The sequence below is a fragment of the Sorangium sp. So ce1014 genome, assembly GCF_051521505.1.
Classification (GTDB): domain Bacteria; phylum Myxococcota_A; class Polyangia; order Polyangiales; family Polyangiaceae; genus Sorangium.
This window is the reverse complement of record NZ_CP150356.1, coordinates 6,959,485-7,420,857: the sequence shown is the minus strand read 5'-3', so window position 1 is coordinate 7,420,857 and position 461,373 is coordinate 6,959,485. Positions and strand designations below refer to the sequence as shown.

337 protein-coding genes, 1 tRNA gene and 6 pseudogenes (2 of these 344 cut by a window edge) are annotated in these 461,373 nt (G+C 71.3%); 207 read left to right on the top strand and 137 right to left on the bottom strand.

Annotated features, from left to right (window positions below; translation table 11 throughout):
- Nucleotides 1-3,110, top strand: the 3' portion of a protein-coding gene (locus tag WME75_RS27885) for a protein kinase domain-containing protein (RefSeq protein WP_437477174.1). Its footprint begins 313 nt before the window's first position; the window shows 3,110 of its 3,423 coding nt (coding positions 314-3,423); its start codon lies off the left edge, out of view; the stop codon is at nt 3,108-3,110.
- 12 nt (nt 3,111-3,122) lie between these two features.
- Here the strand turns inward: WME75_RS27885 and WME75_RS27880 are convergent, their stop codons facing one another.
- Complete coding sequence (locus WME75_RS27880; RefSeq protein WP_437477171.1) at nt 3,123-4,112, bottom strand: helix-turn-helix transcriptional regulator; 990 nt, start codon at nt 4,110-4,112, stop codon at nt 3,123-3,125.
- 123 nt (nt 4,113-4,235) lie between these two features.
- On the opposite strand from WME75_RS27880, the gene WME75_RS27875 reads away from it, so the two are divergent.
- On the top strand, nt 4,236-4,691 hold the full coding sequence (locus WME75_RS27875; RefSeq protein ID WP_437477169.1) for a GFA family protein: 456 nt from the start codon (nt 4,236-4,238) through the stop codon (nt 4,689-4,691).
- A gap of 119 nt (nt 4,692-4,810) precedes the next feature.
- Here the strand turns inward: WME75_RS27875 and WME75_RS27870 are convergent, their stop codons facing one another.
- The 4 genes and pseudogenes from WME75_RS27870 to WME75_RS27855 form a co-directional block, all read right to left on the bottom strand.
- On the bottom strand, nt 4,811-6,112 hold the full coding sequence (locus WME75_RS27870) for an SGNH/GDSL hydrolase family protein (protein WP_437494939.1): 1,302 nt from the start codon (nt 6,110-6,112) through the stop codon (nt 4,811-4,813).
- 144 nt (nt 6,113-6,256) lie between these two features.
- A pseudogene (locus WME75_RS27865) lies at nt 6,257-6,451 on the bottom strand (pentapeptide repeat-containing protein); the annotation flags it as partial.
- 453 nt (nt 6,452-6,904) lie between these two features.
- Nucleotides 6,905-8,776: a protein kinase gene (locus tag WME75_RS27860; protein WP_437477166.1), complete on the bottom strand. Its 1,872-nt coding sequence runs from the start codon at nt 8,774-8,776 to the stop codon at nt 6,905-6,907.
- A gap of 45 nt (nt 8,777-8,821) precedes the next feature.
- A complete protein-coding gene (locus tag WME75_RS27855) occupies nt 8,822-10,408 on the bottom strand; it encodes a serine/threonine-protein kinase (protein ID WP_437477163.1) in 1,587 nt (528 codons plus the stop codon).
- A gap of 664 nt (nt 10,409-11,072) precedes the next feature.
- On the opposite strand from WME75_RS27855, the gene WME75_RS27850 reads away from it, so the two are divergent.
- From WME75_RS27850 to WME75_RS27835, 4 genes are all read left to right on the top strand, one after another.
- On the top strand, nt 11,073-13,460 hold the full coding sequence (locus tag WME75_RS27850) for a hypothetical protein (protein ID WP_437477160.1): 2,388 nt from the start codon (nt 11,073-11,075) through the stop codon (nt 13,458-13,460).
- A gap of 499 nt (nt 13,461-13,959) precedes the next feature.
- Nucleotides 13,960-16,059, top strand: coding sequence for a PKD domain-containing protein (locus WME75_RS27845; RefSeq protein WP_437477157.1), 2,100 nt, complete (start codon nt 13,960-13,962; stop codon nt 16,057-16,059).
- A gap of 345 nt (nt 16,060-16,404) precedes the next feature.
- Entirely contained in the window at nt 16,405-17,349 is a 945-nt protein-coding gene (locus tag WME75_RS27840) for a hypothetical protein (RefSeq protein ID WP_437477155.1), read from the top strand.
- Between the two features lie 596 nt (nt 17,350-17,945).
- On the top strand, nt 17,946-18,758 hold the full coding sequence (locus tag WME75_RS27835) for a Uma2 family endonuclease (RefSeq protein WP_437477153.1): 813 nt from the start codon (nt 17,946-17,948) through the stop codon (nt 18,756-18,758).
- 454 nt (nt 18,759-19,212) lie between these two features.
- On the opposite strand, the gene WME75_RS27830 is transcribed toward WME75_RS27835, so the two are convergent.
- Complete coding sequence (locus WME75_RS27830) at nt 19,213-19,746, bottom strand: Uma2 family endonuclease (RefSeq protein ID WP_437477150.1); 534 nt, start codon at nt 19,744-19,746, stop codon at nt 19,213-19,215.
- A 223-nt stretch (nt 19,747-19,969) separates the two neighbouring features.
- Between WME75_RS27830 and WME75_RS27825 the strand changes: the two genes are divergently transcribed.
- The 10 genes from WME75_RS27825 (at nt 19,970) to WME75_RS27780 (ending at nt 36,662) form a co-directional block, all read left to right on the top strand.
- Nucleotides 19,970-24,676 carry an nSTAND1 domain-containing NTPase gene (locus WME75_RS27825; RefSeq protein WP_437477147.1) on the top strand — a complete coding sequence of 1,569 codons (4,707 nt, stop codon included), beginning with the start codon at nt 19,970-19,972 and terminating at the stop codon, nt 24,674-24,676.
- 194 nt (nt 24,677-24,870) lie between these two features.
- Entirely contained in the window at nt 24,871-25,395 is a 525-nt protein-coding gene (locus WME75_RS27820; RefSeq protein ID WP_437477145.1) for a hypothetical protein, read from the top strand.
- Nucleotides 25,376-25,753, top strand: a complete 378-nt coding sequence (locus WME75_RS27815) for a hypothetical protein (RefSeq protein ID WP_437477142.1) — start codon at nt 25,376-25,378, stop codon at nt 25,751-25,753. Before WME75_RS27820 ends, WME75_RS27815 begins: the two co-directional genes overlap by 20 nt.
- 17 nt (nt 25,754-25,770) lie before the next feature.
- On the top strand, nt 25,771-28,275 hold the full coding sequence (locus WME75_RS27810; protein WP_437477140.1) for a SpoIIE family protein phosphatase: 2,505 nt from the start codon (nt 25,771-25,773) through the stop codon (nt 28,273-28,275).
- A 76-nt stretch (nt 28,276-28,351) separates the two neighbouring features.
- Nucleotides 28,352-28,870 (top strand): hypothetical protein, encoded by a 519-nt coding sequence (locus tag WME75_RS27805; RefSeq protein ID WP_437494937.1) that lies wholly within the window; start codon nt 28,352-28,354, stop codon nt 28,868-28,870.
- The gene (locus WME75_RS27800) at nt 28,851-29,228 is read left to right on the top strand and encodes a hypothetical protein (protein WP_437477137.1); all 378 of its coding nucleotides are present in this window, start codon (nt 28,851-28,853) and stop codon (nt 29,226-29,228) included. The genes WME75_RS27805 and WME75_RS27800 overlap by 20 nt, the downstream gene beginning before the upstream one ends.
- Before the next feature lie 16 nt (nt 29,229-29,244).
- Nucleotides 29,245-31,743, top strand: coding sequence for a SpoIIE family protein phosphatase (locus tag WME75_RS27795; protein WP_437477134.1), 2,499 nt, complete (start codon nt 29,245-29,247; stop codon nt 31,741-31,743).
- 328 nt (nt 31,744-32,071) lie between these two features.
- Nucleotides 32,072-32,449 carry a hypothetical protein gene (locus tag WME75_RS27790; protein WP_437477131.1) on the top strand — a complete coding sequence of 126 codons (378 nt, stop codon included), beginning with the start codon at nt 32,072-32,074 and terminating at the stop codon, nt 32,447-32,449.
- 17 nt (nt 32,450-32,466) lie between these two features.
- Nucleotides 32,467-34,944 (top strand): SpoIIE family protein phosphatase, encoded by a 2,478-nt coding sequence (locus WME75_RS27785; RefSeq protein ID WP_437477128.1) that lies wholly within the window; start codon nt 32,467-32,469, stop codon nt 34,942-34,944.
- 218 nt (nt 34,945-35,162) lie between these two features.
- On the top strand, nt 35,163-36,662 hold the full coding sequence (locus WME75_RS27780) for a pyruvate kinase (protein ID WP_437477125.1): 1,500 nt from the start codon (nt 35,163-35,165) through the stop codon (nt 36,660-36,662).
- Nucleotides 36,663-36,679: 17 nt separating this feature from the next.
- On the opposite strand, the gene WME75_RS27775 is transcribed toward WME75_RS27780, so the two are convergent.
- Nucleotides 36,680-37,354 carry a hypothetical protein gene (locus WME75_RS27775; RefSeq protein ID WP_437477122.1) on the bottom strand — a complete coding sequence of 225 codons (675 nt, stop codon included), beginning with the start codon at nt 37,352-37,354 and terminating at the stop codon, nt 36,680-36,682.
- Nucleotides 37,355-37,423: 69 nt separating this feature from the next.
- On the opposite strand from WME75_RS27775, the gene WME75_RS27770 reads away from it, so the two are divergent.
- The gene (locus WME75_RS27770; protein WP_437477120.1) at nt 37,424-39,430 is read left to right on the top strand and encodes an ATP-binding cassette domain-containing protein; all 2,007 of its coding nucleotides are present in this window, start codon (nt 37,424-37,426) and stop codon (nt 39,428-39,430) included.
- Between the two features lie 413 nt (nt 39,431-39,843).
- Nucleotides 39,844-41,115, top strand: coding sequence for a serine hydrolase (locus WME75_RS27765; protein ID WP_437477117.1), 1,272 nt, complete (start codon nt 39,844-39,846; stop codon nt 41,113-41,115).
- A gap of 33 nt (nt 41,116-41,148) precedes the next feature.
- Here WME75_RS27765 and WME75_RS27760 read toward each other — a convergent pair whose 3' ends face one another.
- Entirely contained in the window at nt 41,149-42,417 is a 1,269-nt protein-coding gene (locus WME75_RS27760; protein ID WP_437477115.1) for a hypothetical protein, read from the bottom strand.
- A gap of 495 nt (nt 42,418-42,912) precedes the next feature.
- Here WME75_RS27760 and WME75_RS27755 point away from each other — a divergent pair, with 495 nt between their 5' ends.
- Complete coding sequence (locus tag WME75_RS27755; RefSeq protein WP_437477112.1) at nt 42,913-43,974, top strand: protein-glutamine glutaminase family protein; 1,062 nt, start codon at nt 42,913-42,915, stop codon at nt 43,972-43,974.
- 408 nt (nt 43,975-44,382) lie between these two features.
- Here the strand turns inward: WME75_RS27755 and WME75_RS27750 are convergent, their stop codons facing one another.
- Nucleotides 44,383-45,081, bottom strand: coding sequence for a DUF6629 family protein (locus tag WME75_RS27750; protein WP_437477109.1), 699 nt, complete (start codon nt 45,079-45,081; stop codon nt 44,383-44,385).
- Entirely contained in the window at nt 45,082-46,113 is a 1,032-nt protein-coding gene (locus WME75_RS27745) for a hypothetical protein (protein ID WP_437477106.1), read from the bottom strand.
- 147 nt (nt 46,114-46,260) lie between these two features.
- Between WME75_RS27745 and WME75_RS27740 the strand changes: the two genes are divergently transcribed.
- Complete coding sequence (locus WME75_RS27740; RefSeq protein WP_437477103.1) at nt 46,261-46,632, top strand: hypothetical protein; 372 nt, start codon at nt 46,261-46,263, stop codon at nt 46,630-46,632.
- A 727-nt stretch (nt 46,633-47,359) separates the two neighbouring features.
- Here WME75_RS27740 and WME75_RS27735 read toward each other — a convergent pair.
- The gene (locus tag WME75_RS27735; protein WP_437477101.1) at nt 47,360-48,217 is read right to left on the bottom strand and encodes a LysR family transcriptional regulator; all 858 of its coding nucleotides are present in this window, start codon (nt 48,215-48,217) and stop codon (nt 47,360-47,362) included.
- 73 nt (nt 48,218-48,290) lie between these two features.
- On the opposite strand from WME75_RS27735, the gene WME75_RS27730 reads away from it, so the two are divergent.
- Nucleotides 48,291-48,797 carry a DUF6326 family protein gene (locus tag WME75_RS27730; RefSeq protein ID WP_437477099.1) on the top strand — a complete coding sequence of 169 codons (507 nt, stop codon included), beginning with the start codon at nt 48,291-48,293 and terminating at the stop codon, nt 48,795-48,797.
- 143 nt (nt 48,798-48,940) lie between these two features.
- Here the strand turns inward: WME75_RS27730 and WME75_RS27725 are convergent, their stop codons facing one another.
- The 3 genes from WME75_RS27725 to WME75_RS27715 all read right to left on the bottom strand — a co-directional run bounded on the left by WME75_RS27725 (nt 48,941) and on the right by WME75_RS27715 (nt 51,267).
- Nucleotides 48,941-49,684, bottom strand: coding sequence for a YsnF/AvaK domain-containing protein (locus WME75_RS27725; RefSeq protein WP_437477096.1), 744 nt, complete (start codon nt 49,682-49,684; stop codon nt 48,941-48,943).
- Between the two features lie 112 nt (nt 49,685-49,796).
- A complete protein-coding gene (locus tag WME75_RS27720) occupies nt 49,797-50,234 on the bottom strand; it encodes a DUF2382 domain-containing protein (protein ID WP_437477093.1) in 438 nt (145 codons plus the stop codon).
- A gap of 427 nt (nt 50,235-50,661) precedes the next feature.
- Complete coding sequence (locus WME75_RS27715) at nt 50,662-51,267, bottom strand: hypothetical protein (protein ID WP_437477090.1); 606 nt, start codon at nt 51,265-51,267, stop codon at nt 50,662-50,664.
- A gap of 271 nt (nt 51,268-51,538) precedes the next feature.
- Here WME75_RS27715 and WME75_RS27710 point away from each other — a divergent pair, with 271 nt between their 5' ends.
- The 3 genes from WME75_RS27710 to WME75_RS27700 are packed head-to-tail and all read left to right on the top strand — an operon-like array spanning nt 51,539 to nt 55,117.
- Nucleotides 51,539-52,444, top strand: a complete 906-nt coding sequence (locus tag WME75_RS27710; protein WP_437477088.1) for a hypothetical protein — start codon at nt 51,539-51,541, stop codon at nt 52,442-52,444.
- Complete coding sequence (locus tag WME75_RS27705; RefSeq protein WP_437477085.1) at nt 52,441-53,340, top strand: S8 family peptidase; 900 nt, start codon at nt 52,441-52,443, stop codon at nt 53,338-53,340. Before WME75_RS27710 ends, WME75_RS27705 begins: the two co-directional genes overlap by 4 nt.
- The gene (locus tag WME75_RS27700; RefSeq protein WP_437477083.1) at nt 53,327-55,117 is read left to right on the top strand and encodes a hypothetical protein; all 1,791 of its coding nucleotides are present in this window, start codon (nt 53,327-53,329) and stop codon (nt 55,115-55,117) included. The genes WME75_RS27705 and WME75_RS27700 overlap by 14 nt, the downstream gene beginning before the upstream one ends.
- Nucleotides 55,118-55,501: 384 nt before the next feature.
- Here WME75_RS27700 and WME75_RS27695 read toward each other — a convergent pair whose 3' ends face one another.
- Nucleotides 55,502-56,422 carry a transposase gene (locus tag WME75_RS27695; protein WP_437477080.1) on the bottom strand — a complete coding sequence of 307 codons (921 nt, stop codon included), beginning with the start codon at nt 56,420-56,422 and terminating at the stop codon, nt 55,502-55,504.
- A gap of 517 nt (nt 56,423-56,939) precedes the next feature.
- Between WME75_RS27695 and WME75_RS27690 the strand changes: the two genes are divergently transcribed.
- Nucleotides 56,940-57,812 carry a sensor histidine kinase gene (locus WME75_RS27690; protein ID WP_437477077.1) on the top strand — a complete coding sequence of 291 codons (873 nt, stop codon included), beginning with the start codon at nt 56,940-56,942 and terminating at the stop codon, nt 57,810-57,812.
- Nucleotides 57,813-57,858: 46 nt separating this feature from the next.
- Here the strand turns inward: WME75_RS27690 and WME75_RS27685 are convergent, their stop codons facing one another.
- Nucleotides 57,859-59,712, bottom strand: coding sequence for a sigma 54-interacting transcriptional regulator (locus WME75_RS27685; protein ID WP_437477074.1), 1,854 nt, complete (start codon nt 59,710-59,712; stop codon nt 57,859-57,861).
- 231 nt (nt 59,713-59,943) lie between these two features.
- Here WME75_RS27685 and WME75_RS27680 point away from each other — a divergent pair, with 231 nt between their 5' ends.
- Nucleotides 59,944-62,139, top strand: a complete 2,196-nt coding sequence (locus tag WME75_RS27680; RefSeq protein WP_437477071.1) for a TOMM precursor leader peptide-binding protein — start codon at nt 59,944-59,946, stop codon at nt 62,137-62,139.
- Nucleotides 62,140-62,165: 26 nt separating this feature from the next.
- Nucleotides 62,166-63,338: an amidohydrolase family protein gene (locus tag WME75_RS27675; RefSeq protein WP_437477068.1), complete on the top strand. Its 1,173-nt coding sequence runs from the start codon at nt 62,166-62,168 to the stop codon at nt 63,336-63,338.
- Between the two features lies 1 nt (nt 63,339).
- Here WME75_RS27675 and WME75_RS27670 read toward each other — a convergent pair whose 3' ends face one another.
- A complete protein-coding gene (locus WME75_RS27670) occupies nt 63,340-63,804 on the bottom strand; it encodes a BMA_0021/BMA_0022 family TOMM bacteriocin (protein ID WP_437477065.1) in 465 nt (154 codons plus the stop codon).
- Between the two features lie 105 nt (nt 63,805-63,909).
- Nucleotides 63,910-68,139, bottom strand: a complete 4,230-nt coding sequence (locus WME75_RS27665; protein ID WP_437477062.1) for a TOMM system kinase/cyclase fusion protein — start codon at nt 68,137-68,139, stop codon at nt 63,910-63,912.
- A gap of 544 nt (nt 68,140-68,683) precedes the next feature.
- On the opposite strand from WME75_RS27665, the gene WME75_RS27660 reads away from it, so the two are divergent.
- Nucleotides 68,684-69,505: a hypothetical protein gene (locus WME75_RS27660; RefSeq protein ID WP_437477059.1), complete on the top strand. Its 822-nt coding sequence runs from the start codon at nt 68,684-68,686 to the stop codon at nt 69,503-69,505.
- 34 nt (nt 69,506-69,539) lie between these two features.
- Here WME75_RS27660 and WME75_RS27655 read toward each other — a convergent pair whose 3' ends face one another.
- The gene (locus WME75_RS27655; protein WP_437477056.1) at nt 69,540-70,535 is read right to left on the bottom strand and encodes a GDSL-type esterase/lipase family protein; all 996 of its coding nucleotides are present in this window, start codon (nt 70,533-70,535) and stop codon (nt 69,540-69,542) included.
- A gap of 595 nt (nt 70,536-71,130) precedes the next feature.
- Between WME75_RS27655 and WME75_RS27650 the strand changes: the two genes are divergently transcribed.
- Genes WME75_RS27650 through WME75_RS27630 form a run of 5 tightly spaced genes read left to right on the top strand, consistent with a single transcriptional unit; the run spans nt 71,131 to nt 75,703 of the window.
- Nucleotides 71,131-71,727 (top strand): response regulator, encoded by a 597-nt coding sequence (locus tag WME75_RS27650; RefSeq protein ID WP_437477054.1) that lies wholly within the window; start codon nt 71,131-71,133, stop codon nt 71,725-71,727.
- 46 nt (nt 71,728-71,773) lie between these two features.
- Nucleotides 71,774-72,505, top strand: a complete 732-nt coding sequence (locus WME75_RS27645; RefSeq protein WP_437477051.1) for a sensor histidine kinase — start codon at nt 71,774-71,776, stop codon at nt 72,503-72,505.
- On the top strand, nt 72,502-73,410 hold the full coding sequence (locus tag WME75_RS27640; RefSeq protein WP_437477048.1) for a hypothetical protein: 909 nt from the start codon (nt 72,502-72,504) through the stop codon (nt 73,408-73,410). The genes WME75_RS27645 and WME75_RS27640 overlap by 4 nt, the downstream gene beginning before the upstream one ends.
- Nucleotides 73,407-74,942 carry a sensor histidine kinase gene (locus tag WME75_RS27635; RefSeq protein ID WP_437477045.1) on the top strand — a complete coding sequence of 512 codons (1,536 nt, stop codon included), beginning with the start codon at nt 73,407-73,409 and terminating at the stop codon, nt 74,940-74,942. Before WME75_RS27640 ends, WME75_RS27635 begins: the two co-directional genes overlap by 4 nt.
- A gap of 14 nt (nt 74,943-74,956) precedes the next feature.
- Entirely contained in the window at nt 74,957-75,703 is a 747-nt protein-coding gene (locus WME75_RS27630) for a response regulator (RefSeq protein WP_437477042.1), read from the top strand.
- Nucleotides 75,704-75,733: 30 nt separating this feature from the next.
- On the opposite strand, the gene WME75_RS27625 is transcribed toward WME75_RS27630, so the two are convergent.
- Both WME75_RS27625 and WME75_RS27620 read right to left on the bottom strand, forming a co-directional pair.
- A complete protein-coding gene (locus WME75_RS27625) occupies nt 75,734-78,415 on the bottom strand; it encodes a protein kinase domain-containing protein (RefSeq protein ID WP_437477040.1) in 2,682 nt (893 codons plus the stop codon).
- Between the two features lie 148 nt (nt 78,416-78,563).
- Nucleotides 78,564-79,187, bottom strand: coding sequence for a hypothetical protein (locus WME75_RS27620; protein ID WP_437477037.1), 624 nt, complete (start codon nt 79,185-79,187; stop codon nt 78,564-78,566).
- Between the two features lie 361 nt (nt 79,188-79,548).
- Here WME75_RS27620 and WME75_RS27615 point away from each other — a divergent pair, with 361 nt between their 5' ends.
- Complete coding sequence (locus WME75_RS27615) at nt 79,549-79,989, top strand: hypothetical protein (protein WP_437477034.1); 441 nt, start codon at nt 79,549-79,551, stop codon at nt 79,987-79,989.
- A gap of 37 nt (nt 79,990-80,026) precedes the next feature.
- Nucleotides 80,027-80,626, top strand: coding sequence for an antibiotic biosynthesis monooxygenase family protein (locus tag WME75_RS27610; RefSeq protein ID WP_437477031.1), 600 nt, complete (start codon nt 80,027-80,029; stop codon nt 80,624-80,626).
- A gap of 44 nt (nt 80,627-80,670) precedes the next feature.
- Here the strand turns inward: WME75_RS27610 and WME75_RS27605 are convergent, their stop codons facing one another.
- Nucleotides 80,671-81,531 (bottom strand): PAS domain-containing protein, encoded by an 861-nt coding sequence (locus WME75_RS27605; protein ID WP_437477028.1) that lies wholly within the window; start codon nt 81,529-81,531, stop codon nt 80,671-80,673.
- A gap of 697 nt (nt 81,532-82,228) precedes the next feature.
- On the opposite strand from WME75_RS27605, the gene WME75_RS27600 reads away from it, so the two are divergent.
- The 13 genes from WME75_RS27600 (at nt 82,229) to WME75_RS27540 (ending at nt 95,782) form a co-directional block, all read left to right on the top strand.
- Nucleotides 82,229-83,470, top strand: a complete 1,242-nt coding sequence (locus WME75_RS27600) for an enolase C-terminal domain-like protein (protein WP_437477026.1) — start codon at nt 82,229-82,231, stop codon at nt 83,468-83,470.
- Nucleotides 83,467-84,585, top strand: a complete 1,119-nt coding sequence (locus tag WME75_RS27595; RefSeq protein ID WP_437477024.1) for a hypothetical protein — start codon at nt 83,467-83,469, stop codon at nt 84,583-84,585. The genes WME75_RS27600 and WME75_RS27595 overlap by 4 nt, the downstream gene beginning before the upstream one ends.
- Entirely contained in the window at nt 84,582-85,355 is a 774-nt protein-coding gene (locus tag WME75_RS27590; RefSeq protein WP_437477021.1) for an SDR family NAD(P)-dependent oxidoreductase, read from the top strand. The genes WME75_RS27595 and WME75_RS27590 overlap by 4 nt, the downstream gene beginning before the upstream one ends.
- A complete protein-coding gene (locus WME75_RS27585) occupies nt 85,352-87,016 on the top strand; it encodes an MFS transporter (RefSeq protein ID WP_437477018.1) in 1,665 nt (554 codons plus the stop codon). Before WME75_RS27590 ends, WME75_RS27585 begins: the two co-directional genes overlap by 4 nt.
- 110 nt (nt 87,017-87,126) lie before the next feature.
- A complete protein-coding gene (locus tag WME75_RS27580) occupies nt 87,127-88,224 on the top strand; it encodes a PfkB family carbohydrate kinase (RefSeq protein ID WP_437477015.1) in 1,098 nt (365 codons plus the stop codon).
- Between the two features lie 8 nt (nt 88,225-88,232).
- A complete protein-coding gene (locus tag WME75_RS27575; protein WP_437477012.1) occupies nt 88,233-88,874 on the top strand; it encodes a bifunctional 4-hydroxy-2-oxoglutarate aldolase/2-dehydro-3-deoxy-phosphogluconate aldolase in 642 nt (213 codons plus the stop codon).
- 462 nt (nt 88,875-89,336) lie between these two features.
- A complete protein-coding gene (locus tag WME75_RS27570; protein WP_437477009.1) occupies nt 89,337-90,701 on the top strand; it encodes a hypothetical protein in 1,365 nt (454 codons plus the stop codon).
- A 349-nt stretch (nt 90,702-91,050) separates the two neighbouring features.
- A complete protein-coding gene (locus WME75_RS27565; RefSeq protein ID WP_437477007.1) occupies nt 91,051-92,481 on the top strand; it encodes an RICIN domain-containing protein in 1,431 nt (476 codons plus the stop codon).
- Between the two features lie 186 nt (nt 92,482-92,667).
- Nucleotides 92,668-93,378: a hypothetical protein gene (locus WME75_RS27560; protein ID WP_437477005.1), complete on the top strand. Its 711-nt coding sequence runs from the start codon at nt 92,668-92,670 to the stop codon at nt 93,376-93,378.
- A 319-nt stretch (nt 93,379-93,697) separates the two neighbouring features.
- On the top strand, nt 93,698-94,948 hold the full coding sequence (locus WME75_RS27555) for a cytochrome P450 (RefSeq protein ID WP_437477003.1): 1,251 nt from the start codon (nt 93,698-93,700) through the stop codon (nt 94,946-94,948).
- Nucleotides 94,945-95,139 (top strand): ferredoxin, encoded by a 195-nt coding sequence (locus WME75_RS27550; RefSeq protein ID WP_437477000.1) that lies wholly within the window; start codon nt 94,945-94,947, stop codon nt 95,137-95,139. The genes WME75_RS27555 and WME75_RS27550 overlap by 4 nt, the downstream gene beginning before the upstream one ends.
- Nucleotides 95,140-95,255: 116 nt before the next feature.
- Nucleotides 95,256-95,486, top strand: a complete 231-nt coding sequence (locus WME75_RS27545; protein ID WP_437476997.1) for an addiction module protein — start codon at nt 95,256-95,258, stop codon at nt 95,484-95,486.
- Nucleotides 95,483-95,782 (top strand): type II toxin-antitoxin system RelE/ParE family toxin, encoded by a 300-nt coding sequence (locus WME75_RS27540; RefSeq protein ID WP_437476994.1) that lies wholly within the window; start codon nt 95,483-95,485, stop codon nt 95,780-95,782. Before WME75_RS27545 ends, WME75_RS27540 begins: the two co-directional genes overlap by 4 nt.
- Here WME75_RS27540 and WME75_RS27535 read toward each other — a convergent pair.
- Nucleotides 95,777-96,436: a hypothetical protein gene (locus WME75_RS27535; protein ID WP_437476991.1), complete on the bottom strand. Its 660-nt coding sequence runs from the start codon at nt 96,434-96,436 to the stop codon at nt 95,777-95,779. The two genes, WME75_RS27540 and WME75_RS27535, sit on opposite strands and share 6 nt — an antisense overlap.
- Before the next feature lie 265 nt (nt 96,437-96,701).
- Here WME75_RS27535 and WME75_RS27530 point away from each other — a divergent pair, with 265 nt between their 5' ends.
- The gene (locus tag WME75_RS27530) at nt 96,702-97,538 is read left to right on the top strand and encodes a hypothetical protein (protein ID WP_437476989.1); all 837 of its coding nucleotides are present in this window, start codon (nt 96,702-96,704) and stop codon (nt 97,536-97,538) included.
- Nucleotides 97,539-97,754: 216 nt separating this feature from the next.
- Complete coding sequence (locus tag WME75_RS27525) at nt 97,755-102,650, top strand: AAA family ATPase (protein WP_437476986.1); 4,896 nt, start codon at nt 97,755-97,757, stop codon at nt 102,648-102,650.
- A 65-nt stretch (nt 102,651-102,715) separates the two neighbouring features.
- On the opposite strand, the gene WME75_RS27520 is transcribed toward WME75_RS27525, so the two are convergent.
- Entirely contained in the window at nt 102,716-103,690 is a 975-nt protein-coding gene (locus WME75_RS27520) for a sigma-54 interaction domain-containing protein (protein WP_437476984.1), read from the bottom strand.
- 142 nt (nt 103,691-103,832) lie between these two features.
- On the opposite strand from WME75_RS27520, the gene WME75_RS27515 reads away from it, so the two are divergent.
- From WME75_RS27515 to dauA, 4 genes are read left to right on the top strand one after another with little or no spacing between them, the layout of a single operon-like run.
- A complete protein-coding gene (locus WME75_RS27515) occupies nt 103,833-104,003 on the top strand; it encodes a hypothetical protein (protein WP_437476981.1) in 171 nt (56 codons plus the stop codon).
- A gap of 14 nt (nt 104,004-104,017) precedes the next feature.
- Nucleotides 104,018-105,745: a phosphoenolpyruvate carboxykinase (GTP) gene (locus WME75_RS27510; RefSeq protein ID WP_437476978.1), complete on the top strand. Its 1,728-nt coding sequence runs from the start codon at nt 104,018-104,020 to the stop codon at nt 105,743-105,745.
- Nucleotides 105,745-106,167 (top strand): hypothetical protein, encoded by a 423-nt coding sequence (locus tag WME75_RS27505; protein ID WP_437476976.1) that lies wholly within the window; start codon nt 105,745-105,747, stop codon nt 106,165-106,167. Before WME75_RS27510 ends, WME75_RS27505 begins: the two co-directional genes overlap by 1 nt.
- A gap of 2 nt (nt 106,168-106,169) precedes the next feature.
- Nucleotides 106,170-107,909 (top strand): C4-dicarboxylic acid transporter DauA, encoded by a 1,740-nt coding sequence (gene dauA / locus WME75_RS27500; protein WP_437476973.1) that lies wholly within the window; start codon nt 106,170-106,172, stop codon nt 107,907-107,909.
- Between the two features lie 13 nt (nt 107,910-107,922).
- Here dauA and WME75_RS27495 read toward each other — a convergent pair whose 3' ends face one another.
- The 4 genes from WME75_RS27495 to WME75_RS27480 all read right to left on the bottom strand — a co-directional run bounded on the left by WME75_RS27495 (nt 107,923) and on the right by WME75_RS27480 (nt 112,956).
- Nucleotides 107,923-109,116: a cellulase family glycosylhydrolase gene (locus WME75_RS27495; protein ID WP_437476971.1), complete on the bottom strand. Its 1,194-nt coding sequence runs from the start codon at nt 109,114-109,116 to the stop codon at nt 107,923-107,925.
- Nucleotides 109,117-109,351: 235 nt separating this feature from the next.
- Nucleotides 109,352-110,863, bottom strand: coding sequence for a trypsin-like peptidase domain-containing protein (locus WME75_RS27490; RefSeq protein WP_437476968.1), 1,512 nt, complete (start codon nt 110,861-110,863; stop codon nt 109,352-109,354).
- Between the two features lie 426 nt (nt 110,864-111,289).
- Entirely contained in the window at nt 111,290-112,561 is a 1,272-nt protein-coding gene (locus WME75_RS27485) for an RNA polymerase sigma factor (protein ID WP_437476965.1), read from the bottom strand.
- Complete coding sequence (locus WME75_RS27480; RefSeq protein WP_437476962.1) at nt 112,558-112,956, bottom strand: YciI family protein; 399 nt, start codon at nt 112,954-112,956, stop codon at nt 112,558-112,560. Before WME75_RS27480 ends, WME75_RS27485 begins: the two co-directional genes overlap by 4 nt.
- Nucleotides 112,957-113,585: 629 nt before the next feature.
- Between WME75_RS27480 and WME75_RS27475 the strand changes: the two genes are divergently transcribed.
- From WME75_RS27475 to WME75_RS27460, 4 genes are all read left to right on the top strand, one after another.
- On the top strand, nt 113,586-114,521 hold the full coding sequence (locus WME75_RS27475; protein ID WP_437476959.1) for a DUF2935 domain-containing protein: 936 nt from the start codon (nt 113,586-113,588) through the stop codon (nt 114,519-114,521).
- A 284-nt stretch (nt 114,522-114,805) separates the two neighbouring features.
- Nucleotides 114,806-115,660, top strand: a complete 855-nt coding sequence (locus WME75_RS27470) for a M55 family metallopeptidase (protein WP_437476957.1) — start codon at nt 114,806-114,808, stop codon at nt 115,658-115,660.
- 173 nt (nt 115,661-115,833) lie between these two features.
- The gene (locus WME75_RS27465; protein WP_437476955.1) at nt 115,834-116,187 is read left to right on the top strand and encodes a DUF4180 domain-containing protein; all 354 of its coding nucleotides are present in this window, start codon (nt 115,834-115,836) and stop codon (nt 116,185-116,187) included.
- Nucleotides 116,188-116,330: 143 nt separating this feature from the next.
- On the top strand, nt 116,331-120,683 hold the full coding sequence (locus WME75_RS27460) for a PAAR-like domain-containing protein (RefSeq protein ID WP_437476952.1): 4,353 nt from the start codon (nt 116,331-116,333) through the stop codon (nt 120,681-120,683).
- Between the two features lie 22 nt (nt 120,684-120,705).
- On the opposite strand, the gene WME75_RS27455 is transcribed toward WME75_RS27460, so the two are convergent.
- On the bottom strand, nt 120,706-120,930 hold the full coding sequence (locus WME75_RS27455; RefSeq protein ID WP_437476949.1) for a hypothetical protein: 225 nt from the start codon (nt 120,928-120,930) through the stop codon (nt 120,706-120,708).
- Nucleotides 120,931-121,002: 72 nt separating this feature from the next.
- On the opposite strand from WME75_RS27455, the gene WME75_RS27450 reads away from it, so the two are divergent.
- Nucleotides 121,003-121,872: a hypothetical protein gene (locus WME75_RS27450; RefSeq protein WP_437476947.1), complete on the top strand. Its 870-nt coding sequence runs from the start codon at nt 121,003-121,005 to the stop codon at nt 121,870-121,872.
- A 46-nt stretch (nt 121,873-121,918) separates the two neighbouring features.
- On the opposite strand, the gene WME75_RS27445 is transcribed toward WME75_RS27450, so the two are convergent.
- A complete protein-coding gene (locus tag WME75_RS27445) occupies nt 121,919-122,416 on the bottom strand; it encodes an SRPBCC family protein (RefSeq protein ID WP_437476944.1) in 498 nt (165 codons plus the stop codon).
- Between the two features lie 464 nt (nt 122,417-122,880).
- Here WME75_RS27445 and WME75_RS27440 point away from each other — a divergent pair, with 464 nt between their 5' ends.
- The 4 genes from WME75_RS27440 to WME75_RS27425 all read left to right on the top strand — a co-directional run bounded on the left by WME75_RS27440 (nt 122,881) and on the right by WME75_RS27425 (nt 129,391).
- Nucleotides 122,881-126,774, top strand: coding sequence for an ATP-binding protein (locus WME75_RS27440; RefSeq protein ID WP_437476941.1), 3,894 nt, complete (start codon nt 122,881-122,883; stop codon nt 126,772-126,774).
- A 139-nt stretch (nt 126,775-126,913) separates the two neighbouring features.
- On the top strand, nt 126,914-127,270 hold the full coding sequence (locus WME75_RS27435; protein ID WP_437476938.1) for an ArsR/SmtB family transcription factor: 357 nt from the start codon (nt 126,914-126,916) through the stop codon (nt 127,268-127,270).
- A gap of 201 nt (nt 127,271-127,471) precedes the next feature.
- Entirely contained in the window at nt 127,472-128,431 is a 960-nt protein-coding gene (locus WME75_RS27430; RefSeq protein ID WP_437494936.1) for a GlxA family transcriptional regulator, read from the top strand.
- Nucleotides 128,432-128,674: 243 nt separating this feature from the next.
- A complete protein-coding gene (locus WME75_RS27425; RefSeq protein ID WP_437476935.1) occupies nt 128,675-129,391 on the top strand; it encodes a DJ-1/PfpI family protein in 717 nt (238 codons plus the stop codon).
- A 50-nt stretch (nt 129,392-129,441) separates the two neighbouring features.
- Here the strand turns inward: WME75_RS27425 and WME75_RS27420 are convergent, their stop codons facing one another.
- From WME75_RS27420 to WME75_RS27405, 4 genes are all read right to left on the bottom strand, one after another.
- Entirely contained in the window at nt 129,442-129,858 is a 417-nt protein-coding gene (locus WME75_RS27420; RefSeq protein WP_437476932.1) for a VOC family protein, read from the bottom strand.
- 46 nt (nt 129,859-129,904) lie between these two features.
- Entirely contained in the window at nt 129,905-130,396 is a 492-nt protein-coding gene (locus tag WME75_RS27415) for a DoxX family protein (protein ID WP_437476930.1), read from the bottom strand.
- A 132-nt stretch (nt 130,397-130,528) separates the two neighbouring features.
- Nucleotides 130,529-131,479, bottom strand: a complete 951-nt coding sequence (locus WME75_RS27410; protein WP_437476927.1) for a sigma-70 family RNA polymerase sigma factor — start codon at nt 131,477-131,479, stop codon at nt 130,529-130,531.
- A gap of 125 nt (nt 131,480-131,604) precedes the next feature.
- Entirely contained in the window at nt 131,605-132,486 is an 882-nt protein-coding gene (locus WME75_RS27405; RefSeq protein WP_437476924.1) for a hypothetical protein, read from the bottom strand.
- Nucleotides 132,487-132,648: 162 nt separating this feature from the next.
- Between WME75_RS27405 and WME75_RS27400 the strand changes: the two genes are divergently transcribed.
- Nucleotides 132,649-133,983, top strand: coding sequence for a flavohemoglobin expression-modulating QEGLA motif protein (locus WME75_RS27400; RefSeq protein ID WP_437476921.1), 1,335 nt, complete (start codon nt 132,649-132,651; stop codon nt 133,981-133,983).
- A gap of 127 nt (nt 133,984-134,110) precedes the next feature.
- Here the strand turns inward: WME75_RS27400 and groL are convergent, their stop codons facing one another.
- Nucleotides 134,111-135,745, bottom strand: a complete 1,635-nt coding sequence (gene groL, locus WME75_RS27395; protein ID WP_437476918.1) for a chaperonin GroEL — start codon at nt 135,743-135,745, stop codon at nt 134,111-134,113.
- A 33-nt stretch (nt 135,746-135,778) separates the two neighbouring features.
- Complete coding sequence (gene groES / locus WME75_RS27390; RefSeq protein ID WP_437476915.1) at nt 135,779-136,069, bottom strand: co-chaperone GroES; 291 nt, start codon at nt 136,067-136,069, stop codon at nt 135,779-135,781.
- Nucleotides 136,070-136,530: 461 nt separating this feature from the next.
- Here groES and WME75_RS27385 point away from each other — a divergent pair, with 461 nt between their 5' ends.
- The 8 genes from WME75_RS27385 to WME75_RS27350 all read left to right on the top strand — a co-directional run bounded on the left by WME75_RS27385 (nt 136,531) and on the right by WME75_RS27350 (nt 152,882).
- Nucleotides 136,531-137,247, top strand: a complete 717-nt coding sequence (locus WME75_RS27385; RefSeq protein ID WP_437476912.1) for a hypothetical protein — start codon at nt 136,531-136,533, stop codon at nt 137,245-137,247.
- 796 nt (nt 137,248-138,043) lie between these two features.
- Complete coding sequence (locus WME75_RS27380; RefSeq protein ID WP_437476910.1) at nt 138,044-138,250, top strand: hypothetical protein; 207 nt, start codon at nt 138,044-138,046, stop codon at nt 138,248-138,250.
- 231 nt (nt 138,251-138,481) lie between these two features.
- Nucleotides 138,482-139,219: a ferredoxin--NADP reductase gene (locus WME75_RS27375; RefSeq protein WP_437476907.1), complete on the top strand. Its 738-nt coding sequence runs from the start codon at nt 138,482-138,484 to the stop codon at nt 139,217-139,219.
- Nucleotides 139,220-139,406: 187 nt separating this feature from the next.
- On the top strand, nt 139,407-142,106 hold the full coding sequence (gene valS / locus WME75_RS27370) for a valine--tRNA ligase (RefSeq protein WP_437476905.1): 2,700 nt from the start codon (nt 139,407-139,409) through the stop codon (nt 142,104-142,106).
- 166 nt (nt 142,107-142,272) lie between these two features.
- The gene (locus WME75_RS27365) at nt 142,273-143,226 is read left to right on the top strand and encodes a universal stress protein (RefSeq protein ID WP_437476902.1); all 954 of its coding nucleotides are present in this window, start codon (nt 142,273-142,275) and stop codon (nt 143,224-143,226) included.
- Complete coding sequence (locus WME75_RS27360; RefSeq protein ID WP_437476899.1) at nt 143,226-144,890, top strand: cation:proton antiporter; 1,665 nt, start codon at nt 143,226-143,228, stop codon at nt 144,888-144,890. Before WME75_RS27365 ends, WME75_RS27360 begins: the two co-directional genes overlap by 1 nt.
- A 68-nt stretch (nt 144,891-144,958) precedes the next feature.
- Entirely contained in the window at nt 144,959-148,834 is a 3,876-nt protein-coding gene (locus WME75_RS27355; protein WP_437476897.1) for a protein kinase domain-containing protein, read from the top strand.
- Between the two features lie 172 nt (nt 148,835-149,006).
- The gene (locus tag WME75_RS27350) at nt 149,007-152,882 is read left to right on the top strand and encodes a protein kinase domain-containing protein (RefSeq protein WP_437476894.1); all 3,876 of its coding nucleotides are present in this window, start codon (nt 149,007-149,009) and stop codon (nt 152,880-152,882) included.
- A gap of 51 nt (nt 152,883-152,933) precedes the next feature.
- Here WME75_RS27350 and WME75_RS27345 read toward each other — a convergent pair whose 3' ends face one another.
- From WME75_RS27345 to WME75_RS27315, 7 genes are all read right to left on the bottom strand, one after another.
- Complete coding sequence (locus tag WME75_RS27345) at nt 152,934-153,557, bottom strand: methyltransferase family protein (RefSeq protein ID WP_437476891.1); 624 nt, start codon at nt 153,555-153,557, stop codon at nt 152,934-152,936.
- 48 nt (nt 153,558-153,605) lie between these two features.
- On the bottom strand, nt 153,606-154,184 hold the full coding sequence (locus WME75_RS27340; RefSeq protein ID WP_437476888.1) for a thioredoxin-like domain-containing protein: 579 nt from the start codon (nt 154,182-154,184) through the stop codon (nt 153,606-153,608).
- A gap of 3 nt (nt 154,185-154,187) precedes the next feature.
- The gene (locus WME75_RS27335; RefSeq protein WP_437476885.1) at nt 154,188-157,340 is read right to left on the bottom strand and encodes an efflux RND transporter permease subunit; all 3,153 of its coding nucleotides are present in this window, start codon (nt 157,338-157,340) and stop codon (nt 154,188-154,190) included.
- Between the two features lie 9 nt (nt 157,341-157,349).
- Entirely contained in the window at nt 157,350-158,714 is a 1,365-nt protein-coding gene (locus WME75_RS27330; RefSeq protein ID WP_437476882.1) for an efflux RND transporter periplasmic adaptor subunit, read from the bottom strand.
- A gap of 1 nt (nt 158,715) precedes the next feature.
- Nucleotides 158,716-159,039, bottom strand: a complete 324-nt coding sequence (locus WME75_RS27325) for a hypothetical protein (protein ID WP_437476879.1) — start codon at nt 159,037-159,039, stop codon at nt 158,716-158,718.
- Between the two features lie 277 nt (nt 159,040-159,316).
- Nucleotides 159,317-160,108 carry an OmpA family protein gene (locus tag WME75_RS27320; RefSeq protein ID WP_437476877.1) on the bottom strand — a complete coding sequence of 264 codons (792 nt, stop codon included), beginning with the start codon at nt 160,106-160,108 and terminating at the stop codon, nt 159,317-159,319.
- Between the two features lie 146 nt (nt 160,109-160,254).
- The gene (locus tag WME75_RS27315; RefSeq protein ID WP_437476874.1) at nt 160,255-162,312 is read right to left on the bottom strand and encodes an OmpA family protein; all 2,058 of its coding nucleotides are present in this window, start codon (nt 162,310-162,312) and stop codon (nt 160,255-160,257) included.
- 346 nt (nt 162,313-162,658) lie between these two features.
- On the opposite strand from WME75_RS27315, the gene WME75_RS27310 reads away from it, so the two are divergent.
- From WME75_RS27310 to alaS, 3 genes are all read left to right on the top strand, one after another.
- A complete protein-coding gene (locus WME75_RS27310) occupies nt 162,659-164,914 on the top strand; it encodes a TIGR04551 family protein (protein WP_437476871.1) in 2,256 nt (751 codons plus the stop codon).
- A 279-nt stretch (nt 164,915-165,193) separates the two neighbouring features.
- On the top strand, nt 165,194-166,009 hold the full coding sequence (locus WME75_RS27305; RefSeq protein ID WP_437476869.1) for a HEAT repeat domain-containing protein: 816 nt from the start codon (nt 165,194-165,196) through the stop codon (nt 166,007-166,009).
- 162 nt (nt 166,010-166,171) lie between these two features.
- Nucleotides 166,172-168,928 (top strand): alanine--tRNA ligase, encoded by a 2,757-nt coding sequence (gene alaS / locus WME75_RS27300; protein ID WP_437476866.1) that lies wholly within the window; start codon nt 166,172-166,174, stop codon nt 168,926-168,928.
- A 47-nt stretch (nt 168,929-168,975) separates the two neighbouring features.
- Here alaS and WME75_RS27295 read toward each other — a convergent pair whose 3' ends face one another.
- Nucleotides 168,976-169,368: a hypothetical protein gene (locus WME75_RS27295; protein ID WP_437476863.1), complete on the bottom strand. Its 393-nt coding sequence runs from the start codon at nt 169,366-169,368 to the stop codon at nt 168,976-168,978.
- 550 nt (nt 169,369-169,918) lie between these two features.
- Here WME75_RS27295 and WME75_RS27290 point away from each other — a divergent pair.
- The 3 genes from WME75_RS27290 to WME75_RS27280 all read left to right on the top strand — a co-directional run bounded on the left by WME75_RS27290 (nt 169,919) and on the right by WME75_RS27280 (nt 174,513).
- Entirely contained in the window at nt 169,919-171,811 is a 1,893-nt protein-coding gene (locus WME75_RS27290; RefSeq protein ID WP_437476860.1) for an HTH domain-containing protein, read from the top strand.
- 179 nt (nt 171,812-171,990) lie between these two features.
- A complete protein-coding gene (locus WME75_RS27285; protein WP_437476858.1) occupies nt 171,991-172,878 on the top strand; it encodes a LolA family protein in 888 nt (295 codons plus the stop codon).
- Nucleotides 172,879-173,028: 150 nt separating this feature from the next.
- The gene (locus WME75_RS27280) at nt 173,029-174,513 is read left to right on the top strand and encodes a serine/threonine-protein kinase (protein WP_437476855.1); all 1,485 of its coding nucleotides are present in this window, start codon (nt 173,029-173,031) and stop codon (nt 174,511-174,513) included.
- A 102-nt stretch (nt 174,514-174,615) separates the two neighbouring features.
- On the opposite strand, the gene WME75_RS27275 is transcribed toward WME75_RS27280, so the two are convergent.
- Together WME75_RS27275 and WME75_RS27270 are read right to left on the bottom strand one after the other, a co-directional pair.
- The gene (locus WME75_RS27275; RefSeq protein ID WP_437476852.1) at nt 174,616-175,419 is read right to left on the bottom strand and encodes a glycerophosphodiester phosphodiesterase; all 804 of its coding nucleotides are present in this window, start codon (nt 175,417-175,419) and stop codon (nt 174,616-174,618) included.
- Nucleotides 175,416-176,420 carry a hypothetical protein gene (locus WME75_RS27270; protein WP_437476850.1) on the bottom strand — a complete coding sequence of 335 codons (1,005 nt, stop codon included), beginning with the start codon at nt 176,418-176,420 and terminating at the stop codon, nt 175,416-175,418. The genes WME75_RS27275 and WME75_RS27270 overlap by 4 nt, the downstream gene beginning before the upstream one ends.
- A 79-nt stretch (nt 176,421-176,499) precedes the next feature.
- Here WME75_RS27270 and WME75_RS27265 point away from each other — a divergent pair, with 79 nt between their 5' ends.
- From WME75_RS27265 to WME75_RS27245, 5 genes are all read left to right on the top strand, one after another.
- Nucleotides 176,500-177,324, top strand: coding sequence for a hypothetical protein (locus WME75_RS27265; protein ID WP_437476847.1), 825 nt, complete (start codon nt 176,500-176,502; stop codon nt 177,322-177,324).
- An 84-nt stretch (nt 177,325-177,408) separates the two neighbouring features.
- A complete protein-coding gene (locus tag WME75_RS27260; RefSeq protein WP_437476844.1) occupies nt 177,409-178,380 on the top strand; it encodes a DNA-processing protein DprA in 972 nt (323 codons plus the stop codon).
- 132 nt (nt 178,381-178,512) lie between these two features.
- Nucleotides 178,513-181,113: a type I DNA topoisomerase gene (gene topA, locus WME75_RS27255; protein ID WP_437476841.1), complete on the top strand. Its 2,601-nt coding sequence runs from the start codon at nt 178,513-178,515 to the stop codon at nt 181,111-181,113.
- A 33-nt stretch (nt 181,114-181,146) separates the two neighbouring features.
- On the top strand, nt 181,147-182,601 hold the full coding sequence (trmFO, locus tag WME75_RS27250; RefSeq protein ID WP_437476838.1) for a methylenetetrahydrofolate--tRNA-(uracil(54)-C(5))-methyltransferase (FADH(2)-oxidizing) TrmFO: 1,455 nt from the start codon (nt 181,147-181,149) through the stop codon (nt 182,599-182,601).
- Nucleotides 182,602-182,763: 162 nt separating this feature from the next.
- Complete coding sequence (locus WME75_RS27245) at nt 182,764-184,269, top strand: DUF2330 domain-containing protein (RefSeq protein ID WP_437476835.1); 1,506 nt, start codon at nt 182,764-182,766, stop codon at nt 184,267-184,269.
- A gap of 7 nt (nt 184,270-184,276) precedes the next feature.
- On the opposite strand, the gene WME75_RS27240 is transcribed toward WME75_RS27245, so the two are convergent.
- The 6 genes from WME75_RS27240 to WME75_RS27215 form a co-directional block, all read right to left on the bottom strand.
- Nucleotides 184,277-184,762, bottom strand: a complete 486-nt coding sequence (locus WME75_RS27240) for a DUF421 domain-containing protein (protein WP_437476833.1) — start codon at nt 184,760-184,762, stop codon at nt 184,277-184,279.
- A gap of 5 nt (nt 184,763-184,767) precedes the next feature.
- A complete protein-coding gene (locus WME75_RS27235) occupies nt 184,768-185,316 on the bottom strand; it encodes a hypothetical protein (protein WP_437476830.1) in 549 nt (182 codons plus the stop codon).
- A gap of 54 nt (nt 185,317-185,370) precedes the next feature.
- A complete protein-coding gene (locus WME75_RS27230) occupies nt 185,371-187,299 on the bottom strand; it encodes a protein kinase domain-containing protein (RefSeq protein ID WP_437476827.1) in 1,929 nt (642 codons plus the stop codon).
- A 156-nt stretch (nt 187,300-187,455) separates the two neighbouring features.
- A complete protein-coding gene (locus WME75_RS27225; protein ID WP_437476824.1) occupies nt 187,456-187,893 on the bottom strand; it encodes a hypothetical protein in 438 nt (145 codons plus the stop codon).
- 325 nt (nt 187,894-188,218) lie between these two features.
- Nucleotides 188,219-194,059: a HAMP domain-containing protein gene (locus WME75_RS27220; protein ID WP_437476822.1), complete on the bottom strand. Its 5,841-nt coding sequence runs from the start codon at nt 194,057-194,059 to the stop codon at nt 188,219-188,221.
- A 515-nt stretch (nt 194,060-194,574) separates the two neighbouring features.
- Nucleotides 194,575-195,141 (bottom strand): hypothetical protein, encoded by a 567-nt coding sequence (locus tag WME75_RS27215; protein WP_437476819.1) that lies wholly within the window; start codon nt 195,139-195,141, stop codon nt 194,575-194,577.
- A 403-nt stretch (nt 195,142-195,544) separates the two neighbouring features.
- Between WME75_RS27215 and WME75_RS27210 the strand changes: the two genes are divergently transcribed.
- Entirely contained in the window at nt 195,545-196,726 is a 1,182-nt protein-coding gene (locus tag WME75_RS27210; protein WP_437476816.1) for a mechanosensitive ion channel family protein, read from the top strand.
- A 403-nt stretch (nt 196,727-197,129) separates the two neighbouring features.
- Nucleotides 197,130-198,242, top strand: coding sequence for a CBS domain-containing protein (locus WME75_RS27205; protein ID WP_437476813.1), 1,113 nt, complete (start codon nt 197,130-197,132; stop codon nt 198,240-198,242).
- Between the two features lie 105 nt (nt 198,243-198,347).
- Here the strand turns inward: WME75_RS27205 and WME75_RS27200 are convergent, their stop codons facing one another.
- The 4 genes from WME75_RS27200 to WME75_RS27185 form a co-directional block, all read right to left on the bottom strand.
- Nucleotides 198,348-198,896, bottom strand: coding sequence for a hypothetical protein (locus WME75_RS27200; protein WP_437476810.1), 549 nt, complete (start codon nt 198,894-198,896; stop codon nt 198,348-198,350).
- Between the two features lie 10 nt (nt 198,897-198,906).
- A complete protein-coding gene (locus tag WME75_RS27195; protein ID WP_437476807.1) occupies nt 198,907-199,401 on the bottom strand; it encodes a YtxH domain-containing protein in 495 nt (164 codons plus the stop codon).
- 425 nt (nt 199,402-199,826) lie between these two features.
- Nucleotides 199,827-200,399, bottom strand: coding sequence for an OmpA family protein (locus WME75_RS27190; RefSeq protein WP_437476805.1), 573 nt, complete (start codon nt 200,397-200,399; stop codon nt 199,827-199,829).
- Between the two features lie 303 nt (nt 200,400-200,702).
- Entirely contained in the window at nt 200,703-203,249 is a 2,547-nt protein-coding gene (locus WME75_RS27185; protein WP_437476802.1) for a PAS domain S-box protein, read from the bottom strand.
- Between the two features lie 253 nt (nt 203,250-203,502).
- Here WME75_RS27185 and WME75_RS27180 point away from each other — a divergent pair, with 253 nt between their 5' ends.
- The gene (locus WME75_RS27180; protein ID WP_437476799.1) at nt 203,503-204,021 is read left to right on the top strand and encodes a hypothetical protein; all 519 of its coding nucleotides are present in this window, start codon (nt 203,503-203,505) and stop codon (nt 204,019-204,021) included.
- A gap of 148 nt (nt 204,022-204,169) precedes the next feature.
- On the opposite strand, the gene mug is transcribed toward WME75_RS27180, so the two are convergent.
- Entirely contained in the window at nt 204,170-204,682 is a 513-nt protein-coding gene (gene mug, locus WME75_RS27175) for a G/U mismatch-specific DNA glycosylase (protein ID WP_437494934.1), read from the bottom strand.
- A gap of 191 nt (nt 204,683-204,873) precedes the next feature.
- Between mug and WME75_RS27170 the strand changes: the two genes are divergently transcribed.
- The 8 genes from WME75_RS27170 to WME75_RS27135 all read left to right on the top strand — a co-directional run bounded on the left by WME75_RS27170 (nt 204,874) and on the right by WME75_RS27135 (nt 219,309).
- Nucleotides 204,874-208,101: a hypothetical protein gene (locus WME75_RS27170; protein WP_437476796.1), complete on the top strand. Its 3,228-nt coding sequence runs from the start codon at nt 204,874-204,876 to the stop codon at nt 208,099-208,101.
- Nucleotides 208,098-211,277, top strand: coding sequence for a hypothetical protein (locus WME75_RS27165; RefSeq protein ID WP_437476793.1), 3,180 nt, complete (start codon nt 208,098-208,100; stop codon nt 211,275-211,277). Before WME75_RS27170 ends, WME75_RS27165 begins: the two co-directional genes overlap by 4 nt.
- A 175-nt stretch (nt 211,278-211,452) precedes the next feature.
- A complete protein-coding gene (locus WME75_RS27160; protein WP_437476790.1) occupies nt 211,453-211,581 on the top strand; it encodes a hypothetical protein in 129 nt (42 codons plus the stop codon).
- 47 nt (nt 211,582-211,628) lie between these two features.
- A complete protein-coding gene (locus WME75_RS27155; RefSeq protein WP_437476788.1) occupies nt 211,629-214,934 on the top strand; it encodes a hypothetical protein in 3,306 nt (1,101 codons plus the stop codon).
- Nucleotides 214,935-214,991: 57 nt separating this feature from the next.
- Nucleotides 214,992-215,597, top strand: a complete 606-nt coding sequence (locus WME75_RS27150) for a hypothetical protein (protein WP_437476785.1) — start codon at nt 214,992-214,994, stop codon at nt 215,595-215,597.
- Nucleotides 215,598-215,761: 164 nt separating this feature from the next.
- Nucleotides 215,762-216,700 carry an MYXO-CTERM sorting domain-containing protein gene (locus WME75_RS27145; protein WP_437476784.1) on the top strand — a complete coding sequence of 313 codons (939 nt, stop codon included), beginning with the start codon at nt 215,762-215,764 and terminating at the stop codon, nt 216,698-216,700.
- Nucleotides 216,701-216,964: 264 nt separating this feature from the next.
- A complete protein-coding gene (locus tag WME75_RS27140) occupies nt 216,965-218,434 on the top strand; it encodes an alpha-amylase family glycosyl hydrolase (protein WP_437476781.1) in 1,470 nt (489 codons plus the stop codon).
- 41 nt (nt 218,435-218,475) lie between these two features.
- A complete protein-coding gene (locus WME75_RS27135; RefSeq protein ID WP_437476778.1) occupies nt 218,476-219,309 on the top strand; it encodes a glutathione S-transferase family protein in 834 nt (277 codons plus the stop codon).
- 67 nt (nt 219,310-219,376) lie between these two features.
- Here WME75_RS27135 and WME75_RS27130 read toward each other — a convergent pair whose 3' ends face one another.
- Nucleotides 219,377-220,417 (bottom strand): phosphatase domain-containing protein, encoded by a 1,041-nt coding sequence (locus WME75_RS27130; RefSeq protein ID WP_437476776.1) that lies wholly within the window; start codon nt 220,415-220,417, stop codon nt 219,377-219,379.
- A complete protein-coding gene (locus WME75_RS27125) occupies nt 220,410-220,670 on the bottom strand; it encodes a hypothetical protein (RefSeq protein WP_437476773.1) in 261 nt (86 codons plus the stop codon). Before WME75_RS27125 ends, WME75_RS27130 begins: the two co-directional genes overlap by 8 nt.
- Before the next feature lie 338 nt (nt 220,671-221,008).
- Here WME75_RS27125 and WME75_RS27120 point away from each other — a divergent pair, with 338 nt between their 5' ends.
- Nucleotides 221,009-222,913, top strand: coding sequence for a M2 family metallopeptidase (locus WME75_RS27120; RefSeq protein ID WP_437494932.1), 1,905 nt, complete (start codon nt 221,009-221,011; stop codon nt 222,911-222,913).
- A 17-nt stretch (nt 222,914-222,930) separates the two neighbouring features.
- A complete protein-coding gene (gene thpR / locus WME75_RS27115) occupies nt 222,931-223,518 on the top strand; it encodes an RNA 2',3'-cyclic phosphodiesterase (protein ID WP_437476770.1) in 588 nt (195 codons plus the stop codon).
- A gap of 100 nt (nt 223,519-223,618) precedes the next feature.
- Here thpR and norR read toward each other — a convergent pair whose 3' ends face one another.
- A complete protein-coding gene (gene norR, locus WME75_RS27110) occupies nt 223,619-225,190 on the bottom strand; it encodes a nitric oxide reductase transcriptional regulator NorR (protein ID WP_437476768.1) in 1,572 nt (523 codons plus the stop codon).
- Nucleotides 225,191-225,512: 322 nt separating this feature from the next.
- Here norR and WME75_RS27105 point away from each other — a divergent pair, with 322 nt between their 5' ends.
- The gene (locus WME75_RS27105) at nt 225,513-225,971 is read left to right on the top strand and encodes a globin domain-containing protein (RefSeq protein ID WP_437476765.1); all 459 of its coding nucleotides are present in this window, start codon (nt 225,513-225,515) and stop codon (nt 225,969-225,971) included.
- A gap of 160 nt (nt 225,972-226,131) precedes the next feature.
- Here the strand turns inward: WME75_RS27105 and WME75_RS27100 are convergent, their stop codons facing one another.
- Together WME75_RS27100 and pdxH are read right to left on the bottom strand one after the other, a co-directional pair.
- Nucleotides 226,132-226,545, bottom strand: coding sequence for a secondary thiamine-phosphate synthase enzyme YjbQ (locus WME75_RS27100; RefSeq protein ID WP_437476763.1), 414 nt, complete (start codon nt 226,543-226,545; stop codon nt 226,132-226,134).
- 62 nt (nt 226,546-226,607) lie between these two features.
- Entirely contained in the window at nt 226,608-227,195 is a 588-nt protein-coding gene (gene pdxH, locus WME75_RS27095; RefSeq protein WP_437476760.1) for a pyridoxamine 5'-phosphate oxidase, read from the bottom strand.
- A gap of 240 nt (nt 227,196-227,435) precedes the next feature.
- Here pdxH and WME75_RS27090 point away from each other — a divergent pair, with 240 nt between their 5' ends.
- From WME75_RS27090 to WME75_RS27045, 10 genes are all read left to right on the top strand, one after another.
- Nucleotides 227,436-228,998 (top strand): serine/threonine-protein kinase, encoded by a 1,563-nt coding sequence (locus WME75_RS27090; RefSeq protein ID WP_437476757.1) that lies wholly within the window; start codon nt 227,436-227,438, stop codon nt 228,996-228,998.
- Between the two features lie 29 nt (nt 228,999-229,027).
- The gene (locus WME75_RS27085) at nt 229,028-230,188 is read left to right on the top strand and encodes a hypothetical protein (protein ID WP_437476754.1); all 1,161 of its coding nucleotides are present in this window, start codon (nt 229,028-229,030) and stop codon (nt 230,186-230,188) included.
- Between the two features lie 218 nt (nt 230,189-230,406).
- Nucleotides 230,407-231,936 carry a serine/threonine-protein kinase gene (locus WME75_RS27080; protein WP_437476752.1) on the top strand — a complete coding sequence of 510 codons (1,530 nt, stop codon included), beginning with the start codon at nt 230,407-230,409 and terminating at the stop codon, nt 231,934-231,936.
- Nucleotides 231,937-232,328: 392 nt separating this feature from the next.
- Nucleotides 232,329-233,837 carry a PQQ-dependent sugar dehydrogenase gene (locus WME75_RS27075; protein WP_437476749.1) on the top strand — a complete coding sequence of 503 codons (1,509 nt, stop codon included), beginning with the start codon at nt 232,329-232,331 and terminating at the stop codon, nt 233,835-233,837.
- Between the two features lie 242 nt (nt 233,838-234,079).
- On the top strand, nt 234,080-234,280 hold the full coding sequence (locus WME75_RS27070; protein ID WP_437476747.1) for a hypothetical protein: 201 nt from the start codon (nt 234,080-234,082) through the stop codon (nt 234,278-234,280).
- 41 nt (nt 234,281-234,321) lie between these two features.
- On the top strand, nt 234,322-236,520 hold the full coding sequence (locus WME75_RS27065) for a hypothetical protein (RefSeq protein WP_437476744.1): 2,199 nt from the start codon (nt 234,322-234,324) through the stop codon (nt 236,518-236,520).
- Between the two features lie 49 nt (nt 236,521-236,569).
- Nucleotides 236,570-238,078 (top strand): FAD-binding oxidoreductase, encoded by a 1,509-nt coding sequence (locus WME75_RS27060; RefSeq protein WP_437476741.1) that lies wholly within the window; start codon nt 236,570-236,572, stop codon nt 238,076-238,078.
- Between the two features lie 4 nt (nt 238,079-238,082).
- Nucleotides 238,083-238,622 carry a crossover junction endodeoxyribonuclease RuvC gene (ruvC, locus tag WME75_RS27055; RefSeq protein WP_437476738.1) on the top strand — a complete coding sequence of 180 codons (540 nt, stop codon included), beginning with the start codon at nt 238,083-238,085 and terminating at the stop codon, nt 238,620-238,622.
- 258 nt (nt 238,623-238,880) lie between these two features.
- Nucleotides 238,881-239,570, top strand: coding sequence for a LolA family protein (locus WME75_RS27050; RefSeq protein ID WP_437476736.1), 690 nt, complete (start codon nt 238,881-238,883; stop codon nt 239,568-239,570).
- A 696-nt stretch (nt 239,571-240,266) separates the two neighbouring features.
- Nucleotides 240,267-241,538 carry a PrsW family intramembrane metalloprotease gene (locus WME75_RS27045; RefSeq protein WP_437476733.1) on the top strand — a complete coding sequence of 424 codons (1,272 nt, stop codon included), beginning with the start codon at nt 240,267-240,269 and terminating at the stop codon, nt 241,536-241,538.
- Here WME75_RS27045 and WME75_RS27040 read toward each other — a convergent pair.
- The gene (locus WME75_RS27040; RefSeq protein ID WP_437476730.1) at nt 241,527-242,099 is read right to left on the bottom strand and encodes a serine O-acetyltransferase; all 573 of its coding nucleotides are present in this window, start codon (nt 242,097-242,099) and stop codon (nt 241,527-241,529) included. The two genes, WME75_RS27045 and WME75_RS27040, sit on opposite strands and share 12 nt — an antisense overlap.
- 191 nt (nt 242,100-242,290) lie before the next feature.
- Between WME75_RS27040 and WME75_RS27035 the strand changes: the two genes are divergently transcribed.
- From WME75_RS27035 to WME75_RS27005, 7 genes are all read left to right on the top strand, one after another.
- Nucleotides 242,291-242,998, top strand: coding sequence for a response regulator (locus WME75_RS27035; RefSeq protein ID WP_437476727.1), 708 nt, complete (start codon nt 242,291-242,293; stop codon nt 242,996-242,998).
- A 175-nt stretch (nt 242,999-243,173) separates the two neighbouring features.
- Nucleotides 243,174-243,944 carry an energy transducer TonB gene (locus tag WME75_RS27030; RefSeq protein ID WP_437476724.1) on the top strand — a complete coding sequence of 257 codons (771 nt, stop codon included), beginning with the start codon at nt 243,174-243,176 and terminating at the stop codon, nt 243,942-243,944.
- Nucleotides 243,945-244,001: 57 nt separating this feature from the next.
- Nucleotides 244,002-244,712: a MotA/TolQ/ExbB proton channel family protein gene (locus tag WME75_RS27025; protein ID WP_437476721.1), complete on the top strand. Its 711-nt coding sequence runs from the start codon at nt 244,002-244,004 to the stop codon at nt 244,710-244,712.
- Complete coding sequence (locus WME75_RS27020) at nt 244,663-245,124, top strand: ExbD/TolR family protein (RefSeq protein WP_437476718.1); 462 nt, start codon at nt 244,663-244,665, stop codon at nt 245,122-245,124. Before WME75_RS27025 ends, WME75_RS27020 begins: the two co-directional genes overlap by 50 nt.
- 4 nt (nt 245,125-245,128) lie before the next feature.
- Nucleotides 245,129-245,566 (top strand): ExbD/TolR family protein, encoded by a 438-nt coding sequence (locus WME75_RS27015; RefSeq protein WP_437476715.1) that lies wholly within the window; start codon nt 245,129-245,131, stop codon nt 245,564-245,566.
- 196 nt (nt 245,567-245,762) lie between these two features.
- On the top strand, nt 245,763-248,696 hold the full coding sequence (locus tag WME75_RS27010) for a TonB-dependent receptor domain-containing protein (RefSeq protein WP_437476712.1): 2,934 nt from the start codon (nt 245,763-245,765) through the stop codon (nt 248,694-248,696).
- 82 nt (nt 248,697-248,778) lie between these two features.
- A complete protein-coding gene (locus tag WME75_RS27005; protein WP_437476709.1) occupies nt 248,779-250,176 on the top strand; it encodes a T9SS C-terminal target domain-containing protein in 1,398 nt (465 codons plus the stop codon).
- Nucleotides 250,177-250,304: 128 nt separating this feature from the next.
- Here the strand turns inward: WME75_RS27005 and WME75_RS27000 are convergent, their stop codons facing one another.
- Nucleotides 250,305-250,952 (bottom strand): hypothetical protein, encoded by a 648-nt coding sequence (locus tag WME75_RS27000; protein WP_437476706.1) that lies wholly within the window; start codon nt 250,950-250,952, stop codon nt 250,305-250,307.
- Between the two features lie 206 nt (nt 250,953-251,158).
- On the opposite strand from WME75_RS27000, the gene WME75_RS26995 reads away from it, so the two are divergent.
- Both WME75_RS26995 and WME75_RS26990 read left to right on the top strand, forming a co-directional pair.
- The gene (locus tag WME75_RS26995; RefSeq protein WP_437476704.1) at nt 251,159-252,553 is read left to right on the top strand and encodes a sigma 54-interacting transcriptional regulator; all 1,395 of its coding nucleotides are present in this window, start codon (nt 251,159-251,161) and stop codon (nt 252,551-252,553) included.
- Between the two features lie 1,017 nt (nt 252,554-253,570).
- Entirely contained in the window at nt 253,571-254,887 is a 1,317-nt protein-coding gene (locus WME75_RS26990; protein ID WP_437476701.1) for a GRAS family protein, read from the top strand.
- A 213-nt stretch (nt 254,888-255,100) separates the two neighbouring features.
- Here WME75_RS26990 and WME75_RS26985 read toward each other — a convergent pair whose 3' ends face one another.
- The 3 genes from WME75_RS26985 to gltB are packed head-to-tail and all read right to left on the bottom strand — an operon-like array spanning nt 255,101 to nt 262,136.
- On the bottom strand, nt 255,101-256,087 hold the full coding sequence (locus tag WME75_RS26985) for an MDR/zinc-dependent alcohol dehydrogenase-like family protein (RefSeq protein ID WP_437476698.1): 987 nt from the start codon (nt 256,085-256,087) through the stop codon (nt 255,101-255,103).
- 9 nt (nt 256,088-256,096) lie between these two features.
- A complete protein-coding gene (locus WME75_RS26980) occupies nt 256,097-257,536 on the bottom strand; it encodes a glutamate synthase subunit beta (protein WP_437476696.1) in 1,440 nt (479 codons plus the stop codon).
- Nucleotides 257,529-262,136 (bottom strand): glutamate synthase large subunit, encoded by a 4,608-nt coding sequence (gltB, locus tag WME75_RS26975; RefSeq protein WP_437476694.1) that lies wholly within the window; start codon nt 262,134-262,136, stop codon nt 257,529-257,531. The genes WME75_RS26980 and gltB overlap by 8 nt, the downstream gene beginning before the upstream one ends.
- 231 nt (nt 262,137-262,367) lie before the next feature.
- On the opposite strand from gltB, the gene WME75_RS26970 reads away from it, so the two are divergent.
- Nucleotides 262,368-263,207 (top strand): metallophosphoesterase family protein, encoded by an 840-nt coding sequence (locus WME75_RS26970; protein ID WP_437476691.1) that lies wholly within the window; start codon nt 262,368-262,370, stop codon nt 263,205-263,207.
- Nucleotides 263,208-263,948, top strand: a complete 741-nt coding sequence (locus WME75_RS26965) for a 4'-phosphopantetheinyl transferase family protein (RefSeq protein ID WP_437476688.1) — start codon at nt 263,208-263,210, stop codon at nt 263,946-263,948. It begins immediately after the preceding gene.
- Nucleotides 263,949-263,978: 30 nt separating this feature from the next.
- Here the strand turns inward: WME75_RS26965 and WME75_RS26960 are convergent, their stop codons facing one another.
- Complete coding sequence (locus WME75_RS26960) at nt 263,979-265,589, bottom strand: metallophosphoesterase (RefSeq protein ID WP_437476685.1); 1,611 nt, start codon at nt 265,587-265,589, stop codon at nt 263,979-263,981.
- A 266-nt stretch (nt 265,590-265,855) separates the two neighbouring features.
- Here WME75_RS26960 and WME75_RS26955 point away from each other — a divergent pair, with 266 nt between their 5' ends.
- From WME75_RS26955 to WME75_RS26930, 6 genes are all read left to right on the top strand, one after another.
- The gene (locus WME75_RS26955) at nt 265,856-267,088 is read left to right on the top strand and encodes a YncE family protein (protein WP_437476682.1); all 1,233 of its coding nucleotides are present in this window, start codon (nt 265,856-265,858) and stop codon (nt 267,086-267,088) included.
- Complete coding sequence (locus tag WME75_RS26950; RefSeq protein WP_437476679.1) at nt 267,085-267,831, top strand: c-type cytochrome; 747 nt, start codon at nt 267,085-267,087, stop codon at nt 267,829-267,831. Before WME75_RS26955 ends, WME75_RS26950 begins: the two co-directional genes overlap by 4 nt.
- 8 nt (nt 267,832-267,839) lie before the next feature.
- The gene (locus WME75_RS26945) at nt 267,840-268,466 is read left to right on the top strand and encodes an endonuclease III domain-containing protein (RefSeq protein ID WP_437476676.1); all 627 of its coding nucleotides are present in this window, start codon (nt 267,840-267,842) and stop codon (nt 268,464-268,466) included.
- A 246-nt stretch (nt 268,467-268,712) separates the two neighbouring features.
- Nucleotides 268,713-269,765, top strand: a complete 1,053-nt coding sequence (locus WME75_RS26940) for a 3-oxoacyl-ACP synthase III family protein (protein ID WP_437476673.1) — start codon at nt 268,713-268,715, stop codon at nt 269,763-269,765.
- A gap of 219 nt (nt 269,766-269,984) precedes the next feature.
- A complete protein-coding gene (locus WME75_RS26935) occupies nt 269,985-270,794 on the top strand; it encodes a class I SAM-dependent methyltransferase (protein ID WP_437476670.1) in 810 nt (269 codons plus the stop codon).
- A gap of 513 nt (nt 270,795-271,307) precedes the next feature.
- Nucleotides 271,308-273,047, top strand: coding sequence for a protein kinase domain-containing protein (locus WME75_RS26930; RefSeq protein ID WP_437476667.1), 1,740 nt, complete (start codon nt 271,308-271,310; stop codon nt 273,045-273,047).
- A 52-nt stretch (nt 273,048-273,099) separates the two neighbouring features.
- Here the strand turns inward: WME75_RS26930 and WME75_RS26925 are convergent, their stop codons facing one another.
- Entirely contained in the window at nt 273,100-274,032 is a 933-nt protein-coding gene (locus WME75_RS26925) for a BON domain-containing protein (protein WP_437476664.1), read from the bottom strand.
- Between the two features lie 187 nt (nt 274,033-274,219).
- On the opposite strand from WME75_RS26925, the gene WME75_RS26920 reads away from it, so the two are divergent.
- The 3 genes from WME75_RS26920 to WME75_RS26910 all read left to right on the top strand — a co-directional run bounded on the left by WME75_RS26920 (nt 274,220) and on the right by WME75_RS26910 (nt 280,434).
- Entirely contained in the window at nt 274,220-275,941 is a 1,722-nt protein-coding gene (locus tag WME75_RS26920; protein ID WP_437476661.1) for a MutS-related protein, read from the top strand.
- 52 nt (nt 275,942-275,993) lie between these two features.
- Complete coding sequence (locus WME75_RS26915) at nt 275,994-276,977, top strand: aldo/keto reductase (protein ID WP_437476658.1); 984 nt, start codon at nt 275,994-275,996, stop codon at nt 276,975-276,977.
- A 628-nt stretch (nt 276,978-277,605) separates the two neighbouring features.
- A complete protein-coding gene (locus WME75_RS26910) occupies nt 277,606-280,434 on the top strand; it encodes a beta-propeller fold lactonase family protein (protein ID WP_437476656.1) in 2,829 nt (942 codons plus the stop codon).
- Nucleotides 280,435-280,448: 14 nt separating this feature from the next.
- Here the strand turns inward: WME75_RS26910 and WME75_RS26905 are convergent, their stop codons facing one another.
- From WME75_RS26905 to argG, 3 genes are all read right to left on the bottom strand, one after another.
- The gene (locus WME75_RS26905) at nt 280,449-285,539 is read right to left on the bottom strand and encodes an AAA family ATPase (protein ID WP_437476653.1); all 5,091 of its coding nucleotides are present in this window, start codon (nt 285,537-285,539) and stop codon (nt 280,449-280,451) included.
- A gap of 276 nt (nt 285,540-285,815) precedes the next feature.
- Nucleotides 285,816-286,178 (bottom strand): phage holin family protein, encoded by a 363-nt coding sequence (locus WME75_RS26900; protein WP_437476650.1) that lies wholly within the window; start codon nt 286,176-286,178, stop codon nt 285,816-285,818.
- 199 nt (nt 286,179-286,377) lie between these two features.
- Nucleotides 286,378-287,730, bottom strand: a complete 1,353-nt coding sequence (gene argG, locus WME75_RS26895) for an argininosuccinate synthase (RefSeq protein WP_437476648.1) — start codon at nt 287,728-287,730, stop codon at nt 286,378-286,380.
- A gap of 296 nt (nt 287,731-288,026) precedes the next feature.
- Here argG and WME75_RS26890 point away from each other — a divergent pair, with 296 nt between their 5' ends.
- The gene (locus tag WME75_RS26890; RefSeq protein WP_437476645.1) at nt 288,027-288,869 is read left to right on the top strand and encodes a GNAT family N-acetyltransferase; all 843 of its coding nucleotides are present in this window, start codon (nt 288,027-288,029) and stop codon (nt 288,867-288,869) included.
- Between the two features lie 217 nt (nt 288,870-289,086).
- Here the strand turns inward: WME75_RS26890 and WME75_RS26885 are convergent, their stop codons facing one another.
- The 3 genes from WME75_RS26885 to WME75_RS26875 form a co-directional block, all read right to left on the bottom strand.
- Nucleotides 289,087-291,243 carry an anthranilate synthase component I gene (locus tag WME75_RS26885; RefSeq protein ID WP_437476643.1) on the bottom strand — a complete coding sequence of 719 codons (2,157 nt, stop codon included), beginning with the start codon at nt 291,241-291,243 and terminating at the stop codon, nt 289,087-289,089.
- A gap of 85 nt (nt 291,244-291,328) precedes the next feature.
- Complete coding sequence (gene pabB / locus WME75_RS26880) at nt 291,329-293,497, bottom strand: aminodeoxychorismate synthase component I (protein WP_437476640.1); 2,169 nt, start codon at nt 293,495-293,497, stop codon at nt 291,329-291,331.
- Nucleotides 293,498-293,591: 94 nt separating this feature from the next.
- The gene (locus WME75_RS26875) at nt 293,592-294,872 is read right to left on the bottom strand and encodes an isochorismate synthase (RefSeq protein ID WP_437476637.1); all 1,281 of its coding nucleotides are present in this window, start codon (nt 294,870-294,872) and stop codon (nt 293,592-293,594) included.
- Nucleotides 294,873-295,366: 494 nt separating this feature from the next.
- Here WME75_RS26875 and WME75_RS26870 point away from each other — a divergent pair, with 494 nt between their 5' ends.
- The 3 genes from WME75_RS26870 (at nt 295,367) to WME75_RS26860 (ending at nt 298,668) form a co-directional block, all read left to right on the top strand.
- Complete coding sequence (locus WME75_RS26870) at nt 295,367-296,770, top strand: ABC transporter substrate-binding protein (RefSeq protein WP_437476634.1); 1,404 nt, start codon at nt 295,367-295,369, stop codon at nt 296,768-296,770.
- Nucleotides 296,771-296,855: 85 nt separating this feature from the next.
- Nucleotides 296,856-297,788: a carbohydrate ABC transporter permease gene (locus WME75_RS26865; RefSeq protein WP_437476631.1), complete on the top strand. Its 933-nt coding sequence runs from the start codon at nt 296,856-296,858 to the stop codon at nt 297,786-297,788.
- 1 nt (nt 297,789) lies between these two features.
- Nucleotides 297,790-298,668 (top strand): carbohydrate ABC transporter permease, encoded by an 879-nt coding sequence (locus WME75_RS26860; RefSeq protein ID WP_437476628.1) that lies wholly within the window; start codon nt 297,790-297,792, stop codon nt 298,666-298,668.
- Nucleotides 298,669-298,696: 28 nt separating this feature from the next.
- On the opposite strand, the gene WME75_RS26855 is transcribed toward WME75_RS26860, so the two are convergent.
- From WME75_RS26855 to WME75_RS26845, 3 genes are all read right to left on the bottom strand, one after another.
- The gene (locus WME75_RS26855) at nt 298,697-299,233 is read right to left on the bottom strand and encodes a hypothetical protein (protein ID WP_437476625.1); all 537 of its coding nucleotides are present in this window, start codon (nt 299,231-299,233) and stop codon (nt 298,697-298,699) included.
- A complete protein-coding gene (locus tag WME75_RS26850) occupies nt 299,230-299,838 on the bottom strand; it encodes a DUF4166 domain-containing protein (RefSeq protein WP_437476622.1) in 609 nt (202 codons plus the stop codon). Before WME75_RS26850 ends, WME75_RS26855 begins: the two co-directional genes overlap by 4 nt.
- 77 nt (nt 299,839-299,915) lie before the next feature.
- Nucleotides 299,916-300,293: a hypothetical protein gene (locus WME75_RS26845; RefSeq protein ID WP_437476619.1), complete on the bottom strand. Its 378-nt coding sequence runs from the start codon at nt 300,291-300,293 to the stop codon at nt 299,916-299,918.
- A gap of 175 nt (nt 300,294-300,468) precedes the next feature.
- Between WME75_RS26845 and WME75_RS26840 the strand changes: the two genes are divergently transcribed.
- From WME75_RS26840 to WME75_RS26820, 5 genes are all read left to right on the top strand, one after another.
- On the top strand, nt 300,469-301,617 hold the full coding sequence (locus tag WME75_RS26840) for a hypothetical protein (protein WP_437476616.1): 1,149 nt from the start codon (nt 300,469-300,471) through the stop codon (nt 301,615-301,617).
- 59 nt (nt 301,618-301,676) lie between these two features.
- Nucleotides 301,677-302,357, top strand: a complete 681-nt coding sequence (locus tag WME75_RS26835) for an RNA polymerase sigma factor (protein WP_437476613.1) — start codon at nt 301,677-301,679, stop codon at nt 302,355-302,357.
- Nucleotides 302,354-303,499, top strand: coding sequence for a hypothetical protein (locus WME75_RS26830; protein ID WP_437476611.1), 1,146 nt, complete (start codon nt 302,354-302,356; stop codon nt 303,497-303,499). Before WME75_RS26835 ends, WME75_RS26830 begins: the two co-directional genes overlap by 4 nt.
- A 398-nt stretch (nt 303,500-303,897) precedes the next feature.
- Nucleotides 303,898-305,862, top strand: a complete 1,965-nt coding sequence (locus WME75_RS26825; protein ID WP_437476608.1) for a hypothetical protein — start codon at nt 303,898-303,900, stop codon at nt 305,860-305,862.
- Nucleotides 305,863-306,289: 427 nt separating this feature from the next.
- The gene (locus WME75_RS26820) at nt 306,290-307,204 is read left to right on the top strand and encodes a hypothetical protein (RefSeq protein WP_437476605.1); all 915 of its coding nucleotides are present in this window, start codon (nt 306,290-306,292) and stop codon (nt 307,202-307,204) included.
- 58 nt (nt 307,205-307,262) lie between these two features.
- On the opposite strand, the gene WME75_RS26815 is transcribed toward WME75_RS26820, so the two are convergent.
- The 3 genes from WME75_RS26815 to WME75_RS26805 all read right to left on the bottom strand — a co-directional run bounded on the left by WME75_RS26815 (nt 307,263) and on the right by WME75_RS26805 (nt 312,939).
- Nucleotides 307,263-312,194, bottom strand: a complete 4,932-nt coding sequence (locus WME75_RS26815) for a translocation/assembly module TamB domain-containing protein (protein ID WP_437476602.1) — start codon at nt 312,192-312,194, stop codon at nt 307,263-307,265.
- 254 nt (nt 312,195-312,448) lie between these two features.
- Nucleotides 312,449-312,754 carry a hypothetical protein gene (locus WME75_RS26810; protein ID WP_437476599.1) on the bottom strand — a complete coding sequence of 102 codons (306 nt, stop codon included), beginning with the start codon at nt 312,752-312,754 and terminating at the stop codon, nt 312,449-312,451.
- Nucleotides 312,755-312,774: 20 nt separating this feature from the next.
- A complete protein-coding gene (locus tag WME75_RS26805; RefSeq protein ID WP_437476596.1) occupies nt 312,775-312,939 on the bottom strand; it encodes a DUF1328 domain-containing protein in 165 nt (54 codons plus the stop codon).
- Nucleotides 312,940-313,372: 433 nt separating this feature from the next.
- On the opposite strand from WME75_RS26805, the gene WME75_RS26800 reads away from it, so the two are divergent.
- The 3 genes from WME75_RS26800 (at nt 313,373) to WME75_RS26790 (ending at nt 315,518) form a co-directional block, all read left to right on the top strand.
- The gene (locus WME75_RS26800; RefSeq protein WP_437476593.1) at nt 313,373-314,680 is read left to right on the top strand and encodes a DUF362 domain-containing protein; all 1,308 of its coding nucleotides are present in this window, start codon (nt 313,373-313,375) and stop codon (nt 314,678-314,680) included.
- A 165-nt stretch (nt 314,681-314,845) separates the two neighbouring features.
- Nucleotides 314,846-315,112 carry a hypothetical protein gene (locus tag WME75_RS26795; RefSeq protein WP_437476590.1) on the top strand — a complete coding sequence of 89 codons (267 nt, stop codon included), beginning with the start codon at nt 314,846-314,848 and terminating at the stop codon, nt 315,110-315,112.
- On the top strand, nt 315,093-315,518 hold the full coding sequence (locus tag WME75_RS26790; RefSeq protein WP_437476587.1) for a type II toxin-antitoxin system VapC family toxin: 426 nt from the start codon (nt 315,093-315,095) through the stop codon (nt 315,516-315,518). The genes WME75_RS26795 and WME75_RS26790 overlap by 20 nt, the downstream gene beginning before the upstream one ends.
- A 206-nt stretch (nt 315,519-315,724) precedes the next feature.
- Here WME75_RS26790 and WME75_RS26785 read toward each other — a convergent pair whose 3' ends face one another.
- Both WME75_RS26785 and WME75_RS26780 read right to left on the bottom strand, forming a co-directional pair.
- A complete protein-coding gene (locus WME75_RS26785) occupies nt 315,725-316,480 on the bottom strand; it encodes an SDR family NAD(P)-dependent oxidoreductase (RefSeq protein WP_437476584.1) in 756 nt (251 codons plus the stop codon).
- 243 nt (nt 316,481-316,723) lie between these two features.
- Complete coding sequence (locus tag WME75_RS26780) at nt 316,724-318,775, bottom strand: B12-binding domain-containing radical SAM protein (RefSeq protein ID WP_437476581.1); 2,052 nt, start codon at nt 318,773-318,775, stop codon at nt 316,724-316,726.
- A gap of 702 nt (nt 318,776-319,477) precedes the next feature.
- On the opposite strand from WME75_RS26780, the gene WME75_RS26775 reads away from it, so the two are divergent.
- The 3 genes from WME75_RS26775 to WME75_RS26765 all read left to right on the top strand — a co-directional run bounded on the left by WME75_RS26775 (nt 319,478) and on the right by WME75_RS26765 (nt 322,711).
- Entirely contained in the window at nt 319,478-319,960 is a 483-nt protein-coding gene (locus WME75_RS26775) for a DUF6484 domain-containing protein (RefSeq protein WP_437494930.1), read from the top strand.
- Between the two features lie 263 nt (nt 319,961-320,223).
- Entirely contained in the window at nt 320,224-321,273 is a 1,050-nt protein-coding gene (locus tag WME75_RS26770) for a synaptic vesicle VAT-1 family membrane protein (RefSeq protein ID WP_437476579.1), read from the top strand.
- Nucleotides 321,274-321,766: 493 nt separating this feature from the next.
- The gene (locus WME75_RS26765; protein WP_437476577.1) at nt 321,767-322,711 is read left to right on the top strand and encodes a hypothetical protein; all 945 of its coding nucleotides are present in this window, start codon (nt 321,767-321,769) and stop codon (nt 322,709-322,711) included.
- Nucleotides 322,712-322,852: 141 nt separating this feature from the next.
- On the opposite strand, the gene WME75_RS26760 is transcribed toward WME75_RS26765, so the two are convergent.
- From WME75_RS26760 to WME75_RS26745, 4 genes are all read right to left on the bottom strand, one after another.
- Nucleotides 322,853-323,347 carry a DUF6036 family nucleotidyltransferase gene (locus WME75_RS26760; protein ID WP_437476574.1) on the bottom strand — a complete coding sequence of 165 codons (495 nt, stop codon included), beginning with the start codon at nt 323,345-323,347 and terminating at the stop codon, nt 322,853-322,855.
- Complete coding sequence (locus WME75_RS26755) at nt 323,271-323,507, bottom strand: hypothetical protein (RefSeq protein WP_437495088.1); 237 nt, start codon at nt 323,505-323,507, stop codon at nt 323,271-323,273. The genes WME75_RS26760 and WME75_RS26755 overlap by 77 nt, the downstream gene beginning before the upstream one ends.
- A gap of 213 nt (nt 323,508-323,720) precedes the next feature.
- Nucleotides 323,721-324,455, bottom strand: coding sequence for a sigma-70 family RNA polymerase sigma factor (locus tag WME75_RS26750; protein ID WP_437476571.1), 735 nt, complete (start codon nt 324,453-324,455; stop codon nt 323,721-323,723).
- Nucleotides 324,452-324,760, bottom strand: coding sequence for a hypothetical protein (locus WME75_RS26745; protein WP_437476568.1), 309 nt, complete (start codon nt 324,758-324,760; stop codon nt 324,452-324,454). Before WME75_RS26745 ends, WME75_RS26750 begins: the two co-directional genes overlap by 4 nt.
- Before the next feature lie 162 nt (nt 324,761-324,922).
- Here WME75_RS26745 and WME75_RS26740 point away from each other — a divergent pair, with 162 nt between their 5' ends.
- Nucleotides 324,923-326,458, top strand: a complete 1,536-nt coding sequence (locus WME75_RS26740) for a serine/threonine-protein kinase (protein WP_437476566.1) — start codon at nt 324,923-324,925, stop codon at nt 326,456-326,458.
- A gap of 164 nt (nt 326,459-326,622) precedes the next feature.
- On the opposite strand, the gene WME75_RS26735 is transcribed toward WME75_RS26740, so the two are convergent.
- The 4 genes from WME75_RS26735 to WME75_RS26720 form a co-directional block, all read right to left on the bottom strand.
- A complete protein-coding gene (locus WME75_RS26735) occupies nt 326,623-327,213 on the bottom strand; it encodes a Uma2 family endonuclease (protein ID WP_437476563.1) in 591 nt (196 codons plus the stop codon).
- 209 nt (nt 327,214-327,422) lie between these two features.
- Nucleotides 327,423-327,494: transfer RNA gene (locus tag WME75_RS26730), tRNA-Thr, on the bottom strand.
- Between the two features lie 58 nt (nt 327,495-327,552).
- Nucleotides 327,553-328,509 carry an alpha/beta fold hydrolase gene (locus WME75_RS26725; protein WP_437476561.1) on the bottom strand — a complete coding sequence of 319 codons (957 nt, stop codon included), beginning with the start codon at nt 328,507-328,509 and terminating at the stop codon, nt 327,553-327,555.
- Between the two features lie 72 nt (nt 328,510-328,581).
- Nucleotides 328,582-329,373: a peroxiredoxin gene (locus tag WME75_RS26720; protein WP_437476559.1), complete on the bottom strand. Its 792-nt coding sequence runs from the start codon at nt 329,371-329,373 to the stop codon at nt 328,582-328,584.
- A 78-nt stretch (nt 329,374-329,451) separates the two neighbouring features.
- On the opposite strand from WME75_RS26720, the gene deoC reads away from it, so the two are divergent.
- From deoC to WME75_RS26705, 3 genes are all read left to right on the top strand, one after another.
- Complete coding sequence (gene deoC / locus WME75_RS26715) at nt 329,452-330,405, top strand: deoxyribose-phosphate aldolase (protein ID WP_437476556.1); 954 nt, start codon at nt 329,452-329,454, stop codon at nt 330,403-330,405.
- Nucleotides 330,406-330,489: 84 nt separating this feature from the next.
- On the top strand, nt 330,490-332,028 hold the full coding sequence (locus tag WME75_RS26710; RefSeq protein WP_437476553.1) for an aldehyde dehydrogenase family protein: 1,539 nt from the start codon (nt 330,490-330,492) through the stop codon (nt 332,026-332,028).
- Nucleotides 332,028-332,939 (top strand): aldehyde dehydrogenase family protein, encoded by a 912-nt coding sequence (locus WME75_RS26705; RefSeq protein WP_437476551.1) that lies wholly within the window; start codon nt 332,028-332,030, stop codon nt 332,937-332,939. Before WME75_RS26710 ends, WME75_RS26705 begins: the two co-directional genes overlap by 1 nt.
- A gap of 24 nt (nt 332,940-332,963) precedes the next feature.
- Here WME75_RS26705 and fmt read toward each other — a convergent pair whose 3' ends face one another.
- Both fmt and WME75_RS26695 read right to left on the bottom strand, forming a co-directional pair.
- Entirely contained in the window at nt 332,964-333,899 is a 936-nt protein-coding gene (gene fmt, locus WME75_RS26700) for a methionyl-tRNA formyltransferase (RefSeq protein WP_437476549.1), read from the bottom strand.
- Between the two features lie 100 nt (nt 333,900-333,999).
- Complete coding sequence (locus tag WME75_RS26695) at nt 334,000-334,815, bottom strand: formylglycine-generating enzyme family protein (protein ID WP_437476546.1); 816 nt, start codon at nt 334,813-334,815, stop codon at nt 334,000-334,002.
- Nucleotides 334,816-335,257: 442 nt separating this feature from the next.
- Here WME75_RS26695 and lon point away from each other — a divergent pair, with 442 nt between their 5' ends.
- Complete coding sequence (lon, locus tag WME75_RS26690; protein WP_437476544.1) at nt 335,258-337,711, top strand: endopeptidase La; 2,454 nt, start codon at nt 335,258-335,260, stop codon at nt 337,709-337,711.
- Between the two features lie 283 nt (nt 337,712-337,994).
- Nucleotides 337,995-339,008: an FHA domain-containing protein gene (locus tag WME75_RS26685; protein WP_437476541.1), complete on the top strand. Its 1,014-nt coding sequence runs from the start codon at nt 337,995-337,997 to the stop codon at nt 339,006-339,008.
- A 47-nt stretch (nt 339,009-339,055) separates the two neighbouring features.
- On the opposite strand, the gene WME75_RS26680 is transcribed toward WME75_RS26685, so the two are convergent.
- Both WME75_RS26680 and WME75_RS26675 read right to left on the bottom strand, forming a co-directional pair.
- Nucleotides 339,056-340,171, bottom strand: a complete 1,116-nt coding sequence (locus tag WME75_RS26680; RefSeq protein ID WP_437476538.1) for a hypothetical protein — start codon at nt 340,169-340,171, stop codon at nt 339,056-339,058.
- A 104-nt stretch (nt 340,172-340,275) separates the two neighbouring features.
- Nucleotides 340,276-340,902, bottom strand: a complete 627-nt coding sequence (locus WME75_RS26675) for a hypothetical protein (RefSeq protein ID WP_437476535.1) — start codon at nt 340,900-340,902, stop codon at nt 340,276-340,278.
- A 228-nt stretch (nt 340,903-341,130) separates the two neighbouring features.
- On the opposite strand from WME75_RS26675, the gene WME75_RS26670 reads away from it, so the two are divergent.
- The gene (locus tag WME75_RS26670; protein WP_437476534.1) at nt 341,131-341,838 is read left to right on the top strand and encodes a hypothetical protein; all 708 of its coding nucleotides are present in this window, start codon (nt 341,131-341,133) and stop codon (nt 341,836-341,838) included.
- A 91-nt stretch (nt 341,839-341,929) separates the two neighbouring features.
- Here the strand turns inward: WME75_RS26670 and tssG are convergent, their stop codons facing one another.
- The 5 genes from tssG to WME75_RS26645 all read right to left on the bottom strand — a co-directional run bounded on the left by tssG (nt 341,930) and on the right by WME75_RS26645 (nt 346,477).
- The gene (gene tssG, locus WME75_RS26665) at nt 341,930-343,063 is read right to left on the bottom strand and encodes a type VI secretion system baseplate subunit TssG (protein WP_437476533.1); all 1,134 of its coding nucleotides are present in this window, start codon (nt 343,061-343,063) and stop codon (nt 341,930-341,932) included.
- The gene (gene tssF, locus WME75_RS26660) at nt 343,027-344,796 is read right to left on the bottom strand and encodes a type VI secretion system baseplate subunit TssF (RefSeq protein WP_437476530.1); all 1,770 of its coding nucleotides are present in this window, start codon (nt 344,794-344,796) and stop codon (nt 343,027-343,029) included. The genes tssG and tssF overlap by 37 nt, the downstream gene beginning before the upstream one ends.
- Before the next feature lie 72 nt (nt 344,797-344,868).
- Nucleotides 344,869-345,291 carry a type VI secretion system baseplate subunit TssE gene (gene tssE, locus WME75_RS26655; RefSeq protein WP_437476527.1) on the bottom strand — a complete coding sequence of 141 codons (423 nt, stop codon included), beginning with the start codon at nt 345,289-345,291 and terminating at the stop codon, nt 344,869-344,871.
- A gap of 47 nt (nt 345,292-345,338) precedes the next feature.
- Nucleotides 345,339-345,824 carry a type VI secretion system tube protein TssD gene (gene tssD, locus WME75_RS26650; protein ID WP_437476525.1) on the bottom strand — a complete coding sequence of 162 codons (486 nt, stop codon included), beginning with the start codon at nt 345,822-345,824 and terminating at the stop codon, nt 345,339-345,341.
- Between the two features lie 143 nt (nt 345,825-345,967).
- Nucleotides 345,968-346,477: an Hcp family type VI secretion system effector gene (locus tag WME75_RS26645; protein ID WP_437476523.1), complete on the bottom strand. Its 510-nt coding sequence runs from the start codon at nt 346,475-346,477 to the stop codon at nt 345,968-345,970.
- Between the two features lie 539 nt (nt 346,478-347,016).
- On the opposite strand from WME75_RS26645, the gene WME75_RS26640 reads away from it, so the two are divergent.
- Entirely contained in the window at nt 347,017-347,934 is a 918-nt protein-coding gene (locus WME75_RS26640) for a hypothetical protein (RefSeq protein WP_437476520.1), read from the top strand.
- 104 nt (nt 347,935-348,038) lie between these two features.
- Here the strand turns inward: WME75_RS26640 and WME75_RS26635 are convergent, their stop codons facing one another.
- Nucleotides 348,039-348,731 (bottom strand): hypothetical protein, encoded by a 693-nt coding sequence (locus tag WME75_RS26635; protein WP_437476518.1) that lies wholly within the window; start codon nt 348,729-348,731, stop codon nt 348,039-348,041.
- A 90-nt stretch (nt 348,732-348,821) separates the two neighbouring features.
- Nucleotides 348,822-350,114, bottom strand: a complete 1,293-nt coding sequence (locus tag WME75_RS26630; protein ID WP_437476515.1) for a type VI secretion system-associated FHA domain protein — start codon at nt 350,112-350,114, stop codon at nt 348,822-348,824.
- A gap of 195 nt (nt 350,115-350,309) precedes the next feature.
- Here WME75_RS26630 and WME75_RS26625 point away from each other — a divergent pair, with 195 nt between their 5' ends.
- From WME75_RS26625 to WME75_RS26575, 11 genes are all read left to right on the top strand, one after another.
- Nucleotides 350,310-352,175, top strand: a complete 1,866-nt coding sequence (locus tag WME75_RS26625; RefSeq protein ID WP_437476513.1) for a transglycosylase SLT domain-containing protein — start codon at nt 350,310-350,312, stop codon at nt 352,173-352,175.
- Between the two features lie 37 nt (nt 352,176-352,212).
- Nucleotides 352,213-354,912 carry a type VI secretion system ATPase TssH gene (gene tssH / locus WME75_RS26620; protein ID WP_437476510.1) on the top strand — a complete coding sequence of 900 codons (2,700 nt, stop codon included), beginning with the start codon at nt 352,213-352,215 and terminating at the stop codon, nt 354,910-354,912.
- Nucleotides 354,913-355,316: 404 nt separating this feature from the next.
- Nucleotides 355,317-356,105: a type VI secretion system lipoprotein TssJ gene (gene tssJ, locus WME75_RS26615; protein WP_437476507.1), complete on the top strand. Its 789-nt coding sequence runs from the start codon at nt 355,317-355,319 to the stop codon at nt 356,103-356,105.
- 160 nt (nt 356,106-356,265) lie between these two features.
- The gene (gene tssK, locus WME75_RS26610) at nt 356,266-357,627 is read left to right on the top strand and encodes a type VI secretion system baseplate subunit TssK (RefSeq protein WP_437476504.1); all 1,362 of its coding nucleotides are present in this window, start codon (nt 356,266-356,268) and stop codon (nt 357,625-357,627) included.
- A 34-nt stretch (nt 357,628-357,661) separates the two neighbouring features.
- Entirely contained in the window at nt 357,662-358,339 is a 678-nt protein-coding gene (locus tag WME75_RS26605) for a DotU family type IV/VI secretion system protein (RefSeq protein ID WP_437476501.1), read from the top strand.
- Between the two features lie 42 nt (nt 358,340-358,381).
- Nucleotides 358,382-362,092 (top strand): type VI secretion system membrane subunit TssM, encoded by a 3,711-nt coding sequence (tssM, locus tag WME75_RS26600; protein WP_437476498.1) that lies wholly within the window; start codon nt 358,382-358,384, stop codon nt 362,090-362,092.
- A gap of 207 nt (nt 362,093-362,299) precedes the next feature.
- The gene (gene tagF, locus WME75_RS26595; protein ID WP_437476495.1) at nt 362,300-363,274 is read left to right on the top strand and encodes a type VI secretion system-associated protein TagF; all 975 of its coding nucleotides are present in this window, start codon (nt 362,300-362,302) and stop codon (nt 363,272-363,274) included.
- A gap of 146 nt (nt 363,275-363,420) precedes the next feature.
- Nucleotides 363,421-365,094, top strand: a complete 1,674-nt coding sequence (gene tssA / locus WME75_RS26590) for a type VI secretion system protein TssA (RefSeq protein WP_437476492.1) — start codon at nt 363,421-363,423, stop codon at nt 365,092-365,094.
- Between the two features lie 162 nt (nt 365,095-365,256).
- A complete protein-coding gene (tssB, locus tag WME75_RS26585; protein ID WP_437476489.1) occupies nt 365,257-365,748 on the top strand; it encodes a type VI secretion system contractile sheath small subunit in 492 nt (163 codons plus the stop codon).
- 3 nt (nt 365,749-365,751) lie between these two features.
- Nucleotides 365,752-367,236 carry a type VI secretion system contractile sheath large subunit gene (gene tssC, locus WME75_RS26580; protein ID WP_437476486.1) on the top strand — a complete coding sequence of 495 codons (1,485 nt, stop codon included), beginning with the start codon at nt 365,752-365,754 and terminating at the stop codon, nt 367,234-367,236.
- A 154-nt stretch (nt 367,237-367,390) separates the two neighbouring features.
- Nucleotides 367,391-367,981 (top strand): TIGR00730 family Rossman fold protein, encoded by a 591-nt coding sequence (locus WME75_RS26575; protein ID WP_437476483.1) that lies wholly within the window; start codon nt 367,391-367,393, stop codon nt 367,979-367,981.
- Between the two features lie 205 nt (nt 367,982-368,186).
- On the opposite strand, the gene WME75_RS26570 is transcribed toward WME75_RS26575, so the two are convergent.
- On the bottom strand, nt 368,187-368,414 hold the full coding sequence (locus WME75_RS26570) for a DUF2795 domain-containing protein (protein WP_437476480.1): 228 nt from the start codon (nt 368,412-368,414) through the stop codon (nt 368,187-368,189).
- Nucleotides 368,415-369,077: 663 nt separating this feature from the next.
- Here WME75_RS26570 and WME75_RS26565 point away from each other — a divergent pair.
- Genes WME75_RS26565 through WME75_RS26545 form a run of 5 tightly spaced genes read left to right on the top strand, consistent with a single transcriptional unit; the run spans nt 369,078 to nt 375,724 of the window.
- Complete coding sequence (locus WME75_RS26565; protein ID WP_437476478.1) at nt 369,078-370,232, top strand: glycosyltransferase family 1 protein; 1,155 nt, start codon at nt 369,078-369,080, stop codon at nt 370,230-370,232.
- Nucleotides 370,217-371,341 carry a UDP-galactopyranose mutase gene (gene glf / locus WME75_RS26560; RefSeq protein WP_437476475.1) on the top strand — a complete coding sequence of 375 codons (1,125 nt, stop codon included), beginning with the start codon at nt 370,217-370,219 and terminating at the stop codon, nt 371,339-371,341. The genes WME75_RS26565 and glf overlap by 16 nt, the downstream gene beginning before the upstream one ends.
- Nucleotides 371,342-371,349: 8 nt before the next feature.
- Nucleotides 371,350-373,293 carry a glycoside hydrolase family 2 protein gene (locus WME75_RS26555; protein WP_437476472.1) on the top strand — a complete coding sequence of 648 codons (1,944 nt, stop codon included), beginning with the start codon at nt 371,350-371,352 and terminating at the stop codon, nt 373,291-373,293.
- The gene (galK, locus tag WME75_RS26550; RefSeq protein WP_437476469.1) at nt 373,290-374,411 is read left to right on the top strand and encodes a galactokinase; all 1,122 of its coding nucleotides are present in this window, start codon (nt 373,290-373,292) and stop codon (nt 374,409-374,411) included. Before WME75_RS26555 ends, galK begins: the two co-directional genes overlap by 4 nt.
- A complete protein-coding gene (locus WME75_RS26545; RefSeq protein ID WP_437476467.1) occupies nt 374,408-375,724 on the top strand; it encodes a family 1 glycosylhydrolase in 1,317 nt (438 codons plus the stop codon). Before galK ends, WME75_RS26545 begins: the two co-directional genes overlap by 4 nt.
- A gap of 46 nt (nt 375,725-375,770) precedes the next feature.
- Here the strand turns inward: WME75_RS26545 and WME75_RS26540 are convergent, their stop codons facing one another.
- On the bottom strand, nt 375,771-376,331 hold the full coding sequence (locus tag WME75_RS26540; protein WP_437476465.1) for a helix-turn-helix domain-containing protein: 561 nt from the start codon (nt 376,329-376,331) through the stop codon (nt 375,771-375,773).
- Between the two features lie 91 nt (nt 376,332-376,422).
- On the opposite strand from WME75_RS26540, the gene WME75_RS26535 reads away from it, so the two are divergent.
- The 5 genes from WME75_RS26535 (at nt 376,423) to WME75_RS26515 (ending at nt 381,395) form a co-directional block, all read left to right on the top strand.
- Complete coding sequence (locus tag WME75_RS26535; protein WP_437476462.1) at nt 376,423-377,235, top strand: SDR family NAD(P)-dependent oxidoreductase; 813 nt, start codon at nt 376,423-376,425, stop codon at nt 377,233-377,235.
- Nucleotides 377,232-378,257: an S-adenosylmethionine:tRNA ribosyltransferase-isomerase gene (locus WME75_RS26530; RefSeq protein ID WP_437476460.1), complete on the top strand. Its 1,026-nt coding sequence runs from the start codon at nt 377,232-377,234 to the stop codon at nt 378,255-378,257. The genes WME75_RS26535 and WME75_RS26530 overlap by 4 nt, the downstream gene beginning before the upstream one ends.
- A gap of 178 nt (nt 378,258-378,435) precedes the next feature.
- Nucleotides 378,436-379,368, top strand: coding sequence for an RCC1 domain-containing protein (locus tag WME75_RS26525; RefSeq protein ID WP_437476457.1), 933 nt, complete (start codon nt 378,436-378,438; stop codon nt 379,366-379,368).
- 1,293 nt (nt 379,369-380,661) lie between these two features.
- Nucleotides 380,662-381,156: an RNA polymerase sigma factor gene (locus WME75_RS26520; protein WP_437476454.1), complete on the top strand. Its 495-nt coding sequence runs from the start codon at nt 380,662-380,664 to the stop codon at nt 381,154-381,156.
- Nucleotides 381,153-381,395 carry a hypothetical protein gene (locus WME75_RS26515; RefSeq protein ID WP_437476451.1) on the top strand — a complete coding sequence of 81 codons (243 nt, stop codon included), beginning with the start codon at nt 381,153-381,155 and terminating at the stop codon, nt 381,393-381,395. The genes WME75_RS26520 and WME75_RS26515 overlap by 4 nt, the downstream gene beginning before the upstream one ends.
- Nucleotides 381,396-381,741: 346 nt before the next feature.
- Here WME75_RS26515 and WME75_RS26510 read toward each other — a convergent pair.
- Nucleotides 381,742-382,910, bottom strand: a protein-coding gene (locus tag WME75_RS26510; RefSeq protein ID WP_437476448.1) for an IS3 family transposase whose coding sequence is annotated in 2 segments (ribosomal slippage) — nt 381,742-382,658 and nt 382,658-382,910 — 1,170 coding nt in all. Because the reading frame shifts where the segments join, the coding sequence is not laid out codon by codon here.
- A 222-nt stretch (nt 382,911-383,132) separates the two neighbouring features.
- Here WME75_RS26510 and WME75_RS26505 point away from each other — a divergent pair.
- Both WME75_RS26505 and WME75_RS26500 read left to right on the top strand, forming a co-directional pair.
- Nucleotides 383,133-383,504, top strand: coding sequence for a hypothetical protein (locus WME75_RS26505; protein ID WP_437476445.1), 372 nt, complete (start codon nt 383,133-383,135; stop codon nt 383,502-383,504).
- A 688-nt stretch (nt 383,505-384,192) separates the two neighbouring features.
- Nucleotides 384,193-385,606: pseudogene (locus WME75_RS26500) on the top strand (IS3 family transposase); the annotation flags it as partial.
- A gap of 394 nt (nt 385,607-386,000) precedes the next feature.
- Here WME75_RS26500 and WME75_RS26495 read toward each other — a convergent pair.
- The 3 genes from WME75_RS26495 to WME75_RS26485 all read right to left on the bottom strand — a co-directional run bounded on the left by WME75_RS26495 (nt 386,001) and on the right by WME75_RS26485 (nt 388,273).
- Nucleotides 386,001-386,141 carry a hypothetical protein gene (locus WME75_RS26495; protein ID WP_437476443.1) on the bottom strand — a complete coding sequence of 47 codons (141 nt, stop codon included), beginning with the start codon at nt 386,139-386,141 and terminating at the stop codon, nt 386,001-386,003.
- On the bottom strand, nt 386,134-387,840 hold the full coding sequence (locus WME75_RS26490) for a recombinase family protein (protein ID WP_437476441.1): 1,707 nt from the start codon (nt 387,838-387,840) through the stop codon (nt 386,134-386,136). The genes WME75_RS26495 and WME75_RS26490 overlap by 8 nt, the downstream gene beginning before the upstream one ends.
- Before the next feature lie 301 nt (nt 387,841-388,141).
- Complete coding sequence (locus WME75_RS26485) at nt 388,142-388,273, bottom strand: hypothetical protein (protein WP_437476438.1); 132 nt, start codon at nt 388,271-388,273, stop codon at nt 388,142-388,144.
- 402 nt (nt 388,274-388,675) lie between these two features.
- Between WME75_RS26485 and WME75_RS26480 the strand changes: the two genes are divergently transcribed.
- From WME75_RS26480 to WME75_RS26430, 11 genes are all read left to right on the top strand, one after another.
- Nucleotides 388,676-389,773 (top strand): hypothetical protein, encoded by a 1,098-nt coding sequence (locus WME75_RS26480; RefSeq protein ID WP_437476437.1) that lies wholly within the window; start codon nt 388,676-388,678, stop codon nt 389,771-389,773.
- Between the two features lie 304 nt (nt 389,774-390,077).
- The gene (locus WME75_RS26475; RefSeq protein ID WP_437476434.1) at nt 390,078-391,490 is read left to right on the top strand and encodes a hypothetical protein; all 1,413 of its coding nucleotides are present in this window, start codon (nt 390,078-390,080) and stop codon (nt 391,488-391,490) included.
- On the top strand, nt 391,487-392,617 hold the full coding sequence (locus WME75_RS26470; RefSeq protein WP_437476431.1) for a class I SAM-dependent methyltransferase: 1,131 nt from the start codon (nt 391,487-391,489) through the stop codon (nt 392,615-392,617). The genes WME75_RS26475 and WME75_RS26470 overlap by 4 nt, the downstream gene beginning before the upstream one ends.
- Complete coding sequence (locus tag WME75_RS26465; RefSeq protein WP_437476428.1) at nt 392,614-393,246, top strand: hypothetical protein; 633 nt, start codon at nt 392,614-392,616, stop codon at nt 393,244-393,246. Before WME75_RS26470 ends, WME75_RS26465 begins: the two co-directional genes overlap by 4 nt.
- On the top strand, nt 393,243-395,162 hold the full coding sequence (locus tag WME75_RS26460; protein WP_437476425.1) for a B12-binding domain-containing radical SAM protein: 1,920 nt from the start codon (nt 393,243-393,245) through the stop codon (nt 395,160-395,162). Before WME75_RS26465 ends, WME75_RS26460 begins: the two co-directional genes overlap by 4 nt.
- A gap of 37 nt (nt 395,163-395,199) precedes the next feature.
- Nucleotides 395,200-396,150: a hypothetical protein gene (locus WME75_RS26455; RefSeq protein WP_437476422.1), complete on the top strand. Its 951-nt coding sequence runs from the start codon at nt 395,200-395,202 to the stop codon at nt 396,148-396,150.
- Nucleotides 396,147-398,777 carry a pyridoxal-phosphate dependent enzyme gene (locus WME75_RS26450; RefSeq protein ID WP_437476419.1) on the top strand — a complete coding sequence of 877 codons (2,631 nt, stop codon included), beginning with the start codon at nt 396,147-396,149 and terminating at the stop codon, nt 398,775-398,777. The genes WME75_RS26455 and WME75_RS26450 overlap by 4 nt, the downstream gene beginning before the upstream one ends.
- Before the next feature lie 9 nt (nt 398,778-398,786).
- Entirely contained in the window at nt 398,787-400,502 is a 1,716-nt protein-coding gene (locus tag WME75_RS26445; protein ID WP_437476416.1) for a pyridoxal-phosphate dependent enzyme, read from the top strand.
- The gene (locus tag WME75_RS26440; RefSeq protein WP_437476413.1) at nt 400,499-402,274 is read left to right on the top strand and encodes a carbamoyltransferase family protein; all 1,776 of its coding nucleotides are present in this window, start codon (nt 400,499-400,501) and stop codon (nt 402,272-402,274) included. The genes WME75_RS26445 and WME75_RS26440 overlap by 4 nt, the downstream gene beginning before the upstream one ends.
- A 4-nt stretch (nt 402,275-402,278) precedes the next feature.
- On the top strand, nt 402,279-404,360 hold the full coding sequence (locus WME75_RS26435; RefSeq protein ID WP_437476410.1) for a hypothetical protein: 2,082 nt from the start codon (nt 402,279-402,281) through the stop codon (nt 404,358-404,360).
- A complete protein-coding gene (locus WME75_RS26430; RefSeq protein WP_437476408.1) occupies nt 404,357-404,677 on the top strand; it encodes a putative quinol monooxygenase in 321 nt (106 codons plus the stop codon). The genes WME75_RS26435 and WME75_RS26430 overlap by 4 nt, the downstream gene beginning before the upstream one ends.
- Nucleotides 404,678-404,990: 313 nt before the next feature.
- Here WME75_RS26430 and WME75_RS26425 read toward each other — a convergent pair whose 3' ends face one another.
- Complete coding sequence (locus WME75_RS26425) at nt 404,991-405,323, bottom strand: hypothetical protein (protein ID WP_437476405.1); 333 nt, start codon at nt 405,321-405,323, stop codon at nt 404,991-404,993.
- Nucleotides 405,324-405,430: 107 nt separating this feature from the next.
- Between WME75_RS26425 and WME75_RS26420 the strand changes: the two are divergent.
- From WME75_RS26420 to WME75_RS26395, 6 genes and pseudogenes are all read left to right on the top strand, one after another.
- Nucleotides 405,431-406,844, top strand: a pseudogene (locus tag WME75_RS26420) (IS3 family transposase); the annotation flags it as partial.
- A 723-nt stretch (nt 406,845-407,567) separates the two neighbouring features.
- Complete coding sequence (locus tag WME75_RS26415; RefSeq protein ID WP_437476402.1) at nt 407,568-407,714, top strand: hypothetical protein; 147 nt, start codon at nt 407,568-407,570, stop codon at nt 407,712-407,714.
- Nucleotides 407,715-408,290: 576 nt separating this feature from the next.
- Entirely contained in the window at nt 408,291-408,743 is a 453-nt protein-coding gene (locus WME75_RS26410) for a hypothetical protein (protein WP_437476399.1), read from the top strand.
- 417 nt (nt 408,744-409,160) lie between these two features.
- Nucleotides 409,161-409,307 carry a hypothetical protein gene (locus WME75_RS26405; RefSeq protein ID WP_437476397.1) on the top strand — a complete coding sequence of 49 codons (147 nt, stop codon included), beginning with the start codon at nt 409,161-409,163 and terminating at the stop codon, nt 409,305-409,307.
- Between the two features lie 166 nt (nt 409,308-409,473).
- The gene (locus tag WME75_RS26400; RefSeq protein ID WP_437476394.1) at nt 409,474-409,641 is read left to right on the top strand and encodes a hypothetical protein; all 168 of its coding nucleotides are present in this window, start codon (nt 409,474-409,476) and stop codon (nt 409,639-409,641) included.
- A 292-nt stretch (nt 409,642-409,933) separates the two neighbouring features.
- Nucleotides 409,934-410,581, top strand: a complete 648-nt coding sequence (locus WME75_RS26395; protein WP_437476392.1) for a hypothetical protein — start codon at nt 409,934-409,936, stop codon at nt 410,579-410,581.
- Nucleotides 410,582-411,259: 678 nt separating this feature from the next.
- Here WME75_RS26395 and WME75_RS26390 read toward each other — a convergent pair.
- Entirely contained in the window at nt 411,260-411,697 is a 438-nt protein-coding gene (locus WME75_RS26390) for a hypothetical protein (protein WP_437476389.1), read from the bottom strand.
- 230 nt (nt 411,698-411,927) lie between these two features.
- Between WME75_RS26390 and WME75_RS26385 the strand changes: the two genes are divergently transcribed.
- From WME75_RS26385 to WME75_RS26375, 3 genes are all read left to right on the top strand, one after another.
- Nucleotides 411,928-412,938: a hypothetical protein gene (locus WME75_RS26385; protein ID WP_437476388.1), complete on the top strand. Its 1,011-nt coding sequence runs from the start codon at nt 411,928-411,930 to the stop codon at nt 412,936-412,938.
- A gap of 365 nt (nt 412,939-413,303) precedes the next feature.
- Nucleotides 413,304-414,890 (top strand): chondroitinase-B domain-containing protein, encoded by a 1,587-nt coding sequence (locus tag WME75_RS26380; protein WP_437476385.1) that lies wholly within the window; start codon nt 413,304-413,306, stop codon nt 414,888-414,890.
- 612 nt (nt 414,891-415,502) lie between these two features.
- On the top strand, nt 415,503-415,838 hold the full coding sequence (locus WME75_RS26375; protein ID WP_437476382.1) for a hypothetical protein: 336 nt from the start codon (nt 415,503-415,505) through the stop codon (nt 415,836-415,838).
- Between the two features lie 222 nt (nt 415,839-416,060).
- On the opposite strand, the gene WME75_RS26370 is transcribed toward WME75_RS26375, so the two are convergent.
- The 6 genes from WME75_RS26370 to WME75_RS26345 all read right to left on the bottom strand — a co-directional run bounded on the left by WME75_RS26370 (nt 416,061) and on the right by WME75_RS26345 (nt 429,447).
- Entirely contained in the window at nt 416,061-417,146 is a 1,086-nt protein-coding gene (locus WME75_RS26370; RefSeq protein ID WP_437476380.1) for a hypothetical protein, read from the bottom strand.
- A gap of 483 nt (nt 417,147-417,629) precedes the next feature.
- Nucleotides 417,630-417,860 carry a hypothetical protein gene (locus WME75_RS26365; RefSeq protein ID WP_437476377.1) on the bottom strand — a complete coding sequence of 77 codons (231 nt, stop codon included), beginning with the start codon at nt 417,858-417,860 and terminating at the stop codon, nt 417,630-417,632.
- 1,608 nt (nt 417,861-419,468) lie between these two features.
- The gene (locus WME75_RS26360; RefSeq protein ID WP_437476374.1) at nt 419,469-419,714 is read right to left on the bottom strand and encodes a hypothetical protein; all 246 of its coding nucleotides are present in this window, start codon (nt 419,712-419,714) and stop codon (nt 419,469-419,471) included.
- A gap of 668 nt (nt 419,715-420,382) precedes the next feature.
- Nucleotides 420,383-421,954 carry a protein kinase gene (locus WME75_RS26355; RefSeq protein ID WP_437476371.1) on the bottom strand — a complete coding sequence of 524 codons (1,572 nt, stop codon included), beginning with the start codon at nt 421,952-421,954 and terminating at the stop codon, nt 420,383-420,385.
- Nucleotides 421,948-422,928: a hypothetical protein gene (locus tag WME75_RS26350; RefSeq protein WP_437476368.1), complete on the bottom strand. Its 981-nt coding sequence runs from the start codon at nt 422,926-422,928 to the stop codon at nt 421,948-421,950. Before WME75_RS26350 ends, WME75_RS26355 begins: the two co-directional genes overlap by 7 nt.
- Before the next feature lie 912 nt (nt 422,929-423,840).
- Nucleotides 423,841-429,447 carry an nSTAND1 domain-containing NTPase gene (locus WME75_RS26345; protein WP_437476365.1) on the bottom strand — a complete coding sequence of 1,869 codons (5,607 nt, stop codon included), beginning with the start codon at nt 429,445-429,447 and terminating at the stop codon, nt 423,841-423,843.
- 337 nt (nt 429,448-429,784) lie between these two features.
- Between WME75_RS26345 and WME75_RS26340 the strand changes: the two genes are divergently transcribed.
- The 3 genes from WME75_RS26340 (at nt 429,785) to WME75_RS26330 (ending at nt 432,554) form a co-directional block, all read left to right on the top strand.
- A complete protein-coding gene (locus WME75_RS26340; RefSeq protein ID WP_437476362.1) occupies nt 429,785-430,186 on the top strand; it encodes a group II truncated hemoglobin in 402 nt (133 codons plus the stop codon).
- 65 nt (nt 430,187-430,251) lie between these two features.
- Nucleotides 430,252-430,488 (top strand): hypothetical protein, encoded by a 237-nt coding sequence (locus WME75_RS26335; protein ID WP_437476359.1) that lies wholly within the window; start codon nt 430,252-430,254, stop codon nt 430,486-430,488.
- Nucleotides 430,489-431,372: 884 nt separating this feature from the next.
- The gene (locus WME75_RS26330; protein ID WP_437476356.1) at nt 431,373-432,554 is read left to right on the top strand and encodes a glycoside hydrolase family 11 protein; all 1,182 of its coding nucleotides are present in this window, start codon (nt 431,373-431,375) and stop codon (nt 432,552-432,554) included.
- Between the two features lie 753 nt (nt 432,555-433,307).
- Here WME75_RS26330 and tnpC read toward each other — a convergent pair.
- From tnpC to WME75_RS26310, 4 genes are all read right to left on the bottom strand, one after another.
- Nucleotides 433,308-434,984 carry an IS66 family transposase gene (gene tnpC, locus WME75_RS26325; protein ID WP_437476354.1) on the bottom strand — a complete coding sequence of 559 codons (1,677 nt, stop codon included), beginning with the start codon at nt 434,982-434,984 and terminating at the stop codon, nt 433,308-433,310.
- Nucleotides 434,981-435,403, bottom strand: a complete 423-nt coding sequence (gene tnpB, locus WME75_RS26320) for an IS66 family insertion sequence element accessory protein TnpB (RefSeq protein ID WP_437476351.1) — start codon at nt 435,401-435,403, stop codon at nt 434,981-434,983. The genes tnpC and tnpB overlap by 4 nt, the downstream gene beginning before the upstream one ends.
- The gene (gene tnpA, locus WME75_RS26315) at nt 435,397-435,735 is read right to left on the bottom strand and encodes an IS66 family insertion sequence element accessory protein TnpA (RefSeq protein WP_437476348.1); all 339 of its coding nucleotides are present in this window, start codon (nt 435,733-435,735) and stop codon (nt 435,397-435,399) included. The genes tnpB and tnpA overlap by 7 nt, the downstream gene beginning before the upstream one ends.
- Nucleotides 435,736-435,986: 251 nt before the next feature.
- Complete coding sequence (locus tag WME75_RS26310) at nt 435,987-436,196, bottom strand: hypothetical protein (RefSeq protein WP_437476345.1); 210 nt, start codon at nt 436,194-436,196, stop codon at nt 435,987-435,989.
- A gap of 340 nt (nt 436,197-436,536) precedes the next feature.
- Between WME75_RS26310 and WME75_RS26305 the strand changes: the two genes are divergently transcribed.
- A complete protein-coding gene (locus WME75_RS26305) occupies nt 436,537-436,842 on the top strand; it encodes an extensin family protein (RefSeq protein WP_437476342.1) in 306 nt (101 codons plus the stop codon).
- 76 nt (nt 436,843-436,918) lie between these two features.
- Here WME75_RS26305 and WME75_RS26300 read toward each other — a convergent pair whose 3' ends face one another.
- The 3 genes from WME75_RS26300 to WME75_RS26290 form a co-directional block, all read right to left on the bottom strand.
- Nucleotides 436,919-437,833, bottom strand: a complete 915-nt coding sequence (locus WME75_RS26300) for a terpene synthase family protein (RefSeq protein WP_437476340.1) — start codon at nt 437,831-437,833, stop codon at nt 436,919-436,921.
- Nucleotides 437,834-438,574: 741 nt separating this feature from the next.
- Nucleotides 438,575-439,207, bottom strand: a complete 633-nt coding sequence (locus WME75_RS26295) for a HupE/UreJ family protein (protein WP_437476337.1) — start codon at nt 439,205-439,207, stop codon at nt 438,575-438,577.
- 16 nt (nt 439,208-439,223) lie between these two features.
- Nucleotides 439,224-439,679: a DUF6640 family protein gene (locus tag WME75_RS26290; RefSeq protein WP_437476334.1), complete on the bottom strand. Its 456-nt coding sequence runs from the start codon at nt 439,677-439,679 to the stop codon at nt 439,224-439,226.
- A 131-nt stretch (nt 439,680-439,810) separates the two neighbouring features.
- On the opposite strand from WME75_RS26290, the gene WME75_RS26285 reads away from it, so the two are divergent.
- Entirely contained in the window at nt 439,811-440,716 is a 906-nt protein-coding gene (locus WME75_RS26285; protein ID WP_437476331.1) for a LysR substrate-binding domain-containing protein, read from the top strand.
- 148 nt (nt 440,717-440,864) lie between these two features.
- Here WME75_RS26285 and WME75_RS26280 read toward each other — a convergent pair whose 3' ends face one another.
- On the bottom strand, nt 440,865-441,506 hold the full coding sequence (locus WME75_RS26280) for a hypothetical protein (RefSeq protein ID WP_437476328.1): 642 nt from the start codon (nt 441,504-441,506) through the stop codon (nt 440,865-440,867).
- Nucleotides 441,494-442,489: a metallophosphoesterase family protein gene (locus WME75_RS26275; protein ID WP_437476325.1), complete on the bottom strand. Its 996-nt coding sequence runs from the start codon at nt 442,487-442,489 to the stop codon at nt 441,494-441,496. Before WME75_RS26275 ends, WME75_RS26280 begins: the two co-directional genes overlap by 13 nt.
- 555 nt (nt 442,490-443,044) lie before the next feature.
- On the opposite strand from WME75_RS26275, the gene WME75_RS26270 reads away from it, so the two are divergent.
- Together WME75_RS26270 and WME75_RS26265 are read left to right on the top strand one after the other, a co-directional pair.
- Nucleotides 443,045-443,926 (top strand): alpha/beta hydrolase, encoded by an 882-nt coding sequence (locus WME75_RS26270; RefSeq protein ID WP_437476323.1) that lies wholly within the window; start codon nt 443,045-443,047, stop codon nt 443,924-443,926.
- 16 nt (nt 443,927-443,942) lie between these two features.
- Nucleotides 443,943-444,551: an IS66 family transposase gene (locus WME75_RS26265; RefSeq protein WP_437476320.1), complete on the top strand. Its 609-nt coding sequence runs from the start codon at nt 443,943-443,945 to the stop codon at nt 444,549-444,551.
- Between the two features lie 174 nt (nt 444,552-444,725).
- On the opposite strand, the gene WME75_RS26260 is transcribed toward WME75_RS26265, so the two are convergent.
- On the bottom strand, nt 444,726-445,460 hold the full coding sequence (locus WME75_RS26260; protein ID WP_437476318.1) for an SDR family NAD(P)-dependent oxidoreductase: 735 nt from the start codon (nt 445,458-445,460) through the stop codon (nt 444,726-444,728).
- Nucleotides 445,461-445,792: 332 nt separating this feature from the next.
- Here WME75_RS26260 and WME75_RS26255 point away from each other — a divergent pair, with 332 nt between their 5' ends.
- Nucleotides 445,793-446,734, top strand: coding sequence for an AraC family transcriptional regulator (locus WME75_RS26255; protein ID WP_437476315.1), 942 nt, complete (start codon nt 445,793-445,795; stop codon nt 446,732-446,734).
- A 115-nt stretch (nt 446,735-446,849) separates the two neighbouring features.
- On the opposite strand, the gene WME75_RS26250 is transcribed toward WME75_RS26255, so the two are convergent.
- Nucleotides 446,850-446,999, bottom strand: coding sequence for a hypothetical protein (locus WME75_RS26250; protein ID WP_437476312.1), 150 nt, complete (start codon nt 446,997-446,999; stop codon nt 446,850-446,852).
- On the bottom strand, nt 446,996-447,343 hold the full coding sequence (locus WME75_RS26245; RefSeq protein ID WP_437476309.1) for a hypothetical protein: 348 nt from the start codon (nt 447,341-447,343) through the stop codon (nt 446,996-446,998). The genes WME75_RS26250 and WME75_RS26245 overlap by 4 nt, the downstream gene beginning before the upstream one ends.
- Before the next feature lie 521 nt (nt 447,344-447,864).
- Between WME75_RS26245 and WME75_RS26240 the strand changes: the two genes are divergently transcribed.
- A complete protein-coding gene (locus WME75_RS26240; RefSeq protein ID WP_437476307.1) occupies nt 447,865-448,338 on the top strand; it encodes a cupin domain-containing protein in 474 nt (157 codons plus the stop codon).
- A gap of 257 nt (nt 448,339-448,595) precedes the next feature.
- Nucleotides 448,596-448,928, top strand: a pseudogene (locus tag WME75_RS26235) (NAD(P)H-binding protein); the annotation flags it as partial.
- Between the two features lie 355 nt (nt 448,929-449,283).
- On the opposite strand, the gene WME75_RS26230 reads toward WME75_RS26235, so the two are convergent.
- Together WME75_RS26230 and WME75_RS26225 are read right to left on the bottom strand one after the other, a co-directional pair.
- Nucleotides 449,284-449,688, bottom strand: a complete 405-nt coding sequence (locus WME75_RS26230; RefSeq protein ID WP_437494928.1) for a RidA family protein — start codon at nt 449,686-449,688, stop codon at nt 449,284-449,286.
- A 460-nt stretch (nt 449,689-450,148) separates the two neighbouring features.
- Nucleotides 450,149-450,277: pseudogene (locus WME75_RS26225) on the bottom strand (alpha/beta fold hydrolase); the annotation flags it as partial.
- Between the two features lie 276 nt (nt 450,278-450,553).
- On the opposite strand from WME75_RS26225, the gene WME75_RS26220 reads away from it, so the two are divergent.
- The 3 genes and pseudogenes from WME75_RS26220 (at nt 450,554) to WME75_RS26210 (ending at nt 453,764) form a co-directional block, all read left to right on the top strand.
- The gene (locus WME75_RS26220) at nt 450,554-451,507 is read left to right on the top strand and encodes a quinone oxidoreductase family protein (protein WP_437476304.1); all 954 of its coding nucleotides are present in this window, start codon (nt 450,554-450,556) and stop codon (nt 451,505-451,507) included.
- A 139-nt stretch (nt 451,508-451,646) separates the two neighbouring features.
- On the top strand, nt 451,647-452,306 hold the full coding sequence (locus WME75_RS26215) for a TetR/AcrR family transcriptional regulator (protein WP_437476301.1): 660 nt from the start codon (nt 451,647-451,649) through the stop codon (nt 452,304-452,306).
- Nucleotides 452,307-452,724: 418 nt separating this feature from the next.
- Nucleotides 452,725-453,764 (top strand): annotated as a pseudogene (locus tag WME75_RS26210) (aldo/keto reductase).
- Between the two features lie 335 nt (nt 453,765-454,099).
- Here the strand turns inward: WME75_RS26210 and WME75_RS26205 are convergent.
- The 6 genes from WME75_RS26205 to WME75_RS26180 form a co-directional block, all read right to left on the bottom strand.
- Nucleotides 454,100-454,732 carry a glutathione S-transferase family protein gene (locus WME75_RS26205; protein WP_437476298.1) on the bottom strand — a complete coding sequence of 211 codons (633 nt, stop codon included), beginning with the start codon at nt 454,730-454,732 and terminating at the stop codon, nt 454,100-454,102.
- Nucleotides 454,733-455,379: 647 nt separating this feature from the next.
- Nucleotides 455,380-455,940, bottom strand: coding sequence for a hypothetical protein (locus WME75_RS26200; RefSeq protein WP_437476295.1), 561 nt, complete (start codon nt 455,938-455,940; stop codon nt 455,380-455,382).
- Nucleotides 455,941-456,177: 237 nt separating this feature from the next.
- Complete coding sequence (locus WME75_RS26195; protein ID WP_437476292.1) at nt 456,178-457,536, bottom strand: hypothetical protein; 1,359 nt, start codon at nt 457,534-457,536, stop codon at nt 456,178-456,180.
- A gap of 566 nt (nt 457,537-458,102) precedes the next feature.
- Nucleotides 458,103-458,351 (bottom strand): hypothetical protein, encoded by a 249-nt coding sequence (locus WME75_RS26190; protein WP_437476289.1) that lies wholly within the window; start codon nt 458,349-458,351, stop codon nt 458,103-458,105.
- 292 nt (nt 458,352-458,643) lie between these two features.
- Nucleotides 458,644-459,906 (bottom strand): dicarboxylate/amino acid:cation symporter, encoded by a 1,263-nt coding sequence (locus WME75_RS26185; RefSeq protein WP_437476286.1) that lies wholly within the window; start codon nt 459,904-459,906, stop codon nt 458,644-458,646.
- Nucleotides 459,907-459,954: 48 nt separating this feature from the next.
- Nucleotides 459,955-460,368: a M20/M25/M40 family metallo-hydrolase gene (locus WME75_RS26180; protein ID WP_437476283.1), complete on the bottom strand. Its 414-nt coding sequence runs from the start codon at nt 460,366-460,368 to the stop codon at nt 459,955-459,957.
- Between WME75_RS26180 and argC the strand changes: the two genes are divergently transcribed.
- A complete protein-coding gene (gene argC, locus WME75_RS26175) occupies nt 460,352-461,302 on the top strand; it encodes an N-acetyl-gamma-glutamyl-phosphate reductase (RefSeq protein WP_437476280.1) in 951 nt (316 codons plus the stop codon). The genes WME75_RS26180 and argC overlap by 17 nt on opposite strands.
- Nucleotides 461,303-461,329: 27 nt before the next feature.
- On the opposite strand, the gene WME75_RS26170 is transcribed toward argC, so the two are convergent.
- A protein-coding gene (locus WME75_RS26170; protein ID WP_437476277.1) for a YciI family protein crosses the window boundary here: on the bottom strand, nt 461,330-461,373 show its 3' portion. The gene runs 385 nt beyond the window's last position; 44 of the gene's 429 nt are visible here — the last part of the coding sequence; its start codon lies off the right edge, out of view; it ends in the stop codon at nt 461,330-461,332.

Here is a 461,373-nt window from a genome sequence, read left to right as displayed (position 1 = left end):
TCGTCACCACCCAGGGCAAGCGCTCGCCCGCCGAGGTGCAGCGCTGGCTCGGCGAGGTCGCCGACGCCCTCGAGGTCGCCCACGCGCAGGGCCTCTTCCACCGTGACCTCAAGCCCGCGAACCTCTTCCTTGCGATCGGCGACGACGGCCGGGAGCGCGTGAAGATCCTCGATCTCGGGCTGGTCAAGGAGATCGAACCCGGCGCGCTCGGCGCGTCGGGCAGCGTCACGGCGACGGGGATGGCCATCGGCACGCCCATCTACATGGCCCCCGAGCAGGCGCGCGGGCGCTCGGACCAGCTCGGCCCCGCGGCGGACGTGTGGGCGATCGGGCTCATCGCCGTGCGGCTCCTGACCGGCGACATCTACTGGACGGCGAACAGCATGGCCGAGCTGATGGTGGCGCTGCTCGTCATGCGGCTCTACCCGCCGTCGACGCGCTGGCGGTGGCTCCCGCCCGCGTTCGACGCGTGGTTCTTGCGGTCGTGCGACCGCGACCCCGCCGGGCGCTTCCCGTCGGTCCGCGAGCAGAGCCTCGAGCTGCGCGCCGCGCTCGAGGCGGTCAGCGCGCCCGCCGAGCCGCCCGGCGCGGGGGGGCCGTGGTCGGCTGGAGACCCCGCGGCGACCGAGATGCTCCGCACCTACACGATGGAGCTCGCGGGGACGGTCGAGGCCCCCTCCCAGCCTTTCCCCGGCGGCACACCCCACGATCCCGGACCTCCACCGGCGTGGCTGGGCCCGCCGCTGGGCGCCTCGCCGCCGCTGGGCGCTTCGCCGCCGCTGGGCGCCTCGCCGCCGCTGGGCGCCTCGCCGCCGCTGGGCGCCTCGCCGCCGCTGGGCGCCTCGCCGCCGCTGGGCGCCTCGCCGCCGCTGGGCGCCTCGCCGGAGGCCGAGCGGCCTCGCCACAACCTGCCGGTCCAGCGCACGCCGTTCGTGGGCCGCGCCCGCGAGCGCGCCGAGATCGCCTCGCTCCTGCTCGATCCGAGGGCCGGCCTGCTCACGCTCACCGGCGTCGGCGGCACCGGCAAGACCCGGCTCGCGCTCCAGGTCGCGGAGGACCTCGTCCCCGTGTTCTCCGGCGGCGTCTGCTTCGTCCCCCTCGCGTCGCTGCGCGAGCCGGCGCTCGTGCCCTCGGCGATCGCGCAGGCGCTCAACCTCGGCGACGGCGGCGCGCGGCCGGAGCTGGAGCGCGTGGTGCATTTCCTCCGCGACCGCCGGCTCCTGCTCCTGCTCGACAACCTCGAGCACCTGACGGCCGCGGCGCCGGCGATCGCGCACCTCGCCGCGAGCTGCTCGCGCCTGTCGCTCCTCGTGACGAGCCGCGCCGCGCTGAACCTCTCGGGCGAGCGGCGCTACGTCGTGCCGCCGCTGGAGCTGCCGGAGCCGCGCGGGGTCACGGTCTCTGGCGCGCTGGCCAGCTCGGCGGTGAGCCTGTTCTGCCGCCGGGCCGCCGCGATCAAGCCCGGCTTCCAGCTCGGCCCCGAGAACGTCGCCGACGTCGTGGAGATCTGCGCGCGCCTCGACGGCCTGCCGCTCGCGATCGAGCTCGCCGCCTCGCGCCTCCGGGTCCTCACCCCCGCGGCGCTGCTCGCGCGCTTCCGCGACCGCGGCGCCGCCGGGCGCCCCTCCGCGGCCGCGGGCTCGTTCCGCCTGCTCACGGGCGGCGCGCGCGACCTGCCCGAGCGCCAGCAGACCATGCGCGCCGCCATCGACTGGAGCTACGGCCTGCTGGAGCCGGAGGAGCAGCTCGCCTTCCGCACGCTCGCCGTCTTCGCGGGCGGCTTCTCGCTGGCGATGGCGGACCTGATGTGCGCCTTCCGCGACCCGGCGCTCGACACGCTCGGGATCCTCGAGTCGCTGATCGACAAGAGCCTGCTGCTCCAGGCCGCGGGCGAGGAGCCCCGGTTCCAGATGCTCGCGATCCTCCGCGAGTACGGCCTCGATCGGCTCGCGGAGGAGGGCGCCGCCGCGGCGTGCAACCGGCGCTTCGTGGAGCTCTCGCTGGAGCTCGCCGAGCGCGCGGCCGAGGCGCTCCGCGGGCCCGAGCAGGCCGCGTGGCTCGCGGCGCTCGACCTCGAGCACGACAACCTCCGCCTCGCCCTGGAGCTCGCGATCGAGGGCGGCGACGCGGGCGCTGCGGTCCGGCTCGCCGCCGCGATGGCGCGGTTCTGGTACATCCACGGGCACTACCAGGAGGGCCGCGCGTGGCTCCGCCGGGCGCTCGGGGCCGCCGCGGGCGTCGCGCCGGAGCACGTGGCCTCGGCGCTCCGGGGCGCGGGGACGCTCGCGCTCCTCCAGTGCGACTACCGCGAGGCGCGCGCGCTGCTCGAGCGGGGCGCGGCGCTCTACCGCGAGCTCGGGGACGAGCGCGGGCTCGCCTCGGTGATCCAGATCCTCGGGAGCGTGGCCCGCGAGCAGGGCGACTACGAGCGCGCGCTCTCGCTGCACGGCGAGAGCCTCGCGCTGGCCACGCGCCGCGGTGACACGCTCGAGGCGGCGCGCGCGCTCGGCTACTCGGGCTTCGCGGCGTGGCTCTCGGGCGACACCGCGCGCGCGGAGGGCGCCTGCCGCCTCGCGCTGCCGCAGCTCCGCAGCGCGGGCGATCGCGAGGCGACCGCGACGGCGCTGCTCTACCTCGGCTGCGCGGCGTTCTACCGCGAGGATCTCGACGAGGCGGTCCGCCTCTGCGAGGAGAGCGAGGGCCTGTCGCAGCAGGTGAAGTTCAAGGAGGGGATCGCCTGGACGAGCAACCTCCTGGGGCTCGTCGCGATCGAGCGCGGCGATCTCGCCCTCGCGGGCCGGCGCCTGCGGGCGAGCCTGCGGCTGCACCGGGAGCTCGGCGATCTCTGGCGGTCGGCGAGCGTCCTGGAGGCGCTCGCGCGCGCGGCGGTGTGGGCGGGGAAGCCGGAGCGCGGCGCCCGCCTCCTCGGCGGCGCGGCGGCGCTCCGCGAGGCCATCGGCACGCCGGTGCCGCCCATCGAGCGGCCGGCGCTCGTCGCGTGCGCCGGGGCCGCGCGCGCGGCGCTCGGGGATGCCGCGTACGAGGCGCGCTTCGCCGAGGGGCGGGGGGCAGGGCTCGACGCGGCGATGGCGGCGGCGCTCTCGGATTGAATGGGATCGCCTTCACCGGGCGCCCGGGTCCGGCGCCGCCGCTCCGGCCCGCCCCGCCGCCCGACCGAGGCGGTCGGCCAGGCGGCGCAGGACCTCGATGAGCTCCCGCGGCTCGTGCACCTCGAAGTCGAACCCCATGAACCCGAGGTGGAACGCGAGCGCCTCGAGGCTCCCGCCGCCGGTGTGGACCACGCAGCGGTCCGGCCCCAGCGCCTCGATGCGCCCTGCCACGCCGGACAGCTGCGCCGAGACGGCGTCCGCGGCGGCGTGCACCGTCACGCGCGCGCGGAACGGGTACGCGTCCGTCGAGACCGACTGCGACACGTAGGCGGCCACGTCGTCGGCGGGCAGCGGGCGCGGCTTGAAGCGACCGCCGGTCCTCGGCCTGCCCTGGATGCGATCGACGCGGAACGTCCGCCACGCTCCCCGATCGAGGTCGTACGCCAGCAGGTACCAGCGGCGGCTCGTGTGGACGAGCCGGTAGGGCTCGACGACGCGCGCGCTCGCCGTGCCGTCGTGGCTGCTGTACTCGAAGCGCAGGACCTCGGAATCGCGGCAGGCGTTCGCCATCACGGCCAGCGCGTCCGCGTCGAAGCCGGGCCCGCGCTCGCCCAGCCGTACGCTCACGGCGTCCAGCGCGCTCACCTTGCGCCGGAGCCGCTTGGGGAGCACCTGCTCGAGCTTCGCGAGCGCGCGGACCGACGCCTCCTCGAGCCCCTTCACGGGGCCGGTCGTGGCGGCGCGCAGCCCCACGGCGACGGCGACCGCCTCGTCGTCCTCGAGCGGCAGCGGCGGCAGCTCCTTGCCGGCGCCGAGCTGGTAGCCGCCGCCGATCCCGGGGGCCGCGTGCACCGGGTACCCGAGGCTCCGGAGCCGGTCCACGTCGCGCCGGACGCTGCGCTCGGTGATCTCGAGCTCGCGGGCGAGCTCCCCGCCCGTCCAGAAGCGCCGGGACTGGAGCAGCGACAGCAGCTTCAGCAGCCGCGCGGAGGTCTGGATCACGTGCCGCTCCTCCTCGGTGAACCTTGCGGACCGAATCTGTCCGCAATTGAGTGTAGCCTCCTCTCAACCCGCGGGCGAGGCGCCTGAAGGCGTCCCGCCCCCTCATCCCTGGAGTTACCGCCCATGAGCAACGCCGCTTCCGCGCAAACCACGACGACCCCCGGCCCCCGGACCCACCGGGGAAGCTGCGCCTGCCGCGCCGTTCGCTTCGAGGCCGACTTCGACCCGAGCGCCGGGACGACGCAGTGCAACTGCACCATCTGCGCGAAGACCAGGTGGTGGGGCGTCATCGTGAAGCCGAGCGCCTTCCGTCTCGTCGCCGGCGAGGACGTCCTCGGCGACCACTCGCGGTCCGAGGCCGGCCACGCCCGCTTCTGCAAGACCTGCGGGATCCGCGTCTTCGGCCACGGCAACCTCCCTGAGCTCGGCGGGGAGTACTGCTCCATCAACCTGAACTGCCTCGACGACGCGGATCTCTCCGGGGTGCCGGTGATGTACCTCGACGGTCTCCACAACACGTGGGAGCAGCTCGCCGTCGCGCCGTACGTGGACCCGGTCACGGCCGCGAAGAGGGCTTGAGCCGAAGGCCGGTGGGCCGCGTCCTTTGAGTCGAAGGCCGGTGGGCCGCCTCCTCCCGTGGGCGGCGACTCACCGGCCTTCTACGCCGCGGCGCGCCTGCGGCGCCGGGGCTGAAGAGGTTACGGCGAGTTCGCCTTCACGACGTCGGCGATGATCGCGTCCAGGTTCACCGCGTTCGCCATCGCCTGGTACCCGGCGTCGTTCGGGTGCAGCTTGTCCGCGTCGTAGGCCGGGAGGAGGCGGCTCGGATCCGACGGGTCTCGCAGCGCCTTGTCGAAGTCGACCACGCCGTCGAAGGCGCCGCTGGTGCGGATCCAGGCGTTCAGCTTCTGGCGCTCCTGTTCGCCCTTGGCAGTCCCATAGTCGCCCTTGTAGGTCCCGGTCGAGCCAGCGAATGGCACCAGGGTGCCGCCGTAGATCTTGAGCCCCGCGGCGCGGGCAGCCTGGATGATCTGCTGGTAGACCGGGATCAGATCCGCGGCCTTGGCGGAGCGGTCGCCGATATCGTTGATGCCCGCCAGCAGGATGACCGCACGCGCGCCGGGCTGGGTCAGCACGTCGCGCGCGAGGCGGGCTGGAACAGGATACCCGAACTGGAGCTGGGGACGGACGGTGAGCAGCTCGTTCCCGATGATCCCGGCGTTGACCACGGAGAGGGTCTGCCCCTTCCGGCTGGCCAGGCGCTGCGCGAGGAAATCGGGGTAGCGCTGGTTGTTGTTCTTGGTCGAGAGATATCCATCCGTGATCGAGTCGCCGAGCGCGATCAGGGTGCCGACGACGTTCGGCGCGGCCTTGACATCGACGCCCGACAGGAACATCCAGCACGAGACCTTCCGCGTGAACTGCTTGTCGGCGCCGGCCGCGGTTTGATTGCCGGCGGCGAGGAAGCTGTCCTGCGACGCGAAATAGTGCTGCGTGGCCGGCCCGGTCTTGGCCGGAAGGTAGATGTTCACCGCCAGAGTCTGCAGGGGCTGCACATTCAGGGCCACAGGGTCGCTCACCGCTTCGCCTCCCGCGGCGATGACGATCGAGGCTTGACCGGCGAAGCGCAGCGGCTTCGACGTCCCGGCGACCGTGGCTGCGCCACCCGTCGAGGCGGCGACCGACGCTGCGCCTACCTTGAGCGGCTCGCTGCCGCCGGCGTTGGAGATCCGCACGCGCACCGAGCTCCCGCCGGCGCTCAGCCGGACGATGTTCCGGACCGTCTGGCCGGCGAGGCCGACATCCGAGGGACAATCCTGCGAGTTGAACGTGCCGCCCGGGGTCGGGCTGCTGTGCCATGAGGAGACCCATCGTCCGTCAGGCGCCGGGTCTGCGGCCAGCGCGGGGCGCCCCGATGCGCACGTGATCAGCGCGATCACCGCGGCGATGAAGGATGCCCGCGGCGGGCGGCCGAGCCTCGGCCTGGGCAGCTCGAGCAAGGAGCACGAGGTGTTACGCCGCGCTGGGGTGACTCCGTGAGATCTCTGTCTATCTGCCATCGATTTTCTCCAGTTGTTCGCGTGAAATGTGGAAAACCCCCCTGGTTCCTGGGCGCTGCACGCCGCTTCTGCGAGCGACGCGCCCTCCAGCCTCGTCTCGACCAGCCGCGCGTCCGACAGCATCGCCCCGGAGGGGTTCGCCTCGCGCAGATCCTGCCCCGACAGGTCCTTTCCCCGGAGGTCGTGCCCGGCGAGAGCGACCCCCCCCGGCTCCGAACGACGCTCAGCTCGACGCCGACGATCTCGCCCCGGAGCCGCGCCTGCATCTTGAGGCCGCACATCGCGAGGCACGCCGGGTCGAGGTGGCCCACGATGTGCGTCGCCCGGACCGCCGCGGCGGCCTCCCCCAGCTGCCCGGACCACGCCGCCGCGACGCGGAGGGGCGCGCTGCCGCGCGAGGGATCGCGCGGGATCTCACGGCGATGGTAGCGGAACCCGCTCGGGTCCCAGGCCTCCTGCCACCCGCGCTCTCCGCCCTCGCCCAGCGCGAGGACCGCATCGAGCTCGAGCTGCAGCGCGGTGATGACGAGCACGTCGATGCCGCCCGCTGGCCGCCTCCCTGTCATCCGGGGGTCCACTCTACGCGAGCGCCCTCACGCCCTCTACCCCGAACGCGGCCCCCGCGGAGCCGCCCGTCAGCGCGTCGCCCTCCCTCGTCGGCGGGCGGGCCTCGGTCGTCGTCCACCCCAGGCCCGGGCCGCGCGGCCGGCGGGGCAGCGTGAGGCGCGGAGCTTACCCCTGGTATCGCGCCAGCGCGACGAGGGTGATGACCAGGAAGAGCGTCACGCCAAAGGCAACCGCCGCCCCGACGAGCAGCATTCGTTGAAGCCTCGCCACGCGCGGCGCCGAGAGGATCTCCTGCTGGATCCCGTAATAGATCTTCCGGGTCTCGCGCAGGAGCTGCCGCGCGGCCGACGCGTCCCGGGCGATACGGCTCGGCTTCAGGCTCTCCGGCCGGCCTCGCACCATGGCCCGGAGAATCAGCACCATCAGCTCGTCCTGCCAGAACTTCTCGGGGATGGCATTGCGGCGCTTCAGGTAATGATCGTTCTTCGCCAGCGCGCTCGGCGTGAGGGGCAAAGGCACGTCCTCCAGGGAGCCCACGAACTTGCCGAGCGCCTCCACGTCCTGCTGCTGCTCCGTGAGGATGAAGTAGAAGAGCGCGCCGACCGCGTAGAGATCGTGCGCCTCGCCGAGGCGGCGCACCAGCTCGAACTGCTGGTTGTGGGTGTTCTGCGACGGTTCACCCTGGAAGGCGGCGACGAGCTCGCCGCTCGTCGCGTCCCTCTCGATCCGGACGATCTCCAGGTCATGGTTGTGCTCCTGGTCTCGCTGGTCGGCCAGGATGTCGGTCTCCATCAGGTCCGCCGCGATGGCCCTGGGGACCCGGAAGCGATCTCCCTCGATCGTGATCGGCGGCCCGACGCGGATCCGGCTCCGGCAGGCCTCTGGCGAGAGAAACGGGTGCTTGACGCTTCCGCCGCTCACCTCGTCCTCGTACCAGCTCCTCGTCAGCTCGTTCTTGTCGGACAGGCCGAAGTCGATGACCCGGATGTGGAAGCGAGGGGAGCTGATCATGTCGTCGAGCGCATCCCGGAAGTCGCTCTCCGCCTCGCGCTGCCGGTCGGCGGCCTCGGCGCTCGCGAGGCTCACCATCAGGTTGTCGGGGGCGAGGTCCTTGTGCACGATGCTCTTTTCGCTGTGCAGCCACGCGACCGACTCGGCGAGCTCCACCATGAGCCGGACCTTCTCGAGCAAGATCGCCTTGTGGAGGAGCACGTGAGTCCGGTCCTGCCGCCACACGTCCTCGATCCAGGTGCGCGCCCGCCGGTACCATGGGTCGCCGCGCTGGGCCCTCGGGTCGAGCTCGATCCACGGCTGAGCGTGGCGCGCGCACAGGGCCTGGAGCTCGCCGCGGCGGCGCCCGACGAAGTCGACAAGGTTGACCTCGAGGAGCTCCATCACGATGGCCTCGCGATGGACGAAGTTCAGGATCCTCCCGGAGCTGGCCGTGGGGCCGTGCTGGCAGCAGCGCTTCGCGGGGGGGAGGAGGAGCTCGAAGAACTGCTGATTGATGTAGCGGCCCGAGAGCTCGTAGCCGCAGGCGTGGCAGTGCAGCGAAGGGTGCTTCTCCGCGGGCTTGTCCTTGCGCCCCAGCAGCACGTCGCACCCCTTCGGACAGGCGGGGTGGTAGACGTTGCCGCAGCCGCACATCACCATCGGATCGAGCTGGATGATGTCGAGCGTGCTGACCACGTTCACGCCGGATTCGGTGGTCATCTCCTTGAGCAGCTCGATCTCCTGCTTGAAGAGCCGCTCGTCGGCGCTGTTCGCGAAGTCGTGGAGCACCTTGATCGCCACGAACCGCACGTTCTGACCGGCGCTCAGCTGCATGCCCCGGAAAACCTTGGCGAATTTCCCCTGTCCGAGCTCGATCGGCGAGCAGATGCCGGCGGCGTCGCGGCTCGCGAGGAACTGGTAGCTGACGTTCGCCTGGACGGCGTTCAGCGACGCGCCCGGCGCGCCTCGCGAGGGCGGACCTCCCTTTCCGGTGGGTAACGGTAGCGTCGACTCCGGCGTTTGCACCAGTGTCTGCATGCTCATGACCTCATGACTTCCGGGGTTTCACTGCGCTCGAGAGGGGAGGGCCTAGAAGATGCTCACGCACGCCAGGTGAATCGCCCTGTCCGTCGGGTCCAGGGTCGACAGGACCATGAGCCGCTTCACGGCCGCGTCGGCCACGATCTCGACGGGGAAGGCGGACAGGTACACGCGGATCTCCCGCGAGGCGTCGCTCGCCACCCCGCCATCGCAGTGGATCCGCTGCACCCGCGCGCGGCGGTGCCCCACATCGAAGCTCGTGCCCTGCGCGGTGTCGGGGATGGGGAGGCCTTCGCGGCGCGACGCGGGGTCGTCCGCGTCGTGGTAGATGCCCGGGCGCCGCCCTCCGGCGAGGAGCGCGCGCCGGTCCACCTCCACGAGCAGCGCGCTCGAGCGAGGCGACACGAGCAGCGGCGCCGGCAAGAGCGCCGGCGCGGCCATGAAGACGAGCGGCGTCGAGGAGCGGCAGCGCCCGTCGAGCGCGATCGACTGCAGCACGACCCTGCGCCCGTCCGGCAGCGTGCGCCCGTCACCGGTGCCCGCTCTCGGCGCGGCGATCTCGATCCAGCCGGCGGAGCGCGGTGCTTCGGCCCGGGCGACCGGCGCGCTGGGCGGGGCGGCCGGCGCGCTGGGCGGGGCGGCCGGCGGCTGGGCCTGTACGAACCACGGCACGCCACGGAGGGGCGCCGCGGGGCGACCGGCAAGGCTCGCCCCGATGGACTCGAGGTAGCGGGCCGACACCTCCGGATGGGCGAAGCGCCCGCCGGCTTCCTGGACCAGCACCTCGAGCTCGTCGGCCACCGCAGCGGCGCTCTCCGGCCGGTGCGCGGGGTCGCGCGCCAGCGTGCGCCGCACGAGCTCGTCGAGCCGCGGCGGCACATCGTCCCGCAGCGCGCGCAGCGAGGGCGCGGACGCCTCCATGACAGCCAGGATCGTGGCGATGTCGGTCTCGCGCCGGAAGAGAGGCGCGCCGCTCACGAGCTCGTGGAGCATCACGCCGATGGAGAACAGATCGGATTTCCGGGTCACCGGCGCCGCGGCCGCCTGTTCCGGCGACATGTACGCGAGCTTGCCCTTGATCTGGGAACAGGAGGTGGCGTCGACCAGCCGATCCTTGGCCCACACGATCCCGAAGTCGATGATCTTCACCGCCCCGTCCGGGCAGCACATGATGTTCTGCGGGGTGACGTCGCGGTGGACCAGGCCGCGCGGGCTGCCATGCTCGTCGCGCAGCTCGTGCGCCGCGTGCAGCCCCCGGCAGGCCTGGGCGAGCAGGGACGCCACGAGATCCGGCGGAAGCGCCCGGCCCCCGGCGCGGAGCTGAGCGCGAAGCGAGGCCAGCGTCACGCCCGGCAGGTACTCCATCACCATGTAGAGGGGCTGCTGCTCGTCGCCGAAATCGAGGATTCGAACCACGTTGTTGTGGTTGATGCTCGCGAGGACGCGCATCTCCTCGAGGAACATCATGGCGGCGCCCGGGATCGTCCTGGCCAGCTCCGGGAGCATCACCTTCAGCGCGACGTCGCGGCCAAACCCGCCTGGTCCCTTCTGCCGCCCCAGGTACACGGCGCCCATGCCCCCGGAGCTGAGCTCTCCAACCACATCATAGCGGCCGAACCTGGGGCGGATGTTCATACGGCGTCCGTGCGTTCAGCTGACTGCCCTCTGTCGTGGCCGGAAGCGCAACCGTGGTGGCGGCCGTGGCCGGCCAGCTCTCATGATACGCATTCGTTGTCGGCGTTTGCCGGTATTCGCGGCCGCGGCGCCGCGCGCGCCAGCGAGCCATGTAGCATGATTGACTATGTTGAACCAGCGGTGTGGGGCGCTCCCGTGAGCGCCTGACGCTGTGTGCGTGAAAGAGCACCCTCGCTGGTCGGGGAAACGCTGATGCGATGAACGCAGAGGGCGCAGGCGCGGTTGACGGGGACGGCCCCGGTGGAGGGGTCGCGCGTCGCGATCCGGTGCGTCCGTGCTTCCGTGATTCCGTCAGCGCTGGGTGCACGTGCAGGGACGGATGACCCGGCGCCGAGCCCTTCTCCGGGCCGGCGCGCGCCGGCGGCGGCCTCACGCCCAGGCCGGCGCCGTGCGGCGGGCGCGCTGCCCGCGGCCGGCGACGGGGGGTGAAGCGGGGGAGGGCTCGAGGCGGGCGGACGGCGATCGAGGAATGCGCAGCGGCTCATTTGCGTTGAATTTGCCGAGGCTCGGTGCGGTAATCGCCCGAGGAGCCCGCCGTGCGCTCGGGCGGCGCGCGGCGTGGGCGGCGTGGATCGGACGCCGGGATCACCATGGACAGGCACGCGTGACGGGCGCACGAGACAGCGGAGGAGACTTCCCGGCGGGCGAGAGCATCCCGCCTGCGCCCGCCGAGGCGAGCGGCTCCGAGGGCGCGCCCGGGGCGGAGCTGCGCTCGGTCGCTGCGGGCGGCGCCACGCTCTGGCTCACGCAATCGCCCGGGTTCTCGCTGTGGCGCGGCGAGGTGGCCGCCCCGGATCGGCTGCGGATCGAGGGGCGCGACGGGTACCTCCACGAGCTCCGGCTCGAGCCGGTCGGCGTGCTGCGGCTCGGCCGCGCCGAGCGCGTCGGCGACGAGCGCAACGATCTCGTCTACGCCGACGTCGCGTCGCGGCTCGCGGCCACGCTGCGCCACGACGGCGTGCGCTGGTGGCTGCGCCGCCGCGAGGAGTGCAGCGTTCCCGTGCAGGTCGGCGCGCGGCACCTCGCGCGCGGGCAGGAGTCGCCGCTCGTTCACGGCACGTTCGTCTGTGTCGGCGGCATGCGCGCGACGTTCTTCGACCGCCGCTACGCCGCGCTGTCGGTCCCCGCCGGGGCGGTCGACCCGGCGACGGGCCTGCTCGCGCGCGGCGGCCTGGAGCAGGAGTGCGCGTCGCTCCTCGCGCGGAAGGGCCAGGGCGCGCTCGTCCTGCTGCGGCCGATCGAGGCGGGCGCGCCCTCGCGCGCGGCGGCCGCGGCGGCCGCCCTGGTCGCGGTGCACCGGCTCTGGCCGGACCTGCCGGTCGGCGACGCGGACGGCACCGCGGTGGTGCTCGTGCGGGGCGGCGCGGCGGAGGCGGCCGCGGCGGCGGGTCGCGCCCTGGAGGCCGTCGAGGCGGAGGGGCTCGGGGCGTTCGCGTGCGGCTACTTCACGGTGGCCGGGGAGGCGGACGTCGCCGGCCGCGAGGTCGAGCTCGGCTTGCACGCCATCGCCTCGCTCGCGGCGGAGCGCGAGCGGTGCGCCCCGGGGGCGTCCACCCCCGTGACGGAGCTCCGCGACGCCGCGGCGAGCGCGCGCTTCGCCGCGCCGGGCGAGGTGATCGAGGCGTCGCGGAGCGGGCGCCGGGCGACGGTCCTGTTCGGCATCGAGGAGCAGAGCGCGCTCTTCGGCGTCGGGCCGCATGTCATCGGCGCGCTCGCGCAGGAGCTCGCGGCGGTCGTCGCGAGCCACGCGGGCGCCGGCGCGCTGATCGCGCCGCTCGCGCCCGGCGTGGTCGCCGCGTGCGTACCCCGCAAGGCGGATCCGGCGGTGATGGCGAGCGCGGTGCAGTGCGACTGGCACGGTCGGCCGCCCATCCTGGACGGCAGGGTCGAGCACGCGCGGACCCTGTCGTGGGAGCTCCTGCACGGCGCCGACGCGGGGGCGCGGGCGGCGGAGATCTCGCGCGAGTGCGACGATCCGCACGGGGTGCTCTCGGCCCTGAGCGGCGGCCTGCCTTATCCGATCGCCGGGAGGGTGCGGGCGGCGATCGGGGCGTCGAGCGCGATCGAGCGGGTGAAGATGCTGTTCGACGTGCTCGAGGGCACGTGGCGGTTCATCGCGACGGTGCTCGTCTCGGCGTTCTTCAGCGGAGGAAGCGCGCCGCCCGGGTCGGGGCGCGGCGGCGGGGGGAGCGCGAGCGCGAGCGGAGCGGGCGATGGGGCCGGATCGGGCGGCGGGCGCGGGTCGGTGGCCCCGGCGAGCGGCGGCAGGCCGAGCAGCCCGAGCGGCGCGGGCGGCGTTCCCCCGGGGTGGGGCGCGCTGCTCGACTTCTACGGCCGCACGCGCACGCGCGACGGCCTGGCGCTCGGCGCGTGGCGCGAGCTGGCGCGCACGGCCGCGCGGGCGTTCGGGGATCGCGACGATCCGATCGGCTCGATGGCGAGGGAGGTGCTCGACGTCAAGCTGTCGCACAACCAGACGTTCGAGACGCTCTCGAACCTGATGCAGGCCGAGCGCAACCAGTTCGCGCACGGTCACTACACCGAGGCGCGAGCGGCCGCGGATCTGCCCGATTTCGAGCAGATGACCCGCGCGCTGCTCCGGGCGCAGCGGCCGCTCTGCGCGTGGACCCTTGTGACGGTCGAGAAGACGGAGCCGGATCTCTACGGCGATCTCCAGACGGTGGAGTTCATCGATCACACAGGCCCGTTCGCGTCGGGGACGCGGCGGAGGATCGGGCTGAACTCGCCGGTTCGGCTGTCGAACGTTGTCTATCTGGCCCGCTTCCGCGAAGGGCTGATGCTGCCGCTCGATCCGATGGTGAAGCGGCTCGCGCCGGACGACAGGTTCGATCTCTACTGGATGGATCACCTGCCGCGGCCGGGGGCGTGCAATATGAGCGCGGTCGTGGCGGGAAAGGCGGTGAAGGCGCCGTGCGATGCGCGGAGGATGGCGCCGCTGCTGAGGGCGATGCTGGACGCGGCGGGCGGGTGAGGGGCTGACCTGGCTCCCGGCGTGACCTGAGCGCGTTGGGGGGCCGGGCGATCCGGATCGTGCCCGACCTGGACGCGTCGGGGGGCAGGGCGATCCGGATCGTGCCCGACCTGGACACGTGCCGCAGGACGAGCCTGCGGGAGGCCGCGGCCGCGCGCGGGGCACACGCCACCCGCGATGAATCAACGCCGGAAACCGCCCGGCGGCGCGCCACCCCCCGCGCCACCCCGTCGCGCAGCCTTTTGCGGGATCCGGCAAAACCCTGACGCAAGAATGCGCCGCGCCCCTCCGCCGAGCCGCGGACCGGCCCGAACATCTCCAGGACATCTCGTGGCACACACGGTGCTTGCAGGTGTTCTGGGCGTTCGGCAACGACAGCGCCGCCCCGAGCCGCCCGCAGCCCGGTGGGGACCGCGGTGCTCGTCTTAAGTCGATCATTCTTGGACAAGGAGAGGTCATGGCACAACGGTTTGATGCACGCGCAAGCGCGTGTGGATGGATGGTCATTGCGCTGGCACTGGGAGCTTCCGCGTGCGACGCGGACAAGGGGGGGTCCACAGCAAGAGAGTCGGAGGCCAACGGGTCCATCCAGGCGGCGCTCACCGTCGGCGGCGCGCGACACGACGTCACCGGCGTCCACTACAAGGTCGTCAACGCGAGCAGCCCGTGCAGCGACACGGCCATCGCGGAGACCACGAGCCCCCTCGAAGAAGGAGCGCTCCCCGGCGGGGCGCTCCCCCCGGGCGCGGGGACCCACGCCGGCGCCGACGGCCTGTTCGTGGTGCCGCCCGGCGATTACCGCGTCTGCGCGACGCCGATGGGAGACGCCGGACCCTCCGTGGAATGCGGGCCCACCGAGGGGATCGCGACGGTCATCTCCGAGGCCACGACCGAGCTCTTCCTCGTGTCCCAGTGCCTCGGCGCGGGCAATGGCGGGCTCGACACGGTCGTCGCGCTGAACGACCCGCCCGCGTTCGAGGACCTCGATGTCGCGCCGAGCAAGTTCATCACCCAGTGCGAGACCGCCACGATCACCGCCTCCGCGGAGGACCCCGACGGCGACGCGATCTCCTACGCATGGGAGCTGGCCGCCGGCGCCGGCTCGATCACGGGCGACGGCAACGCCGTGACGTTCACGCCGGACGGCCCGGGTGATGTCACCGTGAGGGTGAGGGCGACGGACACCCTGGGCGGGAGCTCCTCGCTGACCTTCCCCATCCACGTCTCGGCCGCGGACTGCGTCACCCCCGGCATCACGGTCGAGTTCTCGGAGGAGTTCACGCAGGGCCAGCCGTCCTCCGAGCAGTGCGGCGCCTGGGATGCGTTCCGGGCGTCGCTCACGGGCGAGTACTCGTTCGTCACGATCCGGGGCAGCCAGGACCCCGGCGGGGTGACCTGCACGGGCGCGGCGGCGAATCTGCTCTGTCAGGCGCTCCACGATGGGACGCCGACGGGGCCGATCGAGTGCGACGGCCGGAGCTGGGTCGTCGGGGCGGGCTGCGGCCCCTCCTCCGACGTGGTCGAGATCAGCGCGAACGGCGACTCGTGCGCGTGTAGCAGCGGGTACATCGCGCGGCCGTGCATCGGCAACGAGAACTGGGGCGGCGTGGCCGGCGAGACCTGTTTCGCGCCGAGCCAGACGATCTCCGTCGTGTGCGGGGGCGAGGGCGGCACCGCCCCCACGTGCGACGACGGCCTCCAGAACCAGGGCGAGACGGGCGTCGACTGCGGCGGCCCCTGCGCGCCCTGCACCGGCACCACGGTCGAGTTCTCGGAGGAGTTCATGCAGGGCCAGCCATCGAGCGAGCAGTGCGGCGCCTGGGACGCGTTCCGCGCGTCGCTCACGGGCGAGTACTCGGCCGTCACGATCCGGGGCAGCCAGGACCCCGTCGGGGTGACCTGCACGGGCGCGGCCGCGAACACGCTCTGCCAGGCGCTCCACAGCGGGACGCCGACCGAGCCGATCGAGTGCGACGGCCGGAGCTGGGTCGTCGGGGCGGGCTGCGGCCCCACCTCCGAGGTGGTCGAGATCTCCGCGGATGGCGCGCAGTGCGCGTGCACCAGCGGGTACACCGCGCGGCCGTGCATCGGCAACGAGAACTGGGGCGGCGTGGCCGGCGAGACCTGCTTCGCGCCGAGCCAGACGATCTCCGTCGTGTGCTCTGGCGAGGGCGGCGCCGCCCCCACGTGCGACGACGGCCTCCAGAACCAGGGCGAGACGGGCGTCGATTGCGGCGGCCCCTGCGCGCCCTGCACCGGCGGCCTGTGCGATCCGGCGACCGAGGTCGAGCTCGACGGGCGCTGCTATTACCTGGATGGCTCGGGCGGCGCGTGCGACGCCGGCTATACGCTGGCTCCGCAGGGCGCGCTGAGCAGCATCGCGCCCGCGTTCGTGGGCAAGACTTACAAGCACCAGCCGTCGGGCAACTGCTGCATCGTGCACAGCGAGCAGTCGACCGAGCTCCAGGACTGGGGCATGGACTCCCCTGATTGCAACGGGCCGGGCCCGTTCCAGATGGGCCCGATGCTCGGGGGCGCCGGCTGCTCCGACGCGCTGAATGAGGGTCCGGGTCAGCTCACGCTCTGCATGAGCCTGTGAGCGGCTCGTGACCGGCTGACGCGCGGCTCCAGGCGCGCGCGGCGCCTCCGGGCGCCGCGCGCGACATGAGGCGGGCCGCCGTCGACCGCGACGGCGGCCCGGATCGCGCTCGATCGCAGCGCGTCCGGCCGGAGGGGCAGCGGAGCGCGGTATCAGGTAAACCGCGGCTGCAAACGCCGGAGGACCCATGGCGCAGCTCGCCTTCGTCCGCCCGGCAGCCCGCTATCACGAAGAAGAGCGCGAGCAGCAAGAACGCAAGAACGCGCGCCAGGAACGATGGCAATCTCGCGTCGACAAAGGGAATGCGAGCCTGATTGCCTTTCTGTGGTATCCGCTGCGGAGGGTATGCACTTCCGCTTTGATCAGCTCGGCAAGAACATCCTCCGTGATTTCTTCGGGCTCGTCGGCGCCGCCGAGACCGAGGTGGAGGTCCCGGCCGGCGATGCGCAGCGGATCGACGTCTGGCACGTCCCCGATCCCGCCCTGCTGGTCGCCCACCCCGAGATCGAGCCGGGGCTGTTGCGCTCGATGGCGGTCGAGCCCGGGATGGTGGAGGTCTTCAGCCAGGCCCTCGATGTGACCGAGCTGCACGAGTGCCTGCGCAAGCGCTACCAGTGGCATCACACGCTCGAGCTGCGGGCGGAGCGGCGGCTGCCGCTTCCGGCCGCGTGGCTGCTGAGCGCCGGGCGGCCGGAGAGCGTGCTGCGCGGCTTCGGGTTCGCGCAGGACGCCGCCGGCCCCGAGGGCCTGTACGCCCCCGCGGCCGAGTGGCGGGTGCAGGTCGTGGTGATCGCCGAGCTACCTCGTGTGCGCGGCACGGTGCTCTTGCGGCTGCTCGGCTCGGCGCGGGTGCGCCGGATGGCGCTCCGGGACCTCGCCGAGCTGCCGGGGGACGCGTGGGAGCGGCGGGTGGCGCTGCCGTGGCTGGTCCGGTTAAGCTTCGAGGTGCCGGTGGAGCTCCTTCCGGGGCTGCCGGCCGAGGAGAGGGATTTCATCATGGAAACCCGGGAGTTATACGAGCAAACGCTGAAGCAGGCGGAGGAGCGCGGGATCGAGCGCGGGATCGAGCGCGGGATCGAGCGCGGGATCGAGCGCGGGATCGAGCGCGGGCAGCTCCGCATGACGGCTCGGCTGTGCGCGATGCGCCTCGGGCGGCCGCTCGCCGAGGCGGAGCACGCAGCGCTCGCGTCGCTGCTGGATCGGCTCGGGGAGGAGCGGGTGGGCGAGGCGGTGCTCAGCTTCCCCGCCGAAGCCCTGGCTGCGTGGCTCACGGATCCGAACGCGCGGTAGCCAGCGGGCACGCGCTCGCGTGGACCGAGCCGCCGACTGCGGCGGGCGCGGGCGGACCGCGCTGAGCGCGGCGTCCGGAAAGGCGGTTCGCTCAGGCAGGCGGTGCGCGCGTTCTCCCGCCGCCGCAGGGGCCCGTCACCCGCTCGCTCTCTCGATCAGCGAGGCGCTCGCGTCGAGGCTCGTCGGGTGACGGGAGTACTCCACGTGAACCCCTCGCTCGTCTCAATCATGGATCCAGACGTGATCGACGATCTCATCGCTGGCTCCGAGCGTCCCGACGCCTGCGTTGAGCCTTGTGATCGCAAGAGAACGAACTTTGGAGCAGCTCGTGTAGGTGCTGCGTACATCGAAGGTCGCGTACTGCGCCCCGGTGCCGACCACCTCGACTTGAGGTCGGCGCCGGGCCTCCTCGGCGCAAGTACCCCTCCTCGACGACGCGGGGGGGAGCCTCCTCCTCTATGTCCTGTCGCTGTCGAACTGCGTTGTCGGGTCGACCCGTCTCACGTGCAGGCGCGGCTCATTTCCTCGTCTTCCAGACCGCTGCCTCGGCCGCTCGATGCCGCGCGGCGGCGGTTGTGGTATCCTTAACGTCAGCCATGTCGGCATTCGAGTCCACTGTCCGCCCGCCCGCTGCGCCTCGCCCGCGGACGCGAGCCCACGTCTACAGCCGCTCGCCCGAGCCGGTGTACTTCCCCGAGGCCGAAGAAGTGCCCGAGACGAATCGCCACCTGGAGCTCCGTACCGCGCTGTACCTGATCCTCAAGCGAGAGCTCGCGCACACGGCGACGCTCGGCTCCGACCAGTTCGTCTACTGGGACCCGAGGACCTCGAAGAAGCGCCTTGCACCCGACGCCTTCGTCCGTCTGGGCGTTCCTCACCGGACCTTCCGCACGTGGAAGACCTGGATGCACGGGGCGCCCGACCTCGGGGTCGAGATCGTGAGCGACTCGGACGAGGGCGAGCCCGACTGGGAGGTGAAGCTGGAGCGCTACCGTGCCGCGGGCATCCGCGAGGTCGTGCGCTTCCACCCCGACGATCGAGAGCGACCGATCCGCATCTGGGACGCGCTCGACGGCGATCTCGTGGAGCGGGCGCCGGACGACCCGGAGCTCCATGCGTGCGAGACGCTGGGCCTCTGGTGGACCGTCGTGGAGGACCCGTCGGTCGGCCCGATGCTCCGGCTTTCGCGCGACCGCGAGGGCCGCGACCTGCTGCCGACACCGGATGAGGCCGAGGCCAAGGCGCGCGAAGCAGCGGCCAAGGATCGCGAAGCAGCGGCCAAGGATCGCGAAGCAGCGGCCAAGGCGCGCGAAGCGAACACGAAGCTGGAGGCCGAGTTGAAGGCGCTTCGGGCGGAGCTCGCGCAGGCCAAGGGGAAGCGGCGGACGCGACGACGCTCCCCGGGGTGAGGCGCTCGCCTGGCCGGGGTGGTCGAGGACCCTCCCGGAAGCTCGGCCGACATCACCGGACGTGGTGAACCACGTTCCAGCTTACACTCCGGACTTCGCGGGAGGTGGTCGAGGACCCTCCCGGAAGCTCGGCCGACATCACCGGACGTGGTGAACCACGTTCCAGCTTACACTCCGGACTTCGCGGGAGGTGGTCGAGGACCCTCCCGGAAGCTCGGCCGACATCACCGGACGTGGTGAACCACGTTCCAGCTACATCCGGGGCGGCGCCCGGGGGGGTCAACCACCTTCCTCCGCGCCTTCGGCCTCGTGGTTCTCATCCTCATCGCCTTCGACGAGCGCGTGCACGGCGCGCCGCAGGAGGGCGCGGGCGCCCGGCCGCCGCGCGATCGCCCGCCGGCCGCGCTCCGGCCGGTGAACGACGGTCTGAACGATCCGAGGTCACGGGGTCGTTCTACCCCCTGGGGAGGCGCTCTGCCGTGCTGGCGGCCCCGAGCACGCCTCGATACACCTCGTCCACGACGATGTCGCACCCCACCGACGACAGCACAGCGCGATCGCCTGGGCCATGGACCCGGAGCACCCAGCTCCCGTCGTCCTGGCGCGCGAAGACCTCGATGCGAGGCGCCTTCTGTGACGCCAGGACGACCTCTCGGATCGACGCCACGGTCGGGTAGTGCGCGAACTTGTCGCCGCGATCGTACGCCTCGCTCGAATCGGAGAGCACCTCGATCACGAGGACCGGGTTCAGGAGCGTGTCGCGCCGCTCATCCTCGAACTCGGGGCGGCCGCAGACGACCGAGCCGTCCGGGTAGACGTAGCGATCCGCGGAGGGGATCTTGATGCGCATGTCGGAGTTCAGCGCCATGCACCCGCGCTCGCCCAGCGCGTTGCCGAGCAGCCGGCCGAGATTCGCGGCGATGGCGCTGTGCTCGAACGTGCCACCGGATATCGCGAAGAGCTCGCCGCCAGCGTACTCGTGCCTCACCTCCGATGCGCGATCGAGCTCGAGATACTCCCCTGGCGAGAGCTTCCGTCGCGGTGCCGCGCCACGCCCATGCGCGACAGTGTCGCGTGCCAGGCTCGAGATGTCCACGCGCAGACAGGCGAGCCGCCGCGGGCGCGCGTGGGCGCGTGTGGAGCCGTCGGGCGATGTGCTGCGCGGCGAGACCGTCCACCTCTCCCCGCGCCGGTGATACCGTCGTCCTGCGATGGACCGCACGCTCGTCGACGAGGGCAGCTCCTCCCGCGACCCGGGCGCCGTGCCGCTTCCCCCGGGCGGGCTCGGGCACGCGCCCGGCGACGTGCTCGACCGCCGCTACCGCCTGCGCGTCCGGCTCGGCCGCGGCGGCTTCGGCGACGTGTGGCGCGCCGAGGAGCTCCTGCCCGACGGCGCCCCGTTCCGCGAGGTCGCCCTCAAGCTCCTCGTGTCGGACTTCGCCGAGGCCGCGGACTGGGCCGACGAAGCCAAGCTCCTCGCGTCGTTCCGGCACCCCTCGCTCGTCACGATCTACGCCGCCGGCATCCTCCACGGCGCCGCGAGGACCCCGTTCGTCTCGATGGAGCTGCTCGAGGGCAGGAACCTCGCCGACGTGATCCGCTACCGCGGGCGCATCCCCTGGCGCCGCGTGGTCGCCTGGGCCCGCGACATCGCCGGCGCGCTCGACGTCATCCACGCGCGCGGCGTCGTCCACCTCGACCTCAAGCCCGCCAACCTGTTCCTCACCCAGGACGGCACCCTCAAGGTCCTCGACTTCGGCATCTCGCGGCGCGCAGGCACCCCGCCCGGCGGCCCCCTCTCGCGCGCCCCCGGCGCGCCCCCGGCCGTCAGCATCGGCGGCGGCAGCGGCCGCGACGGCAGCGGCCGCGACGGCAGCGGCAGCGGCGGCAGCGGCCGCGACGGCCGAGACGGCGACAGCGGCGCCGGCAGCGGCGAGCTCGGCACCGCCGCCTTCCTCGCCGAGCGCGACGTCTACGCCTCCACCCGCCGCGCCTTCGCCGGCGCCGACAGCCCCGCCGTCGCGCGCAACGTCATCGGCACGCCGGGCTTCATGGCCCCCGAGGTGCTCGAGATGGCCGAGCCCACCGCCGCCACCGACGCCTACGCGCTCGCCGTGTGCATCGCGCAGCTCGCGACAGGACGCCTCCCGCACGACGTCCCCGACGAGCCGGCCGACTGCTCCGACCCGTCGAGCGTCTCCGCCTGGTGGACCGAGCTCCGCAGCGCCACCCTGCGCGGCGCCATGCGCGACCTCGCGGGCGACCCCGCGCGGCTGCCGCGCGGCCTCCTCGCGCTGCTGAAGCGCCTGCTCTCCGTCGATCCCGCGCACAGGCGCGTCGCGCCGGGGCGGCTGAAGCAGCTGATCGACGAGGTCTGGGAGCGACCCCACGGCGTCCCGGACCGGCCGTACAGGGGGCTCGCCCCCCTGTCGGCCACCGACGAAGGCCTCCTGTTCGGGCGCGACGACGACATCGCGCGCCTCGGGCGCGAGCTCGAGTTCGAGCCGTGCCTCGTCCTCCAGGGGCCGCGCGGCTCCGGCAAGACCTCGCTCGCCTCGGCCGGCCTCGTGCCCCACCTCGCGCGCCGCCACGCCGACCACAAGGACGACTGGATCGAGGCGCGCCTCACCCCCGACGGCGACCCGGACGGCGCCCTCGCCCGCGCGCTCGCCGCCGTCTCGCCCGAGCTCGAGGCCGCAGACCTCGCCGAGCTCACAAGGTTCTGCATGGCGTCGGCCGTCGGGGTCGCGCTCGTCATCGACCCGATCGCGCCCCTCGGCGACGGGCGGCTCGCCGCCCTCGTGAGCGCGCTCGCGACCGGCGACGCGCGGCGCGGGCTCCGGCTCGTCGGCGTGCTCGACGAGGCCGACGATCGCGCCGCGGCGCTCCTCGCCACGCCGGCCGGCGAGGGCCTGCGCGCGGCGCTGCGCTACGTGGGGCTGCCCGCCGCCGCCGCCGTGAAGGACCTCGTCGCCGGCCCCGCGAAGCTCGCCGGCGCCGAGGTGCGCGGCCTCGCCCAGGTCGAGGCCGAGGTGCAGCGCGAGCTCCGGGGCGGCGGCGCCGCGCTGTCGTTCGTGGCGCTCGCCCTCGCCGACTGGTGGGCGACCGCGCGCGACGAGCGCGGCGCGGGCGGCGCGCGCGACGTCCTGAGCGGCGAGGCGTGGCAGGCGCTCGGCGGCGTGCGCGGCGCCCTCGCGCGGCACGCCGACGCCGCCATCGCGGCCCTCACCCCGGAGGACCGCGCGATCGCCGACGAGGCGCTGCTCCGCCTCGGCGCCGTGGACGGCTCGCGCGTCCGCTGGGTCGAGGCGGAGCTCGTCGAGGTCGTCGCCGCCCCGCCCGCCGAGGTCGACCGGATCCTCGGCGCCCTGGAGCGCGCGCGCCTCCTCGTCCGCCGCGACAGGGCCGTGGAGCTCGCCCACGAGGCGCTCGTCGCGGGCTGGCCGCACCTCGCGTCCACCCGCGCGCGGCACATGGAGCGGATCATCCTGCTCGAGCGGCTCCGCGAGGCCGCCGACGTGTGGGATCGCTCCGGCGAGAACCCCGACTTCCTGCTGCGCCGCGACCTGCTCGACCCGGTGAGCGCGGGCGCCGACCTCGCCTCGCGGCTGCCGCGGCGCGAGCAGGCCCTCGTGCGCGAGAGCCTCCGGCGCGCCCGCGTCCAGCGCGCCAAGAAGATCGGCGCGGTCGCGGCGCTCGGGCTCGCGGTCGCCTCGGCGTTCGTGGGCGAGCGGTGGGTGTCGGCGCGCCAGGCGAGCGCCGAGGCGGCGCGCCGCGCGGCCGAGGAGCGCGCCGACCTCGCCGAGCTCATCGGCAAGGCGCGCCGCACCGAGGACCCGTACCACCGCGCCGCGTGGATCGCCGCGGCCCTCGGGCGGCGCGCGGACGACGCGGCGCTGCCGCTCGACCTCGCGACCGCGGCCATGGGCCTGCCGCGCGCGCACTTCCTGACGGTCGACAGCGTGGTGGGGCCGGCGCTGCCGTGGGACGACCGCTGGGTCGTCGCCGGCGGCCCCGGCGGCACCCTGCTCGTCGCCGACCTGCGCCCGCCCGATCCGGACGTCATCGACGACGTCGCGCTCGACGTCGACCCGGAGAGCATCGAGCTCGCCAGGTCGCCGCGCGTGCTCGCGCTGCGGCCGCACGACGCCCCGCACGTCGAGCGCGTGCCGTTCGCGTTCGACACGGCGGTGGCGACGCGCTCGGTCACGGGCGAGGTCCGCGTCTTCCGGCTGCGGGAGGGCGGCACCGTGGCGCTGGCCGCCGTCGCGCCGGTGCAGTGCAGCAGCGCCGTGCACGCGGCCGAGGCGGCGCCCGTCCTCGCCTGCTCGACCGACGGCGGGATCGCGCGCTGGGACATGCGGCGCGGCGGCGGCGCCGGCGCGGTCGACAGGCACCCGTTCCGCGGCAACGTGCTCGGCATCTCGCCGGACGGCGCGCGCGTGGCGGCGGTGCTCGGGCGCAGGGCGCTGCTCTGGGGGCCGGACGGCGGCGCGGGCGCCGAGATCACCCTGGCTGCGCCCGCCGTGCTCGGGCGCTTCAGCCCGCGGGCCCCCGCGATCGCGCTCGTGCAGCAGAGCAGGACGTCGATCTACGCCTTCGATCGGCCCGGCGCGCCGCTCCTCGAGCTCGACACGGACCCGGCGCCCGCGTCGGCGCGCTGGGACGCGGGCGGGCTCGATCTGGGCGTCTGCGGCAGCGGCGGCAGCGCCTGGCACTACCTCCGGAAGGGCGGGCGCGCCCCGGGCGACCCGCCGCCCGAGGGCTCACCGTGCGAGGCGCCGCCCGGCCAGCGCGCGCCGCTGCCGCTGCGCGCGCGTAGCGACGCGGCCGACGTCGCCGAGCGCGACGTCGGCCCGCACGGCCTCCTCGGCGGGTGGCGGCTGCCGGATCGCCGCGTGCTCACGCGCGACCTCATCCTGTTCAGCCCGGGCCCGCCCGCCGCGGAGCGCTTCCTCCGGTTCGAGGGGCTCGACCCCGCGGGCAGGCCGGAGCTCCGCGAGGCGAGCGCCTCGGCCGCCGCGGTGCTGCGGAGCGGGGGCGCGGTGGCCCTCCAGGTCGGCGGCGAGGTGCGCCTCTACGACGAGCGGTCGCGGCGCCGCACGGCCGAGCAGCGGGGGCACCTGCTGCGCGCCTGCGACGACGGCCGCGTCCTTTCGTACCGCAAGGACGAGGGGGTGTGGACGCTGTTCGACGCCACGACCGGGGGGACCGTGGAGGCGGTGCCGACGGCGCCCGCGCTCGTGCTCGGCGTCGACGCCGCCTGCCGGACGCTGTTCACGCAGGAGCTCGACGGCAACCTGGTCGCGACGTCGCTCCGCGACCTGTCATCGCGCACGCTCGCGGTGACCGACGGCTACGTCTACGAGGCGCGCCCGAGCCCCGCGCGCGGCGACGTCGGCCCGGGGCTGTGGCTCGCGTTCAGCTCGGGCGCGGTGGCGCGCATCGACGAGCAGCGCGGCGAGGTGCGGGTGCTCGGGTACGCCACGCCGCGGGCGACCGCGATCGCGGACGGCCCCCTGCCGGGCGACGTGGCCTTCGCGGACGCGACGGGCGTCGTCCTGGTCCGCCGCGCCGGCCTCGCGGAGCGGGTGCTCGACGGCGTGAGCGGGGCGGAGTGGGAGGACATCTCCGCCGCGCCCGACGGCAAGACGATGCTGCTCTCCTCGGCGGACCGGATCGCCGTGCTCGACCTGGTGCGGCGCGAGATCGTCGGCGCCATGCCGTCGGACGGCCGCGAGCGGCTCGCGCCGTGGGACGCCGAGGGCTCGGTGCTCTCGTGGTCGTTCGGCCGCGTGGGCGGGCCGGCAGGCGTCGTGGTGCCCCGGGGGCTGCCCCTGGCCCGGCGGGTGGGGGAGGCGGTGTCGAACCTGCGGGCCGAGGGCAAGCGGCTCGTGGCGCGCCACGGATCCCCGTGACCCGCAACCCACGATCCCCCGGCGTCACGCGCCCGGGACCTCTCGTGAGCGCGCTGTCTCGCGCGGTCGCCGCGCGCGCTCTCCCTCGCTCGGTCCATCGGACATGACATTGTAGGGCGCGCGCTCACCTGCGCGGCCGCGAGAGCGCAGAAGGGATTGGATCCGGTCCGCGAACGCCGTACGCTGCTCCAACCGTGCCCGCGCCCGAACCGAGCCAGAACGCTTCACTGTTCCTTTGCATCACATTCTTCCCGAGCGAGAGGCTGGCCAACGCGGTGTTACGGCTGGTGTCCAGCTTCTGCGGGATGGTGCTGGACGACGCGAACGTGAGCTCGCGGTTTTACATGGCCGCTCACGAGCTCGCCGAGAATATCACCAAGTATTCGACGGGCCCCAAGGTCAGCCTGGAGCTCGCGATGGAGGAGGACGAGAGCTCTTATATCCTGAAGATCCGCGCGCGCAACGAGGCCTCTCCGGAGCGGCTGCGCGAGGTGGAGAGGCGGCTGCTCGAGCTGAAGACCGCGAGCGATCCGGTGAAGCACTATGATGAGCTCATCAACGAGACGGCGATGATAGAGGGGGTGTCGGGCCTCGGCCTCGCGCGGGTGTGCGCCGAGGGCGGGCTCGACGTGGACTACAAGATCGAGGGCAACGAGCTGACGATCATCGCGCACGCGCCGGTTGGGAGATGGAGGGCAGATGAGCAGCTTAAAGGTTGAGTCCGTCGTCACGGACAGCTTCGGGATCGAGCCGACCCTGCGGGACGACACCCTCAGCGTCAAGCTCACCGGCACGGGCGACATGGCGGCCGCCGCGCCGCTCGGCTCCTATTTCAGGACCCTCCAGGCGGAGGTGATACGCCTCTCCGTGAGCGCCGTCGAGTTCGACGTGAGGGCCCTCTACTTCCTGAACTCGAGCTGTCTCAAGGCGTTCATCAGCTTCATCTGCGGCCTCGCGGGTCAGGGGCTCAAGTGCAAGATCCAGTTCCTCACGGACGCGCGGCTGGGGTGGCAACGGCGGAGCCTGACGGCGCTCGAGCGCATGTCTCCGGAGCTGGTCTCCATCGCCGATACCTGACCCGAGAGCCGTAGGCCATGAGCAAGAAGCGCCGGACGATCGCCCTCTTGATGGACTACGTACGAGGCGAGTACCAGTCCGGGGTGCGCTTCGGCGTCGAGCGCGCCGCCGAGGCGCACGACGTCAATCTCGTGATCGCCTTCGGCGAGATGCTCGCCCTCCCCGGGTCGTCCGGTACGGCCCAGAACAGCATCTATCACCTCATCGGCGCCGAGACGGTCGACGGCATCATCGTCGCCTCGACGACCCTGTGCCATCACGTCGGCATCGAGGGAATGCAGCGGTTTTGCCGGTCCTACGCGCCGCTGCCCGTCTGCAGCATCGGGGTGGCGATCGACGGCGTCCCGAGCCTCATCGTCGACAACGCCCTCGGGATCGAGGCCGCGGTCGGGCACATGATCGACGCCCACGGGCGCCGGCGCGTCGCGTTCCTCGGCGGGCCGGCCAACAACGAGGAGGCGGACGTGCGCACCGCCGCCTACTTCAGGGCGCTCGCCGATCGATCGCTGCCCTTCGACCAGCGCCTCTTCGCGTGCGGCGCGTTCACGATCGACTCCGGGCGCGCCTCCATGCGCGAGATCCTGGATCGCGGGGTCGAGCTCGACGCCGTGGTCGCCGCCAACGACGCCATGGCCCTCGGCGCGATCGACGCCCTCCGGGCGCGCGGCCTCGGCGTCCCGGAGGACATCCTCGTGTGCGGCTTCGACGACGCGGTCATCGCGCGCTTCACGAAGCCGTCGATGTCCACCATCGGCCAGCCCATCAAGCGGCTCGGCGCGCGCGCCGTCGACGCGCTGATGCGCATGATCGACGGCGAGCCCGTCCCGGAGCGCAGCCTCTTCCCGGTCGAGCTCACGCTGCGCGAGTCCTGCGGCTGCGGCAACCCGGCGGACGCGGCGGGCGGGCCCTCGAGCAGGGCGCGGCGCGCGCCGCCCGCGCACGCCGGCGGGCGGGAGGAGCTGGAGCGCGTCCTCGAGAAGAGCGTCGCGATCCCGGCCGGCTCGCTCCACGGCTGGGCCGGTGAGCTCCTGTCGGCGCTCGACGAGGAGCTCGCCGGGGAGGAGGGCCGCTTCCTGCGCGCCCTCGAGGCGCTCCTCGACGCGGCGGGGCGCGAGGGCGCGAACCTCGAGCATTTCCAGGGCGTGATAACGCTCCTCCGCGAGCGGGTGCGCCGCGGGCCCGGCGACCTCCGGGGCGCGGCGCTCGCCGAGACGCTCGAGCCGATCTGGCACGCCTCGCGCGTGCTCGTCGGGAGCGCGTCGGTGCGCTCCGAGGGGCAACAGCGCCTGAACGTGGAGCTCGCGTCGCTCTACCTGAGCTGGAGCGCGCGGAGCTTCTCGACCTGCCTGAGCCTGCCGATCCTGCGGCGAATGATGGCGTCGGAGCTGCCGCGGATGCAGTTCTCGCGGGTCGCTGTGTCGCTCTACGACGACCCGCAGCGCAGCACCATGGTGCCGCTCTTTCTGATGGAGGACGGCCGCGAGGTGGAGCCGCCCCCCGCGAGCTTCCCGGCCCGGCTCCTCGCGCCCGACGGCTTTCTGGGAGACGGGGAGCGCTGGAGCGTGATCGCGCTGCCTGTCGCGTTCGGCGACGCGGAGAAATTCGGCGTCGCGGTGCTCAACAGCGGCGCGAACGAGCTTGTCTATGACGCGCTCCGCCTCCAGATCGGCTCCGCGGTCAAGGCCGCGGCGCTGCACTGGGAGGTCGTGCGGCAGGTGGAGCTGCGCGAGCGGCTGGAGCAGGAGAAGGTCCGCCAGGAGAGCGCCGTGGCGGCGCGCATCCAGACGGCGCTGGTGCCGACGCAGCTCTCGGTCGAGGGGCTCGAGCTGTCCGCCATCATGAAGCCGGCCGCCACGGTCGGCGGCGACTACTACGATGTGCTCGCGACCGCGGAGGGCGGGTGGCTCGGGATCGGCGATGTCGCGGGGCACGGGCTCGCGGCCGGGCTCGTGATGCTGATGATCCAGAGCATGATCTCGGCGCTGACGCGCAGCGACCCGAACGCCAGCCCGAGCGACATCGTCTCCGCGGTCAACGCGGCGGTGTACGAGAACGTCCGCAGCCGGCTGAAGCGGGATGAGCACGCGACGCTGCTGCTCCTCCGGTACGAGCGGAGCGGGCGGGTGACGTTCGCCGGGGCGCACGACGACCTCATCGTGTGCCGCGCGCGCACCCGTCGCTGCGTGTGCATCCAGAGCTCGGGCGTCTGGGTCGGCGCGCTGCCCGCGATTGACGCGATGACGCGAGACTCCGAGTTCGTCCTGGAGGACGGCGATCTCCTCGTGCTGTACAGCGACGGCGCGACGGAGGCGCGCGACGCCCACCGGGAGCAGTTCGGCCTCGAGCGGCTGTGCTCCACCATCGAGTCTTCCCAGGACGCGCCCGCCGACGCGATCCGCGACCGGATCATGAAGGAGGTCGAGGGCTGGTGCCCGAGCCCCGATGACGACATGACGGTCGTCGTGGCGAGGTACAGCGCGCCCCGGGGGCTGTCGCTCCAGTCCGCCGGCTTTCCTACATGAGCGCTACCCCGCGCGCGGGAAGGAAGACAGGGATTGGATTCCGTCCGAGAACCACGTAGGCTGCTCAACCGTGCCAGTGTCCGAACCGAGCCGCAGCGGGTCACTGTTCCTGTGCATCACGTTCTATCCGACCGAGCGGATGGCCAACAGCGTGCTTCGCCTGGTGTCCAGCTTCTGCAGCATGGTGCTCGACGACGCGAACGTGTGCTCGCGGTTCTACATGGCCGCGCACGAGCTCGCCGAGAACATCATCAAGTACTCCTCCGGCCCCAAGGTCAGCCTCGAGCTCGCGCTGGAGGAGAGCGAGAGCTCGTGCGTCATGAAGATATGCGCCCGCAACGAGGCCTCTCCGGAGCGGCTGCGCGAGGTGGAGAGGCGGCTGTTCGAGCTGAAGACGGCGATCGATCCGGTGAAGCACTATGACGAGCTCATCTGCGAGACGGCGATGATAGAAGGGGTGTCGGGGCTCGGCCTCGCGCGGGTGCGCGCCGAGGGCGGGCTCGACGTGGACTACAAGATCGAGGGCAACGAGCTGACGATCATCGCGCATGCGCCGGTTGGGAGGTGGAGGGTCGATGAGCATCTTGAGGGTTGAGCCCGTCGTCATGGACAGCTTCGGGATCGAGCCGACCCTGAGGGACGACACCCTCAGCGTCAAGCTCACCGGCACGGGCGACATGGCGGCGGTCGGGCCGCTCGGCTTCTTCCTCAAGGACATCCAGTCGGAGGCGCTGCGCCTGCGCGTGAGCGCCGTCGCGTTCGACGTGAGGGCGCTTTATTTCCTGAACTCCAGCTGTCTCAAGGCGCTGATCAGCTTCATCTCCAGCGTCGCGGGCCAGGGGCTCAAGTGCAAGGTGGAGTTCATCACGGACGCGCGGCTGGGGTGGCAGCGGCGGAGCCTGACGGCGCTCGAGCGCATGTCCCCGGAGCTGGTCTCCATCGCCGATACCTGACCCGAGAGCCGTGGGCATGAGCACGAAGCGACGGACGATCGCCCTCTTGATGGACTATGTGGGCGGAGACTACCAGTCCGAGGTGCGGTTCGGGGTCGAGCGCGCCGCGGAGGCGCATGACGTCAATCTCCTTGTCGCCTTCGGAGAGACGCTCGCGCTGCCCGGGGCGACGGACGCGGCCCAGAACAGCATCTATCACCTCATCGGCGCGGAGACGGTCGACGGCATCATCGTCGCCTCGGCGACCCTCTGCCATCACATCGGCATCGAGGGGATGCGGGAGTTCCTCCGCGGCTACGCGCCGCTGCCGGTCTTCAGCATCGGGATGGAGATCGAGGGCATCCCGAGCCTCACCGTGGACAACGCCTTCGGGATCGAGCTCGCGGTCGGGCACATGGTCGACGCCCACGGGCGCCGGCGCGTCGCGTACATCGGCGGGCCGGCCAACAACGAGGAGGCGAGGACGCGCGCCGAGGCGTACTGGGGAGCGCTGGCGGCGCGCGCCGTCCCGCCCGACGAGCGCCTCTTCGCGGAGGGCGCGTTCACGATCGACAGCGGCAGGAGCGCGATGCGCGACCTCCTGGCCCGCGGGGGCGAGCCCGACGCCGTGGTCGCCGCGAACGACAAGATGGCCCTCGGGGCGATGGAGCTGCTCAAGGAGCGGGGGATCCGCGTCCCGCAGGACATCCTCGTGGCCGGCTTCGACGACGCGGTCATCGCGCGTTTCTCCAAGCCGTCGCTGACCACCGTGCGCCAGCCCATGAAGCGGCTCGGCGCCCTCGCGATGGACAGCATGGTGCGCATGCTCGACGGCAAGGGCGCGGAGGACGTGGCGCTCCTGGAGGTCGAGCTCACGTGCCGCGAGTCGTGCGGCTGCGGGGTCCAGGCGAGCGCCTCGCTCCCGCCTCCGGGCACCACGGGGCGGGGCGGCGCGGCCTTGATCGCCGCGCAGCGGGGATCGCTGGAGCGGGCGCTCCGGCGGAGCGTGTCGATCCCGACCGGCTCGCTCGACGGCTGGCCCGGCGATCTCCTGTCGGCGCTGGAGGCGGAGCTCACGGGGAAGGAGGGCCGCTTCCTGCATGCGCTGGAGGCGCTCCTCGACGCGGCGGGGCGCGCGGGCGCGATCCTCGATCACTTCCAGGGCGCGATCGCGGTGCTCCGCGAGCGGCTCCACCGGCCGGTCGAGGACGGCGGCGACGGCGTCTTCCAGGACGCCATCGAGCGGCTCTGGCACGCCTCGCGCATCGTCATCGGGAGCGCGTCCGTGCGCGTCGAGGGGGAGCGGCGGCTCAACGTGGAGCTCGCGTCGATGTACCTCAGCTGGAGCGCGCGGAGCTTCTCGACCTGCCTGAGCCTGCCGATCCTGAAGCGCGTGATGGCGTCGGAGCTGCCCGCCCTGGGGTTCTCGCGCGTCGCGGTGTCGCTTTATGACAGCACGCACGGCGGTCACGACCCGCAGCAAACCACGATGAAGACGCTCTTCCTCATGGAGGGCGGCCGCGAGGTGGAGCCGCCGCCCGCGAGCTTCCCGGCCCGGCTCCTCGCGCCCGATGGGTTTTTGGGGGGCGGCGAGCGCACGACCCTGATCGCGATCCCTGTCGCGTTCGGCGACCTGGAGAAGTTCGGTGTCGCGGTGCTCAACAGCGGTGCGCACGAGCTTGTCTATGACGCGCTCCGCCTCCAGCTCGGCTCCGCGGTCAAGGCCGCGGCGCTGCACCGGGAGATGATCCGGCAGGTGGAGCTGCGCGAGCGGCTGGAGCAGGAGAGGATCCACCAGGAGAGCGTCGTGGCGGCGCGCATCCAGACCACGCTGGTCCCGGAGCGGCTCTCGGTCGAGGGGCTCGAGCTGTCCGCCCTCATGAAGCCGGCCGCCGCGGTCGGCGGCGACTACTACGACGTGCTCGCGACCGCCGAGGGCGGGTGGCTCGGGATCGGCGACGTCGCGGGGCACGGGCTCGCGGCGGGGCTCGTGATGCTGATGATCCAGAGCATGGTCTCGGCGCTGACGCGCAGGGACCCTGGGGCGAGCCCTGCCCGGCTGATCTCGGCCATCAACGCGGCGGTGTACGAGAACGTCCGCGGCCGCCTGATGCGGGACGAGCACGCGACGCTGCTGCTCCTCCGGTACGAGCGGGGCGGGCGGGTGACGTTCGCCGGGGCGCACGACGACATCATCGTGTGCCGCGCGCGCACCCGTCGCTGCGTGTGCATCCCGAGCTCGGGTGTCTGGATCGGCGCGCTGCCCGCGATCGACGCGATGACGCGAGACGCCGAGTTCGTCCTGGAGGACGGCGACGTCCTCGTGCTGTACAGCGATGGAGTGACCGAAGCGCGCGACGCCCACCATGAGCAGTTCGGCCTCGAGCGGCTCTGCGCCGCCATCGAGTCCGCCCAGTCTGCGTCCGTCGTGGCCATCCGCGACCGGGTCTTGAAGGAAGTCGAGGGCTGGTGCCCGAGCCCGGACGACGACATCACGATGGTCGTGGCGAGGTACCGAGCGCCCCGGCAGCCCTGACGGCCCGGCGCGGTGGTGGCGCGCGGCCGCGCGCGCGCCTACATGACCGCACGGCGGACCGAGGGGATTGGATCCCGCGCAAGAACCACGTACGCTGGTCGGGTCGTGTTAGCTTCCGGAGTGAGCCAGACCGCTTCACCGTTCCTGTACATCACGTGGGGGCGTCACGTTTCTTCCGAGCCAACGGGCGGTTATCGCGGTGTCACGGCGGGTGTCCAGCGTCTGCGCGATGGTGCTGGACGAGGAGCTCGCGATCGCGATCGAAGGCGAGGCGGGGGCGACGAGCTGATGCGCCTCGCGCGCGCGCCGGTCGCGAGATGGAGGGTCGATGAGCAGCTTGCGGGTTGAGCCGGTCGTCACGGACAGCTTCGGGATCGCGCCGACCCTGAGGGACGACACCCTCGGCGTCAAGCTCAGCGGGACAGGCGACATGGCGGCGGCGCCGGCGCTCGGCCTCTGCCTCAAGGCGCTCCAGGCGGAGGTGCAGCGCCTCTCCATCCACGTCGTCGAGTTCGACGTCAGGGCCCTTTACTTCCTGAATTCGAGCTGCCTGAAGGCGTTCATCAGCTTCATCTGCGGCCTCGGGGGCCATGGGATGAACTGCAAGGTGCTGTTCATCGCGGACGCGCGGCTCGGATGGCAAAGGCGGAGCCTGGCGGCGCTCGAGCGCATGTCCCCGGAGCTTGTCTCGATCGAGGACGCCTGACCCGAGAGCCCGAGGACATGAAGCAGAAGCGCCGGACGATCGCCCTCGTGATGGATTATGTGCGGGGCGAGTACCAATCCGCCGTCCGGATCGGGGTCGAGCGCGCCGCCGAGGCGCACGACGTCAATCTCGTGATCGCCGTCGGCGAGACGCTCGCCGGCCACAGCGCCTCCGAGGTCGCCCAGAACAGCATCTATCACCTCGTCGGCCCGGAGGCGGTCGACGGCATCGTGGTCGCCGCGGCGCCGCTCTGTAACCACGTCGGCGTCGAGGGCGTGCAGAGCTTCTGCCGTGCTTACGCGCCGCTGCCCGTGTGCAGCATCGGGATCCCGCTCGCGGGCGTCCCCAGCGTCGTCGTCGACAACGGCCTCGGGATCGAGATGGCGGCCGGCCACCTGCTCGACGAGCACGCCTGCAGGCGCGTCGCGTACATCGGCGGGCCGGCCAACAACGGGGAGGCGAGGCTCCGCGCCGAGGCGTACCGGAAGGCGCTCGCCGCGCGCGCGCTGCCCTGCGACGAGCGCCTCGTCGCGGCCGGCGAGTTCACGGTCGACAGCGGCCGGGTCGCGATGTCCGAGATCCTGGCCCGCGGGGTCGAGCTCGACGCGGTGCTCGCCGCCAACGACAACATGGCCCTCGGCGCGATCGAGCTCCTGAAGGCGCAGGGCCGCGACGTCCCCCGGGACCTCCTCGTGTGCGGCTTCGACGACGTCGGCGTGGCGCGCTACGCGAAGCCGTCGCTCACCACGGTCCGCCAGCCGATCCAGCGGCTCGGGGAGATCGCGCTCGAGACGGTCCTGCGCATGCTCGACGGCGAGCGCGTCCCCGAGCTCCGCACGCAGCCGATCGAGCTCACGCGGCGCGAGTCGTGCGGCTGCGCCTATCTGGCTGTCGCCGCCCTGCCGCCGCTCACGAGCCCGCCGCCGCGCCACGGGCCGCTCGCGCTCGGCGGCCGCCGCGACGAGCTCGGGCGCGCGCTCGAGCGCGCGGTGGGCATCCCGGCCGCCTCGCTCGACGGCTGGTCCGGCGAGCTCCTGTCGGCGCTGGAGGAGGAGCTCGAGGGGAGCGAGGGGCGCTTCCTGCTCGTGCTGGAGCGCGTCCTCGACGCGGCGGCGCGCGAGGGGGTGTTCCTCGATCTGTTCCAGGGCGTGATCACGCTGCTGCGCGCGCGGCTCCGCCGGCCGAGCGAGGACCCGGCCGGGGCCGCCGCGAACGAGGCCCTCGAGCAGCTCTGGCACGCGTGCCGCGTCCTCGTCGGGACCGCGGCGGTGCGCGCCGAGGGGCGCCAGCGCCTCGACGTCGAGGTCGCCGCGATCGATCTGAGCTGGAGCGGGCGGTGGTTCTCGACGTGCCTGAGCCTGCCGCTCTTCAAGCGCATGCTGGCCTCGGAGATGCCCCGGCTGCACGTCACCTGCGCCGCCGTCTCGCTCTACGAGGACGCCCAGCGCACCGCCCTGAAGACGCTCTTCTTGATGGAGGACGGCCGCGAGGTGGCGCCCCCCGTGGAGAGCTTCCCCGCGCGCTCCCTCGCTCCGCCCGGGTTCCTGAGCTCGCACGAGCGCAGGAGCGCCGTGGTGATGCCGCTCACGTTCGGGGACACAGAGTTTTTCGGGATCATGGCGCTCAACAGCGGCATGTCCGAGACGGCGTACGACGCGCTGAGGCTCCAGATCGGCTCTGCGGTGAAGACGGTGGCGCTGCACCGGGAGATGGTCCGCCAGGTGGAGCTGCGCGAGCGGCTGGAGCAGGAGAGCGAGCGGCAGGAGACCGCCCTCGCGGCGCGCCTTCAGACGACGCTCGTGCCGGAGGAGCTCGAGGTCGAGGGGCTCGAGCTGTCCGCCCTCATGACGCCGGCCGCCGAGGTGGGGGGCGATTACTACGACGTCATCGCGACGCCCGGGGGCGGGTGGCTCGGGATCGGCGACGTCGCGGGGCACGGGCTCGCGGCGGGGCTCGTGATGCTGATGATCCAGAGCATGGTCTCGGCGCTGACGAGCCGGGATCCGGGCGCGAGCCCGAGCGAGCTCCTCGCGGCGCTCAACAAGGCGGTGTTCAAGAACGTCCGCGGCCGGCTGAAGCGGGACGAGCACGCGACGCTGCTGCTCCTCCGGTACGAGCGGAGCGGGCGGGTGACGTTCGCGGGGGCGCACGACGACATCATCGTGTGCTCCGCGCGGACGCGGCGGTGCGTGTGCATCCCGAGCACGGGCGTCTGGATCGGCGTGCTGCCCGTCATCGACGCGGTGACGCGCGACGCCGAGTTCGTCCTGGAGGACGGGGACGTCCTCGTGCTCTACAGCGACGGCGTGACGGAGTCTCGCAACGCGCACCGCGAGCAGTTCGGACTGGAGCGGCTCTGCGCCGCCATCGAGGCCGTCCAGACCGCGCCCGTCGAGGCGATCCGCGACCGGATCCTGAGGGACGTCGAGGGCTGGTGCTCGAGCCCCGACGACGACATCACGGTGGTCGTGGCGCGGTACAGCGCGCCCGCGTAGCGCCTCGGGGCAGCGCCCGGCGTGGCGCTGGCCGCCGGGGGGCGGCCCTCTGTGACGGCGCCGTGGAGGAACGGCGGCGTCCTGTTGTCGCCGGCGCTTTGCGGGGGTTGCAGCGCTGGACTTGCCCGGAGCGCGGTGCTGGACTCGCCCGAGCGCCGCGCGTCGCGGTGCGCCGCAACGGTGCGAGGATCCGCGCACCGGAGCCCGGAGATCGCGCCATGGCTTGTCCCGACCCGCAGGTTGTTGAGCATGCTCTCGCCGCCGTGGAGGCGCTGCGCGCGAGCGCCGGCGAGCACGAGCAGCGCTACCGGCACCTGATCGAGGCGGTGCACCCGCGGCACCGGGCGGGGGCGACGAACCTGCTCCACTACCTCGCCGTCCGGCAGCAGGACCTCCGCGAGCTGCAGCGGCGGCTCGCCTCGCTCGGGCTGAGCTCTCTGGGGCGCCTGGAGAGCTGCGCGCTGGCCTCGCTGGACGCGGTGCTCGGCGCGCTCGACGCGCTCGCGCGGCGCCCCGAGGCGCGCGAGCGCGTCGAGCCCCCCACCACGTTCGCGTCGGGGGGCGCGCTGCTCGAGGAGCACGCGCTGGCGCTGCTCGGCGAGGGGGGGCAGGGGCGCCAGACGCGGGTGATGGTCACGCTGCCCGCGGACGCGCGGAAGGGCGAGCTGAAGCGGCTGCTCGCGGGCGGCATGGACATCGCGCGGATCAACTGCTCGAAGGGGGACGCGGACGCGTGGGCCGAGCTCCTCGAGCGGCTGCGGAAGGCGGGGCAGGAGACCGGGGTCGCGTACAAGGTGCTCTGCGACATCGCCGGGCCCAACCCGCGCGTGAGCAAGATCGGCGGGGCGGCGCGCGTCACGCTCCCTGCGTCGGGCGAGCGGCCGAGGTTCTGGCTCTGCAAGGACGTGAAGCGGGCGCGCGCCCTGGCGGGCGGGGCCGAGGCCGAGGAGGCGCTCGCGGTCGGCTGCTCCATCCCGGAGGTCGTCGACGACCTCCGGCCCGGGCACAGGGTGTTCTACGACGACGGGCGGCTGGGCGGCACGGTCCAGGCCGTGACCGAGGGGGCCGCGCTCGTGGAGGTGGATTTCGCGCGGCAGGGCTCGGTGAAGCTGAAGCCTGGAAAGGGCCTGAACTTTCCGGACACCGAGCTCGGGATCCCGCCGCTCTCGCCGAAGGATCTCGAGGATCTCGACTTCATCGCGCGCCACGCGGACATGGTGGGGCTCTCGTTTGTTCGGTCTCCTTCCGATGTGGAGCGCCTCCAGGCGGAGCTCTCCGCGCGCGGGGCGGCTCACCTCGGGATCGTGCTCAAGATCGAGACGACGCCTGCGTTCCAGCAGCTCCCGCGGCTCTTGCTCACGGCGATGCGCAGCGAGAACGTGGGGGTGATGCTCGCGCGCGGCGACATGGCCGTCGAGATGGGGTTCGTGCGGCTGGCGGAGGTCCAGGAGGAGCTCCTGTGGCTGTGCGAGGCCGCGCTGGTCCCGGCGATCTGGGCGACGCAGGTGCTCGAGAGCCTGAACAAGACCGGCGTGCCGACCCGCGGGGAGGTGACGGACGCGGCGATGAGCTCGCGCGCCGAGTGCGTGATGCTCAACCAGGGTGAGAACCTCGTCGTGACGGTCGCCTTCGTTGTCGACGTGCTGAAGCGGATGCACGAGCACCAGGACAAGAAGCGGGCGCTGATGCGGCCGCTCAGCGTCTCGCGCCTCGACTGAGGCGGCGCGGGGGCCGGTCAGTCCACCGACGGCACGGTGGCGTCGACCCGGGTCGGCAGCCCGCGCGCGCCCGCCGGCGCCCGGAACGCGGCGCCGGACAGCTCCCGCCGCATGCACGTGGCCGCCTCGTCGTGGCGGGGGTCGGAGGCGCTGCCGATGATCGTCGGCACCACGATGTAGCCCTCGGCGTCGACGTTGAACTCCACCCGGACGGCGTCGGGCGGCAGCGTCTTGCCGTCCGGGCCGCGGCAGCGCTGCACGAGGTCCCAGTAGAGCTGCGCCCGCGCCGCCTTCTCGATCGCGGGGCTCGACATGTTGGCCGGCATCATGGGCGCGCCGATCTCGACGCGCGAGCGCGGGGCCGGGGTGGGGTCGGGCGCCGGGGCCGGCGGGGGCGCGGAGGGCGCCGGCAGGCCGGTGCTCGTGCCGATCTTCGCGAGGCTCGCGCCGTCGCCCGGCCTGGGCGCGGCCTCCCGCGCGGCGGCGAGGATCTCCTCGAGCGCGTCCGGCTCGGCGGAGCCCACCGCCGGCGCACCGCCTGTCCGGGGGTGGGCGCTGCGCTCGCTCAGGGACGGCGCGGCGCCGCGCGTCCAGGGGGTGTGAGCCCCGGCGTCGTCCTCCGCCGGCGGCGCGGGCTGGGGGCGCTCGCAGGCCGCGAGCAGCGGGAGCAGGACCACGAGCGCGGTGCGCACGGGGAGAGGGTCGATCGAATGCGCGTCGCGCGCAACGGCGTCCGCGGTGTAGCGTGGCCTCGCACGTCGATGCGCGCGCTCCTCGCGATCTTGCGGATCGGTCTTCGCTCGCTGCGCGAGGGGGGCGAGGCGCACATGTCGCAGGGGCCGGCGGGGGCGCAGGCGCCGTCAGAGCGCCGCGCGGCCCTCTCCGGAGGGCTGCGTCTCGCCCTCGTCGTGGCGCTCTCCTCGCTCGCGGGCGCCCTGTCCGGCCTCCTGCCGGCCATGGCCGGCGCGGCCCTCGGCGCCGTGGCCGGGCGCGCTGCGACGCCCTCCAGCGGCCTCGGCGGCGCGCTCGCCCGGCTGCTCGACGGCGCGCCGCCGTCCGCGGTGGTCCTCGCCGCGCTGGGGGCCACGCTCGCCTCGGCCTCGGCGGCGGTGCTGTCGAGCCGGAAGAGCTCCGAGCTCGCCGGCGACCTCACCGCCGCGCTCCGCGTCGCGCTCTTCCGCGCGGCGCTCTCCGCCTCGCCCCGGGACGTCGACGCCGCGGGGCGCGCCCTCCTGGACGCTCAGGCGGCGGGGCCCGCCGCGGCGCCCCGGCCGCCGGCCGGCTCCGGTGCGCGGCCCGCGCCGCACGCGCCGCCCGCGCGGGGCGCCGAGATCGTGCGGCTCGCGATCGCGCGCGACGCCGGCCTCGTCGCCGACTTCGGGGTCGCCTTCGCCACCGGCTTGCCCCAGGCGCTCGCGACGCTCGCGGTGCTCGCCGCGTCGCTCGTCTCGAGCGGCATGGCGCTCGTCCTCGCGGGCGGCGCGGCGCTCTTCGCGGCCTCGCGCCTCGCCGCGGATCGCGCCTCGGGCCGCGTTGCGCGCGCGATGCGGGAGATGCAGCACGCCGACACGGCCGTCTTCGGCGCCCTCGGCGAGGCGCTCGCGGGCGCGGAGGACCTGCGCCTGCTCGGCGCCCGCGCCCAGGCGGAGGGCGAGCTCGCCGGGGCGGCGCACCGGGTCGCGGACGCGCGCCGCCGCTTCGGCCAGGCGCTCGCGGTCTCGGGCCAGATCAAGGGCGTGCTCGCGGCGCTCTCGCCGCTCGTCATCGTGGCGGCGATCGCGGTCTCCCGCGGGGACGCCGGCGCGGGCGAGATCGGCGAGCTCCTGCTCGTTGTGCCGCTCCTGATGGCGCGCCTCGAGGCGCTCGACGCGCTCCGCGCCGGCTTCCTCGAGCGCGCCCCGCTGCTGCGCGCGACGCTCGCCCTGCTGCGCCTGCCGGAGCACCCGCCGCGTCCGGGCGGCGCCCCCGCGGCCGGCCTGGACGGCGGGGCCATGGGGCCTCTGGCGATCGTCTTCGAGCGGGTCACCTTCACCCCGCCGGGCGCGAGCCGTCCGGTGCTCGAGGACGTGTCGCTCTCCATTCCCGCCGGCGTGGTGGTCGGCGTCTGCGGCCGCTCCGGCAGCGGCAAATCGATGCTCCTGCGCCTGCTCCTGCGCCTGGACGAGCCGTCGTCGGGCGCGATCTCCGTGGGAGGCGTCGATCTCCGGCAGATCCCGCCCGAGCAGCTGCCGCGGCTCTTCGGCGTGGTGGGCCAGTCGGCGCGGCTGTTCGAGCGGAGCATCGCGGACAACCTCGCGCTCGGCCTCGCGCCTGCGCCCTCGGAGGACCGCATGCGCGAGGCGCTTCGCCGGGTGGAGCTCGACGAGCTGGCGGGGGGGTCGGACAGGCCGGCGGGGACGCGGCCGGCGCGCGGGATCGCGACCGAGGTGCGCACGTCGCCGCCGAGCCTGTCCGGCGGCGAGGCGCGGCGGTTGCTGCTCGCGCGGGTGCTGCTGCGCGAGCCGCGTGTCTTCGTGCTGGACGAGCCGGAGGCGGGCCTGCCGGGCGCGACCGCCGAGGCGCTCCTGCGCACGGTGTGCGAGGTCGCCGCCGGGCGCACCGCGATCGTTGTGACCCACGGGCCGCATCTCCTCAGGTCGACGTTCAACGTGCTGCTCGACGAGGGCAGGGTCGCGGCGGTGGGCACGCACGAGTCGCTGCGTGAGGGCTCGCCGCTCTACCGGTCGCTGCTGGCCGAGGCGCTGCAGCGCTCGACCCCTGTCCCCTGAGAGATCCCCTCAGGAGGAGGTGCTCGTCAGAGCTTGCTTGTGTCGAACACCATCAGGCGCATGACCCGCTTTCGCGCCTTCCCGCCGTCATGTGGAATGACTCCGGCCACAACGCGGGATGAGGGCTGAGAGCGCCAGCGCTGGCGGCTCGAGCCTCCAGCTGCGCCGATCGAGCCGTCTCCCCGCGCGTCCCTGCGCGGGGCCGCGGGCGAAATCGCCGCGATCTCACGCCGGCACACGCCGTGCACTGTGCTCTGCCCAGGGTGCGTGTCGAGCTCCTGTCCGTGACCCCGACGCGCTTTGCCACCGCCTGACCTCTCGGCGCTCCTTTCCGCGCCTCGCGAGGATGAATCATTCGACCTTCAGGGCCAGGCTCGGCTGGTCCAGCCCCCATGTCCCGCAAGGAGAAGCCCATGTTCGCATCGTCACACCGCTCGACCAGCTGCGTCTTCGTTCACGCCCTCGGGGCCCTGTCGCTCGTCGCCGCGACGGCGGGGTTCAGCACACCGGCTCAAGGTGCACAGCTGAATGTCGATGAATACGAGGATCAGATCCGGAGCCGCTTCGGAAGCACGAAGGGCTATTCCACGACGCTCGTCCGCACGACGGGGTTCCGCTATGGCGTGTCCGGTGGAGCGGCGACCCACTCCGACGCGATGACCTGGAATGTCCTCGCGAACGTGGGCAGCGCGACGAAGATGGTCGGCGGGCTCTTGCTCGTGAAGGTGCTGGAGGAGCAAGGGAAGAGCACCCCGCAGGTGCTCAGCTTCCTCGACAGCGAGATCCGCCACTACCTGCCCGCGGTGGTGAAGAACGCGCTCCCGGTCGAGAACCGGAAGATCACGTTCCGCGATCTCCTCCAGCACAGGTCCGGCATCCGAGGAGGGGATCCGGCGAACCCCTTCGTTCAGCTCCTGGTCCCGGTGGAGGACAGCGACTACGGCGTCCGGAGCTACCACAACATCAACAGCAAGCTGCTCACGTACCTGGGCCCCATCGTCGGGAACCCGGCCAACCTGCCGGCGATCAACAACGCCGTCGCGAGCAACGGGTGGAGCGCGACGGGGGACGACATCATCCAGGCCATGGGCTGGTGGTACGAGACGTTCGTCCGCCACTACATCTTCGACCCGGTCGACCCCGGCCTCGCGGCCACCTGCGACCCGGATCCGAACTCCGCCGGCACCCTGGTCAACGGGTGGACGATCGCGGGGGCGTACACGACGAAGACCGATCCGTACGCCGGCGTCATCTACAACTCGAAGCTCCTCGCAGGGCACTGCAAGGCGCAGGGCGGCTGGTACTACTCGTCGAAGGCGTTCGCCTCGATCTTCCAGTACCTCGGGCACAGCAGCGGATTCATCAGCCCCTCGACCTACGACGCGCTCTATTCGCCCACGGGCTCCTCGACCACGCGGAGCAATCGGCTCGTCTGGTCCAGCGAGATCGCGAGCGCGAAGCTCGAGGACCTCTACGGCTGGAAGGCGAGCCCCTACCATGGCGGCTCGCACCCGGTGAACCGCAGCGGGAGCGTCCCGAACGCCTTCAGGACGACCCACGCCCGCTCCGCGGTCATCCGCCTGCCGTCGGGCTACCACGCCGTGGGCATCGTCAACTCCGGCGAGATGTCGTCGGGGGACATCGCCACCGAGCTGAAGAACGCGTTCGCCAACGCCCTGGAGTAATCCTCGGATGAGGAAGCGCCGCCTGCACGGCGATCAGGCTCGCCAGTGGTCGGACCGCTGGACGGCGAGCGTCAGGCTATCGGGTGATCCGCTGATGAAGAGCCGGGGCCGGAAGGCGCGCAGCCGCGCCGAGCTCTCCTCATCGAAGTCCGCGACGTCCGCGAGCAGCCGCGCGCTCCGCAGCCGAGGCGACGTGAGGAGCGCGATGAGGATGTGCGTCTTCAGCGGCACGAACATCAGGTCGAGGATCTCGAGATGGGGGAGCGCGGCCCGCTCGGCGAGCTCCTGCCCACAGGCGTCGTCGAACGCCGTCTCGCCGAGATCGAGCGCGCGCAAGCTCCAGGGGCTCGACCCCTCGCCGATATGCCGGAGCGCCGCCGTGGAGACGTCGCAGCTCCACAGCGAGAGCTCCCGCAGTCGACGCGCGACAGGGCTCTCGACGAGGACGCGCGCCGCTGCGTCGGCCACGTCGCACGCGCCGAGGGCGAGCCGCTGCAGACCGTCGAGCGCCCCCGACGCGAGGAGCGCCTCCAGGCCGCGACCGAGGGCCTCCTCGAAGCCCAGGTTGAGCTGCTCGAGGCGGGTGCGCGGAGGGCGCGAGGCGTGCTCGGCCAGCGTCACCATCCCCGCCTCGGCGAGGCCGCACGACCACAGCGTCAACCCGCGGACGACAGGGAGCGCCTCGAGCAGCGCGGCGAGGAGGAGCGGCTCGGTCTCGAACACGGGTTGCTCGTCGCAGGACAGCGCGAAGCCCTCGAGACACGCGAGCAAGGGGCGTCCCTGCGCGAGCAGCGACTCGAGCGCCTCTCGGGGTCGCGCCACATCCTTGAGGCGGAGGGTGCGGGGCGCGAGGTGAACGAGGCTCCCCAGGGCGTCGCCGAGGGGCTGCGTGCTCCCGTCGAAGTCGAGCTCGAGGTCCGGCGCGCAGACGAAGGAGCACGCCGCCAGCCGCCCCACGGCCCCCACGAGGTCTCCGCCGACCGACGACGGGACGAAGAAGGCCCAGCACCACTCGCCGGAGACGTGCTCATCGAGCCCGTGCGCGCGCTTGAGGTCGGCCTGGAGGACGTTGCGCCGGCGGAGCAGCTCCAGCTCTTCCCGCGGCGAGCGCTCGAGGAACCGCAGCTCGATGGCCACGAGCTCGGCGCGCGGATCACCCGCCGCAGCCAGGAGCTCGCCGTAGCGCCGCCATGCCTCCACGTCACGCGGCGGACGAGCGGCTGCCTCGGTCGGCCCCCGGCTCCTGGGATCGTCGGCGCGCAGCCGCGACTCGAGCGCGCGCAATGGATCGGACTTCGGCACGTCGTGCTCCTTTCTTCCGCGGTTGCCGACATTGTACCGGGTAGGGCGCACCGCGGTCCGCTTCCCCAGGCCGTGCGGCCGCAGAAGCACAGCTCCACGAAGATGCCGGGGTGTCACCTCTCACTGTCGAGCATCGCCACATGGGCTTCCGAGTAGCGCAGGCGAGAGCAGGCTTCCGCAAGCGGCGATAGCCGCGGGCCTCAGCCACGCTGAGACGGGCTCGGAGCGCGCGGCCTGAGACGGGCTCGGCAATGCTCGAACACGGAGCTTCACGCGATCGGCTCGGATCTCGTGACGCGCGGTTACGCGCAGCAGGAAAACGACGCGGCCGGTGCGATTCGAGCGAAGGACGACCGAGGTTGCCGGCATCCACCAGCTGACCGTCAGGTCTTCATGCGGGCCAGTCTCTCGAGGCGGTTCGTATCTCGCACGCTGGGAGCGGAAATCATGAGACAGTCGTACCTTGCCTTGGCGAAATTTTTCTGTGTCGCGGCCATGGTCATGGCCCCGTCGGCCTGCGGCGGCGGCGAGGGCCCGGGTTCCGAGCCGGATCTCGACATCGAGCGCTCGGATGTGGGGGCGCCGCTCCAGGGAGGCGCCGGCAGCGGTAGCTGCCAGCTGCCCGACGGTCCACTCTCGTTCAACGAGCTCAAGGGCCCGCTCGAGAACCTGCCGGTCGACTGCGTCCCCAGCTGGACCGAGGCGCAGCTGAGCGATGGGTTCGAAGCGATCCGCGACACGCGGCTCGCGGAGCTCGCCTTGCCGGAGCAACCCGGCTTTCCGCGGCGGATTTCCTGGCTCGAGGCCGAGAACGGCTGCCAGGACCGGGCCCCGGCGGCGACCTACTTCCTCACCCAGTGGGGGTATCCGACGCCCTGGTTTGCCAGAGTCCACTCCAGGGTGAACATCGGATTGACCCTGGCGACCGAGAACGAGCCGGACGGCTCGGTGTCGTGGAGCGCCCACGTTGCACCGGTGGTCCGGGCCGGCGGGCAGCTCATGGTCCTCGACCCCGCCATCGAGCCGGATGGACCTCTCCCGATCGCGGAGTGGCTCTCTCGGTTCGTCGCCAGCGAGGTCGACGTGGCGGTGTGCCGCGATCACGCTGACCAGAGCGGGTGTTTCGACGCGGTGCCGAAGGTGCCGTCGCTTCCCAGCATGACCGGCCCTCAGGGACTGCGCAGGCGGCTGACCACCGAATGGCGCGTCCAGGAGCTCCTCGGACGCGATCCGTACCGCTCCCTCGGCGACTGCCCGCCGTGGGCCGACTGCCCCCCCGAGCCCGCGCCCGATCCGAACCTGCCGCCGACCATCCGTGGGTTCGCGTCGGACCGCGACCTGCTCGTCTGGTATCCCATCCATGTGATCGGCGACAACTTCGTCGAGGGCCTGACGACCGTGCGCATCACCGGGAACGGTATCGACGCGCTGGCTCCCATCTCCAAGATCAACAAGCGCAGGATCCTGATCGAGGAGTCGTATCCGTCCGGCGTCTATCAGGTGACGGCGTCGAACGGAGCGCACGCCAGTCAGACCGTGTCGCTGACGATCGATTGAGCCGGAGAACCGGGCACGTGCGCCGGTAGGAGCGCGACGCTCGGCCGGGCGCGGGCGCGGCTGGGGCCGGCGACGTCGAAGGGGCCCGTGTGGCGCACGAGGCGCTCGGGCGGCTGCTCGGAGCGCCAGCACTCCACAGGGCGAAGCCGGGGCCGATGTCGCCGACCTCGCCCGGGAGCGTGGGCGGAGGGGGCGATGATGTCCGCTGTCTTGCCCCCTCCGCACCGGCCTCCTCGAGGCAGAGCACGTTAGGCTCGCCAGCGCCCCCAGGGCCCTTGTGTTCGCGGTTCGGCCGAGCACCTCGACGCCGGCGAGCGCTCCGCCCCGAACTTGCTGGCATCCCGAAGTTCCGAGCTACACGGGCCGGCGTCGGGCGAGCCCCCCAGCCGCCGTGCGAGGTGTACGTGCTCAGGCGAGCGGCTTCGGGCGCCGGTCGGCCCGACGCAGGGGTGCAGAGAGGACGTGGGGCGAACCGGTATCGCGATAGACGACGAGTCCAGTGACGCCGCTTATCGCCGCCGCGAGGAAGCACCACACCGAGACGAACCCCGCCCGGTAGAGCGCGCCGATCAGCGCGAACGAAGCGGCCACGACGACAGCGAGGAGCGACGTGCCGCGCACCGATGACAGCACGAGCGGCGCGATGATGAAGGCTGCATACACGTAGGCCACGAACGGCTTCAATGGCGCGTCGATCTGGACCCAGTAGTAAAGGTTATCGAAGGCGATGCATGCGTCCGACTCGCGGAGAGACGCGCACCCCAGCAGATAGAGGCCGAGGACCGCTCCGCCAGCCGACAGCGCCATGAGCGCGCGCCGCCGAGCTCGCGCGAACTCGATGGGCACGAGCGCGCCCGGGACGTAGGCCGGCCATACGAACAGGGCGAAGAAGAGGAAGACGCGCGCGAACGACGTGTCGCCCCTCCCGAAGGGAGCGTCACGGAGCGCCAGCCACACGGCGCCCTCGCACGCTTGCTGGATGGCGAAGAGGAGCGGGATGGCAGCGACAGGCAGGTGGGCGCGTGATGGCGCCGAGCGGAGTGTGAGGACGCCGATGCCCGTCAGCGCGGCCGCCGCCGCGAAGCTCGCTTGCGCCGAGAAGCACACTCAGCCGGCCTCCGACCCAGCGGACGGCGCCTTGTTCACCGGCGCGACCGCCGCGACAGCGGCGCCGTTCGACGCCGCCACGGCGGTCACTGCTTTGCTGCTCGGGGGCGCCTCGGCACGCGGCGGATCGTGCGGCATGAGCTTCCCGACCCACGAGTCCACCATGGACGAGAGGAGCAGGAAGACTTTCGTCGAGAACATCCCCGACAGAAAGCCGAGCAGGGAACCCGTCGCAGGGGTCGTGTACGCGGTCAGGTTCGTTCCGCTGAAGGGGATGCACCCGCCGCTGAGCGCGAGGTAACAGACGATGCCGCCGCCGACGGCCCGGAAGAGCGTGCGGAACGCGTCGTCGTGCTCGTCGTGCTCGTACTCTCCGGGCAAGTAGAGCCGGACGAGGGCGCCGCTGACGGCGGCGCCGCCGATGGCGGCAACGACGATGAGGACCGCGAACACGTCTCCGCTGGAGCGTTGCTCGGCTGTCCTCTTGAGGAACAGCGCCGCGGCAAGGTCTCGAAGCCCGTCTTGCTCCTGGCCGTCGCACGTGACCTCGACGCTTCGGGTCGCGGCGAGTTCGCACAGGATCTCCTTGAGCGGTCGCGTATTCGGCCTGATCGAGCCACCGAGGATGAGCGTGGTAATACGCGCCTTCAGCCCCTGCAGCTTCGTCCTTTCCCTGTCGAGAACCTCCTTTTGCGTGTTGGACGCTTCACCGCGATCGTCGCCCATCACGGCGAGCGCAGCCGCGAGCTCCTTGTCGCGGGCGGTCAGGACGGCCAGGACCTTTTCACGACGTTGCAGCTCCTCGATGGCGAGGATGCCGATGATTGCGATGTAGATGATTGCAAGCCCACGAAGGACGCGCCCCGTCCATCGCCAACCCCAGCGCTTGTCGCGGAGGGTGCTCGCAGCGCCGCGGGTATGTGAGCCGCGCTTGCTCTTTTCGTTGTCCGCCGCGGCCATGTCGGACGGAACGTCCGCGTGCGCTTCGACGTGCGCGTCCTTCGTCGAAGGTCGCTCGGCGCCTTGGTTCATTTCGCCCCCCATGCTGAGGGTACATTATGCGTCACTTCGGCGTAATTGGAATGAATATTCGCCATTCGCACGGTTGGGTCGCCTGCTCACGCCCGGCCGCGCGCCGTGTCCGGGCGGGACGTACTGCACGTCGCCGAGTTCGGCGACATGCGCGCTCTCGCGGTCGACGAACGTGATGTCCGCCCTATCCGGTCCCGGGCGGACGGCTGGCCGTTCGACTGCATCGACGAGACCGCGATCGAGATCGCCGCCGGACAGAGCGCGACCTTCCATTGGACCGGTCTGCTGTACGAGCCCCAGCAGATGCCGATCGCCTGCGCGGCGCAGCCGGACAATCCATTCGCCGAGGACTGCCCGCGCGCCGTCGCCGTGCAGCCCGGAGCGTTCGAGATCGCCCTCGAGCTCTTCGGCGCGGCCACGTGTGAAGGCGTCCTGTGCTCGTCCCCCATCGATCCGTTCACCGTCGAGCAGGGGTTCACGTACCCGGACGACACGGCGGTCGCGATCGCAGTCGACTGACGTCGCGACGTCAAGCGAGCCCGCAGCGCACGGAACGAGCACCCTCCTCCCGTTCCACGAGACGCCAGGAAGGTCGACATGCCGGTGGAAGCCGGGCTCGGCGTGAGGCACGAGCCTGCGGAGCCGGTGCCCGGCCCACGGGCGAGCGGGGGGCCGCCCACCTGAGCCGGTGCACCTCGGGACGTGCGCTACTCCCCGGCGGCGGGCTCTCCATCGGCAGAGATGCAGCCGACCGGCAGACCGAGCGCCGCAGCGAGCGACCCTGTGATGAACTGACGAAGGTTTCGAGACATGCTCACCTCTCCGAGATCCGAGCTCCACGCGTGTCGATGGGCGCCGGATCGTGAAAGCGGTTTCTCGACTGGACCGTAGCGGCGCGGAGCGCGCTCGAGAGCGCGGGAGAAAGCTCGTCTCGAAGGAAGCCCCTCATCTCCTACCTGCGACCTGACCGGTCAACTCAATTCCACCGCGAATAAGTATTTCACCGTCAAGCAAGGCCCGCGACATGTCACCAGTTTCCCACGGTGGGATCCTGTCCGACAACAATGGCGCGAGCGTCAGAGAATCTCGTCGCTGAGCGGAGCACCATGGCACGATCATCTCTCCCTCGCCTTTGGGCGCCTTGGCGCCTTGGCGTTCAATTCCGGCTTCCCGTTGCGAGCGCCTGCGCGCGGAGCTCGGCGCCCACCGGCGTGAGCCCCCGCGCGGCTCCCGTGCGAGCGCGGCGTCAAGCCGACAGCGCGTCGGCCATGTGATCCATGAACGCGCGGATGCGGTTCACGTTCCTCAGCTCGGGGAGCGTGAGCAGCCAGAGATCGCGGTCGAACGCGGGGTCGATCGGGCCGATGCGCGCGAGTCGCGGGTCGCCGTCCGCCGCCATGCAGGCGAGGAAGTGCGCGCCGATCCCCGCGGCGACCGCCTCCTGGAGCGCCATCGAGCCGAAGTCCACCCGCATCGCGATGCGCGCGCCCGGAACGTTCGCCGCCAGCCACGCGTCGAGCCAGCGCGGGTCGAGCCGCTCGTCCCAGTGGATCCAGGGGAAGTCGGCGTAGCGCGCCGGCTGCCCCGCGCGCTCCGCGAGGCCCTTGCTCGCGTACACGGCGAACTGGACGCGGCCGACCTTGCGCCCCACGAGGTGCTCGGGGGGTGAGCTCGTCATGCGCAGCACGACGTCGGCCTCGCGGCGCGGCAGGCTGACCTCGCTGTCGCCGGAGGCGACCGTCAGCTCGACGCCCGGGTAGCGCTCGGTGAACGACGAGAACGCCGGCTGGTACACGCGAAAGAGCATATCCATCGTGGAGACGCGGAGCCTTCCCTGGAGCTGCGCGTCCCGGCCGAGCACGCGCGCCTCGAGCGCCAGCAGCTCGGCCTCGGTCCGCTCGGCGACCTCCACCACGTCCTGGCCCGCCGCCGTGGCCACGTAGCCGTCCGGCGTCTGCGCGAAGAGCAGCACCCCCAGGCGCTCCTCGAGCGCCCGGATGCGGCGCGCCACCGTCGTGTGGGTCGTCCGCAGCGCGACGCCGGCGCGGCTCAGCGTGCCGTGCCGCGCGAGGGCGAGCACGTGCCGCAGGTCGTCCCAGTCCACCTGTGCATCCTTGCACACCGAATCTGCGGATTCAACCATCGGCTGAACGAACGCGAGCCGCTACGTTCATCGCATGAGGCACCCGGAACACACCCTCTCGACGCCGCCCGCCGCGATCCACCCGCCGCCCCGGGACATGGAGCGCCTCCTCTCGGCGCTGTGGGTCTTCGCGATGTTCAACTACCTCTATGCCGACGTCGTGGGGCTGATGGACTCCACGATGCTCGCGCAGTTCCTGCGCGGCCAGGTCGACTCGCTCCGGATCACCCGCGAGTTCCTCCTCGGCGCAGCCGTGCTCATGGAGATCCCGATCGCGATGACGCTCCTGTCGCGCGTCTTGCCGCATCGGGCCAACCGGTGGGCCAACATCGTGGCCGGCGCCGTCAAGACCGCGGTCGTCGCGGCGACGCTCATGATGGGTCCCGCCGCCGGCTATTATCTCTTCTTCGCGACGATCGAGATCGCGTGCACGACGCTCATCGTGGTGCTGGCCTTCCGGTGGAAGCCGCGCCCCGCGAGCGAGGCACGAGCCCGAGGCCCCGGCGTCCCTGCGGCGCGGCTGGAAGAGGGCTGGTCCTGAATCGGAGCAAGCCAAGAGACGCCGAGAGAACCCGTCTCCCGGCGCCTCCAGCGCCCTCCCGTCTCGGGGGCTCAGCGGCGCGCCGGCGCCGCGCTCCTACGCCTTGCCCGTGACCTTGTCCCAGGCGTGCCGCACCGCGGCCTTCATGTGCTCCAGGTCCCGGGGTTGCGCTCCTCCCACGCCTTGCCCGCTTCCATCTCGATGGTCGTCCAGTCGTGTCCCTTGAAGTTCTGGGACGTGCCGAGCTGGTAGCCGAACAGATACGCCGGCGCGACCTGCTCGTAGGCATAGCCGTGCTTGGAGTAGGCGCCCGTCTGGTAGTGCTGCCGGAAGTCGGTGTCGTACTGCTCGTACCCTCGCGCGCCGTTGCTGCGCTCGGCCGCGCTGACCGGCTCGACCTGGACCTCGGTGTGACGCAAGGTCTCCCGGATCTGCTCGGTCCTCTGGGTGACCGCCTTGCTGACGACGACCTCCTCGATGACGCGCGCCTTCTTCGCGACGACCGCCTCCTCGTCGGTCTCGACGAGCTCCACGGTGCCGGACTGGAAGGTGTCGAGCGCCGCCGGCTGAACCGGCCGATCCACCGGGTGCCGCTCGACGTGGACATGCTCCTCGCGCAGCCTCACCGACTCCTGGATCGGCTGCTCGACGAGGCGGCTCGACACGCGCACGCCCCCGCGGTTCACCTCGCGCTTGCCGACCTGAAGCTCCTCCTCGATCACGGGGACGGCGACCTGCTCCTGCAGGACGTCGGCCCGGAGGTCCTCGGTCTTCGCGGTCGAGGTGGCGGTCTTCGCGGTCGAGGTGGCGGTCTTGGTGGTCTGCTGGGACTTGCTCAGCTGCTGAGAACGCTGGGACGGGGACATGGAACGTTCGCTGTGATTCATGACGTGACCTCCAGGGTCGGTGGGGTCCCTCTGGACCGTTGTCCCCCGCGCTGCGCGCGAGGGTGGGGTTCGTGGCTCGGGGCCCGGGACGCCGGAGCCCCTCGAAAGCTCTTCACTCGCCGTCGCGCTCGCGGGGGGAGATGCGCTCCACCCGCACGTCGTCGCTCCGGAGAGTGACGCGCTCCAGCGGGCTCATCTCGACCGCGCGGACCCGGGTGATGCGGAGCTCCTCCTTTAGCACCAGGCGCTTCTCGACGAAGAGCACCTCCTCGACGACCGGCACGATCAGGGTGTCGCCCTCCTGCCGGGTCGCGGGCGGCTCCGCCACCACCTGATTGACGGCGACGCGCTCCACGACGACGCGCTCGCTCACGAGCGGCTCCTCGACGGTCTCCAGCCGCTCGTGAACCTGCTTTGTGATGCGGACGCGTCCAGACTCGACCGTGCGCTTCTGCACCTCGAGCTCCTGCGCGACGACAGGCACGATGAGCTCGTCGGAGATCTCTGCTCTCTTATCGGTCGGTTTCTGGCTGTTGATCGAGTCCTGCACGGTGCCCCGGTGCGCTCCACGGAGCGCGGTTGATCGTCGGTGACGCGCTCTCGACGAGCGCTCCCGGTTGCCCCCGGGTCTGGAGCACGGTCCGGGCCAACTGCGGCCGCAGGCGCCGAGGCGCCGCGCGACAACGCGCTCTCCCCTGTGCGGGCCGCGCCGCGCGAGGCATCGCGCCACACGTGAGACATGAAGATGTGTTTACAAAGTGCCTGTCGCCGCGAATTGTTGCCACGAAGCGCGACGTCGGAGGCGATGACCAGAAGGCCACAGGTGAGGCCGCAACGCGGTTCAGATCAGGGCGTACCGCGAGCCGCGCCGATCGGGCGTCACAGCGCGGCTCGCTCGCCTGGCTGTGCTGTTGTGGAGATCGGCCGCTTGCGTGGAGTCCCTGCATCGCAGGGGCCGCCCGCTCGTCTGCACGGCTTCACGGATCGCAGGGGCCACCCGCCTGCACGGCAGGGCGGGCGAGCTGCTCCGCACCGCTGCCGGCGCGGAGCACGTCCTGCGGCACGTCCGCCGGGATGCCGGGCGGGCGGCCCGCGAGCCCCCGCGCGAGGTAGACGAGGATGGACACGGTCCCCCAGGCGAGCGCGAACGCGACGCCCGCGTCGACGATCGCGCGGTAGGGCGGGGACATCTGCCGGACGAGCAGGATGAGCGCCACGATGCCCGCGATGAGCACCCACGTCGCGATCAGCCGGCGGCGCGTCGTGTGGAAGAGCGCCATGCAGTAGAGCGGCGCCAGCGCCACATGCAGGGGCCGACGGTGCTCCGCGAGGTGGAGCGCGCGCGCGATCACCCGCGGCGAGAAGCGCCGCTGAAAGCCGCGATACCCCTCGAAATAGGCGATCACGACCGTCCAGGCCGCAAGGAGGATGAGCTGGGCTGTCGTGAGATCGTGGGTTGTCAGGATGCGAACCGCCGTGGCCGCGAGCCGGTAGATCGCCTCGACCAGGACGGCCACGACGCCGAGGACACCCCAGAGGACGACGGCGAGACGGAGCCGCTGCTCGCGGACGGACGGGCTCATCGCGCCCGCGCCGGATCGAGGGGCCTCGCGGCCGTGAACCGCGATCCGTCGGCCGCGTGCGCGGTCGATCGCTCCGGACGGTGCGCGGGGCAGCCGAATCGCCGCATGTCCTTGCATGCTAGGAGAGGAGCAGGGCACGTCAACCGGAACCTCGCCGGGGCGGGAGGGCGGCCCGCCGCGCCCGCCGGCGGCGCTGTCCGGGGGGCAGCGGCTCGGCGCGGGCGTCATGGCGGTTCGCTCGAGGGCCCTCCGGCGGTAGCATCGCCGCCCCATGCCGTTCGCCGACCGCTCCGCGCCGGGCGCCCCGCCCGCCCCGGCGCGGGCCCTCCCGCCCCACCCGCACGCGCTGCGCTCGCCGCTCGCCCCGTTCACCGCGCGCCTCCGCGATCTGCTCGCGACCGTCGAGTCGGCGGCGCTCCTCGGCGCGGTCGAGGCGCGCGTGCGCGGGCTCGGGGAGCACCTGCGCTTCGCCTGCCTCGCGGTGCCGTGCTCCGAGGCGCTCGTCGCGGTCGAGATGGAGGCGCTCGGGCGGCTCACGGTGCCCGTCGTCGCCGACGCCGCCGGCTTCCGCGCCCCGGGCGCGGAGCTGCCGCCGAGCGGCACGCCGTTCGCGTTCCTGCTCGGCGGCGGCGGCGGGCACGCGGTGGGGCTGTCCGACGGCGACCCGATGATCGCGCCGCTCCGGCCGCTGCTGGCCGCGGCGCCGACGGCCGCGATCTTCGTGCCGATCCGCGTCGGCGCGGCGACCGTGGGCGGCGCCGCGCTCTTCTCGCATGACGCTCCCCTCGGAGGGAGGGAGCTCGACATGGCCGAGCGGCTCGCCGAGGTCCTCGCGCTCACCGTGGAGTCGTTCCGCACCGAACGGGTCGTCTTCGAGCTCTTCGCCCGCGCGATGCCAGACCTGCTCGCGCAGGCGCCGGGCCAGTCGGCGCAGGAAGGAGCGGCCCCGCCGCCGACCTCGCTCCGCGCCGCGCTGGAGCGGCACATCCACGCGCTCCGCCTCACGCCCGAGTACCGCCGCCGCCTGGAGCTCGCGGCGGTGGTGGGGAGGCTCGCCGAGCACGGAGAGGCCGAGGCCCGCCTCGCCCTCGACCTCCTCGCGCGGATCGACGCCTACGCGCGCGGCGCCGGCGGCGCACAGGGGCCGCTCGCCGAGGGGGAGGGGAGCGCGGCGTGACGGCGCCCCCTCCGGCAGGACCGGGCGGAGACCTCGACGACGCGGCGCGCGGGGAGGCGCGCCGCGGCGCCGGCGTGCGCGTCGCGCTTGTCGACTCCGGCGTCGACGCGTCGCACCCCGCGCTGAGCACGGCGGCGCTGCGCCACGTGGCGCTGGTCCGCCGCGGCGGCGCGCACGAGGCCGCGCCGTGCGCGCCGGGAGACGTCAGCGGGCACGGGACGGCGTGCGCGGGCATCGTCCACCGCATGGCGCCCGGGGCCGAGATCACGAGCGTCCGCGCGCTCGGCGAGGACGGGCGATGCTCGCGCGAGGGGCTCATCGCCGCGCTGCGCTTCTGCGTCCGCGAGCGCTTCTCGGTGGTCAACCTGAGTCTCGGTATCGACATCCCGAGGAGCGCGCCGCTCCGCCCCGGCGACTACCGGTCCCTCGTCGAGCTCTACGAGGTCGCGGACGCGGCCTACACGGCAGAGGTCGTGCTCGTGGCCGCCGGCCCGAACGCGGCGGCGTTCCGCACCTATCCAGGGCGCTTCAAGTCGCTGATCGGCGTCGGTCGAGGGCCCTTCCAGGACCCGGAGGCGCTCCGGAGCGAGCTCACGCTGGACCATGAGATCCTCGCGCCCGGCGAGGAGGTGCTCGCGCCCGCGCCCGGCGGCGGAGAGCGGCGCTGGACCGGAACCTCGTTCGCGGCGCCCCACGTGACCGCGCACGTGGCGCGGATCCGCGCGGCCCGGCCGGAGCTCTCGATCGAGGCGGTGAAGGCGGCGCTGCACGAGCTCGCGCGCGGGGCGGGGAGGAGCGCGGGGGCGACGGCGGCCGGGGAGGGCACCGCGGCGGCGCGAGCGGCGCCGGGGCGCGCGGCCGCGGAGGAGTGGGAGGACGGCCGTGCTCCCGCTTGACCCGCTCGACGAGAGGATGTCGCCGCTGTCGCGGCTGCTCCGGAGCGCGCCGGGCGCCGAGGTCCGCGCCGAGCTCGACGGCGTTGAGGCGCGCCTCGGGGAGGCCGGCGATCCAGCGGCGGCGCGGGCTGCGCTGCCTTCCGGAGGGCCGCTCCTCGCAGCGGCGCTCGGCTTCGGGCGGGGCGCGCTCGCGCTGCGCGAAGGGGCGCTGGACGCCGCGGTCGTGCTGCTCGAGGGCGCCGCCGCGGCGTTCGACCGGGAAGGCGAGGCCGAGGCCCGGGACCTCGCCCGGTGCGAGGCGGTGCTCGCGCGGCTGCGCCGTGACGCGCGGTCGGCCTGCGCCTCCGCCGTCGCGGAGCTCGACGCCATCGCGGGCGCAGGCGACGCGGGGCGCCGAGCCGCGGTCGTGGCCGGCCACTACCGCGGCGCGGCCGAGCGGATCGTCGGCGACGCGGCGGGCGCGCAGCGCACGCTGCTGTCGGCGCTGCGCCGGTCGGAGCCGTTCCTCGGCGAGCGGGCGCAGATCCTGAACTCGCTGGGCACGCTCTACGTGACCCTCGGCGCCCACGGCGCGGCCGAGGCGCTGCTGGAGCACGCGGCCGAGCTCCACCGCCGCCGGGGCGACGCGGTGGGCGAGGCGATCGCCTGCGGCCAGCTCGGCGCGGCGGCGCTCGGGCTCGGGGCCCTCGAGCGCGCCCGCGCGGCGCTCCAGCGGCAGGAGTGGCTGTGCGCGCGCCTCGGTGACGCGTTCGGTCGCGCCCGGGCGCTCACCTTCCTCTCGGAGCTGGCGCTCGATCTGGGCCGCGCCGACGACGCCCTCGCGCTCGCGGCCTGCGCGCGCGACGTCGCCGCGGGCGCCGCGCCGCCGCTGCGGACCTGGATCGCCTACGCGGCGCGGGCCGCGGGGCGCGCGCGGCGGGACCTCGGCGATCCCGGCGCGGCGGCGGCGCTCGAGGAGGCGGGCGCGCTGTTCCGGGAGCTCGGCCATCCGCTCGGGGAGGCGCTCGCCGCGTGGGACCGTGCGTCGGTAGAGGCGCTCGCGCCCGCGGAGTCCGCGGCGCCGGTCGACTGGTTCTCCGCGGCCTGGTCGCTCGGCTCGCTGGGGCTGCCGGCGCGGGTGGCGCAGCTGCTCCGCGAGCGGCTGGAAATCGAGGAGGCCGCGCCGGCGCGCGAGAATGGCGGGTCGGCGCCGGACGGCGGGCTCCGCGAGCGGGCGCTCGCGGCGGCGGCGCAGGCGTCGCCGCATGTGGCCGTGCAGCGCGAGGTCGAGCTCGTCTACGACCGACCCGACGACCTCACCGTGGTTGCCGCCCGCCGGACCGCGGCGCATCGCAACCTGGGTCGCCTCGGGGCGCTGACGCTCGCCCCACCGGGGCTCGTCGTCGCCGCGATCGCAGCCTCGCACGTCGGCGCCCGCGGCCTCGCACTCCCGCCGGAGCGCGCGGCGGCGGCCTGCGTCGCCGATCTGCCCGGCCTCGCGGTCTGGCTCTGGCCGGCGGCTATCGCGCCGGTCGCCATCGGCCGCGATCTCGACGATTTGCGTGCCGCGCTCGGCGAGCCGCTGCGCACCGCCCTAGCGCTCGCGCCGTTCGGCCGCGTGCTCTGCCCGCCCTTCGCAGGCGACGCCGGCGCCGAGCTCGAAGCGGTCGAGGTCGGCGCCCTGCTGGCACTGACGGCATCGCTCGCACCGGGCGAGCTGCGCCTGGATCCGCGGCTGGGCTGGGACGGTGAGGTTGGCGCGACCTTGGAGGCCCTGGGGTTCGTTGTCACGCGTTGAGGGCGTCCGCAATGAGCCGGGTGACCCACCTGGGTTGAGTCATCTATTTTCATTGATCTGAGCTGAGCTGAGCTGCCCGACCCGGGTTGACCCATCGACCCCTTTCTCGACGCGACCCGGATTGACCATCGGCCGGGGTCGCCGCCAACCGCTAAGGAGCGGTACCGCTCGGTCAAGCAGCCCCTACAACCCTTCGCCCCTTCGCTCCTGGCGTCGCCTCGTACGCGCTCGGCGCGCCATGACTCATGCACAACCATTCACGCAACGCTGCGCGAAGGAGTTGTCGCTCGCTCCGCCTTTTCAAAACAAACGGTCCCCACGACAGCGCGTCGCAGGTGTCGCGCGCCCGTGCGCACCTCGCTGTGTAGCGCACCCGCGCAGCGCCTACACCACCAGCACGACATCGGTCACGCTGGCGCCGTGGAACGTGCGCATCCACCACGTCCCCGCCGGGAAGACGACGCTGCGTATTCCGGCACGCCAGCGTTCGAGCGCCGCGCGGTACGACGCGCGAAACGCCCGCACAGCGGCACCAGCGATTCGCCATGCGTCACCCTGATCACGGCCCACCGCGAACGTCGGATTGCGATCGCGCAGCGCCTCGAAGCTCGTGGCCCGCTTGCAAGGGGAGACCTTGCTGGCTCGCTCGGCGCCAAGGAAACGGAGTCCCTGCCGCCGCGCCTCGGCATGTGCCTGCGCTTCCAGTCGCTCGAGCTCGGTGGTGACCTCGCGGCGGAACGCTTCCGCGCTGTCCTGCTCTATGACCGGGGGCAGCGCGAGCGGGAGCGTCACTTCCTTGGGCCACTGTGGGTTTTCCGGGTCGAGATAGGCCGAGGGCCGTATCGCGTGCAGCACGCCGCGACCGAGCTCGCCCACGTCCACCTTGGCACCGGGCCACTCGTTCGCATGCTGGACGAGGCCAGCGGCCACAGGATTTGCAAGGACGTACGCGATTTTCTCCACCAACGCTGCGCGGGTCAGCAGCCGCACCGCGCTCGTGGGCTCGTGGTCCCACACCGGACCTTCCCACGTGCGGAGCACCTTCGTGCCGAGCGCGGCGATACGATGGAAGAACTGCAGGAAGCGCGGTAAAACGCCGTTGACGTCGGTCACGACGAGGTGCAGATGCGTTGACATCGCGCAGAGCGCGTGGACCTCGATGCCGTAGCGGCGGCTGGAGACCGCGAGGGCGTAGACCAAGAGCTGGGTGATGGTCGCGTCCGGGCGGAGGAGGTGGTGCCGGCGCAGGATACGGCGGGTGATCAGGTACGTGGCGCCGGGGATGATCTCGCGGGGCTGGCTCATGGCTGGCGCACATCAACAAACGCCGTGCCGAGGCTCGTGGTGGGCGATTGCAAGGACTTGCCGTGCGCCCGGAGGGTGGCGGCCGCCAGGTTGTCCGCCACCCCAGGCTGCCGTCGAGGGCCGCCCCAACCTTGGTCACCCCTGGTCACCCCAACCTCGGTCAGCCACTGGGTCACCCCTGGTCACCCCAACCTCGGTCACCCCCCAACCTCGGTCAGTCACCGCAGCCACAGCTACCGTAGCTACCGCAACCAATCACCCAACCTGGGTCGGGTCACTGGGTCGGGTCGCCCCATCGCCTCAACCTGGGTCGGGTCGCCCGGGTCGGGTCGCAACCTGGGTCGGGTCGCCCCCCGGCTTCGCTGCCCGCGGACACCGCCTCCTCGTACGCCTCTTGCGTACTTGAGCAAACGCGGGTCGCGCGCGAGGACACCCCCGCCCTCGGCGGCCCGGACTCGTGTGCAAGATCCAGGGTGAATGACGCTCCGGCCCGCGGCACGGACGCATGGCATCGCGGATGCTTGAACGACGACAAAACGACGACGACGCGACGACCCCGAACGGCCATCCACTGTTGACCGGGATGCTCATCATGTCCGCCCTGAACCCGCAGCCCACTGGAACCCTCGATGCACGCCGGCCCGCTCGCGCCTCGGAGCATGACGGAGGGGACGGCCTCCGGGACGAGTTCCTCACGCTCGCATCGCATGAGCTCAAGACGCCCCTGACCTCGCTCGCGCTGCAGGTGCAGAGGATGAAGCGAATGAGCGAGCGGCAGGCGGAGGACGCGTCGACGTGGGTCGCCTCGCTCGAGGTCGTCGGCCGTCAGGTCAACCGGCTCGCCCGGCTCTGCGACGACATGCTCCAGGCGATCACGCTCCGAGCGGGCCAGCTCGCGCCCGAGCGCCAGAGCGTCGATCTCGGGGCGCTCGTCCGGGAGGTGGTCGCCGGGCTCGCGGTCGAGCTCCGCGCCCCGTCCGCCACGATCTCCGTCGACGCGCCGGAGGGCGTGGTCGGCCGCTGGGATCGTGAGCAGATCGGGCGCCTCGTGTTCCACCTGGTCAAGAATGCCATCCTGTTCGGCGAAGGCCGGCCGATCTCCGTCGAGGTGAAGGCCTCTCCCGGCGGGGCGCGGCTCCTCGTCCGCGATCACGGCACGGGCATCGCGGACCAGGACCAGGAGCGCATCTTCGCGTGCTTCGAGCGCGTGGGCGACGTGGAGCACTTCGGTGGACTCGGCCTCGGGCTCTATCTCGCGCGCGAGATCGTGCGCGCCCACGGCGGCCGCATCGGCGTGGAGAGCTCGCTGGGCTGCGGCTCGACGTTCCTCGTCGACCTCCCGCTCGGTCCCGAGCCTGCCATTCAGGCCAGCGTCGCGCGCGCCCCGTGAACGCCGTCGAGCCCATGACCCCGCGCTACGGACCCATGACCCCGCGCTACGGATCCCCGGGCGGCGCGTACCCGAGCCGCTTGATCCCGAGCGCCTTGAGCTTGTAGACGAGCGTGCGCAGCGGCATGCCGAGCGCGCGCGCCGCCTCCGTCTGGCTCCCGCCCGCCTTGCGGAGCGCCTGGACGATCAGCTCGGCCTCGCAGCGCTGGAGCCGCGCCTTCAGGAAGTCCCCCTCCGGAGCCGCGGCCGTGAGCTCGACGCCATCGCACGGCGGCTCGCGCTCCTCCGCCGTCGCGGCCGGCGGCGGCGCCGCCCGCGCGCGCTCGGGCAGGTCCTCCTCCGCGATCCACTCGCCCTCGGCGATGACCACGGCCCGCTCGATCGCATTGCGCAGCTCCCGCGCGTTCCCCGGCCACGCGTAGGCCCGGAGCCGCGCGAGCGCCCCGGCGTCGAACCCGCGAACGAAGCGAGCGTTCGCCTGGTTCGCCTGCTCGAGGAAGCGGAGCGCGAGCGGCTCGATGTCCTCCGGGCGCGCCCGGAGCGGAGGGATCGTCACCGTCATCGCGTTCAGGCGGTAGAGCAGATCGCTGCGGAACCCGCCGGACGCGCACATGGTCTCGATGTCGCGGTGGGTCGCCGCGAGGATGCGCGCGTCGACCTCGATCGGCTTGTTCGAGCCGACCCGGGTCACCTGCCGCGTCTCGAGGACCCGCAGGAGCGCGGCCTGCGCCGCGGCCGGCAGCTCGCCGATCTCGTCGAGGAACACCGTCCCCCCGTCCGCCGCCTCGAACACCCCCCGCTGCTGCTGCCACGCGCCGGTGAACGCGCCGCGCTCGTGGCCGAAGAGCGTGCTCTCGACGAGCTGCTGCGGGATCCCCCCGCAGTTGACGCACACCATCGGCTTCCCGCTCCGCGGGCCGAGGTCGTGGATCGCGCGCGCCACGACCTCCTTGCCCGTCCCCGTCTCGCCCAGCAAGAGCACCGGGATCGACGACCGCGCGACCCGCTTGACGATCTCGAAGACGCGGAGCATCGCGGGGCTCGCGGCGACAGGATCAGTGCGTCCGGAGCCCGGATAGCTCTTCACGGTCCCGCCCGGCGCCGACCGCACCGGCTGATCCACCGTCGCGCTGCGCACCGCGCTCCAGCACCGATGGAGCAGCTCCTCCGCCACGGTCCCCGCGTCCGGGAACGTCGCGAAGCCCGAGAGCACGACGGGCCCCCCGCCCCCGGGCGGCGCGGCGAGCGCGCGCGCCACGTCGAGCGCCGTCTCGGCCCCGGCCTCGAGGAGCAGCGCCGCCACCACGTCCGAGCTGTAGAGCGCGATCCGGTCCACGGGGCGCAGCAGCGCCCGCACGCGCGGCAACAGGTGGCTCACGTGGGCGTCCTGCTGGCGCGCGGGTCGGGCCATGACGATGGCGAAGCTCCGCCCGAAGTACCGCGCGCGCTTCACCTCCTCCTCGAGGGCGACGCGGAGCTGCTCGTGGCTCAGCAGGCCTGGCAGCTCGCCCTCGGCCGCCGTGATCGAGCGGACGGCGACCACCACCTTGCCCAGGATCACCTCGTCCCCCGGCTTCACCTCGCAGCGCGCGACGCGCGCCCCGCCGAGCCAGGTGCCGTTGGTCGAGCGCAGGTCCTCGATGAGGACGCTGTCGCCGGACAGGGTGAAGCGGGCGTGCTCGCGCGAGAGGCTGACGTCGCGGATCTGGACCTGCGACGGCGGCGCGCGGCCGATGACGACCGGCGCGCTCGGCCTCATCACGACGCGCTCGGCCCCATCGCGATGGTAGACGAGCAGGGCCACGCGCCGGTCGTCCTGCCTGACACGCTGGATCGCGTCGATGAAGCTGTTCGACAGCGGCGTTGTCTCCATGCCGCTGTCCTCGCGAATGACTGACACGCTGTTTACCCCCCTCTCACGAGATGTCGTCCCGGGGCCTGGGCGCCACGCTGCGCGCCGGGCGGCGCGTGGCGGCGAGCCCGCCCGCCCGCCCGCCTCGCAGGCAGGCGCTCGCTGATGCTGAATTGCGCACCGACACGGGCGTCTCCAGCGGCCCGCGACGCACCAGATGGCTCACCGGGTCCGGTGTTCATGCCTCTCATGCCGCGCATGCCTCGCATGCCTCGCATCTTGCAATTCAAGCACCACCTGCGCGTCGAGCCCGCTGGTGACAAGGAGACCGTGTTCCTGATCGGCGAGCGCGAGCGCTTCATGCTCCGCGGCCGCGTCTATGGGCTCCTCGGGCCGCTCCTCGACGGCCGCCGGACCGAGGACGAGCTCGTCTCCGCGCTCGACGGCGAGGTCTCCGCCGTCGAGGTCCGCTATGCGCTGATGCGGCTGGAGCGGCGGGGCTATCTCGCCGAGGCCGCGCCGGCGCCGGAGGTCGCGGGCTTCTGGCAGGCGCTCGGGGTGGACGCCGGCCGCGCCGCGGAGCGGCTCGCGTCGACGCCCGTCGCCGTGCGGGCGGCCGGGGGCGAGGATCCGCAGGCGCTCGCCGGCGCCCTCGCCGAGGCGGGCATCCTTGTGCAGCCGGAGGCCCCGATCGTCGCCCTGGCGACCGGCGATTACCTGGACGCCGGGCTCGACGCGTGGAACCGGCGCGCGCTCCGGGAGGTGCTCTGCTGGGTGCCGGTCAAGCCTGGCGGGGTCGAGCCGTGGATGGGGCCGATGTTCCGCCCCGGCGCCGGGCCGTGCTGGGCCTGTCTTGCGCACCGGGTGCGGCATAACCGCCCGGTCGAGGCGTCCCTGGAGCGGCGGCGCGGCGGCGGCGACCCGCTCCTGCCTCCGCGCGTCGCCCTGCCTGCGGGCCGGCGCGCGGCGCTCGGCCTCGCCGCCGTGCTCCTCGCGCGCTGGATCGCCGCGGGAGGCGCCGGCCCGCTCGACGATCGCCTCTACAGCCTCGATCTCGCGTGCATGCGGCTCGCGGAGCACCCGGTGGAGCGGCGTCCCCAGTGCCCGGCCTGCGGCGACCCCGACGGCGCGCGGGCGCGCGCGCTCGCGCCGGTGGCGCTGGCGTCCCGCCCGAAGCGCTTCACCGACGACGGCGGCCACCGCGCCGTCCCGCCCGACGCGACCTTCGCGCGCGTCCGCCGCCAGGTGAGCCCGTCGACCGGCCTCGTCGCGAGCGTCGGCCCCCTGGAGGGCCGCGATCACCCGCTCCGGCCGGTCTACGCGGCCGTCTACCGCGCCTGCCCGTCCGGCGACGCGCCCGCCTTCGGCGACTTCCACCGCGCGAGCAGCGGCAAGGGCCGCACCCCCGTTCAGGCGCGGGTGAGCGCCCTGTGCGAGGCGATCGAGCGCTACAGCGCGACCTACCACGGCGACGCGCCCCTCCGCCGCGCGCGCCTGGCCGATCTGGGCGGCGACGGCATCTCCCCGGACGCCCTGCAGCACGTCAGCGAGGCGCAGCTCCGCGCGGCGGAGGCCGGCGGCGCGCAGCTCGGCCGGGCGCGCGACCCCTGGCAGGCGGTCTCCCTGCCGTACGACCCGGGCGCGGCCATCGACTGGGCCCCTGCGTGGTCGTTGACCCACGGCAGGCGGCGCTACCTCCCGGCCGCGGCCTGCTATCTCCACCTTCCGGCGGCGTCCGGCGAGCTGTTCTGCTCGTTCAACCCGAACGGGCACGCGGCCGGCAACTGCATCGAGGAGGCGATCCTGCAAGGCTTCCTGGAGCTCGTGGAGCGCGATGCGGTCGCGCTCTGGTGGTACAACCGCGCGCGCCGGCCCGCGGTCGATCTGGCGAGCTTCGGAGAGCCGTACTTCGACGCGCTCGAGGCCCACTACCGCGATCTCGGCCAGCGCCTCTGGGTGCTCGACGTCACGACCGATCTCGGCATCCCGGCGTTCGTCGCCGTGGCGCGCGCGCCGGACACCGCCCGGCTCACCCTCGGCTTCGGTTGTCATCCCGAGGCCCGCCTCGGGGTGCAGCGGGCGCTGACCGAGCTCAACCAGCTCTTCGACCCGAGCGGCCTCGGGCCGGCCCGCGGCTGGGATCGCGCCTCCCTGGCCGGCGAGCCGTACCTGTTTCCTGCCGAGGACGTCCCGGCGCGGACGCGCGGCGATTACCCCCGCGACCTGCGCGACGACCTGCGCGACGACGTGAGCGACTGCGTGGCGCGCGCCGCGCGCGTCGGCCTGGAGACCGTGGTGCTCGACCAGACGCGTCCCGATACGGGCCTGTGCGTCGTCACGGTGGCGGTGCCCGGGCTGCGGCACTTCTGGCCCCGCTTCGGGCCGGGCCGGCTCTACGACGTTCCGGTCCGCCTCGGGTGGCTCGACCGGGCGAATCGGGAAGGGGACCTGAACCCGGTGCCTCTCCACGTCTAGGCCGCGCTCGGCCTAGGAGACCTCCCATGCGCGACGGCTATCGCCTCCTCGACGCGGATCGTCACGTGATCGAGCCGCTCGATCTATGGAAGTCCCACCTCGATCCGGAGCTCCGCGCTCACGCGCCGTACCTTGCGTACACCGGCGAGGGCGAGCCCCTGGCCGACCGCGTGGCGTACCCCGGACCCGAGGGCCTGCTCTCGCTCCCTCCGCAGCCGATGGTGGATGGACAGCCGCTCCATCACCGGATGAGCGCGCGGACGTGGCGCGCTGTCGCCTCGGCCGCCCGCCGGCGGTCCGGGCGGCTCGCGCGGCTCGGTCCGCTCGATCTGCCCCGGACCCAGATCGAGGACATGGACCGCGAGGGCATCGACGTGGCCTTCCTGTACCCCACCCTCGCGCTGATGCTCCTCGGCATGGCCCATCTGGAGCCCGCGCTTGCGGGCGCCTTTGCCAGGGCCTACAATAGCTGGTTGCGCGGCTTTTGCGATCACGACCCCCGGCGCCTCCGGGGCGTGGCGCTGATGAGCCCGCACGATCCGGCGCAGATGGTGCCCGAGCTCGCGCGGGCGGTGGCGCTCGGCTTCCGCGCTGTCGTGCTCCGGCCGAACCCCGTCGCGGGCCGGACGCTGGGCGACCCTGCCTACGAGGCGTTCTGGGCCGAGTGCGAGCGGCGCTCCATCGCGGTCGCCCTCCACGAGGGCGCGCACGCCTCGCTGCCGGCGGCCGGCGCGGACCGCTTTCGCAGCCGCTTCGCCCTGCACGCTTGCTCGCACCCGATGGAGCAGATGATGGCGCTGCTCGCCCTGATCGAGGGCGGCGTGCTCGAGCGCCACCCCCGCCTGCGGGTGGCCTTTCTCGAGGCCGGCTGCGGGTGGTTGCCTTACTGGCTCTGGCGCCTCGACGAGATCGAGTACCGCGGCCTGGCCGACGAGGTCGCGCCGCACGTCCGCCGCGAGCCGTCCGCGTATTTCCGCCGCCAGTGCTTCATCGAGATCGAGCCGGACGAGCCTTTGCTGGCGCAGGCGATCCCGTGGCTCGGGGAGGACAACGCGATCTTCGGGACGGACTTCCCCCACATCGACCACGACGCGGGCCTGGTGGAGCGGGCGCTCGCGCTCCGCGGCAGGCTCCCCGGCGACGCCCTCCGCAAGATCCTCTGGGACAACGCCGCCAGGTTCTACGGGATCGAGGAATGACTCAGCAGATGAGGACGGAGAGCGAAGCGTCGCTCGCGAGCTCGGCCAGCGCGACGGGACGCTCGGACAGCTCCGGCGGCGGTGGGATATAGAGCGTGACGGCGCTCGCCGACGGATCCCAGCCCTTGCGCTGCTCGCAGAAGCGCCACCCATTGCCGCTGGGCGAGCCCGGCTCCCGCGCCTCGCGGAGGGTGAGCTCGATCCCCGGCGGCAGCGTATAGCTGCAGCAGGCCATCAAGAACTCCCGCGGATCCCCCTTCAGCCGAGCGAGCTGCGCCGGGTCTTCCCACGTGAGCGCGACGGCGCGCAGCCACGCGGACTCCAGCTCCAGGAGCTCGTCCTCCGTCGCGCCTCGCTCGCGCGGGGGGCGCGTCTCGGCCGAACCGCCTCCACCGTCGACCTGCGCCCTGGTGCTCTCGGTCTCCGACGTCCCGGACTTGTAGTTGGATGACTGAGGGGAAAACATGGCTGTCTCCATCGTGCAGATGCCGGGAGACACATGGAGCCGACGCCGCGCCCCGTCGAGCCCTCCGCGGGAGCTCGAGAGCGCTGGAGAAGGTGCCGCGACAGCTCAACCGGCCAGCTGCTGGTGCAGCGTGCGCGCCTCGGCAAACTCGGGCAGATCGGCGCACTCGACAGGCCAGCCGCCGAGCTCTCGGAGCAGTGGGCGCGCCTCGTCGCGCCGGTCTTGCCGCACGAGGATACGGCAGAGTGAGAGCGTCGAGCGCAGCTCGATCATCCGCGAGCCCTGCTCGCGGGCGATCGCGATCGATTGACGCAGGCAGCGCTCGCTCTCCTGCTCCGCGTGGGCGCCGCAGGCGCGGAGAGACAGCGCCTTCAGGCGGTAGAGCTCCGGGACGTAGTAGACGTCGCCCAGCTCCGCGGCGAGCAGCAAGCAGCCCGCGAGCCGCTCGACCGCGGCCTCGTGCTGCCCGCGCTCGGCCTCGAGCTCCGCCACGAGGGAGAGCCAGTACGGCAATCCCATCTTCTGACCGGTGTGCCGGATCGCCTCGACATCCCGCCTCAGCTTCTCGAGGTCGCGCTCTGCCCAGGAGCGCATGGCCCAGCAGAGCTCCTTGAACCAGAGGCCATGGCGCTCGGTCAGCTGCACGAGAGATTCGGTCACCGCGGCGACCTTCTCCCGCTCGTGGCCGTAGTGATAGACGCCGGCCAGGTGGAGCAGCGCCATTCCGAGGGTGTTCGGGTGGTCGAGCTCGCGCGCCCACGCCACCGCCGCCTCCCCGTGGGCGAACGCCTGCGCCGGGCTGCCCATCAGGTAGAGCAACAGCGCGAGCGTGTACTGGCCATTGGTCTTGGGATCGAAGCCATACAGGGCGACTTGCTCCCGATGCGCAGGGTCGTAGAGCTCGATGCCGCGAGCGAGGTGCGGGCGAGCCTCGGCGAGCTTCCCCTCGAAGAACAGGCAATTCCCCAGCAGCACCATGGACGCGGCCCGCTGGCCGGTGTCCTGCGACCGCGTCGCCATTCCGAGGAGCCGCTCCGTCAGCGCCCGCGCTTCGCGCCGATGGCTCCGGAAGTTGTGGTACCAGAACATCGCCCACAGCGTCGGCGCGGTCATCGGGCTGTCCCCGAACGCGTCGCTCAGCTCCTCGCAGCGCTTCACCGCCGCCGCGAGCTCCTGGAGCATGTACCCGCGGCGCTCCAGGAGCGCCATGATCAGCAGGCTGTTCAGGCGCAGCTCGGCGAGCGCGCGTTCCCGGTCGTCCGTGATGGCCTCGAGCCAGCCGAGCGCCTGCGTCACGTGGAGGACGGCCTCGTTGTCGTCCGCGTTCGCCGGCCGCTTCAGCGCGCGCTCCGCCGCGCTCTCCGCATAGGCGATCGCCTGTCGCTTCTGCTCGGCGGCGGCGTGGTGGTGCGCGAGCAGGTCGGGCCGCGCCGCGGCGATCTCGGGGAAGCGCTCCTCGATCGTCCGGGCCACGCGGGCGTGCAGCTGCCGCCGGCTCCGCTTCGAGAGCGACTCGTAGGCGGCGTCCCGGATGAGCACGTGCTTGAACAGGTACGTCGGGTTGTTCAGCCGGCGCTTCCTGTGGACGAGGTCCGCGGCCATCAGCCGATCGAGGTCCTCCTGGACGAGCTCCCCGTCGAGCGTGGACACGGCGCTGAGCACCTTCAGGCTGAACTCCCGGCCGAGCACCGCGGCGACGCGGGCCGTCTCCTTGGCCCTGCCGAGCCGGTCGAGGCGCGCCATCAAGAGCCCCCGCAGCGTCGTCGGGATCGCGAGCGCCGAGATCGGCTCGGAGAGCGTGTAATGGTCGCCCTCGTCCACGAGGGACCCGGACTCGAGCACCATCCGCGTCAGCTCCTCGACGAAGAGGGGGACGCCGTCGGTCCTCTCGACCACCTGCTCCAGCAACGGCTCGGGCAGCGAGCGGCCGCCGGCGAGCCGCGCGACCATGTGCTCGACGTGCGAGCGATCCAGGCGGCCGAGCTGGATCTGGAGCATGCCTGACGTCGACCAGGGCGGCGAGAACTCCGGCCGCGCGGTGAGGAGCGCCATGAGCCGCGCCGAGGGCACGTCGACGATCAGCATCCCGAGCCACTCCAGGCTCGTCGGATCGGCCCATTGCAGGTCCTCGACCATGAACAGGACGGGCCGCTCCTCGGCCATGTCGAGGAGCATTGTCGCGAGCGCGTTGAGCGTCCTCTCCTTCTGCCGCGGCGGCGGGTCCTGCGGGGCGGAGTAGCGCGCCTCCAGGGGGATCGACAGCAGCGCCGCGAACAGCGGCACCGTCTCCTCCAGGTCGAAGCCGCGGCGGGACAGGAGCCCTTCGAGCCGGGCGAGCCGGCGCCCCGGCGCGTCGTCCCGGCCGGGGTCGATCAGCCGATCGAGCAGCTCGATCATCGGGTGGAGCGCGCTGTTGCGCCGATCGGGGGTGCAGCGGCACTCGAGGCAGCTGTGCCCGTCGCCGTGGAGCCGCCGGGCGAGCTCCCAGCTGAGGCGGGATTTGCCGATCCCGGGGCCGCCGGTGACGAGGATGCTCTGCCCGATGCCCTGCCGCACCTGGCCCCAGCGCTGGAGCAGGAGATCGACCTCCTGGCTCCGGCCGATCAGCGGCTCCGTATCCCGGCCTGCGGTGTCCGGGTCCTGGGGCGGGACAGCGATCTCCTGCCCCATGCGGTAGATCGCCACGGGGCGGTCCGCAGACGAGAGGTCGTGCGACGTCACCTGCTCGAGCGTGAACCGGCTCCGGAGCAGCCTGAACGCGTCGCCGCTCACCACGATCGTGCCCGGGGCCGCGAGCGCGCTCAGCCGGGCCGCGATCTGCGGTGTCGTCCCGAGGTGCTGCGTGTAGCGTGGACACTGGCCGGCGATCACGAGGCCGGTGTGGAGCCCGATCTGGACCTCGAGCGAGAGGCCCCGCGTCGCTTCCAGGCGCGCGCTGCGCGCGCGGACGTCCTCCACGATCGCCTGCGCCGCGCGCGCGGCGCGCCGCGCGTCGTCCTCCTGCGCGGACGGGTAGCCGAAATGCAGCAGGATCTGGTCGCCCAGCGCGCCGGCGAAGCGCCCGCGGTGGCGGCGGGCGATCTCGGAGCAGACGTCCTGTTGCTCGCCGAGCAGATCGTCGATCTCCTCGACGTCGGTGCTCTTCAGGCCCGGGCCCGAGGTGGTGAAGGCGCAGCAGACGATGGTGAGCGGCCGCCGTTCGCCGTCGAGGCACCCGGCGCTGGCGCCGCCGGCGCGCTCCCCCTCCAGGGGAGAGGGCGTGTCGTCCAGGCGCGGTGTCGCCGGGGAAGGCAGCGTGTCTGCCGCCGCGCGGCCGCTGGACGTCGCCCGGCCCTCCGGCGGGAGTCGATCGAGCGGCGCCGTCTCGCTCTCGCTGTAGACCCAGCCGTCCCCCTCCGGCGCGTCCGGGGCCATCGGCGGGTCCAGCGCTCGCGCGGGCGCGACGAGGTCCTCGCGGCTCAGCTCCTCGACATCGCAGGTCTCGAGCGCGCGCAGCAGGCTGGAGGCGGTGACGACGCGATCGGACACGTTCTTCAGGGTGGCGCGCCTGAGGAGGGTGCCGAGCGGGTGCCCGAGGAGCGCCGCGGGGATCGGGATCGGCTCGGAGCTGGCCTGTCGCAAGAGCACCTCTTGCAGCGACCTGCCGGCGATCGACGGCCGCCCGGTGAGGCACTCCAGGAAGACGAGCCCCCAGGCGTACAGGTCCGATCGCACGCTCACCGGCTGCCCGAGGAGCTGCTCCGGCGCTGCATAGGCGGGCGTACAGAGGATCTCGTTGCTCGGGGTGAGCTTGGCGTCGATGCCCTCCATGGCCCCGGCGATGAGCGCGCCGATGCCGAAGTCGAGCACCAGCGCGTTGCGCCGCGCGCCGGTGGAGACGATCATGATGTTGCTGGGCTTGAGGTCGCGGTGGACGACGTTCTGCCCGTGGGCGCAGCCGAGCGCGTCGAGGATCTGGAGCATCAGGTGCCGCGCCTCGCGCGGCTCCAGGGCGGTCTCTTCGGCCAGCACCTCTGCCAGGTTCTTGCCGGGCACGAGCTCGAAGATGGTGTAGAGCGTGCCCTCGTCCGTCTGCCCGGCGTCGATGAGCCGGACGATGTTGGGGTGGTGGAGCTGCGCGCAGAACCGCGTCTCCTGGTGGAAGCGGGCGCAGCGCCGGGCGACGTCGGCGGGCTTGCCGCCCCGGGTCGGTCGCATGACCTTGATGGCCACCCTCTGCCCGGTGGCGAGCTGACGCCCCTTGTAGACGTCGGCGAACCCGCTCTCCCGCAGCGCGGAGACGATCTCGTAGCGCTCCTGGAACACGGCTCCCGGGCCGATGGCGGCCCGGCTCATCGTCGCTCCCCCTGCTGGGCGGCGCGGCGCGACAGGGCGAGCGGGCGCGCTCCGGGAGGAGCGGAGCGCAGCGCCGAGCGGCTCGCCTGGTCGGCGATGCGCTGGCGCAGGGCGGCTGTCGACCTCGTCAATAAGGCTTTTCCACGGCCGACCTCGCTGCTCACGGTAGCCATATAAGGTGTGGAGCCTCGGACGTCCGTCGAGGGTCGTCCGGTTCCGGCGCACGGGGTGAAGAAATCCGGGATCGCGCTCGCGCCCGGCCGGCGCCGCGGGGCGCCGCGGCCGGCAGCCGGACCGGAGCGCGCGGGGCGGCGCGCCGCTCACCGGGCGGCGGCGGGGCTCGTCCGGAGCTGTCCGAGGCCGCTAGAATCTTCTACCGCAGCTGCCGATTCAATCGCTGCGATCTGCAGCGAATTGACCCCTGACGCCGCCGGTGAGAGGGCGAGGGCGCGGCCTTCGTCGGCGACCTGTCGCGCGATGCGCCGCGAGCGCCCCACGGCCTGTGTGAGCGACGGCGCAAGGTTCTTTGGAAGGAGTGCGAAACATGCTGAGGCAACTGGCGACGAACATCGTTTTGCTCGCATTCGCGGCGGCTGGTCCGGTCGCGTGCTCGGGATCGGGTGACAGCCCTGCGGGCACCGGCGACAGCAGCGTCGCCAGCGGGAGCGGCGGCGCGGCGCCTTCCGGCGGACAGACCTCGGCCAGCAGCAGCAGCGCCGGCGGGGACGACGGCGCGGGAGGCCTCGCGGACGGGGGCGGCGGGGGTGCGGGCGGCACGGGCACGGGCACGGGCGGCACGGGCACGGGAGGCGCGGGCACGGGCGGCGCGGGCGGCGCGGGCGGGGGCGAGGGTGGCGCGGGGACCGGCTGCGTGGGAATGGGCGGGATCTCCTACACGCTCGCGATGGCGCCTGCGCCGACGGCAGAGCAGCAGTCCGCGTACGACATGATCACGAGCGCCATGGATGAAGCGCTGTCGCACTACAACTGTCACACGAGCATCGAGAAGCGCCTGTCGGTGACCTACGTGCCATCGGTCGCGACGGCCGACGGCAACGTCAATGGATCCATCCGGTTCGGCTCGCTCGCCTCCATGAATCACATCACGGCCATGCACGAGATCGGCCACACCCTGGGGGTCGGCAGCTTCGAGTTCGTGGCGCTGGTGAGGGACGGCATCTTCACGGGCGAGGCGGCGACGAGCCAGCTCAGGGCCATCACGGGGAACGAGAGCGATGTCGTGCACGCGGACAGCCAGCACTTCTGGCCGTACGGTCTCAATTACACGAGCGAGGTCAAGACGGCGGACGATCTCGTGAACCATTGCAAGATCGTGGCCGCCATCCGTGAGGACCTCGGCTTCTGAGGGGCGCGATGCGCCGGCGCGCGCCGGCGCGGCGTCACTCGAGGTACGCGGCCAGGCCGAGCTCCTGATCGCGGAGCGCGTCGGCGACGACCCTGGCGATCTGCTCCGCGCCGGAGCGCGCGAAGTGCGTGTGATCATCGCAGAAGAACTCGCCGACCGGCCCTCCGGTCGTCCCGCTCACGTCTCCCCCGGGGACCGGGCAGAAGCCGAGGGTGTTGTACAGCGCGACGCTGTGCTCGTGGAGATCGATCACCGGCACGCCGTGCTCTTCGCCCGCCTCGTGGGTCGCGGTCACATACTCGCCGCGCGTCCCCCGGGCCGTGCTGCCATTGCAGGCGATCGCGCTCACGGGGGTCACGAACACGGGGTGGGCGCCCCGCTCCTGCGCGGCGAGGGCCATCATCCCGTAGCTGCTCTTGAAGGCGTCGAGCCCCACGTGCCGATCGCACGTGCGCGAGCCGTCGTTGATGCCGAACTGGATGAACAGATAGTCTCCCCGCTTCATGCCGTCGAGCATCCGAGTCCACCTGTCCTGCAGCAAGGGCTCGCCGCTCGAGTCGCGATCGAGCTCGCACTCCCCCGCGCTATCCATGGCGGTCTGCACGTTGTAGAGCCACGTCCGTACGCTGCGGCCGCCGACGGCGCTGTTCACCACGGTGACCCGCTCGTCGAAGAGCGCCGCGAGCTGGCCGCCCCAGCCCGCCGGACAGGGGGTCTGCCCGTTGGCGACCGTGGAGTCGCCCGCGATCCAGATCGTGATGTTCGGCAGCGGCCCCATCCCGCCTGACCCGCCGCCGCCGGTGCCGCCGGGATCGCCGCCCGAGCCGCCCGCTCCGGCGGGCGCGTCGCCGCCGGCCCCGGTGCTTCCACCGGCTCCCGTCGACGCCACCGTGCTCCCCGTGCCCGCGCTCGAGCTGCTCGCTCCGGGCGATGCGCCTCCGCCGGCCCCGCCCGTTCCAGCGCCGGTGCCGCCCCCGGAGGGCTCCGAAGCCGTGCAACAGGCCAGGGCGAGCAACGTGAACCACGACACCCGGGCCACCCTCCGACGAGCGGCAAATCGAACGTCCCAGTGCATGAACATGCCTTTCCTCCAGCGTCCCTGTGTCCGGGACGCCTTCCAATCAATCACGGATAGGCGCTTTTTTCTCGAAGCTGCCGACCGAGGAGCGCTTTATGTGATGCTCGACGCATTTTTGAAGCGTCATTGAAATCGAATCCACGCGCTCCGGCGCTCCGCGGTGGTCCCCTCGAAGAGGAGGCTCCTCGATGTCAGCGGCGGTGGTGCAGCGGTGTCCGGAGGCGAGCCGGCCAAGTCGCCTGGGCAATCCGAACGGAAATCCAGTCTTCCGCCGTGAGCTGTAGATGGCAGTAGGTTGCCGTTGACTGACGCGGAATTTGTCACGTAGCTTTACCAAGGGGGTGACGCTGGCCGAGGGGGGCGTCGCAAGGGACAGCAGGAATCACCAAGCGCGCTCTCGTATGCCCGCGACACCGCGGCATGAGACTCGAGCACGCGATAGCCAGAGGAGACGGTAGTTGTGTCAGTGCCTCTAAGAGCTCATCGCACACTCTCGCAGGGGAAGGACGACAGCGCCGTCCATCCCGTCTCGCGGCCAAGGTATCGAGTGCTCGTCGTCGACGACGACGAGCGGGCGCTGCGCAGCATCGCCGCCGTCCTGTCCGCGGACGTGGACGTCGTGACCTGCTCGTCGGCGGAGCACGCGCTGAAGCTGCTCGAGGGGAGGCGGTTCCACCTCGTCTGCTCCGACTTCTTGATGCCTGGAATGAAGGGCGACGAGCTGCTCCGGCAGGTGTCGAGCATGCCCGTGTACACGAGCTGCCTCCTCGTCACCGGGGCCGATGAGTACATCCGCTCCATGAGCGGCAGCCACAACTATGTCATCCTGAAGCCGTTCGACCCTGACCGGCTCATCGGGATCGTGCTGCAGCTCTCGCGCCTCGCCGAGATGAAGCGATCGGTCCACTCGATGACCGACTCCCTCGGTTCGCCGGGCCTGACGGGCGCGGCCGCCGGCGGCGAGATGGTCTCCTGCGAGCCTCCCGACTCCGGCTCGCTGCCGGACTCCGCGCCGGCGCCCCCCACCTCGCGGCTCGGCTCCCGCGCGGCGGCCGGATTCGCGGCGCGCGGGTCGCAGCAGGGGCCGGAGCTCACGAGGGCCGACCCCGCGACGCCCGGCGCCCCGGGGCGGTACGCCAAATGAGGGCGCGCGCGGCGCCGCGGGCGAGGGCAGAGGGACGAGGTGCCGCATGATCAGCTGGGATCCCCTGGGCGCAGCAGAGCAGGTCGCGGTCGCGGACGAGATCCTGTCCGTGCTGCGTCACGACCTGCGCAACCGCTTCGCCATTGTCCGCAATGCATCGTTCTACATCCGACGGAAGGTCGCGGGAGAGGCGGCCTACACGGCGGATCCGAGGATCGCGGAGTTCTTCGGGATCATCGACGAAGAGGTGATCGCGGCGAGCGCGCGGCTCGACGAGTCCGTGGACGCCGCGCAGCTCTTCACCCGCAGGAGCGTGCGCGTGAGCGCGGCCGAGTGCGTGCGGCGCGCGGCGGCGTGCGCGCGCACCGGCGCGTCCGGGGCCCGCGTCGAGCTCTCGGCCCAGGACGGCGACGTCGAGGCCGACCCGATCGAGCTCGCCGTCGCCGTGCGGTGCCTGATCGAGAACGCCGTCGAGTCGATGCCAGGGAACGGCGTGGTCACGGTTCAGGGCACCTCGATCGGCGCGCGGTACCTCATCCACGTCACGGACATGGGAGCTCTCCCCGACGACGTGGACGGCGAGGCGATCTTGCGCCCTTTTTACACGACAAAACCGGGGCACTTCGGCCTGGGGCTGAACATCGCGAGGCGGGTCGCCCGGCGCTACAGCGGCACGCTCGCGCTCGAGCCGCGCTCGCGGGGCACGTCGGCGGTCATCGAGCTGCCGCTCGCCGCACCGCCCGAGGCCGGCGGCGCCGGGCCGGAGCCGGCGCCTTGAGCGCGGATCGACGGCCCGGAGACCGCGCGCGGCGCGCGCCGGCGGCCCGGAAGCCGGCGGCCGTGACCGCGTCGCAGCGCGCGCGTGCCGCGATCTCGCTGGGCCTGCTCCTGGCCGCGTCGACGGCGGCCGCGCCCGCGGAGCAGGAGCGGACCGAGGCCGCGGGGGAGCCGGCGCGGCCCCCGGTCGAGGAGCTGTTCCTCGGCGAAACGGCGTTTCCGCAGGAGGCGCTCGAGCTGCAGGTCACGAGCGCGCCGGCGTGGGAACGCGCCGGGCGCCGGGTCCGCTTCGGCATACCGCTGCTGCTGGAGCTCGGTATCACCGATCGCCTCCAGGTCGGGGGCGAGCTCCCCCTGGAGCTCGTACGCCACGACAGCGGGGTCGCGGCCGGGCTCGGCGCTGTCCAGGCGGAGGTCCTGGTCAATCTCGTCAACGACCAGGCGCTCGGGCTCGCGCTGTCCGCAGGTCTCGAGGCCGGGCTCCCTGCCGGCGCGCGCGCGCTCGGCGCGCCGGGCTACGCGCTTTCGCCGTTCGTGAGCCTCGACAAGGCGATGGGCGGCGTCCACGTGGCCTTCTCCGCCTCGGCCGAGGTCCGGCTGCCGGCCGCGCCGCGCGACGCCGCGGAGCTCGGCCTCGGCGTCGCGCTGGGCGTGGTCTGGCCGCTCGGCGCCGTGGTGCCGACCGTGGAGCTCGCCGCCGAGCTCGACGACGCCGCGTCGCTCCTCCTCGCGTCCGGCGTGCTCTGGCACCCGGCGCGCGGCCTGGAGCTCGGCGCCGCGCTCGAGCTCGGGCTCCTGGGTGAGACGCCCGACGCCGGGCTCCTTCTCCTCGTCACGCGGGAGATCGAGCTCGCGGGTGACGGCGGCGATCCCCTGAAACACGGCAGCAGGAGCCGCTCCCCATGAGCATTCGAGCCCGACTGGCCTCCATCTTCGGCGTCGCGCTGGCAGCGGTCCTCGTCGCCGCGGGGGCCTTCTACTTCACCATCGCGGAGATGCTGATCTTCCAGCGGCGGGCCGAGGCGTCCTACGAGGACCTGAGGTTGCACGTCACCCTCGCGAGCGACGCCAGCCGCTACATGAACGAGGCGGCCAAGGCCGCGCTCAGCGGCCGCCTCAGCGCGGAGCTCTCGGGGGCGGCCGAGGACGCGGCGCGCGCCCTGGCCGCCATCGAGGCGCTCAAGAGGAGGATGATCGCCGACGAGGAGATCAGGGAGAGCGATGAGGAATCGACGGAGGAGCTCGACCACATCCGCTTCATGCGAGAGAGCTTCGACCACATCGTCGCGAGCACGGTGGCGACCGCCCGTATCGCGGACGAGCGCGCGGGCGAGCGACACGTGATGTTCGTGCGGCTCTCCGATGACGAGTACAAGGAGCGGTTCCTCCCGCACATCAGCGCGGCGGTCCACGACGCGGAGCGGGACGTCGCCAGGATCCTCGCCGACGAACAACACCTCCGCACGCGCGTGGCGGTGCTCGGGGCGGCGGCGATCGGCGGAGCGCTGGCCGTCCTCGTCCTGCTGCTCGGACGGCTCCTCCGCGCCATGGATCGCGGCTTCAGCACGCTGGTCGAAGGCTCGCGGCGGATCGCTCAGGGCGATCTCGATCTGCGCGTCCCCGAGCTGGATGAGCACGAGTTCGGGCGCATGAGCGCGGCGTTCAACCACATGGCGACCGGCCTCCAGACCGCCCAGGAGTCCAGGCTGCGCATGGAGAAGCTCGCGGCGGTGGGGCAGCTCGCGGCGAGCGTCGGACACGACCTCAGGAACCCGCTCGGCGCCGTCCGCAACGCGAGTCATTACCTCAAGAAGCGCCTCTCCGCGACGGAGCTCGGCGCGGAGCCCCGCATCGCTCAGTTCCTCGCGATCATCGAGAAGGAGCTCGCGGCGTGCAACAGGATCATCGGGAACCTGCTCGACTTCGCGCGCGAGCGGCGGCCTCTGCTCTCGGCGTGCGCGCTGAGGCCCCTCGTGGACGACGCCATCTCGGTGATCGAGGTCCCGCCGCACGTGCGCGTCGAGAACGAGGTGCCCGCCGCGCTCCCTCTCGTGGAGCTCGACAGGGACCAGCTCCGGCAGGTGCTCGTGAACCTCATCCAGAACGCGGCCGAGGCGATCCCGGCCGAGCGCGAGGGGCGCGTGCGGGTCGCCGCGGCGTGGGGGAGCGACGGGCTGACGCTCTCGGTGGCGGACAACGGGACGGGCATCTCCGCGGAGATGCTCGCGCACATCTTCGAGCCGCTGTTCAGCACCAAGCTGAAGGGGACCGGCCTCGGCCTGGCGATCAGCGCCGGGGTCGTCCAGCGGCACGGCGGCAAGATCGAGGCGACGAGCGAGCCCGGCAGCGGCACGACGTTCGTCGTCCGGCTCCCAGGGCGCGAGGCGCCGAGGGCGGCGGAGCCGAGAGAGGCGTCCTCGGGAGCTCAGGGCACATGACAGGGGGTCGAGCCATGCAGGAGTCCGTGCAGCAGATCAAACGTGTGCTCGTGGTCGACGACGAGGAGGGCATGCGCACGACGCTCGCCGCCAACCTCGAGCTCGAGGGGTACGAGGTGGTGGAGGCGAGGGACGGCGTTCACGCGCTCGAGCTCGCAGGGCAGCAGGCGTTCACGCTCGTCCTCAGCGACGTCCGCATGCCCGGGCTCAACGGCGTCGAGACGTTCCGGGAGCTCAAGAGGATCCAGCCGGAGCTCACCGTGGTGCTGATGACCGCGTTCGCGCTCGAGAAGCTCATCGAGGAGGCGATCGTGGAGGGCGTCTATACCGTGATCTACAAGCCGTTCTCGATGGATCACCTGGCGCGCGTCATCGCTCGCGCGGTCGACGCGCCGGCCGTCCTCGTGGTGGACGACATCCCGAAGGTCGCCGACTCGATCGTCTCGGTGCTCCGGGCGGCGGGGCTGTCGGCCCACGCCGTCCACGACGGGCGGACCGCTGTCCAGCACGTCATCGAGCGAAGCGTCGATGTCTGCGTGCTCGATATCGTCATGCCCGATCAGGACGGCGTCGCGACGTGCGCGCAGATGCGGGGGCTGAAGAAGCGCGTCACGGTGATCGCCATGACTGGTCACTCGGTCCCGGAGATGGTCAGCGCGATCATGAGCAAGGGCGGGTATACGTGCCTGCGCAAGCCGTTCGACGCGCGCGAGCTCATCCACACGATCGCCCGTGCCCGGGGAGACGCGGCGCCGGAGTGAGCCGCCACGGCGTCCAGTCCCAGGCGGCGCTCATGCGACGCCCCTACCACGGCGGTCGCTCCACCCCAACGCGCGATCCGGGCTCCTCGGCCCGGTCTCGTCGCTCCGCGCGAGGTGCTCGGCCAGCACCTCCGGGTCCTGCTCGCCGGCCTCCTTCAGCCACGCCCCGGCGAGCCGGTGGCCGAGCGTCCGGTCGTGATCGGTGAGCATCGCGTAGGCGCCCTCCCGCAGGAGCGCATCGCGGAAGGCGAGCTCCTCCTCGCCCGCGAACCGCGAGCTCGGCCGGCGCTCGAGGATCTCCCGATCGACAAGCTCGGCCCACGCATCGCGCTCGCTCGCCCTCGGCGCCGGCGCGCCGAGCAGCGCGCGCACGCCCCCCGCCCAGCAGACCTCCCCGAAGACGCTGGCCGCCCGCAGCAGCCGCCGCGCCTCGGGCCCGAGCGCCGCCAGGCGCGCCTCCACCATGCCCAGCACCGTCTCCGGCGGCGCGCCGCCGCGCCCCTCCGCCGCGGCCCGGATGAGCTCCTCGAGGCAGAAGGCGTTGCCCCCGGCCCGCCGCACGAGCGCGGAGACCTGCTCGGCCGCGAGCGACGCGCCGAGCGCGCTCCGCACCAGCTGCTCGGCCGCCCGGGCGGGCAGCTCGCGCAGCCGGAGCTCCGAGAGCCCCCGCTCGGCCCAGAGCTGGGGGAACAGCGCGTGGACCTCGGGCCGGGCGAAGGCGAGCACCGCGTAGGGGCGATCGCCGAGCTCCCGCAGCGCCCGATCGAAGATCCTCACCGAGGGCGCGTCGCCCCAGTGCAGATCCTCGAGGACGACGAGCACCGGGCGCGCGCCCGTCACCGCCCGCGCGTGGTCGACGTACGCGCGCTGGCTCTCCTCGGCCATCAGCGCCGGATCGCGCCGCGCCGCCCGCAGCGCCGGCGAGGCCGCGTCCGGAGGGGCGGCGCCGAGCAGCTCGCCCAGGATCGCGGCCGCCTGCCGCCCTTCCTCGCCCGCGAGCAGCGGCCCGAGCGCCTGCGCGACCTTCTCCCGCCGCACGTCGAGGGCCTCGTCGGGGGCGATCCCGAGCGCGCTCCGCAGCGCCCCGGCGAGCATCGCGAGCGCGGAGCCCGCGCCGAGGGGGTCGCCGCGGGCGACGCTCAGCACCAGGCCGGGGTGACGCCGGCGCAGCGCCTCGACCGCCTCGTGGCGCAGGCGCGATTTGCCCATGCCCGCCGCCCCGGTCACGAGCGCCGCCGCGGCGCGCCGCTCGGTGAAGCTGTCGTCGACGAGCTCGAGCAGCTGCTGCAGCTCCCGCTCGCGCCCGACATAGGGGCTCGGCCGGTCGAGGAGCTTGCGCGCCCCCTCGCCGATCTCGCGCTCCGCCTCGATCCGCGCGATCCCGTCCTGCGCCACGACCTCGAAGCGCCCGTCGAGCAGGGCCCGCGTCACCGCGTCGACGTGGACGCCGCCGCGCCGGCCGTCCGCGGGCGCGGCGGCGGCGGCCTCTTCCAGCAGCGCGGCCGCCCGGTCCAGCACCTCGCCGAACGGCGATCGCCCCGTGGCCTCGCCCCGTCCCGTCACGAGCACGACCGCCGCGCCGGGGAGCTGCGCGCGGATCTGCAGCGCGCAGCGCGCCGCGAGCGCCGCCTGGTCGGTCGCGCCGCCCGCGCTCGCCGCGATGGCCGCCACGCCCCCGTCGCCGAGCTCCTGCACCTCCGCGCCGAGCGGCAGGGCTGCGCGGCGCACCGCGGCGAGCGCGCCCGGCGGCGGCGCGCGCACATCGAGGGACTCCGTCGTCGCGCAGAACGAGGGTTGCGCGGGCCGGACCGCCACGATCGAGGCCAGCCGCCTCTCCCTCGCGGTGATGGCCTCGGCGGGAGGCAGGCGCGAGGAGGCGCCGCTCCCTCCCAGCGCGCCGAGCGCGTCGAGGCAGCGCGCCACGGCCGCGCCGTCCTCGGGTCGCCCCGACGGGTCCTTGGCCAGCATCCGCGCGAGGAGCGCGTCGAGCGCCTCGGGCACCTCGGGCCGCAGGTCCGTCGCCCGCGGCGGCTCCTCGAGGAGCAGCTTCCACACGAGCGAGAGGTGCTGCCCGCGGAACGCCCGCTGCCCCGTGAGGCACTCGAACAGCACGCAGCCGAGCGAGAAGACGTCGGCGCGCGCATCGACCACCGCCCGGTCGCCCCGCGCCTGCTCCGGCGCCATGTAGCCCAGCGTGCCCAGCACCGCCGACGTCCCTGTCAGGCGGGACGTGGCGTCCGAGAGCAGCGCGATGCCGAAGTCGAGCAGCTTGACCCGATCGAGCGCGCCGTCGACCAGGAAGAGGTTGCTCGGCTTGATGTCGCGGTGCACGATCCCGCGCGCGTGCGCCGTGCCGAGCGCGTCCGCCACCCTCCGCGCGAGGGCGACGCTCTCGTCGACGCGCAGCTCCTGCCGCGACAGCCGATCCGCGAGGCTCTCGCCGGACAGCCACTCCATCGCGAGGTACGGCTCCCCCGCCGGCGCCACGCCGTGCGTCGCGTACCGCACGATGTGCGGGTGCGTGAGCCGGGACAGCGCCTCGGCTTCACGGAGGAAGCGCGCCTCTGCGCGCGCGTCCACCCGGCGCAGCAGCTTGACCGCGACGACCTCCCCGCTCGCGCGATCGATCGCCCGGTAGACCGTGCCCATCCCTCCGGAACCCGCGATCTCCGCCAGCTCGAAGCGGTCGTCGAGCAGCCTTCCAGGCAGCATGCGCGGGCAGGATGCACCCTCACCCGAGCGCCTGGCAAGGCGGAGCGGCGGCGCAATCCTGTCACGGATCTGGACGGCGACGCTCCTGTCGCCTTCGTGATCCGGCCGCTGGACGAGGGCCCCTAGAGGGGGCGCGCCCCGGCGAGGCTCATCGGCTCCCGTCGAACTGGACGTCCACGCTTTCGCCCTGGGACCACTCCCCTGGCCCCGGCGAGGTGATCGCAGGGTGGGCCACCGGGTGGCTCGGGACGGCCCCGTCCCGCGCGAAGAACTGCAGCACCGGCTGCACCTTGTTGATCTGGTCGAGCGTGGATCTGGCGCGCACCGCCTGCGCCGCGACCTCCCGGTCCATCGACGCCTTCACACCGGCGATCTTGGACTCCAGCAGCTGGATCTGCTGGTTTCCTTCCGCGAGCACCGCCTGCGTGTGCTCTTCGCCGGTGCGGGTGAACGCCTTCAGCGCCTCGATCTGCTTCGACGCTGCGGCCACGATCTCCTGAGTCGGGACATCGAAGGCCTTGAATGCCGCCTCCACGATGTCCCGCTTCACCGGTGCGGGCGTATCGCCGGGCAGCGTCCTCAGGAGCTCCTGCGCCTTGAGGGTCTTGCTCCGCTGCTCGGGGCTCACGCCGGCGGCCAGCAGGATGGCCGCGAAATCGACCTCAGAAGGCGGCGCGGGCACGTCCTCCTCCGGTGCCAGCGGCGGCGAGGGCAGCGACGACACGTCGGACCGTCGGCTGAACGGCGACTTGAAGAAATCGGACAGGCTCAAATTTACCCGCTTTCTGAGTACATGGTCATTCTACATGGTTCCGGGCGGCTGCACAGCCACCTCTTGGGACCGACCCTGGCGTCGTGGCGGTTCATTTCTCGCTCGATCCACGTGATCGGTATTCTTGTTCAGCAGGTCGGAGGATCGCCGCCCCCTGGCGTCCCCTGCGTCGCTGGATCCTGTGCGATCGTGGCGAGTATGACGCGTTGCGTTGTTGGCGGCGCGGGTCCCTGGAACGGCCGCGAGCGAAAGTGCGGCGTTGATTGAACGTTCCGCGGGTGTCCGGGAACGGAGGTGTATCCGGCCACGCAGCGGCGACCTCTCGAAGGGGTGCCCGAGGCGCGCCCACAAGGAGTCACCGATGACGCCCGTCTCCTCTGCTCCCGCGGCGCGGAGCTTTGCGCCGCGATCTGCCCGGCGCCGGCTCGTGAAGCCGCTCCTCGGCCTCATGGTCTTCGCGGCGCTCTTCCTTGCGCTCGCGTGGCACCTGGACCGGCCTTCCGCGGCCTCGGGGCCTCTCGCGGTGGTGGCCGCGAGCCCCCTCGGCCAGCTCTCCCGGTCCGGCGCCGATCGCGCGCTCCTCGTCGGCCGCGTCGAGGAGCGCCTCCCGGCCGGCTCGTACACCTATGTCGCCGTGCGCACCGGCGAGGCCCTCACGTGGGCTGTCACGGTCGGTGACGCCCCGCCGCCCGGCACCCCGGTGCAGGTGCGGAGCATGGGTCGCAAGACGAATTTCCACTCAAGCCGCCTCTCGCGGACGTTCCCTGAGCTCGTGTTCGGGGTCGTCTCGCGCGCCGACTGAGCCCCTGGCAGCGCCCGAACCTGAAAGGACCGTGACCATGACGACACGCACGTTGAATGAGACCCTCGAGCGCTCCTCGCGCGCATTCGCCGCCGCGGCCCTCGCGGCGCTCGGGGGGATGCTGCCGGGATGTGGCAACGACTCCACCGCGACTCCGCCCGACTCGCCCGCCGCCGAGTGCACCGGCGGTGTGCTCGAGGCCGATCTGCAGGCGGAGCCGCTGAGCGGGCCCGGCGTCGATCCCGCCACCGGGGAGCTCCAGCCGCCTCCGGAGGGCTCGTCGTACACGGTCAGCGCGACCTACGGGATCCCGAGGTCGGGCGACGCCGCGATGGAGAAATACGTGCAGTATTTCGGGGCGGTTCAGGCGCAGCTCGCGTCGCAGCCCGGCCTCCTGGCGCTCCAGCTGGGGCAGTCGCCGTCCTGCGGCTCCGGGCGTACGCTGGCCGTGTGGTCGTCGCCCGAGGCGATGGTCGAGTTCGTCATGAGCCCTGCCCACCTGGCGGCGATGGACGCCGTGAACGAGCTTGTCGAGCCCAACTATGCGGTCACCCACTGGGAGACGACAAAGATCGATGAGGTGACCGTGGAGGAAGGGGTCCGTCGCATCCGGGCGAGCCAGGCCGCGGCGCGGTGAGCTCGCGCCGCGACGGCTGCGCCGCGACCCGCCGCGGTCGACGATCAGCGGGGGGCCGCGCGCTGCGCGCCGAGGTGGCTCATCGCGTAGGCGAGCCCGCTCTGGAGCGTGCCCTGCGTGGAGATCCGGCCGAAGTCGATGTCCAGGCTCACCAGCGTCCTCGCGATCTCCGGGCCGATGCCCACCATCACGCTCCGACAGCCGAGCAGCTCCGCCGCCTGCACGGCGCGGATCAGGTGGCGCGCCACGGCGGTGTCGATCATCGGCACGCCGGTGATGTCGAGGATCACGAACTCCGCGCCCCGCTGCCCGATCGCGCCCAGCAGGCTCTCCAGCGCCTGGGTCGCGCGCCGGTCGTTGATCTCCCCGACCAGCGGCATGAGCAGGATCCCCTCCCAGACCTGGATGACCGGCATCGCCATGCGATCGAGCATCGCCGACTGCGCGTCGATGATCGCGCGCTGCTCCCGGTTCTCCGCCGCCATCCGCTCGGCCTCCAGGTGCCTGCGCTTCAGATCGGTGATGTCCGTGATGAGCCCACAGAGGCCGACCACCTCGCCCCGCGCGTTCTTCATGGGGAATTTGCGGGTCCAGATCGTGCGCGTCACCCCGTCCGAGCCGGTGGCGCTCTCCTCGTTCTCGCTCGGCTCACCGGAGTCGAAGACCCGATCGTCGTAGCTCCAGAAGAGCTCCGCCTGCTCCTTCGGCCAGTAATCCGGGTCGCTGCGGCCGATCAGGGCCTCGTGGCGCTGCCCTATCAGCCTGCAGAAGCCCGGGTTGCAGGCGATCCAGCGGTGTTGCCGATCCTTGACGAAGATGGGATCCGGGATGGTGTCGATGACGAGCTGGAGCAGCTCGAACGTCTTCCAGTCCGCGACGTCGATGCAGGGGAGCGTGAACGCCATGCAGCCCAACCCATCTCCCCCCGGTCAGCCTCTCGTTATCAGCCATCGTGAATCGCGCCGCAAGGACAGAAACGGGCGGGATACCACGCCACGTGACGAAGACGTATTGGCGCACGCCATAACGTCTTGAACGTACTTTGTCTTTCTAGCGGTCACTACATATTCACGTGGAGCTTGACGAGCGGCGCGTGGTAAGGCCGACGAAGCTCTGCGCGAGCCGTCGCGTGCCGGCCGGCAGCTCGCCCGCCACCGTCACCGCGAGGTCCACCGAGAGTCGCGGGGGCCCATCTCGGGGCGGCGCTCCCCGCGGAGCCGGGGACCTGGCGACGGTGGTTGTGAAAATTTCTTCTCTTGGCGCTCTTGGCGCCCTTGGCGGTTCCTCTCCTTAATCTATCTCCCGCGCAGCCGTGCAGAGCCCCCTCGGCGGTCTCATCGGGCGACTTGCCGGCGAGGTGGCGGAGATCGCACATTTCAGATCGATGCGTGATCAATTCGTCTCGGTGGGGGAATTCACCGGCGCCGCACAGCAGCGCCCGCGTTCACGCGGATTCGCTGTAATTTTATGCGTCACAGCCGTTGATCGGGTCTTGCACTCTGGAGCCGATCGGGCGATGGCGCGCCATGCAGGTGTCACTGCGCATCGGGATACTTTTGTCCAACCCATCGGAAAGCTGGGGCCCCGGGAGCCCCGTCCTGCATGAGAATCGTTGACATCCGCGCCACCACCGTCACCGTGCCGCTCGAGGCGCCTTTGCGGCACGCGAACGGCTGCCACTGGGGGCGCTTCGTGCGCACGATCGTCGAGGTCGAGGCGGACAACGGGCTGGTCGGGCTCGGGGAGATGGGCGGCGGCGGCGAGTCGGCCGAGGCGGTGTTCCGCGCCATGAAGGCCTACCTCGTGGGCCACGACCCCGCCCGCCTCGAGGAGATGCGGTTCAGGATCGCGAACCCGACGGCCTCGCTCTACAACAACCGCACCCAGATCCTCGCCGCGCTGGAGTTCGCCTGCCTCGACCTGCTCGGGCAGGCCTTCGGCGTGCCGGTGCACGACCTCCTCGGCGGCAAGCTGCAGGACGAGGTCCCCTTCGCCTCCTACCTCTTCTTCCGCTACCCGAACGCCGATGGATCGGGCGAGGTGCGCACGCCGAAGCAGCTCGCCGACGAGGCGAGGGCGCTGAAGAAGAAGCACGGGTTCACCTCGCACAAGCTCAAGGGCGGCGTGTTCCACCCGGATTACGAGCTCGAGTGCTACCGCGCGGTGGCCGACGCCGTCGGGGAAGATCGCGTCCGCTTCGACCCGAACGCCGTCTGGTCGACCGAGCAGGGCATCCGCTTCGGGCAGGCGATCGAGGGCCTGAACAACGACTACCTGGAAGACCCCGTGTTCGGCCTGCACGCGATGCGCCGCACCCGGGAGAAGGTGCGGATGCCGCTCGCGACGAACACCGTCGTCGTGGGCTTCGAGCAGCTCGCCGCGAACGTGCTCGACACGGCGGTGGACGTCATCCTCCTCGACACGACGTTCTGGGGCGGCATCCGGCCCTGCGTGAAGGCGGCGGGCATCTGCGAGACCTTCGGCCTCGGCGTCGCCGTCCACTCCTCGGGCGAGCTCGGCGTGCAGCTCGCGACGATGCTGCACCTCGGCGCCGTCATCCCGAACCTCTCGTTCGCCGCCGACGCGCACTACCACCACCTGAAAGACGACGTGATCCGGGGAGGCCCGCTCCCCTACCGGAACGGCCGTATTCGCGTGCCCGAGGGCCCCGGCCTGGGCGTCCGCCTCGATCGCGACAAGCTCGCCCACTACGCCGAGGAATACCGCCGGCTGGGCTCCTATCCCTACGACAGAGATCCGCTGCGCCCGGCCTGGTGCGCGACCGTGCCGAACGACCGCTGGGCCGATCCCAAGGACGACCGGATCCCCGAGGTGCCGAGATGACCCTCTCCGAACGCGTGGCCAAGGCCGTCGCCGCCGCGCCCGTCATCGATCTTCACACTCACCTCTTCGCCCCCCAGTTCAACACGCTGAACCTCTGGGGCGTCGACGAGCTCTTGACGTATCACTACCTCGTCGCCGAGACCCTCCGCGCCGAGCCGAAGGTCGCGCCCGAGGCGTTCTACGCCCGCGACAAGACGGCGCAGGCCGACCTCGTGTGGGAGGCGCTCTTCGTCCGCCGATCGCCGCTGTCCGAGGCGACCGCGGGGGTCGCCACCGTGCTCGACGCGTTCGGGCTCGACCCCGCCGCGCCCGACCTGCGCGACGCGCGCGCCTTCTTCGCCGCGCGCAAGGTCGAGGATCACCTGGAGGACGTGCTGCGCCTCGCGGGCGTGACCGCGCTCGCGATGACGAACGACCCGACCGACCCCGCGGAGCGCGCGATCTGGGAGGCGGGCGTCGCGCCCGATCCGCGGTTTTACGCGGCGCTGCGCATCGATCGCCTCGTCACCTCGAACGACCTCGCGGCCGAGCTCGACCGGTGGATCGCCCGCATGCGGCCGCGCTACCTGGCGATCTCGGTCAACGAGGTCTCGGCCCCGCCCCGGGCCGTGCTGGACGCGTGCCGCGCGCACGACCTGCCGTTCGCGATGATGGTCGGCGTCCGGCGCGCGGTGAACCCCCGCCTCGGTGTGGCCGGCGACGGCATGAGCACCGTCGACCTCGCCCCGCTCGAGCGGCTCGCCGGCGACAACCCCGACGTCCGCTTCCTCGTCACGACGCTCGCGCGCGAGAACACGCACGGCCTCTGCGTCGTGGCGCGCAAGTTCGCGAACGTCCTCCCGTTCGGCTGCTGGTGGTTCATGAACAACCCGAGCCTCATCGAGGAGACGACCTCGATGCGCCTGGAGATGCTGGGGCCGACCTTCGTGCCGCAGCACTCCGACGCGCGCGTCCTGGATCAGCTGATCTACAAGTGGCGCCACGCGCGCCGCTCGATCGGCAACGCGCTCTCGCGGCGCTACGGGGCGATGACCGTCCCGCCGACCGACGCGCAAATCGAGCGCGACGCGCGCGCGCTTCTGGGCGGCATCGCCGGGGAATGGCTGGGAGCATGAGCAAACTCTTCGACATCGCGGGCCGCACGGCCGTCGTGATCGGCGGCACCTCCGGCATCGGCCGCGCGATCGCCCTCGGCCTCGCCGAGGCGGGGGTCCACACCGTCGCCTCGGGCACGCGCGCCGATCGGGCCCGGGCGGTCCATGGCGAGATCCTCCAGCGGGGCGTCCGCTCGCTCGAGGCGACGTGCGACGTCAGCGACCGGGCGTCCCTCGACGCCCTGCGCGACGGCGTCGTCCAGGCGCTCGGCGGCGTCGACATCCTCGTCAACTGCGCCGGCCGGACCTTCCGCACGCCCACGGTCGACGTCGGGGACGCCGAGTGGAACAGCCTGCTCGACACGAACGTCACGGGCATGCTGCGCGCCTGCCAGTCGTTCCACGGCCCGCTGCGCGAGAGCGGCCGGGGCCGCATCGTCAACATCGCCTCGCTGTCGAGCTTCGTCGCGTTCCACGAGGTGGCGGCCTACGGCGCCTCCAAGGCGGCCGTGATGGCGCTCACCCGGAGCCTCGGGGCCGAGTGGGCGAAGCACGGTATCCGCACGAACGCCCTCGTGCCGGGCGTCTTCGTGACCGACCTCAACCGCGCTCTCCTCGACGGCACCGCGCGCGGGCAGGAGCTGCTCGCCCGCACGCCGCTCGGCCGCTTCGGCGAGACGCAGGAGCTTGTCGGCGCGGCCCTCTTTCTCTGCTCTGACGCGGTGAGCTTCATCACCGGCACGAGCATCGCAGTCGACGGTGGCTTTCTCGCTTCTGGAGTGAACCAATGACCGCTGCATCTCCCGTGGTCCCGGCGAGCGGCGGCCTCATGACGCGCACCCGCTGGACCATCTGCGCGCTCCTCTTCTTCGCGACGACGATCAACTACCTCGACCGGCAGCTCTTCTCGCTGCTCGTCCCGTTCTTCGAGAACGAGCTGCGCCTCGGGCCGACGGACCTCGCGCTCATCAACGTGAGCTTCCTGCTGTCTTACGGCTTCGGCATGGTGTTCGTCGGGCGCTGGATCGACCGCGTCGGCACCCGCAAGGGGCTCACCGTGACGTTCCTGCTCTGGAACGTCGCCTCTGCGGCCCACGCCTTCGTCGCCAGCTTCAGCGGCTTCGCCGCGATCCGCTTCGTGCTCGGGGTCGGCGAGGCGGGCAACTTCCCGTCCGCCGTCCGCACCGTCGCCGAGTGGTTCCCCAAGAAGGAGAGGGCGCTCGCGACCGGCCTGTTCAACTGCGGCTCGAACGTCGGCGCCATCCTCGCCCCGCTCCTCGCGGTGCGCATCGCGGAGGCGTACGGCTGGCGTGCCTGCTTCCTCTTCCTCGGCGGGATCGGCGTCGTGTGGATCTTCTTCTGGACGCGCCTCTACCGGCGTCCCGAGGAGCACCCGAAGGTGTCGCCCGCGGAGCTCGCGCACATCCGCTCCGACGCGAAGGAGTCGACCGAGGCCCTCGGCATCAGCGAGGTGTTCGGGATGCGGCCCGTCTACGCGGTCGCGATGGCGAAGTTCTTCACCGACGCGCCGTGGTGGTTCTATCTCACCTGGCTGCCGAAGTTCCTCGTCGGCGAGTTCAAGCTGACGCCGACGTTCATGGCCTACGCGATCCCGGTCGTGTTCATCGTGGCCGACGGCGGCGCGATCGGCGGCGGCTGGCTCTCCTCGAAGCTCATCGCGAGCGGCCGCTCGGTCGGCACCGCGCGGAAGCTCGCGATGCTCGCCTGCGCGCTCGCCGCGGTGCCCGTCATGGCCGTCGGCCAGCTCGTCGATGTCCCGAGCGTCGCCGGCATCCCGTCGGTGTACATCGCCGTCGGGCTCATCTCGCTCGCCGCGGCGGCGCACCAGGGCTGGAGCAGCAATCTCTACACGCTCGTCTCGGACACCCTGCCTCGCCCGGCGATGGCGACGGTGGTCGGCATCAAGACCGCGTTCGGCGTCGTCGGCGGGGCGATCTTCCAGATCTTCGTGGCCCGGTCGCTCACGCTCACCGGCTCGTACGCCGTGCCGTTCCTGCTCGCGGGCGGCCTGTACCTCGTCGGGCTGCTCGTGCTGCACCTCCTCTTGCCGCGGGTCGAGCCGGTCGTGCCCAGGCGGCGCGTGCCGAAGGCGGCGATCGTCGCCGGCGGCCTGGCGATGCTCGCCAGCATCGCGGGCCTGCAGTTCGCCCTCAACCGTCCCCCGTACGACTCGGTCGCCGAGTACCGCGCGACGCGGTCCGCCCAGCTCGGCGCGACGGGCGCGCCGGTCGAGGGCCCCGCCGCTCACGTGGGCTGGATGGACGCGCGCTGGTATCTCTGGCCGACGGCCCAGGGGACCAAGGCCGAGCTCGTCAAGCTCGACCGCGACGGGCGGCCCATCCTCGAGTCCAGGGGCGCCGGCGCCAAGGGCTATACGGGCCCGTCCGCCGCAGAGGTGCAGTCGTCCGGCGCGCCGGGAGGCAACCCGTGAGCTCCGCCCCCGGCGAGCCTCATCGCCTCTCCGCGGCTCTCACGCCCCCTCGCGCCCTCCTCCGCGACTCGGCCTCTTCGTCGCGCGTCCAGCGCACCTGCCGGTAAACCATGCCCTTCACGCTCCGCGATCCTGCTGCCTGCCGCTGGGACCTCGTGTCCCTCGGCGAGGTCATGCTGCGCCTCGATCCCGGCGACGGTCGGATCTCGACCGCGCGCGGCTTCCACGCCTGGGAGGGCGGCGGCGAGTACAACGTCGCCCGCGGTCTCCGCCGCTGCTTCCGGCTCCGGTCGGCCATCGTGACCGCCCTCGCGGACAACCCCGTCGGGCGCCTCATCGAGGATCTCATGCTGCAGGGCGGCGTGGACCTCTCGCACCTCCGCTGGGTGCCCCACGACGGCGTGGGGCGGACCGTGCGCAACGGCCTGAACTTCACCGAGCGGGGCTTCGGCATCCGCGGGGCGGTGGGCGTCTCGGACCGCGGCCACACCGCCGCGTCGCAGCTGAAGCCCGGCGACATCGACTGGGACGCGATCTTCGGCCGGGAGGGCGCGAGGTGGTTCCACACCGGCGGCATCTTCGCCGCGCTCTCCGAGACAACGCCGGACGTGGCGAAGGAGGCCATGGAGTCGGCCAGGCGGCACGGGGTCGTCGTCTCCTACGATCTGAACTACCGCCCTTCGCTCTGGAAGTCGATCGGCGGCCAGGCCCGCGCGCGGGAGGTCAACCGCGCGCTCGCGCCGTACGTCGACGTGATGCTGGGCAACGAGGAGGACTTCACCGCTGCCCTCGGCTTCGAGGTCGAGGACCTCGACGACGCGCACAGGACCCTCCACGTGGGCGCGTTCGAGGCCATGATCGAGCGCGTCATCGCGGCGTTCCCGAACATCCAGGCGGTCGCGACGACCCTGCGCGTGGCGACCTCGGCGACGCGCAACGACTGGAGCGCGGTGCTGTACGAGGGCGGCCAGCTGTACCAGGCGCCCGAGCGCAAGGACCTCGAGATCTACGACCGCGTGGGCGGCGGCGACTCGTTCGCTTCGGGCCTGATCTACGGCCTCCTCGCGGGCCAGGGCCCGCAGTGGGCCGTCGACTGCGGCGCGGCGCACGGGGCGCTCGCGATGACGACGCCCGGCGACACGACGATGGCGACCCTTGACGAGGTACTCAAGGCGATGAAGCTGGGCACGGCGCGGGTGGATCGATGAGCGAACCGATGAACAAGCAAGCCGTGCTCGGCTGGATCGGGCGCACGCGCATCGTGCCTGTCGTGCGCGCGGCCTCGGCCGACGAGGCGCTGCAGGCGGTCGAGGCCCTGCTCGAGGGCGGGATCGACGTCCTCGAGATCACGATGACCGTGCCCGGCGCGGTGGAGGTCGTGCGCGAGATCGCCGCGCGCCACGGCGATCGCGCCCTGGTCGGCGCGGGCACCGTGCTCGACGCCCGCACCGCCGAGGCGTGCGTCGAGGCCGGGGCGCGCTTCGTCGTCAGCCCCGCGCTCGACGAGGCGACGGTGAAGGCGTGCCTCGCGATGAACGTCGTCCACGCCCCCGGCGCGCTCACGCCGACCGAGGTCGTGGCGGCGCACCGGGCGGGCGGGGACGTCGTGAAGGTGTTCCCCTGCGACGCGCTCGGCGGCGCGTCGTACCTCAAGTCGCTCAAGGCGCCTCTGCCGCACATCCCGCTCATGCCCACCGGCGGCGCGACGCTGCAGAACGTGGGCTCTTTTCTCGCCGCGGGCGCGGTGGCCGTCGGCGTCGGCAGCAATCTCGTGGACCTCAAGCTCCTGCGCGAGGGGCGGCGCGACGAGCTCGTCGCCCGGGCCCGCGCATTCCGCGAGGCGGTCCGCCCGGCTTGAGGCGGACACAGCAGGCGCGAACGCCGTTCGTCGTGTCGACCCCGGTCTGCGCCGCCGGGCAGCAGTGATGGTCAAGACGCCCGGGCCGTGATCCGCCCGGTGCCACGTAAAAACGTAACAAAATCAATGTCTTGCGGCGCTCGCGAGGATCCCTGGCGCCGTCGAACATCAGGGGCTTCGAACATGAACCAATCGAAGGTTGCGAACCTATTCGGTGCGTCGATTCTCTTCGCGGCGGCGGCGGCGCATGGGCAGGCTCCCCCGCCGGCGCCGCCTCCGCGCCCGGCGCCTCCGCGGGCGGCGGCTCCGGCCCCGCCTGCGGCGCCTCCGCCGGCCCTGCCTGCGGCGCCTCCGCCGGCCCCGCCCGCGGCGGCGGCTCCGGCCCCGGCGGCGGCTCCGGCCCCGGCGGCGGCTCCGGCCCCGCCTGCGGCGGCGCAAGCTCCCCAGCCGGCGGACGCCGGCATGACGCAGGTCCCGACGGGCACGCAGGCGCCGGCCACGCCGCCGCCGATGCTGGGCACCGGGCCTGCGGCCGCGGCGCCGCCGCCGGTCCCCCCGGCGGAGTCGGCCAAGCCGCCCGTTCCGCCCACCGTTCCCGTGACCTCCAAGTGGAAGGCCACGATCTACGGGATGGCGGAGTTCGACATCATGCACGACTCCACCCAGAGCTTCGGCGAGTCGGTGGGGGCCACGGTGATCCAGCGCGAGGACACCTATGCGGGCAGGCACGCCCGCACGCATTTCACGACGCGGAACTCCCGCCTTGGCGTCAAGGTGAGCGCGCCCGAGTACGAGGGGATCAAGACCACCTCCGTCCTGGAGCTCGACTTCTTCGGCAGCCAGCCGCCCAACGTCTCGGAAGCCGCGCTGGTGAGCAGCGGCACCTTCCGCCTGCGCCAGGCGTTCATCAAGCTGGAGTCGGATTACGTCGACGTGGTGATTGGCCAGACCTATCACCTGTTCGCGTGGCAGCCGTTCTTCTTCCCGGCCACGTCGTCGTTCTTCCCGGTGATGAACCAGGTCTTCGGCAGGATGCCGCAGGTGCGCGTCGGCCACACCTTCAAGTCGGAGCCGGTCAACGTCGAGATCGCGGGGGCCGTCCTCAAGCCGCCGCAGCGCGACTCCGAGATCCCCGACTTCCAGGCGGGGATGCGCTTCGGCTTCAACGGCTGGAAGGGCATTCACACGCTGGGCGCCGGCGGGATGTTGTTCGACTCGCTGACCCTCGGCGTCTCGGGCCTGTTCCGCCACTTGAAGGTGGCCGAGCACACCGCCGCCCCGCTCCACTCGAGGTCGGCCAACGGCTACGGGATCTCGGTCGACGCGCTGATCCCGATCATCCCGGCGAGCGCGCTCGACGACCCGGGCAATGCGCTGACGTTGACCGGCTCGTTCTTCTCCGGCACGGGCATCGCGGACATCGTGGGTGTCGCGAGCAACGTGCCGAACCCGCCGCTCCCGGACGGCGCGACCTACACGCCGGACATCGACAACGGCCTCGCGGTGTACGACGCGAACAACAACCTCAAGACCATCGGCTGGCGCGGGATGATGGTCGGGCTCCAGTACTATCTGCCCCCCTCGGGCCGCGTCTCCCTCTCCGCCAACTATACCCAGGGCTGGTCGGATCGGATCACGGCGGCGCATGGCTACGCGGACCTTCGCACCGCCTTCCGCGAGTCGCGCTACATCGATGGCAACCTGTTCGTCGACATCATGCCGGCCCTCCGCGCGGGCCTCTCGTTCCAGCGCTCTGAGCAGACGTTCGCCGACGACGTGACCGCGACAAACGAGCGCTTCAAGCTGTCCCTCTACAGCTTCTTCTGAGCGGCGCTCGGCCGCGTCTCCTCGCCGGATCGCGTCCTCGACGATCCTCCCCGGCGGGCCCTCCGCGGCCCGCCCGGCTCTTCACTCTGCTCCAGGTGGTGCGCCACGCGCGCCCCCGCGTTCACGCCCAGGGCGCTGGGGTCTCGGCCTCGCCTCAGCATCGCTTTCCCATGGCGGCGGATCGCACAAGGCTCGATCTTTCAACCAGCGTATCGACTCCGCGGCTCCTTGAGGCCATGGCGGTCACGAGGCGCTTGACTTTCGGAGCCCATTTGAACTTCCTGGACCCTGAGGCTCAATCCGCGACAATGGTGGATTTTTGAAGGACAAGCAGGGAAGGAGGCTCGCAGTGTCAAGGAAGCTTATCCGCGTCGTATCGTTCCGCTCAGGGCTCGCGCTCGGCCTGGCTGCGCTGGCGCAGCCAGGGCTCGCCGGCACGGCCCACGCCGCGCCCCAGACGATCACCAACGGCACGCAGTTCCGGGACACCTCCGGCAACGTGGTCCACGCGCACGGCGGCGGCGTGATCAAGGTCGGCGACGCCTACTACTGGTTCGGCGAGAACCGCGCCACAAAGTACGTCGATGTCTACCGCTCGACCGATCTGAAGAGCTGGCAGCTCCGCAACCACGTGCTGGCGCCGGGCTCGCACGCCGAGCTGCGCTCGGCCAACATCGAGCGCCCCAAGGTGATCTACAACAGCGCGACCGGCCAGTATGTCATGTGGATGCACAAGGAGAACGCCACCGACTACGGCGAGGCCCGCGCGGCCGTGGCGACCTCCAGCACGGTGGACGGCAGCTACACCTACCGCGGCAGCTTCCGCCCGCTGGGGCACATGTCGCGCGACATCACGCTGTTCAAGGATGACGACGGCACGGCGTACATGATCTCGGCCGCGCGCGAGAACGCCGATCTGCACATCTACCGGCTGACGTCCGACTACCTGAACGTGAGCAGCCTCGTCCAGATCCTCTGGGCCGGCTCGTGGCGCGAGGCCCCGGCCCTGTTCAAGCGCAACGGCGTGTACTTCCTGCTGACCTCGGGCGCCACCGGCTGGGCGCCCAACCAGCAGAAGTATGCCACCGCCTCCAGCATCGGCGGCACCTGGAGCGCGCTGCAGAACCTCGGCGACTCAACCGCCTACAGCTCGCAGACGGCCTTCGTGCTGCCGATCCAGGGCTCGTCCGCCACCTCCTACCTCTACATGGGCGACCGCTGGGCAGGGGCCTGGAGCGGGCCAGTCAACGACTCCCAGTATGTCTGGCTTCCGCTCCAGTTCCCCAGCAACACGAGCATGACCATGAGCTACTCGGACCAGGTGACGCTCGACGCCGCCACCGGCGTCGTCCAGGGCTCGGGCGCCACGTACGACACGTTCGCCGCGCGTCACAGCGGCAAGTGCCTGGACGTGAACAGCGCCTCGACCTCCGACGGCGCCGTCGTGCAGCAGTGGACCTGCAACGGCGGCAGCAACCAGCAGTGGCTGCTCCAGAGCGCCGGCGGCGGCTACTACCGCGTCGTGGCGCGGCACAGCGGCAAGTGCCTGGACGTGGTGAGCGCCTCGACCGCCGACGGCGCGGCCGTGAAGCAGTACCCCTGCAACGGGGGCAACAACCAGCAGTGGCAGTTCCAGGACGTCGGGAGCGGGTACTACCGCGTCGTGGCGCGTCACAGCGGCAAGTGCCTGGACGTGGCCAGCGGCTCGACCGCCGACGGCGCGGCCGCGAAGCAGTACACCTGCAACGGGGGCAACAACCAGCAGTGGGAGAGCTGGTGACGCGACGCCCTGGTCCACGCAGGCGAGGCAGAGCGCCCCGCATCGATGAGGGGGCCCGCGCTTCGCCAGCGGGCGCGTCCTGCATTACAATGACCCATGTCGCCATCTTATGTCCCTGTAGATCGACAGTGGCGCTGTGATCGTCGCAGCATCGCTGTTTCTTTCCAGCTCCTCCTGATTGCCGCGATGGCCGGGTTCGGCGCGTCGGTGACCGGATGCGAGGTCGAGGAACGCAACTTCGGCGACGGGGGGAGCGGCGGCGCTGGTGCTTCGAGCCCTGATTCCGGGGGGAGCTGCACTGTGCCGTCGGATTGCCCTGCTCCGGCGGATCCATGCCAGATCTCGGCGTGCGTCGACGGCAGGTGTGGCGCGGCGCTGCTGCCGGAGGGGACCGAGATCGAGCCGGTGGCCGGCGACTGCCAGCGGACGGTCTGCGATGGCCGCGGCGCTCGGAAGGGGGTCCCCGCGGACGAGCTCCCGGACGATGGCAATCCATGCACCGTCGACGCCTGCGCCGGGGTGACGCCCGAGCACTCGCCCCAGCCAGGGTCGTCGTGCCCAGGAGGGATCTGCGATGAGGCTGGCCAATGCGTGCCGGCGGGGTGCTCGTGCCCAGGCGGGGACTGCGACGAGGCCGGCGAATGCGCGCCGGCAGAGTGCGTGGACGACGCCGATTGCGACACCTCGACGGAATGTGCGGAGCACATCTGCATCGACGGTGCCTGCCTGACGGAGCCCATTCAGCGAGGGATGCCGTGCGGCTGGGGGGGGCAGGAGCAGTGCGACGGGGAGGGCCAGTGCATGGGCGATGAGTGCGTCGAGGACAGCGATTGTCCGTGCGGATTCTCCGAGACCTGCATTTGCTTGACCGGGTCCTGCTATCCCGTGGAGGACTGAGGGGCTCCCGGGGCAGCGATGGGCTCGACGTGCGCCCCGCGAGGGGCATCCCCTCATCCGATCGAGCAAGCCCAGGAATCGCCGGCCCGGGAGCGCCGCATAGAGCACAATTTCTGACGAGAGCGGAAACCCGGCAGAGACCCCGTGGTGCGCCGTGCCGGATCGATGCTCCCGGCGCCATTCGAGCTGCACTTTCTTCTCGGTTCGTGGGTATGCTTGTCGCCGCGATGGCGGGCTCGCTCGCCGATCACGCTGGCTGCGAGGGGCGCCGGCGGAGATCGGAGGGGTGCCCGTCTCCGCGCGTGAAGGAGGGACGATGATGAGGCCGAATCAAGCCGCAAAGGGATGTCCGGTGCTCCATTTCAAGCCGGACGCGCCGGGGTTCGACGCGGACCCTTACCCCGCGTACACGGAGCTGCGCGAGTCCGCACCTGTGTATTTCTGGCCAGATGCTCAGTCCTATGTGGTGAGCCGCTTCGACGATGTGGCGACCGTGCTGCGCGATCCGCGGCTCGCGACCGATCCCGCGGCGGCCGGGCTGCCCGCGCCCGAGGCGGGGCTGCCGGAGCCGATCCGCGCGCCGTTCGAGCACTCGCTGTTCCGCCTCGCACCCAAGGACCACGCGCGCGTCCGCCGGGCCGTGAGCCCTGCCTTCACCCCGCGCGCGATCGACCGCCTGCGCCCGATGATCCAGCGCACCGTCGACGAGGCGCTCGCGCCGTTCGAGGGCAAGGACGAGATCGAGATCGCGGAGTTCGCCGATTTCATCCCCCTGCGCGTCGTCGCCTCGATGCTCGACATCCCGGGAACGCACGAGAAGATCTTCCGGGACTTCGGCGAGGCGCTCATCAGGACCGTGGACCCGCGCCTCACCCCCGAGACGTTCGCGGCGGTCGTCGCCCCGGTGCCTGCGGGCGTGGCGCTCCTCCGCGAGCTCATCGCCGAGCGGCGCAGCCGCCTGGGCGACGATCTCTTGAGCACGCTCATCCGCGCCGAGGCCGAGGGGGACCGGCTGAGCGAGGACGAGATGCTCGGGCTCGTCGCCGCGATCATCGCTGCCGGCTCGGAGACCACGGTGCATTTCATCTGCTTCGGCGTCATGTCGCTGCTCTGCGTGCCCGAGCGCGCGGCGACGGTGCGGGCCGAGCCCGAGCTCCTGCGCAGCGCGATGGACGAGCTCCTGCGCTTCGACAATTTTGGCAAGGGAGGGATCGTGCGGTACTGCACGGAGGACGTCGAGATCGGCGGCGTGCGCATGGGCAGGGGGTCGACCCTCATCGCGATCCTGCCGGCGGCGCTGCGCGATCCTCGCGCTATCCCCGACGCGGACCGCTACGACCCGCGGCGGCAGCCCGAGGAGATCCTGAGCTTTGGCCTCGGGCCGCATTACTGCCTGGGCGCGTCGCTCGCGCGGCTCGAGGGCGAGGTCGCCATCGGGACGTTGATGCGCCGCTACGCGGACATGCGGGTCATCGGAGCGCCCACGTACGCGCAGCACCCGACCCTCCGCAAGCTCTCGTCGCTGCGCGTGGCGGTGACGCCCGCGGCTCGGTCCGAGGTAGGCGGATGAGCCGGGTCGTCGTGGACCGGGATCTCTGCGAGGCCAACCAGGCCTGCATGCGGGTCGCGCCGGAGGCCTTCCGCGTGGACGAGGAGGATCGGCTCCACGTCCTGCTGGACGAGGTGGATCCGGCGCTGCGCCCGAAGGTCGAGCGGGCGGTGCGGGCGTGCCCGCGGCGAGCGCTCGAGATCGTGGATTAAGGGGTATCCGGGGGAGGGCGCGCGCGCCGGAAAGGGTCGCCCACGTCGCCGTTCGTGGTAGGATAGCGCTCCGCAAGAGGAGATCGGATCGCATGCCTGCCGACGTGGATGCCGAAGTGGACAGGTTGACAGATCTGGCGCTCGCCCTCCCGCCGGCGCTGCGTGAGCTCGTGGCCTACCGGATCTGGGAGAGCCTCCACCCCGAGGAGAGCTGGCCTCTCGCATCAGGGCAGATCGAGGAGATCCGAAGGCGAGCAGCGGAGGTCGAGGCAGGGACGGTGCAGCTCGTGGACGGCGAGGACGTCCTCCGCAATGCGCGCGCCCGGATCGATGCGCGCCGGCAGTGAGGCGGTTCCGGTTCCACCCGCGTGCGCTTCAGGAGTTCGAAGAGGCGGTCGATCATTATCTCGAGCTGTCGCCCGAGGCGGCATCGCGGTTCGTCAATGCGTTCGAGGCGGCCGTCGGTTTCGCTCGACGGAACCCCGACGCCGCGGCGCGGATCGAGGATGACGTGCGGCGGTGGAACCTGCGCAAGTTCCCTTACGCATTGATCTACCGGCTCTCGAGCGAGCACATCGTTATCATCGCTGTGATGCACGCTCGCCGCGAACCTGGATACTGGAAGAGCCGAATCTCTTCATAGCAGGGTCGGGGCGGGCGTCCTCGACCGAGCCCGCGGCAGCTCATCAGTAGCTGGATCCGCGGCAAGACCCGGGGTCTTGCCGACGATGCGGATCAGCAACGCGGCCACGACGAGGCCCGCGAACGGCCAGTAAAACGGGTCCGACGCCGCGCGCTTGCCGAAGGAGTTCATGAACGACAGCCACAGGGCATAGGATGCCACGAGATGAAGCGCCTTCCACGCCCGGGGGCCGAGCCAGGCCGCGGTGCGCTTGAAGGACGTGACGGCCATCGCGAGGATGAAGACGTAGCCGAGGCCCGAGATCACATGGGTCGATGGCGGGACCCGCGAGTGATAGAGCACCGGATCCATGAAGGCATACGCCATGATGGCCAGCGCGTGCATGGCGTGCGAGCCCGCGAACGACAGGCCAAGGTAGCGGCGATTGGCGCGCTGCCAGCGCGTGAAGCTGCTGGGCCACAGGCGGAATGCTGCCGACGCGGTGAAGGCCAGCAGGAACAGCGCCAGCGAGGTGCGCGCCGTCGTCCGCAGGACCATGCGCACGCCATCCACCGAGAAGTCGCTGCGCCACAGGATCGCGACCGCGACGGCCGCGATGATCAGCAGGCTAGTGCGCAGCAGGGACCATCCTTGAAAATGTCTCAGGAGGCTCATTGGGGGTCAGTCCTTGGACGGGGGAGGGATTCTCCGGTTGGAAGCTGCGCGCACGCGTGCGGGTTGTGCGACCGCATCGCCCTGGATGACCTCGTCGAGACCCTCCGGGCGCAGCGCACCCACCGCTCCTACGCGGGGCGGCGTCCCCGGTTTCGTCGCGGCGGCGCCGGACGGGCGCTGTCTCGTCCATCCCGGATCGGACGGTCGAGCCGCAGGGCTCGACGCCGTCCACGACGGCTCGCGTCGTGTGCTGTATGCTGCCGTCATGAGCTGGAAAGAGAGCTGTCGCACCCGCCTCCGCGAGCATCTCGACCCGCACGGCGATCTCGCTCCGCCATGGGAGCGCTTCCCCGACTACGAGCGCCACACCCTCGGTTGGCGAATGGGCGCAGGTGAGGACTGGGTGGGGCTGTGGAGCGTCTTCCTCGAGCAGCTTGCCCAGGATCCCGAGAGCCGCATCGCCTACCTGCGACGCCACCCTCCCGCTCCCATCAGCTGGGCAGACGCCGTTCACGATGTCCTGTACCCCGCGGAAGGTGGCGACGAGGACGACAGCGACGAGGACGATCCGACTGCGGTGGTCCAGCGCCGCTCCGCGCTCCTGGAACAGGGGCTCATCGCGTCCGACGTCGCTTTCAGCACCTGGCTCGCCCAGCAGAAGGAGATGTGCTGGCCGTGGGAGATGTACCCGACGCCCGAGGACGCGGCCCGCTACAACACCCGCGAGCTCTGGTTCTGGTCGCGCCAGGTCGCCGAGCTCCGGAAAGGCAGCGGATGGACGCCCCCCGGCGTGCCGGAGAGCTGGCGAGCGTGTGCACAGGCGCTCGAGACAGGGGACGCTGGCCTGATCGAGCCTCAGCGCGGGCTCCTGTCGCTCGCCCGGCTGCTCTGCGCCGGGCACGTCAAGGCGCCCTGGCAGCTCGGCCTGTCGGTCGCCGACTTCGCCGACTCGTTCGAGGACGACATGGGTTACGTCGACGCGTTCCGCCTGTGGGGAATGTCGGCCTTCGATGACGTCCACCAGCTCCGCCACTACCTCGACGCCACGCGCATGCCGCCCGGCTGGGAGGCGTGGGTCGCGGAGCAGCTTCCCGTGGAGTGAGCCGAGATGGCTCCCTCGTCGGGGGCAGGTGGGTTGGCTGCGTTACAGGCCGAGGTGCGCGCTCCTCCGCCTTGCTTCTTTCGTCTGCGCGCGCCGGCAGCTCCCCTCGTCGCAAGGCCGTTGCTCTGCTCCGCCATCGGCCTGTACGGTCCGGGGGAGGTGCGCGACTCGCTCGTGCGCCACCGCGGCCTTCGCGGTGCTCCCTCGAACCCAGCAATGCTCACCCTACCCAGCTACCACTCTGTCATCCACTTCGACCCGATCGGCGACACCGCCCGCTACCGCGCCGTCCGCGCGAGCGACGGCGCCCCCGTGGTGCTCAAGGTGCTCGGCGCGGCCGAGTCGCGCGTCGTCGACCGTGCCCGGCTCAAGCACGAGTACAAGCACATCGCGCGCATCGAGTCCGAGCGTGTCGTCAAGGTCCACGGGGTGGAGGAGGTGGATGGGAACCTCGTCCTCGTGCTCGAGGACGCCGCCGGGGAGGAGCTCGGGCGCTTCCTTGCCGCGCGCGGCAGGCTCGACATCGATCTGTGTCTCGATCTCGCCATCTCGATGACCGAGGCGGTGCGCGTGCTGCACGGGCATGGGGTCGTGCACGGCGCCGTCCGGCCGAAGAGCTTTGTCGTCTCCGGCGACGGTCAAGCGCGGATCCTCAACTACGGGGTCGACGCCGCGGTCACCCAGGAGGGCGCGTCGCTCTACAGCGATGCTGTCCTGTCCGACGTGCTCCCCTATACCTCGCCCGAGCAGACCGGCCGGATGAACCGCAGCGTCGACCACCGCTCGGATCTGTACTCGCTCGGCGTGCTCTTCTACCGGATGCTCACCGGCAGCCTGCCCTTCGAGGCGATCGACCCGCTCGAGCTCATCCACGCCCACATCGCCCTCATCCCCGAGCACCCCGCGGAGCGGAGCGCCGGCGTGCCCGCCCCGCTCGGCGATGTGGTCATGAAGCTGCTCGCCAAGAACGCGGAGGATCGTTATCAATCCGCGCTCGGCCTCCTCGCCGACCTCCACGAGTGCCGGCGGCGCCTCGCGCAGGGCCGCCTCGATCGCTTCGACCTCGGCCAGCGCGACGCCGCGCTCCTGCTGCAGATCCACCAGCGGCTCTATGGCCGCGAGGAGAGCATCGAGCGCCTCACGCAGGCCTTCTTCGGGGTCCTCGGCGGCGCGCGCAAGGTCGTCCTCGTGTCGGGCTACTCGGGCATCGGCAAGTCGTCCCTCGTGCAGGAGATCCTGAAGCCCCTCGCGCGCGAGAAGGGGTATTACATCAGCGGCAAATACGACCAGTACAACCGGGATCGGCCCCTCGGCCCGGTGCTCCAGGCGTTCGACGCGCTGCTCCGGCAGCTCCTGTCCGAGAGCGAGGAGCGCATCGCGCGCTGGAGAGCGGCGATGATCCAGGGGCTCGGGAACAACGCGCAGGTCATCTGCGAGGTCCTCCCCGCGCTCGAGTACCTCATCGGCGAGCAGCCGCCCGTGCCCACCCTGGGCCCCGTCGAGGCGCAGAATCGACTCAACCTCACCTTCCAGCGCTTCGTCGCGGTCTTCACGGGGCAGGGGCGCCCTGTCGTCCTCTTCCTCGATGATCTCCAGTGGATCGACGCCGCGAGCCTGAGCCTCGTCAACGCGCTGCTCGAGGGCGACGGGCTCGGGGCCTTCTTCTTCTGCGGCGCTTACCGCGACAACGAGGTGAGCTCCGCGCACCCGTTCATCCGCGCCGTGGAGGACCTCCGGAAGGGTGGTGTCGAGATCGAGCCCATCGTGCTCACCCCGCTCGCGCTCCCGCACGTCACGGCGCTCGTCAACGACAGCCTCGGGCGCTCGGACGGCGGGCAGCTCGCGGCGCTCGTGCTGAAGAAGACCGGCGGAAACCCGTTCTTCATCAAGCGCTTTCTCAAGTCGATCCACGACGGCGGCGCCCTGTCGTTCGACCAGGCCGGCCGCTGGTCGTGGGATCTCGCGGCGATAGGCGCCCTCGAGTACACAGATAACGTCCTCGACCTCATGGCGAGCAACATCCGCCGCCTGCCCGCGCCCACGCAGGAGGCGCTCCGGCTCGCGGCGGCGATCGGCAACCGCTTCGATCTGGGCACGCTGTCCACGATCAGCGGGTGCTCCATCGACGCGTTCTACGCGCGCGTCGAGCCGGCGCTCAAGGAGGAGCTCATCACGAGCGACGGCGCGAGCCACCGCTTCGTCCACGACAAGATCCAGGAGGCCTCCTACTCGATGATCCCTGTCGAGGAGCGGCCGGGGCTCCACCACCGCATCGGGATGCTCTTGCGGAAGGAGCTCGGGGCCGACGGGCGAGGGCTCTACGACGTCGTGAACCACCTGAACCGCGCGGGCGATCTGATCCGCGATCCCGCGGCGCGCCTCGACCTCGCGCGGATGAACCTCGCCGCGGCCGAGCGGGCCGAGGAGAGCGCGGCCTTCGACGCCGCGCTCAAGTACCTGGCCGAGGGGATCGCGCGGCTCCCCGCCGAGCCGTGGGTGGCGGAGTACGAGCTCGCCTTCGCGCTCACCACGAAGATCGGCCTCATGCAGGTGCTCGCCGGCCGCCCCGACGACGCCCTCGTCACGCTGGAGCAGGCGGTTGTCCACGGGACGAGCCGGCTCGACAAGACGCGGGCATACGGGCTCAAGGTGAAGGTGCATGTCCTCAAGGCCGACCTGCACGCCGCCCTGACCGAGGGGCTCGTGGCCTTGCGGCTCTTCGGGATCGATCTCCCGCCCTTCCCGTCGGACGAGGCGGTCGCCGGTGACGTGGAGGCGACGCTGAAGCTCATCGACGGCCGCTCGATGGAGTCGCTCCTCGATCTGCCGCGGCTCGCCGACCCCGAGATCGCCGCCCTGCACAGCGTGCTGGAGGAGATGATCTCGGCCTGCTACTTCCTCGCCAGCAACAACTTCGGGTTCTGCGTGATGCGGATCCTGCGGGACACCGTGCAATACGGCGTCTCGCAGAGCTCGGTCTTCTCCTACGTCGTCTTCGGCCAGATCCTGTGCGTCAGCGGCCGTATCCCGCTCGGTTACGCCTTCGGCGAGGCCGCGGTCGAGCTCCTCCAGCGCTATCCGGACAAGCGGAGCGAGCCGATCCTCGCGTGCATGTGGGGCGCGTTCGTCATGCACTTCCGGACGAGCTACGGAAGGGGGCGAGAGATCCTGCACACCGGCATTCATGCCGGCCTGGAGACGGGGCAGTACGTCTGGTCGTTCTACTGCATGGTCAACGCGAACACGAGCACGCTCCTGCTCGGCCGGCCCCTCGCCGAGATCAAGGCCGAGTCGCGATCGCTGCTCCCCCTGCGGAAGTTCGACAGGTGGAATTTCATCACCTGGATGGTGAGCGCCATCGGCCAGCTCTGCGAGAACCTCATGAGGCCGGATCCGGGCCCGTCGGATCTCTCCGGCGAGTGGATCGAGATCGACGAGATCATCGCGGCCGCGGCGGCGATCAACAACCAGGCTTCCCTCTTCTTCGCCCTCTTCTACCGCCTCGTCCTGCGCCTGTTCCAGGGCGACCACGCGGGGGCGGCCGCGCTCGCGTTCGACGCGAACTCCGGCATCATCGGGATCGCCGGCTGGCAAGGCAACCCGCCGTTCCATTTCTACGGCGGCGTCGCCCTGATCCTGGCGGCCGAGGGCGCGGATCCGGAGACGCGGGAGAAGTACCTCGCGAAGGCCCGCGCCTTTGGCGAGAAGGTCGCGTTCTGGGCGAACCACGCTCCCGACAACATGAAGCACCGCCACCTCCTGCTCGCGGCCGAGCTCGCGCGCGTGGACGGCGACACGCGGAGGGCGCTGGACCTCTACGACGAGGGCATCCGCGCGGCCGGCGAGGGCGGCGCTCTGCACGACGGCGCCCTCGGCAACGAGCTCTGCGCGCGCTGCTACCTGAAGCTCGGGAGGACCACGCTCGCGCGCGCCTACCTGATCGAGGCGCACGCGCAATATGCACGCTGGGGCGCCGCGAGCGCCATGGCCCGCCTCGAGCGCGACTATCCCGATCTCCTGAAGCGCGAGCTGCCGATCCTCGCCAGCGCGCCGGTGGTGGTCCGGGAGGACCTCGACCTGCGCAGCGTGCTCAAGGCCTCTCAGGCCCTCTCCGGGGAGATCGTCCTGCCCCGGCTGCTCGAGGCGCTGATGCGCATCATGCTCGAGAGCGCCGGCGCGCGCCGCGGCTTCTTGATCTTGAAGGACGAGGGGAGCCTCACCATCGAGGCCCTCGGCGACGTCGTGGGTGACCGCTTCGAGCGGGTCGCCTCGGCTCCGCTGGATTCCCGCGCCGATCTGGCCGCCAGCGTGATCAAGTATGTCGCGCGGACCGAGGAGACCGTCGTCATCGACGACGGCCCGGGCCATCCCTCCTTCGCGTCCGACCCCTATATCAGGACCGCTCGGGTGAGGTCGCTGCTCGCCTCGACGATCGTTCATCAGGGGCGCGTCATCGGCGTCGTCTACCTGGAGAACGCGCTCGCCAGCGCTGCCTTCACGCGGGATCGTGTCGAGCTCATCGGCCTGCTCTCGTCCCAGATCGCCGTCTCGCTGGAGAACGCGCGCCTCTTTGCCCGGCTGGAGGACAAGGTGGAGGCCCGCACGGCCGAGCTCAGCGCGGCGCACGCCGAGCTCGGCGTGCTCTACGCGGCGCGGGAGCGGGAGCAGGAGGAGCGGATGCTGGAGCAGCGCGCCCTCATCGAGCAGCAGCGCGAGGTCATCCACGCCCTCTCCGCGCCCATCCTCCAGGTGTGGGATGGTGTCCTGGCCGTGCCGCTCATCGGCGCGCTGGACCGCGAGCGCGCGGACGAGCTCATGCACAGCTTGCTGAGCGCTGTCTCGCGCGGCAGCGTCCGCTTCGCCATCCTCGACACGACCGGCGTCGAGGCCATTGACGAGGCCGTCGCCGATCATCTCGTGCGGATCGTGCGCTCCGTCGAGCTCCTGGGCGTCCGCGCGATCGTGACCGGGATCCGCCCCGCGGTCGCGCGGACCATGACCTCTCTCGACATCGACCTGCGGGCCCTGGGCACGCACGCCACCCTGCGCGAGGCCCTCAAGTTCTGCATGCGGAGCCTCACCTCCGGGCGGCGCGCGTCGCGCCACCCCTGACGTTCCGGGCGACGAACCGACCGCGCCGACGCGAGCGAGAACGTGCTCGACGTCGACTGGCTGGCTCACGGCGCGGGCGGCGCGGCCGGCCCGAGCGGGCCCGACGCAGCGAGGTACCGCTGCACCGTGCGAAGGCTGATCCCGAGCCGCTTTGCGGCCCTCGATCGATTGCCGCTCTCCAGCGCCAGCGCGGCGTCGAGGATCTTCCGGATCGACTCGTCCAGCGTGGCGTCGAGCGAGATCTCCAGCACGCGAGCGCCTCCGGAGCCCGATGCGGAGGGGGCCTCGAAGGCCGGGGCCAGCTCCCGGAGCGGCCTTGGAAGATCGCGCACCCGGACCTGCTTGCCCGATCGCAGGAGCGTGAGCAGCTCGATGACGCTCCGGAGCTCGCGCACGTTGCCCGGCCAGTCGTGCCGGCGCAAAGCGGCCATCGCCGCCCGCGTCATCCGGGCCGGCGGCTCCCCGTGCTTGGCGGCGAGCTGCTGCAGGAACAGGTGCACGAGCGGCGGGAAATCGGCCTGTCGCTCCCGGAGGGGCGGCACCAGCAGCGTCACCCCCTGGATACGATAATAGAGGTCGGCCCGGAAACGGCCGGCCTTCACCTCCTCCTCCAGCGGCCGCAGCGTCGCGCACACGATGCGGGCATCCACGGAGAGCTTCTCGGTGCCGCCCACGCGCATGAACTTCCTGTTCTCCAGGAAGCGCAGGAGCTTTGCCTGAACCGAGATCGGCATCTCGCCGATCTCGTCGAGGAAGAGCGTCCCGCCGTCCGCCGCCTGGATCTTGCCGCGCGTCCGCTCGACCGCTCCGGTGAAGGCGCCTCTCTCGTGGCCGAACAGCTCGCTCTCGAAGAGCGCCTCCGGCACGGCAGCGCAGTTGATGGGGATGAAAGGACCCGAGCGACGGAGCGACAGATCATGGATCTGGCGGGCGAGCACCTCCTTGCCGGTCCCGCTCTCGCCGACGAGCGAGATCCCCACCTCCTTCGGGGCGACCGTGCGAAGAACGCGGCCGAGATCCCGCATCGCAACCGACCGCATCACGGGCTCAATGACTACGTCAAGTTGTCGTGATCGGCGGTTCACGATCAAATTATAGCGACAATCTGTCGCCATGCCACGTTCATCCCGATGTTCGCGTTGAGCGGGCAGGGATCGCGCGACAAACAGAGGACATCGTTGCGTGGCACCGATGTTGCTGTATGCCGTGGATGTGACCGATGCGGCTGTGACCGATGTCGCTGTGGCCGACGTGGCTGTGACCGATGTCGCTGTGGCCGACGTGGCTGCGCTGGAGAAGGCGCATCGCGGCGCCGCGCGCCGGTCGCCATCGAAGCAGCGGAGAGGCACCTGAAGGAAAGAACAAGCATGCAGAACGAAGAGCTCGACTCCTGGGTACTCTCGGTCGCGACGCACGTCCGCCCCTCGAGCATCCACTGGTGTGACGGTACAGACGCGGAGATCAGGTGGCTCCAGAAGCAGATGGTCGCGAAGGGCGTGCTGGCGCCGCTCGATCCGGACAGATACCCGCGGAGCTTCCTGCATCGCTCCCCGCCGGACGACGTGGCGCGCGCGGAGCCTCCGCCGCTCCTCTGCACGCAGCAGCGCGTCGACGCCGGGCCGACGAACCCCTGGATATCCGAGGACGACGCGAACCGGATCGTGTGGCCGCTGTTCGCCGGGGCGATGGCAGGCCGGACGCTGTTCGTTGTCCCGTACCTCCTCGGACCGTGCGACTCGCGCTTCAGCCGCGTGGGGGTGCAGCTCACGGACAGCCCGTACGTCGTCGCGAGCCTTCGGCTCATGACGCGCATGGGGAAGGCGGCCCTGGAGCACCTCGGCAGCTCCTCCGACTTCGTTCGAGGCCTCCACAGCACGGGCGATCTCTCCCCGGACCGCCGGTACGTCGTCCACTTCCCCTCGACGAAGACGATCTGGAGCATCGGCTCCGGGCACGGGGACAGCGCGGTCCTCGGCACGTCGTGCCACGCCCTCCGCATGGCGAGCGCGCAGGCGCGGAAGGAAGGCTGGCTCGCGGAGCGCATGCTCCTGCTGGAGCTGACCGATCCGGAGGGAGACCTGCATTATCTCGCCGTGGCCAGCCCCGGCGCCGGCGGGAACACGCGCCTGTCGACGCTGGTCCCGGATGTGCCCGGATGGTCGGCGAAGGTCGTCGGCGACGACGTCTGCTGGATGCACGCGGGCGAGGACGGGCAGCTCTGGGCCATCAACCCGCTGGCCGGGATGTCCGGCGTCGTGCCCGGGACGAGCCTCAAGCAGAACCCCAGGATCAAGCAGCTCCTGAGTCACGATGTCCTGTTCACGAACACCGCGCTTCAGCAGGACGGCGCGCCGTGGTGGGAGGGCATGGGCGAGGAGCCGAGAGACGGGCTCGTCGACTGGCGGGGGCGACCGTGGTCGGCCTCGTCGCCGGAGCCCGCGGCGCACCCGGACGCGCGGTTCACCGTGGCGGCGAGCCAGTGCCCCACCGTGTCGCGCGCGATCCTCAACCCGAAGGGCGTGCCCATCTCCGCCATCGTCTTCGCCGGCGGCGGGGCGGAGGTGGCGCCGCTCGTGTACGAGGCCACGAGCTGGGCGCAAGGCGTGTACATCGGCGCCACCCTGCTCTCGCAGACGACGCCCGCCGCGGCGCCGCGGAGCGACCCGATGGGGATGAGCTCCTATTGCGGTTACAACATGGGCGACTACTTCGCTCACTGGCTGTCTATCGGCGCGCGGCTGCCGAGGGCGCCGCGGGTCTTCCATGTCAACTGGCACCGCGCCGACAGGGGCAAGCCCCTGTGGCCCGGCCGCGGGCACGATGCGCGCGTCCTGAAGTGGATCGTCGAGCGCGTGCAGCGCAGCGCCGCCGCGCGGCTCACGCCGATCGGGTTCGTCCCCACCGAGCTCGACGTGGGCGGACTCGGCTTCTCTGCGGACCACGCCCAGAAGCTGCACGAGGTCGATCTCCGCGCCTGGACAGAGCAGATGGCCCGCAACCAGGAGCTCCTCGCGCGCTTCGGGAACCGCTTGCCCGAGGCGCTGCGCGGCGAGCACGAGGGCATCGTCCACCGCCTGAAGATGGCGTCGAACTGATGGTGAGGAAGACAAGGGCCGCTGTGCACTCCAGCGCGCGGCGACGGCGGGGCGATCCGCTTCACGTGGTGATCGTCTCGGACAACGCGGAGACGCTGGATGGGCTGCAAGAGTACCTCCAGCGCGCCGGCGTGACGGCGCACGTGACGCGCCACCTGCGCGCGCCGGTGCTGGACGGCGCCGCCATCTCGGCGATCGTGCTCTTCCCGGACGATTACCCGCTGGCGGAGGTCGAGGCGGCGGTCGAGCGCATCACGCGTGACCGTCCCGGCGTGCTCCCCCTCCTCGTGACCCGGAATCCTCGAGGCTTCGCGGCGCTCTCGACCGGCGGAGGCGCGCGCCATCTCCTCACGATCATCCCGAAGCCCGCCTGGGGATGGACGATCCTGGACACCATCCGCGCGCGGGTGGTGGAGGTGTGACGATGTCTTCCTCTCCTCAGCCTTCTCTTCAGCCCGAGCCGGTGAGGCGTCGAATCCCGGTGGCGGCTGCCCTCCGGCGCAGCTTCAGCAAGGGATACGGCCTCGGGGATTTCCAGGCCGACCTGCTGGCCGGCACCGTCGTCGGCGTCGTGGCGCTCCCGCTCTCGATGGCCCTCGCCATCGCGGTGGGCGCTCCGCCTCAGCACGGGCTTTACACGGCGATCGTGGCCGGCGCGCTCGTGGCGCTCCTGGGCGGTTGCAAGTTCCAGGTCACCGGCCCGACGGCGGCCTTCGTGGTGATCCTCGCGCCGATCGTGACGAAGCACGGGGTGGCAGGGCTGATGACGGCGGGGCTGATGGCCGGCGTGCTGCTCGTGATCATGGGGCTCGCGCGGCTCGGCCGGCTCATCGAGTACATCCCGTATCCGGTGACGACCGGCTTCACCGCAGGGATCGCCACCGTGATCGCGACGCTTCAGGTGAAGGACGTCCTGGGCCTCGAGGCAGGGCCGCTCCCGGAGCACTACGCGGCCAAGGTGGCCGCCTTGTGGGCGGCTCGCGGGACGGCCGACGTCTTCGAGCTGGCCGTCGCCGTCTCGACGCTCGCCCTGCTCCTGGTCATCCCCCGCGTCGTCAAGAAGGTGCCGGCGCCGCTCCTCGCCATCACCCTCGTGTCGCTCGCTGCGGTGGTCGTCGCCGAGGTCTACCCAGTGTTCTCCGTGGCGACGATCGGCAACCGCTTTCACACCACCCTCGACGGCGTGGAGTTCGCCGGGATCCCGCCGATCCTCCCGACTCCCTCGCTCCCCTGGGGCGACGGGCTCTCGCACGAGCTCGTGCGGGAGCTGCTCCCCTCCGCGTTCGCCATCGCCATGCTCGGCGCGATCGAGTCGCTGCTGTCGGCGGTCATCGCCGATGGCATGACGGGGACCAAGCACGATCCGGACTCGGAGCTCATCGGCCTCGGGATCGGGAACATCGTCGCGCCGATCTTCGGCGGCATCGCGGCGACCGGCGCGCTCGCGCGCACCGCCACGAACATCCGCGCTGGCGCGCGCTCTCCGATCGCGGCCGTCACGCACGCCGTGGTCGTCCTGCTGTCGATCCTCTTCCTCGCCCCGCTCGTGGCCTACGTCCCGATGGCGTCGCTGGCAGCGCTGCTGCTGCTCGTCGCGTGGAACATGTCGGAGCTCCACCATTTCATCCGTATCGTGAAGCTCGCGCCGAGGAGTGATGTGTTCGTGCTGCTCACCTGCTACGGGCTCACCGTGGTGATGGACATGGTTGTCGCGGTGTCGGCCGGCGTGGTCCTGGCCGCCATGCTCTTCATGCGCCGCATGGCCGAGCTGACGGGGGGTCGAACGGTGCTGAACACCGCCGACGAGCTGGGCGAGTTCGTGCTTCCGGAGCGGGTCGCCCTGTACGAGATCAATGGCCCGCTGTTCTTCGGCGCCGTCCAGAAGGCGATGGCGGCGCTGCACGCGATCCGGGGGGATAGCTACGAGGTGATGATCCTCCACCTCGGCAAGGTCCCGTTCATCGACAGCACGGGGTTCGTCGCCCTCGAGAACGCGATCGACGGGCTCGTGCGGCGCCAGAAGACGGTGGTCCTGGCCGGCCCGCTGCCCAGGCCTCGCGAGATCTTCGACAAGGCGCGCCTGGAGGAGCGGTCCAGGCGCGTTTACATCGCGGAGGACCTGGACGCGGCGATCCGCCTCGCCGGCGCGCTTGTGCGCGCCTGAGGCGGCCGCCGCGCTACCTGCACGAGCCCGTCTCGATGGAGTGCGGGCGCACCGAGGTGTTCTGGATGCTGTTCGGGTCGGTCACCGCGACCTCGCGGCCCCAGCCGGTGAGCCCCGCGAAGGTCCCGTCGGTCGTCATGTCGAACGGCCCGTCGTCCTTGCAGTCGCCGTTCTCGGCGGCGCCCCACGACCAGGCGAGCCAGCCGACCTCGAGCTCGACGCTCTTGGCCAGGAGGGTCTTGTAATCGAACGGGTGCTGGCTGCACTCGTACACGGCGTGCTGCGCGAACTCGCCGACCATGAGAGGCAGGTTCAGCGCCACGGACTCGTTGAGCTCTTTCGTGATCGTGGCCCCGCTCCCGTCCGTCCACCACATGTGCACGCTGAGCAGGATGTTAGGATCGTGCGCGACGAGCGCGGGACCGACGGCCTGGAGCTGGTCGATGTTCTGCCCCCACTTGGAGGCGTCGATGATGAGCGGCGTCGTGATGCCGGCGTCGCGCATCCGGGTGATGGCCTGCTTGTAGCCCGCCTCCCACGCCGCGTTGTCCACCACGTCCCCGACCTCGTTGCCGATGTTGACGAGCAGGTTCTGCTCGTGCTTCTTGATCACGGCGACGGCCTCCGGCTTCGTCCAGTAATCGACGAGGCTCGGCAAGAGCTCCCATTTGCCCGTGGCGTCGTGCAGCTCGACGATCGGAATGAGCTTCTGCGAGAGCGCGTTCGTGATGGCCTGATCGAGGCCCGCCACGGACGCCTTGGTCTCCCACACGATCCGCACCGTGTTGGCGCCTGTCTTCGCGATCTCCTGGAACTCCGGCATGCCGTCGGACCCCGACGAAAGCCAGACGATCATCTCGTTGACGCCCCGGAGCAGCACCTTCTCGCCGCAGCGGTCGTGGAGGAAGCGGCCTCGCACCGAGAACCCCGGCCCCGTGACATCGCCGCCCCCGGCGCCCGTGCCGCCCCCGGCGCCCGTGCCGCCCCCGGCGCCCGTGCCGGAGGTGGCGCCCGTGCCGGAGGTGGCGCCCGTGCCCGACGTGTCGCCGCCGGCGCCGGACGTGTCGCCGCCGGCGCCGGCGCCGGACGTGGCGCCGGTGGCATCGCCGCCCGTACCCGACGCGCCCCCGCCCGATCCGGTCGCCTCCTGCCCCGAGCCCGGCTGTTCGTCCGCTTCGCCGCACCCGGCGGAGAGGCCCAAGGCCATGAGGGCTGCACCGGCCCAGCCGGCTACCGATCCATGGATAACGCGCATCGTGATCTCCCGTTCTCCTGCCCCCGCACCTGACTGCACCAGACGCCGGTATGCACGAGCAGAGCGGGGCGGGCAATCCTCCTCGCCCGCCTTCGCGCAGGATCCAGGGGCATCCTTACCATCTCCGCGCGATCACCCCTCAGTCGCCATCAGGCTCACGGTATCGCTCCTCTCTCACTGTACCGGTTCAGTTGGCCGGCGGGATGAAGACGCCCGGGCAGGGCTCGTCGCCGAAAACCCTGACGCCGAACCGGTACATCGTGATCTTGGGGTTGGGCGCCCAGTTCCAGCTGCCTCCGGCATAGGAGTGGTCGTTCGACTGGTCGAACGCCTGCCAGCTGGACGCGTGGAACGCGAGGCGGAGCTGCTCGGTGGTGCTCGAGGGATCCAGCAAGACACTCGGGATCTCCACGTCGACGTAGTGGGTCGCGTCCGCGCACCCGCCGCCGGGCACCTCATGGAAGCTCATCGCCGGCGTGGTCGAGCAGCCCCAGCACTCCGCCGCGAGCGTGCCAGTCGGCTCCTTGGTGAAATAGTAACGCACGATCGCGCTCCCGAGGTAGATGCTGCCGGTCCCTGCATTGCGCACCTGGATGCCCGGCGTCACCCAGTTCGGCTGCGGCGTGTGCTCGTCGTACAGCACCTCCAGCTGGCAGTCCGCCGGGCAGGACGAGGTGCTCTCGCCGGTGCTGCAGACGCCGTCGCCGCAGGAGCAGTCGCTCGCGCACGAGGCCGGGCTCTCGAGCGGGCCGCAGGCGCCGTCGCCGCAGGAGCACACGTCGGACACCGTCTTCTCGCACATGGCCTGGACCGCGCGGAAGGCATAGGTCACGTCCTCGCCGCGGCATTCGTCGTTCAAGCACTGCTTCGGGCGCACGCAGTCCTCGTCCTCGTCCGCCTCGAAATCTTGCGCGCCGCGCACCAGGATGCCGACGAGCTCGTGCGTGTCGAGGTCGAACACGCCCGAGCCCGAGTTGCCCACGAACGTGTCGAGGTTCGCGACGAAGAAGTCGTGGCTTGACGCGTTGCTGCGGACCGTGGCGCCGTCGGCCAGCTTGAGCGGCAGCCCGCGGGGGAAGCCGTGCACGATGAGATCGGTCTCGTCTTCTTCCAGCGGCTCGCTCGACACGCGCACCGCGGCGGGCTGCCGCCCCACGACCGGCCGGTCCAGGCGCACGACCGTGTAGTCCGCTCCGCTGGGATCCCTGTACCAGGTGATGAAATCCACGCAGCTGTAGAGGTCGTCGCTCGTGATCTGGTTGAGCTGGCCGGTGGAGGGGTTCATCGCGTAATCGAAGACGAAGCGGCTGTCGCCGCAGTTGTTGATGCAATGCCCGGCCGTCAGCACCAGGTCGTCGTCGATCAGCGTGCCGCTGCAGTCGGCGAGCGCCGGCTGCGTGGCGAAGCGCTCGTCGGGGCACACGTCGTCCCGCCCGATCCAGTCGGGCCCGGCGATCTGGATGTCGTTCGGGTCCGAGTCGTCGACCGCCGAGGTGGGGACCAGGGCCACGGTGAAGTCGAGCACGCGCTGCGCCCACACGGGATCCGAGTACGTGAACGGCTCCTCCCGGTCATCGTCGCCATAGATGACCTCGGAGCGGACCTGGCCGGTGACCTCGTCCTCGACGGGCGTCGAGCACGCCACGCCGGTCCCCGCGAAGACAAGACAAGTACAAGTGATCAGTCGAATTATCTTCATGGCAAACTCCCGAGTTGTAATGCAAGGACATCGAACGCGCTGCGAGGCCTTCCTTCGCGGCCGTGCCTCGGGTCGACGCGCGCCGAGCTGCGACGCGCGTCGACCCGAGGCGCAAGGAAGCGAGTCGAGCCGCCCTGTGAGCCCGCGCCACGGGCGACGCGGCGCGGGGATCAGCCGGCGATCTCGGACGGGGGCATCAACGCGTGATCCGGCCCCGAGCACGAATCTGACGTCTCACGGATCATCTTACGGATACTGACGCGCTCAGGCTCCTCGAGCCACGAGAGCAGGTCAGTCGCGGACTCTAGTTTCCCGGGTGGCGCGGTCCCAATGGATATGCGGCATGGGCGTCATGCACACGGTGCATCGGGCTCTCCCTCACGCCGGCGTGACCGCGTGCCTGTCGCCGCGGGGGCCCGCGACTCGCTATTTCCGGGCGTCGCTCAGCCGAGCCGCCTGCGACGTGAGGTAGTTCTGCTCGGGGAGGTTCGTCGTGCGGCTGGCCGCTCTCCGGTAGTGCGCTATCGCCGCGTCGTGATCCCCGGCCCGCTCCAGGAGGTGCGCGCGGGCGGCGTCGAGGCGGTGATGGCCGGCGAGGCGCGGATCGGCGTCGAGCGCCCTCAGCAGCTCGAGCCCCGCCTCGGGGCCGCGCACCATGGCCGTGGCGATCGCGTGGCTGAGCGTCACCATGGGGTTGTCGGACATCCGCATCAGCACGTCGTACAGCGCCAGGATCTGCGGCCAGTCCGTGTCCTCGGCGCGCGCCGCCTCGTCATGCACCGCCGCGATCGCGGCTTGCAGCGGGTACACGCCGATCGCGCCCCGGGACAGCGCCGCGGTGACGAGCGCGACGCCCTCGGCGATCGCGCCCTGATCCCACAGGCTTCGATCCTGCTCGGCGAGCGGGATCAGCTCGCCCGCGGGCCCGGTCCGCGCCGCGCGCCGCGCGTCGGTCAGGAGCATCAGGGCGAGCAGACCGGCGATCTCGCCGTCGTCCGGGAGGAGCGCGTGCACGGCGCGTGTCAGGCGGATCGCCTCGCTCGAGAGGTCGTCGCGGTGCAGCTCGGGGCCGGAGCTCGTCGTGTAACCCTCGTTGAAGATCAGATAGAGCACGTGCAAGACGGCGCCGAGCCGCGCCGCGCGCTCTTCGGGCGTGGGCGCGGTGGGCATCTCGAACGGCACGCCGGAGGCCTTGATGGTCTGCTTGGCGCGGCTGATCCGCTGCGCCATGGTCGCTTCGGGGACCAGGAACGCCCTGGCGATCTCGGCCGTCGTCAGGCCGCCGACGGCGCGCAGCGTGAGCGCGATCGCGGAGGACGTCGACAGCGCGGGGTGGCAGCACATGAAGAGCAGGGTGAGCGTGTCGTCCTGCTGGGGCGCCTCGTCGCTGTCGGCGGCGAGGGCGATCTGCTGCTCCGGCGGCACGAGGCTGACCACGAACGCCTCGCGGCGGCGGCGGGCGGCCTCGCTCCGGACGTGATCGGTGATGCGCCGCGACGCCACCTGGATGAGCCAGGCGCGCGGCTCGTCGGGCAGGCCGTCGCGCGGCCACTGCGTGGCCGCCGCGATCAGCGCCTCCTGGACGGCGTCCTCGGCGGCGCCGAAGTCGTGGAACCGCCGGAGGACGGCGCCGAGCACCTGCGGCGCGAGGTCGCGCAGCAGGCGCTCGGCCGGGGCATCCCGTGACCGCGAGATCAAGGCAGGTCTTGGGGCGGCGGCGCGCTCATCACCTCTCGCACCTCGATCGCCAGGTGGAGCGGCCCGCCGCCGGGGCCCGGCGCGGCGGACGCCTGCGCGGCGAGCTCGTAGGCGCGCTCGGGGCGGTCGACGTCCACGATCCAGTACCCGGCGAGGAACTCCTTTGTCTCCGGGAACACCCCGTCGGTGACCGGCTTGCCGTCCTTGCCCGCGCGCACGAGCTTGGCCTGGTCGGGCCCCGCCAGGCCCTCGGCCGCCACGAGCTCGCCCGACTCGCTGAGCTGCGCGTGAAAGCGCTTCATGAACGCGATGTGCGCCTGGAAGTCCTTCTGAGGCCAGCTGGCAACCTGGTACGGACCGTCGCTCGGGGTGTGCATCATCATGATGTATTTCATTGTCGACTCCTTACTCATCGCTCTCGCCCCGGCCTCGGGGCGCGTTCATGGGCAGGTCGGAGCCGAGGGCGGGGTCTCGACATGCCGGGCGACGATAGCCAAAAAATTTCAGGACCAATACAGGGGCAAAGGTAGGGGAATGTAGGCGTCGCAGGTGTCGCAGGCATGGCGGCGGGCGTGTGTCGGCGGTGTCTGTCGCGCCGGCGACCTGGCCGTTGCGCTTGCGTGGGCGACGTTGTCCGCTCCGCCCGCGTCGTGCGACGGCAGGGGGCGAGCGGCGGTACGTCCTAGAAGCCCGTCCGGGGCTCTCCCGCGGACGGTCGGTGGGCTCCATGTGCTCGGCAGTCGCAGGTGGCCAGCGAATGAGGGGGCATGTGCTCGGTCTTCGCAGGTTGTCGCCTGCTGACCTCCCATCACGGGCGGATTCCGCGGCCATGTGTCCGGCGCCTCCTCCGGCGGCTTCCCTCGTGACGAGGCGCCAGGGCGTGGTGAATGCCGGTGTCGCGGGTCGATGGGATCTGCGGGACGCGCGCCCGCGGACGGCTCTCCGGCCCGCGCCTCGGCCCGGGCGCGGGACATGCACCCTCGCGCTCGGATTCTCAACGCCGTACGAACCTGGAGGAGCGTCGATGGAGAAGCGTGCTTTGCAAGGGAAACTTGGACGCCGGCAATTCGCCGGCACGGCGGCGGTCGCCGCCGGTGTATCGCTGATCGCCACACCGGGTCTCGCGATCGAGCCGAGCAAGGGTCAGGGCAGCTGCGAGCAGATCGGGCCGCTCTCCCTGCCGGAAGGGGCGGCGTTCACGCCCGGTGTCTTCGTCGATCAGCGCGCGAGGAAGCCGATCTACCTGCCCGGCATGAACGCCGGGCTCGCCGGGTACGCCATCTCGGAGGTCCTCTTCTGGACGGACATCATGATGGAGCACGCGATGTTCATGTCGCTGCTCATGCCGGGCGACCACCTCCGCGGGCCCCGGAGCGAGGCGCGGCAGTTCCAGCTCGTCTTTGCGAGACACTTCCTCTCGGCCCGTGACGGCGGCTATCGCGACGGCGGGCTCTCCTCGCTCCTCTCCTCGACGCGGGCGAGCGTCCTCCAGCTGATCGAGTACAAGCGCCGCATGCAGCGCGCGCAGGAGGCCGGCACGCTCCGGAGCCTCGTCTGGCCGCTCTTCTTCGACCACATCGCGCGCGAGGCCGAGCGCTTCGCCGCCCGGCTCGAGCTGCTCGCGAACGGCAGCGCCGCGCTCCAGCGCGACGAGGTCTCGGCGTTCTGGACGACGATCATGGCGGAGCACCTCGAGTTCGTCGCGCACCTGCTCGACCCGCAGGAGCGCACGCTCGTCGCGGACGCGAAGGCGCGCGCGGAGCAGCTGTATCAGGCGCACACGCAGCGCGTCGGCAGCGGGCAACTCGCGATGATGGCCGACGAGGTCATCGACTTCAAGACGGCCGCGGAGCAGGGCATCGAGACGGGGCAGATCAAGAGCATCATCGATCCGTCGCTCGCCGATCACGTCCTCCGCGAGGCGGTGAGGTTCTCCGACGAGATCCAGCGCGCCCAGTGAGGTCGCCGGTCGACCGCGCTCGATGAGCGAGCGTGGGCGTGTCATTTGTGCTGCCCCACGTGTGCTACCAGCGCCACTGGCGGTGCCTGGCGACCTGTCCTCCCACGCCGTTCCCGTTCTCCGGGAGATAGCGCCGCTGCGGTGCTGCACATGAGGTCGCGCTGGCCTGCCGCAGGGCGGGCGAGCGCGACCTGGGTCTCGACGTCAGCCCGACGTGGCCTCTGCCGGCGCGCGGCGCTAGGCCCCCTCGCGTGACCGCCGCGGCGGCGCAAGGAGGGACACCGATGTTCGTGCTGATCTCGATCGACCTGGAGGGATGCGCGGGGGTTGTGCATGTCGACCAGACGCGCCGGGGCGGCGGCGACTACGAGCGCGCGCGGGCGTGGATGAGCCGCGAGGCGAACGCCGCCGCGCTCGGCGCGTTCGGCGCGGGAGCGACGCGGGTCGTCGTCAACGACAGCCACGCGGACATGCGCAACCTCCTCTTCGAGGAGCTGGATCCCCGGGTCGAGGTGATCTCGGGCGCGCTGAAGCCGCTGTCGATGGTGCAGGGGCTGGACGCGGGGCAGCCCGACGCCGCGTTCTTCGTCGGCTACCACGGGGGCTCGGGCCTGCGCACGAGCGTGCTCGACCACACCTACTACGGCGCGGTGGTGGGCGAGATCCGGCTGCACCCCGCGAAGAGCGCGGCGGACGATCCCGGGCTGTGGGTCGACGAGGCCGCCATCAACGCGCTCGTCCTGGGAGAGGCGGGGGTGCCCGTGGCGCTGGTCACCGGGGACGAAGCCGTGACCGCGCACGCGAGCGAGCGGTTCCCGGGGGTGACGACCGTGGCGGTGAAGGCGTCGATCACGCGCTACAGCGCGCGGTCGATCCACCCCGACGAGGCGTGCCGGCGCATCCGGGCCGCGGCGGGCGAGGCCTTGCGGGGGCTCGCGCGCGTCAGGCCGTACACGCTCCCGCTGCCGATCGGCGTGACGTTCTCGCTGCTCACGACCGCCTACGCGGACGCGGCGGAGCTCGTGCCCGGGGTGGTCCGCCTGGACGCGCGCCGCGTGCGCTACGTCGCCCCGAGCGCGCGCGAGCTGCTCCGCGCCGTCCTCGCGATCACGAAGATCGCCGGCACGGTGGTTGTCTGAGGGGGAGCGGCGTCCTAGGGAGAGCGGTGCTCGACCCGGCGCGCGACGTCTGTACAGCGGCCATCTCCCGGGGTTACCCTGCGTGGGCTCAGCGGTCTCGAGGCGCTGGGCCCGCGGCGCCGGAGCCGCAGGCGAGGGCAGCGATGGAGTTGACGGCGGTCGATGAGGGCGGTGTGAGGTTCGTGGAAGGCCTGCCGGACCAGGCCCTCATGTCGAGCGCTCGCGACGTCGATCGCGTGCTCGAGGCCTGTTTCTCGGATGGCGTGCGGTGCGCCCTGCTCTACGCGGCGAACCTGCCGGCCGCCTTCTTCGATCTCAGCTCGAGAGAGGCCGGGGAGATCCTGCAGAAGCTCAGGAACTACTGGATCCGGCTCGCCGTGGTGTGTCCGCCGGGAGGATCCGATTTCAGCAGCCGGTTCGGTGAGATGGTGGACGAGGAGCGCCGCGGCGCGCACTTCGGGGTGTTCGAGACACGCCAGGCTGCCGTCGCGTGGATCCGCCGGACGTCGGATGCAGATGCGGTCTGACATGCGGCGATGACGGGGGCAGGCGTCGCGCGCGCGTCCGCCCGCGGCGCGCGGGTCCTGCCGCTTGGCCCGCCGGTCGTGCCCAGGGCCTGTTGGCTCGCCCTGCGGCGCCCTGTACGCTCCCCTCCAGGAGGTCGGACGCGATGGCCAAGGTGACCGCGCTGGGGATGGACACGATCACGGAGAAGTCCGGCCATCAGATGACCGGCATGGCCGTGAGCGTATGCCTGACGCCGGCGGCGCCGAGCCCACTTCCCATCCCCTATCCCACGATGGGCACCGTCGCCGAGGGGATCATCGATCCGTGCATGCGCACCAAGATCGAAGGGGCGAAGATCCTGACGGTGGGCGGCTGCATGAAGGCGTGCCACGGGCACGAGCCGGGCACACTGAAGGAAGTCGTAAGTCTGAACACTGGTGGGCCGTGTTTTCCGTGGCTCGGGGCGCCCAACGTTTTCATCGAGCTCGGCATGGCCGGCATCACCGGCAGCATGGGTCAGATGAACAAGAGCATCACCGTCGGCGCCGGCGCCAAGGCGAGCAGCGCGGGCGGCAAGGGGGGCGGCGGAGGAGGGGGCGGCGGCGGCGCCGGAGGGCCCGGCGGCGGCGGGCCGCAGGGGGGGAGCAACGCCGGGGGCGGGGGCGGCGGGTCGGGCGCCGGAGCAGGCCCGCCGAGCCCTCCTGCCTCGCCCAAGGCCGAGGGGCAGGCGAGCGGCGGGCACCCCGTCGACGTTGCCACGGGCACGATGTTCACGGCGCCGGCCGTCGACTTCCTGTTGTCCGGGTTCTTCTATGTGCAGTGGGATCGCGCGTACCGCAGCTCGAACGTCGCGCGCCGCGCCGGCATCGGCTGGGGCTGGTCCCATAGCCTCCATTACATCGCCGAGCGCCGGGGCGACTGGCTCCTGGTCACCGACGACGAGCTGCGCACGACGCCCATCCGGATGCCGGCCCAGGACGAGTTCACGCGGCTCCCCTTCGGGCGCAACGTGATGCGCTTCGGGGAGGGGATCGGCGTCGATTGCGACGATGGGCTGCTCCGCGTGCTGATGCCCGACGCGGAGCACCGCCGTTATCGCCTCGCGGAGCTGCGCGACGGCCACGGCAACGTCGCCACCGTCGCCTGGGACGGCGACGAGGTGGTGGCCATCACCGACACGTGCGGCCGCCGCGCGGAGCTCATGCGCGACGGGCATATCCTGTCGTGGCGGCTCACGGCGCCCGACGCGGAGGGCCGCGAGCACCAGCGCACGCTCGTCGTTTACGAGCTCGACGAGCGCGGCGACCTCGTGAGCGTCGTCGACATGGGCGGCGTGCAGTGGCGCTACGAATACGACGAGGAGCATTACCTCGTGCGCGAGATCCAGCCCGACGGCGTGCATTATTGCTTCCGGTACGAGCGCGTGGGCGTCCAGAAGCGGTGCGTCGAGACCTGGGGCGAGCTCGTCGGGCAGGACCTCCTCGCCGCGCTCGGCGCGCCGGACGCCGGCGCCGCGAGCGCTCCGCGCGGCGTCTATCATACCCGCTTCCGCTATGGCCCGGACCCGCTGGAGACCACGATGGTGGACGGCGACGGCCAGGTGCACCGCTACCAGGTGAACGCGCTTGGCCAGGTGCTCCAGTACATCGACCCGCGCGGCTACGCGAGGATGTACCGGTACGACGACCTCGGCCGGCTCCTGTCGAGCACCGACGGCGCGGGGCGGACGCGGCGGAGGCAGTACGACGCGTTCGGCCGGCTCACCGGCGTCGTCAAGCCCGGCGGCGCGGCGCTGCGACGGCGCTACGACGACGAGGCGCAGCGGTCGATGACCGTCCACGAGGACGGCGCGCGCACGATCCAGCGCGAAGGGGAGCGCGGAAAGCTGGAGCAGGTCGACGAGGCCGGCCGCGTGACGACATGGCAGCTGAACGCCGCTGGCCTGGTGACGCAGATCGACCATCCGGGCGGCGCCACCGAAACTTTCTCGTACGACGCGCACGCGAACCTCGCGCGCCACGTGGACACGACCGGCATCACGTTCGAGTACACGTGGGACCTGTGGGGGCGGGCCGTCCGCATCAAGGGCGAGAGCGGCCAGACGTACGAGCTCAGGTACGACAGCCGGAACGAGCTCGCGGAGATCGTCGAGGAGAACGGCAGGCGCACCGCCTTCGTGACCGACCCGATGCGGCAGGTCGTCGAGGAGCGCACCACCGAGGGCGCGACCACGACGAGCCGCCATGTGGCGGGCGTGCTCGTCGAGCGCGTGCGTCCGGACGGTGGTCGCTTTCGCTTCGGGTACGACGGGCTCCTGCGGCTGCGATGGATCGAGAACCCCGCCGGCGAGCGGTATGTGCGCGAGTACGATGCGTCCGGGAACATCGCCCGGGAGACGACGTTCGCCGGGGTGACGACCGAGTACGAGCACGACGGCGCCGGCCAGATTGCCGTGCTCAGCCGGGATGGGCTGCAGATCCGGTTCACCCGCGACGGGGAGGATCGGATCGTCGAGAAGGAGTTCTCGACCGGCCGCCGCGAGCGATTCCGCTACGACACGCGCGGCGGCGTCCTGTACGCGGAGGCGGCCGGGGTGTCCGTCTCGTACGAGCGGGACCCGGAAGGGCGCGTGTTGCGCGAGGTGCAGGAGGCCTCCGGCTGGCGCTTTGCGGTGGAGTACCGGTACGACGAGCTCGGGATGCTCGTGGAGCGCAGGTACTCCACCGGGTGGGGCGTGGGGCTCGCGCGGCGACCGGGGGATGGGCAGCCGACACGCCTCTCGCTCCTCGGAAGCGACGCGGAGCCGGCGGACCGCGGCGCAGGCGCGGGCGGCGACGCAGGCCGCGCGGTGGGCGACGCTGCCCTCCCGTGCCTGGATTTCGCCTACGACGAGCGCGGGTGGGAGATCGAGCGCCGGCGGCTCGACGCGCCCTGCTCCGTTGCGACGGTTCGAGACCCCTTCGGGCTGCCCACGCTCGTGCGCCTGCTCGACGCGGAAGGCGCCGAGCGCGAGGCGCGGGCGTTCGAATGGAGCCGGCTGGGCCCGCTCGCCAGGGTCATCGATCCGCAGCGCGGCGCGCGTCAGTACGCCCTCGATGTGATGGGGAGGCCGACCGAGGCCGAGGGGCTCGACGTGCGTGAGCGGTTCACCTATGCGCCGCAGGGCACCGCCGTGCCGGCCGATGCGCCCTTCGTCCTCGGGCGCGACGGCCGGCCGGTCGCGAGCGGGCAGGCGCGGCTGAGCTGGGACAGCGCCGGCCGGCTCTCGGCGCGGCACGCGGACGACCCACTGCAGAGCTGGCAGTACCGCTACGACGAGAACAACCAGCTGCTCGGAGCAGCGCGCGGCGACGGGCTCGAGATTCAGTATCTGTACGACCCGTTCGGCCGCCGCCTGGCCGTGCGCTTCAACGACGGCACCAGCGTCTGGTTCGGCTGGGACGGCAACAGCATCGTCGAGGAGCTCCCCTCCTCGGGCGCGCCTGTGCGCCGCGTGTTCGCCGACGACGGCTTCACGCCGCTGCTCGAGCGCGGCCTGGACGACGCCTGGCAGCTCGTGCTCACCGACGCCGCGGCGGCGCCGTGGCTCTACGCGGCGCCGGATCTGCGGTGCTCCACGATCGAGATGAGCACGTGGGGCGAGGTGGCCTCGAGGACGGGGCAGCCGGGGCGGCTGCGCTTCGCGGGCCAGCGCGCCGATGAGCTGACGGGCCTCCACTACAACAGGCACCGCTACTACGCGCCCGATCTTCACGTCTTCCTGACGCCCGATCCGCTCGCCCTCCTCTCCACGCTGCAGGACGTGGGATACGTCCCGAACCCGACGATCTTCATCGATCCGCTGGGATTGCTGACCATCGTCAACGGATCGCCTGGCGATCCCGTCATGGAAGATACCATCCGGCAAATGAAGGCGCAGTACCCGGACGCGAAGGTGATCCGGAGCGACAAGCTCGGCAAGCCGCCCTCCGTCTGGCAGAGGCTCTCGGGCAGCGGGAAGAACGCGAACATGATTGACGCCAATGAAAATCATGTATTTGTCACGACGCATGGAGCGCCTGGGCGCGCCCAGTGGAAGGGCAAGAAGGGGGGCTTCGCCACGGGCGATGAGATTGGCATGCAGCTCAACAAGGCGGGGTTCAAGGGCAAGGGCGCGCGCGTGGACACGACCATCTGCAACGGCGCGACCCCGGGAGAGAACGACGCTTCCAGCATCACGCAAGGGATCGCGAACCAGACGGGAGCGACGGTATGGGGCGCCCTGGCCGACAATCCCGCGGCGGCGCGGAGCGGCGCGCCGATGACAAAGCAGCCGATCACCTTCGTCAAGCCGCGGCCCTGGTACAACTTCTGGGCCCCGACAGCGAAGCAGGGGGACGGCTCCGACTTCGTCATCGAGGGCAAGCAGTACGTCACCGACAAGCAGGGTCACCTCTACTACGGCACGATGAGCGGCACGCCGAGCAACCCGACGGTGCACGGCGGAGATTACGTGCCCACGGCGCCGAAGCGGTGACCCCATGCCTGTCTGGCCCATCCTACCTTTCCCGCCCCCGCAGCAAGCGGATGTAGATCGCGCGCTCGGCGGCGCGACGGCGGCGTGGCTCGTCGCGGACGATGGCCGTCGCGCTCGTGTCCCTCGGTCGGGGCTCGACGCGCTTCGCCCGCTGCTTCGCCTCCGAGGCGGGGTGTCCCCGCGCGGCGAGGGCGCGGGTCCAGAGGACCGCGGGCAGGCTCCGGTGACGCTGGAGCTCGAGCGACACGGGCGGCCGTTGGCCACGCTCCGCGTGGGTGCTGACCTGTCGATCCAGCTTGCGTGGGATACGCCTGCGCACGTGGACGCGCCTGACGCGCTCCGCGCGTGGCTCGCCGCGCGCGTCGCCGCCCCATGGTCCTCCGCGCTCGAACGCGGTCTCGCGCCCGCGGCCCCGGCCTCCGGAGGTGAGCTCGCTCCTCCGGGAACAACCCTCGTTGCCGCGACGTCATCGACCTATCGCCGCCTCTGCACGGATGGCGCCCGTGTCTTCGCCATCCACGGCTGGGCGCTCGTGCGCCTGCAGAAGGATCGCGGTGTCCTCGATGTCTGCCCGGTCTTCAGGCCAGACACACCCCTCGCGATCCGCGCTCGGAGCGTAATGCTGCTCGATCCGAGCGGCAGGCGCCGTGTCGTGACGGAAGACGGCGAGGTTCGCCCTGACCTGCGCCCGCTCTTCGGCCTGCCGGCGCTACGCCTGCGCCGCGCGCTCTCGCGCTTCGTGGAGGCGCGCGACGCGGCGCTCGCCCGTCTCGTCCCGGACGACGCTGACCTGCTGCCGCTCGACCCCGGCCACGACGCCTGCGATGCTTACGAGGCCTTCGGCGGCGCGCTGCCGGCCGCGCTGCGGCTGCGCTCGTTCTGGGGTTGCGACGTACCCCGCGGGCTCCTGTACGAGGCGCCGAGGCGCGGCGCCCCCCGGAAGGTCGCGCTCGGCGGCCGCCCTGCATGGCTCGGCGCGACCGACACGGGCGTGCTCGTGGTCGTCGCGCGGGATGGGGGCGAGGTGGCCGTGCTCGCGGTCGACGAGGGCGGCCCGGCTCGCTCGCTGGGCGCGTTCCACGGCCGCGCGGACGACGTGCTCGCCGCGCTGCGCGTGGGCGGCGAGGCGTGGGTCCGCCTCGCGGCGCCGCTCGGCGAGGTCGTTGTGGCGCTGGAGGGCGCCTGCTAGGCAGAGAGCGCGTCCGGCCCCGCGCCGACCGGCAGCAGCCTCTTCGCTACTGCAGCTGCGCGACAAGCTCCTCGAGGCGGTCGTAGCTCGTGCCCGCGCCCTGCTCCATTCCGGACGCGACGACCGCGTCGCGCACTTCCTTCGACGGATAGCGCACCGTGGTCGTGACGCGCGTCTTGCCGCCCTCGTCGGTGAAGACCGACGTCACCACCGAGACGGTGTCCGGAAACTGCTCGAAGATCTCGGTGAACACGATCCGGCTCGGCGGCGTGATCTCCTTGTACTCGCCGTGGAATGCCGCCTCGCCCTCGGGGAAGCGGTTCACGAAGCGCCACGCGCCGCCCGGGCGAAGGTCGATCTCGCAGACGGGCACCGAGTATCCCTCGCTCAGGCAGCCCCACCATCGCTTCACGTGCTCGGGCCTCGTCATCGCCTCGAACACGAGGTGTCTCGGCGCATTGAACAGGCGCGTCATGCAGATCTCCTGCTCCGACGGCGTCGTGACCTGGAAGCTGTTCTTGTTTGCGACGCTGGTTGCGACCATGACTCTCCTCCTCCCGCGCTGTCGTTCCTGATCCTGAACGGGGTGCCCATCGGGTGGGACGGCACCCGTATCTAACCAATTGGTTAATTAACCTTTAGGTTAAGTACATCGCCGCCCCGCGCTTGTCAAGGCGGAGCTCCGCCCGATTTCGGCGTCGAGGGCCTCACCGTCGATCGCCATGTCGATCTCGCCGGCGAGCGCGTCGACCTCGGGTCCTGCCATCGAGGGAGCGCTCCGCGCCGGGAGCGCGCGGCCCTGGCGAGACGGGCCCTGTCCTGTGCGCTCGTGTCCAGCGGGTGTACAGGGCCTCTGACGAACTCATCGAGGCAAAGCGGGCGGGGACCGCGACCCGCGCGGCGGCGCCGGAGGACCGCCGAGCCCGGGGGGTGTGATACAAAGCGAACGATCGCCATGACGGGACAGCGCACGAGCCACCTCGATCCGAGCGAGGAGCGGAGGCCGACATGAGCTGGGTCGAGGCGGCGAGCGCCGGGAGCTGGCTGGATCCGGCCGGCGCCGCTCTCTCGGGCGGCGGGGAGATGGGGGCGCTCATCCGCGCGATCGACTGGTCGCAGACGGCGCTCGGCCCCGTCGAGGGGTGGCCCCCGTCGCTGCGCACGGCGCTGTCCATCCTGCTCTCGTCCGAGCACCCGATGTTTCTCTGGTGGGGCCGTGAGCTGATCCAGTTCTACAACGACGGCTACCGCCCCATCCTCGGCTCCAGGAAGCACCCGGCCGCCATGGGCCAGGCGGGCCGCGCGTGCTGGAAGGAGATCTGGGACGTCATCGAGCCGATGATCGAGAAGGTCTTCGCTGGAGGCGCCACGTACCTCCGGGACGGCCTGCTCATCCTCGATCGGAACGGCTTCCTGGAGGAGTGCTACTTCAACTACGGCTACAGCCCGATCCGGGACGAGACGGGCGCCATCGCGGGCGTCTTCGTGGCGTGCTCCGAGAGCACCGGGCACATCCTCGGGCAGCGTCGGCTAAAGCTCCTCGGGACGCTCGGAGCCAGGGCGGCCGACGCCAAGAACGTCGAGGAGGCCTGTCGCGTCATGATGGGGACCGTCGCGGAGGCCGGGCGCGACCTGCCTTTTGCCCTCCTCTATCTCGCCGACGACGACGGCGCGCAGGCCCGCCTCGCGGCGATCGCCGGGCTCGACCCCGGCCACGCCGCAGCGCCGGCGACGTCGCGCCTCGACGCCGCGGCCGGCGGCGCAGTGTGGCCGCTGCATCGCGCGCTGCGCGAGGACGTCGAGGTGGATCTGGCGGAGCTGCCCGCGGGCGTCGGCCCGCTCCCGGGAGGGCCGTGGCCGGACGCCGCGCGCCGGGCGGTGGTGCTGCCGCTGCACCGCGCCGGCGCCGGCGGGCGGCCGGCCGGGTTCCTCGTCGCGGGCGTCAGCCCCCGGCTCCTGCTGGACGACGACTACCGCGCCTTCCTGCGGCTCGTGGCCGGTCACTGCGCGACGGCCATCCAGAGCGCCCGGGCCAGCGAGGAGGAGCGGCGCAGGCTGCTGGCGCTCGCCGAGCTCGACCGCGTGAAGACGGCCTTCTTCAGCAACGTCAGCCACGAGTTTCGCACCCCGCTGACGCTGATCCTGGGGCCCGTGGAGGACGGCCTCTCGGACGCCGAGCAGCCTTTGCCCCCCCGGCAGCGCGAGCGCCTCGCGATCGTCCACCGCAACAGCCTCCGGCTCCTCCGGCTCGTCAACACGCTGCTCGACTTCTCGCGCATCGAGGCGGGCCGCATCCAGGCCAGCTACCAGCCGACCGATCTCGGCTCCTTCACCGCGGACCTGGCGAGCTCGTTCCGCTCGCTCCTGGAGCGGGCCGGCCTCTCCCTCGCGGTGGACTGCCCGCCCCTCTCCGAGCCGGCCTACGTCGACCGGGAGCTCTGGGAGAAGATCGTGCTCAACCTCGTCTCGAACGCCTTCAAGTTCACCTTCACGGGGGGCGTGCGGGTCTCGCTGGAGGCGGCCGGCGGGTCGGTCGTCCTGTCGGTCGCGGACACCGGCACCGGCATCCCGGAGGCGGAGCTGCCGCACGTGTTCGAGCGGTTCCACCGCGTCGAGGGGGCCAGGGGCCGCAGCTACGAGGGCAGCGGCATCGGACTCGCCCTGGTGCAGGAGCTGGCGAAGCTCCACGGCGGCAGCGTGACCGTGGAGAGCCGCTCCGGCGAGGGCAGCCGCTTCACGGTGTCCATCCCGCTCGGCAGGGCGCACCTGCCCGAGGACCACGTCGCGCCGGGCTCGTCGCCGTCTGTGGGCGGGCGCGGCGCCGCGCCGTTCTTCGACGAGGCCGCGCAGTGGATCCGCGGCGAGCAGGCGCCGGCTGCCCTGCCGGCGGGCGAGGGGCCGGCCGTGAAGCTGCCGGGGCATGTCCTCGTCGCCGACGACAACGCGGACATGCGCGAGTACGCGCGGCGGCTGCTCGTCGCGCAGGGGTGGACGGTGGAGGCCGTGGCCGACGGTCAGGCCGCCCTGGAGCGCGCCTGCGCGCACCCCCCGGATCTCGTGCTCACCGACGTGATGATGCCGCGGCTCGACGGCTTCGGCCTGCTGAGGGCGCTGCGCGCCGACGAGCGCACCCGCGGCGTGGCCGTGGTGATGCTCTCGGCGCGCGCGGGCGAGGAGGAGCGCGTCGACAGCCTCGAGGCCGGCGCCGACGACTTCCTCGTGAAGCCGTTCTCCGCGAAGGAGCTCCTCGCGCGGGTCCGCATCCACGTGGAGCTCGCGCGCCGGCGGCGCGAGGCCGAGGGGCAGCGCCAGTACCTGAACGACCTCTTCATGCAGGCCCCGGGGCCCATCGCCATCCTCCGCGGGCCGGAGCACGTCTTCGAGGTGGTCAACGCGCAGTACCAGCAGCTCGTCGGCGCGCGATCGCTCGTGGGAAAGCCCATCCGCGCGGCCCTGCCCGAGCTCGAGGGACAGCCCATCTGGAGCCTCCTGGACACCGTGTTCCGCACCGGCGAGCCCATCGCCGGCAAGGAGCTGCCCGTGCGGCTCGACCGCCGGGGCGACGGCACGACGGAGGAGGTCTTCTTCAACTTCGTCTACCAGCCGATGCGCGATCGCGACGGGGCGATCGAGGGCGTCTTCGTGTTCGCGTTCGACGTGACCGACCAGGTGAGCGCCCGCCGGCGCGTGGAGGCGCTCGTCGAGGCGCTCAAGCTCGCCGATCAGCGCAAGGACGAGTTCCTCGCGATGCTCGCGCACGAGCTCCGCAACCCGATGGCCTCGATCAGCCTGTCGCTGTCGCTGCTCGACGACGTGGACGGCGACGAGCCCAAGTCGGCGCGCTACCGGGAGATCGCGCGGCGACAGATGGGCCACCTCGTGCGGCTGGTGGACGATCTCCTCGACGTGTCGCGCATCACGCGCGGCACGGTGGAGCTGCGCCTCGAGGACGTCGATCTCGCGGCGGTGGTGCAGAGCGCCGCCGCCGCGGTGAGGCCGGCCGTCCAGGCCCGGCGCCACGGGCTCGCGCTGTCGGTGGGGTCCGGGGACTTCGGCATGAAAGCCGACGCCACGCGGCTGGAGCAGGTGGTGACGAACCTCCTGACCAACGCCGCGAAGTACACCCCGCCGGGCGGCTCGATCTCGGCGCGCCTCACCCGCGAGGTGGCGGGCGGCGCGCCCGAGGCCGTGCTGCGGGTGCGCGACACGGGCCGCGGCATCCCGGCGGCGATGCTCGAGAGGGTGTTCGATCTCTTCACGCAGGTCGATCAGACCCTCGACAGGAGCACGGGCGGGCTGGGGCTCGGGCTCACGCTGGTGCGCCGGCTGGTGGAGCTGCACGGCGGCAGCGTGGTCGCGGCGAGCGCCGGACCGGGCCTGGGCAGCGAGTTCACCGTGCGCCTGCCGCTCGGCCCGGGCGCGGCGCCGCGGCCCGCCCCGCCGCCGCCGCTCGCGCCGCGCGACGGGCCGCCGCCGGCGCCGGCCGCGCGCGCCGAGGCGCAGGAGGTGCCGGCGGCCGGGCGGCGCCGGGTGCTCGTCGTGGAGGACGCGGAGGACGTGCGCCGCGTGATGCGGGCGTACCTCGAGGCGCTGGGGCACGAGGTGACGGTCGCGGCGGACGGGCTGGAGGGCGTGGCGAAGCTCCTGGAGCTGCGCCCCGAGGTGGCCTTCGTGGACATCGGGCTGCCCGGCATCGACGGCTACGAGGTCGCCCGCCGGACGCGGGCCGCGCCGGGCGGCGAGGCGCTCTACCTTGTGGCGCTCTCGGGCTACGGCGGGCCCGAGGATCAGGCCAGGTCCAGGCGGGCCGGCTTCGACCTGCACCTGACCAAGCCCGTGGTCGGCGCCACGCTGCAGGAAGTGCTCGCCGCGCCGCACGCAGGGGCTCCTGGACGCACGTAGGCGCGGAGCTCTCGGCGCCCAGCGCGCGAGCGCGCGGCCAGGACAGACAACGGCCGGGCCGAGCCGCCGTTGCGCGAGGCTTGACGGCGGGGCCCGTACATTGTATAACCATATGGTTTTTTAACCAAGGAGTTATAGTATGACGCCCTCCGAGCGCCTCGACGCAACGTTCGCTGCGCTCGCCGATCCGACCCGGCGAGCGATCCTCGCGCGCCTCGCGTCCGGCGAGGCGTCGGTGAACGAGCTGGCGAAGCCGTTCGCGATGAGCCAGCCCGCGATCTCGAAGCACCTCAAGGTGCTGGAGCGCGCGGGCCTGATCTCGCGCGGTCGCGACGCGCAGCGACGGCCGTGCCGGATCGAGGCCAAGCCGCTCGAGGACGCGAGCGGCTGGCTGGACAACTACCGTCGTTTCTGGGAGGGCAGCTACGAGCGCCTCGACGCCCTGCTGGAGGAGCTGAAGGAGCAGGAGAGCCAGGGTGAGCGCTCGAAGCGCTGAGCGCTCTGCGCAGGTCACTTCGGAGAGCGGTCCCGTATCCCCTTCTCCGCGCTCAGGGTGCTTGGCAGGAAATGCAGGTACCTTGTCTTGACGGCCAACTGCGCAGCGGGCTAGCGTCATCGCGTGAACCGGCCCCGGCCATCGAGGATCGCGCCCCGCGTGACGCCGGGCGCGGGCCGCCTCGCGCCGACGCGCAGGATCGTGGTCGTGGCCTATGACGGCGCATGCGCCATCGACGTGGTGGGGCCCGCCGACGTCTTCGCCCTGGCCTCGGATCGGGTCAAGGCGAAGCTCCGTGGGGCTCCCCCGGCCTATGATGTCGAGATCGCCGCCGTGTCGGGCGGCGTGGTCCGGACGTTGACCGGGACGCAGATCGTCGCTCAGAAGGCGCTCGCGGACCTGGCTCCCGGCGTCGATACGGTGCTTGTCGCCGGGGGCGATTACCGTGGAGCGATGCGTGACGCCCGGCTGCTCGGCTGGCTCCGCGCGACCACGCCCGGGGTGCGGCGCATGGGCGCTGTCTGCACCGGCGCGTTCATCCTCGCCGCCGCCGGGCTGCTCACGGGCCACCGGGCGGCCACGCACTGGCGCTCGGCGGCCGCGCTGGCGCGCGAGTTTCCCTGTGTCGATGTCGATCCCGACGCGATCTTCATTCGATCCGGGAAGATCTACACGTCCGCGGGCACCACCGCGAGCATCGATCTCGCGCTCTCGCTGGTGGAGGAGGATCTCGGGTACGACGTGGCGCTCGAGGTGGCGAGGGATCTCGTGGTGTTCCTCAAGCGCCCTGGCGGACAGTCCCAGTTCAGCCGCCCGCTGCGCGCGCAGACGGTCGCCACGGGGCCGCTGCGGGGTGTCGTCGACTGGGTCCTCCGCCACCTCGACGCCGATCTGCGCGTCGAGGCGCTGGCCGAGAAGGCGGGGATGAGCCCTCGCAACTTCGCGCGGACGTTCACCCGCGACATGCAGATGACCCCCGCAAAATTCGTCGAGGCGGCGCGGCTGGAGCAGGCGCGCTCCTGCCTCGAGGGGGGCCGCGCGTCCATCAAGCAGCTCGCGGGCGACTGCGGCTTCGGCACGGACGAGCGGATGCGGCGCGCGTTCCAGCGCGCCCTGCAGGTCACGCCGGAGGACTACCGGCGGCGCTTCGGCCGAGCGTGAGCGGACCCCGAGCGCGCGGCCGCGCGTGACCGCGTGACCGCGTGACGAGGAGCGCCGGGGGCCTGAGCCTCGTGTCCTGAAAGCCGGGTGGAATGTCCTGTCGGTTCACCTCGGCGTCGCTCACAGTCAGGTCCACCGAGCGCCGTCGACAGGGCGCTCGTCATCGCGCGGCGCCGCGTCGAGGCGAAGATCCGCGATGGGGATGATCGGCGGATGAAGGAATGAAAGGATCAGGGACGAAAGATGAAGGAAGCGTATGAACTCAAGCTGCCAGGCCCGCAGCCGCTGCTCCAGATCGGGATGGTGCTTTATCCGGGTCTCACAGCGCTGGATCTGATCGGTCCTCAAAGCGTGTTGGGCCCTCACGCGACGACCCACCTCCTCTGGAAGACGCGCGCCCTTGTCACGTCCGACTCCGGGGTCTCTATCCAGCCGACCGCGACCTTCGGTGACTGTCCGGACAACCTGGACATCCTGTTCGTGCCCGGCGGCCTGGGCACGTCCGACGCCATGGCAGACGAGGAGATCCTCGCGTTTCTGAGGGATCGAGGCCCTCGTTCCAGGTACGTGACCTCCGTGTGCACGGGATCGCTCATCCTGGCCGCGGCGGGCTTGATGCAGGGATACAAGGCCACGACGCACTGGGCCACGCGCCACATCCTCGAGGCGCTCGGCGTCGAGTGTGTCCGGGCGCGCGTGGTGGTCGATCGCAACCGGATCTCGGGCGGCGGGGTGACGGCGGGCATCGATTTCGGGCTGGCGCTCCTGGCGCTGCTCCGCGGAGACGATGCCGCGAAGCTGACGCAGCTGATGCTGGAATACGACCCTGCCCCGCCGTTCAACGCGGGGACGCCGGAAGCTGCAGGTCCCGAGCTCACTCGGCTCGTCCTGAGCGCTCTCGAGCCGGACGATCGGAAGATGCGGAAGGTCGCAGCGGAGATAGGCATCAGCGCGAGCTGAGGTGCCTTCCTGTGAGCTCTCTCCGGGCGGCGCGACCGCCGCCGCGGGGGCTACGGCTGGATCGCCGCAGGGTCCATCCAGACGACCTCCCAGTGGTGGCCATCCAGGTCGTAGAAGCTGGAGCCGTACATGAAGCCGTGATCCTGCGGATCCATCGCGTGCGACCCGCCCGACGCGAGCGCCTTCTTCACCATCTCGTCGACCTCGCCCCGGCTGCTGCACGAGAGCGCGAAGAGCCCTTCCGTGTGCGTGCCCGTGCTGCAGATCGCCCTCTTCGTGAACGTCTTGAAGTACGGCTCCGCGAGGAGCATGACATAGGCCTCCTCGCTGATGACCATGCAGGCGGCGTTCTCGTCGGTGAACTGCGGGTTGAACTCGAACCCGAGCTTGCTGAAGAACTCCATCGATCGCTTCAGGTCGCGGACGGACAGGTTGACGAAGATCTTGCGCGGGTTGTTCGTCGTCATGGCTCTCTTCTCCTTTGCTGTGATGGACTCCGGGGAAGCGTGAAGCTCATCGGTCGAGCGACGCCGGGCTCGCGAGCAGCGCGCGCGCGCGGCGGTCGCGCAGCCAGAGCCCCGCCCAGAGGAGCGCGGCGATGTAGATCGGAAAGAGCGTGTGGCTGAAGAGCGGGCTCCCGACCCGCACGTGGATCGCGATCGCGCCGCCCAGGTAACCGGTCCACAGGATCGCGCCGAGCACCGCGGTGCGCGGGATCAGGTACGTCACCAGACAGACGATCTGGAGGTAGCCGAGGGTGGGGACGAGGCTGGCCGGGAACCCGAGATCGGCGGTCCCCGCCTCCGCGGGGATCAGCCGCAGCACCTTCACCGCGGCATCGAACGTCAGGAACAGCACGCCCAGCCCGCTCAGGACGCGACCCGCCCACAGCGCTCGCCTGGACGGCGCCGCGCCGGACGCTGCGACGCGGGCCGGCGCCTCGGTCCGGGGCCCGGTGGTGAGGTCTTGGTCACGATGATGGATGCTGGCGACGTTCGCGGTCATGGGTGCCTCCGTGCTGGATTCACCCCCGTAGACCCCCGCGCCCGTCGGGGATCATCGGTCGCCGAGAAAAAAGATCGCCGCGCCGCTCCTGGCCGGGCGTCCGCGGTCAGGCCGGAAGGTCAGGCCGGAAGGTCAGGCCGGAAGATCGAGCGGCAGCCCGAACCGCGGGAAGAGCGTCTCGGTGTCGAGGAAGGACGTCATACCGGCGATGCGGTCCCCGGCGATGTCGAGCACGATGAGCGCCCAGGCCCGGTGGCCGCCCTCGGGGGTAGGGCGATACTGTGCGAACGCCGGCGCGCCGGAGGCCGCCGTCGGCACGAGCCGCGACCCGCGGCAGCCCGCCCCCCGGCCCGATAACCAGGTGCGGATCGCCTCGGGGCCGCGCAGCCAGAGGGTGTAGGGCGGCATCGACAGGACCGCGTCCTGGTGCAGCAGCGCCGTGAGCGCGTCCACGTCGTACTGCTCGAAGGCGGCGACGTAGCGGTCGACCAGGGCGGACTGCGTTTCGGGCAGCGAGACGCGCGCGTCGCCGAGATCGCGGCCCGCGAGCGTCGCCCGCGCGCGCTGGAGCGCGCTGTTGATCGCGGCGACCGAGGTGTTGAGGCTGTCGGCGACCTCCGCCGCGGACCAGCCGAGCACCTCGGTGAGCAGCAGCGCGGCGCGCTGCTTCGGCGGCAGGTGCTGGAGCGCCGCGACGAACGCGAGGCGGATGCTCTGGCGGAGCATCGCCTTCTCGGCAGCGTCGATGTCCGCCGGCAGGGCGTGCGCGTCGGGAACGGGCTCCAGCCAGTGCGTGCGCGGGCGCGTCTCGAGCGTGTCGTCCACGGTGCCCACCGGGCCTTCCTCGATGGGGCGCGCCCGGCGCGCGCGGTCGGCCCGCAGGTCGATGCAGACGTTTGTCGCGATGCGGTAGAGCCAGGTGCGCAGCGACGAGCGCCCGTCGAACCGATCGAGGCTGCGCCAGGCGCGCACCATCGTCTCCTGGACGGCGTCGTCGGCGTCGACCACCGAACCCAGCATCCGGTAGCAGTGCCCGGTGAGCGCCGCGCGGTGTTCTTCGAGCTCAGCTACACTCTCCGACATCGGCCGGACAGTACCATTGGCTCTCCGGAGGGTCCACCGGTCACGCGCGCTCGGCGCGGAGCATCGGTGTCCCGGGTGGGGGTCAAAGGGCGCTCACGACCCAGCCCCGGAACACCCTCCCTGCATCAGCTCGGGCGCCGCAGGCGGAGGATCTTCGCTCCTCGATGGGGATCGATCGGGGGTAACGCGAGCACGAGCCGCTCGATCAGCGGCAATGCGTGCTGCACCGAGCCTTCTGCCTGGAGCTCGGAGAACGGGCCGGGATAGGCGAGGATCAGGCGGTAGATGTTCGCGAAGGCGCGCGCGTACACGCCGACCTGCTCGTGCTGGCTGATGAACCTGCCGTGCGCGGCGCTCTCCGAGGCCGCGGGGCCCCGCACGCGGTCGATGGCGCGCGCGATGGCGACCTGCCGCCGCCATGCCATCGGGCTGCGCGAGCCGCGCTCCCGGATCTTCTGGAGGTGGCCGGCGATGGTCTCGCGCGCCCCGGGGCCGAGCGACGTTGTCGCGAGCGCCTGCTCCAGCGCGGCGTCGTCGAGCTCGAGCAGATCGATCAGGTTCACGCCGACGCGCTCCACGTCGTCGGCCCACTGCGCCAGGAGCAACGAATCGTCGACGTCCACCTCGTCCCGGCGCGGCTCCGAGGTCCCCCAGATCACCGGGGAGGTGTCATCCACGACGATCGCGCCGAGCGCGCCCGCGCGCGACGCGAGCCCTTCCAGCTCGTCGTCCAGGCGGTGGGTCGACCCGCTGCGCGAGGGCCGCGGGTCCCCACCCCCCGACGAGAGCCCCGAGAACGACGCGGCGAGCTCCTCCAGCTGCCTCGAGACCCTGGCGGGCTCGCCGGGCGGCTCGGCGAAGCGCGCGACCAGCCGCGAGCCGTTCGGCAGCGCGCACCACACCGCGCGCGGATCGCCGGGCGGCCTGCCGCCGAGCTCGATCAGGACGTCATCGGCGGACAGCTCGCGCTGCACGAGATCGAGATAACGGAGCAGGGCAGGGTCCATGGCGAGCAGCTTACTCGAGTTGGTCGGGCCGACGGCCCTCGACGAGCGGCGTCATGGATCCCCTCGCGAAGCCCGGGCAGCCCGATCGCTCGCTCTGCCCGAGCTCGCCGGCCGGCGCGCAGCCGCTTCCCGCGCCCCGCGGTTCGGGCGATCCTGCGATTCATGAGCATCGACCGCGCCGTGCTGGAGCAGCTCGAACGGGTCGGCGGCCGCCTCTCGGAGGGCAAGGCCTTCAAGCTGCTCGACGACATCGCCTGGCCGCGCGAGGTGGAGGAGCGCTTCTTCGCCTCGGGCGAGGACCGCCTCCCCGAGGTCGAGCTCCGCGTCGATCGCGACGGGCTCGCCCGGCGCGTCGCCGAGCTGCGCGAGCTGCTGCGGTCGATCGACGGCGACGCCCCTGCGCTCGCCTGGCTGCGGGACAGCGTCCGCGCGCAGATCGAGGCCGCGGAGCTGCTCGAGGCCGCGGGCACCCGCGAGTTCTCCGTGCGGTCGCGGGCGCTCTACGGCGGCGCGCGCTCGCGGTTCTTCGGGGGCGCCCTCAGGAACATCGACCTCGCCGAGCACCTCACCGAGCGTCTGCGCGTCCACGGCTGGGACGAGGCCAGCGATCCCGAGGAGGAGCCGCTCGACGCCGGCGCGCTCCGGGACATGCTCGCCGCCCGCGTGGCCGCGCGCCGTCCGCCGCTCGACATCGAGGTCACCCTCGACCCGCGCATCACCGCCAAGGTGGTGGCCGGCATGAGCCGGATCCGCATCCGCCCGGAGGCCACCTTCGCGTCCTGGGAGGCCGAGGGGCTGTGGCACCACGAGGTCGAGACGCACGCGCTCACCGCGCACAACGGCGCGGCGCAGCCGCGGTGCTCGTTCCTGCGCTCGGGCGGCCCCCGCACCACGCGCACCCAGGAGGGGCTCGCCATCTTCGCCGAGCTGTACAGCCGCTCGCTCTCCATCGGCCGCCTCACCCGGCTCGCCGAGCGGGTGCGGCTCGTGGACATGGCCGAGCAGGGCGCGAGCTTCCTCGACCTCTACCGCCACCTGCGCGAGCGCGGCGCCGAGCGCCGCGACGCCTACTTCGACGCCCAGCGCGTCTGCCGCGGCGGGCTCGTCGAGGGCGGCGCGCCCTTCACCAAGGACGCCTGTTACCTGGCCGGCCTGCTCGAGGTCTACGCCTTCCTGGCCGCGGTCCTGCGCGGCGGGCTGCGCGACGAGGTGGAGCTGCTCGTGTGCGGCCGGATCGCGCTCGACGACATCGCGGTGCTGGCCGAGCTGCGCGCCGCCGGCGTGCTGGAGCGGCCGCGCTACCTCCCGGCCTGGCTGCGCGCCTGGCAGACGCTGCTGCCCTACTTCGCGTTCACCTCGTTCATGGACGGCATCGACCTGGGCCCGGTGGAGCGGCACTTCCAGGAGCTGCTCCGCGTGGCCGCGGACGCGCGGCCGGCGGGGGAGGGGAGGCGGCGCCGCGGCCGGCCGCCGGCGGCGGAGAGCGGCCAGGAGTGAGCGCGCCCGGCGGGGCGCTTCACGGCCACAAAAAGGCGAAGAGCCGGCCTCCCGCCCGGGAGACCGGCCCTCACGCTCCTCCCGGCGGCGCGCGCGGGCTCATCGCTCGGCGCGCGCCCTCAGGAGACTAGAAGTCGCCGTGGCCGTGGCCCGCGTGGCCACCACCGGCGCCGGACGACTTCTCGTCCTTCGGACGCTCGGCGATGAGCGCCTCGGTCGTCAGCATCAGGCTCGCGACGCTCGCCGCGTTCTGGAGCGCGGAGCGGACGACCTTCGCCGGGTCGATGACGCCCATCGCGATCAGGTCGCCGTACTCGCCGGTCGCGGCGTTGTATCCGAACGAGCCCTTCCCGTCGCGGACCTTCTGCACCACGATCGAGCCCTCTTCGCCGGCGTTGGCGGCGATCTGGCGGAGGGGCTCCTCGATGGAGCGACGGATGATGTTCACGCCGGTCCGCTGCTCGTCGCTCACCTGGAGCTTCTCGAGGGCGGCCTGGGCCCGGATGAGCGCGACGCCGCCGCCGGCGACGATGCCCTCCTCGACGGCCGCGCGGGTCGCGTGGAGCGCGTCCTCGACGCGGGCCTTCTTCTCCTTCATCTCGGTCTCGGTCGCGGCGCCGACCTTGACCACCGCCACGCCGCCGACGAGCTTCGCCAGGCGCTCCTGGAGCTTCTCGCGGTCGTAGTCGCTCGTCGAGTTCTCGATCTGCCCGCGCATCTCGGTCAGGCGGGCCTTGATCTTGTCCTTCTTGCCCTCGCCGCCGACGAGCGTCGTGTTGTCCTTGTCGATGATCACGGTCTTGACGCGGCCGAGGTCGCTGAGCGTGACGTTCTCGAGCTTGAGCCCGAGCTCCTCCGCGATGACCTGGCCGTCCGTGAGCACCGCGATGTCCTTGAGCATCTCCTTGCGGCGGTCGCCGAAGCCGGGGGCCTTGACGGCGGCGCAGTGGAGCGTGCCGCGGAGCTTGTTGACGACGAGCGTCGCGAGCGCCTCGCCCTCGATGTCCTCCGCGATGATGAGGAGCTGCTTCTGGCTCTTGGCGATCGCCTCGAGCACCGGCAGGATGTCCTTCATGTTGGAGATCTTCTTCTCCGAGATGAGGACATACGCGTCCTCCATCGTGCACTTCATGGCCTCGGGGTCGGTCACGAAGTAGGGCGAGAGGTAGCCGCGGTCGAACTGCATGCCCTCGACGACATCGAGCGTCGTCTCGAGGCTCTTCGCCTCCTCGACCGTGATCACGCCCTCCTTGCCGACCTTCTCCATCGCGTCCGCGAGGAGCTTGCCGATGGTGACGTCGCCGTTGGCGCTGATGGTGCCGACCTGCGCGATCTCCTTCGCGTCCTGGGTCGACTTGGCGGCGCCCTTGAGGTGCGCCACGATGGCCTCGACGGCCTTGTCGATGCCGCGCTTGATCTCCATCGGGTTGTGGCCCGCGGCGACGAGCTTCGAGCCCTCGCGGTAGATCGCCTGGGCGAGCACGGTCGCGGTCGTCGTGCCGTCGCCGGCGATGTCGCTGGTCTTCGAGGCGACCTCGCGGACCATCTGGGCGCCCATGTTCTCGAAGCGGTTCTCCAGCTCGATCTCCTTGGCGACGGTCACGCCGTCCTTGGTGATCGTGGGAGCGCCGAAGCTCCGCTCGATGACGACGTTCCGGCCCTTGGGGCCGAGGGTGACCTTCACCGCGTCCGCGAGGGCGTTGACGCCCGCGAGGATCATGCTTCGGGCCGACTCGTTGTAGATGATTTCTTTGGCTGCCATGGTGCGAATCTCCTTGAAACGGTCTTGCCCGAATCAGCTCTCGATAACGCCGAGGATGTCTTCTTCACGGAGGATGAGGGCCTGCTCGCCGTCGATCTTGATCTCGTTCCCCGTGTACTTGCCGAAGAGGACGCGGTCGCCCTCCTTCACATCGAGCTTGCGGACGGTGCCGTCCTCGAGCGTCTTCCCGTTGCCCACGGCGAGCACGATGGCCTCCATCGGCTTCTCCTTGGCGCTGTCCGGGATGAAGAGGCCCCCCTTGGTCTTCTCCTCTTCCTGCACGCGACGAACGATCACACGGTCCTGGAGCGGTCGGATTTTCATTCTGTTTTCTCCTGGCGTGACCCACCGGTCACGACCTGACGTCACTTCATCCCGTGCGTCGTGCATGGCGGCACGCTCGTGCCTCGGCTCCCGGGTCTCCCCGGGAACAGCTTCGGGCGCGCCTCTGCCGTCTGGCTGGATGCTGGCGTTGGCTTGGGGTTCTGGCACTCGCGAGATGTGAGTGCTAGCAAGGACGTGCACTATACTCAGCCGCCCCGGGTTGTCCATCGTTAAGACGTCGTCAGAGGCGTTCGTTTCTGGGGGCCTTGGGGCCTGGTGCCCCGCTCGCCCGCTCGGGCCGCGGCGAGGAATGAGCAACTCGAAGATCCAGGCGGCTCTGGGCCGCGGGGGAGTCGAGCGCGGAAGTCTCGATCGGGTCGGGAAGGGCCTGAGGGACGCGCCTTGACCCCGCTCGTTCGACCGATGACGCTGCGTCGATGGAACCGGTCCAGTCCCGATCCGTGCGTTCGCGCGGGTCGTCGGCGCACCGCCAGGGTCGCGCAGCGCGCTGTCGTCTCGTCGCGTGGGCGCTGGCCTTCGCCGCCGCGGCGCCCGCGCCTTTCGCCGCCGCGGAGCCGCCGGCGGAAGGCGCGGCGGGCGCCTCGACCCCGCCGCCCGCGGCGCCAGCGCCCCCTGTCGCGCCGGCCGTGGCGGGTCTCCGGCCGGGGGCCACGTGGGAGGAGACCGCCGCTGCGCACGAGGCGCGCATCGCGGCGCTGGAGACCCAGGCGCGCCGCGTCCACGAGATCGGCTCCGAGGACGAGCGGCGCGCCGCGCAGCGCCGGATCGAGCGGGAGCTCGCGGCGGCGCGGAGGGACTTCGACGACTTCGAGGAGCGAACGACGGAGTGGAACAGCCCTGTCATGGCGGTCTCGGGGCTCGTCCTCGCGAGCCTCGGCGGCGCCGCCATCCTCGGCGGCGCGGCGCTGGTCTTCGCGAGTTACGACGACAGCAGCGCGGGGCGCAGCGAAGCGTCCAAGCTGGCGATCGCCACCACGGCCGGCGGGGTGGCCGGGGTCGCCGTCGGCCTGCCGCTCTACGTGATCGGCAAGAAGCGGGTGCGGAGCGACGCCGCGTCGAGCGCGCCTGTCGTCGCGCGGCTCCTCGTCGGTCCGGGCGCCGTCGCTGCGTCGCCCGGAGCTGGCCCCCTGAGCGCGGGGCTGCGCGTCGCGTTCTGAGCTCGAGCGCCTCGTGTCTCCAGCTCAGCAATATCCATGTCTCGATGTCCGCGGCAAAAGGCCGCAAGCCAGCGCAAGGCCAGTGCAAGCCAGCGCAAGACCAGCGCAAGGCCAGCGCAAGACCAGCGCGCGAACTGCCCTCCTCCACAAAAATGGCTGGGCATGCTCCCGGCCGAGTGCTAGCGTTCCTCTCGACGCGTAGCCCGCGTCGACCATGCGCACTCCCGGCTGAAACCACCGCTCCGTCGCGCGACCGTCAAGGTTGAACGCCTGTTGCCCAGGGTGGCACGGCGTCCTTGTGTTGTCGCGCATGAGCCGCCACGACGGCGACCCGCGGAACCCCGCGCGAGCTCGCGTCATGCGCTCATGAGGACGGAGCGCGGCCGACGAGCGAACGAGCCCGAGGCGCTGGAGGTCGATCTCCAGGAGATCCGCGATCTCCTGGGGGTTGTCTCTCGCTCGCTGGCCGCGCGCTCGAAGCACCGAGCCGGAAGGTTCGTGGCGCGACGGGCCGACTCGCCATCTCTCCTGACGTCGAGACGCTGAGGCCTCTCGACAGGGAGCGTGCGGCGAGGTGGACCGTCCCGCCGCGACGAGAGGCGGAGGTGCGTCGAGAGAGCGCCGGTCGAGCGGTCAGGGAGAGGCCCAGAGTGCCGGCGTCCGTCGCGGTGTCGGTCTGTCTGCAGTCCGGGGTCGTACGATGAATGGAGGGTTTATGAGATCCGGTTCTTCGAAGGTTTCGTTCAGCCTTGGTGCTCTTCCTGATGTGGTGATGACCGATCGACTGGAGGATTCTATGCAACGACGCGCGCATCTCCCCGACTCCGACCTCGCGCTGGGCTCGGCCAGGACACCCGACCCGCGCCCGCCGCAGCGAGGGCAGCCCCCTGCGCCGAAGCCCGCGCACCGGGACATCCGCCCGCCGCGCGCGCTCCCCAGCCAGGATCGCGCCCGGCCGGCGGTGAACATCCCGCAGCGCCGCCGCATGGGCGTGCAGCGGTAGATCCCGCGCCGGCTCCCCCGCCGAGCGCGGACCCGGGCTTCCGGCCCGGCCGCGCTCGGCGGCGTGGTCGCCCTCCGGCGGTGTCCCGGACTGAGGCCCGGGATCCCCTCGATGGCGCGCCCTCCGTCGGCGCCCTCCCGGCTTCGATGGTGATTGGGCCGAGGCGCAGGCTGCGGTAAGACCTCGCCACCCGGCGCGGCTCCCGCAGCCTGAGCCTCGCCGGGCCCGACCATGATCCACGCCGAACCGTTCGAAGCCCGCCTCGTCGCCGCCCGGCCTCTCAGCCCCTTCGTGCGCGAGCTCTCGTTCGAGCGCGCCGACGGGAGCTCGTTCCTGTTCGAGGCAGGACAGTGGGTCAACCTCGTGCTCCCGCTCCCGGGCGGCGAGGTGAAGCGCGCCTACTCGATCGCCTCCGCCCCCGACGGCTCGCCTCGCTTCGATCTCGCGGTCACGCTCGTGGAGGGCGGGGCCGGCTCGGAGCACCTGCACCGGCTCGAGCCTGGCGCCACGCTCCGCGCCATCGGCCCGCACGGGCTCTTCACCCGCGATCCCGGGGATCCCGCGCCCTCCTTGTTCGTCGCCACCGGCACCGGCCTCACGCCGCTCCGGAGCATGCTGCACGCCTCCCTGCGCGCAGGGCTCGCCGCGCCCCACCTGTGGATCCTGTTCGGCGCGCGCTTCGAGGAGGACGCCATCTACCGCGACGAGCTCGAGGCGCTCGCGCGCGGATCCGACCGGATCCGCTACGAGATCACGCTCTCGCGGGGCGGCCCTTCGTGGTCCGGCCGCCGCGGCTACGTGCAGGCGCACGTGCCCGAGCTCTACCGGGCGCTCGCGGAGAAGAGCGGCGATCCGGCCCCGCACGTCTTCATCTGCGGCCTCGATCGGATGGTCTCGTCCGTTCGCGAGCTCGCCCGCGGTGAGCTCGGCGTCCCCCGCAAGCACGTCCACGTCGAGCGCTACGACTGAGCCTCCGGCCGCTCCGCGGCGGCGCCGCCGGCCTCGCCACGGCGCCACGGCGGAGCCGCCGGCCTCGGGCGGACGCGAGCGCGGATCGCCGATCAGCGGCGCGGCGCGCCTTGAGCGGCACCCTGGGTACGACGTAGGATGCCGCCCCCGCGGGCGGTTCCTGCGGGGTCTGTCTGCAGGTGACCACGTGACGACCAAGAAGACGTTCCGCACCATCGATCCCGCGACGCTCCCGAAGCACTTCGACTCGCCCGTCGCCGAGCAGCGCCTGGCCGACGTGTGGGAGGCCGACGGGACGTACCGATACGACCCGTCGCGTCCCCGCGAGGAGACCTTCGTCGTCGACACGCCGCCGCCGACCGCCTCGGGCTCGCTGCACATCGGCCACGTCTTCAGTTATACGCACACGGACGTCGTCGTCCGCCAGCGCCGGATGCGCGGCTTCAACATCTTCTACCCGATGGGCTGGGACGACAACGGCCTGCCCACCGAGCGGCGCGTGCAGAACTACTTCCACGTCCGCACCGACGTGCGCACGCCGTACGAGCCCGGCCTGACCTTGCCGCAGGCGGCGCCGGAGGCGATGAAGAAGGAGCCGCCGCGCATCGTGTCGCGGCCCAACTTCATCGAGCTCTGTCACAAGGTCACGCGCGAGGACGAGCAGGTCTTCAAGGCGCTCTTCCGTCGGGTGGGCCTCTCGGTCGACTGGCAGCACGAGTATGCCACCATCGATGATCACTGCCGCAGGACGGCGCAGCTGTCGTTCCTGGATCTGCACGAGAAGGGCCATCTCTACTCGGTCTTCGCGCCCACGATGTGGGACGTCGATTTCCAGACCGCCGTCGCCCAGGCGGAGGTCGAGGATCGCCAGCAGTCCGGCGCGTTCCACGACATCGCGTTCGCGGTGGAGGGGACGGGCGAGCCGCTCATCATCGCCACGACGCGCCCGGAGCTGCTCGCGGCCTGCGTCGGCGTCACGGCGCACCCGGAGGACCCGCGGTATCGGCACCTCTTCGGCAAGACGGCGCTCACCCCGATCTTCCGCGCCCCGGTGCCCATCTTCCCGAGCCCGCTCGTCGATCGCGAGAAGGGCACGGGCATCCTGATGGTCTGCACCTTCGGCGACGCGACGGACGTGATCTGGTGGCGGGAGCAGAAGCTCCCTCTCCGGCAGATGCTCGGCAAGAACGGCCGTGTCCTCCCGGTGACGTTCGGCGAGGGCGAGTGGCAGAGCCGCGACCCGGCCGCGGCCAACGCCGCCTATGCGCCGCTCCAGGGCAAGGGGGTGAAGCAGGCGCGCGCCGCGGTCGTCGAGCTCCTCCGCCGCGACGAGCACGCGGCGGCGCCCGGCGCCGGCCCGGCGCTCCGGGGCGAGCCGAAGCCGATCGAGCGCGCGGTGAAGTTCTTCGAGAAGGGCGACCAGCCGCTCGAGTTCGTGCCCACGCGGCAGTGGTTCGTCCGGCTCTCCGACAAGAAGGCCGAGCTCCTCGAGTTCGGCGACAAGATCGCGTGGCACCCGGATTTCATGCGCCTCCGGTACCGCAACTGGACCGAGGGGCTCCAGGGCGACTGGTGCATCAGCCGCCAGCGTTATTTCGGCGTGCAGTTCCCTGTCTGGTATCCGCTCGACGCCGAGGGCAACCCGGATCACGGGAGGCCGCTGCTCGCGACGCGCGAGAGGCTCCCGATCGACCCGACGGTCGACGCTCCGCCCGGGTACGAGCCGTCGCAGCGCGACAAGCCGGGCGGCTTCACCGCCGAGTCCGACGTCTTCGACACGTGGTTCACGAGCTCGCTCACACCGCAGATCAGCTCGCACTGGGGGGACGACAAGGAGCGCCACGCGCGGCTGTTCCCGGCCGATCTGCGGCCGCAGGCCCACGACATCATCAGGACGTGGGCGTTCTACACGATCGCCAAGGCGATGCTGCACGAGTCGTCGATCCCGTGGCGTCATATCGCGATCTCGGGGTGGATCCTCGACCCCGATCGCAAGAAGATGTCGAAGAGCAAGGGCAACGTCGTCACGCCGATGCACCTGCTCGACGCGTATTCTTCCGACGCGGTCCGCTACTGGTCAGCGAGCGCGCGGCTCGGCACGGACACGGCGTTCGACGAGAAGGTGCTGAAGGTCGGGAAGCGCCTTGTCACGAAGATCTGGAATGCGAGCAAGTACGTGCTCAGCCAGTCTGCGGAGCTCCATCCGGTCTCGGAGGAGCTCGACCGGGCGTTCTTGCACAAGCTGTCGGCGGTGGTGGCGGACGCGACGCGCTCGTTCGATGAGCACGAGTTCGCGGCGGCGCTCGAGCGCACCGAGGATTTCTTCTGGCGCTGGTTCACCGACGCCTACCTGGAGCTCGCGAAGGCGCGCGCGCGCGGCGAGGGCGGCGCCGGGGAGGCGGCGCGCGGCTCGGCGGTGGCGGCGCTGCGGCTCGGGCTGTCGGTGCTGCTGCGGCTGTTCGCGCCGGTCTTGCCGTACATCACGGACGAGGTCTGGCGCTGGGTGTACGCGGAGGAGACGGGGCAGGCCTCGATCCACCGGGCGACGTGGCCGGCGGCGGCGGATTTCGCGGACGTCGCGGCGCCGGCGGACGCCGGGCTCCTGGAGCTCGCGGCGGCGGCGATGGCGGCCGTCAACAAGCGCAAGAGCGAGCTCGGCGCGAGCGTGGGGCGCGTGGTGACGGATCTCGCGCTGGGCGCGAACGCCGCGACGCTCGCCCGTTTGCGGCCCTCGCTGGGCGACCTGCTCGCGGCGGTGCGCGCGGGCGCGCACGCGCTCGTGGAGCGGCCGGAGCTCGCGGACGGCGAGGTCGTGGTGGTGCGCTGCGAGGTGGAAGCGGCGGCGGGCGCGGCGGCCGGGGCGGGGGACGCGGCGGCCACGGAGTAGCCCGGCCCGAAGGGAGGGAGCCCGGCCCGCGCGGCGAGCTCCCTCCCCTGCTGCGGCAAGTCGGGGCCGCGAGGGGAACCGCCATGACGCGGCGGGCAGCCACGACGCCGTCGACGCTGCCCGGGCGCTTCCTCGCACGGTCCCGCTCGGGGGGTAGGATTGACCGATGACCCAGAGCACCCCCGCATCGCACCACGAAGCGCTCCATGCGCCCGGCAGGTTCCGCTCGCTGCTCGTCCCCATGGACCTCTCGCCGGCGTCGGATCGGGTGATCGGGCGGACCGCGCTCCTGCCCCTGGCGGATGACGCCCGGATCACCCTCCTGCACGTGGTCCCCGAGGGGCTCAAGCCCCTTTCCCAGGAGCGCGCCGAGAACGACGCGAGGAAGGCGCTCCAGGCCGAGGTGGAGGCCCTGGCCCGGACGCTGCCCCGGACTGTCACGATCCGGCATGCCGTGCGGGGGGGCGCTCCTGCCGTCGAGATCGTCCAGCACGCGGCCGCCGTCGACGCCGATCTGATCGTCGTGGGTCGCGGCGGAGGCCGCGGGCTTCGCGACCTCTTCCTGGGCTCGACCGCCGAGCGCGTCGTCCGGCAAGCGCGGCTCCCGGTGCTGGTGGTCCGCCTGCGCCCGCGCGCCCCCTACCGGCATCCAGCGCTCGCGCTGGCGCTCGACGGCGCGGCTCGTGACGTCGTCACCTCGCTGCTCCGGGTGATCCCGCCGCCGCGCCCGACGGTATCGGTCATCCACGCCTACGACGCTCCGTTCCTGGAGTCGGCCTATCCCAGCTTGTCGATGGAGGAGGCCGAGCAGTACTGCGAGGAGTACCGGCGGAAGGCGCTCCTCGAGCTGGCGCAGATCCTGGCTGCTGCGCTCGCGGAGGCGAACGTCCCGCCGGACGACGCGCCGGCCTGGAAGACCCGCGTCAAGTACGGGTCGCCGAGGGTCCTCATCGAGAAGGCCGTCAAGAAGGCGGAGAACGATCTCCTGGTGCTCGGAACCCAGGGCCGCAGCGGCGTCGCGCACGCCTTCCTGGGGACCGTGGCCGGGGACGTGCTGCGCGCGGTGGCGTGCGACGTCCTGGTGGTGCCGTCTTCTCAGACCACGTCACCGCCGACCTGATGCAGAGCAGCGGCCTCCTCGCGCACCTCGTCACCGCCCTGGGCGCTGCGCTGCTCGGCGCCGCCGTCGCGCTGCGCCTCCGCCAGCCGCTCATCATCGGCTACGTGCTCGCCGGGGTCGCCATCGGCCCGTTCACGCCCGGCATCATCGGCGACACCCAGGCCATCACCGAGCTGGCCGAGCTCGGCATCATCTTCCTGATGTTCGTCATCGGCGTGCAGCTCTCGATGCGAGAGCTCCTCCGCGCCGGCCGGATCGCCATCCTCGGCGGGCTCCTCCAGGTCGCCGTGATGATCGGCGCCGGTTACCTGGTCGGGCGCGCGCTCGGCTGGGGGCACGTCGAGTCCTACGCGTTCGGTGCGGTCGTCTCGAACTCCTCCAGCACCGTGCTCGGCAAGGTCCTCTCCGATCGCGGTGAGCTCGACAGCCGCCATGCGCAGCTCGGGATCGCGTGGTCCTCGGTTCAAGACATCTCGACGGTGGCGCTCGTCGCCGTCCTCGGGTTCCTCTCCCCGAGCTCGAAGGCCGTGGGCCCGCTGATCGGCAAGGCGGCGCTGTTCTTCTTCGTCGTCGTACCGCTGTCGTTCTGGGCGCTGCCGTGGGCGCTTCGCCGCGCGTCCGCGCTGCGCAACCGGGAGTTCTTCGCGCTCGTGGTCGTCACGCTCGCCCTCGCCATGGCGGGCGGCGCCTCGCTGCTCGGGGTCTCGCTCGCGCTCGGGGCGTTCTTGACCGGCGTCGTCGTCGGCGAGTCGGACATGGCGCACCGGATCCTGGGTGACGCGATTCCGCTCCGCGACATCTTCTCGGGGATCTTCTTCGTCTCGATCGGGATGCTGCTCGACCCGGCGTTCCTGCTCCGCTCGTGGGCGCTCGTCCTCGTGACGGTGGCGTTGATCCTCCTCGTCAAGGGGGCGGTGACGGCCGTGATCGCGCGCTGGATGGGGTGCTCGACGCGGCTCGCGGTCCTTGTCGGCGCGGCGCTCGGCCAGTCGGCCGAGTTCTCGTTCTTGCTCGCGCGCATCGGCTTCGAGGAGGGCGCCCTCACGGCGCCCGTCTTCAACCTGCTGCTCAGCGCGACGGTGGTGACCATCCTGCTCTCGCCCATGGTGAACGCCCTGGCGCCCGCGCTGCTGCGCCGGGTGCAGTCGAGGCGCGGCAGCGACGCGCAGGGCGGCGACACGACCGTGCCCGCGGGCATCGAGCAGCACGCCATCGTCTGCGGCTACGGGCGCGTGGGGAGCATCGTCTGCGGGCTCCTGCAGCAACACAGCAAGCCGTATGTCGTCATCGAGGAGGACCTGCGCGCCGTCGAGTCGCTGCGCGCGCAAGGGGTGACGGTCGTGTTCGGGGATGCCGGGTTGCCGGAGGTGCTCGACCGGGCGCAGCTGCGCACGGCGCACCTGCTCATCCTCTGCATCCCCGAGAGGATGGCGGTTCGCCGGGCGCTCGAGCACGCCCGGGAGGTCAGCCCGGGGGCGACCGTGCTGGCCCGGACCCACAGCCATGAGGATCGCGTCTTCCTTCAGGAGCGGGGCGCGGACGAGGCGGTCATCGGTGAGATGGCGCTCGCGCTGGAGCTGGGTCGTCGCGCGCTGCACCGCTTCCGTGTGGAGCCGAGCGTGATAGAGCACTCGCTCGCGGTTGTCCGTCGTTCGCTCGCGTGAGCGAGGGGGACGTGCCGCGCGCGAGAGGCGTAGGGGGCCGAGCTCGCGCGAAGTACACTGGCGTCGCGATGCGCGCCGGGGAAGTGGTCGAGGAACGGTTCGAGATCGAGCGGCTCGCCGGCTCCGGCGGGATGGGGGACGTGTACCGCGCGCGCGACCGGCTGTCGGGCGAGGCGGTCGCGCTCAAGGTGCTGCAAGGCGCGAGCGCGCACGATCTGCGCCGGTTCGCGCGGGAGGCGGAGGCGCTCGTCACGCTGCGGCTGCCAGGGGTCGTGCAGTACGTGGCGCACGGCATGACCGGCGAAGGACAGCCCTACCTGGCGATGGAGTGGCTCGACGGCGTGACGCTGGAGGAGAGGCTCGCCGAAGGACCGCTCTCGGTGGTCGAGAGCGTGACCCTGGCGGCGCGGGTGGCGGCGACGCTCGGCGCGGTGCACCAGCTAGGCATCGTTCACCGCGACCTCAAGCCGAGCAACCTGATGCTCGTCGAGGGCGCCGTCGAGCGCGCCACGCTGCTCGACTTCGGCATCGCCCGCGACCTCCGGCTCACGCAGAGCCTCACGTCGCCCGGCGCGATCCTCGGCACGCCCGGGTACATGGCCCCCGAGCAGGCGTGCGGCGAGTCGCGCATCGACGCCCGGGCCGACGTGTTCGCGTTCGGCTGCATGCTGTTCGAGTGCCTCGCGGGTCGCCCGCCGTTCCTCGGCGACAGCGCGCTCTCGCTGCTCATGAAGGTGGTCCTGGAAGAGCCGCCGCGGCTCGGGGAGCTCCGCGACGGTGTCCCGGAGCCGCTCGAGCGCCTGGTGGCCCGGATGCTCTCGAAGCCGATGGACCGTCGGCCGCGCGACGGCGCCGCCGTCGCAGAAGAGCTCGCAGCCCTGGGGCGCGCAGGGCTCCCCGTCGGCGGGGGCGAGACCGCGGAGCCGCCCGCGCGGAGCGAGGAGATCACGACGGCGGAGCGCCGGGTCATGTGCGTCCTCCTGGCCGAAAGCGGCAGCGCGGAGGCGGGCGCCACGCTCTCGGAGGCCGAGTGCGCCTCGCGAACCGAGGCCCTGCGCCAGATCGCGGCGCGCCACGGCGGACGCCTCGAGCTCCTGCAGTCGCAGTGGCTGCTCATCGCGCTGTCCGGCGCCGAGGCCCCGACGGATCTCGCCGCGCGTGCGGCCCATTGCGCGATCGCCCTGCGGGCCGAGCTCGGGGGCGCGCCCATGTCCATCGCCACGGGGCTGACGGAGGTCGCAGGGAGGCTGCCGGTGGGCGCGCTGATCGACCGCGTCGTGCAGCTCTTCCCGAAGCGCTCCCGAGCTCCGGGGTCGGGCATCCAAATCGACAGCACGACGGCGGGGTTGCTCGCCAGCCGCTTCGACACGACGCAGGGGCCCGAAGGATCGTGGCTGCGCGGCCCGAAGGAGGAGCCGGACACCGTCCCCCGGCTGCTGGGCAAGCCGACGCCGTGCGTGGGGCGCGAGCGCGAGCTGTTGCAGCTCGCGACCGAGTGGCGCCATTGCGTGGACGAGCCTGCCGCGAGCGCCGTGGTGGTCGTGGGCGCCCCGGGCCTCGGCAAATCGCGCCTCGCCTGGGAGTTCCTCCGCACCCTCGAGGCGTCGAGCGAGGCCGCCGAGGTCTGGATCGGTAGGGCGGATCCGATGGCCGCCGGGTCCGCGTTCGGCCTGCTCGCCCGGGCGCTCCGCCGCGCCCTGGGCCTCCTCGACGGCGAGCCGATCGAGGCGCGGCGGCGCAAGGTGCTCGCCCGGGTCGAGCGGCTCGACGCGTTCCGGAGCAAGGGCCCGCAGGTCGCGGCGTTCCTCGGCGAGCTCGTGGGGGCGACGTTTCCCGACGAGGGCGACGTGCCGCTCCGTGCGGCGCGCCAGAGCCCGATGCTGATGAGCGACCGCCTCCGCCAGGTGTTCGAGGACTTCGTCCGGGCCGAGTGCCAGCGACAGCCGGTGCTGCTGGTGCTGGAGGACCTGCACTGGGGCGACCTGCCCACGGTGACGCTGGTCGACGCCGCGCTAAGGCACGCCAGGGACCTGCCGTTCTTCGTGCTGGCGCTCGCCCGTCCGGAGGTCGACGAGCTCTTTCCGGCGCTGTGGACCGAGCGCAACGGCCTCCGGCTCCGGCTTGCGCCACTTCCGCAGCGCGCGAGCGAGCGGCTCGTGCGGGAGGTGCTCGGCGACGCGGTGGGGGCCGAGCAGGTGGAAGCGCTGCTCGCGCGTGCCGACGGCAACGCCTTCGTGCTGGAGGAGCAGATCCGCGCGGTCGCCGAGGGCAGGAGCGAGCGCATGCCCGAGACGGCGCTGGCGATGGTGCAGGCGCGGCTGGAGGCGCTGGACGTCGAGGAGCGCCGCGTCCTGCGCGCGGCGAGCGTCTTCGGCGAGACGTTCTGGGAGGGCGGGGTGGCGGCCCTCGTGGGCGGCGCACCGGCGGCGCCGCGGCTCGGCGAGCTCGTGCAGCGGGAGCTCGTCCTGCGGCGCCACGAGGCGCGCATCGCGGGCGAGGTCGAGTACGGGTTCCGCCACGCGCTGGTGCGGGAAGCCGCCTACGGCATGCTCACCGAGCGCGACCGGCGCGTCGGGCATGGCCTTGCGGGAGACTGGCTGGATCGGGCCGGCGGCGCGGATGCCATGGCGCAGGCCGAGCACTTCGAGATCGGCGGCGCGCCGGCGCGGGCGGCGGACGCATACCTGCGCGCAGCTGAAGAGGCGCTTCGCGGCAGCGATTTCGTCGCGGCGATCGATCGGGCGGAGCGCGGTATCGGCTGTGGCGCCGCCGGAGACCCCGCGGGCAGGCTGCGCGGCGTCCAGACGGAAGCCCACGTGTGGCGCGGCGATCTCGCCCTCGCCGTGGAGCGGGGCGTTGAGGCGATGAGCCGGATCGAGCGTGGCTCGGCCGCGTGGTTTGCGAACGTTACCTCGATGCTATGGGCCTTGTCCAAGCTGGGTCGGCTCGACGAGGTCGGGCGCTGCGCAACCGAGGCGGTGAGCGTAGCCGCGATGGACGGCGCGCAGGGCGCGAAGCTCGTCTGCCTGTCTGCGGGGGCGAGCGCGCTGTCGCTCGGCGGGCGGTATGAGGAGAGCGCAGCACTGCTCGACTTCGTCCAGCGCGCTCTCGCGAGCGTGGAAGCGATAGACATCGAGGTGATTGCGCACCTCCACGACGCGCGCTCGACCTACGCGATCTGCACGGGCGATCTGGGCGCCGGCGCAGCCAGCCAGGAGGCCGCGTTGCTTGCCTACGAGCAAGTCGGCGACCATCGCAACGCATGCAGCGCTCGCGCAGGCCTGGGTTTCACCTATGCGGAGCTCGGCGATCTCGACGGGGCGGAGTCCATGATACGCGCAGGATTGGCGGAGTCTGACCGAATGCATCTGCAGGAGCTGAAGCTCGGCACCGAGGCCAACCTCGCGCAGGTCCTCGCATTTCGTGGTCAGCTGGCCGACGCACGGGCGCTCGCCGAGGCTGTGGTCACGTCGAGCCGACAAGCGGGCCTGGTGCGCACGGAGGTGGCGGCTCGCTGTTACCTGGCGAAGATCGCCCTGGCCATGGGCGACTTCGATGTCGCCGAGCGCGAGGCGCGCGCCGCCGTGGCGCTCTCCCAGAGCGCCCCGATGATCGGCGTACAGGCCTCTGCTGTCCTCGCCCGCGCGCTGGTCGGGCTCGGGCGGTTCGACGAGGCGACGCGGGCTGCCACCGACGCCACCTCGCAGCTTTCGGAGTTCGGCACACTGGAAGAAGGCGAGTCGCTCGTCCGGCTGACGTATGCCGAGGCGCTCTCCGCGAGCGGCAGACAGCACGAGGCGATTGCCGCCATCGCGTCCGCCCGGGCTTCGCTCCTCGCCCGCGCCGAGAAGCTCAGCGATCCGACCTGGCGCGAGCGCTTCCTCCGCGACGGACCCGACAACGCCCGCACGCTCGATCTCGCGCGGCAGTGGCTCGGCGGCTGAGCCGTTCGCCATGGCGAGCAGGTCGGCCTCTCGGTACGCTCGCCGGTGCTTGTGACTTCGAGCTCCTTGTGTTGCGTTAACTCGGTTACGTGGCGCCTGCGCGGGAATAGTGCAGTGTCACCCGTGGGAGAACACACAGCCGGGGGCTCATTCGAAGTACACAAGAACGGCGATGCGCGCCGGGGAAGTGGTCGAGGAACGGTTCGAGATCGAGCGGCTCGCCGGCGCCGGCGGGATGGGGGACGTGTACCGCGCGCGCGACCGGCTGTCGGGCGAGGCGGTCGCGCTCAAGGTGCTGCAGGGCGCGAGCGCGCACGACCTGCGCCGGTTCGCGCGGGAAGCGGAGGCGCTCGTCACGCTGCGGCTGCCGGGGGTCGTGCAGTACGTGGCGCATGGCATGACCGGCGAAGGGCAGCCCTACCTGGCCATGGAGTGGCTCGACGGCATCACCCTGGAGGAGCGGCTCGCCGAAGGACCGCTCACGTTCGCCGAGAGCGCGACGCTGGCGAGGCGGGTGGCGACGACGCTCGGCGCGGTGCACCAGCTCGGCATCGTTCACCGCGACCTCAAGCCGAGCAACCTGATGCTCGTCGAGGGCGCGGTCGAGCGCGCCACGCTGCTCGACTTCGGCATCGCCCGCGACCTCCGGCTCACGCAGAGCCTCACGTCGCCCGGCGCGGTGCTCGGCACGCCCGGGTACATGGCCCCCGAGCAGGCGCGCGGCGACTCGCGCATCGACGCCCGGGCCGACGTGTTCGCGCTCGGGTGCGTGCTGTTCCAGTGCCTCGCGGGGCGCCCGCCGTTCCTCGGCAACAGCGCGCTCGCGCTCCTCATGAAGGTGGTCCTGGAAGAGCCGCCACGGCTAGGGGAGCTCCGCGGCGACGTCCCGGAGCTGCTCGAGCGCCTGGTGGCGCGGATGCTGTCGAAGGAAGCGGGGAGGCGGCCGCGCGACGGCGCTGCGGTCGCGGCGGAGCTCGCGGTCGCGGCCGGTGATGGGCTCTCCGCCGGAGCGAGCGCGGTCGCGGCGCCGTCCGCGCCGAGCGAGGAGATCACGACGGCCGAGCGCCGGGTCATGTGCGTGATCCTGGCCGCCGATGGCAGCGCGGAGGCGGACGCCACGCTCTCCGAGGCCGAGTGCGCCTCGCGAATCGAGGCCCTGCGCCAGGTCGCGGCGCGCCACGGCGGGCGCCTCGAGCTCCTGCAGTCGCGCTGGTTGCTCATCGCGCTGTCCGGCGCCGAGACGCCGACGGATCTCGCCGTGCGCGCGGCCCATTGCGCGATCGCCCTGCGGGCCGAGCTCGGGGGCGTGCCCATGTCCATCGCCACGGGGCTGACGGAGGTCGCAGGGAGGCTGCCGGTGGGCGCGCTGATCGACCGCGTCGTGCAGCTCTTCCCGCAGCGCCCTCGGCTGCCGGGGTCGGGCATCCAGCTCGACACCGCGACGGCGGGGCTGCTCGCCAGCCGCTTCGACACGACGCAGGGGCCCGAAGGATCGTGGCTGCGCGGCCCCAAGGAGGAGCCGGACACCGTGCCTCGGCTCCTCGGCAAGCCGACGCCGTGCGTGGGGCGAGAGCGCGAGCTCGCGCAGCTCGCGACCGAGTGGCGCCATTGTGTGGACGAGCCTGCCGCGAGCGCCGTGATCGTCATGGGCGCCCCGGGCATGGGCAAGTCGCGCCTCGCCTGGGAGTTCCTCCATGCCCTCAAGGAGCGGAGCGAGGCCGTCGAGGTCTGGATCGGCAGGGCGGATCCGATGGCCGCCGGGTCCGCGTTCGGCCTGCTCGCCCGGGCGCTGCGCCGCGCCATGGGCATCCTCGACGGCGAGCCGCTGGAGGTGCGGCGGCGCAAGGTGCTCGCCCGGGTCGAGCGGCTCGGCGCGCTCGGGACCAAGGCCCCGCACGTGGCGGCGTTCCTCGGCGAGCTCGTCGGAGCGCCATTTCCTGACGAGGGCGACGTGCAGCTCCGTGCGGCGCGCCAGAACCCGGTGCTGATGGGCGATCGCATCCGTCAGGCCTTCGAGGACTTCGCCCGGGCCGAGTGCCAGAGGCAGCCGGTGCTCCTCCTGATCGAGGATCTGCACTGGGGCGACCTGCCCACGGTGAACCTGGTCGACGCTGCGCTCCAGCACGCAAGGGACCTGCCCTTCTTCGTGCTGGCGCTCGCCCGTCCGGAGGCCGACGCGCTCTTCCCTGGGCTCTGGAGCGAGCGCAACGGCCTCCGGATCCGCCTTGCGCCGCTGCCCCGGCGCGCTGGCGAGCGGCTCGTGCGGGAGGTGCTCGGCGACGGCGTCGGGGACGAGCAGGTGGAAACGCTCGTCGCGCGCGCCGAGGGCAATGCGTTCGTGCTGGAGGAGCAGCTCCGCGCGGTCGTCGAGGGCCGGAGCGAGGGCATGCCCGAGACGGCGCTCGCGCTGGTGCAGGCGCGGCTCGAGGCGCTGGGCGTCGAGGAGCGCCGCGTTCTGCGCGCGGCGAGCGTCTTCGGCGAGACGTTCTGGGAAGGCGGGGCCCGAGCCCTCGTGGGCGGCGCGCCGGTGGCGTGGCGGCTCGCCGAGCTTGTGCGGCGGGAGCTGATCCTGCGGCGCCGCGAGGCGCGCATTGCGGGCGAGGTGGAGTACGAGTTCCGGCACGCGCTGGTGCGGGAGGCCGCCTACGGCATGCTCACGGAGCGCGACCGCCGCGTCGGGCACGCGCTCGCAGGCGACTGGCTGGACCGGAGCGGCGGCGCTGACGCCATGGCGCTGGCCGAGCATTTCGAGATCGGCGGCGCGCCGACGCGGGCGGCCGATGCCTACCTGCGCGCGGCCGAGGAGGCGCTCCGGGGCGGCGATCTCGCCGCGGCGGTCCGGCGGGCCGATCGCGGCATCGGCTGCGGGGCGGCTGGGGACACCGCCGGCAGGCTCCGCCGGGTCCAGGCAGAGGCCGATGTGTGGCGCGGCGAGCTCCCCCTCGCCGTGGAGCGAGCCACGGAGGCCATCGAGCGGATCGAGCGTGGCTCGGCCGCCTGGTTTTCGGCCATCATGCAGGTGGTCAACGCGTCGTCCAAGCTGGGCCGACTCGACGAGATCGAGCGCTGGATGACCCTGGCGGCCGACGCGGAGGCCACGGTCGACGCGCAGAGCGTCAAGCTCGTCTGTCTTGCGAACGGCGCAACGGTGCTGTCGGTGGTCGGTCGCTACGCAGAAGCGCGCGCTCTGATCGAGATCGTCGAGCGCGCTGCCTCGAACATCGATGTACGGGACGTGGGGCCGCTCGCGCAGCTCCATGAGGCGCGCTCTTGCTATGCGATGTGCACGGGCGACATGGTCGCCGGCGCGCGCGGGATGGAAGCCACAAGCCTTGCCTTCGAGCAGGCCGGTGATCGCCGCAACGCCTGCAGCTCACGCGGCGGCTTGGGCTTCATCTACGTCGAGCTCGGCGACTTCGAGAGGGCGGAGGCGGTGCTGCGGGCGGTCGTGGAGGAGGCTGACCGGATGCATCTGCATGACCTGAAGATGGCCTCGGAGGCCAACCTCGCGCTGGCCCTCGCGTATCGCGGCCAGCTGGCCGAGGGGCGGGCGTTCGCCGAGTCGGCTGCCTCGGCGAGCCGGCGATCGGGGATCGCGCGTACCGAGCTGTTTGCTCGCAGCTACCTTGCCAAGATCTGCGTCGCGCTCGGCGACTTCGAGGCCGCCGAGGCCGAAGCGCGCGCCGCGGTAGCGCTCGTGCAGAGCGCCCCGACGCTCGGCGTCCCGGCGTACGCGGTCCTCGCGCGCGCGCTGCTGGGGCTCGGGCGCATCGACGAGGCTGTCAGGACAGCCACCGAGGCGAACTCCATGCTGGAGTCGTTCGGTACCCTGGAAGAAGGCGAGTCGCTGGTCCGCCTGACGTATGCCGAGGCGCTCTCCGCGAGCGGCAGACAGCACGAGGCGCTCGCCGCCATCGCGTCGGCCAGGACTGCGCTGCTCGAGCGCGCCGAGAAGCTCATCGACCCGGCCTGGCGCGAGCGGTTCCTCCGCGACGTCCCGGATAACGCCCGCACGCTCGATCTCGCGCGGCAGTGGCTCGTCGGTTGAGCTGTACGTCATGGCTGGAGCGACACCCGGTTTGAGATCGCTCCTCTGCATTCACTGCGAAGGCGACCGGACCCCGACGCCGAGGCCAGGCACAAAGCGCCCTACCTTCGCGCAGTACGCTGCGTAAGCCTCGCCGTGGGCGCCGAGCAGGTACGGCTCTTCGACCCACCGGACCTGCAGCTCTATCGCGAGGACCAGCGCCCCGAACGAGGCGAGCGCAGCGGCGTTCGGGACGATCAGCGCCATCCCGAGCGCGGCCAGCATCATGAAGCTGAAGATGGGGTTCCGCACCACGGCGAACGGCCCTCGGGTCACGAGGCTCGTGCGCTCCGCCTCGCTGACGCCGATGCGCCACGACTCACCCATCGCGCCCTGTGACCACAGCGTGCCGAGCGTACCTGCGATCGTCATGGCCGCGCCGAGCCCGACGACCAGAGCGCCGGGCTCGACAAGCGGCCCTATCCAGCCCGCGAGCTCCACGAGCGGGGCCGCCACACCGAGCAGGATCGCGATCACAAAGAGCACCCCGCCGACCCACGGCAGCGATCCCGGCGGCCCCGAGATGCCGCGGAAGCCCGTGGATCCGGTCGCACGGCGCTGCCGGAGCGACCGCCACCCGAACGCGAGCGCCATGTAGACGACGTACAGAGCAAGGGCGAACCAGGGACGAGTCATCGTGAGCTCCAATCTTGCTGTTCAACCGGGTTGCAGGCAGCTGAGCGGTCAGGGTCCTGCTCGCTCCTGCCCCATCAGCAGCGCTTTCGCCTCGGGCGCTCGCCAGTCTCGCGCGCCCGTGAACCGGAGGGCCATCGTGCCGTCCACCTTCACCAGGAAGCTGTCAGGCAACGTCGAGACCCCGAACCGCCGCTGCATGGCGGGCGATCCGGCCCGCACGACCCCCGGAGGAACCTCGCCCCCGAAGAAGGCGCGCACGACCTCCCAGTTCTCGTCGACGCTCACGGCCACGAGCTGGACCCTCCCGGCTTGCTCCACCTCTCGGCCAAGCTCCAGCAGCAGCGGGAGCTCGGCGCGGCACGGGGCGCACCAGGTGGCCCAGAAGTGGAGCAGCACGGGCCGGCCGCGCAGGGCGTCCGACCGGAGCAAGGTCCCGTCCGGCTGCTCGAAGGCCGCGTCCGGCACCGGCTGGGCGCCGCTGAGCTGCTCGTACTCAAAAGGACGACCCGGCCGCTCCGCCTCGCGGCGATGCTCCACGACCCAGTAGATCCCCGCTGCGAGCGCCTGAGCCAGGACCAGGACGCCCGCGGAGGCGGCGATCACGCGGAGGCGGGAGCGCGCGCTCATTGCCTACTCCGCGGCGGGCGACAGGGCCGCGCCGGAGCTCGGCGGTCGATCGGCGGCGCCCGGCTCTCCGGCGGCGCCCGGCTCGCCGGCGGCGCCCGTGCGGAGACGTCCGCCGGCCACGCTGTAAAGAACCGGCAGGACGAGCAGCGTGAGCAGCGTGGAGGAGATCACGCCGCCGATCACGACCGTCGCGAGCGGGCGTTGCACCTCGGCGCCGACCCCCGTGTTCAGCGCCATCGGCACGAAGCCCAGCGAAGCGACGAGCGCCGTCATCAGGACCGGGCGCAGGCGCCGCTCCGCTGCGAGCTCGATCGCGCCCCGCACCGGCATCCCCGCCGCGGTGAGCTGCCGGATCGTGGAGACGAGCACCATGTCCCCGAGCACCGCGACGCCCGACAGCGCGACGAACCCGACGCCCGCGGAGATGCTGAACGGCAGGCCGCGGAGCCAGAGCGCGACGACGCCGCCGATCGCGGCGAACGGGACGCCCGTGAAGACGCGGACCGCATCGAGGAGCCGCCCGTACGTGAAGTAGAGCAGGAGCAGGATCAGCCCCAGGGCCACGGGCACCACGACGAGCAGGCGTGCCTGTGCCCGATCGAGGTGCTCGAACTGCCCGCCGAAGCGGACGTAGTAGCCGGGCGGGAGCTCGACCTCCCGATCCAGCCTGGCTCTCGCCTCCTCGACATAGGTGCCCACGTCGCGGCCGCGGACGTTCGCCTGCACGACGATCCGCCGCTTCGCCCACTCGCGGTTGATGGCGGTGGGCCCCTCGACCGTGCGGATCTTCGCGAGCCGCGCGAGCGGGATGCGCTCCCCGCCGGCCGACGTGACAAGGATGCGGCCGATGGAGGCCGGGTCTTCCCGGTAGCGATCGTCGATGCGCAGCACCACGGGGAAGCGGCGCTCGCCCTCCTGGAGCTGCCCCACCTCCCGCGCGCCGAGCGCCTCGACGACCTCCAGGACATCGGCGGCGGCGATGCCGTGCCGGCCGATGGCGGCGCGGTCGACCTCGATCTCGAGCACGGGCTGGCCTGTGACCTGCTCGGTCACAACGTCCGCGGCGCCGGGGATCTTCTTGAGGACGGCCTCGATCTCGCGCGCCTTCTGCTTCAGCGTGTCGAAGTCGTCGCCGAACAGCTTCACCCCCAGATCGGCCCGGATCCCCGCCACCATCTCGTTGACCCGCATCTCGATCGGCTGCGTGTAGATGACGCGCATGCCCGGCATCCCCGCGAGCTCCGACTCCATCGCCTGCACGAGCTCGTCCTGCGTCGCGGCGCGCTTCCAGGCCTCCCGCGGCCTGAGCGTGATGAACATGTCGGACAGCTCGAGCCCCATGGGATCCGTCGCCACCTCCGCGGTGCCCGTGCGGGTCCAGACGCGCTCGATCTCGTCCGGGAACCTGTCGAGCAGGACCCGCTCCAGCTGCGTCCCGTAGCGGATCGACTCGCCCACCGAGACCCCCGAGAGCCGCACGGTGTTGGCGACGAGCGTGCCCTCGCGGAGTCGCGGCACGAACTCGGCGCCGAGCCGCGTCGCGAGGAAGACCGCGTTGCCGAGGAGCAACACGGCGCCGGCGAGCACCGCCCAGCGCCACCGCAGCGCGAGCTGCAGCACGGGCCGGTAGGCCCGCTTGAGCAGGCGAACGAGCACGTTCTCGCGCTCCTTCATGCGGCGCGGCAGGAGCAGGCTCGCGAGCACCGGCATGAGCGTGAGCGACAGGATCATCGAGCCGATGAGCGCGAAGATCACGGTGAGCGCCATCGGCCGGAACAGCTTCCCCTCCGCCCCCTCGAGGGCGAGGATCGGCAGGTAGACGATCATGATGATCAGCTCGCCGAACATCGTCGGCTTGCGGACCTCGAGCGAGGCGTCGCGCACGACGTCCGTCGTGCTCCGGTCGCCCGGCTCCTCGGAGAGCCGCCGCACCGAGTTCTCGACCATGATCACCGAGCTGTCGACGACGAGGCCGAAGTCGATCGCGCCGAGGCTCATCAGGCTCCCCGCCACGCCGGCGCGCAGCATCAGATCGAAGGCGAAGAGCATCGACAGCGGGATGGCCGAGGCCACGATGAGCCCGGCGCGGAGGTTGCCGAGGAAGGCGAAGAGCACCGCGACGACGAGGAGCGCGCCCTCGAGCAGGTTCCTCCTTACGGTGCCGAGCACCCGGTCGATGAGCTCGGTGCGGTCGTACACGACGGCGACGTCGACCCCTTCCGGGAGGCTCTTCTCGACCTCCGAGAGGCGCGCCTTGAGCCGCGTCGTGACGTCGTGGCTGTTCTCGCCCATCAGCATGAAGCCGAGGCCGAGCACGACCTCCCCCTGGCCATCCGCGGTGACCGCGCCCCGCCGGATCTCGCGCCCCTCGACCACTTGGGCCACGTCGCGCACCCGGATGGGCGCCCCGCCCCTGGCGGCGACCACGATGTCCTCGATGTCGCTCACGCGGGTGGCGATGCCGATGCCCTGGATCAGGCTCGACTCGCCGGCCTGGTCCAGGCTGCCCCCGCCCACGTTGGCGTTGTTGCGCTCCAGCGCTCCGGCCAGGTCGTGGAGCGAGAGCCCCCGCGCCGTGAGCTCCGTCGGGTCGACGAGGACCTGGATCTGCCGCTCGTCGCCGCCCCAGGCGTTGACCTCGGCCACGCCGCGCACCGAGCGGAGCTGCGGCGCGATGACCCAGTCGTGGACCGTGCGCAGCTCGCTCAGTGACTTGCCCTTGCCCGTGACCACGTAGTGGAACACCTCGCCGAGCCCCGTGGCGACCGGGCCGAGCTCCGGGCGATCGATGCCTGACGGCAGCGCCACGGTCTGAAGCCGCTCCATGACGACCTGACGGGCCAGGTAGATGTCCGTGTCGTCCTCGAACCGGGCCGTCACCTGCGAGAGGCCGAAGCGCGAGAGCGAGCGGACCTCCTCGAGCCTCGGCAGCCCCGAGATCGCCTGCTCGACCGGCGCCGTGATCTGGCGCTCGATCTCGAGGGGGGCGAGGGCAGGGGCCACGGTGTTGATCTGCACCTGCACCGGCGTCGTGTCCGGGAAGGCGTCGATCGGCAGGCGGCGGAGCGCGAGGACGCCCGCCAGCGCGAGGCCGATCGAGGCGAGGATCACGAGGAGCCGATGGCGGAGCGACCACGTGATGACGGCGTTCAGCATGACCGCGTCTCAGTCCTCGCCGCAGCAGCCGGCGCCGATGCTCTCCTTGAGGGTCTCGGTCTTCAGCAGGAAGCTCCCTTCGGTCGCGACCTCCTCGCCCGGGCGCACGCCCTTCTTCACCTCGACGAGGTCGCCCTCGGTCGCCCCGATCTCGACCCGCCGCGCCTCGAACTGGTCCTCCGCGAGCCGCACGAACACGAGCTTCACCGTCCTCGCGCGCTGCACCGCGGCGCGGGGCACCATGACCGCGGCGCGCGCGGGGGCGAGGATGCGCGCCCGGCCGAACATGTTGGCCCGCAGCGCGCCGCCCGGGTTCTCGAGCGGGACGCGCGCCTTGGCCGTGCGCGTCGCCGGGTCGATGGCCGGCGCCACGTACGTGATCTCCCCTCGGAGCTCGCGCCCCTCGATGCCGTCGACCTCGATGACCACCGGCTGCTTCAGCGAGACGGCCGGGAGGTCGGTCTCGGGGACATCGAGCTCGGCCCACATGCTCGAGACGTCGACCACCTCGAACAGGGTCTCCTCGACGCCGACGAGCCTGCCCACGGTCGCCTTGCGCTGGGTCACGACCCCTGCGAGCGGTGTCGTGAGCGTGTAGCCCCCGCTCCCGCCCGCGCTGGCGCCCACGACGGCCAGGGAGGCCGCGAGCGAGGCGCGCTCGGCGCGGGCGGCGTCGAGCTCCTGCTGCGCGGCGAGGACGCTCTTGCGCGCCGCGAGCCCTTCTTTCTCGAGCTGCTCCTCGCGCTTCAGGTGCTCCTCGGCCACCTTGAGGCGCGAGAGCGCGCCGGCCAGCCGCGAGCGATCGGCCCCCACGTCGGCGCTGTCGATGACGGCGAGCGCCGCGCCCTTCTTGACCGCCGAGCCCACGTCCACGTGCAGCTGCCGGACGACCCCCGGAGAGCGGGCGTTGAGCTCCGCCACCTTGAGCGCGTCGTAGACGATCCTGGCGGTGGCGGGGATGCCTCCGCTGCCCTGTCGCTCGACGGCCTTCGCCGTGAGGATGCCGGCGAGCCGGGCCGTGTCCCGGGTCTTGAGCTTGACCTTCGTCCCGTCGGCCGGCGCTCCGTCGCTCGCCACGTCGGCCGCCGGCTTGCCGCCGCGCTCGGGGTGGCAGATGGGACAGATGGACTCCGGCAATTCGTGCTCTTTGCACCAGTCCCCCTTCGCCTGGAAGACCGGGGCGAGCTTCGGATTGCACTTCGTGCAGAGCGCTTCCAGCACGCCGTGCTCCTTGCACATGGCGCCCTCGACGGCCGGCGCCGGCCTGGGCGTCGCCTCGGCCTTCTCCGGCGCCGCGTTGCCGGTCCCCTTGGCCCCGCACCCCGAAAGGGCGGCGAGGAGCAGTGGCCACACAACGTGAAGGCGGCCGTGCATCTCAGCTCTCCTTGGGCGGCCTGACGATCTTCAGGTCGGGGTTGCACTTGAGGCACTGCGACTCGGGCAGCCCGTGCTCCGCGCACCAGTCGCCCGTGGCCTTGAAGGCCGGAGTCAGCTCCGGGTTGCAGCGCGTGCACTGGGACTCGGGCACGCCGTGCTCTCCACACCAGTCCTCGTGGGACCCGGGCTTCACGTCGGCTGGCGCGTGCGCCGCCTGCGTCGGCTCGGCCGCGGCCTTGCCGGCGCTCGGCGCTTCCTTCGAGCACGACGCAGCACCGAGGGCGAAGACGCAGATCACGAGCGGGATGGAACGAATCTTCATGACCCTTTTCTCCTTGTTGTTCGCAACGTCATGGAGCGGACGCGTCTCAGGCATGCCGTCGCTCCCGCGCACCTGAGCGCGTTGTGGTCGCCGGCGTCCCCGGACGCCCGCCCCCTCAACGCGTTGTGGTGGATTCAGGAGCCAGGATCTCGAAATCGCCCAGCTTTTTCATGTTGACGTGAGCCAGCTCACGAATTGCCGGCCCGGAACACCGCCGTGCCGCCCCCGCGGCGACGCGGGGCCCGCGCGTTGCGAGCCCCTGCTCACCCGCCCGCCCTCACTTCGTGGCGAGCTTCGTCAGGTCGAGCATTTCGTCCACATCCGGCATCACGATCAGGTCGCACCGGCGGTTCTTCTGCTTGCCGGCCGGCGTGGCGTTGTTCGCGATGGGGTCGGTGTCCCCGAACCCGGCCGCGCTCCAGTGCCGCGTCGGCAGCTGGCCATCCCGCCCGATCAGGAACAGCAGCACGGCCCGCGCGCGCATCAGCGACAGCCCCCAGTTGTCGTAGTACGGACCGTTCTTGTACGGCTGGCTGTCCGTGTGCCCGGCGACCTGGTAGTCGCGGTCCACGAGCGACTTGTCGCCGCGGATGACGTCCGCGATCTTCTTCAGGATCGCCTGGCCCTCCTTGCTCAGGGTGTCCTTGCCCGAGTCGAACAGGACGTCCCCGGGCAGCGAGATGACCATCCGGTTCCGGCGGACCTGGACCTCCAGGCCGAGCTTTGTCAGCTCCTCGAGCTTCTTCCGGAGCAGGTCGAACCGCGCCTGGATCGCCTCCAGCTGCTTCGCGCGCGCCTTGTACTCCGCCAGGGCCTTGTCGCGGTCCTCCAGCGTCGAGGTCATCTTCGTGATGTCGGCGCCCTGGTCCGCGAGCTGCTTCTCCAGCTCCTCGACGCGCTGCTTCGCCTCGGCGAGCTCCTTCTCGAGGTCCGCCTCCTTCTTCTGGCTCCGGTTCTGGAGGTCGTTGTACTTGGCGAGCTGCGCCTTCCACTCCTGCTCGGAGTGGCCGCAGCCCGCGGCGAACAGCGACGACAGCACGAGGGGTAGCGCAATGAGTGTCCGGTTCATGCTTTCTCCATGGCTCCGTACCGCGGAGCGCGGTGCCGCGGGCCAGAGCCTCGCTCAGCTCGGGCGAGAGATCCAGAGGGGAGGACGCCGGGCTCCGCCCGTCCGCGCGGCCGTGCGCCGCGGGACGCGCCGCGGGACAGGAGAGATCAGGGCTTCGGCGGCGGTGGGGCCAGCGGCAGCGGATCCGCAGGCGGCGCTGCCGGCGTCGAGGCGGGCGGCGCCGGCGCCGCCGGATCCCCGGGCGCCTGCAGCGGCTTCTTCACCGAGTGCAGGATGGTGAACTCGACGCGCCGGTTCTTCTGGCGCCCCTTGGCGGTCTTGTTGTCGTCGATCGGCTTGTCCGGCCCGTAGCCCCGCGCCACGAGCTGCTTCGGATCGATGCCCTTGCTCGTGACGTAGGCGACCACGGCCTCGGCGCGCCGCTGCGACAGCGCGCGGTTCAGGTCCGCCGGCCCTGCGTTGTCCGTGTGGCCCGCGACCTCCACCTTGAAAATTTCCGGGTGGAGCATCAGCGCCGACACAACGGCGTCGAGCACAGCGAAGCTCTGCGCGCCCTGGATCTTGTCGTTGTTGAGCGCGAACTCGATCCGCTGGAGGATCTTGATGTCCTCCTCGCCGACCTGCACGAGGCTCGCGCCGCGGTCCGGGCAGCCGTCCAGGTCCTCGACGCCGTTCAGGTTCTCGGGCTGCTTCGGGCACTTGTCCTTCTCGTCCGGGATGCCGTCCCCGTCGGTGTCGGGGAGCTCGTCGGGGCAGCCGTCCTCGTCCTTGAAGCCGTTCTTGACCTCGGGCTGGTCGACGCACTCGTCCTGCGCGTCGAGCACGCCGTCGCGGTCGTTGTCCGGGTCGGGGCAGCCGTCCTCGTCCTCGAACCCATCGGTGTCCTCGATCGCGTCGACGCACCGGTCGACCCGATCCGGCACGCCGTCCTCGTCCGTGTCGGGGCAGCCGTAGTGCTCGGGCAGCAGCACGCGGCCCGCCTGATCCGGGCACCTGTCCTGGGCGTCGGCGACCCGATCCTTGTCGCGATCCGCCAGCTCGTCGGGGCAGCCGTCCTTGTCGTCGAGCCCGTTGATGACCTCCGCCTTCGCCGGGCAGCGGTCGCTCTCGTCCGGGATGCCGTCCGCGTCGCCGTCGTCCTCGGCGCAGCCGTCCTCGTCGGCGATCCCGTCCCGGTCCTCGGGCAGCGCCGGGCACTCGTCCGCCGCGTCGCCGATCCCGTCCGCGTCGGCGTCGCCGGGCTCGTGCACGAAGAGGATCCCCGCGATGCCGCGCGCGACGGGCACGCCGATGCCCTCGACGATGCCCGCGCCGCCGCCGACCGTGAACACGAGGCCGAGGTCGCGCGGGGCGATCTGGAGCGCGCCGTCGACCTCGAGCGAGTTCGTGCCGCCCCGCGCCTTGAACTGGGTCGCGCCGTACCCCTCGGCGAGCACGCGGAGCGCCGGGCTGATCTGGTAGCCGAGCCCCCCGCCGTAGCGGAATTCGACAGGGCCGACCTCCGTCGTCGCGATCCGCGCCGTCTCGGGGAGCAGCTTGCCGCGCAGGTTGAGCCCGAACGACAGCGGCCCGGCGCTGCCGTCCACGATGAGGCGCAGCCCCGCGGTCACCGGCGACGAGCTGCCGAGGTAGCTCCCCTCGCTCGTCGCGTGCCCGAGCGGGAAGCTCACGTCCGCCGCCGCGCCGAGCACCAGCGGATCCCGCGGCCCGCCGAAGAACCGCACCTTGGCCTCGAGCGTCGGGTCGCCCGCGCCGAACGCCTTCAGCCCCTCCGCGGGCGCCGCGCCCGTCGCGGCGTCGATGCCCTGGCCGCTCGCGTAGGCGACGGGGAAGCGCAGGCCGGCCTGGAGCCACGGCGCCGGCGTGATCGAGGCCAGCAGGTTCCAGGTCAGCAGGTCCGAGACGACCGGCACCTCCCGCTTGTCCCGCGCGTCCGGCGCGGAGCAGTCGGTCGCCGAGACGCAGCGCTCCACGACGAACGGCTCCCGGGCGTAGTCGAACATCAGGCCGGCCGTGACCCCGAGCGACGCCTCCATCCGGGCGCCCTCGACGCTCAGGTAGTTCTTCGAGCCCGGCGCCGGCTCGAACCGCTGCACCGAGAACTCCCCCTCGCGGGCCGCCTCCTGCGCGCGCGCCACGCTCGAGGCGAGCCCCACCCCAGCGCCCACGATCGACAGCAGACTCAGCGCTCGCAGCGTTCTCATCTATCTCCTTTCAGACATCTTCCCGGTTCGGTGAGCATCCAGCAGCGCACGGCGCCTTGCAGGGCGGGCGTGCGCCGGGACAGCGGCGCTCCGCGCGGACGGTGAGGCGAGTACGGCAGCCGAGGCGCGCGGCGGCATCCACCGCTGCGGGTGGATCTTCCCGGATCATGCGCGGATTTCCAAGAGGGCTCAAATAAGCGGCCCCGCGGGTTCCAGAGGTCGGCCCCGAGCGGCGCCTTGACCACACAAGCCGGGCATGAGACATCGGCCCCCGGGCCACCGAGAGCTCGGAACTTTCAACCTCTTCCTGCGCGCGGGGCGAAAACGCGCGAACGAAACCAAGCAGATGCCCATCTCGTTGCGGTCTCCGGGAACGTCGTGCAGCCCTGGCACCCCTCGCCGTCGCCTCCGGTCGGGCCTCGCGCTCGCGCTCGTGCTGGGCGCGTCCTCCGCGTCCGCCCAGCCGGCGGGCCGGCCGGCCCAGCCGCCGGTGGCCCCAGCGCAGCCGCCTGCCGGCCAGGCGGGCGCTCCTGCTCCGCAGCCCGGCGCCGCCGCAGCCCAGCCCGGCGCCGCGGCCCAGCCCGGTGCAGCGCAGCGTCCCGCGGTCCAGCCCGGCGTGGCTCCGGCGCAGCCCGGCGCCGCGCAGCCCGGCGCGGCTCCGGCGCAGCCCGGCGCGGCGCCGGTCGGCGGCAACGACGTGGAGGCGCTCGAGCCCCCGGCGCCGTCGCGCGAGCCGCTGATGCCGCCGGCCGACACGGCCGCCCCCGCCGCGCCTCAGCCGGCCGGGCCGGAGGCCTCGGAAGGGCCGGCGGCGGACACGGCCGTCGAGCAGCCGGAGCGGAAGGCGACCCAGGGGGAGATCGGCGCCCGGCCCAGCGAGGTCTACGCCGAGGACTGGTGGTCCCACGCGCGGCCGACGTTCGAGTTCCACGGTTACTACCGGCTCCGGTGGGAGCTCTTCAACAGCTTCGCTCTCGGCCGCGTCGACCCGCGCGACAAGGCGCTCTGGCCGCAGCCGGCCGACAACTCCTACAGCGCGACCCACCCGGTCGACCTCTGCAACCCGAGCGAGACAACGAGCGGCGGCTCGCGCACGTTCGAGCGGTGCACGAACGACACCCAGGCCGGCGCCAACATGCGCTTCCGGCTCAACCCCGAGCTGCACGTCAGCGACAACCTGCGGATCCTCTCGCAGGTCGATCTGCTCGACAACGTGGTGCTCGGCTCGACCCCGGAGGGCTACGCGAACCGGCCGGGGGCGAACGGCGGCTACGAGGTCGTCCGCCGGGGCGGGTACTCGCCGCTCGGGGCCTTCGCCGGCACCCAGTGGGCGCCGAGCGCCAGCGTCAACTCCCCCAAGGACTCGATCTCCGTCAAGCGGATCTGGGGCGAGTACATGACCCCCGTGGGGCTCCTGCGCTTCGGCCGCATGCCGAACCACTGGGGCCTCGGCATGGTGGCGAACAGCGGCGATGGGCACGACTCCGATTACCAGTCGACCGTCGATCGGCTGATGTTCGTCACGGGGATCAAGAAATACGACCTCTACTTCGCCGGTGCGTGGGACTGGACCAACGAGGGCGCGACGAGCGCCTCCCTCCAGGACCTGGAGGGCCAGCCCTACGACCTCGCCCAGGCCGATGACGTCAATCAGTACGTGTTCGTCGCCGTCCGCCGCAAGAACCCGGAGCTCCAGAAGCTCGAGCTCGCCCGCGGCAACGCGGTCGTGAACGGCGGCGTCTACTTCGCTTACCGGCAGCAGACCCTGGCGAACGACTACGCCGGCGGCGCCGACGCCGGCACGTCTGCCTCGCTCGGCCAGAGCGCCGACAACGTCGCGAGTGGGTACGTGCACCGGGGTGCGGAGACGATCCTCCCCGACGTGTGGTTCCAGTTCCTCTACAAGAAGTTCCGCTTCGAGCTCGAGGCGGCGATGATCTACGGATCCATCGACCTGCGCGGGCAGGATGAGGCCGATTACGCGAACGTCCTCTCCGACAAGGACACGGGCTGGGGCGTCCGGCAGCTCGGGATCGCGACCCAGGCCGAGCTCACCGAGATGGAGGGCCGCCTGCGGCTGCATTTCGGCTTCGGCTACGCGACCGGCGACGACGACGTGCCCTCGCTCAAGCCCGTGGCCGGGGGCATGGACCCCCAGAACTCGACCGATCGCACCTACTCGACCTTCCGCTTCCACCCGGATTACCGCGTCGACCAGATCCTGTTCAGGAACATCCTGTCTCGGGTCCAGGGGGCCTATTATTTCCGCCCCGGCGTGGACTGGGACTTCGCTCGTGACAAGAACGGCCAGCGCGCCGGCATCGGCGCCGCGGCCATCTGGAGCCGCGCCTCGGAGTTCGTGCAGGCGCCCGGGAACTCCAGGGATCTCGGCCTCGAGCTGAACGGCCAGCTGTACTTCCAGTCGAAGGACGGGACGCTCAACGACGATCCGGACAAGATGGGCGGCTTCTACACGGCGGTGCAGTACGGCGTGCTGTTCCCGCTCGGCGGCCTCGGCCAGCTCCCGGGGGAGCAGGCTGTCCAGAAGGTCGATCTCGAGACCGCACAGACCGTGCGCTGGTATCTCGGTATCCTCTTCTGAGTCGACAAGCCGCCCCGGGCTCGCTCGTGGCAGTGTGTCTGGAAATGAGCGCTCTGGGCGGTAAAGCGGCGTGAAGCGACGACGTCGTCGCCCTCGTCACGAGTCCTGCATGAGCCATCGCGGGCCAAAGGGGCCTTGATCTCGCGACCGTCCTGGCCAAGGATAAGACCGTCTGGACGCCAGGCGCGTCGCGAGACTTCCGTGGTTCACCTAGGAGAGCAGGAGGCGAGGGTCGCCGTTCTCCGGAGGGACGTGATGGTTCGTCGTCTCTTCATTGCGATGTTCTTGGCGACTTCGATGGTCCTCGGGTCGACCTCCCTGTCGAGCGCGCAGGACGGCGACACGTCCGCTTTCCGCGACATCGCGGTAGGCAAGGATTACCGGCTGCGGGTCGCGGCGGCGCTGGCGCTCGGCAGGTCGAAGAGCCAGGGCGCGCGGCCCGCCCTGGAGAAGGCGCTCAAGGATCCGCACCCGGCGGTGCGCGCCTCGGCCGCGGCCGCGCTCGGCGCGCTGGGCAACCCCGCGGCGGTGCCGGCGCTCAAGGCGGCGCTCCACCTCGAGCCCGCCGCCGGCCGGAAGCGCCCGATCGCGGCCGCCATCGAGCGGCTCTCGAAGTCGTCGGCGAAGGCGCGCTTCCTGGTCAGCCTGGGCAAGTTCGAGAACCGCTCCGGCGTGAAGGACGCGATGATCGGCTCGCTGCTCAAGCAGCAGACGCGCAACCGCGTGGCGCAGTTCGCCGACATCGAGGTCGTCGCCGACGGTACGGACGTGGCGGCGCAGGGCAAGAGCCGCAAGCTGCCGGCCTTCACGCTGGACGGCTCGGTCACGCAGCTGAACAGGCGCCAGGGGTCCGACGGGATCGGCTTCTCGGCCAGGGTCGAGTACGTGATCCGCGAGATGCCCAGCCAGACGCTGAAGGGCTCGATGACCGGCTCCGCCCAGGCGGTCGCCGAGGCGCGGCGCGCCAGCGGCCGGCGGGAGCTCGCCCAGCTGCAGACCGACGCCGTCGCGGGCGCGATCGAGAGCGCGCTGCAGCGGGCGCCCCTCGCCCTCGAGGCCGCCTCCGGCAGCAGCGTCGTCCCCTCCGGCCGCTGACCCGCGCGCCGCGCGGCGCTGGCCAGGCCCGCCGGCGCCGCCGGCCGCGATCGTCCGGCGGCGCCGGCGGGCCTGGCCGGCGCGCGCGTCCGCGGCGGCCGGGGCCGGCCCATCGAGCGGGCGGAAGCCGCTCTCCGGTCGTGCTAGACCGCGCCTCCTCCTATGTCCATCGCAACGCCTGCCAGCTCCGATCTGATCCGACGCACGTTCCTCGAGTTCTTCGCCCAGCGCGGGCACGAGGTCGTTCCGAGCGCGCCGCTGCTGCCGCAGAACGATCCGACGCTGATGTTCGTGAACGCGGGCATGGTGCCGTTCAAGGACGTGTTCACAGGCAAGGACAAGCGCCCCTACCAGCGCGCCGCCTCGAGCCAGAAGTGCATCCGGATCAGCGGCAAGCACAACGACCTGGAGAACGTCGGCGTGACCGCGCGCCATCAGACGTTCTTCGAGATGCTCGGCAACTTCAGCTTTGGCGACTACTTCAAGGAAGACGCGATCGCCTTTGCCTGGGAGCTCCTGACGAAGGTTTACGAGGTCTCTCCCTCGCGGCTCGTGGTCACGATCTACAACGGCGAGGGGGGCTTTCCTGCCGACGACGAGGCCGCGGCGATCTGGCGCAAGGTCACCGGCTTCGGCGACGACCGGATCCTCCGGCTGGGGCTGGCCGACAACTTCTGGACGATGGGCGACGTCGGCCCGTGCGGGCCCTGCTCCGAGATCCACTTCTTCCACGGGAACGAGCCCGACGTCTCGCGCTTCGGCGAGGAGCCGCGCATGGACGGCACCGGCTGGACCGAGATCTGGAACAACGTGTTCATGCAGTACGAGCGCGTCGAGAAGGACGGCCCGCTCGTCCCGCTGCCGGCGCCGAGCATCGATACGGGCATGGGCCTGGAGCGGATCGCGAGCGTGCTCCAGGGCGCGACGTCGAACTACGATACGGATCTGCTCCGGGGGCTCGTCGACAAGGCCGCGGAGCTCAGCGGCAAGCCGTACACGGGCGGGAGCGCCGATGACGACGTGTCGATGCGGGTCATCGCCGATCACGCGCGGACGACAGCGTTCCTGATCGCCGAGGGCGTGATGCCCGAGCGGCAGCGGCGCGAGTACGTGCTCCGCCGGGTGATGCGCCGCGCGATCCGGCACGGGCACCGGCTCGGGATCGACAGGCCGTTCTTGCACGAGGTCGCGCTCGAGGTGGTCCGCCGGATGGGCGAGACGTATCCGGAGCTCAGGGACCGGCGGGAGCTCATCGCCCGCGTCACCGAGGACGAGGAGGTCCGCTTCCGCTCCACGCTGAAGCGCGGGATGAAGATCCTGGACGAGCGCTTCGCCGAGATGCGCTCGTCGGGCGAGAGGACGCTCGCGGCCGCGGCGGCCGCCGATCTCTACACCACCTACGGCTTCCCGCTGGATCTGACGCAGGTCATCTGCGCCGAGTCGAACTTCGACGTCGACGTCCCGGGGGCCGAGGCGGTCATCCACGGCGCGGCCGAGGCCGACGGCCCGATCGATCCGAACGCCGCCGTGGATCCCGCGCACCGCGCGGCGCGCGCGCAGCTCGCGCAGCCGGTCGTCTTCACGGGCTACGAGCACGAGGAGGGTGACAGCGAGATCGTCGCGATCCTCCGGGTCGAGACGCAGGGCGAGGGCGAGAAGGCGCGCAAGGTGAGGACGCCTGTCCCGCGCGCGGAGGCGGGGGAGGCGGTCGAGATCGTCGTCCGCGAGACGCCGTTTTACGCCGAGTCGGGCGGCCAGGTCGGCGACAGCGGAGAGGTGACGGCGGACGGGGCGCGCGTCGAGGTGAAGGACGCACAGAAGCCGGTCGCCGGGCTTGTCGTGCACGAGGGCGTGGTCCGCGAGGGGGCGATCGAGGTGGGGCAGCGCGTCCACCTGGAGGTCGACCACGCGGCGCGGTCGGCGACGCGCCGCAACCACTCGGCGACGCACGTCCTGCACTGGGCGCTGCGCAAGGTGCTCGGGGAGCACGCGCAGCAGAAGGGCTCGCGGGTCGGCCCGGACATCCTCCGCTTCGACTTCACGCACAACAGGCCCCTCACCCGCGAGGAGATCGCGCGGATCGAGGATCTGGTGAACGAGAAGGTCCTCACGAACGCGCGGGTGACGACCGAGATCCTGCCGATGGACGAGGCGCGGCGGCGGGGCGCGATGGCGATCTTCGAGGAGAAGTACGGCGACACGGTGCGGATGCTCACGATGACGCCCGAGGTGGTGGAGCTCTGCGGCGGCACGCACGCGCGCGCGCTCGGCGACATCGGGCTGTTCAAGATCACGAGCGAGGGCGGCGTGGCCGCGGGCGTGCGCCGGATCCTCGCGTCGACGGGGCTGAACGCGCTCGGCTACGCGCGGGGCGTCGAGGCCGAGCTCGCGCGGGCGCGGCAGGTCGCGAAGGCGCAGGGCGGCGATCTCGCCGAGAAGATCGGGAAGATCGTGGCGCACGAGCGGGAGCTCGAGAAGAAGGTGGCGGACCTCGAGCGGCGGATCCTGGAGGGCGCCGGTCCGGCGCAGGGCGGCGGCGGCGGCGGCGGCATCGAGGCGATGCTGGAGGGCGCGCGGGAGATCGGCGGGATCAAGGTGCTGGCGCGCCGGATGCCGGACGGCACCAACCCGGGCGCGCTGCGCGACCTGGCGGAGAAGCTGCGCGACAAGCTCGGCGATCGCGCGGCGGTGCTGCTCGGCGCGGCCGTGGGCGACAAGGCGCAGCTCGCGGTGATGGTCTCCAAGCCGGCGACCGAGCGGCTCAAGGCCGGGGAGCTGATCAAGCCGATCGCCCGCATCGTGGGCGGCTCCGGCGGCGGCCGCCCCGACATGGCGCAGGCCGGCGGGACCGACGTCGGGCAGCTGGATGCGGCGATCGCGGCGGTCTACGCCGAGGTCGAGCGGGCGCTCGCATCGTAGCGCGCTGCGCGCGCGGCGCGCCCGAGGGGTCGGGCGCGCCGCCGCGCTCAGGCGTCACGCCACTTGGTGCGGGCGAGCGGGAGGAGCCTCGGGGGTTTTCCGCTCTTCCCGTGGCGCGTCGGCAGCCGCACCGGCTCGCCCGGCGCGGGCGCCCGCGGCCGCGCGCCGCGGGCGTGGGCGCCGATGGTCGCGCGCACGATCGGCGGCAGGAAAATGGACTCCAGGTCCACGCGCGCGAGCGCGGTCGCGAGGGTGGCGATGCGATCGGGCAGCGACGCGTTGGCGTCGACGAGGATGAGCCGCCGGCCGAGCACGGTGCAGAGCCCGCCACGCGGATTGCGCGCGTCCGACAGGTGCGGATCGAACGCCTCCATCCTGACGGCGATGCCGACCCTGTTGGCCGCCAGGGTGAGCTCATCGAGCAGCCGCGAAAGCTCCACCCACGCAGCGTAACCGCCTTATCCAGGAGATGGCAAAGCGCAAAAGCGATGTTGTGGCCGCCGCGGCCGCGCGGGAGCCCCCGCGCGATGCGACAACCGCTCCGACAACCGCTCAACCGATTTCCCGTCTCCGGCTTATCCCGTGTTCCGGACTGGCCTACAGCCGTTCACGCGCCACATCGATGCTTGTGCAGCAGGGGCCGCGCGCGCAGTTGCGCCGCGCTCACGCCCGCGCCACGGTCACGCCCGCGCCGCGCGCTCGCTGCCGCGCGCGGCCGCCCCGGGCTTCGCGCCGGCCGCGCGCCGGTCCCACACCCCTGAGCTCGGCCAGCGGCTTATCTTGAGCCAGATCGCGCCGCCCGTTGACCGCCGTTCCCGTGCATGCTACGAGCACGCCGTTCCGCGCGTCGTGGCCGAGTGGGAGCGAATATGCGTTTCCCGGCTGCGGTGGGGTATCCCGCGCGCTTCGTCAGCCACAGTAGGACGGGGCGGCCGCGATGGGGACGACGAGGGCGCCCGCCGGGCGGTGCGCCCCGAAGGGCGAACAAAGATGACGTTCACGGATGCAGCCGCCGAGGTCCTTCGCCTCATCGGTAGACCGCTTCACTATAAAGAGATCACCGATATCGCGATCGAGAAGAACCTCCTTAGCCACGTTGGCAAGAGCCCAGAGGTCACGATGGGCGCCCGCCTGGCGGCGACGCTGAAAAAGGACACGGCGGACAACCCCCTGGTGCGGGTCAAGCCGGGCGTCTTCGCGCTGCGCGAGTGGGACGAGAAGACGATCAAGGCCGGGGTCGACGGCAAGAAGGCGAAGCGCGGCGGCAAGCCCGAGGCGGCCAAGGCGCGCAAGGGGGAGCAGCCGACCCTGTTCGAGGCGGCCGCCGACGGCGAGGCGGTGGAAGAGAGCGATTCGGGCGCTCAGGCGGTCGACGGCGAGGCGGTCGAGGCCGCAGGGGGGGCGGCGCAGGCTGCGCCGGCGTTCGACGACGAGGACGACGACGAGGAGGTCGTGGCCGGCGCGACGAGCGCGGTCGGGATGGCCGGGTTGAACGGGGTGGAGATCCCGGCAGCGCGCGAGGCCGTTCCGTCGCCGGCGCCCTCGTCCCCGCGGGCCGTAGGCGCCTACCTCGACGAGGAGGAGGGCGAGCTCGAGGACGCCGAGCCGCAGGGGCCGGACGAGGCGATGCGCGCCGAGGCCGTCGCCGGCGCCGCGGAGCTGTTCGACGAGGAGGACGACGACGATCAGCCGATCCTCGGCGGCGACGACCGCGCGACCCCCGGCTCGTCGGGCGAGCAGGGCGAGGGACGCCGCCGCCGCCGCCGCCGCCGCCGCGGCCGCGGGACCGCGGAGGCCACCCCGAGCGCCGGTGGGCTGCCTTCCTACGTCGCGACGCCGGTGTTCGAGGCGCGGCGCGAGAACGGCCGCGAGCCGCCGCGCTCCGACCGGACCGAGCGCACCGACCGGGTCGAGCGCGTCGTCGAGCGCGTCGAGCGTCCTGAGCGCGCCGACCGCCCTGAGCGCGCCGACCGCCCCGAGCGCTTCGACCGCCCCGAGCGCGCCGAGCGCGCCGAGGGCTTCGGCGCCGAGCCGGTCTACCGCGGCCCTCAGGTGATCGAGCTCACAGGCGGCGAGGGGCACGCGCTCGACGACCTGGCCGGCCGCGATCTCGCCGATGCGATCGCGGGCATCCTCTCGACCTTCGATCGGAACGCGGGTGCGGTCTCGCTCCGGCAGATCGCGGAGACGGCGCAGCGCCGCGGCCGGCTCGCCGGCGACGTGCAGCTCGTGCAGTCCCAGGTCGCGGCCGCCGTGCGCGCCGACAACGCGCGCCGCATCGCCGCGGGGCAGCGGCCCCGCTTCCGCTTCGCCGGCGGCCGGATCGCGCTGACCGACTGGCTGCTGCCGGGCGACCTCGCGCGGCTGGAGCAGGAGGCGCTCGCCGCCGTGGACCGCTACCGCGACGCCGCGCGGCGCGCCTTCGCGCGCAAGCTCTCCGAGCTCCCGGGCCACGCCTTCGTCGAGATCTGTGTCCTCGCCCTCGAGCGCATCGGCCTCGGCCAGCTGCGCGCGGTGCGCCGCGCCGGCGCGCCGGGGGGCGAGAGCCACTTCTCCGGGGCGCTCCGCACGGCGGGCGACGAGATCAAGCTGGCGCTGGTCGTCCGTCGGGACGGCCGCGAGGTCGGCCGCGAGCGGGTCACCGAGCTGCGCGGCTCGCTCCACCACTACGGCCCCGCGACCGCCGGCTGGATCCTGACCGCCGGTCAGATGCTCTCCGGCGCGCGCGAGGAGGCCGCGATCCCGGGGACCGCGCCGATCTCCCTCTTCGACGGGCTCGCGGTGGCTCGCGTCTGCGAGGAGAACGACGTCGCTGTCCTCCGCGCCCGCCTGCCGATCGCGATCCCCGACGTCGATCTGCTCGAGGCGCTCCGGGCGTCCTGACCCCGGCCGCGCGCGTCAGGCCGGGGGCTCGCTCCGGCCGGATGCGCGCGGCGCCGCTCTTCTGCTCCTCCCCCTCGGCGCCGTCTTCGGCGCCCTTCCTCCACCTTCCTCCACGGTGACGCCGCCCGCACCGCTTCCGCGGTTGACGGGCTCGGCGATCCTTGTCAGCGTCCGCGCCCATGCGCCATCGCGCGATCGCCTGGTCTGCGTCCCTCGCCGTGCTCGTGACCGGCTGTGCTTCCGTGGCGCCGCCGCCATCCCGGTTCCCGACCGCCGACGCGGCGCTCGGCCGGATGAAGGCCACGTATGCCTGCGTGAACGGCGTCCAGGGCACCGCCAAGATCGACCACTTCTCGCGTCAGGGGAGGATCCGCGGTGACGTGTACATCCTGGCGGTCAATCCCGATCGGGTCCGCTTCGATATCGTGAGCCCCTTCGGCGCGACGCTCTACACGCTCACGTCGAATGGCACCCTGTTCCAGATGCTCGATGTCGGCGAGAAGCAGCTTTTGCATGGGCCCGCGAGCGCGTGCAACCTGTCGCGGCTCACCCAGGTGCCCATCCCCGGGCACGCGCTCGTCTCGCTGCTTCGCGGCGAGGCGCCGGTGCTCTTGCACGAGCCGAACGGCGCCTCGATCGCCTGGGACGGCGACGGCTTCTACCGCGTGCTGATCCAGAGCACCCGCGACGCGGTGGAGGAGATCCACCTCGAGCCGCGCCCGGACGACTGGCGCTTGCCGTGGAGCCAGCAGCGCCTGCGCGTCAGGGAGGTCCGGGTCGCGCAGCGCGGGCTGGACCTCTATCACGCCGAGCTCAGCCATCACGGGATCATCCGCACCGCGGCGCCGCGCGTCGACCCGGAGGGGATCGACGATCCGATCCCGCCGAGCGGCGGCGCCTGCGAGGCCGAGATCCCCCGCTCGATCCGCATGCGGGTGCCCAATACAGAGGACGACGTCATCTTTCAATACAAGGAGGCGAAGTGGAATCCGCCCCTCATCTCAGGGGCGTTCACCCAGCCGATCCCCGGCGGCGTCGTCCGTCGCTATGTCGACTGCCAGGACTGAGTCCGGCGCACAGGTGGTTTCTGAGGGGACTATGTACCTCACCGGCGGCGCCGGTCGCCGCAAGCGGCGCTCGCCTTACGGCGTGGACGCCGCTCGGTTGAACGTCTAGATCTGCGCAATCCCACCTCGCCATGGCGGGAGGAGTCGGCGATGGACGTCGAGCCGGGAACGATCGTCGGCGAAAAATACCGCCTGGAAGGGCCGCTCTCGCGGGGCGGGATGGGCTCCGTGTGGGTGGCCCGGCACGTCCAGCTGGGCGCGCCGGTGGCGATCAAGTTCATGGACGCGGAGCACGCGGCCTCGCCCGAGTTCCGCGCGCGCTTCTACCGTGAGGCGCGCACGGCGGCGAACCTCGAGAGCCCGCACGTGGTGAGCGTGCAGGACTACGGGATCCAGGGGACCGTCCCGTACCTCGTCATGGAGCTGCTCCGGGGCGAGGACCTCAGCCGCCGTCTGAGGCGGGTCCGGCGCCTCTCCGTCGCCGAGGCGGCGCGCATCGTCCTCCAGACCGGCAAGGCGCTGCGCCGGGCGCACGAGTCCGGGCTCGTCCACCGCGACCTCAAGCCGGGCAACCTGTTCCTCTCGCGCGTCGATGACGAGGAGGAGATCGTCAAGGTCCTCGATTTCGGCATCGCCAAGCAGCTCACAGGCAAGCTGCTCAGCGACGAGACCACGAAGACCGGCGAGCTCCTGGGCTCCCCGTTCTACATGAGTCCGGAGCAGGCGCGCGGCGACAAGGACCTCGACGCGCGCAGCGACCTGTGGTCGCTCGGGGTCATCCTCTTCCGCGCGGTCACGGGCAAGCTCCCGTTCGAGGGCGACGTGCTCGGCGCGGTCCTGTCGCGGATCCTCGTCGAGCCGATCCCGCTGGCGACGCAGCTCGTGAGCGATCTGCCGGCCGAGCTCGACGCGTTCTTCCTGCGCGCGCTCTCGCGCGACCGGGCCCAGCGGTTCCAGTCGGCGCAGGAGATGGTGCACGCCTTCGTGGCCGCTGCGGGCGACCTCTGCATCCCGCTGCCTGCGCCCTCCGTGCCGCGGCCGGAGCCGGTGACGTCGCGCACGGGGACGCTGCTCGGGCTGTCGCCGGGCGGCGCCGCCGAGCTCACGGGTGCAGGCGACCTCGGCGCGCCCTCCGGGTCCGAGGACCACGGCGCAGGCCCGCGGAACGACGCGCTCACGCCGCTGCCCGATCCGCTCGATCAGGGGACGCTCACGGCCGCCGCGGCCGGGGAGGTCCACGACGCCCGCAGGCCGCGCGCGAGCGCGACGCGCCGCTGGCTGCTGGCGTGCGGTGCGCTCTTCGTGCTCAGCGGGACGGTCGCGATCACGGCGCTGCGCGCTATCGGCAAGGAGGGCAAGGAGAGCGCCGCTCCCGTGGTCGCGCCGCTCCAGCCCGCGCCCGTGAGCTCGGCATCGCCGCCGGTGGAGGTCGCCCGCGCGTCGACGCCCGAGATGGATCTCCTGCTCGTCGCCGCGGACGCGCCGGCCGCGGACACGGCGCCGCCCTCGCCGGCGCCCTCGGGCACGGCGGAGCCGGCGGCGTCCGCCGCGAGAAAGGACCGGCCGGCGCGGTCGGCCCCGCGCCGGGTGCCGCACCGGGCGCGCGAGATCATCGACCCCTGGCAGCGACGATAGCGGCCGATCGCGCCCGATGGCGCCGGCCGGCAGCGGCCGGCGGCGCCGGTCCGTAGCGGCGGGTCGCGCCCGAGGGCGCCCCGGCCGGCAGCGGCTGGTCGGTCACGCGAGCGCGTCGCGGATGCGGCGCGGGGCGTCGGTGATCAGCCCGTCGACGCCGAGCGCCGCGAGGTCCCGCGCTTCCCCCGGATCGTTCACCGTCCACACGTTGATCACGCGCCCCTGCCGCTTCAGCAGCGCGATGCGCTCGGGCGACGCGATCGTCCGCTCGATGTGCGCGGCGAGCGCGCCGAGCGCCGGGGCGAGGCGCACGGCGGCGTCGTGGTAGCGGCTCCGGTGCACGAGGAGCGCGCGCGGCACGGCCGGCGCCATGACCCTGAAGGACGCCAGCATGACCGGGTCGAACGACGACACGAGCACCGGGTGGCGAGGATCCCAGGCGCGCAGCAGGCGCGCGGCCGCGAGCACGACGGCGGCGCGGTCGGGCACGTCGCGCTTCATCTCGACGTTGACCGCGAGCCGCCGCCCGCGCGCGAACGCGAGCACCTCGGAGAGGAGCGGCACCCGGTCGCCGCCCAGGTCGACCTGCCGGAGCTCGTCCCAGCGGAGCGCCGCGACCGCGCGCGGGTCCGCGCCCTGGGTCACCCGCTCGAGGTCCGGGTCGTGCAGCGCCACGAGCTCGCCCGAGCCGCACACCCGCACGTCGAGCTCGATCCCGTCGGCCCCCTGCGCGGCCGCCTCCGCGAAGGCGGCGAGGGTGTTCTCCGTGGGGGCGCCCTCGCCGCGCACGCCCCGGTGTCCGAAGAGGAGCGGCGCGCGCGACGCCGCCGTCCCGGGCTCGCCCCGCGACATCGCCTGCCCCGGCCCGCGCGCGCTCCGGCGGAGGCGCTGCTCGGCCCAGGTCACCGCTCGGGCTCCTCGTTGAGCTCCTCCGCGACGGTGCGGGCCGCCTCGCGCGCGCGCTCGAGCGCGGAGAGCGGGAAGGACGCCGCGCCGACGGCCGGGTGCCCGCCCCCGTCGTAGCGGCGGCAGATGGGGGCGATGTCGCGATCGCGCGCGACGCCGCACCAGGGATTGTAGCCGACCGAGAGCTTGTAGTGCTGCTTCTGCCGGGAGAGCGTGACCGAGTACACGCAGTCCGGGAACATCGCGTACGTCATGAACTTGCCGACCGCCTCGAGCGGCGCGTCGGAGAGATCGACCAGCACGACGCGGCCGAGCTTCCGCGCGCCGCGCTCGATGCGCGCGACGAAGGTCTGCCGCGAGAGGGAGAGCGGGCGCCAGAGATCCTGGATGTCGGGCGCGCGCGCCACCTCGCTCACGGGCCGCTCGACGAGGCGGGGCACCACGGAGGCGAGGAAGGGCCCGTCGCCGTGGTGCTCGACGACCGAGGCGAGCTGCATGATCGGCTCCTCGCGGCTCACGGCGGCCTCGGCCGAGGGGAAGCGCGCCGTGTCGATGAGGTCGGCCCAGCGGATGAGCTCATCGACGCCGGACATCTCGACGCCGAAGTGATCGCGGCTGACGTCCGCGATGAGCTTGGTGCACGAGCCGTAGGCGGCGTCGTAGAAGACGTGGGGCGCGTCGCCCACGGCGTGCGAGCGCGACGCGCCGGCGAGCGCCGCGTCGCGCTCGTCGTCCGAGCCGAACCCGGTGATGTGGTGGTCGAAGTACCACGTCAGCTTCTTCGTCGGCGTGTAGCGGAAGTCGAGGATCGCGTTGTCGTCGCCGTCGAGCCACGAGGGCGGGATCATCGACATGCCCGGGCCGTACCCGCAGGAGCGGTACCGGAGCGCGAGCGGCTCGCCGGGGCGGAGCGCCTGCATCAAGCGGGTGAACAGCGCCGCGCTCGCCATGCCGTCGAAGCAGTGGCCGTGCGTCGCGACGACGATGTCCCTGGGCTTCATCGGGCGAGGGGGTAGCACGACCCACGGCCCGCCGCTCGCGGACCGGGCATCGCGCGGTGGTTCTGGTAGTCTCCGCGCCGTGCGGCGCGCCCTCGTTCTCCTCGCACTGCATCCGTTCAGGCCGGCGCGCCGCTCGTCCGCTGCATCGCTCGCCGCGCGGCTCGCTGCGCGGCTCGCTGCGCCGCTCGCGCTCGCGCTCGTCGCTCCGGGCTGCGGCGCCTCGGCCTCCCGCGCGGAGGTCCTGCAGCCTAGCCCGCCGCCCGCGCCGGCCGCCGCGCCCGCGCGCGCGGCGCGGAACCCGCCGCCGCCGAGCGATGCGCCCGAGCCGGACCCGGAGGCGGCGCGTCTGTTCCTGAGCCGCGCGGGGCAGCTGCGGCCCGCGGCGAGCGCGCCGGCGCCGCGCGTGACCGCGCTCGCGCTCGCCAACACGGCGCGCGGCGAGGCGAGGGGGATGACGCCGCAGGGCGACGTCGTATCGCTCGCGATCGGGGAGGGGGAGAGCGCCGCGATCCCGGTGCGCGTCGCGCCGGAGGCGTGCGCGGTGTTCATCGCGCAGGGCGGGCTCGGCGTGATCGAGGTCGACCTCTTCGTCACGAAGGGCGCGCCGCCTTCGCTCGAGATCGTCGCCCAGGACGCGGACAGCGGGCCGATCGCGGTGATCGGCGGCCGGGGCGCGTGCTTCACCCTGCCCGGCGACGCGCCGCTCGCCGTGAGCCTGCACGCGCAGGTGCGGCGCGGCGCGGGCGTCGTGCTCGTGCAGGCCTACCGCGGCCCGCGCCCGGCCGCTCCCCCCGGCGCGGCGCCGCCCGGCGCGACCCCGCCCGACACGGCGCCGCCGAGCGCCGCGCCGCCCGGCGCGGCGCCGCCCGGCGCCGCGCCGCCCGGCGCCGCGCCGCTCCAGTAGCGCCGCGGCGGCCCGCGACGCGCGGGACCGCGCGCGCTCCTCATTTTGCGCAACTCGTCCCGGGCGCCGGTCGACACGCCGCGTATGGCGTCGATCGAGATCCTGCCCGCAGATCCAACCTACCCCGCGCCGCTCTGGGCCCTCGTGACCGAGTCCGAGGCCGCGCCGCCGACGCTCTACCTGCGCGGCGCGCTCCCGTCGCGCCCGGGCGTCGCGATCGTCGGGACGCGCGCGGCGAGCGACGAGGCGCTCCGGTTCACCCGCGAGCTCGCCGCGTCGCTCGGCGAGGCGGGCTTCTCGATCTGGTCGGGCGGCGCGCGCGGCGTTGACGCGGCCGCGCACGAGGGCGCGCTCGCTGCGCGCGCGCCGACCGTGGTCGTCAGCGGCGGCGGCCACGCGCACCCCTACCCGCGGGAGCACGCGGCGCTCTTCGATCGCATCCTCGCCGCGGGCGGCGCGCTGCTCGCGCGCGTCCCCGACGACACGCCGCCGCTGCCGGGGCTGTTCCTCCAGCGCAACGCGGTCCTCGCCGCGCTCACCCTCGCGACCGTCGTGGTCGAGGCGGGCATCGAGAGCGGCGCCCGCTCCGCCGCCGCGGCGGCTCGCCGCCTCGGGCGCCACCTCTGCGTCGTCCCCCACGCCCCGTGGAGCCCGCGCGGCGTCGGCTGCGCGCTCGAGCTCGCCTCCGGCGCGCGCCCCATCACGCGCGCCGCCGACGTGATCGACGTCCTCGGCGGGCCGGCGCCGCCGCCCCGCAGGCGGGCGCGGCGTTCGTTGCGCAACAGCTCGCCCGCCGCCGGCACCCTGCCGCTGCCCGACGCGGCCTTCGCCCCGCGGGCGAGCGTTTCGCCCGAGAAAACCGCGCAAATCCCGGCGATGAGCGCGGCCGAGCGCGTCGTCCTCGACGCCCTGGACGCCCACCCGGCGCACGTGGATGAGGTCTGCGAGAGGACGGGGCTTCCGCCCAGGCACGCCGTGGAGGCACTCTTGACGTTGACGCTCCAGGCCGTAGTAGTAGAGGGGCCCGCCGGGTTGTTTCGGCGGGCTCTTCGTTGAAGGGCACGTCGGCCCACCCTGCCCAGTGCGGTTTCGGGGGGGCTGCCTCCTCCGCGGGGGGGCCTCCCCCGCACCGAAGGGCGCCCTTCAATCCTCTCAACAAGCCCATATCTCGTTGCTCAGAAGGTGGTGATGGCCAAGACGCTCGTCATCGTGGAGTCGCCGGCGAAGGCGAAGACCATCAAGAAGTATCTCGGCAACGGGTACGAGGTGTTCGCCTCGAAGGGGCACGTCAAGGACCTGCCCAAGAAGCAGAACGCCGTCGACGTGCTGAACGATTTTGCCGAGACCTACGAGGTCATCGAGGGCAAGGAGAAGGTGCTGGAGGAGCTGAAGTCCGCCGCGAAGAGGGCGGACGAGGTGCTCCTGGCGACCGACCCTGATCGCGAGGGGGAGGCGATCGCGTTCCACATCTCGGAGGAGATCAAGAACCCGAGGCTCAAGGTGGCGCGGGTGGAGTTCCACGAGATCACGAAGAAGGGGGTCGACCACGGCGTCCACAACCCCCGCCAGCTCGACGAGAACCTCTACGACGCCCAGCGGGCGCGGCGCGTGCTCGATCGCATCGTCGGCTACGACGTCTCGGCGCTCGTGTGGTCGAAGCTCGCGTTCGGCCTGTCCGCGGGGCGGGTGCAGTCGGTCGCGCTGCGGCTCATCGTGGATCGCGAGCGCGAGGTCGAGGCGTTCGTCCCGGAGGAGTACTGGAACATCGCGGTCGGCCTCACCGCGGCGAGCCCGCCGCAGCGCGCGCCGTTCGTCGCGAAGCTCGCCTCCGCCGACGGCAAGAAGCTCGAGGTGACGAACGGCGAGGTCGCCGCGAAGGTGCGCGCCGACCTCGAGACGGCCGGCTACCGGGTGGCGAAGGTCGCGCGGCGCGAGCAGAAGCGCAACCCGCCCGCCCCGTACACGACGTCCAAGCTCCAGCAGGACGCGACGAACTACCTGCACTTCGGCGCCAAGCGGACGATGCAGATCGCGCAGGCGCTCTACGAGGGCATCGACCTCAAGCGCGACGGCGGCCCGGTCGGCCTCATCACGTACATGCGTACCGACTCGACGCGCGTGAGCGACGACGCGATCGCCGAGGTGCGCGGCGTGGTCGCGAAGCGGTGGGGCAAGGAGTTCGTCCCCGAGCGCCCGAACATCTATAAGTCGAAGAAGAACGCGCAGGACGCGCACGAGGCGATCCGGCCGACGAGCGTCGAGATCCACCCGGACTCGATCAAGAAGTACCTCAAGGACGAGCAGTACAAGCTGTACAAGCTCATCTGGAACCGCTTCGTCGCCTCGCAGATGAACCCGGCGGTCTACGACCGCACGACGGTCGAGATCGACGTCTCGCCGACGATCGCGGCGCCCACGTACCGGAGCTACCTCGCGAGGGCGAGCGGGCGGATCCTGAAGTTCGCCGGCTGGCTGCAGGTGACCGAGGGCCAGCAGGAGTTCGCCGGCGAGGAGGAGAGCGCCGGCGCCGCGCCGGACGGCGGCGGAGGCGCCGCGCCTGCGCCCGCCGAGGCGAGCGCCGTCGAGGCGGAGCGGGCGGCGCCTGGGCCCGCGGCCGAGGAGGACTCGGAGGCGCTCCTGCCCGACATGAAGGAGGGCGAGGCGCTCGCCGTGACGCCGCCGGGGGTCGTCACCGACCAGAAGTTCACGCAGCCGCCGCCCCGCTACAACGAGGGCTCGCTGGTGCGCGAGCTGGAGAAGCGCGGCATCGGCCGCCCGTCGACGTACGCCGAGATCATCAGCAAGGTGCAGCAGCGCGCGTACGTGGAGAAGCGGGAGGGCGGCGCGTTCCAGCCGTCGCTCCTCGGGAAGTTCGTGGTCGACGGCCTCGTCCGGTCGAACCTCGACATCATGGATCCGAACTTCACGGCGCAGATGGAGGAGGAGCTCGACGAGGTCGGCGCCGGCACCTTGAAGCGCGAGCAGCTGCTCAAGCGCTTCTACACGAAGTTCAGGGAGCAGCTCGACAAGTCGAAGAAGCTCGCGCCGTGGAAGCCCGAGGCAGAGAAGACCGACATCGTCTGCGACGAGTGTGGGTCGATGATGCTCAAGAAGTGGGGCAAGAACGGCTGGTTCTTGAGCTGCGAGCGCTACCCGAAGTGCAAGGCCACGCGCGACCTGTCCGACGCGCGGGGGACGGCCGCCGTCCGCGAGACCGACATCTCGTGCGACAAGTGCGGGAAGCCGATGATCATCAAGACGGGCCGCTTCGGCGACTTCCTGTCGTGCACCGGCTACCCGACCTGCAAGAACACGCGCCCGGTGCCGCTCGGCGTCGCGTGCCCGAGCTGCGGCGGCGACCTCATCGAGATCCGGCCCCGCAAGAAGGGCGGGCGCACCTTCTACGGCTGTTCGAACTGGAACGCCGAGCAGAAGTGCGAGTTCAAGCTCTGGCAGAAGCCGGTGCCGATCCCGTGCCCGCAGTGCGGCGCGAAGTTCGTCTCCCGCACCGCCGGCAAGAAGGCGATGCTCGTCTGCGCGACAAAGGAGTGCGGCTTCAAGCAGGAGATCGTCGAGGCGGAGGGGGAGGACGGCGCCGCGAACGGCTCCGCCCCCCTCGACGCGACGGCGATCGTCGCGAGCGCCGCGGCGGCGCCGGCCGTCCGGCCCGAGCCGGCGGAGCCCGCGCCGGCCGCCCTGCCCGAGGCCGTGCCTCCGAAGGCCGGCGCGCCCCAGGGGGCAGCCGAAAAGCCCGCGCGGGCCGTGCGCGCCCGGCGCACGGCGAACTAAGAAGGCCGCGAACCCCCCATCCTGGTGACCTGTATGAACGGAGCGGAGAGCCCGCACGATGACGTCGTCGTCGTCGGAGGCGGCCTGGCCGGTTGCGAGGCGGCGTACCAGCTCGCGCAGCGCGGGCTGCGCGTGCGCCTCGTCGAGATGAAGCCGCACAAGCGCACCCCCGCGCAGACGAGCGATCGGATGGCCGAGCTCGTGTGCTCGAACTCGCTGCGCGGCGCCGCGCTGAGCAACGCGGTGGGGCTGCTCAAGGAAGAGCTCCGGCGCGTGGGCTCGCTCGCCCTGCGGTGCGCCGACGAGACCTCGGTGCCTGCCGGGGGCGCGCTGGCGGTCGATCGCGAGCGGTTCGCCGAGGCGATGACGCGGGCGATCGAGGCCCACCCGCGCATCACCGTGGAGCGGCGGGAGGTGACGGAGATCCCCGAAGGGCGCCCCGTGATCCTCGCGACCGGGCCGCTCACGTCCGACGCCCTCGCGGCGAGCCTCGCCGCGGCCGTGGGCGCCGAGCACCTCGCCTACTACGACGCGATCGCGCCGATCGTCAGCGCCGACTCGATCGACTGGTCGCGCGTGTGGAAGCAGTCGCGCTACGGCAAGGGGGGCGCGGTCCGCGGCGAGCGAGCTGCGCCGCCGGAGCGGGGTGCGCAGCCGGAGGGGGCCGCGCCGCCGGAGGGGGCCGCGCCGCCGGAGGACTCGGCCGAGCGCCGCGATGACGCCGAGGCCGGCGACGAGGCGTACGTGAACTGCCCCTTCGACGAGGCGCAGTACAAGGCGTTCGTCCGGGCCCTCGTCGAGTCGGAGAAGGTGGAGGCCCGCGCCTTCGAGGAGGTGCGCTACTTCGAGGGGTGCCTGCCGTGCGAGGTGATGGCCGCGCGCGGCGAGCAGACGCTCTCGTTCGGGCCGATGAAGCCGGTCGGGCTCACCGATCCGCGCACCGGCAGGCGCCCGTACGCGGTGCTCCAGCTGCGCCCGGAGGACGAGGCGGCGACGGCGTACAACCTGGTCGGCTTCCAGACGCGCATGAAGTACGCCGAGCAGCTCCGGGTGTTCCGGATGGTGCCCGGCCTGGAGGAGGCCGAGTTCCTGCGCATGGGCTCCGTGCACCGGAACACCTTCGTCAACGCGCCGGTGCTCCTCGGCCCGGCGATGGAGCTCCGCGCGCTCCCGGGCGTGCACCTGGCCGGACAGATCGCGGGCGTCGAGGGCTACGTGGAGAGCGCCGCGGCCGGGTTCGTGTGCGCGCTCCTCCTCGCGCAGCAGCTGCGGAACGAGCCGCTCCGGCCGCCGCCGCCCACGACGGCGCTCGGCGGCATTCTCACGCACCTCGGCCGGGTGCAGCCGTCGTACCAGCCGTCGAACATCACCTGGGCGCACATCGCGCCGCTCGATCCCGCGAGCGGCAGGCTGCGCAAGCGCGCGCGCTACGAAGCGATGGCCGAGCGCGCCCTCCGCGACCTCGACGCATGGTGGGCGGCGGGCTGACGGCGCGGCCCCGGCGGGCGTGACGCCGCGCGCCGACGACGCGCAAATCGTGCGCGGGCTGCCTGCCACGCGCGGGCTTGGATACCCTGGCGGTGGTGCGCTGCGCGCCGCCCGCGCGCTCCGGGATCCGCGCGCGCGGACCCGCGCCCATGGAGGTAGCCGATGAAACTTCGCTTGTTCTCGCTCCTTGCGCTCGCCGTTCCTTCCGTGACGCTCCTGCCGCCGCGCGAGGCGCTCGCCTGCGGCGGGTGCTTCGCCCCGACGACCGAGACCACGGTCGTCAACGCGCACCGGATGGTCCTCTCCTTGTCGCCCGTCCAGTCGGTGCTCTGGGATCAGATCCAGTACGCCGGCGATCCGAGCGAGTTCGCCTGGGTGCTCCCGGTGAAGCCCGGGGCGACCATCGAGGTCGGCTCGGACGCCTGGTTCGAGACGCTCGACGCGGCCACGTCGGTCCGCATCACCCCGCCCAACTCCATGTGCGCCTCGAGCGGGGGGGGCTGCGGCGCGCTGGGCAGCAGCGATTCGGCAGGTTTCTCGGATGGGGCGTTCGGCGGCGAGCAGGTCACGGTGCTCCACCGCGGCACCGTCGGCCCGTACGACACCGTGACGCTCGCGACCGACACGCCCGGCGCGCTGAACAAGTGGCTGGAGGCGAACGGCTTCGGCGTCGACGCGTCGACGCAGCCGGTCATCGACGCCTACGTCGAGGAGCGCTTCGATTTCATCGCCCTCAAGCTCCAGCCGGGCAAGGACGTGAAGGAGATGAAGCCGGTGCGGGTCGTCATGCCGGGGGCGAGCCCCACGCTCCCGCTCCGGATGGTCGCCGCCGGGACGGGCGCGAACGTCGCGATCACCCTCTTCACCATCAGCGAGGCGCGGCTCGCTCCGGAGGGGTTCGCGGCCGCGGCCGTCCCCCACGACCTCCTCGCGTGGGACTTCGCCTCGCAGGACTCGAACTACGGCGAGCTCCGCGAGAAGGCGCTCGCGGCGGCCGACGGCGGCCGCGCGTTCCTCACGCCCTACGCGCAGCAGGGCTCGCTGTTCTCGCCCGTGTCGAGCTCCGCGGCGCCGTTCGGCGTGCAGTACACGACGAGCGGCTCGACCACCCCGGTCGACACGATCGCCGCGGCGTTCGTCCAGCAGGGGCTCGCGAACGGCGAGGCCCAGGACACCGCGTGCGCCGTGCGCTTCGCCGAGATCGCGATGGAGGGCCGCGTCGTGGCGAACCCGTGCCCCGCCGGCGTCCGGCTCGACGATCCGAGCTGCGGCGAGGTCGCCTCCGGACAGATCGACGCGCGCGAGCTCGCGTGCAGGCCGCTCGATCCGGTCGACCCCCCGCTCGACGACCTCGCGGTCGCGATGGTGGGCCTGCACCCGAAGGACGTCTGGCTCACGCGCCTCGAGGCGAACCTGCCGCGCGCGGCGCTCGACACGGACCTCGAGCTGATCCCCGCGAAGCAGGAGCGGGTCGACAACTGGCTGCGCGCCCGCGTGAGCGTCCACGCCGAGGTGCTCTGCGGCGCGGCGCTCCCCCTCGTCGACGGCGACCGCGCCTCGCGGACGCGCGGGCAGGGCACGCTCGTGGGCATGACCCTCGGCGCCCTCGCCCTCGCGGCGGCGATCGCCCGCCGCGGCGCGCGCCGCTTCGCCTCCCGCCCGGCCTGATCGGCGCTCAGACGCCCGCGTCCCGCGCCCCCCGCCGCGCGACGGGCAGGCCGTGGCCCTGCTCCGGAATGATGCTCAGATCGCCGTCCGCCTCCAGGATGGCCCAGCGCACCTGGGAGAGGTGCTCCAGCCCGCTCTTGTGCATCTCGGACACGATCTCCTCCGGCTGGATGCGCTCGCGGTTGCACGCCTCCTCCAGGAGCCGACCCTTCGCGACAAGGACCGTGGGCGAGCCGTCGATGACCCTGGACGCCCGCGGGACGAGGTGCGTCAGGACCGACGTCAGGAACACGAGCACGAGCAGGGTGGACACGCCCGCGAGCGCGTTCGCGAGCGACGCCTCGCGGACGAGGGCCTGAGAGACGATCTCCGGAATCAGCATGAGCGTGACGAGCTCGAAGGCAGACAGCGAGCTGAGCTCGCGCTTGCCGAGCACGCGGAACGCCACGGCGAGGAACACATAGACAACGGCGACGCGGGCTACGGTTTCCATGGCTGTCAGGGGAAGATGAACGTGCGGAGCGGCACCTGGGCGCCGCGCTCCCCGTCGCACGAGAGGGTTACGTTGCCCGAGGTGAACCAGGAGCGCTCGCCCCGGAGCTCGAGGACGATCCGGCGCTGCTCGCCGGGCGCGAGGCCGCCCAGCTCGAAGCGCCCGAGGGTCGCCTCCGCGGGCGTGGCGCGGCGCTCCTCGAAGCTGTCCAGGTAGGCCTCGTCGATCGTGAGCGCGGCGGCCCGGCAAGGCGCGTCCGCCGTGCGCGTCACGTCGATGGTGAGCCGCTCGCTGTCGCGGAAGCGCATCCGCTCGGGGTACGCGACGCGCAGCGCGAGCCCCGGCGCCGTCGCCTCGCGTGTCTCCAGGGCGTGCATGAACAGGGCGCTGGCCGCCACGCAGGCGAGCGCGAACGCGCCGATCGCGTGCTTCGGGCTCAGCTCCAGCCGGCGCCGCATGGCCGGCGCGAGAGGCGGCTCGGGCGGCGCCGCGCGAGCGCGCCCGTTCGCCTGGGCGGTCTGAGGAGCAGAGATCTCATGACGGGACCGGACCATCGCGCACCCGCTGTACAAGAGTGATGCCGCGGTCAGCTCGGTGAATCCGAGCTGCTACGGCGCTGCTGGAGCGCTCGGGGGCTCCTCCGCTACCCCGGCATCCACGGGCGGCGGCGCGTCCTCGGGCGGCGGTGCTTGCTCGGCCGCCGGCGGGGGCGGGGCGGACTCCCGCTTGGCCACCGCTGCGTCCTCGTCCACCTCGACGGCGGGGGTCGAGGCATCGGCCACCGGCGGGCAGGCCGACTCCCCGGCCTCCTGCGCCCCGCCAGCAGGGCAGGCCGCGGCCACAGGCTCGTGCGGTGCGTCGGTCGGGGACGCCTGCGCCTCGAGCCGCGGCGCCTCCACGCCCGCGTCGGCCACGGGTAGATCCGGGAGCGGCGCCCTCGCGGTCGGCGCCGGCGACCTGACGGGCGCGGCGGCGGGCGCCGGGGACGGGGTCGGAGGGGGAAACGTCTTCGGGGCGCGCGCGGGCGACGAGGCCACGGGCTCGACCGGCGGCACCACGACGCCGAGCGCCAGGGTGGCCGTGAGAGAGGTCGGCTCGGCCGCCGGACGCACCGGAGGCGGCTCCTCGACGACCGTCGCCGCAGGCGCGGCCGGAGACGCCGGCGTCAGCTCGACCGCGGGGCGCGTCGCGACAGGCGCCACGCTCCACGCCGCCGCCCCCGCCATGAGGACGAACCCCGCCGCCGCGACGCGACGGAACGGAAAGCGCTCCCGCAACGACGGCCGCACCGACGCGGACGCCACCCCCGGCGGATTCACCATCGCGGTCGCCTCGGACCACGCGCGCTCGCCGCTCTCGTCCAGCGCCCCGCGCCCCACCAGAACCGGCGCCCTGCGGCTCGACTCCCCGGGCATCCGGCGCGCGGACGCCATGGGCAGCTGCAGCTCCAGCGAGTCGTCGGCGCGGCGCGAGTGCAGCGTCGGCGCAGCGCTCACCACCATCGACCGCGGCGACTGCGCGGGGAGCTGGCTCGCCCGCTCGTCCAGCCACTGCGCGCGGAGCGACGCGCCGGACACGTCCTCCGAGACACCCCGCGAGAGGAGCCACGTCGCGAGCGCGACGCCGAGCTCACGCATGCTCCCCCAGCGATCCGCCGGAGCCTTGCGCAGCCCGCGCTCGATGATCGACCACAGCGCCGGGTCCGTGCCGCACCGCTCGACGAGCGACGGCACCGGATCCTGGATGACCGCCCGAAGCGTCCCGAACCCCTGCTCCCCGGCATAGGGCGTCTCGCCCGCGATCGACTCGTACAGCATCGTGCAGAGCGCCCAGATGTCCGCGCGATGATCGATGCGGCCCTGTCCCAGCGCCTGCTCGGGCGGCATGTACTGCGGTGTCCCGATCACGGCCGCGCCCGTCGAGCCGGACTCGGGCTCGGTCCACGTCACCTTCGCGATCCCGAAATCGACGACCTTCGGATGGATCCTCCCGTCGCCCTGAGCCGCGAGCATCACGTTGTCCGGCTTGAGATCCCGGTGAACGACGCCGCGCTCGTGCGCCGCGTGCATCGCGCTCGCGACCGGCAGCAGGATCGCGATCGCCGCCTCGGGCGAGAGCCGCTGCTCGCGGCAGAGCACGTCCCGAAGGGCCTCGCCCTCCAGGAGCTCCATCACGATATACGGCGTGCCGTCCGCGGTCTTGCCGAGATCGAAGACGCGCACGATCCCCGGATGACTGAGCTTCGCCGCAGCCCGCGCCTCGCGCAGCAGGCGCTCCGCGATCGCGGGAGAGCGCATCTCCGGCCGCAGCACCTTGATGGCGACGTTGGCCTCGAGCGCCGTGTTCGCGGCGACCCAGACAGAGCCCATCGCCCCCTCTCCCGCCTTGCGCAGGAGCTGGTACTTGTCGCCCACCACGGTGCCGGCCTCGAAGCGCTCCCCTAAGGTGTGCTCGAACCCCTGGGTCATGTTGCTCGACATGCGCTCTCCTGCCGCCTGCTTCGGCCATCCGCCGCCCACCACGTCACGCTTCGCCACGGGCCAAACCTGGAGCATCGCTCGTGCCAGGCGTTCCTCTCGGGGAGCGCCTGAAATGCCGCGCGGGGCCGTCAGCGGCGGCGCGACAGTGCGAGGCAAGTTGCCACGCGCCGAGCAGCGCCCCGGCGGCACACGAGCCCCCGCCCCGCGAGCCGGCTAGATGAAGCTGTCATAAGGGCGTCGCTGCGCGCTCTCGCTCCGGACGTTCTCGGCGCCGGAATACTCGAGGATCATCTCCAGGATCTCGGCGTCTCGCCCCGAGGTCGCATGAACGCCCACAAGGATCACACCTTGCTGCAGGCCGCTCTCGTAGACGCGCGCGCGGTGCTCGGGGATTCCAGCGCCGACGAGCGCACCGACGAAACCGCCGGCCGCGTTGCCCGCCCCCGCGAGCGCTGCCTCGATGGGGCCCGCCACGACGAGCCCCAGGCCAGGCAGCGCCACGCTCGCGTCGACCCCCGCGAACGCGGCGAAGGCCGCCCCCACCGCGCCGCCGACGTCCGCCCTCGAGCCGTCTCCGCCGTCGACAGGGTGGCTGCACGCAGCGTCGCTCATGACAAGGCTGATGGAGTCGCGCTTGTATCCACAGCTCATGACGCGCTCAACCGCTCTCTCGGCGTCGAGCTGTGTCCTCACAAGACCGGTCACCAGCTTTGCCCTCACCTACGGCTCCTTTCCCGAAGAACGTCCTCGCCGGGCGCGTCCCCTCTCTTCTCTGTACTCTGAAATCCCACACCGGCACAGCAGGCTCCGTGCCAGCAAAGAATGCCTCCAATGCACGCTGTCCTGCGCCGTCGGCTGTGGACGGTCGGCGCGCGAGCCTGCGCAGAGACGCCACACTGGGGCGTCATTGCAGCCAAGACGAACCCGCGCGCGCTCGGACACGGCCGCGCGGGGGTGAACCGGGGATGAAGCGAGCTCAGCGATGCAGCCAGATCCGGAGCAGCGCGAGCAGCTGCTCCGTGTCGACCGGCTTGGAGATGTAGTCTGTCGCGCCGGCCTCCAGGCATTTTTCGCGATCGCCCTTCATCGCCCTGGCCGTGACGGCGATGATCGGCAGCGTCTGGAAGGCGGGCCGATTCCGGATCGCCCGCATCGTGTCGTATCCGTCCATCTCCGGCATCATGATGTCCATGAGGACGACATCGATGCCGCTCGTCCTCTCCAGACGTTCGATGGCCGCCTTGCCGGTGTCGGCCGCGAGCGTGGTCATCCCGTGGCTCTCGAGGACGGTCTTCAGCGCGTAGATGTTGCGGAAATCGTCGTCGACGATCAGCGCGAACTTGCCGGAGAGCGCGGCGGCCGACTCGTGGAGCTGCTCCACGATGAGCCGCTTCGGCTCGGGCAGATCCGAGATCCGGCGGTGCAGCGCGAGCGTGACCTCGTCGAGCAGCCGCTCCCTCGACTGGACGTGCTTCACGGGCAGCCGCTGCGCGAGGCGGCCGATCTGCACCTCGTCGTCCCCGGCGATATCGGCCGGTGTGTACACGATGGCCGTCAGATCGGCGAAGCGCCCGGCGCGGTCGAGGTGCTCGATGAGCTCGAAGCCGGGCATGTCGGGCAGGCGCAGCCCGAGGACGAGCGCGTCGCACGGCTCGCGCTCGAGCGCGGCGAGCGCCTCCTGGCCCGTCGTCACGCTGGTGATCGCGAGCCCCTCGTCCCCGAGCAGCTCGACCACGGGATCGCCCGATGCCCTGTCCGGCTCGACCACGAGCAGCCGGCGCCGCGGCGAGCTGACCAGCCCGTCGAGCCGCGCGAACGCCTCGTCGAGCGCCGTCCGGCTGCTGAGCGGCTTGATGAGGAGCCCCACCGCGCCCATCCGCCGCGCGCGGCTCCGCTCCTCCTCCGTCTCCGTCGTGATCACCTGGACCGGGACGTGCCGCGCCGACAGATCGCGCTTCAGGCAGTCGAGCACGCGCCAGCCGTCGATGTCGGGCAGGTTGATGTCCAGCGTGATCGCCGACGGCTTGAGCTCGCGCACCAGCGAGAGCCCCGTCGCGCCGCGGACGGCGACGACCGCCTTGAAGCCGTGCTCTCGCACGACGTCCACGAGGAAACGGGCGAACGCCGTGTCGTTCTCCACGATCACGATCGCGCGGTCGCCGGGGCGGACGGTCTCGCTGTCGTCGATGATCTGCGTGTCCGCGACCGTGGCCATGCGCTCCGACGGCCGGCCGCTGTGGACGGTCTCATCGAGGGCGGGCGGCGCGTCGAGGATGTGCGCCGGTTGCCGCCGCGCGGCGCGCACGGGCCGGTGGTTGCGCGGCAGATAGAGCGTGAACGTGCTGCCGCGGCCCGGCGCGCTGACGAGCGTGAGATCGCCGCCCAGCAACCGCGCGATCTCCCGGCTGATCGCGAGCCCGAGCCCGGTGCCCCCGTACTTGCGGCTCGTGCTCCCGTCCGCCTGCTGGAACGCCTCGAAGATGATCTGCTGTTTGTCCGGCGCGATGCCGATGCCCGTGTCGTGGACGGAGAGGGCGATCACCGCGTCGGCCCGGCTGAGCACATCGTTCTCACGGCTCCAGCCGTCGCGGGCCACTGTCACCTCCAGGATCACCTTGCCGCGCTCGGTGAACTTGAAGGCGTTGGACAGCAGGTTCTTGAGCACCTGCTGCAGCCGCTTCGCGTCGGTGAGCATCGAGGACGGCAGCATCGACGAGAAGGCGAGCTCGAAATCGACCTTCTTGGACTCGGCGACGTGCCGGAACGTACGTTGTACGTAATCGGACAGGTCCTTGAAGTTGATCTCGCCCACGTCGACGACGACGGTGCCCGACTCGATCTTCGAGAGGTCGAGGATGTCGTTGATGAGCGCCAGGAGATCGGTCCCCGACGCGTGGATCGTCTTCGCGAACTCGACCTGCCGCGCGGTGAGGTTCTGGTCGTTGTTCCTGGAGAGCTGGTCCGAGAGGATGAGGAGGCTGTTCAGCGGGGTCCTGAGCTCATGGGACATGTTGGCCATGAACTCCGACTTGTATTTCGACGTGAGGGCGAGCTGCCGCGCCTTCTCCTCGAGGGCCTGACGGGCCTGCTCGACCTCGTGGTTCTTCCGCTCGACCTCGACGTTCTGCTCGGCCAGCAGGCGCGCCTTCTCGCCGAGCGCGGCGTTCGTCTCCTGGAGCTCCTCCTGCTGGCTCTGGAGCTCGCGCGCCAGCGACTGGGACTGCTTGAGCAGGTCCTCGGTGCGCATGTTGGCCTCGATCGTGTTGAGCACGATGCCGATCGACTCGGTGAGCTGACCGAGGAACGCCTGGTGGGTCGGGCTGAAGCGCTCGAGCGACGCGAGCTCGATGACGGCCTTGACCTGCCCCTCGAAGAGCACGGGCATCACGATGATGTTGACCGGGGGCGCCTCGCCGAGGCCGCTCGTGATCGTGATGTAGTCGGGCGGCGCGTTGACGAGGAGGATCTTCTCCTTCTCGAGCGCGCACTGCCCGACGAGCCCCTCGCCGAGCTTGAACTGGTTGTCGACGTGCTTGCGCTCCTTGTACGCGTAGCTCGCGAGCAGCTTCAGCACGGGCTCCTCCCGGGAGGAGTCCATGATGTAGAAGACCCCCTGCTGCGCCGTGACCACGGGGGCGAGCTCGGACAGGATGAGGCGGCCGACGGTGAGGAGCGCCTTCTGCCCCTGGAGCATGCGCGAGAACTTGGCGAGGTTGGTCTTGAGCCAGTCCTGCTCGCTGTTCTTCAGCGTCGTGTCCTTGAGGTTGCGGATCATCTCATTGATGTTGTCCTTCAGCGCCGCGACCTCGCCCTGCGCCTCGACCTTGATCGACCGGGTGAGGTCGCCCTTGGTCACGGCGGTGGCGACCTCGGCGATCGCGCGCACCTGCGTCGTGAGGTTCGCCGCGAGCTGGTTCACGTTGTCGGTGAGGTCCTTCCAGGTGCCGGCGGCGCCGGGCACGCTCGCCTGCCCGCCGAGCTTGCCCTCGACCCCGACCTCGCGCGCCACCGTCGTCACCTGATCCGCGAACGTCGCGAGCGTCTCGATCATGCCGTTGATCGTGTCCGCGAGCGCGGCGATCTCGCCCTTCGCGTCGACGACCAGCTTGCGCTTGAGATCGCCGTTGGCGACCGCGGTCACGACCTTGGCGATGCCGCGCACCTGGTTCGTCAGGTTGCCGGCCATCGAGTTCACGTTGTCGGTGAGGTCCTTCCAGGTGCCGGCGACGCCGCGGACGTCGGCCTGTCCGCCGAGCTTGCCCTCGGTGCCGACCTCGCGGGCGACGCGGGTGACCTCGGAGGCGAAGGAGTTGAGCTGATCGACCATCGTGTTGATGGTGTTCTTGAGCTCGAGGATCTCGCCCTTGACGTCGACGGTGATCTTCTTGGAGAGGTCGCCGTTGGCGACGGCGGTGGTGACGGCGGCGATGTTGCGCACCTGGGAGGTGAGGTTGCCGGCCATCGAGTTGACCGAGTCGGTGAGGTCCTTCCAGGTGCCGGCGACGCCCTTGACGTCGGCCTGCCCGCCGAGCTTGCCCTCGGTGCCGACCTCGCGCGCGACGCGGGTGACCTCGGAGGCGAACGAGCGGAGCTGATCGACCATCGTGTTGATGGTGTCCTTGAGCTCGAGGATCTCGCCGCGGACGTCGACGGTGATCTTCTTGGAGAGGTCTCCGTTGGCGACGGCGGTGGTGACGGCGGCGATGTTGCGCACCTGCGCGGTGAGGTTGCCGGCCATCGAGTTGACCGAGTCGGTGAGGTCCTTCCAGGTGCCGGCGACGCCGGTCACCTCGGCCTGCCCGCCGAGCTTGCCCTCGGTGCCGACCTCGCGCGCGACGCGCGTCACCTGCGCCGCGAAGGCGCTCAGCTGGTCGACCATCGTGTTGATGGTGTTCTTGAGCTCGAGGATCTCGCCCTTGACGTCGACGGTGATCTTCTTCGAGAGATCGCCCGTGGCGACGGCGGTGGTGACGGCGGCGATGTTGCGCACCTGGGCGGTGAGGTTGCCGGCCATCGAGTTGACCGAGTCGGTGAGGTCCTTCCAGGTGCCGGCGACGCCGCGGACGTCGGCCTGTCCGCCGAGCTTGCCCTCGGTGCCGACCTCGCGCGCGACGCGGGTGACCTCGGAGGCGAAGGAGTTGAGCTGGTCGACCATCGTGTTGATGGTGTTCTTGAGCTCGAGGATCTCGCCCTTGACGTCGACGGTGATCTTCTTGGAGAGGTCGCCGTTGGCGACGGCGGTGGTGACGGTCGCGATGTTGCGCACCTGCGCGGTGAGGTTGCCGGCCATCGAGTTGACCGAGTCGGTGAGGTCCTTCCAGGTGCCGGCGACGCCGCGGACGTCGGCCTGCCCGCCGAGCTTGCCCTCGGTGCCGACCTCGCGCGCGACGCGGGTGACCTCGGCCGCGAGAGAGCTCAGCTGATCGACCATCGTGTTGATGGTGTCCTTGAGCTCGAGGATCTCGCCCTTGACGTCGACGGTGATCTTCTTGGAGAGGTCGCCCTTCGCGACGGCGGTGGTGACGGTCGCGATGTTGCGCACCTGCGCCGTGAGGTTCGATGCCATCGAGTTGACCGAGTCGGTGAGGTCCTTCCAGGTGCCGGCGACGCCGGTCACCTCGGCCTGCCCGCCGAGCTTGCCCTCGGTGCCGACCTCGCGGGCGACGCGGGTGACCTCGGAGGCGAAGGAGTTGAGCTGATCGACCATCGTGTTGATGGTGTTCTTGAGCTCGAGGATCTCGCCCTTGACGTCGACGGTGATCTTCTTGGAGAGGTCGCCGTTGGCGACGGCGGTGGTGACGGCGGCGATGTTGCGCACCTGGGAGGTGAGGTTGCCGGCCATCGAGTTGACCGAGTCGGTGAGGTCCTTCCAGGTGCCGGCGACGCCCTTGACGTCGGCCTGTCCGCCGAGCTTGCCCTCGGTGCCGACCTCGCGCGCGACGCGGGTGACCTCGGAGGCGAACGAGCGGAGCTGATCGACCATCGTGTTGATGGTGTCCTTGAGCTCGAGGATCTCGCCCTTGACGTCGACGGTGATCTTCTTGGAAAGATCGCCGTTGGCGACGGCGGTGGTGACGGTCGCGATGTTGCGCACCTGGGCGGTGAGGTTGCCGGCCATCGAGTTGACCGAGTCGGTGAGGTCCTTCCAGGTGCCGGCGACGCCGCGGACGTCGGCCTGTCCGCCGAGCTTGCCCTCGGTGCCGACCTCGCGCGCGACGCGGGTGACCTCGGAGGCGAAGGAGCCCAGCTGCTCGACCATCGTGTTGACGGTCTTGGCCGTCCGGAGGAACTCGCCGTCGAGCGGCCTGCCGTCGACCTCCAGGGCCATGACCTGCGAGAGATCGCCCTTGGCGACGGCCCCGATGACGCGCGCCGTCTCGGCGGTGGGGTGGACGAGATCGCCGATCAGCGCGTTGATGCACGCGACATCATCGGCCCACGCGCCGTTCACCTCGCCGATGAAGGCGCGCTGCGAGAGCTTGCCCTCCTTGCCCACCACGCGGCTCAGGCGGTCGAGCTCCTTCGCCATCCTGTCGTTGAGCTCGACGACATCGTTGAACGTGTCCGCGATCTTTCCGTCGAGCCCGATCCAGTCGACGGGCAGGCGCACCGAGAAATCGCCCTTCTTGAGGCTCATCAACGAGGTCAGCAGCGTCCGCCGGTCGAGCCCGTCGTGCTCGACGGGCGGGCTCACCGCCGCAGGGGCCTTTGACGCGCGTGCGGCGCCGTGCAGCCCCTCGCCGGACGCGCCCTTCTTGCTCTTGCCATTGCCAGCTTTCGCTTTCCGGGCCTTGTCGAGGTCGCTTCGCTGCTCCATGCCGCTGTTCTCCTGGCCCTGCCTTGCGGGCAGGGCCAATCTGTGAAGGGAAACGAGAGCGCGCCACGGCCGCGGAGGGACCCCGGAGCGCCTGAAGCGGTGGGACCCGGTGCCCCGGCGCGCCCCCCGGGCGACGGGGCATCATCGCAAGGCGGCGAGAGGAGGAGAGGTGGAGTTGCCCTCTCGCCTGCGTGGCGGAATCATCGACCGCCTCGGGCTTCGGCGGGACGCCTCGCGCCGCCAGGAGGCGGGGCTCTCGCTGCCCGACCGTGAAGATTCCGTCGGGGCCCATCGGGTTCAGGCTTCGAGGCACGGTGGCCATGCGCGTCTGCACCCACCGCGCCGCAGCATGGGTTTCGTATACTACGCAGGCGCGCAGCCGGGCAAGCTTCGCGCCACGTGCGCGTGCTGGCTACATGCTGCCGTGGGCGCGGGTGTTGCGCGTCGGCGCGGGTGTTGCGCATCGGCGCGGGTGTTGCGCCGGCGCAGGTGCTGGTGCTGGCCGAGCCGCTGCCTCAGGCCACGTCGGCCTTGGGCGTGCGGCGCCTCGGCGGGGGGGCGCTGGGCTTCTCTCGTGGCGTGATGATGCAGTAACGCCCTGCCTCGCCCACCCTCTCGTGGACGCCCGACTCCATGGCCTCTCGCGCCGGCTTCAGCGGCGGCAGCCATCGCGACACGTTGGCGAGGCACGAGGGGCGCTCGGGGAACGGAGAGTGACGGGGGCGCGGTCGCTCCGAGACGGCGCCGTGAGGCCGCTCCGAGGCGGCGTCGTGCGGCCGCTCGAGGGCCTCGTGGGCCCGCTCCGAGGCGGCGTCGTGCGGCCGCTCGAGGGCCTCGTGGGCCCGCTCCGAGGCGGCGTCGTGGACCCGCTCCGAGGCGGCGTCGTGGACTCGCTCCGAGGGCGAGCCGAGGAGCCCCTCGATGGCGGCAGCATTCTGCGCAGGGAGCGTGCCGGAGGATGCGCGCCGCTTCGCGGTCGTGGCGGCGATCCGGAGCCGGAGATCCTCGACGTGCTTCGCGAGCCGCTCCGTCTCCTCGGTGAGCCGCGTGAAATCATCGACCTGGCTTCTGCGCTCTGACATAAACGAGTCCTTTGCTGCGTCTCTTCAGCTGATCTCGACTCTCTGGTTGACTTAGCTGCACACCGCATGCCGGGCCAGCGCAGATTGTTGGAACGGAACGGACAAGGAGGAGTCGTGCGGCGTTGTAGCGATTTGTCGCAGCGTGGCAGGGCTGCCTCCACGTGTAATCGCGATGTCGGCTGTTCGCCAGCAGAGCGCGCCGGACATCCAGAGGGAAATGCCGGAGCGGACTCGGCGGCACGCTCTGTGCCGTGGCAAGGCCGCATACAGGATGGATGAGCCCGTCGCGCCTCGCTGCGTCATGGCCTCTTCCGTCGCGCTCGCGGGGCGCCACGGGAGGGCCGTGCCTCGGGAGTGGACCTGGCATGACGGCGCGCGAGGCGCTGGTTGAAGGAGCAGGCCCATGCAGAACTCGAACTTTGAATCGCTCGGCGCCCGGCTGGGGCTCCCGGCCGACGGTTTGTGGCAGTGGGTGTTCGTCGCGGCGAGCGTTCCGGTCGGCTTTGCGCTCGCTCGGCTGGTGGTGGGGCTCTTCCGGCGCGCCGGTTCGGTCGTCGTGCGACGGACGGCGACGCCATGGGACGAAAAGACGCTCGACGCGGCGATCGGCCCCGTGACGCTCTGTCTCGGGATCATCCTGACAGCGAGCCTCGCCAAGATGACGCCGCTCGGTCAGGACCTCGTGGCGGATCTGCGGTCGCTTCTCTCGGCGCTGTTCATCGGCGGGGTCGCGTGGCTGCTCATGCGCATGGTGGGGATCCTCACGGAGGTGCTGGACGCGCGCGCCTTGCGGCACCTCGAGGAGGGGAGCGAGTCGTCCCGCGGGCTCCGCACCCAGGCGCGTGTGCTCGAGCGGGTCGCGCGGGTGGTCATCGCGATCGTGGCGGGCGCGCTCGTGCTCCTGAACTTCGAGACGGTGAGGAACGTCGGCGTCTCGCTCCTGGCGTCCGCCGGCATCGCGGGCGTCGTGCTCGGCCTGGCGGCACAGAAGCCGGTCGGCGCGATCCTGTCGGGCCTCCACATCCTGTTCACCCGGCCCATCGACTTCGGGGACAAGGTCGTGGTGGATGGAGAGTTCGGGACCGTCGAGGAGATCCGGCTGACCCACGTGGTCGTGAAGATCTGGGATGAGCGGCGGCTCATCGTCCCGACCGCGCGGCTCCTCGATCAATCGTTCCAGAACTGGACGAAGCACGGCTCGGAGAAGCTGGGCACCGTCGAGCTCTACGTGGACTACCGCACGCCGGTGGACGCCGTGCGGCGGCACTTCGAGTCCACCCTCCCGGAGAGCGAGCTCTGGGACAAGCGCGTGAAGGCCGTCCAGGTCACGAAGGTGACAGAGCGCACGATCGAGGTGCGCTTTCTTGTCTCGGCCCGTGATGCTGGGCGGCTGTTCGATCTGCGGTGCTGGCTTCGCGAGGAGATGCTGCGCTGGGTCCAGGAGCTCGAGGAGGGGATGTACCTGCCGCAGGAGCGCTTCTCGCGGGCGTCTCCGGTCGCGGAGGGGATCGAGCGGCGGGATCCGGCCTCGGGCCGCGCGCGGCGGGCTGGAGCGGGCGAGGGCGTGGCCGACGTGGCGCCGTGACGGAGCGCGCCCGCTACGTAGCGGAACGCCACACCGCGGCATCGAGGCAGCGGCGATGACGCCGGCGCGCTCATCCGGCGCATCCCGGCCGCGTGAGCGTCCCGTCGCGCCCGCGTCCCCTCGATGAAACAGGCGGAGCGCGGAACGGGCCTTCGAGCCCCTCCGCGCGCTCCGTGGCCCGCCGCGACCCGCCTTTGCGCGGTGGTGGGTGCCGCTCGCCGGCAGGCGCAGGAAAGCGGCATGTACTTTGCTGTGAACATAGAAAGATCCGGCACGTTGGCCCGTCAGCCGTCGACCGCGCGACGAGGTTTCGCCACGCCCTGGGGACTGGGGGCGTAGCAGGTCGTCACTGCCCCTCCCGCTCTGCGCAGCTGCCTGCGCGGGAATCCAGGAGCAACACGCCATGAATTGGGTCATCAGGATCACGCGGATCAGCGGAATCGATGTCGTTGCGCACGCGGCGTTTGGCCTGCTCATCCCGATCGGGGCGCTCCAGTGGGGGGCGCGGCACGGCGGGAGCGGCGCGCTCTTCGGCTGCGCGCTGGGGGCGGCGTTGCTCGCGTGCGTGGCGCTGCAGGCGCTCGTGCACGGGATCGTGGCGCGGCAGCTCGGACTCCGGCTGAGCGAGGTGCAGCTCTCACCGATCGGCGCGATCGCGAGGCGCTCGCGGCCCGATGCGGGGTGGGCGCAGAGCGGCGCCCTCGGCCTCGCGGCGAACTTCGCGCTGGCGGTGCTCTTCTTTGTGGCCGCCGGGGCGCAGCACGGGGCGGAGGAGCTCCGGTGGGCGTCGGTCCTGCAGGCGGCGGAGGCGCCCTCGCGCGAGACGGCGGTCGTGTGGATCGCGAGCGCGAACCTCGGGGTTGCGCTGCTCGGCCTGTTCCCCGCGCTGCCGCTCGAGGGGGGGCGGGTGCTGCGCGAGGCGCTGTCGCCGCTCACCGGCGCCTGGCTCGCGACGTCGATGGCGGCGACGATCGGGCAGGCGATGGCGGCCGTGCTGTTCTTCATCGCGCTGATCGGCGGTCAGCTCTTCATCGCGGTGCTGTCGGCGCTCCTCTTCCTGGGGGCGCGGCGGGAGTGGAGCGCGGCGCAGGCGGTGATGGCGCCTGTCGCGTCGTCCGAGGCGCGCGAGGGCAGGGCGGTCCAGCTGTGGCCCGGCGAGCTCGTGCGCGACGCTGCGCGGCGCATGCTCGCGAGCCAGGAGCCCGACTTCCCGGTGGTCTACGAGGATCGCGTGATCGGGATCGTGACGCGCACGGACGTGATGCGCGCGCTCGCTGCCGGCGAGGAGGGGTCGTTCATCGCCTGGATCATGCGCTGCGACGTGCCGCGGGTGGCGGCGGACGTGTCGCTCGACGAGGTGGGGCGGAAGATGGTCGAGAAGAACACGCCGGTGGTCGCGGTCTTCGACGGGGAGAGCTACCTCGGGCTCGTGAAGCACTCGGACATCGCGGGGGCGCTCACGCGGGGGCGCGGGGGGAGGCTCGGGAGGATCCGGCTGGCGGCTCAGGCGGGGTAGCGGGGGCTCACGGTCGAGCTGAGGCTTGCCGTGCTCGAGTGAAGACGCCCCGCCCCCCGGAGATGGGGGCGGGGCGTCTGGGACTCATCCCTGAGAGGCGGAGACTCAATCGTTTCGCACGAAATTGAGCTTGAAGGAGACCACGAGAACGAGCGCGTCCTGACTGATGCGCCGCTTGCCCCAGGCGACCCCGATGTGCAGCCCCTCGATCGGCTCGAGGTTGGAGGGGAGACCCACGGTGTTCGTGAGCGTCTTCGTGAAGTTCCACTCAGGCTTCTTGTTCGCAAGCGCCGAGTTGACTGCCTTCATGATGGTGTGGTCGATGATCGAGGGGAGGCCCCGGATGTCAGCCTCCTCGAGCTCGACGTTGAACGCGAGGACGTTCCCCTTGTTCCTCTCGATGATCTCGGGGGAGATCAGCACCCTGAGCTCATCGAGCTGGATGGTGGGGTTCACGCCCGCGATGGACCACTTCAGCTCCGCAGGACAGGTGACGCGCAGGCCCATGTCCTCGACCAGGGTGATGTCGGTCGCCTTGCCCAGGTAGAGCCAGCGGTCGGTCTTCTCGTCGTCGTCCAGGTGGATCTTCACAGGGAGGAACTCGCCCAGCACCTGGACGAGATCCTCCCGCGTGATGATGGCTTCGAGCCACACGGCTTTAGCCTCAGCTCAGGTGGTGACCGCTCTCGCCGCCCTGGGCTCGCCCGCCCTCGGCGCCGTAATGCGAGTTCCCGGTTTCGGACGACGAGACCGCGCCCTTCACCGCGTCGACGGCGCCGTCGACCTTGTCGTGGACCGTGCGCTCGGCCTGCTCGACCCCGCGGGTCGCCTGGCGCTTCAGGCCGTCGAGGCGGGTCAGGATGTCGCGGCGCAGCGCCTCGCCGGACTTCGGCGAGAGCAGCATGGCCACGCCCGCGCCCACCGCGATGCCGGCGCCGAAGAACGCGAGCGTCGTGAGCGGGCTCCGCTTGCGCGCCAGGCCGACCCAGCCGAGCACGTCGTCGAAGCCGAGCGCGCCGAGGGTCGCGGCGATCCCGGCGGCCGCCTTGGCGACGTCGAACGCGGTCATCTTCGCCGTCGTCGCGGCGACACCCGCGCCGCCAGCCGCCGCCTCGTACACACCCTTCGCAGTCCCCACCGCGTCATTCAGTCTCGTCATGGCTCTTGTCTCCTTGTGACGGACATGACGTCCGCCGGTTCGTGAGCGGATGCATTGCAGGCCCCGGACCAACCCCCAGATCGCGCTGCGCGGCCCGCTTACCCCCGCACCCGCGCCCCCCCACCGTGACGCCTCCGTGACGAAATGCCACATCTGTCGTGACGCGCCTCCCCAGTCCGCCCCAGCGCCGCGCCGCCGTGCCGCCGTGCCGTCGCAAACGTAAGATCTGAACTCACGATCTGAAGCAGCGCTGCGCCCAGCGCGAGGCGTACGCTCTTCGCCCCCTCCGATCCGCGTCCGCCGAGCGGGTCGCGCCCGCACAGGAGACGGGCCCAGATCGGCGTTTTCGGCGCGGAGGCGTACTCCAGTACGCCGAGCACCGAAAACGTCGAGATGGGCCCGTATCCGCAGCGGGCGCGCCCCGCTCACCGGGGGGAGTGGGCGATGCCGATGAGAACTACGTCGACCCGGCGATCATAGCCGTAGGAGTACATCGGCTGAGTGCCGACCGCCTCGGACGCGCCCGTCGCGCGCACCGCGATGCGATCCGCAGAGATGCCCTCCTTCACGAGGATCTCCTTCACCCGCGTGGCGCGGCGGAGCGAGAGATCCTGGTTGTAGGCCTGCGCACCTCGCGGATCGGCCCGGCCAATGAGCTCTATCCTCGCGTCCTTGAGGTTGGAGGTCAGCAGGCAGTCGACGACAGCCCGGAGCTCCAGGTGCTCCTGCGCCAGCGGCTCGGCGGAGTCGAAGGCGAAGTTCGTCTTGGGCAGCCGGCAGACATCGGCGATGTCGGCGCCGAGCGTGAGCCCGATGAACCGATCCTCGCCCTCCCTCAGATCGGGCCAATCGACCTTGTAGACCCCATCGCTGCCCGGGTTGGGCAACCTCGGCTCAGATCGCGCCTGCTCCGGAGGCGGGGCCGCTGCGCACGCGGAGAGGAGCGAGATCGCAAGCGCGCCCAGGTAGACCCTGGGCATGTTGATTATCGACGGCATGAATACCCTCCTTGCGAGGTCTGCGGCGCGAGAGACGCGACACGGCGCCGGAAGAGTAAGGAGCAGTGCCTTCCTGGTCCCGCCATCCCGGCGCGCGTCGTCTCAGGTCGCCTGTTGTTCCGTGGAGGGGGAGTTCAAACTCCGTGCCGAGCCGGAAGTCACGGCGCGCGATCGCCGGGCGCGCCTCGAGCCGCGTGAGACGCCACGTCTCGACCCGACGTGCAGCTCAGGCCGTGGCTGCCGCGATGCTGATGAGTCCGCGCGCGGCGCTGCGTCACGCGCGGCGCGCGGCGACCGGCAGGGTCATCCGGGCGAGGAGGGCTCCCTGGCCTCGAGCTTCGGCCAGGTGAAACGGAAGGTGGCGCCGGCGCCGACGGCGGACTCGACCCACGCGCGCGCACCCTTGCTCTGGACGATCTTCTGCACGACCGACAGGCCGATGCCCGTGCCCTCGACCTTGTCGCGCGCCTTCAGCGTCTGGAAGATGCCCCAGATCCGGTCGTGGTACTCGGGCGCGATGCCCGAGCCGTTGTCCGAGACCGAGAACTCCCAGAACGGGCCGGCGTCCCGCGCGCTGAGCCGGACCTCCGGATCGGCGCGCCCCGCGTGCTTCAGCGCGTTGCTGATGAGGTTCAGGAACGTCTGCTGGAGCGGCGCGCGCTCGGTGACGAGGACCGGCATGTCGGGGGCGATCTCCACCCGCGTCTCCGGCGGGGGCGCGAGCAGCTCGACGATCTCCCGGAGGAGCTTGCCGACGTCGATCGCCTCGGGCTTCTCGCGGACGCGGCCCGCCCGCGAGTAGCTCAGGATCCCGTCGATGAGGTTCTCCAGCCGGTGGACGCGCCCGCGGAGCAGATCGAGCTGCTTCCGGCTCTCCGCCGTCATCTTGTCGTTCAGATCCTCCTCGATCCACTGCGAGAGGTTGGCGATGCCCCGCAGCGGCGCCTTGAGGTCGTGGCTCGTGACGTACGCGAACTGATCGAGCTCCTTGTTGCTGCGCTCCAGCGCCTGGACGAGCCGCTGCCGCTCCTCCTCGGCCCGCTTCTGATCGTCGATGTCCGTGTACGTGCCGAACCAGCGCACGATGCGGCCCGACCCGTCGCGCGCCGCGACCGCCCGGCCGATGAACCAGCGGTAGACCCCGTCGGCCCGCCGGAGCCGGCACTGGCTCTCGTACGGCTCGCCCGTGCGGAGCGCCTGCCGCCACGTCTCGATCGCCGGCTCGTGCTCCTCGGGGTGGATGATCCGGCTCCAGCCCTCGCCCCCCGTGTCCTCGGCCGTCAGCCCCGTGTAGTCGTACCAGCGCTGGTTGAAGTACTCGTGATGGCCGTCCGGGCGGTTGGTCCACACGAGCTGCGGCATCGTCTCGGCGAGCAGCCGGAACTGCGCCTCGCTGTGCTTCAGCTCCTCCGCGAGCGTCTCGACCTCCTTGCGCACCGTGACCTCGCGCTCGAAGAGCAGCGCGTTGTCGACGCTGAGGGCGGCGCGCCGGGCGAGCTCCTCGGCGAACTGCACGTCCGCCTTCGTGTAGCGCCGGCCCGACTCCGCGTGCGCGAGCGTGATCGCGCCGAGGACGCGCCCGCGCGCCGCCAGCGGCACGACCAGGTACGACCGGAGGCCGAGCTGGCGCGCCATCCGGAGGTGCTCCTCGTCCCGCGCGTTATCGACGATCAACGCGTCCGGGATGTCGTGGGCCCACTCGGTCTCGCCGGTCCGGAGCACCTTCGGCACCCCGCGGTTCGCCCCGGGATCGACGGGGTACCTCTCCTCGATCTGCCGGACGAGCGTCACCTTCTCGGGGTCGGTGTGCTGGACGGCGACGCGCTGGATGACGCCGTCCTGCGCCTGGATGTCCACCGCGCACCAGTCGGCGAGGAGCGGGACGATGAGCCGGGCGAGCTGCCCGAGCGTCACGCGGAAATCGAGCGAGGAGGAGAGGATCTCGCCCGCGCCCGCGAGCAGGCTGACGTTGGCCTCGGCGCGCTTGCGCTCGCTGATGTTGAGCACGTAAGTGAGGTTGCGCCGCTGCGTCTCGATGCGGGCGGAGCCGACGAGGACCGCCACGCGCTTGCCGTCCTTGCGGATGTACTCCTTCTCGAACTGCTTCGTGGCCCCGTGGACGCTCAGCTCGTGGACCGCGTCGCGATGCACGTGCTCGTACTCCGGGGGGGAGAGCTGCTGCCAGGTGAGCAAGCCCGCCTTGAGGTCCTCGCGGGTGTAGCCGACCATCGAGAGGAAGCAGTCGTTCGCCTCGATCACGCGCCCTTCGTAGTCGCTGAAGAGCAGGCCCATCATGCTGGTGTCCATGATGCGCCGGAACACCTCGTCGCTCGCCTGGCGCTCCAGCTGGCGGAGCGCCGCCTCCTGCCGCTTGATCTGCTCGGCCCTGCGGTGCAGCTCGACGAAGACGGCCACCTTGGCGCGGAGGATGTCGGGATTGAACGGCTTGACGACATAATCGACCGCGCCCTCGCGGTAGCCGCGATACAATCGATCTTCGTCCTCCGGCAGCCCCGAGATGAAGATAATCGGCGTGTGCCTCGCCTGATCGAGCCCCCTCACGCGAGCGGCCGTCTCGAAGCCGTCGATACCGCGCATCTTCACGTCCATGAGGATGAGCGCGAACTCCTCGCGGGTGAGGTGTTCGAGCGCCTCCTCGCCGGATTGCGCGGTGACGAGCCGCTGGCGCAGCGAATCGAGCACGGCCTCGAGGGCGAGGAGGTTCGGGCGGTGATCGTCGACGAGCAGAATGCTCGCGACGGGCTCGGAAGGCGTGGAGGGGAGGGGGGCGCCAGGCGGGAGAGGGGCCTTCTTCTCGTAAGGGCTCAGCCCTGGCCTTCTGTCGGGCATAACAATGACGGTTAACGGCGCCCGGACCGTCTGGCAAGCGAAAGCGGCGCTCGCACGGCAGCGGCGGATTCTCCAGCATCCCGGCCACCGCGTCGCACCGCGCCGCGCGGCGCCGGGCCCCGGAACGCCACGCTGAGGCGATCCGGCACGCGCGGCGAGCGGCGCGACAGGCCCCGGCGTCGCGATGCGCCGCGGCAGCCGGCCGCGCGTGGCTGGCATGGAGCCTGCTGGATGTGCCGCCGAGGGAGCACCTATGCGATTCGGACTCAAGCTGGCTTCGTTCGTCGGCGCGCTTGGCGGAGCGCTCGTGGGCGCGCTGCCGCCGTCGCCGGCGAGCGCGGCCGACGGGGCGGGGCTCTACGCGCTCCCGCCGGGCCGGTCCGAGGCGTCGGTGCGCGCCGCGATCCAGGCGGCGGAGCCGCCCGCGACGTCTCGAGGGACGTTCGTGGCGCTTGTCGAGCGCACGATGGTGGCCGCCTTCGCGCCGCCTCCGGCCGAGATGCGCGTGGCGCCCCTCGTGAGCCGAGGCGGCGGCGGCGGGCTCCGCCTCGTGCTGCCCATGTGCGAAGAAGGCTGTTCGCGTTACGCGTCGCGCGGAGTGCTCCTCGTCACGCAAAGGATGCCCGACTCGCCGATGGCCTGGCTCGCTGCGGTGAGCAACCGCGGCGCGCGCTCGCCCGAGGGGCCGCCCGGCCTCGCGGCCCTGCGGGAGGAGGCCCGCAGCGCGCGCGCAAAGGTGCCTCAGGAGGAGGAGAGCGCGCTGCCCGAGTAGGCGCGCGGGCGAGGCGGCGAGCGCGCGTCCGCGGGGAACCCGCCTGTCCACCGCGACCGCCGAGCTGGCTTGAGGGGGAACAGCCGAGTCGCGACGGCGGTAGGCGGGCGCCACCTTTCGGGAGAGTGGAGTCGGCGGACTCAGCAGCTCACGGTGAGACGGTGGTAGACGCGACCGCGTCGTGGAGGGCGCGAAACATCGCCGCGAGCTTCTCCGGCTGGTAGCTGGCGTTGAGCCCGCTCGGATTCGGCAGCACCCAGAGCCTCGTCGCTTCGAGCGTCTCCGGCTGCGGGCCGGGCGCGGCGTGGGGCCTGCCGAAAGCGCTCCGGTAGGCGCCGATCCCGAGCACGGCCAGGAAGCGGGGGCGGTAGCGACGCACCTTGGCGGCGAGCCGTTGCCCCCCGGCGGCGAGCTCGTCGGTGGATAGCTCATCGGCCGATGCGGTCGCTCGCTCGACCATATTGGTGATCCCGTAACCGAGCGCCAGCAACTCGCGCTCCTCGGAGGGAGCGAGCACGCGGTCGGTGAACCCGCCAGCGTGCAGCGCCGGCCAGAACCGGTTGCCGGGGCGGGCGAAGTTGTGCCCGACGGCGGCCGTGTAGAGGCCCGGGTTGATGCCGCAAAAGAGGACGCGGAGGTCGGGGGCGATGACGTCCGGCACCGTCTTGCCGGCGGCGGCGAGGAGCTCTTCGCGGGTGGGCCTTCGAGGTCGCTGAGGGGTGGGCACGGCTCTCCGGGCGGGCGCAGGGCGCCGCGGGCCGCAGCTTACGACGGGGCGCGAGGGGGAGAGCGCGGCTGTCGGCTGGGGGAGGCAGATCGGCTCTGGACGGGGGCGGCACAGCGGATACCGTCGTGTCTTCCCCGATGCTGGCGCGCTCGCTCGGTCTGCTCACGGCGCTCCTCGCGGCCGCCTGCGCGCTCGCGCCCGAGCCGGCCCCTGCGCGCGGCGCTGCGGGGGCCGCTCGGTCTGCGCAGGATGCGCGTGTGTCGGGCGTGTCGGGGGCGCCGGGCGCGTGGGGCGGATCGGGCGCGGCAGGCGCGGCGCCGGCGGGGGCTCGCTATGTCCAGGGGCTCGCGTTCCAGGGGCTCGCGGACGGCGTGTTCCGCGTGACCCACGGCGGACCGGACGCGGCCGTCGTGGACCGCGTCGTCGCGGCCGGCGCGCGGCTCGAGCTCGGCGGGGGCGGGCGTGTCGTCGCGGCGGCGTGGGAGCCCGATCTGTGGGCGTCCGGCGATCCCGTCGTCGGGTCGCTCGCGGTCGCGCCCCACCTCGGCGGGGGCTTCCTGCACTGGACCCGGCGCAGGGCGTTCCGGTCGCGCGGCTTCACGGGGCCGCTCGCAGAGGTGGCGATCGGCGGCGGCGCCCGCGCCGTGCGGGGCGCCCGGAACGGCCTGCACGGCGTCGTGATCTTCACGGAGCAGGGGCCGCGGGCGCTCCTGCCGGGCGAGGATCGCGGCCGAGCGCTCGATTCGCCGGCGATCCACGATCTCGCCGCGCTGGACGCGGCGCGCGCGGCGCGCCTCGACGTCTTCGGCCGCGCGGCGACGACCGTGGACGGCGGCAGGACATGGAGCGATGTCGGCCGGCGGATCGGCCTCGCCTCGCGCGGCCTCGTCGTCGCGCCGGACGCGCTCTGGCTCGGCACGACGCTCGGGCGCGTGGCCGTGCTGCCGGACGGGTCGCTCGGGCGCCCCGACGGCGATCTCCGCGCGATGTCGCCGGGCGGCTCGTTCCAGCTGCTCTTCGCGGACCCCCGGGCCGGCGAGCGCGGGGGGCTGGCCCTCGAGGAGCGCGCGCCGCTCGCGCTCCTCGAGGCGGCCGTCTCCGCCGGCGCGCTCCTGCCGGACGGGACGGCGCTCGGGGTGTTCGAGGGCGGGGTCGCGCGGATCGACGCGCGCACGGGGGCGACGCGCGAGCGGCTCGCCGGCTGGTTTCCGGACGGGCTGGACTGCGCGCCGATGCGCGCGGAGGACGGGCTGCTCTTCCTGTGCGCGTGGGACGACTTCGAGGGCTACGGCAGCTACGTCCTGCGCTCGGAGCGCGGCGAGGCGCCGCGGGTGGAGCGCGCCTTCAGCGACGAGGGGTTCTTCGTGGCCGACGACGGCGGCGCGCTCGGCTACGTCGGCGGCTGCTCGGCGTCTCCGCGGCTCGTGAGCGACGAGGAGCGCGATCGCCGTTACGGAGCGGTCGTGGTTTCGCCGAGGATCTGCGTGCGCCGCGGCGCGGGCGCGTGGGTGGAGCACGCCGTCGAGATCGGCGAGGCGGAGGCGCTGGTCGGCTGGGCGCCGCGCCGGGACGGGAGCGCTGTCGCGCTGCTGCAGGGCGAGCGCGACGCGCTGCCGGCGCCGGTCGGCGCGCCGCTGGGCCGCGACGAGGGGGGCGTGCGGGTCGTGCAGCTGCGCGGGCATCTCCCCGGCTGGTACTGGACGCCGCCTCCGCGGGACGGGGCGCGGGTGCTCGTCGACCGGCGCTTCCGTGCGCGCGAGGACGGCGGGGTCGACGGGTGGCTGTCGTCGGTCGAGTGGCCCGATCCCGTCAGGCAAGCGAGCCTGGGCGTCTCGATCGCGGCGGACGGGGCGATCGAGACGCACGCCTTGCCGCAGGATCCGGCGGGGATGGTGGTGACCGGCGATCACGGCGTGCTCGTCACGCGCGGCGCGGAGCTCCACGAGACGCTCGATCACGGCCGGACGTGGCGCGCCGCGGGGCGTTCGCCGGTGCCACCGTCGTCGTTCCAGGGCGCGTGCTCCGCGCTCGGCTGCGCGCTGGCCGGCGTGGTGGTGCGGCTCGGCTGGGGCGCGGGCGAGCTGTCGCCGGACGTCGCCCCCGCGCCGGGCCCGGGCTGCGGGCTCGCGGAGGCGAGCGGGGCGGGCGCAGGCGCAGGCGCTGCGGCTTGCCCGAGCGGAGGCGGCCGGCCGCAGGAGACGACGGCAGGGCTGCCGGTGCTGTCGTGCGCGCCGGTCGGCCTGCCGGCGCCGCTCCCGCGCGCCGCGCCCGCGGCCGGCGCGGAGCGATGGACCGTGTCGACGCCGTACGGCGAGACGCTGGAGATCGTCGCTGACGCGCCGGCGTCCGAGCGCGCCACGCCGCCGCCCGAGGAGGCGCCGCCGCCCGAGGGGGCGCCGCCGCCCGAGGACGCGGCGCCGGGGAAGGGCGGCCCGAAGGCCGCGGCGCTGCGGACGCACAGCGCGCTGTTTCGCCTTCCGTTCGACCTGCGCGGCGAGGTGCTGCGGCTGAACGCGACCGAGCTCGCGCTGAGCGGCAGGCGCGGCGCGCAGCGGGCCACCTCGGTGCCGGTGCTCGCCGCGGGCGGCGAGACGGCGCTGCTCGTCCTCGCCGAGGTGGGCGAGCTGCTGCTCGGCCCCGGGGGCGCGCGGGCGCTCCCGGCGTTCGAGCCGCGCCGGAGCCCGGCGGACGCCTCCGCGGGGCAGGCCCCCGGTCTGCTGCTCGGCCCGGGCCGCGCCCTCGTGCTCGGCGAGCACCGGCGCCGCGCGGCCATCGAGGAGCACACGCCGGAGCCCCGGCAGCCCGCGCGCATCGTGGGGCTCGACCGCGAGGAGCTGCGGGGCCGGCCGATGGCGCTGGCCCGGCGCGACGACGGCGAGACCGGCGTGCTGGTGCTCGACGGCCCGGCCCCCGAGACCGCAGGGGCCGCGGTGCTCGACCGCACGGCCGCGACGGCGGGCGAGGTGGTCCCGCTCGCGCCGTGGTCGACGCTGACCGCCGCGAGCGACGCGCGCTGTCGCGCCATGCGGGGCGCGTGGCGCGCGCTCGTGGCGCTCGATCCGGAGAGCGCGCTGCGCCTCGATCGGAGGGCGTTGCCCGCGATCGCCCCCGGGAACCAGGGCATCGCGCAGGTGCGCTGGGGGCGCGAGCGCGTCTGTCTCGAAGCGCTGCACCTCGCGGTCGCCGACTCGCGGCGGCGCGGCGAGGCGGCGGCGGGCGCGGCGCTGATCGCGCGGTGGACGGCGCCGCGCGGGCAGGGGAGCGGGGAGGGAGGCGGAGAAGGTGTGTTGCGGACCGCGTCGACGATGCAGCGCCTGACGTGCGCTGCGGGCGCCCGGTCGGGCGACGAGTGAGGCGCGGGGCCGCCGACCCGCGCTCCTCGGGCGCGCTCTCCCGCGCGCTCGGCCGGCTATCGCTCGTCGCCGCGCCGGCGCTCGCGGCCTGCGGGGCGGCCGAGCCGGCGCCCGCGCCGCCCGGCGCACCCGAGCCGCCTCGCGGCGCGTCCTCCGTCGTCATGCTCGGCCCTGCCCGGTACGTCGCGCCGCCGGCGCAGGGCCTCGTCGAGCGCGTGGTCATCGGCGGCGAGGAGGTCGGCAGGGCGGTCGTCAACGGCCAGCGCGTCGAGCTGCACGGCCTCGAGCGGATCGAGCCGCTCGGCGCCGACGGCCTGGGGCTCGCCGGCGGCGCAGCGTTCCCCGTCTGGGCTCAGGCCAGCGCGCCGGCCGGGCCGCGCTACGTGTTCTGGAGCGGCGGCGAGATCACCACGGCGACCACGTTTGCCGGGGAGCTCCGCGAGCGCGCGACCTTGCCGGGCAGCGTCGCCGGCGTGTTCCCGTGGCTGGACGGCATCGGCCTGATCACGTCGGTCGGGAGCTTCGTCGTCCAGGGCGCGAGCGGCGCGCTGCGGCCGCTCGGCCTGCCGTCCATCGTCGCGGCCGCGGCCGCCGGCGAGCGCCGCGCGCTCGGCCTGACCGTCTTCGGGCGCGCGCTCCTCACGCTGGACGCGGGCGCTTCCTACCGCGACGTCACCGCGGAGCTCGGCGGTGCGATCGCGCTCGATGTCCGCGGCGAGGAGATCGTCGTCTCGCTCCTCGGCGGCCTCGAGCGCGCCGTCGATCCGAGCGGCCGCATCGGCGAGCCCCGCGCCCCGCGCGCGCGGCCGCCGGCCGGCGTCGACGCCGGGTGGCTCCCCGGCGCCCCCTTCGATCAGCTCGCGGACGCCGTGGCCTCGGGCCTGCCGCTCGCCGACGGCGGGGCGGTGATCGCCGCGGATGGCTCCATCGGCCGCATCGATCTCGCGACCGGTCGCGCCTCGTCCGTCGCGCCGTTGCCGCCCGGCAGCGGCCAGTGCGCGCCGTTTCGCGCGAGCGACGCGCTGCTCGCCGTCTGCGCCGGCCCGGATCGCGCGAGCGTCGTGGACGTCGCCAGCGATGCGCGCGCGCCGCGCGCGCTCCGGATCGAGCGCGCGTTCGAGCTCCGGCCCGAGCCGGAGCGGGAGGCCGGCCGCTTCGTCGGCGTGGACGGCGAGGCGCTCGGCTACCTCGGGCCGTGCGAGGGGCTGCCGAAGCCGCGGCTCGACCTCCGCGCGATCTCGCGCGCGGCGTTCGCCGGCGACCCGGCGCCGCGGAGCGCGGTGTTCTGCGTGCGGAGCGGGCCTCTCGTCTGGGTCGAGCACCGCCTCGATCCGGCGGACGCGACCGACGTGCTCGCGTGGATCCCGCGCGGCGGCGGGGGCGCGGTCGCCCTCGTCGCGCGACCGGGCGCGTTCCTGCCGGACGGCGAGCGCGTCGAGGTGCGCGGCGCGCTCCGCGTCGTGCGGATCGCGCGCAGCGAGCCGCCGCTCGTCCTGCCGGCGTACGGCGACGGGCGGCCGGAGCTGCTCTCGCGCGCGCTGTCCGTGCTCGCGGGCGGCGCCATCGAGGGCTGGCTCCCCGTGCAAGGCGCGGCCGGCCTCGCGCCGATCGCGATCGACGCCGCCGGCCGGCTGCGCCGCCTCTCGCTGCCGGCGCGCGCGAGCTCGATCGAGGCGTCGGGCCCGTTCGCGCTCGTCGAGACGGAGGACGGCAGGCTCTTCGAGACGATCGATCGCGGGAGGCGGTGGGCGCCCGTCGCGCCGCCGCCGGGCAGCGCGGCGGCGGGGCTCGCGGGCTGCTCCGCGGTGGGGTGCCGCCTCGGCCCGTTCCTCCGGCTCGGGTGGGCGTCGGCCGCGAGCGGCGGCGGCGGGGCGCCCGGGGCGTCGCTGCCCGATGCGGCCGCGGCGGAGCGGTCCGCCGGGCGTCCGCGGCGCGAGCGCGACGGGTCGGCGCGGCCGCCGGTCCCGCCGCCCATCGCGCGGCTCGCCTGCAGCTTCGCAGGGCCGATCGCCGCCGCGCGCGTGCCGGAGTCGTACGGCTTCGGCGCCGTGGCCACGCCGCCCCTGCGCTCGACGAGCCCGCTGCGGCTCGGCACCCTCGGCGTGCTGACGCTCCCGTCGTTCGGCGGCGCGCAGCCGGCGGCCTTCGCCGACGCGGAGCTCGCCTGGATCGCCCCGCTCGATGTGCGCGCCGAGATCCGCCGCGCGACCGTGCCGCTCGCGAGCGCCGGGCTGCCCCAGCTCGCGTACCGGCCCTACGAGGCGCAGGTCGGGCTCGTGATCGATCGCGACGGCCGCGTGGCCCCCGTCGCGGGCGGCCCGAAGGAGACGTGCCTCGCCGGCCTGCTGGACGCCGCGCGCGTGACGCGGCCGATCGGCGGCTGCGTCCCCCAGCTCTCGGTCGGCGTCGATCTCGGCGATCGCGCGGTGTTCCTCAGCCCCGGGTACGACGGCCTCGCGGTGAGCGCCGTCGATCTGCGCGGGGAGGCGGGGTCCGCGCGCGGGGCGCCGGCGAGCGCGCGACCCGGGGGCAGCGGGCCGCCGCCGGCGCTCCGGGAGCTCCACCGGCAGCGCTCGGCGCGGGCGGCGGCGCAGCAGGCGCGCTTCGCCTTCGGCGCGGGCGTGCGCGCGGGCGCGCCGGTCGCCGTGGCGGTCGCCGGCGACGGCGGCGCGGTGCTCTCGCCTGTCGAGCCCGAGCTCGGCGAGCTGGGCCCCGAGGAGGCGCTCGCGCCGCTCGGCGAGCTCATCGCGGGCAGCGAGCCGTCGTGCGCGCCGCGCCGCGGGGAGGCGCGCGTGGTCCTGCCGTTCGATACGGAGATCGGCCTCGCGCCCGGCGCGCTGCCGGGGATCACCGAGGCCGGGACGGCCGGCGTCGCGGTGATCCGGTGGTCGCGCGATCGCGCGTGCCTCGACGCCGTGGAGCTCACCGTGCGGGACGAGCGCTACGAGGTCGACCTCGGCTTCTACGAGCCGCCCGGCGTCGTGAGGAAGCTCGTCGCGCGCTTCGCGGGGCCGCCGCCCGCGGCCTCGCTCGTCGCGCGCGGCGGGCCGAGCCCCGCGCCCGCGCGGCGGGGCGAGCCGGCGCAGGGCGCTGGTGGAGGCACGCTCGTGCTCGTCCAGCACGGCCAGGAGGTGCGGCAGCCGGTGCAATGCAAGGCGGTCGTGCGGGGGCGCTGAGGCGATCGGGCGTGCTCGCGCTCCGCTCGGCCTTGGCGCGCGGCGGCGGAGCGAGCCGCCTCACGCGGGTCCAGGCCGCGCTCGCTGCGCCCGGGAGGTCCGGCCAGGAGCACGCTGCGGCGTTCGCTCGGATCGTTTACAGTGCGCCGCCTGAGCCCCGCGGGAGGCGCTGAACATGGAACGGCAGAGCGAGCCCAGAGCGATGTCCCCCCGGCCCGCACGGGAGCGCGTCGAGCGCGCGGCCCTCGCCCGGCGGATCGGCGGCGTCCGGGGCGCGAAGCTCGCCGCCGGCGCGCTCTGCTGACGCCGCGGCGCTCGCTCCTGCGCCGCGCCGCCGTCGCTGCCGCCGCGATGCCCTCCCGCGCAGGCGTCCTGCTCGGGCTCGCCCTCGCCGCTGCCTGCAGCGCCGCCCCGGAGCGCGCCCCGCGGCCGGCCGGCCCCCCGGCCTCCGCGCTCTCCGACGCGCCGCCGCTCGCTCCGGCGCGTTACGTGCTCACCGAGGGCGTCGGGGTCCTCTTCGATGCGGCCGCCGCGTCCGGCGAAGGCTCGCCCGCGCCCGGCCGGCAACCGGCGCTCCACGAAGGGATCCGCGTGCTCCTCGAGGGCGGCGTCGTGCTCGCCGCCGCGCCCGCGTCCGAGCTGCTCCGCGGGTTCCGGTCGATCCCGTCGCGGCTCGGGGGTGGGTTCGTCCTGTGGTCCGAGGGCCGCGTCTACCGCGCCGGCGACTTCCTCGGCGCGCTCGCGCCCATCGCCGACGTCGGCGCCCCCGGCGGCGCCCGGCCGTACCTCGACGCGATCCTCGTGCGCAGCGATCGGGGGCTCCTCGAGATCGACCCGTCCACGCTCGCCCTTCGCCGCTTCGGCGCCGCGGGCGTGGTCGACGCGGTGGCCGTCGACGCGCGGCGCGCGGCGCGCCTCGACCTGCTCGGCCGCGCCTCGGTCACGCTCGACGGGGGCGCCACCTGGATCGACGTGCTCGAGACCCACGGGCTCGCCACGACGCTCCTCGAGGAGGGGGGCGGGGAGCTCGCGCTGCTCGGCCCCTCCGGCGGCCCTGCGCTCCGCGTGACCGCCGCCGGCCTCGTGCCTGCCGTGCCCGCTCCGCCGCGCGACGGCCCGAGCCCGTCGCTCCACCTCCCGCTGGCGCAGGACCCGCCGCTCGAGGCCTCCTCGGGCCGCGCGCTCGCCCCGGAGGCGCTCGCGCTGGCCGCGGCCACCGGCGCCCTCCTCCCCGGCGGCAGGCTGCTCGTCGCCCGCAACGGCGGCCTCGCCGTGCTCGCCGCGGCGACGGCCCGGCCCCTCGCCGACGCGGCGATCGAGGGCCTGGACCCGCGCTATGCGCGCTGCCAGCCGTTCCGGGCAGGCGAGGACGTCCTGCTCGCGTGCGCGCACGAGGCCGCCCAGGTGCTCCGGCTCGTGACGACGCTCGCCGCGCCCCGGCTGGAGGCCACGTTCCCGCCCCGCGGCCGCGACCCCGATCCGATCGCGCCCTCGCGGGGGGTGTTCGTCGGCGACGATCGAGGCCGCCTTGCCTTCTCTGGCCGGTGCGGCAGCGCGCCTCCGGGGGTCCACGACTTCCAGGAGAGCCCGGAGGGCGCCGGCTCGCCGGACGGCGAGCGGTCGCCCTGGCCTTCTGCGCTGCCGCCGCCGGACGAGCCGCCCTCCGCGATGGCGCGCGGCTCGTCCGGCAGCGGCGAGCCCGCCGAGGACCACGTCGCGCGCGTGTGCGTGCGCACCGGCGGCGGCCGCTGGGTCGAGCGCCGGCTCGAGGGCGAGGAGGCCGCCCGCCTCTACCGCTGGATCGCCGGTGAGCGTGGGACCGTGACCGCGCTCGTGCTGGAGGCGCCGAGGGGGCCGGGAACGCCGACCGCCGAGGCGGGAGCGCGGCGCCCGCCGCCCGCCGAGGGGGAAGCGCCGCGACCGCGGACCGCCGGGGAGGAAGCGCCGCGCACGTCGCCTCCCGTCTCGCGCGACCGCGAGCCTCTTCCCGCGAGCCCGTCCGAGGGCGTCCGCGTGATCCGCGTGCGCGAGCGCGACCCGGCGCTCGCCGGCGGCGTCTTCCCGGCGCTTGCCGACCCCGCCTCGCCGCGCCTCGTCGACACCGACTTCTGGGAGGACGACGACGGCGCCGTGCGCGGCTGGCTCCACCTACCCGACGCGGCCGGCGGCGCCTCGCCGGACCGCGCGGCGCTGCCCGGGGAAGGCGCGCCCGGACCCGCCGCGCGCCTCCTCTCGCGCCGCCGCGGCGGCCGCATCGCCGGCGTGCGCATCGACCCGCGCGGCGGCATCGCCGTCTATCCCCTCCCGGCCGCCGTCGCGCACGTCGTCGCCGGCGGCCGGTTCGCGCTCGCCGCCACCGGCGACGACCCGCCGGCCTACTTCGAGTCGACCGACGGCGGCCGCTCGTGGCGCCCCGTCGAGGGCCCTCCCGCTCGCCAGATCGAGCCTCCGTTCGACGAGGGCACCCCCTTCGCCTGCTCTCCGATCGGCTGCGCGATGGGCGATCACGGCCTCGTCCGCCTCGGCTGGGGCAGCCCTCCGCCGCCGCCGCGCAGCGCGCCGCCGCCCTACGCCCCCGCGGCGGGCCCCGCGCCCCGGACCGCCCCTCCGCCGCTCGTCTCCTGCCGTCTCGACGGCGACCCTCCGTCCTTCCCGCCCCCTGCCGCCCTCCCGGTGGCGCCCCCCCCGGCTCGTCCCGTTCCGGGCCGCGCCTCCCGCATCGCGCTCGCAGCGCCGGGCGCCCCCGCGGCGGCCCGGCTCTTCGGCGGCGCGCCCCCGGCCGTCTCGCTGTGGACCGCCCCGTTCTCCCCCCTGGGCACGCTCCGCGACGGCGTCTTCACCGCCAGCGTGCTCCAGCCGTTCGCGACCGCCGCCGCCCCGCGCCGCCTGTCCCTCCGCGACCGCTCGCTCGCCGCGGCGTCCGGCGCCGCCTTCCCCGTGTTGCTCGCGCCCGGCGCCGGAGCGCCCGTGGATCTGCTGCTGCTCTTCGACGCCAGCGGGCCGCAGGGGCGGCGCGGCCTCCGCGTGCGCGCGGGCGGCGCGCCCCCGGCGCTGCTGCCGTTCGACCACGCCGGCACGATCGCCGCCGCGGCCGAGCTGCCGGGCGGCGACCTGCTCGCCTTCGACGCCGGCAAGCGGACCCTCCTCCTCGTCACGCGGCGGGCCACCCTCCCGGTCGCCGGGCTCGCGCCTGTCCCCGATGTCGCGGGCGCCCGGCTCACCCTCGGCCGGCGGCTCGACGCCCCCGGCCTTGTGCTCGTCGGCTACTCCGTCGCCTCGGGGGAGGTGGTCGCCGGGCCGCTCGACGTCGCCCGGGGTCAGGTCGGCCCCCTCGAGCCGCTCGGATCCCTCGCGTCGCTCGCCGAGATCGGCGCCGGCGACTGCGGCGGCGCTCGGCCGTCCCACCGGTTCATCGCCGAGCTGCCCGTCACGCTCCGGGTGGCGTCGAGGAGCGGGACCCCGCTGCTCGAGGAGGACGCCCCCGGAGCCGCGCTGCTCGCCGGCGGCGGCGGCGCGCTGTGCGTCGAGGCGATCGAGATCCGCGCCGCTGCCCGGGGCGCGCAGGACCTCGGCGCGGTGTTCGGCCCCGGCGGGGCCGCGGCCCTCCGCGGCGGCGGCGCGCGGCTCCGCTGCGAGCTCCTGCCGGACCGGCCCTGACGCGCGGCGCGTCCCCGGAAACTCCGCCCCGGCGGACCACCGTGCTAGGGTCGGCCCATGCCCGCCCTTCGATCTTTGGCCTTGCCGATGGCAGTGGCCGCGTCGATGCTCGGCCCGCTGACCGCTTGCTCCGAGCGGCCTACGAGCTTTCCCGATCGCGACGGCGTCATCGCCGCCCAGGCCGAGTGGTGCGCCGCGCTCGCCAAGCTCCAGCGCGCCGGCGCGTCCTGGGAGCACCTCAACGCGTGCAAGGCCGCCTACCCGACCTCCTCGCCCACCTATCTCCGTGCGATGACGAGCTGCTTCTCGCGGCGGATGGAGGCCTCCACCGAGAGCTCGCCTGACCGGAGCCAGATCATCCTCGAGTGCAACGACGAGGTGGCCGTCAAGATCAACCCGGACGAGCCGACGGCGAAGCCCGTCATCGACTCCCGCTGCGCGCGCATGGCCCGCTGCGAGAAGATCCCCGTCGCCGACTGCAAGGCCGCGTTCAGCAAGCTCGAGACGGCCCAGCGCGCGATGTTCACCTCGATCTACAACGGCGCCGGCCGCTACGAGATCATCGACTGCCTCGACAACGCGAGCTGCACCGACAACGAGGAGGCGGGCCGCCAGGCCTGTTACAAGCCCACCTCCGACGAGCTGCTCTGGTTCCCGGACTGAGCCCGCGCTCCCGGCGGACGCCGGGCGCGCCAGCGGACCGCACCCGCGGCCGCGGAGTGCCCGCGCCGCCGGCCCCTCGTCCGCGCCGCCGGCCTCCTTAGTCCGCGCCGCTGGCCCTCTCGTCCGCGCCTCGTTTCCAAGAAATCCCTGGTAGCGTGCTGCGCATGCGAACCGCCCGACCTCGAACCGGTCACCTCTCTCAGCCCGGCGCGCGACGTCAGCGCGCCGAGCGTTCTCACGCCCGCCCCGCCCACGCCCGCTCCGGAGCGGCGCGCCGCCTCGCCGGAGGCGGCCGCGGGCTCCTGCTCGCGCGCGTCGTCGCGGCCGCGCTCGCCCTGATCGGGGCGTGGTTGCCCGCGACCGCGGCGCACGCGGCGGGCACCGTCACCATCGCCGATCGCGCGCCCCAGGAGGACGGCGGCCGCTGGAAGCTCAAGATGACGATCAACTACGGAGGGACGCCGCACCTCTCGCACATCCCGATGCTGTTCTCGTTCACGCCGACGATGCACTACGAGCGAGCGCTCACCGACCAGTCGCCCGAGAAGCCGATCCTGAACCGCATCCCGCTCCAGAACCAGCAGTCGATCAACGAGAGCATGGACGTCGGCTTCTCCGACGGCAGCGGCAAGGTCTTCAAGATCACCAAGTTCGACTTCGTCCTCCGGCGCGATCGCGGCTTCGAGGCCGGCGAGTACGAGCTCGTGATCAAGCGCGCGAGCGACGGCGTGCAGATGGGGCAGAAGCAGAAGATCACCCTGAAGGGCGACAACGAGATCATGGATCGCCGCGCGATCGTCTTCACCGGCGAGAAGAAGAAGAAGAAGGACGACAAGGCGGCCGGCGCCGAGACCGAGAAGAGCGACGAGGCCGAGAAGGAGCCCGCGTCCGACGCCGAGCCCGCGTCCGACCCCGCGGAGGCGGAGGCGCCCTCCGACGCCGAGCTCCCGCCCGACGAGGCGCCGCCCCCGGTCTCGCCGAAGCAGGGCGGCTGCGGCTGCCGGCTCTCGCCCGAGGAGGCCGCGACGCCCCTCGCCTTGCCGCTCGTCGCCCTGGGCGCGGCGGCCGCGATCGCGCGAAGGCGCCGCGCGCGCCGCGGCTAGCGTCGCACGCCGCGGCCGGGCGCACGCCGCGGCCGGGCGCACGCCGCGATCTGTCGCAGCGCGCGCCGATCGCCCGCGCCCGCAGCCCGGGCGGACGGATCTCTGCGAGACAGCCTCTGCGCTGGACGGCGCGCGTGGCCTCGGCCCGCGGCGCCCGCACCTCGTGATCTCCCTTGCAGGGACCACCCGAGCCCGCAGACAATCCCTCTGCCGACGCCGACTGCCCGCGACTCCCTCGCGGGCCCGCCGTCGCCAATCCAATCGATGAGCTCCCTAGTCCCTGCCCACCAGCACCCCCTGCTGTACGCGGTCTTCGTGCGCGTCTGGCTCCATGAGCTCTCGCGCGCCGCCAAGGCCAGGGTGACGCTCGCCAGCGTGCCCGACGCGGCGCTCGACCGGCTCGCCGCGCTCGGCGTCGACTACGTGTACCTGATGGGCGTCTGGACGCTCGGCCAGGAGGGCCCGCGCCTCTCGCTCACGCACCCCGACCTGCGCGCCGAGTACGATCGCGTGCTGCCGGACTGGACCGAGGCCGACGTGGCCGGCTCCCCGTTCGCCGTCGCGCGGTACGAGGTGAGCCCCGCGTTCGGCGGCGACGCCGCGCTCGCGGATCTGCGCCGGCGCCTCGCGGCGCGCGGCATCGGGATCCTCCTTGACTTCGTCCCCAACCACGTCGCGCGCGACCACCACTGGGTCAAGGAGAAGCCCGAGTGCTTCATCGTCGGCGACGACGGCGCTCCGCTCAGCGGGCGTGACCCCTACATCCCGCCGTGGCCTGACACCGCCCAGCTCGACTACCGCCTCGCGGCGACGCGCGCCGCCTCCACCGAGGCGCTCCGCAGCGTCGCGTCGCGCTGCGACGGCGTCCGCTGCGACATGGCCATGCTGGTGATCGACGACATCTTCCGGCACACGTGGGCCAAGCGGCCGCCCGCAGCGCGAAAGGCCGAGGCCACCGGCGAGTTCTGGGCGGAGGCCATCGACGCCGTCCGCCGCGACCACCCGAGCTTCGTCTTCATCGCCGAGGCGTTCTGGGATCTCGAGTGGCGGCTGCAGATGCTCGGGTTCGACTACACCTTCGACAAGAGCCTTTACGATCGGCTGAGCCACGCCTCCGCGTCCTCGGTCCGCGGCCACCTCGCGGCCACGCCGGACTACCAGCGGCGGAGCGTCCGCTTCATCGAGCACCACGACGAGCCGCGCATCGCGGCCGTGCTCCCGCCGGACCGGCGCCGGGCCGCGGAGTTCATCGCCGCGACGGTGCCCGGCATGCGGTTCATCCACCACGGCCAGCTCGAGGGGCGCACGGTGCGCGCCTCGCTGCACCTCGCCCGCGCCCCCGAGGAGCCGGTCGATCAGGCGTGCCTCGCCTTCCACGAGCGGCTCCTCGCCGCGGTGCGTCGTCCCATCCTGCGCACCGGGAGCTTCGCCACGCTCACCCCGCGCGGCCCGGGCGCCGACGCGTTCGTCGCCTACCGGTGGGAGCCGCTCCCGGCCTGCGGCGCGCCCCGCAGCGCGGCGCCGCTCGTGGCGGTGGTCAACTTCGCCCCGTCGCGCAGCGGGTGCCGCATCCCGCTCGACCTCGCCGGCATCGCGGGCCGCAAGGTCCTGCTCGTCGATCTCATGACCGGCAACGAGCACCCGCGCGACGGCGACGAGCTCGTCGATCTGTCGCGCGGCCTCGGCGTCGAGCTCCCCGCGTACGGCATCCACCTCTTCGAGATCCGGCGCTGAGCGGCCGGCGCGCCCGGGTCGGTCCGAGCTCGGAGGTCCTCATGTCGGATGCCGGCGCCGCCGCGCCTTTCCGCCTCATCACCATCCCTTTCAGCCACTACTGCGAGAAGGCGCGGTGGGCGCTCGACCGCGCCGGCGTGCCGTACCGGGAGGACGCCTACCTCCCGCTCGCCCACGCGCTCCCGTCGCTGCGCGCGGGCGGGCGCCGCTCCGTGCCGGTGCTCGTCACGCGGGCGGGGGCGCTCGGCGACTCGACCGACATCCTGCGCTACGCCGACGCGTTCGTCCCGTCGGAGCACGCGCTCTTCCTCGGCGAGCCCGACGCGCGCCGCGCCGAGGTCGAGGCGCTCGAGGAGCGCTTCGACCGCGAGCTCGGCCCCGCCGTCCGCCGCGTCGTGTATTTCCACCTCCTGCCCGACGAGGAGGCCGCGTTCGCCTTGATGAGCGGGTCGTTCCGCTCGCTCGAGGGCGCCGGCGCGGCGCCGCGTTTCTGGCTCGGGCGCGGCGCCTTTCGCGCCTACTTCCCTGTCGCGCGCGCGGTCATGAGGCGCGCGATGCGCATCGACGCTGTCGGCGCCGAGCGCTCGCGGGGCAAGATCCGCGCGGTCTTCGACGCGGTGAACGAGCGCCTGCGCGACGGGCGCCCGTTCCTCGTCGGCGACCGGTTCTCGGCCGCCGATCTCGCGTTCGCCGCGCTCGCCGCGCCGCTGCTCGTGCCCGAGCGCCACCCGGTGCCCCTCCCGCTGCCCGGCGCGCTGCCGTCCGGCCTCCGCGACCTCGCCGAGTCGCTCCGCGACGAGCCGGCCGGCGTGTTCGTCCAGCGCCTGTACCGCGAGCAGCGGCACCGGAAGGCCGGGCTCCACGCCGGCGGGTGACGCACGGCGCCGCCGCCGCGCTCACCCGCGCGCCGCCGCCGCGCTCACCCGCGCGCCGCCGCCGCGCTCACCCGCGCGCCGGCACGCTCGCGAGCAGGTCCCGCACCGCCGGCCCTGCCTTCAGCGGCTCGCGGTGCGCCCCGAAGTGCCGCGCGTGATCCCGGACCGCCCCGATCGCCGCCTCGGGGGCGAGGCCGTGCCGGGCGCGCAGCCACGCCGCCAGCACGATGCCCGCGCGGCCCGCGCCGGAGGCGCAGTGCACAACGATCGGCGCGCCGCCGGCCTCCGCGCGCCGGAGCGCGACGAGCGCCTGCTCCAGCGCGTCGGGCGAGGGGATCGCGCCCCCCTCGAGCGGCACGTGCGTCACCCGGAGGAACTCGCGCTGGTAGCGGCTGACGAGCGGGACCCGGTGGAGCGCCAGCTCTCCCTCGTCGAGCAGGCACAGCACCTCGCGCATGCCGTGCCGCGCCATGAAGCCGAGCCACGCCTCGACGGGGCCGTCGCTCGGATCGGGCTGCTGCGCGGCGCCCGGCGTCGGGGCCACGGACGAGCGGATCCCGGAGGCCGACCACAGCGCCATCCCGAAGCCGGGGCGCTCCGCGCCGTGCACGACCCTGTCGAGCGGCGACGCGGACGCGAAGTTGAAGGGGACCGGCGTCGACTGCTCGCGCTCGCTCCGGTAGAAGAGCTCGAACTCCGCGACGGAGGCCTCGAGCTCGGGGTCGTCGATCGAGCCCGGCCGCGCGCGTCGCACCTCGTGGATGGCCTCGGCCGGCGACCGGCCCAGCGACACGAGGCGGCACGCGAGCACCACCCCGGTGCGTCCGATGCCGCCCTCTCCGTGCACGACGATCGGCCGCGGCGCCCGGTCGAGGAACGCCACGGCGCGCAGGAGGTCCACGCTCGGGATGCGCGTGAAGTCTGCGAGCGGGCAGTGCAGGTGGACGAGCGAGCCGAGCGCGTGCGGCGGCGGCGCCCGCCGCGAGAGCGACACGATGCTGCGGAAGCCGAGCTCCGCGAGCTCCTCGACCGCCCGCGGCGCGTGGGGGTACGCCATGCCGGCGAGCTCGCCGGGGATGACGAAGGAGAAATGTTCGAGCTCACTCATGGCCGCCGCCTGGCGCGCACAGGGTCGTGGCCTGCGCCTCGCGGTAGGGGGTCTGCCCGCATCGGCCCTGGAGGTCGCAGCTCGCCCCGTCCCCTGTCGTCTCTTCGCGGACCGACGCGGCAGGGCGCTGCTCCGGGCCGTCGCGCGTTGGTTGCGCGCTGCGTCCTCGGGCGAGCGAGGCGCCGGGCGGGGCGGTGGCGGCGAGGCTGCGGACCGCCGGGAGCGTGGGCCTGGGCGCGAGAGCATTCCTCATGGTGGGTCCGCATTGTAACGGTACTTCACGGCCGCTTGGCAGCCGTCACGGCAAGCCCGGTTCGTCCTGGTCGCGGCGGGAGCGGTGAGCCGGTGGTGGCCTGACCTACCCCGCAGTGAATCCCATGAAGGCGGGAAGGCAGGAAGATCATTGAGCTTTTCCTCCCGCCTTCCCGCCTTCCTGTTCAAATCCGGCCACCCCCGGGGAGCGGGGCAGGAGCGGCGGGGCCGAGCCGCGACGATCGCACGTCGCTCCTGGTTCCCTCGGCACGGTCCGGCGTGTATGAAGGGCCCGTGGTCCGCTACTCCCCCGCCCGGACGGCGATCCTGCGCCCCCTGATGCTCGTCGCGCTCGGGCTCGGGTCGGCCTGCAGCGGCGCCGCGTCTCCGGCGCCGGCGCTCCCCGGCGGAGAGGCGCCCGCGCCCCTGGCGGCGCCCGCGGCCCCCCGGCCTCAGGCGGCTCCCCCGCAGGAGGCGCCTCCCAGCGTGGCCGAGGCGCAGGCCTTCCTGGCCGGCGTCGACCGGGAGCTGCGCAGGCTGCGGCTCCAGGCCGCGCGCGCGGCGTGGGTCAACCAGACCTTCATCACGGACGACACCGACGCGCTCTCCGCCTCCGCCGAGGAGGCGAGCATGGAGTACCTCAACCGCGCGATGAAGGCGGCGAGGCGCTTCGATGGTCTCGCGCTGCCCGCGGAGCTCGCCCGCCAGCTGACGCTCCTCAAGATCTCGACCACCCTGCCGGCGCCGAGCGACCCGGCCGAGCGCGCGGAGCTGGCCGCGCTCTCGGTCGAGATGACGAGCCTCTACGGCAAGGGCAAGTACTGCCCGGAGGGCAAGCCGGGACGCGCCGCGCCGGCGGGCGCGGCGGCGCCGAAGTGCCTCGCGCTCGACGAGCTCTCCAACGTCCTGAAGACCAGCCGCAAGTGGGACGAGCTGCTCGATGCGTGGGCGGGCTGGCACGCGATCGCCCCGCCGCTCCGCCCGAAGTTCGAGCGCTACGTCGCCCTCGGCAACAAGGGGGCCGCGGAGGTCGGCTTTTCGGACGTCGGCGCGCTCTGGCGGGCCGGGTACGACATGCCCCCCGAGGCGTTCGAGGCCGAGACCGAGCGGCTCTGGGGCAAGCTGAAGCCGCTCTATGACGAGCTGCATTGCTACGTGCGCGCCAGGCTGCGCGCGACCCACGGGAAGGACAGGATCGGCGACAAGGCCCCGATCCCGGCGCACGTGCTCGGCAACATGTGGGCGCAGGAGTGGTCGAACGTCTACGCGCTCATGGAGCCGTACAAGGGCCAGCCCTCGCTCGACGTGACGCGCAAGATCAAGGCGAAGAAGCTCGACGAGAAGCAGATGGTCTCGCTCGGCGAGCGGTTCTTCACCTCGCTCGGCTTCGACCCGCTGCCGGCGACGTTCTGGGAGCGGTCGCTGCTCAAGAAGCCCGTCGATCGCGAGGTCGTCTGTCACGCGAGCGCCTGGGACGTGGGCGACCGGGACGATCTCCGCATCAAGATGTGCATCGAGCCGACCGAGGAGGATCTCATCACGATCCACCACGAGCTCGGGCACGTCTATTACAACCATCAGTATTACAAGCTCCCGATCCTGTTCCAGTCGGGCGCCAACGACGGCTTCCACGAGGGGATCGGGGACACGCTCGCCCTCTCCGTGACGCCGAGCTACCTGAAGACGCTTGGGCTCATCGACAGGGTGCCCGCGGACGACAAGGGGCTCATCAACTTCCTCTTCAAGAAGGCGCTCGACAAGATCGCGTTCCTGCCGTTCGGCAAGCTCATCGACCAGTGGCGGTGGGACGTCTTCTCGGGCAGGACGAAGCCGGCCGACTACAACAAGGCGTGGTGGGCGCTCCGGCTCAAGTACCAGGGCGTCGCGCCGCCCGTGCCGCGCAGCGAGGCCGACTTCGACCCGGGGGCGAAGTTCCACGTCCCGGCGAACGTCCCGTACACGCGGTATTTTCTCGCGCACATCTATCAGTTCCAGTTCCACCGGGCGCTCTGCAAGGCGGCCGGGCACACGGGGCCGCTCCATGCGTGCTCGATCCACGGCAGCGAGGCCGCTGGCGAGAAGCTGCGCGCCATGCTGTCGCTCGGCGCGAGCCGCCCGTGGCAGGAGGCGATGCAGGCGATGACGGGCGAGACCGGGGCCGATCCGAGCGCGATGCTTGAGTACTTCGAGCCGCTGAGGAGGTGGCTCAAGGAGCAGAACAAGGGTGAAGTCTGTGGGTGGTAATCGAGCGTAGGTGAGCTGTGCGTGTCTTCGTCGCTGTTGATCCAGGAGCTGAGCTCCTCGCCAAGGTCGGAGATCTCCTGCGGGAGATCTCGCCCCGGGCTCCGTCCGCCAAGTGGGTGGAGCCTGCCGGGTTGCATATCACGCTCGCCTTCATGGGCGAGATCGGAGAGGAGCGCTTGCCGCTCGTCATCGCGGCGGCCGGGAGCGTCGCCGCCTTCCACAGGCCGCTGAGGCTGAGTATCGAGAAGGGCGGGGCGTTCGGCACGCGGCGCCGCCCGCGCGTGCTCTGGCTCGGCGTGGGCGGCGCGGTCGCCGCCCTCACCGCGATCCACCGCGACCTGGAGCAGACGCTCTCGATGTCGACGGGCTACGTGCCGGAGGACCGGCCGTTCGCGCCGCACCTCACCCTCGCCCGGTCGCGCGATCCGCGCGGCGATCCGGCGCTCGACTCGTGCGCTCAGGCGGTCGGCAACGTCGACTTCGGCGAGACGCGGATCGAGGAGATCATCGTCTACCAGAGCGAGATGACCCCGAAGGGCGCGCGCTACACGGCGCTCGCGCGCGTGCCGCTGGAGGGGATCGGCGCCCCGGAGCAGGGGCGCTGAGCTTCGCCCGTCGAGGCGACGGCGTCGCTCTCGAGCGCCTCGGCGCGCGCGCTGCGCGGGCGCCGGCACGGGCCTGGGCCGCGCCGCCTCCGCGAGCTCGTCAGCGCTTGCGCGGCGCGGGGACGAGCCCGAGGCGCACCGCCTCCTTGTAGGCGAACGAGCGGCTCAGCCCGAGCAGCCGGCCCGCCGTCGCCGCGTTGCCGCCGGCGGCCCGGAAGGCGCGCGCGAACGCCTCGCGACGCGCCCTCTCCAGCGTCTCGACCAGCGGCACCACCGGCTCCTCCGGCGGCGCGTCCCCGAGCCACAGCGGCGCTCCGGCGGGCTCGACGAGCAGCGCGCCGGGGCGCTCCGGCGCGTCGCCGGCGACGGGATCGACGTCCTCGCGCCGCAGCACGAGCTGCCTGCCGGCGGCGCTCTTGCCCTCCGCGATCGTCCGGCGCAGCGCGGCGCGCTGCACGGTGTTCTTCAGCTCGCGGACGTTGCCTGGAAAGGCGCCCTGCGTGAGCGCGAGCAGCGCCGGCGCGGTGAAGTCCACGCGCTCCGCGCCGAGCTCGGCCGCGACCTCCGCGGCGAAGCGCTCCGAGAGCGCCGGGATGTCCTCGCGCCGCTCGCGCAAGGGCGGCACGCAGATCGGGTAGACCCAGAGCCGGTGGAACAGATCGGCGCGGAAGCGACCCTCCGCGACCTCCCGCCGGAGATCGCGGTTCGTGGCCGCGACGACCCGCACCTCGACGCGGCGCGCCCGGTCCTCGCCCACGGGCTGGATCTCCCCCTCCTGCAGCGCGCGCAGGAGCTGCGCCTGCGCCGGGAGCGGGAGCTCGCCGATCTCGTCGAGGAAGATCGTCCCGCCGTGCGCCGCCTCGAACCTGCCGGCGCGCGCCGCCGTGGCGCCGGTGAAGGCGCCTTTCCTGTGGCCGAAGAGCTCCGACTCGACGAGCTGGGCCGGTATCGCCGCGCAGTTGACGATCACGAGGGCCCGCCCCGCCCGGGGCGACCGCTCGTGCAGCGCGCGGGCGACGAGCTCCTTGCCCACGCCCGTCTCGCCCGTGATGAGCACCGGCACGGGCAGCGGGGCGAGCATCGCGATCTCGCGCTCGATCCGCTGCATCGCGGCTGACCTGCCGGGCAGCGCCGGGCTCCCGGGCGCGCCGCCGAGCGCGAGGCCCGCCTCCGTCGTGGCGAGGGCCGGCGCGAGGCCGGCGTCGAGCCGCAGCGCGCCGGCGCAGAGCCCCGCGAACACGCGCGCGTCCTCGTCGCGCAGGCCGCGGAGGCCGTGGGGATCGCAGGCGTCGAGCGTGAGCAGCCCCGCGAGGCGGCCCTGCACGCGGAGCGGGACGGCCATGCAGGCGTGGATCGGGTTGATCTCGCCGGCGCTGCCGAGCAGCCAGCCGCTGTAGGGGTCGGGCTCGCTCGGGTCGAGGAACCGGATCGGCCCGGCCGCGAGCGTCGCCCTGCGGAGCCGCGGGTGCTCCGCGGGCCGGAAGCTGATCCCGAGGGCGGCCGGCGACAGCCCGATCTGCGCGGCGACGCCGACCGACCCGTCCTCTGAGGCCGCGAGCACCGAGAGCGCGTCCGCCGCCGTCACCTGCGCGAGCGCGCGCAGGATCCGCTGCAGCGCCTCGTCGCGGACGGGCGCTTCGGACAGGCTGAGCACGGCGTCGAGCAGGGTCACGGGGTTCCTCGAGGAGACGGATGCGACGGCGGTTTCCTTCCGGAAACCACCGCAGGAAACACCCTGGGGTCCGGCGGCGCAAGCGCGGCTGGGCGTCTCGCGGGCGCGGCGTCGCCTTCGCGACCGCGCGCGGCTGCGGGCCTGGTTTCCTGGAGGAAACCGTCGCCGGTCGCGGCGCGCGCCGGGCGGGCGGGATCGGCGCGATCTGCCGGAGAGACGCTCATGGCACGGCCCGTGCGATGTCCCTGTGCGCCGGCGGGGGAGCTGGACGGCGAAGAAAACGGCTGGCGCGCGGGCACCGCGCCCGGCTCGGAGGGTTGTCATGGGATTGAACGTGGGCCTGCTGCGGGAGAGCTTCGAGCTCGTGATCGAGAGGGAGCCTAACCTCACACACCGTTTCTACGGCATCCTGTTCTCGCGGTATCCGCAGGTGAAGCCGCTCTTCGGGCGCAACAGCCAGGACCATCAGGAGAAGATGCTCACCGAGACGCTCGCCGCGGTCATCGACCGGCTGGAAGACGCGTCCTGGCTCGAGGAGAAGCTCATGGCGATGGGGGCCAAGCACGTCGACTACGGCGTCACGGACGCGATGTACCCCTGGGTCGCCGACGCGCTGATCTCGGCGATGGCCGAGGTCGCCGCCGCCGACTGGACCCCCGAGCACCAGCAGGCCTGGACGGACGCGCTCGGCGCCATCGCCTCGCTCATGCAGGGCGGAGCGAGGACGTACTGCGCCGGCCGGCCCGACGCGCCGGCGCCCGCGGCGCAGGTCGGCGGCTAGCGCGCCGATCCGGCAAAAATATCAATAAATTCGATGCGTTATGACTCGGCGCGCACGTCGCGCCCGCCCCTCCGCGCGCCAGGGATCGCTGGCGCGCGGAACCTGGGCGACGCCCCCTCGACCTCGCCGCCCGCGGGGCTGGCGCGGCGCGCCGGGGGCGTCACTCTCCCATCGCCTTGACGACGACGCGCTTGCGCCGCTTGCCGTCGAACTCGGCGTAGAAGATCTGCTGCCACGGCCCGAGATCGAGCTTCCCCGCGGTGATCGGCACGATCACCTGGTGGTGCACGAGGATCGATTTGAGGTGGGCGTCGCCGTTGTCCTCGCCGGTCCGGTGGTGGTGGTAGTCGGGCCCCTCGGGGGCGAGCTGCTGGAGCCACGCCCAGATGTCTTCCCAGAGGCCCGGCTCGTGGTCGTTCACGAACACGCCGGCGGTGATGTGCATGGCGCTCACGAGGACCATGCCCTCCTGGATGCCGCTCGCGGCGACGACGGCCGCGACGCGATCGGTGACGTTGATGAGCTCGCGCTTGGCCTTCGTCTCGAAGTAGAAATACTCGGTCTTCGACTTCATGGCTCCTCCCGCGCGCGCACGTCACGGAGCGTGACGGAGCGCGCGATCAACGATCGCGCCGCTCAGGGGTAGAGCCGCTCGACGCGCCAGCGGTCGCCGTCGCGGAGGTAGAGCACGCGATCGTGCAGGCGGCTCTCCTGGCCGCGCCAGAGCTCGATGCGCTCCGGCACCACGCGGTAGCCGCCCCAGAACGCCGGCCGGGGCACCGGGCGTCCCTCGAAGCGGGCCTCGATCTCGCGCACCCGCTCGATGAGCTCCTCGCGCGAGGGCAGCGGCGCGCTCTGCCGCGACGCCCACGCGCCGATCTGGCTGCCCCGCGCGCGGGTCTCGAAGTAGGCATCCGACTCTGCGTCGCTGATCCGCTCGATGCGGCCCTCGACACGGACCTGCTCGGCCGCCTTCGCCCAGTGGATGCACAGCGCGGCGAACGGGTTCGCCGCGATCTCCAGCGCCTTGCGGCTCTCGTAGTTGGTGAAGAACACGAACCCGCGCTCGTCGATGCCCTTCAGCAGCACCATCCGCGCCGAGGGGCGCCCGGACGCATCCGCCGTGGCCAGCGTCATGGCGGTCGCGTCGGTCGGTTCAGTGGTTTGCCGCTGCTCCAGGAGCTCGCGCGCGAGGGCGAAGGGGTCGGTCGGCTCGTTGGTCATGGTGAAACTGCGGCATGCATATACAGGCAGCGAGCGCGCCTGGCGAACTCGAACGGGCCCCTTGTCCCCGCGAACGCGCCGTGTCGAGGTGGCGAGGAAACAAGGCGCGCGCGTTCTCCCGGCGGCGATGCGCGCGCCCTCGGCGGCGAGGAGGGCGTGGCGGCTTTTCTTTCCGGGAAAGCTCGCGTTGTCGCGCACTCGCCGTTTTGATACTAGCGAAGACTCAGAGCGAGGGCGTGCATGGTCGTACCGGTCAACGTGGGGGACGTCCTCGCGGAGAAATACGAGGTCGAGCGCGTCCTCGGAGAAGGCGGGATGGGCGTGGTGGTCGCCGCCCGTCATCTCCTGCTCGGCGAGCGGGTAGCCATCAAGTTCCTGCTGCCGCAGGCGCGCCAGCGCGCTGATCTCGTGGCCCGCTTCCTGCGTGAGGCGCAGGCCGCGGCGCGCATCCGGAGCGAGCACGTGACGCGGGTGTACGACGTCGGCAAGCTCGCCGGGGGCGAGCCGTACCTCGTGATGGAGTACCTCGAGGGGACCGACCTGAAGGCCCTGCTGCGCGACCGCGGGCCGCTGCCGGTCGAGCTCGCGTGCGACTACCTGCTGCAGGCGTGCGAGGCGCTCGCGGAGGCGCACGCGCTCGGCATCATCCATCGGGATCTGAAGCCGGGCAATCTGTTCCTGAGCCAGCGGGCCGACGGCAGCCCGCTCATCAAGGTCATCGATTTCGGCATCTCCAAGATGGCCCTCGCGGCGGAGACGACGGGACCCAAGGTGCGCGACATGACCGAGAGCTCGGCGATGCTGGGCTCTCCGCTCTACATGGCGCCCGAGCAGATGGTCTCCTCGAAGACGGTCGATGCGCGCGCCGACGTCTGGTCGATGGGCGCGATCCTCCATCAGCTGCTCACGGGCGCCCTGCCCTTCCGTGGCGAGTCGGTGATGGAGATCTACGACCGCATCCTGGAGGGGCCGCCGCGGCTCCGCGGGCTGCGCGCCGACGTGCCCGAGCGCCTCGAGTGGGCGGTGCACCGCTGCCTCCAGAGGAACCCTGCCGAGCGATTCGGCAATATCGCCGAGCTCGCCGCGGAGCTCGCCCATTTCGCGCCGCCGCACGCGCAGCACCTGGCCGAGCGCGCCGCGCGCGTGCTGCGGATCCGCCTCGACGCGCTCGCCGAGGCAGGCGCGGACGGGCGCCACGAGCTCGCGTCGCCGCGGCGCCCGCTCTCCACGGCGCCCGGGCCCGCCAGCGCGTCGCCGCAGCCCGGCGGCAGCTCGGGCGGCCCGGGTGCGCCGGCCGGCGCGGTGTGGGGCGGCGCGCCCACGGCGGTCCTGACGGACGGCGCGGCCACGGATCGCTCCTGGGGCGGTACGCGCGCCTCGTCGGGCAGCGGTCGCACCAGGGCGCGCGCCCTCGGGATCGTGGCGGCGATCGCCGCGGCGCTCCTCGGCGCCGCGGGGCTCGCGTGGTTCGCGCTCCGCCCCCCCGCGCCGGACGTGGCGGCCGGGGCGCCGGCGCCCTCGTCGTCGCCGGAGACGCCGTCGCGCGATGCGGCGGCGCCTGCGGCGGATCCCACGGCCGGCGGGCTCGCCGAGCTCCCCGACGGCGGCCCCGCGGCGCAGCCGGGGGCGAGCGCGACCGTGGCCGTCAGCGCGCTCGGGACGGTGGAGCCGGCGGCGAGCGGGTCCACGGCGCCCCAGCCGGCCGTGTCAGCGAAGGGGGCGCGGCCGCCCGGGCGGCCCTCGCAGCCGCCGCCTCGGCCCACGTCGTCCCGGCCGCAAGACCTGTTTTCTGATCCACGATGACATCACGTGAGCCCAAGAGAGGTCCTGTCTTGCTTTGCCATTGTCGTCACTCGAGCACCTCTCCTGAGGCTGGCTACCGCGCGGCGGCCTCCGGCGCACCGTGGACCGGGGGCGCGCGCCGCCGAGCGCTCGCGCTCCTGTCGACGCTCGCCGCGCTCACGGCGCTCGCGCCGGCCGCGCGCGCCGCGGAGCCCACCCGGGAGGAGCGCGCCGCCGCGGTCGCGCTGTTCGACGAGGGGCGCGCGCTGATGGCCGCGGGCAAGCACGCCGAGGCCTGCCCGAAGCTCGCCGAGAGCCATCAGATCGACCCGGGCATCGGCACCCTCTTCAACCTCTCCGACTGCTACGAGCGCATCGGCCGGACCGCGACGGCGTGGATTGGCTTCCGCGACGTCGCGGCCGCCTCGCTGTCGGCCGGGCAGGCGGAGCGCGAGCGGGTGGCGCGCGCCCGGGCCGCCGCGCTCGAGCCGCGCCTCTCGCGCCTGCAGATCGTGGTCCCGAAGGAGGCGGCGCTCTCCGGGCTGGAGCTCACGCGGGACGGCGTCGCCCTGGGGCGGGCGCTCTGGGGGACGGCGGTGCCGCTCGACCCCGGCGAGCATCGGGTCGCCGCCGCGGCGCCCGGGCACGAGCCCTGGGAGACGAAGGTCGTGATCGACAAGCCGGGCGTGGTGGGCGTCACCGTGCCCGCGCTCGAGCGCGCGGCCGAGCCGGACTCCGCGGCGGGATCGAGCGCCACGTCGCGCGTGACGGTCGCGCCGCCGCCCACGGCCCGTCCGCCGGTGACCGCCCCGCCGCCGCCGCAGGGCGGGAGCCTCCGCAGGCCGATCGGCATGGTGGGGGTCGGGCTCGGCGCGGTCGGGCTCGGCGTCGGCACGGTGCTCGGCTTCATGGCCAAGTCGACCTTCGACGAGGCCACCGAGGGCGGCCACTGCGACGAGGAGGGCCGGTGCATCGATCAGACGGGCCTCGATCTCCGCGGCGACGCGGTCAGGACCGGCAACATCGGGACGGTTGTGTTCATCGGGGGGGCGGTCCTCGCGGTCGGCGGGGCGGTCCTCTGGATCACCGCGCCCTCTGCGCCCGACATCGGGACGGCATCCGCGGGCGGGCGCGGTCGGGCGGGCGACGCTCCCTTTCGCGCGCGCGTCGGCCTCGGCCCCGGGAGCGCGTGGATCACGGGCACTTTCTGAGCGGAGCGCGAGATGAGCCGGAGTGGCAGCTTCGTGGCGGTGATGGTGCTCGCGGGCTGCAATGGGATCTTCGGCATCTAGCCGGGTGAGCCGCCTCATCGGCGGAGAAGAGGTCCAGTCGGGCCTCAACGTCGCTGTGGACGGCGAGGCTTCGGGGACGCCTGAGTTGTGACGGCCTCTCCAATTTGATAATCGGGAGCACGAAGGCGAGGACGTGCATGGTCGCACCGGTCATCCAGGGGGACGTCCTCGCGGGGAAATACGAGGTCGAGCGTGTCCTCGGAGAAGGCGGGATGGGCGTGGTGGTCGCCGCCCGCCATCTCCTGCTCGGCGAGCGGGTGGCCATCAAGTTCCTGCTGCCGCAGACGCTGTCGCGCCCGGAGCTCGTGGCCCGCTTCCTGCGTGAGGCGCAGGCCGCGGCGCGCATCCGGAGCGAGCACGTGACGCGGGTGTACGACGTCGGCAAGCTCGCCGGGGGCGAGCCGTACCTCGTGATGGAGTACCTCGAGGGGACCGACCTGAAAGCCCTGCTGCGCGACCGCGGGCCGCTGCCGGTCGAGCTCGCGTGCGACTACCTGCTGCAGGCGTGCGAGGCGCTCGCGGAGGCGCACGCGCTCGGCATCATCCATCGGGATCTGAAGCCGGACAACCTGTTCCTGAGCCAGCGGGCCGACGGCAGCCCGCTCATCAAGGTCATCGATTTCGGCATCTCCAAGATGGCCCTCGCGGCGGGGATGACGGCGCCCGAGGTGTCCGACATGACCCAGACATCGACGATGCTGGGCTCTCCGCTCTACATGGCGCCCGAGCAGATGGTCTCCTCGAAGACGGTCGATGCGCGCGCCGACGTCTGGTCGATGGGCGCGATCCTCCATCAGCTGCTCACGGGCGCCCTGCCCTTTCGGGGCGAGTCGGTGATGGAAATCTACGACCGCATCCTGGAGGGGCCGCCGCGGCTCCGCGGGTTGCGCGCCGACGTGCCCGAGCGCCTCGAGTGGGCGGTGCACCGCTGCCTCCAGAGGAACCCTGCCGAGCGATTCGGCAACATCGCCGAGCTCGCCGCGGAGCTCGCCCATTTCGCGCCGCCGCACGCGCAGCACCTGGCCGAGCGGGCCGCGCGCGTGCTGCGGATCCGCCTCGACGCGATCGTCGAAGGGCGCAGCGGGCTCGCGTCGCCGCGGCGCCCGCTCTCCACGGCGCCCGGGCCCGCCAGCGCGCCGCCGCAGCCCGGCGGCAGCTCGGGCGGCCCCGGCGTGGCGGCCATCTCCGCGTGGTCCGGCGCGCCCGCGGCGCTCGTGGCCGACGGCGCGGCCCCGGATCGCTCCTGGAGCGGCGCAGGCGCCTCCGCGAGCCTTGGCCGCACCGGGGCGCGCGCGTTCGGGATCGCGGCGGGCCTCGCCGCGGCGCTCCTGGTCGGCGCGGGCTTCGGGTGGGTCGCGCTGCGCTCTCCGGCGCCGGGCACGGAGCTCGGCGCCTCCCTGTCGCCGGAGACGCCGCCGCACGGCGAGGCCGCGCCCGTGGCGCTGCCCGGGCCCGCGGCCGGCAAGCTCCCGGAGCTGCTCGACGGCGGCCCCGCGCCGGAGCCAGGCGCGCTCGGGGCTTCGCGTGCGCTGCCGCCGGCGAGCGAGCCCACGGCGCCGCCGGCGAGCGCTCCCGCGCCGGTCGTACGGCCGCCGGTGCGGCCTGCGCAGCCGCTGCCTCGGCGCCCGCCGCCCCCTCCACAAGACCTCTTCTCTGATCCGCGATGACTGACGTCCGGTGAGCCTCGGCGGTGGGCGTCGCCGGTGGTGATCCGTGCAGGCGGTGATCAGAAGGATGCTGGGCGGGAATATAGCCAGGCCCGACCTGCAAGCGGGATTCTTGACTACCGCTCTGTTTCAATTGTCTGCCTTGGAGAGACATCCGGCGCATCGCCGGAGCGCCTCGGCGCGTGTCAGGCGCATTCCACCTGAACGCCCCGATTGACTGCGTGGGCAAGACCATGCCATTCGATAGCGAAGAACGGTGGCGAGCGGCCGAGCGGGCCTATCGGCTGCCTTTGGGCCCGTGGGCCATGGCCTCTGCGACTGAAGACCAGGCTCTTTCTCCCGGGCAATAGATCATGTGGGCGTCACGGCGCCTGTCAGGTAGAATGCGTCCCATGACAAAGCAGCGAACGACCTTGGCTTTCTGGATGTCCCTCTCGCTGGTTGGCAGCGCGTGTCTCGCGCTGGGCGCCGGCGCATGCAGCGATGACGGGGCGACCAGCTCCGGCGACGCAACGTCCAACGCCGGGAGCCAGGGCTCCACCGGGACGGGGGCCGGGAGCGGGACGGGGGCCGGGAGCGGGACGGGGGCCGGGAGCGGGACGGGGACCGGCAGTGGGACGGCGAGCGGCTCCGGTGGTGCCGGCGGCAGCACGCCGGCGACCGGGAGCACCACAGGACAGGGCGGCACGGGCGGCGGCGAGCCGCCGGCGTGCGACGCCAGCGCGGCCCCCGACGTCGGGAAGCTGGCGCTCGCTCCCGTCGTCACAGGCCTGGACAAGATGGTTTACGCCGCTCAGCCGAAGGGATCGAGCGACTGGTACCTCGTGCAGCAGACCGGGCAGATCCGCGTGTTCACGGGCGGCGCGCTGCGGCCGGCGGTCTTCCTCGACGTGAGCAAAGACATCCAGCTCCTCACCGGTGCGTTCGACGACGAGCGCGGGCTCTTCACCATCGCGTTCCCGCCCGACTACGCGACGAGCGGCAAGTTCTACATCATGATGACGCCGACCGCGGGCGCGAGCATGAACCGCGATACGGTGCTCGAGTACCAGCGCTCCAACGACCCTTACGTGGCCAACCCGACGCCCACAAGGACGATCCTGCAGCTCGACAGCTCCATGGTGAACCACAACGGCGGCCATATCGTGTTCGGGCCCGACGGCATGCTCTACGTCGGCACGGGCGATGGAGGCGGTTCCTGCAACGACAACAAGCCCGGGGCTCCGCAGGACCTGAACTCGCCGTTCGGCAAGATCCTGCGCCTCGATCCGAACGCTCCCGCGCCGCACGCCGCGGCCGGAAATCCCTTCCCGGGCGACGGCGCGCGGACCTGGCATTACGGCATGCGCAATCCGTGGCGCTTCGGCTTCGATCGCGCGACGGGCGACCTCTACATCGGCGATGTCGGCCAGAATGATTACGAGGAGGTCGACTTCGTTCCCGCGGGCGTGTCGGGGCTGAACTTCGGCTGGGCGAAGCACGAGGGCGACCACGCGGATACCTGCCGCGGACGCGACCTGCGTGCGGGAACGACGCACACGCCGCCCATCGTCGACATGGACCGGCGGCAGAGCGCGACGGGGCCGTACCGCGATTACGTGTCGGTCATCGGCGGCTTCGTGTACCGGGGCAGCGAGGTGCCGCAGCTCAAGGGCGTGTACCTGTTCGGCGACTACACCGGAGCGCGCATGGGCGCGCTCGTCCAGTGCGGGGACAAGACGTCGCCTGTCACGCTCCTCACCAAGAACCCCGATCCGAACACGCCCAACGCTCCGGCGTTCACGCGCCAGGGCGGCCTGCCGGCGTTCCAGGCGCTCACCGCGATCGTCGAGGACAACGCCGGCGAGCTCTACTTCGTGGCGAACCGCAACAGCCTGGTGAAGATCGTCCCCGGGACGTGAGCGAGCGCGGTCAGGGTGCGGGCGCCGGACAGCCGGCGCCTCGCGCCCTGCCTCCAGCGCGCGCCCGCCTGTGCCCGCACCCCCGGCGCGCGCGTCGACGCGCGCCGGCTTCGCATCACCGCAGCAACCCTCCATCGCCGCAGCAACCGTCGTGCCGCGTTCGCTCGCTGTGGGCGGAGCGCCCCCCTTCCGAGCGCCCAGCGAATGTGCTTCGCTTGCGCCGCTCATTCAGGAGGAGCCCCATGAAGAATTTCTTGACCGTGCTTGTGGCGCTCGGCGCCGTGTGTCTCATCGGCTGCGAGGACAAGCACCAGCAGGTGACGCCCGAGCCGCCGAAGGCCGCGACGACGGCCGAGCCGGTGAAGCCCGCGCCCAAGGCGGCCGAGCCCGCGAAGACGGCGCCGGCCGAGACCGCCAAGCCGGCGAGCACCGGCGGCTGGTGATCGGCGCGGCGGCTCGGCCCGCTGCCCCGTGGCATCGGCGCATGCTCCGCCTCGCGCTCTCGCTCTCGCTCGGCCTCGCCGCCGCGTCCTGTGACGGCCGCCCGCCGGCGCCTGCCCCCGGCGGCGGCCCCGGCTCCGCGGCGTCTGCCCCCGGCGGCGGCCCCGACCCGCTCGACCCGCTGCGGCGCTTCGAGGCGTCCCGCCGCGCCGCGACCGACTTCTCCCGTCTGCCCAGCTCCGACCGGCTGCTCGGGCCCGATCCGATCGCGCTTCGCCCCGTGGATCCGCGGGGTCGCCCCGCCGCGCCGGGCGCGCCCGCGCTGCTCTCGCCGCTCCGCGGCCGCGACGCGCTCGTCCTGCTCGACGCGTCGCTGCGCGAGCTCTCCCGCGCCCCCGCGCCGGCCTCGCCGACGGGGGTCGCGGTCATGCCGTCCGGCGAGGTCTTCGCGAGCGGCGAGGCGTCGCCCGCGCTCTTCCGCTACGTCGTGCGCGGCGCCTCGCTCGAGCCTGCGGGGCGCATCGAGCTCGCGGGACTCCACGGCGTCCGTGACGTCGCGGCCGGCCCCGAGGGCGTCCTCTATGCGCTCGACGAGCGCGCCGGCGCGCTCCTCACGCTGCGCCCTGGTCCCGCCCGCGCGGACGGGCGCCTCGAGGTCGAGCGCTGGGATGAGCCGATCGGCGCCGGCCCGTTCCGCGTTGTCCGCCTCGCGCGCCACCTGATCGTCGACTGCCTCCTCGACCACACGCTCGTCGTGCTCCCGGTCGGCGCGGACGGCCGCCCGCTTCCGGGCGGCGCGGCGCGCATCCGCCACGACGGCCCGATCTGGAGCTTCGACGCGCTCGAAACGGCGGACGCCGGAGGCGGGCTCCTGCTCGCCGCGGGCGGGGTCGAGGATCGCCCGCTCGACCGGACCGGCGGCTCGTTTGGCTACATCGACTCGTTCGTCTTCCTCTACCGCGTCACCACCGGCGCCCGGCCCGAGGCGGCGCGCCTCTCGGCCGTGAACGTCTCGGAGCTCGGTGTGCTCACCCCGAAGGCGATCGCGCTCTCGGCGCTCCCGGGCGCGGCCGGCGTGCGCGTGGTCGCGACCGGCTACGGCGGCGATCGCCGGGCCGAGCTCCTCTTCCGCGCGACGGACGCCGGCCTCTCGGCCGCGCCGGAGGTCTCCACCCGCCCGCTCGCCCCCGGCGTCGCCGCCATGGCCACGCTCGGCGGCGGCGCCTTCGCCTATGCGAACCCCCTGCTCGACGCGTGGCTGCTCGACGCGGGCGACGACGGCGCCGTCTCGAAGCGGCCGGTCCAGGACGGCGGCGAGGACGCTCGCTCCGAGGAGCTCCGCCTCGGAGAGGCGCTCTTCTTCACGTCGCTGATGGCGCCCTGGAACGGGACCGACGGGCCGCTCAGCCGCTTCACGTGCGAGACGTGCCACTTCGAGGGGTACGTCGACGGCCGCACGCACCACACGGGCCGCGGCGACGTGCGCGCCACGACCAAGCCGTTGCTCGGCCTGTTCAACAACCGCCCCCACTTTTCCCGCGCCCTCGATCCGGATCTCACCGCGGTGGCGGACAACGAGTTCCGCGTCGCCGGCGCGCTGAGCGGCCACGACCCGTGGTTCGCCCTCTCCGCCGCCGACGCCCCGTGGCTCGTCGATCTCGGGCTGGCCGACGCCGCGCGCGCCGGGCTGCCGCCCGAGGCGCTCCGCCGCGCGCTCATGAGCTTTCTCATGGCGTTCTCGCACCGCGCGAACCCCGCCGCCCTCGGCCGCTCGAGCTTCACCTCGCTCGAGCGCGACGGCGCTCGGGCGTTCCGGGACCGCTGCGCGCGCTGCCACGCGCCCGTGCTCCGCAGCGACGATCCCGGCTCCGCGGCGCCGTTCGAGCGCTGGGAGGAGCTCGTGCTCGCGCCCGAGGGGGCGATCGTGTGGGGCCGGGCCGGGTACGAGAGGACCGGCGTCGTGCCGTACGTGCACGAGGACGGCGCGCGGGTGCCGTCGCTCCGGCGGCTCTACAAGAAGCGGCCGTACTTCACGAACGGCTCGGCGAAGAGCCTGCGGGAGGTGCTCGAGCGGGCGCGCCTCGGCGATATGGGCGGCCGCGCCGCCGCCGCCGACGGCGGGCCGAGCGCCGCCGCCGCGCCGGGCGCCTTCTTCCACGACGGCGCCCCCGCGGGCGAGGGCCTCGCCGCGCTGGACGCCGGGGCGATCGAGGCGCTGCTCGCCTTCCTCGATCTGCTCTGACCGCGCGGATCCCGCAGCGTCGCCGCGCGATCCGCGGTAAATAGGCGAGATGCGACTTCACCCCGAGTTCCCGCGCCCGTCGGCGGCGGCCATCGACAAGGCGCGCCGGCTCCTCGAGCGCGCGCTCGGCCCCTCGAAGGTCATCACGTCGGCCGAGGGATGCGCCGCCTACGCGGGGGACGAGTCGGATCAGCCGCCGGTGAGCCCGGATGCGGTCGTGCTCGCGTCCTCGGCGGCCGACATCGAGAAGGCGGTGCGGGCGGCGAGCGAGGCGGAGGTGCCGGTCGTGCCGCGCGCCGCCGGCAGCGGCAAGTCGGGCGGCGCGGTGCCTGTGGCGGGCGGCATCGTCATCGCCACCATCGGCATGAGCTCCATCAAGGAGATCAGCCGCGAGGAGCAGGTCGCGGTCGTCGAGCCGGGCGTCATCCTCGCCGACCTGCACGCGGCCGTGGAGGCCGAGGGGCTCTTCTACCCGCCCGATCCGAACTCGCTCAAGATGTGCGCGCTCGGCGGCAACATCGCCGAGAACGCCGGCGGCCCGCGCGCCTTCAAGTACGGCGTCACGCGCGAGTACGTGCTCGGCCTCGAGGCGATCCTCATCGACGGCACGCGCCTCCGCACCGGCCGGCGCACGGTGAAGGGCGTGACGGGCTACGACGTCACGGCGCTGCTCGTCGGCAGCGAGGGCACGCTGGCGATCACGACCGAGGCGACGCTGCGGCTGATCGCGAAGCCCCCGTCGGTCATGACGCTGCTCTGCCTGTTCCCGGACGTGCACGCGAGCGGGCGCGCCGTGAGCGCCCTCGTCGCTGCCGGCGTCGTGCCGCGCTGCCTCGAGCTGCTCGACCGCTCGACGCTCGACGCGGTCCGGGCGCGCGGCGTCGGGGTCGACGAGCGCTCGGGCGCGATGCTGATCATCGAGGTCGACGGCGAGCCCGCGGACTGCGAGGTCCAGACCGAGCGGGTGGGGGAGGTCTGCATGGACGCCGGGGCGCTCGACGTCCTCGTCGCGCAGGACAAGGCGCAGCGCGACCGGCTCTGGGAGGCGCGCCGCCAGCTCTCGCCCACGACGCGCGCCATGGCGCGCCACAAGATCTCCGAGGACGTCGTGGTCCCGCGCAACAAGATCCCGGCGCTGCTCGACGAGGTCGCGGAGATCTCGGCGGCGACCGGCGTCCGCATGCTGACGTACGGCCACGCCGGGGACGGCAACCTCCACGTCAACCTGCTCTGGAACGATCCGGAGCTCCTCCCCCAGGTGGAGACGGCGCTGTCGCGCCTGTTCCACGCGGTGATCGGCATGCGCGGCACGCTGAGCGGCGAGCACGGCATCGGGACGTCGAAGGCCGAGTTCCTCGCGCTCGAGCAGTCGCCGGAGCTCATCGCGCTCGAGCGCCGGATCAAGGCGGTGTTCGACCCGAAGGGCCTGCTCAACCCGCACAAGATCTTCCCGCGACGCGCGCTCACCGCGGTCGAGCGGGGCGAGCGCGACGGGGGGACCGAGCGCGCGCCGGGCTTCCCGACCCACGTCGCTGCGCCGTCGCACGGGGCCTGCTGAGCCGATGCGGGTCCTCGGCATCGATCCCGGGTCGCGCCACCTCGGCTGGGGCCTGCTCGTGCGGCAGGGCACGCGCATCGAGCACATCGCGCACGGCGTCATCGACATCGACACGACCGGGACGTTTGCCGGCCGGCTGGTGGAGATCGACGACGAGCTCGGGAAGGTGATCGCCGCGCACGCGCCCGACGCGGCGGCGGTGGAGAGCCTGTTCTTCGCGAAGGACGCGCAGAGCGCGGCGAAGCTCGGCCACGCGCGCGGGGTCGTGCTGCTGAGGCTGGCGCGCGCCGGCGTGCCGATCTCGGAGTATGCGCCGGCGCTGGTGAAGCGGACCATCGTCGGCCGGGGCGCGGCCGAGAAGGCGCAGGTGGCGCAGGTGATGACCGCGGTCCTGCGCCTCGCCGCGCCCCCGCGGCCGGACGCGGCCGACGCGCTCGCCATCGCGATGACCCACCTGAGCGCCGCGGGCTTCGCGGCCGCGCTGGCGGCGTCCGGCGCGCCCGTCCGGTCCCGGGCCCGGCCGCGACGGGCGCGCCCGGGTTGAGCGTGGGCCCGCGGGGCGCGGCGGCTGGGCTCGACGCGGATCCGCCGGGCGCGACCCGGGCGGTCCGGGCGCACACCCCGTGTGCTATGGAGCCTGCATTGGACGCGCCCGCGCCGCGTCCAAAGTGAAAACGTGCGGCGCGCCCCGGCTTCAGCGAGGGCGGCGGTCGCCGGGGGAACCGGCGGTGCATCACCGGTGCCCCTGTCTCACGAAGCGCGGAGGCGACACGCCTCTGGACATCAAAGGAGATCGGGAAGGATGACGCGAACCTCACTTTACCGCCTGGCCGCCGCGTGCCTCATCGGGCTGACGGCGCCTGCCATGGTCGTGCTCGCGACCGCCGGCGAGTCCCAGGCCGCGGGCCCTAGCGCCGAGGAGCTCGGCAGGCGCGTCCAGCAGTTCTACGACTCCACGAAGACCTTCAAGGCGAGCTTCACGCAGACGTACACGATCAAGGTCCAGGACGTGAAGAAGGTCTCCACTGGCAAGGTGATCTTCGAGAAGCCCGGCAAGATGAGCTGGGTCTACGACGCGCCGAACGGGAACCGCGTCGTCTCCGACGGCGTCACGATCAAGGTCTACGAGAAGGACAACGAGCAGATGTTCGAGACGCCGGTGAAGGGCTCCCAGTACCCGGCGGCGCTCTCGTTCCTGATGGGCAAGGGGCAGCTCACGAAGGATTTCTCGCTGCGCCTGCTCGACCCGGCGCAGATGAAGTTCGAGGGCGGCTATGTCCTCGAGGGGACGCCGAAGGAGGCGACCCCTGCCTATCAGAAGATGCTCCTCTACGTGGACGGGCAGACCAACCAGGTCCGGCGCGTTCTGATCCTCGACGCGCAGGGCAACCGGAATCGGTTCGACTTCGCGTCGCCGGTCGTCAATCAACCGACCGCGAAGAACGAGTTCGACTTCACGCCCCCTCCCGGCACGCGCGTCGTCCGCCCCTGACGCCATTCCCGCCATGTTCCCGGCGCGGAGCCACCGCCGCGTTGCCACTGCCGACAGATCGAGGAAGCGGAGCGTCACGCGCCCGCGCTCCTCGCCGGCCGCGCGACGCGCCGATGCTGCTGGGAGATATGCCCGGCGCGTCTCTGCCGTGGTAGAAATATCGTGTGATGCTTCGATCCGACGGGTGTGAGCGACAGCTCCGAGACTGCCGTTGCCCGCCTCGGATCGTCGCCGCTTCTGGCGGCTCCACGTGTGCGGTGGGGGTTCGTCTCGGCTGATGGTCACCCGCTGTCACGAGGATTTCGCGAGAGCGCTCGATCCATGAACAACGCCCACGGACGCCGTCCCGATTTCCCCGGCCTGCCGCAGCAACCCCGGCCGGCGGAGCGCCCGAGCGAGCATGCCCAGCCTGGTGGCGGGCAGGTTCGCTCGGGGTCCCCGGCGCACGGCGCGGGGCAGCTCTCCTCGGGACAGCCGCCGCACTGGCCGCAGGGGCACGGGCAGCATGGGCATGCGCCTCCGGGACACGGGCATGCGCCTCCGGGACACGGGCATGCGCCTCCGGGACACGGGCATGCGCCTCCGGGACATGGGCATGCGCCTCCGGGACACGGGCACGCGCCTCCCGGACACGGGCACGCGCCTCCGGCCTACGGGCAGGCGCCGCCTGGCTACTGGCCGCCGACCCATGCGCCGATGCCAGCGCAGGGCCCTGCTCCGCCGCACGGCGCTCCCGCGCTGCACGGCGCCGCACAGCCTGCGCCTGCGCATCCCCACGCTGGCTACCCTGCGGTCATCCGGGTCGCGCGAAGGCCCGACCCGGACCGGCGGCGGCGCATCGCCGGGCTGTGGCTGTGGGCCAACGGCATCATCGCGGGCACGGTCCTCAACGTGATCTTCACGCTCTTCGGCGTGATCGAGTCCGGGGGGAGCATGCTGAGCGCCATGCTCGTCGGAGCGCTCTTCGCGTTCCCGCCGCTCGTCCTCTACCTCTTCGTCCCGATGGTCATCGATCGGTACGATCCTGAGCCGTGGTGGTGCCTGCTGATGGCGTTCCTGTGGGGCGCGCTCGCGGCGACCGGCTTCTCGATCCTGATCAACACCGGCGTCCACGTCGGCGTCTCCAGCAACTTCGGCGAGCCGGTGGGCGAGCTCGTCAGCGCGTCGGTCAGCGCCCCGTTCGCGGAGGAGCTCTTCAAGGGGCTCGGCGTGTTCGGCTTCTTCTACTTCTTGCGCCGGGAGTTCGACGGCATCGTCGACGGCATCATCTACGCCACGTTCTGCGCGCTCGGCTTCGCCGCCGTGGAGAACGTGCTCTATTACGCGCGCGCCTCGATGCAGGGCAGCGACGTGCTCGCCGGCACCTTCGTCCTGCGCGGCGTGTTCACGCCCTGGCTCCACCCGCTGTTCACGTCGATGACCGGGATCGGCTTCGGCCTGGCCCGGGAGTCGTCGAAGACCTGGGTGCGCGTCGCGGCCCCGATCGGCGGCTACCTGCTCGGCGTCGCGCTGCACGCGGTGTGGAACTTCCTCCCGACCGCGCTGGGGCGCGCGATGGGGGACCTCTTCATGCCGTGGCTGCTGCTCTGGCTATGTTTCGTCGCGTCGTTCTTCGGGATCATCGTCGCGCTCGTCGTCCGCAAGGGCTGGGTGATCCGGGATCATCTGCGCGACGAGGTCGCGCTCGGCATGCTCACCCAGGACGAGCTCGAGCTCGTCTGCTCGCCGATCGGCCGGCTCCGGTGCACCCTCGGCTGGCGCGGGGCCACCGGACGGAGCTTCATCCGCGCCGGCGCGCGGCTCGCGCTCAGCAAGTGGCACACAGCGCGCGCGATGGAGGGGCGGAACCGGACGATCAGCGCCGACTTCATCGGCCCGCTCCGCGACGAGATCGCGCAGCTCCGGCAAGAGCTCCTGACCCGCTCTGGAGCTGCGCCCGGGCGCCGCGGTGGGGGGTCAGCTCTGTGAGCCGGTTGTGTCGTCTGTGACGGGGCGGGGGGCGGGGCGGTCATCGCGCCGTTGCACGGGCTTCGCGGGGATGCCGACGACCGTCGTGTTCGGCGCGACGTCGTGCACGACCACGGCGTTGGCGCCGATCCGGGCGCCGTCGCCGACCGTGACGCCGCCGACGATCTTGGCGCCCGCGCCGATGAAGAGGTCGCTCCCGAGCACCGGCGTCTGACGCCGGTCGGCGCCGATCGTCACCTGGTGCTCGATGAGCACGTTCGTGCCACCACGGACGTTGCCGTTGATGACGACACCGTTCGAGTGGATGAGCACGAAGCCCGGCCCGAAGTCCGCGCCGCGCCCGATGACGCAGCCGCCGGCGAGGTTTGTCGCCTTGTTGAGCAGCATCTCGACCACGGGCATCCGGTGGGCTCGCGCGGCCTGCGTGAACCGGTAGAGGACCATCGCCGCCGTGCCGTCGGTCGCCAGCGTCTTCAGGAGCGTCGGCAATGGATCGCTGCCGTAGCACCATGTCGCCTTCTTGCGCACGTCGGCAGCGATGAGTCGCAAAGTCCGCAGCATCCCCGCGAGACTAGCGCACCTCGCCCCGACCGTGCGAGCTTTCGCCGCGCGACCGTGCACCCCCCCTCTGCTGCGCGGGCCCACCTTCAGGAGAAATCGCGGCGCATTCTCCTCCGGAGGAGCCGGCGCACCGCGCTGTTGCCATCCGGTCATCGGCCCGTCACATCGCTCGGGTACACGCGCTATTCAGCATGGCGCGGATTTTGGTCATCGAGGACGAGCCGGCGCTCCAGAAGGTGCTCGATTACAACCTCAGGCAAGCCGGGCATGAGGTGCTCCTCTCGGGGCAGGGCGGTGAGGGGGTCCGACTGGCCTTGGACCAGCGACCCGATCTCGTCTTGCTCGATCTCATGTTGCCCGACATCTCGGGCACCGAGGTGTGTCGCGCTCTCCAGCAGAGCGAGGACACCCAGCGAATCCCCGTGATGATCGTCTCGGCGCGCGGGGACGAGGTCGACCGCATTGTCGGCTTCGAGCTCGGCGCCGTCGATTACGTCGTCAAGCCGTTCAGCGTGCGGGAGCTCGTGCTGCGCGTGCACGCCGTGCTCCGCCGCGCGAAGTCCTCCGGGGACGGGGAGCGGTGCATCGAGTTCGGGTGTCTCCGGATCGACGAGGGCGCCCATCGCGTGTGGGTCGAGCGCGAGGAGGTCGAGCTGACGCTCCTCGAGTTCAAGCTCCTCGTCGCGCTGTACGAGGCGCGCGAGCGCGTGCAGACGCGCACCGCGCTCCTCGACGGCGTCTGGGGCATCGACGTGAGCATCACGACGAGGACCGTGGACACCCACGTCAAGCGCCTGCGCGACAAGCTGCGCCGCGCGGGCGATTACATCCAGACCGTCCGCGGTATCGGCTATCGATTCGCCGCGTCGCCCGACGTGCCCGAGAGCCGCAGCGCCTGATCGCGATGCCGGGCGGCCGCGACAATCGTTGCCGCCACGCCATTCTGCCGTAACGCAAGCGGGTATACAGTGCGAGCGTTGAATCCCACGATGGGCTGACCCATTGAAGCCGCTTGTCCTTTTCTGAGCTCAGGTGGAGCTCTGGTCTTTTCGCTGGCTGGCGCCTGGAGCCTCGATGCACCTTGAGACGTGGAATGCGGCAGAGGCCGATCCTGACCGAGCGAAGCGGCTCGCGATCGGGTACGCGGCCGGGCTCCTGCTGTTCGCGGGCATCGCGCTCTCCGCCGCCCGCCTGAGCGGCGCGATCAGGCCTCCTCCGCCCGAGGAGGAGGTCGTCGACGTCAAGCTCGCCGCCCGGCTCCCCGAGGCGCCTCCCGTCGCAGCGGCGCCGGGGCCCCCGCCGCCGGCGGCGGAGGCCCCGGCGCCTCGCCCCGCGGCGCCCCGGCGCCCCGCGCTCGTCGCGCCGACCGCGGTGCCCACCGAGGCGCCCGCGGAGGCGGACCCGAGCGAGGCCAGGGCGAGCGACGACGACACCTACGGAGAGCCGGGCGGTGCGCCGGGCGGCGTGCCCGGCGGGGTCCCCGGCGGCACGGGAACGGCCGCCGTGGCGGCGCCCCCGCCCCCCCCGCCGCCACCACCCCCGCCGCCGCCGAGAGGGCCGATTCACCTCCCGGAGAACGCGACGCCGCCGGTCGCGCTCTCCAACGCGCTTCCTTCCGTCCCCGAGGCGGCGCTGAGCGCAGGGGTAGAGGCCACCGTGGTGGTCAGGTTCGTGGTGACCGAGACGGGCGAGGTCACGAACGTCACCCTCGTCCGCGGCCATCCGCTCTTCAACGCCGTGGTCCTCGCGACGGTGAAGACGTGGCGCTACCGGCCGGCGGTTCACGAGGGGAGGCCGGTGTCGACCTTCAAGACGGTCAGGATCCCCTTCAAGGCGAAGAGATGACGTCGAGCGCGCGGCCGCGGAGGCGGCCTCTCGCGAGAGGAGTGAAGGAGTAGAGCCATGATGCAGTTTGATCTCGGGCACATCTGGGCGACCATGGGGCTCCTCAGCAAGCTCGTCGCGTTCGCCCTCGTGCTCATGGCGCTGGCGAGCGTCGCTGTCGTGGTGGAGCGGCTCATCGCGCTGGCGCGTCAGGCCTCGGAGACCCGGCGCTTCGCGAGCGAGGCGCGGCCGGTGATGGAAGCGTGGGACACCGCGCGGCTCGCGGCGATCGCCGACCGGTACGGGCGCTCTGCGCTCGCCCGGCTCGTCGCGGCGGCGGTGCGCCGCTTCCAGCGCGCCGTCGACGCCGGCGAGGGCGGCGTGCCCCCGGTGGAGCTCGCGCGCCGCGAGGTGTCGCGGCGCCGCGAGGCGATCTCCGCCGACCTGCGCCGCGGCCTCTCGGTGCTGGCGACGGTGGGCTCGGTGGCCCCGTTCGTCGGGCTGCTCGGCACGGTCATCGGCATCATCACCGCCTTCCAGACCATCGCCTCGACCGGCTCGGGCGGCCTCGGCGCCGTGAGCGGCGGCATCTCCGAGGCGCTCATCGTCACCGCCCTCGGGCTCGCGGTCGCCATCCCGGCGGTGCTTTGCTTCAACTACCTCACCACCCGCATCGCCGCGGTGGAGCTCGCGCTCGAGCGCAGCGCGGGTGAGCTCATCGACGAAATGGAGAACGAGCATGGGCGTTCGAGCGGAGAGCGGTCGTTCGGGTCGGCAGCCGCCGCCTGAGCCGGAGATCAACGTCACGCCGCTCGTCGACGTGGTGCTCGTGCTCCTCATCATCTTCATGGTGATCGCGCCCCAGATGGAGCACGGCGAGCGGGTCGAGCTCCCGGCGGTGTTTCAGCCCGATCGGAGGTCGAGAGCGACGCTCGAGCCGATCTACGTGACGATCACCGGCGCCGGCACCGTGTTCCTGGAGAAGGAGGCCCTCGCCGACCTGCCGTCGCTCGGAGAGAGGCTGCGGGCCATCCGCGCCGCGGAGCCGGAGCGCCGGGTGGTCATCAAGGGCGACTCCTCCGTGAAGTACGGTCGCGTGCGGGAGGCCTTTGCGCTGTGCCAGGAGGTCGGCTTCGGCGGGATCTCGCTGCAGGTGAGCCAGCGGGGCGGCGGGGCCGCGCCCGAGCCGGAGGAGGGATAGCGCCGTGGGCATGAGCGTTCCGCAGGGCGGAGGCAAGAGGGCCGGCGTCACGCCGAGCATGAACGTCACGCCGCTGGTCGACGTGGTGCTCGTGCTCCTCATCATCTTCATGGTCGTGACGCCGCTGCTCGCGAAGCAGTTCTGGCTGAACCTGCCCAGGAAGGACGACACAGCGAAGCTCGCACCACCCCCCGACGACGCCAGCAAGCCCGTGGTGCTCACGGTGGATCAGCGCGGCGTCATCCGCATCAACCAGGCCGAGGTGCAGCGCGGCGAGCTGAAAGAGCGGCTCGCCCGCATCTTCGCGGCGCGCTCGGACGACGTGCTTTACTTCGACGCGGAGGACGAGGCCGTCTACGCGATCGCGGTGGAGGCCATGGACGCCGCGCGCATGGGCGGGGCGAAGACGATCGCCGTCCTGACAGAGAAGACCGGGCGCTGAGCCGGCGCGGCGCTCGGCCCCGATGCGGCGCTGACAGGGCGCGCGCGGGGCCGACGCCCGAGGGCGCGCTCGCGGCGCGGTGCACAGGAGAGGGCGGCGGGGAGCTGGCTCTCCGCTCTCCTCATCGACGGGCGCAGGTGCGCCCAGCCAACTCATCGACAGGCGCGCCGAGCTCGGGGCGTGAAGGGACAGGTGCATGAATCGCAGAAGGATCTCGGGGGTAGTCGCGGCGCTCGTGGCGCCGCTTTGCTGGGGGGCCGCGGCCCTCGCCCAGGGCGACCCTGGAGCGGCCGCGCCGCCGCCCGAAGGCGCGGGGACCCCGGCCGGCGCCCCGGCGGCGGAGGACGCCGCGGGGCTCGACGAGCCGAGCCCGTCGCGCCCGCCGCCGGCGGGGAAGGGCGCCGTGTGGGGCGTCGTCACGGACACCGCCACGAAGGAGCCCCTCCTCGACGCCCAGGTGTCGGTCGTCGGGACGAAGCGCAAGGCCATCGCGGATCTCGAAGGCCGCTATCGCCTGGAGCTCCCGCCGGGGAGCTACGAGCTTCGGATCTGGTACGAGGCGTACAGGCCCCAGCGCGTGCAGGACGTGCGCGTGACCGCCGGGCAGGTGAGCCAGATCGACGTCGGCCTCGATCCGGATCAGCAGGCGGAGGAGGTCATCGAGGTCGAGTTCGAGCCGGAGCGGGCGAGCGTCGCCGCGCAGCTGCTCATCCGGAAGAACGCGGCCCACGTGGGCGACGCGGTCGGCGCGAAGGAGATCGCGAAGACGCCCGATCGCAACGCCGCGGAGGCCGCGAAGCGCATCGTCGGAGCGACCGTGGTCGACAGCAGATACGTGTACGTGCGCGGCCTGGGCGAGCGCTACACGAACGCCCTCTTGAACGGCGCCCCGCTGCCGAGCCCCGAGCCCGACCGGCAGGCTGTCCCGCTGGATCTCTTCCCGTCGCTGGTCCTCAGCGACATCACCGTCGTCAAGACGTTCACCCCCGACATCCCCGGCGATTTCGCGGGCGGCTCGGTCCAGGTCAACACGCGCGAGCTCCCGACAAAGTTCCTCTTCCAGGCCTCGCTGTCGCTCGGCCTGAACAGCCAGGCGACGTTCCGGGATCGGTTGAGCTACGCCGGATCCGGGACCGACTGGCTCGGGATCGACGGCGGCGCCCGCGCGCTGCCGGCCGAGATCCCCGATTACAAGCTGATGCGCCTCGGCCCCAAGCCGGGCGGCGGCACCCTCACGAGGGACGAGATGACGGCTTACGGCAGGGCGATCAACTCGTCGATGGCGACGACGCGGGCGTTCACCCCGCCGAACGGGAGCGGCAGCGCGGTCGTCGGCGACACGCTGAAGCTCGGCGGCGAGCAGCGCCTCGGCTACATCGCCTCGCTGAGCTACGGCCGGAAGTTCTCTCCGCGCGCGGACGAGACCCTCGGTGTCTTCGATCCCCATCCTCGAACCGGCGAGCTCGTTCGCGTCAGCGAGATCACGACGGGGAGCATCCGTGATCAGGTGTCCTGGGGCAGCTTCGGCAGCGTCACCTACAACCCGGATCACGACCACAAGGTGACGCTGACCGGGCTCCACAGCCGTTCGTCGGACGACCTGGCCAGCCAGGCCGACGGAGACCCGAGCGACGGGGACAGCGCGTTTCGCGACACGATGCTGCGATTCATCTCGCGATCGCTCACCCTGGGTCAGCTCCAGGGGGAGCACCGCTTCGGGGCGCTCGACGGCGGGACCCTCGACTGGAAAGCGTCGATCTCCCTCGCGACGTCGGACGAGCCCGACACGAGGGAGACCGTCTACATCCGCGATGACGCGAGCGGCGTCTTCTCGTGGGACGAGGGCACGCTGAGCGGCGCGCACTTCTTCAGCGACATGGGGGACACGAGCTACGGCGGGCAGCTCTCCTATACCCAGCCCCTCGTCCGCGGCGACACCCCGACCCGGCTGAAGGCGGGCGGTCTGCTCAACTTCCGAGAGCGCGAGTTCAACACGCGCCGGTTCCGGTTCAAGCAGCGCCAGGGGGCAGATCCGACGCTCCTGCGCCAGGAGCCGGGAGCGCTGTTCTCGGACGAGAACATCGGCTCGGTGCTCGAGGTCGAGGAGATCACGCGCGAGACCGACTCCTATACGGCGAACGACAACCTCTACGCGGGTTACGTGATGACCGACACCGCCGTGACGCGATGGCTCCGCGCGGTGCTCGGCGCACGGATCGAGGCCTCCTCGCTGTCGCTGAGGGCCTTCGACAGGTACTCCCCGGCGAGCCCCGAGATCCACGTCGAGAGCGACAAGATCGATCTCCTGCCCGCGGTCAACATCGTCGTCAAGGCGACCTCGAATTCGAATGTCAGGCTCGGCGTGGCCAGGACGCTGGCTCGGCCCCAGCTCCGCGAGCTCAGCCCGACCCTGTATCAGGAGGGCTACAGCGGCAGAGAAGTGAAGGGTAATCCCGAGCTCCGGCGGACGAGCGTCGTCAACGGCGATCTTCGCTTCGAGACCTTCCCGACGGCCGGAGAGGTGGCTGCGGTCAGCGTCTTTTACAAGCACTTCCAGGAGCCGATCGAGGAGGTCATCATCCACAACAGCGGCAGGGGCAGGCTCACCTACGTCAACGGAGACGCCGGCCATGTCGCCGGCGTCGAGCTCGAGCTCAGGAAGGGCCTTGGCTTCATCTCCCCGCTCCTGCGGGAGGTCACCGCGCTCGGCAACCTCACGTTCGTGACGTCGGAGGTGACGATCGATCCCGATGTCCGCGTGGGAGGGATCACCATCCAGAGCAGCCCGGAGCACCCTCTCCAGGGGCAATCCCCCTTCGTCGTGAACCTGGGGCTCGACTACACCGGAGAGTCGACCGGCACGAGCGCTCGGCTCCTCTACAACGTGTTCGGCGTCCGGCTCAGGAGGGTGGGGAGCAACCGGCCGGACGAGTACGAGCAGCCGCGGCATCAGATCGACCTGACCGTCGCCCAGCGCCTCGGCGAGCACGTCGAGCTGAAGCTCGCCGGCGAGAACCTCCTCGACGCTCCAGTGCGGGTCACCCAGGGGAGGGAGGACGACGAGGACAACATCGTCAGTCAGTACAGCGCTGGGACGACTGTTACGTTGAGCGCCTCGTATACCTATTGAGCGCATGCCATTGAATCGTCACGCGGCGATCGTCGCGATTTCTCGCGCATGATTCATGGTGGCTCGTCAGGAGATAAATAACATGCGTACATTCGGAATTGCCTTGGCTTGCGTCTCGGCGCTCTCCGTCGCGGCGCTCGCCGCCTGCGGCGACGACGACTCGGTTTCCCCGATCCCGAGCGGCACCTCGGCCACGAGCGGGTCCGGCGGCTCCGGCGGCGGCGGCGGCGGTGGTGGTGGCGCCGCCGCCGATTGCTCCGCCCCGGTGGAGGTCACCGAGGCGATCTCCGCCGACGCGACGTGGACCGCCGACAAGTGCTACCTCATGAAGGGGATCGTCTTCGTCGAGGCCGGCGCCACGCTGACCGTCGAGCCCGGCACGACGATCATGGGCGAGAAGGTGAGCCTCGCGACGCTGGTCGTGAAGCCCGGCGCGAAGCTCCACGCCAAGGGCACCGCCGACAAACCCATCGTGTTCACGAGCCAGGGCGAGGAGGGGGACCGCGCCGCCGGCGACTGGGGCGGCGTCATCCTGCTCGGCGAGGCGCCCATCAACGTCGAGGGCGGCAAGTCCGCCGTCGAGGGCATCACCGGCGAAGGAACCGAGTACGGCGGCGATAAGCCGGAGGACAACAGCGGTGTCCTCGAGTTCGTGCGCATCGAGTACAGCGGGATCCTGCTCTCTCAGGACAACGAGGTGAACGGCCTCACCTTCGCCGGGGTGGGCTCCGGGACGACGGTCGATCACGTGATGGTCCACCACACGCTCGACGATTGCTTCGAGTTCTTCGGCGGCACGGTCAACGCCAAGCACCTCATCTGCGCGCAGAACGGCGACGACGGCATCGACTGGGACCTCGGCTATGTCGGCAAGCTCCAGTTCATCGCGGTCCAGCAGGATCCGTCGGTGGCCGACGACACGAACGGCTTCGAGGGCGACAACGACGCCGACTCGTCGATCAACACGCCGGTCAGCGAGCCGACGATCTACAACGCGACCCTGTGCGGAAAGAACAAGGACGTCGACAAGCAGCAGTACGGCATGCTGCTCCGCCACTCGACGAAGGCCCATATCTTCAACACCATCGTGACCGGCTTCGAGGCGGGGGTGGACCTCCGCGACGAGCTCACCGAGGTCGAGCTCGCGAGCTCGATCTTCTTCGGCAACCTCGCGGCGAACATCGCCCACGTGGAGAACGACGCGAACGAGACCACCGAGTCGAAGCTGGATGACGACGACGACGCCGGAGCGGACGAGATCGCGTGGTTCGAGGGCGAGGCGTCCAACAGCGTCGAGGATCCGGGGCTCGCCGACTGCTTCGCCAAGGCGCCCGACTTCCGGCCGGCGGTCACGCTCGCCGGCAACGCGGCGACGCCGCCCGACGACGGCTTCTTCGACGCGGAGGCGAGCTACATCGGGGCCTTCAAGGCGGAGGACACCTGGGCGACGGGCGCCTGGGTCTCGTTCGACGCGAACTGACGCCGCGCCGTCCACGCGGGCGCCTCGTCGCGTGACGGGCGGACGGGATCCGTAGCGAGAGAAATGACGAAGGCCGGCTCTTCAGCCGGCCTTTATCGTCTCCATCATCACGCCTCCGCCGCAGGCGCTCAGCGCACCCGCGGCGTGAACCCGGACACACTGCTCCGGTGCTCGCTGCATACGCCTCGCGCGTCCGGGTTGTCCTTGAATGACACCCTCCCGCACACCTCACAGATGCAGAGGTGTGCGCGATAGAACTCGCGATCGAGCAGGATGTCGGCGGCGAGCAAACTGAGCACAATGTCGCCCAGGAAGTCGATCTCGCGCGGCGAGGCGACCCAGACGGGACGGCCGCCGACCGCGGCCCGGCGGACCCTGCCCCCGTAGATCGCCGCGTTCAGGAAGCGATCGTCGGCGACGGGAGCGATGAGGCCCCGGAGCGCCGTGATGACGCGACCGCGGGCCTTGTGGATCAGCTCCTCGAGGTTGCTGCCGCCCTCGGAGCGCGGGTCGAGCATGACGGGCGTCGCGCCGGGCTCGCGCACGATCTGGGGGCGCTTCATCAGGCCCGGGGTCACGAGGTGGTCCACGAACCAGTCCTGGAGGTCCTTGAGCGTCCACTCGGAGGCCGGCCACTCCAGGAACTCGAGCGCGCCGCGGAGGCCGCTGGTGCTTTGGAGGCCGGGATGGGTAGGGAAGCTCGGCAGGGTGCGGGATGTGTGCAGACGCCGGGGTGAGCGGCGGCCCGCGTCGTCGATGTTGCGGCCGGAACCCATGTTCACCTCGAGGGCGGACCCCCGGTCCCGATGGATGCGAGCTCTTGCAGAGGCCACCATACCGACAAAACAAGCACAACTCGTGCCGAGCCTGGCGAACGGGAGGACCTTGATTTACCAGGAGTTCTGCCCTTGTAGCCCGAAGCGACCGATGGGATGGCCGGCCACTGGCCGGCCAGGTTCTTGAACAGGTAAGATAGATCCTGATGGACCACTCCACCGTCCGCGTCTCGGTCCCCCCGGAGGCCTCGGTCGCCGAGCCTGTTCCCGGTATCGTGCTGATTTTCTCGGGGGATCAGCCGCGATGCGCGCCGATCCCCCTCGATCGTGGCGCCGTGGTGCTGGGGCGCGGGGGCGTCGCCGGCGTGCCCCTGGTGGATGACTCGCTCATGTCGCGGCGACACGCCCGCATTGCGTACGACGGGGCCGCCTGGACCGTGGAGGACCTCGGCAGCACCAACGGGACGTCCATCAACGGCGAGCCCATCCGCGGCGAGGTCCGGAGGGAGGCGATCCAGATCGTCGGCGCGGGGACGTCGGTGTTCCTCGCGCTCGCCGACATCCGGAGCTTCTCGCGCGGGGGCGTGCAGATCGAGAAGGAGAGCGTCCTCGGGCCCAGGCTGCAGCTGGTCTACGACACCATCCTCCGCGCCGCGGCCGCGGGCGACAGCCTCCTCGTGACGGGCGAGAGCGGTACGGGCAAGGAGCTCGCGGCGCGCGCCTACCACGAGGCGGGGCCGCAGGTGCGCGGGCCCTTCGTGGCCGTCAACTGCGCGGCCATCCCGGAGGGCCTGGCCGAGCGGCTCCTCTTCGGCGCCCGGCGCGGCGCCTACTCCGGCGCGACGCACGACACCGAGGGCTACGTGCAGGCCGCCCACGGGGGCACGCTCTTCCTCGACGAGGTGGCCGAGCTCGACGCGGCCGTCCAGGCGAAGCTGTTGCGGACGATCGACACCCGGCAGGTGCTCGAGCTCGGCGCGGTCGCGCCTCGCCCGGTGCAGATCCGGATCTGCGCCGCGACACACGACCTGCGCGCGCGGGTCGCCCAGGGCCGCTTCCGGGACGATCTCTACTACCGCATCGGCCGGCCCGAGGTCCGGCTCCCGCCGCTCCGGGAGCGCACCGAGGAGATCCCCTGGCTGCTCACGCAATGCGCGAAGGCGGTCGGCACGGCCTACGGCAAGGCGCCGCCGACGATTCACCATTCAATGATCCTCGCGTGTGCGATGCGCCGCTGGCCAGGGAACCTGCGCGAGTTCGTCGGCGAGGCCCGGCGCGCCGTGACGCGCGCGCTCGACGAGGGCCGGCGCACGGTCGAGGCCAAGGATCTCGACCCGCTCGCGGGCATCGGGCTGGGCCCGGAGACGCTGGAGCCGCGCACCCGGCAGGCAGGCAGCGATGTGAGGCCGGGCCCTCCGCGCGCGAGCCAGGCGCCGCCCGAAGATGAGATCGCCGAGGCGCTTCGCCTCGAGCGAGGCAATGTGTCTCGCGCGGCCAGCAGGCTCGGCGTGCACAGGAATCGAATCCGGCGCTGGCTAGAGAAGAATGGCGTGGATCGCTCCCACTTCGCCGAGGGGAGCGATCTGTCCGATAACGACTGAGCAGCTCACCGACGTGGTAAGCACAAGTACAGGATCACGTCAATGACGACACTGCATTGATAGAAAGCGCTTGCCCCCCGCGCTGCGCTTCGATGACGAAGTCGCTCCGGGCGTAGGCTGCTGAGGCCGACAGGACGTCCGTTCCATACATTGCCTCCAGCAAGCGCTCTGTTCCCCCGGGGTGATTGCTGGGCCGCGGCGCCGCTCCTCTCCGGCGAACCCAGCCCGGCCGTCGAGAGGCCGGTCGTCGCAGGGTTGCCTCCATCCGGCGACGCAACGCTGGCTCGATCGACCGAGCGTCCATGTATAGGGACTTTACAGACGTGGTGTTGCGGGTTGTAATGTAGTGTGTAAGCCCCGTCTCCCAGCGAGGTGCTGTCACGATCACGGTCAAGTCAACGAGTCCGGCGCGCGCGGCGCGCCGGGTCGGAGGGCGCTCCAAAGAGAGCAGCGGTAAGGTGTGCCGTGTCCTGCGCGTGGCGCGCGTCATCGGGCGGCGCGCGCCACCGCGCTGCGCGCGAGCCGCCAGGCACGCGACCTCGAGGCCGCGCGCATCGCGGCCCGCCCGCGCCCCGCGGCGGGCGGGGGACTCCTTCCTGGGGGGCGGCCGCGGTCGCCTCGTGCGGTGCCTACGAGTGCCTACGTCTGCCGCCAGAAGGCAGGTTCGGACGGCGCGAGGAGCGCGAAGAAGGGAGCGCGATGCACAATCATGATCTTGGACTTGACCGGACGAGCGGCTTCATCGATGTACAGAGAGTTGTCTGTCGGGCCCTCGTGCGAGCTCAGGTCCCGTCGCGTCATGGGCGTGCGCCGCGCTTCGCGGCGCTACCGCGCGCGCGCGGCCGCCGAACGCCTGCTCCCGGCTCGCCGTCGGGCTCTCCCGCAGCGACATCAGCAAACATTGAAACCCCCGGCTCCTGCGAGGTGATCGACGTCATGCGTTCGCGCTTGAACTCGGCCGATCGCGGAGAGCCCAGCCAGGACGGCGGGCTGCCTGGTTGAACAGCCCTGGACACCATGAACGCGATCCGTAGACACGCATCGGCCGAAGAGGCGTCTGTCAGCCTACGAGCGCACATCGAGGGGCCGACCAGCTCGGCCGCGTCCGGCCCCGGGCTCGGACAGCAGCCAAGCTCGGGCACCCGGCAGACCCACTCCCGGCGCCGCCCGTTCCTGAGCCGCCTGCTGGCGGCGGGCGAGGCGATCGACGCGGGGGATGGCGAGAGCGCGAGAGCCCTCCTGGAGGGCATCCTGCGGGCGGAGCCCGATACGGGGGACGCCTCGGAGCGCATTTCAGGCGTGTTCGGCCGAGCGTTGCTCGCTCGTCTGGACGGAGATCGCTCCGGCGATGGCAACCTCTACCTGCGCAGCGCTGGACCGCGGGACATGCTCGCGGCGTTTCAGCTGCTCGTGCACGCGACGCCGCTCATCCGTTTCGGATACCTCAGCGCGAACGCGGCGATCGTGGAGGCGTTCCAGGACGAGCGGGAGATCCACGTCATCGACATCGGCGTCGGGGGCGGTACCCAGTGGCCGTTCCTGCTACATCGGCTGGCGACGCGGCCCGGCGGCCCGCCGCGGGTCCGGTTGACCGGGATCGACCTGCCGTGCCGGGGCCCGGATCCCGAGCAGCGGCTGCGCTGGGCGGGCGCGTTCATCGGGGGATGGGCGGAGCGGCTGAAGGTCCCCTTCGAGTTCCACGGTGTCGCGTCCTCGGTCGAGCGCGTCGACTGGAGCCGTATTGCGTCCCGCGCGACGGCGCCCATCGCCGTCAATGCGGCGTTCGCATTGCACCACGTACCCGACGCCTCGGTCCACGCCACCGCGAACCGCGACACCATTCTCACGCGGATCCGCGCGTTGTCGCCGCGCGTGCTGACGCTCGTCGAGCCGGACGTGGAGCACAACGCGCTGCAGTTCCTCCCGCGCCTCTCCGAGGCGATCGGCCATTACTATGCGGTATTCCAGGCGCTCGAGGCGCTGCTCCCGCCGCACATCGCCGCGCGCGAGACCATCGAGCAGGTCTTCTTCGGTCAGGAGGTGATGAACGTGGTGGTGGGCGAGGGGTCGGCGCGGGTCGAGCGGCACGAGCGCCGTGGCGCCTGGCAGCGCCGCCTCCGCATGAACGGCTTCGAGCCGCTGCGCGTCTCCCAGCACGAGCCGCCGGTCCGCGCAGGGCTGCGCCTCAGCCAGGGGTTCGACGTCCGGACGGACGAGCCGGCGCTGCTGCTCATGCGCAACGGGGTGTCCATCGTGTCCGCGTCGGCGTGGCGCCCGCGGCCGGTGCCGCCGCCATCGCGGTTCATCTCCGGGCTGTTCCGCCGGGCCGGCTGAGCGCTCGCTTGTCGGGGACGCCCGCGGCGCGGGCCTCGTGCGATTCGTCCGCTGAGCGGTCGTCGTGGTGGGGGCTGTTCTTGGCGCTCATGGCTGCTCCGCGCCCGGTCGGGGGGATTGGCTGGCGCGTCGTTGCACGCGCTCTCTATGGCCGCAGTCGCATCTCGGGCGATGGGGTAAGCGCAAGTGCCACCGCCGAGCTCAGGGATGAGCTCAGCGGGTCACGAGCACCTTGAGGGCGCCCGGCGCGGCCGCGGCCCGCAGCGCCTCCTCGGCGCGCTCCAGCGGGAGGCGGGCCGACACGAGCGAGCGGACGTCGACGGTCCGGCCCTCGAGGGCGCGCAGGGCAGGATCGAACAGCCCGCAGCGTGAACCGACCACGGTGATCTCGTGGACGACAAGGTCCGCGAGGTGGACGCTGGAGAGCCCGGCGACCGTGCTCTTCAGCACGAGCGTGCCCCGCGGCCGGGTCGCGCGGACCGCCCTCGTGAACCCCTCGGCCGTGCCGGTGGCCTCGACCACGAGCTCGGCCGGCTCGCCGGCCCAGGCGCCCTGAGGAGGCGCGGCGCCGGCGCCGGGGTCGACCGGGCGAAAGAGCTCGGTCGCGATGCCCTGCGCGCGCAGCAAGGCGAGCTTCTCCTCGTGCTTGCCGACCGCGAGGACGCGGGCGCCGGCCTGGTGCAGCACCTGGGCGATGAGCAGGCCGAGCTTCCCGTCGCCGAACACGAGCGCCGAGGTGCCCGGCGCCACGCGCACCTGCTCCAGGATCGCGAACGCCGCCGCGAGCGGCTCCGTGAACACCGCCTCCTCGTCGTCCACCCGGTCGTCCACGGCGTGCAGGTTCGCCACGGGCACTGCGACGCGCTCCGCCAGCGCGCCGTCGGCGCCGACGATGCCCATCACCGTGCGCGCCGGGCAGTGCCGTCCCAGCCCGCGCGCGCACGTACTGCAGAGGCCGCACGCGAAGTTGATCTCCCCGACCACGCGACGGCCGCGCCAGGCGGCCGGCCCGTCCACGACCTCCCCGACGAACTCGTGCCCGAGCGTGCCGCGGAAGCCCATGTAACCCTTGGTGATTTCGAGATCCGTGTTGCAGATCCCCGCGCACCGCACCTCGACCACGGCCATGCCGGCCGTGATCGAGGGCGGGTCGCGGTCGATGACGCGCGCCGCCGTGCCGTCCCAGACCAGCGCTCGCACGGGCGAGCTCTAGCCTGCCGCGAGCGCCAGCCGGCGCTTCGCCGCCTGCATCAGGTACGCGTCGACCGCCTCGGCGGCCTTGCGCCCCTCCGCGATCGCCCACACGACGAGGCTCTGGCCGCGCGACATGTCGCCGGCGGCGAAGACGCCGTCCACGCTCGTGCGCCCGCCCGGCGCCTTCACGTTGCCGCGCTGGTCCATCGCGACGCCGAGCTGCTCGATCAGCCCCTCGCGCTCGGAGCCGACGAAGCCCATCGCGAACAGGACGAGCTCGCACGGGATCTCGAACTCGCTCCCCGGGACCGGCACGAACTTCCCGCCTTCCAGGCTCACCCGCGTCGCCTTGAGGGCGCGCACGTGCCCGTGCTCGTCCCCGAGGAACGCGGTGGTCGAGACCGACCAGTCGCGCTCGCCGCCCTCCTCGTGCGAGGACGACGAACGGAGGATGAGCGGCCACGCGGGCCAGGGGTTCGTCAGCGAGCGCTGCTCGGGCGGGCGGGGGAGGAGCTCGAGCTGCGTCACGTGCGCCGCGTTGTGCCGGTGGCTCGTGCCGAGGCAGTCCGAGCCGGTGTCGCCGCCGCCGATGACGACCACGCGCTTGCCCGTCGCGAGGATCGCCTCGCTGTCGGGGATCACGTCGCCGGCGACCCGCTTGTTCTGCTGCGTCAGGAAATCCATCGCGAAGTGGACGCCCTTCAGCTCCCGGCCCGGCACCGGCAGATCGCGCGGCCGGCGCGCCCCGCCGCAGAGCACGATGGCGTCGTACTGCTCGCGCAGCGCGTCGCCGGTGATGTCGACGCCGCAGTGGACGCCCGTGCGGAAGGTCACCCCCTCGGCCTGCATCTGTTCCATGCGGCGGTCGATGAGGTGCTTCTCCATCTTGAAGTCGGGGATGCCGTAACGGAGCAGGCCGCCGATGCGGTCGTCACGCTCGAAGAGCGTCACGTCGTGCCCCTGGCGCGCGAGCTGCTGCGCGGCCGCGAGGCCGGCCGGCCCCGACCCGATCACCGCGACCTTCTTGCCCGTGCGCTGCTTCGCGATGACCGGCACGACGAGGTTCCGCTCGAAGGCGCGATCGGCGACGCCGCGCTCGACGTTCTTGATCGTGACCGGCTTGCCCTCGATGTTCAGCACGCACGCCGCCTCGCAGGGCGCCGGGCACACGCGCCCGGTGAACTCGGGGAAGTTGTTCGTCGCGTCGAGCGCCGCGATCGCCTCGGGGAGGCGATCGCGGAACATGTGATCGTTCCAGTCGGGGATCAGGTTCCCGAGCGGACACCCGTCGTGACAGAACGGGATGCCGCAGTCCATGCACCGCGCCGCCTGATCGCGCAGCTCGGGATCGGGGATCGGGAGCTCGAACTCCTGCCAGTCGTTCAATCGATCGGAGACGGGTCGCTTCTTGAGGTCGACCCGCTGGATCTCGAGGAAGCCTCGTACCTTACCCATGGGCGGCCGACCTCTCTCCCGCGCTCGCGGGGCCCGCGTTGGCGGGGATGTAACGTCCAGTGGAAACGTAGGGGGTGGAGGGTGAAAGGAGGGACACGATCCCGTCGGTCGCGTCCGCCCCGTTCGTCGCGGGCGACGCCGCGGCCTCGAGGGCGCGCCGGTACTCGCTCGGGACGACCTTCACGAACTTCGACAGGACGGCCTGCCAGGAGTCGAGCAGCTCGGTCGCCTTCCGGCTGCCCGTGCGCTGCACGTGCTCCTCGAGCAGCGCCCGCACCGACGCGGCGTCGGCCGCGGTCATCGTCTCGAGCTGCACCATCTCCTTGTTGCAGCGCGCCTCGAAGAGCGCGTCCTCGTCGAAGACGTAGGCGAGCCCGCCGCTCATGCCGGCCCCGAAGTTGCGGCCGGTGGTGCCGAGGATGATCACGGTGCCGCCCGTCATGTACTCGCAGCCGTGGTCGCCCACGCCCTCGACGACGGTGGTGGCGCCGCTGTTCCTGACCGCGAAGCGCTCGCCGGCGCGGCCGTTGAAGAACGCGCGGCCGCTCGTCGCGCCGTAGAGCACGACGTTGCCGACGATGACCTGGTCGTCCGGCTTGAACGGCGCCTCGCGCGGCGGGCGCACCGCCACCACGCCGCCCGAGAGGCCCTTGCCGACGTAGTCGTTCGCGTCGCCCTCGAGCTCGAGCGTCATGCCCCGCGAGGCGAAGGCGCCGAAGCTCTGGCCGGAGCTGCCTGTGCACTTCACCACGATGCTGTCCTCGGGCAGCCCGGCGCCGCCGTGACGGCGCGCGATCTCACCGCTCAGCATGGCGCCGAGCGTCCGGTCCGAGTTCCGCACGCGGGTCTCGATGACGACGGGCGACCCGCCGTCGATCGTGGCGCGCGCCTGCTCGATCAGCCTGAGGTCGAGCACCCGGTCGAGCTTGTGGTCCTGCGGCTCGACGCAGTGGTTCGGGCTCGTGAGGGCCTCCTTCGGGCGGTAGAGCACCTCGGAGCAGTCGATCTTCCTCGCCTTCGCGTGGAGCCCGGTGCGCCGCTGCACGATGCAGTCGGAGCGCCCGACCATCTCGGTCAGGGTGCGGAAGCCCAGGCTCGCCATGATCTGCCGGAGCTCCTCCGCCACGTAGAAGAAGAAGTTGATGACGTGCTCCGGCGCGCCCGTGAACTTCTTGCGGAGCTCCGGGTCCTGCGTGGCGATGCCGACGGGGCAGGTGTTGAGGTGGCACTTGCGCATCATGATGCAGCCCGCCGCGACGAGCGGCGCCGTGGAGAAGCCGAACTCCTCGGCGCCGAGCAAGGCGGCGAACGCCACGTCCCGGCCGGTCATCAGCTTGCCGTCGGTCTGCACGATGGCGCGGCCGCGGAGCCCGTTCATCACGAGCACCTGGTGCGCCTCGGCGAGCCCGAGCTCCCACGGCACGCCCGCGTGGTGGATCGACGTGAGCGGGGAGGCGCCGGTGCCGCCCGAGTCGCCGCTGATCAGCACCACGTCGGCGTGCGCCTTCACGACGCCCGCGGCGATGGTGCCGACGCCCGCCTCGGCGACGAGCTTCACGCTGATGCGCGCCTTCGAGTTGATGTTCTTCAGGTCGAAGATGAGCTGCGCGAGATCCTCGATCGAGTAGATGTCGTGGTGCGGCGGCGGCGAGATCAGCGTCACGCCGGCGGTCGAGTGGCGCACCTTCGCGATCACCGCGTCGACCTTGTGGCCCGGGAGCTGGCCGCCCTCGCCGGGCTTGGCCCCCTGCGCCATCTTGATCTGCAGCTCGTCGGCGTTGACGAGGTACTGGGCCGTGACGCCGAACCGCCCCGACGCGACCTGCTTCACCGCGCTCCGCTTCGAGTCGCCGTTCGGCAGCCGGAGGAAGCGCCCCGGGTCCTCGCCGCCCTCGCCGGTGTTCGACCGCGCGCCGATGCGGTTCATCGCGACGGCGAGGGTCTCGTGGGCCTCCTTCGAGATGCTGCCGAAGGACATGGCGCCCGTGGCGAAGCGCCTGACGAGCGAGGTCGCGGGCTCGACCTCCTCGATCGGCACCGGCGGGCCGACGGGCTTGAAGTCCCACAGCCCGCGGAGCGACATCGGGTGCTCGCGCTGCTCGTTGATGACCGCGGAGTACTCGGCGTAGCTCTTCGCGTCGTCGAGGCGGACCGCCCGCTGGAGCGTCGAGACCGACTGCGGCGTCCAGAGGTGCCGCTCGCCGAACACGCGGAAGTGGTGGTGGCCGCCGACGTCGAGGTGCGCGCGCGCCCGCTCGCCGTACGCCGCCTGGTGGCGGGCGAGCGTCTCCTCCGCGATCTCGCGCAGCCCGACGCCGCGGACGCGCGACGCCGTGCCGGTGAAGTACGCGTCGATGACGAGCTGGTCGACGCCGATCGCCTCGAAGATCTGCGCGCCCTGGTAGCTGGAGAGCGCGCTGATCCCCATCTTGGACATGATCTTCAGGATGCCCTTCTTGAGCGCCTTCACGTACCGCGAGCTCGCCGCCGGGGGCGACAGGTCGGGGCCGAGGGTCTTGTCGCGGCACATCGCCGCGATCGACTCGAACGCGAGGTACGGGTTCACCGCGCCCGCGCCGTAGCCGATGAGCAGCGCCATGTGGCCGACCTCGCGCGCCTCGCCGGTCTCGACGATGATGCCGGCGCGCGTGCGCGTCCCCTCGTTGATGAGGTGGTGGTGCACGGCGCCCGTCGCGAGCAGGCTCGGGATGGGGGCGAGCGTCTCGTCGATGCCGCGGTCGCTCAGGATGAGGATGCTCGCGCCGTCGGCGATCGCGCGGCTCGCGTCCTTGCAGAGCTTGGCGAGCGCGTTGCGCAGGTTGTCCTCCGGGTCACCGTCGACCGAGAAGTACATCGGCAGCGTGGCCGCGCGGAAGTCGGGGAAGACGTTCTTGCGCAGCTTGGACAGATCGTCCTGCGTGAGGATCGGGTGCGGCAGCTCGAGCATCCGGCACTGGCGGGGCGTCTCCTCGAGGAGGTTGCCCTCGCCGCCGACGCAGCTCACGAGCGACATCACGATCTCCTCGCGGAGCGGGTCGACCGGCGGGTTGGTGACCTGCGCGAACAGCTGCTTGAAGTAGCGGAAGAGCAGCTGGGGCTTCTCGGAGAGGACGGCGAGCGGGATGTCGATGCCCATCGAGCCCACCGGCTCCTCGCCGAGGGTGGCCATCGACGCGAGGATCATCCGCAGGTCCTCCTCGGTGTAGCCGAACGTCTGCTGCAGGGACCGGAGGTCCGCGTGCGGGATGGTGTAGAGGCTCGGGACGTCCTCGAGGGCGCGCAGGTCGATCTTGTTCTCGGCGACCCACGCCGCGTACGGCTTCTGCGTCGCGACCCGGCGCTTGATCTCGTCGTCGCTGACGACGCGCCCCTCGCTCGTGTCGACGAGGAACATCTTGCCCGGCTGGAGGCGCCCCTTCTGGATGACGCGCGACGGCTCGATGTCGAGCACGCCGAACTCGCTCGCGAGCACGACGAGCCCGTCGCCCGTCACGACGTACTTCGCCGGGCGCAGCCCGTTGCGGTCGAGCGTCGCGCCGATCAGCTGGCCGTCGGTGAAGCACAGCGCCGCGGGGCCGTCCCAGGGCTCGATGAGGCAGCCGTGGTACTCGTAGAACGCCTTCTTCTCGGCCGACATGTCCGGGTCGTGCGCCCAGGCCTCCGGCACGAGCATCATCATCACGTGCGGCAGCGACCGGCCGCTCGCGAGCAGGAAGTCGACGACGTTGTCGAGCGCGGACGAGTCGGACCCGCCGGCGCGGATGATCGGCTTGAAGTCCTCGATCGCGTTCGCGAACACATCGCTCTTGAGCAGCGCCTCGCGCGCCGACATCCACGCGGTGTTGCCGCGCACCGTGTTGATCTCGCCGTTGTGCGCGATGACCCGGTACGGGTGCGCGCGCTCCCACGTGGGGAAGGTGTTCGTCGAGAAGCGCGAGTGCACCATCGCGAGCCGCGACACGGCGCGCTTGTCGGACAGATCGGGGTAGAACGCCGCGACCTGCTCCGCGAGCATCAGGCCCTTGTAGACGACGGTCCGCGATGAACAGGAGGCGATGTAGAAGTCATCGGAATGGGCGGTGCGGCCGGCGCGCTTGCGGACCGCATAGAGGACCTGCTCGAAGGACTGGCGAGGCGCGACCCTGCCGATGAACAGCTGGCGGATCGCGGGGCGCGAGTCGCGCGCGACCGGGCCGATCGCCGCGTCGTCGATGGGGACGTCGCGCCAGCCGAGGACGCGCTGGCCGTGGTGCACGACCGCGGCCTCGAGGATCGCCTCGCACTGGCGGCGCCGGGACGGGCTCTGCGAGAAGAACACCGTCGCGACGGCGTAGTCGCCGGGAGGAGGCAGCGCGATGCCCACGGCAGCCAGGGATGCGGCGTACAGCTCGTGCGGGATCTGGAGGAGGACGCCCGCGCCGTCGCCGGTGCAGGGGTCGCAGCCAGCGGCGCCGCGATGGGTTAGATTTTCGAGGATCTCGAGCGCTTGGCAGACGACCTCGTGCGTCGCTTCACGGCGGAGCGTGGCGACGAATCCGAGACCGCAGGCGTCGTGTTCGAAAGCCGGATCGTAAAGACCTTGTCGTTGGGGCAGAGGCATGGTGCTGACTTCACACGCGCGTAGCACATGTGGCACAAGGATTGGAGCCCTAGTTAATGCGGCGCGCCAGTACCCGCCGAATCGGGCCCAAAATCCGGGGGGCGGTCCCCCCTCTCCGCGGCCCGGATGGGCCGGGGGGGGCGGCGCTCGGCAGTGGACGCCCGTCGCCGCCCGTGGTGTGGGTGGGGCTGGCCGGCTTGCTGGCCCGTCCACCGGCGACGTGTCATTCGGATGAAGCTCTTCGCACTCAGTGATCTCCACGTCGGCTATGCGGAGAACCGGTGCGCCATCGAGCGCATGACGCCGCGGCCGAACGACTGGCTCATCCTCGCTGGCGACCTCGGGGAGACGGAGCAGCACCTGCTCTACGTGCTCGATACCCTGGGCCCTCGGTTCAAGCAGCTCGTGTGGGCGCCGGGCAACCACGAGCTCTATACGGTGCCGAGTGAGCGCGGCGCGCCGCGCGGCCGGGCTCGCTACGATCGGCTGGTCGAGCTATGCCGGAGCCGCGGGGTGATTACGCCGGAGGACCCTTACGTGCTTTGGGAGGGCGAGGGCGGGCCGCACGTGCTGGCGCCGATGTTTCTGCTCTATGACCACAGCTTCCGGCCGGCCGGCGTGGCCGAGCACGACGCGGTGGCGTGGGCGATGCAGAGCGGCGTCCTCTGCATGGACGAGGAGCTGCTCGACCCGGCCCCGTACGCGAGCCGGCCGGCGTGGTGCCGGGCCCGCCTCGCCGAGACCGAGGCGCGACTCGCCGCGATCGACGACCACCCCACGGTGCTCATCAACCACTTCCCGCTGCGGGAAGAGCTCGTGCGCCTGTGGCGCATCCCGCGCTTCTCGATCTGGTGCGGGACGCGGCGCACGCACGATTGGCACACGCGGTTCCGCGCGCGGGTGGTCGTCTCAGGGCACCTCCACATCCCCCGCACCGACTGGATCGACGGTGTTCGTTTCGAGGAGGTGTCGTTCGGCTACCCGCGCCAGCGGCCCGCCGGGCTCACCGTCGACAGCTGCCTGCGCGAGATCCTGCCGGGGCCCGCGGCCGCGGCTCCGCTGGGGGCGTAGATGATCGAGATCGGTCCCGGCACCGCGCACCTCTGGTACGTCTTCTCCGAGCCGGTCCGCGACGAGGCGCTGCTCGCCGCGTACCACCGGCTGATGGCGCCGGACGAGGCGGTGCAGCAGGCGCGCTTCCTGTTCGCCGAGAACCGGCACGAGTACCTGCTCACCCGCGCGCTCGTGCGCACGGTCCTCTCGAAGTACGCGGACGTCGCGCCCGAGGCATGGACGTTCGTCCGAAACGAATTCGGTCGGCCGCAGATCGCGGGGCCGCCGGGCGTGCCGCCGCTCCGGTTCAACCTGTCCAACACGCGGGGGCTCATCGCCTGCCTTGTCGCGCTGGACCGCGACGTGGGGGTCGACGTCGAGGACACCGAGCGATCGAGCAGCGCGGTGGACATCGCCGACCGCTTCTTCTCGCCCGTCGAGGTGCGCGCGCTGCGCGCCCTGCCGAAGGAGAGGCAGAGCGCGCGCTTCTTCGAGTACTGGACGCTCAAGGAGTCGTACATCAAGGCGCGCGGGATGGGGCTCGCGATCCCGCTCGACCAGTTCTCGTTCCACCTCGACGACGGGCCGGCGATCGGCATCTCCTTCGATCCGCGGCTCGGCGACGATCGCTCGGCCTGGCAGTTCGCGCTCTACCAGCCCTCGGCGCGGCACAGGATGGCCGCCGCCCTCCGCACGGGAGGCGAGCCTCCGCTGTCGATCGAGCTCCGGGAGACGGTGCCGCTGCGCGACGGCGGATGAGCGGCGGCGCGGGCCGCCCGCGCGGCGCGGTCAGTCCGGCCGCTCGATCGAGAGCTCGACGTTGCGCCACGACGGCGCGCCGCTGCCGTCGCGGCCGAAGCCGGAGGTGACGTCCACGACGGCCCGGCGGCGCCCCTCGGCGGCGACCGGGTCGTCGTCGACGGCGTAGTCGAGGGCGACCCCCCGGATGGCGGCGAAGCCGTTGTCCTCGTCCCAGATCTCGATGACGCGGACCTGGTGGGGGTAATCGGAGAGCGCGGAGGTCTCGAGCTCCCAGTAGGCGTGCCCGCCGCTCGGCGTCACCGGGGTCACCCGGTGCACGTGCGTGTGGCCCGCGAGGTGGAGGAGCACGTTGTCGTAGCCGCCGACGAGCGCCTGCCACGCCTCGACGCTGAGCGCGCCGGGCACGACGGGGGTGCCCGTCGCGGCGAAGGAGCCATCCCCGAGCAGGCGCGACGCGTGGTGGGACGCGAGGACGACCCACCTGCGATCGCGCTGCGCTCGGTCGAGCGCCGGGCGGATGAACCGCTCGACGTCGTCCTCGAGGAGCACGCCGTTCGGGCCTCCGGTCTCGGCGGCCGTGTCGAGCACGAGGACGCGGAGGGGCGTGTCCTTCACGTCGAACTCGTAGAACGCCTTCCCGTACGCCTGCTCGTCGGGCCCGATCCCGTGCCCGTCGCCCGTCGCCGCCAGCTGATCGAGCAGCGCGGGGCGGCTCAGGAGCGCTCGCCTCGGGTCGGGCACGACCTCGCCGGTGACCACCGGACCGCCGGGGAGCGACCAGTCGCGCGTCCCGCCGTCCGAGAGGCTCCCCGTCACGAGCTCGGCGCGCGTGTCCACGGGGAAGTTCCCCTGATGCAGGACATCGTGGTTGCCGGTCACCCAGCGCCACGGCATGAGCAGCCCCTCGGCGAAGAACGGGTCCTTGGGATCGTTGTCCGGGCCCTGGACGGGATCGTCGTCGTCGCCCGAGTCGCACTCGACGCGCTCGGCGCCGTCGAGGATGGCCGTGAACCACGCGATCTCGTTCGTCTGCGCGCTGTCGGCGTTGTCGCCGCCGAGCAGGACGAAGTCGACCGGCGTGCTCCGGTGGAACGCGTTGATGGTGCGGACGGCGGCGTTGAGGATCCGGCACTCGTGCCCTTCCTGCGGGCGGAACGCCGACGCGAAGGGGCCGGGCCCGTCGAAGATCGCGAGCCGCGCGGGCGACTCGTCGTCGGCGAGCTGGGTGTCGGCGAGGTGCACGAACCGCGTCAGCAGCTTCGGGCGCGGGCCGCGCGGCGGCGGGGGCGTGCCGTCGAGCGTCGCCGGCGCGAGCGGCTGCCCCGGTCCGATCTCGAGCTCGCCGTAGCCCTCGGCGAGCATCTGCTCGATCTCCACCGGCACCGCGGGGTTCCTGGCCGGCGGATCGATCACCGCGGTGCGCGGCACGAGGGTGCGCTCGGTCGTCAGCGGCGGCGCGCCCGCGAGCGCCGGCAGCGGCGCCGGCGCAGGCAGCGGCGCGCGATCGACGGACTCCTCCGCCGCGCAGGCCGCGAGCGCAAGGAGGAAGACCGCCGCGGGGCGACCTCCGCGCGCGCGTGCGCGGAGCGATCGACCGGGCTCCGCCGTTCTCGTGCCCACGGCTCGTGTCTGGCTCATCGCTTCCTTACATGACAAGACAGCAGCGCCTGATCAAGAAATGTTCATTCTGGCGGTATCGTCCTCGCTGACGGCCGGCCTCGACAAAGAAGCGAGAGTTTCCGGAATGCGGGTTAACCACCCCACGTGTTCCTGGGTCGCCGCGGAGCGTCACGTGGATGAGCACAAGCGAACTGAACCATGGTAGGGCGGAGCCGCGGCCAGCGCGCCGGCTGCTGCTAGGATGCGGCGCGTCCGGGCTCCGGGCGCCCTTTTCGAGGTCATCCATGGTCATTTCGCGATTCCTGGGCTGCGCGCTCGCGGCGGCGGCGCTGGTGGGCTGCAGCGATCCCGATCCCCTCATCGAGACCCATTACGGTGCTTACGAGGGGAACGCCTATCCGGACCGGCGGCCGGAGATCGTCGTTCCGGAGGGGGGAATGGGTGTGGTCACCGATAGCCGCTCCGACACGCTCTCCCTCATCTCGCTCGCGACGGGAGAGCGGTTCGGCGTCTATCCTGTGGGCCGCGATCCGGTGACGCTCGACGGGCCTCATCATGTCGCCGTGGACGCCCCGGGAAACGCGCTCTATGTCGCGCTGTCGTACCCTGTCCTCGCCGGCACGATCGGCCCCCACGCGACCCATGGATCGAGCGCGGTGGCCGGCTATGTCCAGAAGCTCGCGCTCGACGACATGCGCGTCCTCGGGCAGGTGCGCGTCGAGCCCAACCCGGGCGACGTCGTGATCTCCGAGGATGGCAGCCGCATCGTCGTCTCTCATTACGATCTCAAGCGCGTGCTCGACAATCCGGGGGACATCGAGGCGGCGCGCTCGTCCCTCGCGGTGATCGACGCCGACGCCGTCCTGCCCTCGGGCTCGGCCGCGCCGAGGCTCATCCCCGTCTGCATGGCCGCGCACGGCATCGTCCTCTCGCGCCCGGACGCCGCCCGCGCCTACGTCGCCTGCTATGGCGAGGATGTCCTCGCGATCGTCGACCTGACGGACCCGGACGCCGAGGTGAAGCGCGTCCCCGTCGGACCGAGCCCGCGCATCGCCAACCCCACCTACGGACCCTACGCCGCCGTCATGTCGCCCGATCAGAAGACCATCGCCGTGAGCAACATAGAGACGAGGGACGTGCGCTTCTTCGATGTCGCGTCGGAGACGTTCGACGAATCCCGCAGGATCCCCGTGATGGGCGCGCCCTACTTCGTCGCGTGGACCCCCGACGGGAGCCGCATCTACCTGCCGACGCAGGTGCCCGACGCGATCGCGCTGATCGGCGTGGCCCCGGGCGACGACGACATCGTCTCACGGGAGCTCTCCGGGGAATGCTTCAGGCCGCACCTCGCGGAGCTCGACGAGGAGCACGGGCTCTTCCTCGTCTGCGAGGGGGATCAGACCGAGACCCCCGGCAGGGTGCTCCGGCTCGATCCCGAGACGCTGGAGACGCGCAGCGACGCCGAGGTGGGCCTCTATCCCGACGCGTTCGCGCGCGTCGCCGCGGGGGCGCGATGAAGACGCTCTCCGGCGCACCGGCCGCGCTCGCCTGCGCGGCGCTCCTCTGCGGATGCACGGGCGATCCCGAGACGAAGATCGTCGACGCGACGGCCGTGGAGCACGGCGCGGCGCTCTTCCGGGATCCCTCGATCGCCGAGACGCGCTTCAATCGCTATGCATGCTCGACGTGCCATGAAGCGATCGCCGGCGAGGCGGGGGGCGCCATGCTCCCCGGCGCCCCGCTCGCCGGCGCCCTCGCGCGCCCGCATTACTGGGGCGGGCAGGAGGTCGATCTCCTCGGCGCGATCAACCATTGCCTCTATTTCTTCATGACCAAGGATCTGCCCTGGACCGCGGACGACCCCGCTGCACAGGCCATGTACGCCTACCTGGAGTCGCTGCCCAGCGACGGCGACGCGGCCGAGCCCGTCCCGTTCACGCCGATCTACACGCTGAGCGAGCCGCCGCCCGGCGACCCGGGGCGGGGCGAGCTCATCCACGATCGCGCCTGTGCCTCGTGCCACGGGCGCGCTCGTTCGGGGGAAGGGCGGCTCGTCGAGCGGGCCCCGGCGCTGCCGGACCAGACGCTCGAGGAGCACCCGTTCGGCGAGTACACGGAGCGCGAGCGGCTGATGGTCTTCGTCGAGAAGGTCCGGCACGGCTCCTTCATCGGCTACGGCGGGCAGATGCCGCCGTTCTCCGCCGAGGTCCTCTCCGACGAGGAGCTCGGCGATCTCCTGTCGTTCTACGGGCTGCTCTGACACCCACCGTGAAGCGCGCCGAGAAAGCCGCGAGGATCGTCGAGGTCCTCGACCGGTTGTACCCGCAGCCGGCCATTCCGCTGTTCCACGAGGATCCGTATTCGCTGCTCGTGGCGGTGATGCTCAGCGCGCAGACGACGGACAAGAGGGTCAACGCCGTGATGCCGGCGCTCCTCGCGCGCGCCCGGACGCCCGCGGAGATGGCGGCGGTGCCGGCCGAGGAGATCGCCGGGCTCATCCGGACGATCGGGTTCGCGCCCACGAAGGCGAGGCGCCTGAAGGCGCTGAGCGAGCGGATCGCGATCGAGCACGGCGGCGTCGTCCCCGCCTCGTTCGAGGCCCTGGAGTCCCTGCCCGGGGTCGGTCACAAGACGGCCTCGGTGGTCATGGCGCAGGCCTTCGGCCATCCCGCCTTCCCGGTCGACACCCACATTCACCGGCTCGCGTTCCGCTGGGGGCTGTCGTCCGGAAAGGACGTCGTCGAGACGGAGCGCGACCTCAAGCGCACGTTCCCCCCCGAGCTGTGGAACAAGCTCCACCTGCAGCTCATCTACTTCGGCCGCGAGCACTGCCCGGCGCTGCGCCACGACATGGCCGGCTGCCTCATCTGCAGCTGGGCCGCGCGCCGGCGTTGAGCTGCGGCGGCCGGCGGGCCCTGGGCAGCGGCGGACCCATCGGGCCCGGGAAGGCGACAGGCTACCTGGAGCGCCGGCGGCCGTCAAGCAGGGAGCACTGCTCCGGCGGCGTCATGAGGGCGACCGCGGGAATGCGCGGATCGCCCCGTCGCGGCTCGGGGGCTTCTACTGCCGCTCGGGCGCGGCCTCGTGCCGTTCCCGGTCGCCGCGGGCGTGCGGTTCGAGTAAGGCAGGTCTGTGTCAAAGATGGGATTTGAGATCATCGGGACGGGGCACTACGTGCCCGGCGAACCTGTCACCAACGACGACCTCGCGCGGGTGATCACGACCTCCGACGAGTGGATCTACCAGCGCTCCGGCATCCGCCAGCGGCACTACGCGCCGGACGGCACGGGGGCGAGCGACCTCGGGTGCGAGGCGGCGAAGCGCGCCATCGAGTCCGCGCGAATTTCACCGTCGGAGATCGATTACATCCTCTTTGCCACGATGACGCCGGACTATATCTTTCCCGGCTCCGGGGCGGTGCTCGGCGCGAAGCTGGGCATCCCCGGCGTCCCTGCGCTCGACATCCGGCAGCAGTGCGCTGCGATGCTGTTCGGCCTTCAGACGATCGACGGGCTCATCCAGACGGGGGCCGCCAAGACCATCCTGTTCGTGGGCGCCGAGGCGCACGCCGGCTTCATGCCCTGGGAGGACTGGGGAGCGCTCGACCCGAAGAACGGCCGGTCCGCGACGCCGGAGGCGCGGGCGCGCGCTGACCGCCACCGGAACCTCGCCGTCCTGTTCGGGGACGGATCGGGCGCGCTCGTCCTCCGCGCGACCGATCGGGACGCGGGCCTGCGCGGCAACAAGGTCTGCTCTGACGGGCGCTTCGCCGAGCTCCTCTTCGTGCCCGGCGGCGGCTTCCGCTCGCGGCCTTACTGGAAGGAGACGTCGTTCGAGGACGACGCTCACATCCCCCGCATGGACGGCCGCGAGCTCTTCAAGTTCGCGGTGACCAAGCTCCCGGCGACGGTGCGGGAGCTCTGCGCCTCTCAGGGCGTCGCGATCGAGCAGATCGACGTGTTCCTGGCGCACCAGGCGAACGGACGCATCAACGAGCACATCCGCAAGGATCTCGGCGTGCCCGTCGAGAAGCTGCCGAGCAACATCGACCGATTCGGCAACACGAGCGGCGCCACCGTGCCCATCCTCGTCGACGAGGAGATGCGCGCCGGCAGGCTGAAGAAAGGGCAGCTCGCCATGGTGCTCGCGCTCGGGACCGGCGTCCACTGGGGCTGCGCGCTCTGGAAGCTCTGATCTGAGCCGCTGTACATAAATCGCCGGCCCGACTCCCTGCTGGGCCTGGCACCGTTCTCGCTTCGCCTGCGGGCCGGCGGAGGGGTGCGCCGGTCGGATTCGTCCGAACCGTCGAATTCGTCTGAACCGTCGCATCGTTGGTTGGTCGGTTCGTCGGTTCGTCGGTTCGTTTTGATTCCGCGCGCCTCGGCCGCCTGAGCAGGAAGGAGCGCGGCGGGGGTGCACAGCGCAGAACAGCTGGTGCGGTCGGTGTACGACCGGATCGCCGAGCGGTACGACGACCGGTGGGGGCGCCACATGAGGCAGCCTCAGGACCGGCTCACGGCGGGGCTCGCGCTCGTTCCCGGCGCGCGGTGCGCCGACATCGGGTGCGGCACGGGGATCGAGACCGTGGAGATGCTCAGGCAGGTCGCGCCCGGCGAGGTCGTCGGCGTCGACTGCTCCGAGGAGATGCTCCGGGCCGCCAGGGCCCGGGCCGCGGACGCGGGGCTGCAGCTCTCGACGAGGCGCGCGGAGGGCGAGCTCTTCATCCGGCGCGCGGCGGCGTCGAGCTTCGATGTCGTCACCCTCCGCTTCTGTCTCGCCTACCTGAACTGGCGGTCAGCGTTGCCGTGCCTCGGGCGCATGCTCCGGTCCGGGGGTCGCGCGGGGATCCTCACGAACCTCTCGAGCAGCACGCCGCAGGCGTACGCGGTCTATTGCCGGATGGCCGACGAGCTCAACCTTGGCAGGGTGGAGCTGCCGGTCCCGGAAAGCGCCGGGCAGGTCAGCGAGGTGCTCCAGCGCGGCGGTCTCCGCACCGTGGAGGCGTGGACCCACCGGTTCCGGCTGTGGTTCGGCTCCGGGGCGCAGGTGGCGAGCTGGCTTCAGGAGAGCGGGTTCGTGACCCACGCCGCGCTGCGGGAGTTCCCTCCGGAGGTGCTCCAGCCGCTCTGCGACGAGTTCGCGACCCGGCTGGAGGCGTACCGGGAGCCTGACGGCATCCCGCTCGATTTCGAGCTCGCCGGCATCATCGCCGTGCGGCAGTAGCGCCATCGCGGTGCGGCGGCAGCGCCATCGCGGTGCGGCGGCAGCGTCTGGCGTGCTGTCGCGCTCGGCGTGGAGGGCCGCTGGATTTTCGACCAAGCGCGCTGTGGCGTGTTGCACACGGCGTTGCCTTTGTTACGTTTCGATCACCGCCTGCGGCGAACCCCGCGTCGGCAGCGCGGTCACCGGGCACCGGCACAACCGGCAGGGGAGCCACGTCACCGGCTCAGCTGCATCGGCACCCCTCCGGCCAGCGTCCGTCGAACGAGGCGCGAAGCGGCCGCGAACAAGCGGCGATCAAACGGCCAATGGCAATGGCCAATGGTCAGCGCACGCGGGGGTGCGTTGTCAAAACGCGCGTGAGCGCCTGTGTTCGGATGTCGTCGTGTGTCCCTCTAGCTCACACGGTTCCAGGTTTTTCACTTCACTGGGGCAGTGTTGCCTCAATGACGACAACGCAAACTCTTCGTATTGACTTGGACGCACAATTAATGAATTTTGCATACTGAGGTGGGTGTGATCGGAGAACACGGAGCGTCGATCCTGAGAGACACGCCGACCCAGCTTGGGCTCGGGCGATATCGTCCCATTGCGAAGCTCGGCCGCGGCGGGATGGCGGACGTCTTCCTGGCCATGGCTCACGGGCCGGCCTCCGTGAACAAGCTGGTCGTCGTCAAGCGCCTTCGCAGCTTCGCGGATGAGGAGGACCGCCAGGTCCTCATGTTCATGGACGAGGCCAAGCTCTCGGCGCGCATGAACCACCCCAATGTCGTCCAGACCTACGAGGTCGGCAGCGACCAGGAAGGGTACTTCATCGTGATGGAGTACCTGGACGGCCAGCCGCTGAAGCGCGTCATCAAGGCGGCCGCCGATCGGGCGTCCGGCACCGGCGGGCTCGTCCGCGGCACGTGGATCCGGATCGTCGCCGAGGTGCTGCGCGGCCTCCATTACGCGCACGAGCTCTGCGACTTCGATGGCAAGCCGCTCGGGATCGTGCATCGCGACGTCTCTCCGCACAACATCTTCGTCACGTACGACGGCGCGGTGAAGCTCGTGGACTTCGGCGTGGCCAAGGCCGCCGTCAACTCCTCCAACACCGAGAGCGGGACCTTCAAGGGCAAGCTCACCTATATGGCGCCCGAGCAGGTCACGGCGGGCAAGACGGCGGATCGCCGGGCAGACATCTTCGCCGTGGGCGTCGTGTTCTGGGAGCTCCTCGCCGGGCGGCGGCTGTTCGAGGGCGACCAGATCAGCGTGATGCACCAGCTCCTGCTGGGGAAGATCCCCCGGCTCTCGACCGTCGTCCCGGGGATCCCGATCGCGCTCGACCAGATCGCCGCGAAGGCCCTGGAGCGCGAGCCGTCGAAGCGCTTCGCGACGGCGCAGGAGATGTGCGACGTGCTCGAGAGCTACCTGCAGTGGTCGGGCGAGGACATCCGCGGCGAGTTCCTCGGCGCCTGCATGCGGGGCATTTTCGCGGAGAGCAGGGCCACCATCCGCCAGCAGATCAAGGGACAGATCGAGCGGGTGACGAGCTCGTTGCTCATGAGCGAGGCCCCCGGCCCGGTGACGCTGAGCGGTATCGGCCTCGCGACGGGGCCATCGAGCTCGCGCTCGGGCAGCAAGCTCCCCTATGTCGGCGAGCCCAGCAGCTCCGGCGTCGATCGAGCTTCGGGTCTCGATCGAGCTTCGGGCCTCGATCGAGCTTCGGGCCTCGAGCGGGGCTCGGGTCTCGAGCGGGGCTCGGGCCTCGGGCGGCCGAGGACCCCGGTGAGCGACTCCGTGAGCCTGCGCGCCACCACGACGGTGCCCGCATCGACCTCGAGGCGCAGCTACCTGATCGGAGCGACCGGCCTGGCCGCGCTTGTCGCGGTGGCCGGTGGCGCGCTGCATGTCGCGAGCAAGCGCGCGCCCGTGGCCGAGCCTCCGGTGGCTGCCGCCGCTGCGCGCGCCGCGGAGGTTGGGGGGGCTGTCGAGAAGAAGCCCGACGAAGGCCCCAAGGTGAGCGTGGTGATCGCGAGCGACCCGCCCGACGCCACCGTGAGCTGGAAGGGAACGACGCTCGGCAAGACGCCGCTCAAGACCGAGCTGCCCGTGGGCACGCAGGTCGTGGTCGTGTCCAGGTCCGACTGCTTCGATGAGACGATCATGCTGACGCTCACCGCTGCGGAGGCGGTCGAGCGTTCCGTCAAGCTGCGGCCCACGAACTTCGCTACCGGGCCCAGCCGGCCATCCACGGCCGGAGGCACTCCCTAGCGCGCTGACGGGTGCCGCGCCGCCCTGACGGCAGCTGGAGAAGAGGTCACGGTCATGACCCGTGACGGATGTAGGAGATCACCTTTGTGACGCCATCGGCCTCCAGGGCCTCCTTCACCGCCTCGGTCGCCTCCTTCATGCTCGAGACATTGCCCTGCAGGGTGACCACCCCGTCGCGCACCGTCACGGTCAGCTTCTTCACTCCTTCATGGTCGCTACCAGCGAGCTTGCCGCCCACCGCGTTCCGGAGCGTCTCGTCGGGCGGGCGCTCGCCCGTTCCCTTCGCCTCCTTGGTGGCGACGACTGCACCGTCGCGGCTGAAGCTGACCTTATAATCGTTGTCCTTTGCCGCCTGCGTCCAGACGTCGCGCGTGCTCGCGGCGGTGCTTCCAGCCTGATCTTTGTCCTTGGCGCCACCGGCCTGGCCCTGCGCCTCCCGGCCTTGCTGCGCGCCCTGCGCCTCTCGGCCTTGCTGCGCGCCCTGCGCTTCTCGGCCTTGCTGCGCGCCCTGCGCCTCCCGGCCTTGCTGCGCGCGCTGATCCTTGGGAGCCGCGGGTGGCGCGGCCTGGTCGCGCGCGCCTGAGCCCCGGTCGTCCTTGAGGGCGCCGGTCTGCTCGCCGGCCCGGTTCATCTTGTCGTTGACCTCGCGGCCCACCTCGCGCCCTTGCTCGGCGAGCTGCTCGGCCTTCTCACCCACGCGCTCGGCCTGCTCGCGCGCCTCCTGGCCGAGCTCCTGGCCCTTCTGGGCGAGCTGCTCGGCCTTCTCACTCGCGCGCTCGGCCTGCTCGCGCGCCTCCTGGCCCGGCTTCTGAGTCTGGCCTTCGGGCGGCGCGCTCCTGTCGCCCGTTGTCTGGTCCCCCGGCTCGCGGACCGCTCCCTCCGCTCTCTCGCTCTCGCTCCTGCAGGCCGTGCCGACGAGGGCGAGTGCGAGGACGGTTGGGCCGGAGAACCAACGTATTCTGCTCATCGTGCAGCGATAGCTCATGGTGCATCTCCGACCGCTCACCGAGGCAGGCCTCGTGCCATGAACGCGGTCGCTCCCGGCCGCTCGGGAACAACCGTGCGGCGCGCGTGTCGGGACGACCATGCCGAGACCTTCCCTGGCCACCGCGCAGAGGCGGCACCGGACACCGGACGAGCGCTCCGGCCTGACACCGCGTAGGCTCGAGGTCGTGAGCGCGGCGTCGCCGGAACCCGTCCTGCCAGATGCCCCGCCCGGGCAGCGCTCCGCGCCCGACCTCCTCTCGCACCGGCCGGCGCTCCGGGTCGACGCGCGGGCCGTCAAGGAGTCGCTGACGTTCGCGTTCGCGGGCGGCGCGCCCGGCGGGGCGTTCGACCGGCACATCGATTCCGCGTCGCTGCCCGCGTCGACCTGGGACCCGGCCCGCTTCGCGCAGCACGTCTTCCTGCAGGAGCTCATCGTGGGCTGCCTCCACTTCACGAGCGAGGGGCGCACCTACATCCCGAGCCCGGCGCTGCTCGGCCGCGCGCTCTCCCGGCCGCCGAGCGACCGCGATACCGTCGAGCTCCGGCGCGAGATCTTCCGCGAGCTCACCGGCTCGGAAGCGCAGCGCCGCGACCTCGCGCGCGCCTACGCGACGCTGCGCCGCTGGGTGGGCCAGCTGGAGACGATCTCCATCTCTCGCCGTGAGGGCAGCCGGCGCCGGCTGGACATCCTCGTCGCCGCGAAGGAGGCGTTCGACGCGCTCGCCGACGGCTTCGCGGGCGCCCGCTCCGGTCTCGCGCGGCTCTCCGCGTTCGGCGTGGCCGTGCGCGAGACCGAGGGGTACCGCCGCCTCGCGGACCTGCTCGCGTACGACGAGGAGCTCGCGACGCTGGATGTCCGGATCCGCGTCGGCTCCGACGGCCACGTCCGCGACCTCCGCGCCCTGTCGATCCGCGAGAACAGCGAGAACCGCTTCTACAAGTCGCCGATCGGGCGCGTCTTCACGAAGCTCGTGATGCTCTGGCGGGGATACCGGTTCAGCGACGACGAGCTGCTCACCCGCTACGTCAACAGCGTATTCGAGGGCATCGAGGACGATCTCGTCGCGCTCATCCAGCTGCTCGGAGATCTCGAGTTCTACCTCGCCGGCCTCGCGCTGCGCGAGCGCGCCCGCGCGGCCGGGCTCTCCGTCTGCCTGCCCGAGCTCGCCTGGTCAAGCGGCCCCGAGCTCGCCCGGCCGATCGGCGCGCGCGACGAGGCCCCCGGGCGGGCGCTCAAGGGGCTCTTCAATCCGATCCTGCTCGCGAGCTCGTCGCGCGTCGTCGCGTGCGACATCGCGACCGACCCTCACGACGCGACCGTCATCGTGACCGGGCCGAACTCGGGGGGAAAGACGCGGCTGCTCGAGGCGCTCTCGCTCACCCAGATGCTCGGGCAGGCGGGCTTCTTCGTGCCGGCCGCGGAGGCCCGCCTGTCGCCGTGCCACGGGCTCTTCGTGTCGCTGATCGAGCAGGCGCAGGCCGACCAGAGCGAGGGCCGACTCGGGATGGAGCTCCTGCGCATCCGGTCGCTCTTCGAGGCGATGCAGGTCGGCGACATGGTGGTGCTCGACGAGCTCTGCTCTGGCACGAACCCGTCGGAAGGAGAGGAGATCTTCCAGCTCGTGATCTCGCTCCTCGCGGAGCTCCGCCCTCAGGCCTTCATCACGACCCATTTCCTGGAGCTCGCGGCGCGGCTCGAGCGGGACCGGCCGGTCGAGCGGCTCGTGTTCCTGCAGGTCGAGCTCGACGAGCAGCAGTGGCCGACGTACCAGTTCGTGGACGGGGTCGCCCGGACGTCGCTCGCGCATCGGACCGCGGCGCGGCTCGGGGTCACGCGGGAGGAGCTCGTCGCGCTCGTCGAGCGCAGCAAGCGCGCGCACCGCCGCCGCGGGGTCGAGCCCGCCTGAGCGTGCCCACGGCGCTCGCCGTGGTCGATGAAATCTGGTTGTATGCGCCGCCATGGAATATCGACCACTTGGCAGGACGGGTCTCCGTGTCTCCTCGGTGAGCTTCGGCGCCTGGGCGATCGGGGGCACCTGGGGCGACGTCGACGACACGGAGTCGCTCGGGGCGCTGCACCGGGCCGTCGATCGCGGCGTGAACTTCTTCGACACCGCGGACGTGTACGGCGATGGCCGGAGCGAGCGGCTGCTCGCGCGCCTCCGGCGGGAGCGGCGCGAGGAGATCGTCATCGCGACGAAGGCGGGCCGGCGGCTGAGCCCGCACACCGCGGCCGGCTATACCGCGGAGAACCTCACGGCCTTCATCGACCGCAGCCTGAAGAACCTCGAGACGGACGCGCTCGACCTGGTCCAGCTGCACTGCCCGCCGACGGACGTCTACTATCGGCCCGAGGCGTTCGACGCTCTCGATCGGCTTGTGAAGGCGGGCAAGATCCGTTTCTACGGGGTCAGCGTCGAGCGGGTGGAAGAGGCGCTCAAGGCCATCGAATACCCAGGTGTGCAGTCGGTGCAGATCATCTACAATGTCCTCCGGCAGCGCCCGGCCGACCTCTTCTTCGTCGAGGCGAAGCGCCGGCAGGTCGGGGTCCTGGCGCGGCTGCCGCTCTCATCGGGGCTGCTCACCGGGAAGATGAGCGCCGCGACGAAGTTCGCGGCCGACGATCACCGCAACTTCAACCGTGAGGGCGCCGCGTTCGACAAGGGCGAGACGTTCTCGGGGGTCGACTACAATCTGGGCCTCGAGGTGGTCGACGAGCTCCGCCCGCTCGTGCCTGCCGGCGTGAGCATGGGCGCGTGGACGATGCGCTGGATCCTCATGCAGGACGCGGTCACGTGCGTGATCCCGGGCGCGAAGCGCCCTGATCAGGTGGACCAGAACGCGAGCGCGGCGGACCTGCCCGCCCTGCCGCAGGAGACCATGGCGAAGATCCGCGAGATCTACGATCGCCGGCTGCGGCCTGCCGTTCACCAGCTCTGGTAGCCGCTCGACGAGAACGCGCCGCGGCTGGCTAAAGCCGCGGCGCGTCGGCGAGGGCATCGCCGTCACCCGACCGAGGCTGGATAGCCGCTGTCACGCGACCCACGCCGCGCTGCCAACCTGGCTCCGGCGCTGCCGCGTCGCTGCCGCGCCGCCGTCTTGCATTGAATCGCCGCCTTTTAGATTTATCACGCTCGTGCTAGACTGTTAGATCTAAGTTGGGCGGGATTACAATCAAGGGGAATTAAGGAAGCCGCTGCGCGGGGGGGCGAATGCGCCCAACGCCCTGCGCGCACGCGTGCGGGCGCCGAGCGCGCCGGCTGCGCCGCGCCGAGTTCGCGGCGCAGCCGGACGACCGCGGTACCAGGGCTCCAAGGGGCGGTCGCCAGCCCCGCACAGCCGCGCACATCGTCGTCATTTCGAGCGCAAATTATTTCATTGTTGCATTCTCATAGAATGCTCTCCCGGGTAACAACTCAGCTTGCCGCTGCGAGGCTGCATTCGACATGGCAGCCGTTGTCCGGCGCACCCGATGCCCATCGCGCCGGAGCTTGTACATCATAACGATGCCCTTTCCCATCCCTACGATCGGTCAGCGAAACATCATGCCCGATATTCAAGGAGATGCCCCATGAGAAGAGTCGCCTACCTGTGCACGGTCTGTTTGATCTCTTCCTGCTCGCCCTCTCAGGATGACACCGAGCTTGACTCGGCCACCGACGCTCCGGCCATCGCGAGCAGTCAGGAGCGCGTCGAGAGCGCGCCGCGATCGTTCACGCTCTTCGAGAGCGGACAGGTTCGCCCGCTGGCGCTCTCGCCCGACAGATCGCGGCTCTTCGCGGTCAACACGCCTGACAATCGCCTCGAGATCTTCGACGTCGGTCCGCATGGCCTCACGCATCGCGCGTCGGTGTCCGTCGGCCTCGAGCCGGTGGCCGTCGCCGCGCGCAATAACCATGAGGTCTGGGTGGTCAATCACCTCTCGGACAGCGTCAGCGTCGTGAACGTCAAGAACCCGCCGAGGAGCCGCGTCGTCCGCACCCTGCTCGTCGGCGACGAGCCCCGCGACATCGTCTTCGCCGGCCCGGGCCGGCGCCGCGCCTTCATCACGACGGCGCACCGCGGCCAGAACAGCCCGAACGATCCGCAGCTCACGACCCCCGGCGTGGGCCGCGCTGACGTCTGGGTCTTCGACGCCGGCAACCTCGGCAGCGCGCTCGGCGGCGATCCCCTGAGCATCGTCGCGCTCTTCGGCGACACGCCTCGCGCGCTGGAGGCGACGCCCGACGGCAAGCGGGTGTACGCCGCGGCATTCCACTCGGGGAACCGCACAACGAGCATCCACGAGAACCACGTCCCCGACGGCGGTGAAGCCGCCGGCGGCATCCCCGGGCCCGCCACGAACTTCGAGGGCGTCCCGCGCCCCGAGAGCGGCCTCATCGCCAAGTTCGACGGGATCCACTGGGTCGATGAGCTCGGCCGGGTGTGGGACGACAAGGTGAAGTTCTCCCTGCCCGACAAGGACGTCTTCGTCATCGATGCGATGGCCAACCCTCCCGCGAAGGTCGCCGGCCCGGCCGGCTACTTCCAGGGCGTCGGCACCATCCTCTACAACATGGCCGTCAACCCGGTGAACGGGAAGATCTACGTCACAAACACCGAGGCGTTGAACGAGAAGCGCTTCGAGGGCCCCGGCATCTTCGGCGGACAGACCGTGCGGGGACACCTGCACGAGAGCCGGATCACCGTCCTCAGCGGCGCCGGCGTCGCGCCGCGCCACCTGAACAAGCACATCGATTACAGCGCGTGCTGCGCTCCGCTCCCGAACGCCGAGAACGCGAAGAGCCTCGCCACGCCGCTCGGGATGGCGATCACAAAGAACGGCGCCAAGCTGTATGTCTCGGCCTTCGGATCGAGCAAGATCGGTGTCTTCAGCACCGCCCAGCTCGAGAGCGATACGTTCGTGCCGAGCGCGGCGAACCAGATCCCCGTGAGCGGCGGCGGTCCGACGGGCCTGGTCCTGGACGAGCCACGCAAGAAGCTCTACGTGCTCACCCGGTTCGACAACTCCATCTCGGTGATCAACACGACGACGAACACCGAGGTGGCGCACGTCCCGATGTATAGCCCCGAGCCGGAGAGCATCGTCCGCGGCCGCCGCTTCCTCTACGACGCCGCCTTCAGCTCGAGCCACGGCGACTCGTCGTGCGGGAGCTGCCACGTCTTCGGCGATTTCGACAGCCTCGCGTGGAACCTCGGCAACCCGGACGACGTCGTGAGGACCGATGAAGGGCTGTTCGTGCTCAGGCCGTCGGACTTCGGGTTCAACGACGATTTCCACTCCATGAAGGGCCCGATGACGACGCAGAGCCTCCGCGGGCTCGCCAACCACGGCCCGATGCACTGGCGGGGCGACCGCACCGGCGGCGATGACGGGCCCAGCGTCCAGCCGGACAGCGGTATCTTCGACGAGGTCACCGCGTTCAAGGAGTTCGACGTGGCCTTCACGGGCCTCCTCGGGCGGAGCGAGCCCATCCCCGACGAGGACATGCAGGCGTTCACCGACTTCGCCCTGCAGATCACCTATCCGCCGAACCCGATCCGCGCCCTGGACAACTCCCTCACGCCGGAGCAGGACATCGGCCGGGACTTCTTCGAGAACTCGCCCTCGGAGCCCGGAGAGTTCCCCTGCTCCCGCTGCCACGTCCTCGACCCCACGGCCAACGCCGAGTTCGGCGTCGCCATCCCGGGCTTCTTCGGGACGGACGGCCGGCGGAACTTCGACGCAGCGACAGAGGGGTTCAAGATCCCCCACCTCCGCAATCTCTACCAGAAGGTCGGCATGTTCGGCTTCGCGCCTCACCCGAACTTCAACGCCATCGATCACGAGCACATGGGCGATCAGGTCCGCGGCTTCGGGTTCGTGCATGACGGAGGCACGGACACGATGTTCCGCTTCCACACGAACCTCGGCTTCAGCCAGGCGAGCCCGTTCGGGTTCGCCTCGGGCGCCTTCCCGGACGGCCCCCCCGGCAACCCCCTGCGCCGGGCCGTGGAGGCCTACCTGCTCGTCTTCGCCAGCAACATGGCGCCGATCGTGGGCCAGCAGGTGACGCTCACGAGCAGCAACGCGGCGGCGGTCGGGCCGCGCATCGACCTCCTGATCGCGCGGGCGGACATCGGCGAGTGCGATCTGGTGGCCAAGGCGCGCGTCCTCCACGCCGACCTCGGCTTCCTCTACCGTAATGGCAAGTTCATCAGCAATCGCGTGGCCCTCCCGCCGATCGCCGATGCGCTGCTCCGGCAGCTCTCGCTCGCCGCAGACAGGGAGCTGACGTACACCTGTGTACCGCCCGGTTCAGGGGTGCGCATCGGCCTCGACCGCGATGAGGATGGCTTCCGGGACGGCGATGAGGAGGACCATCACACCGACCCGGCCGACCCGAGCGACCACCCGTGATCTGACTTCCCCGCTCATCTGCGCCGCCCGAGGCCCCCGATCGCGCGCGCGATCCCGCTCTGCAGCGTGCCGCGGGTCTCCACGCGGCTCAGATCCACGCCGAGCTCCACGAGCAGCCGCGCCACCTCCGGCCGCATCCCCGTGATGACCGCCTCCGCGCCGAGCAGGCGAAGCGCCGACGTGGCGCGGATCAGCGTCTCGGCGACCTGAACGTCGATCTGCTTCAGCCCCGTGACGTCGATGATCACGACGCGCGCCTGGTGGCGCTCGACGCCTTGCAAGATCGTGTGCAGCATCCGCTCGGCGCGCCGCCTGTCCACCGTGCCGATCAGGGGCAGCACCATGAGCTGTTTCGTGATCGGGATGAGGGGCGTGGACAGCTCCTCCAGCAGATCGCTCTGCATGCGGATGACCTCTCCCTGCAAGGCAGCGCGCGAACGCTCGGCCTTCTCCCGCTCCGCCAGCTCGTGCTGCAAGCGCCCATTGGCGACGTGGAGCTGCTCCGTCTGATGCTGCAGGTGCTGATTGGCGGCGCGCAGCTCCTCCGTGCGCTCGGCGACCTCCTTCTCCAGACCTCGGTTCGCCTCCTGGAGCTGCGCGCTCACCTCCTGAACGTGGGCATAGAGCAGCGAGTTTTCCACGGCGATCGCCGCCTGAGCGCAGAGCATCTGCAAGAGCTCGATCCGGCCTTCGGTGAAGGCGGCCTGGGCGACGTTGTTCTCCAGGTAGAGGACGCCCCGCAGCCGCCCCTGGTGCGTCAGCGGGATGCACAAGAGGGACCTCGGCTGGGCGGAGATGACGTAGGGGTCGCCGGCGAACCGGAGGTCGTACCGGGCGTCGCTCAGCACCACCGGATCGAGCGTGCGGGCGACGAGCTGGACCACGGATTGCGCCAGATCCGCGCGCGACTCGAGCGGGGTGTTGAGCCCCACCTGCACGGTGTCCGGGCCGACCTGCAGGAACGCCTCCACCCGCAGATCGGCGCCTTGATTCAGGATCAAGAAGCCGCGCTCGGCTCCGGCGTTCGCCAGCACGATGCGCATGACCCGATGAACCACCCTGCTCAGCACGATCTCGCTGGCGATGGCCTGCGCCGCGCGGAGGGCGGCGGTGACGTCGAGCAGCTGGGCGCCGGTCGTCCCGTTCGTCGTGCTCTCCGCCGTCACGGCCGACGCGCTCAGCGGCAGCATCACCGGGGCCGGGACCATGGAGGGGTACCGCTCCCTGAGCTGGGCGACCTTCACAATGGCGCCCCAGCGCGCGTAGCCGCCGAGCGCCTCGGACACGTAGACGTGAGCGACCCTGGTCTGCCCGCGCGCCATGAAGAACCCGGCACAGAGCTCGTTGGCCAGCGCCTCGTGATGGGGAAAGCCATGCTGGCGCGAGAGCTGGATGGCCTGCTCATAGGCGTCGATCGCCTCGGAGGGGCGGCCCTCGATCCGGGCGACCTCCGCGGCGACGAGCTTCTGCTGGTGCCGCGCGTTCGCCGGACAGGCGTCCGCGAAGATCGCGAGTCGCTCTTGCTGGCGGGCCAGCGCCTCGCGCAAGCGCGGCTGCTCCTCCGCGGGCGCCGTGGGATAGACCGCCGCGAGGATGAGCCCCGCGTAGAACGGGAGCTCCGTCGGCCAGTGCTGCCCGAACGCGCCTGTGCGCAACTGCTCTGCGGCCTCGATCATGGCGAACGCCCCAGCGGCGTCCCCATGGAGGAGCGATAGCTGCATCTTGGTGAGGAGATGGTAGAACCGGAGGTGGTTCATCCCGAGGCTGGCGAGGCGCGCGACCCAGGCCTCCTCCTCCACGACGCCGTCGCTGAGCGACGTGGGCGACGCCGTGCGGCCCTCCAGGCAGGCGACGACCTGCTGCAGGAGCGTGAGCATCTCGCTGGCCAGCACGACCTGCGTGCGCCGCGTGACCACGAAGCCGCGCTGGATCTCGTCGCGAACCCTGTCGAGCGGCTCGCCCACGCGGAGCGTCGCGGCGGCGAGCTCCCCGGTCGCCGCGGAGCCGTGGACGAGATCCCCGCACTCGAGGCCGAGCTGCTTGGCGCGCTCGAAATAGGTGAGCGCCGCGCGCAAGGGCTCCCCGTAGGGCATCAGGTACCCGAGCACATAGAAGACCCTGTGAGAGGCGCTCGTCGCGCCGAACCTCTCGGTGAGATCGAGGGCGAGCTTGCCGAAACGGACGCTGTCAGCGTAGCGGGCCAGGCTGCCAGAGAGAAAGAACCCGAACGTGACGAAGATGTCCGCAGACGAGCGACAGTTCCCCTGCAATAGCGAGAGATGAACCGCCTTGAGCACGACGTACGAGTACAGGCCCGGCTCGACGAAATAGGCCGGCACCTTGAGCTCGGCGAGCAGCTGAAGGCAGGTTTGGAGATCCGGGTCGGACACCGTGGGCGCGTCGAGGAGCGACTCGATCGTTCGGCCGGCGAGGAGCTCATCGATCGTCGCGAGCAGCCCGTCGCAGGCCGCCTGGGTCTCCTCGCTCGTCCCCGGCGCGTCGATGCCGAAGAGCGCGAGGCCCTGGCGCCCCGCGGCGAGCGCCTCGGCGAACCGCGCCTGGGCGAGGTAGAGCGTGACCCGCAACCCGAAGATCCCTCCGCGCTGCCCGCTGTGGCGCACGTGGGCGAGCAGCCCGTCCAGGTGCGCCTCGGCCTCGTCGAGGCGGCCCGCCATGTACTCGCACTCGGCGCGCTCGCGGTGCAGCGCGAACGTGAGATCGTAGAGCTCTTCCCAGCTCCCCTCGTCGAGCGCCGTGATCCCCGCGGCGTAGAGGCCGGCCGCTGACGCGAACGCCGTCGCCGCCTTCGCCATGCGGCCGGCCGCGAGGTTCTGCCGCGCGAGATCGGCGCGCTCCTCCCTGTCGCGCATCCGCGCGGCGCCGAGGTTGAGGTGCCGGACCAGCTCGAAGGCGAGCTCGGCCCGCGGCTCGTCCGGGAGCGTCCTGCGCAAGCACCTCCCGATGCGGAGGTGGACCTCTTCCCGCTCCTCCGCCGGGATGAGGGAGTACGCCGCCTGTTGCACGCGATCGTGCAGGAACCGGTAGGACGCGTCCAGCTTGGCCAGCGCGCCCGGATCGAGGTCGTCCGGATCGCTCACCACAGGAAGCAGCCGGTAGTCTCCGCCGATCGGCAAGAGCAGCCCGTCCCGCAGGGACGGCCAGAGCGCCACCGCCGTCTGGGCATGCGGCAGCTCCGCGATCGTCGCCAGCGTCGTCAGGTCGACCTGGTGGCCGATACACGCGGCGAGCGAGAGCACGCGCCGCGTGCTCGGCTCCAGCGCCTGTATCCGCGTGGCCATGAAATCGACGACGTTGTCGGTCACCGGCGCCGCCGCGATCGCCGCCTCGTCCCAGACCCAGCGCCCCGCGGCCCGGTCGAGCCGCACGAGCTTCGCGCCGTGGAGCCCGAGCAAGAACTGGGAGAGAAAGAACGGATTGCCCTCGGTCTTCGCGATCGCCTGAGCGGCGAGCCATTCCACGCGCTCGATCTCGCTCTCCTTGAACGTCTCCGCGAGGAGCAGCCGCACGCTCGGCAGATCGAGCGGGCCGAGCCTGATCTCGGACGGCTCGAGCCCCTGCTTGCGCAGCTCCTCCAGCGCGGCGCGCAGCGGGTGGGCCCCGTCCACCTCGCTGTCCCGATAGGCCCCCACGACGAGCAGGTGCCCACGCCCGGGCCCCGAGAGCAGCTGGCGCAAGAGCCAGAGCGACGCCGCGTCGGCCCACTGCAGATCGTCGAAGAAGAGCACGAGGGGGTGCGACGGCGAGCAGAACACCCGGACGAAGCTCTGCATCAAGAGGCTCAGGCGGCTCTGGGACTCCGAGGGCCCGAGGGCGACGGCCACGGGCTGCGGGCCGACGATCAGCTCGAGCTCGGGGATCAGGTCGACGAGCAGCTGCCCGTTCGCGCCCAGCGCCTCGACAAGCGCGGACCTCCACGCCGCGAGCTTGACGGACGACTCCCCGAGCAGGTGCGAGATGAGCGCCCGAATGGCCTGCGTGAACGCGGCGAAAGGGACCTCGCGGTGGAGCTGATCGAACTTGCCGGCGACGAAGCTCCCGTGGCGCCGGGCGACGTGCTTGTGCAGCTCGTGGACCAGCGCCGACTTGCCGATCCCGCCCGCTCCCGTCACGAGCGCGAGCTCCGCCGCCCCCTCGCTCACGCGATCGAACGCCGAGACAAGGGCCCCGATCTCCGCCGCTCGCCCGTAGAGCTTCTGCGGGATCTGGAGCCTTTCGCTGACGTCCCGCCGCCCCAGCTCGAACGGCGCGATCCTCCCCTTCTGCTGCCATTCGGAGAGGCACCGCTCGAGATCCGCTGCCAGCCCCTCCGCCCGCTGGTACCGGTCCTCCGCCGCCTTGGCGAGCAGCTTCATCGCGAGCGTCGATACCACCTCGGGGATCGTCGGATCGCGCTCGTGCGGCGCGAGCGGCGTCCTCGCGATGTGGCTGTGGACCACCTCCATGGGATCGGTGCAGTCGAACGGGAGGACCCCGGTGAGCATCTCGTAGAAGGTGACACCGAGCGAATAGAAGTCTGTCCGGTAGTCGACGACTCGATTCATCCGCCCCGTCTGCTCGGGCGAGATATAGGCGAGGGTGCCTTCGAGCGTGTCGGGGCGCAGGGCCGTCTGCGCCTCCTGCGAGAGGCGCGTGGCGATGCTGAAGTCGATCAGGTGGACGCTCTGCAACCTGTCGTCCACGACGATGTTCGCAGGCTTGATGTCCTTGTGGATCACGCCGTGCGCGTGGACGCCGTCGAGGATCGTCGCCAGCGCGCGAGCGACGTGGAGCGCCTGCGCGAGGTCGAGCCCGCGGCCGCGCAGGTGCTCGCTCAGCGGCGTCTCGCCGACGTCCTCGAGGACAAGCCCGGCGCTCTGTTCGTGGACCTCGAGCGCGTGCGCCTTGATGACCCCCGGCCAGTCGAGCTCTCGCAGGATGCTGAACTCGTGTCGCAGCTTGGCCAGGTCGCGCGGGTTCGCGTGCTCGTCCTTGAGGAACTTGATGACGACGGGGAGGCCATCCTCGTCGCGAATGCCACGGTACAGCACCCGTCCGGCGCTGTCGTACAGCTTGTCCCGCAGCGTGTAGTGCGGCAGCTCGACCAATGCCCCTCCTTGGGTTCAAAGCATGGGAGCTCACCGAGTTGAGTATGTCAAGAGTCTTACCCACCATGAGGCATGGTGCAGTTGCCCCGCCGCGCGTGCGCCCTTGTGATTGGGGTCGCCCGGGGAGCAAGGATAGCGCGGTGCATCACCCACGCGCGAAGGGACGCGAGACGACCGGCGGCTTGGTCGCCGGTCTTCTACAGCCCGGTTACGGACCGGTCCTCGATCTCTGGACAGCGATCGCGCTGTAAGACCTTCGCGCTCAGCCGGGTGAGCTCACAGGAGGCGCGGCAAGAGCCACCCGGCGATCGAGATGAGGGCGGCCGTCCCGAAGAGCGGCCCGAACCCCCGGATCTCGAAATCGTCGATGAGCTTGTCCGTCGCGTAGAGCAGCACCGAGTTCACGACGAGGCCGAAGAAGAGATAGGCCAGGCCGAGCGTGAGGATGGCGGCGGGCAGGAGCGCCACGGCGACGAGGAAGCTCACGAGCCAGCCGAGCAGGAGGTTGAGGAGCGCGAAGACGCCGGCGACGACCAGCGCCGTCTGGATCTTGCGGATGCGGACGCCCGGCATGAGCTTGGCGCCGACGATGACCGCGAGGCCCGCGGCGAGCGCCTGGACGATGAACTGCTTGAACATGACCACCTCCCTGGGCCGGCGCCGCTCCTGGCGGGCCGGGTTTGGACGTTCTTGGTGACCCAGGCGCGCGCCGGGCGCAACCTTGCCGGGCCGGAAGGCCGAGCGCCGCGGCCAGCGCGGGGCGCCCCGGGCCGCGGCGCCTCGCGAGCGAAGCCGGCGCGCCGCCTCCGCTCAGCGATCGTTCAGCGATCGTTTCCGCTCATGGCTTCGGCTTGTCGCCGCCGAGCAGCTCGCCGATGGCGGGGGCGCCGCCCGGGCCGAGGGCCTGCGTGCTCTCGATGAGGTGGATGAGGAACTGGCGGTTGTCCGTCACCGAGAGGTTCTGGAGCTCGAGCGCGCCGATGCGATCCTCGGGGGTGAAATAGGCCTCCTCGACCTTCTCCATCGAGAGCTTGTCCGGCGCGTAGGCCATGTAATCGGCGCGCGTGTTGAGGAGGCTGTAGTCGTCGCCGCGGCGCAGCTCGAGCGTCACCTCGCCGGTCACGCCGGGCGCGATCCAGCGCGAGAGCGCGTCCTTCAGCATCATGGCCTCGGGGTCGTACCACTTGCCCTCGTAGAGCAGGCGCCCGAGGCGCCGGCCCTGGGTGAAGTACACGTCGAGGGTGTTCTCGTTGTGAATGGCGGACAGGAGCCGCTCGTAGACGGCGTGGAGGAGGGCCATGCCCGGCGCCTCGTAGATGCCGCGGCTCTTCGCGTCGATCACCCGGTTCTCGATCTGATCGCTCATGCCGAGCCCGTGGCGCCCGCCGATCCGGTTGCACTCGACGAACAGCTCGAACAGGGAGCCGAAGCGCTTGCCGTTGATGGCCGTCGGGACGCCGCGCTCGAACCCGAGGGTGATCGTCTCGGCCTCGATGGCGACCTCCGGCCGGAACGAGGCGACCCCCATGATCGGCTGGACGATCTTGATGCCGGTGTTCAGGTGCTCGAGATCCTTCGCCTCGTGCGTCGCGCCGAGCACGTTGGCGTCGGTGCTGTAGGCCTTCTCCGTCCCCATGCGGTAGGGCAGCCCGTGGCGCTCGAGGTACTCGCTCATCTCCTTGCGCCCGCCGAGCTCGCCCACGAACTTCGGGTCGAGCCAGGGCTTGTAGATCCTGAGCGAGGGGTCGACGAAGATGCCATAGCGATAGAACCGCTGGATGTCGTTGCCCTTGTGCGTGCTGCCGTCGCCGAAGACGTGGACGTCGTCGTCGCGCATCGCGCGCACGATCGCGGTCGTGGTCACCGCGCGGCCGAGCGGCGTGGTGTTGAAGTACTTCTTGCCGCCCGTCGAGAGGTGGAAGGCGCCGCACTGGATGGCGAGGATGCCCTCGCGGACGAGCGCGTCGCGGCAGTCCACGAGCCTGGCGGAGACGGCGCCGTGCTGCAGGGCGATCGGCGGGATGTCGCCGGGGGAGTCCTCGTCCGGCTGCGCCAGATCGGCCGTGTACGCGTGCACCTTGAGCCCGTTGCGCGCGAGCCACGCCACCGCACAGCGCGTGTCGAGCCCGCCCGAGAACGCGATGCCGAGCTGGGTGCCGGCCGGGGGAAGTGAACGGAAGATCCTACTCATGGCGGCGCAGCATAGCCGCAACGCCCGCGGCCGCGCGAGCGGAGATCGTGGGGCGGCGCGGCGCCGGACGGCGCCGGCGGCAGCCGAGCGCGCTCCCCAGGGACAGCTCGGGCGCGCGGCCTCCGCCCGGCGGCGCGGCCCCCTGGCGGCGGCGCCGGAGGCGCGCTCGTGCTCCTCTGCTCCTCTGCTCCTCTGCTCCTCTGCACGACTGCACGAGGCGCGCTCGGCGGACTAGGATGGAGAACACCATGTCACGTGAGCGCTTCTCTCCGATCCCGACTCCGACTCCGACTCCGATGACGAGCAGGCCCGTGTCGAGGCTGTCGTACGCCGAGATCGCCCGGCTCGAGGAGCGCCGGCTGGCGCTCGGCACCGCCTCCGTGGTCGCCTGCGCCGAGCCCATCGCGGGCGGGTCGATGGCCTTCGATGGAGACGGCTCCTGGGGCAACTTCGCCGCGGGGCTCGGGCTCGATGGGCCCGTCTCCGTCGAGGAGCTCGATCGCCTCGTGGCGTTCTACGCGACGCGGGGCACGGAGCCGCAGATCCACGTCTGTCCCTTCGCGCACGAGTCGCTGGTGCGCGGCCTCGCCGCTCGGGGGTTCGTGCTGCGCGAGTTCGAGAACGTGCTGGCGCGCGAGATCGCGCCGGACGAGGACCTCCGCGCGCTTGTGCCGTACCGCGGCCCCGAGGGGCTCGAGATCGTGCGCGTCGATCCGGGCGACGAGGCGCAGGTCCGGGTGTTCATCGAGGTGTCGACGAGCGGCTTCCTGGCCGAGGGCGAGCCGCTCGCGCCCGCGCTCTTCGAAATCACCCGCCGGGTGGTCGCGCAACCCGGTTGCGACGCGTACCTCGCGCTCGTGAACGGCGAGCCCGCCGGCGGCGGCAGCGTGGAGATCGCCGGCGACGGCGCCGCGCTCTTCGGCGCCTCGGTGCTCCCCCGGTTCCGCGAGCGCGGCATCCAGCAGGCGCTCATCGTCCGCCGCCTGGAGCGGGTGCGCGAGCGGGGTCGCCACCTGGTGTGCATCAGCGCCAGTCCCGGTATCCCCACGGAGCGCAACGCCATGCGGCTCGGGTTCTTCATGGCGTACAGCAAGGGTGTTTTTGTGCGGCGTAGCGAGAGCCCGCACATGCCGGCCTGAGCGTTCCCGGGCGCGGCGCATTTGCAGGTGTGCAGCACTGCGCTTGCAGAAGCGAAACGACCGCCCTGGACATCCATGCGAAGTGCGCGACTACGACGGAATCACGCCTGGCACGTCTGATGCTCTTATGCAGCCCAGCGTCGCTGGCGTGGCCTCTCCCCCCCCGAGGCCCCGGCGGCGCTTTTTCATTTTGTGATTTGAACCGGTTCAGGCGCTCTCAGCGCCGCTCCCGGCGCAGATCCGCGACAGCGTTCCACACGAGCCGCAGCCCCACGTTGTCGTGCTGGGAGAGGATCGACTCGGGGTGGAACTGCACAGCCGCCATCGGCAGCTCCGTGTGCTCGATCGCCATGACGACCCCGTCCTCGGTCTCGGCCGTGACCTTCAGCGAAGAGGGGAGCGCGTCGCGCAGCGCATAGAGCGAGTGGTAGCGCCCCGCGTGGAACTCGCGCGGTAGCCCCTCGAAGAGGCGCCCGCCCAGCACGCGCACCTTCGAGGCCTTGCCGTGCATCGGGTAGTCGAGCACGCCGAGCTTGCCCCCGAAGTGCTCGACCATCCCCTGAAGGCCCAGGCAGACGCCGAAGACGGGCAGCCGCCGCTCGATCAGCGCCGAGAGCGTCCCCGAGAGATCGAAATCGCTCGGCGTCCCGGGGCCGGGCGAGAGCACCACGAGATCGGGAGCGTAGGCGTCGATCTCCTTGTGCGGGAAGCCGGCGCGGAGCGTCATCACCTCGGCGCCCGTCTGCCGGAGGTAGTTGGCCAGCGTGTGCACGAACGAGTCCTGGTGATCCACGAGCAGCACCTTGAGGCCGCCCCCCGGCACCGGGTGGATGGCCGCCGGCGCCGTCGTGGGGACCCCGCGCGGCCTCCGGATCGCGTCGATGAGCGCCGACGCCTTCACGTGGGTCTCGCGCTCCTCCTCGTCGGGATCGGAGTCGTAGAGCAGCGTCGCGCCCACCCGGACCTGCGCCACGCCGTCCTTGAGGCGGATCGTGCGCAGCGTGAGCCCCGTGTTCATGCTGCCGTCGAAGCCGATGATCCCGACCGCGGCCCCGTACCACGCGCGCGGCGAGCGCTCGTGATCCTCGATGAACTGCATGGCCCAGGCCTTCGGCGCCCCCGTGACCGTGACCGCCCAGGTGTGCGCGAGGAACGCGTCGAGCGCGTCGAACCCCTCGCGCAGCCGCCCCTCGATGTGATCGACCGTGTGGATCAGCCGCGAGTACATCTCGATCTGCCGGCGCCCGATCACGCGGACGCTCCCCGGCACGCAGATGCGGGACTTGTCGTTGCGATCGACGTCCGTGCACATCGTGAGCTCCGACTCGTCCTTGGCGGAGGCGAGCAGGCGCGCGATCTGGGCCGCGTCGGCGATCGGGTCGCTGCCGCGCGGGATCGTGCCCGAGATGGGGCACGTCTCGACGCGGTTGCCCTCGACGCGCACGTACATCTCCGGCGAGGCGCCGATCAGGTACTCGGACTCGCCGAGGTTCATCAGGAAGCCGTAGGGCGCCGGGTTGCGCTCGCGCAGGCGGTGGAACAGCTCGGTGGGCGCGACCTGGCACGGCTCGTGGAGCGTCTGGCCCGGGACGACCTCGAAGAGATCGCCCCGCTTGAACGACTCCCGCGCGACCCGGACGAGCTCGGCGTACTCGCCCGGCGCGTACTCGTTCGGCGGCGCGCGATCGGCGCCGACGTAGGCGCGCGCCGCGCCCTCGCGCGGCAGCCCGTCGGTCGAGCGATCGCCGATCTTGAGCTCGTAGCGCGTGCGCGTCGCCCGCTCGCGGCGATGGTCGACGGCGACGATCTCGTCGGGGAGGTAGAGCACGAGATCCCGCTGATCCGCCGGGCGCTCGAGGCGGAGCCGGATGGGCTCGAACTGGAAGGCGAGATCGTACGCGAACGCGCCGTAGAGCCCGAAGAGCGAGTCGCCCGGGACCCCGAAGAGCTCGATCATCCGCCGCAGCACCGAGAAGATGGACGGCTGCCGGCTGCGCAGCTCCTCCGGCACCTGCTCGCCCGGCGGACGGACCGCGCCGACCACCTCGTCCGCGCGGCGCTCGATGGCCGCGACCGCGTCGAAATTCCGGAGGGCCTCGTCGATGGCCGGCAGGATCACCCGCCCGCGCTCGTTCAGCGCGGTGAACCGGAAGTCGCGGCCCCGGGAGACGAGCACGAGCGGGGGATTGATGAAGCCGATGTCCCAGCGCGTGTACCGGCCGGGCACCTCGTAGCTCGACGCCAGGACCACGCCGAGGTGGCTGTCGAGCGCCTCGACGATGGGCTGGATCGCGCCGTCGACGACGAGGTCCTCGACCTCTCGACGCACCGTGACCCCCCTCTGCGTGATGTTGCTGTCTCGTTTCAAGGCCACGTCTCCTTCTGCGCGGCGAGTATACGCGGTGCGGCATGCGCGCCGCACTCGCTTCTTCGCCGCGCGCGCGGGTCCGTCGGGCACGTCATCGGCGCGGCGCGCCCGTCGCCTGGGCGCACCGCGCGGACGCTCGGCCGGCGTCCGCGACGCGCTCCGCGAGGTAGATGGCGCGGAGCAGGGGGAAGCTCTTGACGAGGACCTCCTCGTACTCGGCCTCCGCGCTCGACTCCGCGACCACCGCGCCGCCGCTGCCGAAGCTGACCCCCCCGCGGTCGGCGACGAGGGTCCGGATGGCGATGTTCATGTCCATGGGGCCCTCGTGGGCGAGGTACCCGATGCTGCCCGTGTACACGCCCCGCGTGCGCCGCTCCAGCGCGTCGATGATCGCGATCGTCCGGTGCTTCGGCGCCCCGGTGATCGAGCCGCCGGGGAAGCACGCCTCGAGCGCGTCGAGGGCGCCCCGGCCCTCGCGCAGCGCGCCCGTGATGACCGAGGAGAGCTGGAGCAGGGTCGCGTGCTCCGTGATCCGCAGGAGCTCCTCGACCTCGATCGAGCCCATGGCGCAGACCCGGCTGAGGTCGTTGCGGACGAGGTCGATGATCATGAGGAGCTCGGAGCGGTCCTTCTCGCTTGTCGCGAGATCGCGGCGCAGGGCCAGGGTCTCCTCCTCGGTGGCGCCCTTCGGCCGCGTCCCCTTGATGGGCTCGCTGCGCACGCGCCGCTCCCGGTCCACCGAGAGGAACCGCTCCGGCGAGGACGACAGCACCGCGCCGTCCGGCAGCTTGAGGTAGGCCGAGAACGGCGCGGGGTTCGTGCGGCGCAGGACGCGGTAGAGGGCGAACGGGTCGAGCGAGGTGCGCGCATGGAACTCGTTGGTGAGGCACACCTCGTACGTCTCGCCCTCGTGGATCTCGCCGAGGATGGCCGCGACGGCGTCGAGGTGCTCCCTGCGCGAGAGGCGCTGGGAGAGCGCGACGCGATCGGCGAAGCCCTCCGGGACGGGCGGGAGGACCGGCTCCTGGAGGGCCGGGAGGCCCTGGAGGTGCGCCGCGATCTCGTCGAGCCACGCGTCAGGCGAGGGAGGCGAGGGAGGCGAGGGCTCGTCCGCGCCGGGCGCGCCGATCGCGCACGCGTACACCGCGCGCTCGACGTGGTCGAAGGCGAGGAGCCGCCGCGCGATCATCATCGCGCTGTCCGGGAGCGCGCGGCGCGGGTGGGCGGACGCGCCGAAGCCGAGGTGCTCCTTGAGCTCGTAGCCGAGGTAGCCCACGAGGCCGCCCGTGAAATGGAAGGGCAAGCCGCTCGGCTCGAGCGCCACCGACGCGAGCTCCCGCCGGAGCGCCGCGAACGGGCTCCCCTCGGATGTGGCCGGGGTGAGGAGGCCCCCCGGGCCGCCGGCGCTCCATCGCGTCACGGCGGCGCCGTGGCTCTCGATGGCCTCGGTCGCGCTCCCCATGAACGAGAAGCGCCCGTCGCGGCCGGGCGCGCTCGAGTCGAGCCAGAACGCATACGGGGCCGCGGCAAAGAGCCCGGCGAAGGCCCGCTCGGGGTCGACCCAGGGGAGCCGGAGGTGACGCACGCGGCGGCGTTCCGGCGCACCCGCCAGCGCCCCCGGCGCGCGTGCGCGTGCGCATCCACCGGGCGCCGGAGCCCTCCGGTCGCGCGCCGCATGCGCGGCTAGATCACGGAAATTGCTGAGAATTTTCTTACCGTGCTCCGTGCCGATCGACTCGGGGTGGAACTGCACGCCGTGGAGCGGCCGGTCCTTGATCTTGAGGGCCATGATGAGCCCGTCGCCGCGCGTCCGGGCGGTCACCTCGATCTCCGCCGGGAGCGCGTCGTCGCCGACGATCAGCGAGTGGTAACGCACCACCTTGAACGGGCTGGGCACGCCCTCGAACAGGCCGGTGCCGTCGTGCTCGACCTCCGTGACCTTGCCGTGCATCACCCGCGGGGCGTGCTGGACGCGCCCGCCGAAGCGCGCGGCGAGCCCCTGGTGGCCGAGGCAGACCCCGAGGATCGGCGTGTCGGCGAGCGCCTCGATCACCTCCATGCAGACGCCGAAATCGGCCCGGCGCTCGGGGCGGCCAGGGCCGGGCGAGATGACGATGCTGTCGACCTCCAGGTCCCTGATCTCGGCGAGCGAGAGGCGGTCGTTCCTGACGATGATCGGCTCCTCGCCGTTCACCTCCCAGAGGTACTGACCGAGGATGTGGGTGTACGAGTCGTAGTTGTCGATGAGGAGTGTCTTCACGGCGAAGCTCCCCTTCGGGCCCGCGCGGAGCCCGTCAGCGCGGCCCCGACGGCGCGGAGCGCGGCGCGGGTGAGGCGCCCGGGCGGCCCTGGCATCAGGGGCGGATGATGGCGGCGAGCATGGCCTGGAGCTTGAGCTGCGTCTCGACCAGCTCGGCCTCCGGGCTCGAGCCGGCGACGACCCCGACGCCCGCGACCATGCGCGCGCGCGCGCCGTCGACCGTGGCGCTCCGGATGCCGATGAACCAGTCGCCGTCGCCGCGGGCGTCGACCCAGCCCACGAGCCCCGCGTAGAGCCCGCGGCGGATGCCCTCGTGCGCGGCCAGCCAGGCCTCCGCCGCGTCGCGCGGGGTGCCGCACACGGCGGGCGTCGGGTGCAGCCGCGCGGCGAGCGTGAGCGCGTCCGGCGCCGTCTCCTTGAGGTCGCCGTGGATCGACGTGCCGAGGTGCATCACGTTGCGGAGGCTCAGGATCGACGGCTCGCTCGGGACGTCGAGCGACGCGCACTCCGGCGCGAGCGCCGCGGCCACGGCCTCCACCACGAAGCGGTGCTCGCGCTGGTCCTTGGCCGACTTCCGGAGGACCTCGGAGAACCGGCGGTCGGCGTCGACGTCGGCCGAGACGGCGTAGGTGCCGGCGAGCGGGTGCGAGGAGACGGCGCGCGCGCGGCGCGAGAGCAGGAGCTCCGGGCTCGCGCCGAGGAAACCGTCGAAGTGGAAGATCGCGCAAGAGGGGTAGAGCGCGGTGAGGCGGCGCAGGACCTCCTCGACGACGATGGGCCGGTTCGCCTCGACGTCGACAGCGCGCGCCACAACGACCTTGGAGAGCTCCCCGTGCTGGATGTCGGCCACCGCGCGCGCGATGCGCCCGCACCACTCGTCGTGCGGGAGCGCCGATTTGAGCGTGAAGCTGTCGGGCGAGCGCCGGTGGCCCTCGGCCGGCTCCAGGCGCGGCGCGGGGGCGGCGCCCTCGCCGATGGTGGTGACCCACGCGGTCCCGTCGGGCGCCACGCCGACGACCTGGGCCGGCACGACGAGCGCGGCGGGCTCCGTCCGGTCGAACGGCAGGGCGCCGAGCGCCACCGGGCCGCAGCCGGGGCGGCCCACGGCGTCGGAGGCGGCGACCGACGAGAGCGCCTCCTGGACCCACGCCACGCCGCCCTCGATGCCCTGCGGCAGCTCCAGGCGGGCGGCGACCCCGTGCGCGATCAGCTGCGCGCTGGGGTGCAGCCAGACGCGCGCGCCGTCCCCCGCGAGCGACGAGATGCCGCCGGGCATCCTCGCGAGCGTGTCAGCATCGAGCCGGATGGTGCGGGCGACGAGCCGCGCCGCGAGGCGAGGGGCATCGGCCGGAGAGGAGAGCGTCAGGGGGGTCATGCACTGCCGTGCGCAGACCGGTTTGGGCTCGCCCTGCTCGGCAGGACCCGCCTGGAACAGCAGGCCGAGAGCCCGCGGCACCCTGCCGGATCGCGAGCGCCGGCCGCGCAGCATCGGCTCTACCGCCTCCGGAAAGGCTCCGCAAGCGCAAAGCAGCCCGCGCCCACGCCCACGCCCACGCCCACGCCCACGCCCACGCCCACGCCCACGCGTGTCGTCATCTCCTGTCGCGCTCGCCAAGCGCCGTGTCGCGGCCGCGCGGTCATCTGGCGCCATCGCCAGCAGCGCGCCGTGCTCCGTCCCATTTGTGATCCGTGGGCTCTCGCCCGCGGTGTTGACGCACCGATGCGGCGTGAACCCTTGCCCTGGGGCGCGCAATTGTTCGATGCTGCCGCGGGCTTCACCTTCGCGGCGCTCGTGAGCGGCGCGTCACGACAGCTCCGGCCCCGGACATGTGGAAACTCCTCACAACTGAGCTCAGAAAGGATCCTGCGATGGACCTCACTCGGCAGCATGACCTCCGCGCGTGGCGAGCCACAGCGCTCCTCCTGTTCGTCGTCGGGCTGTGCGCCTGCCGCGGCGACAAGAGCCCGCCTGCGGGCGATAGCCGCCCTCCCACCGCCGCCACGACCGCGGCCGCGGTCGCGGAGGCGCCGGGCGACAGCGCGATCAAGGCGCAGCCTCCCGCGGTGTCGAACGCCGCCGAGGCGAAGAAATACGCCGGCAGCAAGCTCAAGTATTACAGCGAGCCGGTGGGCGTGGGCGCCGAGCTCGACAGGGTGATGATCAAGCAGTTCCAGCAGGACACAGGCGTCGAGGTGACCATCATCCCGAGGCCCAAGGACGCGACGGAGACCTACGCCGTCTACCAGCGCCTCTTCCAGGCGCAGTCCGGGGACGTCGACGTCCTGATGCTCGACGTCATCTGGCCCGGCGCCTTCGCGCAGAACCTCGTCGACCTGAACGAGAAGCTCGGCGAGGCGGCCAAGCAGCACATCGAGAGCATCGTGCGGAACAACACGGTCGACGGCAAGCTCGTGGCGATGCCGTGGTTCACCGACTTCGGGCTGCTCTACCACCGCACCGATCTGCTGGAGAAATACGGCTACAAGAAGCCGCCGGAGACGTGGGACGAGCTCGAGCAGATGGCGAAGAAGATCCAGGACGGGGAGCGGGCGAGCAACCCGAACTTCCTCGGCTTCGTCTGGCAGGGCAAGGCCTACGAGGGGCTGACCTGCAACGCGCTGGAGTGGATCGCCTCGCACGGCGGCGGCGCGATCATCGACGACGGCAAGATCACCGTGAACAACCCGGGCGCCCAGAAGGCGCTCGCGCGCGCCAAGGGCTGGGTGGGCTCGATCTCCTCCGCCGGCGTGACGAGCTACGAGGAGGAGGACGCCCGCAACACGTTCCAGGGCGGGAACGCCGCCTTCATGCGCAACTGGCCCTATGCCTACGCGGCGGGCAACGCCGAGAAGTCGCCGATCAAGGGCAAGTTCGGGGCGGGCCCGCTGCCGCACGAGCCCGGCCAGAAGAGCGCGGGCACCGTCGGCGGGTGGCAGCTCGCCGTCTCGAAGTTCTCGCCGAACAAGGACGCGGCGATCGAGCTCGTCCGCTACATGACGAGCCCCGAGGCGCAGAAGTTCCGCGCGACCGCGGGCTCGTTCATCCCGACGATCCCGTCGGTGCAGCAGGATCCGGACGTGGTGAAGTCGCTGCCCTTCCTGGCGAACGCGAAGGACATCACGCTCGTGCCGCGCCCCTCGAACAGCACCGGCGCCCGGTACAACGAGGCGTCGATCGCGTTCTTCCAGGGGGTGAGCCAGGTCCTGCAGGGCAAGGAGCCGAAGGAGGTGCTCGGGCAGGTGGAGCAGCGCATCACGCGCGCGCTCCGCTGACACGGCTCGATCGCGTCGATCTCGGGTGCGGCGCGCCGCGCACGAGATCTCCCGGCCACACCCCCTCGCGAGGACGGACCACCCCATGAGCACGCCGGAGAATCCAGAGGCCACGAGCGCGGCGCCCCGCGCGGCCAGCGCATCGTTCGAGGAGCGGCGGCAGCGGCGCGCCTGGCTGTTCCTCCTGCCGACGCTCGTGGTCGTCGCCTTCGTCGCCCTCTACCCCCTGGCCGAGACGTTCTACCTGAGCTTCACCAACGCGCGCCTCGGCACGGGGGAGCCGGTCAGGTTCGTCGGGGTGCAGAACTACGTCGATCTCGCGCAGGACAGCTACTTCCACGACGCGGTCCTGCTCACGGTCTTCTTCACGGTCGTCACCGTGCTGAGCGAGCTCACCCTCGGGCTCGGCGTCGCGCTCGTCGTCAACTCCCAGTTCAAGGGGCGCTCGGCGGTGCGCGCGGCCATGCTCATCCCCTGGGCCATACCGACCGTGATCTCCGCCCAGATGTGGAAGTGGATGTACAACGACGTTTACGGCGTCTTCAACGATCTCCTCGTCAACCGGCTCGGCGTCCTGGATCGCAACATCGCCTTCGTCGCCGATCCCGACCTGTCCTTCTGGGCGGTCGCGGTCATCGACATCTGGAAGACGACGCCGTTCATGGCGCTCCTCCTGCTCGCCGGGCTGCAGCTCATCCCGAGCGATCTCTACGAGGCCGCGCGGGTCGACGGCGCGACGGCGCTCCAGCAGTTCACCCGGATCACCCTGCCGCTGCTCAAGCCCTCGATGCTCGTCGCGCTCATCTTCCGCACGCTCGACGCGCTCCGGGTATTCGACGTCTTCTTCGTCATGTTCGGCAACCGGCCGGACATGCAGACCATGGCCACGTACGCCCAGCAGACGCTGGTCAGCATCTCGAACATCGGATACGGCTCGGCGATCTCCGTCGCCCTCTTCCTGATCATCGCCGTGTTCATCATGATCTATCTCGCGGTGTTCCGCACCGAGGAGGCGTGAGATGAAGGGCTCTTCGCGGGACTCCGGGGCGCGGCGCTCGCCGGGACAGGGCGCCTTGCGGGCCCTGTTCTACCTGCTCGTCGCCGCGGTCGTCGGGTTCACCGTCTTCCCGTTCGTCTGGGCGTTCGTCTCCTCGATCAAGCCCGACGACGAGCTCTTCACGACCCCGGTCCGCTACTGGCCCGGCCGCGCGACGCTCGACAACTACCGCCTCGTGCTGGAGAACGGCGAGTTCCAGACGGCGCTCATGAACAGCGTGATCGTCGCCGTCTCGGTCACGGCGGTCTCGCTCGCCATCGGCTCCCTGGCCGCCTACGCGCTCGGGAGGTTCCGGTTCCGCGGGCGCAGCGCCGTGCTCTACATCGTCCTGGCGATGACCATCTTCCCGCAGATCGCCGTCCTCGGCGCCCTGTTCGAGATGATCAACTTCTTCAACCTCTACAACCAGCTCCCCGCGCTGATCCTGACGTACCTCATCTTCACGCTCCCCTTCACGGTGTGGGTGCTCACCGGGTTCTTGAAGGCGATCCCGCGCGAGATCGAGGAGGCGGCCTACGTCGACGGCGCGACGCCGTGGCAGGTGTTCACCAGGATCATGCTGCCGCTCTCGGTCCCGGGGATGGCGACGACAGGCATCCTCGCCTTCATCGCCGCCTGGAACGAGTTCCTGTTCGCGCTCTCGTTCACCCAGACGCCGGACAAGCGCACGGTGACCTACGCGATCCAGGCGTTCTCGACGACGACGAGCGGGCTCTACGAGATCCCCTGGGGGCAGACCATGGCGGCGTCCATCGTCGTGACCGTGCCGCTTGTCGTGCTGACGCTGGTCTTCCAGCGGCGGATCCTCGCGGGCCTCACGGCGGGCGCGGTGAAGGGCTGAAGGGGCCCGCGCGGCGCGGGCGCCCGGATCACGCGCGCCCCCAGGGGAAGCGGAGCCAGCGAGGCCCGTAGACGGCGCCGATGTCGCGCAGCCCCGAGAGCAGCACGCCGGCGGCCATGAGCGGCAGGATCACGCGGAGCGCGAGCGGCGCTTCCCAGCGGGAAAAACCGGTGGCGCCGAGCGACCAGCGCCGGAGCTCGGGGAGGAGGTGCGCGAGGGCGGCGCCGTAGAGGATGCCCATCACGGCGTGCATCACCCGCTCTCCCGGATAGACGCCCCCGAGCGGCCCGCGGACCGTGTCCTCGACGACGAAATCGCGGAGCGTGATCACGATCTCGACGAGGAGGAGCGCCGCGAGCAGCCAGGCGGCGAGCCCCTCCCAGCGCACGAAGGGCAGGGAGGCGAAGAGCACCGCATACACGAGATCGCGGGTGCCGTGGAGGACGAGCTCGGGCGCGGTGCCGGGCACGCCGCCGGGCAGGCGCGCGCGCCACTCGTGGTAGTAGAGCGTGTCGAGCGCGCCGAGCGCGCCCTGCACGGCGAGGAGCACGAGCGCCGTGATCACGCGCGGGGCTCCGGCGACGGCGCTCCGGTCCCCGGCGGCGGCGCGCCGGCGCGCGCGGAGGGGGTCGCGCCGCGCTCCTCGCCGGCCACGCGCCCGTCGTACGCGACGAGCAGGCCGGCGATCGGCGCGAAGATCCGTACGTCGACGCCGACCTCATCGCGCAGGGGCTCGGCCCGCCCCTCGACCCGCGGGGCGAGCCACCGGGGCAGCGGCAGCCCGAAGCCGCGGAGCCCGAACGTCGACCGCGCCTGCTCGAACACGAGCGCTCCGCCCTCGGCGCGGAGCCGGAACCAGCACTGGATGAGGCCGAGCGCCTCCACCAGCAGATCCCCCGAGCGCCACTGCGAGGAGCAGAGCAGGCGGCCCCCGAAGGTGCGGATCCACCGCTCGCCGTCGCCCACCGGCTCGACCGCGAGCGTCACGGCCACGTCCTCCGCCGCCTCCGGCATGCGCAGCAGGGCGGCGATCAGGCGCGCCGCGAGCCCGCGGCCGCGACGCACGCGGAAGCGGCCGCGGGCGCGCGCGCCGCCCGCGTGGAGGTCCTGGACCGGCGGCGCGAGCGCAGCCCACGCGGGGCCGAGGAGGGCAGGGTAAAGAGCAGGCATCAGGACACCGCGCGTCGCTGCCGGACAGGTGCGTGAGGACGCCTCGCCGAGGCTCGGCTCCCCGGCGGGATCGGCTGTCAGCCGTCCTCCGGGAGCATCTCGCGCGGCAGCGCGGGGCTCCTCGGGGCGACGGCCGCGTCGGCCAGATCGCGGACCTTGACGATGAGCGCGCTCTCTGCGTCGCCGTCGGTCTCCTCGCAGAGCGACCGGATCTGCCAGAGCAGCTTGCGCGTGCGCCGCAGCTCGAAGACGAGCCACCGCGTCTCCGGCCGCGCCTCCAGCGGGTGACGCTCCAGCTCGACCTCGATCTCGCGGATGCGCTCCTCGATCTGCTCTCCGGTCGGAAAGATGCGGCCGTTGCCGTTGCAGTCCTTGCACAGAAAGGGGCCGGAGTCGGTGTTGATCTCGCCTTCGCCGTAGCAGCTCGTGCACGTAACCAGATCGTAGGAGTTCATGGGGGGCCACTCTATCCGATCCTGCGCGCGCGGTGCTCGCGACCCGCGTCGGCCTGGCCAGGGCGGATCGGGCCGGCCGCGTCATCGCGCGAGATCGCAACGCGCCGGCCCAAGATGGCCGGGGCCGGCGCGTCCTAACTCCGCTTGCGCCGTTCCTTGCGCTAATGGGAGGCCCGTGACCTGCCCTCGTCTCTCGCGTCGGGGCGCGCTCTGCGTCGTCCTGGCCCTGTGTGCCTTTCCCCTCGGCTCGCCGCGCGTGGCCTCGGCCGCCCCGCCGCTCCCTCGGCTCGCCGTCCACCGGGCGCCCTCGGCGACCGATTGCCCCGACGCGCCGTCGCTCGCCGCTGCGGTCGAGCGCGTGATGAACCGGCGCGCCCTGGAGCCTGCGAGTGCCGGCGACGCCCCGGAAGGCGCCGGCGGCGCCCCGGCAGGCGCTGGCAGCGCCCCGGCAGGCGCTGGCAGCGCCCCGGCAGGCGCCGGTGCCCCCGGCGGCGTCCCCGCGAGCTCCGGCGTTGCTCCCGAGTTCGAGGTCCACTTTCTCCGCGCCGATTCCACGTACACCGCTGTCCTCCAGGCGGGAGGCCGCGCCCGGCAGCTCTCGTCCGAAGCGGGAGCGACCTGCGACGAGCTCGTCGGGGCGGTGGCGCTGACCGTCGCCATCCTGCTCGACAGCAAGCCGGCGCCTCCGCCCGCGCCGGCCCCTGCCGCCCCCGCCCCCGCGCCGGCCCCCGCGCCCTCGCCGCCGCCCCCGCCGCGTCAGGCACCGCGCGGGGACGTCTCGCTGGAGCTCGGCGCCGCGGGGACCGTGGGCATGCTCGATCCGTTCCGGCCGGCGGCGACGGCCGACGTCTCCCTGCGGCGCAGCGCCTGGTCCGCCGGCCTCGGCGCGGTCTGGCTGCCGCGCCAGGACATCGAGCTCACGCCGGGCGCAGTCTCCGTCGGGCTCGTCGCCGCGACCGCGCGCGGTTGCGCGACGATCCTCGGCGAGCTCGACGGCACCCGGCTCTCGGCCTGCGCGGTCTCGCTGTTCGGCGCCGTCCACGGCATGGGCAAGGGGTTCGTCCAGGATCGTGAGGCCTCCGCGCCCTGGCTCGCCGTCGGCGGCTCGGCCATCGCGGAAGGGACCCTCTTCGGCGGCACGCGCACGCACGCGTTCGGCTGGGCCGCGCGCGCCACGCTCCTCGCGCCGGTCGCGCGGGTGCGCATCACGGTCGAGCGCCGCTCGAGCACCGACGCCGGCGCCGCCGTGATCGAGGACCCCGCGCTCGACCCCTCCCCGGTGGGGTTGCTCGTCGGCCTGAGCGCCCGCGTGTCGATTTTCTGATGGCGAGGCCGGAGACCCTCCACAGACGGGGTGAGCATGGCGAAGAGCGGCAGGACAGAATGACCTTCGGAGAGGTCTATGCGCAGCATTTCCGGTTCGTGTGGCGGTCGCTGCGGCGCCTCGGCGTGCCCGAGAGCGACGCCGCCGACGCGGTCCAGGACGTCTTCCTCGTCGTCCACCGTCGGTTGCCCGAATTCGAAGGTAGGTCGAAGATCACGACCTGGCTGTACAGCATCTGCTTTCACGTCGCCCGCGACCGGCGCAAGCTCGCTCACATGAGGCGGCGCGCTCACGACGACGAGCCGCTGCTCGACTGCGCCGACGACCGGGCCGACGTCGGCGCGGAGGCGGAGCGGCGCCAGGCGATCGCGCTGCTGGAGACCCTCCTCGACGAGCTGCCCCTCGAGCAACGCGCCGTGTTCACGCTCTTCGAGCTCGACGGCATGGGCGGCGACGAGGTCGCCGAGCTGCTCGACGTCCCGCTGGGGACCGTCTACTCGCGCCTCCGCCTCGCGCGTGACGCGTTCCGCCGCGCCGTCACGCGCCTGAACGCGCGCGACCGGTTCCACGTGGGCGGGTCCCCGGCCACGAAGTCGCAGCCCGTGCTGAAGGCGGCGGCCGCCGGCGGGCTCCCGGCCCTGGAGCGGGGGCCGGCGCCGCCAGGGCCCTCCTCGCTGCTCGTCCCGCTGCCGGGGGTCGAGCAGCGATCCCTCTGGAAGCGCGCGGGAGGGGAGCGATGAGCGATCCCGTGCGCTGGCTCGATGCCGAGGTGAGCGCGCTCGAGACGGAGCGCGATCTCCTCCGTGCTGCTCCGCCGGCGGACCCTCCCGACGGCGCGCAGGAGCAGGTGTGGGCCGCGATGGCCGCGCAGCTCGGCCTCGCCGGAACAGTCGCCCTCGGCGGGGTCCAGGGCGCGGGAGGAGGGGCGCTCTCCGCGAACGCGGGCGGCGCGGCGAGCGCTGCCGCGGGCGGCGCCGGCGAGGTGGCCGCCGCGGCGTCCGCGGGCGAGGTGGCCGCCGCGGCGTCCGCGGGCAAGGTGGCATCGGCCGCAGGCTTCGGCGCCGCCGGCGCTGTCGGCGCCGGTGCGGGCGCCGCCGGTGCCGCCAGCGCGGCGGCAGCGGTCGCCGCAGCCGCGGGCGCTGCGGGCATCGTGAAGTCGATGCTCCTCGGCGCCGCCTGCGGGGTCCTGTTCCTCGTCAGCTATGCCGTTGTGGCCCCGCCGAGCGCGGCGCCGCCGGCTCAGGTCGTCGAGGTCGCGCCGGTCGTCGCGCCGCCGGCCTCCGCGCCCGCGGCGGCGCCGGCGCAGAAGACGGCGGCGTACGCCGAGGCGGCGCCGCCGGCCGAAGCGCGCCCGCCCACCGAGGCGGCGCAGCCGGCCGAGGCGCCTGTACCGGTCCAGGAGGCCCCGCCGGTCGCGGTGCCGCTGCCGGCCAGGCGGATCGCACCGGCCAGGCCCCGTACGACCGCGGCACCCCCGAAGCCGGAGGCGCCGCAGCAGGAGCACGCCGCGAGCGCGCCGCCCGCAGACGAGGCGGAGGTCGCCGAGGCAGCGCCCGCGGTGGAATCGGCAGGCGCCGCCCTCGTGGACGGCGCGCCCAGCCCGGCGGCCCTTCGAGAGAGCCGGCTGCGCGAGGAGCTGACGCTCCTCGCCGACGCGCGCGCGGCGCTCCGGCGCGGCAACGCCGCCGGAGCGCTGATGATCGCCGAGCGAGCGCGGCTCCGCTTCCCGGGCGGCGCGCTGGCGCAGGAGCGGGAGGCGCTCACCATCGAGGCGCTCTGGCACAGCGGCCAGCGCGCGGCCGCGGCGCAGCGCGCCTCGGCCTTCCTCCGCGCCTACCCCTCCAGCCCCCACGTCTCTCGCCTCCACTCCTTCACCCACTAGAGCGGTGCTCTCCCGCTTCGGATACGGACCCATCTCGGCGTTCTCGTGGAGCACGCCTGTGCGCCGAAAACGTCGATCTGGGCCCGTCTCCTGTGCGGGAGAGCACCGCTCTGGGACGCGGGGGGGTGGAAGAGATTGAGAGCGGGCGGGGGGGAGAGAAAGAGGGGGAGTTGACTGGGGGGGGCGGCGAGGGCGCTGGTCTTGGGGGAGAGGCGCGTCTTGGGGGCGGGTCGGGACTGAGGGAGAGGGCGGGGGCTCCGGGGATTCGTTAGCGGAGGTGAATTTTTTGAAATGGGGAAGCGGGCGAGCGCCCCTTCATGCGGGGTCACAGCAGATCTTCGCAGGCGGCTCTCGGCGCCGCTCATGGAGGAGCCATGTCATTGAAGCTATCACGAACCATGTCGCCAATTCTCGTCGTGAGCGCCGTGTCGCTCGCCGCGTGTCAAGTGGATATCTCGCTCGGCGGGGCGAACACCAGCTCGACGTCGGGCTCGGGAGTCGGCGGCAGCGGCGGCGATGGCACCGGCGGCTCTGACTTCCCCGTCGGTACCAGCACCAGCGGCGGCAGCAGCACAGGCGCAGGAGGCTGGGATTGGCCGGAGTTCACGCCGGACAAGGTCGACGTCCTCTTCGTTGTCGACAACTCCGGCTCGATGGCGGACAAGCAGGAGATGTTGCGGCTGGCGACCGCCGACCTCGTGTTCAATATCGTCAACCCCGTCTGCGTGTCCCCGACCGGCGAGCCGGTGGGCGAGTCGGAGCAGCCCGCGACCGGGTTCGACGCATGCCCGGCCGGCTCCTCGCGCGTGCGCAACCCGGTGCACGACATGCACATCGGCGTCATCAGCAGCAGCCTCGGCGGCCACGGATCGGGCGCCTGTCCTGGGGCGACGTCCCCTTCGAACGTCGACATGGCCCACCTCCTCGCGCGCTCCACGGAGGAGACCACAACGAACGATCTGCCGACCTACCAGGACAAGGGCTTCCTCGTGTGGGACCCGGCCGGAAGTCACGACCCGGCAGGAGACTCCGATGTCGCGACGCTCTACAGCAAGCTCGGCGCCATCGTGGACGGGGTCGGGCAGGCGGGGTGCGGCTTCGAGGCGCCGCTGGAGAGCATGTATCGCTTCCTCGCCGACCCCGAGCCGTACGCGAGCATCGCGCTCGTGGGGGACAGCCAGGTCGCCACGCCGGTAGGGGTCGACCAGACGGTCCTGGAGCAACGGAAAGCCTTTCTCCGGCCGGACTCGCTCGTGCTCATCGTGATGCTCTCCGACGAGAACGACTGCTCGATCAGGGACGAAGCCAGGAACTACCTCGTCGCCGAGACCGGGGGCTTCAGGATGTGGCGGCCGCGGAGCGAGTGCGCCATCGACCCGAACCACGAATGCTGCAGGTCCTGCAACCAGCCCCAGGAAGGCTGCCCCGTGGAACCGGCCTGCGCGGGCCCCGATGGCTTTCCCGCCAGGCTCTCCGAGGAAGAGGACCCGGCGAACAGCCGGTGCTGGGACCAGAAGCGCCGCTTCGGGTTCGACTTCCTCCACCCGATCGAGCGGTACTCCGACGCGCTCTCGACGCCGCTCGTGCCGTCGCGCACCGGAGAGCTCGTGCCGAACCCGCTCTTCACGGATCCCGAGGATGGCAGCACGCTGACCCGGGGGCCGCAGCACGTCATCTTCACCGGCATCCTCGGGGTGCCGTGGCAGGACCTCGCGCGCCAGGACGCAAGCGGCGCCCCCGATCTCTCGCAGGGCCTCGACGATCAGGGCAATCCGGTCGGCGGGCTCAAGAGCGCCGCCGAGCTCAGCGCCCCGGTGACCGGCAGCTCCAGCGACGCCTGGGACATCATCCTCGGCGATCCGGCGAACAACGTCCCGCCCGCGGACCCGTTCATGGTCGAGTCGATGGCGCCGCGCTCGGGCACGAACCCGATCACCGGCGATCCGATCGTCCCGCCGAACGCCACGGGATGGAACGCGATCAACGGCCGCGAGTACACGATCTCGCCGAAGGGCGGCGATCTCCAGTACGCTTGCATCTTCGACGTCGAGGAGCGCAGCTGCGAGGGAACGAACCAGAGCTGCGATTGCAGACAGTTCCCTGGCCAGGAGCACGACAACCCGCTGTGCGCGCCGGAGAGCATGAACGATCCGGCGGCGCCGCTCTCGCGGACGACGACGCAGTACAAGGCCAAGGCGTACCCGGGCATCCGCGAGCTGCAGCTGCTCCGGAGCCTCGGGGAGCAAGGGATCACCGGCTCGATCTGCCCGGCCCAGACGAGCGATCCGCTCAGCGACAACGGCGACTACGGTTACACGCCCGTCATCCGGGCGGTGCTCGACCGGCTCAACGCGTCGCTCTGACGGCGGTGGCGGCCGCGCTTCGCGGCCCGTGCCCGGGCGGCGCGCCTCGCGCGAGCGCCGCCCGGGCGCGCAAACGGGGAGGGCCTCCGCCGAGGAGGCCCGCAGACCCTCCGGTCAAGCCGCTGGCACAACCGAGACACAGCAAGACACCGCGATCGCGGGTGACCGAGCTCGACAACGTGAGCTCCGCGCGAATCGCAGCGACTTTCCGTGGCACCGAAGCTGCTTCAAGGCGGACCGATGGCGCGACGCGGCCCCTCGAAGGACGCTCTGCTGGAGAGCGCAGGCCGCAGCAGCGCTGCTGGCGGCCTGGGCGGTCGCGCTGGAGGCGTCGTCTCGGCGGCGCCCGCGCGACGAAAGGCTCGCCGCGCGGTCGCCGGTCCGGCGGTCGCGTCGGGATTCGGACAACCACAACGCGGAGGTTCTGATGCGCCACAAAGGACTGGCTCTCTTGCTGATCGTGATCGGGCTCGCGGGCTGCGACGAAAAGGAAGACGGCGGCGGGGGCGGAGGACCGCAGGAGCCGCCCGGAGCTCAGACGTGCGGCGGGCTCCACGGGACGGGCTGTCCCGACGGGCTGGAGTGCATCGATGATCCGGCCGACGACTGCGACCCGGAGCGCGGCGGGGCGGACTGCGGCGGCATCTGCGTGGAGTCGACGCCGCCTGGGGGGCCGGAGTGCGGGGGCTTCGCGGGGCTGGAGTGCCCCGAGGGGCGGGAGTGCGTCGACGATCCGTCCGACGACTGCGACCCGAAGAACGGCGGGGCGGACTGCGGTGGCATCTGCGTGGAGCCGACGCCGCCTGGGGGGCCGGAGTGCGGGGGCTTCCTGGGGCTGGAGTGCCCCGAGGGGCGGGAGTGCATCGACGATCCGTCCGACGATTGCGACCCGAAGAACGGCGGGGCGGACTGCGGCGGCATCTGCGTGGAGCCGACGCCGCCTGGGGGGCCGGAGTGCGGGGGCTTCCTGGGGCTGGAGTGCCCCGAAGGGCGGGAGTGCGTCGACGACCCGGCCGACGACTGCGACCCGAAGCGCGGCGGGGCGGACTGCGGCGGCATCTGCGTGGAGCCGAAGCCCGCGCCGACGATGTGCGGGGGCATCGCTGGGATCGAGTGCCCCGAGGGGCTGGAGTGCATCGACGACCCGGCCGACGACTGCGACCCGAAGCGCGGCGGGGCGGACTGCGGCGGCATCTGCGTGGCGCCCGAGCCCGCGCCGGAGGGGTGCGGCGGCATCACGGCGCGCCCGTGCCCCGAGGGGCTGGAGTGCATCGACGACCCGGCCGACGACTGCGATCCGGAGATCGGCGCGGACTGCGGCGGTATCTGCGTGAAGCGTTGAGCCGGCGCGCAGGAGGCGCGCCGCCCTCACGAAGCGCGCGCCCCGCGCCGGAGCGCGCTCAGTACCGGTGCTTCCAGAGCAGGTCGAGCGTCGTCCCCGGGCTCTCGCCCGTCGCCATCCCGGCCCGCACGGACCAGTCCCGGCGGAACCGCCACTCCAGGCTCACCTCGGTGCGGGCCCGGGCCGCGGCGGGGCTGCTCGGGGACCCGGCCCCCTGTCCCTGCCCCGTGGGCCCTGCCTCGTAGCTCGCGCTCGCGGTCACCTGCTCCCCGAGCTGGTAGCCCACGGTGGTCTTCAGCGCGCCCTCGTCGGTCGTGTCCAGCTGCGTCTCGAAGTTCTGGAGCGGACCGATGCTCTGGAGGATCATGTTGATCTGCGCGGACGCGAGCCCCGTGCCCACGCCGGCCGCGACCCCTCCGGCCGCGTTGCTGCCGCCCCCGGAGCCAGGCTCCTCGGTGGACGTGCCGCCCGCCAGCGTCCCTTCCGCGTACTGCTTGCCGAGCAGGAGCTCGGCGATCACCTCGTTCTCCGGGCGCGGGGGCTCCGAACGGAAGGTGATCTTCTCCTCGGTGATCGGGTTGAGCTCCCCCACATAGTCGATGAAGATGCGGGTCCCCTCCCGCGTGTCGTGGAACGCCTTCACGTTCAGGTACGGATTCGAGGGATCCCCCTGCAGCGCGACGACGCCCGGCTCGATCTCGAACTCCTTGCCGATCACCTCGAGCTTGCCCGAGAGGATGTTCACGTTGCCATCGATCCGGGTCTCCTCCGCGACCTGGATGCGGAGGGGGTGCGCCGGATCCCCGGACAGCGAGGCCTGCACCATGTCGCCCTCGATGCCGATCCTGCCGAGGTGGACCTCCATGACGAGCGGCGTGCCGCCCGCGCTCCCCTTCGCCTGGTCCGTCGGCTCGGCCGGCGCCCGCCGCGCCTCGTACTCTTCCCGGCTGAGCGGCGCCGACGTGGTGACGTCCTCGTTCTCGTCGAGCGGCTGCACGCTCCGCCCGATCGTGGGCGGCAGCGTGACGTGGAGCGTGGGCACCTCCACGCGCACGGCGATCTGCTCGTCCCGGCTCTCCGCCGCGAGCACCACCCTGCCGCGCGCGTCGCCCATGGGGACGCCCTCCAGCGCGATCGGGAGATCCCGGCCCTCCGGGATCTCCAGCTCGGCGCGGGCGCTCCGGAACGCGAACCCCTCCATCTGGAGGGTCGCCTTGCCGCGGACCTGACCGCTGCCGGCCTCGGCGTGGATGTCGTCGATGCGCAGCTCGCCGGAGGGGCTCGCCGTCACGCGGAACGACGCGTTCTCGAACGGCTGGCCGATCGTGGCCACGTGGACCAGGCCGCCGGTGAGGCGCATCTGGCCGGAGAAGCCCGCCTGCGCGCCGAGCCCGAGCCGCACCTCGCCGTCGAGCGTGCCGTCGAGCCGGTTCACCGAGCCCTGGAGGAACGGCTCCAGCGCCGCCAGACGGAAGCGATCGACCGCGAGCGACACCTCGGCGTTCTGGTCGTCCGTGAGCGTCGGGATCGCGTTCGCCTCCCACACGACCGGCGCCTCCGCCTTGGCCTCGAGCCGGCCGCCGTCGCGCCCCACGAGCCGCACGTTGGCCACCGCCGCGGTGCGCCCGGCGTCGCCCGGCGGCGCGATGTTGAACGAGACCTCGGCGGTCTCGTACTCCACGTCGGGGCCGAGCTTCAGGCCCGGGAACTCGAGGCGCGCCACGACCTCGGGGGCGGGCTCGAACAGGCCCCGCACGGCGACCTCGCCGCGCGCCTGGCCGCTGATCTGCATGTCGGCGAGGACGGGGATCTCGGCGAGCGGAAGGTCCGCGATCTTCGCCTCGAGGCTGCCCCTGGTGAAGCGCGGACCGCCCTGGGCACCGCCGAGGAGAGCGGCGGCGTTCGCGCCGAGCTTCGCCGTCGCCGTCATGTAGGTGCGCTGGCCGCGGAAGGCATAGGCGTCGAGCGCCGCGTCGCGCCCGTCGTACACGAGCAGCGTGTCGAGCCGGAGCTTGCCGAGCGGCGAGGGGCCCCCCGCGCCGCCCACGTTCGACGCCATCGCGCGGGCCACGAGCCTGGGCTCGGCCATCGTCCCCGCGAAGTACACGTCGAGCCCCGCGGCGCCGGAGAGCACCGGGGTCCTCTTGCCGAAGGCGGCCAGCTCGGCGAGATCGTTGAGCCGGCGGCGCGGCACGCGGAGGTGCGCCGCGACCGGCATCCGCGGGAGCGCCGCGACCGGATCGGCCAGGAGCGCCGGAAGATCGGCGTCGAACGCGGCCGAGAGCTCCGCCACGAGCTGGCGGTCGAACACCGACAGCGTGACGTGCGCGTCGCCCGTCTTCGCGTCGAGATCGCCGGCGATCCGCGCGTCGAGCTTCCTCGACACCCACGCCGGCGCGCCCGTCTCCTCGTCGACGGGCCCCGCAGCGCGCAGGCCCTCGGTGCGGATCAGGAGGCTCCGCACCGACGGGAGCCGCTCTCCCGCCTCGCGCACCACCGCGAGGCGCGCGGTCAGCCGGCCCGCGAGCTCGCTCAGGGCGAGCGGGACCGGCGAGGCCTGGGCCAGGCACCCGAGCTGCCAGGCGTCTGCGTCCATGCGCGCCGCGCCGGTGACGGTCTGCCACGTGCGCCCGGAGAGGAGCGGCCCGCGCAGCTGCGCCGCGCTCCCGTCGACGAGGACGCGCGCGATCGCGCCCTGGCACACCGGCGGCGGCGGCGTCTTCTGGCGCCTCGCCAGGTCGCCGATCGTGGCCGACGGCTCGCCCGGCGTCGCGCCCTGGCGCTCGGCCTCCCGCGATCGGCCCGGCGGCGGCTCGGGCGGCGCGATCAGCCGGACCAGGCCGTCGGCCTTCAGCGCCTCGCCGTCGACGCGCGCCGTCATGTTCATCGACAGCCGCGGCGTCACGCCCGGGATCGAGCCGTCCTCGAGCTCGACCTGCACGTGCCCGGCGCGGCGCTTCCCCCGGCCGTGCATCGACACGTCGAGGTTCGCGAGGCCCCCGACCCCGAGCGGCACCCCGGCGATCTCGGCGATGCGCTCGAGGTGGATCGCGGTGCCGCGGAGGTCGCCCTCGACCTCGTTCCCGGTGAGCGACAGGTTCCCCTGGAGCTCGCCCACGCCGTCGCCGCGCAGCTCGAGCCCGCGCAGGGCGATCCCGCCGCCCCACGCGACGCGGGCCGCCTGCGCGGTCATCTCGTCCTCTCCGCGCGCCACCTCCACGCGGATCCGCCGCGCCTCGCTCCGCTCGATGTCGAGGTCGGCCGAGGCCGTGATCCGGCGCTCCGCGCTGGCCAGCGACACGCGGACGCGCGGCGCGGTGGCGGGCCCTGCGGCGCTCGCCGCGACGTGGCTGAACGCGTATTGCTGCGCGCGGAGATCCGCGCCCCGGAAAGCGCCCTCGATCGTGAGCTTGTCGAGGGGCCCCGTGGCCCTTGCCTGCAGCTCGCCGCGCCCGAGCCGCAGCTCCGACCCGACGCGGAGCCCGGCGACGCGCACGGTCGCCCTCGCGTCGAGCGCGTCGTCCTTGAGCGCGCCCTCGACGTGGAGCGCGGCGCTGCCGTGGATGCCGCTCGGGACGTGCTGCACCGCGCTGAGGGACGGGATCTCGCTCTGCGCCTCGAACTGGATCTCCCCCTCTCCGGAGAGGGCGACGGTGGCCTCGATGGGCGCGCCGGGCTCGTGGATCGTCGCGGCGGCGCGCAGCGCTCCGCGCTCGAACGTCGCGCGCGCATCGAGCGCCGGCACGCGCTGCCCCACGACGAGGAACGGCTCTGTCTTCGCCTCGCCGACGATGCGCGGCCCCCCCTCCGCGTCGAGGTGGATCTCCCCGCGGGCCTCCGCGCTCACCCGCGCGGCCGGCGCCGTCCCGGCGAAGGCGCGCGGGTCGAGCTCGGCGATCCGGACCTCGGCCGTGATGCGCCTCGGATCGAGGGCGTTCAGCCGGGCGCGGGCGGTGATCTCGCCGGTCACCGCGTCGTCGGTGACGAGCGGATCGAGGACCGCGACGCGCGCCGTGACGGCGAGGTCCGAGAGCGCTCCGTCGGCCGTGATCAGGACCGAGAGCGGCCGCGCCAGCGGCACGCTGGGATCGATCGCGAGGGCCGCCTCGGGGGTCACGCGCGCGGACGAGATCCGCGCCGAGAGGCGCTCGTCCTTCAAGGTCCCCTCGGCCGTGAGCGGGATCGCCCCGACGCTCCCCTCGAGCTTCGCGGTGAGCTCCATCGGCGCGTCCGCGGGGACGCTCACGTTCCCGGAGATGCTCGTGACCTCGACAGGGACCGGCAGGAGGCGCCGCTCGGTGATGCGCAGACGCTCGAGCGCGTACTGGCTCCGGTCCGCGACGACGATGCCGCCGGCGACGTCCTCGATCGTCGCGTCGATGGGGCTCCCCGGGGCGACCGTGCCGTGGACCGCGGCGTGATCGAGGACGACGCGCGACAGCTCGAGGCGGAGCGGCCGGCCCTCCTCGGCGGGCGGCTCCTCGGACGGCTTCGGCGTGAACGCCTCGGCGAGGGTGAGCGCGCCTTGCGGGTCCTGCTCGAGCAGGACGTCCGCGTCGGCGACCCGGACGAGCGGGATCGTGATGGCGAGATCGCCGTCGCCGAGGACGAGCTCTCGCACGATCGAGGGCGCGTTGAACTCGGCGTGGACGCCGCTGACGCGGAGCAGCTCCGCGCCGCCGGGGTGGCGCACCGTCACCGCGGAGACCTCGGCGGTGAAGAGGCCGAGACGGTCGATCCGCGCGATCTCGATCTCTCCCTGCAGGCTGGAGCGCAGGATGTCGTTGACGAGCTGCCTTGTCAGGTTGCGCGTCGAGGCGGTGTTCAGGTGGACGACCGCGCCGACCCCCACCGCGGCGACGAAGACGCCTCCCAGGCCGATCACGCTGCCCGTCACGCCGGCCGCGCGGGCGAGCGCCCGGCGGAAGCGGCCCCGCCCGTGCGCGATGGCTGTGCTGGGCACGGGAGGGGGGGCGGGATCTTCAGGCATAGGGATCAGCTGGCTCCGCGCGTCAGAAATCGTGCCAGGGATCTGCCTCGCGAGCGAAGAGAGATTTCAACGCAAAGACGCCAAGAGCGCAAAGACGCAAAAATGCATGAAATTTGTTTTTCTTGCGCCTTTGCGCCTTTGCGCCTTTGCGCCTTCGCGTTGAAATCTCTCTTCGGCCATCCCTGGCCGGACTTCTGGCGGGCGGAGCTGGACGGCGGCCGCCCGCGGCGTGGAGGCAGCAGCGCTCCGGCCTGTTATCGCTCGCCCCCCGCGCGCGGGAAGTCATGGCGTGGGACCTCGTAGGGCGACGGGTCGGGGATCTCGGGCCTGGGCGCGGGCGTCGGCACCTCGGGCTGGTGCTTCCCCGGCGTCGGATCCCCGCCGGGCTGCTCGGTGCCCGGGAGCTGGATCTCACGATCCGGCGACGTACCCGGGGGCGAGCCGGGGGTTCCCGGGGGCGAGCCGGGGGTTCCCGGCGGCTGGCCGGGAGGGCTCACCCTCGGTTGCGGCACGCCGGGGCTCCCCGGCTCGCCGTTCCCTTGTTGTGACGCGTTCTTCATGGCTTCACCTGTTTCTTGGGTCATGTCGGGACGCGGCGCCCGAGCGCGAACGAGACCACGGCGAGCACCAGGAACGCGACGAACAGGATCTTCGCGACGGACGCGGCGCTCGCGGCGATACCGCCGAACCCGAAGACGGCAGCGATGATCGCAATGATGAAGAAGGTGACAGTCCAGCCGAGCATGATGTCCTCCAAAGGGGGCTCAGGGGTCGATCCGTTGTCTTCGCGGGAGACGACCTCAACGTGATTGTGTTCGCAGTCTGTTTGCAGCCTGTTTGCAGTCTGCTCGCAGTCTGTTCCCACCTGATTGCACCCCCCGTGCCGAAAGGGCGGCCGAGGCCGGCGGCCGGCGCGTTCCCCGACCTTCTGCGCCCGCGCGGCGGCGCGGCGTCGAGCTCGGCGTCGTCGCTTCCGTCCGGGGGCGCGCGCGGCGGCCTCTTCCCTGAGGCAGGATGCCCCGATCGTGACAGGGTGGACCTGTGCGGATGCGGACGCGGCGGTCGGGCCCGCGGCGCGCGGTGCTGCTCTGCGGTGACCGCGCTGCACGGAGGCTCCACACGGACCCCCCGCAACTTCCCGGATCGGGCAACTCGGGACGGGATATAAGGGCCCGGCCATGCCGAAATCGAAGGTTGCTGTGATCCGCACGTCGCCTGCGACGGTGCTCTCGGACTACCACCGGCTGATGAACCTGGCCGGTTACCAGGAGGTGATCGCCAAGGACGCCGACACGGCGCTCAAGGTGAACATCTCCTGGCACTTCTTCTACCCGAGCTCATCCACGACGCCCTGGCAGCTGGAGGGCGTCATCCGGGCGATGACGCAGGACGGGTACTCGAAGGACCTGATCCACGCGTGCCACAACCGTACGGTGGTCATCGACGCCCACCTCGGCGAGCGCGAGAACAAGCAGATCGACGTCGTGCAGGCGCACGGCCTGCGCAACGTCCACCTCTACGAGGGCGAGGAGTGGATCCCGATCGGGGACGCGGTCGGGGATCTGCGGAAGAAGTTCCTTTGTCTGAACGACGTGTACCCGAAGGGGTTCTCGATCCCGAAGCGCTTCATCGGGGAGAACATCATCCACCTGCCCACGGTGAAGACCCACATCTTCACGACGACCACGGGCGCGATGAAGAACGCGTTCGGCGGCCTGCTGAACGAGCACCGGCACTGGACGCACCCGGTGATCCACGAGACGCTCGTGGACCTGCTGATGATCCAGAAGAAGATCCACCGCGGGGTCTTCGCGGTGATGGACGGCACCTTCGCGGGCGACGGCCCGGGGCCGCGCTGCATGGTGCCGCACGTGAAGAACGTCCTGCTCGCGTCGTCGGACCAGGTGGCGATCGACGCGGTGGCGGCGAAGCTGATGGGGTTCGACCCGCTGCGCGACCTCAAGTTCGTGCGGCTCGCGCACGACCTCGGCCTCGGGACGGGCGACGTGCGCGACATCGAGCTCGTGGGCGACGTGGACGCGGCGAACGAGCGGTGGAACTTCGAGGGACCGTTCAAGGAGATGACGTTCGCCTCGCGCAACCAGCACCGCATCTACTGGGGTCCCCTGAAGAAGCCGGTGGAGTGGTCGCTCAAGACCTGGCTCGCGCCGTGGGCCTACGTCGCGTCGGTCACGTACCACGACATGTTCTGGTACCCGCGCTACGCCAAGGAGAAGATGGCGCCCGTGCTGGAGAGCCCGTGGGGGCGGCTGTTCGCGAACTGGGGCAAGGTGCAGCCCGACGCGGAGGGGCGCGGCTATCCGGAGGTCGGGGAGGCGAGCCACGAGCTCGTCCGGACCGGGGCGCGGCACTTCCTGGAGGGCATGCGCCTCGTGGGGATGGCGGTCGCCGAGTCGCCGGAGATCCAGGTCCGCAAGCGCGCGCGCGCGCAGGCGGCCGGCGGGGGCGGGTCGGCAGCGGTGTAGGACGCGCGCGGCGGTCCCCTACCAGCCAGGGAGCGGCAGCGGGCGCGCTGGTGGGCGCCCGCAGGCCACCCCAGGCGGCGGCTCCCTGCGTCCGGGAGGGGCCGCCCGTGCTCCCGGGATCGCGCTACGCTGAGCCGCGGTGCGTGTGCACAGGGAGGTCTGTCGATGACCGACGTGGAGCGAATTTTCCAGGCCATCCAGGGCCTACCGGTCCAGGAGCGACTCCGGCTCGTCGAGCGTGTGGTCCATGAGCTCGCGGATCGATCCGCAAGCGAGGAGCTGCCACGTGAAGCAGAAGCCGTTCCGTCTCTGATCGGGCTCTTCGCCGATGACCCCGAGGCGGTCGATGCCATGATGGAGGTCGTCCGGGAGAATCGTCGCTCCTCCAGGTTGCGCGACGTGGGGGAAACGGGTGAAAAAGGCTCTCCTTGACACGGATATCCTGTCCGAGATCACCAAGGCCAAGAGCCCGGCTGTCGTGGCACGCGCGCGCTCGTACGTCGCCTTCCACGGCCGTTTCACGTTCTCCGTCGTCTCTGTCATGGAGGTCGTCGCTGGCTACTCGCAGCGGCAAGCAGAGCAGAAGACGAGGCAGTTCCTGGAGATGGCGCATCGGAGCGAGGTGCTGCTCCTGGACGCGATCGCGGCTGAGCTCGCTGGTCGCATCATGGCCGATTTGCAGATGACCGGCACGCCGATCGGCGTACCAGATACGATGATCGCGGCGACCGCCATTCATCACGGGCTGCCGCTCGTGACAGGCAACACGTCCGATTACAGCCGTGTTCAATCAGCCGGCTACCCACTGGTTTTGGAGAACTGGAGGGAGCCGATATGAGCCCATCTCACGCGGTTGTGACGGCCACCGCCCGGACGGTAAAGCTGGCGCGGCACCCGCGAGGACCCTGACTCGCGCTGCCACCTCCGCGCTGCTTGACGTGCCCGACAGGATGCTCAGCGGCGGGGCCGGCCTTCTACCTGCGCGCTCCCGGCGGCGTGCTCGTCGAGATCAGCCGCCGTCGCTGACGCCCGGGACCGACGGCGTCAGGGCAGGATACTACCGCCGTCGACGGGCAGGGCGACCCCGGTGATGAACGACGCCTCGTCGCTCGCCAGGAAGAGGGCCGCTCGCGCCGGCTCGATCGGGTCCGCCAGGCGACCGATGGGGTGGGTCGCGACGAGGCGCTGCTTCAGCTCCGGATCCGCCGTCCAGCTGGCGAGCATCGGCGTGTCCGTGCCCGCCGGGCAGATCGCGTTCACCCGCACGTTGCGCGCGGCGAACTCGAGGGCCGCGACCTTGGTCAGCCCGATGAGGCCATGCTTCGACGACTGGTACGCGGACATGCCCGGGATCACGACGAGGCCCCCGATCGACGAGTTGTTGACGATGGCTCCCCCGCCCGTCTTGAGCATCTCGGGGATCTCGTACTTCATCGACAGGAAGACGCCCTTCAGGTTGATGGCGAGCACGCGATCCCACTCCTCTTCCTCGAGCTCGATCACGGTCTTTCCATACTGCACGACGCCCGCGTTGTTGAACGCGACATCGAGCCGCCCGAACCTCTTCACGGTGGCTGTCACCATGGCGGCGCAGTCGGCCGAGCTCGATATGTCGGCCCGGACGAACATGGCTTCGCCCCCCTGGGCGATGATCTCCGCGACGGTCTGTGCGCCCTCGTCCTCCCGGCGAGCGGCGACGACCACCCTGGCGCCCTCCTGGGCGAACAGGAGCGCTGCGGCCTTGCCGATCCCCGCATTGCCGCCCGTGATGAGCGCGACTTTGTCCTGCAATCGTTTCATGTGATCTGCTCCCGGACGTGATCTCGAGGGTCCACAGGCCCTGTGGCGCTTGTGCGCGCGGCGCCCGAGCGCGAGCGATTCGCGGTTCGTGCCACGCGTCATGCTCCGCGTCCGAGACCATTGACGCTCGACCGGGGTGGCCTGGGCAAGATTGATGGGACAGGAGCGGCGCGCAGCCGGCCGCGATCGCGCCCCCGCCGCGCCCGGGGCGGCGGGCGGCGGGGGTGGCGCCTCAGGGGTTGCTCAGCGCGCCGCGCTCGTCGCGTGCGACGGCCGTCGCCCTGACGTCACGGCCGGCGCGGCGCCCGCGGTGAACCTGACGCGCACCGGCTTCGGCCGGAGCGGCGGCAGCGATCGCGCGAGCGCCTCGTAGGCGTCGCGCCCCACGCGCCGCTCCTCGTGGACGAGGGTCGCCCAGATCTCGGCCTCGCGCCCCTCCGCGAGCGCGGCCGCGCGCGGATCGAAGCGCAGCCCTCGCTCGAGGGCGGTCGCGCCGGGCACGCCGCCCTCGGGGCGGCGCGCCGCCCGATCGCGGAAGACGCCGGGCCCGAAGCGGTCGTACTGGAGGATCGTGTGCGCCGTCGACACGGCGCCGGCCCACGGATACGTGCGCAGGGTCCAGCCGCGCGACAGGTCGGCGAGCCGCTCGTCGACGTCGGCGCGCTCGGCGTCGGTCTTCCACGGCGTGCGCGGGACGAAGAACAGGCCGAGCCCGAGCTCGTCGCCCTCGATCTCGAACACCTCGTCGATCCCGAAGCGCTCCGGCGTCTGCGCGACGAGCGAGCCGTGCGTCAGCCCGAACTCGCCGACGATGTAGACCGCGAGCGCCTCCCGCCGCGCGCGCAGGAAGTCGAGCGTCTCGACGGCCTCGGCGTGCGTCTCGGTGGGGAACTCCGTGAAGCACATCGCCTCGGCGGCCACGCCCGCGGAGGCGAGGTGGTCGATCACGTCGGAGACGACCTCGACGGGCGCGCCCTTGTCGATGAGGCCGAGGACGCGCGGCGACGCGGACTCGACGCCGAGCGCGCACGCGACGGCGCCGGCGCGGCGCAGCAGGTCCGCGCGCTCCTGCGTCAGGTACTTCTCCGGCTTGAGGTCGGTCGCCCACCGCACGTCGAGGCCGGCGTCGAGGATCGCCTGCGCCATCTTCACGAGCGTCTTCGGCGCGACCGAGTCCTGCGACAGGTAGAAGTGGCGCGTGCCGTGCCGCTCGGCGAGCGCCGAGAGGTGCGCCACGATGGTCTCCACGGCGCGCTCGCGGTACGCGGCGGTGCCGACCTCCGCGAGGCCGTAATGGCAGAAGGTGCATTTGCCCCAGTAGCAGCCTCGCGTGGGGTCGTAGGGGAGCACGAGGGCCGGCGCGAGGTAGGCGCCGAGCGGGAGCCCGTCGAAGTCGGGCGGCGGGAGGGCGCGGAGGTCTTCCATGCCGTGGCCGGACGTGAAGCGCGCGCCCATCAGCCGGTCGCGCACCACCACGTTCGGCACGTCGCGCAGGGGCCGGCCCTCGTCGAGCGCGCGGGCGAGGGCGAGGAGCGTGTGCTCGCCCTCGAAGAGGCAAGCCGAGTCGAACGGGCCGAGGGCGCGCGCGAGCCGCTCGCCCGAGAGCCGGAGGAGCAGCTGCGTGACGCCCGGGCCGCCGCACGTGACGTGCACGCCGGGCAGCGCCTCCTTGATCTTGCGCGCGAACGCGTAGGCGGGCTGGAGCTGGCCCGGGAAGCACACCGAGAGGCCGACGATGTCGGCGCGCGCGTCGCGGAGCCGGGGCACGAGCGTCTGCTGCACCCAGGCGTCGAACGGATCGTGCTCCGGGCGGCTCGACCGGGCGATCTCGTCCATCGACGTCAGGCCGAAGGGCGTCCGGTACGCCGTGAAGTCGAGCTTGAGCGGGTGGTGCGTGGCGGACACGACGCCGAGCGCCGCCTCGATCGTGGCGACCGCGCGCGCGTACGCGTCCGGATCGTAGAAGGCCTCGGCGGAGCGGAGCGTGGCCTTGGCGGCGTCGACCGCGCCCGGGACTGCGTGCGCGTCGCCGCGCGCGCGGGCGAGCGCCAGGTACTCCAGCTGGTCTGCGTGCGGGAGCGCCGCGCGTCGATCGAGCTCGCCGAGGCGCGCCTCGAGGCGATCGAGGAGCCCTGCCATGCGCTCCGGCGAGAGGAGCGCGTCGAACGCCTCGACGTTCGCGTCGACGGGCAGCACCTCCACGCCGTTTGCGCGGAGGAAGCCGGTCAGCATCGGCACCGCGAGGTACGGCGCCGTGGGGTCACAGGTCGGCGGATAGACGAGCGCGATGCGCATTCGGGCGCCGGTCTAGCACACCCGGGGGCGGAGCGTGTGGCCGCCCGGCCGCGCGGCCGGGCGGCGCCGCTCATCGGGCGGGCCTCGCCGGGATCCCGCCGCTGCCCTCGCCGCTGGCATCCTCGCGAGCGCGGCACACCCTGCCCGACGGGCGTCTTCGGCTCCGGCAGCTGCGCTACGGTCCTCGCACCGCGTTGTGGCGCAGGTCCAGGCGGCGCCGCCCCTCGTGCATTCGCCCGGTCTCGGGGCCGCGGGCGGTCTGCCGGTGGGGACGGCCCTCTTCTCTCCTCTTGGCGGCCTTGGCGCCTTGGTCGAGGGCCGTCGTCATTGCCGTCGAGCGGGCCTCGCCCGTAGGATGGCATCCGGCTGAATGCTGCCCGCGGCCCGTCCGCGCACGGCACAGGGGAGAAGCAATGCACTTGTTTCAGGTCGACGGACTGGAGCACGAGCTCCGTGTAAGGAGAGCAATGGGGCGGTGAACTGAGGCGGCAGGGGGGATACGGGCGCTTCGGGGGCGAGCGGGGCCAGAGGAGCAGGGCGATGAGGGACGATGGGCGTGCGCCGGCGGCCGAGCTGGGCGGCGAGGTGATTCTGATCGAGGAGGGGGAAGGCGAGTCGGCGGTTGCCGGCGGGGAGGGCGTGGACGACGCGGAGGGAGAGGCGGGCGCGATCGAGGGCGCGGAGGGGCTGATCGAGCTGGTGGTGGCGGCGCACGAGGAGCGCGTCGCGGCGGAGGCGGCGAAGGCCGGTCCGATCGAGGGGGTCGTGGTGGGTCGGATCGTGGGATTCGGGCACAACGGCGATCCGCTCGTCGAGTCGGCTGTCCTGGGGGAGGGCGCGCGCGGGGGCATTCCTGCGCGGTCGATGACGGCGCTCGGGCCGGAGGACGCGGGGCGGGAGGTCGCGCTCCTGTTCGAGGGGGGGCGGCGCGACAGGCCGGTGGTGATGGGGCGGATGCACGTGGCGGGGGAGGGCGCGAGCGCGAAGCGCGCTGACTCGACGGCGACGGCGACGGCGGACGGCGAGCGGCTGGTGCTCACCGCGGAGAGGGAGATCGTGCTCCAGTGCGGAGAGGCCAGCATCACGCTGACGCGGGCTGGCAAGATCCTGATTCGTGGCGCCTATTTGCTCACGCGGTCCTCCGGGGTGAACCGGATCCAGGGCGGCTCGGTGCAGATCAATTGATGGTCCTGATGAGGCCGAGCCCTCCTTGATGGAATCGAGGAGGCTCCTCACGATCTTCGCGACATCGATCGAATAGCTCCCCGCCGTCGCGGCGCAGCACGAAGACCCGCGAGACCGTGACGGCCTGCTCCGGAGCGTGCCTCGGGCGCCTCCGGAGCGCGTTTCCTTTCCTGTTCCGATCGGTGTACTACGGCAGCCGCCGTCTCCGTCGCCAGCTCGAACCGTGGTTCTGTGGTGAGGCCACGACAGCCCAGCAGGTACCCATGCGCAAGATCGTCGTCCACGAGCCCGGCAGCCACGACAAGCTTCGTGTCGAGGAGCACCCCGACCCGGTCCCCGGGCGCGGCGAGGTGCTCGTCGACGTCCAGGCGGCGGGCGTCAACTACGCCGACTGCGTCGTCCGCATGGGCCTCTACGAGTCGGCGAAGAAGTACGTCGGCTGGCCCATCACGCCCGGCTTCGAGGTCGCGGGCACGGTCGCCGCGCTCGGCGAGGGCGTCTCCGACCTCGCCCCGGGGGCGCGCGTCTTCGGCGTGGTCCGCTTTGGCGGCTACGCCTCGCGCGTCGTGGTCCCGCGCCACCAGGTCTTCCCGCTGCCGGCGCGGCTCACCCCGGAGCAGGCGGCAGGCTTCCCGGCGGTGTTCATGACGGCGTATTACGCGCTCTTCGAGCTCCTGCGGCTGCGGCCGGGCAGGGTTGTGCTCGTGCATTCGGCCGCCGGCGGCGTCGGCAGCGCGCTTGTGCAGCTCGGCAAGATCGCCGGCTGCCGGGTGGTGGGCGTGGTGGGCGCGGCGCACAAGGTCGAGACGGCGAGGCGCCTCGGCGCCGACGCGGTGATCGACAAGAGCAGCGAGCCGCTCTGGGCGGCGGCGGAGCGGCTCGCGCCCGAGGGCTACGACGTGGTCCTCGACGCGAACGGGGTCGAGACGCTGCGGCAGAGCTACCGGCACCTGGCGCCTGCGGGGAAGCTCGTCGTGTACGGCTTCCACACGATGCTCCCGCGGCAGGGTGGCCGCCCGAGCTACCCGAAGCTCGCGCTCGACTTCCTCCGCATGCCCCGCTTCAACCCGCTCGATCTCTGCAACGACAACAAGAGCGTGCTGGCCTTCAACCTCTCGTACCTGTTCAACCAGACGGAGATGCTGCGCGAGGCCATGGACCGGCTCGTGGGCTGGGTGGACGAGGGGCGCCTCTCGACGCCGCCGGTGACGACGTTCCCGCTGGAGCGGGTCGCGGACGCGCACCGCGCGATCGAGTCGGGCAGCACCGTGGGCAAGCTGGTGCTGACGATGCAGGGCGCCGCGGAGAGTTGAAACTCTGGCCGGAGGCTGTCGGGAGCCGTCGGGAGAGTTGAAACTCTGGCCGGAGGCTGTCGATAGGCTCCGGGGAAAGTTGAAACTCTGGCCGGGGGCTGTCGAGAGGCTCCGGAGAAAGTTGAAACTCTGGCCGGAGGCTGTCGGGAGCCGTCGGTTGAGTTGAAACTCTGCCCGGAGCCTCTCGAGAGCCCTCCCGGCGTCTTTTTCTCGCGTCGACGGACCCCCGGATCCAGCAGGGCGCGTGCCGGACAGGGTCACAAAGAAACCGACAGGTTCTGGTCGATTTTCGTGACCCGATCGGGGTCGCGCTCCCGATTCATTTCCTCGACGGGACGGCAGGACGCCGGGCGATGGATCCCCTTCGCGCGACGCGCTCGGTCCCGGTGGCCCTCGGCCATCGTTCACTCGCGCTGCCTGCGCGGGGCGGTGATGGCTCGGGTCGAACGCAACCCACAGCCTCCCTTTTCGAGGAGACTTCAGGAGAAGAGATATGCCTGCTGTGACCAAGTCGAAGAAGCGCTCCGTGATCGCCGCGGCCTCTGGAGAGCCGTCGTACGCTCCGCCCATCTACGATCCCGCGGCCGGCAAGAAGGCGCTCGCGGCGCTTGCCCCGGAGCTCGAGCGCCTCGCCGAGGCCGAGCTCGTGACCGTGAGGATGGATGTCGAGGCCGCCACGTATGCGGCCCTCGGCGTCGTCGGATTCGTGTCCTCGCCCGACGTGCGCGCGCGCTTCGCGCGGTTGCCCCGGGAGGAGCTCGACATCACGCAGGTCGACGAGCTGGAGCTCGCGTGCTTCGCCGCGCTCCACGCGCTCGCGGAGGCCCGCGCCGCCGGCGCGCTCACGACGGACGCGCGGCTGCCGGCGGAGCTCGTGACCGAGGCGATGGAGGTCGAGGGGCGCATGCTGGCGCTGTGCGAGTACCACCTGTCGGACGACCCGGCGATCAAGCCGGAGCTCGATCGCCTGCGGCCGGGCACCGGGCACCGCGATCTCGCGAACGATCTGCTCGGCTACGCGCGCATCTACGAGCTGCGCGCCGACGTGGTGAAGGCGGACCGGAAGCTGTACCGGGCGGGAGACGCGGCGCGCGCGCGGGAGCTGGCGGGGGTGATGATCCAGGGGCTCTCGACGGCGATGACGCCGAAGGCGCGGGAGGCCTTCGACCTGTACGTGCGGGTCTGGACGCTGCTCTGCCGGCGCTACGACGAGGTGCGGGCGGCAGGGCTGTGGCTGTGGCGGAAGAACGCGCGTGTGCAGGCGCGGTTCCCGTCGCTGTTCGCGGTGGGCCGGCCGAACGGGGGCCGCTCGAGGAAAGAGCCGCCGAAGCCTGGCGAGGGGGACGGAGCCGGGGAGGGGGGCGGCGGCGGGAGCGCCGGCGGGGAGGCGCCGGCGGTGACGGCCGTCCCGGAGACCGTGACCGAGAGCCCCACCTGACCCGGAGCGCGTGCGCCGCCCTGCGCGCATCCGACCTGCGGGCACGGCGGCGCGCCGGAGACAGGCATCGGTTGGGTTCACGGCATCGGACGAGGGTGGAGAGGGTCTGGAGAGCGGGACTCGCTCATCCATACGGATGGTTCACCCTTGTGGCGCCTTGGCCTTTGCAAGTTCGAGCGCAGCCACGTCGGCGAGATCTTGCGGTCTCCCTGCCGCGCGCTTGTTCCGCAGCAGATCGGCGAGACCGAGGAACGGGCAGAGGAGGTCTGGCGCGATGGCGACCTCGACGCGGTTGGGCCACGCCTCGTCGAATCGGAGCCCACTCGTGTGGGTGAGCACGTCGATGCGCTGCGGGGGAATGCCGATCTGCAAACCTACGCCCGGCGTCTCGAGGTCACGCTCGACGAGACCCTGGAGCGGCGCGCCGAAGGCTCGGAGAGCCATCATGACACGCGGCGCGTTGTCTCCGGTCGCGTCCACCCAGACGTCGAGGTCCTTCGTCGCCCGCGGGCGGCCGTGGAGCGCGACTGCGTACCCGCCAACGATAAGGAAGCGTGCCTCAGCTGCGGATAACTCGTACAATAGATCGCGAAAATCCGGGCTCAGCGGGGGGAGCGTCGGGGTGGGCGAGGGCATGCATCTCCTGGCTCAGCGCCCATGCGGCGAGGACGCGCTCGGCCGGCGACATCGACGCCCAGAAGCGGGCGTCTGCGTCGGCTTCGCCTTCCGGATCGTTCCGGAAAATTCGTGTTTGCCAGCTCGCCCGTGCGCGCCGCCGTGCCTGGGCGTCATCCATGAACCGATCGTACCTCACGCGCGCACGGCATGCGAAGGATCGGCTCGGCGGTGACCACCGGCTCGGGGCTTCATCCGGCTGGGCGGTGATGCGTTCGAGCAGGCGCTGGTCCGTCATGGCCGCCCCGATCGCTCCCGCGTAGCAGGAGCGGGCCCCATCGAGCCGCCATCGGGCCGTCATCGAGCCGCCCCGGGAGCTCCGGAGCTCCGGAGCTCATCCGGATCTCGCGCCGGAGAGCCCCGCCGGTTCCGGCGCGCTCGCGCCGTCCCGCGCGCGTTCCCGCTCCACCCGCAGGGCGGCGGCGAGCCGCTTCCGGGCCTCCGCCCCGCGCCGCTTCGCGGTCCGCTCCGAGCAGCCGAGCGCCGCGCCGATCGCCTGCCAGGTCCGCTCCTCGACGTGGTGGAGCACGAGGACGCGCCGCTCCTCGTCCAGGAGCCGCGACAGCGCGGCCTCCACCGCCCGGATCGCGCGGCCGTACGTGGCGCGGAGCCGCTCGCCCTCGTCGCCCGTCGCTCGCAGCGCGCGGCCCACCAGGCCGAGCACCGCGGCGGCGGCGACCTCGTCGCCCATCCCATCGACCTGCGCGGTCGTCTCGGCGTCGCCGTCGGCGAGGAGGTCGCTCGTGTCCTGCACCGCCTCGGCGGCGTCGTACCCGTCGTCGCGGGCGGCGCGCCAGTGTTTCGACTCCTGCCGCAGGGTGTCCGAGAGCGCGCCGTCGACGCGCCGCCATGCGTAGGCCGGGAAGGGGACGCCGCGGGCGGGGTCGTAACCGAGCGCGGCCTCGTGGAGCGCCTGGAACGCGGCGGAGCGGAGATCGTCGGCCACGTAGTGCGCTCGCGTGCGCCGGAGGAAGTGGTCGCAGAGCCGCTCGGCGAGCGGCACGGCCTGCGCGACGAGCGCCTGCTGGTCGGGGCTCAGGGCCCGCAGCGTTCGAGCGCCGCCCTTCATCGACCGCCCCCGCGAGGGCGCCCCCGTGCAGCGCTCGCCTTCGCCGCGAGCCGCCGCGCCGCCTCGGCCAGCGCCGCGGGATCGCGCCGGTCGACCTCGCCGCTCGACGCGGGCGGCGCGCGCGGGCGGAGCCGGTCGACGAGCGGGGCGGCGACGGGGTGCGTCGCGAGGAACCGCGCCGTCAGCGCGCGCAGCGCCTCGAGATCCTCCGCGGGCAGGAGGTCGGCGTACGGCGCCACGGCGTGCGCGACGCGGGCCTCGAGGATCGGATCGCCGTCATCGGGTTCGGGGCGCGTGCTCGACATGAGGCGAAGGGGGCGCGCCGCTCGCCGGCGCTTCGTGCGCCGGGCGCGCGATGGCGCCCCTCGAAGCTACCTTTCCCCGGGAGGGTCAACAAGGGTAGAGAAGCGAGGAAGGCCGGCGCGTTGCGGCGTGGCGTGGCGTGCTGCGAGGTGGGGTGTCGCGAGGTGACGAACGCCGAGGATCTGCCGGGCCCCGGGGCGCTGTTCCAGGGGCGCTTCCTGATCGACCGCCTCCTCGGGCGCGGGGGGATGGGCGAGGTCTGGGCCGCGCTCGACACGGCGCTGGAGCGGCCGGTGGCGATCAAGATCGTCCACCGCGCGCTCGCGGGGGAGGCGCGCTACGCGGAGCGCTTTCTGCGGGAGACGAAGCTCGTCGCGCGGGTCGCGCACCCGAACCTCGTGCGGCTGTACGACGCCGGCGCGACGGCGGCCGGGCAGCTCTTCATGGTGATGGAGCGCGTCTCCGGCGTCCCGCTGCGCGAGATGCTCGCCGGCGGCGCTCGGCTCGACGTGGTGCGCGCGCTCCACTACGCGATCCAGATCGCGGACGCGCTCTCGACGGCGCACGAGGCCGAGCTCGTGCACCGCGACGTGAAGCCCGAGAACGTCCTGGTGAGCGGCGGCGTGCACGCGCGGCTGCTCGACTTCGGCGTGGCGAAGGACGCGCGCGGCCCGGGGCTGACGGGGCAGGGGAGCGTGGTGGGGACGCTGCGTTACATGGCGCCGGAGCAGATCGCCGGGCGCGCCGTGGACGGGCGCGCGGATCTGTATGCGCTCGGCGTGGTGACGTACGAGATGCTGGCGGGGGCGCACCCGTATGCGGTGCTCGACGGGGCGTCGGGGATCCGAGAGACCGAGATCCTGGCGGCGCACGTGCACCTCTCGGCGACGCCCTTGCCGGAGGTGCTGCCGGGGTGCCCGGAGGCGCTGTGGCTGGCGGTGGCGAGGTGCCTCGCGAAGCGGCCGGAGGAGCGGTTTGCGCGGGCCGCGGAGCTCGCGGCGGCGCTGCGCGAGGTGGCGCGGGCGGCGCTGCCGGCGGAGAGCGCGCTGGAGGACGCGAGCGCGCGGCAGCTCCTGAGCGAGGCAGAGGATGCGGCGCGCGGGCGAGCGATCCGCGAGCGCGGGGCGACGCCTCGGGGAGAGGGTGAGGATGCGGCGACGGCGGTGCAGCTGGTGGCGGGGCTGCCGGTGGGGGAAGCGGCGGAGGCAGGCGCGGCGGCGGATGCGCGGAGCAGGCTGGCGATGGCGCAGCGGTTCAGGGTGGAGCCGGCGTGGGGGCTGGGTGGGGCGAGCGCGGGGAAGGAGATCGGAACCGGAGGCGAAGCGGCCGCGGAGCGGTGGCCTACGCCGGCGCCGCAGGTGGAGGGCGGGGCCACGGGGACCGAGGCGGCCGGGGAGGGGTCGGCGGCGGCGGCGGGCGTGCTGGGGCCGAGCACGGAGAAGTGGGCCGGGGCGGTCGCGGCTGGGCCGGGGGAGGGCACGCTGGCGAGCACGGAGAAGTGGGGAGGGGCGGCCGCTGCCATGGCGGGAATGGCACCCAGAGAGCGGTTGGCGAGGACAGAACCCTGGGAGCAGGCGAGGGCTGGCGTGATGGCGAAGAGCGCGGCGTCGTCTCGGACGAGCTGGGGGCTTGTCGTGGCGCTTGTGCTCGGTCTTGTGGTGGTTCTTGCCGTTCTTGTCGTTGCGCTCGTAAGGAGATAATCGCCGCCAGGGTCAATTTGCGGCTTCGCGGGCCAGTGCAGCACGCTCCCATGCCGTGCGCTCGTACAGACGCCTCCTACCGTGCTCTCGCCCGCTCATCTACGAGAAACAGAGAGAGAGCTCTGGTCGACGCTGGGACAGGCGATGTCAGATGATTACGCCCCTCACTCGCCCTCCTCTCCCGCGAGCAGGCTGTGCACCGAGAACTCGATAGCATCGAACGGCTCGGCTCGGATGCTCTCGTGGCCTTCAGCCGTCAGCACGAGGAGGTAGCCCTCCGCCGTCCAGCGATAAACCGCCAGCACCTCGACCTCCGGATCGAGGATCCAGTAATGGGGCACCTGGCATCGCTGGTACGTGCGCAGCTTCTTGAACAGGTCGTTCTGCTTGTTCGAGGGCGAGAGGATCTCGCAGACCCAGTCCGGCCGGAGCGCGATGGGGCTCTGGTCCGGCAGCCGAGGGAGCCGCTCGCGCCGCCATCCGGACACATCGGGGCGATAGACATGCGGCTCCTCGAAGAAGATCTCGACCTCGGTCGCGAAGACCCAGCCCCCTGGCCCGCGCCCCCGGGCGCGCGGTCCGTAAGCTCCGGCGATCTCCGCGGTGAGCTCGGCCTGCGCCGCGCCGTGGCGGGGGCTCGGCATCGCCTTCTGGACGAGCTCGCCATCGACGATCTCATGGAAGCGCTCCGCCTCGGGAAGGGCGAGGAGGTCCTCCACCGTCGCAAGGCGGCGTCCAGGGGCGGCGCTCGACATGGGGCAACGATAAGGCGGCTGCAGCTGCACGACCAGCAGCGGCGGCGCTTCAGAGCGCAGCTCAGCAGAGCAGCGGTTTCCTCAACCGAAGCTCCCGCTTCACGAGCGAAAGCGCTGCCCGCTCACCGCGTACCACGCGTCCCGCTACACGCCAGCGTGTCTCCTGCTCACCCACAGGCGAGCGAACGCACCGGCAATCTGTTCCTTTGAGCCACCTTCGAGACTTGAACTCGAGACCTACGGTTTACGAAACCGTTGCTCTACCACTGAGCTAAGGTGGCACGCCTCTCGTTGAGGAGGCGCGCAGATTACCCACTCGTCCTGCCGAGTCAAGCTCTTTTATTCGCGCCCCCGACCAGCCACGCGGCCTGCCTCCGCTGCCTTCTGTGATTCCCCGCTCCCCGGGCCCGCCGCGTCGCCGGCGCCCCCGCCGGCGAAGAACTCGTCCAGCCGCTCCGCCAGCTCGCTCGCCGCCGACCAGTGCATCATGTGACCGGCGTCGGGCAGCTCGACGTGCTCCGCGCGCGCGAGCTTCGCCACCCGCGCCGCCTCATCCGGGGGGTGCCATCCGGTGGGCCCGCCGCTCACGACAAGCGTCGGGCACGCGATGCGCTCCAGGAACGTCGTGAACGCCTCCGCCTGGAACGCCAGCGGCGACGTCGTGCGGTGCATCGGATCGTACGCCCACGCGAGCCCGCCGCCCGGCTCCTCGCGCGTGAGCAGCGGCGCGCGCGTCGCCAGCACGTCGTGCGGCACGCGCGGGTGGTGCCCCACGAGCCGCGCGATCGCGTCCTGCATCGACGCGAGCCTCCGCGGCGCCCGAGCGAACCCCTTCATCTCGCGCAGCCACGCCTCCATGCGCGCGGCGGCGACCTCGGGCCCCTGCGACGGCGGCCCCATGCCCTCGAGCAGCGCCAGGCGCTCGACACGATCGGGGCACGCGCCCGCGTAATACACCGCGACCGCGCCGCCCATCGAGTGGCCCACCACGCCGAGCCGCGCCGGCGCGAGCGCGTCGACGAGCGCCGCGACGTCGGCGATGTAGTCGGGGAAGTAGTAGTAGCCGCCCGCGGCGACGCGGGCGCTCCGGCCGAAGCCGCGCAGGTCGGGCGCGACAACGTCGTGCCCTGCCCGCGCGAGCGGCTCCGCCACGAGGTCCCACGTGCTGCCGGCGTCGAGGAAGCCGTGGAGCAGCAGCAACGTGAGGCCGGTCGGCCGCGCGCCGTCGTCGCGGAAGCGATGGACGCACAGCTCCAGCCCGTTGGCCTTCCAGGGGTCCGACGTCCTACGCACCACGCGCGTGCTCTCGCGTGCCGGTGCTCCCGTCAACCCCCCGCGCGCTCTGCGTGCTCCGCGCGCCCGGCACCGTCACCTCCTCGCGGGCGGGGCCGCAGGAGCCGCCGGGGGCAGCACCGCCCCCGTCGCCACCGGCGCCGCTGCGCCCGGCGTCGCCGCGCCCGCAGGCGCCGCGCCCGCAGGTGCCGCACCGGCGCCGCCCGGCGCCGCGCCCGCACCACCCGGCGCGCCGGCGCCGCCGGGCGCCGCTGTGTCGGGCCCGGCCGGCGCGGCGCTCCCCGGCGCCGCAGGCGCCACCGGGAGCGCGGCGCCCGTGAGCTGCGCGGCGTCCTTCAGCACGTCATCGGCGTGCACGCCGGGATCCACGTCCGGGTAGACCTTCGCGACCTTGCCGTCGGGATCGATCAGGAAGGTCACGCGCGCCACCGTCCCGAGCCGCATCGGCACGCCGAACGCGTTGGACCACGTGTGATCGGTGTCGACAAGGATGGGGAACGGCAGCCTGTGCTCGGTCGCGAACGCCTCGTGCGACTCGCGCGTGTCGGCGGAGACGCCGAAGACCTGCACGTTCGCCTGCTTGAAGCGATCCCACGCGTCGCGGAACGCGCACGCCTCCTCCGTGCAGCCCGGCGTCCCGTCCTTCGGATAGAAGTACACGACGACGGCCCGACCCCGCTGGTCGGACAGCCGCTGGATCGCGCCGTGCTGGTCGGCGGCGAACACGTCGGGCGCCGGCGCGCCGACCGGAAGTAGCCCCTGTCCACCGTCGGGTCGCTCGGCCGCGCCACACGCGAGCAGCGAGACAAAGGCAAAGACGACAGCAACAACGACAAAAACGAGGGCAGTCGGGAAGCGTCTCTTCATCAGGGCGCCACGTTAGCACGCACTCGGTAGGATCGATCCGACGCTTCTGATACCTTGCGCCGACAGGAGACGAGACCGATGGCGACCTTCGGAAATGGCAGCGGCGCCACCCCCGGCGCGGTGGGCCAGGGCAGGGGGATCACCTACCCCGATTTCTCTTCGCCCACCGTGGATAAGGTCATGGTCGAAGAGCGCGCAGCCGGGCTCGGCAAACGGAGCATCAAGGGCCCGGCCAAGATCGCCGGCCTCAAGCTCGCCATCTCCATGATGGACCTCACCACCCTCGAGGGAAAAGACTCCCCGGGAAAAGTCCAACAGCTCTGCCAGAAGGCGCTTCGCCCCCACGAGCGCGCGGACATCCCTCCGTGTGCGGCGGTGTGCGTTTATCCGAAGCTCGTGCCCGTCGCGAAGCGAGCGGTCGAGGGCTCGACCGTCAAGGTGGCGAGTGTGGCGACCGCCTTCCCGAGCGGGCTGTCCACGCTCGAGGTCAAGCTCGCCGACGTGCGCCAGGCGGTCGAGCTCGGCGCCGACGAGATCGACATGGTGATCGACCGCGGCGCGATGCTCGCCGGCGAGTACCGCGCCGTGTACGACGAGATCGCCGCGACAAAGGAGGCGTGCGGGCGCGCGCACCTCAAGGTGATCCTGGAGACCGGCGAGCTCGGGAGCTACGACCGCGTCCGCAAGGCGAGCCGCATCGCGATCCTCGCCGGTGCCGACTTCATCAAGACGTCGACCGGGAAGATCACCCCGGCGGCGACGCCCCCGGTGACGCTGGTGATGCTGGAGGCGATCCGCGATCACGCGCACGCGACCGGCCGGCGCATCGGGATGAAGCCGGCCGGCGGCATCCGGACGGCGAAGCAGGCGCTCCACTACCTCGTGATGGTCAAGGAGACCCTCGGCGACGCCTGGCTCACGAGCGATCTCTTCCGCTTCGGCGCGTCGACGCTCCTCAACGACGTGCTCATGCAGCTCGAGAAGGAGCGGACCGGCGCCTACCAGGGCGGCGACTATTTCAGCAAGGACTGACCGCGCGGGGCCGGGAGCGCGCGCGGCGCGGGCCCCGGCGCGCTCGCATGTTCAACCCGGCGCCGCCGGCGTAAAGTGCGCCGCATGAGCGACAAGGGCACCGCCGCGGCAGGCGGCGACGGGGGCTCGCCCCGGCAACCGAGCGCGGCGCGCGACACGGCCGCGGACGCGGCCGTCGTGTTCGGCGATGCGTGGCGCTACGCGCCGGCGCCCGAGGGGCGCGACCACGTGAAGATCGCGCCGCGGTACGACCTCTTCATCGGCGGCGCGTGGCGCGCCCCGGAGTCGGGCCGCTACCTCGACAGCATCAGCCCGTCGACCGAGGAGAAGCTCTGCGAGTTCGCCGAGGCCTCCGAGCGCGACGTCGACCTCGCCGTGCAGGCGGCCCGGGCCGCGTACGAGAAGCACTGGTCGCGCCTGCGCCCGCTCGAGCGCGGCAAGTACATCTACCGCATCGCCCGCGCCCTCCAGGAGAAGTCGCGCGAGCTCGCCGTCGTCGAGTCGCTCGACGGCGGCAAGCCCATCAAGGAGTCCCGCGACGTCGATCTCCCGCTCGCGGCCGCGCACTTCTTCTACTACGCGGGCTGGGCCGACAAGCTCGAGCACGCCTTCCCGGGGCGCGACCCGCGGCCGCTCGGCGTCGCGGGCCAGGTGATCCCGTGGAACTTCCCGCTCCTCATGGCGGCGTGGAAGCTCGCCCCGGCGCTCGCCGCGGGCAACACGTGCGTCCTCAAGCCCGCCGAGACGACGCCGCTCACGTCGCTGCTCCTCGCGAAGATCATCGAGGAGGCGGACCTGCCGCCCGGCGTCGTCAACGTTGTCACGGGCGCGGGCGCGACGGGCGCCGCGGTCGTCGGCCACCCCGGCGTCGACAAGGTCGCCTTCACCGGCTCGACCGAGGTCGGCAAGCGCATCCAGCGCGCGCTCGCCGGCACCGGCAAGCGGCTCACGCTCGAGCTCGGCGGCAAGGCCGCGAACATCGTGTTCGAGGACGCGCCGCTCGATCAGGCGGTCGAGGGGATCATCGGCGGCATCTTCTTCAACCAGGGCCACGTCTGCTGCGCGGGCTCGCGCCTCCTCGTCGAGGAGAGCGTCCACGACGCCCTCCTCCTCAAGCTGCGCGAGCGCATGGCGACCCTGCGCGTCGGCGATCCGCTCGACAAGAACACGGACGTCGGCGCCATCAACTCGCGGGCGCAGCTCGAGAAGATCCAGGAGCTCGTGGCGGCGGGGGAGCGCGAGGGGGCCGCGCGCTTCTCGGTGAGCTGCGCGCTCCCGCAGCGCGGCTACTGGTTCGCGCCGACGCTCTTCACGGGCGTCGCGCAGTCGCACCGGATCGCGCGCGAGGAGATCTTCGGCCCGGTGCTCTCGATCCTGACCTTCCGCACGCCCGAGGAGGCGATCGAGAAGGCGAACAACACGATGTACGGGCTGTCGGCCGGCGTCTGGACCAGCAAGGGCTCGAAGAGCTTCTGGGTCGCGCAGCGCCTCCGCGCCGGCGTCGTCTGGGCGAACACCTTCAACAAGCTCGACCCCAGCTCCCCGTTCGGCGGCTACAAGGAGAGCGGCTTCGGCCGCGAGGGCGGCCGCCAGGGGCTGCTCGCCTACCTCGAGGTGGACTGATGGCGCTCGGCGACCAGGACAGCGGCGGCGGCGAGGCGCGCGCGCGCGTCGGCGTGCGCAAGGCGTACAAGATGTTCGTGGGCGGCGCGTTCGTGCGCTCGGAGTCCGGGAGGTACACGCAGGTGCGCGATCACAGCGGCGCGGGCGCGGTCGAGAACATCCCGCGCGCCTCGCGCAAGGACGGGCGCGACGCGGTGCTCGCGGCGGCCGGCGCGCTCGGCGGCTGGTCGTCGCGCTCGGCGTACAACCGCGGGCAGATCCTCTACCGCCTCGCCGAGATGCTCGAGGCGCGGCGCGCGGAGCTCGCGGCCTCGCTCGAGCGCGGCGGCCTCGACGCCGGCGCCGCGGAGCGCGAGGTCGTGTCGGCGATCGATCGCGCGGTCGCCTACGCGGGCTGGGCCGACAAGTACCAGAGCCTCTTCTCGAGCCTGAACCCGGTGTCCGGCCCGCACTTCACGTTCACGGTGCCCGAGCCGATGGGGGTCGTCGTCATCGCGGCGCCGCCGCGCCCGGCGCTCCTCGGCCTCGCGGGCGCTCTCCTGCCGGTGATCACCGCCGGCAACACCTGCGTCGTGCTCGCCAGCGAGGCGGATCCGCGCACCGCCCTGGTCCTCGGCGAGGCGCTCGCCACGAGCGATCTGCCGGGTGGCGTCGTCAACCTCCTCACCGGCCAGCTCGCGGAGGTGCTGCCGCACCTCGCCGCGCACATGGAGGTCGCCGCGCTCGATCTTCACGGCGTGGACGCGGCGCTGGCGAAGCGCCTCGAGGAGGCGGCCGCGGCGAGCGTCAAGCGGGTGCGCGCCCGCTCGCTCGGCGAGGCGGAGTGGTTCGACGATGGGGCGGCGACGTCTCCCCGCTGGATCGAGCGGTTCGTCGAGATGAAGACGATCTGGCACCCGGTCGGGCCGTAGCGCCGGCGTCGGGCCGCGCGCCGCTCAGCGGCCGAGCACCATCCCGGTCTGCAGCGTCCGCCCGGCGACGAGATCCGCCGCCGCGAGCGGCTTCCGCCCCTCGGCCTGCGCCCGCAGGATCTGGATCGCGCCCTCGCCGCAGGCGACGATCACGACGCTGCGGCCCGCCATCACCACGGTGCCCGGCGGCGCCCCGCCGCTGTCGGTCTCGCTCTCCACGCGCGCAGCGAGCACCTTGAGCGTCTTGCCCTCGAGGGTCGTGAAGGCGCCCGGCCACGAGGTCATCCCCCGGATGTGGTCGTGGATCTGCCGGGCGCTCCGATCCCACCGGACGCGCCCATCCTCCTTCTTCAGGAGCGGCGCGTGCGTCGCCGCCGCGTGGTCCTGCGGCGTCGCCTCGAGCTCGCCGCCCACCGCGCGGCGGAGGTCCTCGCGCACGACGCGCGCCGCGAGCGCCCCGAGCTCGATCGCGAGCTCGTCGGCGGTCGTGGCGGGGCCGATCGGCGTCCGGTGGATCGTGAAGATCGGCCCGGTGTCCATGCCCTCGTCCATCTGCATCAGCGAGATGCCCGTCTCGGCCTCGCCACCGGCGATCGCCCAGGTGATCGGCGCCGCGCCGCGGTAGCGCGGCAGGATCGACGCGTGCAGGTTCATGCAGCCGCGCCGCGGCGCATCGAGCACCGCCTTCGGCAGGATGCGCCCGTAGGCGATCACGAGCGCGACGTCCGCGGCGGCGTCCTTCACCCACGCGGCGAACTCGGGCGTGCGGATCTTCTCGGGCTGCACGACCGGCAGACCGAGCTCGCTCGCCTTCACCTTCACCGGCGGCGCCTTCAGCTCGAGCCCGCGGCCGGCTGGCCGGTCCGGCTGGCAGACGACGCCGACGACGTCCGCGATCGACGCGAGCGCCTCGAGCGAGGGCACGGCGATGGCGGGGGTACCGAAGAAGAGCGCGCGCACGCGCTAGCTCTAGCAGGAGCTGCGCCCCGGCACGGCGCCTTCTTCTTCCTTCCTTCTTCGGTCCCGCGAGCTTTGCTGCGGCCCGCGGCCCGCGGCGGGCTCAGGGCGGAGGCGCCGGCGGCCCGCTGCGCTCGTCCGACCCCGCGCGCGCCGCCGCGTCGCGCGGATCGGCGCAGCAGCGGAAGCCGGTCTCGTAGAACACGAACTTCGGATCGTGCGCGTCGTTCGTCCCGCGGCAGCCTGTCCAGGGCTTGGCCCAGAAGCCGCCCATGAGCGCGCCCGACCACCGGCGGCCGCGGCGCGAGGCGACCCACTCCTCGACGTTGCCCATCATGTCGAAGACGCCGAAGGACGAAGCGCACCCGGGGTACGAGCCGCTCGGGGCGCCTTGCCAGAGCCGCTCCACCTCGCGCCGCGCCACCTCGCCGGAGGCGCCGAGCTTCCGCTCGTCGACCGGCCGCCACGCCTTGCCGCTGTTGCAGACCGTCCTGTCCACGCGCCAGCCGTAGACGAGGGGGCGCCGCTCGGGGCCCTCGCACGCGAGCTCCCACTCCTGCTCGGCGCACACCCGCTTGCCGCGCGCCGCGCACCACGCGGTCGCCATCTCGAACGACTGCATGACGAGCGGCTTCGCCCCCCGCTGGTTCGGCGCCTCGAACTGGTCCATGCACGCCGAGATCTCGGTGGTCGGCCCCTCCTCCGCGGTGATGCCCTCCCAGTACGCGAAGCAGTGGGTGGCCTTGCCGGTCTTGACCGGCTCGACGCAGACGTGCTGGACGTCGTCATGGTGGGTGCCGGTGACGAGCCGCATGTCCGCCGGGCACGCCGGGCTGGGCCCTGGATCGAGGGACGGCGCCGCTGGCAGGCTGAGCATCGCGAGCGCGAGGGCGCCGAGGCCGAGCAGGGGATCGATCATCGTTCAGCGAGGGCTCCGGTGTCGCTCCGTGCCGGTCGCCGCCGCGGCCAGGCCCGCACCGCGCGGCGAGGCCGGAGGCGGCGCGACTCTCGGCGGCGCGAGGGCGAGGCGATGCTGTGCCTCTCCTCCGCCGCGGGGACGCTGCGCCGCGCCGCCATGTCGCCCAACGAGCGAGCGCTGCGGGTCGGAGCTGACCCGCAGAGTAACCTCATTCAAAAAAATGACCAGGGCTGTGGCACGCGGCATGCGCCGTGTCTATGGTGAGCTCCAGTAGCCTCGCGGGCTGTCTTCCAACAGAGCTGCCAGCAGGGTTCCGCGTCGCACCATCCGCATCCGTCTGGATGCAAGCCAGGATGACCGGGGCACGCGTCGACCGCGCGGACCGGCCGCAGGTTGATCAAGGGGTTTACCTCCCCCGGTCGGGTGCCTAGAGGAGATCGCCATGTCCGAGAAAAAGAACCCGCCGATGCCGCCGCGCTCCGACGAAGAGGTCGTCTTCGGCGACGAGCTGCCGGTCCTGCCGATCCGCAATGCGGTCCTGTTCCCGGGCGCCGTTGCGCCCTTCGATGTTGGCCGCGAGAAGTCGGTCGCGCTGGTCGAGGATGTCGACAACCTCCCCGGCCCGGTCATCGCGATCTTTGCCCAGCGCGATCCGTCGACCGACGATCCCGGCGCCGAGGACCTGTACCCGGTGGGCTGCGCCGCGCGCGTGCTGAAGGCGCTCAAGCACAGCTCCGGCAACTACTCGCTGATCCTGCAGGGCCTCACGAGGATCCGGCTCGACACCGTCACGGCCCACGCGCCGTACCTGCGCGCCAAGATCCGCCGCATGGACGAGCCGGTGACGGAGGACGTCGAGGCGGAGGCGCTCGCGATGAGCCTGCGCGACATCGCCAAGCAGGTCATCCAGCTGATGCCCGAGCTCCCGCGCGAGGCGGGCTCGCTCATCGACTCGATCCAGGCGCCCGGTGCGCTCGCCGATCTCGTCGCGGCGAACCTCGACGCGCCGGTCGAGGAGAAGGCGCAGCTCATCGAGACGATCGACGTCAAGGAGCGCATCCGCAAGGTGCTCCGGCTGCTCACGCGGCAGCTGGAGATCCTGAAGATGCGCGAGCGCATCAACTCCCAGATCAAGGAGGAGATGGGCAAGAACCAGCGCGAGTACGTGCTCCGCCAGCAGCTCAAGGCCATCAAGGAGGAGCTCGGCGAGGACGACGGCGATCAGGGCGACCTCGACGGGCTCGAGGATCGCATCGCGAAGGCGAACCTGCCGACCGAGGCGGAGACCGTCGCGAAGAAGCAGCTGAAGCGGCTGCGGACGATGCAGGTCGGGTCGGCCGAGTACACCGTGGTGCGGACGTACCTCGACTGGATCCTCGACGTGCCCTGGACGCAGTCGACGCAGGACAACCTCGACATCGGGAGCGTCCGCAAGGTGCTCGACGAGGATCACTACGGCCTGGAGAAGGTCAAGAAGCGCATCCTCGAGTACCTCGCGGTCCGGAAGCTGAAGCAGGACAAGAAGGGCCCGATCCTCTGCCTGCTCGGGCCGCCCGGCGTCGGCAAGACGTCGCTCGGCAGGAGCATCGCGCGCGCCCTCGGCCGCAAGTTCCACCGCGTCTCGCTCGGCGGCGTGCACGACGAGGCGGCGATCCGCGGCCACCGGCGGACCTACGTCGGCGCGCTCCCTGGCCAGATCATCCAGGGCATGAAGAAGTCGGGGATGATCAACCCGGTCTTCATGATGGATGAGGTCGACAAGATCGGGCACGACTTCCGGGGCGACCCCTCGGCGGCGCTGCTCGAGGTGCTCGACCCGGAGCAGAACAACACGTTCGCGGATCACTACCTGGAGATCCCGTACGACCTGTCGCACGTGATGTTCGTCGCGACCGCGAACGTGGCCGATCCGATCCCGCCGCCCCTCCGCGACCGCATGGAGATCCTGGAGATCCCCGGCTACACGCGGAAGGAGAAGCTCGCGATCGCGCGGCAGCACCTGCTCCCGAAGCAGCTGTCCGAGCACGGGCTCACGACCGAGCAGCTCGAGGTCACCGACAAGGCGCTGGAGGAGATCATCGATCACTACACGCGTGAGGCCGGCGTCCGCTCGCTCGAGCGGCAGATCGCGGGCGTCATCCGCGGCGTGGCGGTGAAGGTCGCGGAGGGCGACACGCAGAAGCGGCGCGTCGACAACGAGGACGACCTGCACGAGTTCCTCGGCGCGGCGAAGTACACGAGCGAGGTCGCCGAGCGCACCGCCGAGAGCGGCGTCGCCACGGGCCTCGCGTGGACGAGCGTCGGCGGCGAGATCCTCTTCATCGAGGCGACGCGGATGTACGGCACGGGCAAGCTCCAGCTGACCGGCCAGCTCGGCGACGTGATGAAGGAGTCCGCGCAGGCGGCGCTGTCCTTCGTGCGCAGCAACGCGTCGATGTACAGCATCGCGAAGGACTTCCTGGAGAAGAGCGACCTGCACATCCACATCCCCGCCGGCGCGATGCCCAAGGACGGGCCGAGCGCGGGCGTGACGATGTTCACCGCGCTCGTCTCGCTCCTCACCGGGATCAAGGTCCGCCACGACGTCGCGATGACGGGCGAGATCACGCTCCGCGGTCGGGTGCTCCCGATCGGCGGCCTGAAGGAGAAGGTGCTGGCGGCGCACCGCGCCGGCATCAAGCGCATCATCGTCCCCGAGCGCAACCGGGCGGATCTCGAGGAGGTCCCGAAGGAGGTCGTGGACGAGCTGCAGTTCTTCTTCGTCAGCCGGATGGAGCAGGTCCTGGAGGCCGCGCTCGAGCGGCTGCCCGAGCCCGCGCCCGTGACCGAGGAGTCGAAGGACGGTGAGAAGAAGGAGCTCGAGAAGTCGGACAAGAGCTCGATCGCCAGCAACTGATCCACGGATCGATCGCTGAGCGATCTGTGTCTCCAGGGCGCCGCGCGGCTTGAACGCGCGGCGCTTTTTTCGTCATGAGGGTCGCGCTGCGGCGGGCCGCCTCGCTTCCGTCGTGTCGGCCTTTCGTCTCGACGGAAGTCAAGCGAATCGGTAGCCTCGTCACCGCATGAGGCCGTGTCCGAACTGCGCGTGGATGCTCAAGGAGACCGACGCTGTCTGCACGATGTGCGGTGCGAGTGTGGCCGGCGCAGCGCCTTCAGCCTCCGCGGTTGCGCCGCCGCCGATGCAGGGGGGGGCTGGCGCTTATGCTCCGCCCGGCCCCCCGGGCTATCCGGGGCAGCCGGTCGTCTCCGGCTATGGCGGCGCGGCGCCGCCGGTATCCCCGGGGTACGGCGCGATGGGCGGCGGGCAGGGTGCCTATCCTCCTCCTCCTCAGGTCGGGATGGGCGGCGGTCACCCGGCGTCTGCGTCGCCGGGGGGCGGCGTCCCCTTCTCCAGCGGCGCGGACGCTGCCTTCCCTGTCTCTCCCTGGGCGCGTGCGGCACCGTCGGCGGGGCTCACGTCGCAACCTGCGTCTCCTCCGATGAACGCGCCGGGCGTCACGCCCGCCCAGCCGCCGCTCGGGTCGCCTATCCAGGGCATGGTGCCCGGCGCTGCCATGGGCGGCGCGATGGGGCAGCAGGCCGGATCGCCGTCGCCCATGTTCGGCGCGCCTCCGCAGAGGGTCGCGCCGCCGCCGATGGTCGTACCGGCGGGGACGCCGGGGCCGGTCGCGCCGCCGCCGATGGTGCAGGGCGGAGGGGTCGCGCCGCCGCCGATGGTGCAGCAGGGCGGAGGGGTCGCGCCGCCGCCGCTCATGCAGGGCGGGGTGCCTGCGGCGGCGCAGGGCAGGGCGCCGGCGATCGTCGCGCCGCCGATCGTTCAGGGCGCGGTACCGGGCGTGGTGCAGCCGGTCGCGGCGCAGCCGTCGCGCGTGCTCGTGGGCTTCATCGTGACGTTCCAGAACGACCCTGGGGGCAGCTTCTGGCCGATCTACAGCGGCCGCACTCAGGTGGGGCGCGCCGGGGCGGATCCGGCGACGGAGATCGGGCTCGCCGACGCGAGCGCCTCGTCGCGGCACGCGTCGGTCCATGCGGACCCGACGACGGGCCAGGTCTTCATCGAGGACGACGGCTCGCGCAACGGCTCCTTCGTCAACGAGCAGCGCCTCGGGCAGGGCGAGCGCCGGCAGCTGCGCGACAACGACCGGCTGCGGCTCGGGAGCACGACGTTCGTGGTGAAGGTGCTGGTGGCGTGAGCTCAGGCGGGCGGGACGCTGCGTAACAGGTCCCGGTCCGACGGAGCTTACTGTCCGCCTGCGCCGCCCGCGCTCTCTGCACCGCCCGCGCCTCCGGCACCTCCAGCGCCGCCCGCACCTCCCGCGCCGCCATCCGCCGCTTTGCATTTTTTGAAGCCGCTTGCGACATCGACAGCACATTTTCCGGACGTGCAGTCGCTATCCGAAACACAGGCCAGCCCATCCCCGCAGGGCTTGCCGCAGAGCGTGCCGCCGCAGTCGATGTCTGTTTCCGGGCCGTCCTTCTGGCCGTTGGAGCAAAGCGGCGCAGCGGGCGGGATAACGCAATTGAAGTATTCGACCACTGCAGAGGGGGTATTCGTTATGATACCCTCTTTGTCGGTTGGTGGCTCAATCGGCGGATAGTGGACACGAAAGCTGATGAGTCCAGCGTATTTCTCGGCCTCCACCACGTTCGTCAGGTCAGCCTTCGGGGGAGGCTGAGTGCCAGGGTTCGACTCGATCACAGCCCTCGGCAGCAATTGCTGGTAGTCGCCGCACTTCTGTTCGGCGTCGAGCCGGTTGAAGTGGTGCGACGGCCCGTCTGCGCAGCTCACATCGAGGATCTCTCGGCCCTCGGGTGTCGTGATGGCGACCGTCCCACCGCGCACGCTGACGACCCCATCGGCGGCACCGCCGCTGCCGTCGGCACCGCCGCTGCCGCCGTCACCGCTGACATCATCGCACTGCGGGAGCGTGCCGCCGGCACCCCCGGCGTTCTCGGACTCACCGCACGGATTGATCGTCACCGAGTAGGTGAATTCTCCCGCGTACGTGAACGAGCCGCACTCCTGCGCCTGGGCGTCGATGCGCTTGAACGAGACGCTTGTCGGGGGGAACGCTGCGATGTCGAGCGGCGGGTCGAAGACGACCTGCCCGCCTTCCACGAGGAAGCACACATCGAGGGTTTCACGGGTAGCGAAGCTGCCTTTCGGCCCATTCCCGGCGCCCAGAACACCACACCGGTCGGTGACCTCGCTGTAGAACGTCGCGTAGCAGCTGTTCGGATCCTTGAGGAACGCGCAGATGTTCTCGAACTCCTCGCCGCAGCCGGGCACAGAGACGGCTGCGGTCACGGCGAGGATCGGAGCGACGGCGGCGGCGAGCAAGACGTAACGGCGCATGGGCGCAGTCTACGCGGTCTCCCCGCACGTGGGCCAGCTTCGCAGAGGTCGACCGGCCGCGCGCGGGTGGCGCGCTCCGGCGCCCCGCGCGCGGCCGGCTCGGCTCACAGCTCGGTGTAGGGCCCGGGGACCACGTACGCGTCGTCGTTGGCCGCGTACGTGAACACCCCCCAGCAGACGAGCTTGTACTTGATGGCGAACGCCATCGCCTCCCGCAGGCTGGCCTTCGGCGCGAGCACGGCGAGGTTCGAGCGACGGACGCCCCACCAGCCCGGCCCGTGCTGCAGCACCGCGTCGTGGAGATCCTGCGTCGCGTGCTTCGCGTCCTCGAGCACCGCGAGCCGCAGCCGGACGAACGACCTGTCGCTCGCGGGGAAATCGAACCAGTACAGGTTCGACCTCGCCTGCTTCGGGGCGATGCTCCCGGCGCCCTGCGCCGACAGGAAGCGGCTGAGGTCATCGGGCGCGAGCTTCTGCGTGACCGGGTGCGTGTCGACGCCCTTGCACGTCTCGGGGCCGACCTTGAACTCGCCCAGCGCGAGCGGCGGCTCGGGGCCGTTCTCGGGCGTCAAGAGGTAGCGATCGACCTCGGGCAGGTCGTTCGGGTACTCCACGCCGGCGTCGATGCCGCTGCACGCCGGGGCCCCCAGCGCAAGCGCGAAGGCCGCCGCGAGCGCGGGGCGTCGGGGCCTGCGGCGGCTCGGCGCTGGACGCCCGCGGTCGGGGCTCATGCTGCAGGGGGGGCTCGGCGCGCTCGACGCCGGTGCTCCGGCGGGCGCGCCCTTGCGACTCGGTTTGCTTTCGTTCGACATGGCTCTCTCGCGGCACCTGGGGCACCGCCTCGATCGGCGGGCGCAGCGCTGCCCGGGCCGGGCAATCATTCAATGCCGGACGCCCCGAGGGCAAACTCCTCTGCGAACATTTGGCTGGGGCGCCCTCGCTGGCCTAGAGTTGGCCCGATGAGGCACCTCGGAATGCCGATGCTCGCGCACGTCCCCGCCCTCCGCGCCCGGCGTCCGCCCGCGGCCGCAGCTGGGCGCGCCGGAGCGGCCTGCGCCGCCGCGGCCGCGATCGCGCTGCTCGCCGGCTGCGGCGGGTCGCCCACCGCCCCCCGGCAGGACGACGTCTTCTACCTCCACGGCGCCAGCGGGCTGCTGAGCAAGGACTCGAGCTTCGAGGTGCACTTTCCGCCGCTCGACGCCCCGGCCACCGAGCGGGTGCCGCGCCGGATCGGCGTGGGCCTCATGAACGGCGACGTCCGCATCAGCCGCCCGATGGACTGGAACGTCGGCGGCGCCGACTACACGCCCGAGCGCCGCTTCATCACGTACCAGTCGCCGCGCCAGTTCCTGTTCTCGATCTACGAGCGCATCGACAGCCCCGAGGACCCGTGGCCCGACGTGCTCAAGCGCTACGAGGCCGACCTCGACGAGCAGGGCGCGGAGATCCTCTCCGGCCGCGCGCCCGTGGCGACCGCGAACACGCAGGGGCGCAGCTACCTCGTCAAGGCGAAGATCCCCTCGAAGCCCGTCTCCGAGGCCTTCGCCCACGAGATCCTCGTCCGGAGCCCCCGCCGCGTCCTGCTCGTGCAGATCGTGCACCACGAGAACATCGACGCGAACGCCGACGAGATCACGGCCGCGCTGCAGAGCCTCACGGTGTACTGAGCGCCCGGCGCGCCCGCCCGGCGCCCGCCGCGCCAGGGCCGCAGCCACCCGCCTCGATCCCGAAGGTCCGCCGCGGCGCCGCCCGCCTCGCTCACATCGGCGGGGGCTCGCCCCGATCCTCATCGTCCTCATCGTCGCCGCCGGCGAGGTGCTTGTCGTCAAGGGGGATCGTGATCACGAGCCGCTCCGCCGCAGATCCTCCGATCCACGCGGTGCGCTTGAGCGTCGCGGCGCGCGGTGAGCCGAGCTGGAACCGGGGCGCCTCCTCCGTGTCCACGTGGATCTCGAGCATCACGTCGTGGATGCCCGGCGTGAACGTCTCGATGATGCCGCGGACGAGCTCCTGACGCCGACCGCCAGGCAAGAACGAGAGGTACTCGTCGTAGCCGACCGGGCCGAGCACGACCTTGTAGCGGCCGGAGCCGTCGAACACGTAGCGCCCCAGGGTCAGGCTCTCGCCGAGCTGATGGTTCATCACGCCGAGCTTGTTCCTGAACGGCTTCTCGATCTTCGTCCAGTGGCCGACGAACTGCTCGATCCGCACGTCGATGCGCCCGAGCATCTCGGACAGCACCGTCTCGAGGTTCCGCGCCGAGCGCGACTTCGAGGCGAGGATCGGCGCGTAGCGGAGGAAGAAGAAGCGATCGAGCGGGGTCTGGTAGTCACGGAACCCGTCGAGCCCGACCGCGCAGAGCATCCGGCGCGAGAACGGATCGGCGCCCTGCTTGCGGTACGTGACGGGCAGCCGGTACTTGGTCCACGCGCGGTAGAGCAGCGACAGGAGCCGGTGGTGGAAGACGTCGAGGAGCTCGCGGATCGGCTGCGGCCCGCCCTGGTAGTCGGCCAGCGCGATCTGCTCGATGAAGTACGCCGGCAGCGGCGACACCGAGCCGTACAGGCCGAGGAACGTGGTCGAGACGCGCGCCCGCTGGACCGCGTCCGGTGACTTGACCACCGCGAGCTCGCTCACGTCGCTCGACGCGAAGATGAGGGACGGGTCGCCGCGCAGCCGGATGCGCTCGTCCTGCACGGGCCCGAGCTGGCCCACCGGCGGCGCGGCGGGGAAGAGCCGCTCGAGCAGGTAGACGAGGCGGTAGTACGAGAAGCGCGGCGCGGCCTCCGCGAAGCCCCGTAGCGTCGTCAGCGCGACGGGGTCGGCGGTCGCGGCACCCCTCGGCGCAGCTGCCCTCAGATCAGCGTCAGGCTGCCGCTCTTCGGGTCCCATTTGTGCACCACGCGTGTGTTCGTGCCGGTGACCGTCAGCTGCGTGAACGAGTTCAACGAGACGTAGGACCCGAGGATCTCGTTCAGGATGCTCGCGAACAGGTACATCTCCCCCTCGCCGACGAAGCCGCCCTCGTCGAGCTCGATGTCGACCGCGACGCCGCGCACCGGCGCGCCTCGGTACAGCCGGTCGGTCGGCCGCACCCGGATCGACTTGATCGCGGCCAGGCGGAGCTGGCTCGCGCGCGCGGCCTGGCGGTCGACGATCGCCTGGAAATTGTAGAGATCGACGGTCGCTCGGAGCACCTCGAGCTCGGTGATCGAGCGGTAGCTCATCGCCATGTGGGCCAGCACGCGCCACTGCAGCTCGCGCCCGATCGGCGGCGGGAGCGGCGCGGTGACGCCGGTGAGGTTGGTGAAGCTCGCGACCGCGGGGGAGGTCGCCGTGGGCACGCGCAGATCGCCGAGCTTCAGCTGCGCCGGCAGGCGGCGGTTCGTGCTCGTCGCCTCGATGCTGATCACGTCGAACTCGGGGAGCGCCCCCGCGTCCTGCGGGGAGCCGAACGAGAGGTACATGTCGATCCCGTCGCCGATCGCGGCCGGGCGGAGGTGCGCCTGGTAGAAGATCGTCCGCGCGGCGGCCTCCGGATCGAGCTCGTGCTGGAAGCTGAAGAACGAGGGGATCTCGACGCGCTGGCTCGTGCGCCTGGCGATCCCGACGACCTTGTCGATGCTGTGGATCTCGAAGGCCGCGGGCGTCGCGCCCGCCGGGCGGCAGAGGTACTCGTGCTTTGTGGCCTCGGGCTTGATCGGATCGCTCGTGTGCTCGAACAGGTTCACGACCGGCGAGCAGAACAGCCGGAGGTTCTCCCTGCCGACCCGGGTCCCCGGCGGGAGCCCGTCCTTGAACTGCAGCAGGATCGCGAACCTGTCGGAGATCCGCTCCGCCGAGAGCGCCTGGAGGCCGGTCACCTCGAAGAACGCGAATTTCTGCGGGAGCGTGAAGAACTCCTGCAGGAGCCGGAAGCCCGGGTAGACCGTCTTCGGGTACGGGATCAGCGCCTCCTCATCGGTGAAGCCGGTGAGCCGCACGGCGCGCGCCGGGAGCGACGCGATCGTCGTGTCGCGACCGGCGGCGTCCACCGCGGCGAGCGCGACGGTATCGACGTGCGCGCCGACCCAGAGGCGGAGGTCGTCCTGGAGCCTGCGCTCGCCGTGGATGTAGAAGCGGAGCGAGGAGAGCGACAGGCCCGAGAGCGCGGCCCCGCCGGTGAGACGGAGCTCGATGCGGAGCGTCTGCGCGAGCTGCGCGCCCGTGTCGACGCGCACGTCCTCCACCGCGAGCGGGACGAGCTCGACGTCCTGGGTCGTGCGGAACCGGCACGAGACGCCGTCGACCGGCACCGACCCGACCTCCGCGTGCCGGGCCACGACGAGCTTCTCGCGCACGACGTTCGGGAGCGGCGTGAACTCGATGATCGAGGTGGCCGGGATCTGACGGAGGTAGTGCGGAAAAAGCAGCGACGCGACCGAGTGGATCACCTCGGGGAGCTCGTCGTCGAGCTTCTGGCGGATCTTGCCGGTCAGGAAGGCGACGCCCTCGAGCAGGCGCTCGACGTCGGGATCGCCGCCGCGCTCGGCGAGCATGGGCGCGATCCCGGGGTAGGCGGCGGCGAACTCCCGCCCCAGATCCCGCAGGTAGGTGAGCTCGTCCTGGTAGTACTTGTTGAACATCCTCTCGCACCGCCAGTCGACCGCCTGGGCCGAAGCGTGTCAACCGCCGTGAGCCCGGCCGCGGGACAGAAGCTACGTCATCCGGACGTTGCCGCTCTGGTCGACCGCAGCGCCGAGCCGGAGCGCCTGGCGCCGGCCGTCGGGGAACTGGATCTGCGCGGTGACCTCGAACTCGAGGATCATCGACTGCAGCACCGCGTCGCTGCGCAGGTGCCGGACCTGGACGTTCTTCAGCCGCGGCTCGTAGGCCTGGATGCAGTTCTTGAGCGAGCGCTGCACCAGGCCGATCGCCTCGGGGAACTCGTGCAGCACCTCGGACACCTCCATGAGGCCGTAGTCCGGGCAGGTCAGCGAGCTGCCCTGGCGGGTGTTCAGCATGTGCCCGAGGTGCGTCAGGATGGCCGACTCGAGGTCGTGATCCCGGTAGGTGCGCCGCTCCGTCGAGTGCGGGTCGGCCGCGTGCATGATTCGGGTGAGGAGCGAGGCGCCGGCCACGGGGCGGATCGTAGCTCAGCTCGCGCCTCGAGCGGAAGCCCGGTGTTTCAGCGTGGGGCGAGCCAGTCGTCCGCCGCCGAGATGCCCCCGTCGTTCCAGATCCAGAGGACCTTCTGGTACGTGAACGCGACCTCCTCCTGCTCGGGCACGCGCGCTTGCGACGGGTTCCTCACGTTGAGCATGTGGAACTGGATGCTCGAGATGTTCGCGTTCGTGAGCTGGACCGTGAAGACCGGCTTCTCGACGCCGATCGCCGCCGACCGGTAGAACTGGAGCTCCCAGCGGGGGATGCCCTCGTTGTGGCTGAGCATGCTGAGGAGGAGCGGGGTCGAGCGATCGAGGTCCTTCGTGACGATGAAGGGCTTGTGCATCCGCTTGCCGGTCGGGCGCCCGGTCACCGGGTCGCGCGGTCCCACCAGCGAGTGGAATACCTCTGTGACCAGAATGCTACCTTCTCGCCCCTTCTGGGTGACGGAGCCCCTGACTTCCCCCTGTCTTTCGCCGACGAGTCTGAGGTAGGCGTTGAGGGGCATGCCAACATTCTGATCCTGGGACGCGGTATCGCCATGCCTGAATTCGAGCGACTTCCCGGCCAGCTCAACTCCAGGACGACAAACGCGACCGGGCGACCCGAAGGCCGCCCGGCGCGACGAGACCCGAAGCTAGGAGCTAGGGGCTACTGGTTCGGCGACTCCCAGTCGTCGTCCGCCTGGCGGGCGCCGTCGCCGTCGTCGTACGACCACTCGATCTTCTGGTACGTGAAGGAGACCTTCTCGTACTCGGGGATCTCCCGGGCGTCGGGGCGGCGGGTGTTCTCCATGTGGAAGTCGACGCTGGCGACCGTCGCGTTCGTGAGCTTGACGGTGTAGTGGTTCTGCTCCTTGCCGACGTTCTTCGACGCCGCGGTGCCGGGCGTGTAGAACTTGAGCTCCCACTCCGAGATGCTCTCGTTGTTGACCAGGGCGTTGTAAATAAGGGGGGTTGCCTTGTCGAGCTCCTTCGTGATCACGAAGGGCTTGTGCTGGCGCTTCCCGCTGGGCATCCCGGTCGCCGAGTCACGCGGGCTCACGACCGTGTGCTGCACCGCGATGATAGCGATGGTCTTCTCGCGACCCTTCTGGGTGACCGAGCCGTCGATGGGGCCCTGAGTAACACCCTTCAACTTGAGATGAGCTTGCAACGCCATGATCAAATGCCTCTTCCTTCGAGGTCTCGCCGCCTGGGCTCAGTCTACGCCCCATTGCGCGCTGGCAGACGGTTCGTCCCGTCGGGAGTAGGAGTCTAGATGCCTAGAGATAAGACTCTCATCTTATCTCTAGCCCTGTTCATCGCAGGGAGCCCAGAAGGTAACTCCCTATATGGGAGCGTCAAGACTTTTGTGTCCCAGGGCAGCGCGCGCTTTCTGATCCCGCTTCTGGTCCGTCTTCCGGTTCGGCACCTCAGTTCCTGAGGTACGCAATATTCCGTCGCTGGGCCATCGGCCATCGGCCATCGCTTCGATAAGGCGGCGCAGGGGTGTCATGCGCGTTGCGGAGGTTGTGGGCGACGTGACGACGCGCGGCCCGGCGACTCGATCCCGGCGTGAGCAAGACCGCCGACATGGAGACAAGGTGGCCTGGCCGGCCAACGTGCTGGCCGGCCAACGTGCTGGCCGGCCAACGGGGCCGGCCAGGGCGTTAGGTCGCGAACTCGCCTCGGCGAGGCCTTGCATGGTACGAAGGACGCGTGAGCATCGTTCGTTTCGGCTACGTCGTCGGCCTGGGGCTCGCCGCCACCCTCGCGGGCTGCGGATCGTACCCCGAGCAGCCGCACGGCGAGCTGCAGACACGCAAGCAGAACCCGATTCCGGTATGCACGACCCAGCTCCCGCCCGCGCGGCGCGCGGCTGGCGACAAGGCGGCCGTCCGAACCCTCGATCCCGACCAGTGGCTGGGGGTCGTCGTCCCCGGCTACAGCGAGGAGCGCGGGCTCGGGCCGACCGACGTCGACTGCACCGGCCACTACGTATTCGCCAACGAGACGCTGCGCGGCGGCATCTCCAAGTCCGGCTGGCCACGCAAGCTCGACCCGGACGCGGTCGAGGTCCGCTCCGGGCCGGAAGGGCTGCGCGCCATCTGGGTGCGCGCTCTCACGTTCGAGAACGGCGACGAGGGCGGCCTCGTCGCGCTCGTGCGCGCATCGGGCGACCGGGCGGACGTCTACGGCGTCGGCAGCTTCCGCGCGCCCGCGAAGGGGACCAAGCTGTCCCCGGTACGCCTCGGCAACGACAACCTCGTCGTCGCCGAGACGAAGAGCTGCCCGGATCCCGACGACTGCCGGCAACGGGCCCACTTCTACCTGGCGCGGCGGGGGCGGCTCATCGAGGCGGCCTCCGTCGACCTGGAGCGGACCGCGGTGGTTCCCTCCGTCACGGAGCGGGGGCTCTACGCGCGCTACGTGCTGCGCACAGACGTCTCCTACAAGCCGAACGGCATCCAGCTGCTCGAGCAGGTGCGCGTGAAGATCGTGAAGTACGACGACAGCAACCGCGACAGCGACCGCGAGCTCCGCCGTGTCGAATTCCAGCGCTTCCTCCGGGTGGAGCGGGATACGATCTTCTCGTCGAATGATCCGCTCTGGGAGCGCGTCGTCGGACAGGACTAGCTAGAACGGGAGCGGCGGCCAGGGGGCCGGAGGGGGGAGGGGGAGCGCCCGGGGGGGCGGGCGGAGGCCCGCCGGCGAGGGACGCTCGCCGGCGAGCGCAGCGGCTACCAGCAGAACAGCGCGTTGCCGTAGCCGCAGTTCGGGGGCTGGAACATCGCGTACGCGGTGCCGACGGCGAGGCCGCTCAGGAAGCCGGTGACGCCGCCGATCGCGATCTGACCGGCGTTCTCGTGCGGCCGCGTGCCGTCCGTGGCGACGCCGCGGGCGATCGTGGTCACGACCGAGGCCGTCAGGGGGAGGGCGACATGGCCGATGAAACCGCCGGCATTGAAGCGGCCTGACGAGTAACGGAACGTGTCGACAACGAAGATGCCGGTGCCCGCGCCCGTCGCCCCCCACGAGGCGAACGCGTGCGTCGACGGGCCGCCGAAGGACTCGCAGCCCGAGTCGGCCAGGGCCGTCTTCGTCGCCTCGACCTCGCAACCGGGGCGGGTCGACTCGATCGCGTCCTTGATCGGCAGGTCCACGAGCAGCGTCAGCGCGGTCATCGTCATGGCGGGCGCCAGGACCGAGAAATGCCAGCGCCCCTTCCAGCCGACCGTGGACTCGGGATCGCTGTAATAAACGCGCGGCATCAGGAAGACGACCGAGGAGCCCAGCACGAGGCTCACGTCCGAGACCGTGGCCCAGCCCTTATCGCGTTCGACCTTCGTCTGCGCAGCCGCCTCGCCCGGGGCGAGGAGGCACGCGGCGACCGCCAGACAACCTGCTGCTACGACTTTCTCCCTGATTCGCATGAACCGCGCCTCGCGTTCGGCCGCGCCACCGGCGGAGATCGGCGAGCCCGATGCGCGGCGCACCGCGCGAAGCCCAGCCGTCGAGGGGCGCTACCGTTTGTTCGGATTCCCAGAGACGGGGAAGCGGACGATGCTCCTGCCTCCCGATTCGCCGGATGACCCATCGTCCTCTGCGGCGGTCGCAGCGTACGCCCGAGAGAACTGCTCGCCAAATATTTCCCGAAACGTCTCCTTGTCCTCCCCCGAATAGTCGCCGTGGCGGCGCTCGTAGAGCTTCCAGAGCTCCTCGTACTTGCTGGAGAACAGCCCGCCTTTCTTGCCATCGCGCTCGAGCTTCTCCTCGAGCGTCTTCGGCGCGAGCTTCACGAGCAGCGACCTCACGCCCCCCATCACGCCGTTCAGGAGCGCGATCTGGTGGCTCATGACGTCGACGAAGATATCGTGGAGGTGCCGCGCGGCGTCCGGACCCCCGACCGGCGTGAGCAGGACGGTGCCGAGCTCCTTCGCGTCCTGCGCGTTCGCGACCTTGTCCGTCTCCGCAGAGCGATCGCGGGCCAGCACCTCGGCCTCGAACTCCTGGTAGCCGTCGCGCAAGCTCACGAAGCACTTCAGGAAGACGTCCATCGTGTCGCGGAGCCGCCGCGCGAAGTTGACGATGCCCGCCACGTCGTCCGGCGGCTTCGTGCCGGGCGCGAGGGCCCCCGCCAGCTCGGAGAGCGCCGCGAACGCCGCGTTCGCCGGCGCCAGCTCGCCGAGCGTGCGGTAGTCGACGCCGTAGTACTGGGAGATCTTCTGGAAGTCCCGCTCCGCAAGGACGCTCGGGTGCTCCTCGCCCAGCCGGCGCAGGTAGCTCTGGCGCGCGTCGGGCGGGAGGCGCGCGAGGTGATCCCAGATCATCCGGTAGACCGCAGCCCACGCGGTCCGGTACGCCTCCAGGTACGGGACCACCTGACGCAGGTACGGGTCCTCGCCGCCGTGAGCGGCGCGCTTCTGCGGGCTGAGCAGCGCGGAGAGGTTCTCGCCGCCCGTGCCGAGCAGCGTGCCGTCGTTCGGGCTCTCCGACTTCAGCGGCGCCTCGATGATCGCGAGCCGGATCTGGATCGGGCCGATCGTGATCTCCGGCTGGCCGCTCACGTCCACCGAGGTGTCGCGCGCCAGCCGGTGCCCGGCGAACATCGTCCCGTTGGTCGAGCCGAGATCCCGGACGAGGATCCGGCGATCGCGGACGTCCACAGCCGCATGGAACTGGGAGATGTACGGCCGGTCGATGTGAAGGTCGTTCAGCTGGTTCCTGCCGATCCGGACAGGAAAGCGCTCGAACGAAACGTCGAAAGTTTGGTTGGCCTGGGTGTCGGACACGCGGGCCGAGAGCGCCGCCGGCATGGAGGCAGACTAGCAGACCCTCTCCGCCGCACGGGAGTGCCTGACGCCCCATCCGCACCAGGCGGCCCCTCGATGCGAGGTCCACCCCGAGAGCCCGCAGCGCACGGCTCCAGCAGGCCGGTCGCTTTCTTGACCTGTTTGCCTACATGGTGCGACCTTAAACCACACATGAGCCTCGTCCATAAGATCCCTCCCATGGTCTCGGCCCTGGCGTTCGGCTACGGGGTCGGGATGGCGGCGCCCCAGGCGGCGATCTCGTCGGTCCATTCGGCGGTGTCGACCTACCAGCTGGGCGGAGCGCACACCGCGGCGCCGGTCACGGCCCTGGCCGCGGTGCCGATGGCCGCCGCGCCGGGGCCGTACGCGCCGCCGGCGCGCGGGCTCGCCGCGCCGGCGCTGCCGCCGGGGGGCGAGTCGCGGGAGCTCCTCCGGCTGCGCGACGTCGCCGGGCGCGAGGCGCGGGAGGGCGCCGCCTGCGAGCTGGATCGGCCGAGCTTCTCGCAGCCGCCGCGCACGTTCTCCGCCGAGGGCCGCACCGCCGACGACGTGGACGACCTCGACTCGGCCGGCGCCGAGGCGCTCTCGAAGCTGCAGCTGCCGGACCTCCGGCTCGCCGTGTCGCGCCGCACCCTCAAGTACGTCCGCTTCTTCACGCGCACCGACCGCGGGCGGCACATGTTCGAGACGTGGCTGAAGCGGAGCGGGCGGTACCAGGAGATGATCCAGGCCGAGCTCAGGGACAGGCGGCTGCCGGAAGATCTCATCTGGGTCTCCATGATCGAGAGCGGCTTCGACCCGAGGGCGAAATCGCCGGCGGGCGCCGTCGGGCTCTGGCAGTTCATGCCCGCCACCGGGGAGGTCTACGGGCTCCAGAAGACGCGGCACCTCGACCAGCGGAAGAACCCGCGCCTCGCCACGCAGGCCGCGGCCCACCACCTGCGCGATCTGTACATGCGCTTCGGCAGCTGGGATCTCGCGCTCGCGGCCTACAACATGGGCTATGAGCAGCTGCTCGACCGCATCGATCGCTACGGTACGTCCGACTTCAACGAGCTGGCACGCCAGGAGGCGATCCCCTCGGAGACGGCCGCCTACGTGCCGAAGATCGGGGCGGCGGCGATCGTGGCGAACAACCTGGAGCGGTTCGGGTTCGATCAGGTCGAGGTGAACCGGCCGGTCGACGCCGCCGAGATCGCGGCGCCCCCGGGGACGCCGCTCAAGACGCTGGCGAAGGCGGCGGGCGTCGCGACGTCGACGCTCCGGACGCTGAACCCCGACATCCTGGGGGACCGCGTGCCGCCGGGGCGGGGGGACTTCATCGTGATGCTCCCGCCGGATACGCTCGCGCGGGCGCAGGCGGCCCTGCCCGCGATGCTCTCCGCGGAGCAGCTCGCCCCCGAAGACGCGTCGGTCCTCGATCCGGTCGACCTGCTCGGCGGACGCGACTTCAGGCCGCGGCGGGGGGGCAGCGAGGACGAGAGCCTGCTCTCGCTCCTCCCGAAGCCCAAGCGGAAGCGGGCGGTGGACACGGTCGACGACGACGACCGACCCGGGACCAGCAAGCGGCGCTCGATGCGCGACCCCGTGGCCTCGCTCGACGTCGACGCGGAGCGCCCGTCCGACGACGACGCGGAGTACGCCCCGCGGCGATCGCAGGCCCCGCGCGGCCTGGCGGCGAGGCCCGCGCGTGAGGTGATGCTCTACCGCGTCGGGCCCGGCGATACGCTGATCGGCGTGGCGCGGCAGTTCGTCATAGACGTCGAGGACGTCGCGCGCGATAACAGGATTGATCCGGACCAGAAGCTCCGCGTCGGCGCCCTGTTGAAGCTGCGGATACGGCCCGACATGGTGGACCGCATCGCCTCGAGCGAGGCGCTCGTCGCGCACGCAAAGGACGACAAGGCCCAGGACGCCGCGGCGCCGGCGTCGCGTGGCGCGGCGCCGCGCGGAGAGGCCGCCCGCGGCGGGGCCAAGCCGCTCGCGCGGGAGCGCGGAGAGGCCGGCGGAGCCGAGGGCCGCGCCCCCGAGGCCGCGGAGAAGAAGCCCAAGGGGCGAGGCTGACGACGGCGCTTTCGGACGAGGGCGCGCCTCGGTTAGCATGCCTCGCATGCAGCTCGTCGACACCAAGGCCATCGTCAAGCGACTCACAAAGAACTGCACTTCAGCCCTCGAGGCGGCGATTGGCCAGTGTGTCAACGCGCGCCACTACGAGGTCACGCTCGAGCACCTGCTCCTCGCGCTGCTCGATGACGCGAACTCCGACATCGCGTTTCTCGTATCCCACTATGATCTCGACCCGTCGCACCTCCGCGCCGCGCTCCAGCGCAGCCTGGAAGAGCTAAGGAAGGGCAACGCCGGGAGGCCCGTGCTCTCGCCGACGATGCTCGAGTGGATGCAGGACGCCTATCTCGTCGGATCCATGGAGTACGGCTACCAGCGGGTGCGGAGCGGCGTGCTCTTCCAGCGCCTCGTCCAGCAGCCGACCCGGTACTCGGTGAGCGGCATCGGCGCTTACCTCGAGGGCATCTCCAAAGACGATCTCAAGACCAACCTCTCCAAGATCGTCTCCGGCTCGAAGGAAGAGGCCGAGGCCGCCGCGGCGTCCGCGGGCGCGCCCGGGGCGGGGAAGCTGCCGGCAGGGATGGCGAGCGCCGGAGCCGACTCGGCCCTGGCGAAGTTCTGCATCGACTACACGGGGAAGGCGCGCGCGGGGCAGATCGATCCGATCTTCGGCCGCGAGCGGGAGATCCGGCAGGTGATCGATATCCTCGCGCGGCGGCGCAAGAATAACCCGATCATCGTCGGCGACGCGGGCGTCGGGAAGACGGCGCTCGTCGAGGGGCTCGCGCTGCTCATCGTCGAGAGCACGCCGGAGAACCCGAAGGTCCCGCCGCTCCTGCAAGGGGTCGACATCCTCGGGCTCGACATGGGGCTGCTCCAGGCAGGCGCCGGCGTGAAGGGCGAGTTCGAGAACCGGATGAAGCAGGTGATCGCCGAGGTGAAGGGGTCGTCGAAGCCGATCATCCTCTTCATCGACGAGGCGCACACGCTGATCGGCGCGGGCGGCCAGCAGGGCGGCGGCGACGCGGCCAACCTGCTCAAGCCGGCGCTCGCCCGCGGCGAGCTCCGGACGATCGCGGCCACGACGTGGAGCGAATACAAGAAGTACATCGAGAAGGACGCGGCGCTGGAGCGGCGCTTCCAGCCCGTCAAGGTCGACGAGCCGAGCGAGCCGGCGGCCGTCGTGATGCTCCGCGGGCTCCGGCCGAAGTTCGAGCAGGCCCACAACGTCGTCATCCAGGACGAGGCGGTGACCGCCGCCGTGCGGCTCTCGGCGCGCTACCTGACCGGCCGGCAGCTGCCGGACAAGGCGGTCGACCTGCTCGACACCTGCTCGGCCCGGGTGAAGGTCGCGCTGCAGCAGCGCCCCGCCGCGGTCGAGGACGCCGAGATCCTCATCGTGAACACCGAGACCGAGCTCGCGGCGCTCGAGCGCGACCGGGACAAGGGCGTGCACATCGACGGCGAGCGGGTCGCCCAGCTCAAGGACAGGCTCGCCAAGGCGAAGACCGAGCTCGAGACGGTGCGCGCCGCCTACGCGAAGGAGACGGCCGGCACGCAGCGGGTCATCGACGCCCGCAAGAAGATGGACGAGGCGAAGACGAGCGAGGAGCGGGACGCCGCGCGCCGCGAGGTGGTGAAGGCCCTCGACGAGCTCAAGCAGAGCCAGGGCGAGGTGCCGCTGATCCGGCCGGACGTCGACGAGGCCATGGTCGCGAGCGTCGTGGCGGCGTGGACGGGCATCCCCGTCGGCAAGATGGTCCAGGACGACGTGAAGGCGCTCCTCGAGATGGAGGGCCGGCTGACCCGGCGGATCAAGGGGCAGACGAACGGCATCGTGACCATCTCCAAGGAGCTCCGGAGCGCGCGGGCGGGCCTGAAGCCGCTGAGCACGCCGCAAGGCGTGTTCCTGCTCGTCGGGCCGAGCGGCGTCGGCAAGACGGAGACCGCGCTCGGGATCGCCGACCTCATGTTCGGCGGCGAGCGGATGATGACGGTCATCAACATGTCCGAGTTCCAGGAGAAGCACACCGTCTCCCGGCTCATCGGCTCGCCCCCCGGCTACGTCGGCTACGGCGAGGGCGGCATGCTCACCGAGGCCGTGCGCCAGCGGCCCTACACGGTCGTGCTCCTCGACGAGGTCGAGAAGGCCGATCCCGACGTGCTGAACCTGTTCTACCAGGTGTTCGACAAGGGCATGCTCAGCGACGGCGAGGGGCGGCTCGTCGACTTCAAGAACACGGTCATCATCCTGACGAGCAACCTCGCGACCGACAAGATCACGAACATGACGATCGCGGCGCGCGAGGAGGACCCGGCGCGGCAGCTCGACGCGGACGGCGGGTTCATCAAGGAGATCGTCGAGGCCATCAAGCCGACGCTCTCCGCGCACTTCAAGCCGGCGCTGCTCGCCCGCATGACGACGGTGCCGTACCTGCCGATCTCGCCCGACGCGCTCGGCGAGATCACGCGGCTCAAGCTCGACGCGCTCGTCGACCGCCTGCGCAAGAGCCAGCGGATCGAGGCGTCGTACTCGAACGCGCTCGTCGAGACGATCGCGGCGCGCTGCACCGAGGTCGACACGGGGGCGCGCAACATCGATCACATCCTCCGGGCGTCGCTCCTGCCGCAGCTCTCGGTCGCCGTGCTGGAGAAGATGGCGGAGGGGGCGCTCCCCAAGCGGGTCCAGATCGGGGTCGACGCCGAGAAGAACTTCACGGTCTCGTTCTCGGACTGAACGACGCGCGCCGCGGATCGCCGCCAGCTCGGGAGGTGCCTCGAAAGGCCGCGAGAGAGAGAGTTTGTGAACCCCAGAGGCGCAGCTCCTGCGCCCCTCCTGCGCGCCCATGTTGGTGTCCTGCGTTGCGTTCGAACGTCGCCTGCGCAAGCCTCGGCGGCCTCCTGCGCAAGCCTCGGCGGCCTCCTGCGCACCCTTTTCGGGTTGCTGCATGCGCGAGACGACTCCGCCCAAGCGCGCGCCGTCCCGGGGAGCAGACGGCAGGGTGGGTAGACGGCGTGCGCGGCCTCGGGCGCGGCGCCGGCCCTGAAGCCTCCGGTCCCCGTGCCCTGACAGCACCGCAATCCGCCACGGTTGCTCCGAAAGTTGCACGGCCGCCGCGACTCCGCATACAACCCTGAGGCATGGTCGCGCTCGAAACGCTCCTCCTGGCTTCGGCGGCGGCCGGGGATCCGCGCTTGCCCCACCCATCACGGGAGCGGACGGCGTGCCCGGCCGGATCCCGCCGCACGCCGCCGTCTCCCGCCAGACCGCGCGCGGGCCGCGTCGCCGCCGGCGCCGCCGCGGCCTTGCTCGCCGCGTCGCTCGGCGTCGCCCTGCCGGCCGCGGTCTCGGGCTGCACGTCCGCCGCGCCGCCGCCGGCGGCCCCCGAGCCGTGCGACGTGCAGATCGTGACGCTGTCGATCTACGCGTCCGACAACATCAACCCCAACGAGAACGGGAACCCGAGGCCCGTCGTCGTGCGGCTCTACCAGCTGAAGAGCAGCGCGCGCATGGAGAACGCGACGTACGATCAGATCCTGCTCCGGGACAAGGAGACGCTCGAGGACGACCTCGCCAAGGTCGACGAGGTCGAGGTCTTCCCGAACGACCTCGTCGAGGTGAAGTTCGAGCGCCTGCCGGACGCGAGCCACCTCGTCGGCGCCGCCCTGTTCCACAGCCCGAAGGGCAGCAGCTGGAAGACGTTCTACGAGTTCCCGCTCCCGCCCGGAGAGGCCCAGTGCGGCGGGCGCGAGACCGACGCGGGGCCGCCCGTGGCCGACCCGCGGGTCGCGTTCTTCATCGACTCGACAAAGATCGACAACGGGGTCGAGTTCGACGAATCGATGTTCCCCAACGCGAGCGCCGTCCGCCGGCTCAGCCTGCCGAAGAAGGTGGCCGCGCCGGAGGCGCCAGCCGCTCGGGGGAAGTAGCGGCCATGGCGCGCCCCGATCGTCCTCGATGCTGTGCTCGCGCGGTCGCAGGACAAGCGCGCGGCGCGAAAGCTGGACCCGCGCGCGGGGCCTCGACGCCGCGCGCGTCCAGCTTTCGCGCCGCGCTGCGCAGCACATCTGATAGAAGTGGACGGGCGACATGATCCACCCGCGTAAGCCTGTCTGGACCGAGGGGCTCTTCATGACCCCTCAGCATCTGCAGCAGTCGGACCAGTACCACGAGACGCTGCTCCACGCGCGCCTCCACGCGGTCGTGGGCTACGACTGGGGCATCTCGGCCGCGCAGTTCGATGAGCGCGCGCTCTCCTCCGGGCAGTTCAAGGTGGTCAAATGCCACGGCATCTTCCCCGACGGGACGCCGTTCTTCATCGGCGATCGCGGCGAGGATCAGGTCGAGGCGCGGCCGCTCGAGGGCGCCTTCCCGGCCGCGCTGGAGGCGCTCGACGTCTACCTCGGTATCCCGAACCTGCGCGAGACCGCCGCGAACATCAGCCTCGACCCTACGAAGGCGGGGCCGGCCCAGCGCTTCGTGGCGGCCCAGACGACGGTGCCGGACGTGAACTCCGGGCGCAACGACACGTCGGTCACCTGGGCGCGCACCAACCTGCGGCTCATCTTCGGCACCGAGCCGCGCGACGCCTACCAGACCGTGCGCGTCGCGCAGCTCGTCCGCGACCGCTCCGGCGCCATCGTCCTCCGGAAGAGCTTCATCCCGTCGGTCCTCCGCATCAACACGTCCGACCACATGATGTCGGGCCTCCGGCGGGTGCTCTCGGCCCTGGTCGGCAAGCAGAAGTCGCTCGTCGAGGGGCGGCGCATGCGCACCGCGGCCTCGGTCGACTTCCAGGCCTCCGACCTCACGAAGTTCTGGCTGCTCCACACCGTGAACTCGTACATCCCGGTCGTGTCGCACCTCGTCGATCACGGCCGCGCGCACCCGGAGCAGTGCTTCGTCGTCCTCGGCTCGCTCATCGGCGAGCTCTGCACCTTCTCGGCGGCGGACAGCGACCCGACGACGCTCCCGAAGTTCAACTACCTCGAGCTGGAGGGCGTCTTCGACCCGATGTTCGACCGGGCGGTCACGCTCATCAGCGGGCTCGCCACGGATCAGTTCGTCATCGTGCCGCTGGAGAAGCGCGAGGACGGCATGTACCTCGGCAGGTTCGAGGACCCGAAGCTGCCGCGCAACCACGAGATGTTCCTCGAGGCGAAGGGGGCGGACGAGGGCACGCTGCGCGAGCGGCTCCCGCGCCTGCTCAAGATCGGCTCGTGGACGCAGATCGGGCACATCTTGGGCTCCGCGACGCCCGGCGTGGCCGTCGCCATCGAGTACCGGCCGCCGGGCGCCATCCCGATCAGGCCGGGGCTCGTCTACCTCCGCGTCAATCAGACCGGCGATTACTGGAACGACATCCTCGGCTCTGGCACGATCGCCATCTACCAGCCGATCGAACCGCAGAAGATCGACCTCCGGTTGATCGCGGTCCCGGCGGCGAAGTGACCGTGCCAGGCCGTCCCTTCGGGGTGAGGAGCCCATGAGCCTCTCGCAGACGATGTACTTTGTTTGCTCCGACGTGCTGTCGCTGATCCTGCAGCTCAGGAACTCGCGCGACCTGCCGGCGCCGGACATCCTCCAGCGGCGCGTCCTCGGCCTGTTCGACACGATGATGCAGAACGGGCGAGAGGCCCGCATCCCCGAGCAGGACATGATCGACGCGAAGTTCGCGCTCGCGGCCTTCGCCGACGAGGTGATCTTCAACTCGAACTGGCCCGGCAGGACGCAGTGGCTCCAGAACCCGCTGCAGTTCCAGTTCTTCCAGCTGAACACGGCCGGCGACGGGTTCTTCACGAACCTCGACAACCTCTACGGCCAGCGCGGCAGAAACCACGTCGCGCAAATCTACTTCCTGTGCTTGGCCCTCGGCTTCCAGGGGAAATACCGTATCCGGCAGCAGGAGGGCCTCGGCGCGGTCATCGAGGGGGTGGGCAACTACGTCGCCGTCGCCGAGGGGGGCGGGGACGTCCTCGCGCCGAACGCGGAGCGCAAGGACGGGGGCGCCGGCGCGGTGCGCCGCGAGCTGCCCTTTCTGGCGATCGCGCTCGGCCTGCTCGTGCTGGCCGTCCTCGTGGTCATCGTGCTCCGGCTCGTCGTGGCCTCGGACGCGGAGGGCGTGGCCGACCAGATCAAGAAGCTGATCAGTACAGGGACCTAGGCGGCTCCGCCCGTTCTCTGCTGTTTCCGAGGGAGACTTCCGATGTGGCTGTGGATCCTGAGCGCCCTGTTCCTCACCGCCGTGTGGGGAGTGTGGTTCATGCTGCGCCCCGCGGCAGGGGAGGGGGCCGAGGCGTTGCCGATCGAGATCCCGATCGCGGCGACGGTGGCCGTCCTCGCGCTGCTCGTCGGGCTCGCGGTCTACCGGCGTATCCGGGCCGCGCGGGCGGCGCGGGCGCTCGAGAAGGCGATCGCGCAGCAGGCGCAGGAGCAGGTGATCAACGCGAAGCCGGAGCGGCGCGCGGAGATCCAGGAGCTGAGCCGGCAGATGCAGGAGGGCATCGCCGCGCTCAAGACCTCGAAGCTCGGCGGGGGCAAGCGGGGCGCCGACGCGCTCTACGTCCTGCCCTGGTACGTGATGGTCGGCCCGCCCGGCGCCGGCAAGACCACCGCGCTCCGGCACTCGGGGCTCGTGTTCCCGTACATCGATCCCGAGCGCACCGGCGTGCGCGGCGTCGGCGGCACAAGGAACTGCGAGTGGTGGTTCACGAACGAGGCGATCCTCCTCGACACCGCCGGCCGGTACACGACCGAGAGCGACGACCACGACGAGTGGATGGCGTTCCTCGAGCTCCTGCTCCAGTACCGCGAGCACAAGCCGCTGAACGGGATCATCGTCGCGGTGAGCATGAGCGAGCTGCTCGACGCGAGCGACGACCAGATCGACCAGACCGGCAAGAAGATCCGCGCGCGCATCGACGAGATGCAGCAGACGCTGCACATGGTCCTGCCGGTCTACGTGCTCTTCACGAAGACCGACCTGGTGGCGGGCTTCACCGAGTACTTCGGCGACCTGAAGAAGAGCGAGCGCGCCCAGCCCTGGGGCGCCACCGTGCGGCTCGACGAGAACAAGTCCGAGCCCGGGAAGATCTTCGACCGCGAGTTCGACGTGCTCGTCGAGCGGCTCCACTCGCGCCTGACGAAGCGGCTCATCGTCGAGCGGAACCGCGACGTGAAGGAGAAGAGCTACCAGTTCCCGCTCGAGTTCGCGGCGGTGAAGCGCAACCTGGCGGACTTCATCGGGGCGGCGTTCGCGCCCGGGGCCGGCGCGGCGCCGACGCCGATCCTGCGCGGGTTCTACTTCACGAGCGGCGTCCAGGAGGGGCGGCCGCTCGACCGCGTGGTCGGGGCGATGGGGCGGGCGTTCGGGCTGCGCACGGGGCTCGGCGAGGACGAGGAGGAGGCCGCGCTCCCGAAGGAGTCGAAGAGCTTCTTCCTGCACGACGTCTTCACCGGCGTCGTCTTCCCCGATCAGGATCTCGCGGCGCGCACCGAGGCCGAGCTCCGGCGGCGCCGGATGCAGCGGATCCTCGTGGCGGCGGCGGCGGCGCTCGTCGCCCTCCTGTTCCTGCTCCCGGCGCTGATCTCGTACTTCAACAACAAGGCGCTCGTCGCCGAGACGAGGCGCATCTCGGACGAGATCGCGTTCGTGGACTGGTCTGGGCGGAGCGGCGCGCCGCCGAACGTGCCCGCGAACATCGACAAGCTCGACCGGCTGCAGGGGCACGTGGGGCTGCTCGATCGGTACGTCGAGAACACGCCCCTCGACCACGGCTGGTTCATGTTCCAGGGGGACAAGCTCTTCCCCCCGACGATGGGGCAGTACATCAAGAGCCTGAAGCAGGGGTTCGTGGGCCCGGCGAAGGCGCAGCTCGAGGCGAAGCTCGAGCGGGTGCGCGACGGGGAGTTCCTCGACGGCTACAACGCCCTGCGGAGCTACCTCCTGCTCGGCAAGGAGTACCAGGGCCACATGGATGAGCAGGCGGCGAGGTGGCAGACCGGCCGGCTCGTCCAGGTCTGGGCCGACATCCTGAAGCCCCTCACCGATCTGCCCGAGAGCGACCTCAAGGAGCGGCTCACGCCGCACGTCGCCTATTACATCGACCTCGTGAAGCGCAAGAAGCTCGAGGCCGAGGAGCTGAACGAGCCCCTCATCGCCAGGGCGCGCGCCGACCTGCTCCGGGTCGACCCGACGAAGCGCTACTACGACCAGTTCGTGACGCGGCTGATCGACCAGAAGTACGACGAGTCGGGGCCGAACACGCCGGAGAACCTGAAGTACCCGCCGGTGTCCCTGAACGAGATGTTCGCGGACCGGCCCGAGGTGCTGACCGTCATCCACAGCGCCCAGAAGAACCGGGCCGGGACCTGGTTCGAGGTGCAGGGGCCCTACACGGCCAAGGGGCACGCGCAGGTGATCGAGTCGCTCAAGGAGGGGAGGAAGGAGCTCGAGCGCGAACTCTGGGTGCTCCCCCTGTCGAGCGACGAGAAGCGGACGGGCGACCAGATCCAGAAGGAGCTCGACCGCGTCCGGCAGGACTACGACAACGCGTACATCTCGCAGTGGGAGGCGTTCTTCCGCGACATCCAGGTCGACATCCCGCAGACGAACCGCGAGGCGATCCACGAGTTCCGGGTCCTCTCCACGCCCGACTGGCCCTACCGGCGGCTGCTCCAGCGCCTGTCGAACGAGACGCAGTTCAAGGAAGAGAAGCCGAGCGCGCTGACCGCGGACGGCGGGCTGATCGACCAGGCCAAGAACATGATCCAGCAGAAGGTCGACCAGCGGACGGGCGCGCGGCTCGACCAGATCCTCCCGGGGGGCAACCGGCGCGAGCACTACGATCCGGTGCCCGACAAGTTCGAGTCGATGGCGAGCTTCGGCGCGCCGCCGCCCGCGCCCGAAGGGCAGCCGCCGCCCGCGCCCAAGCTCAACCCGTACATCGGCCACCTCGAGCGGCTCGCGGGCGAGATGAGCGTCGTCGAGGACGGGCCGCCGGACACGGACACCTCGCGGGCCACCGAGGCGTTCCAGGACGCGGTGAAAGAGACCCAGGGGCTCCTGCTCTCGATGGACCAGACCGGGCAGCGGCTGATGGAGCCGCTCCTCATGAACCCCCTGCGGCAGGCGTACAAGGCGGTCGTGCGGCGCGCCGGCGGCGCGGCGAGCGGGATCTGGGAGGTCGAGGTCTGGCCGCACTACCGCGACAAGATCAAGGACCGCTACCCGTTCAACCTCGCCTCCTCACGCGACGCCTCGCTCGAGGACGCGATGGCCTTCTTCAAGCCGAAGGAGGGGGTGCTCTGGGGCTTCTACGAGACGTACCTCAAGGGCTTCCACTACCAGGTCGGGCACGAGTACTTCCCGAAGTCGCACCTGTCGGGGCAGCCGCAGGCCGCGAAGCCGTTCACGCCGTTCAACGCGAACCTGTACAACTGCCTGCGGCGCTCGGACGAGATCTCCGACGCGCTGTTCGGCAGCAGCGGCGGCGCGGAGCCCAAGGTCGTCTTCCACATCAACATGAAGACGGTCAGCCCCATCGTGAGCGAGGTGGTCTTCGAGGTCGACGGCCAGAAGAGGCTCTATCGCAACGAGAAGGAGTTCTGGCACACCTTCAACTGGCCCGGGGAAGGCGCGAAGGGCGCGCGGATCCAGGTGCGCGGTGCAGGCGGGCTCGACGAGGAGCTCGTGCGCGAAGGGCCGTGGGGGATCTTCCGGCTGTTCGAGGCCGGGACCACGACCGCACAGAGAGACAACGACGCGCTCTTCACGGTGACCTGGCAGATGACCGCTCCGCCGGTGACCGTCACCATGGAGATCCGGCCGACGCGGGGGAACCATCCGTTCCCGATGAGCTTCTTCCGGGCGACCAACTGCCCGGCCAGCATCGGTGATCGCTTCGGGAAAGGGTGAGCCGAGCAGCCACGGGGCCAGCGGGGGAGGGCGGAGAGGGGGGAAGGCGGAGAGGGGGGGAGGGCGGAGAGCGGGGATCGCCGGGGTCGAGCCTCGAGGCTGTCGTCCTGGACCCGCCCGCTCCCGCCGCGATCGGGGAGCAACCGGGGCGCAACCGGGAAGGTTGTAGCGTTCGGTGAGCGGTTCGTGGTTCACTCCGAGGCCGTCATGTTCTGGCGCCGCAAGAAGGGCTCTGCCGCTCCGCCGCAGATCGGCTGCTTCGGCAAGCTGCCCGCCACGGGCGATTTCATCCGGCTGAACGCCGGTGGAGAAGAGCTCGCCGCCTTCGATCGATGGCTGGGCGCGTCCATCGATTTCGCCCGGCGCGCCATGAGCCCCCATTTCGAGGCGTACTACCAGCCAGCGCTGGGCCTCTTCGTCTTCCACGGCGACCCGAAGGGTGACGAGCCGCCCACCCGCGGGCTCGTGGGCGCCTGGGCCGCCAGCGGCGACAACGCCGGCCGGCTCTACCCGATCGTCGTGTTCGGCTCGTACGACTACGACCAGCTCGTCTCCGCCGGGCCGTCGCTCCCCATCACCCTGTTCCCGCTCCTCGCCGCCGCCCACGACGCCGCGACGAACGGCCGGAACCTGCCCGTCGACGCCTTCCTCCACCGCGTCTCCCAGATCGCTCCGCCGTCGCTCGACGACCCGGACGCGTCGAACGCCGCTTACCGCGCATGGCTGAAGACCCAGCCGATGAAGGCGCTCTGGGACGCCGGCTTCGGCACCGACGCAAGCCGCTTCTGGGTGATGCAGAACATCCTCGACTCGGTGACGCCGTTCCGCGGCCAGGAGCTCCCCAAGACAGGGCTCGCGCTCAGGCTGCCGCTCGGCGCCGGAGACGCCTACGCCGCCGCCGTGTGGATGGACATGACCCTCCGCCTGTCGAAATGGGGACGCACGCTGATGAACGCGTTCTGGACGCCCCAGCGCACCTTGCTCCTCCACCTCGGTCCCCCCCACATGGGGTCGTTCCGCGAGATGATCGCGCCCACCACCCAGGCCGAGCACATCGCCGACCTCTGCGGACCCCCGCCGGTTGAAGAGCACGTTTCCCGACATGCGCTCGGGCCGGAGCTCGATGCCCTCGTCGCGCGGACCGACCTGTCGCTCGACAGCTTCCTGGAAGCCCTCGGCTGAGCCCGTGCCCGAGCCCACGACACCTGACCCGCCGCATGCGCCGCCGCTCCGGTTCGCCGTCGCCGCCGTCGCCGTCCGATTCGCCGTCCGATTCGTCGTCCGATTCGCCGTCCGCACCCGGGACGTCTTGATATCCTGCGCGCCCCATGGCCGCTGAAGACGCCATCCAGCAATCGAAAGCGCGGATCGAGGCGCTGTTCGCCCCCATCGACGGCGGCGTCGGCGCCGACGTCACCTACGACGGGGCATTCGAGGCCCTCAAGAACGAGGTCGACAAGCTCCAGTCGCTCGCGGGCGGCAAGGTCGACTGGGCGCGCATCGCGACAGGCGCCGACGAGATCCTGAGCGAGAAGTCCAAGGACTTCCGCGTCGCGCTCTACTACGCGGCGGCGAAGGCGCAGCTCGACAAGCTCCCCGGCCTGCTCGACGGGCTCGTGCTCGTGCAGGAGCTGAGCAGCGCGTTCTGGGACACGATGTACCCCGCGATCCGGCGGCCCAAGGCGCGCGGCAACCTGTGCGCCTGGTTCGGCGACATCGCGGTAGCAGCGCTCAGCGGCCTCACGCCCTCCGCCGCGGACCGCGACGTGGTGAACGCCCTCGACCAGGTGAGCCGCGCCGTGGACTCCGACCTCAGCACCAGGCTCGGCGAGGCCTACGGCGGGTTCGGCTCGCTCCGGAACGCGGTCCGCAGCCTCGTCGCAAGCCTCCCCGCAGAGGCGCCGCCGCCGCCTCCGCCGCCGCCCCCGCCCCCGCCGCCGAAGGCCGCCGAGGCGGTGCTGGTCCAGGCGCCGGCGGCCACCGCGGTGGTCGTCGCCCCGCCGCCGGCCCCGCCGCCGGTCGTCGGCACGGCCGACCCGGCGCTCAGCCTCGAGGCGATCGTCGACGAGGACTCCGCGCTCACCGCCCTCGGCCGCTGCGCGCCGCTCATCGCGCGCGCGGGCGACGCGCTCCGGTCGGCGGATCCGAAGCGCGCGGCCGCGTACCGCATCCTCCGCGTCGGGCTCTGGGTCGACCTCCTCGACGATCCGGGGGCCGCGTCCCAGACCGGCACCACCGCGATCCCGCCGCCGCCCGAGCACGTGCTGCGGACGCTCCCGGCGCTGACGAGCCAGGGGGCGTTCGCCGACCTGCTGCCGATCGCCGACGAGTACGCGCAGAACTACCCCCTCTGGCTCGATCCGCATCGGTTCGCGGCGAACGCGCTCGAGCAGCTCGGCGACGACCACGCCGAGGCCCGGCGGGCCGTGCTCGTCGAGGTGGGCGCCCTGATGCTCCGCGCGCCGCTCCTGCCGACCCTCAAGTTCAACGACGGCACGCCGTTCGCGGACGCCGAGACGCAGACCTGGCTCTCGACCGAGGTGGCCGCCGCCCTCGGCGGCTCGGGAGGCAACGGCGCCGGGGCCGCGGCGAGGCCGCGGAGCTACCTCGACAAGCCGCTCTCCGACGCCCGCGGGCTCGTGGCGAACGAGCAGCCCGTCGACGCGATGGCGCTCCTCGAGAAGGCCGCGGCCGCCGCGCCGTCGGCGCTGGACCGCTTCCGCGTGAGGCTCGCGATGGCGCAGATCAGCATCGATCTGTCCCAGTTCCTCGTGGCGCGCGCGCAGCTCGAGGCGCTGGAGCAGATCGTCGACCACCACCGACTCGCCACCTGGCAGCCGGATCTCTGCGCCGAGCTCTACGCCGCGCTCCACACATGCTACCGCGCCCTGAACCAGGGCTACGACGCCACCCCCGAGGCCAAGGCGAAGGAGGCGCTCTGCTTCGAGCGCGTCTGCCAGCTCGACGCTGCGCTCGCCCTGAAGCTCTCCCTGGGAGCCTGAGTGGGGCCTGCGTGGGGCGCCGCCGTGGAGGCCCCACGGAGACGCCCGACAAAAGCGGATGCGCGACGCGCCGAGAAGCTTGCCCGACGGGCGGGAGTTTTGGTCTATGCTCGTGCGGCCTGCGGGCGCTCCGCCCGCTGCTGACGGGGAAAGGAGCCTGCGATGAAAGAGGGATCGGTCGCGCCGAAGGAGCGCGTGAACATCACGTACAAGCCGGCCACGGGCAACGCGAAGGAGGATGTCGAGCTCCCGCTGAAGCTCCTGATGCTCGGCGACTACACGCAGCGGGCGGATCCGCGGCCCCTCGAGGACCGCAAGCCCATCAACGTGGACAAGGACAACTTCCAGAAGGTCATGAGCGAGCAGAAGCTCGCGCTCGCCTTCAACGTGAAGGACGTCCTCTCCGAGCAGGAGAACAGCGAGCTCACGGTCAACCTCAAGTTCCGCCGGCTGAGCGACATGGAGCCCGAGGCGATCGCGAACCAGGTGCCGGAGCTCAAGAAGCTGCTCGACCTGCGCGCCGCGCTGACGGCCCTCAAGGGGCCTCTCGGCAACGAGAAGGCGTTCCGCAACAAGATTCAGCAGATCCTGAGCGACCCGGCTCAGCGCAACAAGATCGTGAGCGAGCTCGGGCTCGAGAAGGAAGGGGAGTGAGCGATGGCGACGGAGACACAGGCCGCGGGGAGCGCAGGCGTCCAGACGCTCGAGGGAGGGTCCCTGCTCGACGAGATCCTCGCCGAGACGAAGATGACGCCCGGCGACGAGGGGTATGAGATCGCCAAGCGGGGCGTGCAGGCCTTCATCTCGGAGCTCGTCGCCCCGCGGCGCGAGGGCGAGAAGGTCGACAAGGCCTTCGTCGACGCGCTGATCGCGGAGATCGACGTCAAGCTCTCGCGGCAGATCAACGAGATCCTCCACCACCCCAGCTTCCAGAAGCTCGAGTCCGCCTGGCGCGGCCTCAAGTTCGTCATCGACCGCTGCGACTTCCGCGAGAACGTGAAGGTCGAGGTGCTCAACTGCTCCAAGGAGGACCTCCTCGCCGATTTCGAGGACGCCCCCGAGGTGCCGAAGAGCGGCCTGTACAAGCTCGTCTACTCGGCGGAGTTCGGCCAGTTCGGCGGCAAGCCGGTCGGCGCGATCATCGCGAACTACGATTTCGGCCCGGGTCCGCAGGACATCGCGCTCCTGCAGAAGTGCGCCGCGGTCGCGACGATGTCGCACGCGCCCTTCATCGCGGCGGCGGGGGCGCAGTTCTTCGGCCTCAAGGACTTCATGGGGCTGCCCAACCTGAAGGACCTGAAGGCGCTCTTCGAGGGGCCGCAGTACACGAAGTGGAACGCGTTCCGCGAGACCGAGGACGCGCGCTACGTCGGGCTCGTGATGCCGCGCTTCCTGCTCCGCCTGCCCTTCGGCGCCAACACCGTCCCGGTGAAGGCGTTCAACTACGAGGAGGACGTGGTCGGCCAGCACGACGCGTACTGCTGGGGCAACGCGACGTTCGCCTTCGCCACCCGGCTCGCCGACAGCTTCGCCAAGTACCGCTGGTGTCCGAACATCATCGGCCCGCAGGCGGGCGGCTCGGTGGAGAACCTGCCGCTCCACCAGTACGAGGCGATGGGCGAGATCCAGACGAAGGTCCCGACCGAGATCATGCTCACCGAGCGGCGCGAGTTCGAGCTGTCCGAGGAGGGCTTCATCGGGCTCACGTTCCGCAAGGACTCGGACAACGCCTGCTTCTTCTCGGCCAACTCGGCGCAGAAGCCCAAGTTCTACGGGCAGAGCGACGAGGGCAGGGCGGCCGAGATGAACTACCGGCTCGGGACGCAGCTGCCGTACATGTTCATCATGTGCCGCATCGCGCATTACCTGAAGGTGCTGCAGCGCGAGCAGATCGGGACGTGGAAGGAGCGCGCCGATCTCGAGAAGGAGCTGAACGACTGGATCGGCCAGTACGTCGCCGATCAGGACGTCGTCTCCGCGGCGACCCGCGGGCGCAGGCCGCTCCGCAAGGCGAAGATCATCGTGACCGAGGTGCCGGGCAACGCCGGCTGGTACAAGGTCGACATGCAGGTGCGCCCGCACTTCAAGTACATGGGCGCATTCTTCACGCTGAGCCTCGTCGGCAAGCTCGACAAGGAGTGAGCGGCCGGCCACGGCACCGCGCAGCGCGCGCGGTGCCAGGCCGCGCAGCGCGCGCAGTACCAGGCCGCGCTCTCGCCGCCCGGGCGACAGCGCGGCGCACCAACCCCCCGGATCGCCGCTGGTACGAGCCCGCCCGCCGGCGTAGGCTCGCGCGATGAGGAAACTCTCACGGATCTGCGTGTATTGCGGGTCGAGCCCCGGCGCGTCGCCGGCCTACCGCGCGGCGGCCGTGCGGGTCGGGGAGCTCCTTGCCGCGCGCGGGATCGGGCTCGTGTACGGGGGCGGCCGCGTGGGGCTGATGGGCGCGGTCGCCGACGCGGTGCTCGCGCGCGGCGGCGAGGTGATCGGCGTCATCCCCCACTTCCTCAACCAGCGAGAGATCGAGCACCGGGGCCTGACGGAGCTCCACGTGGTCGAGACGATGCACGAGCGCAAGGCGAAGATGGCCGCGCTCTCCGACGCCTTCGTCGCCCTGCCAGGAGGCATCGGGACGCTGGAGGAGCTGTTCGAGGTGTGGACCTGGACGCAGCTCGGCTCTCAGGAGAAGCCGGTCGGGCTGCTCGACGCCGAGGGGTACTACCGCCCGCTGATCGCCTTTCTGGATCACATGGTGGCCGAGCAGTTCCTCAAGCCCGGCCACCGCGCCATGCTCCAGGTCGAAGGCGACGCAGTGGCCCTCCTGGAGCTGCTCGCCGCCTGGCGCCCGAGCGCCGAGTACAAGTGGATGACGCCCGGCGAGAGATAGGCGCCTCGCTCGATGTCCAGAGACAGCCCGACGAGGGGGGTGGCCGGATCTGAACATGAAGGCGGGAAGGCGGGAAGGCGGGAAGGCGGGAAGGAAAGATCAATGATCTTCCTGCCTTCCCGCCTTCATGGGATTCACTCCGGGGCAGACTAGGCCACCTCGACGAGCGCAGCGCGCGCCGTCGAGCCGCCGGGCAAGCGCGAGCTCAGCTCGGCTTCCTCTCGCTCTCGTCCAGCTGCCCGTAGGCTTTCATGACCTCCTGCGGACCGCCGAACTCGTCCACGGGGAGGTTCTCGAGCACCTCGATGATCTCCTTCGGCGCTCCGTTGCTGCGCGCCGTGGCGACGAGATTGTCCTTGTCGGTCGGGTAGTGAGCGCCCTTCAGGTAGTTTTGAACGTTGGCCGGAGCCGTTCCGCCGAGTCCCCGTGTCATGGTGTCCTCCTGCCCGCCCTCGCTGGCGGCGCTCTGCTGATCAGCAATGCGCGGGCCAGGACCGACGGCCGCGCATTGCGGCAGCGCCCGCCGGGTCGCGAGCGGTCGTGTCCGAAAGGTCGCTCGCGCGGAGAGAGCACGGCATCGGACGCACTGTGCTCTGCTGCCCGTGGCGCGATGCGCCTCCGGAACCGCGGGATCCCTCGAGACGGGCGATACGGGCGCGCAACCCCGGCAGCGCGGTCCTCCAGGCTCCCAGCGCGATGTGCATTCCGTCGACTCGAGTCTTTTTCTCCCGCTCTCTGAACGGAAGTCCGGCAAGCGTTGTGCATCCACAACCATGCTCGCCTCAGGAGGCGCCTTTCCGGGCGCAGCGCAGCTGCATACTTTGTGAAGCTCCAGCAGGGCACGCCCGAGCGCGACGCATTTTGCCCCATCTGTGGCAAGTTCGTCCGTCCTGGCGTCCAAGGAGCACAGCGCGGGTGAGAGTACTTCGCTGTTCAGCGCTCTGGTCAGGTCATGTGGCGGATTGCCGCGGGGGTTCAGGGCGGCGATCCGCCTGGTCGCGATGTCTCCGTCGATGGCTTCATCCCGGCGTCGGTCCGTAAGTTGCTAAAGACCCGGCGCGGATAGGTTCCCATTTCCACAAACATTGGAGACAAGATGAAGCAGGCCGGGCCCGATCTCATCTGCTTGTCGCACCTGCGCTGGAACTTTGTCTTCCAGCGGCCGAACCACTTGATGAGCCGCTTCGCGCAGGAGAGGCGGGTGTATTTCGTCGAAGAGCCCGTGTTCGAGGACGGGCCTCCGAGGCTCGAGGCGAGACACATCGAGGCCAATCTCACCGTCGTCGTACCCCACCTCCGCGACGGCACCGAGCAGGAGGAGGCCCTCGCGCAGCAGCGCCGCCTGCTCAACTCCCTCGTGCGTGACCAGGACATCCGGCAGCCGATCCTCTGGCTCTACACGCCGATGTCGCTGCCGATCGCCGCCGACGTGGAGTCGTCGCTCGTCGTCTACGACTGCATGGATGAGCTCTCCGCCTTCCGGGGCGCTCCGCCGCTGCTCCGGGAGAGGGAGCGCGAGCTCTTCGCGCGCGCCGATCTCGTGTTCACGGGCGGCCAGAGCCTCTACGAGGCGAAGCGCGCCCAGCACCCGTCCGTGCACGCCTTCCCGAGCAGCGTCGACGCGGCCCACTTCGCGAAGGCGCGCGGGCAGCCCTCGGATCCGTACGACCAGCGCCACATCCCGAGGCCGCGCCTCGGGTTCTTCGGCGTCATCGACGAGCGGCTCGACATCGCGCTCGTCGCCCGCGTCGCCGAGGAGCGGCCCGACCTCCAGCTCGTGATGCTCGGACCGGTGGTGAAGATCGACCCCGCCTCGCTGCCCCGGCGGCCGAACATCCACTGGCTCGGTCAGAAATCCTATCAGGAGCTTCCGGCCTACCTCGGCGGCTGGGACGTCGCGATCATGCCGTTCGCGCTCGACGAGGCGACCCGGTTCATCAGCCCGACGAAGACGCTCGAGTACCTCGCCGCGGGCAAGCCGGTCGTCTCCACCGCCATCCGTGACGTGGTCACGCCGTACGGCGAGAAGAAGGCAGTGCACATCGCCGAGGCCTCCACGTTCGTGGCCGCGGTCGAGGCGGCGCTCGCAGGGCCGCGAGAGGCGCACCTCGCGATCGCGGACGAGATGGTGAGCGCGACGTCATGGGACAAGACATGGCGCTCGATGTCGAAGCTCATCACTGAGGCACTCCAGTCCAAGCGTTCGGCGAGCGTCCGGACGGAGGGGAACGTACCGTGTTCGACTATCTGATCGTGGGTGCTGGGTTTGCCGGCAGCGTGCTCGCGGAGCGGCTCGCCTCGCAGATGAACAAGTCCGTCCTCCTGTGCGACAAGCGGCCGCACATCGGCGGGAACGCGTACGACTGCTACGATGATGCCGGGGTCCTCATCCACAAGTACGGCCCTCACATCTTCCACACCGCGTCGCCGCGCATCTTCCGCTACCTGTCGCAGTTCACGGAGTGGCGCCCCTACGAGCACCGCGTGCTCGCGGACGTCGACGGCAAGCTCGTCCCGTTCCCCATCAACGTGGATACGGTCAACGCCCTCTACGGCACCAGCTACTCACCCGCCGAGGTCGAGGCGTTCTTCGCGCGCGTCGCCGAGCCGATCGAGCGCTGCCGCACCTCCGAGGACGCGGTCGTCAGCAAGGTGGGCCGGGAGCTCTACGAGAAGTTCTTCCGCAACTACACGCGGAAGCAGTGGGGGCTCGACCCGTCGGAGCTCGACGCCGCGGTCGCCTCGCGCGTGCCGGCGCGCACGAACTACGACTCTCGGTACTTCACGGACGAGTTCCAGGCGATGCCGCTGCGCGGCTACACGCGGATGTTCGAGAACATGCTGGATCACAAGAACATCCGTGTCCTCCTGAACACCGATTACCGTGACATCATGAACGAGGTGAACTTCAGGGAGATGATCTACACCGGACCGGTAGACGCCTTCTTCGACTTCCGCTACGGGAAGCTTCCCTACCGCTCGATCGAGTTCAAGGTCGAGACGCATGATAAGGAAGTCTTCCAGCCGGGCGCGGTCATCAACTACCCGAACGAGCACGCCTACACCCGCATCACCGAGTTCAAGTACCTCACGGGACAGCAGCACCCGAAGACGAGCGTCGTGTACGAGTTCCCGCAGGACGAGGGCGACCCCTACTACCCGGTGCCGCGGCCCGAGAACGCGGAGCTTTACCGGAAGTACAAGGCCCTCGCCGACGCGACGCCGAATGTGCGCTTCGTCGGGAGGCTCGCGACGTACCGGTACTACAACATGGACCAGGTCGTGGGTCAGGCCCTCGCCTCCTTCGACCACATTCGCGGAGCCAAGCTCGACGAAGCGGCGGTGACCGTCGCTGCCTGAATAGACCCATGCCTCGACAGCACCTCGCACAGATCGGTATTCCAGGTTCGGCGCCGCCGCCGACCGACAGCGGCGGCGGCGCCCGCGGCGCCCGCGGTTACCCGCGCCCTCTGCTCCGGCGAGAAGACTGGAGCTCGCTCGACGGGGCGTGGGAGTTCGCCCTCGATCCCCGGGCGGAGTGGTGCTCCCCGGCCGACGTGCGCTTCGACAGGACGATCGAGGTGCCGTTCGCCCCGGAGACGCCGCGGAGCGGGATCGGCGAGACCGGCTTCTACAAGGCCTGCTGGTATCGACGGCGGGTCAAGGTGCCGGAGCTCGGCACGTCCGAGCGGCTCGTCCTGCACTTCGGCGCCGTGGACTACCTGGCCAAGGTGTGGGTCGACGGCAGCTTCGTCGGCGAGCACGAGGGCGGTTACACGCCGTTCGAGCTCGACATCACCGAGCACGTGAAGGGGCGCGAGGGCGTCACGATCGTGGTGCAGGCCCACGACGATCCGAACGACCTCGCGAAGCCGCGCGGCAAGCAGGACTGGAAGCTCGAGCCGCACTCCATCTGGTACCCGCGGACGACGGGGATCTGGCAGACCGTGTGGCTCGAGCGCGTGCCGCGCATGCACGTCGAGTACCTCCGGTGGACCCCGAACCTCGAGCGGTGGGAGATCGCGGTCGAGGTCCGCGTGGCCAACGCGCCGGTGGAGGGCGCCCGCGTCGGGGTGCGGCTGCGCGTCGGCGACGTGACGATCGCGAACGACCAGTACACGGTCGTGGCCGGGGAGGCCCACCGGCGCATCACGCTCTCCGACCCCGGCATCGACGACTTCCGCAACGAGCTCCTCTGGTGCCCCGAGCGCCCGACGCTCATCGACGCCGACATCGTCCTCTACGATCAGGCCGGGATGACGATCGACCGCGTGAAGAGCTACACGGCGCTGCGCTCGGTCGCCGTCCGCGGCGACCGCTTCCTCCTGAACGGGCGGGCGTACGTCCTCCGGATGGTGCTCGACCAGGGCTACTGGGACGGGACCGGGATCACCGCGCCCGACGACGAGGCGCTGCGCCGCGACGTCGAGCTCACGAAGCAGATGGGCTTCAACGGCGCCCGGAAGCACCAGAAGATCGAGGATCCGCGGTACCTCTACTGGGCAGACAAGCTCGGCCTGCTCGTCTGGGAGGAGATGCCGAGCGCCTACCGGCACACGCGCAAGTCGATCGAGCGGCTCGCGCGGCAGTGGCTGGAGGCGATACGGCGGGACATCAGCCACCCGTGCATCGTCGCGTGGGTGCCGTTCAACGAGTCGTGGGGCGTCCCGAACCTCCCGGACAACCCCAACGAGCGGCACTACGTGCAGGCGCTCTATCACCTCACGAGGTCGATGGACTACACGCGGCCGGTCGTCGGCAACGACGGGTGGGAGAGCGTGGCGACCGACATCATCGGGATCCACGACTACGACCCTTCGCCCGAGCGCATCGCCCGCCGCTACTTCGCGCACGACGTCGTGCCCAAGCTGCTGAAGCGGGAGAGGCCCGGGGGTCGCGCCCTCGTGCTCGACCCGTCGGTCAGCCACGAGACGGCGATCATGCTGTCGGAGTTCGGCGGGATCGCGGTCGCGCCCGGCAACGGGGACAGCGGCACGTGGGGGTACTCGGCGTGCAAGACCCCGGAGGAGTTCGCCGAGCGCTATAAGAAGCTCATGAAGGTGATCAACTCGCTCGAGCTCCTCGCCGGCTTCTGTTACACGCAGTTCGCCGACACGTACCAGGAGGCGAACGGCCTCCTTTACGCCGACCGCACGCCGAAGTTCCCGCTGCACAAGATGGCGGCCGCGACGCAAGGGATGCCGTTCGTCGGCCCGAACGAGACGCCCTCGATGCTGAGCGACGGGGGGCTGGCGGACATGCCCGCGCTGGCGGACATGCCCGGGCTCGCGGACATGGGTGCGCCGCGATGACGGCGCGCGGGCAGGGCTTCGAGGCCCTCTTCGGCCGTCCGGCGAAGCTCCTGGCCGATGCGCCGGGGCGCGTGAACCTGATCGGCGAGCATACGGACTACAGCGGCGGGTACGTGCTGCCGACGGCGATCCCGCAGAGGACGCGCATCGAGATCGCGCCGCGGGACGACGGGCTCATCCAGGTCGCGACGCTGAGCGTGGACGGCGTGGACGGCGGCGCGCGGCTCTCGTTCCGCGCCGGCGAGGAGTCGCGCCGCGGCCTGTGGCTCGACTACGTGCAGGGCATCACCGCGGTCCTCCGCGGCCGGGGCGCCTCGATCCCCGGCTTTGACGCGAGGATCGAATCGACGGTGCCGCTCGGCAGCGGCCTGTCGTCGAGCGCGTCGCTGCTCGTGGCGCTCGCCCGCGCCCTGCGCGCGATGCTCGGCCTGTCCATCGACGACGTGGAGATCGCCCGGATCGCGCACGCGGCGGAGCACGACTTCGTGGGCGCGCCCGTCGGGATGATGGATCAGATGGCGGTGAGCCTCGCCGACGAGAGCACGGCGCTCTTCATCGACACGAGGACGCTCGCGTTCGAGCGCATCCCGCTGCCCGCGGAGGCCGAGCTGCTGGTGGTGGACTCCGGGGTGGCGCACCAGCACGCGAGCGGCGACTACAAGACGCGGCGCGCCGAGTGCGAGCGCGCGGCGGCGGCGCTCGGCGTCCCGCAGCTCCGGGACGTCGACGCGGCCGCGGCGCCGCGCATCGCGTCGCTCCCGGCGCCGCTCGACCGGCGGGCGCGCCACGTCGTGACCGAGAACGCCCGGGTGCTCGCCGCCGTGGCCGCGCTCCGCGCCGGGGATCTCGGCCGCCTGGGCGAGCTCTTCGACGCGTCGCACCGGTCGATGCGCGACGACTTCGAGGTGTCGGTGCCGGCGGTCGACGATCTCGTGGCGAGCGCGCGGGCGCAGCCGGACGTCTTCGGCGCCCGGTTGACCGGCGGCGGCTTCGGCGGCGCGATCGTGGCCCTGGTGAAGCGCGGGTGCGCGGCGAGGGTGGGGCGGGCGGTCGTGGAGGCCTACGCGCGCGCGCCGAACCGCCGGGCGACGGTGCTCGTGGGCGGCCTCGTCGCATGAGCGAGCGCGCCGGGCTCGCGCTCTGGGCCGGCGTCGAGTGCACGGTCAACCGCGTCGGCGACCGGTACTTCAACCAGCTGGAGCGCACCGGCCACCACGCGCGCATCACCGACCTGGACCGGCTCGCGGAGCTCGGCGTCACGGCCGTCAGGTACCCCGTCCTGTGGGAGCGCACGGCGCCGAACGGCCTGCAGAGCGCCGATTTTTCCTGGGCAGACGAGCGGCTCCACCGGCTGAGGGAGCTCGGCATCGACGTGATCGTCGGGCTGGTCCATCACGGCAGCGGGCCGCCGTGGACCAGCCTGATGGAAGACAGCTTCGTGAGCGGCCTCGCGGAGCTCGCCGGGGCGGTGGCGGAGCGCTACCCGTGGGTGCGCGATTTCACGCCGGTCAACGAGCCGCTCACGACAGCGCGCTTCAGCGCGCTCTACGGGCACTGGTACCCGCACCGCCGGGACTCGGCCTCCCTCCTGCGCGCGCTGCTCGTCGAGACGCGCGCCACCCAGGCCGCGATGCGCGCGATCCGGCGCGCGCGCCCGGACGCGCGCCTCGTGCAGACGGAGGACCTGGGCGCGACCGCCAGCACGCCCAGGCTCGCCTACCAGGCCGCGTTCGAGAACCACCGGCGCTGGCTGAGCCTCGATCTGCTGTACGGGCGCGTGGACGCCGCGCACCCGCTCCATCAGCACTTCCGCGACTGCGGCGTCGCCGACGAGGAGCTCGCGCGGCTCGCGGCGGAGCCCTGCCCGCCGGACGTGATCGGCGTGAACTACTACCTGACGAGCGACCGGTTCCTCGATCACCGCCTCGAGCTCTACCCCTCCTGGACGCACGGCGGCAACGGGCGCGACGCGTACGCCGACGTGGAGGCGGTGCGCGTCCGGGAGGAGGGGATCTTCGGCCACCAGCACGTGCTGCGCGAGGTGTGGCAGCGGTACGGGACGCCGATCGCGATCACCGAGGTCCACCTCGGGTGCACGCCGGACGAGCAGGTCCGCTGGCTGATCGAGGCCTGGGAGGGCGCGCGCGCGGCCCGCGCGGAGGGCGCCGACGTGCGGGCGGTGACGCTGTGGTCGGCCTTCGGGGCGTACGACTGGGACAGCCTGGTCACCCAGGCGCGCGGCCACTACGAGCCGGGGGCCTTCGACGTGCGCGGGCCTGCGCCGCGGCCCACGGCGCTCGCGGCGGTCGCGAAGGAGCTCGCGTCCGCCGGCCGCACCGAGGACCCGCTCGCCGGGGCCCCGGGCTGGTGGCGCCGCGACGAGCGGCTGCTCTACCGAGCGCCCCAACCCGTACGTCGTCCCCGGGTCTGACGGGGGTCTTTCCGGAGAGCGGCGGGGGCGCGCCCCATCCGCCCCATCAGAGCACCCGCGCCAGGACCACGACCGAGTAGCCGACCGCCGGCTGCTTGCCGGGGTTGTTGTACGAGTGGCGCTGATCGCCGCGGAACACCGCGACGTCGCCCGAGCCGAGCGTGAACCGCTCGCCGCTCACCACGAGCTGGAGCTCCCCCGACTCGCACGTCAGGTACTCGCGGGTGCCCGGGGTGTGCGGGACGCCCGTCATCCTCCCGCCCGGGGGGATCTCGATGCGATCCATCTCCATGCCCGGGATCGGATCCGGCAGGAGCTTGCGGACGAGCGCCTGACCGGGAGAGCGCGTGGGCAGCGTGTCGCGCGCATAGAGCTGGCATATCGCGCGAGGGGCCGAGAGCATCTCCTCGATCGAGACCTGGAGCGCGGCGGCGGCGCGGTGCAGGACGCCGAGCGTCGGGTTCGCCGCGCCGGACTCGAGGTGCGCCCAGGTCGCCCGCGGCACGCCGGCGAGCTTGGCGAGCTGCTGCTGCGTCAGCCCGCGGGCCTCCCGCAGCTGCTTGATGTTCTTCGCGAGCCTCCCCGCGAGCGCGGCGTCCTGGTCCATGCCCGGAGATTAGCACGTATCCAGGATATTGGAGCCAACTCCAACAGGTGAGCCTGCGCGGATTAACCTGTGGGTCGAGGAGGAATTCACGATGAACAACGAATCGACCGGAAGCGACGCGCTCATCCAGGCCGGGGCAAGCCACGAGCCGCCTTCCCCGCGCGCGGCGGGGGACGGGCCGTTCGCGCCGCGCGCCGCGCTCGTGACGGGGGCGAGCCGCGGGCTCGGCGCCGCGCTCGCGCGGGAGCTCGCCCGGAGGGGCGCGAAGGTGGTGCTTATCGCGCGCGAGCGCGCGCCGCTCGAGGCCGTGGCGGCCGAGATCACCGCGCAGGGCGGGGTGGCGCACGCGCTCGCGGCGGACATCGGCGACAAGGGGCAGACCCACGCGATCGCGGGCGCGGCGGCGGCGCTTGTCGGGCCCATCGATCTGCTCATTCACAACGCGAGCACGCTCGGCCGGACGCCGCTGCCGATCCTGCTCGACACCGAGTGCGAGGATCTCGGCCGCGTGCTCGAGGTCAACGTGGTCGGCCCGTTCCGCCTCACCAAGGTGGTCGCGGGCGCGATGGCGCTGCGGCGGCGCGGGGTCGTGGTCCACATCAGCTCGGACGCGGCCGTGAACGCCTATCCGCGGTGGGGCGCTTACGGCGCCTCCAAGGCGGCGCTCGATCACCTGAGCCGCACCTGGGCCGCCGAGCTCGAGGGCATGGGCGTCGCGTTCTACGCGGTGGATCCCGGCGAGATGAACACGCGGATGCACGCTAAGGCCATCCCCGAAGCCGATCCGAGCACGCTGGCCGACCCCGCGGACGTGGCGAGGCGCATCGTCGCGCTCGTCGCCCGCGCCGGTGAGGCGCCGAGCGGCGCGCGCTTCGAGGCCGCGCGCCTCCCGGAGGCGCCATGAGCCCCGCCGTCTGGCCTCGCGACAACCCCCTTTCGGAGCGGCTCCTCCACGTGGACCCGCGCCTCGGGCGCCTGCGCGACGCGCGCATCGCGGATCTGCCCGCGCTCCTCGAGCCGGGCGATCTCCTTGTCGTCAACGACGGCGCCACGCTGCCGGCCTCGCTCCAAGGCGCGACCGGGCGCGGCGCGGCGGTGGAGGTGCGCCTCATCGGCGAGCTGTCCGAGGGGCGCTATTCGGCCCTCCTGTTCGGCGCCGGCGACTGGCACGCGCGCACCGAGGATCGCCCGGCGCCGCCCGCCCTCGGCCCGGGGGACGCGCTGACGTTCGGCGACGACCTGTCGGCCACGGTCGAGCGCGTGTCGTCGGCCTCGCCGCGCCTCGTGGAGATCGCCTTTCGCGAGCGGGGCGCCCCGCTCTGGTCGGCGCTCTACCGGCGGGGGCGCCCGATCCAGTATGCGTACGTCGCGGCCCCGCTCGAGATCTGGCACACGCAGACGCGCTACGCGGGCCGGCCCCTGTGCGCCGAGCTCCCCTCGGCCGGACGGCCGCTCGTGTGGGGGCTCCTGCTCGAGCTTATCCGCCGCGGCGTCGGCGTCGCCTCGCTCACCCACGCGGCCGGGATCTCGTCGACCGGCGAGCCGGCGCTCGACGCGTTGCTCCCCTTGCCGGAGCGCTTCGAGATCCCGGAAGAGACGGTGGCGGCCGTGCGCGAGGCCAGGGCGTGCGGGCGCCGGGTCGTCGCGGTGGGCACGACGGTGACGCGCGCGCTGGAGGGCTGCGCCGCCCAGAATGGCGGTGAGCTCCGGGCCGGCCCGGGCGTCACCGATCTGGTCCTCCACCCCGGCTTCCGGCCGAGGGTGGTCGATGGGCTCCTGACCGGCGTGCACGACCCGACAGAGAGCCATTTCCGGCTCCTCGAGGCGTTCGCGCCGGCCCCGCTGCTCCACCGCGCCAACGCCTACGCCGAGCAGGCGGGGTATCTTTGCCACGAGTTCGGCGACTCGTATCTCGTCCTCAGCTGAGCTCCGGGCGACGGAAGATCATCCCGCGGAAACGTCGCGTTGTAGCGCGGGCTCGCGGCCAGCCGCCTGGATCTCCCGGCCCCCCTCGTTCATTTTCCGCAAGCTCAACCTCTGAAAGCTAGCCGCCGGGCTCCCTCGCGCGGTGCACACGAGTTGCCAGGTGGGCGCTGGGTCTGACATGCTGAGCCGCATGGTGAGGCAGGTGCTGGGGTGCGCGTTGGGTGTGTTCGTCGTTCAAGGCTGCCACAGCGTCCCTGACGGACGGCGCTCCGAGAAGACGGTTGACACCGGCACGCAGAAGGTTCGAGCCATCTCGGCCGACCTCGCCACGACGTGTGCGCTGCTGACGAGCGGCGAGGTGACGTGCTGGGGCGGGGGCAACCGCGACGGTCAGCTCGAGCCACCAGCGGGGCCGTTCACGCAGATCGCCTTCAGGGGCGACCACGGCTGCGGGCTCCGTCCCGACGGCGGCCTCGGGTGTTGGGGTGACAACGACGGCGGAAAGCTTGACCCACCCGCCAGCCGATTCGCGCAGATCTGCGCCGGCGCGTATCACAAGTGTGGGCTCACCAGCGCGGGCGCTATCGAGTGCTGGGGCCAGCTCAGCCGCGGGCTCGACGACCACCCGGCGGCGAGCGGCTTCACGCAAATCGTATGCGGGCAAACCTTGAGCTGTGTGCTCGACGCAGCGGGCTCCGCCACCTGCTGGGGCGAGGCCCGGCTCGATCCGCTCATGGTCCCAGCTGGGGAAACGTTCTCTCAGCTCGCGGCCGGCGACTACCATGCGTGCGGGCTACGCGTTTCCGACGGCACGGCGGTGTGCTGGGGCGATGACGAGCACCAGCAGCTCACTGCGCCGACGGGCGCCTTCTCCGCGCTTACCGCCGGCAACAGCTTCTCTTGCGGGCTCGAGGCCGACGGCGCGGCAACCTGCTGGGGAGAGCGGCCGACCGTCGTCGATGGCGAGCAGGTGTTCATCTCCATGGAGTCGCGACCCAACGACCGCTTTATCAGCATCGAGGGCGGCGTCTTTCACGCCTGCGGCATCAAGGCGGATCAGACGATTACTTGCTGGGGTGACAATCTTTACGGTCAGATCGAGGCGCCGTAGCGCGCCGCTGCGGCGCCTCGAGCGATTCAATCGCGGCGCGCGCTCACTGAACGTGGATCTCGCGCCCAGGGGGCACGAGCGAGCCGCGGCGCACGAGGTCGAGCGCGGGGCGTCCGGTGGTGCAGCGCGCACCGTGCGCGGTGCAGGTTCCCGCCGTGCGCGGTGCAGGGCCGGTCGTTCGGAGGTCCTCGGTGGGGTCGACCCGGCGCGGAGGCTCCTCGGATGCCGGTGGACCGGTCGGGACCTATCCATTTGTATGAAAAAATTCAATTTCTTCGGTTGGGACCTTCGTTCAGGCCTGAAAGGATCACCGGCGATGGGTCGCGACCTTTCCGCGGCCTCGTAGCGAGCGCCGGCGCTTGTCGTGACCTCCGTGGCACCTCCTTTTCAGGCGGCCGGGTTGGTCTCGAGCCGTCGCAAACCTGCGGGCCGCCTGACGAGCTCTGCCGCGTCGCCGTCTCCTGACCGGAGATTCTGTACCCCGGACGAGGAGGTCTTTGCGATGTTGAAGCACTCCAACCCCGCCGCATCGCCTCAGGAATCCTGGCAAATTTCGTCACGAACTGAGGGGCTCCATCAGGTACTAAGCCCATCATCGAGAATCGCCGCGCGCCGTCTCAGAAGTCATACTGCCTGAAATAATCGACGTTGACGTAGGTCCCGCCGCTGACTGGCTCCTTCTGGTTCAGGGCTTTCACCATAACGGTATGTACACCGGAGGGCATGTCATGCAGCGTGAATTCACAATGGTACACATTGCCTGGGTCATACAAGCTGTATGGTGCCAAAATACTGTCCATCCCAGTAGATCGCCGCCTTGCCGGCGTTCCTCATCTTGCGGTAGCCGTACGTTATCGTCGATGACCATCCGCCCGGGGTGTTGAAGGTATGGGACACCTTGTACTGACCGACGGTTTGTTGGCCGCACAAAGTGCCGCCCGCGGGTGCTGGTAACACCCCGGGCGGCGTGGCCGAACCCCGCTCACACGAGGTCCGACATGCTGACCGTAGTTCGCCCGCCGTCCGCGGGCCAAGGGAGCGGCGCGCCCGAGTGCCGCCGCTCGCCCGCAGCCCTCCTCCTTACAGAACCTGAGATCCGCCGGCCGCGCACGCTGGCCGGCATCGCCTGCGGCTCGCCCGCGCTCTTGTTGCTCGCCGCGCCTGCCTGGCGTGCTCCCGTGGCGCGCCTGCTCCGCGCACCCGTCCCTACAGTCGGCGGGAGGAGCGGATGACGGCGCGGCGGAAGGGGGCTCGCCGCCGCCTGCCGCACGACATCCCCGGAAGCGCCCGCCGATGCAGGCGATCCTCGCGGAGCGCGGCATCGTGCGCGCCACGCTTGCCGGCATCCCGAAGCGCGACCGCGCCGACGTGGAGCAAGAGGTCTTCCTTGGCGCGTGGCGAGCGATCCGGCGCGGCAAATACCGGCCGGACCCGAAGGACAAGCCGCGCGACGCGCTCCGCAAGTGGCTGCACGGCATCGCGTGGCGCCAGGCGTCGAAGTACTTCGAGGCGGCGTACGTGCGGCGTTTCATCCTGGACCCGCAGCCGCTCGGCAGGCTCCGCGCGGTCGTCGGTCCGAGCCTCGACGCGCAGATCGAGGCGCGCGACCTGCTCAGGGCGATTGAACGGCTGGAGCTGCGCCATCGGGAGATCCTCCTCGCTGTCGACGCCCCGGAGACGCTCTCCGCCTACGCCGCGCAGCGCGGGATGAGCCCGTTCACCGCGGCGAGCCGGCTCCGCATCGCTCGCGCCATGCTGGCGCTCAAGATCCGGAGGTGGCGCCGATGAACGACCGCGAGACGCGCCGCGTGCTAACCACCGAAGACCTGACCTACCTGGCCCAGCGGGCGCGCGCCCTTGAGCCCTACGCGCTCGGCATCTGGGAGCGCGACCGGCTCTGGGCCGTCGTGCTCGCCGCCCAGATGGAGGCGAGGACCAGAGCCGAACGCGAGGCCGTCGCCGAAGCGCGCGGCGCCTTGCAGATCCTAGACGCCATCGAGCGGCACTTCGTCCGGCGCGAGGAGTAGGCGCACGCCCGACGGGGCGCTGCGCGAGGTCGCCGTGCAAACTCGGCCGAGGGGTGGCGAAGTAGCCTCGCTCTGCCCCGTCATCCGAGCGAGCGCCAGCGCTTCCCGTCTCTCAGCGCTGCTATCAACCGTATGCCTTCCGTACGTCTGGAAGTTGCGCCTTCACGTCGTACAAGGTATGGCACGCTACCCGAGCACGCCCTCATGACTCAAGCACTATTCCCACAGCGAATCGAAAGGCTGTACGCGAACGAACTAACCCACGAGGGAACTGTGCCTGTCGCTTGCACATCGATAGCCACGTATGCCAGCGACTGGTCCTCCCCCGCTTGCGCGGACAGTTTCACTATGCCGCGAACGCGGTCACGTAGGTCTTCAATTCGAACTCGATCGGGCTCATGTAGGCGAGCCGTGAATGCCGTCGTTTCAGGTTGTAGAAGTTCTCGATGTAGTCGCCGATCGACGCGATAGCGGCCGCTCGCGTCGGGTAGCGCTCCTGCTCGACCAGCTCCGCCTTCAGCGTCGCGAAGAAGCTCTCGGCCACGGCGTTGTCCCAGCAGTCGCCGGCGCGGCTCATGCTCGGGATGAGCCCATGCGCCCCGAGCACCCCGCGGTAGTCGTCGCTGGCGTAGGGGCTACCGCGGTCCGAGTGGTGCACCAGCCCAGGCGCTGGACGGCGCGCCCTCAAGGCGGGCGTCAGCGCGGCGAGCGCTAGGGCGCGATCGTTGGTCGCGCTCGCGGACCAGCCGACCACACGGCGCGAGAACAGGTCCAGGATCACGGCCAGGTACAGCCAGCCCTCGCCGGTGGGAATGTACGTCACGTCGGTCACCCAGACTTGGTTGGGGGCTTGGGTGTCGAACTGCCGCACGATCACGTTCGGCGCGATCGGGCCGTTGTGCCGCGAGTCGGTGGTGCGGCGGAAGCGCCGCGTCCTGCACGCTGCGAGCCTTTGAGCACGCATCAGCCGTGCGACCCGCTTTTTGCCGACATGGATGCCGCGAGCACGCAGCTCGGCGTGCACGCGCGGGCTGCCGTATCTGCCCCGACTCTTTTGGTGCACGGCCCTGATATGCGCACCAAGCAGCGCATCGGCCTTGGCCCGCGGGGATTCCGAGCGCTTGGCCCATGCGTAGTAGCCGCTGCGCGCGACCTGCAGCACCGCGCACAGTACCAGCACCGGGTAGTGCACCTTCTCCGCGTCGATGAACGCGAACTTCACTCGCTCTCCTTCGCGAAGAAGGCCGCCGCTTTTTTTAAGATGTCGCGCTCCATCTCCAGCCGCTTCACATCGCGGCGCAGCCGCTGCAGTTCCTCACGCTCCGGCGTCGTCAGCGCCCCCGACAAGCCGTGGCTCGCGTCGATGTCCGCGCGCTTGATCCAGTCGCGCAGCGCCGTCTCGGTCAGGTCGAGGTCCTTCGCCAGCTGGCCGATGCTCCGGTCGCCCGCCTTCGCCAGCCGTACCGCCTCCGCCTTGAACTCGGGCGTGAACGCCCTCCTCCTTCTCCGTCCCATTCCTGCCTCCTGGTGCCTCCGGGGGTGTCCACGGAAGCGGGGGAGGACCACCTTTGCTGCCCTCCCGCCACGGGGATGCAAGCAGCGTGCACCTCGGACCTGCTCCCCGCTCTAGTCGAACTGAAGGAGGAGCTTGCACGTCCGGCCCCCAAACCCGCCGCACCGCGAGGAGTACAGGGAGCGCATGCAAAGCGGGGACGGCTCACAGCGCAGCGCAGCCGCGTGATTACCGCCTATACGAAAGGCATGATCTCGGAGAGCGATCTACAGTCGCAGCTCGAACGCATCGATCGCGATTTGGTGCGGCTCGCGATGTTGGTCGAGGATGCGGAGCGCGCTGCGAAGGTCCCCGACCCCGAGGCGCGCCGGAAGGCGCTCGCGAACGTTGCCGAGCTCTCCCGTGCTTGGTCTGCCCTCGATGTCGCCGCACGACGGGAAGTGGTAGACCACCTCGCCCGGAACATCCGACTGCGAGCAGGGGGAGCGCCAGAGATCGAATGGCGCACCGCCGACGAGCTTGCCGAGGACGCCGAGCAAGGCTCTACGAAAGATCCCGTTGGCCCGCACGTCGACGGATGCGCGTCCACGCTCTGAGTCTGCATCACTACCCGAAGTGTCAAGGACCGCCCACTCGGATCGCGACTGGTCGTGTAGGCTCGCCTCCGAGGAGGACCGGGGCCAGGCAGAGCGCGCCAGGCCACCACGGGCCCGCCACGCACCGGCGCAGGGCTCTTATGCTCGCGGTCTGGCGAGCTACTCGAACGCGCTCCACGTCGGCCGCCCTCAATAGCCCGCACCGCGCCACCCCGCTCCGGCTCGACGCCTCGCCCGCCGCCGCCCTCGACCCCGTGCCCCGTGCCGCGCTCCTCGACCCCGGCGAGCGCGCCGCCGCGAACCCGCCCCCGTTCCCAGCGCGCCGCCGCCACCACGGGCACCGAGCTCGCCGCGGAGTCGTCAGTGGGTGGCGAGCCCGTCGAGCCGCCGCCGCGCACCGCGAGCGCGACGCCGAGGCGCACCTGGTCGAGGCAGAGCACGCCAGGCCGACCACGCGCGCGCGCCCGCGCCGCGCACGCGCAAGGCACTTGTGCTCGCGGTCCGGCCGAGCACCGCGAGCGCGCGCCGCGTCCGCCGCGTCCGCCGCGCCCTCAAGAGCCCGCACCGCGCCACCCCGCACCCGCTCGACGCCCGGGCCGCCGCCGCCCTCGACCCCCCTCCATGCCAACGTGAGTGAGACATCTGACCCCCGACAGTTTATTGTAGGAGGGCGAGTCCGGATCATAGGATGAAAAACGGTAGTAGTGAACGCCAGCCCACCGCGCCGACAGAGGTATCGGCCAAGCCGCACCGTCGCCGCTTCACGGCCGAGTACAAGCTGCGGATCCTGCGCGATGCGGCGACGTGTACAGCTTCCGGTCGCACCGGCGAGCTCGCTGCGCTCTTGCGGCGCGAGGGGCTGTTCTCGTCGCACCTGACGCACTGGCGACGCGAGCAAGAGCGCGGTGCGCTTGAAGCGCTCGAACCGAAGAAGCGCGGACCGAAGGCCACGTTACCCGATCCGCGCGATCGCCTGATTGAGGATCTCAAGCGCCAGCTCTCCCGGGCCACCGCGCGTGCAGAGCACGCTGAGGCGCTCGTGGAGATTCAAAAAAACTGGCTACCTTGTTGGGGAGACCGCTGGAATAGCCGAGCAGGCAGCCTTCATGGAGACCATCGACGAACATGGCCCCCGCGTCGGCATCGCGCCGCTCAGCAGCGCTCTCGGCGTTTCGCGTGCCACCTACTACCGCCACAAGTCCCCGGTCCATGGGCCGCACAGGCCGCGGCGTTCGCCGCGAACGCTGTCGCCCGAGGAACGCCAGGCGGTGCTCGATCTGCTGCACGAGCCCCGCTTCGTCGACCTGGCGCCGGCCGAGGTCTTCGCCACGCTCCTCGACGAAGGACGCTACGTCTGCTCGATCCGCACGATGTACCGCATCCTCGCCGAGCATGGCGAAGTCCGTGAGCGTCGCGATCAGCTCCGGCACCCCCGCTACGTCGCGCCAGAGCTGCTCGCGACGCGCCCCAACGAACTGTGGTCCTGGGACATCACCAAGCTGCTCGGGCCGGTGAAGTGGACCTACTTCCACCTGTACGTCATCCTCGACGTCTTCAGCCGCTACGTCGTCGGCTGGATGGTCGCCCCGCGCGAGTCCGCCACGCTGGCCGAACGGCTCATCAGCGAGACGTGCGCGCGCCAGGGCATCACGCGTGACCAGCTCACGCTTCACGCCGACCGAGGCACGTCGATGACGTCGAAGTCCGTCGCGCTCCTCTTGGCCGACCTCGGCGTCTCCAAGACGCACTCACGTCCCCATGTCTCCAACGACAACCCGTTCTCGGAGGCTCACTTCAAGACCCTCAAGTATCGCCCTGACTTCCCTGAGCGTTTCGGATGCATCGAAGATGCGCGTGCCTGTTGCGCTGACCTCATCACCTGGTATAACACCGAGCATCACCACGGCGCCCTCGGTCTTCTGACGCCCCACGACGTGCACCACGGCCTCGCCGACGAGCGGACTGCCCACCGTGCCGCAGTCCTCGAGGTCGCCTACGAGGCCCATCCCGAGCGCTTCGTGCGAGGCCTGCCCGTGCCCCGCACCCCGCCACGAGAGGTCTGGATCAACCGGCCCAAGGCGCTTACGACCACCGGGCCTGCACTGTCCTCGGCCACGTCGCCTGCGCCCTGCGCGGGCGACGGTGCCGAGGTGCGGGAGCTCGGGGGCCGCCCCCGACGCGACGGCGTCAGAGCTACAGTAATCTCGGCCAATTGGTGTCTCAATTACATTGACATATTCCGCGGCCGTCGGATGATGAAATCACGAGGCTCAATCGCTTCACTTGCGTTACGGCCCGACCGTCGCTCTGTCTACGCTTGGCCCATTTCGTTGCCTCCATGAGCCCAAAACTCAATTCTCGGTGAGGCGGCTCTTTCCTCTTTCCGAGGCGGGAATCTCACCCGCTGGGAACGCCAGGCTTGGCCTGGCGCACCAAAGCTCTTCCTCAGGTCAGCCGGCTCGGCCGCGACTTAGACGCGCACCGACGGCAGCAGCGTCAGCACGGCGTCTCCTCGGCGGCCAGCGCCAGCACGCGCTCGAGTGTACCGGGGTCGAAGCCCGGCCGGACGCGAACCACCCGCCCGTTGGGCAGCGCGATCTCGATCGGCTCCGCCACGACCGGCGAAACATCAGCCACCACGTGCACCGGCAGGAAGCGCGGCGGCTCGGTCGACGACGGCGGCGAGAACTGCGAGGCCCCGCCAGCCCGCAGCTTCCAGCGCCACCAGTACAGCTGCTTGATGCGATGGGCGCAACTGGCTAAACCGGCCGGACAGGGGGATCGCATGCTCGATGTTGATCTGGCTGCCCGTCACCACGACGCGCTCGATCAAGAGCCGGACGATATGCTGCCGGTCCGCGAAGTCCAGCTTGTCCAGCCCGACGCATAACGTGGCAGCGAACGCATCCAGGTCCTCCGCCAGCCGATCGAGCCGAGCCTGATCTTGGTCCTGCACCGCGAGCTCCTCGATGCGTGCGCGCGTGGCCTGCTTGCTGGCTTCCAGCCGTTCGCGCCTCGCCTTCAGCTCCGGAGCCGTGATCGCGCCCGCCATGTACGCGTCCACGAGGCGCTCGATTTGCGCCGCGAGTTGCCTCTCTGTCTTCTCAAGGCGAGTACGATCGCGTGTCCGCTGCGCTGCCCCTTGCTGACTCGTGCGCCACGTCTCGATCTCGTGCTGAAGCATCTCGGGTTGCTGGAGCCATGCGACGACCGCCTTCCAGACCACATCATCGAGATCATCGCGCCGCACGTTGCGCGCTGGACATCGCTGAAGCCGACCTCGATCTTCGGGGGCATCGGAAGGACATACGTAGTAGTCGTACGCGTGGCGACCAGCGCGGGGCGCCTTATGAATGCAGTTCATCCTTCGGCCGCATTCGCCGCAGACAACGAGCGTTCGAAGCAGGTACTCCCATTGTACGTTCCGGGTTGACGTGAGCTTGTTCTTCGCCAGCGCACGCCTCACCTGCTGCAGGGTCTTTTCTTCGATGAGCGGCGGGATCGGCACGATGATCCACTGGTCTTCGGGACGCCTACGCATGGAGCTCTTCTGGCGCTTGCGATAACTTCCCGGCTTCTTCGGTCGCTTGGGTTCGCAGGACTCCCATTTTCCGTAACCAGCTTGCCCGATGTAGCAGGGATTGGTCAGTACATTGTAAATGCCGCTCCAAGTCCAGAACTCTGCCTTGCGAGGAGCCACGCCATTCTTGTTCAATCGCTTCGCGATCGCGCGTGTACTCAACCCTTCTTCGATCACCCAGCGGAACATGTCCCGCACGTGCTGCGCCTCAACTTCGTTGATCACCACGATCGGAGGCACGTCTCGATCGCGCTCGAGGATCGCGTAGCCGTAGGGCGGGTTGCGGTGAAAAGGCAGCATCTGCCCGGTGCGCAGCTTGTGCAGCCGGCCGCGCCGGGTGCGTTCGAGGATCTTGGCGCGCTCGTACTCCGCGATCACCCCTTGCATCTGCGCGAGCAGTCGATCCTCGGCGCGCTCGCCCAGCGGGCGCTCCACAAAGTGCACAGCGACGCCGTGTCGGTTCAGCTCCTCGATCAGGACGTGCTGGTGGACGTAGTTGCGTGCAAGCCGGTCGGGGCAGTACACCAGCACCCCATCGATCAATCCCTCCGCGGCCGCATCACGAAGGGCGTCGAGACCAGGCCGATCGAGGCGCGAACCGCTGATCCCCTCATCGAGGTAGCGTCGCTCGGAGGGCACCGTCACCCCCATCGCGGCCGCTGCATGCTCCAGGGCCGCGATCTGTGAGGCGATGGTCTGCTCCTGCTCCTGATGCGACGTCGAGACGCGCGCATACAGTGCCATCCGCTCGCTCATGATCCCCCTCCCCTCCGTCGGTCTCCACGTTGCTCTGCGCGCTTGCGTATACCGCTTCCGCTTCGTTCAGTCCCAAGGGTGAGATCGCGTGGTCGATCACGATCCGCACGGCCATGCCGAGCCGTTCGTTGCCCTCGGGCTGAGGTCGAGCGGTCCACTCGACTGTCCAGACGTGCTTGCTCACAGCGCCCGGCCCTCCCTCCAGGCGTTGCTTCATGCAGGCGAGCCAACGTTGGCAGAGGAGTGGGCCGAGTGGGCGCGCGCTTGCTCAGCGGCTGAAGCTGCCGGCGGAGCACAAGCCTCAGGACAGGTTTGTCGATTGTGCCCAGAGCCTCTTGGGCTTGTACCCCTCGCGCCGCGCGAACTTCTCGGCGCTCAGCCTGCTCCGCTCCCATCGCTCCACCCGCTCGACCCACTCCACTCTCGTCGCCATCGCTTCCTCCTTCGCGACGGGAACAGGTAGCCGGCGCCGCGCCGACGATCACGATGGCGTTGGCTGGGCGGATACGAAGAACATTCTCCCCATCGGCCTCTCCTCCTCGTGGCGGGTTCGTTCACAACGTCCACGACGTACGGAGAGGCCGGCTCGCAAGTTTTACGACCAAGCCATTGAAATTATTGGTGTTTACGAATTAGTATCGGAAATTTAGACAAATGATGTATTGCGTCAATCGCGACTACATGTTTGGCAGCTAGGGTCCTGCTTGACGGTGTAGAGACGGAGATGGTACAAGGTTTCACCGAGGTGCGCAGGGGGGACCATCGTCCTTCTGCTGCGAGGGGCTCCAGCGGGGTAGTTCGTTTCCTGCGCTGTGACTCTAGCGAGGAGGGGTTGATGGGTAACGAACAAGAGCGGAACCCGGCCGTAAAGGGGCGGATGGAAGGGATAGTCATGCAGGCGGGCGCTGAACCGCACGACTGGAGCCGTACGTTTCACGTCGACACGGTGGCTGGCTTCGTCAACGGTCTCTGGGCGCTGCACCACGACCGCTTCGAGAACTTTCTCGCCGATGGCGGGCGGGACGCGTCGCCTGGCGACACGGTGCTCTATGAAGTCAACACGCCGCTGAAGGTACGATTCGAGCTGCGCAAGCTCGGGCCGAACGAATACGAGGTGCGTGGCGCGCACTTCGGAACGCCGGCTGGTGTCAACATCTGCGTCGGCTTGAACCCCGACGCGCCGTCTCATCAAGGAGGGCCGAACTTGACCACTGGATACACGACCACAATCGGCACGCCGTACACGACGACCGGCACGCCGTACACGACGACCGGCACGCCGTACACGACGACCGGCACGCCGTACACGACGACCGGCACGCCGTACACGACGACCGGCACGCCGTACACGACGACCGGCACGCCGTACACGACGACCGGCACGCCGTACACGACGACCGGCACGCCGTACACGACGACCGGCACGCCGTACACGACGACCGGCACGCCGTACACGACGACCGGCACGCCGTACACGACCACGACCGGCACGCCGTACACGACCACGACCGGCACGCCGTACACGACCACGACCGGCACGCCGTACACGACGACCGGCACGCCGTACACGACGACCGGCACGCCGTACACGACGACCGGCACGCCGTACACGACGACCGGCACGCCGTACACGACGACCGGCACGCCGTACACGACGACCGGCACGCCGTACACGACGACCGGCACGCCCTATACGACCACGACCGGCACGCCGACGACAGGCACGCCGACCACGGCGGGCCAGGGCACGGCCACCCCGCGGCCATGGCGGGACCAGTTCTACGCCACCGGCGGCCAAGAGGCGGTCGACCTCGCGAAGGAGCTGCGCGACGCGGACTCGCTCAAGGGTGACGTCCTCAAGGGAGAGGAACTCGCGGCAGTGCGGGAAAAGCTGAACCGCCTCTCCGGTCTGCTCTCGAGCTACAAACTCTAAATGCCAGATCTCAATGGCTGCCTGTTTCGCCCTAGCCGGAACGTGACAGGCAGCCGTTGCTCTCTGCCGTCTTTCGAATCGATCGATGCCGACTCCTCACGCGCGTATCTTAGCTGGATATATGCCTTCCACAGCCCCGGGGTCTTCGCGACCGGGGATCGTCGTTTGCCCGGAGCACTCGGTCGTGGAATGCGGTCAACGCTTCCCCGGGCGAACGGTCCGAGCGGCCGACGATGTCGCAGCGCTGCGCCGCTGCCTCGCCTCGGTGGAACGTGGCGAGGTGCTCTTGCTCGCCCCGTGGGACATGATCACGACCGAGGCTAGCCGGGCGTTGGCCGAGTGGTCGCTGGACGGCGACGAGCGCGGCTGCGGCGTGTGGCCGCTCGACGGTCGGCCGTCCCCGTCGCCGCGGAACGCCGAGCCGGTGCCCGAAGTCATCGCGCTCGGGAGCACCGGTTACTGGCGGCTCACGACCGAAGGCCAGCTCGCCGACAGCGAGGATGTGCTCGTCGACAGAGTGTGTCGCGGCGCTCCGCTCCTCGGTCTCGCACTCACCGGCCACGGTGACGAAGAGTGCGTAGGAGTCGGCCGGCACTGGATCGGCTCCGAGGCGGCGCAGCTACCGGGCACCACGCACTCACCCGCTGGCATTCGGGCGGCGGTCGTCTTTCTTAACACCTGCGGCACCTTGCGCCTCGGTGATGCAGCGAGCCCGCGGGGGGGGCTGCTCGTCGAGCGGCTATCTCGGTCCGGCGCGGCCGTCATCGGCGCCTTCCGAAACACTTCGGTGTTGCCCGATCTACCGGCGCGCTTCGCGGACGACCTGCTGGACGGTCGATCCCTCGGCGCCATGACCGTACGCCTGAACCGTCGCATGAACGAGGCCGGCCGCGAGCCGCCCTCGTTCATGCTGCTCGGCGATCCGACGCATTGTTGGAGTTGGAAGGCTCGGCGGCCGATCGCCGTCGAGCCGCTCGACGACGACGCTGCCACCGTCGGGTTGGCGGAGCGCCTCGGGTGGCTCCTCGATCTCGACGACACGCTCAGACGCTGGGGCTTGCGCGAGACGCTGCGCGAGAGCAGAAACCGCCTCTCGGAGGCAGCCGCGCTGATGTTTCCGCTCGCCGACGCGGCGCTGCGATCGGCGCTCCCCGCGTCTGCCCGCGCGACGGTGCTCGCCGAGGTCGGCGCGGTGGCCTCTGCTCACGAGGCCACCATGCTGCGTGCGCTCGCCGAGGAGGTTCAGCAGGGGCGCTGGATACAGACGCGATATGCGCCGGTATCGCGGAGGCGCTGGCGCCACGACGAGAGCTGTCGTCGGTGCGGCGCGCGCGTGGTGCACTACATGTTCGAGCCTTGGGGCAACGGCTCGCACGTCGTTTGGTGCAAAGAGTGTGATCGCTGCGGCACGATCGGCGACGGGGTCGGTGAGCCGGTGGCTGCTTCGTCCATCCAGGCCGCCTGGAACGGAACTGCGCTGCGCGTGTCCGTGCCCGCGCTGCAGGACGGGGAGGTCGGCCTCGTCGTCGTGCATCGCGCGTCGACGATCACGCCGCGCGCATGGCCGCGAGAGGGCGGGGAGCTGGCTATCTCGACCGCGGAGCTGCCCATGCGGGGTCGCGTTACGATCGCCGGCCTGCGACTCGGCCGGTGCCGGTTATGCCTCGAATACACCAACGTCTTCGTTCAAGACTCAGTTCCCTCGGAGGTCCGATGAATGAGCAACCGTCCAGTGCGCCGGTGATTGCAGAGTTCGATGACGCGATTGCTTCGGTCGGCGACGTCCCGCTCGCGGCGCGCAGTGGCATGTTGTTCCTCAAACTGTTCATCCCGCCGCGCTATTACGGAGCGTGGCTGGTGTTCGGGCCCGATGGCACCCCTCTCGGGGTCGTCGACGAGATCGCTGGCGACGTCCTGCGCAGCGCGACGGGTGTGCCCGCAAAGGCGCTCGTGGCGCCTGGGGGGCAGCTCGCTCCTCGACGCGTCGACGCCGTGCTGGCGCTCCTCGAGAGGCGCCTGCTCGAGCCCGGCACCGCCGCCCCCGAGCTGCACTGGATCGCCCCGGACCAGCAGCAGGGCACGCGCCACCGTGGGCGCAGCGCCGACCTGTTCATCTCGTGGTTCTACCAATACTTCGGCTCCGTCTTCTACGAGGGCAGCCCCCTCATCGACAGCAACGAGCAGTTCCTGCCGATCCTGCAAAAATATTTCCCATCGCGCGCGAACACCGTGTGCCTCGACGCCGGCAGCGGCAGCGGCTTCTACTCCGCAGCGCTCGCCCGAGCAGGCCACGCGGTGTTTGCCTGCGACATCAGCGAAACCCGCCTAGCCGCGTCGGCCGCGCAGGCGCCGGGCCAAATCACGCCGGTGTGGTGCAATCTCGAGGACATCCCGTTGCCCGACCGCTCCGTCGATTTCGCCATGTGCAACTTCGTCCTCGAGCACGTCTCCGATCCATACAAGGTCGTCGAGGAGATGGTGCGTACGCTCCGTCCCGGCGGCCGGATTCTGCTGGCTGTACCGAGCTTCAACATCCGAGACACCCTCGCGGCTCACCTCTTCGGGGAGCAGCCGTCGCTCAATTTCGAGCACCTCCGCTCCTACGGGTTGGTGCCGCAAACACATCCGTGGTGTGAGCCGATCACCAATACGCTGCGCCACCTCGAAGGGTGCGGCATCCGCGTCGTCACCATCGAAGGCGTGGACATTCTCAAGGGGCTCTGGGAGCCGTTCGCCTCCGGGTTCCGCGTGATGGCGGAGCAGCTCGGCGCGGCGTTCACGACAACCTGGCCGCTCAACTGCCTGGGGCAACAGACCATCATCGAAGGTGAGCGCATCGCATGAGAAACCGCGCTAGAGAGCATTTCGTTCCGTTGATCGAGTTCTGGTCGGACTTCGTGTACGATCAAGCCCGGGTCGCGCCGCCGCCTGATCCCGCGCGCCACCTCGACATGATGTTCGGAGGGCTGACCCGTCATACCCTCCAAGTGGCCGAAGGGAACCGCTTCAGATTCGCCTGCGCAGGGTGCCGCAACAACGCCGGCTCCCGCAGCGAGGCCGTATGCGAGACGCACGCCGGGGTGGTGCGAGGCACCCTCGAAGGCATGCGCGCCGTGCCCATGCAGGTCACCTGGCATCCCCGTGCGGACGGGAGCTGCCAGCTCGAGCTAGAGCCCGAGAAGGGCTCCGATGGGCGGCCGCTGGTTCCTCTCGCGCGCCTGGTGCAGGGGGTGCGCCTCACGATGGAGGGCGACGCTCCGGTCGTGGTCAACCAGCTCACGAGCCTCCGCACCCCCGTCACCAACGAGACGGCGACGCTCGTCCGCCGTCTCGGCGAGTTCCGCCGCGTCGAGGAGTTGGCGCGGGACACCGGCCTCGCCGCAGCGCTCGTCACCGCAATCCTCGAGCAGTGCTATCAACTCGGCTGGATCGAGTGCACCTTCGCGCAGGCGACGCGGGACGAGTCATCATGAGCGGCCCTGTCGATTGGTTGCTGGCCTTTCCCCCGCTGGTGAGCTCCAACTGGGGCCACTACTATCCAGCGCCGGCCGTGCTCGCCGCAGCATTGGCGGCGCGCGGCGATCGTGTGCAGCAGATGGACCTCAACGCCCGCTTTTTGGACTACCTCGTCGCCCCCGCGCGCCTCGAGCGGCTCGAGCGCAGCTTCCGCGAGCGCGGTCGCACGTCCGGCGACGACATTCCCACACGCTCCGCCGTGGCGCTGCTGCGTGAGTCGCCGCAGCTGCTCCTCGACGACCGCGGCCGCCAGCGCGCGCTCGACGGCCACGTCGGAAACGAGATGGCCACCGAGCTGGCGCGCCCATACCACCTCGATCTGCCGGTCGAGCGGATCGCCGCGCCCGATTTCGCCGACACCGAGGCCGCCCGCGCCTATGCGGATTTCTTCGGAGTCTCTGGGCTGGACCGGGCCCTCGATGGAGCGCTGGCGGCCGTGGGGTTAAGCGTGCCGATGGGGCCCCAAATCGCGCCGGCGGCGCTGGTTGCGCGCTATGTTCGCCGGCGTCGCCCCGACGTGCGCATCATCGCGGGAGGGCCTGCGATCACCCTCATGAAGTCGCAGCTCCTCCAGCTGCTCCTCGGGGCGTACTTCGACGCCGCGGTGCGCTTCGAGGGGGAGACGGCGATCGTCGAGTTGTCACGCCAACTCGCCGAGGGCAGATGGGATCCCGGCTCGGTTCCGGGGGTGGACGCGCCTTGCACCGCCGCGCGCGCATGGGAGGGCAGCCGCCCGCCTCGTGTTCGCGAGCTGCGCATCCCCGAGTACGACCCGGCTCAACTCGAGCGCCTCGCCGAGCCACGCCTGGGGGTGCTGCAGGCGCGCGGCTGCTACTGGGGTGAGTGCGCCTATTGTGACTTCGTGGAGCTGTACAGCGACGGCCGGCGCTACGACCAGCGGCCCACCGATCGCATCGCTGACGAGATGGCCGAGATCGAGCGCCGTCATGGCGTGCGCGCATTCTGGCTGATCACCGAGGCCCTCCCGCCGCGCCAAGGGCTGAGCTTCGCGCGCGCGTTGAACGAGCGGCAGTTGCGCATCGATTGGCGGAGCTTCGCGATGGTCGAGGAGGGCTTTACCACACCGCTGCTCGCCGAGTTGCGCGCCTCGGGCTGCACTAGCCTCACCGTCGGGCTGGAGACAACCAACTCGCGCGTGCTCGCGCTCGTTCGCAAGAAGGTCCGACGCGAGGAGAACCTCGCGTTCCTCAGCCGCGTGCGGGACGCTGGGTTGTGCATCGACTTGAACCTCATTCCCAACCTGCCGACCACGACGCGTGACGAGGCGCTGGCCGTTCTCGACGATCTGCGCCCGTTCATGTCGGTCATGCGCACCGTCGCGGTGTTCCCTTTCGAGGCCACCGCCTCGTCGGAGATAGCCGCAGCGCCGACGCGCTACGGGCTGAAGGTCGTGGGCAACTGCACCGAGCACGGCGAGCCCTTTCCGCACGGTCAGGCGCAATACGCTTCGAACCGACTCATCTACCGGGATGGCGGCATGGGCCCCGAGGAGCTGCTCGAGGTGACCACCGCCTATACAGCCTTCGCCACCGAGGTGCGCGCGACGCGCGCTCGCATCGCCCAGACCGCGAATGGCGCAACCAAGCGGGGGTACCGACTGCGTCCCATCGTAGCGGTGCTGGCCGACGCGGACTCGACCTTGTGCTACGACTGGGAGAGGGACCATGCGCTGCGCGTCGGCCCCGAGTGGTACGACGTGCTCCGGTGGTGGCGCGCGCAGTCGAGCCCGATCACTCAAGGCGAGCTCGCCAATCGCCTCGCTTCGCGCATGAAGCTGTCGCAGATCCCCGGTCAGGTAGGCGATTTGCTGGCGCGCTTATGCCGCGCCGGAGGGGTTGAGCATGTCACGTGAGCCGACCGGTGCTGCCCGGTCGCTAAAGATACTCTGGGTGCTCCAGCAAGGCGCGCGCTTCGACGTCGTGTTCGACCTCTTCACCACGGCCGCGCTGCTGCGCCATTTCCACAATGTCGGCCACGTCCAGGCGCTTTGCACGATCACCGATCTCGGGATGCGCGACGGCGAGGTCTTCGCCACCACGCTGCCCTTCGAGCCCACGCTCCTAGACGGGCGCAAGATCGAGGTACCGAACTCCGCCGAGGAGCTGTCGCTGGCCGATTTCGACGCTATGTTCCTCAGGGTCGACCCGCCGATCAGCGAGGCGTACCGACACGCGCTGATCCTCCTCAGCATCGTCGAGCAGCAAGGCGGCCCCGTCTTCGTCAACAGCCCTTCGACCATCCTGACCCAGGGCTCAAAAATCCTCGTGTCTCGCTTAGTCCCGTGGGTGCCCCCTACGCTGATCACGGGCTCGCCGCAGCGCGCCCGTGAGTTCGCCGCCACGCGGCCTTGGGTCGTCAAGCCCGTCGATCGCGCGAGCGGCGTCGACGTGGTGCGCGGCGCTGCGGGCAAAGAGGGCGAGCTCGATCGCATCGCCGCACACTACGGTTTTCTCCTCGCGCAGGAGTACCAGCCTCTCGTCGAGTCGGAGGGCGAAATGCGTCACCTAGTCTTCGCCGACAACGTCATTTCCGCGTATCGCAAGCAGCCGGCCGCCGGCGACTTCCGCGCCAATGCCGATTGCGGCGCGACCGAGCTGCGCGTCGACGGCGACCCCGCACCCCATGTGCTCCAAGTCATCGACCGACTTCGTCGCGTCGCCCCCGGCATCGCCTTCTGCAGCCTCGATTTCGTCGGGTCGCGGCTCATCGAGATCAATTTCGAGAACCCCGGTGGACTGCCCGCCGCGGATCGCCTCTACGGGCGCTCCCACGCCGCGATCATCGAGGCGCTGCTGCGTCGGCGCGTCGCCGCGTCCAAGCGGACGGAGGGGCGTTCGTGACGTCGGCGGCCGATCTCCTGCCCGATGTGATCGATTGTCGCGCGGCCCGCCGACGCATCGCGGACGAGGTGATCCGCACGCCGGTCCGTCGTCTCGACTGGCTCTCTGGCATCGTAGGTCGCGAAGTATGGGCCAAGCTCGAGCTGCAACAGGTGACCGGCTCGTTCAAGTTCCGCGGCGCGCTCAACGCGCTGCGCCGGCTCGCCGCCGGCGCCACCGTAATCACGGCCTCTGCGGGGAACCACGCGCTCGCGCTGGCGCACGCGGCGCGCCTGACCGGGCACCGCCTGACCGTGTTTCTGCCCCATACGGCGAGCCCGATTAAGCGCGAGCGGCTCGTCGAAGCAGGTGTGTCGCTCGTCGACTGGGGCGAGACGCTTGAGGACGCGGTCGCCGAGGCCCGCGCGGTCTGTGCGCGATCGGGCGCGGCCTGGATCTCTCCTTACAGCGACGGGTCGGTCATCGCCGGCCAAGCCGGCGTCGTGTACGAGCTGCTCGAGCAGGTTCCGGCGATGGACGCGTTGGTGGTCCCGATCGGAGGCGGTGGACTGGTGACGGCAGCGCTGCTGGCGGCCGCCGATGTGCGACCCGAGCTCCGCGTGGTTGGATGCCAGCCCGAGCGCTATCCGTCGTTCCAGCTCGCCTATCACGCGCGTGCCCAGCGGTTGCCGTTCCGCTACACGCTTGCCGACGGTCTCTTGGTGCAGGTCGACGATACCTCACTGACCGTCGTGGCCTGCCGCGGACGCCTCGAGCGTGTCTGCTTGCTTGACGAGGAGCATGTCGCGGCAGCGGTATATGCGCTGCTCCACCACGAGTCGCTGATGGTCGAGGGCGCGGGAGCGGCCGGCGTCGCCGCTGGGCTCGCTGGGGCGCTCGCCGATCTCCCCGGGAGCGGTCCGATCGGCGTGCTGCTGACCGGCGGAAACATCACCTCAATGGCGCTCGCCACGGCGCTTACATACCCCTTTAGCAGCGAGGCGCTCCGCCGCCACCTCGGTCTACAAGGGCGCACGACGGCCGAGATCCGCTGGGCGCCGGGAGCCGGGCGCGCGCTTGCGCAACCCGAATCCAGCGAGGCACTGGAGGACACGGCAGACCTCGTGGGCGCGCGGCTCGGAGGGCTTCGGCAGCACGCCGCGGCGTCGCTCGAGTCGCGGCGCCGCCTCGAGGCCTTCTGCGCGAGCGAGGGCCTCGACCTCGTGGATGAAGAGCGCGCGGCGCTCGACGCCGTCGCGCGCGAGCTCGGGCGAATCGTCGCATCGTGTGAACGTGCGGCGGGCGAGCTCGACGAGGCCGACGTCGCCGGGTTCGTCCGGCGCGAGCGCCTCGAGCGGCTCGGCTACCAGATGAGCGCATTTCTCTCCACGGCCGCGTCGTGGCAATCGCCCACGTACGCGCAGTCGCTCATCGCCGGATTCACCCGCACGTCGTCGCAGAGGAGCTCATCGGTGAACTACTCTCGTTACCACTCGAGCGTGGTCGTCGAATGCGAGCGCCGCATGCTCGAAGCGCTCGGGCTCGACGGTGAGCGCGCATCGCTCATGCTCTGCTCCTCGGGCATGGTGGCGTACTCTCTCCTCGAGAGCTATCTTGCGCGCGACGTCGTACATCCAGGGGACCGCGTGCTATTGCCGCCCTACATCTATTTCGAGAGCGAAGAGCAGCTCGCCGGGTTGCCGGCCGTCGAGATCGTGCGGCTGGGCGATACGCGCGCAGATACGATAGTCGAGTTCGTCCGGCAGCACCGCCCGCGCGTGCTGTTCCTCGATCCGCTAGCCAACATCGCTGGACTGCCGTTGACGTCGGTGGGCGCCGTGCTGCTCGCGCTGGCTCGGGCGGAAACCGGCCCGCTGCACGTCGTCATCGACGGCACCATGCTCTCCGGGGCCTTCGACCCGTTCGCGTTCGTGCCACCGGACAGCGAGATCACGGTGCTCTACTACGAGAGCGCCTCGAAGTACCTCCAGCTCGGGCTCGATCTCACGCTCGCCGGCTTGATCGCCGTCCCCGTCTCGCTTCGCCCGCGCTTTGCGCGGTTGCGGCGCAACACCGGGGCCATCCTCTACGAAGAGGGCGCGGCACGGCTGCCACGGTACGATCGTGCCACCTTCCTCGCCCGGATGCGACGGATGACGCGCAATGCGCTCCTTATCGCCGGCGTAATCGAGCAGTTCGCCGGCAGGGTCGTCACGCCGGTCTTCCCTGGGCTGTCGAGCCATCCGGACCACGATTTGTGCTCGGAGTACGCTCACCTCGGAGGCGTGATGACCTTCGATTTCCGCGACTCCGGCTTCAACGGGCAGGACCTGCTGAACGCGTTCATCGAGCGCGCCATCATCGCCGCGCAGCGCAACCGCGTGCCGCTGACGCGCGGCGTGAGCTTCGGCTTCTCGGCGCCTCGCATCTCTGCGGCGTCAGCGATGGCAGAGGGGCAACCGCCCTTTCTCCGGCTCTCCGTCGGAGACCTACCCGACGAGCCGACGCTCGCGCTCGCGCACACGCTCGCCGGCGTGTTCGTCGCGTTCGCCAACGACGTCGACGACCTGCGGCGCGGCGACCTCGAGGCAGAGCCTCGACCGCGCCGGACAACTTCGGCGGAGCACGCCGACCATCGAGGGACCTGAGGAGGGGCTATGGAGCGTTCTTTCCGACGTTGGGACACGCTGTCGACCGTATACGATCGCATTTTCGATGCGACAACACCGCAGTCCGGAGAGGGCTTCGAGGCTTTCTCGCGAGCGCTCCGGTTTGCTGCCAGCGCGTTTCCCGGCGAGCGGCTCTCGCTGCTCGATCTGGGCTGCGGCACCGGACGTGTCGGGGTGCTCGCGCGCGAGGTGCTCGGAGCCGATCGGGTCACGCTCACGCTCGTGGACGGTAGCGAGGGAATGATGGAGAAGGCGCGCGCGGCTTTGGGGGATGATGCCGAGTACATCGTGGCGCCCTTCGAGTCTGACGAGCTCTGTCAGCGCTTGCACGGACGGCGCTTCCACGTTGTCTCCTCCGCGTTCGCCCTGCACCACCTCTCGGCCGAGGAGAAGCGGGCGCAGTACGCCTTCCTGGGCACCTTGCTGCCCCCGAGAGGGGCGCTGATCATCCTCGATCTCGTGGCGGTTGATCCGTTGGCGAAGGCGATGGTCGACGCATGCGAGGAAGAGCTGTCGCGCAGCGACGCCTGGCGCGAAGGGGTGCACCTCGGCGACCTCGCGCTGGCCGGCGTGCCTCCCAATGAGCGCAACCGCGATCGCCCCGACTCCCTCGAGACACAGCTCGCCTGGATGGCGGGCGGCGCCAGGCTCGAGGTCACGTGCCCTTGGCGCGGGCTGGAGATGGCGCTGCTGTTCGGGCGGAAGCTCGAAGTTGGCGCGGTCTCCCCGACGATCCACGACGCCGCCGGCGGGATCTGCACCAGCGTGCTCGAGACCATCGGCGATACGCCGCTCGTCGCGCTCGACCGCCTCGGTAAGAAGGACGACGTCGACGGCCGCATCGTGTTGAAGCTCGAAATGCGTAACCCCGGGCTGAGCAAGAAAGACCGCGTCGCGCTCGCGATGGTGCTGGCCGCGCGCTGCGCCGGCGACCTGCGTCCAGGCCAGCCGGTCGTCGAGCTCACGAGCGGGAACACCGGGACCGGGCTCGCGATCGCCTGCGCCGTCCTCGGCCACCCGTTCATCGCGGTGATGAGCGCCGGCAACTCCGTCGAGCGCGCCCGCATGATGCGCGCGCTGGGCGCCGAGGTGGAAATCGTACCGCAGCACCCAGACTCGGTGCACGGCGTAGTCAGCGGCCGCGACCTCGCGCTGGTCGAGGAGCGGACCCGCGCGATCGTCGCCGAGCGGGGAGCGGTGCGCACCGATCAGTTCGAGATGAGGGCGAACGTGGAGGCTCACGAGCTTGGCACGGGCAGCGAGATTCTGCGGCAGACTGGCGGTCGGGTTGACGCATTCGTCGACTTCGCTGGTTCGGGCGGCACCATCTCCGGCGTGGCACGCGTCCTTAAGGCGAGCCTACCGGCCGTACGCTGCTATGTCGTCGAGCCGGCCTCGGCGCGCTTCCTCGCGGGAGATGCCGTGGTCGATCCTCGCCATCGTATCCAGGGCGGCGGCTACAGCCGGCCATTGCAGCTCTTCGATGCCTCGCTGTGCGATGGCTATCTCGCCGTCACGGACGAGGAGGCGATCGAAACAGCGCGTCGGCTCGCGAAGGCAGAAGGTATCTTCGCCGGCTTCTCGACGGGCGCCAACGTGGCTGCCGCTGAAAAGCTGCTGCGCGGCGCGCATCGGGGCGGCGTCGTCGCCTGCCTCGCCTGCGACTCCGGCCTCAAGTACTTGAGCACGGATCTCTGGCCGTGAGCGTCATCGTCGGGATCTCCGCGTTCTACCACGATGCCGCTTGCTGTCTGCTGCGGGACGGCGAGCTCGTCGCAGCAGCTCAGGAGGAGCGATTCAGTCGCGTCAAATACGACCCTGCGATACCCGTACGAGCGTTCCTGTACTGCCTGCGCGAGGCGAAGCTCGACCTGCTCGACGTCGACGCGGTGGCCTACTACGAGGATCCTGCCGCGCGGGCAGCGCGCCAGATCTGGTCACGTCGCGCCGGCGGCGCACGCGGCGCCGCGATGGTGGCCGGTATCGACCCGAGCGAGCCGATGGCGCGCATCCGCGATGGTCTCGGCTTTGACGGGCCGATCCACTGCGTCGAGCACCACCGATCGCACGCTGCGAGCGCGTTTTATTGTTCCGCTTTCGACGCGGCGTCGGTGCTCACCGTCGACGGAGTCGGCGAGTGGAGCACCACCGGTTACTGGCGTGGCGAGGGCGTGGGCCTCGAGCTGCTCGAGAGCGTCGACTTCCCCGACTCGATTGGTCTCTTCTACAGCGCGATCACCGCCTACCTCGGCTTCGGTGTGAACTCCGGCGAGTGCAAGCTCATGGGCCTCGCGCCATATGGCCGCCCGCGCTTCACCGATTTGCTCCGAGGTGTGATCCGCGACGAGCCGGGCGGGCGCTATTCGCTCGATCTGCGCTGCTTCGACTTCATCGCCGGAGACCGGATGTATACCCCGGAGTTCGAGGCGCTGCTGCGCCATCCGCCGCGTCGCCCCGACGATCCCATCGAAGCCTTCCACGAGGATCTCGCGGCGAGCGCGCAGGAGGTCCTGTCGGAGCTGCTGATTTCCAAGGTGCGCTACCTGCACGGACGCACCGGCTTGTCAGCGCTCTGCCTCGCGGGCGGCGTTGCCCTCAACTGTGCCGCGAACGGCCGGATCCTCCGAGAAGGGCCGTTTCAGCGCGTGTTCGTCCAACCTGCGGCCGGGGACGCGGGCGCCTGCATCGGCGCAGCCGCCGCGCTGCACGCGGCGCTCGAAGGCAGCGCGCCACGGATCGGGCCGCTGCGCTCCGTCGCGCTCGGGCCCGCGGCGCTGAGCCGAGACTGCCGCGCGTTGGCCGACGCCGTTTGCCGTGTGGCCCCGAACGCCGTTGAGGACTTTCGCGGCCGCTCCGTCGCGCTCGTCGACGCGGCGGCGACGCGCCTCGCTCGCGGCGGGGTCCTCGGCTGGTACCAGGATCGAATGGAGTTCGGCCCGCGCGCTCTCGGGTGCCGCTCGATCCTCGCCGACCCGCGCGTCTCCGGCATGCGCGAGCGGATCAACACTGCGGTCAAAAAACGCGAGGCGTTCCGCCCTTTCGCGCCTTCGGTGCTCCGCGAGCGTGCCGTCGAGCACATGGATCTCGACGAGGACGCGCCGTTCATGACCATCACCTGTCGCGTGCGGTCGCCGCTCCTGCTGCCGGCGATCACACACGTCGACGGCAGCGCGCGACCGCAGACCGTCGACAACGCGGCGCCGCCCCTGTTCCGGGCCCTGCTCGAGCGCTTCTTCGCCGTCACCGGCTGCCCGGTGCTGCTCAACACCTCGTTCAACCTGCGCGGGATGCCGATCGTGTGCACCCCCGAAGACGCGCTGCTCTGCTTCGCGATGTCGGGACTCGACGCCCTGGTGCTCGGCGACTTCGTCATCGAGCGGCGACTCTTGCCCGCCGCGTGGGAGCGCTTCTCCGAAGAGCGCTGGCGCCAGCGTGCCAATCGCTACGATGCGCTGCCCGTTTATACGTTTTTCTGAGTGGATGAACATGTCACGCCCGAGCTTGATGGAACGCTGGGAGGCATCGAGGCTCGCCGAGTTGCTGCGGTCTCGCGAGGTCCGCGCTGCGCTCCAGCTGACCGAAGGGGGGGGCACGGCGGGCGCGCCCCGCGCCCCTCGGACCGAGTCGTCCAATGAGCGTCGTGTCGGGATCTGGCGTGCTCAGGGCTCCGGCCCGCGCCCCGATTACGTCCGCGACCGCAGCATCGGGCTGGACGAGCTGCGAATGTGGGCCGATATCGAGCGCATTGAGGCACCTCGCGACGGAGAGCTGCGCGTGGTCCTCATCGGCGAGTCGGTGGCGCGCGGCTTCCTCCTCGACCCGGTCGTCACGCCGGCCCGCGTGCTCGAGCACCAACTCGCCAACGGGGGACGCTGCGGTCGAGTACACGTTCTCGACGTTGCGCGTACCTGCCTCACCAACCCGGTGGACCTACTCCTCGAGGCGCTCGACCTCCGACCCGATGCTGTTGTTTTGTTCGTGGGTAACAACCTGCTGCCGGCGCAGTTCGCCACGGGCTATCACGGGCATAGTAGCCCGCTGTCCGCGCTCCGCGAGCGTGCGATGCGCGCTCGCGAACAGGGCTTCCACGCGCTGGCCACGGCGGCCGACGCCATCGCGATGCGCGACGTCATCGGTCCGCTTGTCAACGTCTTGGGCGAGATCGCACGTGCCGTCCGCGTTCCGTGGGTCGTCGTATTACCCGAGTTCAACCTCCTCGATTGGTACGACGACGACGCGCACACCTGCGGTCTGCCGGTGTGGTTAAGCGGCGACGCGCTCATCGAGTGGCAAGCAGCGCAGCGGGCCGCGAGCGCCCTGGTCGACGTCGGCGACGTCGCGGCCGCGTCCCCGCACCTCGAGCGCATGATCGAGCTCGACGGCGGCACCTCGTCGTGGGCGCTGCGCTGGCACGGTCACGCGCTCGCCGTGGCCGGAGAGCACTTTCGGGCACGCGCCCTTCTGGAGGCGGCGCGCGATCAGTACGGCCGCTTCTCGCCTGTACCGCCCTGCCCGCGCAACGACGCGGGGGTGCGCGCGCGGCTGCGGCGCGCGCTCGAGCTTCCGCACGTGCGCTTCGTCGACTTGCCGCGGCTCTTCGCCGAACGAGTCCAACTCCTCCCCGATCGACATCTCTTCTACGACTACTGCCACCTGACGCCGCTTGGCATCGAGGTCGCCATGGCAGCGACGGCAGCGGCTCTCGAGGGCGCCTTGATGAGAGAACCGGAGCTCCCCCGCCGAGTGGACGAGCTGCGCGCCGTCACTCCGGAGGTCCCTCGCATCGCTGAGGCAACGGCAGCGTGCCTCGCGGCGGTGCACAACACACACTGGGGCCAGCCGGCCGAGCTGGTCGCGTACTGGCTCGATCGTGCGTCAGCGCTGATGCCCGACGCGCTCGATCTGGTGGCCGCTTACCTCGAAGCGAGGGCGACCCGTCTCCCGGGATGGATGTCTCATGGCGCGCAAGGCCCATTCCGTCCAGAAACGCAGGCTGGACGCCACTGGTACGAGCATGAGCCCTCGCTGCACGACATCCCGCTGGCTCGGGAGTTCGAGCAGCGGCGCCCACTGCCAGCGGCCTGGCGCACCTGCGCGAACGTCGATCACGGAGACGTCGTCTCGCTGGCGGAGCTATGCGCGAGCGACCTGTACGCCGCTGCGGCTGGAGATCGCGCCTGGTCCACCGAGCGCCGACCTTCGACACGCATGGCGTTCTACTCGGAGGGCGGTCGCCGGTTCCGCGCTCGCTTGGTCGTGCGCACGCCAGGCGGCGGCGAGGTGCGAGTGCTCGCCAACGGCGAGTTGGTCGCGTGCTTCACGACGTCCCCGGCGCGGTGGACCCGACACGACGCGCCCTTGTCGGCCACGAGCGGGGTGAACGAGCTACGGATCGAGTGGCCCGCGATCACCGCCGTGGATCCAGCCGCAGCATCGCGGTCGCTGGACGACATGGTTCTGGGGCACGAGCCCGACTTTTACCACCGGTTCGGGGACTTGCACAAAAGCTCGCGTCTGACGCCGGTCGAACCGCCGTTCAGCACAGAGAGGAGCGAGCCATGATTACATTAATCCGCCGCTGCCGGACGCTGCCTGGCAAGTACGCTGCTGCGCGCGATCGGATTCGCGACATCGCGCGCAGCATGCGCGACGAGCCAGGCAACTGGATTTTCTTCTGCCATCGCCCACTCCCCTCACCGGATCCCACCGAGGCGACCGACCTCACCTTTTTCGAGGTCTATGCGGACGAGGCAACGTACCGCGCTCACCTAGAGAGCGCTCCGTGGCGAGCGCTGCAAGCGACGTGGTCCGATCTGTTCGAGGGCACGCCCGAGGATGGTCTTCGCGGCGAGGTTCTGGATCGGATCGCAGATTTGTAGCGTCGGCCCTGCGCCCGCGTGACACCGTGAGGCCAAAGAGCTGTTTTGGCGCTGCACGAGCCCCCTTTTTCCGGAGCAACTCAAATGACACCGTGATAACGGGGTGACGTCCACGACGTGCGCAGCTTGCAGCCGGCTCCTCGACCGGGCGCTGCGGTACCGCCGGTGGCCCGAAGGGCTGCTCGAACTCACGGGGCCAGCTTCCGAGGCTTTTGGCAGGGTCATGGGGGCCAGCTCGGGACGCGGCGGTCGGGATCTGCGAGGGGCTCCTTTTGACGACGGCGCGGGTCGCCCTCGGAAGGAGGCCCATGCCCTACCGAGAGCTGATCATGGTCGACATTAAGGAAAATCTCGGCCGTCGTGCGGCGGGCAGAGCGCGCGTCACGTGGCGCGCGAGACGGGATTCGATCACAAGACGGTCGGCAGGCACTTCGAGCCCGCAGCGACGCTGCCCCTGCCGCACGACCGCGAGCCCGACGGACGAGGGGATCCACGAGATCGCCCAGCGCGTGCAGGCGCTCTGGTGCTCGACGCGAGCGATGAGTGGAAGCAGATCGCCACGCGTCACGCGAGTATCGAGGCCTGGCTCGCCCAGAATCGCCCGCTGAAGCTGCGGACGATCCACACGCTGCTCAAGCGCCACCATGGCGTCACGGCGAGCTACGACACGCTCCGGCGCTCCCTCCATGCCAACGTGAGTGAGACATCTGACCCCCGACAGTTTATTGTAGGAGGGCGAGTCCGGATCATAGGATGAAAAACGGTAGTAGTGAACGCCAGCCCACCGCGCCGACAGAGGTATCGGCCAAGCCGCACCGTCGCCGCTTCACGGCCGAGTACAAGCTGCGGATCCTGCGCGATGCGGCGACGTGTACAGCTTCCGGTCGCACCGGCGAGCTCGCTGCGCTCTTGCGGCGCGAGGGGCTGTTCTCGTCGCACCTGACGCACTGGCGACCTGAGCAAGAGCGCGGTGCGCTTGAAGCGCTCGAACCGAAGAAGCGCGGACCGAAGGCCACGTTACCCGATCCGCGCGATCGCCTGATTGAGGATCTCAAGCGCCAGCTCTCCCGGGCCACCGCGCGTGCAGAGCACGCTGAGGCGCTCGTGGAGATTCAAAAAAACTGGCTACCTTGTTGGGGAGACCGCTGGAATAGCCGAGCAGGCAGCCTTCATGGAGACCATCGACGAACATGGCCCCCGCGTCGGCATCGCGCCGCTCAGCAGCGCTCTCGGCGTTTCGCGTGCCACCTACTACCGCCACAAGTCCCCGGTCCATGGGCCGCACAGGCCGCGGCGTTCGCCGCGAACGCTGTCGCCCGAGGAACGCCAGGCGGTGCTCGATCTGCTGCACGAGCCCCGCTTCGTCGACCTGGCGCCGGCCGAGGTCTTCGCCACGCTCCTCGACGAAGGACGCTACGTCTGCTCGATCCGCACGATGTACCGCATCCTCGCCGAGCATGGCGAAGTCCGTGAGCGTCGCGATCAGCTCCGGCACCCCCGCTACGTCGCGCCAGAGCTGCTCGCGACGCGCCCCAACGAACTGTGGTCCTGGGACATCACCAAGCTGCTCGGGCCGGTGAAGTGGACCTACTTCCACCTGTACGTCATCCTCGACGTCTTCAGCCGCTACGTCGTCGGCTGGATGGTCGCCCCGCGCGAGTCCGCCACGCTGGCCGAACGGCTCATCAGCGAGACGTGCGCGCGCCAGGGCATCACGCGTGACCAGCTCACGCTTCACGCCGACCGAGGCACGTCGATGACGTCGAAGTCCGTCGCGCTCCTCTTGGCCGACCTCGGCGTCTCCAAGACGCACTCACGTCCCCATGTCTCCAACGACAACCCGTTCTCGGAGGCTCACTTCAAGACCCTCAAGTATCGCCCTGACTTCCCTGAGCGTTTCGGATGCATCGAAGATGCGCGTGCCTGTTGCGCTGACCTCATCACCTGGTATAACACCGAGCATCACCACGGCGCCCTCGGTCTTCTGACGCCCCACGACGTGCACCACGGCCTCGCCGACGAGCGGACTGCCCACCGTGCCGCAGTCCTCGAGGTCGCCTACGAGGCCCATCCCGAGCGCTTCGTGCGAGGCCTGCCCGTGCCCCGCACCCCGCCACGAGAGGTCTGGATCAACCGGCCCAAGGCGCTTACGACCACCGGGCCTGCACTGTCCTCGGCCACGTCGCCTGCGCCCTGCGCGGGCGACGGTGCCGAGGTGCGGGAGCTCGGGGGCCGCCCCCGACGCGACGGCGTCAGAGCTACAGTAATCTCGGCCAATTGGTGTCTCAATTACATTGACATATTCCGCTTCGCCAAGGAGGAGCTCGCGTTGCGCAAGAAGACGCCGATGGTTCGTATCGCTGACACCCAGCCCGGCGAGGTCGCGCAGGTCGACTTCGGCCTCATGGTCAGGCTGTTCGACCCGGCGACGCAGCGTGCTCGCAACCTGTGGGTGCTCGTCGTGACGCTCACGTACAGCCGTTACCAGTGCGTCTGGCCGTCGTTCGAGTGGACCACCGGCGGTGTGCGCGGGCCTGCACGCGGCGTGGAGGTTCTTAGGTGCGATGGCGCGAGTAATCCTCCCGGACAACATGAAAGCCATCGTGATGCGCCCGACGAGCTCGCCCCACTGCTCGTGCCGGCCTTCCTCGGCTACGTGCAGACACGCGGGCTGTTCGTAGATGCCGCGCGTGTCAGGTCGCCGGGAGACAAGGCGCGCGTCGAGAATCAAGTCGCGTACGTGCGTAAGGGCTGGTTCGACGGCTAGTCGTTCACGAGCCTCGACGACGCGCGCGCGCAGGACGCCGCGGACGGGGCGCACCGCGCCGCTCAATGCGCGGCGGCGCACTATCGAGCCGAGCACGGCACACGGCTCGCGCTGACGCCCCACGTGCTGCTCCTGGCAGGCTGGCGGATCGAGGATCTGCTCGACTCGGCGCGGCCCGAACTCGCGCGCTTCGCTGCCTGGGCCATGCACCACCGCCGCAGGCCTGCGGCGCACCGGGTCATCCTTCGCGCCCTGGAGCTGACCGAATAGAACCTCGACGAGCCGTTGCGCGAGGCCCAGGTACGCGCGATCCTCGCCGTGCTGAGCGAGGCCATGCTTGCCACGCTCAGAAAGATGGCCATGGCCCCGACAAGATCCCCGAAACCAACGCATCGCGCCGCTTTCGGGCCCTCTTCGAGAAGCGGGGCAGGATCGAAGGGGGGGTCGAAGGCAAGCAGGAGGCCCTGCTCGCGGTCCTCACTGCTCAAGGGCTGTCGCCGATCGACCAGGAGCGGGCCCAGATCGCCCCCTGCACCAGGGGCGCTGACCTCGACCGCTGGATTGCGCGGCGACCGCAGCATCCACGAACACTGTGTTCGCGCCGATGCCGTCCAGGCCGGCGCGCCGCTCCCCCTCCGCCACGCGCTCGCGCACCTCGGACCGTGAGCCGCGGGCGCGGAAGGCAACAAGGCGCCGGAAGTCAGCGCGCTAGCGGACTGTTCGATAAGTTTTTCAAAATAGTCGCGGAGCATGCCGAACCGCCCAGCGGCGCAGCTTCGGCCGCGTCCAGGACCAGGTAATCGGGTGTGCGAAGCGCTTGTTGTACTCCCGTCAACTCGCGGAGAAGTGCTCGATGATTTCCTGCCGGCTCTTCCACTCGCCGCGCTTGAGGTAGCGCTCCGCGAAGGCCCGCAGCAACAGTTCGGATCATCGGCCTGCGCTGAGGCGCACCCCCCGGAGATTGAATGGCGAGCCGCCGACGAACTTGCAGAGGACGCCGAGCAGGGCTATACGAAAGAAACCGTCGGCCCGCACTTGTTCCCGCCGATGTTGGTGATGTGCTGTGTCCCCATATGGAGCCCGAGCCCGGGCGTCTCGGCCTTCCACGGAGACGAGTACACAACGTCAGAGCTCGTGTCGTCGACAAAGGTGGACTCGGAATCGTTCACGCTGCCGTTACACTCCGTGAAAGCCATTGGGAGCCACGTGAGCTCCGCCCCAGCGGAGCCCTCCGCAGCCTCCGAAAACCCTCTCACGGGCATCGTCAGCTCGGCCAGGTCGTTCTCGAAAGCGGCTTGACTCATGCAACCCGGCGCGATCAGCATAAGGGCTGCGAGGGCAGCCATACGAGTACCATCTGATAACATTACATACCTCATTGAGACGCGGACGTCATGGTAACGAAAATGGTGACCCGAAGGATCCTGTCGGCGTCAAGCAATAGCCGCACCATTTCCGCATCATTGCAGCCTCCGTGCCACCTCCGCGGAAGACGTGGTCGGCGCCGGAGATCGAGCTCCGCGAAGCTGTCGGCAATTCGTGTCGCAGTCGACTGCCCGAGCCGGGCAACGAGCCCGTCACCGTCGCAGCGAAGGCGCCCGCGCATCCGTCGCGGGGCCCCGCCGAACCGACTGAGCAACGATTGCCTGCGTCAGCAAAACTTGCGTACGCCCCGCGCGCCAGGTGCGCAGGTCTTGCCGTTTCCAGGTGAGTTGCGTGGCGGGGTGGGCCGACGAGGGGCGGATCCGCACGACGCGCCGCGAGCACTTCGGCCGGATCAGCGCGGCGAACCTGCGCGCCGCGCACGCCCGCATCGAGTCGGAGCAGGCGGTCGGCAAGCGGGTGCTGGAGGGCTGGGACTGACCGCGAGGGGCGCGGGCCGCTCGTCGCCGGGCCGCTCGTGGGGCCGAGGGCCCGGAAGACGCCCGGTACAGGCGGCTCGGCCGAGCGCTCGCGACGCCTGCGGGCGCGCCTGTCGCGTCTGCGGCGGAGGCGGTGCGTTCCCGCGGCGCTGCTGCGCTGCGGTGGCATGACCGAGCCGGCGTGGAAGAAGCTCGTCGAGCAGCTCAAGAACCAGGGGCACAAGAGCCCGTATCTCGACCGCCTCCGGCAGCGCCTGCCCGCCACCGGCCCGACGGACCCCGCCGGTGAAATCCTCAGGGAGATGGCTTCGACGCTCGGGCGGCCCGAGGACTGAGACTCGGCGCGAGCGCCTCCGCGCGGCGGAGGCGCTCGGTGCACGACCGAGACGAGGTTCAATCTTCACGTTTCGGTGCGATGTCACCTCTGGCCGCCGGACGAGCGCCGCGGGCGGACCTAGAGCCCCGACCGGCTTGACCTCCTCGCTTTGTCGCCTGGGAGGCGACGAGCAGGCGTCCCTGTGGCCCCGTAGACAACAACCGCGAGCGCAATATCGCTGGCAATGACGACGGTCGCGCTTGGCACAGCGCATGCTTTGCGACGCTCGACACCAGCGAAAGGATCATCCAATGAAAAAGAGCGGATTCAGGGTCGTGACGTCTATCGCTTGCTTCGCAGTCCTCACCGCCTTGAATGCGGTTGGTTGCTCTGAAGTCGATGACGTCGCTCACGAGGCGGTCGGGCAAGAGGCGCGAAACCACGGCATCAGCCGCGTCGTTCGGACGACCAACGACCTTGGCCAGACGCAGCTCGACCTCCTCGACACCAACGGGATTCCCATGGGCGAGCTCAGGTACGAGCGCTCCGACACGCTCATGAACCTCCGGCTCTCGTGGGGCGGGGACGCCTACGACGTCACTGTCGATGGTCCGCGCGGCCAGGCCCGCACCAGCATCATGATGAACGACGTTCCCGTAGTGGACACACAGGACTCGACCGGTTTCGACCGGATGCCCCTGTCGATCAAGCCCGCCCTCGATCTCGCCGCGAGCCTCGTGCTCGACGCCGGGATCGAGGGTGCGCCCGCCGAGGAGGATGAGATCGGCGCCAATACATTCGATGATGCGCAAGACAAACACCCTGCCGCGCTCGAATGTTGGGCTTGTGTCACCTCGACATGGTGCCTCATCACGACGCTCAGCTCGCGGGCAAAGATCGTCGGCCACTGGGATCCCAGGCCCATCTGCGTCGAAGAGGTGTGGGGTTGCGGCTGCTAATCGGGTCCGCAGGTCCTACCGCCGGCGCTTGACCGCCCCTGCCAAGACCGGCTGCGTCACCGACATCAATCGGATGGAGTCGGTGATGCGCAGTAGCGAACCGTCGCTTTTGCCGAGGTTGCTGGGAGGCGTGAACGCGGATCGCTTCCGCTCGGAGGGCGTGGACCCAGCGCGGGTCCAATGAATAGGCATTTGCGGGACTGCGCCTGAGCAGCAGCGGCGGCGAGGTCCCGGCGCAGTCCCGCAAACGTCGGGTTGGACCGGGCCGGTTCGCGGCCGGGCGGGGCGGTCGCGAGGGCTATGGGCTGGGCCCGATGCCCGCCCTGGTCGCACACGGAGCCTGGAAGCTCGTCAACACCAGGCCGCCCGGCTGAACGCGAGAAGGCTGGGCGAGCAAGCGACAGAGGGGGGCCGAGCGCCCGCCCGTCGCGCAGACAACACCGTGCCCGCCGTCGGTCGACGTCAAGCCCGAAGCGATCCTCGCCGAGAGCGGGCTGCTACGCGCCATGCTGATCCGGTGCGGCGTGCCGGCTGCGCGGTCATCTGGAGCGCCTGATGAACAGGTTGAGGCAGCTCCGCCGCGTCGCGACCCGATACGAGAAACGAGGCGAACAGTACCTGGCCCATGGTCAAGTCGGCGGCTGTCCGCCTGTGGTTGCGTGCGGTTGCCGACACGCCCTAACAGGATGGAGATGCCTTGCGGCTTGATCCCGTCCTTCGAGGCTCGAGCTCGAGGTGGTTTTCACTGGCGTTGCGCCGATGCCAGCGCTCGATCACGTTGACAAGGGCCGCGAGGACCCAGCCCAACGCTGCCCCGAGTCCGGGCGAAGGCTCGTCGCACAGCGTCGGTGCGACCGAGAGCCGCAGCCGGTCCTGGATGATCTCCTGAGCGCGGCGAATGGATCGTGGATCCCGGCGATCGAACCAGATGGCTTCGCCAAACGACTCGCTGGCCTCGGGGCCTTGGTCCTCCGCGGGCTCGAGGTACAGGATCCCGGTGTGTCGTCCCGGTGTGGCTGGCGGATCGATCAGCATGTTCCTGGGAAACAGCGTGATCCACGCTCGTGACAGATCGGTGGCGCAAGCGAAGACTCTCCGTTGCAGCGCGGCGCTCACCGCGGAGGCTGTGGAGTGAACGCGCCCCCCTCGGCCTCGTCCCTCCGCGTGCCGCTCGCGCGTGGCCGTTGGCCAACCTCTGCCCGCAGTCGACCCCACGCCAGCGGCGCCCCCGTTCCTGGAACTTTTCGTGCCCCGCGCATCCCCGAGCCCCCAGCCCGCCTTGGTGGCCCGCGCGGTTCGAGGGAGACCGGGGTGAAAGGCTCCTGTTCGTGTATCCTGCTGCGACAATGTGCTGCACCTTCTCCCCCGCGAGGCTCTCCAGCACCCTCCTCTATGCCGGCGATGCGCGGTGGAACGGCCTTTACGTCCACGTCCTCGCCTACCAGAACACGGCGTCGACCTCCGGCCCGAACGCCATGATCCTGCCGATTCCGGCCACACGGCTCGGCCCGCAGAACGCGGTCGACACGCGCCCGTTCCGCACCTTCCTCGAGGACATCCGCGAGGCGACGCGCCGGCCGCTCCAGCCAAGCTACGGCCCGCCGCCGTTCGCCGCGCCGCCCGCCGCCCGGGCCGTGGTCTTCGACGTGGGCAGCTATGCGGTGGTGCTCGCCGAGTCGCCGCGCGCGGTGCTCTCCGTCCTCGGGCAGGTCCCGGAGACCAAGCGGCCTGCGCTCAACGACCGCATGCTTCAGGCGTTCGAGGCCTACTACCCCGGCTGGCCGGTGGCGGTCTGTTGCTGGAACGGCAATCTCCAGCCCGAGCCGCTCCTGTGGTGGTACGAGCCCAGGTACCCGGAGTGGCTGTTCGCGCCCGCGCTCGACGCGCACGACGGCAACCCGCCCGATCTCCGGGCGACGGTCGCGGTCGATCACCACATCTCCTTTGGCTCGGCCCTGAAGCCCGAGGGCCAGCCGGTCCGTTACCGCGATGAGGCGGGGGCGCACCGGCCGCTCTTGCCCTCGAGCGTGCACGGCACGAAGCTGCAGTCCCGGATGAGCAACGGCGATTTCTGGTCGCGGCGCGACAAACTCGGCGGGCCGGCGCTGCGTTGCGTGCCGGGCGACAGGGCGGGCGCGCCGATCGCGCTGAACGGCTGGGAGGGAGCTCCACCGCCCTGGCTACCGCCGGAGCCCAGGGTGTGGAACTGGAATCCGCCGCCGCCCCGCCCGCCCATGCCGCCGCCTCCCGACGGAAAGAGGTACTGCTCGACCTGTGACTTCGTGCTCGATGCCTCGGCGAAGCTCTGCAGCACCTGCGGAGCGTGGATCGATGTCGAGGGAGCAACCCATAGCTGAGCTCGGCGGCCACGGGGCACCGCGGCTTCTCGGGTTATCTTCAGGCCGACGCACACGCCATCGAGTACACCAGTTGCCCGCAGGCTGTGGAGTGAACGCGGCCTCCTCGATGCATGGATAAGTTGCTGATACAGCGTCACTTTTCCAGGAGGGATGCGGATCGCGTAAGGTGCTCCATGTCAACCAGCGCGTGCAGCGTGGCTGCACGGTGGGACGGCCACCACGAGGGGATTGACCTTCGGATCGCGCTTGGATTTCCTGGCCCCCGTGACGCGCCCCACGATCGACCTCGCGCGCCGGCGCGCGCCTCGAACCTCTCCCGGAGGGTTCCTCTCGCGCGAGACTCGTGACTACTCTTCGCCGCGATGCGAACCCTCCCCCTCTCGCTCGCGGCCGTCTCCACCTCGCTCCTCCTCACCACCGCCGCCCGGGCCGAGATCGTCCCGGTCGCGAACGCCGACGAGCTCCTCGCCGCGCTCGAGGCCGCCGCCGCCGGCGACGAGATCGTCCTCGCCGACGGCACGTACGCGATCCCCGGCGCGGGCTGCAACGCGATGGGCACCGAGGACGCGCCGATCGTCGTCCGCGCGGCGAACCCCCACGGCGCGCGCATCGACCTCGACGCGCTCGAGGGCTTCATCGTCCGCGGCGCGCACTGGCGCTTCGAGGATCTCGACATCCACGGCGCCTGCGCGGACGACAGCAGCTGCGAGCACGCCTTCCACGTCGTGGGCGCCGCCGAGGGCTTCGTCCTGCGCGGCAACCGCATCATCGACTTCAGCTCGCAGCTCAAGGTCAACGCGTCGCTGAGCGACGGCAGCTACGTCATCCCGCACCGCGGCCTCGTCGAGGGCAACGAGATCCGCGACACGTCGCCCCGCGAGACCGACGCGCCGGTCACCAAGCTCAACATCGACACCGGCGACGACTGGGTCGTCCGCGCCAACGTGATCGCCGACTTCCACAAGAACGGCGGCAACGGCATCAGCTACGGCGCGTTCATGAAGAGCGGCGGCAACCGCGGCGTCTTCGAGCAGAACCTCGTCCTCTGCTCCGACGCGGTGCAGACCGGCGGCGTCCGCATCGGTCTCTCCTTCGGCGGCGGTGGCACCGGCAACCAGTACTGCGCTCCGGCCTTCGACGCCGACGTCCCGTGCGACCCGGAGCACACCGACGGCGTGATGCAGAACAACATCATCGTCGGCTGCAGCGACGTCGGCATCTACCTCAACAAGTCGGCGGACACGCGCCTGCTCCACAACACCCTCGTCGCGACGACCGGCATCGACTTTCGCTACGCGTCGAGCACCGGCGAGGCCGACGGCAACCTGGTCAGCGGGCGCATCCGCGGGCGCGACGGCGGCTCGTTCACCGCCGGGACCAACGTCGAGGAGATCGCGCTCGAGACGTTCCTGGCCGCGTATCAGGACCCCGAGGCCGGCGACCTGCGCCTCCTCGGCGACGTCTCGGCGTGGATCGGCGCCGGCACCGCGCGCGCCGACGTGCCGGACGACTACTGCCTGCGCGATCGGCCCGACGGCCCCACCACCCTCGGCGCTCTCGAGCATTCGCTCGGCGGCTGCGCGACGGTGCCTCCGCCCCTCGGCGGCGACTCGAGCAGCGGGAGCGGCGGCGGCCAGGGCGGCGACGATTCCGCGGGCTCTGGCGGCGGCGCCGGCACCGGTGGCGGCCCGGGCGGAGACGGCGGCGCAGCGAGCGGCGGCAACACAAACGGCAGCGGCGGCGCGACGGCCTCGGGGGGTCCGGGCGCGACGAGCGGAGCCGGCGGCAGCGGCGACGGCGCCGCCGCCGAGGACGACGGCTGCGGCTGCCGCGTCGTCGGTGCGCCGGAGACGAGCGGCCGGACGGGCCACGGGGCGTTCGCGGCGCTCGTCGTCGCGGCGGCGGTCGCGGCGCTTCGCGGGGGCCGCCCCGAGCGCCACAGGCCGTGATATTCCCCGCAGGCTGTGGAGTGAACGCGGCCTCCTCGATGCATGGATGAGTTGCTGATACGGTGTCACTTTTCCAGGAGGGATGCGGATCTCTTCGCGCCTGTCGGAGAGCTGCGCCTCATCCACCTGACGCATCTGCCGATCCAGGGCGATCAGCTCCAGCCCCACCGTGCTCAACCCCATGTGCCCCAGGAGCTCCGTGGAAACGTGGGTGACCGTTCAATGCCGTTCTCATCGGAGAAACTGTACATGGAGCAGATCACGCCAATAGCGCCAGCGCCATCGACTCCCGCCGATACTCCCGAGCCACCCCCGATTCAGGGCCCCTTGGCAGCAGTGCTGGGTCCGCGGTGAGGGAACGGACGGCACAGGCGGCATTATCAATCTGACGACAGGTTCTGGAGACTTCGGGGACGTGCCTCCGGAACCGAGAGATTCCGAGGAGCCAACCGAATGCAAGAACACGGAGCCGAGTCGCCCGGACCATGACGCTCCGTCGCAGGCTGACGCTCCGTCGCAGGCTGACGCTCCATATGAAGCGGGCCTAAAGGTGATCGGCTGTGTCGCTGCGATCTTGATGAGAAGCAAGCGGGTAATTCGAGGAGACACGTGATGGAAATTGAGAAACTGCTGGTCGATTTCTACAACGGTGCACGCATGGTTGAAGTTGTTGCCGCGTGGGCTTATGTGGTTGCGAACCGACAGATGGTTCTTGAAAATCTCGCGTCGTTCGAGAGGGCATACGAGCAGCTCGTCGAGCTTCATGCAGCGGGCAAGCTCGGCGTCGGAACGGCCGATTTCTCAGCGGGGAACCTGGGGGTGGTCAAGCGAATCAACCAGCTGATCGAGCCAGGATTGGATAGTAGCGAAGCGTGTCAAGCGGCTCAAGAGATACATGATTTGGCTGAACGATGCGCGCGAGCATTGAGAGGAAATGATAGGGTGTAGCTCTCGCCCTGACACTGCTCATCCGGTCGGCGGAGCGCGGCGCGCGGCGCGCGGCGCGGGCCGCCGTATCCCCCTGGTTGAGCTCGACCATGATGCAGGCAGCGGAGCCATCAATCGCCCGCTCGGTGTGGGGAGCCGCGCCGAGCGCTGGCACGAGCGTCAACAGGAGGTCAGGAGACGCATGAGCCACGACGGCCGCCTGTTACGTGGGCGAGTGTGCGCTCAATTTTCAGCGGCAGCGGTAGCTGGCCCTGGTGGCGCGGCGGCTGCCTCGGGCGGTGCCGGCGCTTTGGGCGGCGGCGGGCGATCGTCGAGAGCGCCGGACCATCGCTCGGGAGGAGGCGCCGACGGCGCGGCCGCGTGCGCAGAAGCTATGGATCCCGGCGGAGCAAACGGGAGGTCCCACGTGGACGACGGCGGCGCCCCGGACGTGACGAGCGCCGTGGCTGCCTTCCGCGGGCCCGTGGGCACCGGGGCCAGCACGGCGCTTCGTGTCGGCGCCGGAGGCAGCGGTTTGTCGCTGTCGGCCTGGCCTCGAGCGCGGCCGACTACGAGGATCGAGTCGGTGAGCCCGCCCATGGTGTTCGCGTAGTTGTACCGCTGCACCACCATGCCGGCGATCTCGGCGTGCCGCCCGGAGACCACGCCCTTCGTGGCGCCGACGACGACGAAGTAGACCCACCCGGCGGCGGTGCCCATGGTTCCCCAGTGGAGCTCGCCGTCCTTCCGGATCTGGTTCACGCGGCCGTAGACGTTGATCATCCTCCCGCGGGCGCCGCCGATGTCCTTGTCGGCCTCGCCCTGGGTGGTCCAGTCGAGCTTCTTCAGCTCGGCGATGCCGCACTCCTCCAGCTGGAGCGCCGCGGCGGCAACGGCCACGGCGCTGAGCTGCTCCCCGTCCGTGCCGCCCTTGGCCGCGACGTGCGCGCCCCACGCATGGCTCAGCCGGCGCAGCTCCTCCCGCTCGCGCTCGTGGGCACCGGCGGCGATGATGCCGTCTACCTGGGCCTGCGGGCACGCTGAGCCCAACATGCACGCCCGGACGGCGGAGGCCCGGTCCTCCGGCTTCGCCCCGGCGTACTGCGCCTCGTAGATGGCGCGGATGCCGACCGCTGGGTCCTGGGTGGGCACCGGCGGCGGGGGCGGCGCGCTGGGTGGCGGGGGCGCGCCCCGCTCGATGTAGGTGTTGCTGGCCGGCTCGGTGCCGCGCGCGCCTGTGACGGCTACCGCGCCGAGCGTCACCGCGATCCCGCCGAGGAGCGTGAGCCCCAGGTATTGGCGGACCCCGAGCGGCTGCCTCTTCGGCACACGGAGCGCCGCGGCGCACGCTGCGCAGTGTTTCTCGCCGGCCGGCGCTCGCATGTCGCACCGGGCGCACCTGTTCTCCACCGCCTCCATCGTCCCAGGCTATGAGCCGCGACGGAGCGTCGTCTACTGAACACGTGGAGCGCCTATCGCTTGACCAGAGTGCCGACCTGGGCAATAGGCGATCTGCTGGGCCACGTGCGCTCGGAGTGCGAGCGCGAACGGCGACCCGCAGCAAAGGCCCCGGCGCTGTATCCGCAGCCCGCGGCGTGACCGCCGAAAGAAAGGCTTCGACGAAAAGAAAGAGCGCGGCGCGCGGCGAGCGCGGCGCGGGCGCCCTCCTCGGGCACACTGGCGCGGAGGTCGAGGCGGACGTCGGCGAGCTCGGCGCGGCCGTCGTCCGCCTCGATCCGAGCTCGGGCACGTCTCCAGCCACGGCGGCCGTGGCTGAGCCGGCCTCCAAGAAGGACGCGCGGAGGCGCGTTATCACGGGCCGCAGCACATCACGGCCGTTTCACTGCGCTCCAGCTTGCCGCTCGCGATCGTGGGATCCGTCGAAGGGGCGCAGGTGCCAGGCTCGTTCTGTGTCCAAACGGACCGCATCGCCGCAATCTCTCCGTCGATCTCCGGCGTACAAATCGGATAATCCGCGTTGGAAATAGCGACAGAGCCAACCTTGTCAACGCAGTCCTCATCACTGTACAGCGCGGTTTGCACGGTGCACTTTCCCCCGCGTGGCGCGCCGCATGAGCACGGGGTACAGGTGCGAGTGTCCGTGTAGACCGGGAACTCGAAACGCGCCTGTCTTCCTCGCCAGCATTCTCCATTGTCTTGTGGAAGGTAACACACGCTGAAGACCGCGGGGATGATCTCGCTCGTGCCTGGAAGGCAAGCTCGGACGAAGCTCAGAGTCTTTCGCGACGGTGCGGGTACTGGCGCGACGGGTGAGCAATCAGCGAGCGCCGGCGGCTCGAACGTCACGGAAACATAATCGCCGCTCGTCACCGAGGAGGGGCCCGCCTTGCACGCACCGTCCCAGGAGGCGCCGCCATCGAGCGTCACGACGGGGGCGCCCCCGGGGCAACTCGACGAATTGGCGAACACCTCCGACGGTCGCACGCAGGCCGCCGGCATACACTCACATGGCTCGCATTGATCCGGTTCAGGATCCTCACCCCAGTCCGTCCACCCTTCCCACAGGATCTTGCCATCCGGATCGCAACTCAGTGCGTTTTCCTGGGAGCCGCTGTAGAACAGAATGAGCTTGCTCGGGTCCCGCTCTGGTAGGTCGTCGTCGGAGACCGGCGAGTAACAGCCGATGAGTGCCACCGTGGCCAGTGTGTAGAACGTAACCGTTCGCATCGTGCGCCTCATCCTTTGCTTCGGTCGGTCTTCATCCAGAGAAGGACGCGCGGCGACGTGCTTCTAGTGGTTGCAGCAGTACACGCGCGTTTCACCGCGCTCCAGCTTGCCGCTCGCGATCTTGGAAGCCGTCGAAGGGGTGCAGGTGCCAGGCTCGTTCTGTATCCAGGCGGACCGCATCGCCGCAATCTCTCCATCGATCTCCTCCGTGCAAATCGGATGATCCGCGTTGGAAACAGCAACAGATCCAACCTCGCCCGAGCAGTCTTCTCCCCTGTACAGCGTGGTTTGCGCGGCACACTTTCCTCCGCGTGGCGCGCCGCACGAGCACGGGGTGCACGTGCGCGTGTCCGTGTAGACCGGGAACTCGAAACGCGTCTGGTATTTACGCCAGCATTCTCCATTGTCTTGCGGGAGGTAACAGCGGCGAAAACCCGTGGGGATCATCTCGTCTGAACCTGGAAGGCAAGCACGGACGAAGCTCATCTTCTTTCGCGACGGTGCGGGTACTGGCGAGACAGGTTGACAATCGGCGAGCGCCGCCGGCTCGAGCGTCACGGAATCGTAGGAGCTGCTCGCCACCGAGAAGGCGCCGGCCGCACATGCCCCGTCCCAGGAGTCGCCACCGGTGAGCGTGAGGATGGAGTTGCCACCGGGGCAACCCGACCTGCGCGCGGACACCTTTGACGGTCGAACGCAGGCTGCCGGCGTACACTCACATGGCTCGCATTCGTCCGGCTCAGGATCCTCATCCCACGCTGTCCACCCTTCCCACAGGAGCTCGCCATCCGCGTCGCACCTCGGTGCCCTTTCCTGCCGGCCGCCGAAGAGCAGAATGAGCTTGGTCGGGTCCGGATCCGGTAGGCCGTCGTCGGGCACCGGCGAGGAGCAGCCGAGGAGTGCCAGCGTGGCCAATGTGTATGACGCAGCCGTTCGCATCGCATGCCTCATCCTTTGCTTCGGTCACTCTTCATCCGTGATGGTATGCTCGGTGCAGCAGAACACGCGTGTTTCGCCGCTCTCGATCCTGCCACCGACATAGGAAATGTTCTCCGTCGGCGGGCAAGCCCCAGGCTCTTCGTGCGCGAGGATCACATGTGCCGCTGCCAGCGGCGAGTTCGGTTGTGTATCGATGCACAGTGCGTGGGCCTCGACGCCGTTGACCAACGTCATCAGATCGGAGCAGCCTGTGTCGCGGAAGAGCAGCACATCCGCCAAACACCTTCCACCCGCTGGATCTCCGCAAGCGCATGGAGTGCATGTCCGAGCGTCGCTGATCCTCTCCTGGAACTCGAAGCGACCGGAGAAGCCTCGCGGGCATGACCCATCACCATCGGGCGCGATGCACGCCAATCCGTCGAACTCGGGAAAATCTCCTGGGACCCACGGGCAAGCGCGCGCAAATTTCCCGCTAAGGGGAGGCGGACCGAACTGCTGCAGGGGCTCGCACCGGGAGGCCACCGTTGGCGGAGCGAGGGTGATGGCAGCGAGCGCCTCATCCGGGATGCGCGGTTCGGCCTCGATGCATTCCCCTCGTTGATGCATTTCGGTGTCGAGGGTGACCGGGATCCCCTCGTCTGCGCACAGGTTCGACTCGTGGGCCGTGAACTCGGACGGCAGCACGCAGGGGGCAGGTCCACAACTGCACGTCCCGCACTCTCTCTGAGGGCTCGCAGACACATCGGCCCATCCTTCCCAATAGTCCAGCCGGCCCCGGGGACAGGATGGAGGGTTCGGATCCGGTCCAGACCAAAGCCATACCGTGTGATCCTCGGTTCGTGGTTCGGGAATGTCGAGGCCTTCACCGCAGCCGAGCAGCGCAGCCGTGCCGAGAGCAAAATAGGGTGTTGATCGCATCGTGAACCACTCCCCCTGGCTCAGTACTTGTGCGGCCCGCAAACGACGAGCCTGTTACAAACATCGCCATCATCGCCGTCCTTCGACGGCGTCTTCATGGCTTGCCGCGGGAAGGCGGCCTGGCGGTTCGTGACGGAGCGATGTGCGACGGGCGGCGGCGCTCGCGGTGCATCGGACGGCCGCGGGGGAGGCGGTGGGGTGGCTCGGAGGGCCGCACGCTGGACGACCCGCGCCAGGCGCGGCGCAGCTCTGGGGGGGGACTGCTCCCTCCGGAGGACGAGCGCTCCCGCGCTCCCGAGCAAGAAGGCGAGCGCGAGCAGGGCGCTGAGCCGGCGCGTGGGGGAGCGTCGCCCTGGGGTGCCGCTTGAACGCAGAGGGGGCGAAGGCGCCGGCGCTACCGACAGCAGCGGAGAAGGGGGAGGGGTCGAGGGCGTCGGCTGGACCGGCAGCCGCGGAGCGAGATCCGGTAGCTCGGGCGCCGGAGGCGCCGGCGGTACGACCGTGGGCGCGTAGATGGTGTGGTCCCGCGCGTCCCGCGGCGGCACCGCGCTCTTGAGCGTGTCGGGCGTGTCGGGAGGGCGCGACGCGGCGAGCGGCGGCGCGTGGGGAGCGTGGTCCTGCGCGTCCCGAGGCGGCGCGCTCCTGGCCGTGTCGGGCGCTTCGGAGGGGCGCGGCGTGGGGAGCGCGCTGGCTCGTCCCACCTGTTCACCCGAGCCGAGCGGCTCCGCCTCGTCCTCCACGGAGATCGGCGCTCCCTCGTCCGGCTTGCATCGAGCGCCGGATGGCTCGGCGAAGATGTCCACGTTGGGAGCGGCCGGCGGCTCGCCGAGCTCTCCCCATTCGCGGGCGAAGGGAGTCAGAACAGCGAGCATCGTTCGGATGCTCGGCTGCCGTCGCTCGGGGTTCTCCGCAAGGGAGTCCGTCATCATCCCCCGAAGCTCCCGAGGCAGCCCGACGGGAAAACTCGTGGGCTCGATCCACGTCGAGAGGGGGCGTTTGCACAAGAGCTCATACATGATGGTGCCGAAGCCGTAGACATCCGCGCGAAGTCCCAGGCGCCCACCGGAGAAGAGCTCCGGTGGTAGATACCCGTACGGGTCTTGACGAGCATCGTCTGAGCCGAGCTGAAAGAGCCGCACAAAGCCGAAGTGCGTTATCGCATATCGGCCGTCACCCACGACGAAGACCCGGTCAGGACTGAGGGCACCATGGATCATGGAGAGCTCATGAGCGCGCTCGAGACAGCGGCCAATGGCGATCAGCTCCTGGAGCGCGGCCGGCCCGAGATCGTACCCGCGCGCGGCGTCGAGGAGCGGGACCGCGTCGCTGAGAACGGGGGTCGCTGCCCACGCGACGGAGCCGCGCACCCCCCCGTAGAGCACGCGCACGACCTCCGGGACCTCGTCGGAGAGGCGCTGCAGGCGCGCGATCTCCTCAGCGAACGCGCCCTCATCAAGGCCCGTGCCCTCGTGGACGTGCAACCAGACGAGGTCTCCCTTGTCGCCACCCTGTCGCGCGAGGAAGTGACGGACCAGGCCGCGTTCCTCGTTGAGCAGCTCGTGGCCTTCCCAGATCTCGCCGGCGGCTACCATACAAGCTTGACCTCCGCGCCGGCGCCTCGCGGGCGGATCTCGGCCTTCCGCGGCCAGACGACATAGACGACCGTCGCGGCGCCGAGCGTTGCGCCGGCGACGAGCGCAGCCGAGCCGAAGCCACCGAACAGGCTCGCTCGAGTGTCGGCCGCGTGGGCGTCGTCGTGAAAGCGGCGGAACTGCGCGCTACTCGGGCGCATCGAGCCGTCGGTCATGCGAGCCACCTTGGCGGCCGCTTCACTCTCCGCGGCGTCGCCGGCGACGTGAAGCCCGACGCCCGCGCCGAGCAGGGCCGCCGAGGCGGCCGCGCCGGAGCCGATGATCCAGGGGTTCGGCTTGGAGCGCGCCGGCACGACCGCAGCCGGTACAGGGGCTCTTGAGGCGGAAGCCTTCGGGGCCTCGAAGGCGAGCGAGACGCGCCGCGAATCGCCTGCCGCCACCTTCACGAGCGCATGGGCTACCTGTCCCTGCTTCCCCGTCGCCGTGACCTCGTGCTGTCCAGGCGTGACGAAGACCGGGGCGCCCACGCTCACCTCGCGACCGTCGACGAGCAGCCGCGCCGTGTCCGGGGGGAGGCTGACGTGGAGCGTTGCCACGCGCTGCCGAACCGCCGCGAGATCGGCGTGCCTCTGCTCGTAGCGGCGGCGCTCGAGCTCGTTGGTCGGCGCGGGCATCTGCTCGACGCACTGGGAGAGCTCGGCCATGGCCTCCTCGAGGCGGTCGAGGCGCAAGTCGAACTGTCCGAGCTGACACACGGCCATCGGAGAGGGATCGAGGACGTTGATCCGCGCCCAGTACTCGCGGGCGCGCGGGAGATCGAGGCGCTTGGTGGCCTTCTCGGCCTCATCGATGAGCTCCTGGACCTCTCGGGAGCGTGGGGAAGGCTCCTCGGCTTGGAGGGGGAACGTGGAGGCAAGGATGGTAGCCAGGGCCGCCGCTTGCCGCAGATGGACCAGTGGATTAGACGCATGCACGGTTCACCTCGGGGCTACGAGGGGGACCACAACGCCGCGCTGGCCCAATCCAGCGCGGCGTTGCTCTTCATACCACCGTGACAGGTGCGGCCGGGCGCGCAGAAGCGCCGCGCGTCCCGCGCGATGTTTCAGCGATGCATTGCGCACGAGCGACGAAAATTCTCTCTGCGGACCGCAAAAAGCACCGCGACGGGTGACGGCTCCAGTCCCGGTCGTGACCGCGCGAGGGGGCGGTGCTCTGCATAGGCTTCAGAACAAGGCGATCGGCGCATGGAAGGCTGCGCGGCCGGCTCAGCCGTCGGCCGGCTTGGCGCAGCGCCTGCTGCCGCGTTCCCGCGGGGCCGCGCTGCCATGCCGGGGGCGCCACGGAGCTCGCCCCGCGCTCCGGCTCGGCAGCGCGGCCGAGGGAGCGCCCGTCGCCGTCGGCGTCGATCCAGAGCGGCGCGGTGGCGAGCTGGACGCGCTGCTCGCTGGATTGACCGGTGCGCTGCCGAGGGGCTCTCGACCCCTCCGGCCGCTCGTTTGGATGCCCCCCGCGCGGTCTCGACCCATCGTGGAGGCTCCTCTTGAGCCGATGGCCTGGTCGGTACCACGCCGTTTGTATGAAAAATTCATTTCTTTCGATCGTGACCTGTTCCCTGGCCGAAAAGATCCTTCGCGATGGGTCGCGACCTTTCCGCGGCCTCGTAACGAGCGCCGGCGATGGTCGTGACCTCCGTGGCACCTCCTTTTCAGGCGGCCGGGTTGGTCTCGATCCGTCGCAAACCTGCGGGCCGCATGACGAGCTCTGCCGCGTCGCCGTCTCCTGACCGGAGACTCTGCACCCCGGACGAGGAGGCCTTTGCGATGTTGAAGCACTCCAACCCTGCCGCATCGTCTCAGGAATCCTGGCAGGATCTCTGACCCGCGGTTCTAGGGCCCCTTGGCAGCCGCGCGCGCCTCCTCGACCCGGCGCACGCAGGCCTCCCGGCTGGCCCCGGCGGCGGCCTCGGACACGCGCAGGAGCTCCATCCTCCGGTCGAGCGGCATGCAGTAGGTGGTCGCGGCCCACAGCTTCGGGTCGTCGACGCCGCGGAGCTCCTCGAGATCGGTCCACACCCGCACCACCCTGTCGTCCGCCGCGGCGACGATCCGCTGGCCATCCGGGCTGAACGCCACGGCGTTGATCGGCGAATCGGAGGCGCGGAGGACCAGCGGCTCGCCCGTGCCGTCGGCGTTCCACACCCGCACGGTGTTGTCCTGCGCTCCGGTGGCGATGCGCTTGCCGTCGGGGCTGAACGCCACCCCCAGCACCCAGTGCTCGTGACCGCGGAGGACCAGCGGCTCGCCCTTGCCGTCGGCGCTCCACACCCGCGCGGTCCTGTCCCACGACGCGGTGGCGATGCGCTGGCCATCAGGGCTGAACGCCACCGCGTTGATCCCGCCGTCGTGACCACGAAAGACGGTCGGCTCGCCCGCGCCGTCGGCGCTCCACACCCGGGCGGTGTTGTCCGACGACCCGGAGACGATGCGCTTGCCGTCGGGGCTGAACGCCACCGAGTAGATCCGATCCTCGTGACCGCGGAGGACGAGAGGCTTGCCGGTGCCGTCGGCGTTCCATACCCGCACGGTCCTGTCCCATGACCCGGTGGCGATGCGCCGGCCATCGGGGCTGAACACCGCCGAGTAGACCTGATCCTCGTGACCGCGGAGGACGAGGGGCTCGCCGGCGCCGTCGGCGCTCCACACCCGCACGGTCTTGTCGGCGGACCCGGTGGCGATGCGCTGGCCATCGGGGCTGAACGCCACCGAGTTGACCTCGTCGCCGTGACCGCGGAGGACGAGCGGCTCGCCGGTGCCGTCGGCGTTCCACACCCGCACCGTCCTGTCCAGCGACGCGGAGGCGGCCCGCCGGCCATCGGGGCTGAACGCCACCCCGTAGACTCGATCCGTGTGGCCGCGGAGGGCGATGGGCTCGCCCGTGCCGCCGGCGTCCCACACGCGCGCGGTCCTGTCGTGAGACGCGCTGACGAGGCGGTGGCCGTCGGGGCTGAACGCCACGGAATAGATCAGATCGTCGTGACCGCGAAGGACGAACGGCTCACCCGTGCCGTCGGCGTTCCATATCCGCACCGTCTCGTCCTGCGACCCGGTGGCGATGCGCTTGCTGTCGGGGCTGAACGCCGCCGAGTAGACCCGATCGGTGTGGCCGCGGAGGACGAGGGGCTCGCCCGTGCCGTCGGCGTTCCACACCCGCACCGTCCTGTCCCAGGACGCGGTGACGATGCGCTGACCATCGGGGCTGAACGCCACCGAATAAACCCGATCGGTGTGGCCGCGGAGGACGAGGGGCTCGCCCGTGCCGTCGGCGTTCCACACCCGCGCGGTGCGGTCCTGCGCCCCGGTGACGATGCGCTCGCCATCGGGGCTGAACGCCGCCGCATAGACCTGATCCGTGTGGCCGCGGAGGACGAGGGGCTCGCCCGTGCCGTCGGCGTTCCACACCCGCGCGGTCCTGTCGGCCGACGCGGTGACGATGCGCTCGCCATCGGGGCTGAACGCCGCCGACTGGCCCCAGTCCTCGTGACCGCGGAGGACGAGGGGCTCGCCCGTGCCATCGGCGTTCCACACCCGCGCGGTCCTGTCAGCCGACGCGGTGACGACGCGCTCGCCGTCGGGGCTGAACGCCGCCGAATAGACCACATCCGTGTGGCCGCGGAGGACGAGGGGCTCGCCCGTGCCATCGGCGCTCCACACCCGCGCGGTCCTGTCCCAGGACGCAGTGACGATGCGCTTGCCGTCAGGGCTGTAGTCCGCGTCCAGCACCCCGTCCGGGTGGACGAGCACCGCGCGCGAGATCCTGCTGTACAGCGCCCAGCGCGCGAGGACGGCCCACCCCCGCGGCTCGTCGGGCGGCTCGACCTCGCGCAGGAGCGCGAGCACGCTCGTGGGGTCGGCTTGCAGCTCGCGCGCCGCGGCCACGCGGGTGGCGTTGCGCGCGCGCAGGGCCTCCCGATCGGCGCGCGTGGCCTGCTGGTCGGCGCGGAGCGCCAGGTACGACACCGTGACCGCGAACGCCGTGAGCGCGGCGATCACGCCCGTGGTGAGCCGCCGGCGCAGGCGGCGCGCCCGCTCGCAGTGGGCCACGACGGCCAGGAGGTAGCGCTCCTCGCGGCCGCCGAGCCCGGCGCGCCACTCGGCCCCCTGCTCGGCGCGGCGGCGCGCGTACCAGGCCCGGGCGTCCTCCGCCGCACGATCGCGCCAGAGCAACCCCTCGGCCTGCCCGCTCGCCTCCCACTGCTGGGCCGCGGCGCGGAGCCGGGCCAGGAACTCGGCGTCTTGCTCGCTCTCGGCGAGCCACTGCCCGAGCCTCGCCCACCGATCGATCAAGGCATCGTGCACGAGCTCGACGGTCGTGCCCTCGCGCTCGCCGCCGGTCTCGATGAGCAGGAGCCGCGCGCCGGCGAGGTGCTGGACCACCTGCGCGATCGCCTGGGCGGCGTCCCCCTGGCCGTCCCGCGCGAGCTCGCGGAGCTCCTCCATGCGCACGACGGCGCGCGTGCGCTCGGGCGTCACGAGGCGCAGGAGCACCGCCCGGGCCAGCTGCTGCTCGGCGAGCGGCAGCGCCGAGAGCACCGCGTCCGCGTGGGCGGACAGGGCGCCGGCCACGCCGCCGAGCCGCTCGTAGCTGTCCCGCGTCAGGATCCGGCGCTCGCGATCCCGCGCCTCCCACAGCTTCGCGGCCGTGAATTGCAGGAGCGGCAAGGGGCTCCGGGTGCTCTCGAGCGTGCCCAGCATGTGCGCGACCATCTCCGCGGTCTCGAACCGGTGACCGGTCGCCTCGGTGGGCCGCGTCAGCGCCTCGCGCAGGCCGTCGCGCGCCATGGGCGGCAGGAACAGGAGCCCGCGGGTCACCTCGGTCATGAAGTGGTGGTCGTCGGCGATGCGATCGAGGAAGTCCGAGCGGAGGGCGAGCAGGACGCGCAGCGGCGACGAGGCGTCGTCGGCCGCGCCCGCGAGGCAAGCGACGAACGCCGCCCGCACCTCGGCGGCGACGCCGAGCGTGTAGAGCTCCTCGAACTGATCGACGAAGAGCAGGATGCGGTGCCTCCTCCCCTCCCGGCGACAGCGCGCGCGCAGCCGGGCACCCAGGCGGCCCGGCTGGGCCTGCAGCGTGGCGACGAGCGCGTCGTGATCGGGGAGCTCGGACGAGCTCGTCGCGCCGGCGGACTCCGCCTCGGCGACCTGCGCGAGCACGTCGACGAGCGCCGACAGCGGGCGGTGCCCCGGGCGCAGGATGAACGCTTCCCAGCGGTCCCCCGAGCGCTTCAACGCCGGGATCACCCCCGCGCGGACGAACGACGACTTGCCCGCCCCCGAGGGCCCGGCGACGGCGACGAGCTGCTGGTTGCGCAGCCGCGTCACGAGGGCGGCGACCTCGCGCTCGCGGCCGAAGAAGCGCGGGGCGTCGGCCTCCTGGAACGCGGCGAGGCCCGCGAACGGGTTCTCGTCCTCGCCCAGATCGAGCGCCGTTCGACCGGGCAGGAGGGCCTCGAGCTCGGCGAGGAGCTCCCTGGCCGAGCCGACGCGCTCGTCCGGGCGCTTCTTCAGGCAACGGTCGATGAGGGCGCCGAGCGCGCCCACGTCCGAGCGCCGCTCGCTGGCGAGCGGCATGGGGAGCTCGAAGTTCACGATCTCGACGAGCCGCGCGGCCGAGAACGGGTCGAGCGGGTGCGCCCCCGTGACGAGCTCGTGGAGGATGATGCCCACCGCCCAGAGGTCGGCGCGAGCATCGATGTCCCCGCCCCGCAGCTGCTCGGGCGACATGTACCTGGGCGTGCCGAGGACCGTGCTTTGCCCGTTCGGCCGAGCCCCTCCCGCGAGCACCCTCCGCACCCCCGTGAACATCGAGATCTTCTCGGCCTCGATCTGCTTGGCGATGCCGAAATCGAGCACCTTGATGGCCCCGGTGTCCTCCAGGAGGATGTTCTCCGGCTTGAGATCGCGGTGCACGATCCCGAGCTCATGCGCGCAGATCAGCGCGCGGACCACGGGGATCATGAGCTCGACGGCCAGGCTGGGCGACAGGGGGCCGGGCGGCGTGTGCGAGACGGGCGACCCGGGCGCGCTGGGGTGCTCGCGATGCGCCATCCACTCGCGCAGCGTGCGACCCTTGACGTACTCGAGCACGAGATAGGGATGTCCGTGGATCTCGTCCACCTCGTGGATGACCACGATGTTCTCGTGCCGGCAGCGCGCCGTGGCCCGCGCCTCGGCCAGGAAGCGGCTGGTTCCTTGCCAGCTGTGCTCGCGGAGGAGCTTGATCGCGACAAGGCGGCCGAGCCGCGTGTCGCGGGCCAGCAACACGACCCCCATGCCGCCCTGGCCCAGCTTGCGGATGATCTCGTAGTGCTTGATGGTGTCGCCGACGTCCGGGGGCACGAAGCCCCCGAGGGCGTCCGCCGGCGTCGTCGGCGCCTCCTCCGTGGGCGGCGTGAGCGCGGGAGGCGTGAGCCCGACCATCTCCGGCGTCTCCACCTCCTCGGGGGGCGCGTCCGCCGCGGGCTGCTCGGGCTGCCGCCGCGCCGGCGCCCCCGAGCCCCCGCTCTCTGCCGTCTCCCCGCCGTGGGGCACGCCGAGCTCGACGGCGCCTGCCCGGCGGAGCCCGCCCGGCTCGCAGGCGTCGAGCTCGCGCAGGAGGCCCTCGGCCGTGATGGCCCGCTCGCCGGCCTTCTCTGTCGTCGCCCGCCGCAAGATCGCGCCGACCGGGTGCCCGAGGAGGGCGGGAGGGATCCGGACCGGCCCGCGGCTCTCCTGCTGGAGACCCTCCCTGTCCGGAGGGCTGGTCCGGTCCACGCGCCTGCCGGCGAGGCACTCGAGGAACATGAGCCCCCAGGCGTACAGATCCGAGCGCGGCGTCGGCGAGAGCCCCTGGAGCTGCTCGGGCGCTGCATAGTCCAGCGAGCCCAGGGGCTCGGTGCCCGAGGGGGGCGCTCCGCCCCGGCCGCTCCGCAGGCGCGCGGCCACGGCGGCGAGGCCGAAATCGAGCACCCGCGCGTCGCGCCGCCCCGCCGAGGGCACGATCATCACGTGGCTCGGCCTGAGCGCCCCGTGAACGATGCCCTGCCGGTGCGCGCAGGCCAGCGCGCCGAGGACCTGCCGCATCAGGTGCCGCGCTTCCTGCAGATCGAGCGCGCCGTGCTCCGCGAGCAGCTCGGCCAGGCTCTGCCCGGGCACGAGCTCGCAGACCGTATAAAGCTGCCCTGCGTCCGTCTGCCCCCAGTCGATGAGCCGGACGATATTGGGGTGCTGGAGTCGCGCGCAGCCACGCATCGCTTGCAGGGCGCGCGCGCGGTCGCCGCGCGCTGGATCCGCGGGATCTCCGTCCGGGGCGAGGGGCATCAGCGTGAGGGCGATCGGCTGCCCGCTGTCGATCTGTCGCCCGGCGTAGATGGCGCCGAGGCTGCTCTCCCGGAGCAGGGAGAGGAGCTCGTAGCGGCCCTGGAACACCATCCCTGGAGCGAGAGTCTCCCGGTTCATCGCAACCCCTCCGGTGGCGGCCGCCTCCCCGCGGCGGCTTCGGACGGAAGGCGCCGCACCACGAGAGCATCGCGACGATCGCGGCTGTCGAGCTCGTTCAGCGCGCGCGCCGGCAGAGCTCGACGATGTGGTCAGTCCGATGCTCGGGCGGCCGATGTCGCTGCCCACCATTTCATAGAGTGGCCCCCGCGCGTCGTCCGGCGCCGGCGTGCTGCCAGCGCGTCGAGCGCAGCGCCGGGCGGGCGGCCCGCGCGCTGGCAGCGCGTCGAGCGCAGCGCCGAGCGGGCGACCCGACCCACGTTGACGACGCCGCGGCAGATCGCTAGACGGCGTGCCGATGCCCGAGCCGTCCGAGACCCCTTTCGACCTGCTGGGCGGCGAGCCGGCGGTGCGCCGGCTCGTCGAGCGCTTCTACGACCTGATGGCCCGCGACGAGCCGGCGCTCGCGCGCCTCCATGTGTGCGACGAGCGCGGCCAGGTCTCGCGGGAGAGCCGCGACCGCTTCGCGCTCTTCCTGATCGGCTGGCTGGGCGGCCCGCAGGACTACATCGCGGCGCACGGCCACCCGCGGCTGCGGATGCGCCACGCCCGCGTACCTGTCGATGTGGCAATGCGCGACGCCTGGCTGCGGTGCATGCGCGCGGCCATGGCCGAGCTCGGCGTGCCCGCGGAGCTCCACGCTTTCCTCGACAAGCGCTTCGGCGAGGTGGCGGACTTCATGCGCAACCGACCGGGCTGAGCCGGTCTGCGCCCGTCGGGTGAGCGCCCGCCGCGGCTGGCGCGGGTGTTGCAATCAAGCTCACCATGAAGAAGCAGAAGAAGAATCCGCCGGCGAAGACGACGACCCCGCAGGAGGCGCCGGCCCCGGTCGTCGAGAGGAAGGCGACGGAGTCCTCCGAGGGCGATCCCGTCGGCGGTGCTGCCAAGGGCGCGCTCGTCGGGGGTCTCCTGGCAGGCGGCGGCGGCGCGGCCGTCGGGGGCGCAGCCGGCCTGATCGGCGGCGTGCTGGACGACGGCGACGACGACGACTCCGGCTGGTAGTCAGACCACCGACACGTTGCGACACGTCGATCGAGCGAGAGACGAACCGCCAAGGCGCCAAGAGCGCCAAGACAGCGTTCTATTTCCTGGCGCCTTGGCGGCTCGAAATGCTGCTCTCTCCCGGCGATTTCAACACGTTTGTCGCTCTGGCCAGAGCGCCGATCCGCTTGAAGACCGAGAATGAACCACAGTGGACACCGAGTCGCACGGGATGAGCGCTCGTGGGCCGCGGCACTGAATAAGGCCCCGTCGATGCATGGGTCGATTATCGACACATCGTCACTTTTCCACGAGAGTGAACGAATTTGACGGATCTGAGTTCTATGATCGAACCCATGCGCGCAACGTGACTGTACGGAGAAGCCGCAGCACGGACGCTTCACGGCAAACCACGGCAAACCACAGCAAACCAGGCCAATCGCAAACGGTCACGACTAAGAAAAGAGTCTTGACATTCTCCTCCTGTTTGTGAGAATGCTCTAATCTACCTTGGCGGTCAGGGCCGCTTCGGCCGGCGCCGCAGCCGGTTGCACGATCGCTCAAGGGTCGACTCCGAGTGGGCTACTGCCGGGGTCACTTGCTTCTTACGGCTGCACGTCCGAGTTGTTCTTGCTTTCTCTGAGTTGATGCTCGGCCCCATCACACGGGGTGTTCGCATGTGAGCATCCGTCCGACAAAACATCGTGATTGCCAGGCATGTGGTCGGCGCAGGCCCGCGTGTGGTTCTGTAAACACCGGGATGACCGGGATCACGGCACGCTGGTCGGAAATTTTGAACTTTAACCGATAGAAGATCGGAGGGATCGCAGGCGTCTCGATGGTTCACAACTCCATCTCAAGCAGAAGCCCGCGATTCAACCGGTCCGAACATGGAGAAACCTTAAATGCGCATCGTTCCCTTACTTGGCTACCTCTCCGCTTCGATCGCATGCAGCCTGCTGGCGTGCAGCGTTGACAGCATCGTGGACGAGGACATCGAGCTTCTGGACTCCGCGTTGAACAGCCCGGACGGCACGCTGTCCGCGGATGTCGCGCTTCAGTCGCAGTGGTCGGGTGGCTACTGCGCGAACGTGACGGTCAAGAACATCAGCCAGCAGAACACCACCAGCTGGCGCGTGGGGATCGCGCTCAACGGCTCGACGGTGAACAACCAGTGGAACGCGACCTTTGCCTCGTCGAACGGGCAGCTCACCGGCTCGAACCTGGGCTGGAACGGAGCGCTGCGGCCGAGCGCCTCGACGACGTTCGGATTCTGCGCGACCGGCTCCGGCAAGCCCTCTGTCGCGTCGGTCACCGGCAGCGGAGGCTCTAGCACTTCCGCGTCGTCGAGCAGCAGCTCGAGCGCGTCGTCGAGCAGCAGCTCGAGCGCGTCGTCGAGCAGCAGCTCGGGGGCAGGGGGCGCGGGCGGCGCCGGCGGCGCGGGCGGCGCCGGCGGGGCAGGCGGCTCGGGCGGCTCGGGCGGCGGCTCCAGCACGTGCACGTCACCCGACCAGTCGGTCTGCAGCAATCTCACCGGCACCCACTGCGGCTTCACCTTTGAGTACTGGAAGGACTCAGGGAGCGGATGCCAGATCAACACAGCGGATGGCTTCAGCGTCGACTGGAACAACATCAATAATCTGCTGGGTCGTAAGGGTCTGAGGCCTGGGTCAAAGAATCAAATCGTGACCTACGAGGCCGACTACCGGCCGAACGGCAACTCCTACCTGGGCGTCTATGGGTGGACGAAGAGCCCGCTCGTGGAGTACTACATCATTGATAGCTGGGGCAGCTGGCGTCCGCCGGGCGGGGAGGGGCGCATGGGCTCCGTCACAAGTGATGGCGGTACCTATGACATCTATCGGACCCAGCGAGTCAACCAGCCTTCCATCGAAGGCAACAAGACCTTCTATCAGTTCTGGAGCGTCCGCACAGCGAAGCGTACGAGTGGGACCATCTCTGTCGCCAACCACTTCGATGCATGGCAGCGCCTGGGGATGACCATGGGGAACCTGTATGAGGTCTCGATGGTCGTGGAAGGGTATCAGAGCAGTGGGAGCGCTGACGTGAGCGTGTCGATGAAGTGAGCCCTGGGCCTTGAGCCTCCGCTGTGGGCAGGGGGCGAGCCGCGCTGACGCACGGGCGGAAGGCAACCTCGCCCTGCTTGACTCGATGGCGCGACGCAGGGGGGGGCGGAGCGCATAAGCCCACGAGCCAGATCTCGGCGCCCGTCTCCTCGACCAGGAGGGTCTTGGGGGCGGACGCGCCGGGGCTGGGGCACGACGGCGCGGCATCGACCTCGATGGGTCGGCTGGCCAGGAGGTCGTCCAGCAAGGTGCGCAGCGCCACGCCGAGCCCCGCCAGCATGAGCCCCGCGGCCCCTGGCCCGGCCGGGCCGACCGCGAACAGCACGCTTCTGAGCAGCGCCGTCAGCGTGGCCATGCGGAGGCGCCGGTCCGCGCCCACCCGATCGACCGCCAGGCCGAGCACGACGCGCCCGACGCCGATGCTGCCCCAGTAGGCGCCCGCCCACACCCCGGCCGTCTCCGCCGCGACGCCGCGCGCCTCGGTGTTGAGCGTGAAGCTCCACTGCCCGAGCATCAACTCGAGGCCCGTGTAGAGGAAGAACACCGCAATCTGCAGCCACACGCGGCGCTGCCGCAGCGTAAGCGCCCAGCCATCGCCATGGGCGCGGCCCCTTGCGGCTCTCACCGGGGTCGACGATGCTGGGCGCGGGGCGGCGCCTACCGATGGTCCGGGCAGACGCGGGCGGACACGAGAGGGCCGGCGAGAAGCTTTCCCCCCGGACCCCCGGCGGCGAGGATTGAGGTCCGCGTCGTTCAGGACGCGTCGGCGTCGCCGGCGGCCGGAGCCGCGAGCGACGCTCGCGCCCACGCGTCGGGCAGCAGCTCGTCCAGCCGTTCGCGCGGCCAGCCCGCCTGCAGCTTGCCGATCACCTCCGTCGCCCAGGCGAGCGGGTTGACTCCGTGCATCCGGCACGAGCCAAATACGGTGTAGCCGACGGCGAGGCGTTCAGCTCCCTTGTCCGAGCCCGCGAACAAGTAGTTTTTCCTTCCGAGCGCCACACATCTTATCCGCCGTTCGACTTCACCGTTGTCGATCTCGAAGCGCCCATCCGTGAAGCAGCGCCGCCACGCTGCCTCCTGGTTGATGGCGTACAGCGTCGCGACGTATAGCGGCGTACTTGGCACGAGCCGCAGGTGCAGATCGTGAATCCACTTATAGAGCTCCTCGAGCACGGGGAGCGACAGCGCCTGCCGGCGCGTCAGGCGTGCCTCCGCGGACAGCGCCTCAGCTTTGCAGGCAGCTTCGATGCGGTAGATGGCCTTGAAGTACGCAAGCGCCACAGCGGCTCGCTCGTCGCCGCCCTTCGCCGCCTTCTCGAACTTCGCGCGGATGTGCATTCCACAGCCGAGCCGGCGCTCCTCGGGCACGATCACCTCGCCACCGTCGTCTCCGCGCAACATCGCGCCGTACCCTGCATAACCATCGCCCTGCAGGTAGCCGGTGAAGCCCTGCAGCTGGGCAGCCGGATGCTTCGCCCTCCAGTCCGGTGCGTACAGGAAGGCGACGAGCCCAGCCCCGACAAAGGCCCAGATGTGCCCTCGCTTCACCCCCGCTGGATGATCCTGATCCAGCACGCGCATCCCGGTGTCATCGGCGCGCAGGTAGCATGCGCCCAGCACGCGCTCCTGGATCCTCTTGGCCACCGAGGCGAGCACATCGAGTGCGAACGCCGACCACTCACCCAGCGTCGACGGCGACAGCGACACGCCGAAGCGGGCATACTGCTGCGCTTGCCGATACAGCGGCATCGCGTCCTCGAACTTCTCGACGATGATGCTCGCGAGCAGCCCCGGCCCCGGGCGACCCCGATCCATCACCTTCTCGCTGTCCGCCGTCGTCACCCCCTGCTCGGGACAGCGCGGACAGGCGAGCTTCTCCCTCTGCTCCTCGATGACCCGGAACTGTGCAGGGACGAACTCGAGAACTTCGCTCGTACGGTGACCGATGCACTTTTTGTCCGCGCCGCACTGCGGGCACTTCCGCTCGGCTTCGGCGACGGGCACAACGCGCGTCTCGCGCGGCAGGTGTGCGGGAAGCGGCGCGCGCCCACGCCGTCCTCGCGGCGGCTTCGGCGGCTCAGGAGGTTGCGGCACCAGCCCCTGCCCCGGCTGCTCAGGAGCCTCCGCGCCAGGGTCTGACGAGGGCGCGCAGTCACCGCCCCCCTGCGGCGTCTGGGCGCCGAGCTCGGCGAACAGCAGCATCAGCTGCTCGGTAGAGACCTTCTGGCTCTTGCGGCCGTACAGCTCACGCAGCGCGCTCGCGAGCCTCGCCGACAGCGCGGTGTTCTTGTCGCGCAGCTGGACCAGAAGCCCGAGTACCAGCTCGATGAGCGCCGCGACCTGCCCGTCGGCCGCGAGCTGCTCGAGCTTGCGTCGCACATCGGCCAGATCGGCGGGGAGCTGTGCTTGGGACGGAGGGGGACTGCTCACGTGGCGCGTTGGATATCTATCCCGCGCGCATCCATCAAGCGTTGCTTCGACGCGTCGAAATTTCTCACGCCGGGCCTCCAGCGCTTGCGCCGTACGGCCTGCGACAGGTCGATGCCTTCGAGCATCAGCGACAGCTCGGCCGCCTCGACCTCAATGTGGGTCGCTCCCTTGGGCAGGTCGCGGGCAAGGTGGAATCGGCCGCGGGCGAGTTTCTTCGCCACAATCACGTAGCCAGTGCGGTCCCAGAATAAGACTCGCACCTGGTCGCCTCGCCGATTCCTGAACACGAACAGATGGCCGCAGAGCGGATCGGCTCCGAAGCACTGAGCGACCAGTACCGACAGGCCATCAAAGCTCTTGCGCAGGTCGGTAGGCTCGGCCGCGACGTACACGCGCACCGACGGCGGCAGCGTCAGCACGGCACCTCCTCGGCAGCGAGCGCCAGCACGCGCTCGAGCGTGGCCGGGTCGAAGCCCGGCCGAACGCGGACCACCCGCCCGTTGGGCAGCGCGATCTCGATCGGCTCCGACGCGACCGGCGATGCGTCGGTCACCACGTGTACCGGCAGGAAGCGCGGCGTTTCCGCCAGCGACGACGGCGCCGGCTGCGCGGGCCCATCAGCCCGCAGCTTCCAGCGCCACCAGTACAGCTGCTTGGGCTTGTAGCCCTCGCGGCGCGCGAACTTCTCGGCACTCAGCCCGCTCCGCTCCCATCGACCCACCCGCTCGGCCCACTCCATTCTCGTCGCCATCGCTTCCTCCTTCGTCGCGATGGGAACAGGTAACCGACGCCACGCGGACGGTCACGATGCCCTTGGCCGGGCGCTTACGCCGCAGCGCCGCGCCGAGCGGGACGGGACCGCCCGGCGCCTCCCGCGGGCCTTCGGCGGCCGCCGCCCGCGAGCTCCTCGAGCGCTGGCGGGAGTAGCGCGTCACCTGGGGGTGGGTCGGCCATGCGCGCCGGGGCGGCCCCAGGAGCGCCGCCCGCGACCCGCCGCGCCGGTCAGCCGATGCCGCCGCCGCTGGCTGTCCCGTCCGATCGATAGCACGCGAAGTTGTAGCCGAGCTGCCCCGGCGTGCCCGACTCCGAATAGGTCGCCGTCAGGTAGTACGCCATCGCGTAGCCCCAGCGACCGAGCGAATACGAGTAGCCGTACGACCAGCTACCGCTCGTCGACTCCACGTCGAACTTCGAGATGCCGTTGAACTTCACCTTCGCGCGCCGGAGCAGCAGTGGACGGGCGATCAGGCATTGCGCGGCGCGCCGAACGACACCTCCGACGAGGAAATGGGCGAGATCTTGGAGCGGATCGGGCGGGCCGCCGACGGCCTCGCGGACGCGGCGCCGGCGCCTCGAGGCGGGCGCGCTCGTCGACTTCTGCGCGGGGCGCGGAAGGGGGTAGCTCAGGGCAGGACGCTCGCACCCTCGCCGAGCGCCGGGAGGCCCCATGTCCGCAGCGACCCCGACTGAGAAGCTTTGGGGTGTACAAGTGGACATGCGGTATGACTCGGAAGTGTAGGAAACATCGACCCGCGGCTCGACGACCACGACCTTGAACGGCCGGGCGGATACGAAGCGATCGCGAACGAAGGAGCGGCGAAGCGCTTGGGCAAACGCGTCGTCTCGGTGTCTCACGGAGGGCACGTACAGCTGCCGGCAGATGGCACGCTTTCAGTCGCTGGTGAGCGAACACAGCTACGCCAACGCCATCGACATCCGGAGCTTCAAGCTGGAGAACGGACGCACCCTCTCGGTGTTACGCGATCTTTCGAAGATCGACACTGCGGCCAGCAAGTTCCTGCACGCGGTGGCACAGCGGCTCTACGACGAGAAGGTGTTCTCCGTCGTGCTCACGTAATACTTCGACAAGCTGCACCGCCACCATCTCCACGTCGATCTGGTGCGGTATCGGGTGGATGGCGCGAGGTAGCGCTTCATCGCGCATCGGGCTCATTGTAGCGGGGCGTGACGATCGACCAATCGTGGTTGGCGCGGATCCAGATGCGTATGCCCTCCACGTAACGCGCCAGGTTCCGGTCGATGGTTGCAGAAAACGTAGGCAGGTGCTTCACCAGCTCTAGGAAGTGCTCGACTTGAGCATCGTGGATACCGGCGGTGCGCGCGTACGCTGCTTCGAGCTCGATGCGCTCTTCGTGCATGAGCACGATGACCAAATTGTGCACGTCGCGGTTGCTCGTCTCTTTGCGCAGCGAGTAAATGTCGTTGGCAAAAGACGCGATGGCGTTGCCGGCGCGACGCACCTCCGCCACCAAGGGATGTTCTACAACCTCATCCGGCAAGAACAGATCGCCGGCATATTCGATGAAGTCCCAAAATTCGTACATGGTGGACGTGTGCATGCGCATACCCTCGAACACCGCGCGACTGGGTACGCGGTCGAGCTGGCGGTTTTGCGCTTCCCAGACACAGCCATCGATGTAGTTTTCGACGTGGCGGATGAGGCGCCGCCGCCAGAACGCAGGACAACTATCGCCGATGCGTCGCCAAATGTCCGCCAATGCTTGGGCAAATGGCGCATGCCCAACGGCAGCCGTGGGCCCTCGCAGCACCCCGTACACATCGAACAGCAGTCTCGAGACAACCTTCGGTTCGGCGCCGTTCAGTGACGTGTTCTCGCACACATCATCGAAGAAGAAGAGCCAGCTGAAGTAGTCGCAAATCGCCCGAAGCCGCTCGAAATGCGCATCGGGGTAACAATGCGCGGCGAGCGCCGAATAGCTGCGCACCTTGTGGAGCGTTCGTGGCGATTCATCGGGGAGCAGGCCACACTTGCGAGTCCATTCGAGGCAATCGTTCGCGAGCTGTGCCGCCTGCAGGTGGGGCGGCATGGCGGGAAAAGGACAAAGTAGAGCTCTATGCACAACTTCCTCCTCGACACGGATTGGAAGCTGCTTGGCCCATGCGCTGGAACCGTTGGCGCCCCCACTCCGAGAGACGTTCATACCACGAACCGCTTCCGACCGCAGCAGGTGGCAGGCGCATTGAACGAATTACCATCCCGCCCAACGCCGAGGCAATCCTGCGCAGGTTTCCGCGGAGCCGGCGTCAGTGAACGACATCAGTCGGGTACAGCTGTACGGTAGGATGCCCTCCGCTTGGTGCTACGTCGCGGTAAAGTGTGGCGCGGCGAACCGAAGTGGCGGGACCGCGCGCGTCGCGACGCCTCGTTCACGGGTCGAAAGAGCGGGCCCCGCGCGGCGCAGAGCGCGCAATGGTGCGCATGGGCGTGCTGCGGGCACACATCGCCCTCCGGGAGTTGGTCTGGCCCGGGATGTTCTTGCGGCGACGCGGCGTCCCCGAGCGCCTTGCGGCGCAGGACGGTGCTCTTCCAGTACGGCGGCCCTCGGTTGGGTGAGCGCGGCCTGCGAAGCCAGAAGAGTCTACGAAGGCGGACGATGGCGCCGCTCCGAAACGCAAGCGTGGCGGCTATCGGGCGGTCGACAAACCGCGCCGAGCTCTTGCGCCGCAGATTTGCGATCGATGTCCTCGCGTGGCCAACTTGCAAGGGGCGGACGAAGCTCGTCGCGCCCTCTTCGCCTTCCGCATCCGTCGCGGCGAGCCGCTTCCAGTCAGATGCCGGCCCCGCGCACCAGAAGGACCATCCCCGTCCCCATGACGGCGGCGCCGGCATAGCGCAGCCCCCGCGACAGGGACTCTCGACCGGCGGCGAGCTCGCCGAGGACGAGACCGCAGAGATGAAGCACGGTCGTGCTCAGCAGAAAGCCCATGGCATACAGCGCCGGGCTGACCGCATGAGGCATCTCCAGGCCGTGGGCATGTCCGTGAAAGACACCGAACATCGCCACGCCTCCGGAGAGCAGGAACGGTGAGGAGCCACGGGTCGTGGTGACGATGCCGAGACCGAGCGCCGCGACCGACGCCGCGATGCAAAGCTCGCCCAGGGGCATGGGCCATCGCGCCATTCCCAGGAGGCCGCCGACCAGCATCGCGGCGACGAACGTGGCGGGGACCCGGAGGAGGTGCTTTCCGCCGAGCTGCGAGCTGACGACACCGACGCTCACCATCGCGAGCAGGTGGTCCGCGCCGAACACCGGATGGAAGAGGCCCTTCAGAAATCCCGCATCGGCGCCGCCCGGGTGCGCCCAGCTCACGGAGGGCCACGAGACGAGCGTGGCGACGAGCAGGGCGCGCGCGCCGGGACATGAGGCCCATCCCATCGTCTTTTGTATCGTGGATTTCATGAAGCGCCTCTCCTCGTCAGGCGTTCGCCACGCGCGCTGCCGTCGATGCAGGATCGCTGTGGAAGAGCTTGTAGGCGAGCGCCGCGAGCAAGAGCTCGGTACTTGCGATGAGCACGTTCGGGTAGAGCGGGACGCCCGCGACGACCGGGAGCGGCACGTCGGGTCCCGCGAGCAGGCTGGTCCCCGGGATGAGCCACGTAATGTAGAAGAAGGGCGTCCAGATGATGACGACGATCCAGGCCGCCACGTTGAACCCGACCTGCGGCTCCATGGACCGCCGCCACATCATCCACAATCCGACGAGCGTCACGCCACACAGGATGAGCAGCATGAGGGCGTCATGAAAGCGCGCATGCTCATGCCATGCAGGGTTGAACAGGTGGGTTTCATTCCAGTCCACGCCGACAGCGACGATGGCGCCGCTCGCCAGAACGAACGTGAGAACGACTCTTCCCAGGGTACTTCGGTTCATGGTGATAGGCTCCTGACTCTCGTTGGTTGAAGAATCACGAAGACCATAGTCGCCCATTCACTAGAATAACAATATATTGATCCAATCGATCGATTTGATTTACTGATGGATCCATGGTACGGTCGAATGTAGTGGACCTACGACACCTTCGCTATTTCCTGGCCGTCGCCGAAGAACGCCATTTTGGCCGCGCCGCGCAGCGACTGCACATCGTTCAGCCGGCGCTGAGCATGCAGATTCGTGCGCTCGAAGACGAGATCGGCGGCGCGCTGTTCGTGCGGACGAGTCGGCGCGTGGAGCTGACCGAAGCCGGCGCATTGCTGGTCGTCGAGGCGCAGCGGGCGGTCGCGCAGGCGGAGCGGGCCAAGGCGATCGTCCAGCAATCGCTGCGCGGCGACATCGGCAAAGTTCGCATCGGTTACGTGGGCAACGCGATCCTCACTGGCAAGATGACGGACCACCTGCGAGCGTTCCGCAAAGCCCATCCTGCCGCGGAGATCGAGCTGCGCGAGATGCCACCTTCGAGGCAGGCGGAAGCCGTGTTGACCGGCGAGGTTGACGTCGGTTACTGCCCGACGTTCGCGCTCAAGGTAGATCCGCGGTTGAGCGTCCAACCGATCGGCGCTTGGCCGCTGGTGGTCGCGATGGCAGAGGAGCACACGCTCGCGGCGCACCGGCGCGTGACGCCGAAGATGCTCGCCGGAGAGCCGCTCATCATGTTCCCATCGGAAGAGGCCGGTGGCGACGTGCTGGAGAGATTGATTCTCCTGATAGGACGCGAGCCGCGCCGGGTCCACCGCGCCGACACCACCTTGAGCATGCTGTCGTTGGCCGGCGCAGGCCTGGGCGTGGCGCTGGCTCCAAAACCGCTGATTCAGGTGAAGGTTCCCCGCATCGTCTATCGTCCGTTCGTCGCGCCGAAGGACGTCTTCGCCGAGCTGCTCCTGATCGGCCGCGCTGACGAGACCGCCGGCGCTGTACGCGCCTTCGTGAAGCTAGCCTCCGGCTCCTCGGCTCGGGCCACCTCACGGTCGTAAGCTCCCTTTCGTCGATGTCGTCATGCACGCACAGAATGGATTCGAACTACGGATTTGATGTCACAGGTCACCTCGTCCGGTGGAGTCGCTCAACCAGGAAGGGCACGAGACGCACCGGGGCAAGGTCAGCGGGTAACGACCGACAGGCTCACCGTTCGAAGCCGAAGGCTCCGTAGATACCGCCGATCGGCGAGGCCACGCGAGCCGGTACGAAGAGCGCGCGCAGATCGAGCCCCGCGTGCAGACCGGCGAAGCGCACGAGGAGGTCGGCGCCGGGTCCGAACGTGAACAACGTCTCGACCCCGTGACGCTTCGTCGCGCCGGCCTGCGTCGTGTCGGAGAGGAAGACACCCCCAACAATCATCTGAGGTCGCACGACGAAGCGGTTCGCGAACCTCCGGAGCTCGTAGCCGACGGCGGCGTGCCCGAGCACGGACCACTGGCGGGACCAGTAGACGATCGTGTCGTTCCCGGCCGATATCGTGCTTCCGCCGTGGTAGACGACGCCGATCTCGAGATGGATCGGGACGCGGAACGTGACGCCGCCCGCGAGCCCGGTGCCGAGGTCGAGGTGGGACTGTCCAGTGTTCCACGCGTAGGCGTAGCCGATACGCGTGCCGAGGCTCCAGCGACGCGGCGGCGGGGGTGAGGCCGGGGGCGCGGCCTCGACGGGGCGCTCGCCGCGCGCGGCCGGAGCGGGTGCGGCGTTCACGTCGCCCTCGCCGCGCGCGGCCGGCGCGACGACGGTGATCGCGAGCGCCAGCCCCGCGGCGCATGTCAATCGTGACATGGAGCCTCGCCCTCGTCTGTGAAAGAGCTGCCGGCGACCGACATGAAGCGCCATGCATAGCTGTTCGGTCGAAGCTCGAGCCGCAGGACACCGAGCGTCTCGTCGTTGTGCACCTCGCTCTCCGCGTGGACCTTGGTGACGGTGTGCAGCGGGAATTTCCCGCCGGTACCGACGACGAACTCGCGCAGTCCACGCGCGGTATCGAGGTGGCCGGCGGCGTCCATCGGCGCGAAGCGCTCGTAGAGGTGCGCGTGCCCCGTGAGGAGGACGTCGGCGCCCGCTTCGTGGAGGATGCGCCAGAGCTCGCTCGTGTACTCGGCGCTCCCGTAGGGACCGGAGGTGAATCGTGGGTGGTGCCACATCGCGAGCGTGCAGCGCGACGGATGCGCCGCGAGATCCTTCTTCAGCCAGCGCGCCTGAGGCGAGTCCGCGCCGCAGCCGCCGAACTCGTCGGAGGTCGACGAGGGAAGGTCGGCTTCGCTGCCACAGTTGGAGTTGAGGATGACGACGTGCCAGGCGCCAATGTCGAAGCTCGCGCGTCCCTCGAACGGCGCCCCCGATCCCCCGCAGAAATACGAGAAAAAAGGGCCGGCGCGCGGCGCGTGATACTCGTGATTGCCGACCGCCGCGCGCGTGATCGGCCGGAAGCGACCCCAGCTCGCGTGGTAGCAGTCGAGAAATTCGTCGAGCGAGCCGTTCGGATACACGGTGTCGCCGAGCGTGAGGACGGCGTCCGGCGCGATGGCGTCCACGAGAGCGGCCGTCTCGACTTGCCGCCCCCCGGGACACTCGGCGATGTCTCCTGCCGCGACGACGACGGCAGCGGCGGGATCCTTCGGCGCCGAAGGGAGCGCGGGCGAGTCGTCGCACGGCGGCAGCTCGCGCGTGCGACCGCATGCCATCACCAGGGCCGCCACGAGCGCGAACGCGGGCAAAGCCCGGTACGAGACGCGACACGGTGCGCGGGAGCGATGTGCCTTCATGACGCCATCCTAGCCGCGTCTGGCCTCCAACCACGAAGCGGCTGGGCGCGCTGTCCCCTGACGGGTCCCTCTCTCGAAAGCCGGCATTGCCGATCCGTTCGGCTCCAACCTGCACTCGGTCCTGGAGCTCGACTCGCCGCCGCTGGTCTCGACGACGGCGATGGACGAGGGCGCCGCCGAGCTCGTCGCCACCACGGTCCCGGGGTCAACGCCATCTTTCCACCCGGGATCGACTATCCGTTCGCGCCACCGACCCACCGAGCCGCTCCGACACCCCACGGCAGACGGCGATGGAGTCGCGGTGGACCTCATCGAGGGCCCCGGGCTCACTCACGGCTTCTTCACGATGGGCCGCGCGTCTCGCGCTGCGCAAGGAGCTCTTCGCCGCTTGGTCGATGGCTCGGCGGCTTCACGAACGAGAAGTTCGGAGGCCCACTCGGCTTCGCGTGTCCACACCGCAACGAGGTGTTCGAAGACGTCGGCGAAGCGTGCACGATGCTCAGGCGCGTGTCCGGCTCGATGCGTGGCTCCCGCGATCGGAGGTATGTTGTGCCGATGCGCCACCCGTCGGCCGATCCCCTTCGCTTGCGCCTGCTCCTCTCCATCGGCGTGGTCCTCCTGGCGGGGCCTGGGTGCAGCCGCGAGCCGGCGCCGGCGCCCCCAGCGGGGTCGGCGGCCGCGCGTCCGTCGTCGGAGACGCCGTCAGCGGGGCCGGTCGCGCCTCCGCCGCCGGCGGGAGCGCCGGGGAGCACCACCCGGGGCGAGATCGCGGGCGTGCGCTACCTCGAGCACATGACGGGCGGGGCGCGACCCGACGAGCGGGTGCCGATCATCGTCGCGCTGCACCCCATGGGCGGGGACCCCGCGGACTTCCTGCAGCTGCTCCGGCGCTACCGCCGCCGCGCCCGGCTCATCCTCCCGTACGGCCACCCGAGCGGCGGGATGTACATCTGGTACGACTCCGTCAGCGACGACGTCGCCGCCCCCCTGGTCACGCGGGAAGCAGATCGGATCGCCGCCGCGCTCGCCGCCCTGGTAGCCGCCCGCCCCACCGTCGGCAAGCCCCTCGTCACCGGCTTCTCGCAGGGCGGTATCATGACCTTCGCCCTGGCGGTCACCCACCCCGAGGCGCTGGCGGCCGCCTTCCCCATCAGCGGCCTGCTCCCGCCGTCGCTCTACCCGTCGGCGGCGCTAAGCTCGGGGCCGCGCCCGGCGACGCTCCCGCCGGTCACGGCCTTCCACGGCGCCTCCGACCTGGCGGTGCCGACCCAAGGCGCGCGCGCCTCGATCGCCGAGCTGCGGCGCGCCGGGTACACCGCGGAGCTGCGCGAGTACGTCGGGGTCGAGCACGACACCTCCGACGAGGAAATGGGCGAGATCTTGGAGCGGATCGGGCGGGCCGCCGACGGCCTCGCGGACGCGGCGCCGGCGCCTTGAGGCGGGCGCGCTGAACGTGTCGTCGGCCGGGGGCCCCTCCCGCCGGCGTCTCCTTGACCCGAGCAATCACCTGCAGCGTGAGCCATCGCGCGGTGGACGCCGGCTCTACGAAGAGCGCGCCGCGCGCCGAGGCGCGTGCGGTGTCGAGGCCGCGCGCAAAGAGGCCTTCGAGACCGCCTTCTGCCTCTCCACGGACGCCACTGGAGTCTCCATCCAGCCTGGGCCCATCCAGGAGCGCAAGGACAAGAAGCCCGGACCGTGCCGCAAAGGACACTTCTTCGTCGTCCTCGCGGACAAGGATCACGTCTTCTTCGAGTACCAGCCCAAGCATACCAGCGCTGCGGTCTGCGAGATGTTCCGCGGCTTCTCGCGGTACATTCAGGCGGACGCCCACGCCATCTACGACGCCCTCTTCCGCGGCACACCGCCGCGCGGCGGTGCCGCTGACGGCGAGCGCCGCCCGCCCCCGACCGAAGTCGGATGTTGGTCGCATTGCCGTACCAACTTCTGGGAGGCGGCGATCTGCAAGCACGAGCTCGGTGTCGAGGGGCTGCGTCGCATCAACGCCCTCTTTGCCGCCGATCGCGCGACCCCGAGGCCTACCTGGCCGACGTTCTGCGCGTGATGCCCTACTGGCCGCGGGAGCGCTACCTCGAGCTCGCCCCCAGGTACTGGGCGCGCACCCGCGCCAGGCTCGCCGAGGTTGAGGCCGACGGCGCTTCATGCAGCGCTTACCTTCGGGTTACCACGCCCTACGGGCTCCGAATATCGAATGGAGTGACCGGCCGGGCGTAGCGCGTCAGATTTGCGCTAGGCCGCCGTCGACGGCGACCTCGCTGGCGGTCATGAAGCTGCTGTCCTGCGACGCGAGAAAGGCGGCCACCGCTCCGATCTCCGCCGGATCGGCCATGCGCTTGAGCGGATTGAGCGAGGCGAAGACCTTCATGCCTTCCTCGCCTAGCGCTTCCACCGCGAGTTCGGTCGCAGTCGGCCCGGGCGACAGCACGTTTACCCGGATGCCGGTGCCCTTCAGGTCCTCCGCCCAGGTCCGCGCGAGGTTGCGCACTGCCGCCTTGCTCGCGCTGTAGGCGCTGAATGCCGGGGCGCCCGTGGTGCCGGCGCTCGATCCGGTCAGGATTATCGAACCGCCCTGGCCCATCAGAGGCAGCGCCTTCTGGACCGTGAAGATCGAACCCTTCACATTGGTGTCGAAGATTTCGTCAATGTGCTCGGCGGTGATCTTGCCGAGCGGAAGCTGGCTTCCCGCCCCGGCATTGGCGAAGACGATGTCGAGGTTTCCGCGCTCGGCCTTCACCGCCGCGTAGAGTCGGTCGAGGTCGGCCAGATCGGAGACCGAGCCCTTCACCGCGCGGGCATTGGGCCCGAGGTCGGCCACAGCGGCGTCGAGCGCTTCCTGCCGGCGGCCGAAGATGAAGACGAAGGCGCCCTCCTCGATGAAGCGCTTTGCTGCGGCGCGGCCGATGCCGGTCGCGCCACCGGTGATCACAGCGGTCTTTCCATTCAGTCTGGTCATGTCGTGCATCCTTCGTTGGAGTTGTACGGAAGCAGGGAACTGCCTACTTGGGGTGGGTGTGCTCAACTCCCTCTTCTTTGTCGGTGGAGGCGCTGGCGCGGGAGGTAGCTGCGTGACGAGATGCCGCGCGTGCCCCCGGTGACGAGTGCACGACGACGGATGAGCTCCTTCGAGGAATCGAGCTTGCTGGACATGAGATTCCTTTCGTTGGGAACGACACGTCCTAGTTACGGCTCGCGGCCCGTACGAACCATGCGAAGTCGTCCGGAAAAGTTGCGAGATCGTCCGCGCCGCCTGGAGACCGGGGCTCGGGCTCGCTACGCTGCTCCTCGATGGATGCTCTAAGCGCGGTTCTCGCCCCGGTTCGTCTGCAGCAGATCCGCTGGGCTTTCACGGTCGGGCGCACACCGTGGGGCGTGGCGTTGTCGGGAGGGAAGAGCTGCGTCCGCTTCCACTACATGCTGCGCGGCAGTGCCTGGCTCAGTGTAGACAAGACGGACGAGCCACACGTCGCGCTCTCCGGCGGCGATCTCGCGGTCCTGCCGCTCGGCCACGCGCACGTGCTGCGCGACCATCCACGCAGCGCCCACGTGCGCTTTGATGACGTCGCGCGGTGCGACTCACGCAGGGCCGTCATGCAGCTCGAAGTCGGCGCGAGGGGCCCGGAGACGAACTTCGTCACCGGCTGCTTCGTGCTCGACGATCCGCTCGCTTTGCAGATCCTCGCGGTGCTGCCGCCGCTCGTCCGAATGACGCCCGATGCGGAGCAGGGGGTGCCGTCGTTCCTCGAGAACATCCAGTTCATCGCCCGCGAGGTCGAGACGGACCGGCCCGGCTCCGAGATCGTCCTGCTCCGGATGGCGGACGTCATCTTCATCCAGATCCTCCGCGCGTATCTTGCGCGCGTCCCCGACGACGGCGGCGGCGGCTTTCTCGGCGCCCTCCGCGATCCGAGCACCGCGGCGGCGCTCGGCGCGATGCACCATCGCGCTGAGGTGCCCTGGACCGTGGCCTCGCTCGCCAAAGAGGTCGGCCTCTCGCGCTCGGTCTTCGCGGCGCGCTTCACGCAGCTCGTTGGCGAGCCACCGCTCGGCTACCTGACGCGTCTCCGCATGCAGAAGGCAGCGATGCTGCTCCGCGAGGGCGCAACGCTCGCGAGGGCCTCGCAGCTGACGGGCTACGCGTCGGAGGCATCGTTCAGCCATGCGTTTCGCCAGTGGGCCGGCGTCGCGCCCGGCGTATGGCGCCGGAAGCTCCAGCCCCCGCCGGCTTGATTGACCTCCGTAGGAAGCGGGAGCCGCAGCGGCGCCTCTTCGAGGTCCTACGTTTCGAGGCGGAGCGGCTCGCGGCGGCTCCGCGCCGCGTCGGGGCGCGGAGGCGCCGCCAGCGTCACGGCACGCGGTAGCCGTGGCGCAGGACGGGGAAGAAGCCGAGGAAGAGGTCCGAGTTCCCCGAGACCGCCCCGATGGCAGGCCACTCGAGGTCGATCCGCATGCCGCCGAGCTCGGCGACCTGGCCGCGCAGGAGGTGGCGATTCATGTCGTACTGGCTGGCCAGGTGCGCGGTCCCGGCCTCCGCCAGGAAGCGTACGTGCCCGCGGCGAGCCCGGCGAGGCTCACCTGGCCCAGGTAGACGCTATGGACGCCGCGGGACGGGATATCGACATAGAGCTGCGCGGCGCCGAAGGCGGGCGAGACCGGCGGCTTCAGGTCGAAGGCGAGGGTCGATGTCACGCCCGACACGGTCGAGAGCGGCGCGGACCGGAGCTCCGCGAAGCTGAAGCTCCGCAGCGCGAGCGCGGAGACGCCCTGCGAGCTGCTGGCGCTCGCGCTCTTCGTGGCGCCGGTCACCGTCCAGTCGGCGGGGCTCTCGAACCCGAGCACCGACGCCGGAGTCGTTAGACCGGAGCGGCCGCGGGCGGCCGCGTGGCGGCCGCCTCGGCCTGCGATGGCCCGTGGCGCGTCGTTCGATGGTGCTACGCGTTGCGTCCGGGTCGGTTTCGCGACCCTCTCACGCGGCTGCGCGATCGCGGCCACGTGGGCCACGTGGATCGGGTTCGGGTCGGCCGGGGTGCACCGCGAGCGGCCGCGTGGTCGTCGCCTGGGACGCGGCGCGGCAGCGGCGCGGCCTGCCCCGTGGGCCGCCAACGCCTACGGTCGTCGGGCGGAGCGCGGAGGTGGGCGTGAACGGCCGCTCCAGCAGACCGGGTTCCGATCCTGCCCGCGACGTGGCACAATGGCGCGGCCACCGACAGGACCTCGCACAGGAGCGGGCCAGAGAGCAAGCCGAAGGTGCACGCCATCTCCAGGCCTGGCGAGGACGACGTCGGAGCCGATCGAACCTCACTCCCGCGCGCAGCCGCCGACAAGGCCGCCGAGGCTCTCTAGAAAGAAGGAGAAGGCACGTGACCAAGCCAGATCCAGTGATCGCTTCGGATGTCCCGCCCCGGGCCAAACCATCCAGCTACCCGGAGCCGTTCGCCTCACGCGTCGCCGGCCGGCAGAAGCAGGCCCTGGGTGATGTATTCGGCCTCAGGAACTTTGGCGTGAATCGCACGACGCTGAAGCCCGGCGCGATGTCCGCTCTTCGTCACTGGCACTCGGTCCAGGACGAGTTCATCTACATTCTTTCAGGGCATCCCACGCTCATCACCGACGCCGGAGAGACAGCGCTCCACCCCGGCATGTGCATGGGGTTCAAGGGGGGAGATCCCGACGGGCATCATCTGGTGAACCGGTCGACGGAGGACGTCGTGTATCTGGAGGTCGGAGATCGCCTGCCGGGTGACTCTGGGTCGTACCCGGACGATGATCTGAAGGCGGTCATGGGGGCTGACGGCAAGTGGCAGTTCCAGCACAAGGATGGGGCGCCAACCTAGCGGTCAGCACGCCTGACAGGCGGCTGGAGCTGACGAGCGCCCGCCGGCGCGCGCCGCTCACCCGCGGTCGCTGGGCGTCACAATCAGTTGGAGGATGAACCGTGGCACCAGGAACAAAGAAGAGTGGCCTCGGCCTGAACTCGAGGTCTTCCACCGGCAAGGACGGCAGGTCAGCCCCCGTCGTCGGCGCGGGCAAGGCGAAGCCGAAGGCCGAGGGCGCTTCGCGTGCAAGCACGCCACGCACGTTCGGCCATGGCATCGTGGAGCGCCTGCTCGAGCGCGTCGGCGCGGGCCAGATCGGGGTCAGCGTGCGCGATCCGAGGAAGGCCGAGGACCTCGCCTCGCGCGGGGTGCGCGTCCGGCGCGGCGACTTCGACGATGCCGCGAGCCTCCGCGACGCGTTCGAGGGAGCGTCGCGGGTGCTGATCGTGTCGTCGAACGCCCGCGCGTCCGGCGGCGACCCGATCGCCCAGCACCGCGCGGCGCCCCTGGCCGCAGGCGAGGTCGGCGCCCGGCGGGTCCTCTACACAAGCCACATGGGCGCGAGCGCGACGTCGGCGTTCCCGCCGATGCACGACCACGCGGCGACCAGCTGATATCACACCTATCAGACAGCGATGTAACAGTCTGATCTGCCTCAGTGGTTTCAGCAGTATCGCTGGTAATTTCGATGTATGCTTCCGGTTGTGCATTCTGAACAACAGCAGCTCCTTCGACGCTGGTTGCTCCAAGTGCTGCCGCTGTGGCTATGTGGTTGATCCATGGGAATGCAGGGCTCACGGTGCTCTCCTGAGTTGTTGCGGCCGTTGCGGTGGATGCGTGTTGCGCTGCCATGGCCATTGACCTGCTGCGATCTGGGATGTTCACGAGTAACAGGTTGATTTCTTGCTCGTTTGAACCGCAATGGCACCGTTCCCAGCGCGCCGCCGCCCGGGCGCCGCTGCATCAACCGGGGAGGGCGGCGGTCAGGTCCAGCTCGACGAGCTGACCGGCGAAGCCGAGCGAGGCGACCCCGAGCAGGGTGCTGGCCGCGCTGAAGGCCGGGCCGAGCGCCGAGTCGTTCAGTCGCCGCCACACCGCGCCCAGCACCTGGTGGTCGTCGCTGACCACATAGATCACCGAGCGCACCACGTCGGCGGGCTGCGCCCCGGCCGCGGCCAGCACGGTCAGGGCGTTCGCTGCCACCTGGTCGACCTGCGCGAGGGGGTCGCCCGCGCCGACCAGGTTGCCCTCGAGGTCGAGCGGGCACTGGCCGGCGAGGAAGGCCAGCCGGCCCGCCTCGACGATCGTGATGTGGTGATAGCCGGGAGTCTCATGGACGCCGGACGGATTCATCTTACCCACGCGCATTGAGAGCTCGCCCTCCATCGTCATTTTGCTCGAGTATAGCCAGGGGCCTACCCCGGCAGCGAGACCTCTGGTCTCCGGGACGCTCGCTTCCTCGGCTCCCGCACGCGCCCACCACCGTCCCTCCACGGTCGCTCCTCCCGCTTCCGGAATCGACTCGCGCCGCCTTCCGTTCGTCTGAGCGCGTCTCATCGGATCTCCGCCTGCCCGCGGATCCACGTCGTCATCGCGGGTCCGGTCCGATGAGTCGCATGCTCCCGAGGAGGCCGCCCATGAAGGTGAGGATTGTCGTGAGTTACGTCCCCCGCTACCGCAGGGGGCACCGCTTCCACTTCGTCCCGCCGGTCACCGGGATCCACCTCACCCCGCCACCTCACCGGCGTGAGCACGGCGGAGCTTCAGGAAATATATGTAATATCAATGCCTTAGCCGACAGATCGCGGCGGGGGCCTCGCCGGCGCGTTCAGGCGTGCACGCGCCCGAGGAAGTCCCGCGCCAGCGCCACGATCTCCGGGAGGTTCGTCTCGAGCGCCCAGTGCCCGCCGTCGAGGAGGTGGAGCTCGGCGTCGGGCAGGTCCCGGAGGTACGCGCGCGGGCGGTGTGTAATGTATATTGCCTCCGCGTGTTTGGCACTTGCTTGCTAACCCAACAAGTGTCACATGAAGACGAGCTTGCAGCGGGTCGGCTCTCGATCGTGGGTCGAGGTCGAGCCGCTGTCTCTCCCATTTGGCTTAGGCGGTCTGTGTACTTCGTGGGTGCATCGAAGCCCCGTGATGAACCGTCGTGACACGTGATGTGTGCCGGGTGTCGACGGCCTGAGGTGGACGCGTGCCATGACGCTCCACCCTTGCCCGAAGAGGAGAAGTCCTTGAAAGCTATTGTCGTACAATCGTTGGGCGGCCCGCAGAACCTTGCGCTGGTGGACTTGCCTGCGCCGAGCGCGGGCGCAGGACAGGTGCTGATTGCCGTAGAGGCCGCTGGCGTCGGCTTGGTAGACGTCTTGCTGCGGCAGGGGGCCATCCCCGGCTCCTCCGCGCCAGGCTTCGTTCCGGGCATCGAGGTGGCTGGAACCGTGATCACCGTGGGCGAGGGGGTCGACAGGAGCTGGCTGGAACGCCGGGTCTTCACGATGGTCACGGGAGGCGGGTACGCCGAGCGCGTGGCGGCCGAGGCAAGTCATCTGGTGCCGCTTCCCCCGACGATGAAGGCGGTGGACGCCGTGGCGCTCGGTGTGAACGCGCTCGTCGCCGAGTTCATCCTGCGACGGGCCCGAGTGAAGGCGGGCGAGCGCGTGCTCGTACGCGGAGCGAGCGGCGGGATCGGGGTGATGGCAACACAGCTCGCGGCCCGCTGCGGCGCCGTCGTGGCCGCCGCGACGTCCTCCGTCGCCCGCGGTCAGCGTCTGCTGCAGCTGGGGGCTTCGCAGGTCCTGGATCGCGCCGCCACGTCGGCAGGCGAGACCCCAGAGGGGTTCGACGTCATCCTCGATCCGGTCGCCGGTCCCGACACGGCCTCCTTTCTCGGCAAGCTGAACCAGAATGGGCGGATGGTCGTATGCGGCGCCGCGGGCGGGTTCCCTCCCCCCGATTTCGGCATGGGAGTGCTGCGCGCATTCAAAAAATCGTTGACCTTCGCCTTCCTTAGCCTGGACAGCATCGCCACCACCGAAAGGGCAGCGGCGCTGAAGGAGATCTTCGACTCGGCAGCCAGCGGGGAGCTGAAGCCCGTTATTGACGAGAGCCTGGCGCTCGAGAGCGCGTCAGCTGCTCACGCCAAGCTAGAAGCTGGCGGGGTGTTCGGCAAGCTCGTGCTGGTGCCATGAGCGTTCCGTCGAATGCCGCGACCCGACGTGCCAGCCGCCAAGCTCGCTGGTGCGCCGGCCGGAGGAGGTGAGCGCTTGCCCGTGAGCTGATGCTCGTCTACAATTCCGCCGGGACGAGGCTGGAGCGCGCAAGCAGATCATGGCTGACAGGTCGCAACGACGCCCGCAAGCCGAAAGGCGGGACGATGCTGAAAGGCGAATGCTGGAGGCGGGCGTCCGTTTGGTCGCGGAGCGCGGTCTGGAGGGGTTCACGTTGGCTGACGTCGGCAAGGCGGCAGGCTTCAGCCGGGGATTGCCAGCGTATCATTTTGGCTCGAAAGATGACTATCAGGCTGAGTTGATCCGATTTATCACGCGAGAGTACAGCGCTCACCTCGAGGCGCACACCGTGGAGTCTGGCTTGGCGGGATTGGTCGATCTGGTCCGTTCTTTCCTCGATGCCTCGCAGAAGGACCCGATTGTCCTGTGCGTGTTGCAGATCGGCCTGTCGAAGTACATCAGAGAGCCAGCTCAGGACTCTGACAGTACGCCGATGTGCGAGGCGACCTTGGGCGCCTTTGAGCACAAGATACGGGAAGGCGTGAGGAGAGGGGAGATCCGGCCGGACGTGAATCCAAGGATGTTGAGCGTGCTGCTCACGGCTGCGGTCCGCGGTGCCCTGACGGAGTGGCTGAACGACAGGGCGACCGATCTCGTGCTGGCGGGCAATGAATTGATTGGGCTTATGGTGCCGGGCTTGGCCGTCGAGCCGCTGGCCGGAATGGGCCTGCCCCAGGCCGCCCCGGCCCGTTCAACGTGATCGTCCCGCTTGCTTGAACGCGCCGCGGGCCCGGGGGCTCGCTTGGCCTATCGGCGCTCGCTGCCCAGGTTAGCCAACCCGTGGTTGGGCCGCGTCGCGGTTCGATGATAGAATCATCGAGTCGTAGCATTTTGACCGACCATCGTTCGCGCCGATTTCTGGCCTTCGCGTGCTCCGGAGGCGAAGCCGTCGGCTCCGATCTTTACTACGATTGGGGCCTGACTCTGCCAGGCCATTTCCGCGCCGGGGATCTCCGCTCGATCCTGTGAGCCGTCCTCGACAGGAACGGCTCGGATTCCTCGCGGGCTCACGCGCGACGCCGAACCTCCGATCGGGACCGTCTTGGTATCCGTCATAGCGATTGCGATGACTGTTGGGTGAGAGAGGCGCAGCTGCGCCCTGGATGGAGGCGATGTTCATGCGATATCGTGTTTTTGGACGTACGGGGCTTCGCGTGTCTTCGCTGGCGCTCGGCACCGGTAATTTCGGAACTGGCTGGGGGCATGGCGCCACCCGCGACGAGGCCAAGGAGATCTTCGACGGCTATCGCGTGCAGGCGGCAACTTCATCGATACCGCCAACAATTACCAGTTAGGCGAGTCGGAGAGGTTGCTCGGTGAGTTCATCGCGAACGACCGCGACGAGATCGTGATCGGCAGCAAATACTCGTCCGGCGCCGCCTCCGACAGCGGCCTTCAGAGCACGGGCAACAGCCGCAGGGCGATGGTTCAGTCGGTCGAAGCCAGCCTGAAGCGACTCGCCACCGATCGTCTCGACCTGCTCTGGGTGCACATTCCCGACGCGGTGACCCCGATCGACGAGATCGCCCGCGGGTTCGATGATCTCGTCCGCTCAGGCAAGATCCTCTACGCTGGCCTCTCGAACTTCCCTGCGTGGCGGGTCGCGACCGCCGCCACGATCGCGGAGATGCGCGGCTGGGCGCCGGTCGCGGCGCTGCAGATCGAGTATAGCCTGGTGGAGCGGACGGCCGAGCGCGAGCTCCTCCCGATGGCGGCGGCCTTCGGTTTGGGCACGGTCGGGTATTCGCCGCTCGGCGGCGGCCTCCTCACGGGGAAATATCGGCGTAACGAGATAGGTCGCGCCCAGAAGCTGGGTATGGCGATCCACGCGGAGAGCGATGCGCGGAAGACCGCGACCGTCGATGCCGTGCTGGCGATCGCGGACGAGGTGGGAGTCTCTCCCGGGCAGGTCGCCATCGCCTGGGTGCTCGCGAAAGGCGTGCTGCCCATCATCGGCCCGCGCACGCCGGAGCAGCTGGCCGACAATCTCGCGGGGGCTGATGTGGCGTTGACCGCCGCGCAGATCGCGCGGCTCGATGCCGCCAGCGAAGTGCCGCTGGGATTCCCGCACGAGTTGCTGGCGTCTGCCAACGCCCGCGATTCGGTCACGGGGAGCAAAGCCGATTTGCTCGACCTGCCGGCGGCGCCGCTACGCTGACCAGGGCGTCCGCGCCCGGGGGGACCAGGCTCGTTGTCGAGACACGGCCGCTGTAGCTCGGCTACGGCGGCTCAGTGGACGCGGCCGACGCCCCGGCGGATGAGCTCCGATCGGCTCGCGGGGGCGGCAGCCCTCGCCCCGTCGGCGGCCCGCGCCGGCGCCGGCACAGACCCGGCCTGCTCCGACGGCGGCTCTTCGGCTGGAGACGGCAGGACCGGCGGAACGGCCGAATCCGGCGGCGCCGCGGGGACGGGCGCCGCCGGCGCGACTGGGACGGGCGGCTCGGCGGGCGCGGGCGGCACGGGCCCGGGCGAGCCCAACCCGCGAAGCCTAGCCTAAGCCCCAGGCATCTTGAGGCCGCGCTCGTCCATCACGGCTTTGTTGCGCGCCTCGCTCTTCGCGTACGCCGGGCGGGCTTTGACCCGCTCGGCATATCCGGTGAAGCTCGGGCGCGGCTCGATCATCTTGAAGTCGAGCATGAACGCGATGGTGCCGCCGAAGATGACGTCGGCCATCGAGAACTCCTTGCCGAGGACGAAGTCACGGCCAGAGATGGCCGATTCCATCGTCGCGATGATGTCGTCGTAGTTGCCCCAACCGGCGGAGCCGGTGCGGACCTCCCAGTTGCCGGCCTTGGCCATCGAGCCGGGCTCGATGACCGAGGGGGCGAAGAGCGACCAGCGAAAATAAGTGCCGCGCGCCGCGTCGTCGAGCTTCGGCGCGAGGCGGCCCGGGGCATAACGATCCGCGAGATAGAGGCCGATCGCCGCGGATTCGGTGACGACGGTGTCGCCGTCGACGAGCAAGGGCAGCTTGCCCATCGGATTGAGCTTCGTGACGTCCTCCTTCTTCTGGTCGCCGGCCATGATGTCGACGAACTTGAGCTCGTACTTGACGCCGACTTCCTCGAGCATCCACACAGTGTTGGCGGCGCGCGAAAACGGGTGGTGGTAAAGAACGATGGCCATGGTGGTGTCTCTCTCTCCGTTCGTTTCCGCCGGTCGGTCGGCGGCGCGGCGGAGTCTACCAGAGGCCGGCCCCGTTGGGCGCGGCGCCAGATGCGGCAGCTTTGAATTTTTCTGCCCGCCGCGTTCATGGCTCCCGCCTCGGCGCGTGGCAGCCCAAGCGGCGCCTGGACCCATGATGCCAACCACACCGGTGATGCTGCGGGCCCTTGACCACGGGCGACGCGGCGGCGGAGGGCGCCCCGATGGGCGGCACCGGAGCCGCCCTCGGCGGCGAAACAGGCGGAAAACGATGGCGATCGCCACTATTTCGGCGACCGCTCGTCATCGACCGGTTGTTCTGGCGGGACTGTCCCGCGGGGGCGAACCGTAGCGATCCGTCGTTTCCCCGGGGATTGGGGGAGAGCATGACGACGGAGGCGCACGCATCAGGGATGGTCATCACGAGGCCGCCAGCAGCACACGCAGCAGGATGGCCATCGCCCTCCTTGTCCGCAACCGACCACGCCCGAGATGACCATCACGGGGCCTGCCCGGCGGACCATCAGCCAGCCTGAGCGTCAACACCTCACCGGCCCTGCTGGCGCCTACCGGGCTCGTCGGCTTGTCCACCGCAGGGCGGTCGGGCGCGCTGTCAAAAACGGTCGTCTTCAGCGCTTCGTGACGGTGACATTGCCATTAACGAAGCTCGAGCTGAACCATGCCGTGGCCGTCGTCGTGCCGTCGCACGTGCCACGCATCGTCACCTGCCGTGAGCCGCAGTCGGTGCCCGAGAGCGTCAATCGAATCAAGAACTCGTCGGCCGACAAAATATGGGTAATCACTTCCCAGCTCCCGCTTTCAATGTCCCAGGTGCCACAATCATCGTTCTCGACATAGGCGCGCTCGCCGAAGGTGGTGATGGCACCGCCCCTATCGAACGAGAACCGCCCACGGACGCCAGAGCCGCTGAATTCGACGGTGTTCGCGTATGCAATCAAGCTTGTGCACACGTTACTGCTCATGAACTCGCTATCATGATCGCAGGCGTCGTCACCGCCGGCGGCGCTGATGAGGTACGATACGGTCTCGGCCGTCCGAGCCCGCTGTCTCTCCTGCTCGGTCTCGATATAGCGATCGCGCTCCGGAACCGACAGCGCGTTCGCCGTGCAAGCGGCCAGAAGCAGCGTTCCCTGAATCGCCACACAGCGCAGACATTTGATCGAATTCATGGCATTTCCTCCACTTCACTGTAACGTTCGGACAGTGTTTGCCAGGAGATCGCGCTACTAGATTTCATGGATCCGTAGCAGCGACTTCCTCTTTTGAAATAGCATGCCGCTTCAGCATTTGTTCCCGCAGGACATGCAATCATAGTCGCACGCCAGATTTATCAGAGAGAATCGATGTTGCCAGTCGTGACGCCGAACGTCTGGCGACGGCGCCCAGAACCAGATCCCGGTGGCGTGTCATTCGATGATCGCGCATCCCAGGGTGCGGGCTATAGTGTGGCACGAGGGTATGTACGGGGGGGATGGCCCTTCCAGAACGACACGTTTACAGAACCGTGCGTCGTTCAGCATGATCAGCTTCGCAGCGCGCGTCGACCCGAGCGCGCTGCATACATATTCCCTCTCCGGAACGGGCTGAGTGGCGCGCCGAGGTAGCTGAACGCTCACCGGCACGAGGTCGTTCGGCATGGCGCACTTCGTGTAATCGCGATAGCAAATCGACGCTGCCTCGCGAAGTTTGTTGAGGTTGCTCGCGAGATCGTTCTTGGCCAACGACAGGGCGTTCGCGTCGAACGGCATGTAGCCGCTCGGGCTGTTGAGGACGGTGCGAATCTGGAAGAGCAGGTCCTTTGCGTCGTTCTTCGCATCGGCAATTTGCGCCTGGACCTCTTGCTGCTGCTCGGTGTCGATCGGCGTCTTCAGATCGTCCTGGAGCTGCAAGTGCTTGTATTCATCAAGTGAAACTCTCACTGTGACCGGGTTGTCTGCCACGCTCGAAGGCATGTCCTGCGCGCGCTTTAGCAGGCATTGAACATCGGCGCCCGCGCACGGTGAAGACGCATGCCCGCGGCCGCCCTCCTGATACGTCCACACGTGAACTTGCTTGTTGCTAATGGCCTTCCGGAAATCGTTGTTTACGCTGCCGCTCGCCGAGAACGTCAGGCTTGCCCCCGAAATCGCGATCGCGATGCTCTGCTTCTCCTGTTCGTTCGACGTCTCCACCTCGAGGATCCCATAGAAGACGCCGCCATTTTGCGTCGCAGCGATGAACTTATCCCCGCAGCGCTCGCGGAAGCGCTCCGGGTTCACTGCGAGCGTGCTCCGAGCGCTGTCCGAGAGCCGCGCCCCCTTGACGGCGGACGCAGGATTCAGGATCCGTACGGACACGAACGCATAGATGTTGTTCTGGCTGACCTGATGCTCCTCCACATATTGTGCCTTCACGTCGACGCTGCCCAAGCCGAACCGCGCGGAGGCGCCCGCCGAGACACCGAGCTTGCGGCTGATCTCTTTCGAGCTCTCGACGAGGTCCAGGCTGAAAATCACCTTTTGCCCTGTGGCGCCCTCAATGGGGTCCGCGGATCTGTATTCCACACACTCCCCTTTCACCTGGTCCTGGATCGCGTCGTAGCCCTTGCCCAGCTGGGCCAGATTGTAATCGAGCTCTGCTACTGCGGCTCCGGCGGACGACTCTCCTGCGGTTGAACCCTCCGGCGGCGAGGCGCAGGCGCTCGCCGCGACGGCGGCAAGCAGCACGCCGGGCGGCCGGCGCAGTCCATGCATACGCTTCATCACACCACCAGCACGCTTCATCACACGTCCCGCTCCTTTCCTTGGCTTCTGCGCAGATGACACCGACCGGCGGCCGGGCTCGGGTAATCTATACGGAAATGTGACGCGATCACCTCGCCGCGCATCGAGTCGCGGTCGGATCTAGGACACGCCTCTGTGTGCGCAAGCAATGGCCGTGCTCAAATCGCACCGGCCTAGGTCATCGGCGTTCGGAAGCGATGGCGCTCGGTTTCAGTGGAGCGCCGAGAGGCGCTATCAGGTAAGGCGTACGCTTCGCTCGTATCAGGCCGCGCCGAGCTCGCCCAGATTCACGTGCGCTGCCATCAGCTCCGGCTCGCCCGCGCCCCGACAGCGCTCGGCAGCGCTCGGCCACTGCGACCTTCGACCTCGACGACCGACCCCAGGTTCAGTGGCTCCTAGTGGGGATCGCGAGCCGGCGCGCTCCCAGGCGAGCGCTCCGCCCCGCACCCGCACCCGCACCCGCACCCGTTCCCCGGGCTCCGCCGGCCCTAGGGGCGCCGAGCTCGCCGCGCGGTCGTCGGGGGCTGGCGAGCGGTGACCGTCAAGGTAGTTGTCGCATCGGCCTCCACTCACGCTGCGAGCGCCTCCTTGTCTGAAGTCCCCCTGAGCTCGTCGGGTTTGCGCGGCGCCAGGCGGACGGCGCCACCCGGCGTCCAGTTGCGCGTCTCGCCCGACCAGCGCTCGGGATGGCGCCGCCGGGCTCGCTCGTAGACGCGCGCGCGGGCCGCGAGCAGGGCAGCGTCACGCTCGCGATGGCGGTCGTCGGGGGTGACGAAGCGCAGCGCGCTGTGGCGATGGGTGCCATTGTACCATGCCACGAAGACGCCGACCCAGGCGCGCGCCTGCGCGAGCGAGTCTCCAGGAGGGATGCGGATCGCGTAAGGTTCTCTAGGTCAACCAGCGCGTGCAGCGTGGCCGTACGGTGGGACCGGTGATGCCACGATCCCTTCACCGCGGGCGATGCGGCGGCGCAGGGCGCCCCGTTGGGCCACACCGGAGCCACCCTCGGCGGCGAAACAGGCGAAAGCTACCAAGATTGCCGCTGTTTCCGGCGACCGCTCGTCATCGACCGGTTGTTCTGGCGGGATTTCTGACACGCGGAGCTGGGCACTAGGCGCCCGCCTCCGGCGGAGAGGCGTCCGGCGGCTGCTCGCTCCAGCCCGGACCGTCGAGGATGCGGGCCACCATCATGCTGCTCACGTTGTCGCCGGCGGCGTTGACCAGCGTGGCCGGCGGATCCACGAGCGCCCCGACGGTGGAGATGATGGGCAGAGCCTCCATCGGGAACCCGAAGAGCGAGACGATCACCAGCTCTCCGATGAAGCCCCCGCCGGGGATGCCGCTCATCACGGTGCCGCTCAGGATCGCGACCCCCACGACGGCGAGGTAAGTGTCCGCCCCGCCGAGCTCGCGGCCGAAGACGCCGAACAGCAGCGCCGTCTTGAGCACCGCCGAGAGGCACGAGCCCTCCATGTGGACGGTCGCGCCGATCGGAATGACCACCTCCGCGATGTCGTCAGGCACCCGGGAGCGCCGCGCCGCCTCGAGGTTCAAGGGGATCGCCGCCATGCTGCTCGAGGTCGCGAGCGCGGTGAGCGCCGGCGCCGGGATGTTCTTCCAGAACGCCCTCACCGCGCGCCCCCGGCCGGCGAGCCACGCATACAGCGTGAAGGCGAGGAAGAAGTACGCGACGGCGAGCGGATAGAAGAGCCCTATCGCGCGGACGTACGACTGCAGCAGGGTCGGGCCGAAGGCGCCGACCAGGTGCGCGAAGTAGGCGCCGAGGCCGATCGGCGCGTAATACATCACGAAGTCGACAAGCTTGAGCATCACCTCGTTCGCCGAGGCGAGCAGCCGCGCGACCGGCTGGCCGCGCTCGCCGGCCGCCGTGGTCCCGAGGCCGACCAGGAAGGCCATCACGATCAGCGGCAGCACGTTCCTGCGCGAGAGCAGGTCGCCGAAGTCTGGCACGCTGATCGCGCCCACCAGCTGGTCGCCCAGGCTGACCGGCGCGACCTCCGGCCGCCCGGGGAGCGTCACCTGCAGTCCCTCCGCGGGCGGGTAGAGCTCGACCGCCGTGAGCATCAGCGCCGACGCGACAAGGCCGGTGGCGACGAAGACGCCCAGCATCGCGGTCACGATGCGCCCGAGGCGCCGCAGGCTGCTCATGCCCGCCACCGCGGACGAGATGGAGAAGAAGATCAGCGGCACCACGAGGGTGAACAGCAGGTTGAGGAAGAGGTCGCCGAACGGCTTGAGCACCGCCGCCCGCTCGCCGAGCGCGAGGCCGAGGCCTGCGCCGGCGGCGATCGAGGCGAGCAGGAGCAGCGTGAAGCGGTTGGACGTGAAGAGGGTCCGCAGCGTTCTCGTCATCGCGGGCGCCAGCATGCCGCGAGGAGCGCGCGGGTGTCGCCGGACACGTCACTCCGGCCTGAGCGCGGAGAGCGTGGCGCGGGTGAAGATCTCCGCGATGAGCCCGATCGCGCGCTCGTCGAGGTCGAACGCGGGGTGGTGGTGCGGCGCCGCGGTCGGCCCGCCCGCGCCCACGGTGAAGAGGCAGCCGGGAACGCGGCTCGTGAACTCCGAGAAGTCCTCGCTGACCGTGAGCGGGCCGGGATCCAGGACCTCGGCGCGCTCCGTCGCCCGCGCGGCGGCCACGACCCGCTCCACAGGCGCGGCGGCGCTGGCCGTGACCGGCGAGCTCGACAGCATCCTGAGGAGGCCGCTCCCCGGGGCGCGGCCACCACCCGTTGGGACAGGCTCGGGTCGCGCGAACCCCTGGTCGAGGCGGCGCGCCCGGCGTATGAACAGGGCCACCATGCATCGGGTGTTCATCGACGGACAGGAAGGGACGACAGGGCTCCAGATCCGCGAGCGGCTGCAGGGCCGCCGCGACCTCCAGCTGCTCGAGATCGACCCGGAGCGACGCAAGGACCCGGCGGCGCGTCGCGCGCTGATCAACGAGGCGGATCTGCTCATCACGTGCCTGCCCGACGACGCCGCCCGCGAGTCCATCGGGTGGATCGAGAACCCGAACACGCGCGTCATCGATCCGAGCACCGCGCACCGCACCGCCGACGGCTGGGTGTACGGCTTCCCGGAGCTCCGCCCCGGGCAGCGCGAGGCCGTCCGGAGCGCGCGGCGCGTCGCCGTCCCCGGGTGTCACGCGACCGGGTTTCTCGCCCTCGTTGTCCCGCTTGTCGACCAGGGGCTCCTGCCCAGCGACGCCCGCATGATCGCCCACTCGCTCACCGGCTACAGCGGCGGCGGGCGCAAGATGATCCAGACCTACGAGCAGGCCGGCGAGGCCCGCCGCGAGCAGCTCCGCGGCCCGCGCCCGTACGGGCTCACCCTGCAGCACAAGCACCTGCCCGAGATGCGCGCCATCGCAGGGCTCGAGCGGGCGCCGCTCTTCCAGCCGGTCGTGGGCGACTTCTACAAAGGCATGCTCGTCTCGGTGCCCCTGTTCGTGGACGCCCTGAGCCGACCCGCGACGCCCGCGTCGGTGCACGAGCTCTACGCGTCGTATTACGCCGGCGAGCCGTTCATCCGGGTGATGCCGCTCGGCGGCCAGGGCGCGCTGGAGGACGGCTCCCTGAGCGCCCTGGAGTGCAACGACACGAACCGCCTCGATGTGTTCGTGTTCGGCAAGCCGGATCAGATCCTTGTCGTGGCGCGCCTCGACAACCTCGGCAAAGGCGCCTCCGGCGCGGCGGTGCAGAACCTGAATCTGATGCTCGGCACGCCGGAGAGCACCGGCCTCGACTGACCCTCGCGCCGCGCCGCGGCCGCGGTGTCACGCCCCGTTGCGCTGCGCGGCGTGCGCTTGCATCTCGGGGA

Bases quoted from the DNA above. Each gene is read 5' to 3' on its own strand.
- WME75_RS27875 (WP_437477169.1), top strand. From the start codon at position 4,236: ATGAGCAACGCCGCTTCCGCGCAAACCACGACGACCCCCGGCCCCCGG.
- WME75_RS27860 (WP_437477166.1), bottom strand. From the start codon at position 8,776: ATGAGCATGCAGACACTGGTGCAAACGCCGGAGTCGACGCTACCGTTA.
- WME75_RS27855 (WP_437477163.1), bottom strand. From the start codon at position 10,408: ATGAACATCCGCCCCAGGTTCGGCCGCTATGATGTGGTTGGAGAGCTC.
- WME75_RS27845 (WP_437477157.1), top strand. From the start codon at position 13,960: ATGGTCATTGCGCTGGCACTGGGAGCTTCCGCGTGCGACGCGGACAAG.
- WME75_RS27840 (WP_437477155.1), top strand. From the start codon at position 16,405: ATGCACTTCCGCTTTGATCAGCTCGGCAAGAACATCCTCCGTGATTTC.
- WME75_RS27835 (WP_437477153.1), top strand. From the start codon at position 17,946: ATGTCGGCATTCGAGTCCACTGTCCGCCCGCCCGCTGCGCCTCGCCCG.
- WME75_RS27825 (WP_437477147.1), top strand. From the start codon at position 19,970: ATGGACCGCACGCTCGTCGACGAGGGCAGCTCCTCCCGCGACCCGGGC.
- WME75_RS27815 (WP_437477142.1), top strand. From the start codon at position 25,376: ATGAGCAGCTTAAAGGTTGAGTCCGTCGTCACGGACAGCTTCGGGATC.
- WME75_RS27810 (WP_437477140.1), top strand. From the start codon at position 25,771: ATGAGCAAGAAGCGCCGGACGATCGCCCTCTTGATGGACTACGTACGA.
- WME75_RS27800 (WP_437477137.1), top strand. From the start codon at position 28,851: ATGAGCATCTTGAGGGTTGAGCCCGTCGTCATGGACAGCTTCGGGATC.
- WME75_RS27795 (WP_437477134.1), top strand. From the start codon at position 29,245: ATGAGCACGAAGCGACGGACGATCGCCCTCTTGATGGACTATGTGGGC.
- WME75_RS27790 (WP_437477131.1), top strand. From the start codon at position 32,072: ATGAGCAGCTTGCGGGTTGAGCCGGTCGTCACGGACAGCTTCGGGATC.
- WME75_RS27785 (WP_437477128.1), top strand. From the start codon at position 32,467: ATGAAGCAGAAGCGCCGGACGATCGCCCTCGTGATGGATTATGTGCGG.
- WME75_RS27780 (WP_437477125.1), top strand. From the start codon at position 35,163: ATGGCTTGTCCCGACCCGCAGGTTGTTGAGCATGCTCTCGCCGCCGTG.
- WME75_RS27770 (WP_437477120.1), top strand. From the start codon at position 37,424: ATGCGCGCGCTCCTCGCGATCTTGCGGATCGGTCTTCGCTCGCTGCGC.
- WME75_RS27765 (WP_437477117.1), top strand. From the start codon at position 39,844: ATGTTCGCATCGTCACACCGCTCGACCAGCTGCGTCTTCGTTCACGCC.
- WME75_RS27755 (WP_437477112.1), top strand. From the start codon at position 42,913: ATGGTCATGGCCCCGTCGGCCTGCGGCGGCGGCGAGGGCCCGGGTTCC.
- WME75_RS27745 (WP_437477106.1), bottom strand. From the start codon at position 46,113: ATGAACCAAGGCGCCGAGCGACCTTCGACGAAGGACGCGCACGTCGAA.
- WME75_RS27740 (WP_437477103.1), top strand. From the start codon at position 46,261: ATGCGCGCTCTCGCGGTCGACGAACGTGATGTCCGCCCTATCCGGTCC.
- WME75_RS27730 (WP_437477099.1), top strand. From the start codon at position 48,291: ATGAGGCACCCGGAACACACCCTCTCGACGCCGCCCGCCGCGATCCAC.
- WME75_RS27725 (WP_437477096.1), bottom strand. From the start codon at position 49,684: ATGAATCACAGCGAACGTTCCATGTCCCCGTCCCAGCGTTCTCAGCAG.
- WME75_RS27715 (WP_437477090.1), bottom strand. From the start codon at position 51,267: ATGAGCCCGTCCGTCCGCGAGCAGCGGCTCCGTCTCGCCGTCGTCCTC.
- WME75_RS27710 (WP_437477088.1), top strand. From the start codon at position 51,539: ATGCCGTTCGCCGACCGCTCCGCGCCGGGCGCCCCGCCCGCCCCGGCG.
- WME75_RS27695 (WP_437477080.1), bottom strand. From the start codon at position 56,422: ATGAGCCAGCCCCGCGAGATCATCCCCGGCGCCACGTACCTGATCACC.
- WME75_RS27690 (WP_437477077.1), top strand. From the start codon at position 56,940: ATGCTTGAACGACGACAAAACGACGACGACGCGACGACCCCGAACGGC.
- WME75_RS27675 (WP_437477068.1), top strand. From the start codon at position 62,166: ATGCGCGACGGCTATCGCCTCCTCGACGCGGATCGTCACGTGATCGAG.
- WME75_RS27670 (WP_437477065.1), bottom strand. From the start codon at position 63,804: ATGTTTTCCCCTCAGTCATCCAACTACAAGTCCGGGACGTCGGAGACC.
- WME75_RS27665 (WP_437477062.1), bottom strand. From the start codon at position 68,139: ATGAGCCGGGCCGCCATCGGCCCGGGAGCCGTGTTCCAGGAGCGCTAC.
- WME75_RS27660 (WP_437477059.1), top strand. From the start codon at position 68,684: ATGCTGAGGCAACTGGCGACGAACATCGTTTTGCTCGCATTCGCGGCG.
- WME75_RS27645 (WP_437477051.1), top strand. From the start codon at position 71,774: ATGATCAGCTGGGATCCCCTGGGCGCAGCAGAGCAGGTCGCGGTCGCG.
- WME75_RS27635 (WP_437477045.1), top strand. From the start codon at position 73,407: ATGAGCATTCGAGCCCGACTGGCCTCCATCTTCGGCGTCGCGCTGGCA.
- WME75_RS27630 (WP_437477042.1), top strand. From the start codon at position 74,957: ATGCAGGAGTCCGTGCAGCAGATCAAACGTGTGCTCGTGGTCGACGAC.
- WME75_RS27625 (WP_437477040.1), bottom strand. From the start codon at position 78,415: ATGCTGCCTGGAAGGCTGCTCGACGACCGCTTCGAGCTGGCGGAGATC.
- WME75_RS27615 (WP_437477034.1), top strand. From the start codon at position 79,549: ATGACGCCCGTCTCCTCTGCTCCCGCGGCGCGGAGCTTTGCGCCGCGA.
- WME75_RS27610 (WP_437477031.1), top strand. From the start codon at position 80,027: ATGACGACACGCACGTTGAATGAGACCCTCGAGCGCTCCTCGCGCGCA.
- WME75_RS27605 (WP_437477028.1), bottom strand. From the start codon at position 81,531: ATGGCGTTCACGCTCCCCTGCATCGACGTCGCGGACTGGAAGACGTTC.
- WME75_RS27600 (WP_437477026.1), top strand. From the start codon at position 82,229: ATGAGAATCGTTGACATCCGCGCCACCACCGTCACCGTGCCGCTCGAG.
- WME75_RS27595 (WP_437477024.1), top strand. From the start codon at position 83,467: ATGACCCTCTCCGAACGCGTGGCCAAGGCCGTCGCCGCCGCGCCCGTC.
- WME75_RS27590 (WP_437477021.1), top strand. From the start codon at position 84,582: ATGAGCAAACTCTTCGACATCGCGGGCCGCACGGCCGTCGTGATCGGC.
- WME75_RS27585 (WP_437477018.1), top strand. From the start codon at position 85,352: ATGACCGCTGCATCTCCCGTGGTCCCGGCGAGCGGCGGCCTCATGACG.
- WME75_RS27580 (WP_437477015.1), top strand. From the start codon at position 87,127: ATGCCCTTCACGCTCCGCGATCCTGCTGCCTGCCGCTGGGACCTCGTG.
- WME75_RS27575 (WP_437477012.1), top strand. From the start codon at position 88,233: ATGAACAAGCAAGCCGTGCTCGGCTGGATCGGGCGCACGCGCATCGTG.
- WME75_RS27570 (WP_437477009.1), top strand. From the start codon at position 89,337: ATGACGCAGGTCCCGACGGGCACGCAGGCGCCGGCCACGCCGCCGCCG.
- WME75_RS27560 (WP_437477005.1), top strand. From the start codon at position 92,668: ATGGCCGGGTTCGGCGCGTCGGTGACCGGATGCGAGGTCGAGGAACGC.
- WME75_RS27555 (WP_437477003.1), top strand. From the start codon at position 93,698: ATGAGGCCGAATCAAGCCGCAAAGGGATGTCCGGTGCTCCATTTCAAG.
- WME75_RS27550 (WP_437477000.1), top strand. From the start codon at position 94,945: ATGAGCCGGGTCGTCGTGGACCGGGATCTCTGCGAGGCCAACCAGGCC.
- WME75_RS27535 (WP_437476991.1), bottom strand. From the start codon at position 96,436: ATGAGCCTCCTGAGACATTTTCAAGGATGGTCCCTGCTGCGCACTAGC.
- WME75_RS27530 (WP_437476989.1), top strand. From the start codon at position 96,702: ATGAGCTGGAAAGAGAGCTGTCGCACCCGCCTCCGCGAGCATCTCGAC.
- WME75_RS27525 (WP_437476986.1), top strand. From the start codon at position 97,755: ATGCTCACCCTACCCAGCTACCACTCTGTCATCCACTTCGACCCGATC.
- WME75_RS27520 (WP_437476984.1), bottom strand. From the start codon at position 103,690: ATGCGGTCGGTTGCGATGCGGGATCTCGGCCGCGTTCTTCGCACGGTC.
- WME75_RS27510 (WP_437476978.1), top strand. From the start codon at position 104,018: ATGCAGAACGAAGAGCTCGACTCCTGGGTACTCTCGGTCGCGACGCAC.
- WME75_RS27505 (WP_437476976.1), top strand. From the start codon at position 105,745: ATGGTGAGGAAGACAAGGGCCGCTGTGCACTCCAGCGCGCGGCGACGG.
- dauA (WP_437476973.1), top strand. From the start codon at position 106,170: ATGTCTTCCTCTCCTCAGCCTTCTCTTCAGCCCGAGCCGGTGAGGCGT.
- WME75_RS27495 (WP_437476971.1), bottom strand. From the start codon at position 109,116: ATGGCCTTGGGCCTCTCCGCCGGGTGCGGCGAAGCGGACGAACAGCCG.
- WME75_RS27490 (WP_437476968.1), bottom strand. From the start codon at position 110,863: ATGAAGATAATTCGACTGATCACTTGTACTTGTCTTGTCTTCGCGGGG.
- WME75_RS27480 (WP_437476962.1), bottom strand. From the start codon at position 112,956: ATGAAATACATCATGATGATGCACACCCCGAGCGACGGTCCGTACCAG.
- WME75_RS27475 (WP_437476959.1), top strand. From the start codon at position 113,586: ATGGAGAAGCGTGCTTTGCAAGGGAAACTTGGACGCCGGCAATTCGCC.
- WME75_RS27470 (WP_437476957.1), top strand. From the start codon at position 114,806: ATGTTCGTGCTGATCTCGATCGACCTGGAGGGATGCGCGGGGGTTGTG.
- WME75_RS27460 (WP_437476952.1), top strand. From the start codon at position 116,331: ATGGCCAAGGTGACCGCGCTGGGGATGGACACGATCACGGAGAAGTCC.
- WME75_RS27445 (WP_437476944.1), bottom strand. From the start codon at position 122,416: ATGGTCGCAACCAGCGTCGCAAACAAGAACAGCTTCCAGGTCACGACG.
- WME75_RS27440 (WP_437476941.1), top strand. From the start codon at position 122,881: ATGAGCTGGGTCGAGGCGGCGAGCGCCGGGAGCTGGCTGGATCCGGCC.
- WME75_RS27435 (WP_437476938.1), top strand. From the start codon at position 126,914: ATGACGCCCTCCGAGCGCCTCGACGCAACGTTCGCTGCGCTCGCCGAT.
- WME75_RS27425 (WP_437476935.1), top strand. From the start codon at position 128,675: ATGAAGGAAGCGTATGAACTCAAGCTGCCAGGCCCGCAGCCGCTGCTC.
- WME75_RS27420 (WP_437476932.1), bottom strand. From the start codon at position 129,858: ATGACGACGAACAACCCGCGCAAGATCTTCGTCAACCTGTCCGTCCGC.
- WME75_RS27415 (WP_437476930.1), bottom strand. From the start codon at position 130,396: ATGACCGCGAACGTCGCCAGCATCCATCATCGTGACCAAGACCTCACC.
- WME75_RS27410 (WP_437476927.1), bottom strand. From the start codon at position 131,479: ATGTCGGAGAGTGTAGCTGAGCTCGAAGAACACCGCGCGGCGCTCACC.
- WME75_RS27405 (WP_437476924.1), bottom strand. From the start codon at position 132,486: ATGGACCCTGCCCTGCTCCGTTATCTCGATCTCGTGCAGCGCGAGCTG.
- WME75_RS27400 (WP_437476921.1), top strand. From the start codon at position 132,649: ATGAGCATCGACCGCGCCGTGCTGGAGCAGCTCGAACGGGTCGGCGGC.
- groL (WP_437476918.1), bottom strand. From the start codon at position 135,745: ATGGCAGCCAAAGAAATCATCTACAACGAGTCGGCCCGAAGCATGATC.
- groES (WP_437476915.1), bottom strand. From the start codon at position 136,069: ATGAAAATCCGACCGCTCCAGGACCGTGTGATCGTTCGTCGCGTGCAG.
- WME75_RS27380 (WP_437476910.1), top strand. From the start codon at position 138,044: ATGCAACGACGCGCGCATCTCCCCGACTCCGACCTCGCGCTGGGCTCG.
- WME75_RS27375 (WP_437476907.1), top strand. From the start codon at position 138,482: ATGATCCACGCCGAACCGTTCGAAGCCCGCCTCGTCGCCGCCCGGCCT.
- WME75_RS27365 (WP_437476902.1), top strand. From the start codon at position 142,273: ATGACCCAGAGCACCCCCGCATCGCACCACGAAGCGCTCCATGCGCCC.
- WME75_RS27360 (WP_437476899.1), top strand. From the start codon at position 143,226: ATGCAGAGCAGCGGCCTCCTCGCGCACCTCGTCACCGCCCTGGGCGCT.
- WME75_RS27355 (WP_437476897.1), top strand. From the start codon at position 144,959: ATGCGCGCCGGGGAAGTGGTCGAGGAACGGTTCGAGATCGAGCGGCTC.
- WME75_RS27350 (WP_437476894.1), top strand. From the start codon at position 149,007: ATGCGCGCCGGGGAAGTGGTCGAGGAACGGTTCGAGATCGAGCGGCTC.
- WME75_RS27345 (WP_437476891.1), bottom strand. From the start codon at position 153,557: ATGACTCGTCCCTGGTTCGCCCTTGCTCTGTACGTCGTCTACATGGCG.
- WME75_RS27340 (WP_437476888.1), bottom strand. From the start codon at position 154,184: ATGAGCGCGCGCTCCCGCCTCCGCGTGATCGCCGCCTCCGCGGGCGTC.
- WME75_RS27335 (WP_437476885.1), bottom strand. From the start codon at position 157,340: ATGCTGAACGCCGTCATCACGTGGTCGCTCCGCCATCGGCTCCTCGTG.
- WME75_RS27330 (WP_437476882.1), bottom strand. From the start codon at position 158,714: ATGCACGGCCGCCTTCACGTTGTGTGGCCACTGCTCCTCGCCGCCCTT.
- WME75_RS27325 (WP_437476879.1), bottom strand. From the start codon at position 159,039: ATGAAGATTCGTTCCATCCCGCTCGTGATCTGCGTCTTCGCCCTCGGT.
- WME75_RS27320 (WP_437476877.1), bottom strand. From the start codon at position 160,108: ATGAACCGGACACTCATTGCGCTACCCCTCGTGCTGTCGTCGCTGTTC.
- WME75_RS27315 (WP_437476874.1), bottom strand. From the start codon at position 162,312: ATGAGAACGCTGCGAGCGCTGAGTCTGCTGTCGATCGTGGGCGCTGGG.
- WME75_RS27310 (WP_437476871.1), top strand. From the start codon at position 162,659: ATGCCCATCTCGTTGCGGTCTCCGGGAACGTCGTGCAGCCCTGGCACC.
- WME75_RS27305 (WP_437476869.1), top strand. From the start codon at position 165,194: ATGTTCTTGGCGACTTCGATGGTCCTCGGGTCGACCTCCCTGTCGAGC.
- alaS (WP_437476866.1), top strand. From the start codon at position 166,172: ATGTCCATCGCAACGCCTGCCAGCTCCGATCTGATCCGACGCACGTTC.
- WME75_RS27290 (WP_437476860.1), top strand. From the start codon at position 169,919: ATGACGTTCACGGATGCAGCCGCCGAGGTCCTTCGCCTCATCGGTAGA.
- WME75_RS27285 (WP_437476858.1), top strand. From the start codon at position 171,991: ATGCGCCATCGCGCGATCGCCTGGTCTGCGTCCCTCGCCGTGCTCGTG.
- WME75_RS27280 (WP_437476855.1), top strand. From the start codon at position 173,029: ATGGACGTCGAGCCGGGAACGATCGTCGGCGAAAAATACCGCCTGGAA.
- WME75_RS27270 (WP_437476850.1), bottom strand. From the start codon at position 176,420: ATGAAGCCCAGGGACATCGTCGTCGCGACGCACGGCCACTGCTTCGAC.
- WME75_RS27260 (WP_437476844.1), top strand. From the start codon at position 177,409: ATGGCGTCGATCGAGATCCTGCCCGCAGATCCAACCTACCCCGCGCCG.
- topA (WP_437476841.1), top strand. From the start codon at position 178,513: ATGGCCAAGACGCTCGTCATCGTGGAGTCGCCGGCGAAGGCGAAGACC.
- trmFO (WP_437476838.1), top strand. From the start codon at position 181,147: ATGAACGGAGCGGAGAGCCCGCACGATGACGTCGTCGTCGTCGGAGGC.
- WME75_RS27245 (WP_437476835.1), top strand. From the start codon at position 182,764: ATGAAACTTCGCTTGTTCTCGCTCCTTGCGCTCGCCGTTCCTTCCGTG.
- WME75_RS27240 (WP_437476833.1), bottom strand. From the start codon at position 184,762: ATGGAAACCGTAGCCCGCGTCGCCGTTGTCTATGTGTTCCTCGCCGTG.
- WME75_RS27235 (WP_437476830.1), bottom strand. From the start codon at position 185,316: ATGGTCCGGTCCCGTCATGAGATCTCTGCTCCTCAGACCGCCCAGGCG.
- WME75_RS27225 (WP_437476824.1), bottom strand. From the start codon at position 187,893: ATGAGCTGTGGATACAAGCGCGACTCCATCAGCCTTGTCATGAGCGAC.
- WME75_RS27220 (WP_437476822.1), bottom strand. From the start codon at position 194,059: ATGGAGCAGCGAAGCGACCTCGACAAGGCCCGGAAAGCGAAAGCTGGC.
- WME75_RS27215 (WP_437476819.1), bottom strand. From the start codon at position 195,141: ATGTCAGAGCGCAGAAGCCAGGTCGATGATTTCACGCGGCTCACCGAG.
- WME75_RS27210 (WP_437476816.1), top strand. From the start codon at position 195,545: ATGCAGAACTCGAACTTTGAATCGCTCGGCGCCCGGCTGGGGCTCCCG.
- WME75_RS27205 (WP_437476813.1), top strand. From the start codon at position 197,130: ATGAATTGGGTCATCAGGATCACGCGGATCAGCGGAATCGATGTCGTT.
- WME75_RS27195 (WP_437476807.1), bottom strand. From the start codon at position 199,401: ATGACGAGACTGAATGACGCGGTGGGGACTGCGAAGGGTGTGTACGAG.
- WME75_RS27190 (WP_437476805.1), bottom strand. From the start codon at position 200,399: ATGCCGTCGATAATCAACATGCCCAGGGTCTACCTGGGCGCGCTTGCG.
- WME75_RS27185 (WP_437476802.1), bottom strand. From the start codon at position 203,249: ATGCCCGACAGAAGGCCAGGGCTGAGCCCTTACGAGAAGAAGGCCCCT.
- WME75_RS27180 (WP_437476799.1), top strand. From the start codon at position 203,503: ATGCGATTCGGACTCAAGCTGGCTTCGTTCGTCGGCGCGCTTGGCGGA.
- WME75_RS27160 (WP_437476790.1), top strand. From the start codon at position 211,453: ATGGAACGGCAGAGCGAGCCCAGAGCGATGTCCCCCCGGCCCGCACGG.
- WME75_RS27155 (WP_437476788.1), top strand. From the start codon at position 211,629: ATGCCCTCCCGCGCAGGCGTCCTGCTCGGGCTCGCCCTCGCCGCTGCC.
- WME75_RS27150 (WP_437476785.1), top strand. From the start codon at position 214,992: ATGCCCGCCCTTCGATCTTTGGCCTTGCCGATGGCAGTGGCCGCGTCG.
- WME75_RS27145 (WP_437476784.1), top strand. From the start codon at position 215,762: ATGCGAACCGCCCGACCTCGAACCGGTCACCTCTCTCAGCCCGGCGCG.
- WME75_RS27140 (WP_437476781.1), top strand. From the start codon at position 216,965: ATGAGCTCCCTAGTCCCTGCCCACCAGCACCCCCTGCTGTACGCGGTC.
- WME75_RS27135 (WP_437476778.1), top strand. From the start codon at position 218,476: ATGTCGGATGCCGGCGCCGCCGCGCCTTTCCGCCTCATCACCATCCCT.
- WME75_RS27130 (WP_437476776.1), bottom strand. From the start codon at position 220,417: ATGAGTGAGCTCGAACATTTCTCCTTCGTCATCCCCGGCGAGCTCGCC.
- WME75_RS27125 (WP_437476773.1), bottom strand. From the start codon at position 220,670: ATGAGGAATGCTCTCGCGCCCAGGCCCACGCTCCCGGCGGTCCGCAGC.
- WME75_RS27120 (WP_437494932.1), top strand. From the start codon at position 221,009: ATGCTCGTCGCGCTCGGGCTCGGGTCGGCCTGCAGCGGCGCCGCGTCT.
- WME75_RS27105 (WP_437476765.1), top strand. From the start codon at position 225,513: ATGGGATTGAACGTGGGCCTGCTGCGGGAGAGCTTCGAGCTCGTGATC.
- WME75_RS27100 (WP_437476763.1), bottom strand. From the start codon at position 226,545: ATGAAGTCGAAGACCGAGTATTTCTACTTCGAGACGAAGGCCAAGCGC.
- pdxH (WP_437476760.1), bottom strand. From the start codon at position 227,195: ATGACCAACGAGCCGACCGACCCCTTCGCCCTCGCGCGCGAGCTCCTG.
- WME75_RS27090 (WP_437476757.1), top strand. From the start codon at position 227,436: ATGGTCGTACCGGTCAACGTGGGGGACGTCCTCGCGGAGAAATACGAG.
- WME75_RS27080 (WP_437476752.1), top strand. From the start codon at position 230,407: ATGGTCGCACCGGTCATCCAGGGGGACGTCCTCGCGGGGAAATACGAG.
- WME75_RS27075 (WP_437476749.1), top strand. From the start codon at position 232,329: ATGACAAAGCAGCGAACGACCTTGGCTTTCTGGATGTCCCTCTCGCTG.
- WME75_RS27070 (WP_437476747.1), top strand. From the start codon at position 234,080: ATGAAGAATTTCTTGACCGTGCTTGTGGCGCTCGGCGCCGTGTGTCTC.
- WME75_RS27065 (WP_437476744.1), top strand. From the start codon at position 234,322: ATGCTCCGCCTCGCGCTCTCGCTCTCGCTCGGCCTCGCCGCCGCGTCC.
- WME75_RS27060 (WP_437476741.1), top strand. From the start codon at position 236,570: ATGCGACTTCACCCCGAGTTCCCGCGCCCGTCGGCGGCGGCCATCGAC.
- ruvC (WP_437476738.1), top strand. From the start codon at position 238,083: ATGCGGGTCCTCGGCATCGATCCCGGGTCGCGCCACCTCGGCTGGGGC.
- WME75_RS27050 (WP_437476736.1), top strand. From the start codon at position 238,881: ATGACGCGAACCTCACTTTACCGCCTGGCCGCCGCGTGCCTCATCGGG.
- WME75_RS27045 (WP_437476733.1), top strand. From the start codon at position 240,267: ATGCCAGCGCAGGGCCCTGCTCCGCCGCACGGCGCTCCCGCGCTGCAC.
- WME75_RS27040 (WP_437476730.1), bottom strand. From the start codon at position 242,099: ATGCTGCGGACTTTGCGACTCATCGCTGCCGACGTGCGCAAGAAGGCG.
- WME75_RS27035 (WP_437476727.1), top strand. From the start codon at position 242,291: ATGGCGCGGATTTTGGTCATCGAGGACGAGCCGGCGCTCCAGAAGGTG.
- WME75_RS27030 (WP_437476724.1), top strand. From the start codon at position 243,174: ATGCACCTTGAGACGTGGAATGCGGCAGAGGCCGATCCTGACCGAGCG.
- WME75_RS27025 (WP_437476721.1), top strand. From the start codon at position 244,002: ATGATGCAGTTTGATCTCGGGCACATCTGGGCGACCATGGGGCTCCTC.
- WME75_RS27020 (WP_437476718.1), top strand. From the start codon at position 244,663: ATGGGCGTTCGAGCGGAGAGCGGTCGTTCGGGTCGGCAGCCGCCGCCT.
- WME75_RS27010 (WP_437476712.1), top strand. From the start codon at position 245,763: ATGAATCGCAGAAGGATCTCGGGGGTAGTCGCGGCGCTCGTGGCGCCG.
- WME75_RS27005 (WP_437476709.1), top strand. From the start codon at position 248,779: ATGCGTACATTCGGAATTGCCTTGGCTTGCGTCTCGGCGCTCTCCGTC.
- WME75_RS27000 (WP_437476706.1), bottom strand. From the start codon at position 250,952: ATGGGTTCCGGCCGCAACATCGACGACGCGGGCCGCCGCTCACCCCGG.
- WME75_RS26995 (WP_437476704.1), top strand. From the start codon at position 251,159: ATGGACCACTCCACCGTCCGCGTCTCGGTCCCCCCGGAGGCCTCGGTC.
- WME75_RS26990 (WP_437476701.1), top strand. From the start codon at position 253,571: ATGAACGCGATCCGTAGACACGCATCGGCCGAAGAGGCGTCTGTCAGC.
- WME75_RS26980 (WP_437476696.1), bottom strand. From the start codon at position 257,536: ATGGGTAAGGTACGAGGCTTCCTCGAGATCCAGCGGGTCGACCTCAAG.
- gltB (WP_437476694.1), bottom strand. From the start codon at position 262,136: ATGCCTCTGCCCCAACGACAAGGTCTTTACGATCCGGCTTTCGAACAC.
- WME75_RS26970 (WP_437476691.1), top strand. From the start codon at position 262,368: ATGAAGCTCTTCGCACTCAGTGATCTCCACGTCGGCTATGCGGAGAAC.
- WME75_RS26965 (WP_437476688.1), top strand. From the start codon at position 263,208: ATGATCGAGATCGGTCCCGGCACCGCGCACCTCTGGTACGTCTTCTCC.
- WME75_RS26960 (WP_437476685.1), bottom strand. From the start codon at position 265,589: ATGAGCCAGACACGAGCCGTGGGCACGAGAACGGCGGAGCCCGGTCGA.
- WME75_RS26955 (WP_437476682.1), top strand. From the start codon at position 265,856: ATGGTCATTTCGCGATTCCTGGGCTGCGCGCTCGCGGCGGCGGCGCTG.
- WME75_RS26950 (WP_437476679.1), top strand. From the start codon at position 267,085: ATGAAGACGCTCTCCGGCGCACCGGCCGCGCTCGCCTGCGCGGCGCTC.
- WME75_RS26940 (WP_437476673.1), top strand. From the start codon at position 268,713: ATGGGATTTGAGATCATCGGGACGGGGCACTACGTGCCCGGCGAACCT.
- WME75_RS26925 (WP_437476664.1), bottom strand. From the start codon at position 274,032: ATGAGCTATCGCTGCACGATGAGCAGAATACGTTGGTTCTCCGGCCCA.
- WME75_RS26915 (WP_437476658.1), top strand. From the start codon at position 275,994: ATGGAATATCGACCACTTGGCAGGACGGGTCTCCGTGTCTCCTCGGTG.
- WME75_RS26910 (WP_437476656.1), top strand. From the start codon at position 277,606: ATGAGAAGAGTCGCCTACCTGTGCACGGTCTGTTTGATCTCTTCCTGC.
- WME75_RS26900 (WP_437476650.1), bottom strand. From the start codon at position 286,178: ATGTTCAAGCAGTTCATCGTCCAGGCGCTCGCCGCGGGCCTCGCGGTC.
- argG (WP_437476648.1), bottom strand. From the start codon at position 287,730: ATGAGTAGGATCTTCCGTTCACTTCCCCCGGCCGGCACCCAGCTCGGC.
- WME75_RS26890 (WP_437476645.1), top strand. From the start codon at position 288,027: ATGACGAGCAGGCCCGTGTCGAGGCTGTCGTACGCCGAGATCGCCCGG.
- WME75_RS26875 (WP_437476637.1), bottom strand. From the start codon at position 294,872: ATGACCCCCCTGACGCTCTCCTCTCCGGCCGATGCCCCTCGCCTCGCG.
- WME75_RS26870 (WP_437476634.1), top strand. From the start codon at position 295,367: ATGGACCTCACTCGGCAGCATGACCTCCGCGCGTGGCGAGCCACAGCG.
- WME75_RS26865 (WP_437476631.1), top strand. From the start codon at position 296,856: ATGAGCACGCCGGAGAATCCAGAGGCCACGAGCGCGGCGCCCCGCGCG.
- WME75_RS26860 (WP_437476628.1), top strand. From the start codon at position 297,790: ATGAAGGGCTCTTCGCGGGACTCCGGGGCGCGGCGCTCGCCGGGACAG.
- WME75_RS26850 (WP_437476622.1), bottom strand. From the start codon at position 299,838: ATGCCTGCTCTTTACCCTGCCCTCCTCGGCCCCGCGTGGGCTGCGCTC.
- WME75_RS26845 (WP_437476619.1), bottom strand. From the start codon at position 300,293: ATGAACTCCTACGATCTGGTTACGTGCACGAGCTGCTACGGCGAAGGC.
- WME75_RS26835 (WP_437476613.1), top strand. From the start codon at position 301,677: ATGACCTTCGGAGAGGTCTATGCGCAGCATTTCCGGTTCGTGTGGCGG.
- WME75_RS26830 (WP_437476611.1), top strand. From the start codon at position 302,354: ATGAGCGATCCCGTGCGCTGGCTCGATGCCGAGGTGAGCGCGCTCGAG.
- WME75_RS26825 (WP_437476608.1), top strand. From the start codon at position 303,898: ATGTCGCCAATTCTCGTCGTGAGCGCCGTGTCGCTCGCCGCGTGTCAA.
- WME75_RS26820 (WP_437476605.1), top strand. From the start codon at position 306,290: ATGCGCCACAAAGGACTGGCTCTCTTGCTGATCGTGATCGGGCTCGCG.
- WME75_RS26815 (WP_437476602.1), bottom strand. From the start codon at position 312,194: ATGCCTGAAGATCCCGCCCCCCCTCCCGTGCCCAGCACAGCCATCGCG.
- WME75_RS26810 (WP_437476599.1), bottom strand. From the start codon at position 312,754: ATGAAGAACGCGTCACAACAAGGGAACGGCGAGCCGGGGAGCCCCGGC.
- WME75_RS26805 (WP_437476596.1), bottom strand. From the start codon at position 312,939: ATGCTCGGCTGGACTGTCACCTTCTTCATCATTGCGATCATCGCTGCC.
- WME75_RS26800 (WP_437476593.1), top strand. From the start codon at position 313,373: ATGCCGAAATCGAAGGTTGCTGTGATCCGCACGTCGCCTGCGACGGTG.
- WME75_RS26795 (WP_437476590.1), top strand. From the start codon at position 314,846: ATGACCGACGTGGAGCGAATTTTCCAGGCCATCCAGGGCCTACCGGTC.
- WME75_RS26785 (WP_437476584.1), bottom strand. From the start codon at position 316,480: ATGAAACGATTGCAGGACAAAGTCGCGCTCATCACGGGCGGCAATGCG.
- WME75_RS26780 (WP_437476581.1), bottom strand. From the start codon at position 318,775: ATGCGCATCGCGCTCGTCTATCCGCCGACCTGTGACCCCACGGCGCCG.
- WME75_RS26770 (WP_437476579.1), top strand. From the start codon at position 320,224: ATGCGCAAGATCGTCGTCCACGAGCCCGGCAGCCACGACAAGCTTCGT.
- WME75_RS26765 (WP_437476577.1), top strand. From the start codon at position 321,767: ATGCCTGCTGTGACCAAGTCGAAGAAGCGCTCCGTGATCGCCGCGGCC.
- WME75_RS26760 (WP_437476574.1), bottom strand. From the start codon at position 323,347: ATGCCCTCGCCCACCCCGACGCTCCCCCCGCTGAGCCCGGATTTTCGC.
- WME75_RS26755 (WP_437495088.1), bottom strand. From the start codon at position 323,507: ATGGATGACGCCCAGGCACGGCGGCGCGCACGGGCGAGCTGGCAAACA.
- WME75_RS26750 (WP_437476571.1), bottom strand. From the start codon at position 324,455: ATGAAGGGCGGCGCTCGAACGCTGCGGGCCCTGAGCCCCGACCAGCAG.
- WME75_RS26745 (WP_437476568.1), bottom strand. From the start codon at position 324,760: ATGTCGAGCACGCGCCCCGAACCCGATGACGGCGATCCGATCCTCGAG.
- WME75_RS26735 (WP_437476563.1), bottom strand. From the start codon at position 327,213: ATGTCGAGCGCCGCCCCTGGACGCCGCCTTGCGACGGTGGAGGACCTC.
- WME75_RS26720 (WP_437476559.1), bottom strand. From the start codon at position 329,373: ATGAAGAGACGCTTCCCGACTGCCCTCGTTTTTGTCGTTGTTGCTGTC.
- deoC (WP_437476556.1), top strand. From the start codon at position 329,452: ATGGCGACCTTCGGAAATGGCAGCGGCGCCACCCCCGGCGCGGTGGGC.
- WME75_RS26710 (WP_437476553.1), top strand. From the start codon at position 330,490: ATGAGCGACAAGGGCACCGCCGCGGCAGGCGGCGACGGGGGCTCGCCC.
- WME75_RS26705 (WP_437476551.1), top strand. From the start codon at position 332,028: ATGGCGCTCGGCGACCAGGACAGCGGCGGCGGCGAGGCGCGCGCGCGC.
- WME75_RS26695 (WP_437476546.1), bottom strand. From the start codon at position 334,815: ATGATCGATCCCCTGCTCGGCCTCGGCGCCCTCGCGCTCGCGATGCTC.
- lon (WP_437476544.1), top strand. From the start codon at position 335,258: ATGTCCGAGAAAAAGAACCCGCCGATGCCGCCGCGCTCCGACGAAGAG.
- WME75_RS26685 (WP_437476541.1), top strand. From the start codon at position 337,995: ATGCAGGGGGGGGCTGGCGCTTATGCTCCGCCCGGCCCCCCGGGCTAT.
- WME75_RS26680 (WP_437476538.1), bottom strand. From the start codon at position 340,171: ATGCGCCGTTACGTCTTGCTCGCCGCCGCCGTCGCTCCGATCCTCGCC.
- WME75_RS26675 (WP_437476535.1), bottom strand. From the start codon at position 340,902: ATGAGCCCCGACCGCGGGCGTCCAGCGCCGAGCCGCCGCAGGCCCCGA.
- WME75_RS26670 (WP_437476534.1), top strand. From the start codon at position 341,131: ATGAGGCACCTCGGAATGCCGATGCTCGCGCACGTCCCCGCCCTCCGC.
- tssG (WP_437476533.1), bottom strand. From the start codon at position 343,063: ATGGGACCCGAAGAGCGGCAGCCTGACGCTGATCTGAGGGCAGCTGCG.
- tssF (WP_437476530.1), bottom strand. From the start codon at position 344,796: ATGTTCAACAAGTACTACCAGGACGAGCTCACCTACCTGCGGGATCTG.
- tssD (WP_437476525.1), bottom strand. From the start codon at position 345,824: ATGCCCCTCAACGCCTACCTCAGACTCGTCGGCGAAAGACAGGGGGAA.
- WME75_RS26645 (WP_437476523.1), bottom strand. From the start codon at position 346,477: ATGGCGTTGCAAGCTCATCTCAAGTTGAAGGGTGTTACTCAGGGCCCC.
- WME75_RS26635 (WP_437476518.1), bottom strand. From the start codon at position 348,731: ATGCGAATCAGGGAGAAAGTCGTAGCAGCAGGTTGTCTGGCGGTCGCC.
- WME75_RS26630 (WP_437476515.1), bottom strand. From the start codon at position 350,114: ATGCCGGCGGCGCTCTCGGCCCGCGTGTCCGACACCCAGGCCAACCAA.
- WME75_RS26625 (WP_437476513.1), top strand. From the start codon at position 350,310: ATGGTCTCGGCCCTGGCGTTCGGCTACGGGGTCGGGATGGCGGCGCCC.
- tssH (WP_437476510.1), top strand. From the start codon at position 352,213: ATGCCTCGCATGCAGCTCGTCGACACCAAGGCCATCGTCAAGCGACTC.
- tssJ (WP_437476507.1), top strand. From the start codon at position 355,317: ATGGTCGCGCTCGAAACGCTCCTCCTGGCTTCGGCGGCGGCCGGGGAT.
- tssK (WP_437476504.1), top strand. From the start codon at position 356,266: ATGATCCACCCGCGTAAGCCTGTCTGGACCGAGGGGCTCTTCATGACC.
- WME75_RS26605 (WP_437476501.1), top strand. From the start codon at position 357,662: ATGAGCCTCTCGCAGACGATGTACTTTGTTTGCTCCGACGTGCTGTCG.
- tssM (WP_437476498.1), top strand. From the start codon at position 358,382: ATGTGGCTGTGGATCCTGAGCGCCCTGTTCCTCACCGCCGTGTGGGGA.
- tagF (WP_437476495.1), top strand. From the start codon at position 362,300: ATGTTCTGGCGCCGCAAGAAGGGCTCTGCCGCTCCGCCGCAGATCGGC.
- tssA (WP_437476492.1), top strand. From the start codon at position 363,421: ATGGCCGCTGAAGACGCCATCCAGCAATCGAAAGCGCGGATCGAGGCG.
- tssB (WP_437476489.1), top strand. From the start codon at position 365,257: ATGAAAGAGGGATCGGTCGCGCCGAAGGAGCGCGTGAACATCACGTAC.
- tssC (WP_437476486.1), top strand. From the start codon at position 365,752: ATGGCGACGGAGACACAGGCCGCGGGGAGCGCAGGCGTCCAGACGCTC.
- WME75_RS26575 (WP_437476483.1), top strand. From the start codon at position 367,391: ATGAGGAAACTCTCACGGATCTGCGTGTATTGCGGGTCGAGCCCCGGC.
- WME75_RS26570 (WP_437476480.1), bottom strand. From the start codon at position 368,414: ATGACACGGGGACTCGGCGGAACGGCTCCGGCCAACGTTCAAAACTAC.
- WME75_RS26565 (WP_437476478.1), top strand. From the start codon at position 369,078: ATGAAGCAGGCCGGGCCCGATCTCATCTGCTTGTCGCACCTGCGCTGG.
- WME75_RS26555 (WP_437476472.1), top strand. From the start codon at position 371,350: ATGCCTCGACAGCACCTCGCACAGATCGGTATTCCAGGTTCGGCGCCG.
- galK (WP_437476469.1), top strand. From the start codon at position 373,290: ATGACGGCGCGCGGGCAGGGCTTCGAGGCCCTCTTCGGCCGTCCGGCG.
- WME75_RS26545 (WP_437476467.1), top strand. From the start codon at position 374,408: ATGAGCGAGCGCGCCGGGCTCGCGCTCTGGGCCGGCGTCGAGTGCACG.
- WME75_RS26540 (WP_437476465.1), bottom strand. From the start codon at position 376,331: ATGGACCAGGACGCCGCGCTCGCGGGGAGGCTCGCGAAGAACATCAAG.
- WME75_RS26535 (WP_437476462.1), top strand. From the start codon at position 376,423: ATGAACAACGAATCGACCGGAAGCGACGCGCTCATCCAGGCCGGGGCA.
- WME75_RS26530 (WP_437476460.1), top strand. From the start codon at position 377,232: ATGAGCCCCGCCGTCTGGCCTCGCGACAACCCCCTTTCGGAGCGGCTC.
- WME75_RS26525 (WP_437476457.1), top strand. From the start codon at position 378,436: ATGCTGAGCCGCATGGTGAGGCAGGTGCTGGGGTGCGCGTTGGGTGTG.
- WME75_RS26520 (WP_437476454.1), top strand. From the start codon at position 380,662: ATGCAGGCGATCCTCGCGGAGCGCGGCATCGTGCGCGCCACGCTTGCC.
- WME75_RS26515 (WP_437476451.1), top strand. From the start codon at position 381,153: ATGAACGACCGCGAGACGCGCCGCGTGCTAACCACCGAAGACCTGACC.
- WME75_RS26490 (WP_437476441.1), bottom strand. From the start codon at position 387,840: ATGAGCGAGCGGATGGCACTGTATGCGCGCGTCTCGACGTCGCATCAG.
- WME75_RS26485 (WP_437476438.1), bottom strand. From the start codon at position 388,273: ATGGCGACGAGAGTGGAGTGGGTCGAGCGGGTGGAGCGATGGGAGCGG.
- WME75_RS26480 (WP_437476437.1), top strand. From the start codon at position 388,676: ATGGGTAACGAACAAGAGCGGAACCCGGCCGTAAAGGGGCGGATGGAA.
- WME75_RS26475 (WP_437476434.1), top strand. From the start codon at position 390,078: ATGATCACGACCGAGGCTAGCCGGGCGTTGGCCGAGTGGTCGCTGGAC.
- WME75_RS26470 (WP_437476431.1), top strand. From the start codon at position 391,487: ATGAATGAGCAACCGTCCAGTGCGCCGGTGATTGCAGAGTTCGATGAC.
- WME75_RS26465 (WP_437476428.1), top strand. From the start codon at position 392,614: ATGAGAAACCGCGCTAGAGAGCATTTCGTTCCGTTGATCGAGTTCTGG.
- WME75_RS26460 (WP_437476425.1), top strand. From the start codon at position 393,243: ATGAGCGGCCCTGTCGATTGGTTGCTGGCCTTTCCCCCGCTGGTGAGC.
- WME75_RS26445 (WP_437476416.1), top strand. From the start codon at position 398,787: ATGGAGCGTTCTTTCCGACGTTGGGACACGCTGTCGACCGTATACGAT.
- WME75_RS26435 (WP_437476410.1), top strand. From the start codon at position 402,279: ATGAACATGTCACGCCCGAGCTTGATGGAACGCTGGGAGGCATCGAGG.
- WME75_RS26430 (WP_437476408.1), top strand. From the start codon at position 404,357: ATGATTACATTAATCCGCCGCTGCCGGACGCTGCCTGGCAAGTACGCT.
- WME75_RS26425 (WP_437476405.1), bottom strand. From the start codon at position 405,323: ATGGTGGCGCTTGAGCAGCGTGTGGATCGTCCGCAGCTTCAGCGGGCG.
- WME75_RS26400 (WP_437476394.1), top strand. From the start codon at position 409,474: ATGACCGAGCCGGCGTGGAAGAAGCTCGTCGAGCAGCTCAAGAACCAG.
- WME75_RS26395 (WP_437476392.1), top strand. From the start codon at position 409,934: ATGAAAAAGAGCGGATTCAGGGTCGTGACGTCTATCGCTTGCTTCGCA.
- WME75_RS26385 (WP_437476388.1), top strand. From the start codon at position 411,928: ATGTGCTGCACCTTCTCCCCCGCGAGGCTCTCCAGCACCCTCCTCTAT.
- WME75_RS26380 (WP_437476385.1), top strand. From the start codon at position 413,304: ATGCGAACCCTCCCCCTCTCGCTCGCGGCCGTCTCCACCTCGCTCCTC.
- WME75_RS26375 (WP_437476382.1), top strand. From the start codon at position 415,503: ATGGAAATTGAGAAACTGCTGGTCGATTTCTACAACGGTGCACGCATG.
- WME75_RS26355 (WP_437476371.1), bottom strand. From the start codon at position 421,954: ATGGTAGCCGCCGGCGAGATCTGGGAAGGCCACGAGCTGCTCAACGAG.
- WME75_RS26345 (WP_437476365.1), bottom strand. From the start codon at position 429,447: ATGAACCGGGAGACTCTCGCTCCAGGGATGGTGTTCCAGGGCCGCTAC.
- WME75_RS26340 (WP_437476362.1), top strand. From the start codon at position 429,785: ATGCCCGAGCCGTCCGAGACCCCTTTCGACCTGCTGGGCGGCGAGCCG.
- WME75_RS26335 (WP_437476359.1), top strand. From the start codon at position 430,252: ATGAAGAAGCAGAAGAAGAATCCGCCGGCGAAGACGACGACCCCGCAG.
- WME75_RS26330 (WP_437476356.1), top strand. From the start codon at position 431,373: ATGCGCATCGTTCCCTTACTTGGCTACCTCTCCGCTTCGATCGCATGC.
- tnpA (WP_437476348.1), bottom strand. From the start codon at position 435,735: ATGGCGACGAGAATGGAGTGGGCCGAGCGGGTGGGTCGATGGGAGCGG.
- WME75_RS26300 (WP_437476340.1), bottom strand. From the start codon at position 437,833: ATGCCGCCCCACCTGCAGGCGGCACAGCTCGCGAACGATTGCCTCGAA.
- WME75_RS26295 (WP_437476337.1), bottom strand. From the start codon at position 439,207: ATGAAATCCACGATACAAAAGACGATGGGATGGGCCTCATGTCCCGGC.
- WME75_RS26290 (WP_437476334.1), bottom strand. From the start codon at position 439,679: ATGAACCGAAGTACCCTGGGAAGAGTCGTTCTCACGTTCGTTCTGGCG.
- WME75_RS26280 (WP_437476328.1), bottom strand. From the start codon at position 441,506: ATGTCACGATTGACATGCGCCGCGGGGCTGGCGCTCGCGATCACCGTC.
- WME75_RS26275 (WP_437476325.1), bottom strand. From the start codon at position 442,489: ATGAAGGCACATCGCTCCCGCGCACCGTGTCGCGTCTCGTACCGGGCT.
- WME75_RS26270 (WP_437476323.1), top strand. From the start codon at position 443,045: ATGCGCCACCCGTCGGCCGATCCCCTTCGCTTGCGCCTGCTCCTCTCC.
- WME75_RS26260 (WP_437476318.1), bottom strand. From the start codon at position 445,460: ATGACCAGACTGAATGGAAAGACCGCTGTGATCACCGGTGGCGCGACC.
- WME75_RS26255 (WP_437476315.1), top strand. From the start codon at position 445,793: ATGGATGCTCTAAGCGCGGTTCTCGCCCCGGTTCGTCTGCAGCAGATC.
- WME75_RS26250 (WP_437476312.1), bottom strand. From the start codon at position 446,999: ATGAATCGCCACCTCCTGCGCGGCCAGGTCGCCGAGCTCGGCGGCATG.
- WME75_RS26230 (WP_437494928.1), bottom strand. From the start codon at position 449,688: ATGCGCGTGGGTAAGATGAATCCGTCCGGCGTCCATGAGACTCCCGGC.
- WME75_RS26215 (WP_437476301.1), top strand. From the start codon at position 451,647: ATGGCTGACAGGTCGCAACGACGCCCGCAAGCCGAAAGGCGGGACGAT.
- WME75_RS26205 (WP_437476298.1), bottom strand. From the start codon at position 454,732: ATGGCCATCGTTCTTTACCACCACCCGTTTTCGCGCGCCGCCAACACT.
- WME75_RS26200 (WP_437476295.1), bottom strand. From the start codon at position 455,940: ATGAATTCGATCAAATGTCTGCGCTGTGTGGCGATTCAGGGAACGCTG.
- WME75_RS26185 (WP_437476286.1), bottom strand. From the start codon at position 459,906: ATGACGAGAACGCTGCGGACCCTCTTCACGTCCAACCGCTTCACGCTG.
- argC (WP_437476280.1), top strand. From the start codon at position 460,352: ATGCATCGGGTGTTCATCGACGGACAGGAAGGGACGACAGGGCTCCAG.
- WME75_RS26180 (WP_437476283.1), bottom strand. From the start codon at position 460,368: ATGAACACCCGATGCATGGTGGCCCTGTTCATACGCCGGGCGCGCCGC.